At 42.6% G+C, this 461373-nt stretch carries 437 protein-coding genes, 1 tRNA gene, 4 pseudogenes and 10 riboswitches (2 of these 452 only partly in view); of the genes and pseudogenes, 324 read left to right on the forward strand and 118 right to left on the reverse strand.

The window, feature by feature from the left end:
- Positions 1-608: the 5' portion of a bis(5'-nucleosyl)-tetraphosphatase PrpE gene (prpE, locus tag FHS45_RS00910; RefSeq protein ID WP_062444439.1), read on the reverse strand. It extends 130 nt beyond the left edge of the window; only the first 608 of its 738 coding nucleotides appear in the window; it begins with the start codon at positions 606-608; the stop codon falls past the left edge of the window.
- Between the two features lie 925 nt (positions 609-1533).
- Between prpE and mgtE the strand changes: the two genes are divergently transcribed.
- The 4 genes from mgtE (at position 1534) to FHS45_RS00930 (ending at position 6666) form a co-directional block, all read left to right on the forward strand.
- Positions 1534-2898, forward strand: coding sequence for a magnesium transporter (gene mgtE / locus FHS45_RS00915; RefSeq protein ID WP_062444442.1), 1365 nt, complete (start codon positions 1534-1536; stop codon positions 2896-2898).
- A gap of 20 nt (positions 2899-2918) precedes the next feature.
- Positions 2919-4784, forward strand: a complete 1866-nt coding sequence (locus FHS45_RS00920; protein WP_062444445.1) for a monovalent cation:proton antiporter family protein — start codon at positions 2919-2921, stop codon at positions 4782-4784.
- Positions 4785-4963: 179 nt separating this feature from the next.
- A complete protein-coding gene (gene fabI / locus FHS45_RS00925) occupies positions 4964-5740 on the forward strand; it encodes an enoyl-ACP reductase FabI (RefSeq protein WP_062444447.1) in 777 nt (258 codons plus the stop codon).
- 431 nt (positions 5741-6171) lie between these two features.
- Complete coding sequence (locus FHS45_RS00930) at positions 6172-6666, forward strand: CotO family spore coat protein (RefSeq protein ID WP_062444450.1); 495 nt, start codon at positions 6172-6174, stop codon at positions 6664-6666.
- 47 nt (positions 6667-6713) lie between these two features.
- On the opposite strand, the gene FHS45_RS00935 is transcribed toward FHS45_RS00930, so the two are convergent.
- Positions 6714-7169, reverse strand: coding sequence for a CotY/CotZ family spore coat protein (locus FHS45_RS00935; protein WP_062444452.1), 456 nt, complete (start codon positions 7167-7169; stop codon positions 6714-6716).
- 189 nt (positions 7170-7358) lie between these two features.
- Here FHS45_RS00935 and FHS45_RS00940 point away from each other — a divergent pair, with 189 nt between their 5' ends.
- The 5 genes from FHS45_RS00940 to FHS45_RS00960 all read left to right on the forward strand — a co-directional run bounded on the left by FHS45_RS00940 (position 7359) and on the right by FHS45_RS00960 (position 9826).
- Positions 7359-7808: a hypothetical protein gene (locus FHS45_RS00940; protein WP_148350079.1), complete on the forward strand. Its 450-nt coding sequence runs from the start codon at positions 7359-7361 to the stop codon at positions 7806-7808.
- A 73-nt stretch (positions 7809-7881) separates the two neighbouring features.
- Positions 7882-8208 (forward strand): DUF1360 domain-containing protein, encoded by a 327-nt coding sequence (locus FHS45_RS00945; protein ID WP_062447715.1) that lies wholly within the window; start codon positions 7882-7884, stop codon positions 8206-8208.
- Between the two features lie 139 nt (positions 8209-8347).
- On the forward strand, positions 8348-8551 hold the full coding sequence (locus tag FHS45_RS00950; RefSeq protein WP_062444454.1) for a hypothetical protein: 204 nt from the start codon (positions 8348-8350) through the stop codon (positions 8549-8551).
- A gap of 75 nt (positions 8552-8626) precedes the next feature.
- On the forward strand, positions 8627-8899 hold the full coding sequence (locus FHS45_RS00955; protein WP_062444456.1) for a hypothetical protein: 273 nt from the start codon (positions 8627-8629) through the stop codon (positions 8897-8899).
- Positions 8900-8929: 30 nt separating this feature from the next.
- Entirely contained in the window at positions 8930-9826 is an 897-nt protein-coding gene (locus tag FHS45_RS00960) for an MBL fold metallo-hydrolase (protein ID WP_062444458.1), read from the forward strand.
- Positions 9827-9879: 53 nt separating this feature from the next.
- Here the strand turns inward: FHS45_RS00960 and FHS45_RS00965 are convergent, their stop codons facing one another.
- From FHS45_RS00965 to FHS45_RS00980, 4 genes are all read right to left on the reverse strand, one after another.
- Positions 9880-10557 (reverse strand): YetF domain-containing protein, encoded by a 678-nt coding sequence (locus FHS45_RS00965; protein ID WP_062447717.1) that lies wholly within the window; start codon positions 10555-10557, stop codon positions 9880-9882.
- A gap of 98 nt (positions 10558-10655) precedes the next feature.
- Positions 10656-11096 (reverse strand): GNAT family N-acetyltransferase, encoded by a 441-nt coding sequence (locus FHS45_RS00970; RefSeq protein WP_341829881.1) that lies wholly within the window; start codon positions 11094-11096, stop codon positions 10656-10658.
- Entirely contained in the window at positions 11086-11595 is a 510-nt protein-coding gene (locus FHS45_RS00975) for a YjcG family protein (protein ID WP_062444463.1), read from the reverse strand. Before FHS45_RS00975 ends, FHS45_RS00970 begins: the two co-directional genes overlap by 11 nt.
- 115 nt (positions 11596-11710) lie before the next feature.
- Positions 11711-12436 carry an alpha/beta hydrolase gene (locus FHS45_RS00980; protein WP_062444465.1) on the reverse strand — a complete coding sequence of 242 codons (726 nt, stop codon included), beginning with the start codon at positions 12434-12436 and terminating at the stop codon, positions 11711-11713.
- 254 nt (positions 12437-12690) lie between these two features.
- On the opposite strand from FHS45_RS00980, the gene FHS45_RS00985 reads away from it, so the two are divergent.
- A tRNA-Val gene (locus FHS45_RS00985) sits at positions 12691-12763 on the forward strand.
- 195 nt (positions 12764-12958) lie between these two features.
- Here the strand turns inward: FHS45_RS00985 and sat are convergent.
- The 3 genes from sat to FHS45_RS01000 are packed head-to-tail and all read right to left on the reverse strand — an operon-like array spanning position 12959 to position 15965.
- Entirely contained in the window at positions 12959-14095 is a 1137-nt protein-coding gene (sat, locus tag FHS45_RS00990) for a sulfate adenylyltransferase (RefSeq protein ID WP_062444468.1), read from the reverse strand.
- 18 nt (positions 14096-14113) lie between these two features.
- A complete protein-coding gene (gene cysC, locus FHS45_RS00995) occupies positions 14114-14701 on the reverse strand; it encodes an adenylyl-sulfate kinase (protein ID WP_062444470.1) in 588 nt (195 codons plus the stop codon).
- A gap of 7 nt (positions 14702-14708) precedes the next feature.
- Positions 14709-15965, reverse strand: a complete 1257-nt coding sequence (locus FHS45_RS01000; RefSeq protein ID WP_062444472.1) for an SLC13 family permease — start codon at positions 15963-15965, stop codon at positions 14709-14711.
- A 195-nt stretch (positions 15966-16160) separates the two neighbouring features.
- Between FHS45_RS01000 and FHS45_RS01005 the strand changes: the two genes are divergently transcribed.
- Entirely contained in the window at positions 16161-16874 is a 714-nt protein-coding gene (locus tag FHS45_RS01005; protein WP_062444475.1) for a sulfotransferase family 2 domain-containing protein, read from the forward strand.
- Between the two features lie 100 nt (positions 16875-16974).
- Here the strand turns inward: FHS45_RS01005 and FHS45_RS01010 are convergent, their stop codons facing one another.
- From FHS45_RS01010 to FHS45_RS01020, 3 genes are all read right to left on the reverse strand, one after another.
- Positions 16975-18342 (reverse strand): N-acetylmuramoyl-L-alanine amidase, encoded by a 1368-nt coding sequence (locus FHS45_RS01010; protein WP_062444477.1) that lies wholly within the window; start codon positions 18340-18342, stop codon positions 16975-16977.
- An 817-nt stretch (positions 18343-19159) separates the two neighbouring features.
- Complete coding sequence (locus FHS45_RS01015; RefSeq protein WP_166761340.1) at positions 19160-19564, reverse strand: M67 family metallopeptidase; 405 nt, start codon at positions 19562-19564, stop codon at positions 19160-19162.
- Between the two features lie 7 nt (positions 19565-19571).
- Complete coding sequence (locus tag FHS45_RS01020) at positions 19572-20630, reverse strand: hypothetical protein (RefSeq protein WP_062444484.1); 1059 nt, start codon at positions 20628-20630, stop codon at positions 19572-19574.
- 271 nt (positions 20631-20901) lie between these two features.
- Between FHS45_RS01020 and FHS45_RS01025 the strand changes: the two genes are divergently transcribed.
- The 16 genes from FHS45_RS01025 to FHS45_RS01100 all read left to right on the forward strand — a co-directional run bounded on the left by FHS45_RS01025 (position 20902) and on the right by FHS45_RS01100 (position 36861).
- Complete coding sequence (locus FHS45_RS01025) at positions 20902-21579, forward strand: BMQ_0737 family morphogenetic spore coat protein (RefSeq protein WP_062444486.1); 678 nt, start codon at positions 20902-20904, stop codon at positions 21577-21579.
- 67 nt (positions 21580-21646) lie between these two features.
- The gene (locus FHS45_RS01030; protein WP_062444490.1) at positions 21647-22222 is read left to right on the forward strand and encodes a hypothetical protein; all 576 of its coding nucleotides are present in this window, start codon (positions 21647-21649) and stop codon (positions 22220-22222) included.
- On the forward strand, positions 22212-22520 hold the full coding sequence (locus FHS45_RS01035; RefSeq protein WP_062444492.1) for a hypothetical protein: 309 nt from the start codon (positions 22212-22214) through the stop codon (positions 22518-22520). Before FHS45_RS01030 ends, FHS45_RS01035 begins: the two co-directional genes overlap by 11 nt.
- Positions 22521-22737: 217 nt before the next feature.
- A complete protein-coding gene (locus FHS45_RS01040) occupies positions 22738-23886 on the forward strand; it encodes a coiled-coil domain-containing protein (protein ID WP_062444494.1) in 1149 nt (382 codons plus the stop codon).
- 60 nt (positions 23887-23946) lie between these two features.
- Positions 23947-25218, forward strand: coding sequence for a surface carbohydrate biosynthesis protein (locus FHS45_RS01045; RefSeq protein ID WP_062444496.1), 1272 nt, complete (start codon positions 23947-23949; stop codon positions 25216-25218).
- A gap of 209 nt (positions 25219-25427) precedes the next feature.
- The gene (locus FHS45_RS01050; RefSeq protein WP_062447719.1) at positions 25428-26432 is read left to right on the forward strand and encodes an SDR family NAD(P)-dependent oxidoreductase; all 1005 of its coding nucleotides are present in this window, start codon (positions 25428-25430) and stop codon (positions 26430-26432) included.
- 23 nt (positions 26433-26455) lie between these two features.
- Positions 26456-27961 (forward strand): glycosyltransferase family protein, encoded by a 1506-nt coding sequence (locus FHS45_RS01055; protein ID WP_062444498.1) that lies wholly within the window; start codon positions 26456-26458, stop codon positions 27959-27961.
- A gap of 75 nt (positions 27962-28036) precedes the next feature.
- The gene (locus FHS45_RS01060; protein ID WP_062447721.1) at positions 28037-28981 is read left to right on the forward strand and encodes a dTDP-glucose 4,6-dehydratase; all 945 of its coding nucleotides are present in this window, start codon (positions 28037-28039) and stop codon (positions 28979-28981) included.
- A 20-nt stretch (positions 28982-29001) separates the two neighbouring features.
- On the forward strand, positions 29002-30201 hold the full coding sequence (gene pseC / locus FHS45_RS01065; protein ID WP_062444500.1) for a UDP-4-amino-4,6-dideoxy-N-acetyl-beta-L-altrosamine transaminase: 1200 nt from the start codon (positions 29002-29004) through the stop codon (positions 30199-30201).
- Positions 30202-30209: 8 nt separating this feature from the next.
- Positions 30210-30962 (forward strand): cytidylyltransferase domain-containing protein, encoded by a 753-nt coding sequence (locus FHS45_RS01070; protein WP_062444502.1) that lies wholly within the window; start codon positions 30210-30212, stop codon positions 30960-30962.
- The gene (gene pseG, locus FHS45_RS01075; protein ID WP_062444504.1) at positions 30959-32035 is read left to right on the forward strand and encodes a UDP-2,4-diacetamido-2,4,6-trideoxy-beta-L-altropyranose hydrolase; all 1077 of its coding nucleotides are present in this window, start codon (positions 30959-30961) and stop codon (positions 32033-32035) included. Before FHS45_RS01070 ends, pseG begins: the two co-directional genes overlap by 4 nt.
- A complete protein-coding gene (gene pseH / locus FHS45_RS01080; protein ID WP_062444506.1) occupies positions 32028-32576 on the forward strand; it encodes a UDP-4-amino-4,6-dideoxy-N-acetyl-beta-L-altrosamine N-acetyltransferase in 549 nt (182 codons plus the stop codon). Before pseG ends, pseH begins: the two co-directional genes overlap by 8 nt.
- Complete coding sequence (pseI, locus tag FHS45_RS01085) at positions 32576-33625, forward strand: pseudaminic acid synthase (RefSeq protein ID WP_062444507.1); 1050 nt, start codon at positions 32576-32578, stop codon at positions 33623-33625. The genes pseH and pseI overlap by 1 nt, the downstream gene beginning before the upstream one ends.
- Before the next feature lie 242 nt (positions 33626-33867).
- Positions 33868-35118 (forward strand): flavin-dependent oxidoreductase, encoded by a 1251-nt coding sequence (locus FHS45_RS01090; RefSeq protein WP_062444508.1) that lies wholly within the window; start codon positions 33868-33870, stop codon positions 35116-35118.
- A 10-nt stretch (positions 35119-35128) separates the two neighbouring features.
- Complete coding sequence (locus FHS45_RS01095) at positions 35129-35422, forward strand: Dabb family protein (protein ID WP_062444509.1); 294 nt, start codon at positions 35129-35131, stop codon at positions 35420-35422.
- An 83-nt stretch (positions 35423-35505) separates the two neighbouring features.
- Positions 35506-36861: an MFS transporter gene (locus FHS45_RS01100; RefSeq protein ID WP_062444510.1), complete on the forward strand. Its 1356-nt coding sequence runs from the start codon at positions 35506-35508 to the stop codon at positions 36859-36861.
- Between the two features lie 65 nt (positions 36862-36926).
- On the opposite strand, the gene FHS45_RS01105 is transcribed toward FHS45_RS01100, so the two are convergent.
- Positions 36927-37493 carry a TetR/AcrR family transcriptional regulator gene (locus FHS45_RS01105; RefSeq protein ID WP_062444511.1) on the reverse strand — a complete coding sequence of 189 codons (567 nt, stop codon included), beginning with the start codon at positions 37491-37493 and terminating at the stop codon, positions 36927-36929.
- A gap of 273 nt (positions 37494-37766) precedes the next feature.
- Here FHS45_RS01105 and FHS45_RS01110 point away from each other — a divergent pair, with 273 nt between their 5' ends.
- The 29 genes from FHS45_RS01110 to spoIIP all read left to right on the forward strand — a co-directional run bounded on the left by FHS45_RS01110 (position 37767) and on the right by spoIIP (position 66762).
- Complete coding sequence (locus tag FHS45_RS01110) at positions 37767-39707, forward strand: efflux RND transporter permease subunit (protein WP_062444513.1); 1941 nt, start codon at positions 37767-37769, stop codon at positions 39705-39707.
- Between the two features lie 2 nt (positions 39708-39709).
- Positions 39710-41530 carry a hypothetical protein gene (locus tag FHS45_RS01115; RefSeq protein ID WP_062444515.1) on the forward strand — a complete coding sequence of 607 codons (1821 nt, stop codon included), beginning with the start codon at positions 39710-39712 and terminating at the stop codon, positions 41528-41530.
- A gap of 327 nt (positions 41531-41857) precedes the next feature.
- The gene (locus tag FHS45_RS01120; RefSeq protein ID WP_062444517.1) at positions 41858-42247 is read left to right on the forward strand and encodes a hypothetical protein; all 390 of its coding nucleotides are present in this window, start codon (positions 41858-41860) and stop codon (positions 42245-42247) included.
- A gap of 179 nt (positions 42248-42426) precedes the next feature.
- Complete coding sequence (locus tag FHS45_RS01125; RefSeq protein WP_062444520.1) at positions 42427-42726, forward strand: hypothetical protein; 300 nt, start codon at positions 42427-42429, stop codon at positions 42724-42726.
- Positions 42727-43393: 667 nt separating this feature from the next.
- Positions 43394-44017: a hypothetical protein gene (locus FHS45_RS01130; protein ID WP_062444523.1), complete on the forward strand. Its 624-nt coding sequence runs from the start codon at positions 43394-43396 to the stop codon at positions 44015-44017.
- Positions 44018-44196: 179 nt separating this feature from the next.
- The gene (locus FHS45_RS01135; RefSeq protein ID WP_062444525.1) at positions 44197-44979 is read left to right on the forward strand and encodes a fumarylacetoacetate hydrolase family protein; all 783 of its coding nucleotides are present in this window, start codon (positions 44197-44199) and stop codon (positions 44977-44979) included.
- A gap of 185 nt (positions 44980-45164) precedes the next feature.
- The gene (locus FHS45_RS01140) at positions 45165-46238 is read left to right on the forward strand and encodes a LacI family DNA-binding transcriptional regulator (protein WP_062444527.1); all 1074 of its coding nucleotides are present in this window, start codon (positions 45165-45167) and stop codon (positions 46236-46238) included.
- A 36-nt stretch (positions 46239-46274) separates the two neighbouring features.
- A complete protein-coding gene (locus FHS45_RS01145; RefSeq protein ID WP_062444528.1) occupies positions 46275-47168 on the forward strand; it encodes an energy-coupling factor transporter transmembrane component T family protein in 894 nt (297 codons plus the stop codon).
- Positions 47168-48016, forward strand: a complete 849-nt coding sequence (locus FHS45_RS01150; RefSeq protein ID WP_062444530.1) for an energy-coupling factor ABC transporter ATP-binding protein — start codon at positions 47168-47170, stop codon at positions 48014-48016. The genes FHS45_RS01145 and FHS45_RS01150 overlap by 1 nt, the downstream gene beginning before the upstream one ends.
- Positions 48017-48035: 19 nt before the next feature.
- The gene (locus FHS45_RS01155; protein ID WP_062444532.1) at positions 48036-48884 is read left to right on the forward strand and encodes an energy-coupling factor ABC transporter ATP-binding protein; all 849 of its coding nucleotides are present in this window, start codon (positions 48036-48038) and stop codon (positions 48882-48884) included.
- The gene (locus FHS45_RS01160) at positions 48868-49731 is read left to right on the forward strand and encodes a nucleoside phosphorylase (RefSeq protein ID WP_062444534.1); all 864 of its coding nucleotides are present in this window, start codon (positions 48868-48870) and stop codon (positions 49729-49731) included. The genes FHS45_RS01155 and FHS45_RS01160 overlap by 17 nt, the downstream gene beginning before the upstream one ends.
- 18 nt (positions 49732-49749) lie before the next feature.
- Positions 49750-50550, forward strand: coding sequence for an MTAP family purine nucleoside phosphorylase (locus tag FHS45_RS01165; protein ID WP_062444536.1), 801 nt, complete (start codon positions 49750-49752; stop codon positions 50548-50550).
- 5 nt (positions 50551-50555) lie between these two features.
- A complete protein-coding gene (locus FHS45_RS01170; RefSeq protein WP_062444538.1) occupies positions 50556-51974 on the forward strand; it encodes an amidohydrolase family protein in 1419 nt (472 codons plus the stop codon).
- A gap of 16 nt (positions 51975-51990) precedes the next feature.
- Positions 51991-52593, forward strand: a complete 603-nt coding sequence (locus FHS45_RS01175) for a class II aldolase/adducin family protein (protein ID WP_062444541.1) — start codon at positions 51991-51993, stop codon at positions 52591-52593.
- 18 nt (positions 52594-52611) lie between these two features.
- Positions 52612-53679, forward strand: a complete 1068-nt coding sequence (mtnA, locus tag FHS45_RS01180) for an S-methyl-5-thioribose-1-phosphate isomerase (RefSeq protein ID WP_062444543.1) — start codon at positions 52612-52614, stop codon at positions 53677-53679.
- Positions 53680-53699: 20 nt separating this feature from the next.
- Positions 53700-53870, forward strand: coding sequence for a DUF1427 family protein (locus FHS45_RS01185; RefSeq protein ID WP_062444545.1), 171 nt, complete (start codon positions 53700-53702; stop codon positions 53868-53870).
- Positions 53871-53962: 92 nt separating this feature from the next.
- A complete protein-coding gene (locus FHS45_RS01190; RefSeq protein WP_062444547.1) occupies positions 53963-56143 on the forward strand; it encodes a malate synthase G in 2181 nt (726 codons plus the stop codon).
- A 308-nt stretch (positions 56144-56451) separates the two neighbouring features.
- The gene (locus tag FHS45_RS01195; protein ID WP_062444549.1) at positions 56452-57492 is read left to right on the forward strand and encodes a LacI family DNA-binding transcriptional regulator; all 1041 of its coding nucleotides are present in this window, start codon (positions 56452-56454) and stop codon (positions 57490-57492) included.
- Positions 57489-58442: a sugar kinase gene (locus FHS45_RS01200; RefSeq protein ID WP_062444552.1), complete on the forward strand. Its 954-nt coding sequence runs from the start codon at positions 57489-57491 to the stop codon at positions 58440-58442. The genes FHS45_RS01195 and FHS45_RS01200 overlap by 4 nt, the downstream gene beginning before the upstream one ends.
- 16 nt (positions 58443-58458) lie before the next feature.
- Positions 58459-59097 (forward strand): 3-hexulose-6-phosphate synthase, encoded by a 639-nt coding sequence (gene hxlA / locus FHS45_RS01205; RefSeq protein WP_062444553.1) that lies wholly within the window; start codon positions 58459-58461, stop codon positions 59095-59097.
- Positions 59081-59623, forward strand: a complete 543-nt coding sequence (gene hxlB, locus FHS45_RS01210; protein WP_062444555.1) for a 6-phospho-3-hexuloisomerase — start codon at positions 59081-59083, stop codon at positions 59621-59623. The genes hxlA and hxlB overlap by 17 nt, the downstream gene beginning before the upstream one ends.
- A gap of 15 nt (positions 59624-59638) precedes the next feature.
- Complete coding sequence (locus FHS45_RS01215; protein WP_062444558.1) at positions 59639-60283, forward strand: bifunctional 4-hydroxy-2-oxoglutarate aldolase/2-dehydro-3-deoxy-phosphogluconate aldolase; 645 nt, start codon at positions 59639-59641, stop codon at positions 60281-60283.
- Positions 60284-60321: 38 nt separating this feature from the next.
- Positions 60322-61344 carry a TRAP transporter substrate-binding protein gene (locus tag FHS45_RS01220; protein WP_062444560.1) on the forward strand — a complete coding sequence of 341 codons (1023 nt, stop codon included), beginning with the start codon at positions 60322-60324 and terminating at the stop codon, positions 61342-61344.
- Positions 61345-61417: 73 nt separating this feature from the next.
- The gene (locus FHS45_RS01225) at positions 61418-61897 is read left to right on the forward strand and encodes a TRAP transporter small permease (protein WP_062444562.1); all 480 of its coding nucleotides are present in this window, start codon (positions 61418-61420) and stop codon (positions 61895-61897) included.
- Positions 61894-63183 carry a TRAP transporter large permease gene (locus tag FHS45_RS01230; RefSeq protein WP_062444565.1) on the forward strand — a complete coding sequence of 430 codons (1290 nt, stop codon included), beginning with the start codon at positions 61894-61896 and terminating at the stop codon, positions 63181-63183. Before FHS45_RS01225 ends, FHS45_RS01230 begins: the two co-directional genes overlap by 4 nt.
- A gap of 552 nt (positions 63184-63735) precedes the next feature.
- On the forward strand, positions 63736-64215 hold the full coding sequence (locus tag FHS45_RS01235) for a DUF2975 domain-containing protein (protein ID WP_062444567.1): 480 nt from the start codon (positions 63736-63738) through the stop codon (positions 64213-64215).
- Positions 64216-64225: 10 nt separating this feature from the next.
- On the forward strand, positions 64226-64447 hold the full coding sequence (locus FHS45_RS01240; RefSeq protein ID WP_062444570.1) for a helix-turn-helix domain-containing protein: 222 nt from the start codon (positions 64226-64228) through the stop codon (positions 64445-64447).
- Entirely contained in the window at positions 64428-65261 is an 834-nt protein-coding gene (locus FHS45_RS01245) for a DUF817 domain-containing protein (RefSeq protein WP_082412001.1), read from the forward strand. Before FHS45_RS01240 ends, FHS45_RS01245 begins: the two co-directional genes overlap by 20 nt.
- Positions 65262-65592: 331 nt before the next feature.
- A complete protein-coding gene (spoIIP, locus tag FHS45_RS01250; protein WP_062444572.1) occupies positions 65593-66762 on the forward strand; it encodes a stage II sporulation protein P in 1170 nt (389 codons plus the stop codon).
- 56 nt (positions 66763-66818) lie between these two features.
- Here the strand turns inward: spoIIP and FHS45_RS01255 are convergent, their stop codons facing one another.
- The gene (locus FHS45_RS01255) at positions 66819-67154 is read right to left on the reverse strand and encodes a hypothetical protein (protein WP_062444574.1); all 336 of its coding nucleotides are present in this window, start codon (positions 67152-67154) and stop codon (positions 66819-66821) included.
- Positions 67155-67390: 236 nt separating this feature from the next.
- Here FHS45_RS01255 and FHS45_RS01260 point away from each other — a divergent pair, with 236 nt between their 5' ends.
- The 20 genes from FHS45_RS01260 to FHS45_RS01355 all read left to right on the forward strand — a co-directional run bounded on the left by FHS45_RS01260 (position 67391) and on the right by FHS45_RS01355 (position 84827).
- On the forward strand, positions 67391-67747 hold the full coding sequence (locus FHS45_RS01260; protein ID WP_062444576.1) for a hypothetical protein: 357 nt from the start codon (positions 67391-67393) through the stop codon (positions 67745-67747).
- 84 nt (positions 67748-67831) lie between these two features.
- The gene (gene rpsN / locus FHS45_RS01265) at positions 67832-68101 is read left to right on the forward strand and encodes a 30S ribosomal protein S14 (RefSeq protein WP_062444578.1); all 270 of its coding nucleotides are present in this window, start codon (positions 67832-67834) and stop codon (positions 68099-68101) included.
- A 21-nt stretch (positions 68102-68122) separates the two neighbouring features.
- Positions 68123-69283 (forward strand): FAD/NAD(P)-binding protein, encoded by a 1161-nt coding sequence (locus FHS45_RS01270; protein ID WP_062444581.1) that lies wholly within the window; start codon positions 68123-68125, stop codon positions 69281-69283.
- Positions 69284-69380: 97 nt separating this feature from the next.
- Positions 69381-69686 carry a hypothetical protein gene (locus FHS45_RS01275; protein WP_062444584.1) on the forward strand — a complete coding sequence of 102 codons (306 nt, stop codon included), beginning with the start codon at positions 69381-69383 and terminating at the stop codon, positions 69684-69686.
- 180 nt (positions 69687-69866) lie between these two features.
- Positions 69867-70009: riboswitch (cobalamin riboswitch) on the forward strand.
- 218 nt (positions 70010-70227) lie between these two features.
- Positions 70228-70767 (forward strand): cob(I)yrinic acid a,c-diamide adenosyltransferase, encoded by a 540-nt coding sequence (locus FHS45_RS01280; RefSeq protein ID WP_062444586.1) that lies wholly within the window; start codon positions 70228-70230, stop codon positions 70765-70767.
- Positions 70764-72134 (forward strand): cobyrinic acid a,c-diamide synthase CobB, encoded by a 1371-nt coding sequence (locus tag FHS45_RS01285; protein ID WP_062444588.1) that lies wholly within the window; start codon positions 70764-70766, stop codon positions 72132-72134. Before FHS45_RS01280 ends, FHS45_RS01285 begins: the two co-directional genes overlap by 4 nt.
- A complete protein-coding gene (locus FHS45_RS01290; RefSeq protein ID WP_062444590.1) occupies positions 72124-73641 on the forward strand; it encodes a cobyric acid synthase in 1518 nt (505 codons plus the stop codon). The genes FHS45_RS01285 and FHS45_RS01290 overlap by 11 nt, the downstream gene beginning before the upstream one ends.
- Positions 73638-74690 (forward strand): nicotinate-nucleotide--dimethylbenzimidazole phosphoribosyltransferase, encoded by a 1053-nt coding sequence (gene cobT / locus FHS45_RS01295; protein ID WP_082412002.1) that lies wholly within the window; start codon positions 73638-73640, stop codon positions 74688-74690. The genes FHS45_RS01290 and cobT overlap by 4 nt, the downstream gene beginning before the upstream one ends.
- A 78-nt stretch (positions 74691-74768) precedes the next feature.
- On the forward strand, positions 74769-75773 hold the full coding sequence (locus FHS45_RS01300) for an ABC transporter substrate-binding protein (RefSeq protein WP_062444592.1): 1005 nt from the start codon (positions 74769-74771) through the stop codon (positions 75771-75773).
- Entirely contained in the window at positions 75736-76800 is a 1065-nt protein-coding gene (locus FHS45_RS01305; protein WP_371871992.1) for a FecCD family ABC transporter permease, read from the forward strand. Before FHS45_RS01300 ends, FHS45_RS01305 begins: the two co-directional genes overlap by 38 nt.
- A gap of 4 nt (positions 76801-76804) precedes the next feature.
- On the forward strand, positions 76805-78268 hold the full coding sequence (locus tag FHS45_RS01310) for an adenosylcobinamide amidohydrolase (RefSeq protein WP_062444596.1): 1464 nt from the start codon (positions 76805-76807) through the stop codon (positions 78266-78268).
- Positions 78269-79222: an adenosylcobinamide-phosphate synthase CbiB gene (gene cbiB, locus FHS45_RS01315; RefSeq protein WP_062444599.1), complete on the forward strand. Its 954-nt coding sequence runs from the start codon at positions 78269-78271 to the stop codon at positions 79220-79222.
- Between the two features lie 12 nt (positions 79223-79234).
- Entirely contained in the window at positions 79235-80317 is a 1083-nt protein-coding gene (gene cobD / locus FHS45_RS01320; protein WP_062444601.1) for a threonine-phosphate decarboxylase CobD, read from the forward strand.
- Positions 80311-80844 carry a bifunctional adenosylcobinamide kinase/adenosylcobinamide-phosphate guanylyltransferase gene (locus tag FHS45_RS01325; protein ID WP_062444603.1) on the forward strand — a complete coding sequence of 178 codons (534 nt, stop codon included), beginning with the start codon at positions 80311-80313 and terminating at the stop codon, positions 80842-80844. The genes cobD and FHS45_RS01325 overlap by 7 nt, the downstream gene beginning before the upstream one ends.
- The gene (cobS, locus tag FHS45_RS01330; RefSeq protein ID WP_062444606.1) at positions 80845-81618 is read left to right on the forward strand and encodes an adenosylcobinamide-GDP ribazoletransferase; all 774 of its coding nucleotides are present in this window, start codon (positions 80845-80847) and stop codon (positions 81616-81618) included.
- A complete protein-coding gene (locus tag FHS45_RS01335; protein ID WP_082412127.1) occupies positions 81570-82190 on the forward strand; it encodes a histidine phosphatase family protein in 621 nt (206 codons plus the stop codon). The genes cobS and FHS45_RS01335 overlap by 49 nt, the downstream gene beginning before the upstream one ends.
- The gene (locus FHS45_RS01340) at positions 82142-82573 is read left to right on the forward strand and encodes a bifunctional adenosylcobinamide kinase/adenosylcobinamide-phosphate guanylyltransferase (RefSeq protein WP_062444608.1); all 432 of its coding nucleotides are present in this window, start codon (positions 82142-82144) and stop codon (positions 82571-82573) included. The genes FHS45_RS01335 and FHS45_RS01340 overlap by 49 nt, the downstream gene beginning before the upstream one ends.
- A 1-nt stretch (position 82574) precedes the next feature.
- The gene (locus FHS45_RS01345) at positions 82575-83084 is read left to right on the forward strand and encodes a histidine phosphatase family protein (protein ID WP_062444610.1); all 510 of its coding nucleotides are present in this window, start codon (positions 82575-82577) and stop codon (positions 83082-83084) included.
- Between the two features lie 14 nt (positions 83085-83098).
- Positions 83099-83746: a 5,6-dimethylbenzimidazole synthase gene (gene bluB / locus FHS45_RS01350; RefSeq protein ID WP_062444612.1), complete on the forward strand. Its 648-nt coding sequence runs from the start codon at positions 83099-83101 to the stop codon at positions 83744-83746.
- Positions 83747-83877: 131 nt separating this feature from the next.
- Positions 83878-83988: riboswitch (TPP riboswitch) on the forward strand.
- 77 nt (positions 83989-84065) lie between these two features.
- Entirely contained in the window at positions 84066-84827 is a 762-nt protein-coding gene (locus FHS45_RS01355) for a 3-oxoacyl-ACP reductase (RefSeq protein ID WP_062444614.1), read from the forward strand.
- 278 nt (positions 84828-85105) lie between these two features.
- Here the strand turns inward: FHS45_RS01355 and FHS45_RS01360 are convergent, their stop codons facing one another.
- The 3 genes from FHS45_RS01360 to FHS45_RS01370 all read right to left on the reverse strand — a co-directional run bounded on the left by FHS45_RS01360 (position 85106) and on the right by FHS45_RS01370 (position 88523).
- Positions 85106-86038, reverse strand: coding sequence for a S66 peptidase family protein (locus FHS45_RS01360; protein WP_062444616.1), 933 nt, complete (start codon positions 86036-86038; stop codon positions 85106-85108).
- Positions 86039-86304: 266 nt separating this feature from the next.
- Positions 86305-87201, reverse strand: a complete 897-nt coding sequence (locus FHS45_RS01365) for a DMT family transporter (protein ID WP_082412004.1) — start codon at positions 87199-87201, stop codon at positions 86305-86307.
- Between the two features lie 332 nt (positions 87202-87533).
- Positions 87534-88523, reverse strand: a complete 990-nt coding sequence (locus FHS45_RS01370) for an aldo/keto reductase (protein ID WP_062444618.1) — start codon at positions 88521-88523, stop codon at positions 87534-87536.
- 398 nt (positions 88524-88921) lie between these two features.
- Between FHS45_RS01370 and FHS45_RS01375 the strand changes: the two genes are divergently transcribed.
- The 4 genes from FHS45_RS01375 (at position 88922) to FHS45_RS01390 (ending at position 94953) form a co-directional block, all read left to right on the forward strand.
- Positions 88922-89854 (forward strand): polysaccharide deacetylase family protein, encoded by a 933-nt coding sequence (locus FHS45_RS01375; protein ID WP_062444620.1) that lies wholly within the window; start codon positions 88922-88924, stop codon positions 89852-89854.
- Between the two features lie 665 nt (positions 89855-90519).
- On the forward strand, positions 90520-91884 hold the full coding sequence (locus tag FHS45_RS01380) for an aminotransferase family protein (protein WP_062444622.1): 1365 nt from the start codon (positions 90520-90522) through the stop codon (positions 91882-91884).
- The gene (locus tag FHS45_RS01385; RefSeq protein ID WP_062444625.1) at positions 91881-93518 is read left to right on the forward strand and encodes an amidohydrolase; all 1638 of its coding nucleotides are present in this window, start codon (positions 91881-91883) and stop codon (positions 93516-93518) included. Before FHS45_RS01380 ends, FHS45_RS01385 begins: the two co-directional genes overlap by 4 nt.
- Positions 93508-94953 (forward strand): sodium:solute symporter family protein, encoded by a 1446-nt coding sequence (locus tag FHS45_RS01390; RefSeq protein WP_062444627.1) that lies wholly within the window; start codon positions 93508-93510, stop codon positions 94951-94953. Before FHS45_RS01385 ends, FHS45_RS01390 begins: the two co-directional genes overlap by 11 nt.
- A 75-nt stretch (positions 94954-95028) precedes the next feature.
- Here the strand turns inward: FHS45_RS01390 and gabR are convergent, their stop codons facing one another.
- A complete protein-coding gene (gene gabR, locus FHS45_RS01395) occupies positions 95029-96441 on the reverse strand; it encodes a MocR-like transcriptional regulator GabR (RefSeq protein WP_062444629.1) in 1413 nt (470 codons plus the stop codon).
- Positions 96442-96551: 110 nt separating this feature from the next.
- On the opposite strand from gabR, the gene gabT reads away from it, so the two are divergent.
- The 9 genes from gabT to FHS45_RS01440 all read left to right on the forward strand — a co-directional run bounded on the left by gabT (position 96552) and on the right by FHS45_RS01440 (position 106282).
- Positions 96552-97859, forward strand: coding sequence for a 4-aminobutyrate--2-oxoglutarate transaminase (gene gabT / locus FHS45_RS01400; protein WP_062444632.1), 1308 nt, complete (start codon positions 96552-96554; stop codon positions 97857-97859).
- A gap of 20 nt (positions 97860-97879) precedes the next feature.
- Positions 97880-99271, forward strand: a complete 1392-nt coding sequence (locus tag FHS45_RS01405; protein WP_062444635.1) for an NAD-dependent succinate-semialdehyde dehydrogenase — start codon at positions 97880-97882, stop codon at positions 99269-99271.
- 31 nt (positions 99272-99302) lie between these two features.
- Positions 99303-99482, forward strand: a complete 180-nt coding sequence (locus FHS45_RS01410) for a hypothetical protein (protein WP_062444637.1) — start codon at positions 99303-99305, stop codon at positions 99480-99482.
- 12 nt (positions 99483-99494) lie between these two features.
- Positions 99495-101087: a sodium:solute symporter family protein gene (locus FHS45_RS01415; protein ID WP_062444638.1), complete on the forward strand. Its 1593-nt coding sequence runs from the start codon at positions 99495-99497 to the stop codon at positions 101085-101087.
- 23 nt (positions 101088-101110) lie between these two features.
- A complete protein-coding gene (locus FHS45_RS01420) occupies positions 101111-102337 on the forward strand; it encodes a Zn-dependent hydrolase (RefSeq protein WP_062444639.1) in 1227 nt (408 codons plus the stop codon).
- 32 nt (positions 102338-102369) lie between these two features.
- Positions 102370-103635, forward strand: a complete 1266-nt coding sequence (locus tag FHS45_RS01425) for an ArgE/DapE family deacylase (protein WP_062444642.1) — start codon at positions 102370-102372, stop codon at positions 103633-103635.
- Between the two features lie 33 nt (positions 103636-103668).
- Complete coding sequence (locus tag FHS45_RS01430) at positions 103669-104457, forward strand: dihydrodipicolinate synthase family protein (RefSeq protein WP_062444644.1); 789 nt, start codon at positions 103669-103671, stop codon at positions 104455-104457.
- Between the two features lie 356 nt (positions 104458-104813).
- A complete protein-coding gene (locus tag FHS45_RS01435; RefSeq protein WP_062444646.1) occupies positions 104814-105419 on the forward strand; it encodes a hypothetical protein in 606 nt (201 codons plus the stop codon).
- 161 nt (positions 105420-105580) lie between these two features.
- On the forward strand, positions 105581-106282 hold the full coding sequence (locus FHS45_RS01440; protein ID WP_062444649.1) for an aspartate/glutamate racemase family protein: 702 nt from the start codon (positions 105581-105583) through the stop codon (positions 106280-106282).
- 45 nt (positions 106283-106327) lie between these two features.
- Here the strand turns inward: FHS45_RS01440 and FHS45_RS01445 are convergent, their stop codons facing one another.
- The 4 genes from FHS45_RS01445 to FHS45_RS01460 form a co-directional block, all read right to left on the reverse strand.
- Positions 106328-107149 (reverse strand): alpha/beta fold hydrolase, encoded by an 822-nt coding sequence (locus FHS45_RS01445; protein ID WP_062444652.1) that lies wholly within the window; start codon positions 107147-107149, stop codon positions 106328-106330.
- A 90-nt stretch (positions 107150-107239) separates the two neighbouring features.
- The gene (locus FHS45_RS01450) at positions 107240-108217 is read right to left on the reverse strand and encodes a catechol 2,3-dioxygenase (protein WP_062444655.1); all 978 of its coding nucleotides are present in this window, start codon (positions 108215-108217) and stop codon (positions 107240-107242) included.
- A gap of 48 nt (positions 108218-108265) precedes the next feature.
- Positions 108266-109474, reverse strand: a complete 1209-nt coding sequence (locus FHS45_RS01455; protein WP_062444657.1) for an acyl-CoA dehydrogenase family protein — start codon at positions 109472-109474, stop codon at positions 108266-108268.
- Positions 109475-109800: 326 nt separating this feature from the next.
- Positions 109801-111636, reverse strand: a complete 1836-nt coding sequence (locus FHS45_RS01460) for a helix-turn-helix domain-containing protein (RefSeq protein WP_062447732.1) — start codon at positions 111634-111636, stop codon at positions 109801-109803.
- A 490-nt stretch (positions 111637-112126) separates the two neighbouring features.
- Here FHS45_RS01460 and FHS45_RS01465 point away from each other — a divergent pair, with 490 nt between their 5' ends.
- The 5 genes from FHS45_RS01465 (at position 112127) to FHS45_RS01485 (ending at position 116962) form a co-directional block, all read left to right on the forward strand.
- On the forward strand, positions 112127-112606 hold the full coding sequence (locus FHS45_RS01465; RefSeq protein WP_181949529.1) for a flavin reductase family protein: 480 nt from the start codon (positions 112127-112129) through the stop codon (positions 112604-112606).
- Between the two features lie 27 nt (positions 112607-112633).
- A complete protein-coding gene (locus FHS45_RS01470) occupies positions 112634-113455 on the forward strand; it encodes an FAD synthetase family protein (RefSeq protein WP_062444661.1) in 822 nt (273 codons plus the stop codon).
- 23 nt (positions 113456-113478) lie between these two features.
- Complete coding sequence (locus tag FHS45_RS01475; RefSeq protein ID WP_062447734.1) at positions 113479-114261, forward strand: 2-keto-4-pentenoate hydratase; 783 nt, start codon at positions 113479-113481, stop codon at positions 114259-114261.
- A 109-nt stretch (positions 114262-114370) separates the two neighbouring features.
- Positions 114371-115129, forward strand: coding sequence for a fumarylacetoacetate hydrolase family protein (locus FHS45_RS01480; RefSeq protein ID WP_062444663.1), 759 nt, complete (start codon positions 114371-114373; stop codon positions 115127-115129).
- 903 nt (positions 115130-116032) lie between these two features.
- Positions 116033-116962, forward strand: coding sequence for a 3-hydroxyacyl-CoA dehydrogenase family protein (locus FHS45_RS01485; RefSeq protein WP_062444665.1), 930 nt, complete (start codon positions 116033-116035; stop codon positions 116960-116962).
- A gap of 257 nt (positions 116963-117219) precedes the next feature.
- On the opposite strand, the gene FHS45_RS01490 is transcribed toward FHS45_RS01485, so the two are convergent.
- Entirely contained in the window at positions 117220-118212 is a 993-nt protein-coding gene (locus FHS45_RS01490; protein ID WP_062444667.1) for a LacI family DNA-binding transcriptional regulator, read from the reverse strand.
- 320 nt (positions 118213-118532) lie between these two features.
- Here FHS45_RS01490 and FHS45_RS01495 point away from each other — a divergent pair, with 320 nt between their 5' ends.
- The 11 genes from FHS45_RS01495 (at position 118533) to FHS45_RS01545 (ending at position 129456) form a co-directional block, all read left to right on the forward strand.
- Positions 118533-119807 carry an ABC transporter substrate-binding protein gene (locus FHS45_RS01495; RefSeq protein WP_062447736.1) on the forward strand — a complete coding sequence of 425 codons (1275 nt, stop codon included), beginning with the start codon at positions 118533-118535 and terminating at the stop codon, positions 119805-119807.
- 104 nt (positions 119808-119911) lie between these two features.
- The gene (locus FHS45_RS01500) at positions 119912-120772 is read left to right on the forward strand and encodes a carbohydrate ABC transporter permease (RefSeq protein WP_062444668.1); all 861 of its coding nucleotides are present in this window, start codon (positions 119912-119914) and stop codon (positions 120770-120772) included.
- On the forward strand, positions 120772-121593 hold the full coding sequence (locus FHS45_RS01505) for a carbohydrate ABC transporter permease (protein ID WP_062444669.1): 822 nt from the start codon (positions 120772-120774) through the stop codon (positions 121591-121593). The genes FHS45_RS01500 and FHS45_RS01505 overlap by 1 nt, the downstream gene beginning before the upstream one ends.
- 25 nt (positions 121594-121618) lie before the next feature.
- Entirely contained in the window at positions 121619-123289 is a 1671-nt protein-coding gene (locus FHS45_RS01510; protein ID WP_062444671.1) for a glycoside hydrolase family 13 protein, read from the forward strand.
- 59 nt (positions 123290-123348) lie between these two features.
- Complete coding sequence (locus tag FHS45_RS01515) at positions 123349-124836, forward strand: glycoside hydrolase family 32 protein (RefSeq protein WP_258953969.1); 1488 nt, start codon at positions 123349-123351, stop codon at positions 124834-124836.
- 124 nt (positions 124837-124960) lie between these two features.
- Positions 124961-125073: riboswitch (TPP riboswitch) on the forward strand.
- Between the two features lie 205 nt (positions 125074-125278).
- Positions 125279-125890, forward strand: a complete 612-nt coding sequence (locus FHS45_RS01520; protein WP_062444674.1) for a thiamine phosphate synthase — start codon at positions 125279-125281, stop codon at positions 125888-125890.
- Positions 125874-127007 (forward strand): glycine oxidase ThiO, encoded by a 1134-nt coding sequence (gene thiO, locus FHS45_RS01525; protein ID WP_062444676.1) that lies wholly within the window; start codon positions 125874-125876, stop codon positions 127005-127007. The genes FHS45_RS01520 and thiO overlap by 17 nt, the downstream gene beginning before the upstream one ends.
- Positions 126991-127194: a sulfur carrier protein ThiS gene (thiS, locus tag FHS45_RS01530; RefSeq protein ID WP_062444678.1), complete on the forward strand. Its 204-nt coding sequence runs from the start codon at positions 126991-126993 to the stop codon at positions 127192-127194. Before thiO ends, thiS begins: the two co-directional genes overlap by 17 nt.
- Complete coding sequence (locus tag FHS45_RS01535; protein ID WP_148350085.1) at positions 127191-127961, forward strand: thiazole synthase; 771 nt, start codon at positions 127191-127193, stop codon at positions 127959-127961. Before thiS ends, FHS45_RS01535 begins: the two co-directional genes overlap by 4 nt.
- Entirely contained in the window at positions 127961-128977 is a 1017-nt protein-coding gene (locus FHS45_RS01540; protein WP_062444682.1) for a ThiF family adenylyltransferase, read from the forward strand. The genes FHS45_RS01535 and FHS45_RS01540 overlap by 1 nt, the downstream gene beginning before the upstream one ends.
- 104 nt (positions 128978-129081) lie before the next feature.
- The gene (locus FHS45_RS01545; protein WP_062444685.1) at positions 129082-129456 is read left to right on the forward strand and encodes a nuclear transport factor 2 family protein; all 375 of its coding nucleotides are present in this window, start codon (positions 129082-129084) and stop codon (positions 129454-129456) included.
- Positions 129457-129546: 90 nt separating this feature from the next.
- Here the strand turns inward: FHS45_RS01545 and FHS45_RS01550 are convergent, their stop codons facing one another.
- Positions 129547-130569: a YVTN family beta-propeller repeat protein gene (locus FHS45_RS01550; RefSeq protein ID WP_082412005.1), complete on the reverse strand. Its 1023-nt coding sequence runs from the start codon at positions 130567-130569 to the stop codon at positions 129547-129549.
- A 113-nt stretch (positions 130570-130682) separates the two neighbouring features.
- On the opposite strand from FHS45_RS01550, the gene FHS45_RS01555 reads away from it, so the two are divergent.
- The 20 genes from FHS45_RS01555 to FHS45_RS01650 all read left to right on the forward strand — a co-directional run bounded on the left by FHS45_RS01555 (position 130683) and on the right by FHS45_RS01650 (position 154334).
- Complete coding sequence (locus tag FHS45_RS01555; RefSeq protein WP_062444689.1) at positions 130683-131606, forward strand: sulfurtransferase; 924 nt, start codon at positions 130683-130685, stop codon at positions 131604-131606.
- A 12-nt stretch (positions 131607-131618) separates the two neighbouring features.
- Positions 131619-131990 (forward strand): rhodanese-like domain-containing protein, encoded by a 372-nt coding sequence (locus FHS45_RS01560; protein ID WP_062444691.1) that lies wholly within the window; start codon positions 131619-131621, stop codon positions 131988-131990.
- 1 nt (position 131991) lies between these two features.
- Complete coding sequence (locus tag FHS45_RS01565; protein ID WP_062444693.1) at positions 131992-132252, forward strand: sulfurtransferase TusA family protein; 261 nt, start codon at positions 131992-131994, stop codon at positions 132250-132252.
- A 21-nt stretch (positions 132253-132273) separates the two neighbouring features.
- Positions 132274-133404, forward strand: coding sequence for a YeeE/YedE family protein (locus tag FHS45_RS01570; RefSeq protein WP_062444695.1), 1131 nt, complete (start codon positions 132274-132276; stop codon positions 133402-133404).
- A gap of 278 nt (positions 133405-133682) precedes the next feature.
- A complete protein-coding gene (locus tag FHS45_RS01575) occupies positions 133683-134678 on the forward strand; it encodes a LacI family DNA-binding transcriptional regulator (RefSeq protein ID WP_062444697.1) in 996 nt (331 codons plus the stop codon).
- Positions 134679-134813: 135 nt separating this feature from the next.
- The gene (locus tag FHS45_RS01580; protein WP_062444699.1) at positions 134814-136178 is read left to right on the forward strand and encodes an ABC transporter substrate-binding protein; all 1365 of its coding nucleotides are present in this window, start codon (positions 134814-134816) and stop codon (positions 136176-136178) included.
- Between the two features lie 106 nt (positions 136179-136284).
- A complete protein-coding gene (locus FHS45_RS01585; protein ID WP_082412007.1) occupies positions 136285-137274 on the forward strand; it encodes a carbohydrate ABC transporter permease in 990 nt (329 codons plus the stop codon).
- A gap of 4 nt (positions 137275-137278) precedes the next feature.
- The gene (locus tag FHS45_RS01590; protein ID WP_062444702.1) at positions 137279-138133 is read left to right on the forward strand and encodes a carbohydrate ABC transporter permease; all 855 of its coding nucleotides are present in this window, start codon (positions 137279-137281) and stop codon (positions 138131-138133) included.
- 39 nt (positions 138134-138172) lie between these two features.
- On the forward strand, positions 138173-139660 hold the full coding sequence (locus FHS45_RS01595) for a glycoside hydrolase family 32 protein (protein WP_062444704.1): 1488 nt from the start codon (positions 138173-138175) through the stop codon (positions 139658-139660).
- Between the two features lie 21 nt (positions 139661-139681).
- Entirely contained in the window at positions 139682-140284 is a 603-nt protein-coding gene (locus FHS45_RS01600; protein ID WP_062444707.1) for a DUF624 domain-containing protein, read from the forward strand.
- Positions 140285-140425: 141 nt separating this feature from the next.
- The gene (locus tag FHS45_RS01605; RefSeq protein WP_166761341.1) at positions 140426-146122 is read left to right on the forward strand and encodes a GH32 C-terminal domain-containing protein; all 5697 of its coding nucleotides are present in this window, start codon (positions 140426-140428) and stop codon (positions 146120-146122) included.
- A 279-nt stretch (positions 146123-146401) separates the two neighbouring features.
- Positions 146402-146506: riboswitch (SAM riboswitch) on the forward strand.
- A 114-nt stretch (positions 146507-146620) separates the two neighbouring features.
- Positions 146621-147661, forward strand: coding sequence for a methionine ABC transporter ATP-binding protein (locus tag FHS45_RS01610; protein WP_062444709.1), 1041 nt, complete (start codon positions 146621-146623; stop codon positions 147659-147661).
- Positions 147621-148283 (forward strand): methionine ABC transporter permease, encoded by a 663-nt coding sequence (locus tag FHS45_RS01615; protein ID WP_062444711.1) that lies wholly within the window; start codon positions 147621-147623, stop codon positions 148281-148283. Before FHS45_RS01610 ends, FHS45_RS01615 begins: the two co-directional genes overlap by 41 nt.
- A gap of 22 nt (positions 148284-148305) precedes the next feature.
- Complete coding sequence (locus FHS45_RS01620) at positions 148306-149133, forward strand: MetQ/NlpA family ABC transporter substrate-binding protein (protein ID WP_062444713.1); 828 nt, start codon at positions 148306-148308, stop codon at positions 149131-149133.
- A gap of 297 nt (positions 149134-149430) precedes the next feature.
- On the forward strand, positions 149431-150810 hold the full coding sequence (locus FHS45_RS01625; RefSeq protein ID WP_062444715.1) for a selenium-binding protein SBP56-related protein: 1380 nt from the start codon (positions 149431-149433) through the stop codon (positions 150808-150810).
- A gap of 21 nt (positions 150811-150831) precedes the next feature.
- Positions 150832-151473: a hypothetical protein gene (locus FHS45_RS01630; protein ID WP_062444717.1), complete on the forward strand. Its 642-nt coding sequence runs from the start codon at positions 150832-150834 to the stop codon at positions 151471-151473.
- A gap of 185 nt (positions 151474-151658) precedes the next feature.
- Positions 151659-152096, forward strand: a complete 438-nt coding sequence (locus FHS45_RS01635) for an SRPBCC family protein (protein ID WP_062444719.1) — start codon at positions 151659-151661, stop codon at positions 152094-152096.
- A 117-nt stretch (positions 152097-152213) separates the two neighbouring features.
- Positions 152214-152576 (forward strand): hypothetical protein, encoded by a 363-nt coding sequence (locus tag FHS45_RS01640; RefSeq protein ID WP_062444721.1) that lies wholly within the window; start codon positions 152214-152216, stop codon positions 152574-152576.
- 300 nt (positions 152577-152876) lie between these two features.
- Positions 152877-153473, forward strand: coding sequence for an IMEF encapsulin system ferritin-like cargo protein (locus tag FHS45_RS01645; RefSeq protein WP_062444723.1), 597 nt, complete (start codon positions 152877-152879; stop codon positions 153471-153473).
- 12 nt (positions 153474-153485) lie between these two features.
- On the forward strand, positions 153486-154334 hold the full coding sequence (locus tag FHS45_RS01650) for a family 1 encapsulin nanocompartment shell protein (RefSeq protein ID WP_062444725.1): 849 nt from the start codon (positions 153486-153488) through the stop codon (positions 154332-154334).
- A 68-nt stretch (positions 154335-154402) separates the two neighbouring features.
- Here the strand turns inward: FHS45_RS01650 and FHS45_RS01655 are convergent, their stop codons facing one another.
- Positions 154403-154870 carry a hypothetical protein gene (locus FHS45_RS01655; RefSeq protein ID WP_229717795.1) on the reverse strand — a complete coding sequence of 156 codons (468 nt, stop codon included), beginning with the start codon at positions 154868-154870 and terminating at the stop codon, positions 154403-154405.
- A 119-nt stretch (positions 154871-154989) separates the two neighbouring features.
- On the opposite strand from FHS45_RS01655, the gene FHS45_RS01660 reads away from it, so the two are divergent.
- The 11 genes from FHS45_RS01660 (at position 154990) to fabG (ending at position 165681) form a co-directional block, all read left to right on the forward strand.
- Positions 154990-155349 carry a 2Fe-2S iron-sulfur cluster-binding protein gene (locus tag FHS45_RS01660; protein WP_062444727.1) on the forward strand — a complete coding sequence of 120 codons (360 nt, stop codon included), beginning with the start codon at positions 154990-154992 and terminating at the stop codon, positions 155347-155349.
- A 301-nt stretch (positions 155350-155650) separates the two neighbouring features.
- Positions 155651-155833 (forward strand): hypothetical protein, encoded by a 183-nt coding sequence (locus tag FHS45_RS01665; RefSeq protein WP_062444729.1) that lies wholly within the window; start codon positions 155651-155653, stop codon positions 155831-155833.
- A 25-nt stretch (positions 155834-155858) separates the two neighbouring features.
- Complete coding sequence (locus tag FHS45_RS01670) at positions 155859-157118, forward strand: GntP family permease (protein WP_062447748.1); 1260 nt, start codon at positions 155859-155861, stop codon at positions 157116-157118.
- A 312-nt stretch (positions 157119-157430) separates the two neighbouring features.
- Positions 157431-157592: a hypothetical protein gene (locus FHS45_RS01675; RefSeq protein WP_166761342.1), complete on the forward strand. Its 162-nt coding sequence runs from the start codon at positions 157431-157433 to the stop codon at positions 157590-157592.
- Positions 157573-158829, forward strand: a complete 1257-nt coding sequence (gene codB, locus FHS45_RS01680) for a cytosine permease (protein ID WP_062444731.1) — start codon at positions 157573-157575, stop codon at positions 158827-158829. The genes FHS45_RS01675 and codB overlap by 20 nt, the downstream gene beginning before the upstream one ends.
- A complete protein-coding gene (gene codA / locus FHS45_RS01685; protein WP_062444733.1) occupies positions 158826-160061 on the forward strand; it encodes a cytosine deaminase in 1236 nt (411 codons plus the stop codon). Before codB ends, codA begins: the two co-directional genes overlap by 4 nt.
- Positions 160062-160328: 267 nt before the next feature.
- Positions 160329-161129, forward strand: a complete 801-nt coding sequence (locus FHS45_RS01690) for a TrmB family transcriptional regulator (RefSeq protein WP_148350087.1) — start codon at positions 160329-160331, stop codon at positions 161127-161129.
- A 121-nt stretch (positions 161130-161250) separates the two neighbouring features.
- Entirely contained in the window at positions 161251-162096 is an 846-nt protein-coding gene (locus tag FHS45_RS01695) for a beta-keto acid cleavage family enzyme (RefSeq protein ID WP_062444737.1), read from the forward strand.
- On the forward strand, positions 162093-163139 hold the full coding sequence (locus FHS45_RS01700) for a ketopantoate reductase family protein (RefSeq protein ID WP_062444739.1): 1047 nt from the start codon (positions 162093-162095) through the stop codon (positions 163137-163139). Before FHS45_RS01695 ends, FHS45_RS01700 begins: the two co-directional genes overlap by 4 nt.
- Before the next feature lie 196 nt (positions 163140-163335).
- The gene (locus FHS45_RS01705) at positions 163336-164904 is read left to right on the forward strand and encodes a sodium:solute symporter family protein (protein ID WP_062444741.1); all 1569 of its coding nucleotides are present in this window, start codon (positions 163336-163338) and stop codon (positions 164902-164904) included.
- Between the two features lie 36 nt (positions 164905-164940).
- Positions 164941-165681, forward strand: a complete 741-nt coding sequence (gene fabG / locus FHS45_RS01710; RefSeq protein ID WP_062444743.1) for a 3-oxoacyl-ACP reductase FabG — start codon at positions 164941-164943, stop codon at positions 165679-165681.
- Between the two features lie 280 nt (positions 165682-165961).
- Here fabG and FHS45_RS01715 read toward each other — a convergent pair whose 3' ends face one another.
- Together FHS45_RS01715 and FHS45_RS01720 are read right to left on the reverse strand one after the other, a co-directional pair.
- On the reverse strand, positions 165962-166450 hold the full coding sequence (locus FHS45_RS01715) for a GNAT family N-acetyltransferase (RefSeq protein ID WP_062447751.1): 489 nt from the start codon (positions 166448-166450) through the stop codon (positions 165962-165964).
- A gap of 146 nt (positions 166451-166596) precedes the next feature.
- Positions 166597-168576, reverse strand: coding sequence for a purple acid phosphatase family protein (locus FHS45_RS01720; RefSeq protein WP_062444746.1), 1980 nt, complete (start codon positions 168574-168576; stop codon positions 166597-166599).
- Between the two features lie 565 nt (positions 168577-169141).
- Between FHS45_RS01720 and FHS45_RS01725 the strand changes: the two genes are divergently transcribed.
- The 6 genes from FHS45_RS01725 (at position 169142) to FHS45_RS01750 (ending at position 177932) form a co-directional block, all read left to right on the forward strand.
- The gene (locus FHS45_RS01725) at positions 169142-170011 is read left to right on the forward strand and encodes a carbon-nitrogen hydrolase family protein (RefSeq protein WP_062444748.1); all 870 of its coding nucleotides are present in this window, start codon (positions 169142-169144) and stop codon (positions 170009-170011) included.
- Between the two features lie 237 nt (positions 170012-170248).
- Positions 170249-171376, forward strand: coding sequence for a GntR family transcriptional regulator (locus tag FHS45_RS01730; RefSeq protein ID WP_166761343.1), 1128 nt, complete (start codon positions 170249-170251; stop codon positions 171374-171376).
- Between the two features lie 329 nt (positions 171377-171705).
- Complete coding sequence (locus FHS45_RS01735) at positions 171706-172986, forward strand: extracellular solute-binding protein (RefSeq protein ID WP_062444752.1); 1281 nt, start codon at positions 171706-171708, stop codon at positions 172984-172986.
- A gap of 14 nt (positions 172987-173000) precedes the next feature.
- A complete protein-coding gene (locus FHS45_RS01740; RefSeq protein ID WP_082412011.1) occupies positions 173001-173924 on the forward strand; it encodes a carbohydrate ABC transporter permease in 924 nt (307 codons plus the stop codon).
- A gap of 1 nt (position 173925) precedes the next feature.
- Positions 173926-174768 carry a carbohydrate ABC transporter permease gene (locus FHS45_RS01745; RefSeq protein WP_062444754.1) on the forward strand — a complete coding sequence of 281 codons (843 nt, stop codon included), beginning with the start codon at positions 173926-173928 and terminating at the stop codon, positions 174766-174768.
- Positions 174769-174800: 32 nt separating this feature from the next.
- Positions 174801-177932, forward strand: coding sequence for an alpha-mannosidase (locus tag FHS45_RS01750; RefSeq protein ID WP_062444755.1), 3132 nt, complete (start codon positions 174801-174803; stop codon positions 177930-177932).
- 140 nt (positions 177933-178072) lie between these two features.
- On the opposite strand, the gene FHS45_RS01755 is transcribed toward FHS45_RS01750, so the two are convergent.
- Positions 178073-179119 carry a M14 family zinc carboxypeptidase gene (locus FHS45_RS01755; protein WP_062444758.1) on the reverse strand — a complete coding sequence of 349 codons (1047 nt, stop codon included), beginning with the start codon at positions 179117-179119 and terminating at the stop codon, positions 178073-178075.
- 144 nt (positions 179120-179263) lie between these two features.
- Between FHS45_RS01755 and FHS45_RS20080 the strand changes: the two genes are divergently transcribed.
- Complete coding sequence (locus FHS45_RS20080; protein ID WP_208416237.1) at positions 179264-179989, forward strand: hypothetical protein; 726 nt, start codon at positions 179264-179266, stop codon at positions 179987-179989.
- A gap of 196 nt (positions 179990-180185) precedes the next feature.
- Here the strand turns inward: FHS45_RS20080 and FHS45_RS01765 are convergent, their stop codons facing one another.
- The 3 genes from FHS45_RS01765 to FHS45_RS01775 form a co-directional block, all read right to left on the reverse strand.
- The gene (locus tag FHS45_RS01765) at positions 180186-180635 is read right to left on the reverse strand and encodes an Lrp/AsnC family transcriptional regulator (RefSeq protein ID WP_062447768.1); all 450 of its coding nucleotides are present in this window, start codon (positions 180633-180635) and stop codon (positions 180186-180188) included.
- Between the two features lie 407 nt (positions 180636-181042).
- Positions 181043-182503: a CoA-acylating methylmalonate-semialdehyde dehydrogenase gene (locus FHS45_RS01770; protein WP_062444760.1), complete on the reverse strand. Its 1461-nt coding sequence runs from the start codon at positions 182501-182503 to the stop codon at positions 181043-181045.
- A 15-nt stretch (positions 182504-182518) separates the two neighbouring features.
- A complete protein-coding gene (locus tag FHS45_RS01775) occupies positions 182519-183877 on the reverse strand; it encodes an aspartate aminotransferase family protein (RefSeq protein ID WP_062444763.1) in 1359 nt (452 codons plus the stop codon).
- A gap of 210 nt (positions 183878-184087) precedes the next feature.
- Here FHS45_RS01775 and FHS45_RS01780 point away from each other — a divergent pair, with 210 nt between their 5' ends.
- From FHS45_RS01780 to FHS45_RS01835, 12 genes are all read left to right on the forward strand, one after another.
- Positions 184088-185734, forward strand: coding sequence for a PucR family transcriptional regulator (locus FHS45_RS01780; protein ID WP_229717797.1), 1647 nt, complete (start codon positions 184088-184090; stop codon positions 185732-185734).
- A 511-nt stretch (positions 185735-186245) separates the two neighbouring features.
- Positions 186246-187277: a Bug family tripartite tricarboxylate transporter substrate binding protein gene (locus tag FHS45_RS01785; RefSeq protein ID WP_208416239.1), complete on the forward strand. Its 1032-nt coding sequence runs from the start codon at positions 186246-186248 to the stop codon at positions 187275-187277.
- Positions 187278-187403: 126 nt separating this feature from the next.
- Positions 187404-187868, forward strand: a complete 465-nt coding sequence (locus FHS45_RS01790) for a tripartite tricarboxylate transporter TctB family protein (protein ID WP_062444767.1) — start codon at positions 187404-187406, stop codon at positions 187866-187868.
- A gap of 24 nt (positions 187869-187892) precedes the next feature.
- Complete coding sequence (locus FHS45_RS01795) at positions 187893-189428, forward strand: tripartite tricarboxylate transporter permease (RefSeq protein ID WP_062444769.1); 1536 nt, start codon at positions 187893-187895, stop codon at positions 189426-189428.
- Between the two features lie 50 nt (positions 189429-189478).
- A complete protein-coding gene (locus tag FHS45_RS01800; protein WP_062444771.1) occupies positions 189479-191089 on the forward strand; it encodes a gamma-glutamyltransferase family protein in 1611 nt (536 codons plus the stop codon).
- Positions 191090-191311: 222 nt separating this feature from the next.
- The gene (locus tag FHS45_RS01805; protein WP_062447772.1) at positions 191312-191893 is read left to right on the forward strand and encodes a chromate transporter; all 582 of its coding nucleotides are present in this window, start codon (positions 191312-191314) and stop codon (positions 191891-191893) included.
- Complete coding sequence (locus FHS45_RS01810) at positions 191890-192429, forward strand: chromate transporter (protein WP_062444773.1); 540 nt, start codon at positions 191890-191892, stop codon at positions 192427-192429. The genes FHS45_RS01805 and FHS45_RS01810 overlap by 4 nt, the downstream gene beginning before the upstream one ends.
- A gap of 256 nt (positions 192430-192685) precedes the next feature.
- Positions 192686-193957, forward strand: a complete 1272-nt coding sequence (locus FHS45_RS01815) for a M20 family metallo-hydrolase (protein WP_308789075.1) — start codon at positions 192686-192688, stop codon at positions 193955-193957.
- Positions 193932-194150, forward strand: a complete 219-nt coding sequence (locus FHS45_RS01820; protein WP_062444777.1) for a hypothetical protein — start codon at positions 193932-193934, stop codon at positions 194148-194150. Before FHS45_RS01815 ends, FHS45_RS01820 begins: the two co-directional genes overlap by 26 nt.
- The gene (locus FHS45_RS01825) at positions 194150-195652 is read left to right on the forward strand and encodes a sodium:solute symporter family protein (protein ID WP_062444780.1); all 1503 of its coding nucleotides are present in this window, start codon (positions 194150-194152) and stop codon (positions 195650-195652) included. The genes FHS45_RS01820 and FHS45_RS01825 overlap by 1 nt, the downstream gene beginning before the upstream one ends.
- A gap of 28 nt (positions 195653-195680) precedes the next feature.
- Complete coding sequence (locus FHS45_RS01830) at positions 195681-197303, forward strand: amidohydrolase (RefSeq protein ID WP_062444783.1); 1623 nt, start codon at positions 195681-195683, stop codon at positions 197301-197303.
- Positions 197300-198343 carry a C45 family autoproteolytic acyltransferase/hydrolase gene (locus FHS45_RS01835; protein WP_229717798.1) on the forward strand — a complete coding sequence of 348 codons (1044 nt, stop codon included), beginning with the start codon at positions 197300-197302 and terminating at the stop codon, positions 198341-198343. Before FHS45_RS01830 ends, FHS45_RS01835 begins: the two co-directional genes overlap by 4 nt.
- Positions 198344-198429: 86 nt before the next feature.
- Here the strand turns inward: FHS45_RS01835 and FHS45_RS01840 are convergent, their stop codons facing one another.
- Positions 198430-199128: a FadR/GntR family transcriptional regulator gene (locus FHS45_RS01840; RefSeq protein WP_062444785.1), complete on the reverse strand. Its 699-nt coding sequence runs from the start codon at positions 199126-199128 to the stop codon at positions 198430-198432.
- A 228-nt stretch (positions 199129-199356) separates the two neighbouring features.
- Here FHS45_RS01840 and FHS45_RS01845 point away from each other — a divergent pair, with 228 nt between their 5' ends.
- Genes FHS45_RS01845 through FHS45_RS01870 form a run of 6 tightly spaced genes read left to right on the forward strand, consistent with a single transcriptional unit; the run spans position 199357 to position 205602 of the window.
- Positions 199357-199635 carry a YhdT family protein gene (locus FHS45_RS01845; protein ID WP_062444787.1) on the forward strand — a complete coding sequence of 93 codons (279 nt, stop codon included), beginning with the start codon at positions 199357-199359 and terminating at the stop codon, positions 199633-199635.
- A complete protein-coding gene (gene panF, locus FHS45_RS01850; protein WP_062444790.1) occupies positions 199632-201101 on the forward strand; it encodes a sodium/pantothenate symporter in 1470 nt (489 codons plus the stop codon). Before FHS45_RS01845 ends, panF begins: the two co-directional genes overlap by 4 nt.
- A 3-nt stretch (positions 201102-201104) precedes the next feature.
- Positions 201105-202337: a M20 family metallopeptidase gene (locus FHS45_RS01855; RefSeq protein ID WP_062444792.1), complete on the forward strand. Its 1233-nt coding sequence runs from the start codon at positions 201105-201107 to the stop codon at positions 202335-202337.
- Positions 202334-203413 (forward strand): tartrate dehydrogenase, encoded by a 1080-nt coding sequence (locus tag FHS45_RS01860; protein WP_258953971.1) that lies wholly within the window; start codon positions 202334-202336, stop codon positions 203411-203413. The genes FHS45_RS01855 and FHS45_RS01860 overlap by 4 nt, the downstream gene beginning before the upstream one ends.
- Positions 203410-204156: an SDR family NAD(P)-dependent oxidoreductase gene (locus tag FHS45_RS01865; protein WP_062444794.1), complete on the forward strand. Its 747-nt coding sequence runs from the start codon at positions 203410-203412 to the stop codon at positions 204154-204156. Before FHS45_RS01860 ends, FHS45_RS01865 begins: the two co-directional genes overlap by 4 nt.
- A gap of 3 nt (positions 204157-204159) precedes the next feature.
- The gene (locus tag FHS45_RS01870) at positions 204160-205602 is read left to right on the forward strand and encodes an aldehyde dehydrogenase family protein (RefSeq protein WP_062447786.1); all 1443 of its coding nucleotides are present in this window, start codon (positions 204160-204162) and stop codon (positions 205600-205602) included.
- Between the two features lie 477 nt (positions 205603-206079).
- On the opposite strand, the gene FHS45_RS01875 is transcribed toward FHS45_RS01870, so the two are convergent.
- The gene (locus FHS45_RS01875) at positions 206080-207030 is read right to left on the reverse strand and encodes a hypothetical protein (protein WP_062444797.1); all 951 of its coding nucleotides are present in this window, start codon (positions 207028-207030) and stop codon (positions 206080-206082) included.
- A 976-nt stretch (positions 207031-208006) separates the two neighbouring features.
- Here FHS45_RS01875 and FHS45_RS01880 point away from each other — a divergent pair.
- From FHS45_RS01880 to FHS45_RS01890, 3 genes are all read left to right on the forward strand, one after another.
- Positions 208007-208216, forward strand: coding sequence for a hypothetical protein (locus tag FHS45_RS01880; RefSeq protein ID WP_062444800.1), 210 nt, complete (start codon positions 208007-208009; stop codon positions 208214-208216).
- A gap of 417 nt (positions 208217-208633) precedes the next feature.
- Positions 208634-209149 carry a hypothetical protein gene (locus FHS45_RS01885; RefSeq protein WP_062444802.1) on the forward strand — a complete coding sequence of 172 codons (516 nt, stop codon included), beginning with the start codon at positions 208634-208636 and terminating at the stop codon, positions 209147-209149.
- Between the two features lie 23 nt (positions 209150-209172).
- Positions 209173-210399 (forward strand): DNA sulfur modification protein DndB, encoded by a 1227-nt coding sequence (locus FHS45_RS01890; RefSeq protein WP_062444804.1) that lies wholly within the window; start codon positions 209173-209175, stop codon positions 210397-210399.
- A gap of 279 nt (positions 210400-210678) precedes the next feature.
- Here the strand turns inward: FHS45_RS01890 and FHS45_RS01895 are convergent, their stop codons facing one another.
- The 4 genes from FHS45_RS01895 to FHS45_RS01910 all read right to left on the reverse strand — a co-directional run bounded on the left by FHS45_RS01895 (position 210679) and on the right by FHS45_RS01910 (position 214565).
- A complete protein-coding gene (locus FHS45_RS01895) occupies positions 210679-211926 on the reverse strand; it encodes a hypothetical protein (protein WP_062444807.1) in 1248 nt (415 codons plus the stop codon).
- Positions 211927-212005: 79 nt separating this feature from the next.
- The gene (locus FHS45_RS01900; RefSeq protein ID WP_062444809.1) at positions 212006-212365 is read right to left on the reverse strand and encodes a hypothetical protein; all 360 of its coding nucleotides are present in this window, start codon (positions 212363-212365) and stop codon (positions 212006-212008) included.
- Positions 212365-214374 (reverse strand): DNA sulfur modification protein DndD, encoded by a 2010-nt coding sequence (gene dndD / locus FHS45_RS01905; RefSeq protein ID WP_062444812.1) that lies wholly within the window; start codon positions 214372-214374, stop codon positions 212365-212367. The genes FHS45_RS01900 and dndD (FHS45_RS01905) overlap by 1 nt, the downstream gene beginning before the upstream one ends.
- Complete coding sequence (locus tag FHS45_RS01910; RefSeq protein ID WP_062444814.1) at positions 214371-214565, reverse strand: hypothetical protein; 195 nt, start codon at positions 214563-214565, stop codon at positions 214371-214373. The genes dndD (FHS45_RS01905) and FHS45_RS01910 overlap by 4 nt, the downstream gene beginning before the upstream one ends.
- Before the next feature lie 143 nt (positions 214566-214708).
- On the opposite strand from FHS45_RS01910, the gene FHS45_RS01915 reads away from it, so the two are divergent.
- Genes FHS45_RS01915 through FHS45_RS01930 form a run of 4 tightly spaced genes read left to right on the forward strand, consistent with a single transcriptional unit; the run spans position 214709 to position 218702 of the window.
- Positions 214709-216070, forward strand: a complete 1362-nt coding sequence (locus FHS45_RS01915; RefSeq protein ID WP_062444816.1) for a DEAD/DEAH box helicase family protein — start codon at positions 214709-214711, stop codon at positions 216068-216070.
- A 15-nt stretch (positions 216071-216085) separates the two neighbouring features.
- Complete coding sequence (locus FHS45_RS01920) at positions 216086-216253, forward strand: hypothetical protein (RefSeq protein WP_157620182.1); 168 nt, start codon at positions 216086-216088, stop codon at positions 216251-216253.
- A complete protein-coding gene (locus tag FHS45_RS01925) occupies positions 216253-218232 on the forward strand; it encodes an AAA family ATPase (protein ID WP_062444818.1) in 1980 nt (659 codons plus the stop codon). The genes FHS45_RS01920 and FHS45_RS01925 overlap by 1 nt, the downstream gene beginning before the upstream one ends.
- 5 nt (positions 218233-218237) lie before the next feature.
- Entirely contained in the window at positions 218238-218702 is a 465-nt protein-coding gene (locus tag FHS45_RS01930) for a DNA phosphorothioation-associated protein 4 (RefSeq protein ID WP_062444820.1), read from the forward strand.
- A gap of 31 nt (positions 218703-218733) precedes the next feature.
- Here the strand turns inward: FHS45_RS01930 and FHS45_RS01935 are convergent, their stop codons facing one another.
- From FHS45_RS01935 to dndB, 5 genes are read right to left on the reverse strand one after another with little or no spacing between them, the layout of a single operon-like run.
- A complete protein-coding gene (locus FHS45_RS01935; RefSeq protein ID WP_062444822.1) occupies positions 218734-219852 on the reverse strand; it encodes a cysteine desulfurase family protein in 1119 nt (372 codons plus the stop codon).
- Between the two features lie 3 nt (positions 219853-219855).
- A complete protein-coding gene (locus tag FHS45_RS01940) occupies positions 219856-220248 on the reverse strand; it encodes a DndE family protein (RefSeq protein ID WP_062444824.1) in 393 nt (130 codons plus the stop codon).
- A complete protein-coding gene (gene dndD, locus FHS45_RS01945; RefSeq protein WP_062444825.1) occupies positions 220248-222251 on the reverse strand; it encodes a DNA sulfur modification protein DndD in 2004 nt (667 codons plus the stop codon). Before dndD (FHS45_RS01945) ends, FHS45_RS01940 begins: the two co-directional genes overlap by 1 nt.
- Before the next feature lie 29 nt (positions 222252-222280).
- Positions 222281-223846 (reverse strand): DNA phosphorothioation system sulfurtransferase DndC, encoded by a 1566-nt coding sequence (gene dndC / locus FHS45_RS01950; protein ID WP_062444827.1) that lies wholly within the window; start codon positions 223844-223846, stop codon positions 222281-222283.
- The gene (dndB, locus tag FHS45_RS01955; protein ID WP_062444830.1) at positions 223843-224943 is read right to left on the reverse strand and encodes a DNA sulfur modification protein DndB; all 1101 of its coding nucleotides are present in this window, start codon (positions 224941-224943) and stop codon (positions 223843-223845) included. Before dndB ends, dndC begins: the two co-directional genes overlap by 4 nt.
- A 170-nt stretch (positions 224944-225113) precedes the next feature.
- Between dndB and dptF the strand changes: the two genes are divergently transcribed.
- From dptF to dptH, 3 genes are read left to right on the forward strand one after another with little or no spacing between them, the layout of a single operon-like run.
- The gene (gene dptF / locus FHS45_RS01960; RefSeq protein ID WP_062444832.1) at positions 225114-227393 is read left to right on the forward strand and encodes a DNA phosphorothioation-dependent restriction protein DptF; all 2280 of its coding nucleotides are present in this window, start codon (positions 225114-225116) and stop codon (positions 227391-227393) included.
- Between the two features lies 1 nt (position 227394).
- Entirely contained in the window at positions 227395-228819 is a 1425-nt protein-coding gene (gene dptG, locus FHS45_RS01965) for a DNA phosphorothioation-dependent restriction protein DptG (RefSeq protein ID WP_062444834.1), read from the forward strand.
- Positions 228800-232759 (forward strand): DNA phosphorothioation-dependent restriction protein DptH, encoded by a 3960-nt coding sequence (gene dptH / locus FHS45_RS01970; protein ID WP_166761344.1) that lies wholly within the window; start codon positions 228800-228802, stop codon positions 232757-232759. The genes dptG and dptH overlap by 20 nt, the downstream gene beginning before the upstream one ends.
- A gap of 208 nt (positions 232760-232967) precedes the next feature.
- On the opposite strand, the gene FHS45_RS01975 is transcribed toward dptH, so the two are convergent.
- Together FHS45_RS01975 and FHS45_RS01980 are read right to left on the reverse strand one after the other, a co-directional pair.
- Entirely contained in the window at positions 232968-233474 is a 507-nt protein-coding gene (locus FHS45_RS01975; protein ID WP_082412012.1) for a sigma-70 family RNA polymerase sigma factor, read from the reverse strand.
- A 226-nt stretch (positions 233475-233700) separates the two neighbouring features.
- Complete coding sequence (locus FHS45_RS01980) at positions 233701-234750, reverse strand: NAD(P)/FAD-dependent oxidoreductase (RefSeq protein ID WP_062444840.1); 1050 nt, start codon at positions 234748-234750, stop codon at positions 233701-233703.
- A gap of 153 nt (positions 234751-234903) precedes the next feature.
- Between FHS45_RS01980 and FHS45_RS01985 the strand changes: the two genes are divergently transcribed.
- From FHS45_RS01985 to FHS45_RS02015, 7 genes are all read left to right on the forward strand, one after another.
- Complete coding sequence (locus FHS45_RS01985) at positions 234904-235749, forward strand: ABC transporter ATP-binding protein (protein ID WP_062444843.1); 846 nt, start codon at positions 234904-234906, stop codon at positions 235747-235749.
- Positions 235700-236629 carry an iron-hydroxamate ABC transporter substrate-binding protein gene (locus tag FHS45_RS01990; RefSeq protein ID WP_062444845.1) on the forward strand — a complete coding sequence of 310 codons (930 nt, stop codon included), beginning with the start codon at positions 235700-235702 and terminating at the stop codon, positions 236627-236629. Before FHS45_RS01985 ends, FHS45_RS01990 begins: the two co-directional genes overlap by 50 nt.
- A gap of 199 nt (positions 236630-236828) precedes the next feature.
- Positions 236829-237839: a FecCD family ABC transporter permease gene (locus FHS45_RS01995; RefSeq protein WP_062444847.1), complete on the forward strand. Its 1011-nt coding sequence runs from the start codon at positions 236829-236831 to the stop codon at positions 237837-237839.
- Positions 237836-238846: a FecCD family ABC transporter permease gene (locus FHS45_RS02000; protein ID WP_062444849.1), complete on the forward strand. Its 1011-nt coding sequence runs from the start codon at positions 237836-237838 to the stop codon at positions 238844-238846. Before FHS45_RS01995 ends, FHS45_RS02000 begins: the two co-directional genes overlap by 4 nt.
- 319 nt (positions 238847-239165) lie before the next feature.
- Positions 239166-239873: a GntR family transcriptional regulator gene (locus FHS45_RS02005; protein WP_062444851.1), complete on the forward strand. Its 708-nt coding sequence runs from the start codon at positions 239166-239168 to the stop codon at positions 239871-239873.
- 94 nt (positions 239874-239967) lie between these two features.
- Positions 239968-241182 (forward strand): M24 family metallopeptidase, encoded by a 1215-nt coding sequence (locus FHS45_RS02010; RefSeq protein ID WP_062444853.1) that lies wholly within the window; start codon positions 239968-239970, stop codon positions 241180-241182.
- A 126-nt stretch (positions 241183-241308) separates the two neighbouring features.
- Entirely contained in the window at positions 241309-241974 is a 666-nt protein-coding gene (locus FHS45_RS02015; protein WP_062444856.1) for a lysozyme family protein, read from the forward strand.
- 259 nt (positions 241975-242233) lie between these two features.
- Here the strand turns inward: FHS45_RS02015 and FHS45_RS02020 are convergent, their stop codons facing one another.
- The 6 genes from FHS45_RS02020 to FHS45_RS02045 form a co-directional block, all read right to left on the reverse strand.
- A complete protein-coding gene (locus FHS45_RS02020) occupies positions 242234-243532 on the reverse strand; it encodes a Zn-dependent hydrolase (protein WP_062444858.1) in 1299 nt (432 codons plus the stop codon).
- Positions 243525-244697, reverse strand: a complete 1173-nt coding sequence (locus tag FHS45_RS02025; protein ID WP_229717799.1) for a M20 metallopeptidase family protein — start codon at positions 244695-244697, stop codon at positions 243525-243527. Before FHS45_RS02025 ends, FHS45_RS02020 begins: the two co-directional genes overlap by 8 nt.
- 27 nt (positions 244698-244724) lie before the next feature.
- The gene (locus tag FHS45_RS02030; protein WP_062444863.1) at positions 244725-245996 is read right to left on the reverse strand and encodes a TRAP transporter large permease; all 1272 of its coding nucleotides are present in this window, start codon (positions 245994-245996) and stop codon (positions 244725-244727) included.
- Positions 245993-246490, reverse strand: coding sequence for a TRAP transporter small permease (locus FHS45_RS02035; protein ID WP_229717813.1), 498 nt, complete (start codon positions 246488-246490; stop codon positions 245993-245995). Before FHS45_RS02035 ends, FHS45_RS02030 begins: the two co-directional genes overlap by 4 nt.
- 68 nt (positions 246491-246558) lie before the next feature.
- On the reverse strand, positions 246559-247578 hold the full coding sequence (locus FHS45_RS02040; protein WP_062444866.1) for a TRAP transporter substrate-binding protein: 1020 nt from the start codon (positions 247576-247578) through the stop codon (positions 246559-246561).
- A 153-nt stretch (positions 247579-247731) separates the two neighbouring features.
- Positions 247732-249819, reverse strand: a complete 2088-nt coding sequence (locus tag FHS45_RS02045) for a helix-turn-helix domain-containing protein (RefSeq protein ID WP_062444868.1) — start codon at positions 249817-249819, stop codon at positions 247732-247734.
- A 194-nt stretch (positions 249820-250013) separates the two neighbouring features.
- On the opposite strand from FHS45_RS02045, the gene FHS45_RS02050 reads away from it, so the two are divergent.
- From FHS45_RS02050 to FHS45_RS02090, 9 genes are all read left to right on the forward strand, one after another.
- Positions 250014-250430: a hypothetical protein gene (locus FHS45_RS02050; protein WP_062444870.1), complete on the forward strand. Its 417-nt coding sequence runs from the start codon at positions 250014-250016 to the stop codon at positions 250428-250430.
- A gap of 132 nt (positions 250431-250562) precedes the next feature.
- Positions 250563-252245: a glycoside hydrolase family 13 protein gene (locus FHS45_RS02055; protein ID WP_062444872.1), complete on the forward strand. Its 1683-nt coding sequence runs from the start codon at positions 250563-250565 to the stop codon at positions 252243-252245.
- 190 nt (positions 252246-252435) lie between these two features.
- Entirely contained in the window at positions 252436-253476 is a 1041-nt protein-coding gene (locus FHS45_RS02060) for a zinc-binding dehydrogenase (RefSeq protein WP_062444874.1), read from the forward strand.
- Positions 253477-253610: 134 nt separating this feature from the next.
- Positions 253611-254615: a DUF3231 family protein gene (locus FHS45_RS02065; RefSeq protein WP_062444876.1), complete on the forward strand. Its 1005-nt coding sequence runs from the start codon at positions 253611-253613 to the stop codon at positions 254613-254615.
- A 43-nt stretch (positions 254616-254658) separates the two neighbouring features.
- A complete protein-coding gene (locus FHS45_RS02070) occupies positions 254659-255150 on the forward strand; it encodes a hypothetical protein (protein ID WP_062444878.1) in 492 nt (163 codons plus the stop codon).
- A 674-nt stretch (positions 255151-255824) separates the two neighbouring features.
- Positions 255825-255965 (forward strand): aspartyl-phosphate phosphatase Spo0E family protein, encoded by a 141-nt coding sequence (locus FHS45_RS02075; RefSeq protein ID WP_258953990.1) that lies wholly within the window; start codon positions 255825-255827, stop codon positions 255963-255965.
- 458 nt (positions 255966-256423) lie between these two features.
- Positions 256424-256894 carry a peptide-methionine (S)-S-oxide reductase gene (locus tag FHS45_RS02080; protein ID WP_062444880.1) on the forward strand — a complete coding sequence of 157 codons (471 nt, stop codon included), beginning with the start codon at positions 256424-256426 and terminating at the stop codon, positions 256892-256894.
- A 217-nt stretch (positions 256895-257111) separates the two neighbouring features.
- Positions 257112-257223: riboswitch (SAM riboswitch) on the forward strand.
- Between the two features lie 65 nt (positions 257224-257288).
- Positions 257289-257490, forward strand: a riboswitch (cobalamin riboswitch).
- Positions 257491-257671: 181 nt separating this feature from the next.
- Positions 257672-259972, forward strand: coding sequence for a 5-methyltetrahydropteroyltriglutamate--homocysteine S-methyltransferase (gene metE / locus FHS45_RS02085; RefSeq protein ID WP_062444882.1), 2301 nt, complete (start codon positions 257672-257674; stop codon positions 259970-259972).
- A gap of 1006 nt (positions 259973-260978) precedes the next feature.
- Positions 260979-261473 carry a CBO0543 family protein gene (locus tag FHS45_RS02090; protein WP_062444886.1) on the forward strand — a complete coding sequence of 165 codons (495 nt, stop codon included), beginning with the start codon at positions 260979-260981 and terminating at the stop codon, positions 261471-261473.
- A gap of 87 nt (positions 261474-261560) precedes the next feature.
- On the opposite strand, the gene FHS45_RS02095 is transcribed toward FHS45_RS02090, so the two are convergent.
- From FHS45_RS02095 to FHS45_RS02105, 3 genes are read right to left on the reverse strand one after another with little or no spacing between them, the layout of a single operon-like run.
- On the reverse strand, positions 261561-262298 hold the full coding sequence (locus FHS45_RS02095) for an amino acid ABC transporter ATP-binding protein (protein ID WP_062444888.1): 738 nt from the start codon (positions 262296-262298) through the stop codon (positions 261561-261563).
- A gap of 11 nt (positions 262299-262309) precedes the next feature.
- Positions 262310-263017, reverse strand: a complete 708-nt coding sequence (locus FHS45_RS02100) for an amino acid ABC transporter permease (RefSeq protein ID WP_062447788.1) — start codon at positions 263015-263017, stop codon at positions 262310-262312.
- Positions 263001-263828: an amino acid ABC transporter substrate-binding protein gene (locus FHS45_RS02105; RefSeq protein WP_062444890.1), complete on the reverse strand. Its 828-nt coding sequence runs from the start codon at positions 263826-263828 to the stop codon at positions 263001-263003. Before FHS45_RS02105 ends, FHS45_RS02100 begins: the two co-directional genes overlap by 17 nt.
- A gap of 261 nt (positions 263829-264089) precedes the next feature.
- On the opposite strand from FHS45_RS02105, the gene FHS45_RS02110 reads away from it, so the two are divergent.
- Positions 264090-264485: a VOC family protein gene (locus FHS45_RS02110; RefSeq protein WP_062444892.1), complete on the forward strand. Its 396-nt coding sequence runs from the start codon at positions 264090-264092 to the stop codon at positions 264483-264485.
- A 30-nt stretch (positions 264486-264515) separates the two neighbouring features.
- Here FHS45_RS02110 and FHS45_RS02115 read toward each other — a convergent pair whose 3' ends face one another.
- A complete protein-coding gene (locus FHS45_RS02115; protein ID WP_062444895.1) occupies positions 264516-265472 on the reverse strand; it encodes a nucleoside hydrolase in 957 nt (318 codons plus the stop codon).
- 156 nt (positions 265473-265628) lie between these two features.
- Between FHS45_RS02115 and FHS45_RS02120 the strand changes: the two genes are divergently transcribed.
- The 8 genes from FHS45_RS02120 to FHS45_RS02155 all read left to right on the forward strand — a co-directional run bounded on the left by FHS45_RS02120 (position 265629) and on the right by FHS45_RS02155 (position 274598).
- Positions 265629-266420: a DUF2935 domain-containing protein gene (locus FHS45_RS02120; protein WP_062444897.1), complete on the forward strand. Its 792-nt coding sequence runs from the start codon at positions 265629-265631 to the stop codon at positions 266418-266420.
- Positions 266421-266612: 192 nt separating this feature from the next.
- Positions 266613-266724: riboswitch (TPP riboswitch) on the forward strand.
- 135 nt (positions 266725-266859) lie between these two features.
- Positions 266860-266964, forward strand: a riboswitch (TPP riboswitch).
- A 138-nt stretch (positions 266965-267102) separates the two neighbouring features.
- Positions 267103-268392, forward strand: a complete 1290-nt coding sequence (locus FHS45_RS02125; protein WP_062444899.1) for an acetylornithine deacetylase — start codon at positions 267103-267105, stop codon at positions 268390-268392.
- Positions 268392-269078 carry a thiaminase II gene (tenA, locus tag FHS45_RS02130; protein ID WP_308789070.1) on the forward strand — a complete coding sequence of 229 codons (687 nt, stop codon included), beginning with the start codon at positions 268392-268394 and terminating at the stop codon, positions 269076-269078. The genes FHS45_RS02125 and tenA overlap by 1 nt, the downstream gene beginning before the upstream one ends.
- 59 nt (positions 269079-269137) lie before the next feature.
- A complete protein-coding gene (locus FHS45_RS02135; RefSeq protein WP_062444904.1) occupies positions 269138-269716 on the forward strand; it encodes an ECF transporter S component in 579 nt (192 codons plus the stop codon).
- Between the two features lie 15 nt (positions 269717-269731).
- A complete protein-coding gene (locus FHS45_RS02140; protein WP_062444905.1) occupies positions 269732-271201 on the forward strand; it encodes an ABC transporter ATP-binding protein in 1470 nt (489 codons plus the stop codon).
- A 12-nt stretch (positions 271202-271213) separates the two neighbouring features.
- Positions 271214-272017, forward strand: a complete 804-nt coding sequence (locus FHS45_RS02145; RefSeq protein WP_062444908.1) for an energy-coupling factor transporter transmembrane component T family protein — start codon at positions 271214-271216, stop codon at positions 272015-272017.
- Positions 272018-272149: 132 nt separating this feature from the next.
- Complete coding sequence (gene purT / locus FHS45_RS02150) at positions 272150-273343, forward strand: formate-dependent phosphoribosylglycinamide formyltransferase (protein WP_062444909.1); 1194 nt, start codon at positions 272150-272152, stop codon at positions 273341-273343.
- Between the two features lie 322 nt (positions 273344-273665).
- A complete protein-coding gene (locus FHS45_RS02155) occupies positions 273666-274598 on the forward strand; it encodes a D-2-hydroxyacid dehydrogenase (protein ID WP_062444911.1) in 933 nt (310 codons plus the stop codon).
- A gap of 39 nt (positions 274599-274637) precedes the next feature.
- Here the strand turns inward: FHS45_RS02155 and FHS45_RS02160 are convergent, their stop codons facing one another.
- The 3 genes from FHS45_RS02160 to FHS45_RS02170 form a co-directional block, all read right to left on the reverse strand.
- Positions 274638-275168 (reverse strand): DUF2179 domain-containing protein, encoded by a 531-nt coding sequence (locus FHS45_RS02160; RefSeq protein ID WP_062444913.1) that lies wholly within the window; start codon positions 275166-275168, stop codon positions 274638-274640.
- Positions 275169-275569: 401 nt separating this feature from the next.
- On the reverse strand, positions 275570-275770 hold the full coding sequence (locus tag FHS45_RS20285; protein WP_229717800.1) for an aspartyl-phosphate phosphatase Spo0E family protein: 201 nt from the start codon (positions 275768-275770) through the stop codon (positions 275570-275572).
- Positions 275771-276272: 502 nt separating this feature from the next.
- Positions 276273-276440, reverse strand: a complete 168-nt coding sequence (locus tag FHS45_RS02170; protein WP_148350216.1) for a CHRD domain-containing protein — start codon at positions 276438-276440, stop codon at positions 276273-276275.
- 30 nt (positions 276441-276470) lie between these two features.
- Between FHS45_RS02170 and FHS45_RS02175 the strand changes: the two genes are divergently transcribed.
- The 7 genes and pseudogenes from FHS45_RS02175 to FHS45_RS02205 form a co-directional block, all read left to right on the forward strand.
- Positions 276471-277571 (forward strand): NADH:flavin oxidoreductase, encoded by a 1101-nt coding sequence (locus FHS45_RS02175; RefSeq protein WP_062444914.1) that lies wholly within the window; start codon positions 276471-276473, stop codon positions 277569-277571.
- 190 nt (positions 277572-277761) lie between these two features.
- Complete coding sequence (locus FHS45_RS02180; protein ID WP_062444916.1) at positions 277762-278304, forward strand: NADPH-dependent FMN reductase; 543 nt, start codon at positions 277762-277764, stop codon at positions 278302-278304.
- Between the two features lie 334 nt (positions 278305-278638).
- Positions 278639-278899: a hypothetical protein gene (locus FHS45_RS02185; RefSeq protein WP_062444918.1), complete on the forward strand. Its 261-nt coding sequence runs from the start codon at positions 278639-278641 to the stop codon at positions 278897-278899.
- Positions 278900-279300: 401 nt separating this feature from the next.
- Positions 279301-279675 carry a hypothetical protein gene (locus tag FHS45_RS02190; protein ID WP_229717801.1) on the forward strand — a complete coding sequence of 125 codons (375 nt, stop codon included), beginning with the start codon at positions 279301-279303 and terminating at the stop codon, positions 279673-279675.
- Positions 279676-279678: 3 nt separating this feature from the next.
- A pseudogene (locus FHS45_RS20415) lies at positions 279679-280056 on the forward strand (tyrosine-type recombinase/integrase); the annotation flags it as partial.
- Positions 280057-280834: 778 nt separating this feature from the next.
- A complete protein-coding gene (locus tag FHS45_RS02200; protein WP_062444922.1) occupies positions 280835-281848 on the forward strand; it encodes an AraC family transcriptional regulator in 1014 nt (337 codons plus the stop codon).
- A gap of 52 nt (positions 281849-281900) precedes the next feature.
- A pseudogene (locus tag FHS45_RS02205) lies at positions 281901-282446 on the forward strand (SDR family NAD(P)-dependent oxidoreductase); the annotation flags it as partial.
- A gap of 677 nt (positions 282447-283123) precedes the next feature.
- Here the strand turns inward: FHS45_RS02205 and FHS45_RS02215 are convergent.
- Positions 283124-283717, reverse strand: a complete 594-nt coding sequence (locus FHS45_RS02215; RefSeq protein ID WP_062444924.1) for a TetR/AcrR family transcriptional regulator — start codon at positions 283715-283717, stop codon at positions 283124-283126.
- Positions 283718-284069: 352 nt separating this feature from the next.
- On the opposite strand from FHS45_RS02215, the gene FHS45_RS02220 reads away from it, so the two are divergent.
- The 10 genes from FHS45_RS02220 (at position 284070) to FHS45_RS02260 (ending at position 291029) form a co-directional block, all read left to right on the forward strand.
- Entirely contained in the window at positions 284070-284333 is a 264-nt protein-coding gene (locus FHS45_RS02220; RefSeq protein ID WP_062444926.1) for a YhgE/Pip domain-containing protein, read from the forward strand.
- A 328-nt stretch (positions 284334-284661) separates the two neighbouring features.
- Complete coding sequence (locus FHS45_RS02225) at positions 284662-285510, forward strand: NmrA/HSCARG family protein (protein WP_062444930.1); 849 nt, start codon at positions 284662-284664, stop codon at positions 285508-285510.
- A 248-nt stretch (positions 285511-285758) separates the two neighbouring features.
- On the forward strand, positions 285759-285938 hold the full coding sequence (locus FHS45_RS20085; RefSeq protein ID WP_208416242.1) for a hypothetical protein: 180 nt from the start codon (positions 285759-285761) through the stop codon (positions 285936-285938).
- 137 nt (positions 285939-286075) lie between these two features.
- Positions 286076-286204, forward strand: coding sequence for a GNAT family N-acetyltransferase (locus tag FHS45_RS20510; RefSeq protein WP_371872008.1), 129 nt, complete (start codon positions 286076-286078; stop codon positions 286202-286204).
- 241 nt (positions 286205-286445) lie between these two features.
- Positions 286446-286829, forward strand: coding sequence for a histidine phosphatase family protein (locus tag FHS45_RS02235; RefSeq protein WP_229717803.1), 384 nt, complete (start codon positions 286446-286448; stop codon positions 286827-286829).
- A gap of 257 nt (positions 286830-287086) precedes the next feature.
- Complete coding sequence (locus tag FHS45_RS02240; RefSeq protein WP_229717814.1) at positions 287087-287293, forward strand: GNAT family N-acetyltransferase; 207 nt, start codon at positions 287087-287089, stop codon at positions 287291-287293.
- Between the two features lie 460 nt (positions 287294-287753).
- Positions 287754-288251 carry a GNAT family N-acetyltransferase gene (locus FHS45_RS02245; protein ID WP_062444936.1) on the forward strand — a complete coding sequence of 166 codons (498 nt, stop codon included), beginning with the start codon at positions 287754-287756 and terminating at the stop codon, positions 288249-288251.
- Between the two features lie 34 nt (positions 288252-288285).
- The gene (locus tag FHS45_RS02250; protein WP_062444938.1) at positions 288286-288921 is read left to right on the forward strand and encodes a hypothetical protein; all 636 of its coding nucleotides are present in this window, start codon (positions 288286-288288) and stop codon (positions 288919-288921) included.
- A gap of 183 nt (positions 288922-289104) precedes the next feature.
- Positions 289105-289662 (forward strand): GNAT family N-acetyltransferase, encoded by a 558-nt coding sequence (locus FHS45_RS02255; RefSeq protein WP_062444940.1) that lies wholly within the window; start codon positions 289105-289107, stop codon positions 289660-289662.
- Positions 289663-289775: 113 nt separating this feature from the next.
- A complete protein-coding gene (locus FHS45_RS02260) occupies positions 289776-291029 on the forward strand; it encodes an aminopeptidase (protein WP_062444942.1) in 1254 nt (417 codons plus the stop codon).
- An 858-nt stretch (positions 291030-291887) separates the two neighbouring features.
- On the opposite strand, the gene FHS45_RS02270 is transcribed toward FHS45_RS02260, so the two are convergent.
- Positions 291888-292196, reverse strand: coding sequence for a hypothetical protein (locus FHS45_RS02270; RefSeq protein ID WP_062444946.1), 309 nt, complete (start codon positions 292194-292196; stop codon positions 291888-291890).
- Between the two features lie 355 nt (positions 292197-292551).
- Between FHS45_RS02270 and FHS45_RS02275 the strand changes: the two genes are divergently transcribed.
- From FHS45_RS02275 to FHS45_RS02300, 6 genes are all read left to right on the forward strand, one after another.
- A complete protein-coding gene (locus tag FHS45_RS02275) occupies positions 292552-293202 on the forward strand; it encodes a TetR/AcrR family transcriptional regulator (protein ID WP_082412016.1) in 651 nt (216 codons plus the stop codon).
- A gap of 110 nt (positions 293203-293312) precedes the next feature.
- A complete protein-coding gene (locus FHS45_RS02280; RefSeq protein ID WP_062444948.1) occupies positions 293313-294194 on the forward strand; it encodes an ABC transporter ATP-binding protein in 882 nt (293 codons plus the stop codon).
- Between the two features lie 26 nt (positions 294195-294220).
- Positions 294221-295834, forward strand: coding sequence for an ABC transporter permease (locus tag FHS45_RS02285; protein ID WP_062444950.1), 1614 nt, complete (start codon positions 294221-294223; stop codon positions 295832-295834).
- A gap of 81 nt (positions 295835-295915) precedes the next feature.
- On the forward strand, positions 295916-296290 hold the full coding sequence (locus FHS45_RS02290) for a DoxX family protein (protein ID WP_062444952.1): 375 nt from the start codon (positions 295916-295918) through the stop codon (positions 296288-296290).
- Between the two features lie 152 nt (positions 296291-296442).
- The gene (locus tag FHS45_RS02295; protein WP_062444954.1) at positions 296443-297030 is read left to right on the forward strand and encodes a YdeI/OmpD-associated family protein; all 588 of its coding nucleotides are present in this window, start codon (positions 296443-296445) and stop codon (positions 297028-297030) included.
- Positions 297031-297365: 335 nt separating this feature from the next.
- Complete coding sequence (locus tag FHS45_RS02300; RefSeq protein WP_062444956.1) at positions 297366-297941, forward strand: cysteine hydrolase family protein; 576 nt, start codon at positions 297366-297368, stop codon at positions 297939-297941.
- A 66-nt stretch (positions 297942-298007) separates the two neighbouring features.
- Here FHS45_RS02300 and FHS45_RS02305 read toward each other — a convergent pair whose 3' ends face one another.
- Positions 298008-299534: a glycine betaine uptake BCCT transporter gene (locus FHS45_RS02305; RefSeq protein ID WP_258953972.1), complete on the reverse strand. Its 1527-nt coding sequence runs from the start codon at positions 299532-299534 to the stop codon at positions 298008-298010.
- A gap of 281 nt (positions 299535-299815) precedes the next feature.
- Between FHS45_RS02305 and FHS45_RS02310 the strand changes: the two genes are divergently transcribed.
- The 5 genes from FHS45_RS02310 (at position 299816) to FHS45_RS02330 (ending at position 303503) form a co-directional block, all read left to right on the forward strand.
- Entirely contained in the window at positions 299816-300187 is a 372-nt protein-coding gene (locus tag FHS45_RS02310) for a VOC family protein (RefSeq protein ID WP_062444959.1), read from the forward strand.
- 154 nt (positions 300188-300341) lie between these two features.
- On the forward strand, positions 300342-300797 hold the full coding sequence (locus FHS45_RS02315) for an SRPBCC family protein (protein WP_062444961.1): 456 nt from the start codon (positions 300342-300344) through the stop codon (positions 300795-300797).
- A gap of 75 nt (positions 300798-300872) precedes the next feature.
- Complete coding sequence (locus tag FHS45_RS02320; protein WP_062444963.1) at positions 300873-301424, forward strand: flavodoxin family protein; 552 nt, start codon at positions 300873-300875, stop codon at positions 301422-301424.
- 178 nt (positions 301425-301602) lie between these two features.
- Positions 301603-302952 (forward strand): YecA family protein, encoded by a 1350-nt coding sequence (locus FHS45_RS02325; RefSeq protein WP_166761346.1) that lies wholly within the window; start codon positions 301603-301605, stop codon positions 302950-302952.
- Positions 302934-303503 carry a tetratricopeptide repeat protein gene (locus FHS45_RS02330; RefSeq protein ID WP_062444967.1) on the forward strand — a complete coding sequence of 190 codons (570 nt, stop codon included), beginning with the start codon at positions 302934-302936 and terminating at the stop codon, positions 303501-303503. Before FHS45_RS02325 ends, FHS45_RS02330 begins: the two co-directional genes overlap by 19 nt.
- Positions 303504-303651: 148 nt before the next feature.
- Here the strand turns inward: FHS45_RS02330 and FHS45_RS02335 are convergent, their stop codons facing one another.
- The 6 genes from FHS45_RS02335 to FHS45_RS02360 all read right to left on the reverse strand — a co-directional run bounded on the left by FHS45_RS02335 (position 303652) and on the right by FHS45_RS02360 (position 310295).
- Positions 303652-304905, reverse strand: coding sequence for a M20 family metallo-hydrolase (locus FHS45_RS02335; RefSeq protein WP_062444969.1), 1254 nt, complete (start codon positions 304903-304905; stop codon positions 303652-303654).
- 26 nt (positions 304906-304931) lie between these two features.
- On the reverse strand, positions 304932-305636 hold the full coding sequence (locus tag FHS45_RS02340; RefSeq protein WP_062444971.1) for a hypothetical protein: 705 nt from the start codon (positions 305634-305636) through the stop codon (positions 304932-304934).
- A 33-nt stretch (positions 305637-305669) separates the two neighbouring features.
- Positions 305670-306380, reverse strand: a complete 711-nt coding sequence (locus FHS45_RS02345) for a DUF5058 family protein (protein ID WP_082412017.1) — start codon at positions 306378-306380, stop codon at positions 305670-305672.
- A 30-nt stretch (positions 306381-306410) separates the two neighbouring features.
- Positions 306411-307625, reverse strand: coding sequence for a M20 metallopeptidase family protein (locus tag FHS45_RS02350; protein WP_062444973.1), 1215 nt, complete (start codon positions 307623-307625; stop codon positions 306411-306413).
- Positions 307626-307663: 38 nt separating this feature from the next.
- Positions 307664-309103, reverse strand: a complete 1440-nt coding sequence (locus FHS45_RS02355) for an amidase (protein ID WP_062444975.1) — start codon at positions 309101-309103, stop codon at positions 307664-307666.
- Between the two features lie 520 nt (positions 309104-309623).
- Complete coding sequence (locus FHS45_RS02360) at positions 309624-310295, reverse strand: GntR family transcriptional regulator (RefSeq protein WP_062444977.1); 672 nt, start codon at positions 310293-310295, stop codon at positions 309624-309626.
- A gap of 247 nt (positions 310296-310542) precedes the next feature.
- Between FHS45_RS02360 and FHS45_RS02365 the strand changes: the two genes are divergently transcribed.
- The 7 genes from FHS45_RS02365 (at position 310543) to FHS45_RS02395 (ending at position 317383) form a co-directional block, all read left to right on the forward strand.
- The gene (locus tag FHS45_RS02365) at positions 310543-311739 is read left to right on the forward strand and encodes a CaiB/BaiF CoA transferase family protein (protein ID WP_062444978.1); all 1197 of its coding nucleotides are present in this window, start codon (positions 310543-310545) and stop codon (positions 311737-311739) included.
- Positions 311740-311754: 15 nt separating this feature from the next.
- Positions 311755-312675, forward strand: coding sequence for a hydroxymethylglutaryl-CoA lyase (locus tag FHS45_RS02370; RefSeq protein WP_208416244.1), 921 nt, complete (start codon positions 311755-311757; stop codon positions 312673-312675).
- A gap of 61 nt (positions 312676-312736) precedes the next feature.
- A complete protein-coding gene (locus FHS45_RS02375) occupies positions 312737-312988 on the forward strand; it encodes a hypothetical protein (protein ID WP_062444980.1) in 252 nt (83 codons plus the stop codon).
- Between the two features lie 3 nt (positions 312989-312991).
- Positions 312992-314479: a sodium:solute symporter family protein gene (locus tag FHS45_RS02380; RefSeq protein WP_062444982.1), complete on the forward strand. Its 1488-nt coding sequence runs from the start codon at positions 312992-312994 to the stop codon at positions 314477-314479.
- A 57-nt stretch (positions 314480-314536) separates the two neighbouring features.
- A complete protein-coding gene (locus FHS45_RS02385) occupies positions 314537-315790 on the forward strand; it encodes an MFS transporter (RefSeq protein ID WP_062444983.1) in 1254 nt (417 codons plus the stop codon).
- Positions 315790-316398 (forward strand): flavin reductase family protein, encoded by a 609-nt coding sequence (locus FHS45_RS02390; protein WP_062444984.1) that lies wholly within the window; start codon positions 315790-315792, stop codon positions 316396-316398. Before FHS45_RS02385 ends, FHS45_RS02390 begins: the two co-directional genes overlap by 1 nt.
- Before the next feature lie 610 nt (positions 316399-317008).
- A complete protein-coding gene (locus FHS45_RS02395; RefSeq protein WP_062447800.1) occupies positions 317009-317383 on the forward strand; it encodes a VOC family protein in 375 nt (124 codons plus the stop codon).
- 68 nt (positions 317384-317451) lie between these two features.
- Here FHS45_RS02395 and FHS45_RS02400 read toward each other — a convergent pair whose 3' ends face one another.
- Positions 317452-317724 carry a hypothetical protein gene (locus FHS45_RS02400; protein WP_062444987.1) on the reverse strand — a complete coding sequence of 91 codons (273 nt, stop codon included), beginning with the start codon at positions 317722-317724 and terminating at the stop codon, positions 317452-317454.
- 178 nt (positions 317725-317902) lie between these two features.
- On the opposite strand from FHS45_RS02400, the gene FHS45_RS02405 reads away from it, so the two are divergent.
- The 3 genes from FHS45_RS02405 to FHS45_RS02415 all read left to right on the forward strand — a co-directional run bounded on the left by FHS45_RS02405 (position 317903) and on the right by FHS45_RS02415 (position 318910).
- Entirely contained in the window at positions 317903-318100 is a 198-nt protein-coding gene (locus tag FHS45_RS02405; RefSeq protein ID WP_062444989.1) for a hypothetical protein, read from the forward strand.
- 61 nt (positions 318101-318161) lie between these two features.
- Positions 318162-318449 carry a hypothetical protein gene (locus FHS45_RS02410; RefSeq protein WP_062444990.1) on the forward strand — a complete coding sequence of 96 codons (288 nt, stop codon included), beginning with the start codon at positions 318162-318164 and terminating at the stop codon, positions 318447-318449.
- A gap of 104 nt (positions 318450-318553) precedes the next feature.
- Positions 318554-318910: a hotdog domain-containing protein gene (locus tag FHS45_RS02415; RefSeq protein WP_371872010.1), complete on the forward strand. Its 357-nt coding sequence runs from the start codon at positions 318554-318556 to the stop codon at positions 318908-318910.
- A 44-nt stretch (positions 318911-318954) separates the two neighbouring features.
- Here FHS45_RS02415 and FHS45_RS02420 read toward each other — a convergent pair whose 3' ends face one another.
- The 3 genes from FHS45_RS02420 to FHS45_RS02430 form a co-directional block, all read right to left on the reverse strand.
- The gene (locus tag FHS45_RS02420) at positions 318955-319770 is read right to left on the reverse strand and encodes a hypothetical protein (RefSeq protein WP_062444995.1); all 816 of its coding nucleotides are present in this window, start codon (positions 319768-319770) and stop codon (positions 318955-318957) included.
- A gap of 243 nt (positions 319771-320013) precedes the next feature.
- Positions 320014-320466, reverse strand: coding sequence for a hypothetical protein (locus FHS45_RS02425; protein ID WP_062444997.1), 453 nt, complete (start codon positions 320464-320466; stop codon positions 320014-320016).
- A gap of 489 nt (positions 320467-320955) precedes the next feature.
- Positions 320956-321333 (reverse strand): VOC family protein, encoded by a 378-nt coding sequence (locus FHS45_RS02430; protein WP_062444999.1) that lies wholly within the window; start codon positions 321331-321333, stop codon positions 320956-320958.
- A gap of 219 nt (positions 321334-321552) precedes the next feature.
- On the opposite strand from FHS45_RS02430, the gene FHS45_RS02435 reads away from it, so the two are divergent.
- A complete protein-coding gene (locus FHS45_RS02435) occupies positions 321553-323196 on the forward strand; it encodes an acetolactate synthase large subunit (RefSeq protein ID WP_062445001.1) in 1644 nt (547 codons plus the stop codon).
- 2 nt (positions 323197-323198) lie between these two features.
- A complete protein-coding gene (locus FHS45_RS02440) occupies positions 323199-324638 on the forward strand; it encodes an aldehyde dehydrogenase family protein (RefSeq protein ID WP_258953973.1) in 1440 nt (479 codons plus the stop codon).
- 210 nt (positions 324639-324848) lie between these two features.
- Here FHS45_RS02440 and FHS45_RS02445 read toward each other — a convergent pair whose 3' ends face one another.
- From FHS45_RS02445 to FHS45_RS02460, 4 genes are all read right to left on the reverse strand, one after another.
- Positions 324849-326165 (reverse strand): Glu/Leu/Phe/Val family dehydrogenase, encoded by a 1317-nt coding sequence (locus tag FHS45_RS02445; protein ID WP_062445003.1) that lies wholly within the window; start codon positions 326163-326165, stop codon positions 324849-324851.
- Positions 326166-326272: 107 nt separating this feature from the next.
- Entirely contained in the window at positions 326273-326689 is a 417-nt protein-coding gene (gene arr / locus FHS45_RS02450) for an NAD(+)--rifampin ADP-ribosyltransferase (protein ID WP_062445004.1), read from the reverse strand.
- Between the two features lie 679 nt (positions 326690-327368).
- A complete protein-coding gene (locus FHS45_RS02455) occupies positions 327369-327851 on the reverse strand; it encodes a MarR family winged helix-turn-helix transcriptional regulator (protein ID WP_148350224.1) in 483 nt (160 codons plus the stop codon).
- A 431-nt stretch (positions 327852-328282) separates the two neighbouring features.
- The gene (locus FHS45_RS02460; RefSeq protein ID WP_062445010.1) at positions 328283-328468 is read right to left on the reverse strand and encodes a hypothetical protein; all 186 of its coding nucleotides are present in this window, start codon (positions 328466-328468) and stop codon (positions 328283-328285) included.
- A 314-nt stretch (positions 328469-328782) separates the two neighbouring features.
- On the opposite strand from FHS45_RS02460, the gene FHS45_RS02465 reads away from it, so the two are divergent.
- From FHS45_RS02465 to FHS45_RS02475, 3 genes are all read left to right on the forward strand, one after another.
- Entirely contained in the window at positions 328783-330126 is a 1344-nt protein-coding gene (locus tag FHS45_RS02465) for an FAD-dependent oxidoreductase (protein WP_062445012.1), read from the forward strand.
- A gap of 183 nt (positions 330127-330309) precedes the next feature.
- Entirely contained in the window at positions 330310-330942 is a 633-nt protein-coding gene (locus FHS45_RS02470) for a YczE/YyaS/YitT family protein (RefSeq protein ID WP_062445014.1), read from the forward strand.
- Between the two features lie 119 nt (positions 330943-331061).
- Positions 331062-331460, forward strand: coding sequence for a nuclear transport factor 2 family protein (locus tag FHS45_RS02475; protein WP_062445016.1), 399 nt, complete (start codon positions 331062-331064; stop codon positions 331458-331460).
- A 104-nt stretch (positions 331461-331564) separates the two neighbouring features.
- Here FHS45_RS02475 and FHS45_RS02480 read toward each other — a convergent pair whose 3' ends face one another.
- Positions 331565-331762, reverse strand: a complete 198-nt coding sequence (locus tag FHS45_RS02480; RefSeq protein WP_062445018.1) for a putative holin-like toxin — start codon at positions 331760-331762, stop codon at positions 331565-331567.
- Positions 331763-331884: 122 nt separating this feature from the next.
- On the opposite strand from FHS45_RS02480, the gene FHS45_RS02485 reads away from it, so the two are divergent.
- The 3 genes from FHS45_RS02485 to FHS45_RS02495 all read left to right on the forward strand — a co-directional run bounded on the left by FHS45_RS02485 (position 331885) and on the right by FHS45_RS02495 (position 333566).
- Positions 331885-332025, forward strand: coding sequence for a hypothetical protein (locus FHS45_RS02485; protein ID WP_166761347.1), 141 nt, complete (start codon positions 331885-331887; stop codon positions 332023-332025).
- A gap of 45 nt (positions 332026-332070) precedes the next feature.
- Positions 332071-332727 carry an alpha/beta hydrolase gene (locus FHS45_RS02490; RefSeq protein ID WP_062445020.1) on the forward strand — a complete coding sequence of 219 codons (657 nt, stop codon included), beginning with the start codon at positions 332071-332073 and terminating at the stop codon, positions 332725-332727.
- Positions 332728-332813: 86 nt separating this feature from the next.
- Entirely contained in the window at positions 332814-333566 is a 753-nt protein-coding gene (locus tag FHS45_RS02495) for a GTP cyclohydrolase II (RefSeq protein WP_062445022.1), read from the forward strand.
- Between the two features lie 95 nt (positions 333567-333661).
- Here FHS45_RS02495 and FHS45_RS02500 read toward each other — a convergent pair whose 3' ends face one another.
- From FHS45_RS02500 to FHS45_RS02510, 3 genes are all read right to left on the reverse strand, one after another.
- Positions 333662-334168, reverse strand: a complete 507-nt coding sequence (locus tag FHS45_RS02500) for a peroxiredoxin family protein (protein ID WP_062445025.1) — start codon at positions 334166-334168, stop codon at positions 333662-333664.
- A 148-nt stretch (positions 334169-334316) separates the two neighbouring features.
- The gene (locus FHS45_RS02505) at positions 334317-335267 is read right to left on the reverse strand and encodes a DMT family transporter (RefSeq protein WP_062445028.1); all 951 of its coding nucleotides are present in this window, start codon (positions 335265-335267) and stop codon (positions 334317-334319) included.
- A 132-nt stretch (positions 335268-335399) separates the two neighbouring features.
- Complete coding sequence (locus FHS45_RS02510; RefSeq protein ID WP_062445030.1) at positions 335400-336161, reverse strand: PAS domain S-box protein; 762 nt, start codon at positions 336159-336161, stop codon at positions 335400-335402.
- Between the two features lie 321 nt (positions 336162-336482).
- On the opposite strand from FHS45_RS02510, the gene FHS45_RS02515 reads away from it, so the two are divergent.
- From FHS45_RS02515 to FHS45_RS02540, 7 genes are all read left to right on the forward strand, one after another.
- Positions 336483-336995: a GNAT family N-acetyltransferase gene (locus tag FHS45_RS02515; protein ID WP_062445032.1), complete on the forward strand. Its 513-nt coding sequence runs from the start codon at positions 336483-336485 to the stop codon at positions 336993-336995.
- 22 nt (positions 336996-337017) lie between these two features.
- On the forward strand, positions 337018-337656 hold the full coding sequence (locus FHS45_RS02520; protein ID WP_062445034.1) for a hypothetical protein: 639 nt from the start codon (positions 337018-337020) through the stop codon (positions 337654-337656).
- 239 nt (positions 337657-337895) lie between these two features.
- The gene (locus tag FHS45_RS20120) at positions 337896-338102 is read left to right on the forward strand and encodes a DUF6366 family protein (RefSeq protein WP_308789076.1); all 207 of its coding nucleotides are present in this window, start codon (positions 337896-337898) and stop codon (positions 338100-338102) included.
- Between the two features lie 456 nt (positions 338103-338558).
- Entirely contained in the window at positions 338559-338930 is a 372-nt protein-coding gene (locus tag FHS45_RS02525) for an ArsR/SmtB family transcription factor (protein WP_062445038.1), read from the forward strand.
- A 24-nt stretch (positions 338931-338954) separates the two neighbouring features.
- Positions 338955-341546, forward strand: a complete 2592-nt coding sequence (locus FHS45_RS02530) for a heavy metal translocating P-type ATPase (protein WP_062445040.1) — start codon at positions 338955-338957, stop codon at positions 341544-341546.
- 113 nt (positions 341547-341659) lie between these two features.
- A riboswitch (guanidine-I (ykkC/yxkD leader) is annotated at positions 341660-341761 on the forward strand.
- A gap of 94 nt (positions 341762-341855) precedes the next feature.
- On the forward strand, positions 341856-342188 hold the full coding sequence (locus tag FHS45_RS02535) for a DMT family transporter (protein WP_062445042.1): 333 nt from the start codon (positions 341856-341858) through the stop codon (positions 342186-342188).
- Positions 342188-342502, forward strand: a complete 315-nt coding sequence (locus tag FHS45_RS02540; protein WP_062445044.1) for a DMT family transporter — start codon at positions 342188-342190, stop codon at positions 342500-342502. The genes FHS45_RS02535 and FHS45_RS02540 overlap by 1 nt, the downstream gene beginning before the upstream one ends.
- Before the next feature lie 140 nt (positions 342503-342642).
- Here FHS45_RS02540 and FHS45_RS02545 read toward each other — a convergent pair whose 3' ends face one another.
- Positions 342643-343080, reverse strand: coding sequence for an RDD family protein (locus tag FHS45_RS02545; RefSeq protein ID WP_062445046.1), 438 nt, complete (start codon positions 343078-343080; stop codon positions 342643-342645).
- Between the two features lie 344 nt (positions 343081-343424).
- Here FHS45_RS02545 and FHS45_RS02550 point away from each other — a divergent pair, with 344 nt between their 5' ends.
- The gene (locus FHS45_RS02550; protein ID WP_062447805.1) at positions 343425-344072 is read left to right on the forward strand and encodes a GntR family transcriptional regulator; all 648 of its coding nucleotides are present in this window, start codon (positions 343425-343427) and stop codon (positions 344070-344072) included.
- Positions 344073-344274: 202 nt separating this feature from the next.
- On the opposite strand, the gene brnQ (FHS45_RS02555) is transcribed toward FHS45_RS02550, so the two are convergent.
- The 3 genes from brnQ (FHS45_RS02555) to FHS45_RS02565 all read right to left on the reverse strand — a co-directional run bounded on the left by brnQ (FHS45_RS02555) (position 344275) and on the right by FHS45_RS02565 (position 349085).
- Entirely contained in the window at positions 344275-345633 is a 1359-nt protein-coding gene (brnQ, locus tag FHS45_RS02555) for a branched-chain amino acid transport system II carrier protein (RefSeq protein ID WP_062445048.1), read from the reverse strand.
- Between the two features lie 587 nt (positions 345634-346220).
- Positions 346221-347165, reverse strand: a complete 945-nt coding sequence (locus FHS45_RS02560) for a nucleoside hydrolase (RefSeq protein ID WP_062445050.1) — start codon at positions 347163-347165, stop codon at positions 346221-346223.
- A gap of 234 nt (positions 347166-347399) precedes the next feature.
- On the reverse strand, positions 347400-349085 hold the full coding sequence (locus FHS45_RS02565; RefSeq protein ID WP_082412019.1) for an amidase: 1686 nt from the start codon (positions 349083-349085) through the stop codon (positions 347400-347402).
- A gap of 321 nt (positions 349086-349406) precedes the next feature.
- Here FHS45_RS02565 and FHS45_RS20290 point away from each other — a divergent pair, with 321 nt between their 5' ends.
- Both FHS45_RS20290 and FHS45_RS02570 read left to right on the forward strand, forming a co-directional pair.
- Positions 349407-349529: a hypothetical protein gene (locus FHS45_RS20290; protein WP_258953974.1), complete on the forward strand. Its 123-nt coding sequence runs from the start codon at positions 349407-349409 to the stop codon at positions 349527-349529.
- Between the two features lie 66 nt (positions 349530-349595).
- Positions 349596-350054 carry a hypothetical protein gene (locus tag FHS45_RS02570; protein WP_062445052.1) on the forward strand — a complete coding sequence of 153 codons (459 nt, stop codon included), beginning with the start codon at positions 349596-349598 and terminating at the stop codon, positions 350052-350054.
- Positions 350055-350098: 44 nt separating this feature from the next.
- Here the strand turns inward: FHS45_RS02570 and FHS45_RS02575 are convergent, their stop codons facing one another.
- A complete protein-coding gene (locus FHS45_RS02575) occupies positions 350099-351541 on the reverse strand; it encodes an MDR family MFS transporter (RefSeq protein WP_062447810.1) in 1443 nt (480 codons plus the stop codon).
- A 308-nt stretch (positions 351542-351849) separates the two neighbouring features.
- A complete protein-coding gene (locus FHS45_RS02580) occupies positions 351850-352569 on the reverse strand; it encodes a vanadium-dependent haloperoxidase (protein WP_062445054.1) in 720 nt (239 codons plus the stop codon).
- Positions 352570-352739: 170 nt separating this feature from the next.
- Between FHS45_RS02580 and FHS45_RS02585 the strand changes: the two genes are divergently transcribed.
- The gene (locus tag FHS45_RS02585; RefSeq protein WP_062445057.1) at positions 352740-353945 is read left to right on the forward strand and encodes a Bcr/CflA family efflux MFS transporter; all 1206 of its coding nucleotides are present in this window, start codon (positions 352740-352742) and stop codon (positions 353943-353945) included.
- 43 nt (positions 353946-353988) lie between these two features.
- Here the strand turns inward: FHS45_RS02585 and FHS45_RS02590 are convergent, their stop codons facing one another.
- Complete coding sequence (locus FHS45_RS02590; RefSeq protein WP_166761348.1) at positions 353989-354459, reverse strand: hypothetical protein; 471 nt, start codon at positions 354457-354459, stop codon at positions 353989-353991.
- Positions 354460-354748: 289 nt separating this feature from the next.
- Here FHS45_RS02590 and FHS45_RS02595 point away from each other — a divergent pair, with 289 nt between their 5' ends.
- The 6 genes from FHS45_RS02595 to FHS45_RS02620 all read left to right on the forward strand — a co-directional run bounded on the left by FHS45_RS02595 (position 354749) and on the right by FHS45_RS02620 (position 358808).
- Complete coding sequence (locus tag FHS45_RS02595; protein WP_062445061.1) at positions 354749-355201, forward strand: MarR family winged helix-turn-helix transcriptional regulator; 453 nt, start codon at positions 354749-354751, stop codon at positions 355199-355201.
- Positions 355202-355225: 24 nt separating this feature from the next.
- On the forward strand, positions 355226-355744 hold the full coding sequence (gene paiA, locus FHS45_RS02600; RefSeq protein ID WP_062445064.1) for a spermidine/spermine N(1)-acetyltransferase: 519 nt from the start codon (positions 355226-355228) through the stop codon (positions 355742-355744).
- 12 nt (positions 355745-355756) lie between these two features.
- Positions 355757-356374 carry an FMN-binding negative transcriptional regulator gene (locus FHS45_RS02605; RefSeq protein WP_062445066.1) on the forward strand — a complete coding sequence of 206 codons (618 nt, stop codon included), beginning with the start codon at positions 355757-355759 and terminating at the stop codon, positions 356372-356374.
- Positions 356375-356524: 150 nt separating this feature from the next.
- Complete coding sequence (locus FHS45_RS02610; RefSeq protein WP_062445069.1) at positions 356525-356785, forward strand: hypothetical protein; 261 nt, start codon at positions 356525-356527, stop codon at positions 356783-356785.
- Between the two features lie 161 nt (positions 356786-356946).
- The gene (locus FHS45_RS02615; protein ID WP_062445072.1) at positions 356947-357741 is read left to right on the forward strand and encodes an endonuclease/exonuclease/phosphatase family protein; all 795 of its coding nucleotides are present in this window, start codon (positions 356947-356949) and stop codon (positions 357739-357741) included.
- Between the two features lie 292 nt (positions 357742-358033).
- A riboswitch (cobalamin riboswitch) is annotated at positions 358034-358212 on the forward strand.
- A 125-nt stretch (positions 358213-358337) separates the two neighbouring features.
- On the forward strand, positions 358338-358808 hold the full coding sequence (locus FHS45_RS02620; RefSeq protein ID WP_062445075.1) for an acyl-CoA thioesterase: 471 nt from the start codon (positions 358338-358340) through the stop codon (positions 358806-358808).
- 400 nt (positions 358809-359208) lie between these two features.
- Here the strand turns inward: FHS45_RS02620 and brnQ (FHS45_RS02625) are convergent, their stop codons facing one another.
- Positions 359209-360588: a branched-chain amino acid transport system II carrier protein gene (gene brnQ / locus FHS45_RS02625; RefSeq protein WP_062445078.1), complete on the reverse strand. Its 1380-nt coding sequence runs from the start codon at positions 360586-360588 to the stop codon at positions 359209-359211.
- A 188-nt stretch (positions 360589-360776) separates the two neighbouring features.
- On the opposite strand from brnQ (FHS45_RS02625), the gene FHS45_RS02630 reads away from it, so the two are divergent.
- The gene (locus tag FHS45_RS02630) at positions 360777-361313 is read left to right on the forward strand and encodes a TetR/AcrR family transcriptional regulator (protein WP_062447814.1); all 537 of its coding nucleotides are present in this window, start codon (positions 360777-360779) and stop codon (positions 361311-361313) included.
- 64 nt (positions 361314-361377) lie between these two features.
- On the opposite strand, the gene FHS45_RS02635 is transcribed toward FHS45_RS02630, so the two are convergent.
- Positions 361378-362922, reverse strand: a complete 1545-nt coding sequence (locus FHS45_RS02635; protein WP_062445080.1) for a BCCT family transporter — start codon at positions 362920-362922, stop codon at positions 361378-361380.
- Between the two features lie 298 nt (positions 362923-363220).
- On the opposite strand from FHS45_RS02635, the gene FHS45_RS02640 reads away from it, so the two are divergent.
- From FHS45_RS02640 to FHS45_RS02745, 22 genes are all read left to right on the forward strand, one after another.
- A complete protein-coding gene (locus FHS45_RS02640; RefSeq protein ID WP_062445082.1) occupies positions 363221-364111 on the forward strand; it encodes a beta-keto acid cleavage family enzyme in 891 nt (296 codons plus the stop codon).
- Positions 364112-364113: 2 nt separating this feature from the next.
- Positions 364114-365067 carry a 3-hydroxyacyl-CoA dehydrogenase NAD-binding domain-containing protein gene (locus FHS45_RS02645; protein WP_062445085.1) on the forward strand — a complete coding sequence of 318 codons (954 nt, stop codon included), beginning with the start codon at positions 364114-364116 and terminating at the stop codon, positions 365065-365067.
- Positions 365068-365080: 13 nt separating this feature from the next.
- The gene (locus FHS45_RS02650; RefSeq protein ID WP_062445086.1) at positions 365081-365545 is read left to right on the forward strand and encodes a thioesterase family protein; all 465 of its coding nucleotides are present in this window, start codon (positions 365081-365083) and stop codon (positions 365543-365545) included.
- Between the two features lie 117 nt (positions 365546-365662).
- Entirely contained in the window at positions 365663-366274 is a 612-nt protein-coding gene (locus FHS45_RS02655) for a hypothetical protein (RefSeq protein ID WP_062445088.1), read from the forward strand.
- Between the two features lie 403 nt (positions 366275-366677).
- Entirely contained in the window at positions 366678-367667 is a 990-nt protein-coding gene (locus FHS45_RS02660; RefSeq protein ID WP_062445090.1) for a LacI family DNA-binding transcriptional regulator, read from the forward strand.
- A 22-nt stretch (positions 367668-367689) separates the two neighbouring features.
- Entirely contained in the window at positions 367690-370026 is a 2337-nt protein-coding gene (locus tag FHS45_RS02665; protein WP_258953992.1) for a beta-galactosidase, read from the forward strand.
- A 38-nt stretch (positions 370027-370064) separates the two neighbouring features.
- Positions 370065-371444 (forward strand): ABC transporter substrate-binding protein, encoded by a 1380-nt coding sequence (locus FHS45_RS02670; RefSeq protein WP_062445094.1) that lies wholly within the window; start codon positions 370065-370067, stop codon positions 371442-371444.
- 30 nt (positions 371445-371474) lie between these two features.
- Positions 371475-374399: an extracellular solute-binding protein gene (locus FHS45_RS02675; RefSeq protein WP_208416245.1), complete on the forward strand. Its 2925-nt coding sequence runs from the start codon at positions 371475-371477 to the stop codon at positions 374397-374399.
- On the forward strand, positions 374392-375279 hold the full coding sequence (locus FHS45_RS02680) for a carbohydrate ABC transporter permease (protein ID WP_062445096.1): 888 nt from the start codon (positions 374392-374394) through the stop codon (positions 375277-375279). Before FHS45_RS02675 ends, FHS45_RS02680 begins: the two co-directional genes overlap by 8 nt.
- 29 nt (positions 375280-375308) lie before the next feature.
- The gene (locus FHS45_RS02685; protein ID WP_062445098.1) at positions 375309-376187 is read left to right on the forward strand and encodes a carbohydrate ABC transporter permease; all 879 of its coding nucleotides are present in this window, start codon (positions 375309-375311) and stop codon (positions 376185-376187) included.
- 18 nt (positions 376188-376205) lie between these two features.
- On the forward strand, positions 376206-378227 hold the full coding sequence (locus tag FHS45_RS02690) for a YIP1 family protein (protein WP_062445100.1): 2022 nt from the start codon (positions 376206-376208) through the stop codon (positions 378225-378227).
- On the forward strand, positions 378220-380490 hold the full coding sequence (locus FHS45_RS02695; RefSeq protein ID WP_062445102.1) for a DUF5696 domain-containing protein: 2271 nt from the start codon (positions 378220-378222) through the stop codon (positions 380488-380490). The genes FHS45_RS02690 and FHS45_RS02695 overlap by 8 nt, the downstream gene beginning before the upstream one ends.
- Positions 380487-381353 (forward strand): carbohydrate ABC transporter permease, encoded by an 867-nt coding sequence (locus tag FHS45_RS02700; RefSeq protein ID WP_062445103.1) that lies wholly within the window; start codon positions 380487-380489, stop codon positions 381351-381353. Before FHS45_RS02695 ends, FHS45_RS02700 begins: the two co-directional genes overlap by 4 nt.
- Positions 381354-381366: 13 nt before the next feature.
- The gene (locus FHS45_RS02705; protein ID WP_062445106.1) at positions 381367-382326 is read left to right on the forward strand and encodes a carbohydrate ABC transporter permease; all 960 of its coding nucleotides are present in this window, start codon (positions 381367-381369) and stop codon (positions 382324-382326) included.
- 495 nt (positions 382327-382821) lie between these two features.
- Complete coding sequence (locus FHS45_RS02710; protein ID WP_062445108.1) at positions 382822-386169, forward strand: GH36-type glycosyl hydrolase domain-containing protein; 3348 nt, start codon at positions 382822-382824, stop codon at positions 386167-386169.
- 76 nt (positions 386170-386245) lie between these two features.
- Positions 386246-388660: a beta-galactosidase gene (locus tag FHS45_RS02715; protein ID WP_062447821.1), complete on the forward strand. Its 2415-nt coding sequence runs from the start codon at positions 386246-386248 to the stop codon at positions 388658-388660.
- A 51-nt stretch (positions 388661-388711) separates the two neighbouring features.
- Complete coding sequence (locus tag FHS45_RS02720) at positions 388712-390184, forward strand: sulfatase family protein (RefSeq protein WP_062445110.1); 1473 nt, start codon at positions 388712-388714, stop codon at positions 390182-390184.
- A 7-nt stretch (positions 390185-390191) separates the two neighbouring features.
- Complete coding sequence (locus FHS45_RS02725; protein ID WP_062445111.1) at positions 390192-391481, forward strand: hypothetical protein; 1290 nt, start codon at positions 390192-390194, stop codon at positions 391479-391481.
- A 36-nt stretch (positions 391482-391517) separates the two neighbouring features.
- Positions 391518-392312 carry an endonuclease/exonuclease/phosphatase family protein gene (locus tag FHS45_RS02730; RefSeq protein WP_062445113.1) on the forward strand — a complete coding sequence of 265 codons (795 nt, stop codon included), beginning with the start codon at positions 391518-391520 and terminating at the stop codon, positions 392310-392312.
- 84 nt (positions 392313-392396) lie between these two features.
- Positions 392397-393284 carry a formylglycine-generating enzyme family protein gene (locus FHS45_RS02735; protein ID WP_443098471.1) on the forward strand — a complete coding sequence of 296 codons (888 nt, stop codon included), beginning with the start codon at positions 392397-392399 and terminating at the stop codon, positions 393282-393284.
- A 170-nt stretch (positions 393285-393454) separates the two neighbouring features.
- Entirely contained in the window at positions 393455-395095 is a 1641-nt protein-coding gene (locus FHS45_RS02740; protein WP_166761349.1) for a DUF2207 domain-containing protein, read from the forward strand.
- A 236-nt stretch (positions 395096-395331) separates the two neighbouring features.
- On the forward strand, positions 395332-396114 hold the full coding sequence (locus tag FHS45_RS02745; protein ID WP_062445120.1) for an arylamine N-acetyltransferase family protein: 783 nt from the start codon (positions 395332-395334) through the stop codon (positions 396112-396114).
- A 153-nt stretch (positions 396115-396267) separates the two neighbouring features.
- Here the strand turns inward: FHS45_RS02745 and FHS45_RS02750 are convergent, their stop codons facing one another.
- Positions 396268-396534, reverse strand: a complete 267-nt coding sequence (locus FHS45_RS02750) for a hypothetical protein (RefSeq protein ID WP_062445122.1) — start codon at positions 396532-396534, stop codon at positions 396268-396270.
- A gap of 126 nt (positions 396535-396660) precedes the next feature.
- Here FHS45_RS02750 and rraA point away from each other — a divergent pair, with 126 nt between their 5' ends.
- The 3 genes from rraA (at position 396661) to FHS45_RS02765 (ending at position 398954) form a co-directional block, all read left to right on the forward strand.
- Positions 396661-397137 carry a ribonuclease E activity regulator RraA gene (rraA, locus tag FHS45_RS02755; RefSeq protein ID WP_481924047.1) on the forward strand — a complete coding sequence of 159 codons (477 nt, stop codon included), beginning with the start codon at positions 396661-396663 and terminating at the stop codon, positions 397135-397137.
- A gap of 11 nt (positions 397138-397148) precedes the next feature.
- The gene (locus tag FHS45_RS02760) at positions 397149-397520 is read left to right on the forward strand and encodes an iron chaperone (RefSeq protein WP_062445125.1); all 372 of its coding nucleotides are present in this window, start codon (positions 397149-397151) and stop codon (positions 397518-397520) included.
- A gap of 237 nt (positions 397521-397757) precedes the next feature.
- Entirely contained in the window at positions 397758-398954 is a 1197-nt protein-coding gene (locus tag FHS45_RS02765; RefSeq protein WP_062445127.1) for an amidohydrolase, read from the forward strand.
- A 367-nt stretch (positions 398955-399321) separates the two neighbouring features.
- Here FHS45_RS02765 and alr read toward each other — a convergent pair whose 3' ends face one another.
- From alr to FHS45_RS02780, 3 genes are all read right to left on the reverse strand, one after another.
- Positions 399322-400491 carry an alanine racemase gene (gene alr, locus FHS45_RS02770; RefSeq protein ID WP_062445130.1) on the reverse strand — a complete coding sequence of 390 codons (1170 nt, stop codon included), beginning with the start codon at positions 400489-400491 and terminating at the stop codon, positions 399322-399324.
- A gap of 80 nt (positions 400492-400571) precedes the next feature.
- Positions 400572-401705, reverse strand: a complete 1134-nt coding sequence (ald, locus tag FHS45_RS02775) for an alanine dehydrogenase (RefSeq protein ID WP_062445132.1) — start codon at positions 401703-401705, stop codon at positions 400572-400574.
- Between the two features lie 119 nt (positions 401706-401824).
- On the reverse strand, positions 401825-403066 hold the full coding sequence (locus FHS45_RS02780; protein ID WP_062445135.1) for a PucR family transcriptional regulator: 1242 nt from the start codon (positions 403064-403066) through the stop codon (positions 401825-401827).
- A 128-nt stretch (positions 403067-403194) separates the two neighbouring features.
- On the opposite strand from FHS45_RS02780, the gene FHS45_RS02785 reads away from it, so the two are divergent.
- Positions 403195-404301 carry a YkvI family membrane protein gene (locus FHS45_RS02785; protein ID WP_062445138.1) on the forward strand — a complete coding sequence of 369 codons (1107 nt, stop codon included), beginning with the start codon at positions 403195-403197 and terminating at the stop codon, positions 404299-404301.
- A 163-nt stretch (positions 404302-404464) separates the two neighbouring features.
- Here the strand turns inward: FHS45_RS02785 and FHS45_RS20295 are convergent, their stop codons facing one another.
- Positions 404465-404599: a hypothetical protein gene (locus tag FHS45_RS20295; RefSeq protein ID WP_258953975.1), complete on the reverse strand. Its 135-nt coding sequence runs from the start codon at positions 404597-404599 to the stop codon at positions 404465-404467.
- Between the two features lie 146 nt (positions 404600-404745).
- On the opposite strand from FHS45_RS20295, the gene FHS45_RS02790 reads away from it, so the two are divergent.
- On the forward strand, positions 404746-405273 hold the full coding sequence (locus FHS45_RS02790; protein WP_062445140.1) for a dihydrofolate reductase family protein: 528 nt from the start codon (positions 404746-404748) through the stop codon (positions 405271-405273).
- Between the two features lie 173 nt (positions 405274-405446).
- On the opposite strand, the gene FHS45_RS02795 is transcribed toward FHS45_RS02790, so the two are convergent.
- Both FHS45_RS02795 and FHS45_RS02800 read right to left on the reverse strand, forming a co-directional pair.
- Positions 405447-405827: a YmaF family protein gene (locus FHS45_RS02795; protein WP_062445141.1), complete on the reverse strand. Its 381-nt coding sequence runs from the start codon at positions 405825-405827 to the stop codon at positions 405447-405449.
- A gap of 136 nt (positions 405828-405963) precedes the next feature.
- Entirely contained in the window at positions 405964-407358 is a 1395-nt protein-coding gene (locus tag FHS45_RS02800; RefSeq protein ID WP_062445143.1) for a PQQ-dependent sugar dehydrogenase, read from the reverse strand.
- A gap of 162 nt (positions 407359-407520) precedes the next feature.
- On the opposite strand from FHS45_RS02800, the gene FHS45_RS02805 reads away from it, so the two are divergent.
- Positions 407521-408114: a hypothetical protein gene (locus FHS45_RS02805; RefSeq protein WP_062445145.1), complete on the forward strand. Its 594-nt coding sequence runs from the start codon at positions 407521-407523 to the stop codon at positions 408112-408114.
- A gap of 77 nt (positions 408115-408191) precedes the next feature.
- Here the strand turns inward: FHS45_RS02805 and FHS45_RS02810 are convergent, their stop codons facing one another.
- Positions 408192-408629, reverse strand: coding sequence for a CHRD domain-containing protein (locus tag FHS45_RS02810; protein WP_062445147.1), 438 nt, complete (start codon positions 408627-408629; stop codon positions 408192-408194).
- 325 nt (positions 408630-408954) lie between these two features.
- Between FHS45_RS02810 and FHS45_RS02815 the strand changes: the two genes are divergently transcribed.
- Together FHS45_RS02815 and FHS45_RS02820 are read left to right on the forward strand one after the other, a co-directional pair.
- The gene (locus FHS45_RS02815) at positions 408955-409515 is read left to right on the forward strand and encodes a GNAT family N-acetyltransferase (protein ID WP_062445149.1); all 561 of its coding nucleotides are present in this window, start codon (positions 408955-408957) and stop codon (positions 409513-409515) included.
- A 399-nt stretch (positions 409516-409914) separates the two neighbouring features.
- Positions 409915-410724, forward strand: coding sequence for a helix-turn-helix transcriptional regulator (locus FHS45_RS02820; protein WP_062445150.1), 810 nt, complete (start codon positions 409915-409917; stop codon positions 410722-410724).
- On the opposite strand, the gene FHS45_RS02825 is transcribed toward FHS45_RS02820, so the two are convergent.
- On the reverse strand, positions 410662-411903 hold the full coding sequence (locus FHS45_RS02825; protein ID WP_062445152.1) for an MFS transporter: 1242 nt from the start codon (positions 411901-411903) through the stop codon (positions 410662-410664). The genes FHS45_RS02820 and FHS45_RS02825 overlap by 63 nt on opposite strands.
- A gap of 310 nt (positions 411904-412213) precedes the next feature.
- On the opposite strand from FHS45_RS02825, the gene FHS45_RS02830 reads away from it, so the two are divergent.
- Both FHS45_RS02830 and fosM read left to right on the forward strand, forming a co-directional pair.
- The gene (locus tag FHS45_RS02830; RefSeq protein ID WP_062445154.1) at positions 412214-412675 is read left to right on the forward strand and encodes a VOC family protein; all 462 of its coding nucleotides are present in this window, start codon (positions 412214-412216) and stop codon (positions 412673-412675) included.
- A 15-nt stretch (positions 412676-412690) separates the two neighbouring features.
- A complete protein-coding gene (fosM, locus tag FHS45_RS02835) occupies positions 412691-413113 on the forward strand; it encodes a FosM family fosfomycin resistance protein (protein ID WP_062445156.1) in 423 nt (140 codons plus the stop codon).
- Positions 413114-413128: 15 nt separating this feature from the next.
- On the opposite strand, the gene FHS45_RS02840 is transcribed toward fosM, so the two are convergent.
- Complete coding sequence (locus FHS45_RS02840; protein WP_062445158.1) at positions 413129-414121, reverse strand: DUF4003 family protein; 993 nt, start codon at positions 414119-414121, stop codon at positions 413129-413131.
- A 182-nt stretch (positions 414122-414303) separates the two neighbouring features.
- Between FHS45_RS02840 and FHS45_RS02845 the strand changes: the two genes are divergently transcribed.
- Positions 414304-415314 (forward strand): TDT family transporter, encoded by a 1011-nt coding sequence (locus FHS45_RS02845; RefSeq protein ID WP_062445160.1) that lies wholly within the window; start codon positions 414304-414306, stop codon positions 415312-415314.
- A gap of 266 nt (positions 415315-415580) precedes the next feature.
- Here the strand turns inward: FHS45_RS02845 and FHS45_RS02850 are convergent, their stop codons facing one another.
- The 5 genes from FHS45_RS02850 to FHS45_RS02870 are packed head-to-tail and all read right to left on the reverse strand — an operon-like array spanning position 415581 to position 419354.
- On the reverse strand, positions 415581-415949 hold the full coding sequence (locus tag FHS45_RS02850; RefSeq protein WP_062445162.1) for a MaoC family dehydratase: 369 nt from the start codon (positions 415947-415949) through the stop codon (positions 415581-415583).
- A complete protein-coding gene (locus FHS45_RS02855) occupies positions 415904-416257 on the reverse strand; it encodes a hypothetical protein (protein WP_148350094.1) in 354 nt (117 codons plus the stop codon). Before FHS45_RS02855 ends, FHS45_RS02850 begins: the two co-directional genes overlap by 46 nt.
- Positions 416254-417348, reverse strand: coding sequence for an acetyl-CoA C-acyltransferase (locus tag FHS45_RS02860; protein WP_062447825.1), 1095 nt, complete (start codon positions 417346-417348; stop codon positions 416254-416256). The genes FHS45_RS02855 and FHS45_RS02860 overlap by 4 nt, the downstream gene beginning before the upstream one ends.
- Positions 417345-418793, reverse strand: a complete 1449-nt coding sequence (locus FHS45_RS02865) for an AMP-binding protein (RefSeq protein WP_062445166.1) — start codon at positions 418791-418793, stop codon at positions 417345-417347. The genes FHS45_RS02860 and FHS45_RS02865 overlap by 4 nt, the downstream gene beginning before the upstream one ends.
- Positions 418794-419354, reverse strand: coding sequence for a biotin transporter BioY (locus FHS45_RS02870; protein WP_062445168.1), 561 nt, complete (start codon positions 419352-419354; stop codon positions 418794-418796).
- Positions 419355-419807: 453 nt separating this feature from the next.
- Between FHS45_RS02870 and FHS45_RS02875 the strand changes: the two genes are divergently transcribed.
- On the forward strand, positions 419808-420362 hold the full coding sequence (locus FHS45_RS02875; protein ID WP_062445171.1) for a sugar O-acetyltransferase: 555 nt from the start codon (positions 419808-419810) through the stop codon (positions 420360-420362).
- A gap of 183 nt (positions 420363-420545) precedes the next feature.
- Here the strand turns inward: FHS45_RS02875 and FHS45_RS02880 are convergent, their stop codons facing one another.
- A complete protein-coding gene (locus FHS45_RS02880) occupies positions 420546-421466 on the reverse strand; it encodes a DMT family transporter (protein ID WP_062445173.1) in 921 nt (306 codons plus the stop codon).
- Positions 421467-421481: 15 nt separating this feature from the next.
- Positions 421482-422465 carry a DMT family transporter gene (locus tag FHS45_RS02885; RefSeq protein ID WP_062445175.1) on the reverse strand — a complete coding sequence of 328 codons (984 nt, stop codon included), beginning with the start codon at positions 422463-422465 and terminating at the stop codon, positions 421482-421484.
- Between the two features lie 104 nt (positions 422466-422569).
- Here FHS45_RS02885 and FHS45_RS20420 point away from each other — a divergent pair, with 104 nt between their 5' ends.
- From FHS45_RS20420 to FHS45_RS02905, 4 genes are all read left to right on the forward strand, one after another.
- Positions 422570-423151: a helix-turn-helix domain-containing protein gene (locus tag FHS45_RS20420; RefSeq protein ID WP_062445177.1), complete on the forward strand. Its 582-nt coding sequence runs from the start codon at positions 422570-422572 to the stop codon at positions 423149-423151.
- A 126-nt stretch (positions 423152-423277) separates the two neighbouring features.
- Positions 423278-423724 (forward strand): nucleoside deaminase, encoded by a 447-nt coding sequence (locus FHS45_RS02895; protein WP_062445179.1) that lies wholly within the window; start codon positions 423278-423280, stop codon positions 423722-423724.
- Between the two features lie 158 nt (positions 423725-423882).
- Positions 423883-424305, forward strand: coding sequence for a GNAT family N-acetyltransferase (locus FHS45_RS02900; RefSeq protein ID WP_062445181.1), 423 nt, complete (start codon positions 423883-423885; stop codon positions 424303-424305).
- Positions 424306-424737: 432 nt separating this feature from the next.
- Positions 424738-424941: an aspartyl-phosphate phosphatase Spo0E family protein gene (locus tag FHS45_RS02905; RefSeq protein ID WP_062445183.1), complete on the forward strand. Its 204-nt coding sequence runs from the start codon at positions 424738-424740 to the stop codon at positions 424939-424941.
- Positions 424942-424955: 14 nt separating this feature from the next.
- On the opposite strand, the gene FHS45_RS02910 is transcribed toward FHS45_RS02905, so the two are convergent.
- Positions 424956-425480, reverse strand: a complete 525-nt coding sequence (locus tag FHS45_RS02910; RefSeq protein WP_062445185.1) for a ribonuclease H-like YkuK family protein — start codon at positions 425478-425480, stop codon at positions 424956-424958.
- Positions 425481-425697: 217 nt separating this feature from the next.
- On the opposite strand from FHS45_RS02910, the gene FHS45_RS02915 reads away from it, so the two are divergent.
- Entirely contained in the window at positions 425698-425943 is a 246-nt protein-coding gene (locus FHS45_RS02915) for a stage VI sporulation protein F (protein WP_062445188.1), read from the forward strand.
- Positions 425944-426036: 93 nt separating this feature from the next.
- Complete coding sequence (locus FHS45_RS02920; protein WP_062445190.1) at positions 426037-426876, forward strand: DUF2268 domain-containing putative Zn-dependent protease; 840 nt, start codon at positions 426037-426039, stop codon at positions 426874-426876.
- Between the two features lie 49 nt (positions 426877-426925).
- On the opposite strand, the gene FHS45_RS02925 is transcribed toward FHS45_RS02920, so the two are convergent.
- Positions 426926-428182, reverse strand: a complete 1257-nt coding sequence (locus tag FHS45_RS02925) for an MFS transporter (protein ID WP_062445193.1) — start codon at positions 428180-428182, stop codon at positions 426926-426928.
- A 182-nt stretch (positions 428183-428364) separates the two neighbouring features.
- On the opposite strand from FHS45_RS02925, the gene FHS45_RS02930 reads away from it, so the two are divergent.
- A complete protein-coding gene (locus FHS45_RS02930) occupies positions 428365-428604 on the forward strand; it encodes a hypothetical protein (protein WP_062445196.1) in 240 nt (79 codons plus the stop codon).
- Between the two features lie 130 nt (positions 428605-428734).
- Here the strand turns inward: FHS45_RS02930 and FHS45_RS02935 are convergent, their stop codons facing one another.
- Positions 428735-429622 carry a cupin domain-containing protein gene (locus tag FHS45_RS02935; protein ID WP_082412023.1) on the reverse strand — a complete coding sequence of 296 codons (888 nt, stop codon included), beginning with the start codon at positions 429620-429622 and terminating at the stop codon, positions 428735-428737.
- Positions 429623-429894: 272 nt separating this feature from the next.
- On the opposite strand from FHS45_RS02935, the gene FHS45_RS02940 reads away from it, so the two are divergent.
- Entirely contained in the window at positions 429895-431256 is a 1362-nt protein-coding gene (locus FHS45_RS02940; RefSeq protein WP_166761350.1) for a DUF2254 domain-containing protein, read from the forward strand.
- A gap of 112 nt (positions 431257-431368) precedes the next feature.
- Positions 431369-431740 carry a DUF2200 domain-containing protein gene (locus FHS45_RS02945; protein WP_062447832.1) on the forward strand — a complete coding sequence of 124 codons (372 nt, stop codon included), beginning with the start codon at positions 431369-431371 and terminating at the stop codon, positions 431738-431740.
- Positions 431741-431746: 6 nt separating this feature from the next.
- Here FHS45_RS02945 and FHS45_RS02950 read toward each other — a convergent pair whose 3' ends face one another.
- The 4 genes from FHS45_RS02950 to FHS45_RS02965 form a co-directional block, all read right to left on the reverse strand.
- Positions 431747-431911 carry a hypothetical protein gene (locus FHS45_RS02950; protein ID WP_166761351.1) on the reverse strand — a complete coding sequence of 55 codons (165 nt, stop codon included), beginning with the start codon at positions 431909-431911 and terminating at the stop codon, positions 431747-431749.
- A gap of 203 nt (positions 431912-432114) precedes the next feature.
- Entirely contained in the window at positions 432115-433308 is a 1194-nt protein-coding gene (locus FHS45_RS02955) for an aminotransferase (RefSeq protein WP_062445200.1), read from the reverse strand.
- Complete coding sequence (locus tag FHS45_RS02960; protein ID WP_062445202.1) at positions 433305-433802, reverse strand: Lrp/AsnC family transcriptional regulator; 498 nt, start codon at positions 433800-433802, stop codon at positions 433305-433307. Before FHS45_RS02960 ends, FHS45_RS02955 begins: the two co-directional genes overlap by 4 nt.
- A 304-nt stretch (positions 433803-434106) precedes the next feature.
- A complete protein-coding gene (locus FHS45_RS02965; protein ID WP_425086101.1) occupies positions 434107-435219 on the reverse strand; it encodes a hypothetical protein in 1113 nt (370 codons plus the stop codon).
- A 181-nt stretch (positions 435220-435400) separates the two neighbouring features.
- On the opposite strand from FHS45_RS02965, the gene FHS45_RS02970 reads away from it, so the two are divergent.
- A complete protein-coding gene (locus FHS45_RS02970; RefSeq protein ID WP_229717805.1) occupies positions 435401-436084 on the forward strand; it encodes a DNA-3-methyladenine glycosylase family protein in 684 nt (227 codons plus the stop codon).
- A 44-nt stretch (positions 436085-436128) separates the two neighbouring features.
- Here the strand turns inward: FHS45_RS02970 and FHS45_RS02975 are convergent, their stop codons facing one another.
- Positions 436129-436659 carry a YceI family protein gene (locus FHS45_RS02975; RefSeq protein ID WP_062445209.1) on the reverse strand — a complete coding sequence of 177 codons (531 nt, stop codon included), beginning with the start codon at positions 436657-436659 and terminating at the stop codon, positions 436129-436131.
- Between the two features lie 294 nt (positions 436660-436953).
- Positions 436954-437046 carry a YjcZ family sporulation protein gene (locus FHS45_RS02980; RefSeq protein WP_082412024.1) on the reverse strand — a complete coding sequence of 31 codons (93 nt, stop codon included), beginning with the start codon at positions 437044-437046 and terminating at the stop codon, positions 436954-436956.
- Positions 437047-437341: 295 nt separating this feature from the next.
- Between FHS45_RS02980 and FHS45_RS02985 the strand changes: the two genes are divergently transcribed.
- Positions 437342-438133 (forward strand): SurA N-terminal domain-containing protein, encoded by a 792-nt coding sequence (locus tag FHS45_RS02985; RefSeq protein WP_062445211.1) that lies wholly within the window; start codon positions 437342-437344, stop codon positions 438131-438133.
- 201 nt (positions 438134-438334) lie between these two features.
- Here the strand turns inward: FHS45_RS02985 and FHS45_RS02990 are convergent, their stop codons facing one another.
- Positions 438335-438637 (reverse strand): hypothetical protein, encoded by a 303-nt coding sequence (locus FHS45_RS02990; RefSeq protein ID WP_062445213.1) that lies wholly within the window; start codon positions 438635-438637, stop codon positions 438335-438337.
- A gap of 161 nt (positions 438638-438798) precedes the next feature.
- Here FHS45_RS02990 and FHS45_RS02995 point away from each other — a divergent pair, with 161 nt between their 5' ends.
- Entirely contained in the window at positions 438799-439716 is a 918-nt protein-coding gene (locus tag FHS45_RS02995) for an aldo/keto reductase (protein ID WP_062445214.1), read from the forward strand.
- 242 nt (positions 439717-439958) lie between these two features.
- Here the strand turns inward: FHS45_RS02995 and FHS45_RS03000 are convergent, their stop codons facing one another.
- Positions 439959-440726: a helix-turn-helix domain-containing protein gene (locus FHS45_RS03000; protein WP_062445217.1), complete on the reverse strand. Its 768-nt coding sequence runs from the start codon at positions 440724-440726 to the stop codon at positions 439959-439961.
- 410 nt (positions 440727-441136) lie between these two features.
- Here FHS45_RS03000 and FHS45_RS03005 point away from each other — a divergent pair, with 410 nt between their 5' ends.
- Positions 441137-441370 (forward strand): hypothetical protein, encoded by a 234-nt coding sequence (locus tag FHS45_RS03005; protein ID WP_062445219.1) that lies wholly within the window; start codon positions 441137-441139, stop codon positions 441368-441370.
- A 130-nt stretch (positions 441371-441500) separates the two neighbouring features.
- Here FHS45_RS03005 and FHS45_RS20515 read toward each other — a convergent pair.
- Positions 441501-441575: pseudogene (locus FHS45_RS20515) on the reverse strand (DUF2642 domain-containing protein); the annotation flags it as partial.
- An 81-nt stretch (positions 441576-441656) separates the two neighbouring features.
- A complete protein-coding gene (locus FHS45_RS03015) occupies positions 441657-442322 on the reverse strand; it encodes a YczE/YyaS/YitT family protein (protein ID WP_481924044.1) in 666 nt (221 codons plus the stop codon).
- A 173-nt stretch (positions 442323-442495) separates the two neighbouring features.
- On the opposite strand from FHS45_RS03015, the gene FHS45_RS03020 reads away from it, so the two are divergent.
- The 14 genes and pseudogenes from FHS45_RS03020 (at position 442496) to FHS45_RS03080 (ending at position 455174) form a co-directional block, all read left to right on the forward strand.
- A complete protein-coding gene (locus FHS45_RS03020) occupies positions 442496-443905 on the forward strand; it encodes a glycoside hydrolase family 18 protein (protein ID WP_062445228.1) in 1410 nt (469 codons plus the stop codon).
- Between the two features lie 120 nt (positions 443906-444025).
- Positions 444026-444412: a hypothetical protein gene (locus FHS45_RS03025; protein WP_062445230.1), complete on the forward strand. Its 387-nt coding sequence runs from the start codon at positions 444026-444028 to the stop codon at positions 444410-444412.
- A gap of 136 nt (positions 444413-444548) precedes the next feature.
- Positions 444549-444716: a YfhE family protein gene (locus FHS45_RS03030; protein WP_082412027.1), complete on the forward strand. Its 168-nt coding sequence runs from the start codon at positions 444549-444551 to the stop codon at positions 444714-444716.
- Between the two features lie 111 nt (positions 444717-444827).
- Positions 444828-445376, forward strand: a complete 549-nt coding sequence (locus FHS45_RS03035) for a Rossmann-fold NAD(P)-binding domain-containing protein (RefSeq protein WP_062445232.1) — start codon at positions 444828-444830, stop codon at positions 445374-445376.
- Positions 445377-445710: 334 nt separating this feature from the next.
- On the forward strand, positions 445711-445857 hold the full coding sequence (locus tag FHS45_RS03040; RefSeq protein ID WP_148350098.1) for a cytochrome c oxidase subunit 2A: 147 nt from the start codon (positions 445711-445713) through the stop codon (positions 445855-445857).
- 6 nt (positions 445858-445863) lie between these two features.
- Entirely contained in the window at positions 445864-446331 is a 468-nt protein-coding gene (locus tag FHS45_RS03045) for a cytochrome c oxidase subunit II (RefSeq protein ID WP_062445235.1), read from the forward strand.
- Between the two features lie 13 nt (positions 446332-446344).
- Positions 446345-448021, forward strand: a complete 1677-nt coding sequence (locus FHS45_RS03050) for a cbb3-type cytochrome c oxidase subunit I (RefSeq protein ID WP_062445237.1) — start codon at positions 446345-446347, stop codon at positions 448019-448021.
- A gap of 72 nt (positions 448022-448093) precedes the next feature.
- Positions 448094-448720: an SCO family protein gene (locus FHS45_RS03055; RefSeq protein ID WP_062445239.1), complete on the forward strand. Its 627-nt coding sequence runs from the start codon at positions 448094-448096 to the stop codon at positions 448718-448720.
- The gene (locus FHS45_RS03060; protein ID WP_062445242.1) at positions 448717-449274 is read left to right on the forward strand and encodes a hypothetical protein; all 558 of its coding nucleotides are present in this window, start codon (positions 448717-448719) and stop codon (positions 449272-449274) included. The genes FHS45_RS03055 and FHS45_RS03060 overlap by 4 nt, the downstream gene beginning before the upstream one ends.
- A gap of 570 nt (positions 449275-449844) precedes the next feature.
- Positions 449845-451239 (forward strand): glycosyltransferase family 2 protein, encoded by a 1395-nt coding sequence (locus FHS45_RS03065; protein WP_062445244.1) that lies wholly within the window; start codon positions 449845-449847, stop codon positions 451237-451239.
- Between the two features lie 27 nt (positions 451240-451266).
- Positions 451267-452178 (forward strand): annotated as a pseudogene (locus tag FHS45_RS20135) (LCP family glycopolymer transferase); the annotation flags it as partial.
- 51 nt (positions 452179-452229) lie between these two features.
- Positions 452230-452811, forward strand: coding sequence for a YrrS family protein (locus tag FHS45_RS20140; RefSeq protein ID WP_229717816.1), 582 nt, complete (start codon positions 452230-452232; stop codon positions 452809-452811).
- A 142-nt stretch (positions 452812-452953) separates the two neighbouring features.
- On the forward strand, positions 452954-453916 hold the full coding sequence (locus tag FHS45_RS03075) for a hypothetical protein (protein ID WP_062445246.1): 963 nt from the start codon (positions 452954-452956) through the stop codon (positions 453914-453916).
- 535 nt (positions 453917-454451) lie between these two features.
- Entirely contained in the window at positions 454452-455174 is a 723-nt protein-coding gene (locus FHS45_RS03080) for a UTRA domain-containing protein (protein WP_062445248.1), read from the forward strand.
- A 45-nt stretch (positions 455175-455219) separates the two neighbouring features.
- Here FHS45_RS03080 and FHS45_RS03085 read toward each other — a convergent pair whose 3' ends face one another.
- Entirely contained in the window at positions 455220-456983 is a 1764-nt protein-coding gene (locus tag FHS45_RS03085; protein ID WP_062445252.1) for an amylo-alpha-1,6-glucosidase, read from the reverse strand.
- 129 nt (positions 456984-457112) lie between these two features.
- On the opposite strand from FHS45_RS03085, the gene FHS45_RS03090 reads away from it, so the two are divergent.
- From FHS45_RS03090 to FHS45_RS03100, 3 genes are all read left to right on the forward strand, one after another.
- Positions 457113-458582 (forward strand): PTS transporter subunit EIIC, encoded by a 1470-nt coding sequence (locus tag FHS45_RS03090; RefSeq protein WP_062445253.1) that lies wholly within the window; start codon positions 457113-457115, stop codon positions 458580-458582.
- Between the two features lie 493 nt (positions 458583-459075).
- Positions 459076-460068 carry a glycosyltransferase family 2 protein gene (locus FHS45_RS03095; protein WP_062445256.1) on the forward strand — a complete coding sequence of 331 codons (993 nt, stop codon included), beginning with the start codon at positions 459076-459078 and terminating at the stop codon, positions 460066-460068.
- A 54-nt stretch (positions 460069-460122) separates the two neighbouring features.
- Positions 460123-461373 carry the 5' portion of a YfhO family protein gene (locus FHS45_RS03100; protein ID WP_229717806.1) on the forward strand. 1326 nt of this gene lie beyond the right edge of the window, so only the first 1251 of its 2577 coding nucleotides appear in the window; the start codon lies at positions 460123-460125; the stop codon falls past the right edge of the window.

Consider the following 461373-nt stretch of genomic DNA (forward strand, 5'->3'; position numbering starts at 1 on the left):
TTGACGAAACGGGGCTCCCGAACTGGCGTATGACCGTAGACAATCCATCGGCTGCCTTCATACATTTGTGCCCAGTCGCGGCGCACCGGCCGTCCATCATCATGTTTTTCGCCGGTAATATCACCATAGAGTACAAATGTCCGTACCTTTTTTCCCTGCTGACCGATAAAACTTTCCTTAATTCCGGCATGGGCAATCACAGCATTGGCCTCAGGCACTTCCAAGTATAGTGGCGATTCTTCATATAATTTCATAAAATGATGGCGAATTTCTTTTTGTTCTTTGGAAGAAAGGGAACGATATTCAGCGGTCGTCGTCTCGAGACCATGTTTTTCCTGCACTTTGTTACCGAGAAAAAAACGATATAACTTATTACAATGGTTCCCCGGCACATATTTACCCTTTCTTGTTTCCATGACAATATTATAGACATACCGAATGCAGCCGATCGAATCAGGTCCCCTGTCGGTGATGTCACCTAGAAAAACCGGCACCCTGCCCTCGGGATGAACAGGGACACCATCCTCCTCCACGTAGCCAAGTTCGCGAAATAGTTCCTTCATTTCATCAAGACAGCCATGCACATCTCCAATGATATCTATTTTCATAAAAGTCCTCCTTTTATGTGAAAGTTACTCCCGTTAGTATTCCCATTCCCTAGTTTTTGGAATCATATTTTTTTATTATAAAAGGGTTGTTCAATTAAAGGTCCGAAAAGTCGAAGACTTGATTTCGAGATATTGTGTGAGGGGAAGGGTCGTTGGGGAACAACTCGCTTTCCGTGGGCGAGTGATGAGCCTCCTCGAGCTGACGCTCTGCGGGGTCTCATCCAACCCGCGTATCCCACAGGAGTCTCGTCGTTCCCCCACTCCCCTTGCCATAAGAAGTTCTCGAAATCACACTAGACGATTATAGAAAGAAGATGTTTTTGCCTATACATCCTTTGCAAATGCATTTAGATGAAGGTTTGAGCTGTACACTCTTTCTCTTATGAAGGGTCCGTTTGCTTTAACAATGGCTGTATGGGCTGGGAAACGGGGAGACTCCCGCGGGAGAAGGGGCTAGGCGAGATCCCGCAGGGCTTTTTTGCCCGAGGAAGCTCGCCAGATCCCCCGCAGGAAAGCGAGTCGTTTCACAGTCCATCCCTTACCTTTCGGTAACGGACCCAACTATCTCGAAACTGAGTCTTCAGCAGTTGGGAGCTTTAATGTAAGATCAACAAGGAGATTTTAGAGAGCCATTTCAATAAGAAATAGAAGATGGGCAACACTAAAAAATAGTTAGAGAAGTATTGGCTTGCGTTAAATCGCAATGTGGCTCAGTTAGGACGGTTAGTGTTCACGTTAAGTAACAATTTCCTCACTCACACCAGACGCAACCAAAGAAATGTTCATTTCAGTTCCATTAATATACGATAATTTGATAAACTACTACCATGCATTTGAAAGAATAATTTTTATTGACAAAGTGTATTCAGGCAATTACGATATAACGGTCAAAATGAATCGGCTTGAATAAGGGGAGGGATTTCTGATGGAACATTTAGAAGTAGATGAACGGGAAGAAATGTGGGAAAAAGTGCAGGAGGCCCTGCTGAATGATCAGATCGACCAGTTCCGTGCTGAATTCCTGGAAATGCATCCTTATGACCAAGCCAGCCTGTTTGAAGAAATGGACGTCGAAGTCCGTAAGAAAGTCTACATGTATCTGTCTCCAGAAGAAATATCCGAAGTGATGGAGCACATTGACCATGAGGATGTTGAACCGTTCTTCGCCGAGATGGATCCGCGGCTTGCCTCGCAGGTGCTGGCAGATATGTCGACGGATGATGCCGTTGATATTCTGAATATGTTAGATAAAAACAAAGTGGCAAGTTTTCTAACGATCATGGATGATGAAGATTCCGACGAGATTAAAGACTTGCTTCACTATGAAGAGAAAACAGCTGGTAGTATCATGACTACTGAATTCGTCGTCGTGAAAGCTACGATGACCGTCCGGGAAGCGATGCTTCATCTCCGTCGGGAAGCACCGGATGCAGAAACGATCTATTATACGTATGTGATTGATGAAGATAAGCACCTGGTCGGTGTAATTTCTTTGCGTGATTTGATTATTGCAGAGGATGAATGGCTGATTTCTGAAGTAATGAACGAGCGGCTTGTATCCGTCGCTGTTGGGGAAGATCAGGAAGAAATTGCCCGTATGTTCCGGGATTATGACTTCCTGGCACTTCCGGTAGTCGATTTCCAGAATCATCTTTTAGGGATCATTACTGTCGATGACGTCCTGGATGTAATGGAAGAAGAAGCGAGCGATGACTATTCCAAGCTGGCTGCGATTTCTGATGTTGACAGTCCTGATGATCATGCTTTTGCTTCAGCCAAAAAGAGGCTGCCGTGGCTGGTCATCCTGTTATTTTTAGGAAGCTTGACAGCAAGCTTGATTGGCCGGTTCGAAGATACACTAGATGTCGTGCCGATACTTGCTATTTTCATCCCGCTTATTGCCGGGATGGCTGGTAATACTGGTACACAGGCACTTGCAGTCGCAGTCCGCGGTATGGCAACAGGAGAGATCGATAAGCAAGGAAAAAGAAAAATGATCATGAGGGAAGCGGCAACAGGTATTATTACCGGAGCTTCCTGTGGATTATTAATCATGGTTATCATTTATTTCTGGCAAAACTCCATTTATCTTGGATTACTGGTCGGATTATCGATTTTTGCTACATTGATTGTCGCGACACTTGCGGGTTCGCTCGTTCCTTTAGTCATGGATAAACTGAACATTGACCCGGCTGTCGCTTCCGGCCCGTTCATCACGACAATCAACGATATCATCTCGATTCTTATTTACTTCGGGATGGCGACAGCTTTCATGAACTTACTGATATAAATGGAAAGGGGGACGAGTGAATGGAGCACGGCGCTTCCGTCACCTCATTAGTTATTGTAATTTTAGCAGCATTCCTTACACCAATTCTCATGCATCGACTCAAGTTAAAAGTGATCCCGGTGGTTGTGGCTGAAATCATTGTTGGTCTCATTATTGGAAAGAGTGGTTTTGATCTCGTCGATACGCATGGGAGCTGGATTGAAATATTATCAACACTCGGGTTTATTTTTCTAATGTTCCTGAGTGGTCTGGAAATCGACTTTTCGATATTTGGTAAGAAAAAACAATCAAAACAGCCAGCGAACAAAGATGCTAATCCGCCGAACCCGGTCTGGGTCGCGACGCTGGTCTTTATTGCTATCTTTGTTATTTCATTTGGATTATCCTATCTGTTCGTAGTAGCAGGTTTCATAGACAATCTATTCCTGATGACATTAATCATCTCAACCATTTCTCTGGGTGTTGTCGTTCCGACCTTAAAGGAAGCTCAAATGATGAAGTCGACGATTGGCCAGACGATCCTGCTGATTGCTGTCATCGCTGACCTCGTCACCATGATTTTGCTTGCCGTCTTCGTTTCCATCTACGGAGAAGGCGGAGGAAACATGTGGCTGTTGTTATTATTATTCGGGGCTGGTGTCCTGTTTTACTTTGTTGGAAAACATTACCGTCACCAATCGTTTATGGAGACGATGACAAAAGGGACAATCCAAATCGACACCCGGGCAGTTTTCACATTAATTATCCTGCTCGTTGCTATTTCTGAAACGGTAGGCGCGGAAAATATTCTTGGAGCCTTCCTTGCTGGAACACTAGTATCCTTGCTGTCCCCGAACCCGGAGCTGGTGAAGCGGATGGACAGTTTTGGCTATGGATTTCTGATTCCGATTTTCTTCGTGATGGTCGGTGTGGAAATTAATATTTGGGAACTATTCAGTGACAGCCAAGTGGTTCTATTGATTCCATTGCTATTGCTTGCGCTGTTCATATCCAAAATCGTACCGGCGTTCATTTTACGTAAATGGTACGACTGGAAAACGGTATTGGGTTCCGGTTTCCTTTTGACTTCCACGCTTTCACTCGTTATCGCGGCAGCGACCATTGGTGAACGGGAAGGCATGATCGATAAGCAGATGGAAGGAGCGTTAATCCTTGTAGCCGTATTGACTTGTCTGATTACACCGATCGCTTTCAAAAAGATTTACGGACGGTTTGAAGAAGAAAGTCATAAACAGCTGGTTTCCTTTATTGGTTCCAACCGAATGACATTGCCGGTTGTCCGCGAATTAGATGAATCACAATATGAAACACACCTGTATCATACGAAAGTGGATAAAGTCGATGAAAATATCAGCCGTTCATGCTTTGACATTCGTGAGCTGGAAGATTATGATCTCGAGCGAATGAAAGAGATGGATGTCTTTAATGTGGATATTCTCGTTGTCTCCACTGGTGACCAGGCGAAAAACGCAGAAATCGCGAAGTTTGCGAAAAACGATGGAGTCGAACGGGTCATCGCCCGTGCCGAGTCGCCGGATTTGGAAAAAGAATTGTCTGAACTGGGCATCGATGTCTTCTCGGTGATGCTGTCGACAAAAGCGCTGTTGAAAGCGATGATCGTTGCACCGGATGTCGTCGAGATTTTAACCGATCAGGATAGTGCCCTGTTCCAGATCAATATGAACAATCCGATGTACCATCGAATGCGTCTTCGGGAGTTCCCATTCACCGGCGACGTCATCATGGTCCGGATTTTCCGGGGCGAAGATTCGATCGTGCCTCATGGCGATACCGAACTAAAGCTTGGCGATCATTTGATTGTGACCGGATCCACCGAGTATGTGGAAGAACTGAAAATGCAGTTGGAATTCTGTGAATACTGCTAACGTTTAAATGAACCGCAGCTGTGCCGGCAGCTGCGGTTTTTCTATAGGTAAGGGAATGGAATTAATTTCTGTTTCCAATTAATCATGATTTGTATTTGTGGAATCTTTCCGCTAAAATAGTAGCAGGTACTAATAACAAACCATAATACTCATAAAATCACCTCAAGGAGGTTAATAGGATGAATTTTTCTTTAGAAGGTCGTACATACGTCGTGATGGGCGTAGCGAACAAACGAAGCATTGCCTGGGGGATTGCGCGTTCATTGCATGATGCAGGTGCACGTCTGATTTTCACTTACGCAAATGAGCGTTTTGAGAAGCCGGTAAGAGATCTTGGTGATTCATTAGAAGGCCAGGAATCATTGTATTACGAATGTGACGTCACAGACGATGAAGCAATTAAGAAGACATTCGCTGAGATCAAAAATGATGTGGGGACGATTCATGGTCTTGCTCACTGCATCGCGTTTGCAAATCGCGACGAGCTGAACGGCGAGTATATGAACGTGACACGTGACGGCTTCAAGCTGGCACACGATATCAGCGCGTATTCCTTGACGGCTGTAGCAAAAGAAGCCTATCCGCTGATGACCGAAGGTGGAGGAATCGTTACACTTACGTATCTTGGCGGGGAAAAAGTTGTTAATAACTACAATGTCATGGGTGTTGCAAAAGCGAGCCTTGATGCGAGCATGCGTTATCTGGCTAACGACCTTGGGAAGCATGGCATCCGCGTCAACGCGATTTCTGCTGGTCCGATCCGTACGGTTTCTGCAAAAGGTGTCGGCAGCTTCAACACGATTCTGAAAGAGATCGAAGAGCGCGCGCCACTGCGCCGTCCGGTGTCCCAGGAAGAAGTCGGCGATACAGCTTACTACCTGTTGAGTGATCTATCCCGCGGTGTGACCGGGGAAATCATCCATGTGGACTCCGGTTTCAACATCATCGGATTTTAAATTTGATTAGGAAAGCTTGAGGTGAACCCACCTCAGGCTTTTTTTATATCTAGGAAATTATAAAAGTGGGCTCCATCCAGCTCCAGCGCCTACCCCCTCAAGGTCTTAAGTCAATCCTCTCTGTGATTAGAAAAACTTGGCTTATCGCCAATGGTTTATGGCGAAAGCCTTAGTTTTACTTATACTTTAAACCTTTATAAACTTAATTGGTCTAAAGTACAAAAAACGTCACGGCGAGGCTTGTCTTAAGCTTGTCGGGGGTGAGCAAGGCGCTTGCGCTTTTGTTCTTAATCAAAAACAGGGCTGAGACCGAGCGGGACTTTGTACAGAATAGACCTTACGCTTTCAAAAATCTAATTCAATAGCACATTTCCGGAAATCTGGGCATATATATGAAAAGACGGAAAACAGGCTAAGGAGGGAGTACATCTATGAGCAAGCAGCAGAAGCTTGTACAGAAGCCTATGCTTTATATTACCCAGCCGGAATTCGCTCCTAGCGAAGCGCCGATGCAGACGACCTATCATGGCAAAAAGCGAATGAAAGAGGAAGGGAAACAGGCAGAAAATAAATCAGCAGATGCCGGAGTGAAGCGGGAGAGACAGTACAGCCAGAAGGAAGCTCAGGCGAACAAGGAGCCAGAAGAAAAAGCTGAGACAGAAGCTAAGGAGTCAAAATCCCGGTCAGCTCGGGACCGGAGACAGCGTTTCCGGGATATGACGTTAGAAGAAAAAGTGACATACTTTGTCAATCTTCCATCCCAGATTCCAAAGATGAAATGTGAGGTAGTGACCGGCGAAGAAAAGTACCGCGGGTATATTAACAATTATCAAGACGGTATCGTTTATATGAAAACATTTAAGCGTCCATTCCAAAAAGAAATCGACTTTAGAGAGATTGAAGATATAAGTTTGATCGGTTTTTAAATGAAGAAGCCGCGCCCTTAACGGACGCGGCCTTATTCATGGTTTCATTAATCGAATGCGTCGATTGCTGGAAGACAAGTCACGTGGCAGAAGCAGTCAAGATCAACGCTGATGCAGATGCCTGTCGTGCGCAGGTTGCCTGTTTTTTGGTCAACTGGATCTTTCGGATTGTCATCGTTATCGCTTGGGTCACGCAGGAGTTCAAGTGTTGCGCAGCAGTCTTTGTCGACATCTTTGACGCGGAAGAAGAAACTACCAACTACGTCGCCGATGTGGTTTCGTGGTGCACCAAAACCTTCAAACGGCTTGCAGTTGCCTTTGCAGTATAACAGTACTGGAACGGTGTCCAGGTTATTGCCTCCGGTTTCTCCAAGTAAATCATTAATGGATTGCTCGCAACCAGTGTCACAGCACATGGATACGACATCTTCCTGAGCATCTACGATCTCGCGCAGGATGTCACATACGCAGTTACCTGAGTCATGTTTTTTTCCACAGCCCATTTATATTCCCCTTTCGTCTGGTATTGACGTATTGTCTTTAATAGAATATGAACTCTTGCCCTGATGGTGTGGGCATTTGTCGAGTTTTTATCGAATCGTCTGGGGAAAATGTGGAGTTGAAGCCCATACATATGTACCGAAGAAACATAGACTAATAAGGAATATTAGTAGTTAAAGGAGAGGAAACATATGTGTGATAACTGCAGCCATAAACACTATTATAAAGTGAACGAATTGATCGTTAAGGCTGATAAAGTCATCATCAAATCGGATAAAGACCATCACCACGATCGTCGTGGCCGCGATGATCGCCGTGATGACCACCATGATCGTCGCCGATCCCCATTGTTCGGAGGACGCCGTCACGATCACATGGAGAGCAGTTCAAGAAGGGGCGAACGTGATGAGAGAGTCGATCCTATTTTCGGTCGTCGCCGCCTTCATGATGACATGGAGAGCAGCTCGAGAAGAGGGAGCGATGATGAGAGAGTGGATCCTATTTTCGGCCGCCGTCGTCATAATGACATGGAGAGCAGCTCAAGAAGAGGGCGCGGCCATCATGACCACATGGAGAGCAGCTCAAGAAGAGGCGGCGAAGATCGGGAGGATCGCAAACACCACCGCGGACCTTGGTTCTAAGATTAGTCCCATCCACTGGATGGGTTACATAAAATATGCTGACAAGGAGGCTGATCGTTTGGAATGGACTTGGATGCATCTTATTTTACTGACTTTGGCCTGTTTCCGTCTGACCCGGCTAATCGTCGATGACACCATCACCGAGTGGCTGCGGGCGCCTTTTCATCATTATCTAGAAGAAACCGATGAAGCGGGTAACGTGGAGGTTTTTGTGGAAGCAAAAGGAACGGGGCTGCGGGCGTTTATCGGAGAATTACTGAGCTGCCACTGGTGTACAGGAGTCTGGGCGAGCGGAATGCTGCTAATCGGCTGGGCATTTGTTCCTTATTTCGACTGGTTGGTCGTGTGGCTGGCGATCGCGGGGGCTGCTTCCATCCTTCGAGTCGCATTGGATATTTGAACTACATCGGTCCGCCAGAAGAGAATATGATGTAGTAAAAAGGAATGATTCCAATGCATAAACAATCAGGCAAGCAAGGGAAGCCAGTGAAAAGGCCGCGGAAAAAGAAAGGTTGCGGCTGTGGAAAGAAGGCGAGATCATGAATTTCCGTCACATGCGTAAAATGATCGATGAAATTGATTATATGATCACGTCCAAGCCGAATTTGAAAAAACCGGAAAAGACTATGGCTGAGTTTGAGCAGATGATGGTCTCTCTGGAAAAGCTGCTGACGAAACAAATCGGCGAGTTCGAAAAGAAGACAGAAAGCAAGCATGACCGAATCAGGAAATTTTTTGAATAGCCCCCGTAAAAGGGAGCGCTTCCACGTATATATATAGTAAGTTATGGGTATGTATTCTGTAAGGAGGGGAGCTCCATGGGCTACACGTTACCAGTATCGATGTATCAGTATGATGATTACCAAGAGCGAACCGTTAAACCGAAGGCATCACCTTTCCAGTATGCCAATGTCCACAAAGTGACATTGGATAACCGTCATCTGCAGATGCGGGATATGGCGAGGACGAACAAAAAAATACCGAATAAAAATAAAAAACTGCATGCACCGGATGATATGCATGCGGCTTACTCGGAAAAAGTTTATGCCGAGCTGACAGGAAAAGGACGACACTTCAGCGAAACTATTTAATAGGTTTGCTGAAAGGAGTCGTTCTTTTTTATGGAAATGAACCAAATCAATGCGCATTGCTATTATTTTCATAGTGCGGTTAATATCGGATATGTCCATAACGGGGAAGAGGGGATGATCATCGATGCGGGGATTGATAAATCAGCCATCAAGAAAGTGATCAAGGGTCTGAAGGAGCATGCCCTGCCTGTCACCCACTTGTTCATAACCCATGCCCATGCGGATCATTATGGGGGAGCACAGTACCTTCAGGAAAACTTCGATGTCCTTACGATCGCCCCAAAGTTCGAATCGGCCATCCTGGAAAATCCATCTCTCGAGCCGCTGTACTTGTTCGGGGGTAATGACCCGCTCGATGAATTAAAAAATAAGTTTCTGGAAGGGCCCCCCGTCCGGATTGATGACCAGGTGGGGGAAGGAAGTTTTACATTCGGAACATTCGACTTGGAGACGTACTTGCTGCCAGGTCACAGTTACCACCAGCTGGCTGTTAAGGTATTTGATGTGTTATATGCGGCAGACAGCTATTTTGAAGCGGCTCAATTGGAAAAACACAAAATCCCGTATATTACGGATGCAGCTTTGACGATCGAAAGTCTGGAGCGTCTGAAAGAGATTCCGTGTGATGGTGCTGTGCCCGGTCATGGAAAGTATGAAACGGATTTCAAAACAACTGTACAGAAAAATATCGATTACCATGTCGTACTGCTTACCTGGCTTGAGAATTATATCGACGAGCATCCGAATGGGGTCAGTCATGAAAACATTATCGCTGCCATGTGTGATTCATTTGGTGTAGAAAATAACCAGCTTGGGCAATGGCTGTTGTACAGGACCGCTGTCACTGCTTATTTGATTGGCGCTGTCAAAGAAGAAACGATTAGTTATGCTATTGAAGGTAACCGCTGGATGTTTAAAACTGCATAAATAAATACACCCCGGGTCCTCCAGATATTGGAGAGGGCTCCGGGGGACTTTTCTCAGTTGTAGGGGAGGACATACAGGTCCTCTCCTTCTTTATATTCGGCGAATAAGACATCGGTATAATCTGATATTTCCTGCTGTTGCAGCTGGGTCATCAGCCATTTTTTATCAAAACCTGCTTCTTTCAGGTTGTCCCAAAGCACTTCACCATCACTAATAAATGCCATTGGCAGTGGGGTTGGCTCCGGGGCAAGATTCAAGTCGCTGCGCGTCGGGTTTTGATCCATTGTTTTTTTCAATACAGAAATCGATCCGTCTGTCTCGAGGACGGCATATTCGACTTCGCGCAAAGAAAAGACATCTTTCGAGCGCAGCAGATGCTGAAGCTGATTTATGTCGAGTTTGTTCTTTTTCAATTCTTCGCGAACGATTTTTCCTTTATGAATGACAATGGAAGGCTGTCCTTCTAGAAAACCCCGTGTCGCTTTTACTTTTTCTGTTAAAATTTCTGTAACATACATCAGGACACCCCATACGAGGACGGCGAACCCGATTTGCCAGACGCCGACTTCAGGATCGTAAAGTGCATTGCCGACCAGTTCACCGAGTATGATAGCTGAAATAAAGTCAAAGGGGGTGAGCTGGGTGATTTGCGACTTTCCAAGTACCTTGGCCAAAAAGAATAAGGCAGCGAAGCCGAATGAGGCTTCTATTAATATGCGTAAATAATCCATCATGATCACGTTCCTTCTCCTCTGCTCTTAACATTGTAGACAGAGAAAGATGGACCTATACAAAAAACCTGGAAGATATTTCTCCTCCAGGTCGAAAATCAGTCTAGTTTTTTTATCATGGTTACATGCGGAATGCCGGCATCCATGAATTCCCCGGAAATCGTTTCGTAACCGAGGGAACGGTAAAAATCTTCGGCATGGGTTTGGGCGTTCAATTTCGCCTGTTTCAACCCTTCTTTTCGGATGCGTTTCTCCATCGCCTCGATTATCTGTTTCCCGAAGGACTGTCCGCGGAAATCCTTCTGGACGCAAATTCGTTCCAGCTTTCCATTTTCATTCAGAAATCGGAGACGGGCAGCTGCGATCGGCTGTTTGTTTTCATAACCGACGAAGTGGACGGCTGTATCATCGTGCTCATCCAGTTCAAGGTCTTCCGGTACTTGTTGTTCCTCGATAAAAACCGTTCGGCGAACGCCGAAGGCATCTTTCAATTGCTGCTCATTCTCGACGTTTTCAATTAACATTCTATCACCCTTCACCAAGGACGAAGGTTTCATAGACCGTCCAGGAGCCATTTTCCAATTGATATAGCAGCTGGAAACGATCGACTGTTTCTTTCAGTTCGAATCCACCCATTCGAAGACTTCCGTATACATCGGAGAATTCATCATCTGAAAGCTTCTGTGCGATCGTAATATGTGGCACATAAGAATGCTCGGATTTACCTGGCAGCTTTGCTTCCAGTTTTTCATTAATCGTCATGATTACCTCTGCCGGTTCTACCTTCAAGTAGATCGCATTCGTGACAGGAGCAAACGAGCTGACCTTGTTGATTTCAATATCAAATGGGTTTGTTTCTTTCGCGATTTCTTTCAAATGCGGTACCATTTCCTTAATTTTGTTATCCTCTGCTTCAAATGGCTCCTTCAACGTGATATGTGGTGGAATCAAGGCATAATGCGGGTCATATCGTTTACGGTAGGAGTTTGCGACATCCTGGATTTTTTTCGGTGGAAAAATGGCGATACCATACTTCATTGGAAAACCCTCCTAAATATAATATTGCTGATTATATTTCGTGTTGAATACAAAGTCGGTCGGTCAGTTTTAAGCTGTAATTATTATATCAAAAATTACTTTTTCGTACATAGGCTTACGGTCGGAACATTGTCATAAGCGCACGCTCCATGTCCTGCTGCCAATATTTCCACGTGTGCTTGCCATCGAGCTCGTGGAAAAAGTATGTGAGCGGCTTCCTGTTGAGGACGTCTCGAAGCTCATGATTCGGTGACACAAAATCCTTCCGGTCCCCATCTGTCGTCGGTACATCGGTTTCTTCATTGCCGATCGTATGATAGATGGCGAGGGAGGAAAGATCCTTGCTGTTCTGGACTTTTTCCATCACACCTCTATTAACGAACGGCGATTGCATGATGACGTTACCGAACGTACTCGGATATTTGAGAGCCGTCATCAGGGACACTGTTCCGCCAAGGGAATCCCCCATCAGCGTGCGGCCGCTGCCCATATGGTATCCCGGCAGCTCTTCATCGAGAAGCGGGGCGACCTCATTCACAAGAAACTTGATATAAGCATCCTGTTTCTCGCCATTCGGATGGTATTTGTCCTGACGGTCATATTTATCTTTATAATGAATGCCGACAAAAATGGTGTCAGCAATTCGCTTTTTTTCATGAAGTTTATCGCTCAACGTCGCGACCCGGCCCATTTGATAATAGTCGTCACCATCCTGCATGATCGCGATATGATACTTATAGAGCGGCGAATAATTCTCCGGCAGATAAACCTTCAGGGTCAATGTTTCATCTAAATAAGAACTATTAATCTCAAAATCCTTGAACGTACCAGCACGTCCCAAAACGAACACCTCCAAAAAACGACAACTTTTCTATAAATGTAATATACCTATTTTATCATATCATTTTCAAAAAAGTAGAACAGGTCTGACGATTGTCATGGAATTGAAAACTCTTCAGCGGAAGCGTAAGAGTCCGAGCTGCCCGCGGAAGAGAGGTTTTCTGGTAATAATAAAAAAATGTTGATTAGTTATTGACACATAAATGAAATCATATTATATTAGTACATGTCCCATTCACGAAAACTTCATCCCATGATTCCGTAGCTCAGCTGGGAGAGCGCCACCTTGACAGGGTGGAGGTCGTTGGTTCGAGCCCAATCGGAATCACTTACCAAAGTGCCGAAATGGCGCGGTTTCTCACTATAGGAGAGGCCGCGTCATTTCTTTTATTCTAATCACTTGTTACCAAAATTCTTAAATCGACTTTTTCTTTTGCTAAAATAGAGTATCTATCTTTCCTGCGCCCTAGTCACGTGTTATGAACCAGCTTAGTTACTCTGAAATGTTAGAAATGATGTGAGGTTAGCTCTTTAGTCCTTTTATTAGTGACTGTATAACCTCTAGGCGACTAAACTCCTTTGGAGGAAATTCTCCTCTTCTCAGCATTTCCCTTACTTTTGTCCCTGATAAATGTATATGATCCTGTGTTCCATGGGGACATGTTTTTTTAGTTGTAATTTGGCTGCATTTCTTACAGTAATAAGCATGGTCAAAAAATAGCGGCTTAATTCCTAGCTCACTTTTGCTGAATAACGAAAAAATTTCTTGTGCTTCATAAGTTCCATAATAATCCCCTACTCCAGCATGGTCACGACCTACGATAAAATGTGAACATCCATAATTTTTTCGAATAAGAGCATGAAAGATTGCTTCCCGTGGTCCTGCATATCGCATAGCTGCCGGGAATACTCCCAAATGAACTCGATTTTTCGGATAGTAATTTTGGAGTAGAATCTGGTAGCTGTTCATTCGTATAGCAGGGGGAATATCGTCAGCTTTTGTTTCTCCGACGAGAGGATGTAATAAAAGTCCATCTACTACTTCCAATGAACACTTTTGTATATATTCATGTGCACGATGAATAGGATTTCTGGTTTGGAAAGCTACAATTGTTTTCCATCCTCGATTAATGAATTCCTCCCTTGTCTCTTTTGGATTATAATAAAAATCTGGGAATAAGCTTTTTGATCGAGGAGGTCTGACTAATGTAATAGGACCTGCTAAGTACACATCAGGTCGATTGAATAGCTTTGCTACTCCAGGGTGAGCAGGGTCAGTAGTTTTGTATACTTGTTTTGCTTCCAGCTTTTTATCAGGTTTATATTTTTCATGTAAGTGAAGAATACCATATACCTCGCCAGCAAATACCAGTTTTATCTTTTCTCCAATTGTAAGACGTGAAGAAAGGGCTGCAGTAACTGGCAGTGTAATAGGTATACTCCATACCAATCCATTAGCCAACCTCATTTTTTCCCCCACTGAATTATAATCTTTTTCGCCCATAAACCCTGTCAAAGGGCTATAGGCCCCTGTTGCGATTAACTCTAAGTCAGAAAGAGCCATTAAATCTAATTCGATTTCTTTTGATATAGAGCTATAATCATAATTATAATCTACTTTGGAAATCAGTTTATGTCCATGTGGTTCTATAATAGTCATAATAAAACCCTTTCTTTCTTAAATTCTTTTTTGAATAAAATCTACCAAATGACTAACAGAATCTGATATGGATTTTTCTGTTGTGTCGATAACTACTTCTGGCGCTAATGGTTCTTCGTAATCTTGTGATATACCAGTGAAATTATTTATCTTTCCTTCAAGCGCTCTTTTATAAAGACCTTTAGGATCCCTTTTCTTACATTCTTCAACGGAACATTTAACGAAAACTTCAATAAATGTATTATCTTTAAACCTTTGCCTAGCTTCATCCCTATCTTTTCTATAGGGTGAAATCGCTGCGACGAGGACAACTATTCCTGCATCAACAAACAATTTTCCAATCTCAGAAATTCGGCGAATGTTTTCTGCTCTATCCTTAGGAGTAAATTCTAAGTTGTTATTTATGCCATGTCGCAGGTTATCTCCATCAAGCAAGTACGTATGGATCCCTTGATTAAATAATTCTCTTTCTACATGGTTAGCAATCGTAGATTTACCAGCACCCGATAACCCGGTGAGCCATATAACCAAGCTTTTGTGACCATAAGCTTTCTCTCGCTCTTCTTTTAATACATGGGTTTGGTTCCAAGTGATGTCCTCACTCATAAAACAATTACCTCCAAATTAAAAATGTGAGTGAAACAGTACAAATTAAACAAAAGATACTTAGCAAAAATCCGACCTTTAAATAATCAGTAAACCTATAACCTCCTGGGCCGTAAATAATAAGGTTTGTTTGATATCCGATAGGGGTGATAAAACTGCATGAAGCAGAAATCGCAATTAACATTGCAAACATTTTGGGATCGATCCCTATTTCTAATGCAACCGAATGTCCTAATGGAAACATCATGGCTGCGGCAGCAATATTATGAGAAATTTCAGTTAATATCATTGTTACTAGATAGATAGTTATAGCTGTTCCTAATAAGCCAACCCTGTCATTTATATATAATATAGCAATTAAAATCGTTTGGGTTACCCCTGATTTTTCTATAGCTGACCCTATTCCGATAGCAGAAGAAATAAGGATTATTACACTCCAATCAATCGATTTTCGTGCTTCTGCAGGACTTATTGATTTAGTAGCCAGCAAAATGAGGACTGCAATAATTGCAGCTTTAATTATGGAGATAAGTTGGACGGCTACAAGTGTGAACATTACTAGCAAAACAAAGAGTAATATTTTATTATTTCGAAAGTGGTTTATCTGCATATTTTCCGAATTAGCGCTTTTCTTCATGGGGGTTCGGTTGTCTTTATAACTCCTGTGAGGGAGCAGGTGCCTGCCTATTAAATACATATATATTAGGCCAACAAGGGTAAGAGGAATGCCCAAATAAGAGAATTCTAAAATTGTAAACCCTGGATGTCCGCTTTGTTGCAGCAAACCGTCTACCATCAAATTCGTAGAAGTGCCATATAAAGTAATTGTTCCACCTAAAATTGCTGCATAAGATAAGGGGATTAATAGTTTAGAGGGGTTAATCCCGTTGGATAACCCCCAATTACGTACAAGCGGGGTAAGTGTAGATACTATAGGAGTGTTATTGATAAAGGCTGATAAGATTGAAACTGATATCATCATTTTAAGAAGGAGCCAAGGAAAATTCCCATTATATTTTAATACTTTTTCAATTATGTGATGTAGCATACCGCTATTAAATAACCCTTTGCTTATAATAAAAAGAAGGGCTATGGTAATAACACTTTTATTTGCAAAACCTTGAAACGCCTCATCAACTGAGATGACATTTGATAATACAAAAATTGATAAGACCGAAAAGAGAGTCAAATCAGGTGGGAACCACTGTTTAATTAATATGGTAAACATTCCTGCTAAAACAAGTGTTACATAAAAAATCTCCACCTATAGCCCACCACCATGATATTGATAACTATGACTACAATATGCATTTTTTATACTTTTGTTATTAAAATGGGTATAGGTACTATCTTTCTTCTTGGTGTTCAAAACATTGTTATTTACCCACACCTTTCTCTTAACATCGTTTTATAATACAGTATATTGACCAAATAACATTAAAGAGAAGGATGAATTAGTATGATTCATTTCAATAAAAATGATCTTGAACAAGATCGTTTAGTGTGTTTTTTGCATGTACCAAAAACTGGTGGGAAAACGTTATGGAATATATTAGAGAAACAAAGTGAAGATGTCCTTGTTTGGCATGGGAAATTTTTTGAAGAGCTTAATAAACCTTTTGAATTCTTCACTTTCCTAAGGGATCCAGTTGATCGAGTGCTATCAACCTATTACTATATACAGAATTATGAACGCGATCCTTTGCATAAAAAAGTAAAAAGAATGAATCTGGAGGAATTTGTTGGATATATGAGGAATGAGGAAATCGGAGATAAACCATATCCTAAAAAAGATTTGCGCAGTATACGTTTTAGAACAGTGAATCTTGCAACCCGTTATTTATCAGGCGGTAATCCTTCAGATCTAAAGAAGGCTAAAGAAAATCTTAAGAACCACTTCCCGGTTGTAGGTTTTACAGATATGTATAATGAATCCCTATTTTTGTTAAAAGAGCATTTTAATTTTGATATTTCCAAAGTAGATAAAATAAACACTAACAGGAAACGGCCAAAAAAGAATGTTGTACCCCAATCCATCATTAAAACCATAGTTGAATTAAACAGCCTTGATATAGAATTGTACCAATCGGCAAAGGAAGACTTTATAAATAACTTAAATCAATTGGATAGCACATCGATGCAAAAGTTAAATCAATGGAAATCTATGCATTAGTAGAATTTTATTTGTTGATATATGTGGAATTCTTAAAAAATTTAATTGACAGGCAAGGCCAGAACTGAAAAGTTCTGGCCTTGCCTGTCAATTAATTCAATTAAAATTCGTTTAACAGGTCTTGTAATTCTGCTTGCTGTACATCAATTTGTTCAAGAGCATGGTTTATATTTCGTCTAAAAATACTTATAATACTTTGGCCATAATTGTTTCCTGGAACTGCCCATTTTCCGTTAAGCTGAGTCCAAGTAGTTGCGCTTCCTCGGCTGACAAGATCAAATCTTGGGTCGACTTTAGGGTAACCATTTGGAATCGGGGCTGTTGAGGCATAGGCGTATAAGTGTTGAATATGTGCATGAACACCTTCTTCAACCGTAGCGAAGCTTGCTCCTGGATTATCCGGACCAGTGGCTCCAATACCGGCAAAGTTGTTTTGTTTTTCGTCCACTATACCTGTAAAACGGAAGTAATCCGTCTCGTGAATAGCCTGCGCATATGCTACATCTGCTCTTATTCCATAAACTTTACCATATTCCCTGTAGTAACCTCCAAGATCTGGAGCTTTGGGGTTAATTGTCTTTACAAATTCATTTAATTGACAAGGATTTAAGTGAATATCTCCCTGGATGGTAAAACGTTCTTCCGGGGTGGAGGGAGGTGGTGAAGGAGCTTCTCCATCTGTCAGAATGAAAGCGTCAGTAATTCCAATGCTCTTCAACTTCTGAACCTGCTGATGGGCGTTGTCTTTTATTGAATAAGCTCCTGCTTGTACTCGATAATATTGTTCTCCTGAAATGGTAATTGGGACAATAATAGAATCAATGTTATGAGTCCCTAGGTACTGGACTCGATTTTCCGCATTACTTCGGTTTTTAAAGGAACCAGCAATGACCTTGTAAAGAATACCTGGTGAGGATTTAGAAGGTAAATCAAAGGCTTTCTTCACACCTTCCCCAATTGCAATTGATACATCTTGGATAAATTCAGGGTCAGTTAAAAGCTTTATGTCTTCGGGGTTATCTACAAACAACACCTCTAACAATAATGCAGACATCTTTGTTTCCCTTAGCACATGAAAATTGGCACGCTTTTTCCCTCTATCATTAACACCATATTTAGCTTCCACGGCATCTAAGATCTTATCATGAATAATATTTTGATGGGTTTTAGTGACTGGAGGGACAGTACCGTTAAAAATATAACTCTCAAAACCAGTTCCTCCAGCAGCATTGTTGTGAATGGATAAGAAGAAATCGGCATCTTCAGAATTAGCCAATTGGGTCCTTTGTTCTAATGAAACCGTGAGATCACTGAGTCTTGTCATTACTATATCCACTTCGTAGTTTTTGAGAAGGTATTCTCGCACCTTTAAAGCGATTGAAAGATTGAAATTCTTTTCTTCATAGCTTTTATAAGTTGCCCCAGGGTCATTTCCTCCATGGCCAGGGTCAATAATTATCTTTTTCATTTTATTAGCCTCCTTTCAAGACTACATTTCATTATATGAATAGTTAGACAAACCCGGTTAGACTAGTATGTAGTTTTATTTAAAAAAGGCACGTGCTGCAGGTTAACATCGGTTATCGACAAAGGTTTTTTTGGATTAGTGTCGATTGACAGTAAAAGTCGAAGTATTTCAAATGCTAATTACGAGGAAATCATAAAAGACGCAATCCCACAGGGGGAGTGCGTCTTTTATGGGAAGGAGCAGAGATTGAACAAGCAATAGTGGATCAACAATGCTTTAACCTTTTCTATCTTCTGGTTGGTGGTAAGGAAGTGACTCGGAGTTACAATAATATATGCACCTTTCCTACCATTGTGACCATCATTATTTTAAATTTCGAATGCCAGGAATCTGAAAGTTTTAAATACTGGGCGTTGTTCTATCTAGAAAATGAGCCAGGGTTTATTAACATACAGCAAAAAAGGTCTCCATCATCAAGAATCGATAATAGAAACCTTTTTGTGATTGCTTGTTATGTCCCTGCCTATCTGCTTTTTTTCTAGGACATCTCCTATATAATTTATATAATACCGTACTGATATCTTATTCGGAAAAGATTGAACGGTCTAAATTTTTCTCTTCTTACCACAACAGCCGCCTCTACTGACAGGCCTTTTTTTAACTAATGAAGCATCCAATACGATTGGCTCATCTGTCGCTTTGAAAAACCTATTTTGGTAAACTTTTTTTCCTTTGGAAGTCCTTCTTATCAAAAAAATCAACTCCTTCTATTGATAATATATTGTACTCGGGACTTTCTAATAAGTACGGGCTTTTATTATGTTCTTATTAAAAAAGGGCACTCCTTATAGTTGCCTTTATTAATAATGTAAGTTTTGAGGGAGGGTTGTGCAGCTTTATAGGAAACAATTGCCATCTTTACATTCTTATCTGGGTGGTTGATGAGGTCATACCTTGAGGGAACTGGTGCTGTTGTCGGGTGTGAGTGATAAATTGCAATTACCAGTTCATTTCGTATTTTAATTTCGTTAAGGGTTTGTGCGACTATCTTCTCGCTTACAAAAAAACGTCTGTCTGACTTCCATTCATTTTCCAATGGCCATATAGAGGTTATATCATCCTTGTTTCCTGCCAAAAGGCCGCAAGCTTCATAGGGTAAACAAGATTTACCGTGTTCAACAAGCTGATTATATATAGTGTTTGAAATTGTAATTTTGTTCATTACCATGTCAATCCTTTTTTTGGAAAATTGAGAACAGAGATGAAAACTCAATTTTCTTTTGGCTTTTAGGATGGGTCTCCTCGTTTGTTTCTAATTGTGGTTGCTTTTTCATATCTTGTTCAGTTATGTCGTTATTTTTTGGTGTTGAAGCTTTGGGATCAACATGCGTGCTTTTAAACTCATTATTTTTAATAGGGTTTTCACTGGAATCCTGTGATTTTCTCTCTTGTTTTTGTTTAGAAAGCTTACTTTGGATTTCTGCAGTTATATTTTCTGTAGGGTTCACTGCAGAGCGTTGTTTTTCTGGTGATTTGGGTAACTGGTTAGCTTTTTTTTTTCCTTGTTGTTTGGAATAGATGATATTTTTATTTAATTCATTCTGAGATTGCTGAAAAGTTCTTCTCTTAGATTTTCCCCTTGATAAGGTGTTTTGCCCACCTGTCGAAGGTATATTGGACTGATGTTTTTGGCTGCTGGTTCTTGTGAAGCTGGAATTTTGCCTGCTGAATGATTGAGATGGCTGCTCTACATTCCTGTAAGATTGGAGCATGTTTTGCAGCTGTCGGTACTCCGATTTTCTTGGATTTTGAGCTTTTTGATTATTCTCCTGGTTAATGACGACTTGGTCTTGAATTTGTGCTATATCCTCTTTTAGTCGATCAATTTCTCTAATGCTTTCCCTGAAATGACTGTTTTGAGAATAAATAACTGTATTTATTTTCTCAATTAATTCATTAATATTAAGCTGATCAACTTTATCTATTACTTTACTGATATCTTCTTTCAACTGGCTCATCATATTGTTAACATTTTGCATATAATCAGCAAAATTTTCTTCCCTCTCCTCAAAATCGGCTGATTGCCTCTGGTATTTCTCTTCCATACTTTTCATTTCTCCTTCTAATCTAATAAGTTTTGAATGAGTTTCATTAAACTCGTGCTTGATTAGAAGATAATCGTCCACAGCTTCCCCTTTTTTTACTACATTAAGGGTTTGTTCATACACCTTAAGCTGATGTTTCAATCGCTCAATGTCATCGGTGCTATATAACTTGTATTTATACATCACTCATCACCCTTTTGCAGCACATTAATATACTATTGATGAACCTTCGATACGTGACAAATGTCCGGTTACATTGTTACTTTTATTCCTCCATTAATCCATTTTATGTAGATGCCAAGAAGTTTAGCAAAAATAATTAGCTTTTAATTTGGATATTTGCATATGTCGCAAAAGGTTTTCTATTTCCGCGCTTTCACTATACCGCTTTCAGCTTTCATTCATATGCTATGAGTGAAAACAAAATATCTTATTCGGAGGTGTAGTTTGCATTATGCAAGCGAAAAATTTGACCGGGGGCCAAGAGCTCCTATGCATTAATACCGAGAAAGTGTATGACTGGGTTATTAATGAGACAACGTTCGATTTGACTTTAGGTGATTTGGAACTCCCAATTGGTCCTACAGGAGATCCAATCGAGTGTGACGATATCGTTGACAATGGTGTTACTTGTGAAGTAGCTCCAGCTGAGGTGGACCCGATTGTTGTTCTTGGGCGTGTAGATCAGGAATTTGTCATTGATGGCACAACGGTAACATTGCAACTGGTAAATATTCAGAAGAACTTTGACGTTACGGTCTTTGTTGAACTGTTACCGGAACTTGGTGGAGCTATCATTGAGGTAGGTACGGTATCCTTCACACGATGTGAACAGGTAATACTATGTGCCCCAGAGGGTACAGACGTTGATGTAACGTTCACAGATTTAGACTGCTTCGTATGTACAGCTATCTGTGTTGAAAACGGTACAGAAGTGGATGAACTAACTGATATTACAGTATCCGTTCGCCTATGCCAAAGCATCCAATCAACATTTGAAGTAACTCTTGAACTTGTCGCTGACTTCTGTGCACCAAGAGATATGCTTCCTATCCCACCATGCCCTGCACCAACCATGCCGCCACAGTGTCCTGTGATTTTCCCGAGCGGGGATGACGGTGATAATGGCTGATCACTCAGCATAGCTATAAAGAGAGGAATTCATTTTCCTCTCTTTATTTTTTTGGGAGGTGGGCTCAATGAGAAAAAAGGAGTCGAAAATTCTTGATAAGCTCGATGAGTGGCAAACATTGAATTCCTCATACTTAAAAGAAATCAAACATATGGCAGAAAAAGCAAGAGAATTAAATACTATGCAAATCATCGGGTATTTTACTTATTCCTTTAACATCCAGCATAAAAGTAATGGTGAAAATATATGTATTGGCAACTTTCACATTTTGAATGCAGGAGGTCGTTCCCTTTCCAACCCTTATATATGCATTAAAATTTCTAACACGGCTCCATTCACTTTTTCGGGAAAGTATGTTTATAAGGATTCAAAACAAAAGCTGAAATTATCCAATGCCTGGGAACGCATCAATGGTCCGGAAGATAGAGAAGAATTCTGGTTGAAACCTGTAGAAATTCAGAGTCTTGAGCCGTCAGAGACACTCGTTTTTTCAAATTTTCAGTTGAAATGGGAAGCAGGTTCTTCATATACCGGAGGAATTATGGGATACATCTATGGAGATGAAATACAAGGTGGAATCAATGCCTTTAATCAAATAAATTTCAGTGGTAAGGTTTCAGAGGGGGAGAGCGATGACAAATGAATATCATGATAAAGAAAATGAAGTGCTTGTTCATCAGTTAATTAGGTACTATTTAAAAAATCATTTAAGTGATATAAAAAATAATAATCGTAAAAATAATAGTTTTTTATATCTTGATGGTGATATTTTTCAATTGATTCTTATATATATGTTAATGCGGGTGGATTCTTCCCCTTTAAAAACGGAGACGAAAAAAGATGACCTATTCCAAAATGAAACTGTAAGTGAACGATTAGATCAAATCATCACAGAAACTAAGGCAGCCTATGAGGATATTATTAAATCTATGAAAGAATAAGTATTAGACACGTTAGGAACTGTTCCGGGCAGTTCTTTTTTTTGTACTTTATTGAAATTCTAACATTTTTAAGGATTAAAATGTAAGGGCTTTTGCCATAAATACTTAGCGACCAAACAGGAAGGAATCTGCATATATCCAAGGAACGTTTAGCTTAGTTGCACATATAGATACCATAGCCCAGAGTTAATCAGTTTGTTCCTAAGGAGGCTGACGAATGAAAAAGAAAACGATGACAGATCCTATCCAACTCCAACAAATGGTAATTTACTATAAAGCTGAGCTTGCAAAATATAAAGAAAAAGTAAAGGATTATCAGGAAAATTACCATTACTCCCTGCTTACGACCCTTAAAGAACAAAATATTGAGTTATTAGAGGAAAACGAAAGGGTTACTAATCAATTAAGCCAAATAAAGAAGGAAATGAACAAGAAAATTAGCAATATAGCATCTCAGTTAAAAAGCAGCAGATATAATGAAGAGAAACTGAGTGTGAAACTGGAGTCCTTAGAGGAAAAGTTAGTTTATGAGGAAATGTGCAACAAACAGTTAAAATCCAAGGAGAAAAAATTACGAAATGAAATAATTGATCTGAAATCTTCTTATTCAAGAAGCCGAAATGAAATTATTCAACTGCAAAAAACAAATCAGGAATTAAATGAGACCTTAAATGAAAGCACAAAAGAATTCCAGGTAGTAAAAGAAAACTTACGTAAGCAGGTTGCTGACTTAAGCGAAGAGAATGAAACAAGACATAAGAAGATAATAAAGTTAGAAAATACAATCAAGGAATTGGAGCACCAAAATAAGGAGCAAAATACAAATATTGACCAATTTAAAAAGGAAATATGTGAACTTCAGGAAAAACATTCAAAAGAAATAAACTCTTTCCAAAAAAAAATTGATAAGATCAGAAAGGCCCATTCTGTGTTAAATACCGAAAAGGAACAATTAGAAAAAGAAAATCTGGAAATCGCTGCACATCGGGACAATTTATTAGCAGAAGAAAGATCAGACTTTGAGAAGAAACTAAAAAGTAAAGAAGAAATAATAGAACAATTAAAAGAAGAGAATTTTACTTTGTCAAACCAAGTGGAGAAATTAAAAGATGCTAAGGTCCAAACTGAATTTTTGGATATTTTCGAAGAAGCAGACCCTTATGATATGATTTCTTTTTTAGATAGTCATATAAAAACTTTATTAGAGGATTCATTTGAGGCATCGAAAACAGAGAATCCCCAAGATACGCTCATCCGAATACTTGAAAATGAAATAGATACATTATCGGAAAAGATCAAAAAGCTAGAGAGTGAAGCAATGGAGCATAATGAAGAAACAGTAGATGTAAAAGAGCAGGAAGAATAATCTTATTCCCGGCTTTCGAAAATATTGTTTAGCAGGAGAGCAATTGAGGGAGGGTCTACTGTGGGTGAAAGATGGTTATATTTACCTGTTGAAGTAAAAGCGAGAGAATTGGATGCTAAATTACTTCTGGCTTACTATGCAATTAAAAAAGGATACCATGTGATTTTAGGCGAGCAGAGAATGGTAGAATTAGCAGCGGCCGAATTTCCTGAGGGGATATTTTATTCGAAAGGATATTCCAGAGGCTACAGAAAGAAAGTGATCAAACAAGCAGTAACTAATGGACACGAAGTGGTAGAACTCGATGAAGAAGGTTTGATTTTCCCGGATTCTGACAGGTATTTAAATACCAGAATGCAAAAAGAGGTCCTCAAAATGATAACAAAAGAATTTTGTTGGGGACATTATCAGTGCGAAGTGATAGGGAACGCTTATCCCAGCCAGAAAAAAAAATGCCATATTGTAGGGAATCCCAGGTTTGATTTATTACATCCGAAATTTCATAACTTATACCTCCAGGATGCTGATCGAATTAATGAAAAATATGGTGACTTTATTTTAGTTAATACGAGGTTTCCTCTTTATAATGGAAGTCAGGGGAAGAGAGAAGATGACTCCAACCCTTTCCTTTTATATATTAAACAATTATACATCTCTTTTATTGAGATGGTGAAGGGACTGGCAGTTGCTTTTCCCCATCATCAAATTATTGTTAGACCTCATCCTGCTGAAAACACTGACCCTTATGAGGAAGCGTTTTCTATGTTAAATAATGTCAATGTGATTTTTGAAGGAAACATTATCAAATGGTTAATGGCTGCAAAGGCAATTGTTCACAATGATTGTACATCAAGTATTGAAGCTTATTTGCTCGAAAAGCCAATTGTAACTTATATACCTGTGACTTTTAAAGTTATGGACATGAAACTTCCGAACGAATTGGGGATCCAGGCAGTCAAAATAAACGATGTAATATCAATCATTGAATCCATTTTAAAAAGGAGTAATTCCCATGAATATTTCAACCAGAAGTATAAGGACACTGCGAATAAATTGCTGTCAAGCTATTATTTAAAAGATAGTGGCCAGTTTTCTTATCATTCAATTCTTAAAATAATGGATGGAATATCCCTTACTCCCACGAAACCAATCCCTCGTTTCAACCATTCATTCAATGTAAAACCCAACAAAAAACTTGAACATCTATTCCCGTTTCTATCAAAACAGGAAATACAATTATTTTTTAATAAAATAGATGAGATAGAAAATCAGGATACTGTTCTTTCTGTAACCCCCATAGGTGAAAATTTATATTCTATACGTTCTATGTAATATATGTTTTTCCTGAAAATTGAGGAAAGTTTGAAACAAAAAGGAAGCTAGGCTGAACAAAGCAGGCATAGCTTCCTTTTTAGTTTTTATGACAATTGACCAATTTGATAGGTGAAAGTCTATTATATTCACTAAGTGCAAAATGGTGAATATAAATGGTATTACTGAAAAAGTTTATAATCATTTTTATAGGAAAAGAGGAAATGATGGTGTTTTTCAAAGAAAAGAAAATATTAATTATCGGTGGTACTGGAACTATAGGTAAAAGTCTAGTACGTAACATTCTCACGGAGGAGCCAAGTTTGATTAGGATTTTTAGCCGTGATGAATTTAAACAATATCAGATGCAAAAGGAATTAGGAGATAATAAGAAGTTGGAGTTTATTCTAGGAGATGTAAGAGATTACCAAGTCTTGAAAAATACAATGAATGAAATTGACTATGTTTTTCACCTTGCCGCAATGAAACAGGTAACTGCATGTGAATTTAATCCTTATGAAGCTGTGAAAACAAATATCTTTGGCACTACTAATGTAATAAATGCAGCTATTGAACAAAACGTAAAAAAAGTGCTCTTCACAAGTTCAGATAAAGCCATTTCACCAACCAACACATATGGTGCAACTAAACTGATCGGGGAAAGACTAATTACTTCTGTCGAACTTAATAAAGCAGTAACTAATCCAATATTTGCAAGTGTAAGGTTTGGAAATGTAATGGGTTCCAGAGGGTCGGTTATTCCACTTTTCCAAAAGCAAATTCAAAACGAAAAAATTATCACCCTAACCGATAGAAATATGACACGGTTTATGATGACATTGGAACAAGCTACAGAATTGACAATTAAAGCACTTAAAGAAGCGAAGGGCGGAGAAGTTTTTGTTTTGAAAATGCCTGTAATTAAACTGGATGATCTTGCATCTGTACTGATTGAGGAAACATGCAAGAAATACGGGATTGAGGAAAAAGAAATTGGTATAAAAGTGATGGGATTAAGACCTGGCGAAAAAATGTATGAAGAATTGATGAATTATGATGAGTCGTTATCAGCTTTAGAATTAAAAGACATGTACATTATAGTGGAAGGGGCAAGAAATGATGTCTTTTACGCCGGTTCGAAAAAAATTATCCCAGGAACTTATAGCTCAAAAGAGCAAGATGCCATTTCAAAAGAACAACTAAGAAGATTGCTCAAAGAAGCAAATCTAACTTAATAAATGGAAAGTATGGAGATAAAATGGACATTTTTTCAAAAAATTACTGGTCACTATATATTAATTTTTTAAATGACTTCGAAGATATAAAGTACAAAGGTTTTTCAATACCTTATTTATATCATTTTAGAAGTCTGTTAAAAGGAAATGAAAAGCTATGGGATAGCTTGTATAATCAAGCATTCACCGCAAAGCTGCCCAGAAGTATAACAGAAAATAGAGAAATCCAAATAGTATTTAATGAGTTTGTACAGTCACATACTAATGAACCTTTGGAACGAAATAAAAATGGAATAGTGATATTTCATGATGTATACAATCTGCTTAAATTACCGCAAAAGACCTTCATAAAGTATTTTAATTCTTCCCAAGTTATGCGCTTATATGAAGGTGGAAATAGAAGGAAAACGAAGAGGCGTACAAAAGCAAAAAGCTATCAAAACATCAGAGTGATTAATGATCGGGATGGTAATGGAGCAAAGAGGATGAAGGACAATAAGAAAGCAAATGCAGCAGGCAGCATACCATCTGTCAAGTATTTTTCAGAGTTTTCTGTTGATACCAGGAAAGCGGTAGAAAATCTAACAAGAAAAGCAAATTCCATTATAAAGAAACATCATAATCATCCCCTATATAGCCAAGAAAGTTTTAAAAAAGTTTTTTTTCTACAATTATCCAAGATTGTTAACCGGATAGAAGAATCTGCTAATCTACTGGAACTTTTCCCTGTTTCATGTATAGTTGTTCCTTCGACTCACTACCCAGAATGTCGTACCTTAGCGCTGGTAGCAGCTGAAAAAGGCATACCCACTATATGTATGCAGCATGGAATCATCTCAAGTGAACATGGCTATCTCCCCAAAGTCGCTACTGTGGATGCTGTTTATGGACAGTTTGAGGTGGATTGGTTTAAAGAAAAGGGTGCAGCTGACGAGACAGTAGAGGTTATTGGTCATCCGAGGTTCGATCAGGCTTTTGAAAAGCCCCGGTTCTCTCGATTACAGTTTAATGAAAAATTCGGTTTAGCCCCAAATAAAAAGAATCTCCTGATAATTGTAAGAGGAAATAAAGATATTGACAGCTGGCGATTGTTTATAAAAAAAATTTCAAAAAAGCTGGATATTAACATCTTAATTAAAGATTACCCTAATAAAAGACCCCACCCCCTCTCTAAAGAATTTCCATCAGTTCACTCACTTTTGAATGTAGATTTGTACGATATACTCCCTAATGTAGATGGAGTCGTTTCTTATCCTTCCACCGTTGGGTTAGAAGCAATGCTTGCAGGCAAGCCTATTTTTATCTTGAATATGGACTTTCCAGGTTCTGCCGGGTACTACAATCGACTGGGAGAGTTATCACAGAATGACGCAAACCAACTGGGCGACATTGTCATCAAGTATTTTGGCAAGGAGCAAATGATAAGGAAGGCCCAAAAAGTTACTAAGGATTTTCTTTCTTACGCATACCCTGTTCCGGCTTTGTCGGGGAAAAGACTGCGGAAATTAATTAATAGGCTGACAAGCTAGAATATGTGTGGAGAGCATATATTGGTTAAAGCGGTAATAGGATGTTTTGAGAAGCAACATGAAAGGGTGAGGGTCATGAATATTCTTGTAACTGGTGGCGCCGGGTTTATCGGGCGATGGGTTGTAGCGAGGTTATTGGAAGATGGACACTTTGTTTGGGTCCTGGATGACTTATCGAATGGGAGAGAGGAAAACCTCAAAACCTTAAAGGATAATCTAAATTTTAAACAATTTATACATGGGGATATCAAAGACTCAAAGCTGATAACAGAACTATTTGCCAATAAGTTTGATATTTGTTACCACCTAGCAGCCAGCATCAACGTTCAGGATAGCATTGATGATCCTCATACCACATTTCTTAATGATGTTGTTGGGACGTTCAATATTCTGGAAAAATGCAGGGAGCAGAAAACCAAACTTGTCTTTATGAGTACATGCATGGTGTATGATCGGGCTCACAATGAAGGTGGAATCAGAGAAACAGCACAAATTAAGCCTGCCTCTCCTTATGCTGGCTCAAAGATTGCGGCAGAGAATATAGTTCTGTCGTATTATCATGCCTACGATCTCCCTGTCACTGTTCTTCGTCCGTTCAATACGTATGGCCCTTATCAAAAAACGGGAGGAGAAGGGGGAGTTGTAGCGATATTTTTGAAAAACACACTAGAAGGACTGCCGCTATCTATATATGGCGATGGCAGCCAGACAAGGGATTTGTTGTATGTGGAAGATTGTGCTCGTTTTGTGGTGGAGGCAGGCTATTCGGAAAAAGCAGATGGAGAAATTCTAAACGCAGGGATTGGCAAGGATATAAGTATAAATAAATTAGCTGAACTGATTGTTAAAGATAGAAAATTAATAAAGCATGTCCCACATATTCATCCTCAAAGTGAGATACCGAAACTAGTGTGCGATTTCAGTAAAGCAAAAAAATTGTTGGGCTGGGAGCCTAAGTACAGTTTGGCTGAAGGGTTGGCCCAGACGGAAAAATGGATAAAAACAACCGATCTTTTGTGAATAATGGGGGGAGGGAGGAAATGCAAAAAGCTAAGCTGGCTTTATATGGTGGAAGACCTGTAAGAGATTCTTATTTAGCATATGGAGGTCAATGGATTGATGATCATGATATTGAAGCGGTTATCCGTATATTAAAAAGTGACTGGCTTACAACTGGACCCGCTGTCTCTAATTTTGAAGAAGCTATGGCTGATTATGTAGGTGCTAAGTATGCCGTAGCTTTTTCTAGTGGGACAGCAGCATTACACGCTTCCTGTTTTGCAGCCGGAATAGGTGAAAATGACGAAGTGATAACTACCCCATTAACTTTCGCGGCCAGTGCTAACTGTATCCTTTATGTTGGTGGCAAACCGGTATTTGCAGATGTTGATTCCGCTACCTGTAATATTTCTCCTTCCTCAATCAGAGAGTCTATCAATGAAAATACTAAAGCTATTATTACTGTTGATTTTACCGGACAGCCAATCGAATATGAGGAGGTACTGGAAATTGCCAAAGAATTTGGGCTAGTTTTAATTAGTGACGCAGCCCATGCATTAGGAGCCTCATACAAAGGAAAGATGGTCGGATCTATGTGTGATATGACAATATTCAGCTTCCATCCGGTTAAACACATAACAACTGGAGAAGGAGGGATGGTTACCACTGATAATAAAGACTATTATGAGAAATTATTACTGTTCAGGAACCATGGAATTGTGCGTGACCCCGATAAGTTGGAAAATAATCCGGGACCTTGGTTTTATGAGATTCAAAGATTGGGTTTTAACTACAGGATTACGGATTTTCAATCTGCATTAGGTTTGAGCCAACTGGGTAAACTGCCCGGCTTTTTGAAAAAAAGAAGGGAATATTCTTCCAGATATACGGAGGCGTTCGATAAAATCGATGGTGTCATTACCCCTTTTCAAAATAGAGATGGTAATTCAAGTTGGCATTTATATATCCTCCGACTAGATCCAGCTGTTTTATCCGCAGACCGTGCTGAAATATTCAAGGCATTACAAAAGGAGAATATTGGCGTTAATGTACATTATATTCCCGTATACTGGCATCCATATTATCAGCAGTTAGGCTATAGGAAAGGGATCTGTCCCAATGCTGAAGAAGCCTACGGTTCCATACTTACCCTTCCTTTGTTTCCTAAAATGTCTATAAAAGATGTAGAGGATGTCATTGATGGTGTGAAAAAAGTGATCTCTTATTACACTGTTATGTGAGGTGTTATATGAAAGTAGCTGCAATCGTTCAGGCGAGGATGGGATCCACAAGATTGCCCGGAAAGGTGCTTAAAGAAGTACTGAATCGTCCTTTATTAGCCTATCAGCTTGAACGTGTTAAACGGTCGTTATTTACTGATCAAATCGTTATCGCTACAACTGATACAGCCAAAGATGATCCGATCGTAAGCTGGTGTAAGAAAAATGGAGTCACTTATTATCGGGGTTCAGAAACAGACGTATTACAGCGGTATTATAGAGCTGCTTTATCGGTAAAGGCAGAAGCAGTAATCCGTCTTACGGCTGATTGTCCGTTGATTGATCCGTTTCAAATCGATAACGTTGTAAATAAATATTTATCACTCAAAGATGATCATCCATTTCAATATGTCTCAAATACGTTGAAACGAACCTTTCCAAGGGGAATGGATACAGAAATTTTTTCATATAAAGCTTTAGAAGCAGCTCATAATGGAGCAAAGAAACCAAACGAACGAGAACATGTAACTAAATACATGATCGATCATCCTGATATATTCAGGCTGACAAATGTTAACTATAGCCGGGACGAAAGCAATCACCGTTGGACTGTGGATACTACGGAAGATTTTTTATTGGTTAAAAAAATCTTGGAGGCATTATATCCCAGGAACCCTTACTTTACGTTAGAAAATATTTTAGAATTACTGGAAAAACATCCGGAATGGCAGAAGATAAATGCTCACATCTTACAAAAAAAGAGTGAAGAGGAAAATGAATGAATGTATGCTTCAGAGTCGACTCATCGAGGTGGATTGGCACCGGCCATGTCATGAGGTGTCTTGTATTGGCAGAGCAGCTTCAGCTTAATGGCGCAGAAGTTACTTTCGTTTGCCGGAGACTCCCTGGTGATTTGACCGGGTTTATTGAAAATCGGGGATATGGGCTAAGGACGCTCCCTTCTTTGCAAAGTACAGACCAGAAACATTATTTTCAATGGTTTAGAGCGAACTGGAAACTAGATGCAATGCAAACCATTAATTTCATCAGAAAGAAGCAGATAGATTGGCTGATCATTGACCACTATGCAATTGATGAGAAGTGGGAACAGTTCACAAAACCATACGCAAATCAAATAATGGTAATAGATGATCTTGCAGATCGCCCCCATAACTGTAAGGTTCTTTTAGATCAGAACTTCTATCCAAATTCACAGAAACGATATGAGCATCTGGTAGGCCCTCAAACTATCATGCTATTGGGTCCTAAATATTTTCTTCTTCGAGAAGAATTTAAGTTTGTCCGTCAAAGGGAAAGAGATGGGTCAGTAACTCGAATCCTGATATCTTTCGGTGGGAGCGATCCTACTAAAGAAACATTGAAAGCTCTTAAAGCTGTCCAATGTCTTAACAATACTGAATGTATCATTGATGTCGTCATCGGAAAATCCAATCTTGACTATGTTTCTATTAAATCTATCTGTGCTGACAATCCAAATATCCGGCTGCATTATCAAATAGACTATATAGCGGAATTGATGGCAAAAGCCGACTTGTCAATTGGTGCAGGAGGAAGCACCACATGGGAGCGGTGTTATTTATCCTTACCTGCAATAACAATTGAAACGGCTGAAAACCAATCCGAAATATTGTATAGTTTATCAAAATTAGGTGCTGTTTACCATTTAGGAACAAGTGAGGATGTAGATGAAAAAGATATTGCAAGAGCTGTTAAAAAGTTGATGGAAAATCCATGTGTCTTGCAGAAAATGATTAAGAGTTTAAAAGAGATAATGAAAGACTTTGAAAGTGGATTAGCAGTTCGGCAGTTGCTTGGGGGAAGCAGAGATGAATAATAAATTTTTTTTGAAGCCATTAACTTTTGACAACTTGAAGACTATCTTTGAATGGAGAAACTCAGAAAGGATCAAATCTCTCATGTATACAAACCATAATATTACATGGGAAGAGCATATACGATGGTTCCATAAAGTAAATAAAAGCTCCAGTGATTTAGTGTGGGTATTATATGATGTGAATTCACCATTAGGGTTAGTCAGTTTTTCTGATATAAATAAGGAGCATTCACGGTGTTTTTGGGGTTTTTATATTGGGGAAGAAAAAGCTCCGAAGGGAGCAGGTACAATCATGGGTGTTTTGGCATTGGATAAAATTTTCCAGGAGTCCGGGATGAACAAAGTGTGTGCTGAAGTTATCGATTCCAATTCAGGGAGTATCCGATATCACAAAAAGTTAGGCTTTGAACAGGAAGGAGTTTTAGCCCAGCATGTCTGGAAAGACAATCAATTTAAAGATGTGATTCGGATGGCCTTATTCAATGACAAATGGCAGAAAGTAAGAACTGGACTAGTTAACATCCAAGAAAGGGGTAATTGATGAGCGATATTATTATTGATGGGAAAATAATAGGCAGGGATCATTATCCCTTTATTATTGCGGAAATGTCGGGGAACCATAACCAGTCCTTGTCCCGTGCCTTGAAAATCGTAGAAGCTGCAGCAAATGCTGGGGTTGATGCTGTCAAACTTCAAACTTACACCCCAGATACAATGACTTTAAATGAAAAAAAAGATGATTTCACTGTCAAAGATTCAAAAAGCCTGTGGAGAAATAAAACACTCTATGAGCTGTATCAGGAAGCATATACTCCGTGGGATTGGCACAAGGTTATCTTTGAACGATGTAAAGAATTAGGACTGACAGCTTTCAGCACTCCATTTGATGAGAGTGCTGTAGATTTTCTAGAATCCTTTAATGTTCCTTGCTACAAAATAGCCTCCTTTGAGAACACTGATTTGCCGTTAATCAGAAAAGTTGCAAAAACAGGTAAGCCCATCATCCTTTCTACGGGGATGTGTTCAGTTGCTGAAATAGAAGATTCAGTAGCTGCTGCCCGTGCAGCAGGCTGTGAGGAACTGATTTTATTGAAATGCACCAGCAACTATCCGGCTTCTCCTAAAGACTCCAATATTCTCACTATTCCGCATATGAAAGAATTGTTCCAATGCCCTACCGGTTTGTCTGATCACACGATGGGAAATGGAGTAGCTGTAGCAAGCGTAGCCTTGGGAGGTACAGTTATCGAGAAACATTTCACGCTATCACGCAGCGAAGGTGGAGTAGATGCAGCATTTTCACTAGAGCCGGAGGAGATGTCCGCTTTGGTAACTGAAACCAGAAGGGCATGGGAAGCTCTGGGAAAGGTCGCATATGGTGTAACAGAAGCAGAAAAGTCTTCAAAACAGTATCGTCGTTCTTTATATATTGTAAAAAACTTAAAGAAAGGAGACCGTTTAACAAAAGAAAACATGAAAATTATTAGACCCGGTTATGGTCTCCCCCCAAAATATTACGATGTTCTTTTAGGGAAAAAAATTATACGTGACGTTAAAAAAGGAACTCCTCTTAATTGGGATTTGATTTAAAAAATTTATTAATGGTATTAGCATAACACTGGTCGTAATCATATTATCGTTTAACAAAAAATCCCTCCTTGAGCACGGTCAAGGGGGGATTGCTCTGTCTATGTGACCCCTTTGAGGGATTACCGTCCAATAATTTTGTTTTTCCAATGCATGTAAATTTAATATTGAAATCTCAATTTTTTATGTGATAATGGAAAAATACATGAAAAATTGTTAGAAAATTGCATCAAGGAGGAATCGGGATGTCTGATACCAGGACGGCGTTGATCGTCGGCGGGGGGATTGGCGGGCTTGTTACTGCCCTTAAACTTCACCGCGTTGGCGTGTCGGTGCGTATATTTGAAAGTGTGGAAACAATTAAGGCACTAGGCGTTGGGATTAATCTTTTACCTCATGCGGTGAAAGTTCTGACAGAACTGGGCCTGGATGATGAACTGAAAAAGGAAGGGCTGCCGACAGCGGAGCTGATGTATGTCAACAAATTCGGCCAGAAGATTTGGCAGGAAGATCGGGGCCTGAATGCCGGCTACAACTGGCCGCAATACTCCATCCATCGGGGGCGTCTGCAGATGCTATTATTGAATGCAGTCAAACAACGATTGGGCGAGGATGCTGTACATACGGGCCATCATCTGACGTCATTTCAAATGTTTGGGGACAAGGTAACCGCCCATTTTGATAATAAAAAAACGGGGGAACATGCCGGTACTTACAGCGCTGATACAATGATTGCAGCGGATGGCATCCATTCTGCCGTGCGTAAATTCTATTATCCTAATGAAGGCGAGCCGAAATTCAGCGGCAGGATTTTATGGCGTGGCATTACAGAATCTAATCCTTTTTTAACAGGCAAGTCGATGATCATGGCAGGGTATCAGGATCAGAAGTTTGTTGCTTATCCTGTTTGTCCTAAGGCTGAGGAAAAAGGACGCTCCCTTGTCAATTGGATTGCTGAACTTACGGTTGGGGATGAACTGTTATCACGGACCGACTGGAACCGGAAAATAGATAAGGAAAAATTCGCGCCTCATTTTGCCGGATGGGATTTTGGGTGGCTGAATGTACCGAAGCTGATAGAAGAAACGGATGCGGTTTATGAATTTCCAATGGTTGACCGTGACCCAGTGCCTCGCTGGACATTCGGGCGTGTGACGCTTTTAGGAGATGCTGCCCATCCGATGTACCCGATTGGATCAAATGGGGCTTCGCAAGCGATTCTTGATGCCGATGCATTAGCAACGTCTATAGCGGAACAGCCGAATACCGAAGCTGCTTTGCGTGCTTATGAACAGGAAAGATTGGATCCTACTTCGAATATTGTCCGGACCAATCGGCAAAACGGGCCGGAAGTGGTCATGCAGATCGTCGAAGAACGTGCGCCTCAGGGTTTTAATCAATTAGAAGATGTGATCACTTATGAAGAGCTAGCTGGAATTGCTAATAAATATAAGAAACTTGCCGGCTTCGACCGGGAGACATTGAATAGTAAATAGGAGTGCAGCTATGATAGAACACATTGTATTAGTGAAGTTTTCTCAGGAAACCACAAATGGACAAAAGCAAGAGCTGATCCGCCGGACGTTGGAACTTAAGAACATCATACCCGGGATTGTTGATATTCAGCAGGGAATCAATTTTTCAGATCGAAGTCAGGGATATGAAGTCGGACTGACGGTACGGTTTAAGGACCGGGAGTCTTTGGAAAACTATGGTCCACATCCCGCGCATCAGGAAATTGTCACTTATTTGAAGCAAATTGGTATGGAGGACAGTATCATCGTCGATTTTGAAATTTAGGCTTATTTTTTTATTCAACTACTTTAATGCTTAAACGCGTTTTAGCTTTTAAGTATTAATTTGCACATTGCAGGGGGGATTTGATGAAAGCTTTACATGCAGGGCAGATCATTGATAACAGCCGCTTCCGTTCGTTTCATTCTTCTATTATTTTCTGGTGTTTCTTTATCATTTTGATGGATGGTTATGATGTAGTCATTTATGGCTCCGTTGTCCCTTCTTTAATGGAAGAGTGGAATATATCTTCCGTGACAGCGGGGGCGATAGGGAGTTATACCGCTGCCGGGACGGCTGTCGGTGCTGTCCTGTTCGGGTTATTGGCAGATAAACTTGGCCGAAAGAACGTGATCATTCTATGTACCGTGCTTTTCAGTTTATTTACCGCGATAGCTGCATTTGCGACAGGGCCTGTAATGTTCACGGTATTCCGGGTGATTGCGGGACTTGGGCTTGGCGGTGTGATGCCGAACGTGATTGCATTATCAACGGAATATGCTCCGAAAAAAATCAGGGCTGCGATGGTATCTTTCATTTTTTGCGGGTACTCCATCGGGGCTATTGCGGCCGCCATGTTCAGTAAATCTATTTTGCCTTCCCTGGGCTGGCAGCCGGTTTTCTGGATTGCCGGGCTGCCGTTGTTGCTCATTCCTTTTATTGCAAAAAGCCTTCCCGAATCCGCAGGCTTTCTATTAGCCAAGGGAAAGGAAGAAGAGTTGAAGAAAGTTTTGCAAAAAATAGAGCCGGGGGCACAGCTGGATGGCAGTACTACCTTTGTTAAACCGGAACCTGCCAAGAAAGGATTGCCGCTGGTGAAGCTGTTTGAAAAGAAACGTGCCATCAGCACGATTATGTTCTGGATCTCCTGCTTCTCCTGTTTTGTTCTGATTTATGCCATGAATACCTGGCTTCCGAAGCTGATGATTGAGGCGGGATACAGCTTAAGTTCGAGTCTGGTGTTTGTTGCCATGATGAATGTCGGCGCCATTGTCGGGACCATTATATTTGGACGACTGGCAGATAAGTGGGGCTTTAAAAAAGTAATGGTGCCGCTTTATATTATCGGAGCGATTGCCCTTTCCAGTATTGGGCTGACGCAGAACATTCTACTGGCTTATCTGTTGATCGGAATGATCGGTGCTGCATCTGTCGGTGTGCAGAATATCAGCAACGCCTTCGTCTCGCAATACTATCCGCCATCCATGCGTTCCACCGGGATAGGTGCCGCCATGGCATTCGGACGAATCGGCGGTATCTTCGCACCAACATTCGTCGGTATTTTATTGACAATGAACCTGTCCTCACAAATGAATTTTACAGTAATCGCCATGGCTGCCGTGCTTGGAGGGATTGCGATTCTGTTTGTTCAGGAAAAGCATGCGCATTATAGCGGAGAAAACGAAGAAGCGGATGTGGATGCTGTAAGGGAAAAGGTTGTATAGTTTCAAACTTAAGTGAAAAAGCTGGGCTGTTGCCGCCCAGCTTTTTTATTTTGGCCATGTCGATATCAATCTAGATAAGAAAATCCATAGTTAATGAATTTATTGATCATCACGGCCATCTCTTTCGGAGGTTTATTCATATCGTTTGCAATCCAGTCCTTCATAACATGGATGGCGCCGCTGATAACGAAAGTGCTTAAATACTTCAACTCATCTTCATCCAACTGATTGTCGTTCATCCAATTGTTCATCATAAACCCTCTGGTCAAATCCATCATCCTTTTTTCAAAGGTAGGGGCGGCGTCTTGTTTCAGCAAGGTCTGGAACATGAATTTATTTTCAATCACGTATTGCAAAATTTTCTCGGTCATCTGGATCGATTCTTCTTCGACGGGATAGTTGTAGCTGTGCAGGTACTCGTTCATATCCGCTGTAATTTCTTCCTCAATTTTACTCAATAAGTCGTAGTGATCGGTGTAATGGGTGTAGAAGGTTGACCGGTTGATATCGGCGAGTTCGCATATTTCTTTTACCGTGATGTCTGAAATCGGCTTCGTTGCCAGCAGTTTGATCAGGCTGTCCTTCAGTACTTTTCGCGTATATTTCTTACGACGGTCCAGTTTTTCACGCACAGGACACGCCTCCTTTTGTTAAATTTTTGTTACAATCCAACATAATCCAACGATGTGTTGGGGAACTGACAGAATTTATAAAACTGTTTGTTGTAAATCCAACACGGTGTCAATACAATATTAGAATGTGTAAAAGTGTTTTGCAAGAGAGGATGAAGCCTTATCGACTGGACATCACGAATCATTAAACATAAAAAAAGTATTGTCATTATATTTACGCTAATTACATTGCTTAGTGCGGTAGCGCAGTTCGCCGTGTCGGTCAATTACAGCATGGCAGATTATCTGCCCGATGATTCCCCGTCGATGCAGGCGGTGGATTTGATGGAAGAGGAGTTTGACGAGCCGATTGCCAACGCCCGGGTAATGGTGAAGGATGTATCGGTAACGGAGGCTCTTGAGTATAAGAAAGAATTAGAAGCGATCGATGGGGTCAGTGGAGTGACGTGGCTCGATGATGTGGTTGATGTGAAAGAGCCGCTGGAGATAGCCGACGAAGATACCGTGGAACCTTACTACCAGGATCAGTATGCGTTAATTTCACTGAACATCCGTGAAGGTGTCGAGGTTGAAGTGACCAATAAGATTTATGATTTGGTCGGGGAGGATAATGCCATCGCCGGCGAAGCTGTAACGACGGCAACCTCCCAGCAAATGGCTGGCAGTGAATCCATGAATGCAGCAGCCTTACTGGTTCCAATTATCATTATAATTTTGGTTTTATCTACGAATTCCTGGATGGAACCGGTGTTCTTTTTGATTGCGATCGGAGTTTCCATCGTGATCAATTTAGGGACGAATATTTTTATTGGAGAAATATCATTCATTACTCAGTCGGTGGCGCCGATTCTGCAACTGGCGGTGTCGCTGGATTATGCGATATTCCTGCTTCATAGTTTTTCCGATTACCGCAAGGATGTGGAAGATCCGGCGAAAGCAATGCGGCTTGCGATGAAGCGGTCATTCCTGGCGATTGTTGCCAGTGCGTCGACGACATTCTTCGGATTTATGGCGCTCACGTTTATGGAGTTCGGTATAGGAGCGGATCTGGGACTCAATCTTGTAAAAGGGATTCTGCTCAGCTTCATCAGTGTCATGGTGTTTTTACCGGCATTGACGTTAATGTTTTATCGCTGGATTGACCGTACTAAGCACCGTCAGCTTGTCCCGGATTTCAAGAATGTCGGTAAATTTGTCTTGAAGCTACGGATTCCAAGTTTACTATTGATACTCGTCCTGATTGTTCCTGCATTTTTAGCGCAAAGTAATACGACTTTCCTGTATGGCACAGGAGAACATCCTGACAACACACGTGCCGGGCAGGATGAAGCAATGATCGAGGATACGTTTGGCAAAAGCATCCCAATGGTGCTGCTTGTCCCTGAAGGAGACAGGGGGAAAGAGGAAGAGCTCGTTGCAGAGCTGGAGGACCTTCCGAATGTTTCCAGTATCATGTCCTATGTGAAAATGGTGAGTACGGCGATTCCACCGGACTATCTGGAAGAGTCAATGACAGAACAGTTTTATTCGGATGACTATGCACGAATAACCCTTTATACAGAAACAGATGCCGAAGGGGAAGCGGCATTTTCATTGATCGATCAGGTCAAGGAGACGGCTGATAGCTATTACGATGAAACTCACCTCCTTGGGGAAAGTGTCACGTTGTATGATATGAAAAATACCGTGCAGCAGGATAACAAGCTGGTCAATTTGCTTACCGTCGTTACTATTGCAATTGTGCTTTTGATCACATTCCGGTCGATATCAATTCCAGTTGTGCTGCTGTTGACGATTCAGACATCGGTTTGGATCAACCTGGCGGTGCCGTATTTCACCGATACGCCGCTTGTCTATGTTGGTTACCTGTTAATCAGTACGATTCAGCTGGCTGCGACAGTCGATTATGGAATTTTATTCACAGAAAATTACTATACATTGCGAAAAGAATTGAAAGCCATGCAGGCGATTAAGAAGACGATTGACGAGAAAATTTTTGCCATTTTTATATCGGCATCGATCTTATCCAGTGTCGGCTTTATCTTAGGAGCCACATCCACCAATCCAATCGTATCGGCAATTGGACTTTTGCTCGGGCGTGGAGCGCTGCTGGCATTCCTCATGGTTGTGTTTGTCCTGCCTGCGTTACTGGTCGTGTTTGACAAAGTGATTGAAAAAACAACGTGGAAAGCAAACTTTTATAAGGAGAAATGAAAATGAGACTGAAACGTATAACGGCGATATTCATGTCAACGATGCTGGTTTTGCCAACATTTCTCGTATCAGCGGAAGCAGACGACGGTTCAGCTTTCGAGGAAAAGGCTCCCCAGGGGAAAGGGGCCTACTCCGGAAAAAGTGAGGTCGTCTATGCTACCCTTAGCGGTTCCGGCGACCCGAAAGATATGTACGTCGTCAATAATTTTACGGTTGAAGAACCAGGTGAAATGACCGATCACGGGCCATATACCAGTGTCGAGAACCTGACCGACATGACGGACATGGAGAAAAAAGACAATCGTGTCACGTTTACCGCTAAAGAAGATGAATTTTACTATCAAGGAAACCTGGACGGCAAACCGCTGCCATGGAATATCGATGTCACTTATAAATTAGATGGAAAAGAAATCGCACCCAATGAACTGTTAGGAAAGGACGGAGATTTGGAGATTGAAATAAACACATCAAAGAATGACAAGGGCGACGAAAGTTTTTTCAATAATTATCTCCTGCAAATCAGCCTGACTTTTGATTCTGCTAACTATAAAAATATCGAAGCGGAAGATGCAACTGTCGCTAATGCCGGGAAAAACCGGCAAGTGACGTTTACGGCAATGCCGGAAAAAGAAGAGAGCTTTAAGGTAAACGCGCTGGTGTCCGATCTCGAAATGGAACCGATTGAAATTGCGGCAACACCATCAGCGATGCCAATCGAAGAGCCGGATACAGAAGAAATGAAGAGCGAGATGCAATCCCTGTCTGATGCGACCGCGGAAGTGAACCGCGGTGTTGGCGAACTGAAAAATGGAATTGCTGAGCTGAACGATGGGGTCGCACAGCTGTATGATGGTTCGGCCCAATATAAAAACGGTATGAACGAACTGAATAACAGCTCGGCAGAACTGGTCGATGGCTCCGCGTCTATTAAAGCTGCCTTGCAGCAAATGAGCGAATCCGTCAACGGAGGCTCCGGTGACATGGATATGAGTCAATTCCAGCAGCTCGAAGAAGGACTGCGCCAGATTGCCGGCGGCTTGAATGAAGCTGAAGCCGGGCTGACGGCATTGAAGGATAATTACAGCCAGGCTTACCAGGCATTGGATCAGACGGTTGCCGGCATCCCAGAGCAAAATGTTTCTAAAGAGGAAATTCAGGCGTTGTATGAAAGTGACGCAGATCAGGAAACTGTCGACAAGCTGGTCGCCAACTATGAAGCGGCACAAACGACGAAGCAGACCTATGCAGGTGTAAAAGAAGCATTTGCCGCGGTGGACCCGACACTCAGCCAAGTGGCAGGATCTCTCACGGAAATGAGCGGCAGCATCAGTACGATGGCTGACGAGGTCAGTAGCAGTATGGAAAATATGGATATCAATGAATCTATGAATCAATTACAGCAACGCCTGGAAGAACTGTCCGCTAATTATAATAGTTTTCACACCGGCTTGACAGACTACACAGGCGGTGTCCAGCAGCTGGCGGGCTCCTATGAAGAGGTTCATGGAGGTATTGCCGGGCTGACTGGTGGAACGGATGAGCTGGAAAACGGTGCGGTTAAACTGCATAATGGAACAGCAAAGATCGCGGAATCAACGAGCAGCCTGCCGGACGAACTGCAGCAGGAAATCGATGAAATGATCAATCAGTACGATAAGTCCGATTTTGACCCTGAATCTTTTGTTTCCTCCAAGAATGAAAAAGTAGACAATGTCCAATTCGTAATCAAAACGGAAAGCATCAAGAAGCCTGACGAAGAAAAAGAGGAGCCAGAAATAGAAGAAGAAAAGAATTTCTGGGACCGCCTGATGGATTTATTCTAAGAGGTGGAAAGCAGCCTTCTCCCGAAAGAGGGGGCTGTTTTTTTTGCTTGTGGGCTGCGTTGTCTCTTATATGAGAATTTTGTCTCGTAAATGGTTTCGTTTGTCTAATTTAATTTCGATTTTGTCTAATAAAACTTTGAAATTGTCTAATATGTGGTTCGATTTGGCTCATATACCGGGGATCCTGTCTAATATATCACCAGATTGTCTCGAAAAAGGATCATTTTCCGGCTGTTTGGCTAGGGTCTGGTCTGGGATGGGATGAAACTTCGGCCTAAGTTATACGTACATATAGTTACAAAGGTAACGAGAGGGAAAGGGGATTGGATGCGTCAATTATTGCTTGTTTCATTATCTGTTCTCGTGCTGTCGGCATGCGGGTTGGGCGAACAGTATGTGTACGGGGGAGAAAGTGACCACTGGGAAGCCAGCTTTACAGCATCTAAAGATGGAGCGGCAGTCACACGCGAGTTTGTGCTCACGTATAAGGGTGAGCTGGATGAACTGGCTGATATCGATCAGCTGCGCTATTCCTATGATGCAGGAAGATTTGGCAGCGAAACGGGAAGAGACTTTGGTGGTGATCCGCCATCAGAGAAACAGTTTACCTCCAGAGATTCAGGGAACGGGAAGCTGCTGATGAGCGGTGATGAAGTTATTGAGGTCAACATAAAATGGGGAGATCAGGAAGAGACAATGGAACTTCGAAGTGAATAAAGAGTTACCATAATTTGGAGGACCTGGGGTGTTTTCGTGCACACCCCAGGTCCTCCAGTTTATGGAATAAGGATAAAACTTTTTTATTGAATTTATAGCACTTTTATCATAATTTTTTCTATACGTGTTGTTTGTTTTAGCGTGTCGGTTATTGTAGATGAAAAAGGAGGGACCGATGCGTGCAATTAGAAAAAATTCGTTCAAAGCAATTGCCGAAACGCCCGGTTGTCTACATGCCAGTCCGGTTATGTGAAGAGCTCGAGATTTGTGTCGGGGAAAAGGTAGATATTACTTATGATAATCAGCAGATATACATTGAAAAAGCATGTCCAGGAACAACACATAATAAACGCTATGTCACAGACACGAATTCCATTAACATACCGAAAGAAATTGTAAGAGAATTAGGGATTGAACCCTACCAGCCTTACAGTCTTTTTATAGATAAACAAAATAATAGATTTATCATATCATTGTAGCAATACAAACGAGCCGGTTAAAAGCCGGCTCGTTTATCATTCAAAAAACTTCTGCCAAACCCTATTCCTCTTTATGTTTTTCCCGTTTTTCATCTTCCCTTTTTTCCACCACATGGATAAACGGTTTTACCTTGGAGATCTTCAGGACAATGTACGTCAAAACCATATAGAGGGCACTTACCCTTCCGTTCCGAGGGTTAGAAGTATCTGCATCCAGCCATTCTGGGTAAAACCCTTCGGGTACTACGGCATCATGAGTATATATAGGTGTGGTAGTATCTAATAAAACTGAAGAGAAAATATGGAAATGTTTTCATATAAAAACTTCATAAGACACCTTTATTATCCATTTTCTGAATCAGATTGAAGGAAAGTATATATTTTTTATATAAAAATCAAACGACAAAAAACTGCCAAGAATACTGTTAATGCACCAATTCAACGTGTGAAAAGCCTTTCAAGATAAACAATTTTCTAAATATTGTTGAAATTATTGAGTAGTCTATGTATAATTTATTTTAAGAAAGCGTTTTCTTCATTTGTATGCAACTCCATTCAGCCAAATGTGGAAACGTTTTTACATTGGATGTGTTGATAGCTAATTTAAAGGGGGTGGAACCAGCAACCGTCGTTGATCGCATGGCTAATTAAAAAGGAGGTATGTGAATTGAATATGATGAAGAAGAACTCTAGTTTCGTAGTAGCAATGATCCCGGCTGGGATTGCATTGAACTGGGTCGCAAACTCTATTGTCGAAATGTTAAAGCTACCGTTGTTTCTGAATAATATTGGTACTGTTTTAAATGCAATTGTTCTTGGTCCATTGTGGGGCGGAGCTACCGCGCTTATGACAAACGTCATCCTGGCACTGATTGTTCGTTGGACATACATTCCATTTGCGTTAGTAGGAATACTCGTCGCCTTCTTATCCTATTTCTTTTATAAGAAAGGCTGGTTTAAGAAAGGGTGGAAAGTTGTCGTTTCCGGCGCGTTTACAGGGATTGTCGCATCAGCATTAGCAACCGTTGTATCCGTTTATGTTTTCGGCGGATTTTCTGGACATACTGTCGATGTATTGACTGCTGGTCTGATAGCATCTGGACAACAAATTTTCAACGCTGCATTTATCGCCAATATTCCTGGCACTGTAGCTGACAAAGTACTTACATTCTGGATCGTCTGGATGATTCTGAAAATATTCCCGGTCCGCTTCCTGCCAAATGCGAAAGACATTCGCGAGAAGATTGGCATGGGAAAGAAAAATAATAGTGGAAAGAAGATTTCCGCATAAAAAAAGAACATCAAATCAACATACTAATTGTGGGAGTAGTTGATTGATGCTCTAAATTGCTTATCTATTATTCTATTAGATACTGAATGGAAATTCAATGAATTGAACTTACCCTGGTATGGTAGGGGGATAGAAAAGACAAACATCCCTCTACCAATACTATGAAGGAGCGATGTGTAATGAAGTTTGTCCGTTTTAAAGCAGACAGTGAATACCATATAAAACAAGGCATCCTGACAGATGAAGGTGTAAAAGAAATTAGTGGAGATATCTTTCATAACTGGGAGTTTACCGGTGAGGTTTTCTCGAAAGACACCGTTCAATTGGGTGCACCGCTTGCACCTAACCAAATCATCGGGATTGGTGCCAACTTTGTAGCTAATGAGGAAGATTTGCCGGATAAAGGTCCTGACATGCCAGTCTTTTTCTTTAAGCCAAACTCTTCTGTAATCGGACCGGAAGAAGAAATCAAATTGCCTGCAACTATAGAAAAAGCGAAGTTTGAATCGGAGCTGGCAGTTGTTATTGGGAAGGAAGCTTCCGGAATCAAGGAAGAGGAAGTGTTCGATTATGTATTTGGTTATACAGTCGGTAATGATGTAACCGCGCCGACGTATTTCCATGAGGATGGCCACTGGACATTAGGGAAATCATTCGACACGTTCACGCCGCTTGGCCCAGTTATTGAGACAGAGTTCGATGCATTGGAGGCTCGTGTCGAAGCTGTTCATAACGGTGAGAAAAAGCAGGACAGCCCGACTTCTTTGATGATTGTTTCAATCCAGCGTATGATTGCTTATTTAAGTAATGTCATGACCCTTCATCCTGGTGATGTGATTCTAACCGGGAGTCCAGTGGGGGCGGAATTTCTGAAAGGAAATGACGAAATTGCATGTACCATAGAAGGTATTGGTACGCTTAAGAATAAAGTGATCAAAGTACAACAAGCTTCTGTCGTCTAACACTCATTTATGGTTATATAAAAACGTTTCCACACCCTTCCTTTGGCTAATAGAAAATAATTAATGGAAATCATAATAAAAATTTTCAGAAAATTATTGAATCATTTGCCTATTAGCCGTATAATAAACCGTAAGTAAACGTTTTCAACTAAGGCGTAAAAAAGATAAAAGAGAGCTTTCTATTTATGCATATAAGGAAACGTTTCCACAAATTATTTGGGGAAGTGAAAAATGTGGAAAAGACAGTGACGATCAAAGATGTTGCTCGGAAGGCGAACGTATCAATTTCAACCGTCTCCCGAGTATTAAATAACAGTGGTTATACCAGTGCAAGTGTGAAAGAGAAAGTAAACAAAGCGGTGGATGAATTGAAATTCCAAAAAAACATGGTGGCAACCGCGATGATCAAGAAACAGACATCGACCTTCGGATTAATCATACCTGACATTAAAAACATATTTTACGGAGAGCTGACGAGGGCAATTGAAGACAAAGCCCATCAGCACGGGTTCAATGTCATTCTTTGCAATACCGATAATAATCTCGAAAAAGAAAAAGAGTACCTGAACTTCCTGCTCAGGAAAGGAATCGACGGAATCATCTTCTCTACACCGGAAATTAACGACAGGAACATCCGGGAAGTGATGAAATCGAGACCGGATCTTCCAATGGTCATCCTTGGGAGTAAAGTTCAGAATGTCAGGCTTGATGAAGTGTTAGTAGATAACTTCGATGGCGGTTATACAGCAACAGAGCATTTGATCGACCTGGGTCATGAAAGAATAGGATACATTGGTGGTCAACAGGATTCCTATGCTACACTTGAACGCTTGAAAGGGTTCAAGGCTGCACTGGAAGAAAGGGGACTCCCACTTGATAAGAAACATATCAAGCTGGATGAGTTTAAAATTCACAGTGGATATGAAAAAGGAAAAGAGATACTTGCAAAGAAGGATCGGCCGACGGCAATTTTTGCAGGTAACGACGCAATTGCTGTAGGTGTTTATAAAGCGGCTCGTGAGGTGGGGTTGAAAATCCCGGAAGATCTATCTGTGATTGGATTTGATGATTCCCAATTCGCAGAGATTGTCGATCCGGGTTTGACAACGATTCGAACGCCAATTGCTGAAATGGGAGAAAAAACGGTGGAGCTGGCTGTTCAAATCATTAAGGAGAACAAGAATTTTAAAGAAAGCATTATGTTCCCGCCAACATTGGTGGAACGTGCATCGACTGCCAGTATCAAGAAGGTTCATTAAGCAATCACACGCAACAAGGCAAAAGGAGGAAAACATATGAATAGTTTGTACATGCCGAAAGATAGTCTGATTCATAGCCTGGATCCACGGACGAAGATGTTGTTTGTTGTATTTGTTGTCGCAAGTTCGTTCATCCTTAATGATCCTGCTTTACAGCTTGTTTTTCTGGTAGCACTGTTTCCATTGGTAGTCATGGCGAAAGTGGTGAAACCCTATCTCATCTCGATTCAGTTTTTACTGCTGTTTGCCGTATTGATCATGACAGTCCATGGCATCTATAACCCGATAGGAGTCACTCCGGTTTTTGAAATATTCGGCGGCCTGACATTTAAATATGAATCGATGGTCTACGCATCGGTCATGTCCTTCCGTATTCTGGTTATCGGTACCGCCGCCGTGTTATTCGTCATGACAACTCACCCATCCGATATGGCGTCTGCACTTGTCAAGTGGAAAGTCCCACATTCGTTCGCGTTCATATTATTATCTACCTTTCAGATCATTCCTATCATTGCCAGGGAAGCCAAAATCGTCATGGAAGCCCAGCAGGCAAGGTGTCTGGATGTGAAAGGGAGCCTCATCCAACGTGTAAAAAACCTGGTTCCGATGTTCGCCCCTCTTTTTATCATTACATTCATGAAAGTGCATCAGCTATCTTACGTTCTGGAATGCCGTGCCTTCAGTCGTAAGGGAGAGAAGACAAGTCTTCGCGAAACGAAAATAGGTTCACTCGACTATACCTTCCTATTAGGAATGCTTGGTGTCCTGGCCTTTGAAATCTATCTGAAATTATTCATGATGGGCTCGCTGCACCTTACGACTGACGCTTTACTTACGTACTCATTGTTTGGAACATGGATCGTATTTGGGTTTATGATTATCAAGTTTGTGGTGAAACAATTTCAGGGAAAGATCGGAGGGGCTAACTGATGGCGTCAAAAGCAATTGAAGTAAACAATCTGACCTTCAGCTATCCAGACACAGATGAGCCGGTACTGAAAGATATCAATTTTTCCATCAACCATGGCGAAATTCTCGGTATTATCGGACCAACAGGAGCAGGGAAATCAACGCTCGCCATGTGTGTGAATGGACTGGTACCGCAAGTCATCAATGGCGAAATGGAAGGGACGGTCAAAGTGAATGGTTCCGAGGTGAGCGGAAGTTCGGTTGCCAAAATGTCGGAGGATGTCGGCTTCGTCTTCCAGGAACCGGAGAACCAATTGAGTCAGATGACAATCGAAGAAGAAATAGCATTCGGGATGGGGAATCTCGGTGTACCAAGAGATGAGATGCTTGGCAGGATCACGGACGCTCTGGATCAGGTCGGTTTGACCGGTTTTGAAAAAAGAAGCCCACTGGCTTTATCAGGCGGACAGCAGCAAAGGCTTGCAATTGCTGCCGTGCTGGCAATGCGACCGTCGATCATGATTATGGATGAGCCGACTTCGATGCTTGATCCGAAAGGAAAGAATGAAGTATACGACGTTCTGAAAAACCTGAAGGATTATGGGATGACAGGCATCATCATCGACCATGAAGTAGAGCGAATCGCAGCATACTGCGACAAGGTCCTTGTTTTGCATGAAGGAGAAGTTCAAATGTTCGCTCCTTCGGATGAAGTATTTACGAATATCGGGCAATTGCATGAACTGACGCTGAATGCTCCTCAAGTTACGGAGTTTCTGGACAGCTATAATCAGGCTTTTGGCAAGGATGTAAAGTTGTCTACGACATTAGAAGAATCAGTTGACAATTTTGAAAGCGCATGCAAATAAACACATGGAGGTGAAGCGAGTGGAACCATATATCTCAGTGAAAAATGTCTCTCATAAGTACCCGAATGGAGTGACTGCCATCAAAGATATCAACCTCGACATCCACGAAGGAGAAGTGGTCGCTATCCTAGGCAGTAACGGATCCGGCAAAACAACGCTCGTCAAGCATTTCAATGGCCTGCTCAAACCAACCAAAGGTGAGATTACGGTAGGTACGATGAATACTAAAAAAGAGAGGATTTCGAAACTTTCGAGTCAGGTCGGGTATGTGTTCCAGAATCCCAATCACCAGACATTCCTCCCGTCTGTCAGGCAAGAATTGGCTTACGGCTGTAAAAACCTGAAGATGGTGGATGAGGATATTGAAACACGTGTCCAAAAGGCGATCGACCTCTTTCAACTGGAAGACCGATTGGATGATAACCCATTTGATTTGAACTCGAGCCAGCGGAAAGAAGTGGCAATGGCGTCAATCATGGCGGTATCACCGAAAGTAATCGTTCTGGACGAGCCGACAACCGGACAGGATCATAAAGGGTGTAAGCGGGTGCTGGAACTTGTACGGATGTTTAAGAGAGAAGGGCATATCGTCGTACTCATCACCCACGACATGCACTTGATCGGTGAACTGAATTGTCGGACGGTCGTCATGAATCAAAGTGAGAAAATCGCAGATGACCACGCAAGTGTTGTGTTTTCTAATAAAGGGATCATGGAGGAAGCCGGATTGCAGCCACCTCAAATAACCCAGTTTGCCAATCAAATTACCAGATTTGATGAAACGAAAACCTATTTGACCGTCGAATCAATTATTGAATGGATGAAAGCGAATAAAGAGGAGGATGTAAAAGTTGGCACAGGATCTTAAATGGAAAGCTAAAGCAGATCGACCAGAAAACGCGGATCAATCACAATACCATATTCGCTGCCGCCCGGGGGATGTAGAAAAATACGTATTACTTCCGGGTGACCCGGAGCGAGTCGGACAAATGGCGGCGTTATGGGAAGAAAAACGACATGTCGCCACCTATCGGGAGCATGTGACCTATACCGGGAAAGTCGGTGGCGTTGGCATCTCAGCTTGTTCGACAGGGGCAGGCGGGCCTTCAACCGCAAGTGCATTAGAAGAACTCGCCGAAATTGGCGCCGAGACTTTCATTCGCGTCGGGACTTGCGGGGCCATGCAGGAAAACATCGAACCAGGGGACTTGATTATCTGTGCCGGAGCGGTCCGTTATGACGGGACGAGCGACCAGTACGTCGATCATAAGTATCCTGCTATCGCGAACCAGGAAGTCGTCATGGCACTGATCGAAGCGGCAGAGCGTATCGGGGCAACTTATCACGTCGGAATCGGATATACCGCAGCATCCTTCTTCTGCGGGCAGGGCAGACCTGGGTTTAACAACTACAGGCAGAGCTGGATGGAGACCATCATGGAAGATATGCAAAAAGCCGGCGTTTTGAATTTTGAGATGGAAGCATCCACGGTGTTGACACTGAGCAGCCTGTTCAACTTGAGAGCCGGGGCTGTATTTACCGCAGTAGCCAACCGGGTGAAAGATGAATTTGAATATAAAGGGGAAGGCGTAGCCCAATCGATCGCTGTTGCTACAGAGGCGACAAAGATTCTCAACGAGTGGGATGAATTGAAAAAGCGCTCAGGAAAACCTTACTTTTTCCCATCATTATTATTACAGCAAGCCCAAAAATAGATGACGAGGAGGAATACTATGAAAATCGGTATTGTTGGAGGTACAGGGTTTTATAATTTAGTAGATGATATGAAAGAAAGAACGGTGACGACAGAATACGGGGATACCGTCGTTTATGAAGGCGAGCATGCCGGAAAGGAAATCTACTTTTTGCCAAGGCATGGCAAGACACATGACAGCCTGGCCCATCAGATCAATTACCGTGCCAACATGATGGCGCTGAAGCAGCTCGAAATTGATCATGTCATTGCGATGTGTGCGGTCGGATCCTTGAACCCCGAAATTCCAGTCGGGAAGCTGGCATTACTTGATCAGTTCTATGATGCTACGACTAACCGCGTTAATACTTATGATAAATACTCTGTAGAGATTACGCAGCCTTATTGCCCTGACCTTAACCAGACATTTAAGGAGGCCGCGGAAGCATTGGATATTGACCTGGTACCGAAAGCCAACTATGTCTGTGTCGATGGCCCGCGTTATGAAACAGCACTGGAAATTCAATTGTATAAGCAATGGGGAATGGATGTCGTCGGTATGACAAATGCAACCGAAGCTATTTTAGCCCGTGAGCTTGGTCTGGCCTATGCTGTAGTTGTTATTTCTACTGATCTTGCGGCTGGTACAACGGATGTTCCACCTGATCTTGATACCCATAAAAATGTTGTGAAAGATAACCAGGAAAAAATCAAGGATCTATTCCTGAAAACAGTAGAACTGGCGACTGCTGACAAGCCGTCGATTGCCCATGAAGCATATGAACGGGCACTGGCAGCGCGAGCGGAAAAGCTTAAAAAAGCACAAGTAACAAACGCGTAGGGATGATGAGTGTTCTCATAAAAAATGCGGAAATGGTAACGATGGAAGACCAGCGGGTGGTAACTGGCAGTCTGCTCATAGAAGGAGGCAAAATAAAGCATATCTTTCCGGAAGGAGAGCTGCCAGACTGCTGTGAGGCTGCGGAAGTGATTGATGCCGAAGGGAAGTTAGTGATTCCTGGTATGACCAATGCCCACTATCATTCTTATTCCAATCTATTAAAGGGAACAGAAAGCCGCTATCCGCTTGAAGTCTGGTCACTATACACAGTCGCTTACGGACACTCGCTGTCGGTGGAAGATATCCATGATGCTGTCCTGTTAGGAGCCGCGGAGATGATTCGGAACGGCATTACAGGCTGCATCGATCATTTCCCGCATTTTCTGAAGTCAGAAGCCGCATTGGAAGCTTATCAAGAATCCAAAATGCATGTCGCTTTCGCTCCGATGCTCCATGATATACCAGATCACAAGTTTTTACAGATAGATTTTCCAGATAGGATAGAGCAGAAACTGACTGCTTCACAGCCGCCGACGCCGGAACGTATGAAACATTTTTATGAAGGTTTAATCAGGCGGTGGCACGGAAAAGACGAGCGGATTCATATCATGATTGGTCCGAATGCGCCACAGCGGTGCAGTCGGGAGATGCTTCGGTTATCCCGGGAGCTTAGTGATTTATATGCTTTGAATGTCCATACCCATCTGCTGGAAACATATCTCCAGCGCGACTACGGTATGAGGACCTACAAAAAGGGTATAATCGGTCATCTTGATCATGCAGGGTTGCTGAACGAGCGTCTCTCCACGGCTCATGCCGTCTGGCTTGCACCAGAAGAAATCGATTTGCTGGCAGACCGTGGGGTGTCGATCATCCACAACCCTGCCAGCAATATGATCCTTGGAAGCGGGACAGCACCGATTATGACCTATACGGAAAAAGATATTCCTGTGAGTCTTGGTACTGACGCCAGCAACTGTGGGACGAGCCATAACTTATTCGAAATGATGAAGCTGGCGCTGATGATGCAGCGAAACAATGCCTCCGAATATCACTGGTGGCCGACCGCTCACAACATGCTTGAAATGGGAATCACTCAGGGAGCGGCGTTACTTCCTGGCAAGCGGGGAAAAATTAAAGCCGGTTATCAAGCCGATCTTGTTTTTCTCGATAAAAACAACCCTGTTTGGGCGGCTGTTAATGATGTTCATGAACAGCTTGTCTTCCATGAGAATGGTCAATCGATCGAGTCAGTGATGATTAAAGGTAAATGGGTCATGCGCGATCGTAAAATCCTCTCGTTCAATGAAGATGAAGTGATTGACCGGGTCCGGAGGCGTTCACACCACCGCCTGGAAAAAAGCACAGAAGCCCTTAGATTTGCAGAGGAACAGAAACCGTTTTTTGAAGCGATTTATAAATGAAGAGGAGGAATTCACCATGTCACTAGATTTGTTGAAAAAAGAATTAGAGTACGTCTCTCATAAAGTCTATCAAAAAGGCTTCACCCAGGCGACGGGCGGCAACATTAGCGTAAGAATTCCTGGTACGGATAACGTTTTAATCAAGCGAAGCGGTATCAGTTTAGGGGAAGTAAGCCGCGAAGATGCACTAATCGTCAACATGGAGGGCGAAGTGATCGAAGGGCAAGGAAAGCCTTCAAAAGAAATCGGCTTTCACTTAGGCATCTATAAAGTACGCCCCGATGTCAATGCTGTTGTTCACTGCCACCCGAATTATGCCATCGGCTATGCCTGCCTTGGCATGGAACTTCCACTTCCAACCGTGACCGCGAGAAAACTTCTCGGACATGTTCCTGTTGCGGATGTTGCGCCATCTGGCTCAAAAGAACTGGCCCAGCATGTTACGGACGTTTTCACCCAGTACCCGGATATTAAAATCTCTTTGATGAAAGACCATGGCGTCTGCTCAGTAGGTCCGACTCTTGAGGCTGCTTATAATGTTGTAGACCTTGCTGAAGCCACTGCAAAACAGGCGTTCATTTTATCACAGTTGCAGGCGAATGTAGCAGTTACCAGCTAATAACGAGGGAGGAATACGATGCGACTAATCGAAGAACTAGCCAACCGTCACCGGGAATCTGAGCTTGCTTTACCGATCTGGTTTGAAAATAGAACATTACGATTGCTCGATCAATTAAAGCTTCCTTTTGAAGAGGATATCCAGTCAATCGCATCCATAGAGGAGCTGGGCGAGGCAATCCGTTCGATGATGATTCGTGGTTCAGGAGCCATCGGATTATGTGGAGCTTATGGTGTTTACCTGGCAGCTTACCAGTCAAAAGGGGACGTAGAGAAGATCCGCCAGGCAGGTGACTTGTTGAAAAGTACTCGCCCGACTGCGGTTAATCTCATGAAGACAGTTGATGAAATGGTAGCCACAGCTGTCTCTGCACAGGGGGATGTAGTGGAAACTCTTGAACAGAAAGCGGTAGAAATCATTGAGCGCCAGCTGGAGTTCGAATACCAGCTCGGAAAATACGGCGCTGAACTGATCGAAGACGGCGATACTATTATGACTCACTGTCATTCCGGAGCACTTGGAGGCGCCGGTTATGGCGGCAGAGCTTTATCAGTCATCCGGGCAGCCCATGAACAAGGGAAGAATATCCATGTATTCACCTGTGAAACCCGTCCCTATCTTCAAGGAGCCAGAATCACAGCCTATGAGCTGAAAAAGTTCGGCATCCCGCATACATTGATTACCGATAACATGTCCGGGTTCTGTATGAACACCGGTAAAATAGACAAAATCGTAGTTGGATCAGATCGCGTATCTGCGAATGGTGATCTCGCCAATAAAGTCGGCACCTATATGCATGCGCTCGCTGCCAAAGAAAACGGCATCCCATTCTACACGGCCACCTCCAGTCACACGATTGATTTTGATACACCATCCGGGGATGCCATTGAAGTAGAAATGCGAAACGCCGATGAAGTAACCCAGATCAAGGGAGTACGAATCGCTCCTGAGGGTACCAGTGCGCTGTATCCATCCTTTGATATTACCCCGAATAAGCTCATTTCGGGTATCATCACGGAAAAAGGTGTTATCACTGCCCCTTTTGAACAAAATTTAGGCAGATTGAATGAAAAAGTGAACGTATAATCTGGAAGGAGGGCTGCCTGATGGTAAGAGAAGCGGTACTTGCTTTGATCGCCGGGATCTTCATTGGTATCGTGTTTAAATTGATAAAACTTCCCCTGCCGGCACCTCCTGTACTCGCCGGCGTGCTGGGTGTAGCAGGTGTGTATGTCGGGGGAAGGATTGTCGAAGCTTTTCTAGTAAGATTCCATTAGTTTTTTTAAAAGAAAAGTCTAAGACTTTCAAAAAAGTACGTGGAGACAAGCCGAGTTTTTTCTAAGAGCTAGTTTTTAAAGGAGGATGATGGATGAGTAATTACGTACAAGCAGGAAGGTTACAAATCGATTCTGCTCTCTATGAATTCATTGTTTCGGAAGCCCTGCCGGAAAGCGGGGTACCACAAGATGAATTTTGGGAAAACTTTGATAGATTGGTTCATGATCTAGCTCCTGAGAATAAATTATTGTTGAATAAAAGGGATGAAATTCAGGAGAAAATCGATACCTGGTATCAGGAGAATAAAGGAAATTTTGATTTAAATACTTATCGGGCTTTTTTAATGGACATCGGATATTTGGAAGAACCGGCAGGCGATTTTGAAATCACAACAGAAAATGTTGATGATGAAATCGCTAAGCAGGCGGGACCTCAACTCGTCGTACCAGTAGATAACGCAAGGTATGCATTGAATGCTGCCAACGCCCGCTACGGAAGCCTTTATGACGCACTTTATGGCACGGATGTAATCAGCGAAGCAGATGGGGCAGAGCGCGGACAATCTTATAACCCGGTCCGCGGCCAAAAGGTTATCCAATATGCGAAAGCTTTCCTTGATGATATCTTTCCTTTAGAGAAATCCTGTCATTATGAAGCTGCAGGTTATTCTGTTAAAGCCGGGGAATTGGTCGTAACCCTTCTCAGCGAAAAGCAGACGAAGCTCGAGCATCCGGAAAAATTCAAAGGATATAAAGGGTCGCCAGAAGAACCAACTGCAATTTTACTCGAAAACAATGGCTTGCATGTGGAAATTCAAATTGATCCGTATCACCCGATCGGAAAAACAGACAATGCAGGTGTGAAGGATATTTGTATGGAATCGGCGACGACAACGATTATGGACTGTGAAGATTCGGTAGCTGCTGTTGATGCTGAAGACAAAGTTCAGGTCTATAGCAATCTGCTGGGACTGATGAAAGGGACATTGAAGTCTACTTTCAATAAAGGCGGAACAGCCGTAACCCGGACGCTCAAACAGGACCGGTGTTACATTACTCCGGAGGGAGAGGACATCACCCTCCATGGCCGTTCGCTGATGTTCATGCGTAATGTAGGTCACCTGATGACGACTGATGCTATTTTGGATAAGGATGGAAATGAAACACCGGAAGGTCTTATGGATGGCGTAGTGACAAGTCTTGTTGCCAAACATGACCTGCTACGGAATGCCAAGTTCCAGAATTCCGAGAAAGGATCCATTTATATTGTGAAACCGAAAATGCATGGGTCGGAGGAAGTGGCCTTTGCTAATAAACTGTTTGATCGGGTAGAAGATATGCTTGGACTGGAGCGGCATACGATTAAGATCGGTGTCATGGATGAAGAGCGCCGTACTACTTTGAATTTGAAAAATTGTATCGCTGAAGTAAAAGAGCGTATCGTCTTCATCAATACTGGTTTCCTTGACCGGACAGGTGACGAAATTCATACCTCCATGGAAGCGGGAGCGATGATCCGGAAGAAAGACATGAAATCCTCCAACTGGCTGAGGGCTTATGAACAGTCCAATGTGCAAGTCGGACTGGCAGCAGGACTCCAGGGGCGTGCCCAAATCGGAAAAGGCATGTGGGCGATGCCTGAGATGATGAAATCGATGATTGATGAAAAAGGCGGTCAGCTGAAGGCAGGTGCCAACACGGCCTGGGTACCATCGCCGACAGCTGCGACCCTTCATGCGATGCATTATCATTCCATCGATGTCAGGAAAGTACAAAACGACATCAAAGCTCAAATGGAAGATGTACAGGACAACATCCTGGATGTACCTGTCGCAAAAGAAACGAATTGGAGCAGTGAGGAGGTCCAGCAGGAGCTGGATAATAATGCACAAGGCATTCTTGGCTATGTCGTGCGCTGGATCAATCATGGTGTCGGCTGTTCGAAGGTGCCGGATATCAACAACATCGGCTTGATGGAAGACCGGGCGACCCTTCGAATTTCCTCTCAGCACATGGCCAACTGGCTGCGCCATGGCATTGTTTCTGAAGCGCAGGTAAAGGAAACCCTTTACCGGATGGCGAAGGTAGTTGATGAGCAGAATGCCGGTGATCCGGATTATAAGCCAATGGCAGCTGATTACGAAGGATCCGTCGCTTTCCAGGCTGCCTGTGATTTGATCTTCGACGGCGTCAACCAGCCGAATGGTTATACAGAACCGATTCTGCACCGTCGCAGGGCGGAAGCAAAAGCGAAGACATTGATTAATAAATAAACGTTTTGATGTGGGGCCTGCTCCCAGGTAGATGTTTTACCTGGGAGCAGGTCATTTTTAATGTCTAATACGGAGGGGTTGCTGTCTAGTATATTAGCAAATTGTCTATTATCCCATCTCTTTCCGAAAAAATTATAGCTGCAGAGTAAGCGGCTACTTTCGGTATGGAAAACATAAAGGAGGATATAAATGGAATTTGCCTTCAGGGGTTGTAAAACGCTTTCACACCATCTATACTATTACTAAATCGGTTTACTAAACCGGTTTAGTTAAGTTAATTGTATTTTATAGGCTTGGAGAGATTGCAAATGAAATCGGTCACTATTGGAGATGTGGCTTCCCATGCGAACGTTTCAAAAAGTACTGTTTCTCAGTATTTGAACAAACGTTATGACTATATGGGGGAGAAAACAAAAGAAAGAATTGAAAAGGCTATCAAAGAGCTTGGTTACCATCCAAATATTGTTGCCAGGAGTTTAAAGCAAAAGTCTACCAAAACAATTGGGATAATTGTTGCTAACATCCTGCATAACTTTTCTACGGAAGTCAGCCGTGCGATAGAAGATGCATGCAATGAGCAGGGGTTTCACCTTATCGTGTGTAATGCAGACGATGAACCAGAAAAAGAAAAGAATTACATTGAAATGCTTCGAGCGAAACAAGTGGACGGAATCATCATTTTCCCGACTGGGGGTAATAAAGAGCTCTACCGAAAGATGCTTGACGAAAAATACCCAGTAATATTTGTGGATAGATCTGTTGAAGATGTACCCATTACATCGATTACTTTGGACAACCGTAAGGCGACCAGACTGGCTGTGCAGCATTTCATTGATCGCGGTTATAAAAGGATAGGGATTATTACGACCTCGATTATCCGGGATATAACTCCCAGAGTGGAGAGGATTAAAGGGTACCGTGAAACTATCCAAGATAATAGCTTACAGGTTGAAGAAGCTTATGTGAAAAGCTTAGAAATCGAGCATATACAGGATGGTCTGGAGGAAATGCTTTCACTGGATGAGCCACCGGAAGCGATTTTAGCTGGAAACGACTTGGCACTAATTGAAATTTTAAAGTATGTAAAAGAAAAACGACTCGAAATTCCGGATGATTTGGCAGTTATCGGAATCGATGATGTGTCATTTGCAAGTTTCTATACCCCGACGCTGACTACCGTGGCACAGCCTACTTTTGAAATGGGGAAGAAAGCGGCTGACATCTTATTATCAAATATTTTAGATAAAAAAGCAGAAGGATCGCTATCAGAATATTGTTTTGAACCAAAATTAATTGTAAGGGACTCAGTTGGATATGGGTCCGATGCCAAAGGAAGGGATACAGTATGAGAGATGTCGTGACAATCGGCGATGCAATGATTACCTTTGATCCATCGCAAAAAGGACCAATGAGATATGCCGATGCATTCAAAAGAAAAGTTGGCGGGGCAGAAATGAATTTTGCCATAGGGTGTGCCCGGCTTGGTTTGGCTACTGGCTGGATCAGCCGACTCGGAAATGACGAGTTCGGAAGATACATTTACAACTTCGTTCGAGGCGAAGGAGTAGACGTTTCATCGGTGAAACTGGAGGATGGCTATCCCACCTCTTTGAATTTTAAAGAAATCAGAGAAGACGGCAGTGGGCGTACGTTCTATTATAGAGAAAATTCACCTACGACCACGCTGACGATTGAGTCTTTGGACGAACATGTTATTAAAACGTCGAAAGTACTTCATATTACGGGCGTATTCCCTGCCATCGACAAGGAAAAGAATGTGGAATTAATTGAGCATATGCTCAAGCTGGCTAAGGCAAACGAAGTTCTTGTTTCCCTGGATCCGAATATCCGGCTGAAGCTATGGAACCGGGATGTGGCAAAAGAGGCGCTGACTCGTTTCTTGCCTTATGTCGATATTTTGCTGACAGGGGAAGACGAAGCAGAACTTCTTTTTGATACGTCTCTCCCGGAAGAAGTGATTAAAGAATGTAGGAAGTATGAAATAACAGCATTGGCAATTAAGCGTGGGGATAGCGGGGCGTTCGGTTATGTTGATGGCTCCTCTTTGGAAGTTCCCGCTATCCAGCCTAAAAAGGTAGTGGATACCGTAGGCGCAGGAGATGGATTTGATGCTGGATTTATTTATGGTTACCTGCAAGGCTGGTCATTAGAAAAAATAATACGTTTTGCCAATACGATCGGTTCTATGGTCGTAAGTGTGGAAGGCGACAATGAAGGGCTTCCATTACTGGATGAGGTGCTTATGCAACTGGGAGAAAAAGAATTAGTAGAAAGATAGGTTAGGAGGGATGATGATGAACCTGCAGTTAGCGCTTGACCGGCTAACCCGGGAACAATGTCTGGAGATTTTGGAGGAAACCAGTGACACCATCGACTGGATCGAGGTTGGTACAGGTGTCATTAAAGAATATGGAATGGCAATCATCAAAGAAATACGTGCGGCCTATCCAGCCAAAACTATCGTGGCTGATATGAAAACGTGTGATGCTGGAAAACACGAGGCAGAACAAGCTTTTCGTTCTGGAGCAGACATCACTACGGTAATGGCCTTTTCAGCTGATAAGACAATCACGGATATGTTGGAAGTTGCCGATCAGTATGGCGGGCGGGTGATGGTAGATCTTCTTGGCGTCCAGGCTAGAAGTGAAGTTCTTCACTTGAAGGAGCTGGGAGTGGATCTTGTAAGCCTCCATTTCGGAAAGGATATGCAACAGACAGGAAAAATGGGAGATGACGCATTCTCGCTTGTAGATGATATTTACGGTATCGACTGTGCTGTTGCAGGAGGAATAAACGTCCGATCACTTCCTATGGTAATGGAGTATCAGCCAGACACCATTATCGTCGGTTCGGCGATCACCAATCAGGAAAATAAGAAGGAAGCAGCACGACAAATCAAAGAGGTGATAGAAACCAATGAGAAAAATCATTGATGAAGTCAGCAAAGAAATCACACAAGTACTTCAGCGTGTAGACGAGCGACAGGCGGTGCAGTTGTCCGAGCAAATACGGTCCAGTAAACGTATCTTTATCTCTGGGGAAGGACGATCCGGACTAATGGGCAAAGCAATCGCGATGCGGTTAATGCATGGAGGGTTTGAAGTCTATGTTACTGGTGAAACGATTACTCCAAGTATCTCGGAAGGTGACTTGCTGATCGCCATTTCGGGCTCTGGATCAACTGGCTCCATCGTACAATTTTCGAAAAAGGCTAAAGAAGCTGGGGCGAAGGTATTCTTAGTTACTACCAATCCGGATGCAGAACTGACGAAAATAACGGATGGGGTACTGATCATTCCGGCGGCAACGAAAAAAAGACGAGCGGAAGAACCGAAGACCATTCAACCGCTCGGGAACCAATTTGACCAATCTGTCCACCTGCTTCTGGATGCCGTCATTATCCATGCATTGGACGATAGTTATGAGAAAATGACCGAACGCCATGCGAATATGGAATAAATGGAGGTGAAGAATTTGAGTATTTTTGAACGATTGAAACAAGCGCGTATCGTTGCAGTTATTCGGAATGCTGATGAGGAAAATATTGTTCCCATTGCGGAAGCACTACATAAAGGGGGGATCCATGCACTGGAAATTACAGCAGAAACAGATCATGCGGCTAAGATTATCGAGAAAGTCTCAAGAGCTTTAGGTGATAAGTTGATGATTGGGGCAGGAACAGTGCTTGATCCAGAAACGGCAAGAGCTATGTTGCTTGCCGGCGCCACCTTCATCGTTTCTCCAACACTTAATACCGAAACGATAAAGGTAACGAAACGTTATGGGGTCCCAAGCATCCCGGGAGCTTTCACTCCGACAGAGGTTTTGACAGCCTATGAACACGGGGCAGACATGGTTAAAGTGTTTCCGGCAGGAACAGTGGGGGCAGGTTATATCAAAAGTATAAAAGGCCCGCTGCCACAAATTCCGTTGATGACAACCGGCGGAATTGATGGCGGGAACATGGAAGAATATTTTGAAAATGGTGCGGAAGTAGTCGGCATCGGCAGCCAGCTGGTTAATCCTAAGCAGTTGAATAAAGATGAGGACTACGATGAACTTGCCAAACGTGCAGCATCATATGTAAAGAAAGTGTCTGCTATGTCTGTTTTTAACTAAAATATGTAAGCGAATTCAATATCAGGGAGGATTTCAAAATGAAAAAACTGACAGGTTTGTTGTTTATGCTGCTAGCTGGTGTATTGACACTTGCGGGCTGCAGTGAGGAAGGAAACGGTGCAGAAGGAGAAGGAGATTCGATTAAGATCGTTGCTGCCCACAACCAGACGTCTCCTGAAAACCCTTACCAGGATGGACTCGTTGAATTCAAGGAAGTGGCAGAAGAGAAATCAGAGGGCAATATTGAGGTTGAAGTTCATGCGGGTACACTGGGGACTAGTGAGTCGGAATTAGTAGAAAAGCTCAAGCTAGGCGGGGCAGACGTGGTATTGGTGTCGCCAGGATTTATGAGTAAAGCCGGGATTGATGAAATCGACTTGTTTGCACTCCCGTATGTTTTTGACAGTTATGAGCATTGGGAAAGCGTGGTTGACGGTGAAGTAGGAGAACAAATGGCTGATATTATCAATGAAAAATCCAATAACGATTTTAAACTGCTTGGTTATTGGTCTGCAGGAGTACGTCATTACTATGGTAAAAAACCATTGGAATCCATGGAAGACATTAAAGGAATGAAATACCGTACGCAGACTTCCGGTGCGGTGGCTAACTACTGGAAGCAGACTGGTGCGGTACCGACTTCAGTAGCCTGGGGTGAACTATACCAGGGACTGCAGCAGAATGTCGTAGATGCAGCTGAAAACTCTTATCCTTATTTCGTACAGCAAAATCACCATAAAACAGAAAACGGGAAATATATCACAGAAACCGGACACGATTACACCACACGTTTCTTACTGGTAAACGGCAAGAAATTCGATACCTATTCCGATGAGCAGAAAGAAATCATTATGGAAGCGGCTGAAGCATCTGTAGAAACAGAAAGAAAGTCAGTACTGGAGCAAGAAGAAGAGTATAAGGAAAAAGCCATCGAGGATGGGGCGGAAGTGAATGAAATCGACCGTGAGCCATTCATTGAACTGGCTGAACCAATCCAGGAAAAAACCGCTAAGGAAATTGGCGCAGAAGAAATGCTTCAAAAAATCAGGGAGTTGAAATAACACCGAAAGAACCCTGTGGGTTAAAGGGCACCGAGGTGCCCTTTCCTTTTAACGTGTAAGAAGGAGGAAAACCATGTTCATCAAATGGCTGGAACGTATCCAATTGACACTCGGCATCCTATTTCTTTGTATCTTTTTCACAGCCATTCTCATCCAGGTTATCACCAGGTATATGGGAGTTTCGGTTGTCTGGACGGAAGAAGTGGCCAATTATTCGTTCATCTGGTCGGTATTTATGGGCGCTTCTGTCATGCTGAATCGTAGAGAACACTTCAAGTTTGATCTTGTCCTGAAGAAGTTACGTGGGAAAAAGCGCAATACTTTATTCATTATAAACGATCTCATTTTGCTTGCCTTCAGCTTTGCTATTTTCTTTTATGGCATCCAGGCTGTTCAGAGTTTCTGGAATTATAACTGGGTATCCTTATCACAAATGAAAATGGGATATGTATGGGTGTCCGTCCCAATCATGGGAGGAACCATGGTTATCTATACACTTAACCACATCATTCGTATCCTAAGGAATTTTAGTAGAGAGGAGGCAGTAGAATGATAGGTCCATTATTAGTAGGTTTATTTGTGATCCTGATGATCATTGGAATTCCGATTGCTTTTGTCATCGGCATTGTAGCAATGCTAGGTATTATGAATGTTCCTTATATACCAGAAGTGACAGTCCCTGTAAAAATGTTAAATGGTTTGGACTCTTTCGTTCTGATTGCCGTGCCGTTATTCATATTGGCGGCTAACCTGATGAACAGCGGTCAAATCTCTCAAAAATTGATTGATTTTTCTCTATCTATCGTCGGGCATATCCGGGGAGGACTTGCCCATGCTAATATTCTCGTATCCATGCTATTCGCGGGAGTATCCGGCGCCTCCCAGGCTGACACAGCCGGGGTAGGTAAAATACTGATACCGAATATGAAAAAGCAGGGGTATGATAAAGAGAATGCGGTTGCGATTACAGCTGCCTCCTCCACAATCGGTGTGGTAATTCCTCCGAGCATTCCGATGATTATTTATGCCGGATTAACGAATGTTTCTGTAGGTGCTTTATTCATTGTGGGGATTATCCCGGGGGTCTTAATTGGACTTGGTATGATGACTTTGATATACATGCTGGCCTTAAAAAAAGGCTATCCTACCTATCAACGGGCATCCTTAAAGAATTTTACCAAGCAATTGATTGATACGATTCCGGCCATGATGACCCCGGTCATCCTAATAGGAGGAATCATCACAGGTATTTTTACAGCAACCGAAGCAGCCGCGTTCGCTTCTTTATACACAGTGGTGATTGGCATGTTTGTATATAGAACATTGAAGCTGAAGGACTTCCCACGGATTCTTATTGATACGATCACGCTAAGCTCGCTATCCCTATTTGCATTAGCGGCAGCCAATGCATTAGGGGAATTGATGAGTTATTATCAATTATCTGCATGGGCGAACCAATTTTTCACAGAAAATATCGATAGCAAATGGGTTTTCCTTTTAATTATCATCGCTTTCTTTTTATTCGTTGGTACCTTTATGGATGCTATACCGGCTATGATTCTATTTATTCCGGTAATTCTGCCGGTATCAATTACCTTTAACATTGATCCGGTATTGCTAGGAATCATAACCGTTATGACGTTGGCAGTAGGATTGGTCACTCCGCCATATGGGCTATGTCTATTGCTCGCAGCTAAAATAGGCAACCTTTCTATTGAGCGGTCATTCGGAGCAGTACTGCCTTATATAGCGATCATACTGGTAGTCTTGTTCGGGATAGCATTTTTCCCTGAAATAGCATTCTATTTACCTGAAAAAATCAGTCCTGATTTATTTTAGTTTGATTGATTGTTTTCCTGTGTGGGAAAGCAGTTTTATTGGAGTAGCGACAGACTGAAGAGGCGGCGGATGAATTCTCCGTGTTTGTTGTTCCTGTTTCTGCATGTGCTGTGTTTGGAGCAGCAGGCCCATTCATAGACACCCTGCAAGGTGTGTGAGGAAGGATTTTTTCCGAGTGGCAAGTGGAATAATAAGAAAGTAAGGACTTCCGGTGGCGGAAGTCCTTTTTTTGTAGGAGCAGACTGCTTAATGACCGTTAGAGGAAGCTCGGTCAGTTCGGCTGGTCATTATAACGGGTCTAAGGTTCATTATAGTAGTCAAACTCTGATTGGAGGGTCTTTATAAGCGGGATAAAGACCGTTAGCAAGAATATCCTTTTGAGCAGAGGTCTTTATAGTAAGGATTAAGGTTAATAAGAAAATGGGTTCTTATTCAGCAGTTTCCCTACTGCAATAATCAACAAAAACATACCCCTAAATAATAAAAATTTATTGTAAAACGATAAATTTTGTGGTAAATTTTAACTGACATTAAATTAGTGAGGTGCTGTTTATGAAACGGGAAACACTTTTTTTGAAGATTGCTGTGTTTCTTATGGGGATACCGGTTCTTGCTTTGTGTATTTTTGCGGTACCTGCCATCGCGCGTGGATTCTCTGAGGTAATTCCGGGGATGGGTTATGTGCAATATCTTGTGTTTATTGGTTTATATGCTACCGCGTTGGCGTATTTTCTGGCGTTGTATCAGGCTTATCGGCTTTTGAGCTATATTGATAGAAGCGAAGCTTTTTCAGACTTGTCAGTAAAGGCGTTGAAGAATATCAAATACTGTGCCATTGCGATCAGTGGTTTTTATGTGCTTTTGATGCCGATCATTTATCTCTTCGCGGAGTATGATGATGCACCAGGTGTAATCGTAATTGGCATGATAATTATTTTCGGTGCCATGGTGATTGCGGTCTTTGCGGCGGTGCTTCAAAAACTGTTAAACACCGCTATTGAAATAAAATCAGAAAATGAGTTAACGGTCTGAGGTGATGAACATGGCAATTATCATCAATATTGATGTCATGCTGGCGAAAAGAAAAATGAGTGTGACCGAACTTTCGGAGCGGGTTGGTATCACGATGGCTAATCTTTCGATATTAAAAAATGGAAAGGCGAAGGCGATTCGTGTCTCGACGCTGGATGCAGTTTGTAAGGCATTGGATTGCCAGCCGGGAGATATTTTGGAATACCAGCCGGATGAAGACGATCGTGAATAATTCCCTGCCGAACTCTGATGTGACTAAGGCTGTTGGCGGCAAAGCCAGAAAAGCGGTAGTACAGATTTTTCATTTTGGATGGAATCAAGCATTATCCTGCGTATTCCCAGTAGTAATTTTTGCCTCGTTGGCCATTACGCAAATTATCACTCCTCCAATACTGCCCCGGTATGACTGGCTCCTGATCATTTTTCTTCTGATGCAGTGGGGCATGGTGCGGTCCGGTTTGGAAACGCGTGATGAATTGAAGGTGATCACTCTGTTCCACCTGATCGGACTTGCGCTTGAAATTTTCAAGGTGCATATGGGTTCCTGGGCTTATCCGGATGAAGGGTATTCCAAAGTTCTGGGAGTACCTTTGTATAGTGGGTTTATGTATGCGAGTGTAGCGAGTTACCTTTGCCAGGCGTGGCGCAGGTTGAAGGTAGAGCTGGTCCAGTGGCCCCCATTTTGGGTGGTGGGCAGTTTGGCAGCCGCTATCTACCTGAATTTTTTCACGCACCATTTCTGGATGGATGTGCGCTGGATACTATCCGGACTCGTAATCCTACTCTTCTGGCGTTCGTGGGTGACTTATTTGGTTAATGGCAGCCGCTACCGTATGCCGCTTGCTCTTTCGTTTGTGCTGATTGGATTTTTTATCTGGGTCGCTGAAAATATTGCGACGTTTTTCGGAGCATGGGAGTATCCGAATCAAACAGAAGCGTGGAGTCTTGTCCATCTCGGAAAGGTGAGTTCCTGGTTGTTATTAGTAATTGTCAGTTTTCTGATCGTGGCGACATTGAAGCAAGTAAAAGGGAATATTAGTAAGTAGTCTGAAGTGTTTTTTTGACGAAAAAACAATGTATGCATCGATGTTTACATTGTGAAAAGTGTTACGTTTGATCTTTAGTGGGAAAAGTCTCAAAAAAGTATAGCTTGTCAAAATTCCTTCATTGTTTCTCCATGAATCTTGATAGTTTATCTTCATGATGGAAGTATCACATAAAGCATGCATACGATAGCACCTTTTTTCTCAGAAAAGGTGCTATTTCTATTTTTATGGAAAGTAATTTGAAAGACATTTCTTCTATTAAATGGTCATGCTTTTTAATAGAGTGACATAAGCTAGACTATTAAAGTTTCTAGCGGGGGAGATGAAGTGCATGCTGCCAAAAATCCCTGGTCACTACATACGCAGGGGAAGAAACGTCTTGTTGTGGGTGTTTTTATCAATGCTATTAACCGGTATCCTGCTATCTGTATCGGTTACATTCAGTAGTTTAAAAGACCATTTGTCCTCAACCATTGTTCGTTCTGTATCAGAAGCCCTCCCCAGCGAAGCGTTTCTATTTCTTATGGCTCGAGAAATGACTTCTTTACGGATACATTATCCTGACCAATTGACTGGTGAGTTTGATTTACTGAAAATGGCTACCGATGTGGAATTAGGCGACATTCGCACCTTACTAGGGAGGGAACTGCCTGGTTTGGAAAGATATCATACAGAGATAGCGATTGCCGGGAAGGGTACCAACTTCAGTAATATACCGATTGAGTCCCCACCTCCAAGTGAGGAGCAGTTAAATAGCAGGGAAGTCGATCAGGACGAACTGGATGCTGCAAAAGAGAAGGAAGACGAAGAAGAAAAAAGGGAGCGCCAGGTTATTGAAGATAAATCCGTGCTGATTTATCACTCCCATAGCTGGGAAGCATTCAACCCGCTGTTAACCGGGGAGTCAAACCAGGATGCATCCAGCACGAATCCAGACGTCAATGTAATTGCGGTGGGCAGTAAACTAAAAAAAGAGTTGGAAACTCGGGGAATTGGAGCTGTCCATGATAGAACTGATATGACCAGGGGGTTGAAGGAAAAGGGCTGGAATTATAATCATTCCTATGTTTTATCTCGGGAACTTGTCCAAGAGGCACTGGCTCAAGACGATCGTTTGACGTATTTAGTTGATATCCATCGGGACTCACAACCAAAGAAGATAACCACCCAAACGATCAACGGTATCGAATATGCCCGTTTATTTTTTATCGTAGGAAAAGAAAATGAAAATTTCGAGAAAAATCTTGCTATTGCTAAAGAAATTCACGAGGCCCTTGAAAGTCAATATCCGGGAATCAGTCGTGGGGTCTTCATTAAAACAAAGATGGAGGGTAATGGTATTTACAACCAGGATTTAACCGAGCGGGCTATGCTCCTGGAATTCGGTGGAGTCGACAATAATCTTACGGAGTTATACAATTCCATCGAAGCTTTTGCTGATGTCTTTGCTGATTACTACTACCAGGATGCCGAGACAGTCGATGCCAAGGTCTCTGAATGATACGGTTAACAAACGATTAACCATTTTGATAGGAGATACTTACTTAAACTGGTTTTTCAAGTAAAGTACCAGGTGAATGTAACCATAACTGTAATTAAAAAGCCTAGTATCCCAAAGAAAGTTACAAATGCTCGTTTGTTCTCTTTACTTTCTAACCTTTCATATTCTGAATAGGTGATTTCTTTTGTTGCAAAACTTAACCCGTTTGGGTTGGGAGCAACAGGATAAAGATTGCCAGTCTCATCCTCTAATATGATTTTATTGGTCCAATCCTCATCTGTTTGTCCAGGAATTTCACTGTATGAATGAGCTAATTTATACAGTGATTTTTCCTTAATTTCCTGTCTGTATTTATCTTGTTCCTGTTCAATGAAATTAGTAGATATACACATATAATCTCCTCTTTTACTTACGGGGATAAATTTCTTTCAACCATATATTTTAACTTTATGCGAATATATTGCGTGGGTACAACTTTTATTTTATAGTATGCCTGCTATTAACTTCTTGTTATTAAATCTCTTTTAGGGGGGAGGTTGACGCAATTACAATTAAATATTATAATTCGTAATCATTACGTTTTGTGTGATGCCATTCAATAATTATCGTTTAGGGAGAGATGATTAACTTGAATCATTATTTGGAGAAGCTGCTAATTGACAAAATTGTAGAGAGCTTACCTGGAGATAAAAGAGAGTTGTATAAGTATGTCATTCAAATGGAAGATGAGATTGCAGCGGTCACTGCCACTCGAAAGGAATACATCTCTTATCTGTCCATTAACTCTCCGCATAAAAAAGCAGCCAATCATTTTGATATAACCCTGCTTGAGCTTCTTAATAGAATGAAAGAAATTGAAGAGGAAGTTGGCAAAAAACTTATAGACTGTATGGAAAGTATCGAATGGAGGGATTGCACCGATATCGTTCATCAGCATTTGGAATACGAAGAGCGTAAGAAGTATTTTTTGGTTGCTATTCCTTAAGAATCCTAAGGGATAAAAATTTTTTGCTCATTTTAAAACGTAATGATTACTTATTAGAAAAATATTAGGAAAGGTGAGGCGGTTATGGCTAAAAAGTCTAAAATAGCAAAAGAAACGAAGCGCCAGGAAATGGTGACGAAATATGCGGAGCTGCGAAGAGAATTAAAAGAGAAAGGTGATTATGAAGCACTTAGAAAGTTACCCCGTGATTCTTCTCCCACACGTCTAACGGGAAGGTGTGGAGTGACAGGCCGTCCAAGAGGTTATATGAGAAAATTCAATATGTCCCGGATAGCTTTTAGAGAATATGCCCATAAAGGGCAACTGCCTGGTGTGAAGAAGGCCAGCTGGTAACTTGGAAAGGAGTGACGGCCGTTGTTTAAATGGATAATCATAGGTGGTGGGATACAAGGATGTTCAGTGGCGGCCCGTCTCCTCTATCATAAAAAAGTAACAGGTGATGAACTGCTTATCATCGATCCTCATCAAGAGCCGATAGAGACGTGGAAGTCATTTACTAATAAAATCGGAATGCATTATTTACGATCGCCTTCTGTACATCACTTGAACCCGGATCCATACAGTTTAAAGAAATATGCGAAATCAAACGATTATGCTCAGGCATTTAAAGGATATTATCAGCGCCCCCGTTTAGATATGTTCAATCAGCATTGTATGGAGTTGTTTAACCATATAGGGCTGCAGAGCTCCTGGAAGCAGGATACGGTTGAGGGACTGAACTACGAGAGTGGTTGTTGGAGTGTAACAACTGCTTCCCATCAATCATTTGATACAGAAAAAGTTGTTCTTGCGATGGGAATTAACCATCAACCCCATTATCCAACATGGGCAGCTGACATGAAAGAAGAGTACCCCGACAAAATCATGCATGTGTTTGAAGATGGAGAAGATATAAACATTGATAATTCGATTGCAGTCGTTGGAGGAGGGATGACAGCAGCCCACCTTGCCAACACGCTTTCGCAGAGAAGACATGGATCGGTTACCTTGATTAAGCGTCATCCATTTCGCCAGAAAGACTTTGATAGTGATCCAGGATGGCTCGGGCCTAAATACTTGAATAAATACAACCAGATTACCTGCTATAAGGAACGGCGGGCGATGATCCAAGAAGCCAGACATCGAGGTACAATTACCAAAGGGTTGTACGTGAGCCTTAAACGCCAGGAGAAAAATAAAAAGTTGACGATCGTAACAGATGAGATCAAGAAAGTTTATCCAAGCAAACAAGGTCTGGAAATAAAAATGAAAAACAGCTCACGCGTACATACGGATGCTCTATTGTTGGCTACCGGCGCAGAGTCTGGCCTGCCAGGAAGGGAGTGGCTGACAACTGTGATACAAGAGTACAACCTTCCTTGTGCGCCATGTGGGTTTCCAGTAGTAGATTCCAGACTGCAGTGGAAAAAGGGCTTATTTGTTGCTGGGGCGCTTGCGGAACTGGAATTAGGTCCGGTTGCAAGAAACATAGCCGGGGCCAGAAAAGCGGCAGCACGTATCGTGGAATCATCCTAGGAGGAATGTGACATGCAAAAAATATCCCCGTAACAGTCCTAAGTGGATATTCAGGAGCTCTGACAGCCCACAAATAAGTGAAAGAAGGAGGAATCGTATGGTTCTGAAAAAAGTACGATCAAAACCACTTCCGAAACGTCCGGTTGTTTATATGCCTGTAAGTCAATGTAAGGAACTGGGGATTGGTGTAGGTGAGCAAGTGGATATTACCTATGAAGCTCAGTATATTTATATTGAAAAAGCCTGCGCGGAGACCACCCATAACAAACGATACATTACCGAAACGCATTCGCTCAATATCCCGCAAGAAATAGTAAAAGAATTACAGATTAAGCCGTACCAGACATACAGTCTTTTTTTAGATAAAGAAAATCACAGATTTATCATAGCTTTGGAGGATTAGCAAGGGGAGAAAAGGCAGCGAGTATACCAGAAAGCTTGGGGAGGTCACTGGTGATACGCTGCCTTTATTTTTATTACACTAACAGATAATTTAAAATAAAGAAAGTATAAAATGAAATTATTAGCGCTTCCCAGAAAGAGTTGTTTACAAGATTCATAGCTTCGTCTACAATAAGGTTAATTTCATATCATACGAACAGGTCCTTAAAGGGAAGCCTTTAAGGTGAAAAGGGGAAGTTGGTGAAAGTCCAACACGGTCCCGCCACTGTAAGCATTCTTCATTAGAATGTAAGTCAGGATGCCTGCCTGTTTGTCGCAAAGTTTGCCCTTCGAGGAACAAGGGAGGCTTGTAAGTACGTGGAATACGTATGCTGCATATTCTGCCTATTTAGAGTCGCACCTTCCTTTAGAGGAAGGTGTTTTTTTACTTTAAGAATGTTTAACTTTGTTAAAGTTAAGAAAATCTAAGGCTTTCGCCATAAGTACTTGGCGATAAGCCAAGTTTTTCTAATTGCACTTGTAACTATGGAGGAGGAGATAGGATGCAAAAGAAGCAGGGGTTGACATTGATTTTTACCGGTGATGGAAAAGGGAAGACGACGGCTGCAACCGGGCTTGCTGTCCGGGCATTAGGCCATGACAAAAAGGTGAAAATGCTGCAATTCATCAAGTCCCCGAAACGCCCTTATGGCGAAAGAAAATCACTGTTGAAACTGGGTGCTGAGATTATTCAGCTGGGTGAAGGGTTCACCTGGACAAAGACACCGGAAATCCACCGGGAGGCATTAAAAAAAGCGTGGGCCCTTGCCAAGGAAACAGTGCTGTCCGGGGAGTATGATGTCGTGATTCTGGATGAACTGAATAATGCGCTTGCGATTGATTCTTTTCCGGTCGACGATGTACTGCCGCTGGAAGAGGTGATTGAACTGATCCACAACAAGCCGGAGCATGTCCACCTCGTGATTACTGGCAGAAGTGCGCTCCAGGAAGTAAAGGATGCAGCTGATCTTGTATCGGTCATTGATGTGGAAAAACATTATTATGATGAAGGCATTCCTGCCGTCCGTGGTGTGGAGTTTTGACTGCCCGCCGTCTCGTAGTTGCAGGTGTATCCAGTGGCGCCGGCAAGACGAGTATCGCAATCGGGTTAATGGCTGCCTTTATCAAAAAGGGGCTCACGGTTCAAGGGTTCAAGTGCGGTCCTGATTACATAGACCCTTCCTATCATACCGCCGTAACCGGTCGTCCCTCCCGTAACCTCGATAGCTGGATGCTCCCTGAAGATGTGATGAAAGAAGTATTTGTCAAAGGAAGTGAAGGGGCAGACCTTTCGATCATCGAGGGAGTCATGGGGTTTTATGACGGCAAATCGCCAACATCCAATCAGGGTTCCACGGCAGAAATCAGTACCCTGTTGGGTGCTCCGACGATTCTGATTGTCGACTGCTCAGCGATGGCCAGGAGTGCTGCTGCTATCGTAAAAGGTTTTCAGTTACTGGATCCAGGAGTTAATATTGCCGGAGTGATTGCAAATAAGGTCGGAAGTGAGGGGCATTATCAGCTGATAAAAGAAGCGGTGGAACAGGAGTGTGGCATTCCGGTCTGTGGATATCTGTTGAAAGATAAAAGTCTTAAGATGCCGGAGCGGCACTTAGGGCTGGTGCCTTCCATCGAACGCGGGGAACTGGATGAGCAGCTGGACCAGCTTGGAGATGTAGTTGCAAAGACGGTAGACATAGAGCAAATCTATCAGATTAGTGAACAGGCACCCTTGCAAACTGATTCCTCTCTGTTTCAGCGTAGGGGTGTGATCAATGTAACAATCGCAATAGCACGGGATGAGGCATTCAACTTCTATTATCAGGAAAACCTGGAGTTGATGGAAGCGTATGGAGCTAAGGTTGTTTATTTTTCCCCTTTAAAAGGAGAGGAGCTTCCCTCTGAAGCGGATGGCGTTTATTTAGGTGGCGGATTTCCGGAGCAATTTGCTGAGCAGCTGGCGGAAAACCGAGCAGCCAGGCAGTCAGTTAGTGAAGCAATTGAAAGTGGTCTCCCTGTATTGGCAGAATGCGGAGGGTTGATGTATTTATCCGAATCGATCACGACGCTCGATGGTAACGAATATCCGATGGCAGGTGTGCTTCCTGGTAAAACGGAAATGCAGACGAAACTCGCCGCCCTTGGGTACCGGGAAATCTCTGGGCTTCCAAACAACTATCTTTTCAAAGACGGCATGGAAGTACGGGGACATGAATTCCATTATTCCATCTTCAAACCATCAAGTGAGCTTCCTGGAGCTTATCGGGTGAAAAGCAGGTTCGGAACGGGCGAGGAAGGATTTCTTTATAAAAATGTGGTTGCCGGTTATACGCACATCCATTTTGCCTCGAATCCCGACGTTCTGGAGAATTTTTTGCGTCTTTGCAAGGAGCAGCGGGATGGAAAGTGAAAAGGCAAAACCGATCATGATCCAGGGAACCCATTCGGATGCAGGGAAAAGTATGCTTGTCACCGCCCTGTGCCGGATTTTCACAGAAGATGGCTGCCGGACGGCTCCGTTCAAGTCGCAGAACATGGCGCTCAATTCCTACATAACCGCCGATGGCAAAGAAATTGGACGGGCTCAGGGTGTCCAGGCGGAAGCGGCCGGTATTACGGCAACCACGGATATGAATCCTGTCCTGATCAAACCGAACCGGGATAACGATGCCCAGATTGTCGTTCATGGAAAGCCGGTGTCGAACATGAAGGCAAGCGCCTACCGCTCAGAATACTACGATACTGCCAAACAAATAATCACAGAGGCATACCACCGGCTTGCTGGAAGTTATGACCGGATTGTCATCGAGGGAGCCGGCAGTCCGGCTGAGGTCAACCTGAATGACCGGGAGCTTGTGAATATGAGCGTTGCAAAAATGGCCGAGGCACCGGTCATATTAGTGGGAGACATTGATAAAGGCGGGGTGTTCGCCAGTCTCGTTGGAACGCTCCAGCTTTTGCCCGAACGAGACCGCGACCGTGTAATTGGGGTGGTCATCAATAAGTTCCGGGGAGACAAAGCACTGCTTGATCCCGGGCTGGAATGGTTTGAAAAGTATACTGGAAAACCGGTGCTTGGTGTCGTTCCCCATATCAATGACCTTCATATCGAGGCGGAGGATTCGTTAAGCCTAAGCCGATATACGAGGAGTGGGAACACCGATAAACCGATCGATATTGCTGTCATCGAATATCCGAAGATTTCTAATTTTACCGATATTGATCCTTTCCTGATCGAAGCAGATTGCCATGTCCGGTTTGTTAAGGAGGCAGCTGACCTGATGCAGCCGGATGTCATCATTATGCCTGGCAGCAAAAATACGATCGAGGATCTTATCTATGTGCAAGACAAAAGGCTGGACAAGGCTATCACCTCAGCCCGGGAACTAGGAGCTATCGTGGTTGGTATTTGCGGCGGGTATCAAATGCTCGGAACCAAAGTAAGAGATCCTTATCAGGTGGAGACCAATCTTGAGGAAGTCCCTGGGCTGGACTTGCTGCCGATCGAAACGACTCTTTCCAGATACAAAAAGACGGTCCGATCGAGTGGAACCGTGAATTGGGATGGCCGTACTATTCCTGTAAAAGGGTATGAAATCCACATGGGAACAACGGTTGCCGAGGATACTGTAAGTAATTTCATTATCATGGATGACGGACAGACCGATGGTGCAAGCAACAGAGACGTTATCGGTACTTATTTCCATGGAATCTTCCATAACGATATTTTTCGCAGAGAATTTTTGAATTCGCTCCGAATTAAAAAAGGGTTGGAGCCACTCCAGTCATCGACCTCAGTCCAGCATTTTCAGGAACAGGAATTCGACCGGTTGGCAGCGCATGTCCGCAAGGCTATTGATATACCGAAGCTTTATGAACGACTATCTACTTATGAAACAGTCGGGGGAGTAAAATGAATAAACAACTGCAGGAAATCATCCAATCAGTCAAACCAGTAAGCAAGGAAAGAATCACTGAAACTGCCCATTACTTGGACACGTTGACAAAACCGCCGGGAAGCCTGGGGAGGCTGGAGGAAATCGCTAAACAGCTTGCCGGCATTACTGATCAGGGAGTCCCACAGGTGTCCCCACCGGGAATCCTGGTGTTTGCCGGTGATCATGGCATTGTGGAAGAAGGGGTTTCAGCTTTCCCACAGGAAGTGACCGTACAGATGATCAGGAATTTTCTTGATGGCGGGGCAGCGATCAATGTCTTTGCCCGGCAAATTGGTGCATCCCTACAGGTAGTCGATGTCGGTGCTGCCGGTGAGATAGACGATGATCGTCTCGTTACAAAAAAAATAGCTGCTGGCACAGCGAATTTTTTAAAAACGGATGCCATGACTGAAGCACAAATGGAAGCTGCAATATTGGCAGGTGCCGAGTCAGCGAACACGATGATTGCCCGGGGAATAAAATGCCTCATCGTAGGTGAGATGGGTATTGGAAACACCACAGCAGCCAGCGCCCTGGTGGCCGTACTTACAGGCTGCAGCGTGGAGCAGACGGTTGGTCATGGAACAGGCATTTCAGCAGAGAAAAAGCTGCATAAAAGCAGGATCATTGAAGAAGCGATCAGGCTTCGTGACCCAAACCCTGACAACCCGTTAAATGTGCTCAAAAAGCTGGGCGGCTATGAGATTGCCGCCATATCAGGGGCGATTCTGGCAGCTGCACAGGCCGGAATTCCTGTAATCATGGATGGATTTATCTGTACATCCGGTGCAATGGCAGCTGTCCGGCTTAACCCGTACATAAAAGATTATCTGTTTGCGGGGCATGTATCACAAGAACCGGGTCATAAAATGGCCCTCGAGGACATCGGGGCGGCACCGTTATTGGATCTCGGACTGAAGCTGGGTGAAGGGACAGGTGCAGCTCTTGCCTTTCCGGTACTGGAAGCGGCAGCAAGAATGCGGAGTGAAATGGCTACCTTCGATGAGGCCAGCGTTACGAACAAGTAACCGCGAAAAAGCCTATTTAAAGGAGATTATTGCGGAAAACAAACCGTGGTTGATAAATAGAAAGGAAGTATGTGAAAAATGATGGCAAGTAAAGCGAAAATATCGTTATTTTCTATACTGCTGGCAGTCCTGTTGGCTGTGTTGGTCGGATGCGGGGTGACAGAAGAAGGAAACGAAGGCAAGGAAAGTACGAATGAACCAGCAGACAAAAGTGAAGAAACGCAAGAGGAAACTTCTGGGGACTCCTTCCCAATGACCGTGGAAGATGGGTCAGGCGAGCAGGTGGAAATAGAGGCAGAACCGGAAACGATTGTTTCGGTACAGGCAAGCAACACGGAAATCGCTTTTGCACTCGGTCAGGGAGAGAAAATGATCGGTGTCTCGGATTACTGTAATTACCCAGCAGAAACAGAAGACATTGAAAAGGTCGGCGGCCAGGAAATGAATGTCGAAAAGATTCTGTCACTGATGCCGGACATGGTGCTGGTAACCACCTTCCACCATGAAAATCATGCAGCCGTGCTCGAGCAATTTGAGGAAGCTGGCATCGATGTTGTGGTCGTGGATGATGCTAATTCATTCGATGCCGTGTATGACAATATTCAACTTGTTGGAAAAGCAACAGGAAGTTCAGACGAGGCGACTGCACTCATAGAAGATATGGAAACACGCTTAGCTGATGTGAAAGAAAAAGCGCAACAAGTGGAAGAGAAGAAAAAGGTTTGGGTCGAAGTCGCGCCTGCCCCTGATATTTTCACAACTGGTTCAGGGACGTTCATGCACGAAATGCTGGAAGCGATTAACGCAGAAAACGCAGCCAAAGAGGAAGAAGGATGGGTCAAGTTTACAGAAGAAGAAGCAGTAAATTTAGATCCGGAAGTAATCATTACGACCTATGGTTATTATGTTGACAACCCAGAAAATCAGGTGCTGGAACGCGAGGGGTGGAGTGAAGTGCCTGCGGTTGAAGACGAGCAGGTTTTTGATGTCGACAATGACACCGTTACAAGACCCGGCCCACGTTTAATCGATGGAGTGGAGAGACTTGGAGAACTCATTTACCCGGAAGTTTTCAGTGAATAAAACAGTATGGATGTATATATTCAGTGGAGGGTTTGTACTTAGTGCAGCCCTTCTTGGTTTATTTGTCAGCAGTGTATCTTTTCCTTTGACTGCTGTTCTGGACGTGCTGGCAGAGAAAATGTTCGGGAGTGACATCTTCGGGCATGAAGGATCCAGTAATATCGAGGTCATCATATGGGAAATACGTTTTCCCCGGGTGTTGCTGGCGTTATTCGTCGGAGCCTCGTTATCGATTGCCGGCGCATCTTTCCAGGGACTTTTAAGAAATCCGCTGGCCGACCCGTACACGATCGGTGTTTCGTCAGGAGCGGCACTTGGGGCAGTTGCCGTACTTTATTTTCAAATCTCCATCGCTTTTCTGGGGAGCTATACTTTACCTGTCGTTGCTATACTTGGCGGGTTCATCACGATGATGATCGTTTTTATTATCACCAGGCTGTCCAGCCGTGATTTGAATATTGAGACGATCATCCTTGCTGGGATCATTATCAGCGCCTTCATCGGTGCAGTCATCTCTCTGATTATCGCACTCAGCGACAGAGAGGATATGCGCCAGATTCTTTACTGGCTGATGGGAAATATCGGTATGAGAGGGTGGAGTCACGTACAGCTGATCGTTCCGTTTTTCATCGTGGGTGTCATTCTCCTGTTGTCACGCACGCATGACCTGAATGCTTTTGCACTTGGTGAGGAATCAGCCGGACACCTCGGAGTGAATGTCCAGGGAGGGAAAGTCCTGATTTTAGTAGGAGCCTCGTTATTGACGGGTGCGTCTGTCGCTGTTTCGGGATCGATCGGCTTTGTCGGTCTCGTCATCCCGCACTTTGTCAGGCTGATCACTGGACCGGATCATAAGCATGTCCTGCCATTGTCAATGTTGACAGGAGGGGGATTTTTAGTTCTGGCCGATTTGATCTCGAGGGCAATCATCGCACCGAAGGAATTGCCGATCGGTGTCATTACTGCTCTGATTGGCGCGCCGATATTTGCAGTGCTGCTGGTCCGTGAACGGATGAGAAAGGGGTGAAAGCATGATAGAAACCAATGGCCTGGCAGGCGGATACCAGAAAGAGGATATCCTTACAGATATCAACCTGATTATCGAAGAAGGTGACTTTTTTGCGTTAATAGGACCGAATGGCAGTGGGAAAACGACGCTGCTAAGGCTTATGACCGGAGCGTTAGAGCCTTCACGTGGAAGTATTTATGTGGCTGGTAAACCGATCCAAACGTATTCCTCCAGAAAAAAAGCGAAAATGATGGCAGTGCTCGCACAGAATTCCCATGTGGAATTTGATTTTTCCGTCGAAGAAATCGTCATGCTCGGGCGCTATCCTCATCAAAAAGGACTGATCAAGCATATTTCCCCCAGGGACAAGGAAGTGGTTTCCGAAGTGATGAAGCAGACGGAAGTCTACCATTACCGGGACAAACCGTTTAAGTGGCTGAGTGGCGGAGAAAAGCAGCGCGTACTGCTGGCAAAAGCCCTTGCCCAGGAGCCGAGAATCCTGTTTTTAGATGAGCCGACCAACCATCTCGACGTCAAACACACGGTCGATATGCTGCAGCACTTAAAAGAGCACCAGAAAAATCGCCAGATGACGATTGTCGCCATCCTTCATGACCTGAACACGGCAGCTTTATTTGCTGACAAGTTTGCTGCTCTTCATCAAGGCCGGCTGGTGAAAAAGGGTGATCTCTCTGTATTAAAAAATGAAGCTTTATTGCAAAAAGTATATGGTGTTGATATCAAGCACCATAGCCATCCTACGCTTGCAAAACCCCAGATGCTCGTCGCTCCTGAAAAAATGGAGGAGCCGAATCTTCGTACCCTGGAGGGTGAGGTGGAGCAGAATGAGCAGTACATTCATATTGCCTTTCCTCGTCCGCTCCGGGTGCTATCCAACGCGGTTTCAGGGGGAGGGTTGCAGTGGCACAGCCATTTTTGTAATTTTCACGTACCAAAAAACTACGATTGCCAGGATCCTGCTGCCGATGTACTCAGGTGGCTGGAGGATGCGAACATTCCTGCTGGGGACACATTGGGGATGATGACGGCAGTCAAGCTTGCAGACCAGGCGTTCGTAAGAGAGACGATCATGGACACGCCTGTTTTCACGGTCGTTACCGCCGGTGTCGGTAATGCAGTAGATATCACAGAAAATCACCCGGCAGAGGAAGAATGGCAAGTCGGTACCATTAATATCATGGTGTTTCTTGATTCCCATTTGACGGATGGGGCATTCGTCAATGCTGTCCAGTCCGCAACCGAAGCAAAAACGAAGGCACTGGCGGACATGCAGGTTGCAGACCCGGCTACAAAGACCATTGCCACTGGCACATCAACCGACAGCATCGCTATTGCTGCAACCCAACAGGGAGAATCAACCCCGTATGCAGGATCCGGAACCAGAGTAGGAAAAGCGATTGGACAAAGTGTTTATCGTGCTGTCACCGAAGCGATCGAAAACTATCGACAGAGGACGGACAAGTAGATGGGTTTCTTGGAATATCACCTGTATCTTATGCTGGCTGCGATTATTCTCGACCTGGTCATCGGTGATCCTAAACTTTTTCCTCATCCGGTAGTGATCATAGGCAAGTTGATTACTTTTTTGGATAAAAAATGGAACAAGGGAAGGCACCGGAGGGCGAAGGGGTTCCTGCTGCTTGGGGCTGTTACTGTTATAACCTATATTTCAATTGGCATGGTTGTATACCTGGCTGGACGGGTTTCTTTCTGGGCAGGAGCGGCGCTGGAGGTATACTTGATCTCCTCTACGATAGCGATCAAAGGCTTACATCAGGCAGGTGAAGAAGTAGGTAAGCCATTGCGTGAAGGCTCCCTTACTTTGGCGCGGGAGAAACTCAGCTATATCGTTGGCCGCGATACGGAAGCGTTAGACGAGTCCGAAATTGTTCGTGGAACAGTTGAAACGGTTGCAGAGAATACGGTGGATGGCATTACCGCTCCGCTATTCTGGGCGCTGATCGGGGGAGCCCCGCTTGCCATGATCTACCGGGCCGTGAACACACTCGATTCCATGGTCGGGTATAAAAATGAGCGATATGAATCATTCGGGTTTGCTTCTGCCCGCTTTGATGACCTTGTCAACTGGATACCTGCAAGGATTACGGCTGTTTGTATGTGGCTCGCTGCATCGATTTACCCGGCATTTCACAAGAGGAATGCCTATCGGGTCACATTACGTGATGCCAGCAAGCACCCAAGTCCGAACAGCGGCTGGCCGGAGGCGATGACCGCAGGTTTGCTCGGTGTCCAGCTTGGCGGCGTCAATACTTACAAAGGGGTCGTATCCAATCGCAGCAAAATCGGTAACCCACTAACAGAACTGAAAACAGAACATATTGCCCAGTCGATTAACATCATGCATGGCGGCTGGCTGGTATTTATTCTATTTTTAAGCGGATGGTTAATCGTAAGTTAAGGAGGAAACGTTATGGTACTACCTGCACACGGTGGACAGCCTGCCCGTATTGCCGCGTCTATTGGCATGGAAGCGGAAGGGAGAGTCTATGATTTCAGTGCCAACATTAATCCTATTGGTCCGCAGGCCTGGCTGTCTGATCAGCTACCCCGTCTGATGAAGGAAATAGCGAACTATCCAGACCCTGAATATAAAGAGGCGTACGCTGCTCTTTCCAGACAAGAAGGGATGAATCCGGAACAGCTGCTTTTGACCAATGGAGGAGCGGAAGCCATTTTTCTAATCGCCCAGTTATTTCATGGCAAAAAAGCATTGATCATCGATCCGACTTTTTCTGAATATGAGCGGGCCTGCCGGGCATTTGATGTAGAGATTACACATCTCCAGTTAAATCAGTCGTTCCGGTTTCCAGTGGAAGCGATGGCGCAGAGAGTGGCTGAAGTGGACGTCGTATTCCTGTGCCGGCCGAATAATCCGACGGGAACACTTTTGTCTTTTACAGAGTTGGAATATTTACTAAAACTAGGACTGGAGACGGACACAACGATTGTCATAGATGAAGCATTTGTGCATTTTCTTTTTGAAACGGAGCTTTCTGTTAAGAAGCTGCTCGCTTTCTATCCTAACCTGATTGTCCTTCGGTCGTTAACAAAGATTTTTGCCATTCCCGGCCTGCGGGCAGGCTATATCATGGCTGGCGCTGACTGGGTTCAGAAACTGCAGAAAAAGCAGCCGCCATGGAGTGTTAACGGGATAACAGCGGGCTTATTACCAGCACTGCTGTCTGATGAAAACTTTATGGCAAGGACGAAAGACTGGCTGAAGGGTGAGTGTGAGAAACTTACGGAAAACCTGACAGCCCTTGGATTTATACATACCGTATCGAGCGTCAACTTCTATTTACTGAAGGACGGAAACAGACCAAACGACACAGAGAAGCTGTTCCGGTTTTTAGTAGCAAATAACATCATTCCCAGGGATACAGACAATTTCAAAGGGCTGGATGGCCGTTACCTGAGGCTTGCTGTCAGGAGTGCGGATGAAAATGATTATCTGCTCCAGGTGCTGAAAAAATGGAGGGATCAGCCATGTTGACCTTCATTTCCGGTGGTGCCCGATCGGGAAAAAGCAGCTTTGCAGAAAAGCTGGCACTGGAAAGCTATCACAAACATAAGGATGGAAATTTGTATTACTTCGCAACTTCCGTGCCATCTGATGAAGAAATGGAAGCACGGATTGCCCGCCATCGTGGTGATCGAGGGGAAGAATGGCAAACCATTGAGGCTTCACTGCATGTAAAAGATAGATTATGTGATTTACCAACAGAAAGTACCGTGCTGATCGACTGTCTGACCGTATGGCTTAGTAACAGGCTGTACATCGGCCAGGCAGGATGGGAGACAATCATGCAGGAAGTGAGCGGCTGGATTCAGACAGCCCAGGCGCGGCAGTTGAACTTATATATTGTCTCCAATGATGTGAATGAAGGGATACCGTCGAGTGTGGACAGTGTTGCTTCCTATACCTGCATGCTGGAAAAGCTGCACCAGTATATCATTTCTAGTGCAGAGAAAGTCTATCAGGTGATTGCTGGACTTCCTGTCAAATGGAAGGATGATTGAATGAAAGGTTTTGGTTATGGACTGGTGCTTGCCTTGCAATTTCTTACAAGGGTCCCGCTGCCCGTTAATGTACCGTGGGAGAAAGCCGTACTGAAGGGAGCGTTGAAGTCTTTTAGTCTAGTTGGTTTGATCATAGGATTCCTGGTGATGGGGGTCTCCATTTTGGCTGATGGCTGGCTGCCGGCGTGGTTTACAGCTCTTTTACTTCTATCTGTCTGGACTGCGTTGCCGGGTGGACTTCATCTCGATGGGTTGATGGATGTGGCGGATGCTATCGGGTCAAATGCACCGGTAGAAAAGAAGCTGACAATTATGAAGGACCCCCACGTTGGAAGTTTCGCTATGTTGACACTAATTTTTTACCTGTTATGGAAACTGGCACTCATTTATGGTTTATTGACCAGTGGAATCATGGATGATTTCCTGACTGCTGGAATGTTTCTGCTGGTGCCGGCCTGCAGCAGATTCCTGGCGATTTTACTGTTACGAACCACACCGACGGTCAAACAGGAAGGACTTGCTTTTACATGGCAAGCACACCTGACTAATAGGGATGTCATTGCCGGACTGCTGCCAATTATATTTATCGGTGTATTTGTCCCAGACGCCTGGTTTCTTCTTGCAGGGTATGGGGTATTTTTCTATTTTTTACGTGGATGGTTTCTTACCAAATTCCATGGAATTAATGGCGATATGCTAGGTACAGCTATAGAAGGGGGAGAGCTATGGGGACTGATGATGGTGTATCTGTTTATTTTATCCGGCACGGGCTGACGCAATGGAACAAAGAAAAGCGTTATCTCGGTCACTCGGATGAGCCATTACTGCCGGAACTTCTGTATGATTCTCGATTATTGAAGCAGCAATTATCGGCGCAGTCGTTCAATCAGATTTTTACGAGTGACCTGAGGAGATGCATGGAAACGATCGAATATCTTGTTCCTGATAAGCCGGCATGTGCGGACCCAAATCTCCGTGAAATGGATTTCGGTGATTGGGAAGGGAAGACACACCATGAACTCGAGAACGACCCTATGTATCAGCACTGGATCAATCACTGGCAGATGTCAGCCCCGCCTAATGGAGAAAACTATCAACCCTTCCGTAGGCGTGTCCGGTCATTTTTAAATGACATACTGAAGAAAGATGATAGAAGAAACGTGTTAGTAGTCACCCATGGCGGCGTTATTCGGGAAGTCATGAATGGATTTATTCCCGAGTTATCCTTTGCAGATTCTAAAATTCCCCACGGGAAAGGCGTCAGAATGTTATTCAATCAGTCTGGAGGTGACTGGAAATGCAGCTCGTGGTCGGTGGTGCCTATAGTGGAAAAAGAAAATTCGTAAACAGGAAGTTCCCTGACAGCCAGTGGCTTTCCGCTTATGAAAACGAGTCACTGACCCAGTGGAAAGAAACCTATATAACTGTTGATTCGGCCCAGGTAATAGAAGGATGGGAAGTTTGGATTCGGCAGGAATGGGAGAAAGCTCGCGAATTGGAACTCGTAAGGAACTATTTCGAAGCGTGTATCACAGAGATGAAGCAAATAGAAAAACAGAAACAGCAGCCAATTGTACTGATAATGCTGGAAATGGGGCGGGGTGTTGTGCCGATGGATAAAAATGACCGGTCCTGGCGTGACTTATCCGGCTGGGTATTGCAGACAGCGGCGGAAAAAGCGGAATCTGTACATTATTGCTGGCATGGCCTATCCAGGCAGTTGAAATAAGATGAAGGTTTGTTTTGTAAGACATGGAGAAACAGACTGGAATGCAGAAGGCAGGCTGCAAGGTCACACAGCAACATCGCTCAATGAAAAAGGTATCCGGCAATCCAGAGAGTGCGCCGAACAGTTAGCGGGGGAAGAGTGGGATGTAATCCTTAGCAGCCCATTGCAGCGGGCGAGGGAATCAGCTTATATTCTTTCTGATCAAATGGAGATCCCTCGTTTTGCTGCTAATCTTTTTACAGAATTGGATTACGGTTACTGGAATGGAAAAGACAAACAATCATTATTTTCAGATCATTCGTTTTGGGAATGGTATCAAGCTGAGATAAACAAGCTGGAAAAACAGGTGAAAAGAGAGTTGAAGGCCCTCTATCAAACCTACAAAGACGACGCTGTCATCGTGGTAACCCATGGCCTGGTAATCCAGCAGATCGAGAAGCTGCTGGTGAGGAAGTCGCTAACAGACGATGAGATTATTTCTAATGGTAGTTTCATATATATTTATGTATAAAAGGAGGGGGATCTATGTTTACGCAAGAAGAAAAAGATGCGATCTATAAAGTTATTTATACGAGAAGGGACATCCGCAGTTTTTTGCCGACACCTATAGAAAGAAATGTCATACATAACATTCTCCAAGCCGGTCATCATGCGCCTTCTGTAGGTTTTATGCAGCCATGGAATTACATCCTTATTTCTTCGGAGACTATCAAAGATAGATTAGCCTGGGCAGCAGACAAAGAAAGACGAGCAATGGCTATCCATTTTGAAGGAGAGAAAGAGACAAAGTTTCTCAGCCTGAAAGTCGAGGGAATTAAGGAAGCTCCCTTGACCATTTGTGTCACATGCGATCCAACCAGAGGAGGGTCCCATGTGTTAGGCCGTAATTCCATTCCGGAAACCGATTCCTTATCGACAGCGTGTTCGATTCAGAACATGTGGCTGGCAGCGTGTGCGGAAGGTCTGGCCATGGGCTGGGTGAGTTTTTATAAAAAGAATGATGTTCGTGATATTCTCGATATACCTCCGCACGTGGACCCACTCGCACTTCTTTCGGTAGGGTACACGGATACGTATCCAGACAAGCCTATTTTAGAAAAAGCGGACTGGGAAAAAAGATCAGACTTGGATAACCTTATTTTTGAAGATCAGTGGGGCAGGAAATCATCGTAAGAACCTGGCTGCTAAGGTAATAACATATGGCCTGATCCTCTCCTGGGTCAGGCACTTCTTTATTAGGGAATAATTGGATTTGATGGACGAGGATGGAGCTATTACAATGAATATGGAAAGTAAATAATATTAGAATCTACTAGGGGAGCCTGTGTGGCAGGCTGAGAAAAAAGCAAGATACTTTTTGACCCTCAGGACCTGATCTGGATTATACCAGCGTAGGGAAGTAGTTTATGCATGTCAACTACTATAACCAGGTCCTAAGGGCCTGGTTTTTTGTCTATTACATAATCCCCTTAAGAAGGATGGAGGATTAGAGATGCAATTGAATAAACAGACGGTTCTGATTACCGGAGCAAGCCGAGGATTGGGGGCTGCAATCGCCGAAGCGTTTGCGAATGAGGGTGCAAATGTCATTATTAACTATTTTAAAAGTAAACAGAAAGCGGAAGAACTTGTAGAGCGTTTAGGGGATAATGCAATCGCTGTACAGGCAGATATCAGGGATAAGAACCAGGTGGACGAAATGGTCGATCGTGCGGTAAGTCATTTTGGCACGCCATTATCCACCGTTATCAATAATGCACTGGTCGATTTCCGTTTTGATCCGGGTGCACAGAAGAATGCGGCGGAGTTAGAATGGGACAACTTCCAGACTCAAATCGAAGGAACAGTAAAAGGATCTTTGAACGCCGTACAGGCCGGTCTGGCTTATATGAAGGAACTAGGGTTTGGACGAATCATCAACATCGGTACCAACCTCCTGCAAAACCCTGTCGTTGCTTACCATGAATACACAACGGGAAAGGCAGCTTTACTGGGTTTTACGCGTAATATGGCCAAGGAATTAGGACAGTATGGGATTACTGTAAATATGGTTTCCGGAGGCTTACTGAAAGAAACAGATGCCAGTAGTGTAACGACAGGAGAGGTTTTCGGTATGGTTGAGCTGGTAACACCGCTCCAGAAAGCGACCAGCCCCCAGGAACTGGCGGATGCTGTATTGTTTTTTGCATCTCCTTGGGCCAGAGCGGTTACTGGTCAAAACCTTGTCGTAGATGGCGGGTTGGTAATGGATTAAGAGCGATACTTGTCCAATCCAATTCTTAGTAAAAATAGTGGAGACAAAATCTCACGGTATTGAGTGCGGGCGGATCGGCATGTGCGAGGGTCCTGTCACGATAAATGAATAATAGAAATAAACTCCTTCCTGCTAGATACCTGGTGTGGAAGGAGTTTATGTTTATAAGAAGTGAGCAACGCTTGTAAGAAAATTCATGAATTTTTGTGATTCGGTCGAAATTATGCTTGTGGCATTTAATAACCATCTTGGTAAGAATCGAGTATAGCCCTGTTCGATCAAATGAAAGGTGGAAGAGTAGTGGGTTCGAGGATTGTTAGAGTATTATTGAACGTATTCAAGTTAACCGTAGCCCCTATAGGAATGGCAGCTTTATATGTCCCGTGTGCTGTGGCTAGATTCGTCATAAGCGGCTTATTTAATGGGACGATAAATTCGTTGATCAGATCTTCGTACGTTTTACCATAAGATTCGGGGCATTCTGTACATTCTCCCATAACGATACCAATACAATCCCGGAACTTCCCTGCCATTCTTAAATGTTCAATATATCGGTAGATGGTGTTAATGGGTTCATGTGTATCTTCGATAAGCAGTATTTTTCCACGCGTATCTATTTCAAATGGAGTACCAAGTGTACCGAGTAATGACGTGAGATTTCCACCAACAATTGGGCCGATCACATTCCCGGGAATCTTACTTTTTAACTTAATGTCCGGAGGATTGTTTATTTGTCTCATTGGCGCAGGATGGGAAACAGCAGAAAAAAATTGGTTGAAATTATAGTCAGGTGTGCTTGCATTAAAATCCACAAGCATCAGGCTCTGGAATGTAGTTAAGCGGGTGAATTGGAAGAGGGCATTCAATAACACCGTAATGTCACTGTAGCCACTTATGATTTTTGGGTTTCGCTGTATAAATGAATAGTCAAGATAGGGGAGAATTCCCGCAACTCCAACCCCTCCCCGGGAAGGTAATATCATCTTTACCTGAGGATTGGCAAACATTCGCATTAGATCTGCCGCACGATCCTGAGCTGTACCTGCTATAAAGCCATCTCGGGCGTACACGCTTTGGCCTAGAATTATGTTAAACCCCATATCTTCTAACATTTCTATCCCTGTCTCGACTTCATTCCTTTCTGGCGGGCTTCCCAATGTAACAATACCGATTGTATCTCCGCGTTGTAATGCATACGGCAATATGGGCATAGAAAAAGCTCCTCTCCGGAATCATATAGCTATTAATATTTTATGATTTCAACTTACTAAAAATTAACGGGACTTTATCTTAATGGAAGATAGTAAGGGATCGGAGAGGCCGAACTACGGTTGCTCGGGGAGTTTCGTCAGTGTGCAAATAAGCAGGTGAATGATTTTTATAATTTTCATACTTCCTTAAAAGAACTTAACTCGAATACCTGAACAATTTAAAGAGCACCTGTCCTCCGGTTGTTTGCGGGGACAGGCTCTTTTTTCTAAAGTTGTGAGGGACCGGCGGCGAGTCGGGTCCTTACCTGTTTTGCTGGTCGGTTGACGAAGTAAATTCCGGCTAAAATGAGGCTCCCGCCTATCAAGGTGGAAAAGTGAAGCTGTTCATTTAATAGCAGCCAGCCGAAGATCACGCCGAATAGTGGCGCCAGGAATAAAAAGGCACTGACTTTGCCGGGGTCTTCTCGTTTCAATAAATAGAACCATATCGCAAATTGGACGATTGAAGCCATGATAGCCAGCCATATCAGAATGAAAATAGATAGGGGAGTCACCACAAATGTGGCCTGTTCCATTAAGGCGCTTCCTATTAACAGGATGACTCCGCCAAAAAGCATCTGATAAGCGGTCAATACCCAGGTATCAAACGCCTGGCCCCACTTTTTCATCAGGAGAGTCGCAATTGCCCAGGAAACCGCACTCATCATACCAAGCAAGGTGCCAGTTTGCTGAATATCCAGTGATGCGCCCAGCGTGATAAACACGCCTAGGAAGCCGATGGCAACACCGCCCCACTGCATCCACCGGTATTTCATCCCCATAAAAATAGTGCCAAACAACACAACCAGCAAGGGGTTCGTAAACGTTAAAATAGAAGATTCTCCAGCGGTAATCGTCCGGAGACTTAAGAAAATGGCTCCCATTACGGCTGCTGTTTGAAAAAAGCCGACCACCAGCATTTGAAGCCACGCTTTGAAGCGCTTCGGGTGCTGTCGTTTAAGCAGATATACGCTCAATGCCATGATGGAACCGGCGATAGAAAAGCGTAGGCCAACCAGAAGCAGGGGAGAGACATAATTGAGGCCGATTTTTCCGACTGCAAAGGAGGAGCCCATTAAACTTGTGGTAGTCACTAGCAAAATAGTAAACCATAGACGATTCACGTACTCACCTTCATTCCGTTCTTGAATAGTTATAATTTTCTAATTATAACACAATTGCATAAAAGTAAGCCTACGTATTGATATATTAAGATTTACTTTAATTGGTATTTTTAAAAGAAGTCTAATGACCTTCGCAGGCAGGATGGCGGCAGTGGACGGTTATTATAACTGTTATAAAAACCGTAAGACAACAGCATAGCATGGTTAACGGTTGTTATAGACCCTGTAATGACCGTTAGAAGCAAAAAATTTCAAGGAAGTGGTCTTTAAACACAATAGTGCCTGACATCCAATGAGCTACATTGAGAGTCAGGCACTTGTCTCTTAAACTATTACTTTATAGGCAGGGGAGCATCCGGGGAGATGAAGCCTTTGTCCACTAACGTTTCCCAGAATTCGTTCGGAATGTCCCGCTGGATCATTTCGATATCTTCCTTGATTCGGTCCGGCCGTGTTGACCCTGGTATAACAGCTCTTACGGCAGGGTGAGTGGTGGAAAATTGCAGGGCAGCTGCTTTTAATGGCACATCGTATTTCTCACCGATTTCTTTCAATTGGTTGACATGGTCAATAATCTCCTGTGGTGCTTTTTCATAATTGTAATGGTCTCCGCCTAGGAGAACACCGGAATTATAAGGACTGCCGACGACAATATCGATATTCTTTTCTTCCGCTTTTTTCATCATACGCTGCAAAGCCCTCTCATGTTGAAGGAGCGTGTACTGTGTTGCAGACAGGCACATATCCGGCTGGGTTTCTTCAAAGTCCATAGCTAGTTCGATTGGTTCGAGTGTATTGACGCCGAGTCCCCAGGAGCGGATGACTCCTTCTTCACGAAGCTGAGTCAAGACGCGAAACGCACCGTTTTTAGCTTCAGCGAACTTGTCGATCCACTGATCCCCGTGAAAATCAGGGGAGACATCATGAACAAATACGAAGTCCAATCGGTCCGTCTTTAACCGCTCGAGGCTTTGCTCGATCGACCGCTTCGTGGCATCTTCGGTGTAATCGGTGATTACTTTATTTTCGCGGGCATCTTCGAACAACCCATCTTTTTTCTCTGTTTCATCGGTCACATAGCGGCCCACTTTGGTACTTAGCAGATAGTCGTCACGATCATAATTAGACAATACTTCACCTAGACGCAATTCCGCCAGTCCTGCACCGTAGAAAGGAGCGGTATCGAAATAGCGTACGCCCTGATCCCATGCATTCTGAATCGTTTCCCGTGCTTCTTCTTCCGGAACGTCACGGAACATATTTCCTAACGGAGCTGTGCCCAGCCCTACATTATGTTGTAAAGCTTGATCTAGTGATTTCATTGTTGTTCCTCCTTTGGTTTCCATGCTATAGGTATATATCCAGCTAAATGGAAAATGAAACAAAACGTATTGCAGCTTAGCGTGAACTCTGCTTATATGAAAAAATTCACTAGTTCGATATAGTTCCCTGGCTCTTCAGTAGAATCAATTCTATCATTCAGGGGGAAAATACCTACCTGACTATCAAAAAAGGAAAAGGATGTAAGAAAGTAAATAAGTTGCCCTATGGGCATTTTAGATAGAAAGACGGTATTGTTTTATGGCATTCATATGCTACTATTTTACGTATGATAAGTATGCGCTCCCTTAAAAGGGGGCGTTTTATTTGGATGCGGTTACTTGTATGGATCAGATATAGTGACGTCAAGCATAAATTAGATAGAAGGAAGTGAGATGGAATGGGTCGTAAAGTAACATTAATGATCGCAGTGATCCTCGTTTGCCTGCCTATGTTGGGGACAACCACAATGGCGGAGTCCTATCAGGTTAAAGAAGGTGACACACTTAAAAAGATTTCCAATAAGTTTGGAGTACCGCAAGATAGGATTGCGAACTACAATCAATTGCTTTCTACTAATCTCGAGGCTGGTTATTGGTTAGAAATTCCTAATAAAGAGTTTGAGGAAGGAGCCGAGCTTACTGCTATCGAACTTGGTTTTTCGGAAGCGGAGTTATTATTAGGTCCTGCTCCAGTTGTGAACCCGGATCAAATAAATGGTCCAGTAACAAACGAGATGATTTATATGGGAAATGCCGATAAAAAGCAGATAGCTCTTACTTTTGATGATGGCCCAGAAGACACCTACACGCCAAAGATTTTAGAAATTTTAAAAGAGAAAGACGTAAAGGCCACCTTCTTTGTCATGGGGGAACGGGTGAGGGAGTATCCTGCAGAGCTCCAGAAGATTCACAGGGAAGGCCATGCAATCGGCAACCACACGTGGGATCATCCGCATTTACCTGAGCTTACGGAAGAAGAAATGACAGAGAATATCCTCCATACCAATACCGTTATTGAAGAAATTACCGGCGTGAAAACGGATATAATCCGGCCGCCATTTGGAGAAATTGACCCGGATCAGCTGGAACTTTTACAAAAACAGGGATTCGAATCGATCATGTGGACAGCAGATTCTAAAGACTGGGAGGGCATACCTGCAGAAGAAATCGTAGAAAGGGTCATGAAGGATGCCAGTCCAGGGGCCATTGTCCTGCAGCATAATTACCACGTCGAGGGTGACTTTGAAACGGTGGAAGCACTTCCTGAGCTTATCGATGAATTACGAGCGGAAGGCTATGAGTTTGTCACCGTCCCAGAATTAGTTAAGTAGAGATGACTGTACTACAGTACTGCAGATCATTAAAGAAACATACATGGATCCTCTTTTCATGTCCGATTGGTTGATTATAACCATAAGCGTAGGGAAAGCTTGTCTGGATGGTCTTGATACAGGTTATAAAGGCCGCAAGATAGCAAAAATCCACAGGAAACGGTTATTAAACCCAGTATAAGGACCGCCCCCAACAGTAATCGTTAGCACTACGGTCTTTATAGGCATGAAAATAGAAACGCCCGGTCCCCAGTGAGTTCATGTTTGACTGCAGTGGGGGCCGGGCGTTTTGCTATTTTATAAATAGGCACGGTTTTAGCTGAAGCTTACGCCTTTATCAATTAAACTCTCTCAATTGTAGTTCAGACTTATACAAGTAAACCCATATGCTGCACCTATGATCTACTCTGTATATGCAGTTTCCATGCCTGCATATTTATTAGAAAATTACGAATAATCAGTTGATATGATGCCGGAAGCCTGCTAAAATGAAAAACACTATATGTGACTTGTTAAAAAACTGTCTATTCTAATCTGACTCTACTGGTTCAAGGTAGAGCAGCCCGTTAGAAAGGAACCAGTTTTATGCCAGGAGATACGTATGTCCAATACGGCTTGATGGCATAGGACTGGTTTTTTTATAACCGAAATGGAGGTCAGGAGCTTTGGAACATCTTATTGAACTAGATAAAAAACACTTTTTGCATCCCTCAACATCGATCCAGCAGCAACAGGAGCAGGGATCGAAATTGTTAGTGGAAAGCGGAGAAGGAATTTACCTGAAAGATAACCAAGGAAAATCATATATCGATGCGATGTCATCGTTATGGAACGTGCATATCGGGCATGGACGAACGGAACTGGCAGAGGCAGCGGCCGAACAGATGAAAAAGCTGGCATTCAGTTCGGCGTTCTCGACATTTACCCATGAGCCTGGCATCCGACTGGCAGAAAAGATTGCAAAGCTTTCACCTGGCAATTTGAATACGGTGTTTTTTACCTCCGGTGGGTCGGAGTCCAATGATACGGCGATCAAGCTGATCCGGCATTACTGGAAAATCCAGGGCCAGCCGGAGAGAAGAAAAATCGTTGCATTGAAACGCGGTTACCATGGGGTGGCGGCTGCCTCGACCAGTGCGACGGGAATTCCCGAGTTCTGGGAGATGGCGGGACATATGATGACGGATTTTATCCATGCCAACACGTCTTATCAAAGTACAACAGAAGCGGCTATCCAATCATTAAGAGAAAAATTCGAAGCGGAAGGCCCGGAAACAATCGCTGCTTTCATGGCGGAACCGATCCAGGGAGCCGGCGGCGTATTGATTCCACCGAAGGATTATTTTCAGGAAGTCAGGAAGTTGTGTGATGAATACGGAATACCGTTTATTGCTGATGAAGTCATTACCGGCTTCGGTAGGACAGGAACGATGTTTGGACTCGAAAACTGGGGAGTAGTACCGGACATGATGACCTTCGCGAAAGGGGTGACGAGCGGCTACATGCCGCTAGGAGGCGTCGTCATCTCAGAACCGATCCATGAAGTACTTAAGCAGAAGTCGGAGGGCACATTATTTCACGGTTTTACTTACAGTGGCCATCCAACAGCCACTGCAGTTGGATTGAAAAATATCGAATTGATAGAAAAGGAGGGACTGGTAGAAAACGCTAAGAAAATCGGCGCAAAAATGCTGGAAGGTTTTAACCGGATAAAGGAAAAGTTGGAGATTGTAGGGGAAGTTAGGGCCATGGGCTTGTTAGGCGCCATCGAATTGGTGAAAGACCCGGCTGCGAATGAAAACTTTTCTAAGGAATTGAATGCAGGCCCAAAAGTGATTGAGGAGCTCCACAAACGAGGAGTCATTTGTCGCGGGGTTACGTATGAAAACAGCAATATTATCTGCTTTGCACCGCCGTTGATTATGACGGAAGCACAGCTTGATGACGTTCTGGAAAAAGTATATGAATCTATCTTATCGGTTCAACAACAATTAATGCGGACGGCTGATAGAGGAGGTGATAAAGAATGAATGGTGCCGATTTAATTTTTGTAAACGGGAAGGTGCTGACGATGGATGATGCCGCCCCTTCAGCAAACGCGGTCGTCGTAAAGGATGGACAGATCATCTATGCAGGTGAAAAGGAGACAGCACTCTCCTGGATATACGACGGAACAGAGGTGGTGGATCTGGAAGGAAGAACACTGATGCCCAGTTTCATAGAAAGCCATATCCACCCGTCCATATTCGGGCTAACGCTCCTGGAAGTAGATTGCAAGCCAGCGGCAACTCCTTCCATTGCAGCTATAAAAGAAAAAATCAAGCAGAAAGCGGACGCCATACAGGAAGGTCAATGGATTCTCGGCTGGGGATGGGATGACAGCAAGATGGCAGAAAAACGCAACCCTACCCGCTGGGATCTTGATGAAGTAGCTCCCGACAATCCAGTTGTACTGAAACGGGCCTGTGCCCATATGGCAGTCGCCAATTCCAAGGCACTGGAATTAAGCGGGATTGCAGAAGATACGCCGAACCCGCAAGGCGGCAATATCGAGCGGGACGAGCACGGCAGGCTGACGGGATTGCTTCAGGAAAAAGCCCAAGGGCTGCTGGCGGCACCGAAATACACACAGGAAGATATGATAAAAGGAATGAAGCGGGCCCAGGAAAAGTTTGCATCCTGGGGGATCACCACTGTCCACTGTATGTCGACCCAGACGGCTGACCTCCAGCTCTATCAATTCCTGGCAGAACAGAATAAACTCAACGTCAGGGTCAGGCCTTGGATGTGGGCGATCGATCAGAATGGCTTTGACGGCTCATTGGAAGAAGTATTGAAAGTTGGTTTGCGAAGCGGGTTTGGTAATGACAAGGTGAAAATCCAGGGGTTGAAGTTCATGCTTGATGGCAGCGTCGGCGGTAAGACGGCCGCCGTGTCGGAACCTTATGTGGACACAGAAGAAACCGGAATTCTTTATAACACGGTAGAAGAAATCTCCCCATTGATGAAGCGGGGAATCGAATCTGGTCTGCGAATCGCAATCCATGCTATCGGCGATCGTGCTATCGACGTTGCGATCAGGTCTTATGAACAAATTAATGAAATAGTACCGCTCCAGCACATGCGCAACCGCATTGAGCACTGCGTCTTCCCGACAAGTACACAGCTCCGGCAGATGAATGAATTAGGGCTGATGGCAGGTTCCTCGATCGGATTTTTACATCATATTGGTGATAATTATATGAAAAAGTTAGGGGAGGAGCGGATGAAGACAGCATTCCCCCATCGATCTTTTAAGGAAGCGGGGATTAAAGCTCCTGGGAATTCAGATTTACCTGTCACCGATGGAAACCCGTGGCCGGGGATCTACACGTTAGTAACAAGAAAGACCTCAAGCGGACAAGTTATCGGAGCAGAAGAAAAGCTAAGTGTGTGGGAGGCGTTGAAAGCTTATACCACCGATGCGGCCTACAGCTCCTGTGAAGAAGAGATTCTGGGAGTGATCAAACCAGGCGCCAAAGCGGATGTGATGGTTCTATCCCACAACCCGACAGAAGTGGAAGCAGAACAATTACGAGAGATAGAAGCAGTCAGCACTTATGTGGATGGCAAGCTTATTTACAGCACGAACCAAACAAGGAAGGGTGAGTCTATTGTTCAGTAGCCAGCAAGAGACGATATTGATTACGATAATTGCCGTTTATTTTATGTTTTTATTTGGATTATCCTTATTTGTAAATCGGAATGTCAAAACGTATGACGATTACAATGTAGCCGGCCGGTCCACGAAACTGATGCCGCTCGTATTGACATTCGTAGGTACGGCGATTGGCGGCTCCATTTTACTAGGTTATATGACGAATGGTTACCTGTTCGGCATGGGACAGCAGTGGCTGGCGATCGGCTTCACGCTGACTTCCATCGTTATTGCCGCGTTTTTATTGAAGCGCATTCGTCTGCTAGGTGAAAGATATAACATGGTCACATTAGGCGACTTTACCGCTTTGCGTTATGGGGAAGGTGCCAGAATCCCGACCGTAATCAGTATTATTTGTGCCTATGCGGCCATCACCGGGATGCAGTTTGTCGCTATCGCTACGATTCTTCAGCTGACCACCGGTCTCAGCATGACTGCTGGTATTATCATCAGCTGGGTACTGTTAACGCTGAAGACATATTTCGGCGGGCTAAAATCGGTTATGCTTCAGGATGCGATCCATGGAACGATCCAGACGGTCGGGATATTTTTCCTCCTGATTGTCATCATGTTCATGATTGGAGACTGGGGATCGCTCGCCGATGAAGCGCGCAATGCGGAAGGCGGAAACATGCTCAGTATCTTCAACATCAGCGCATCGGAATTTTTCGTTTACATGCTGACAATCGGAGCTTATCAGTTTGTCAGACAGGACCTGTGGCAGCGGTTTTGGGCAGCGAAAGATGAAAAGACAGCCAAGACCGGGTTCTGGGCAGCAATCGTACTCGGTTTCCTGACAGCAGCCATCACGATTGTTATCGGTTTTCTTGGAAAGTTCGGTCTCAACATGACCGACATCGATCCTTCGCTGATCTATTATGAAATCATCGGACAAGTACTGCCATTTCCACTAGTGATCGTGATGTTGATTGCACTGCTAGCGACCGTCATTTCCTGCGCGGACTCGTTTTTCCTTGCAGCGTCTTCATCAATTGTCAATGATATTGTCAAACCACGACTGAAAAACGTCGAGCAGAAACAGATGCTGACGTTGAGCCGAATGTCCGTTGTAGTTGTATCGATCATCTCGCTATTACTGGCACTTTATATCCCGCAGCTCGTTACGCTGTGGATCACCGGTACCGCGATGCTCGTCTCCGGACTGCTTGCTCCTGTGCTGTTCGGGCTGTTCTGGCGCCGGGTCACGAAAGCTGCCGGACTTTCTGCTATGTGGGCAGGGCTTGTCGTAGCTCTCATCTGGCAGATCGCAGGACATCCATTTGGTCTTCATCCCGTTTTCCTCGGGCTGCCGGTTTCTATTGTTACCCTGGTTGCAGTGACGTTGCTCTCTGATCAGGAGAAAGAGCATGCCATGTATGAAGAGTTGAAGAAATCAGGTTGATTCTTGGTAGAGAAAATGCCGCAGGTCGTTGTGTGATCACAGCGACTGCGGCATTTTAATGACGAAAGAAGGGAGTCAGGAGAAAAGAGAAGCTAAACGTTGCACGGATTCCCGTATTTTGTCCTCCTTCATGTTAGCAAACCCGATTATGAGCTTTTTCTTATTGGTTTCAGCCATTTTGATATCCTGGAGAAAGAAACGGCGAATCGTATATAATTCGATTTTTCTTTCTTTTGCCTGCTCCTCAATGTCTTGATAGGAAAGGTTAGTGTCTATTTCAACCAAAAAATGGAGGCCGGCAGGAATATCATGTATCGTTATTTTATCTCCAAAAACACGATGCAACTCGCGAATGAGCTTGGCTCGTTTCGCTTTGTAGCGGGCATTCATTCGTTTAATGTGTCTGCTGTATTCTCCTTTGTCAATAAAGTACTTAAGCGTCCACAGGTTGAGACCGGAAGGACCGTCAATCCAATGACCGTATGCGCTGCGGAAGCGACTTAACAAATCAGGAGGAAGAATCATATAACTGATGCGCAGGCTTGGCAGCAATGTTTTAGAAAATGTACCTGTATAGATGACCTGTCGGTTTCGGTCTAAACTCTGAAGAGAAGGGATGTGGTCCGTCTCGTACTTAAATTCACTATCATAATCGTCTTCCACGATGTAGCGGTCCGGCGATTCAGCAGCCCAGTTTAAAAGTTTTATTCTTCGGTTTATTGGCATGATCGTTCCTGTCGGAAACTGGTGGGACGGGGTAACAAAAACCCACTTAGGATCCTTTTTCCTTATAGTGTCAACAGAAATCCCCTGTTCATCGAGGTCGATTGGCTCTACTTTAAAGTCCATGTCTTTTAAAAGTTGATAGAAGCGCTGGTATCCTGGGTTTTCTACTGCGATGGGAGTAGTACGTGACTGAAGGGACATCAGTTTGTGAATCAGTGGCTGGGTCCCTGAGCCGATGATTATCTGTTCCGGTCTGCATCGGACCCCGCGAGTAAGGGCGATCATCGCAGCAATCGATTCACGGAGTTCGTAAGGCCCCTGGGGGTGAGGGAGTAGAGAAAGCTGTTTTTTATGATGATCGAATACTTTTTGTTGGTACCTTCTCCATTTCTTGAATGGAAAATGCTCGGCATCAGTCGCAATATGGGAAAAAGTAACCTCGGGTCGGAAACTTTCCTGTTTGCCGTTTTCTTTCAATTCATCGGGGAACGGATCGTTCTCCCAGTCCTTCTTAATATAGCGGGTAATATCTTCCACCATATATCCTTTTCGTTCCACGCTATATATATAACCTTCCGCAAGCAGTTGTTCATAGGCGTGAGCGACAGAATTGACACTTACACCCAGATCCTGCGCAAGCTTCCGCTTTGACGGGAGCTTCCGTTCGGTAAGGGCTTCCTCGAGAATCAGGTCCTTCAGCTGCGTATAAATCTGTTTGTAGATAGCGGGGTGTTCCTCCCCTTTTTTAATCTGAAAGAACAAGCGTCTCCCCTCCTTATTTGTTTCTGGTGCCGTTAAATTTAAAAAACTGGTACTTTTAATTATACCAGATAATTGTCATAATAATCTACAAATTGCAGGGAGGGTTACACATGACGGATCAAACACTAACGAAAGATGATTTACAAGAGAAAAGAAAGAAATATATACCAAAAGGATTAGGAAATGGAAATACCAATATAGCTGACTATGCCAAGGGTGCAACAGTAATTGATAACGAAGGTGGCAAGTGGATCGATTTTGCAGGAGCCATCGGAACGCTTAATGTTGGGCACACGCATCCTAAAGTAACGGAAGCTGTGAAAAAACAAGCCGACCGCTATCTTCATCCCGGGTTCAACGTCATTATGTATGACAGCTACATCAACCTGGCGGAAAAGCTGTGTACCATTACACCTGGTTCTTTCGATAAGATGGCAATACTGTTCAACTCGGGAGCAGAAGCCGTTGAGAATGCGGTGAAAATCGCCAGGAAATATACCAGCCGTCAAGCAGTTGTTTCATTTGAAAGGGCTTTCCACGGACGTACGAACCTGACAATGGGAATGACAAGTAAGGTGAAGCCGTATAAATTCAACTTCGGCCCATACTCACCAGAAGTGTATCAGGCTCCTTTCCCGTATATGTCCAATAAACCAGAGCAAATGACCGATGAGGAGTATATCGATTTCAGTATCGATCGCTTCAAAGACTTCTTCGTAACATCGGTTGCCCCGGAAACGGTAGCCTGTGTCGTTATGGAGCCGGTACAAGGGGAAGGAGGCTTCATCATTCCTCCAAAACGCTTTGTGCAGGAAGTGCAGCAGTTCTGCAGGGAGCACGGCATTGTGTTTGTCGCTGACGAAATTCAGACAGGCTTTGCCCGTACGGGTAAACTGTTTGCGAGTGAGCATTTTGATATCGAACCAGACCTTATGACGCTATCGAAATCACTTGCTGCCGGTCTTCCGCTTAGTGCCGTCGTCGGGAAGGCGGAGATCATGGATGCTTCCTCTCCGGGAGAGCTAGGCGGAACCTATGCGGGAAACCCGCTTGCCTGTGAAGCAGCACTGGCGGTGATTGATATCATCGAGGAAGAAAACCTGAATGATAAAGCGGAGCAGATCGGTGCTGTACTTGAAGAGAAATTGATGGAACTGAAAGACCGTCATCATTTCCTTGGAAATATCCGCCGACTGGGTGCGATGGTCGCTGTAGAAATCAATGATGCAGAAGGAAATCCTGACAAAATAAGAACCGCGGCAATTACATCCTATGCGAATAATAATGGATTACTATTGCTCTCCGCTGGTGTAAAAGGTAACGTCGTCCGGTTTCTTTCCCCACTGGTCATCACGGATGAAGAGCTGAAAGAAGGATTGGCGATTCTGGATAAAGCATTTGCTGCAGCAGCAGACTGATAAAGAAAGGAAGTATAATGATGAGTCATACGATAAAAGTGAACAACCCCGCTACCGGGGAAGTAGTTAGAGAAGTGGCAGTCACACCGGCTGCCGATATAGAGAAAGCGCTAAAAGCGGGAGACGAAGCTTTTAAATCATGGTCCAGGGTGAATGCCCATCAAAGGTCCGCGCTTCTAAAGGAATGGTCCGCCAAAATCAAAGCAGAAACAGAAAGTCTGGCAGAAGTGATGACATTAGAAAGCGGGAAGCCATTGAAAGAATCGCGCGGAGAAGTCGCCTATGCAGCGAGCTACATCGACTGGTATGCGGAAGAAGCAAAGCGCTTGTATGGCCGGACCGTTCCTGCTCATACAGAGACGAAGCGGATTATCGTCACGAAAGAACCGGTCGGACTGGTAGCTGCGATCACGCCGTGGAACTTCCCGGCAGCGATGATGACGAGAAAAGCAGCTCCCGCATTAGCTGCCGGCTGCACGTTTATCGTAAAACCTGCCGAAGAAACACCGCTTACTACGATGAGGCTCGTAGAATTGGCACATGAGGCAGGCATTCCGGAAGATGCTGTTCAGTATGTCAATGGATACGGGAAAGACGTCGGACCGATTTTTACGGATAGCAAACTGGTTCGTAAAATCACCTTTACAGGATCAACCCCGGTCGGTAAATTGCTGATGAAAAACAGTGCGGCTACCATGAAGCATGTTTCCATGGAACTCGGAGGTCATGCGCCGCTGATCGTCGCAAAAGATGCCGATATTGATTTCGCAGTCGAACAGGCACTTGCGTCGAAATTCCGAAATGCCGGGCAGACATGCATCTGTGCGAACCGTGTCCTGGTCCATGAAGATATTGCCCAAGAATTTTCCGAGCAATTGACCTCCCGTGTCAAACAACTGAAGGTCGGAAACGGCCTCGAGGAAAATACAGATGTTGGTCCGGTCATCAATGGGGAAGGATATGAAAAGATTAATCGACAGATTGAAGATGCAGTGAATAAAGGTGCCAAGGTGCTTTATGGTCATCAATATGACAAGGATGATGAAAAAGGCTATTATTTTGTACATCCGACTGTCCTCGAAAATGTCGGGGCAGAAATGGATATTATGCAGGAAGAGACGTTCGGTCCGGTTCTTCCAATAACTACGTTCCGGGAGAATGAAGAAGCGGTGGAAATCGCCAACAGCACGCCATTCGGTCTGGCTGCCTACTTCTTCACCAATGATTATCGAACCGGCATCTACTTCCAGGAACATCTTAAATTTGGAATTCTCGGTTGGAATGACGGAGCACCGTCTGCAGCTCATGCACCATTTGGTGGTGTGAAGGAGAGCGGCATCGGTCGCGAAGGCGGTCCTGAAGGAATTGAGCCATACGTCGAAACAAAATACCTGTCCATTGGGGGCATTTAATAGGCTTTATTGCTGAAATGGAGGTGGAATGATGAATGTCGAAGTTCTGATACTATTTTTAAACGCGACGCTTGTGACAGTCGTTTCTTCGATTGTAGTTATAGCAATTCTGCGGAAGCAGTACCTCCCTGTCATCAGGGAGCTGGAAAAGAAAGAGGGTCAGGAAGCAAAAGTGGAAGATGAGGATAAACACATCAAGAGTAATATTTAGGGGGGATGACATATGGCGTTAACAATATTTGCATTAGTATTGTTACTTTACGTTGGTGTCGGGGCTTTCATAGCCCGTTATGTTAAAAATAGTGACGATTTCTACACGATGGGAGGAAGGGGATCGACATTACTGATTGTTGGTACCCTTGCAGCCACTTATCTTAGTGCTGCGACTTTATTAGGAATTGCCGGAGTTTCCTATGCAGAGGGACCTCTGGTTATCGCAACACTTGGTTCTTTTGGTGCCTGGATAGGGACGTTGCTTGCGGTTGTATATGTAGGAAGAAAAATGAAAGCGTTAAACTGCAAGACGATGCCGGACTTCTTTGATAAACGGTTCAATAACAAATGGGTCAGCATCATCGCTATAGTTATTATGATTGTAGGATTAGTTGGATATGGAGTAATCCAGTTCATTGGAGCAGGACTGGTACTCAGTGAAATAACAGGGATTAATTTCAAATTGCTTATCGTGCTGTTCACGGTCGCTTTGATTGCCTTCACTGCTTTTGGAGGAATGTACGGTGTCGTGGTGACCGATACGTTAATGTTTTTCACGATGCTGGCTATCTCTGTTGTCATCGCTCCGATGATTATTGGACAAGCAGGCTTTGAACAGATGAAAGGCCTTTCCGAGACACTGCCTAATTTCTGGACGATTGGCGGTACGGAAGATCGTTCGATCGGATGGTCGATTTCTCAGTTCCTTGTATGGATCCTTTTCTTTACTTGTATGCCTGCCCTTGTATCCCGTGTGTTTCCTGCCAAAAACGACTTCGTTATTTTGAAAACTGCCATTATCGGTGTATTTTTTGCACCGTTCATGCAGCTGACGGTTTTCATTGCCGCAGGTGGCATGCAAGTGCTTAAACCAAACATTACTCCAGCGGATAATGCTATGATTGTTGGGTTTATGGAATTCACCAGCCCTGCGATTGCCGGAGTAGGCCTCGCTGCTTTAATGGCTTCTATCATGTCCACGGCTTCAACACTTTTCGTTCTCGTAGGTTTCGCATTATCCCGAGACTTGTATGAAAGATTATTTGAAAAAGAGCTCAATGAAAAACAGAGCCTGACTGCCGCAAGAATCGGGCAGGTAATAGTAGCGGTTATCATCTGCGCAATTGCCATCGCGCAGCCGTCCGCCATCTACTGGATTTCTATCTATGCTGGCTCCATCTTTGCTGTCGGCTGGCTGCCAACGATTGTAGCTTCGTTTGAATGGAAGAAAATGAACAGTAAAGCAGCTTCCATCAGCATGGTTGCCGGGGTGGCTTCGTTCATTCTATTCGGTGAGCTGATTAAGGCGGGAATCATGACACTTCCGACTGGCGTGGATGAACTGATGCTGGCCCTTCTAGTCTCGGTCGCTACTCTGATTATTGCAGCTCTTGTAACGAAACCTACCACATACGAACTGAATTACTTCACAGAGATGAAGAGTACCGGAATGGCAAAAATAACTATCCAGGAATTTATGAAACAGCCGGACGGGCTTCAAAAGATTAAAAAACAGTATAAACAGATCATAACGGTTTCTGTATTGTTCACGTTTATATCCGTTGTTGTCTGGGGTTATTTCTTCATTAAACTTGGCTTGTAGAAAAGAAGGAGGGAGAACGGGAGATGAAAACGTTGAATCATATCAACGAAGAAAGGCTATTTCGTAATCTATCTAAAAGCTCGGAAATCGGTGCTATTCCCGGAAAAGGCCTTAGGCGTTTAGCTCTTTCCGATGAGGATAAAGAAATGAGAGATATATTCAAAGCCTGGTGTGAAAAAGCTGGCCTGACTGTAAGGGTGGACGACTTTGGAAATATGTATGGCAGAAGAGAAGGAAAGAAAGCTCTTCCTCCAGTAGTACTTGGTTCCCACCTGGACACGCAGCCGGCAGGAGGAAGGTTCGATGGAGTGCTCGGTGTGCTGCTGGCGCTTGAAGTGATCAGCACATTGAATGATCATAACATCGAAACAGACAGACCTGTGGAAATCGTCAATTTCACGAACGAAGAAGGGGCGAGGTTCGAACCTCCTATGCTCGGGTCAGGTGGTATAGCCGGTGTATTTGATCAGGAGTATGTCTATAGCAGAAAAGACCGGGACGGACACAGCTTTCAGGAGGAACTGCAAAGGATCGGCTACAAAGGCGAAAAAGAAAACAGGCTCGGAGATTTTCACTCTTATGTGGAACTCCATATCGAACAGGGCCCGGTTCTTGAGGATGAGAACAAGCAGATCGGGATCGTGGAAGGTATTCAGGGCATCAGCTGGCTGGAAGTGACAGTTACAGGGGAAGCGGACCACGCAGGTCCCACCCCGATGCATTTACGAAAAGATGCGCTGATGGCTGCCGCAGAAATCATGCATAATCTGGAAAAGAAGATCGCGAATACTGAGGTGACGGTAACCGTCGGCAAAATTTCCGCTTCACCTGACACAGTCAATTGCGTTCCTGGTGAGGTTTATTTCACCGTGGATATCCGCAGCACCGATGATTCTCTGCGGGAGGAAGCGGTAGAAGAAGCAAGGACACTTATACGGGAAGTATGCCAGGAAAGACAAGTAGACGTCGAGACGACGGCGCTATGGAATACGGAAAAAATCGATTTTGACAAAGGAATTATCGATGCCATTGAAGAAAGTGTTGAAGACTCAGGCTATTCCTCAAGAAAAATCGTCAGCGGAGCCGGGCATGATGCCAAGTACATGAACAATATTGGCCCGACTGCGATGATTTTTCTCCCAAGTGTCAACGGTAAGAGTCACGTACCATCGGAACTGACGCTGGATGAAGATATCATAAGCGGTGCCAACGTGCTCTATCAAACCACGGTGGCATTGGCTGAAGAATAGACCAGAATATCGGAATAAGGTGGGCATTTGTGATGGGAACAAACAAAGATCTGGTAAGAAAGAAAATAGATGAATTGTGGGAAGAAGAAAAGCTGTTTTTGAAGACGCTCGGAAGTTTTCCGAGTACGTTAGGAAATGAAAAAGAAGTACAGGAATTTATTTATCATTACTTGCAGGATATGGGGCTGGAGACGGAGTCAGTGGCAGTCGATCCAGAGCGGTTGAAAGACTATGAAAACTTCGGGGAACCCGACTGGTCATACGAAGACCGCCCGGTAGTTGTAGGAGAATGGAAAAATACCGGGCAGAAAAAAGGGAAAAGCCTGATCCTGCAAAGCCATATGGACGTAGTAAGTGCCGGCCCTGAAGACCAGTGGGATACGAGTCCATATGCTCCTGTCATCAAAGACGGCAAGATGTATGGCAGAGGCCTGCTGGATATGAAAGGCGGCTTTGCTGCCATCGTATTTGCAGTCAAAGCATTACGTAATCTCGGTGTGGAGCTGGGCGCAGACCTGCAAATCCAAAGTGTCATCGAAGAAGAGTGTACTGGAAACGGGGCGCTGGCTTTATTGGATGAGGGTTACACAGCTGATGGAGCCCTGATTCCGGAACCGACCAATTTGCGTCTCCTTCATTCACAAGTGGGCGTCATGTGGCTCCAGGTGAAAGTAAAGGGAGCGGGTGCTCATGTCGAACGTGCAGAAAGTGCACAGAATGCGATTATGAAAGCGCACAAACTGATGGATGCGTTGATGGGCTATCGAGAGCATATCAATAGCCAGCCGAAACACCCTGATTTTGACCATCACCCGCATCCGCTCAATGTCAATGTCGGTAAGGTAGAAGGCGGGGACTGGGCTTCCAGTGTGCCAACAGAATGTACTTTTGACGCTAGAGTCGGCTTTTACCCGGGAACCGATCCAAAAACTGTTCAAAAAGAAGTCAAACAGTGGTTATTGGATGCTGCCAAGGAAGATGACTGGCTGAGAGAAGCGACACCGGAAATTACATTTTTCGGTTTCTCTGCGCCGGGCTACACGATTTCCAATGAAGAAGCAATCATGCAAGAGATGAGCAACTCTCATAATGCTGTCACCGGCACCCAGGCGGAGAACCTGGCTTTCACTGCTACCACGGACCTAAGAGCATACGGAGAGTTTAACATTCCTGCTACCTGTTATGGACCGATTGGTGCTAATATGCACGCGCCAAACGAATACATTGAGCTGGACAGTTTGAAGACGGTGACGAATGTAATCGCTGATTTCATTTTGCGGTGGTGTGAAGAAAAGTAACCCAAATTGAATGGGACATAGGAGAGGAAACATATGAAGCCTTTTAATGTGGCCATTCCAACACCTTTTTTGGACGATGAGCAGTTGAACGTGGAAGGGTTCCGTCCTATTATTACCTATTTGAAAGCGAATGGGGTGGAGTCTGTAGTCATATCCGGTACAACCGGCGAGCAACACTCAATGAGCATTGAAGAAAGAATGCAAATTATCGATTATTTCAATGAGCAAGATTTTACGGGGATTGAGCTTATTTTTGGAGTGGCTGCCATGCGGTTGAAAGATGCACAAAGACTCGTCAGAAAATTAGAGGACTCGGTTTTTGATGGATTGCTGCTCGGATTTCCTCCTTATATTAGACCGACGCAACACCAGGCTGTTCACTATGCGGGGGAATTGCTGCGCCTAACTACAAAGGAAGCGATCCTTTATAATAACCCTGCGAGAACCGGTTTTGACTTAAGCACGGAGTCCTTCCGGGAACTTCTTAGAAGACACTCGAATATTGTTGGGTTGAAAGATGGTGGAGATAAAACTCGTCATGCTGATATAGAATTTCCTGATAATTTTATTTTGTATGCGGCAGGGGACATGCAAGCTGACCAACAGGTAAAGGAAGGATGCAATGGACTCTCAAGCATGGTCGGAAATATATATCCTCAGGAGATGAAAAGTATGCTGCATGACCTGTGTAATAAAGGGACCAGGTATGAAGAATACAAGAGGCTGATTGATGAAGCCACAGAACAGCCGCTCATTGAATCTATAAAAAATCACTATAATTCACTTGGAATAGGTGCAGGCATCTGCCGTTCACCATTATAATTTTATTCCTGAAAAGTGCCTGACACCCAATTCTTTCCTGGGGGTCAGGCACTTTTCAAATTAGTAGGGATGGCGATTTTGAGTTGTCTCATATAAGCAGTATTTGTCTATGAAAAGCGCGGGAATGTCTAATTTATTTTTCAATTTGTCTATTTAAACTTCGAAATTGTCTAATATGTTGTGGGATGTGTCTCAGTTAGTATCCGTATTTTCTAATATATCAATGTATTGTCTCATAAAAAGCTCTGTTTTTTACAATTTGAAAATATGGGCGGGTGAATCATTTTTGGGGTGGATGTACCCGAAGCGGGCTCAAGGTGAATAGGATGAGGATGTATATCAAGGAGGCGAATGACATGTATTACTACTATCCTTATCAGTCAATGACTTACCCTGGACACCGACAGCAAAATGGGGGGCAGGGCCCAATGGTATGCTTTCCTCAAGATAGTGCGCCACAAATAGAAGGTGGAATGGAAGGTACATTTACCCCATCCGATGGGGAAGAAATGTCCGTTATTTGTTACCCTGTCCCAGCCCAGGGAGCACCAGGCGGACCAGGCCAGGGCAACGGCCAAGGTAACGGCCAAGGTAACGGTAATGGAAATGGCAATGGGAACGGAAACGGGGGTCAGGAAGAAATTCCTTACGGCGAGATATTGGAACAACTCCCACTACCAGGCCAGGGTAATGGCAATGGAAACGGAAATGGTCAAGGCGGTATGATGCCCCAGCTTCCATTCCCGGGTCAGGGGGGGAATGGCCAAGGCGGAATGCCAGGATTTCCAGCTCCCGGCCAGGGGAACGGTCAGGGAATGCCTGGCGGCGGTATGATGCCTGGCCCTGGTCAAGGTGGCATGCCCGGCGGTGGCACGATGCCAGGCCGGCAAAGTAATCGGTTTGGACGAAGGTCAGGGATGAGCGACTCTTATTATTACCCTAATAGCTCCTATTACTGGTAGAATATTCCCTTAAAATAGTGGTATTTGCATTGCTATAGAGCTATCAATTTCCCCTGATCCCCAATAGGTTAACGTGGGGGTCAGGGGTTTTTATTTATTGAACTATCCAATCCCTCATGCGAAAATTAAGGTAGCAATGTTCTAGAGGAGGGGATGTAAGTATGAAACGAGCAGGTATCATAGGTGGGCTTGGGCCGGAATCGACCGTAGATTATTATAAGCTTTTCATTGATAAGTATCAGCAGCGTGTCAACAGCCGGCAGAAGCTCCCGGAGCTCTACATTAACAGCATCAACATGTATAATATTTTTCAATTTATTTCAGAAAATGAAATCGATAAGCTGATTGATTATGTAGGGAAAGCCGCCCAGCAGCTGGAGTCGATTGGGGCTGATTTCATCGTGATTGCCGCCAACACCCCACATATTGTTTTTGATGAAGTTCGTAAGCAGGTTGATGTTCCGATGATCAGTATTGTTGAGGCTACGTACGAGCGGACAAAGGAAATGGGCATCGAAAACGCAGGCTTGCTAGGGACAAAATTTACGATGGAGCACGATTTTTTCAAGGAGCAATTCTGGAAGCATCAGGAGAAAATTACGGTCCCATCGGAAGAGCAGCAGGCGTATTTGCATGAAAAAATTGTAGAAGAATTAGAAAACGGCATTGTCAAAGAGGATACGAAGAAAGACTTTATCCAGGTGGTCAATCAGATGGTGGAGGAGTCTGGTATAGATGGTCTGATTCTTGGATGCACAGAACTACCGATGATTTTAAAGGAAGGCGATGTATCTATTCCGCTTATCAATACGATGGAAATTCATGTTGATAAAATGGTAGAGCAGGTTTTCCGTGAGGAATAATTTGAGCCTGGCCCCAAGCTAATTCCTAGGGGTCAGGCCGTTTCATTAGTTTTTTAAAAAAGCAAAAATATGGTTGATGAACGGTTCTGTCTTTTCAATTTGTGTCCAGTGACCGCATTCATTGAACAAATGCAATTCAGCATGAGGTAACAGCTGAATCAATTGATAACTGGTGTCTTCAAATTTAATGACCTGGTCATTTAACCCATGGAACAATAAGGTTTCCGTGGTGATTTTTTTAATTTCATCATCCGGTAACGCAAGTTCATCCAATCTTTCTTGTCGGAAATCGAAAAACATCGCTTGGAATGCTTCTTTCGTTTCTGGTTCTATACTGGCTTCATAACGTAATTGAACCAGTTCTTCATTTTTGGCTGCATCCTGGTTATAGGAGAATAGTTGAATCAATTCACGCATCGATTCAAGGCTAGGTTCGTATCCCCAGACGCGATCCAAACCGTAGGATAATTTATGCTGCACTCCGACCGTACCCATCAAAATCAACTTCTTCACTAGATCAGGTCTTCTGTGAGCAACGTGAAGGGACAAGGCCCCGCCAAAAGAATTTCCAACTAAATATACGGCTTCATCGGAGACCGATTCTATAAAATCAATCAGATGGTTTACCCATAGATCCAGTGTATATTCATCTTTTGGCAATTTATCTGTTTCGCCAAAACCGACGATGTCCGGGGCAAACACATGCAGGGACTCACTTAAATGAGGAATAATGAGGCGCCAGTTTGCAAATGCGGACACTCCAGGTCCGGAACCGTGGATCAGTATCATTTTTTCTTTGCCGGAACCTTCTTCATGATAGTGGGTATTGATCCCATTGACTTCCATATAATTAGAACTAATTTGCAAGTGAAACACTCCTTTAAGACAAGTTATTAGAAAGCAAGAAAGAGGCACCTGATTGTCCTCTTTCTTGAAAGACTATTTGAATAGTAGATGTTAAGAATTTTTTACAGGGGTCTTTCTTTTTACCGGCGTTCCATATTCGAAAAACTCTTGAGGTAAGTTAGAGCCGTGCCAAATAATCGCTTTCTCTAAATCTTTCCCTTTCCATTCCACGGTCTTCCAGTCAGGATCGAAAATTTGGTACCCAGGGTCACCGAATAATTCAACACGATTGCCACCTGGTTCGACCACGTATAAAAAGCAGGCTTGCGTTACACCGTGTTTCCCCGGACCAGCTTCAATTTCGTAACCACGCTCAATCAGTAAATCGGCAACGTCTGATAAATGCTGGGGAAAGCCATACCAATAGCAGATGTGGTGAAGGCGCCCTTCTTCGCCTAATGCATCTCCCATAATAGCAATATCGTGAACCAGGTTACTAACACTTAACCAGGCAGCGATATCAGAATCATCCTCTGCTAAAATACGCTCGCGAACTTTAAATCCCAATGCTTCCTCATAAAATTCAACGTTTTTATTCGTTTCTTTTGCCAGGAGATTGATATGGTCAAGCCGTCGTACAGGGACACCATAATTCGGACGTCGCTGTGGGCGGTTTAACAACGGTGTTTTCTCTTCCTCAGGGGCCTTGTAATATTCAACATCCCAGAAAATTTCTACTTTATGGCCATCAGGGGAGTGAAATTGATACGCAGGGCCATGACCGATATCGCCATCGATCCAGCCAATCCCGCAGCCCATCTCCTCAATGGCAGCGACCCGGCGCTCCAGTGCCTGAGGGGAGGTAGCCCGTAAAGCAAGGTGACCTAATCCAGCTTCCTCATTTTCGGTAATGATCAGTGTATTATGATAGTGATCCTCATATGCCCGCATATACACGGATTTTCCTTCCCGGTGGGCGACACTCATCCCCATAATATCTTTAAAAAACGCTACGGATGCCTCTACTTTCGGGCTGTGAATTTCTACGTGCGCGAGGTGTGCAACATCAAGAATCGGTTCTTTTGTCATTTGAATTTCCTCCTTTAATTTTGGTTATTTATTAGCAAAAATTTCGATTTACCACATTGGGTGCCCGTCCAGACCAAGAATGGATTTACCGTATCCGACCATTGCATCTTCATACAGGTGGGTAGGGTGGGAGGCAACAGCGAGTAAGTCACGAACAAATCGTTCGGTATGCATGTCCTTATAGAGTGAATTTCCACCAAGGGTTATTAATACCCGTGTCGCTGTTTCCGCAGCAGTTTTAGCAACATAACCGCGCATCGCGAATAGCTGTTCACGCTCTTCCTCTTCTAAAACGCGAATACCGTTTTCCTGGTAATAATGCAATTTATCCATATATTCTTTAGCCACTGCTTTTAAAGCGTTCAGCTGTGTGGTTAATTCACCTAGCGTCCGCTGGGCACTGCCGGCGTCTTTTTCATTGGAGTTTTTATTATAAATTCGAACGCGGCCTTTCGTTTTTTCTTTAAAGTTCTGAACCAGGCGTTCCAATCCCCCGATGGCAACCTGCGGGAAACCGGATAGGAAGAAAGCTAGATAAGGAACATTGAAGATTTGATAGTCTCCTTCGTAATTGCCATCTGGTGCTGTAGCACCTTTAACTACGCGTGATAATGGGAAGACGGAGCTTGGCTCGACATAAACATCATCTACTTTAACTGCATTACTGCCTGTGCCGCGAAGTCCGATCGCATCCCAATTCTCAATGATTTCTGTATCCTTTTTATGGACGATAAACAGACTTAACTCCGGCTCGTCAGCATCTCTCATTTGGTGAACGGCACCTAGAGCAATCCAATCACACCACAATACACCGCTGCAGAAATTCCAGTGGCCGCTGATCCGGTAGCCTTTTCCATCTGGATCATCCGTGACCTTACCAACCGGAGCAAACACATCCGCCATTAATGAGCCACTGTTGTATAGTTCCTCCCGGCCCTGTTCCGGCAAAAATGCTGGCCATGTTTCGTGGATAATAGCGAAATAAGTGAGCCAGGAGGCGGGAACACTGTAGTTGGCTATCGTTCGAATGATATCGCCAAAAGTATAGTAATCTAATTCCTGGCCGCCATAGGCTTTTGGTCGAAGCAGCTTATGAAAGCCGGCTTCCTTTATTTTTCCAATGACTACATCTGGTAATTTCGCGTCTATATCAGCTTGTAATGCATGCTGTTCAGCCAGTTCACCAACTTCTTGTGCTTTTTGCAGCAGTTCTTCCCGGTTAACTGTTTGGTGTGTTTCTACCGTATTGATGGACAATGGTATTCCTCCTTCTTTTTTGTAAGCGCTGTCAGATTAATCAGCAGGCCTGCCTGATTGGTTATCATTATATGGACTGTGTAAACGTTAAGATAGCTACTAAAAATACGAAAGTTTATTGTATTTTCAGACTATTTATACGAATTTACATAAACGGAAGGAGGAGAGACGTATAGAAATAGAGGGGTTTCGACAGTCTTTTTGTAACAACAAAAAACCTTAGAAAAAAAACAGTCCGGTGACTGAATTAATCTAAGGCTGGGATAATTTGGAGGGCTCCGGGGTGTGCCAATAAACACCCCGGAGCCCTCCAGAAAATGGTATATTTAGATTTTGATTTTTCCTTTTGTTTTTAAGATGTTCAATGCCATATAAACAGAAAATACGCTTTGTGTGTCGTTCAGGTCAATGTTTAGAATATCGCTGATTTTGTCCAGACGGTAACGCAGCCCGCTGATCGACATGGTGAGAGCCTTGGCTGTGTGATTAATGTTAAGACCGTTCTCTATATAAGCATAGAGCGTTTCGGTCAACTCGGAATTTTTGTCACATTCGAGTAACTGACCGACTTGTTTGTGCACGAATCGATTGATTAATGTCTCATCGGGGAGTTGAAATAAGACACTTTCAATCCCTAAGTCTTCAAAAAACTGAACCTGCTTGTTGGGATTTTTCGCTTTTAACGTTGCCAAAGTTTCATCATATAAAATAGGCAGCTGGTCGATTTTTTCAACGACAGAACTGACACCGACAAAGAACTTATAGTTGCCGAAGCGGCGGGAACAATGCTTTAACAATTGTTTGATGAATTTCAGTTGCTTCATACATACTTCTTTGAAAGAAGAATACTCAACTAAGATGATAATTTTACCTGCTTTTTGAGATACAATGGCGTTTACATGTCTCTCTTTAAAAAATAAATTAATGTAACGGATGAGATCTTCATTCACTTCAATCTCATAATTCAACTCGGAGTTATTGATATCTCTTTCCATTGTCAGCATCCAGTAGGAATCATCCGGGTTAAAATTCAGGTAGTAGGCAATTTTATAGAGTTCTTCTTTCTCTAACCTTCTCCCCAAAATGTCACTTAAGAAACCACGTCTGATATTCTGTTCGGTATTCACCTTGATGTTTTCATTCAGCAGTATAATCGATGCAGTCAGGGATGCCTGATCGATTACCATATGCTCTAGATCATTGGGGGTATGACCATCTAAATACAGAAATGAGCAATAACCCTTGATTTCCTGTTCTAACCAAATAGGCGTCCGAAGTATGCCAGTTCCATCTGGACCACTTATAAACTTGGTCGTTTCCGTATTTATTTTCTCCAGGTCAAAATCGATCGTAACATGATCCGATTGCACCATGATTTGATTATATTCATTTTCAATAAATACCGGCAGGCCGGTTGTTTCATATAGTAAGTCGACGATTTTTTTCAGTCCTTGCTTCGCCAGTAATTCTTCAATTAATTTCCGGTGCACATGGTACGCTTTATTTAAATTATCCCGTTCTTTTTTAAATTTTGCAGTGATTTCATCCAATTCCTGAATCATACTGTTGGACTGATAATACCGATATTCGTTTTCCAGCTCTTGTCCCCATTTTTCCATCGGCATACAAATGACTTCGCATTTATCTTCGCCCATGGCACTGCATTTCGTTTCTTTTACGAGGATCGGTCTTTTTAAGACGGTAGATAAATAACCGCTCGCATATCCGCACATGGTATGACAGACAGGCTGGTCACTGGGAATACCGCCTTTTAAAAATTCATCCGCCTCGAATGAATTGAACCAGGAGACATCGATTGCGTCCAAGTCACCTTCGTCATCATAATGGATATCATTGATTTCCACACGATCGAGGTAGCCATGTAACTGGTGCAATTTGGGACCGGCGTTAATCAGGTCGAGCTCACTTTTCCACTCGCAGCTTAAAGCTTTTTCTCCATCACTCACACCATTATGCCAGCCATAACGAACGAAAATTCCCTTGGAGCGATCGTCTCCGATCGTGGATCGCAGCTCCTGTTTTAAAGACGAAATTGCCGTAATCGGAATCGTGACCATCCGTTCATAAAAAGCATGCAACGCCTCTTCTTTCGGTAATTCAAACACATCATTTAAATTTGTGCGGCTTAAATCAGTACCCATATGCATCCATCCCTTCCTAATGAATGTTACTAAGTAACACTTATTAATGAGCCTTCATTCGAAAAGCTTTTTAAACTTTTCACACGAAAAAACATTGAATTTTGCTATTTATCGTAGGATTCATTTCAAAAACATAAGTGCTACCATTTAGTTATTCAACACCAGGCAAGATGGATAAGGGGTGAGGGGAGCAATATTATTCTGACTTTCTCCTTTATCTCTTAAACTAGTCCTATTTGGAAACGGTTACATTTTAAATGGGCAAGATTTAAGGTGTAACCACTATATTTAAGTTGCAAAACATTATAACACACATCGCGAAAATTGTCAGAATAATTTTTACTTTCAAGGAAAGGAGGGGCTTGGTGATTCAGCTGTATTTTATGTAGCCAGCAGATGGCATGAAAGTGTGAGATGTATGTAACAGCGGGCTACCAACCCAGCTGATGCATGACCAATAAATTTTAATATTATCAAGGAGGTAATTTTGATGGATGATCGTCAATTCAGAAATGCAATGGGGAAGTTTGCAACCGGGGTGACTGTGATTGCGACAGAAACGGATGGACAGGTACACGGGATGACAGCGAATGCATTTATGTCGGTTTCTCTTGATCCGAAGTTGATTGTGATATCTGTAAAAGAAGATGCGAAGATGCTTGACAGGATTAAGGAAAGCAATCATTTTTCCGTGAATGTCCTATCCTGTGAGCAACAGGAAGAATCGATGATTTTTGCCGGTCAAAAGCAGCCGGAGGAAGAGTTCCAATTTGATTATCTGGAAGGCGTACCTGTTGTTAGAAATGCGTTAGTGCAGCTTTCCTGTGAAGTCTATAATGAACATGTAGAAGGAGATCACACTTTGTTTGTCGGGCGTGTCACAGAGATGGAACTGAAGGATGGCGACCCATTGATCTTTAATTGTGGGAAATACCGTGAACTAAAAGAAATGGAAAGCGTATCTAACTGATCTATTTAAGGAAAGGGGAGAAAGCGGATGAAAACCATCTATTTAAATTCACAGAACCTGACTTACTGGCAGAAACATTCCAGAGAAAATGTCATCGCTTTAGGTTTCTTTGATGGCGTTCATAAAGGGCATCAACGAGTAATACGGGAAGCCAAAAGAGAAGCGGATAGAAGGGGTGTGGATTTAACGGTGATGAGCTTTTTCCCCCATCCTAAAGTTGTCCTTTCCGCCGGGAAGAAGAAATTTGATTATTTGATGCCGCTGAAGGACAAAGCACAGGTGCTGGAAACACTTGGTGTGGATTGCTTCTATATCGTAGAGTTTGATAAACACTTCGCTTCTCTTTCTCCGCAGCAATATGTAGAAAAATATCTAGTAAACTTCGATACCGTGCATGCGGTAGCAGGATATGATTTTCATTACGGCAAGATGGGGGAAGGGAATATTGATCGCCTGAAAGAGGATTCAGAAGGTAAGTTAGCTGTGACTAAGGTCAATAAAATCGAGTACCGGGGAAAGAAGATAAGCTCGACACGCATTAGAAATACGATTGCTGAAGGGCGGGTAAACGACCTGTCTGCCATGATGGGTCGCTTGTATGAAGTTCGAGGTAAACTAATCAACCAGACTTTTATTCCAGAAGACTATTATATGCTGCCGGGGAGCGGGATCTATGAAGTGACGATTAACACGGGAAATGAAATCTTTTACACAACCGTAGATAACAACCGGGAAGATGATAGATTTGAGATAGTAGATGAAAGATTAGCCAGGACTCTTAACGGGGCAGACATTTCCGTCATTTGGAGAAAGTCCAAGTCCAATGAAACAATATACGAGCATGTATGATTAAGAAAGGAAGCGTGTGAATGATGGCTGAAAAGCTAACGAGTGTAGCGAGGGACATTTTTGAAGCAGAAAGAAAACGCGAGCCGATTGATCCCTTAACCGATACGGATCCCGCTATTTCCGTGGAAGACGCCTATCACATTCAGTTGAACTATGTCGAAGAGCGGAGAAGAAATGGAGCGGTTATTAAAGGGAAGAAAATCGGACTGACAAGTAAAGCGATGCAGCAAATGCTTGGTGTTGATCGACCCGATTATGGCCACATACTGGATGATATGGTCTTTTCGGAAGATACCCCTATCGATGCTGACCGTTTTATTGCACCAAAAATAGAATTTGAAATCGCTTTTGTGCTAAAAGATTCTCTTAAGGGGCCAGGGGTTACTTTGGATGACGTCGAGCAGGCGATCGATTATGTCGTTCCTGCAGCTGAAATTATCGACAGCCGGATTAAGGATTGGAAAATCAAGTTCGAGGATACCGTAGCAGATAACGGTTCTTCCGCCGGTGTGGTGTTTGGTAAGGGGAAGAAAAGGCTGGAAGAGCTTGACCTTCCAAATGTAGAAATGAACGTCTATCAAAATGGGAGCTTTCTCGATAATGCTAAAGGATCTGCAGTGTTAGGCAATCCTTTGGAAGCGGTAGTCTGGCTGGCTAATGCTTTAGGGGAATACGATATTACCTTGCATGCGGGAGAATGTATTCTGGCAGGAGCGTTGGCTAAAGCGGTCCCAGTACAAAATGGCGATGCGTTCCAAGCTGAATTTGAAGGCTTGGGAACAGTAGCGATTGAATTTGGAAAATAGATCTGCAGGAGTTAGGAATTGAGGTTCCCTTCTGTACATGCGTAAGACAAGAGAAGGATTTTTTTGTATCGAAATAGAATGATAGGGACAGAAGGGAGGATTTATTTTAATGAAATATGTACGGTTTGCAGTAACGAAAGAAGTAATGTACGGAGTATTAGAAGGAGATACACTCACACAATTAGACGGAGATTTTCTGCAAGGAACATCAGCCAAGCTGGATACTACTTTTAACTTAAATGAAGTGAAACTTTTACCGCCGGTCGTGCCGGGGCAGATGGTGGCAATCGGATTGAATTATGCCCTTCATGCCGAGGAAAGCGGGATGCCGATACCTGATGAGCCAATGATGTTCATGGTCTCGCCAACAGCTATTATTGGTCATGAAGACAAAGTGACCTTACCAAATTTGGAACACAGAATTGATTATGAAGCAGAGCTAGCAGTTGTTATTGGAAAAGAAGCAAAAAACGTATCAAGGGATGAAGCGCTGTCGTATGTATTCGGCTATACATGCAATAACGATATCTCGGACAGGCACCTTCAAAAAAAGGATGGTCAATTTACGAGAGCTAAGTCTTTCCCTACGTTTAAACCACTGGGGCCGGTAATTGAAACAGAATTGGACCCTAATCAGGTAGATATTAAGCTGTCCATTAACGGTGAAGTGAGACAACACTCTAATACGAATGATCTTATTCATAAAATTGAGGACTTGATTGTCAAGGTGACAGAAGTGATGATTTTGAACCCTGGGGATGTGATTATCACCGGAACCCCTTCGGGAGTGGGGCCGCTTAAGCCTGGTGATCATATCGAAATCGAAATAGAGGGAATTGGGAGGCTGAAAAACCAGGTAATAGATTAGTTCCTTCATTTTTTATAATGGCTCTGTTAAAACTCAGTGTTGATATTACAATAAAAGCTCCCTTTAATGGAAGACTCAGTTTCAAGATAAGTTGTTTCCGTTACGTTAGTAACGGTTTGGAGGTCCGGGAAATCACTCGCTTTCCATAGGCATGTGGTGAGCTTCCTCAGGCTTCGCCTTCTGGGATCTCACCGTTCATGTTCATCCTATAGGAGTCTCGCAATTTCCCGGCCCTCCTTGCGTTTATGAGAGAACGGAAACATCAATATAAATCACTTCAAACTTAGTACGGGTCCTTCTGAAAAATGGCCTGCTACCTGAATCCATGGTCATTAAAGAGAAAATGTGGAAGACATCTTAACCTTTATGAATGGTCCGTTATCCAAAAAAGGATAAGGCGGCCGGGAAACGGTGAGACTCCCGTGGGAGAAGGGACAAGGCGAGACCCCACAGGGAGTGAAACGAACGAGGAGGCTCGCCAGTACCCCCACAGGAAAGCGAATCGTTTCCCGGCCGCCTTTACTATTGACTCGGTAACGGACCAAAAAACATCTCGAAATCAAGTCTTCGACTTTTCGGCCCTATTGTTGAATAAGCCTATTATGAAAATTAACATCAACGTTTAACAGAGCCTTTATAATAAGGAAGTTGAAATGATCCACTTTGAGCATTATGCTGAAGTGGATTTTTCATTTGTATGAAAAAATCTAAGTTGTTGCATATAGCGGAATTCGTGGTTTCATAAATGTCGAAATATTTTTAGAATAAATAGTAGAGTTAATAAAAAACAGGACTTCATTTCTAAGAGATGGAGAACGAGCTTTTTGAAAACGTGTTAAATTTGATGAAGGAACAGGGACGAACGTAATCTTATAAAAATAACTATGCAAAAGGGGTAGTAAAATGAAAAACATTACAGTACTTGGAGCAGGTGTTATGGGGCATGGCGCGGCTCAATTATTTGCCCAGGCAGGAAAAAATGTAAAAATCCGGGCCAGACGCGAGTCATCGTTAGAAGATGCAAGAGAACTTATGACGAACAGCTTGAAAATTATGGTTGAAAAAGAAATACTTACAGAAAACGATATGAACCAGACGTTAGCGAGTATCACGTATACAACGGATTTGCATGAAGCGATCGAAGGTGCTGACTTTATTTTTGAATCCATTCCGGAAGATCTTGAGAAAAAACTGGATACATACGAAATCATCGAAAATAGTGTTTCAGACGAAACGATTATTTCATCTAATACGTCCACTTTCCCACTTGAGGAATTAACTCAAAAAGCGAAGCATCCGGAAAGGTTTGTCATTACTCACTTTTTCAACCCGCCACAACTGGTGCCAATTGTGGAAATTGTCAAGGGAGAAAAAACAGAGGAAAGCGTCGTCGAAACAACTTATGATTTAATGAAAGAAATCGGAAAATCGCCAGTAGTTCTGAAAAAAGAGATTTCAGGCTTTATCGTCAACCGCGTTCAAGTAGCTATGCTTCGCGAAGCGTTCCACTTAATGGAAGAGGGAGTGGCTACGGCGGAAGATATTGATATTGCCATGAAAGGAAGTATGGGTTTTAAATGGGCTTTCTGCGGACCGATGGAAAGTCAGGATTTAGCCGGCCTGCAGACCACACAAGCGATGGCTGGAAAGATATTAGAAGATCTCTCTAATACAAGGGAAGTCCCTTCCTTCTTAAAGGAAATGGTGGAGAACGAACAGCTTGGCATTAGAACGAATCAAGGCTTTTACCAATATGAGGATCATGGTGAACAAGCCATTCATACACGGGACGACCATTTCCTGGATCTCCTGAAACTATTACAAGAAAAGTAATAAGAAAGAGAAAAGTGCCTGACCCCCAGTGAGTTAATGCTTTACTACAGCGGGGGTCAGGCACTTGTTATTTTTTTAATATCTAGGAAATTATAAAATTTTCTTTTTTTTGGATAACTTTACGTGGTGGGATCCATCCAGCTCCAGCGCCTACCCCCTCGAGGTCTTAAGACAAGCCTCTCTGTGACAAAAAACGTCACGGAGAGGCTTGTCTTAAGCTTGTCGGGGGTGAGCAAGGCGCTTGCGCTTTTGTTCTGTTAAGTAGTCTCACCCTGAATCAGCTCGACATCAAGAATCACATTCTTGTTTTTGCCCGCCTCAGGATTTTCAATCAGTTCGATTAGTGTGGAACAAAGGCTGTTGCCTATGGCATCTATCGGCTGACTGATGGTCGTTAAAGCAGGCGACCGCAGCATTCTCGTGAAGCTGTGATAGTCATAGCCGATGATTTTCAGTTGTTCCGGCACGTTTATGTTATGTTTATCGGCATAGACATAAAGCGTATAGGCCATGATATCGTTACTGCAAAATACGCCATCGTAGGCGCTGAGCTTTTGTATGCCGATGTTTTTGTCAATGAAGTCCCAGTTGTCCTCAAAGGTGGCCTTGATATGGGCTCCTTCCACGCAATCCCCTTCTATTCCATTCTTTATGCAGGTTAACTGAAACGCGTCACTCCTGCGGTTTGCCAGTAATTCGTATTCCAACGGACCCGAGATATGCAGCAGCTTTTTGCACCCTCTGTCAATCAGGTGCAAGGTGGCCAGTTCTCCGCCTTTATAATTGTCGCTGGCTATATAAGGAATGTTGGAGGAAAGTACGCGATCGAAGGAGACAATCGGCATTCCGGTATCCTGATAAGAGGCTACATCCAGTGTATGGCTGGCCATTACAATCCCATCCACACGGTTTTGTCGGAGCATACTGATATAATGCAATTCTTTTTCTTTATCACTCAATGAATTACAGACCAGCAATTTATAATTTTTATCACTGGCATAAGATTCAATCCAGTTGACCAGTTCAGCAAACAGGGGATGTGATACATCAGGTATGATGACACCGAGCAGGCTGGACTGATTTTTCAGTAACGCACGTGCGATTTGATTAGGCTGGTAATTTAACTGACGCATGGCGTCTTCTACTTTCTCCCGGGTTGCTTTTCCTATATACCCTCTATTATTCATAACTCTTGAAACGGTCGTGACAGACACTCCTGAAAGTTTTGCCACATCCTTAATGCTTACCATTTTGCTTCACTCCGATTCCATGAGGCAGAACACCTCATTGCTATCATTATATCAGTATCTATCAGTTAATTGTATGTCAATCGTTTTCATAATTATACCACATTAGATAGCGTTATTATACCTTGCTTGCAATAAATTCATTGATAATACTGGGTTTTATTTTTAGAAAAATATAAAAATTATATATGAAAACGATTGACATATAATTTCGCTCGGGTATAATTTCACTTGTAAACACTTTCATAGAAATTAAGGGATTTGTTGAATTGCTGATGGTCTACACGTACTTTTTATTTAAAAAGCGGAAAGGGATGGCGATTATGAAAATGAAAGCAATGGTGTCAAGTCTGGTAGTTTCTGGTGCAATACTTGCTGGTTGTTCTTTTTCTTCAGGGGAATCGGCTTCTGAAGATAAGATTTCAATTGAAATTTTCCAAGGTAAAGTTGAGTTTAATGATCAGTTCAATGAATTGGCTAAAGAGTATGAAAAGGAAAATCCTGATGTTGATATTAAGATCACTAGCGTAGGAGGCGGAAGTGACTATGCAGGCTCATTAAAAACAAAGTTCTCTTCAGGAGATGAACCGGAAATTTTTAGTGTTGCCGGGCCGACTGAGGCTGAGCAATTTGGAGATTACTTAACGGATATGTCCGATACAGAACTCGCCGATCTGGCGTTAGAGGGTACTTTAGAGCCAGTAACGGATGATGGCAAAGTACAGGGGGTACCTTTTAACCAGGAAGGATATGGTTTGATCTATAACAAAGAAGTATTCGAAAAAGCTGGTATCGACCCGAACAGTATAGTGACTTATGAGGATTTAGAAAAAGCTGTGAAAGAGCTGGATAGTAAAAAAGAAGAATTAGGAATTGACGCGGTATTTGCCTTCCCGGCAAAAGAAGCCTGGGTGCCTGGCAGTCATTTAGCCAATGCGTTTTTAGCTCCAGAATTCGACCATAAAGTTCTCGAAGCTTATAACGCTGAGTCGGTGGGCTTTGATAAAGGGGAAGAATTTAAGGCTATGGTAGATCTTCAAAATGAATATTCCATCCAGCCTACTTTGAGCCTGGATTACTCCCAGCAGGTGGAAGAATACTTTTCCCTGGGACAGGTGGCCATGATTCAGCAGGGGAATTGGATCTATCCATCTGTCAAACAAATGGATGAGGAGTTTGCTGCTGAAAATATGGGGATTCTTCCTATCCCGGTAGAAGGGCAGGAGGGTAAGATTCCTGTTGGAGTTCCAAACTATTGGGCAGTTAATAGTAATAGTGATGAAGAAGTGATCCAAGCCTCCAAAGATTTTCTTGATTGGATTTACACCTCAGATACAGGAAAAGATTATGTACTCAACGAGTTTAACTTTATTCCAGCTTATGAGGGATATGATTCCTCAAACATTGCTGATCCGCTATCCAAAAAGATTTATGAATATGCTTCGGAAGGTGACACCATCGGCTGGATTTTCCTCGGCTATCCGACTGCATGGGGAGATTACCTTGGAGCCAACGTCCAGAAGTATATTAGCGGCGATATGACCTGGGAAGAGTTAGAAGAGGATTCAAGCAATAGGTGGGAATCATTAAGGAAATAGTCTTTAAAAGAATGAGCTGACGGAGCTGAATAAACTGCTTCGTTTGCTCTTTTTATAAAACGTTCTGGTGAATGTTAAAACGTGAATAAATTAGGAGGTATTTGATGAATAACCGCAGCATGGCATTCTGGCTTTTCCTTACTCCTGTCATACTTGCCTTGGCTATAGTGGTAGTGATTCCATTCGTCTATGGTTTTTTCTACTCATTTACGGATTGGAACGGTTTGAGCGCAACTAAGTTTATCGGGTTCGAACATTACATCAACTTGTTCCAGGAAAAAGAGTTCATGAATTCGATCTGGTTTACGATAAAGTTTGCCGTAGCCTCGGTACTGCTGTTGAACTTTTTTGGCCTGGTTTTGGCTTTGATCGTTACTCGTAATATCAAAACGAATAATTTGCTTCGTACGGTATTTTTCATGCCAAACCTGATCGGCGGCCTGATTCTCGGTTTTATCTGGCAGTTCATTTTTGTCAGTGTGTTTGGTGATATCGGAGATATGCTTGGGGCAGAAGGGATGCAGGGCTGGCTGTCTACAACAGAAACCGGCTTCTGGGGATTGGTCATCCTGACGTCATGGCAGATGGCTGGTTATATCATGATTATTTATATCGCTTATTTGGAGAATATTCCGAAAGAGTTGATTGAAGCAGCGAAAATTGATGGAGCCAGCAGTTTCCAGCGGTTTAAAAACATTACGTTCCCGCTGGTGGCACCAGCTTTTACGATCAGTATGTTCCTGACACTTTCTACATCATTTAAAATTTATGACCAGAACTTATCACTGACCAACGGCGGACCGTATAATTCCACACAGATGGTTGCGATGGAAATCGTCCGGACAGCTTTTTCAGACAACCAAATGTCCTATGCCCAGGCAAAAGCGGTCATCTTCTTCCTGATTGTTGCCGTCGTGGCGCTGACACAGGTTTACTACAATAAGAAACGAGAGGTTGAGATGTAATGAAAAACCAGGAAAAGAAAAGCTTATTCTCAATCGAAATTCTTGGTATCATCCTTGGGTTGTTATGGATCGCACCATTCTACTTGATGGTTGTCAATGCGTTCAAGACAAAGCGGGATATTTTCAGCGGGGTACTTGGGCTGCCGGGGACATGGGAATTCGAAAACTTTGTCCAGGCGTTCATCGATCTCAGCTTCCTGAAATCCTTGTTCAATTCTGTTATGATCACCGGACTCAGCGTCGGCATCATCATTATTTTTTCATCGATGGCTGGATATGCTCTAGCCCGGAACAAAAGTAAAATCAGCGGGGTTTTATTCTTTGTGTTTGTAGCTGCCATGCTGATTCCTTTTCAATCCGTCATGATTCCGCTGGTATCGATGTTTGGGCAGGCAGATATGTTGAATGCTGCCGGATTGATCTTCATGTACCTTGGTTTTGGATGCAGCTTGTCAATTTTCCTTTATCACGGGGCGATGACCGGTGTATCCAAGTCATTGGATGAAGCGGCAATCATTGATGGGGCCAGTCGCTTCCAGCTATTCTGGAAAATTATTTTCCCGTTGTTAAAACCGATATCGGTAACCGTCGGTATCTTGAATGTCATTTGGATTTGGAATGACTACTTATTGCCGTCCCTTGTGTTAAGCGAAGCGAATGCGACGATACCATTGAAGATGTTCTATTTCTTCGGTCAGTATACAAAGCAGTGGCATTTGGCACTGGCCGGCTTGACGATTGCGATTATTCCAGTCATCTTCGGATACTTTTTCGCACAGAAACAAATCATCAACGGGGTGTCCGAAGGGGCTGTCAAATAACTTAGGGTAGTCAGGAGAGATTTAAATGAAGAGAACATGGTGGAAAGAAGCGGTAGTTTATCAGATTTACCCTCGTAGTTTCAAAGATTCAAATAATGATGGGATCGGTGATCTGCAAGGTGTGATTTCAAAATTAGACTACTTGAAAGAGCTGGGAATAGACGTTATATGGCTTTCACCTGTCTATGAGTCGCCGAATGATGATAATGGCTATGACATTAGTGACTATCAGGATATTATGGCAGAGTTTGGAACCATGCAAGACTTTGACGAATTGCTGGAAGAAGTTCATAACCGTGGGATGAAGCTGATCATGGATCTTGTCATCAATCACACCTCTGATGAACATCCCTGGTTTATGGAATCACGAGCTTCCAAAGAAAACCCTTATCGAGATTACTATATTTGGCATCCAGGGAAAGAAGGGAAAGAGCCGAATAACTGGGGATCCATTTTTGGAGGTTCCGCATGGGAATATGATGAAGGTACAGGAGAGTACTATTTGCATGTTTTTTCACGAAAACAGCCTGACTTGAATTGGGAAAATGAAAAAGTTCGCCAGGAATTGTATCACATGATTAATTGGTGGCTGGATAAAGGAATCGATGGTTTCCGCGTTGATGCCATTTCCCATATTAAAAAGGCTGCCGGCTTTCCGGATGTACCTAATCCGAATAAGGAAAAGTTCCCTTCCTCACTAGATGGACACCTTAATAAAGAGGGCATTCATGAGTTTCTGGAAGAAATGAACGAACAAACCCTGGAGCATTATGACATTATGACTGTCGGGGAAGCCAATGGGGTCAGCAGTGAAGAAGCCCCCCTCTGGGTGGATGAAGAAAAGGGTAAATTCAATATGATTTTTCAATTTGAAGCTACGGACTTATGGGGGCAGACCAACTCTGAGACCATTGATATTCATAAGCTCAAGAAAATTTATACCAAGTGGCAAAATGCATTGGATGGCCTAGGGTGGAATGCCCTTTTCCTGGAAAACCATGACCTTCCACGATCTGTTTCGATATGGGCGGACGATAGCGTACACAGAGAAAAAGGCGCTAAATGTCTGGCAACGTTTTACTTTCTCATGCAAGGGACGCCGTTCATCTACCAAGGTCAGGAAATTGGGATGACGAATGTCCAGTTTCCATCGATTGAAGATTACGATGATGTAGCTATCAGGAATTTATATCGGGAAGAAAGGGAAAAAGGCCGCACCCATGAAGAAATCATGCCAGCCATTTGGAAGAATGGACGCGATAATTCACGTACGCCGATGCAATGGAATGACGAAGAAAATGCAGGTTTTACAACCGGGACTCCATGGTTGAAAGTCAATCCGAATTATTCATTGGTCAATGTGCAAAAGGCTAAGACTGATCCTGATTCCATTTATTTCTTTTATAAAAAACTGATTGCTTTGCGTAAAGAAAATCCAACCCTTTTATACGGCAAATATGACTTAGTATTGCCAGAGCATGACAGCGTGTTTGCTTACACGAGAACTCTGAAGGACGAAACTTTCTTAATTCTGACTAATCTATATGCGGAGGCGACTAAGGTAGAGCTGCCAGACACATTCATGCATATCGACAAAGAGTTAGTGTTAAGTAATGGGAAGTCTGTAAAAGAGGAGGATAACCGCACAATCACCATGGAGCCATATGATGCCCGAGTATATAGATGGAATAACTAATATTAAGACTTGGGGACATGCCAAGATATCTAAATGCTGATAAAAAAGGGAGTGGAACTGTGCCAGCCAAACACCAAAACGATCTACGAAGACAGGCTGATGAATTTATAGCCAAACAGAAGGAAAAAGTGAGCAGCCATCCTTGGTACCTGCAGTATCACGTCATGCCACAAGCCGGCTGGATGAATGATCCGAATGGTTTTTCCTGTTTCAATGGAGAATATCACTTGTTTTACCAGCACCATCCGTACGATCCGACCTGGGGCTTGATGCATTGGGGACATGTGAAAAGCAAGGATCTTGTCCACTGGGAGCACCTGCCTGTTGCATTAGCTCCGGACGAGGAGTATGACAGGGATGGATGTTTTTCCGGCAGTGCCATTGAAAAAGACGGCAAGCATGTACTCCTCTACACTGGGAATGTCTGGAAAGAGGGGGACGAGGATAATAACTTAATCCAGGTGCAGGCCATGGCGGTAAGTGATGACGGCATTTATTATGAGAAGCCAGTTGACAATCCAGTGATTTCGACCGCCCCGAAAGGTGATATCCACCCATTTCATTTCCGGGACCCGAAGGTTTGGCAGCATGAAGATGATTATTACATGGTCCTGGGATCAAAAACGAAATCCAATACCGGACAGGTACTATTATACCGTTCCCCTGACCTGCTTGAATGGGAATTCGTTGCAGTTATGGCAAAAGGAGCAGGGAATTTCGGTTTTATGTGGGAATGCCCGGACTTGTTTGACCTGGACGGTAAAGATATACTAGTCATGTCTCCCCAAGGAGTGGAACCGGAAGGGGATGACTACCATAATCTTCATCAATCCGGTTATGTTATGGGGAAACTGGATTATGCTGCCGGAAAGCTCGATTACGGGGCGTTCCATATGCTTGATCATGGGTTTGACTTCTACGCACCACAAACGACAATTGATAAGAAAGGCCGGAGAATTTTAATTGCCTGGATGGATATGTGGGAAAGCAAGATGCCAACCCAGAACGCTGGGTATGCGGGAGCGATGACGATTCCACGCGTGGTAACAAGAAAAGCAGACAAACTTTACTTAACTCCTCTGCCAGAGCTTAAGAATCTTCGTGAAAACGGGATTGCGCATCAACAGGTGAAAGTGGAAGGAGAAACGTCACTCCCAGAAGTAGCTGGGGATTGCATCGAGTTAGAAATGACATTGGACATAAGCCAAACTTCCGAATTTGGCATTAAACTCCGGGTGGATAAAGCTGCCGGACAAGAAACCGTTTTGCAGTTCAATAAAGATACTGGTCTTGTGGTGTTAGACAGGAATCACTCTGGGGAAGGTCCTGGCGGTGTAAGAAAAGCAAGTCTTGAAATGGCAGATCAATTGGATGTACAAATTTTTATCGATAAATCATCGGTGGAAATTTTTCTTAATGGGGGGGAGCGAGTAATGACCGCTCGTATCTATCCGACTGAACAGGCTAAAGAGGTTTCTTTTTTCACAGATAAAAGCCTGACGCTGGTAAGCCTGAAGAAGTGGGATTTGAAGCAGGCAATAAAATAAATCACCAAGCGGTACGACCGAGGTAACTAATAAATCAATACTCGAAAAAATCAGAAAATAAGCTGGACTAGAATACGAAATTATTGTAAAGTAAGAAATGAAACGTTACCAAAAACTGCATAAAGATTTTCACTAGGGGTGCCTTTCCTTAAAGGCTGAGATCAAAGTATAACTTTGGGACCCTCTGAACCTGACCTGGCTTGAAACACCAGCGGAGGAAAGTGACGCGATGGGCGTCGTGAAAGAGCAAGTCTATGTTTCTTTCATGATTGTCAGCTAAAGTAAATGGGACATACCACTTTTCCTCCGGGGGAAGTGGTATTTTTTGTACTTTAAGTTTTAACTTTGTTAGAGGATTAAAGTATAAAAAATACTAAGGCTTTCGCCATAAGTACTTGGCGATAAGCCAAGTATTTCTAATGCTTAAAAAGGGTGTGCTGGTATGAAACTAGTGGCAGTGACGAATGGAAAAATGGAAACGAGGGAGTTGTCAGTGGTACTTAAGGAAATTGAGCCATTGGTAGATTCCATAATTTTAAGAGAACATCACCTGGCTGAAGCTGACTATCAGTTGATGGTGGAGGAGTTAATCGCAAGCGGCGCTGATAGGGACAAGGTGTGTGTCCATAGTCGTCCTGGGGTTGCCCGTAAGACTGGTGTTTCGAACCTGCATCTCAAAGAAAAGGGCTCCGGGGTGACCGAAGTGAAACAGGCAGATCCTTTTCTGAAGGTCGGGGTATCGGTTCATTCGCTACAAGCGGCTAGACAGGCGGAGGAGGAAGGTGCCGATTATGTGATGTTTGGTCATGTCTATGCTACAGACAGCAAAAAAGGAATGGCGCCAAGGGGCATCGAGGAGCTCGAATCTATTACTTCTTCGATTGATATTCCTGTGAGCGCGATTGGCGGTATCACTCCCGATAGAATAGTAGAAATACAGGAAGCGGGCGCCGCAGGAGTCGCTGTCATGTCAGGGATATTCGAGGCTGCACAACCGCTTCAAGCTGTAAAAAGGTATGTAAAGGAGCTAACGATCCATGAAGGAACATTATGATGTGGCAATTATTGGCGGTGGCATCATCGGCCATTCGATTTCCTACTATTTAAACAAGAGCGGGGTCCGCGCTGTCGTCCTTGATAAGCAGGTGAGTGGCCAAAAAGCTACGAAAGCAGCTGCAGGGATGCTCGGGGTCCATACAGAGCACCAGGCATCAGACGCCTATCATCAATTTTGTGAGAAGAGCAGAGATTTATATCAGAGCTTATGGAAAGAACTTCATGAACTAACGGCGATTGATATCGGGCTTTCTCCGTTTGGAATGATGGAAGTCGCAATGGATGAAACGCATAAGCGGGAGCTCCTGGAGAAAAAGCATGCGTTTGCCAGCCTGGAATGGCTGAAAGCAAAACAGGTGAGGGAAAAAGTGCCTGCTCTTCCGCCGGGGGTGTCTGGGGCGTTGTTTATGACCAAAGATGGCCATGTCGAACCAACAGTCACGTGCGAAGCTTTGAAACGGGCGGCCTTGCTTTATGGCGGCGACTTACTGGAAAACACGAATGTCCTTGAGGTTACAAAAACGGAGGGCATTTTCACAGTACAATTAGAAAATGCTTCGATAACAGCAAGCCAGGTCGTGGCAGCTTCTGGAGCGGACAGTGGGCGATGGTTTGAAGCAACAGGGATGGATAATCCGATCAAAGCTGTGAAGGGGGAATGCTTTTCGATTAAACCAAGGAAGCATTATTTTAAGGAAGCGTTGTTCTTTAAAGATTTTTACATCGTTCCTAAACCGGATGGACGTTACATCGTGGGAGCGACGTCCAAACCTGATGACTTAAGTTCAGGAACGACAGCGGGGGGATTAGCGGATCTGATGAGTCGGGTGTTTGCAGTTTTTCCAGAACTGAAAGAAGAACCGATGCAAGAGTTCTGGTCAGGCGTCCGGCCTGGGTCTGCTGATGGTCTGCCGATTATCGGTGAGCACCCGACACTTACGGGGTTCTACTTTGCCACCGGACATTATAGAAATGGTATTTTACTGGCACCTGCTACGGGGCAGATGATGAAGGATCTGATCATGAAGCAAGACGTACACCAGGCTTTCCGGGAGTTGTTTTCACCAGAGCGTTTGGATAGGAAAGGAGCATCCAGTTATGAATATTCAACTTAACGGAAGAAGCATTGATTTACCTGACAATGTCACCACAGTATTGGAACTGCTTGATTCTTATGACATTAAGAAAAAGATCTCCGTGGTGGAGCACAATAAAGAAATTATCCGCAGATTTGATTATGAAAAGGCGAAGCTTGCCGATGGGGACAAGATTGAAATTGTACATTTTGTTGGAGGAGGATGAACATGTTAACGATTGGTGATAAGACATTTCGCTCAAGATTGATGCTGGGGACAGGGAAATATCCGAGTTTTGCAGAACAAAAAGAAGCAGTGGCCGCTTCCGAAACGGAAGTTCTTACGTTCGCTGTCAGGAGAATGGATATTTTTGATAAAAATGAACCGAACCTGCTGGAAGAATTGGATCTTGAAAAATACAGCCTGCTTCCGAACACGGCTGGTGCCAAGACAGCCGAAGAAGCAGTCAGGATCGCCCGCCTTGCCCGTGCTTCCGGTTTATGTGACATGATTAAAGTCGAAGTCATCGGCTGTGACAAAACGCTATTACCGGATCCGTTTGAAACGATGAAGGCGTCCGTGCAGCTGTTGGAGGAAGGGTTCACGGTACTCACGTATACCTCGGACGACGTTGTATTGGCCAAGCGGTTAGAGGAAGCAGGTATTCATGCCATCATGCCGGGGGCTTCTCCCATCGGTTCCGGCCGGGGGATCGTCAATGAGATGAACCTGCAATTTATTATCGAACAGTCGGAAATTCCGGTTATCGTCGATGCGGGAATAGGTTCTCCTAAGGACGCTGCTCATGCGATGGAGCTTGGGGCTGATGGAGTACTATTGAACACTGCCGTGTCTGGTGCCGATGATCCGGTCAAAATGGCGGAGGCTATGAAGTTTGCTATTCAGGCAGGAAGACTCGGGTATGAGGCAGGAAGAATCGAGAAGAAGGCATACGGGATAAAAAGCAGTCCGGAAAGCGGGCTGGTCACCTGATGGCAGAACGGTACTCCCGCCAGGAGCGGTTTGCCCCGATCGGGAAAGAAGGACAAGCACTATTAGCTGAAAAACATGTACTCATCGTCGGAGCGGGGGCTTTAGGCAGTGCCAATGCAGAAATGCTGGCGAGGGCCGGGATAGGCAGGATTACGATTATCGACCGCGACTATATTGAGTGGAGCAACCTTGCCAGACAACAGCTGTACACGGAAGAAGACGCTGCAAGTTCGAGGGCGAAAGCAAAAGCAGCGGAAGCCAGGCTGAAAGCAATCAACTCCACAATAAATGTGGAGGGAATTGCGGAAGAATTTGACCCGGAAAATGCAGAGCTTTTGTTGAAAGATGTTGATATCCTGATCGATGGGACCGATAATTTCAACACGCGTTTCATCATTAATGATGCTGCTTGTAAGTATAAAATCCCCTGGATCTATGGCGGGTGTGTCAAAAGCGATGGCATCTCGCTGTCTATCCTGCCTGGTCAAACACCGTGCCTCCAATGCCTGATCGATCAGCTGCCGCAGGACATAGAGACCTGTGAGACTGCTGGCATTATCGGACCGGCTGTCCAGGTGACCGCAGCCTATCAGACGGCGGAATGCCTGAAGTTCCTGACCGGTCATTCAATGTCGACGCACTTGGTTTCTTTTGATGTGTGGGGTAGGCAGTACAGTTCGATTGACGTAGTGAAACTCAAAGATCCTCATTGTGCTTCTTGCTCAGACGACGCTCAGTTTCCTTATTTAAAAAAGGAAAAAGGCATCCGAACCGCCGTCCTGTGCGGAAGGAATACGGTCCAAGTCCGACCGGGTCGGAAAGAAAACGTCAACCTGGAGCGATTAGCCCAGCGAATCGAACCGTTTGCCGGGGAAGCCAGGGTAAATGAGGTGCTCCTCCGGTTCCATATGGAGGAGAAGAGGTTCGTCGTTTTTAAGGATGGAAGAACATTGATCCATGGTGTGGAGGATGTGCAGGAAGCGAAGAAGTTGTATCATCGATATGTGGAAGCATAAGGAATAAAAGTGCCTGACACCCATTAGGGGCAGGCACTTTTTTAATAGTCACCCCAGGTCCTCCAGTTAATGGTAAAATCACAGGAAAGGAGAGTGGTGGATGGGTGAGTAAGAATCTGAGGGAGCAAATCAAGAAATTAGAGGAGAGTCATTTGAACCTGGATGTGCGGAAATCTTCGGAAGAACTGGATAAAATCCTGGCGGATGACTTTTTTGAAATTGGCAGCTCAGGGCGAATGATTTATAAGGAAGAATGTATAACCAGCGGGGTGGATCTCGATGAACTGGAGCTTTATGACTTTGAGTTTCATCAGCTGGGACCGGATGTTGTGTTGACCACTTATTTTATCCATAATAAAACAAAAAATCGTAATACGCTTCGGAGCTCGATTTGGAAACACCGGGAGGGAAAATGGCGGTTGTATTTTCATCAGGGGACGGTTACCAATAGGCCAATAACAGGTCCTGAAAAAATATAATGGGTTAGGGACTTTAATCCGAGGCCGTTTTTAAATGCAGAACATTAAAAAAACACCAGCTTGCGCTCAAGCTGGTGTCTCCTATGGAAGTTAACAACTGCCTCCAATACCCGGCATTGCTTTGATTTCGATTCCGTGCGGGGAATCTCCAACTTTAATTGTTTCCGTAACTTCTTTTGCCTCCATATCAATCACGGCTACCTGGTTAGTCCCGCTTAAAGTGACATAGGCTTTTGTCTGTTTCCTGTTGAAGGAGATGTGCTTGGCACCCTTCAAATCAGGCAGGGTAGCGATTACTTCGTTCGTCTTCAAATCTATCATTTCCACCTGGTTACTTTCCATTTCCGTTACAACAGCGAGACTTTCGTCTTCCGTAACCACAACATCCGTGGCATTGCCATTAGTGCTAATGACAGAAATCTGTTCAAAGCTTTCCGTATCATAAACCTCCAGTTGCTTGGCTTGGCTTGCTGCTACGTATAGTTTGCTGCCATCTTCATTTGTTCTGACGACCCGAGGAACATCTCCTGTATCAATCGTATGGATGACTTCGTTATTCGTTGTATCAATAACATAGACCTTGGCATTTTCATGATCGGTGACAAACAGATTTTCTCCGGAGAGAGTAAGATAGTTCGATTTGGCCTGTGCTCCAAGATCAATTTTCTCTTTGACTTGCTGTTCGTTTGTATTAATGACGTCCACAAACTGATCACCGACGGTAGAAACGTAGAGTGTCTGGTTATCTTTGCTCAATGCTAATCCATGCGGGAGTGGACCTACTTCGATTTCCTTTTCCTGTTCCAGTGTCTGTGTGTTGATGACCCCGACCGTTCCACTGTTCTGGTTGGCGACGTAGGCGTTTCTCATCGTACTGTCAAAAACTAGATTGGTAGGCTTTTCTCCTGTATCAATCGTTCCGATTGGCTGGCTTTCTACAATGTCAATGATCGTGATATTATTCTGCGATTCACTCGGTACATAGAACTGAACATTCGTCAGCTGTCCAGCCTCTGCCCGCATCGATGCTTCTTCTTTAGAAATCATGGCGCACCCTGTTAGAAATAGCAGTGTAAACAGAAAGAGCGCGAACAATTTATTCTTGAAAATCATAAGATGATATACCCCCGAAAATTTATTTGCCGTTAATCCCTTGTAATCTCATCGGAATAACTGTAATATATTTGTTACAAAAAACTATAATACATCCTGAGGAGGAAGTAAAGTTGAAAAAGAGCCTATTTTTATTTACAACTATAATTCTTTCGGTCGTATTGATCGGTTGTTCTCAAAATAAAGAAACGAATGCGGACAGATCAGAAGAAAAAGAAGCAACAGCAGCAGAATACGCAAATAGTGAGTTGCTTGTCGATACCGATTGGGTAGAAGATAATGCAGAGAATGTAACACTGATTGATACAAGGAGAGAAGGGTACGAAGGCGGCCACATTCCAGGTGCTATTCCATTTTCTACTTCCGACCTTGTGGATCCAGACGCGGAATTTGATGGCGTTTTGCTTGAATCAGAAGGATTCGCTGCAAAAATGCAGGACATCGGTGTCAACCAGGACGACACGGTTGTCATTTATGACGATGGATCAAGCTTAAGTGCTGCCCGTTTGTTTTATGCCCTGGAATTCTATGGTCATCAGGACGTGAAAATCTATAACGGCGGATTCACTGAATGGCTGAATGCCGGTAAAGATACATCCACGGAGGCACCGGAACTACAAACAGGCGATTTCGTTGCTACAGCGAATCAAGAAAAAATGTGTGACATCGAAACATTACAGACATCCGTTGATGATGAAAATGTCGTTATTCTGGATACGAGATCAGAAGCGGAATATACAGGAGAAGAAGTAAGAGCAGAACGCGGAGGTCACGTTCCGAATGCGGTCCATATCGAATGGAGTGAAGCCATTACAGAAAAAGATGGCGTTCCAACTTTCAAATCAGCAGAAGAACTAACGGCACTATATGAAGAAAAAGGCGTAACCAAGGACAAAACGATTGTTCCATACTGCCAGACCAATGTACGCGGAGCACACACGTATTTTACTCTTCGTCTATTAGGCTATGATTCTATCAAACCATATGAAGGATCCTGGGCAGAGTATGGCAATGTAGCTTCTACAACTATCGAATAAAAGGTGATTATGATGGCATATGAAAAAGAAGGCGTCACCCAAATCGACGTCACCGAGCTGAAACAGGCATTGAAAGACGATGAAACGATCGTGATTGATATTAGAGAACACGAAGAATATGTGGAAGCCCATATTCCAGGGCTTCCGCTTATCCCTATGAGTGAGATTGTCGACGTAGTTGATGACTTTGAAAAGGATAAAGAGTACGTACTTGTTTGCAGAAGCGGACGGCGCAGCCATGAGACTTCGAAGTTTTTCAAAATGAACGGCATTGAACAAGTCAAAAACTATGAAGGCGGCATGCTTGCCTGGGATGAAGACGTGCAGACAGGCGAAGAGAATATCATCAATAATGTAAAAGATCTATATAAAGGAGGAGCTTAAGATGGCTTTAAGCACAGAAGAATTGAGCACAGTGAAACCTGATTATACGGTGGATGGGATTGGGGAAGTTTGCCCTCACACCTTGAATATCGCATTAAAAGCATTGAAAAAAGCAAAGCCAGGTGAAATCGTCATGGAAGTAACGGATCACTCCATCGCAACGAAAACTATTCCGGCAGCTGTAAAAATGAACAAAATCGCTGAAGTATTAGGTATCGTATCTGAGAACGGCGAGTATAAAATCTACCTGAAAAAGTTGTAACGCAGAGAGGAATCGATACACATGTTTTTTATCTTGGATATGTTCATCCTTGCTGGAATATTCGGCTTTCTATACGGTTTTCTGCTGCAAAAAGCAGATTTCTGTTTCACAGCATCGTTCCGTGACTGGATCAGTGTCCGAGATAGCCGAATCGGGAAAGGGGTCCTCGTCCTGATTGCTACCGCTATGCTCGGATTTGGACTTATGTTGACCCTTGGCTTCGCTTCGGTCGAGCAAGTCTGGTCGATGCCAATCGGCTTTTCTAACCTGATCGGCGGTATTCTGTTCGGTATCGGAATGACGATTGCCGGCAGCTGTGCTTCCGGTGCCCTATATCGTGCAGGTATGGGATACATCCAGTTCTGGATTGTCATCGCCTGTATGATTGCCGGGAACCTGTTGTTTGCTCTTGTATATGATCCATGGGCAGCCGACTATGTCATGGAGCCCTTGGCATTGACCGAAGAAGGATTCAGCCTTTTCCAAATGAACCTGCCATTCCTGCTGATCCCTTTCCTGATTGTCGCATTGATGCTGTTCATCGCATCCCGTCAGTTTGGCTGGACCGGCATATGGCAAGGTGCTAAAGAATCATTGCAGGATATGAAAGGAAATCCGCTAACGAAAAGCCACTGGGACATCCGGTTTGTTGCTGTACTGCTTGGGATACTTGCAACCATTCAATTCGTAGTCATGTCTTCGATCAGCATCACAGGACCGGAAACCCGGATCGGCGGGGTACTCTTATCCTTCTTTTTCGGAGAGGATTTCATTTACCAGAACACCTACCTGAACGGCATGTTCGCAGACTTTCCAGTGATCGGACTTGGCCCGGAAGAAACCCTGGTCATTTTCATGATCATCGGAGCGTTCGTCTCAGCCTTACTAAGCAAAAGCTTCCGGATCAGAAAGCCGAAAGCCTCAAGGCTTCCTTACGCCATTGGCGGCGGCTTGCTGATGGGAATATCCTCCCGGATGGCACCAGGCTGTAATATCGCCAATGTGGTAGCCGGAATGGGCGGCCTTTCCATTAGTAGTTTGATTGTCATTGTCGGTATGGCTGGCGGTGTGTTCATTGCTACAGCCTATATCTTTAAAATGCCGTTGATGTTATTCCAAAAGATGGACTTTGATTTTGATGAAAGTGCATAGTTTATTAAATAGGCAGCCTGGATCCGACTGAATTGGATCCAGGTTGTTTTATGTTTGAGGTTATCCTCTATAGTGAAGTAGAGCTTAGCTGGGCTAGTGGGTGTAGGTATCTTTGTACCCTCTAAACCTTTATAGAGGTGATTATCAAGTGTTTTTTTGAAATAACTGAAAATTCTATTGACGTAAGCGTTTGCATGATTTATAGTTTTAGTTAAAGGTAAACGATTACGTAAACGTTTACGTTTGCCCCGGTTTTTAATAGAAATGAGGAGTTAGCTATGGCATCAATTAAAGACGTAGCAATCAAGGCACAAGTTTCTACAGCAACGGTTTCCCATGTGATCAATGGTACTCGCTTTGTAGCTGAAGAAACGAAGGATAAGGTCTTTTCGGCTATGGAAGAACTGGATTACCGGCCAAATCGGATAGCCCGCAGTTTAAGAAGTCGTAAATCATACACCATTGGACTCTTAGTTCCATTAGTGGCAGAAGATACATCCAATTTCTTCTTCATGTCGATTGCTAACGGGATTGAACAGGTTTTGAAAGATAATGGATATAATTTGATATTAAGTAATTCGAATGAAGATGTAGATACTGAACGTGACCAGATCAGAGTGTTTAACAGCCAGTTCATTGATGGGTTAATCATTGCCCCGGTCAATGGCGAGGATTGTAACTATGAGAAAGAGCTATCAGGCGATTATCCAGTCGTGTTCATTGACCGTCATCCTGCCGGGTTAAATGGGGATATGATTCTGGTCGATAATCGTCAAGGTACCCATGAGGCTGTAACCACGTTAATAAAACGTGGTCACGAAAAAATTGGTTTTATTACAGGTTCGCTGGGGATTACGACAAGTGATGAGCGGCTGGAAGGCTATAAAGAAGCACTTGAAAACCATCAACTGCCAATTGATGAAAACTATATGAAAGAAGGGCCGGCTACTTTCCAACAGGGATATCAGCTGGCGAAAGAATTACATGAAGCAAAGGTTACGGCACTTTTTGTCGCGAATAATGTTATGACAATGGGGGCGGTTTCCTATCTTCAGGAAAAAGAAGTGAAGGTTCCAGAAGAAATGGCAATCATCGGGTACGATGATTATGATTGGATGAAAATCACCTCGCCACCGTTATCCGTTGTGAGACAGCCAGCCTTCGAGCTTGGAAAAGCAGCAGTAGAGCAATTATTGAAGAGGGTGGAAGGCTCACAGGATGAGCCGGTGGAGATTATGCTGGATTCTGAGTTGATTCTAAGGGGTTCCTGTTAAAAGGCTCCTTTTCTTTTTAATCATTAGGTAAACGATTACGTAAACGTTTTTTTAAGGAGGTGTCCGCAAAACAACAAATCATTTGGGGTTTTGTAGAAAGGAAAATACGCACCAAAACAAAGGGAGGAAAGATTAATGAAAAAATTTACTTACATGTTTCTGGGTCTGATGCTTTTGTTGGCGGTAGCTGCCTGTTCTAATGGCAGTGGTGGAGCGGAATCAGATGGTGGTAATGCAGGCAATGAAGAGTCAGATGGTTCGGAGACGAGTGACACAGTTGAAACTGGTGAAGTGGATACCAGTGTCGAAGCGACTGGCGACGAAGATGTAGTATTGGAATTCTGGATTCATCAAACAGGGGAAGACGAAACAAATGCTTATATAGAATTGATCGATGATTTTAATAAAGAGCATGAGGATATCCATGTTAACGCGGAAGTCATCATAGACGATGGTGCAAGTGCTTATAGCGATAGCATTAATGCAGCACTTGTAGCCGGGAATCTTCCGGATGTCATGGCGATTGATGGACCTTACTTATCAAGTTTTGCCGATGCAGGGGTTATTCAGCCTATCGATGATTATGTTGATCAGGAAACAGTCGATCAATACGTTGATTCTATTATTCAGCAAGGAACTTATCAGGATCAATTGTATTCACTGGGTGCGATGGAAGCTTCCGTCATGCTTTACTACAATAAGGACATTTTAGAAGAAGAAGGAATCGAGCCTGCTCATTCACTGGATGAAGCCTGGTCATGGGATGAATTGTTGGAAAATTCTAAAAAGATGACGACAGAAGACCGTTATGGATTGAATCTGTTTATGAATTATGGTGTTGGAGAATGGCTGACATTCATGGGTGCTCCACTTGTCTGGTCTAATGGCGGTGATCTGATTTCCGAAGATGGAAAAGAAGTTGACGGGTATTTAAACAGCCCGGAAACATTAGAAGCTCTAAATTATGTCAAAGAATTGTTTGCTGAAGGCGTTGTCACGGAAAGTCCAGGTGAAATGCAGTTTGAGGAAGGAAAAGCAGCACTTGCTCTTGGTGGACCTTGGATCGCAGTTTCTGCTGAAGAGGCCGGGATCAACTGGGGTATGATGCCTTATCCATATAAAGATGAGAAAGTATCTCCTTCTGGAAGTATGGCATATGCGATCACAACGAACACAGAAAATCCTGAAGAAGCAACCGAGCTGATGAAATGGATGACGAATGAAGAAGCCACGATTAAGATCTCAGAAGCTACAGGTATGCCGCCGGCGCAGGAGTCTGCATTTGAGAGTATGGATAAGTTCAATGAACTACCTTGGAGCGTGATGAAAGAGCAGGTTATTGAAACAGCACATGCCCGTCCATCTACGCCGGCTTATCCAGTCTTAACTGATGCATTTGCACAATCCTTCCATGCAGCCGCGCTTGGAGAAGATGTAGAAAGTGTAGTGGAACAGCAGGTGTCACGGGTAGAACGTGAGCTGAAGCGATTCAACAAGTAAGACAGCAATCATTCAGAGCTTCCCTTGTGAAAGGGAGCTCTGGATTGGCTGTAGGTCAGATGGAAAATGATAGGTTCATGAGGATAGATGAGGGAGGTAGAAAAAAGTGAAAGGGAATGATAGCTCAGCAGAAAAACTGGAAAATGAGCGCCATTTTCACCAAACGGCAAAGAAACCGCAATTGAAACCAACCCCTCCTCCACGAAAAAAAAGAAAACTGAAATCCCAGGCTTTTAGAGAGGCGATGACAGGATACTTCTTTCTTGCTCCGGCCTTGGTCCTGCTGGGTGTTTTTCTTTTATATCCGATGGGAGCGGCATTTTATTATAGTTTCACAGATTTCTATATTCTTACCCCAGACGACGTATCTTTCATTGGACTGGAGAACTTCAAGTACATTGTGGAAGATGCCCAGTTCAGGCAGGCATTTTGGAATACGGTTTATTTCTCAGTAATTGTTGTGCCAGTCCAGTTATCTGTAGCGTTGGGTTTAGCTTTATTGATCAATAAAAAGCTTCGTTTCCGGGTGTTTTTCCGGACGGCATTCTTCTCTCCGGTAGTTATGTCACTTGTCGTCGTCTCTATTTTATGGACGTTTATGTACAATCCAAATGAAGGTCTTATCAATCAATTATTGCAAACCGTGGGGATCCCGCCGCAGCCTTTCTTAACCAGTCCGGATCAGGCGATGAATTCGATTATTGTGATGTCCGTATGGCAAGGGGCAGGGTTTCAGATGATGATTTTTTTGGCGGGACTTCAAAACATCCCGAATCATTTGTACGAAGCAGCAGATATTGATGGCGCCAGCAGTTGGCAGAAATTCTGGCATATCACGCTTCCTGGTCTGCGAAACATTGCTTTGTTTATTTTTATCACGATCAGTATTGCTGCCTTCAAACTATTGGTGCAGCCGATGATCATGACCCAGGGTGGTCCATTAGGTACGACCAAGTCACTGGTCTATCATATCTATGAAACTGGCTTTAACTACCGAGACGTTGGGTACGCTTCGGCTATGGCGGTAGTCTTTACGGTTATCGTATTGGTTATTACTATTATCCAGCGTGTACTGATTAAAGAGGAACGGGGGTAAATCCATGAGAAAAAAACGAATGATTAATAAATTCACCTTGTATATCTCGCTTGTTATCCTGACATTCATTTTCCTCTTTCCACTGGTATGGATGCTTGTATCCTCGTTAAAAAATGAATTTCAGATTTTCAGGGACATGCAATCGCTGCAGGCATTTCTTCCGCCAGCTCCAGCTGATGTCGAAGGTGGTTATTTTCACAACTATGTGGCAGCCTTCCAACGGGTCGACCTGCTAAGGTATATCGTCAACAGTCTGATCTATACGATTGGCATCATCATCTTCGGATTGATTGTCAACTCGATGGCAGGCTATGCTCTGGCAAGGTTCCGCTTCCCGCTTGCAGGTTTTTGGCTAGGGGTCATCATCGCTACGTTGATTATCCCTCCGGAAAGTATTTTCCTGCCGTTGTATGTACTCGTTTATGATCTTGGATGGGTGAATACCTACACCGGTCTGATTGTGCCGTTCATTGCCAATGCTTTTGCTATCTTTCTATTTCGGCAGTTTTTTCTGGATTTCCCGAAAGAGTTGGAGGAGGCGGCCAAGATTGACGGCTGTTCCCAGATCGGCATCTTTTTCCGGATTATTGTTCCGTTATCAAAACCGGTGTTCGCTACGGTGGCTATCGTGTTGTTTATCAATCACTGGAACGACTTTTTATGGCCGCTTGTGGTCGCCTCGGATGAAAGTATGCGTACCATTCAGATCGGCCTGCAATATTTCATGAACGAGCCGCCAATCAAATGGGGGCAAGTGATGGCAGCACTTACGGTGGCAACGATACCAATGCTGTTAATATTCGCTTTTTTACAAAGGTATTATGTCCAGGGTCTTACACATACAGGATCCAAGAACTGACAACTATGCAGGGGGACAAGAGAGGAGTGTCACATATTCATGATTCAAAACCAAGAAACAACTACGACGAACAGCTACTACCAGGAACGATTTCGGCCACATATCCATTTTACGCCTGAGAAGATGTGGATGAACGATCCGAATGGACTGGTTTATTACAAAGGGGAATACCACCTTTTCTATCAATACCATCCCGACAGTAAAAAGTGGGGGCCGATGCACTGGGGCCACGCTGTCAGTAAAGATTTGTTTACATGGGAACACCTTCCGATCGCTTTGTATCCCGATGAGCTGGGAATGGTGTTTTCCGGGAGTGTTGTTGTCGATTGGAACGACACCACTGGTTTTTTTGATGGAAAAGAGGGGCTGGTAGCTATTTTCACCCATGCAGATGGCGACCTCCAGCGTCAGAGTATTGCTTATAGTAAAGATCAAGGACGATCCTGGGAAAAATATGCGGGCAATCCGGTCATTAAAAACCCGGGCATCCAGGATTTTCGCGATCCAAAGGTGATCTGGCATGAGGAAACAGCCAAGTGGGTGATGGTACTTGCTGCCGGCAGAAAAGTTCAGTTTTACACTTCCCCGGATTTGAAACAATGGACCTTCGTCAGTGAGTTCGGTGAAGGCTGGGGTGCACGAGAGGGCGTATGGGAGTGCCCGGATATTTTCCCGCTTATCAACGAAAAAACTGGTGAGAAGAAATGGGTGCTGCCGATAGGTATTGATGCTGGGGGACCTGCTGGTGGATCGGGTACACAATATTTTATTGGAGCTTTTGATGGCAATACATTCACACCTGAACAACCCAAACAAGAAGTACGCTGGCTTGATTACGGAAAGGACTTTTATGCTTCGCAGTCATTCTCAGATGTTCCGGGTGGTCGCAGGGTTGTTATCGCCTGGATGAGTAACTGGCAATACGCAAATGAAGTACCGACAGATCCATGGAGAAGCGGCATGAGCCTTCCCCGTGAACTAAAATTAACTACCGTGGATTGCGAGGAATGCGTGATTCAGAAGCCTGTCCATGAGCTGGGAAGCTTACGTAACAGCAGACCCGCTTCAGAAACCTTTTCAGTCAATAACACTGATAAGGTTACGAAAAGACAGCCGGTAGTTCCATTTGTAATAGAGATGAAAGTAGAAGCGGGAAGCAGCCAACGGTTTGAAGGCCGTGTATTTGTCACAGGCGACGATCCTGGTTTCCTGTTTGGTATCGATTTTTCCAAGGATGTCCTCTATGTCAGACGGGGATATACGGAAGAAGGATTTTCCAAACATTATAAAGGAACATTTGAAGCTCCATTACGGAAGGGCAGGTCCGATTACCAGCTGACCGTTATTTGTGATCACTCATCCGTTGAGATATTTACCGATGATGGCAAGGTGGCCTTAACCAATCTGCACTTGCCCTCCGAAGCAATATCCTACGAAATTGTCATGGAGGCCATCGGTGGGACAGCTGATGTAAGCGATTATAGGGTAAGTGAACTTTCTCCACGTTGGCAACAAGCTAACAGATAACAGACAGAAGGAGTGTCAGGAATGAAAGGAACCGGTGCAATTATTTATGTCATTTGTGATTGGCTGGTGCGTTTAGCTCTGCTGAATATACTATGGATCGGATTCAGTCTGCTGGGAGCAGGAATCCTGGGCTTTTTCCCTGCATCTGTTGCAGGCGCTGCGTTACTTAACGAATGGCTGTCCGGTCAGCGTCCGGCTCCACTCTCTTTTTACTGGAACATGTATAAACGTACATTTACCGCTGCAAACGCCATATTTATTCCTGCGCTCCTTATTTTCGTTGTCTTGTTGCTGAATACGTATGCCAGTCTCCGTTTTGATGGAGTGTGGTTTTATGTATTTGTTAGCAGTACCTTGTTCCTGTCCGGAGGGGCAGCATTTATCCTGCTGTTATCCCTGCTTCCGCTCAGTCAAGGAGAGAAAGCGATCACAGCTGTCAAACGGGCCTTACACTTATTGATGTACTATCCTGGCAGGGTTGTAATGATGGTGATCGGAATGGTATTCCTTGGTCTATGCATCAGACTGGTACCAGGTATCTTACCTTTGTATTCGATTAACATCGTGCTTGGCCTGGTTATCTATTTATTTTCCTTTTATAAAAACTCACCGAAACCCGCCTGATTGTGTTTAATTCAGGCGGATTTCCCCCTTTCTTCAGCATCAACTTTTGCACTACAACCGAGTATTTCAGCCCGTTTTTATTTTTTTACATCTTACGTAATCGATTAAATGGAAGAGCTATATTCAAAAGGAGGAACACTATTGAATGCTAAAGTAGCTAAAAGTATCTCTGTGTTAATCATTTGTACGCTTGTGTTGGCTTTATTCCCTCCGACTCTCCTTAAAGCGGAGACAAATCAGGAGTCATCAGCTGATAATCCGTCAGAAACTTACCGGTCTCAATTTCATTATTCTCCCTCAGAGAATTGGATGAACGATCCCAATGGAATGGTTTACTATGATGGGGAATATCATTTGTTTTATCAGCATAATCCTACCGGTAACCAATGGGGCCCGATGTATTGGGGACATGCTGTGAGTGAAGATTTAATAAACTGGGAAGAACATCCTATTGCGCTCTACCCTGATGAAAATGGTTTTATTTGGTCGGGGAGTGTTGTTGTGGATAAGGGCAATACAGCTGGGTTTCAATCAGGTGATGAAGCCCCTATGGTTGCTATGTTCACCCATGAAAAGGGAGGACATCAGACACAGAGTCTCGCTTACAGTAATGATAAAGGGCGGACTTGGAATAAATACGAAGGCAACCCTGTGATTGAAATGCCGGAAGATACCGACGTATTCCGAGATCCAAAGGTCTTTTGGCATGATGAGACTGAAAAATGGGTCATGGTCCTATCAGCAGGTCAAAGTGTAGAAATCTATCGATCGGCTGATTTGAAAGAATGGGAACATACGGCTTCCTTCCCGCGCCCGGAAGATGCAGGAGGCGGGGTATGGGAAGTTCCTGATTTAGTAGAATTACCTGTCGATGGCGACGAAAGCAATAAAAGGTGGGCATTGCTGGTAAGCGTCAGTGAAGGAGCAGCTGCAGGGGGCTCTGGGATGGAGTATTTTGTCGGTGACTTTGACGGAAAAACATTTACCAAGACCCAGGAAGCCACCCCGGTTGATTATGGGGCAGATATGTATGCAGGAATCACATGGAGTAACATCCCTGAAGAGGATGGACGCAATATTATGCTTGGCTGGATGAATAACTGGCAATATGCACAGGATATCCCGACCGAAGGCTTCCGTGGTGCCATGTCTCTACCTCGTGAACTAGGCCTCTCATCTGGAAGCGATGGCTCACTCTCTCTGACACAGAAGCCTGTTTCCGAGTTTGATAGCTTAAGAGGAGAGAGCACAGAGTGGACAGATGAATTGGTCGATGGAAATGGAAAGCAACTCCTATCTCACACAGAAGATTTAATAGAAATTGAAGCTGAGTTTGATATGAAGGGAACTTCAGCAGAAGAATTCGGTTTCCAGTGGAAGAATAGCAATGAACAATCAATGGCAGTTTCCTTCAATACCCAAACTCAACAATTGAATGTAGATCGGTCAGAAGCAGGGGAATCCAGCTTTTCGGATGATTTTGCCAAGAAACACGAAGCACCCATGCAGATAGAGGATGGGAAAGTAAACATACGTATGATTGTTGACCGGGCATCCATTGAGGTGTTCGGAAATGATGGAAAAACCGTGCTGACGGATCAAGTATTCAGAGACCAATCTCCATCTTCATTAGAGCTTTACACAGTCAATGGAGATATTCAAGTAAACACAATTAAAATTACAGAGTTAAACAAAGCCGACATCCGGCTGAAAGAAGATACGATACCGGAAGATGTCCCTTCTAATCTGGAAAATGGAAACTTTGAAACGGGGGATTTGAGTGGCTGGAAACAGCAAGGAAATGCGTTTGCAGGTGCTGTATCCGATGCCGAAAATTACTGGGACACTCATCCGTTTCAGCAGGAGGGTAAGTACCATGTATGGGGATATGCTGGAGAGTCCAGCGATCCTGATTTCCGGACAGGGACGTTACAGTCAGATTATTTTAAGCTCGCGGGAAATGGGAAAATTGAATTTTTGATAGGTGGCGGGCAGGATATCGAGAAGTTATATGTTGCTCTTGTCCGGGCAGAGGATGGCAAAGAGCTGTTTAAAGCCACAGGAGCCAATGAGGAAAAATACCGACGCGTGTCCTGGGATGCCAGTAAATATGTTGGGAAAACCCTTTATCTGAAGGTAGTTGATTACCATACGGATGGTTTTGGTCACATTAATGTAGATGATTTTCAAGTCTATCATGAAGGGGAAATCCTTGGAGACACGATTGAAAATGGCGATTTTGAAACAGGCGACCTGACAGGCTGGACGATTGAAGAAGGAGACGCATTCAGCGCTGAGGACGTCACTTCCGATACAGACTGGGGATGGGGAGGTCCATTCAATCATCAAGGCGATTATCATTTATGGGGAGCTAAAGAGGGAGGAGATGAACAGACGGGTGTGCTTAAGTCGTCTCCGTTCATTCTCTCTGGAACAGGGAAGATTTCCTTTCTGATTGGAGGAGGAAACGACATTGATAATTTATATGTCGCCCTTGTCCGAGCCTCGGACGGAAAGGAATTGCTGAAAGCGACCAATACGGAATGGAACGATGACGAAAGCTATACACCGGTCTCCTGGGATGCTTCCGATTACCTCGGAGAAGAACTGTATATCAAAGTAGTAGATAAAGCAACCGGTGGGTGGGGCCATATTAATGTCGATGATTTTCAGGTGAAACAAACCGGTCTGCTGGCTCACTGGCCATTGAATGAAGCAGAAGGAAGCGAAGCGAAAGATGAAGTTACAGGTAAGATGGATCCTGTCTCGTATGTATTCAATGATGCGGAATACAAGCCTTCCACGGTCCCGTTATGGCGAGAAGGATTAGTTGGAAACGCACTGTTGTTTGATGGTTATTCAACCTGGATTACCCGTGATGCTGAAAGCATGATCCAGCCTGAAGAAGCCCTTACTATTGAGGGATGGGTAGCCCCGAGGTCATACGAATGGGGAGATCTGGGACAGGTTTCTGCGATCGTTAACCAGCATGATCAATCAAAAAATGAAGGGTATATTTTAGGGATGGGAAGACATGGGAAGCTGTCTTTTCAAGCCGGTATCAATGGCGAATGGAAAGAAGTTGCCCCGGAAGGAAGTGTGCTTCCGAAAAATGAATGGTCCCATATTGCGGCTACCTTTAATCAGAGTGACCAGAAGCTAAAGTTATATTTGAATGGCGAGCTTGTTGGTGAGACGGATACACCGGAAAACGGCGCAATCTCTCCGTCTGACAATGACTTGCTGATTGGTAAACATAATCAGGCGGCAGTGATCAATGGTGTATTCACCGCCAATATGTTCAATGGGTTGATGGACGAAATAAAAATATCCAATGAAGCAAAATCCGCGGAAGAAATAAAACAAGGCTACCGGGAAGTGCTCGATACTTTCGATGATAATCAGCTTCCGAACCCGGATGTGGAAGCGGACCGAAGCCGTTTTGATGGCGATCAGCATCGTCCGCAATATCATTTCATGCCACCAGAGCATTGGATGAACGAACCCCATGCACCCATTTATTATAATGGGAAGTATCATATTTTTTATCAGAAAAACCCGCAAGGCCCATATTGGCATCAAATACACTGGGGCCATGCTGTCAGTGATGATATGGTTCATTGGGAAGAGCTTCCGGTCGCGTTAGCACCTGAAGGAGACTCTGTTTCACCTGATGGTGTCTGGTCAGGCAGCGCAACTCTGGATGGAAACGGCGAGCCGGTCCTGTTTTTCACGGCTGGGGATGATAGTAAGTTCCCGAACCAGATGACCGGGCTGGCTGTAAGTGAGAACCCGGAAGACCCTGACTTGAAAGAATGGAAAATGCTCGATGAACCAGTGACGGTTCAGGAAGAAGGCTTGCCAGCTGAAGAAGGAGAAGTCATGTACGGTCAATTCCGTGACCCATTCGTTTGGCAGGATGGAGATACCTGGTATCAACTGGTCAGTTCAGGGATTGATGGCGTAGGCGGAACGGCATTACTATACTCCTCTTCCGATTTGGAAAACTGGGAGTATGAAAAGCCTTTCTACACTGGTGATGCAGAGAAATATCCGAAGACAGGGGATGTATGGGAACTGCCAGTATTCCTGCCGCTCGGTAAGGATGAGGAAGGAACAGAAAAATATGCTTTCTTCATTAATCCGTGGTTTAAAGATTATAGTCCGTATGATGTGAAATACACTTTCTATTGGATCGGTACCTGGGACAAAGAAAAGATGGAATTTGTTCCTGATCAGGAAGAGCCACAGTTATTTGATTATGGGGAACATTTCACCGGACCTAGCGGAATGGTGGATAAAGATGGTACCCCTATCTTATTCAGTATTGCTCAGGATAAACGAAGCGAGCAGGACCATTATGATGCTGGCTGGGCACATAATGCTGGTTTGCCAATCGAATTATCATTAACAGAGAACAACGACCTTGGCATCAAACCAATCGAAGAATTAACTTCCCTAAGAGGAGAGCAACTGGCTTCTTTTAAAAACAAAAAGCTGGCGGATGCCAACGAACTGCTAAGTGATGTGAAAGGTGACATGCTTGAACTTGTAGTGGAAATCGATCCAAAACAAGCGGACAAGGCAGGGATAAAAGTCCGCCAGAGTGAAAATGGGGAAGAAGAAACGTTACTTTATTTTGATAAGATGGAGCAGACATTTAATGTAGATCGTAACAATGCCAGTCTTGATCCCGATGTCCGTAAAGGAATTCAGGGAGGCGAGTTAACGATTGAGGATGAGAATGTGAAGCTCCATATCTATCTCGACCGTTCCATGATTGAAGCATACGCGAATGAACAGAAAAGCATCACCACCAGGGTGTATCCGACAAGGTATGATGCACTTGGTCTTGAGCTGTGGAGTGAAGGCGGAGAAGCTTTCATTAATTCGATGGAAGTGTGGGAAATGAAATCCTACTATGGCGAGGCAGCTCCGGTCTTTGAAAAAGAATCAGAACCTGTCCCGCCCCATGGACAACTCCCTAACCATGATTTCCAAACTGGGGATCTGACAGGCTGGAATATCATCGAAGGTAATACGTTTACGGATGATCATGTAACAACTAAAGCTGATTGGGGATGGGGAGGCCCGTTCCACCAGGCCGAAGACTCCATTGATCCTGAGCGTTACCACCTTTGGGGGTTCCATCCTGATGCAGGTGGAGATGCTGCTACCGGTATCTTGCAATCGGACACCTTTGAATTAGGAGGGAACGGTCAAATCGACTTCCTTGTAGGTGGAGGAAACAATATCGAAGACTTGCATGTAGCGCTTGTAAGAGCTTCCGATGGAGAAGTTTTATTAAAGGAAACTGGAAGAAATGATGAAGCTTATCGAAGAGTGGAATGGGACGCCTCCGAATTCCTGGGAGAACAGCTCATTATTCAAGTAACAGACAATGCTACCGGTGGATGGGGCCACATCAATGTCGATGACGTCAATGTCCCTGTCGCATTGGAAGAATTAGAGCAACTGATCCTTTCACTAGAAGATAGAAATCTTCAAACTTCCGACGATTTAGATGAAAAAATTGACCGCTTCTATGAAGTGAACGATCAACTTTCCGATTTGGAGGAAGGTAATGAAGATTGGAAGGAAACACTATCAGAAATAAAAGCAGAGATGATCGAGTTTTTAGAAGGTAAACTGAATCAGGAATCCTATCAGTTGACCGATGACCAGCTACGCTTTCTGGCTGAATATGCAATCGAGCAAACGGGTGCAGAAAAAGCGAATGATGAAGGGAAAGTCCAGGGTTATGTTATGAAAAGAGCAAATAATCATGTAACTGGGGAAGAGGTACGGGAAATTGTGAGAGAGCTATTGGAGAAATAAAGGGTTATAGCTAGTTGCTAGAATAAGCCGCAGTGTGTTGTCTCACAACACCTGCGGCTTCCTCATGGCTAAAACTAGCTCTCATTGTATTTAAGTATCTGTTCCCTAGTGAGTGAATGCATTACTACAATGGAGCCAGGCCAGCCTATGCAGGAAACCTCGATTATGCTCCGAATAATGGTGAAGCGTGTGAAGCGTGGAGAAGTATAGAAAATATGATTTACAACTTAAATGGTTTACTGTAAAGTGTTAAAGGGATGAAGGTTTTAAAAATTTCAATTCTTATGAAAAGTGACCGAGGGGTAAGCCTGATGACGTCACAGCGACCTTCCCGTTGAAGTGGACGGTAATTCCTGCAGAATCTTAGATTCTGCGAGATAAGAGTTTGGCAGTTCATAGCGAAGCTCTTTCCTAAAATAGGAAAGAGTTTTTTAATTTAAGGTTCTTTGATTAAAAAGACGAGGATGAGCACATTAATCCTAAAAAGGGGGGCACTAGATGATTTCGATTGAGCAGCTGTGTAAAGTCTATCAAACGAAAGACCGCAAGATTATCGGCGTCGATAACGTAACGATGACGGTCGAAAAGGGAGAGATTTTCGGAATCGTCGGGTATAGCGGGGCAGGGAAAAGTACATTGCTTCGCTGCATAAATATTTTGGAAAGGCCGACAAGCGGGAAAGTGACGTTAGACGGAATCGACCTGCTATCCCTTTCTCCAAAGGAATTAAGGACCGCTCGGCAGTCGATCGGTATGATTTTTCAAGGATTTCACTTAGCGATATCAAAAACTGTATTAGAAAATGTCGCATTTGCCTTGAAAGCCTCAAAAGTGGCAAGGGCTGAAAGAAAAAGGCGTGCATTAGAGCTTCTAGATCTTGTAGGACTCTCCGATAAAGCCAATCAATACCCTGCCCAATTAAGCGGGGGGCAAAAACAGCGGGTCAGCATCGCTCGAGCACTGGCAAACAATCCAAAGATGCTTTTATGTGACGAAGCTACTTCTGCTCTCGATCCGAACACCACGCAGTCCATACTTAAGCTACTGAAGAAAATCAACCGCGAACTCGGTTTAACGATTGTATTGATTACTCATGAAATGGAAGTCGTCAAAGAAATCTGCAATCGTTGTGCGGTGATGGAAGAGGGTCGGATTGTGGAAGAAGGCAAAACATATGATATGTTCGCGCATCCGCAAAATGCATTAACGAAGCGTTTCATTCAAACAGTGCTTGACTTCAACCTTCCAAAAGAGCTGCTGGAACGCAGTAAAGGGACGATCGTCCATATGAAATTCACCGGTGAGATTGCAGGAGAGTCAGTCGTATCTGACCTTTTGCAAAACTATGACGTTCGCGGCAATATTCTTCACGGAAAAGTCGACTATATCCAAAATAAAGCGTTAGGAACTTTCGTCATAGAATTAACAGGTGAAGACAAAGAAGTGCAACAGGCCATAGAGAGTGTAAATGAGAAAGTAGAAGTGGAGGTGCTGCCGCATGATAGATCAATTCATCACTCTGCTGCCGGAGCTGAATAAATCGTTTCTAGAAACATTAGTTATGGTTGGTATTGGTCTCATAGTTGCCTTAATCGCCGGCTTACCGTTAGGACTTTTGCTTTTTGTTACAGACCGCGATTTATTTCTTGAGAATAAATGGGTGAAAAGCGTGACAGGAGTTATTGTGAACTTGGTAAGATCCGTACCATTCATCATTTTACTTGTCTTTTTATTTCCTTTTACTAATTTCCTGGTAGGTACAACAACGGGACCTGTAGCCGCATCGGTCTCCTTATCAGTGGCTGCTATTCCTTTTTATGCCCGAATTGTCGAAGCCTCTGCCAGGGATATCGACCGCGGGGTTATCGAAGCGGCGATTGCCTGTGGAGCTTCGCCCTGGCTGATAATTAAAGATATTATTTTTCCCGAGATTAAGTCTGGTTTGATAAGTGGGCTGACGATTACCGCTATAAGTTTAATCGGCTATTCTGCGATGGCAGGAGCGATTGGCGGAGGAGGCATCGGTGACTTAGCGATCCGTTATGGCTATTACCGTTATGATAATTTTGTCATGTTTACGACGGTCATTTTATTAATTGTTTTGGTTCAAGTCATTCAGTATGCGGGTGACTTCTTAGCTAAATACGTAAAAAAAGGGTAAAACATTTTGAGGAGGAGACAACATGAAAAGAATATTCGCTTTATTCATACTTCTTTCCGCCGTTTTCTTAACTGCTTGTGGAGAAGATGAGGGTAATGCAGGTTCATCAGGTGAGAAAGATACGATTAACTTTGGTGCGACGGCTGGGCCGTATAGTGATATGGTTACGCAAGCAATCGCTCCTCTGCTCGAAGAAAAAGGGTATGAAGTAACAAACAAAGAGTTTACAGACTATGTTCAGCCAAACAAAGCCCTAGCCAATGGAGACTTGGATGCCAATCTTTTTCAACATAAAATTTATTTAGATTCTTTCGCGGAAGAGAACAACCTGGAATTGTCCGAGGTTATCATTGTGCCAACCGCTCCAATGGGAATTTATTCAAATAAATACGAAGACATCGACAGCGTGGAAAAAGGGAGTACAATGGGCGTTCCTAATGACCCGACAAACTTAGCCAGAGCATTGATTGTACTTGAAGATGAAGGTCTTGTGAAAATCAATGAAGATGTCGACCCTCTGCGAGCTTCTCTGGCAGACATTGAAGATAATCCAAAATCCCTCGATTTCGTAGAAGTAGAAGCAGGTCAACTGCCTCGACTCGTAGACAGTGAAGACTTAGCGGCTGTCCCGGGGAACTATGCACTTGCAGCAAAGATGGATTTGTTAGATGCCCTGGCTCTTGAAGATATGCCAGACGATTATCGTAACCGTGTTGTGGTAAATACAGAAGATATCGATGCGCCCTACGTAAAAGATATCAAGGAAGTGATCGAGTCGGATGAATTCGAAGAAATTATCGATGAAGAATTCCAAGGATTTGGTAAACCGAAATGGATGGAAGAAGAATAAATGTATTTAAGTATCTGATTAACTTTAATGCCGCAGTATGTTGCCTCACAACAACTGCGGTTTTTTATATACAAAAATAGAGTTCCTTGTATTTAGTCTATTACCCAGTGAGTTGATGCTTTACTATAGCAATGCTCAGGCATTTTTGATTTAAATATAAAGTATCACATGCTTTCCATTTACATATATTGTATCAATACTGAAATTTTTGAATTTAAAACCAACTAAACCACTCTTATTAATTGATGATTAGTTCTGCACCACAAAGTAAGACTATCTTAGAGAGGTGAACGAATTATGGCTAAGTGGGTTGGTACGGATCCCACGTTTTATCCTTCTCCTAAATCAGCAATGGAAGCTCCGAGGGAGAAGCTTGCTTACGTTGCGCTCCTGCAGCCGGATGCCCTTGGGGTCATTGATCTTGACCCTGACTCAGAGACTTACGGACAATTGATTAATCAATTGCTTTTACCTGGGGAGGAGGAAGACGAACTCCATCATTTCGGCTGGAATGCCTGCAGCTCTGCGCTTTGCCCTACCGCTTTTCATCCTACACTTGAAAGACGTTATTTAATCCTGCCTGGTATCCGCTCTTCCCGTATCTATATTGTCGATACACAGCCAGATCCGAAGAGTCCCCGTATTGTAAGAACGATTGAACCGGAAGAAATCAAGGAAAGAACGGGCTACAGCCGATTGCATACCGTCCATTGCGGACCGGATGGAATCTTTATCAGTGCCCTTGGTTCTGGAGATGGGGATGGCGGCCCTGGCGGTATCCTTGTTTTAGATCATTTCAATTTTAATGTGTTAGGTGCCTGGGAAATGGACCGGGGACCACAGCATTTTTCCTATGATTTTTGGTGGCATATTGCCCATGATGTGACGGTAACCAGTGAATGGGCAACACCGGACCTTTTTGAAAATGGATTAAACCTGGATGCCCTCTTGCAGCGGAAGTATGGACATAAAATGCACTTTTTTGACAGCCGTTCCAGAAAGCATCTGACTGAAATTGATTTTGGAGATCAGCATCAGATGGTATTAGAGCTTCGCCCCGCGCATAATCCGAAGAAAACGTATGGATTTGTGAGTGTTGTCACCGATGTTACCAATCTGGCCAGCTCGATTTGGACGTGGTACCAGGAGGATGGGAAATGGGACGTGAAGAAAATCATTGAAATTCCTGCCCAGCCGGCCGACCCGGACCAGCTTCCGTCAGCACTCAAGGACGTTGGTGCTGTGCCACCTTTAGTGACCGACATTGTGCTATCCCTTGATGATCGTTACCTTTATGTCCCGTGCTGGGGGACCGGGGAACTAAGGCAATATGACGTCAGTGACCCCCTAAACGCGAAATTGACTGGTAAAGTGGAGATTGGAGGAATCGTGAATCAGAAAGCCCATCCCAATGGTAAAAAGATAACCGGCGGACCGCAGATGGTGGAATTAAGCCGGGACGGAAAACGGCTTTATTTCAGTAATTCCCTCTATAGTTCCTGGGATGATCAATTTTATCCGGAAGGCATTCAAGGAGCCGTGGTCAAAGTAGATATCCTTCCAGAAGGAGGAATGGAAATCGATAAAGACTTCCTGCTTCAATTAGAGAAGGGCAGGGCTCATCAAATCCGATTGGATGGGGGAGACTGCTCCACGGATACGTTCTGCTATCCATGATTTTGATCGGAGGGAAATAACATGGAAATGCTGGTTTCTGAGGGCAGTCAGATTGCTATCGCTGCCCTTCTTGGTGCCTTTCACGGGCTAAATCCGGCGATGGGCTGGCTCTTCGCCGTTTTCCTTGCCGTTCAAAAAGACGACTGGCGGGTGCTCATTTATGCAATAATCCCGATTGGTATGGGGCAAATGTTAGGGGATGGAGCGGTCGTCCTCCTGCAGACGATCGCTCGATTTCAATTTCCATTGCATATCGTCCATTTGAGCATTGCTTCTATCGTCCTTGGCTACGGTATCTATCGTTTGTTTCGCTATTTCCGTCATGTAAAATGGACGGGAGGTTTGAAGGTAGGGTACGGACAGCTGCTGCTTTGGTCATTTCTCGCTGCCTCGACCCATGGTTCCGGACTGCTTCTTTCTCCGTTTATATTAGGAGCGGATTCTATTGCTGATATTCTGCCGCTCTATTTATTTCATGAGCTTGCGATGCTTACTTCCATGACAGTGGTTGCCTTTATTGTGTACCATATTGGCATGATGAAAATACGAAAATATATCGTTAATTTTGATCTGATTTGGGCAGTTTTATTAATCGTTGTCGGTCTGATTCTTTTCCTTATGAATGTGAACATGGGTGGAGAGATGCCAGGTCACATGCATTGATTTCTCCTTTTTAAAAGTGCCTGACCCCTAATGTATTAATGAATTAACGCATTGGGGGTCAGGCACTTTTTTATAGTGCTTATTTACCTTAACTCTTAAGAAGGGAATACCTACAATGCTAGCGAAATATAGAGGTAGAGAAAAACATTCATTCGCTCTAATACTATCAGAAGGCAGGTACTAATATGGTAGATGTATTCACAGATATCGTGATCGATTTACCGTCTGAACGCGTATCAGCATATGCAGGAAATCCCGATCATGCTCCGTTATGGTATGTCAATATTAAATCCATGGAATGGCTTACGCCCAAACCTTTAACCATCGGCTCTGAAATTGCGTTTAAGGCTCATTTTTTAGGCAAGGAACTTGCCTATGTATATAAAATAGAAGAACTCGTTCCTGGAAAAAAGCTGATCATGAGAACTGCAGATGGTCCATTTCCAATGGAAACAACCTATATTTGGGAGAGTGTTGGAGAAAAGCAAACGAAGATGACCTTGCGGAACAGGGGAAAGCCAACCGGTTTCTCGAAAATATTCACACCGTTTATGTCGATCATGATGAAAAAAGCTAACCAGAAAGACTTGAAAAAGTTAAAGACCATTTTAGAAAAAGGTTAAACAGAATCAGTCGTGGGGTCAGGTACTTATTTTTGATAAAGTTTGAAATGAATTTCACTTAAAGTGTAATTTTCTCCTTTCAGATGAATACCATTTATTTGAAAGGGGGAAGGCGAAATGAGTACGGAAGGTTATGAGTTTCACCCTCAATATGAAGATACCAGGAACATGCATGATGAATCAAAGAGGCACATGAATTATCACGTTGTTTTAACCACGAAAGATGGTAGCTCGTTTGATGGAATCATTGTAGATGTAGGGAGGGATAGTGTTAGTGTATTGGTCGGTGAAGATGTAATGGAACGGGAAGATGATGAGAATAACCGGCAATTTTACGGAGGTTTTTACCCGCCCAGGAGAAGATTCCGGCGCTTTAGACGCCGTAGATTCCCACTTGCTACATTAGCAACATTGGCCCTGCTGCCTTATATTGCTCCATATCCATATCCGTATCCTTATTATCCGTACCCTTATTATTAAAATGGACAGTGTCTGCCCTTTACACGGTTTAATACAATTAAAATACTTGCAGTCAAAGAAAGTGCTCGGAGTGAAAAGCTCCGAGCATTTTTTTGCGAGTGGCAGCACATGCGCTACAGGGGGCAAGTCCCGAATGAACTAATTACAGCCGATAAGCATTAGCTGACAAAAAGTGCCTGACACCCAATCAGTTAACGCGTTACTTCAGTGGGGTTCAGGCACCTTTTATGGGATTGCCTTCCGTTTACTTGTTAAGCTGTGATGAAATCGGTTACAATATGAGCAATAGGAGGTGTGCTTATGACGTCGTCTTTTATACAAATGGAGGAAATTTTTAACCGGACTCAAACAGCTTTAAATGAGTTTAAAGATATCATTACTCCCGTGATCGAAAAGGCAAAGGATGACCACGAGCGCCTGTATTGGCATCATATTTATGAGGAAGAGGATCATCGTTCCGACCGATTGGATCACTTATTACCCCAGCTTAATAAAATCAATCGTAACGAGGGGACTGTGTCAACAGACGATAGAGAGTTTGTATACCTGCTGCAGGATATCAGTCTGGAGAAGTTCGGGTTACATAACTTTCTGGAGCATCTGGATCTATCTCTGTATACCTTTAAGGATACAGAATTTGAACAACCGATTCAGAAATTACGTGATATGACAGCGGAAGATTACCAGCAATCCAAACAGCTCCTGGAACGATTGAATGAAGAATTCAAGATGGCTGACTATCAAGCTTCGGTTCCTACGGATGAAAAAGAGGATATCGATACAAGCCTGAAAGTGGAGGCTTATTCCCAGCCGGCCGGAGAAGTTGAAAAAAAGGAAGAACCAAACAAGTACAAAAATCGGAAAAAGCTGACAGTAGGAAGCTTAAAGCACTCCTAAGGAGGTCAACGTATGGATAAAACAACACTATTTGCAGATTCACCTTTAAGTAATGAGGAATGGAACGAATTGGACCAGACTGTATTCGATCATGCTAAAAAACAGCTGGTCGGCAGACGCTTTATCGATATATATGGTCCACTGGGAGAAGGGGTACAATCGGTCCCGACAGACATTTACGAAGCACCGGGCCGCGGAGGAATCAGTCTGCAAGGGCAGGATTCCGAGCTTTCCAATCCTTCCCGCCGCGTCAATCTGACGGTGCCATTGTTGTATAAAGACTTTATCCTTTATTGGAGAGATATACAACAAGCCAAAACCCTTGGCAGTCCGATAGATTTTTCAGCATCTGCCAATGCTGCACAGCAGTGTGCCCTTGTGGAAGATGACTTGATTTTTAATGGGGCGAAGGAATTTGATCTCAAAGGGATCATGAACATAAAAGGGAAGCTGTCCCACATTCGTAATGATTGGATGAAATCCGGGAATGCATTTGCCGATGTGGTAGAGGCAAGAAATAAACTGTTGAAGATGGGACATACGGGACCATTTGCTCTGGTGCTTTCTCCTGAATTATACGCGTTAATCCATCGAGTTCATCAGGATACCCACGTGTTAGAAATTGATCATGTGCGTGAACTGATGACTGCCGGCGTATTCCAATCGCCAATGATCAGGGGCAGCCGTGGAGTCGTAGTCGACGCAGGTAAGCAAAACATTGATCTTGCGATAGCCAGTGATTTCGATACTTCTTTCCTGGATGAAGAAAATATGAACTATTTATTCCGGGTATATGAAGCGATTGTCTTGAGAATTAAGCGTCCTACCGCCATTTGTACACTTGAACCGCCTGAAGAATGATCATAAACACAACAAGGTCAGGACCCTTTACGAGTCCTGACCTTGTTGTGCATATTTGTGATTTCGAGTTAGGCGATTGTATAAATCTTTTCGTCGGGGTAAACGGCACTGACATCTATTTCTTTTTTTACATTTTTCAGGCCGATATCTTTGATTACCAATAAGGCTTCTTCACGGAAAAACGGGTTATAGCTTCCCTCATTGAGGGCAATAAGGCGCTTTAAATATTTTAGTTTCTCTTGCATCTTTGTATGTTTGTAGGATTGATTGGATAATTCATGGATTTTCTTATGTTTAGGCTGATGGATAATGCTCACTTCTTTTGCATTTACAATCAACAGCTGACCTTCTTCGGTGACACATCCTATAGAACAGAGAGCAGAACCTAATAATTCGACCTTTGTAATAACGATATTATTGTATTCTTCCCCCGTAGATAGGCGGAGATAATCGCTTTCAATGACTCCACCAATTTTTCTTTCGTTCGCAAGGATGGTATTCATATCTTCGAATCCGCTTATTTGTTTTGTCATCATGATACCTCTCCTTCACTTGATAACGATTCTCATTATCATCATTTTAAGTGATAATGAGTGGATGGTCAAGAACATTTTGAATCAAGTTAACGAGCATAATGCACAGAAAGGTGATTCATGTGATCAAAAAGTTGACGATCGGTTCTTTAAAGCCAGGCAGCCAAGCGACTTATAACCAGGAAGAGAAAAGCAGGACAGCCCCTCCTCAACCAGAAAAAAAACAACTGGAGATAGAGCAGCATGGATCGACTTATAAAGTAACCCCTGTACATAACGTTACCGTGTTAGATTCAGCTTTAAACCAAAAAATCAACCTGGATTATAAATGTAAAAAAGGAACATGTGGAAAGTGTCAGATAAACGTGTTAAAAGGAAATACTTTTATTACTTCTGTAAATGACAGAGAGCAAAAAAAGCTGAGAGGGAAAATTGATGATGGTTACCGGCTTGCCTGTCAAGCTGTATTTAAAGAGGGATAAAAGCGTGTGTCATCCTTTACATCATATGCAAAGATGCCGCCGTGCATGTTAAAAGTGTCATTGGAAAACAGAGGGAGAAAGGTGGCATCTGTATAAATTTTTCTAGTGGCAGAAGTAAGGGAGTTGCGAATAAAACAGTTTGACAACTTCCCTAGTATTTCGTAAAAGTGCCTGACCCCCAGTGAGTTAACGCTTTACTGCAGTGGGGTTCAGGCACTTTTTTATAGAGGAAGGAGCTAACCTTACTTCCATGGAAACTGGTTTTTTGTGAAGAGACTTAGTATTAGGTCCTGCTTCGATAGTGAATCCGAAACAAATAACTGGTATGGTAACTAAAGAGATGATTTACAGGGGAAAGGCAGATAAAAAGCAAATTGCTCTTACTTTTGATGATGGCCCGGAAAAAAACTTATACACCAAAAATCAAAAAAGGGGTAAAGGCTACTTAAAAGCGGCTGAGCTTTTGGGTTCAGGCATTAATTAAGAAATAGGAAAGAGAGGTGAGGCTAATCAATTCAGAGGTTAGTATTTTAGGTGTGTTAGTAGCAATGGCGTTAACGATAATCTTGATATTCAGGAGAATTAACCCTCCCTATGCCATGATGGCAGGTGCTTTAGCTGGCGGAATTGTCGGAGGCCTTCATATAGCAACTACCCTCGACTTCATGATCGAAGGTGCTCAATTACTGACACCAGCCGTATTACGGATTTTAGCAGCAGGAGTCTTGGTTGGGGTTTTAATAGAATCAGGCGCTGCCAATGTCATTGCGAATACGATTGTTACAAAAATGGGAGAAACAAGAGCTTTATTAGCGATTACGGTATCCACATTAGTTTTAACAGCAGTAGGTGTGTTTATCGCAGCAGCTGTTATTACAGTTGCCCCGATTGCTTTAATGATCGCCAAACGAACCGGAGTTTCAAGACTAAGTGTTTTAATCGCCGTCGTATGTGGGGCGAGAGCAGGGAATGTAATGTCACCTAACCCGAATACCATTGCAGCGGCTGAAAGCTTTTCCTTACCGTTAACGAGCGTCATGTTTGCTGGACTAGTACCAGCGGTCGTCGGAGCGGCGTTTACATATTTTATTGCCAAAAAAATAAATAATAAAGGTTCAATGGTCACTAAAAACAGGGAAGAAAAGAAAGATGAGATGAATAAGCCTTCTTTTCTTGCGGCCATTTCAGGGCCATTGTTTGCGATTTTTCTCCTATCTTTACAACCGTTATTCGATATTAAAATTGATTCATTACTTGCATTGCCAGCTGGAGGGTTCTTTGGGGCGGTCGTGATGAGAAAAACAACAGATTTAAAGTCTTATATGTCAAGTGGGCTTCAGAAAATGGCTGGTATATCCATTTTAATACTAGCAACGGGGACGTTAGCCGGCATTATCGTGAATTCCTCACTCAATAGTATGATTATGAGCGGCTTGAATGCATTTGATTTACCCATCTCTTTCATAGCACCTCTATCAGGTTCGTTTATGGCGTTAGCGACAGCATCCGCAACATCTTCTGCAGCGATTTCCAGTAATGTGTTTGGTGAAATATTGTTAGAGAATGGAGTCAGCGCTTTAGCTGCTGCAACGATGATCAATGCTGGTGCCGTTTCTTTTGATCATTTACCGCATGGCCCCCTCTTTCACATTTCACGAGATAGTTTCTTCATGCATATGAAAGAACGACTGAAAGCACTGCCATATGAAACGTTAATTGGGATTGTAATCGTGATTGTTTCTACGATTATTTATGGAGGTTTACTTTAAAAGCTGGAGTACCTGGAAAGTTCTTACTTAAAACTGAGAATCCCCCAACATTTCGATATTAATGTTGGGGATAATATATTCATTTATTTCGGATGATTAAACCATGTTCTGATTGGGTTTTGGAGCAGTGCATTAAGGAAGCAAATATATATGAAAAACTATTCTTCTAGTGGCAGAAGAAGAGTAGTTGCGAATAAACAGTTTGACAACTTCCCCTTTATTTTGTCATAATATTGACTAACAACATACTGGTACCTTTAATTCAGTCCCGTGAGGCTGACAAGGACGGCGTTTTAAGAAAGATCTGTAGAAATGTACAATTCCGAGAGAGTTGTATCTTTTTTATGCAGCATCTTAAGGCTTCTTGTCGGGAAACGGCAGGAAGCCTTTTTTTATGCCCGATCTTTCCCGCTCCCGGTACCGGTATCTACTACAGATACTGGAGGAATCGAATATGAAAATGACAAATGGTGATTTTGCATTAAAGGCTGTACCTCAGTCAGAACGGCACGGATTCTGGAAGATGCTGATGGTAATGATGGGACTCACTTTCTTCTCAGCGAGCATGTGGTCAGGCGGTACACTCGGTACAGGTTTAACGTTTGTGCAGTTTATGGGGATTGTCCTGCTCGGTAATCTTATCCTTGGCGCTTATACAGGTGCGCTTGCTTATATTTCTGCAAAAACTGGCCTTTCCACTCACTTGCTCAGCCGTTATGCTTTCGGTGAAAAAGGATCCTACCTTGCTTCACTGCTTCTTGGCGGAACGCAGGTCGGATGGTTTGGTGTCGGAGTCGTCATGTTCGCTCTTCCTGTTCAGAAAGTGACCGGCATCGATATGATCTGGCTGATCGCCGGTGCTGGGGTATTAATGACAGCTACGGCTTTCTTTGGGATGAAGGCGCTGATGTGGCTTAGCTTTATCGCAGTTCCCCTGATTACGATTCTTGGAAGCTTTTCCGTTTTTCAAGCGGCTGGAAGCATGGGTGGCTTGGAGCAGTTGATGGCGCACAGCCCGTCTGAATCACTCGGGCTTGCGGCTGCGCTGACGATTTGTATCGGTTCCTTTATTAGCGCTGGTACGTTAACCCCTGATTTCACCCGTTTCTCCAAAACAAAAAAATCTGCCGTCACAAGCACAGTTATTGCATTTTTCATAGGGAATTCACTTATGTTTCTATTCGGTGCAGTTGGTGCGATGGCGACAGGAAAAGCAGATATATCCGAAGTGATGTTCACGCAAGGACTAATTATTCCAGCCATTCTGGTACTCGGTATGAACATCTGGACAACGAACGATAATGCACTCTATGCTTCTGGACTCGGTTTCTCAAGCATTACGAAAATCAGTAAAAACAAAGTGGTCATTTTTAACGGGATTGTTGGAACAGTGGCCGCGATGTGGCTGTATAACAATTTCGTCGGATGGCTGACGATGCTCGGCTCTGCTCTACCGCCGATTGGAGCGATTATTTTAATCGATTATTATTTATACCGTCGTAATAACATGGATGCATTTGAAAAGCAGACATTCAAAAAAGTCAAATGGACCGGAATCATCGCCTGGGCAGCAGGTGTCGCGGCCGCCCAATGGGTACCTGGCATTGCACCAGTGAATGCCTTGATTGCTTCCATCCTTGTCTATACTGTCCTGTCTAAGTTAGCCGAACAGACAGTACACCACCAAGTTGAAGAAGGAGAAGTTGTATGATTATTAAACAAGCGAAACTCCGCGGAAAAGAAGGCCTTTGGTCGATTCTGATAGATAATGGAGTTATCCAGAAAATTACGCAGGACCAAATAAACCAAGAGGATAAAATCATGATTGATGCAGGAGGATCTCTTGTCATCCCTCCATTCGTTGAACCTCATATCCATCTGGATACGACCCTGACTGCCGGAGATCCGGAGTGGAACAAAAGCGGTACTCTATTTGAGGGGATTCAGCGCTGGGCAGAACGGAAAGATAAGCTGACTGCAGCGGATGTGAAAGAAAGAGCAAAGCAGGCTCTGGAGATGCAGATCGCAAATGGCATTCAGTATGTCCGTACCCATGTTGATGTCACTGACCCTGAGCTGACGGCCTTGAAGGCTCTTTTAGAAGTAAAAGAAGAAATGAAAGAAGCGGTCGATCTACAACTCGTTGCTTTTCCACAAGAAGGCATTCTTTCCTACCCGAATGGAAAAGAATTGCTGGAAGAAGCATTGAAGCTTGGGGCAGACGTGGTGGGAGCTATTCCGCACTTTGAGTTTACCCGCGAGTATGGGGTAGAATCGTTGAAAATTGCTTTTGACCTCGCTCAGGAATATGACCGGTTTGTCGATGTGCACTGTGATGAAATTGATGATGAACAATCCCGGTTTGTGGAAGTCGTCGCAACAGAGGCATTAGAAAGAGGCATGGGGGAGAAGGTGACTGCCAGTCATACAACCGCCATGGGCTCTTATAACGATGCCTACACCTCGAAGCTGTTCCGTCTGTTGAAGATGTCCGGCATTCATATTATCGCTAACCCCCTCGTCAACATCCATCTACAGGGCAGGTTCGACAGCTATCCAAAGCGGAGAGGTTTAACGAGGGTAAAAGAATTAAAGGAAGCGGGCATTAATGTTGGCTTTGGTCACGATGATATCTTCGATCCGTGGTACCCGCTCGGAACAGGCAATATGCTGCAAGTCCTTCATATGGGGCTCCATCTCTCCCACCTGATGGGATATGATCAAATCAAACAGGGCATGGACTTCATTACCGGAAATAGTGCCAGGATTTTAAACCTGAAAGAAGCATATGGCTTAGACGAAGGTCGACCAGCCAACTTGATTATTCTCAATGCGGAAGATGAATACGAAGCGGTAAGAAAGCAAGCGGCTGTCCGTTACTCAATCCGCCGCGGAAAAATTCTAGCGGAAACGAAACCAGCTGAAACGACGGTACATTTTTAAGAGAATGCAATGAAAACCATCAATTTTAAAGTGACCCAAGTAAGTAACATATTTAAATAAGAGTGAATAAGAGAGTACCATCAAAAGCCTTTCATGAGTTTGATCGACCAACTCATGAAAGGCTTTTCTGTTGAGAGGTAGAAAGTTAGGTAGCTTTTAGCAAATTTAAAAAATAGAACAATATAGTGTTGACATATTAACTACTCAGGTAGTAAAGTATTAGTTAATTAATATACTACCTAGGTAGTAAGCTTGCGAGGGATCCAATTGGGAGAAGTAATTAATACATTAAAGGAATTTGGAATGACAGAGTATGAGGCAAAGATCTATGTATCACTCTTAAGCAATCAGCCATCTAACGGGAATAACATTGCAAAATTATCAGGTGTTCCCGCTCCGAAAGTTTATGGAGCATTGCAAAAAATGAAGGAGCAAGGATTGGTTTTCACTGTATCTGGAGGTAATAATGGTAAGCAAGTCCGTTATAGTCCTCTGCCTTATAAAGAACTCTTGAAAACTAAGAAAGATACATTTATGGATCAATTAGAGTTTCTTGGTGATTCACTAGAAGAGATTTCTTCCAACAGTGACGTGAATTGGTCAGAGTTGTTTGTCATCGAGGGATATTCAGCTTCAGTAGAAGTTGTGCAAACTGCAATCTCGGAATGTGAATCGGAAATCATAATAAGTTGTTGGAAAAGAGAGTTTGATGTACTGGAAGAGCTGCTTTTTAAGGCACATGAGCGGGGCATTAAGATTGTTACATTAATTTTTGATGGCGAGCAGGTTGATGTGCCTTGGGATAATTTCACTCATTATGGAGAGGGATTAGCTCTAGGCAGACATAGCGGCGAGTTCTCAATTGTCATTGATAATAAAAAAGCAATTTTACTTCAATCCCTGGATGAATCACCTCATTCAGTGGTCTCCAGTCATCCTGTTATGGTATCTACGACTCGAAATTATATAAGACATGATATTTATGTTAACAGAATTATCAAGGACTTTGAGGGTACAATTACTGAGCATTATGGTAAAAACTTAGAAAATCTGATAAATGATTTTTAAATAATCATGATGGATTTTGGTAGGGAAGAGAAAGATTTTGTGCTTGGAAGAAAAAGCTTATCCCTATTATTTTTTGAAAGCGTTTTAACTAATTTAAATATATAAAATGGAGGAGATTTACATGGAAAAATTAATTATTACAGTGGCTCCAACAGGGGCGCAGACAACCCGTGAACATACTCCCTACGTTCCTTTAACGCCAAAGGAAATTGCTGATTCTATTTATGAATCTTGGAAAGCGGGGGCAGCTATTGGTCATGTCCATGTAAGAGATATTATGGGAGAAAATACAATGGACTTAAGTGCTTATCAGGAAGTAATTGACCGTGTTGAAGAAAAATGCGATATCATTTTAAATTTAACAACTGCCGGTGGGTTAGAAACCACCGAAGAGGAAAGACTTCGTGTTTGTGAACTGAACCCAGAGATGGCAACCTTCGATGCCGGTTCCATGAATTTTGGGTCAGGAGTGTTCTTGAATTCTCCGAGCTTTTTAGAAGAACTGGCATCTGAAACCCAAAAACGCAATATAAAACCTGAAATTGAAGCGTTTGATGTAGGGATGATTCATAATGCACTGCGTATAGCGAAAAAAGGATTGTTGGACGATCCATTCCATTTTCAATTTGTTCTTGGCGTCGCAGGGGGTATGCCAGCTACACCTAAAAACTTGATGCATATGGTTGATTGTATCCCGGAAGGATCTACCTGGTCGGCTATTGGAGCAAGCAAACATCAGTTAACTATCAATACTATGAGTATTTTGTTAGGTGGTCATGTCCGAGTAGGGATGGAAGACAGTGTATATTATCGCAAAGGTGAATTAGCAGAAACAAACGCTCAATTTGTAACACGTATTGTTAATTTAGCAAAAACCCTCGGGAGAGAAGTGGCTACCCCAGATGAAGCTAGAGAGATCTTACAACTCCGAGCTAAAAACAAGAACAGGGTAGGAGGGAGAGTATGAGGATAGCTGTATTAGGTGCGGGAGCTTTAGGAACAATTATCGGCTCTCTAATAAAGCAGGGTGGTTACAATGTTGATTTAATTGATGTGGACCAGAAAAATTTAGATGCATTAAACCAGAACGGAGCGAAACTTTCAGGTTTTTTAGATATAACGATCCCAGTTACAGCAAAACATCCGAACGAATTAAATGATGAGTACGACGTCGTCTTTCTTCTCACTAAGCAAGTTTATACTCAAAGTGCTTTAAAATCGATACTTCCTTTCATTCACGAGAAAAGTATCATTTGCACACTGCAAAACGGCGTTCCTGAAGAAAGAGTGGAGTCTATCGTTGGTCGTAACAGAACCATAGGGGGAGTTGTAGGGTTTGGAGCTACCTGGTTAGGACCTGGTAATTCTGAGTTAACAACAGAACTTGAAACAATGAAAAAGTATGCTTTCGATGTAGGAGAATTAAATGGAGAAATAACGGATCGGATTAAAATGATTAAAAGTATCTTAGACACTGTAGGAACCTGCGAAATCACTACAAACATACAAGGTGTAAAATGGTCCAAGCTACTAATGAATGTAACATTTAGTGGTATGTCAGCTGCTCTTGGATGTACTTTTGGAGATATATTAAATAATCCTAACGCTATGAAAAGCTTAGCCAATATTGCTGATGAAACCATAAAGGTCGCTCACTCACATCATATTCAACTAGCACAGATGCAAGGAAAAGATTTCGAATCTTTAGAATTGAATGACCAATCTGACATTCCTCAAAAACTTGAATTTTATCATGAAGTCTGGGGTCCCCATGCCAACCTAAAAGCGAGTATGTTACAGGACCTGGAAAAGAGGAAGCCGACTGAAATCGACTTTATTAATGGATACATTGTAGAAAAGGGGAGAGAGTCTAATGTACAAACTCCTTTTAATGAAGTAGTTTGTCAACTTGTAAAAGAAGCAGAAAAAAATAAAGAAATACCTGATTTCGCAACAAATATGGGGGAATTTAAATCTATTTTAGAGAATGATGTAAGCGCTTTAAAATGAAGTTAGTTTTTTACACTAATTAAGAAAGGCGGTGCAAACCATTGTTCCTAGCATTCATGATTTGGATTATAATCATTCTTTTCTCAATGGTATTTGGGACTTACTTATGTTTTAGGGTAGAACAACATGGAGTGAAGCGTTGGGGGGCTACAGGAAGCTTGTTTAAGTATCGACAAGAAGGGGAGGAGTAAGGGGAATGCTATACTTAATAGTTCTTGGCTTTTATGTTGCCTTTGTCATATGGGCGTCATTAAGAAGTTTAAAAGAAGCAGAATCAATGTCTGACTTTACCACTGGCGGACATCGAATGGGATTGTTGTTAGGTATTGGGACGACTACAGCTACGTGGGTCAGTGTTGCTTCCGTTATGGGGGTGCCTGGTTATTTATATAGTAATGGTGTCTCCGCGATTATCGGATGGGTAGCAGGCTGGTTCTTAGCAACTTCATTAATTCCATTGGTAGCTTACAAGATTAGAAGGCCAGAAACTCCAGCTCGTACCTTTCCTGAGTATATTCATCTAAGGTTTGAACCTTTTAGAAAAGTCAGCCATTTAAGAACGATTGTTGGAGCCATAATGTTTATTGGGTACTTCTTATTTGTACATTTACAGGTTGTTGGATTCGGTATTGTATTCTCCACGATTACAGGAATAGATTATAAATATGCTATATTCGCATTTTTGATCTTCCTGCTTTTCACTAGCATTGGAGGGTTTTGGTCCGTTGCAGCAACAGATGCCTTAAATACCACGTTGATCGTTATTGGTGTAATTTTAGGTGGTGGTGCTGTTTTAGCCGCAACTGGGGGATGGGGGAATATTGTTGATTCTATTTCCGTCACAACAAGTCCAACTAATATTGGTGGAAGTGAAATCCCTGAAGGGTCAATGATATCCCCTGTTGGTACATTCGGTTTAGGAGCCTTATTTGCTATTTTTATGTCTAATGCAATAGGCTCGATCGTTTCTCCTCATTGGGTGACTAGAATGTTAGCTCCTAAAAATATCAAAGTTGCAATTCTACAAATTATGGGATCCGTTTTTGTGCTAACAGCTATATTTGTTCCGCTAATTATTATGGGGTTGGGTGCAAAGACGCTGATTCCTAGTTTACCTGCAGGCCAGAGCACAGATTATATCATTCCAGTAATCATACAGGAATATACACCTCCTCTTGTAGGTGCTCTAACATTGGTGGCGTTATGTGCTGCTGCTGTTTCTTCAGCTAATTCCATGCTTTTACATTGCGCAACTTCCGTGTATTATGATGTTTACTTGAACATATTCCCCAATAAGAAAATAAATGAAAAGAAGTTTAATATGAATCTTAGAATAGGTATGTTTGCCATCGCTGTAATTGCCGTTATTAGTGCGATTACACCTCCTTGGTTCTTAGCGATGGGGTTCACTTACGTGTATGGAGGGTTTGGAGCTGTATTCTTTGCCGTAGTTATTTTAGGACTGTATTGGAAACGAATGAATAGAGCAGGAGCCTATGTTTCCATGCTTGTAGGCCTTTTCACTTATATTATTGCTCAAGTTTCCAATGCAACTAATCCTTTCCTGATCGCTCTAGTAGCTTCTTTAGCAGGTGTCTTAGCAGTTGTATTCTTCACGAAGAAACCACCGGTTGAAGCCTATGAACCTTATTTCAAAGCAGATATAAGCCCATCAACTAAACAAACAATCATCAATATACAAAAGAACGAGAAAGATGAGAAGGTAATAAGAGATGAAACAGAGAAAGTAAAGAAAGACGCATAAGATAAAGGTTTAAGTAGTTTATGAGGGGTGAAATAGTTGAAGTTATTAAATAAGACAGCCATCATTACTGGTGGTTGTAAAGGCATAGGCTACGCTACTGCAATAAAATTTTTAAAAGAGGGCGCTAATGTTGTTATTATCGATTTAGATCAAGAGGAGATTGAACATGCCGTCACTAATTTAAGAGAATACAGTGAGAGGATAGAAGGATTTGCAGCAGATGTCACTGATAAGAAGCGAGTGGAAACCTCTATTCAATTCGCTATCGAGCAATTTGGTTCATTAGATATATTAATAAATAATGCAGGAATCGTACAGGATGCCCAATTATTAAAAATGGAGGAAGACCAATGGGACAAGGTGATAGACGTTAATCTTAAAGGTGTATTCTTAATGACCCAATCTGCTGCGTTGAGGATGAAGGAGCAAAAAAGCGGTGTTATATTAAATGCTTCATCTGTAGTTGGACTCTATGGGAATTTTGGGCAATCAAATTATGTTGCTGCCAAGTCTGGAATTAATGGAATGACAAAGACGTGGGCAAGAGAGCTTGGCCGATACAATATTCGTGTCAATTCTATAGCACCAGGATTTGTATTAACAGATATGGTTAAAAAGATGCCAGAAAAAGTTGTAAATATGATGAAGGAAAAGTCTTTATTAAATGAAATAGGAAAGCCTGAAGACATAGCCAATGCTTATGCATTTCTAGCATCAGAAGAAGCACGGTTTGTGACAGGAACTGTTTTAAGTGTGGATGGAGGGCTAACTCCCTGACTAAGTCTTAACTGGTTTAGTGAATTAAGAAAGAAAACTTTCTCATTTGATTGAATTTAATTCACGCCTGCTAATATTCGTTGGAAATGGGAAGACCATAGAGTTTAAAGTTTGATAGAAAGAGAGAGTTAAGTGCCTGCTCCAATCAGTTAAAGGTATGCTGTTGGGGGACAGGCACTTTTTTTACCTATGTCAACATTTGTGGAGAGATGCCAGGTCACGTACTTTGAAAATAATAAAGACTGGCGAGACTTTCTCTACAGTTTTAAATCACTCAGGTTTATTTGAGTGGTTTTTTAAAAGCTTTGACAATGACACCGTCGTTCACAGGTTCGAAATCCTGGGATGGTATACGTTCAAATCCCATATTTGTATACAGTGCCATGGCATTTTTCATGAAATCAGCGGTATGTAAACCAATATGGCTATGACCTTCTTTTTTGGCCGTTTCGATACAATGAAGAACGAGGGATTTACCGATTCCTTTTTTCCTGGAAGCGGAATCGACCGCAAGCATCCGTATTTCTGGATAGTCGGCTCCTTCTTCCAGCCACTCATAAGCTTCCGTATTAGCAGGAAAAAGTACAATGCTTCCGATGATGCTCCCGCTTTCTTCCATAACATAGATATTCACGCCTTCTTTTAAGTCATCTTCAGAAGAAAGCGTTCCTTTCAAGGCGTTCCAGTGTTCTTCGGACACAAGCGATTGGTACTCCTCATAGCAGCCGATCCGTTGGTTTCGGACAAATGGGAGTTCCTCGTGTTTCATTGGTCGTATATGCAAATCATCCACTCCTTTTCTTTCCTCCAATTATAACGAATTTTCGTTAAAGGCATCAAAAAAAGAGGTTCCAAAAAATAGTGCCAGACCTAAACAGCATCAACGCTATCCAGGTCTGGCACTTTTGGATGTTATTAATCTTCTAACTCATTTTCTTGTATGATATTACCCTCATCATCAAACTGAATCGTCTGAACATCATCATAGACACGGCGTTCCGTACGAACCAAGTCATAATTATCATCCAGAATCGGGAAGATATAGACTGGTGTTAGTGTCAATTCCACACCATCCGGCTTATTAACAAAGTCCATTTGCAAATGCCCGTAATGCAAGCCGCCATCGATTAAGTGTTTGACTCCATTTTCATTTGTTTCCCAATATTCCGGTTGATCCTTGGTTGCGCTCCATTGGGTGTGTGTATTAAATTCTTGTGGCACCAGGTTGCCGTCTTCATCTCTAATCATCTTTTCTCCTCGTAAGCCGTCAGCGGCTACACCCACGTCATAGGAATGAAAACCATTGCCGTCTCCATCCAAATCTACCAAGCTCCGTTCGAACATCTCATCATGTCCGGAGATGACAGCAGCTACGCCATATTCTTCAAACATTGGGGAATAGACACGCATGGCGACACCGGATTGGTTGTCAGCATATTCGTGATTTGGCGGCGCACCATGGACACCGCTAGAATAAGCGGCATGGTGGAATTGGACTAAAACAATCTGTCCTTGTTCCCGTGCGTCTATTAACTGTTCTTCTGCCCATTGATATTGCTCGGTGCCTGGGTTGAAGTTTGGCAAGTCTGAATCCTCAATTGATAGTCCGTCGAAAAGCTGTGTGAACGCATGATTATAAGCTTCGGTTGTAAATTGTCCTTGGGTATCGGTAGTGATATATGGATCGCCATCCACGCCTTGTTCTGCCCATACGGATTCATTTAATATGGAGTCATTTTCACTGTACACTTCACCTGTCAAAGTCCCGGTTGCTGTAGACTCATCGGGAATGCCGTTGGTAGAATCCAAGGTTAATAACGTGATAGGTCCAATATCTGTCCGGTAGTAGGAATCTTCATACTGCGGATTGTCCTCATCCCCGGGAGTATCGAAGTATTCATGGTACTTATTACGCGAGATGACCGCTGGTGAACGATCTTCCGCACTGCCATATCCGCCATTAATGGAGGCATAAGTTTCCCAGTTCCCTATCGCCGGTAATAACGGGGTATGCGTTGCGAAATCGGTAAAGTCACCAGCAAAGTGCCGCCAAAACTCATCCCAGGCCGGCTGGTATCCGGAACCTTGTGATAGATCACCAGCAATTAGTAACGCATCGGGATCAGCTGCTTCGATATGAGCCAGGTTTTCATTTAAAGCCGTTTGCTGGTCCAGAGGATAACGTACCAAAAACATATCGTTTCGTTCCTGGTTTCCATACTTTTGATCAAATGCAGAGTCTTCACCAGGACGCTCCTCAGAACCTGGAGCGTAAGGGTTCATCGGATGTAATTCCCACTCCCGATGTTCCAATTCACCATATGGTTCGGTCTCCGTATCGGAAAAGGCAATCAACGATAATTCATCCCAATCTTCGCTGTCCGGAAACGTTTCAAACTTAGACGTATGTGTCTTTTTCCCTTGTTTAACGACAACATTGTATCTGGTGTCAGGTTCTAATCCATCAATGGTGACTGAATGTTTATAGTTAGAATTGGATTCTAACCAGGAGCCCTGAGGAAGTGTTTCAACGACGCCATTGCCACTATCATAGGTTAATTCCTGTTCCAATTCTTTTTGTGTATACTCCATTAAATCCATGTATTGCGGTGCAGAAGTCACTTTTTTCGCCTTCATGCCGGGACCAGTTACAATGACTCTCCCAGGTTCCTCTATTTCTGAAACCCAGTTAATTGTCATCGAAGTACTGGATGGGGATTGTAAGTAAGGTAAGACACGAAACCCTGTATCTGGTTCACGGACGATTGATTCGGAAACTTCCTGGCCTGCTTTTCCCTTTGGCGCTGCCTCCGTATAGAGAAGCGGACTGGAAACAGCGAGTAATGAAGCAATGGTCGGGATTACGATCCGTTGTAACAATACACTTTTCTTCATTATCATTCTCCCTTATTTTTTTATTGCAGATTCCTCTGCTTTGAAAAAATTAATAGAAAGGAACTAATCAACACCATTCGTGCCGTTGAAAAGGTAGAGTAGTCTATAGGTGTAGGGTTGATCTTAGAGGATGGAGACATGTTTGACGCTTTCTTTTCTTACACTTATTCCGAGAAAAAATAGAAGGGCATCCCCCCTATGAAATAGGATTGGTTAAAGCCTACCATACGGGTGTAGGAAAAGAATTGAATTCTAGCAGATAGTGATAAAATAACTATGAAATTGTAACTAAGTTACTAGACCACAAATAAAGCCTGCCCCATTCCAGGGAGCAGGCTTTATAAAATTAATTTAGTAGAAACACGTAATGGGATACAGTAAACTTAAGATTATAGGTCCTTAGTCGTCCATTTACCTTGTAATTAATAATATGATTTTATAGAATGTTAGATAATTCAAATAAAAGAAATTAAGTGATAAATGATAGTTACGGCTGTCCAATAATGAAAACGCTAACAAAAAGTGTGCATTATTATGTCCTGCCGTTTCGAGAAGGGAGAAATATATGACTAAGATATCTGTTGCACAAATAACTCCAGTTACAGGCGAAAAAGAAATAAATATGAAGAAAATGAAAGAACTAATTGAGAAAGCAGCTGGACAAGGAGTCGAGTTAATTGTTTTTCCAGAATTAGCGTTAACAGGATACAATTGTGGAGACCATTTTTTTGAAGTTGCAGAAACGATTCCCGGGCAATCCACTGATTATTTTAAAGAAATAGCCAGGACACATAATATCTATATTATTTGGGGGTTACCTGAAAAAGGAAACATTCCAGGTTTATTATATAATTCTGCTGCTATTGTAGGACCTGAAGGGTATTTAGGCAGGTGGCGAAAGAATACATTACCGGGTCATGCTACTGACAAAGGTGGAGCGGGTGCCTTTCCTGATCGAAGATTCTTTAAAAAGGGCGGAGATCTGGCAGTTATTGATACTAAGCTAGGAAAAATAGGATTATTAATCTGTTATGATATTTTCTTCCCGGAGCTGGCTCGTTATCTAACATTGAAGGGTGCAGATCTAATTATAGGGATATCAGGTTCGCCTTCCTTTGAGCGAGACATTTTCGAACCTATTGTGAAGGCAAGAGCCATGGAGAATGTGATCCCGGTGGTCTACACAAATTTAGTAGGTAAAGAAGGAGATACAGAATACTGGGGTGGCGGGTGTATGATTGGTGCTGGTGATGTAAACTCCAAGGTCCCCGGGAGTCCTGAGATTTGTAAAGCTTCTTATACCGAAGAAGGAATCACTATTGGTGAAGTTGATTTGACACATTCGCAACGTGTTCGCCCATTCTTTCCTGTCCTTAGAGATATAGAAACAGATATGTACCATAAATTAGCCAAAGTTCATCAAAATCTGACTTGAAAAATTTAGATCATGTATGCATAACAGTATAGTAATGATAAAGTACCAATCACTTATAAGGATTGGTATTTTTATGAGCCTTTGTTTGAAATGGTACAGGCACCTATACATAAAAGAATGTCAGAAGTGACAGTGGTACTCCATAAGTAATCTGCTGATGGTTAGTGGCCTCCTGTAAAACAAAGCATTGCTTTATTGATATATCATGTTATATTATTTATATGTGAGGTGAAAAAGTTGGAGAAGCCACTATATGAAATTATTTATGAAAAATTAAAATCAGATATTATCTCAGGGATATATAAATCAGGGGAAAAAATTCCATCTGAAAAAGAATTGTCTGAAATGTGGAAGGTAAGCAGAATTACACCAAAAAAATCATTAGAGAAATTAGTTAGTGAAGGCTTGGTAGTAAGGCATGCAGGAAGAGGATCTTTTGTAGCTGAAATTACGGATGATATATTTTCTGGAGACATAAATTCCAATAAACAAAATAAACCCAATTTAATAGGGTTTGTGATACCCAACCTGGATTCAAATTATGGTACGGACCTTCTTAACAGCATTGAAGAGGAGGCAGAGAATAACAATAGTCACATTGTAGTGAAACGCTCATTAGGTGATCCTGAAAAGGAAAAAGAAGCAATAAAAAAACTAATTGAAATCGGTGTTACTGGAATCATTATCTTCCCTGCTCAAGCGGAGCAATATAATGAAGAGATACTTAAACTCGTTATTAATAATTTTCCCATTGTGTTAGTAGACCGGTATTTAAAAGGGGTGCCGGCTGTCTCGATCAGCTCGGATAATTTCATGGCAGCTAAAAATGCTACTGAATATTTGTTTCGTCTAGGGCATGATAATATCTGCCTTTTAAGTTCTCCCCATTATGATACCACTGCTCTGGAAGAAAGGTATGAAGGGTTCATTGAAGCACATGTGAAAAATAACATCACTATTGATAAGAGCAAACTGATGAGTGATATATCTTTTCCTTTGATCGATTATTATACAAAAGGGGATATTGAAAAAGATATACGTAATATTAGAAAGCATTTAGAGGAAAATCCTCAATTGACAGCATTGTTCGCCACTGAATATCGAATTGCCTTGCTGGCAGAAAACGCTGTGGCTCAGATGGGGTTAAAAATCCCCAATGATATTTCTATTTTGTGCTTTGATTATACAAGGGAAACCGTAGAAAAGGATAAGTTTACTTACATTAAGCAAGACCAGGAGCTAATGGGGAAAATGGCTGTGCAAAGTGTCTTCGATATGTTGAAAGGCCAAGACCAGAAAAAAGAAACGGTCAAGCTTCCAGGAGAAATTGTTGAAGGTAAATCAACGAGGCGGATTAATCAGTAACGATTGAAATCTGCTAATTAATAATTCATTTAACAAAAGCGATGGGCGCTGGTAAAGAGAGCGTCCATCTTTTTTTATACTTTGCGAAAATCACTGAATAATAGATTAGTATAATTGGTATATATAATATATTGACCTTTCAGAAAATTTATATTATTATGTTATTTGAAAGCGGTTTTATGGAAGCGAAAGGAGGTTTAATGAACTTATACCTGAAAGGAATCCGAACTCCATGTTTATATGAAAGTTTCAGGACATAGTGGGTAGAGGGAAAATCGATGTTGTCAAAGTTTTCTAAGCTAAACCATACTATTAGAGGAGTTGATGAGATGAACATAAATAAACACTGGCTTTTTGGGATAGTTTTCCTGGCATTTTTCATGGTGGGGTGTAGTTCTGACAGTTCTGGAGAAGATGCTGTTGATTTGAATTGGGCGTCTCCAGCTGGGTATACACCTCAATCACCAGTTGCAAGTGATGCCGAGTATATCAGTGAAAAAGTAAGTGAGTTTGAAGAAGAGAATCCTGATGTCAACCTGAATGTCGATGTAATGGCAAATAACGTTAATGAAGCAATGGCTCGTTTGATGGAACAAGCCGAGTCAGGAAGAGCCCCTGACCTTGCGGCAATAGATGGATACATACTGCCTAACTTCTATGATCATCTGCAGCCATTGGATGATCTGATGGAAGAATACGGAATAGACCCAGACGACTACCTGCCCTTTGCCAAAGATGTAGTAACTGGTCCAGATGGTAAAATTTATGGATTATATATGAACACAGATACTCGTGTACTTTTTTATGATACTGATGTTATTCCAGAGCCGCCAAGTACATGGGATGAAGTAATTGAAGTTTCAACAAAAATTCAGGAAGAGGGCTATAATGGCTTAATGCTGCCAGGCGGTCGTGGTGAAGGGACGTCTGTAACTACATTGTGGCCGCTCTTCTGGGCACAGGGTGGAGAATTGACCGATGACGATGGTAACCCCACCTTTGGTGAAGGAGAAAACAGAGAGAAGATGCTTAATGTCTTAACTACTATTCAAGAAGCGGCAGAGGCAGGCGCTATTCCTCAACGAGTCTCCAGTTATGGTGCCGAAGGAGATTTAGACCAGGAGGTTGCTACCGGAAAAACGGCTATGTTCCTGGGTGGAAACTGGCAAGAGACAGTCATTCCAGATTTAATTGGTGAAGAAGAATTTGAAAGTTGGGCCGTAGCGCCACTTCCACAAATTGAAGAAGGTACAGATGCTACCAGTGCAGGTGGCTGGACGTGGGGGATCTTTACGGAGGATGAAGAAAAGCAACGGGCTGCATTTGACTTGATGGCACGACTGTATATGAGTGATCAAGGCATGGGAGAGTTCAATAACGTATTTGGTGGCCTGCCATCCCGTGAGTCTGTATTTGATTCCGAATATTATAAAGGAACTAAATTCAGTGATGAATATCGTGAAATGTTAGAGGAAGCTCAAACTAGACCGCCATCACCTGAATATAGCAAAATTTCTACAGAGATGCAGATTGCTATCTCGGAAGTTATTTCAGGAGGAAAAACTCCAGAGCAAGCTTTAGATGACGCGTGGAATTCGGTAAATAATTAGTAAGGGGGGGTTCGATGAGTAATTTCCAAAGTGTTAAATCCCCTAAAATCAAACCAGGGAAAAGGGCATTCGTAAATTCGCCCTTCCCCTGGCTTTTACCTTTAGGGCTTATACTGACATTTGTCTTTGTTTATCCCATCTTTGAAATAATCAGGCTGAGTTTCACTGATGCATCCTTATTGGGGGCGGACTATTCTTATACAACAGAATCCTATGGGCGTCTTTTTGGTCATTCTGAATTCTTTAGCATGTTACTGATTACAGCTATCTTTGTCAGTTTCAGTGTTGTATTCCAGCTATTTTTCGGTTTCATTATCGCTTTTTTGATTGATCAGGGGCAAAAGCTCGATTTGAAAGGTACGGTGATTGTCAGGACATCCGTTTTAACGGCCTGGGCGATTCCGGGAGTTATTATCGGGATTATCTGGAGAGTGATGTATACCGAGACAGAGGTGGGAATTTTTAATAGTTTAGTAGGAATGGTGGGAATGGATCTGATACCGTTTCTATCGGATCCTACTATTGCGTTGATTTCAGTGATTGTCGCAAATGTCTGGAGAGGAACAGCGTTCAGCATGATTTTAATATACGCGGCCATTCAAACATTGCCTAATGATGTCATGGAAGCTGCGAAAATTGATGGAGCTAACGGACTGCAAAGGTTGTTCAAAGTGATGCTTCCCATGCTTGCCCCAATCATTTTAGTAACATTAATTATCATTTCGATCGATACGTTTAATACATTTGATATGGTTATGGCTTTAACCGGTGGTGGACCTGGGCAAAGTACAGAAGTTATTGCTTTAAGTATTTACACTACTATTTTCAGAGAGTTTAATTTAGGGCAAGGGGCTGCAACTTCAGTAGTTCTATTAAGCATAAATGTCATCATGACACTGGTTTATTTAAAAATACTGGGAAGACAGGGGGAGAAATAGTATGTCGCATCACAATAAGACGTTAGTGAAAAAAATCGGTATATATTTCAGCTATGCTGTCATTACATTGTTTTTCTTGTTCCCCCTACTTTGGATTATATCGATGTCGTTTAAAACATCACAGGAACTTTTTGCTATACCACCCACTTTAATACCGGAAACTTTTGCTATTGAAAACTATAGATATGTCTTAGAGACCACTGGAGTAGTAAATTACTTGAAGAATTCAGCTATTATCGTCTTCTTTACAGTGATTTTTACACTTTTGGTTTCTGTTCCGGCGGCTTATGCATTGTCCCGGTTTAAATTTAAATTGAAAGTACCGATTCTGATCACTGTCTTAATGACTCAGATGATTTCCGCTGTAGTCATATCTATTCCGCTGTACCGGCTGTTCAGTAATTGGAATCTACTGAATAACTATATCGTTTTAATCATCGTGTATGTATCCGTAGTATTACCCTTAGCCACATGGTTTTTGAAAGGGTATTTCGATACAATACCTGCCGTTTTGGATGAAGCGGCTACCATAGACGGAGCAAATAGGTGGCAGTTTATAACTAAGATATTATTCCCTACCAGTATGCCTGGAATCGTTTCAGTAACCATATTGGTAGCAGTTCAAAGCTGGTCACAATTTGTCATTCCATTCATTCTTTTGGATGACGAAAGCTTATATCCAGTTTCGGTGGGCGTCATGAATCTACAGTCTACACAGCAGGCTGTCACCACTCATTATCTTGCAGCTGGCAGTGTGATTTCTGTAATCCCCGTAATAATTTTGTTTGTGGTTTTTCAAAGGCTTATCGTCGGTGCTTTGACAAGTGGAGCAGTCAAGGGATAAGAAGTAAGTAATGTACATAGGAGGGAATTGATTTGTTTAAAATTGAACAAAAACTTGAAAACAGAATTCGTGAATTAAGTGAATATCGCTATAGAGATTCGATAAAAATCAACGATCTATTTTTTCAACAGGATGAACAAGGGGAAGTGGGAGCAAGGCCTCCAGAAAATGATAATTGGGAGCAGCTCAAGATTGGTGACCATTGGAAGGGATGGGATAAGTATATTTGGCTGAAAACCACCATTCAGTTTCCTAAAGAGTGGGAAGGCCGTTCGATATTAGGAAGATTTGATTTTGGTAAAACCGGTGATGGGAACAACTCTGGTTTTGAGTCACTTCTTTTTGTTAATGGAAGTCCTTACCAAGGTGTGGATACAAACCATACAGAAGTGTTTTTCTCCCAGGAACATATCAATCAAGACTTGACGTTGCATTTTAGATTATGGTCCGGACTGGATGGGATGGAAGGAAGACACTTAGAACAAGAACATAAAATCCGGCAAGTGGAATTAGCGTGGCTGGATGATAATACAGACCTTCTATATTTCACCGCAAAAGCAGCAATAGAATCAATCAACGTTATGCCTGAAAGCGATTTAAATAGAACAAAACTATTAAAAATTTTAGATAGAACATTTAAATTGATTGATTGGGCGAATCCTGGAAACTTAGCATTTTATAATTCTATCGAGGAAGCGAACCAGCTATTGCAATCAGAGCTTGAGCAACTGAAAACGGAAGAGGGCGTAACCATCCGTGCCATCGGACATACCCACATCGATGTAGCATGGCTCTGGAGGCTTCGACATACAAGGGAAAAAAGCGCCAGATCATTCTCTACTGTATTACGATTGATGGAGAGGTATCCTGATTATGTATTTCTTCAGACACAGCCCCAATTGTATGATTATATAAAAAATGACTATCCAGACATATATGAAGGAATAAAAGAAAAAGTCAGAGAAGGTAAATGGGAAGCAGGGGGAGCGATGTGGCTGGAAGCTGATGCGAATATTCCCTCGGGAGAGTCCTTAGTCAGACAGATACTGAAAGGACAGACATTTTTTGATGAAGAATTCGGTGCTCCAGCTTTTAAATACTTATGGTTACCTGATGTGTTTGGTTATTCCTGGGCTCTTCCTCAGATTTTGAAAAAGTCTGGAATCGAAGCATTCATGACAACGAAGATAAGCTGGAATCAATACAACCGGATGCCTCATGACACCTTTTATTGGCGTGGAATCGATGGATCGGAAATACTGACTCACTTTATAACCACACCAGATTATAATAATAGTGATTTTTATACGTATAATGGCGTGATAGACGCTCCTTCTGTCAAAGAGATATGGGATGAGTACAAAGATAAACCATTGAATCAGGAATTGCTGTTATCCTATGGATATGGTGATGGGGGAGGCGGCGTTAATCGGGAAATGTTGGAGATGCGCCGCGGTTTAGATAAAATACCGGGTATGCCGAATGTTACAACAGGCCGAGTGGACGAGTACTTTTCTGAACTGAGGGATAAGGTGGCGGAAAGTGATCAGTATGTTCATACCTGGGATGGAGAATTGTACCTGGAGTACCACAGGGGAACTTATACAAGCCAGGCTTATAATAAGAAGATGAACAGAAAAATGGAGCTATCTTACCGTGAGGCTGAGTGGCTTAGCACCCTCGGGCATCTCATCTCAAATGAATGGGATAAAGCATCCCAAGAAAATTTGAATGAGGGCTGGAAGATTATTTTGCGTAACCAGTTCCATGATATCATTCCAGGGTCATCGATTCGAGAAGTGTATGAAGATAGTAAGGAAGAATACGAAATAGCAGAGACACTTGCTAATACTGTCAGGGAGACACAAGAGAACGTTATTTTATCAGGTGAAGCGGAAAACAGCTATATCGTGTTCAACTCTTCTCCATGGACTCAATCCAATACAGTTTGTATCGAAGGCTTAGCTAATAAAACCGGGAAGTGGAAGACACATCAAGGAGATGATCTGGAAGCTCAACAGGGAGATGGCTGCTGGTATGTCCAGGTTAAAGGTATACCTTCACTTGGATATACTACGATTATCTTTGAACAATCGGAAGAGAGTAAGGCAAGTGGGGAAGTTTTCACTACTGGTCAAAATAGTATAACCACACCATATTACGAGATTGAGTGGAATGATCGAGGCCAACTTACAAAAATCTATGACTTGGAAAGTGGGCGCCATGTGTTAGATGGCAATCCGGGCAATGTATTCCAAGTGTTTGAAGACAAGCCCTTAAATTTCGATGCTTGGGATATTGATTTATTTTACCAGGAAAAATACAAACAAATTGAGCAGGTAGAAGAGATTACAATCAAAGAGATCGGACCACTTCGTTCAGTCATTTCATTCAAGTGGAAATATGAAGGTTCTGCCATCGAACAAGACATGATCGTTTATGCGGCGAATCGTAGAATCGATTTCAAAACGAATGTAGAATGGTATGAGCACAACCAGCTGTTAAAAGTTAAATTCCCTGTAGAGGTAAGGTCGCCAGAAGCTACTTATGATATTCAATATGGAAATGTTAAACGCCCGACACACTGGAATACCAGCTGGGATTATGCACGCTTTGAGTCGGTTGGTCATCAGTGGGCAGATCTATCAGAACGAGGGTATGGGGTCAGTCTTCTGAATGACTGTAAGTACGGTTATGACATTAAAGACAACGTCATGCGGCTCTCCCTTATCAAATCTGCGGTGCATCCCGATCCCGAGCAAGATCAGGGGAAGCATCAATTCACCTATTCCTTATATCCACATAGTGGTGACTGGTACGAGGGGGGAACAGTACAAGAAGCATGGTACTTAAACAATCCGCTCTCCTATGTTAAAGGCACTTCAGAAAAAGAGGACTTTTCTCTGTTTGCAGCTTCCACAGATAATGTCATGGTGGATGCCGTCAAAAAAGCAGAACAGAGTGATGAAGTGATTGTAAGAGTTCATGAATATGCAGGGAAGAGAAATGTATTAGAGCTGCAAAGTGATGCTGCTATTTTAGAATGGACGGAATGTGATCTAATGGAAAAACCTGTTGGTGAGACAGTAAAAAGCAGTGTGATTGAGTGTAAGGTTTCTCCTTATGAAATTAAGACCTTCAAAGTTAAGTTCGGAAGTAATTAAAAGTCTTGCCAAGTGTTTAAGTTAGTGAAACCAGTTCTATAATAAAAAATGGTGCCTGTTCCATCATTATTGGAGCAGGCACTATTTTAGATTAATTTATTCACAAATGATAATAGTACATAGGATTCAAGAACTACTAATTAATACGGACTTTCTTCCTGAACAGGCAAGTCATCCCAGAAAGAAACATCCTTATCCTGAATGCTGGCATCCGCAATCGCTCTGGCTGCTGCATCCATTGCTACTACTGCCTGTTTCGTCAGGTATCCATTACTCTTTTGACCTAGTACTTCAAAGTCATTGGCATTGTCCTGTGTTCCTCGCATTTCAAAAAGAAGGGTGGATATATCGTAATCATGGGCGAGTCCATAGACGCTGATGCCGTTGTCATACGCGGAACCTTTACCGGCATAGTTGGCGAGATGACCCCAGCCTTTCGGTTCAATTGCATCATACACAACAGCGCCGAGCTGTTGGGAACCGTGAAATACATCCGGTGCTGTGTGGTCAGGGTGAGAAGGGAAGATGGCACCGGATACATATTTATCGTCTTTTATCCATTGTGCTCCTTGATGATGAAGGTCAATCATATAATCGATATCATATTTCTGCAGGACATTTTCATGAAGGCCCTGGGTTTCTGGCTGTGTCTTCGCGTCATGATCGCGGTTCAGGTCTACCTCATTCGCGTTCAGACGAGTAAGGTGACGATCGCCCTTCGCTGCATAATCTTCTAATTCATAATTAACATCTCCCATGGCTCCGTCAGCATTATACATCGGGATGATCAGGAGATTGACGTTTTCTAATATTCCTTTTGTCTTACCCGTGCCAAGCTGCTTGATGAATTCAAGTGAACCTTCTGTCGTCAGTGCCTCGTCTCCATGCTGCTGGGCGATATAGAGGATAGTCGGGTTGTCCGGATTCTGCATGTACTTCACCATATGCATGTCCCTTCCTTTCACCGTTTCCCCAATCACTTCGAGCTCCATATTTGCCTGTTTTTTCTCTTGTGTTTCCAGGAAATCCACCATTTCCGTGTATGTATGCAGGATGGAAGTGTTGATTGTCTCGTGTCCCTGGTAGTCTGGTCCATTCCCTGCCGCCTGGGCTGTCGGCATGTCAGCCATCATTCCCCCGGCTAGGATTGTCCCGGATAAGGCGATGGTTGCTAGTTGTTTTTTCATACAAATTCCTCCTTTGTTTACACGATTCGACAAAAAACAGTTGAATCCTTTTCTCATTACCTAATTATGAAATTGGTCTTAGTGAGCTATTGGTCATTGGTCATAGAGTTCAGGAATATAATGACAATAAAAGGGGGAGAACAGGTGAAAGAATTTTTCAAATCAAAAACAGCTAAAGTTACTGGGATTGGTTTAGCTATCATCCTCATTGCATCCGTGTTTTATAGTGTGGGAACAACTCAGGCCAAAGGCGAATTCCAGGATTCAAAAGTAACCCTTTCCGAATTGCTTACCAAGATTGGTGAAGCAGAGGGAGAGCTTGAAAATCTGGAGGAAGAGGTAGAGCAGGCAGTTGAAGAAAAAGAAGAGACGGTGACGGAGAACGAAGAAGAGATTCGTGATACAGAGCAAAGGCTGGATAAAGTGAAGGCAGATTATAAGAAAGAAAAAGAAGCGTATGACGAAGCGGTAAAAGTCATTGAAAAACGCGATGCAGCTGAACAGGAGTTGTCCACTTTCCAAAAAGAGATTGATGAGTTTAATGCCACCATCGAAGGCAAAAAGAAAGAAGTCTCTGACTTAGAAAGTGAGATTGAAAGACTCACTAATATTGTAGTAGAAACGGGAGAGGAGCCGAAGGAATTCGCAGCCGGGCAATACCTCGTTGGTCAGGATTTTCCGGAAGGGAGATACAAAGCAGTACCAGTAGGGGAAGGAAGCAATTTTATCATTTATGGAAGTTCCGGTTATGCAGATGTAAATACCATCTTAGGTGATGGGAGTTTTGGTGAAACAGAGTATATCTTCTGGACGTCTGAGGGTGATGTGATGGAAACTGCTGCAAGGGTGAAATTGATCCCTTTGGAATAATTTTCGTAAAAGTACATGTTTGCAGGGAGGTGCACGATTCAAAATTAAGGAACTCTTTTCAACTTTTTGTTATAACGATGAGATTAATACCTACAATCAAAGGAAATGCTCGGAGGGTAAGCTCCGAGCATTTTTATATGATTTTATTATTTTTGAGGAATTAGTTTTAGAATTCAGTAATTTGATGCTATCAGTTTTATAGCTTTAAGCCACTTCTGCTCTTAAATCTTCGTAACAATGTATGGCTTTCTACCCTCGTAATTCCTTCCAGTGCATATAACTCATTATTGATAAACGATTCCAGCTCTTTAAAGTCTTTGACGAGGACATGCATATGTAAGGTACTTGGCCCGGTCATTTGATAACAGCTTGCAACGTATGGGTTTTTGGCAAGATTTTCTGCTACTTCTACAAGTGATCTTGGCTCGCAATCGACTTCGAAAAATGCGGATACTTTTTTACCGACTTTTTCACTGTTTACGACTGCCGTGAATTTTTCAATTACCCCATACTCAATCAACTGATTAACTCTAGCACGTACGGCAACCCTGGAAAGGTCTAGCTGCTTTCCAACATCCGTGTAAGATAACCTTCCATCTTCGATTAATAACTCCAATATTTTTTTATCTATATCATCAATTTTCATTAAGGTGTCTTTCTCTTTCATTATTAAGTCACCGGCTTTCTGCATATTTTTGTCATTAACTGATACTATCAAAATTTTAGCATGATAACATTTAATGTTTCCAACAAAGCTAATTTTGAGAGAAAGGAAATTTTGATTTTCTGAATTATACAACATAATATTTTATAATACAATATCTTTTGTTAATTAATTATCCTATAATGATTAACTTTCGGAATTAATTAGCGGGAAATAATAGCGGTTGTGGCTTGTATGTTCAGTATACAATTATGAAGTGAAAGCGGGAGGTTATTTGGTATTGTTTGCTTTGCAACCGATAGAACACACACAATCTTAATTCAAGTAAACAACAAAAAGGACCAGTTTATTAACTGATCCTTTAAATAGCAGTAATTAATATAGGCTTTCTATATCCACCTGGTTGTAACTACTTTTTGACGGGTATAGAATGAGAGGCCATCTTTTCCGTTGGCATGTAAATCTCCATAAAATGAATCTTTCCAGCCTGAAAATGGGAAGAATGCCATTGGTGCAGGAACACCGATGTTGACACCGAGCATGCCGGCATCGATTGTTTCGCGGAAGCGTCTAACACTTCCTCCGTCATTGGTGAATATGCAGGCTCCATTGGCAAAGCGGGACTGATTGGTGAGGCCCACTGCGTCATCCAGATCTTTCACTCGTGCGATGGACAGCACTGGGGCGAATATTTCATCTTGCCAGATTTTCATTTCTGAATTGACATTATCAAAAATCGTCGGTCCCACGAAATAACCTTCTTGTTTTGCCTCTTCATCAAGACGACCATCTCGGACAAGCTGTGCTCCTTCTTTTTCACCTGTTTCAATGTATTGCAAGGTACGTTCTTTATGGCTGTCGCGGATGACCGGGCCGAGGAATATTCCTTCATCAAGGCCGTTTCCGATTGTGATTTCATTGGCTTTATGGACGAGTTGGTCAATGAAGTCATCAGCGACGGACTCTTCAACGGCAACCACAGAAGCTGCCATACAACGCTCGCCGGCAGAACCGAATGCTGCGTTTAGAATTTGCGTAGTGGCATTATCCATGTTTGCATCTTTTAATACGATGGAATGGTTCTTTGCACCGGCTAGTGCCTGTACCCGTTTTAGATTTTCAGTCCCACGTTTATAAACATACTCGGCAACAGGCTGAGATCCCACAAATGAAATAGCTGCAACATCATTGTGATCGAGCAGACCATTTACGACATCATGGGCACCATGGACGACATTAAAGACACCTGCCGGCAGTCCGGCTTCTTCGAATAACTCAGCCAGACGATTGGCTAATAATGGGGTGCGTTCGGAAGGTTTAAGTACAAAAGTATTCCCTGTCACAATCGCCATCGGGAACATCCAGGCTGGTACCATCATTGGGAAGTTGAATGGAGTAATCCCTCCGATAACACCAATTGGATATCGGTAGACGCCAGACTCCAGTCCTTCGGCAACGGACGGGAGTTGTTCTCCCATCATTAGCGATGGAGCCCCGGCCGCAAATTCTACATTCTCAATGCCACGCTGAACTTCGCCGTATGCTTCCTTAAAACTTTTACCGTTTTCAAGAGTAATTAGTTTGGCTAATTCATCCCAGTTATCGACTAACAGCTGCTGATATTTAAATAGAATGCGGGCGCGTTTTGGCACTGGTACTTCTTTCCATGATTGAAAAGCTTCTGAGGCCACGGATACAGCATGATCGACATCTTCCTGTGATGAGAGTGGAACGTTTCCGATTACTTCTCCCGTGGCGGGGTTATAGACTTTCTCCGATTTTTCTGACTTTGATTCAATCCACTGACCACCTACATAGTTCTTTAGTGTATTAACAATTGTTTGAGTCATATCATATCCTCCTGTTTATTCATTTTCTTTAAAGACCTTTTTAATGACAGCAATTATAAAACCTAAATCATCATCCGTACATGATAGAGGCGGACTCAGTGTAAGAATATTATTATAGCCGGCTACTGTGTCGCCGTTCTTACCGACGATCAGACCGTTAGCTTTGCACCCTTTGATGATACGGTTCACTCTTTCAGCATCAGCCGGCTGCTTTGTATTTTTATCTTCGACTAATTCGATTCCGATTAAGAATCCGAGACTGCGAAGGTCTCCTACGTAAGGGTGGTTTGTCAATTCAACCAGTCCTTCCTGGAGACGGTCTCCTAATATAGCAGACCTGCTTACCAGGTTCTCATTTTCAAGAATTTCAATATTTTTAAGCGCCACTGCACAGGCAGCCGGATTTCCACCGAATGTATTGACATGACGGAAGTGGTTATTCTCCCCATCCTGCGTAAATTTTTCATAGATATCTTTCCGTACGGCTGTAACGGATAGAGGAAGGTAAGCGCTGGTAAGCCCTTTCGCCATAGTGATGATATCCGGCTTGATGTCAAAGTGCATATGTCCAAACATTTTACCTGTCCTGCCAAAGCCGCAAATCACTTCATCAATGATTAATAGAACGCCATGGCGCTTGCAGATTTCTTCCACTTTTTTCATATAGACTGGATGAGGAATAAATACGCCACCGCCTGTAATCAATGGTTCCATAATAATGCCGGCAATGGTTTCTTTTTGCTCCCAGATAATTTTGTCTTCAATTTCTTTGGCGCATTGTATGTTGTATTCTTCTATGGACTGTCCGGAAGGTTTCCGATAATTATCAGGTGGAGAGACATGGATGAAACCACTAGAAAGTGGTTCATATTTATACTTTCGCAGTGACTGCCCAGTAGCTGACAAGGCACCAAAAGAGTTTCCGTGATAGGCCCGATAGCGCGATATTATTTTGTGCCTCGAAGGATCCCCATTTTGATGATGGTATTGGCGGGCAATCTTAAAGGCGACTTCATTGGCATCAGAACCACTATTGGAATAGAAAATCATATAATCTTCTTCTAGCAGGTCATTGATCTTTTCTGCCAGATGGATGGCAGGCTCATGGCTTTGTGTCATTGGCACATACGCCATCTGTTTCATTTGTTCAAAAGCCGCCTGAGCAAGTTCTTCACGGCCATAACCGACATTGACACACCAAAGACCTGACATTCCGTCCAAATAGCGGTTTCCATCATGGTCAGTAATCCAGGAACCTTTGGCTTCGGATGCAATCATAGGGGAAGATCCTGGTTTGTATTGCGCCATGTGGTGCCATACATGCTCCTTGTCTTTTTCAACGAGTGACTGTGTACTTTGTTTCACACTTTCCATACGGACACTCCTTCGGATATTAATTTTACGAATTGTCCATTGATAGAAGGACAATGTTGCCAGCTAAAAAGCAGCCTGATTAGTACAGGGTGCAGTTGACACCCCTCATAGAATATTTCATACTTTATTTTACAGACAATTCAGAAGATTATCATGTTACATAGTGTTAAATGATAGCCGGTTTAATTTTTACATTATGGAGGGGTTATGGTGGCAAAAGGATTGGAACTTACCGTTAAAGAAGTCTTGGGGAGGGATACATTCCAGGATGCAAGGTTAGTTGCTGGTGCTGAGGGATTGAGCAGGCCAGTCAAATGGACACATATTTTGGAGACAAAGGATTTTGACTTATTAATCAATGGTGGGGAACTAATCCTCACGACAGGATCCGGGTTAGAGCTGGACTCCGCCAATGAGGAAACATATCAGCGTTTAATCAATAAAAACGCCGCTGGAATTTGCATTGAAAAAGGGGAGTATTTTAGTGAGCTTTCAACAAATATAATAGAGTTAGCGAATCAACACAAATTTCCAATTATCGTATTTGAGAACCTGGTGAAATTCGTAGATATTACACAGGACTTACACACATCAATCATTAATCAACATCATCAAAAACTTCATGAGTTAAGTGAACTGACAACAGAATTCACCCACCTTTCCCTGTCCCATAATGGGATATTAAAAATTTTAAAAAAACTGCACGACTATTTTAGACTTCCTGCTTTATTCATTGCAGACGACTCCCATTCATACTATCACCCACCGGAAAAAAAGGAACTGGAAGAGTTAATTCGCCGTCATGTGAAAACATGGAAAAAAGATAATTTACAGCGAAAAACATTAACGATTGCTGATAGAAGCTTTGCCATATGTCCGGTGATCGGGCTCGGACAAGTCTGGGGGTATCTATGCATGGAAATCGTTGAATTCTCTATAGATGATTTTTTCTATTCCGTTTTAGATCGGGCCTCTTTAGCGATTGCTCAAATTCTATTAAGAGATAGAACAATAGAAGAAAGAAAATTAAAATCAGAGGATGAGCTTGTCCGTAACTTAATACAAGGAAAGGACTACAATAGAGATGACATTCAGACCTTTCTTACATTCTCCAGCAGTAATTTATATTACAGAGTAATAGTAATCAAAACAGAGATTCCTAATTTCCAGATGGGAGAAGGGGATTGGGAAGAAATGAAATTAAAAAGGTCGATGCTCATACGAACCCTGTTTAAACAACATGGCTTGTTTCCTGCGGTTTCTGTTAGAAAACACGAAATTGCCGTTATTTGTTCGTTTATATCCACAGAGGAATTAAAACAGGATACCACTAATTTTTCTAAACTAATCAATCGAATTTATACAATAGATGAAAAAAATATTTTGGAAGGGAGTCAGTGTCAGGCAGGTGTAAGTGGGGTCTTTAAAAATATAGACGATGTGGGGAAGCATTATGAACAAGCTGGAGAAATACTCCAGTTGGCTGCTACGATAAGTCCGACCTATTTTTATGATAAAGCTGGGATATACAGGCTTTTGATTCAGTTGAAAAATAGCGGGGAGTTAGTTCAGTATATCGAAGATTACTTAGGGCCTCTCCTTGTTCATGACTCAGAGAATGATAGTAATTTGCTTTATACCCTTACGGTCTATCTGGAATGTGGCTGCTCGAAAAAAGAGGCTGCAGAGAAGTTATACATTGTCCGCCAGACACTATATCATCGTTTAGAAAAAATAGAACAGTTACTTAAGGTGGACTATACAGAAGCGGGAAACCGTTTAGCATTAGAGACAGCAATCAAAGCTCATCAATTCTTAGAGTTTCCTGATTATCATAATCGGCAGGAAAATATTTGAATTGTGCAACTGTCCATTGCCCAAGCGGGAAAGTGTGTGGCTAAGCAAAAATAAACTCTCTAATTTTATATTGGCACATCATCGCTCCAAAGAAATTCTTTTTCTTTGGTTTTTTTATGTCTATGACTTACGTAAGGAGTTATTTAAGTGATCCTCTCTATCATTTAAAGGAAGATACCGAGGCTGAAATAGGTAAATATTCATGGTTATAGTGATAATTGTATCATTTTTAAAATAATTAACAATTTTCAGAAAAGTTATTGATTATGTGATTTAGTTTTGATACACTTGTAAACCAAATAGAGGATTTTTTAGTTGTAAGTAAATTATAATTCTATATTTGCTTAACAAAGGGAATTTAGATTCTTGGGGTCATTTAGATTGGATTGAGGAGGGAGGTATATTTATTTAAATAACTAAACGTTTATGTTTATTAACTAATGACGTTGCAATGACGCTCAGTCCCACCCGGCAATAGGTAATAATCCAATAAAGGGGAGGAATTTGAAAGGTGAAAAAATACTTAATGGTTTTTCTATTAATTTTCTTTGCTATTAGCTTGGTAGCTTGTGGAACATCTGGACAATCTAATTCCACCAAAGAAGCCAGTGCAGATGCAAGTAAATCAAGTGAGGCGGCCAGTTCGGATTTTCCGAAGAAGCCGATTAAACTGGTCATTCCATATGGGCCAGGCGGGGCCACCGATGTTATTTTTCGCTTAGTTGCTAAAGAAGCAGAAAAACACCTGGGACAGCCTGTAGTTCCAGTAAATATGGAAGGGGCGGGAGCTACATTAGGTGCTCGCCATGTGAAGGACGCCAAACCGGACGGTTATACCATCTTAGGAAGCCACGATACGATAGCAACCTCTTATTTATCAGGATCCTCCGATTTTTCATTTGATGCATTTGAACCAATATCTCTTTTAACAAAGACTATTAACATTCCTTCTGTGAATGCTGAATCCGGAATTGAAACAGCAGCGGAGTTTGTTGAGTATGTAAAAGCAAACCCAGGGAAGGCGAAGATCAGTATGATTCCTGGCTCTACCAGTCACTTCTTTATGGCCCAATTTTTAGCTGAGACTGGAATTCCCGAGGAGAACATCAATTTTGTGGGTTATCCTGGCACTGGGGATGAGGTAGCAGCCCTCTATGCGAATGAAGTAGACTTTTCTATGTTGAATATTCCATCTGGCAAGGGGTTTTATGATGATGGTTCACTCACTCCAGTTGGAATTGCACATAATGAAAGACTGGAACTACTGCCGGACACAACAACACTTAATGAGCAAGGAATTGAAATTGAAAATGCAACAAACCGTGGGTTATTTGCACCAAAAGGAACACCGGATGAGCATATTGCGGTCATCGAAGAAGCATTTAAAAAAGCCCTTGAAAGTGAGGAAGTACAGAATAAAGTCAACAATGAGTTAGGTTCAATAACAAGTTTCCTTCCTCGTGATGAATATAAGAAATTTTTGGAGGAACGGGAAGCTACATTGACAGAAATAGCTGAAGGTATCGATTTCGAAAATAAATAGAAACGAGGACAAGGTGGGGGACGATGGGCTTCAAGCTTAAGCGAAGTGAGCAATATCTGATTGAATACATCGGCCCCTTTCGTGTCTGATCAGTAATGGTACTACATGAATGAAGGGTGGTAACCAATGACAAAAGATCGTTCTTTTGCTCTGGCAGTGGGGGTTTTTATTGTCATTATGTATATCGAGTCTATGAGGATTCCAGAGAAGACTAGCTGGCAAGTATATGGATCTGCTTTTTATCCCCGTATTCTGCTAGGTATTATGGGAGTATTAGCGCTGTTTCTGTTGATTAACTCATTTAGAAATAAAAAAACAAAAGGATCAGATAATAAATTTATTGATTTACCAGGTTTCTGGAAGGAATACAATGAAATTATTTTCTTGTTCGTTGCGTTTGGAGTCTATGTTTTTATTCTTTCCAGGGTGGGTTTCATCCTATCGACAGCTCTTTATCTTTTTATTTCTATGGCCATTTTAATGGGAGTAAAAAATAAAAAGGATGTAATGTTGAATATCACCGTTACGGTCATAGCGACATTATCAGTTTTTGCTATCTTTAATTATGGCTTAAATGTTTGGCTGCCTTAAACCATAAATGGAAGGGAGTACATTATGGGACAATTCTTTATTCAAGCAATCGGTGAGGTATCGAATTTATCAACCTTACTATTAATTACAATAGGGGTTATATTCGGTATCATTGGCGGCTGTATTCCTGGCTTCACCATTACAATGTCAATTTTAGTGGCGTTCCCATTTACATTTGCGATGGACCCGATAAATGGCTTGGCCTTAATGATCGGAGTTTTTGTAGGGGGCTATTCAGGGGGATTAATTTCCGGTGTCATGCTTGGCATCCCGGGCACACCCTCCTCAATTACAACGGTTTATGACGGCTATCCAATGGCTCAGAAAGGAGAACCGGGACGGGCACTTGGCATTGGAGTGATCGCCTCCTTTATAGGGACGATCGTCAGTGTGTTTGTATTAATTATTTTTGGACCCTTAATTGCAAAATTCAGTCTGAATTTTCGTCCTTGGGAAATTACGGCTTTAATCATTTTCACTCTTACCTTAGTAGCCAGTCTTTCGAATGGGGCAATGATTAAAGGGCTGATTGCAGCTGCCTTTGGTCTGTTTATAGCTACCATAGGTCTCGATCGCAGTGGTAATTTACGGTTTGATTTTGGAGTCAGCGAATTTTCCGCTGGTTTTGAAATGCTTCCGGTCATGATCGGTGTCTTTGCATTTTCTCAATTAATGAGTAATGTTCAAAAGCTGAAAAAAGATAAAGAAGGGAAGTCGAAACAGCCAGATATGAAAGTAGACATTCCCTATAGGCAAATTGGAAAAGACTTATGGTCCCAAAAAATCAATACGTTACGTTCAGCCCTTATCGGGAGTGTGATCGGGGCGCTTCCTGGAACCGGCGGATCGGTGGCGAACTTTGTAAGTTATGATCAATCCAAGAAGTTTTCCAAACACCCGGATAAGTATGGAGAAGGTATTCCGGATGGAATTATTGCTTCGGAATCTTCCAACAATGCTGTGGCAGGAGGGGCCTTTATTCCAACCCTCGCCTTAGGTATTCCGGGAGATTTGGTTATGGCAATTATGATGGGGGTGCTGATTCTTCACGGAATTACACCAGGTCCATTAATGTTTCAGGAGCACCCGGTACTCATTGGTGCTATCTATGTGAGTCTTTTTGTGGGTGCCATTGTCATGCTTGCTTCACAGTTTCTATTGATTCGTTATTTTGCCAAAATTTCTTTGGTGCCTCAGCAAATCCTGGTACCTATTGTTTTGATGCTTTGTGCAGTAGGGGCCTTTGCACTTAACAATAATGTTTTTGATATTTGGATTCTGTTTGGATTTGGTATTATTGGTTACCTGCTTTCGAAAGCTGATGTACCTTTAACCCCATTGATACTTGGTGTCGTACTTGGACATAACCTTGAAAACCAAATATTCCGGGCTCTAGAGCTTGATCCCAGCTGGATAACTTTCTTCACAAGACCGCTTGCTTTGGTGTTTTTCGGTTTTGCCTTACTTTCTATTATTATTTCAATCAAACAAAATAGAAAAGCTGCGCCAACACCGGGGGACGCAATTGATGAAGATGATGAAGGAAAGAAAATATCCTGACTGTTTGTAATTACTTACTATTAAACTACTAATTAATAAGGAGTTTTATGATGCTGAAATTTGATTCTTTATACAACCCTTCCTTTTCGAAAAGAATGACTGCTTATGGGAAACGGGGGATGGTAGCGACGTCCCAGCCTTTAGCTGCACAGGCTGGGATGGATATCCTAAAGCAGGGCGGGAATGCCATTGATGCTGCTATTGCTACTGCTGCAGCTTTAACGGTAGTGGAGCCAACGTCAAACGGAATTGGTGGTGATGCGTTTGCCATTGTTTGGGTGAAGGGAGATATTCATGGCCTGAATGCCAGTGGACCTTCTCCAAATAGTATTTCTATTGAGGAAGTGAAAAAGCTGGGTTATAAAGAAATGCCAGAGCACGGGATGCTTCCAGTTACGATCCCAGGTGCACCATCTGCCTGGAAAGCGTTGAATGAACGATTTGGCAAGCTATCGTTTGAGAAGATGTTACAGCCTGCAATTGACTACGCAGAAAATGGGTTCCCGATTTCGCCGGTTGTCAGTCAGTTATGGGAAGAAGGTTATGTTACTTTTTCGGAGAAACAAGGAGAGGAATTCAAGCCATGGTCAGAAACATTTGCCCCTGAAGGCCGTTGTCCTAAAGCAGGTGAAATATGGTCTTCCCCTCACCATGCAAGTACTTTGAAATCAATTGCTGAAACAAAGGCAGCATCTTTTTATGAAGGGGAGCTGGCGGATAAAATCGATCAGTTTTCCAGGCAGCATGGGGGCTTTTTAAGAAAAGAAGACCTTGCTACATATAAACCGGAATGGGTGGACCCTATTCGTGTGAATTATAAAGGGTATGACGTTTGGGAGATCCCTCCAAATGGATCAGGAATGATTGCCTTAATGGCATTAAATATTTTAGATGGTTTTGAAGTTACGGATAATGGTTCTGTTGATACCTACCACAGACAATTAGAAGCTATGAAACTGGCTTATGTGGATGGGCTGAAATACATTACCGAACAGGGTAAAATGGGGGTTTCTACAAACGAACTATTATCCGAAGCTTATGCAGCCACAAGAAGAAGCCTGATTGATGAAGAAGCTCTACTCCCAGAACCAGGTGATCCATTGGCTGGGGGCACCGTGTATTTGGCTGCAGCAGATGAAGAAGGAAACATGATCTCTTATATTCAAAGTAATTTTAAAGGATTCGGTTCCGGGATGGTCGTTCCAGAAACCGGAATAAGCCTGCAAAACCGGGGATGGTCCTTTTCTTTGGATGAGAATCATTATAATCGTCTGGAGCCGGGGAAGAAAACGTATCACACGATTATTCCAGGCTTTTTATCGAAAGACGGAAGTCCAGTTGGACCATTTGGAGTGATGGGAGGATTCATGCAGCCGCAGGGCCATGTGCAAGTGGTGATGAATATGGTTGATTATCACTTGAATCCGCAGGCTGCCCTGGACGCTCCCCGCTGGAAATGGGTGAGCGGAAAAACCATTGAGGTAGAACCGCATTTTCCTGACCATATTGCCCAGGCTTTATCCCGGAAAGGACACCAAATTGTCAAAAGAGTGGATAGCCTCAGCTTTGGAAGAGGACAAATCATTGTCAGAAACCCTGAAACAGGAGTGTTGGCAGGAGGTTCAGAATCACGTACCGATGGTTTAGTGCTTGGCTGGTAGATTTCCAAGTTTCTTTTCTATCAATATATGTAATGAAAAAAGGGGTGAGTTAATGAGCAGACATCAACATTATTGTGGTTACGTACAATTACCGCACGCTTTTGCTCATCAGAAAGAAGCATATGGTAAATCGGTCGGTGACTTATGGTGACAGGAAAAGGTGCGGAAGCGAGAGAAGAAACTCAGGACATGACCGCTAAAAAAGAAACCTCTGGTAAAAGGATGATATTCCAAGAACAGTGGAAACTGTCATGGGCTTTTTTTAAAGTTGGAATGCTTGGATATGGGGGAGGTCCTTCATCTATTCCGCTAGTTCACAAGGAGGTAGTGGAGCGGTACCAATGGATGACGGATGATGAGTTTGGTGATACGCTCGCATTAGCGAATACACTGCCAGGCCCAATTGCAACAAAAATGGCAGGCTATATCGGCCATCGGGTTGGAGGCGTAACAGGTCTTATAAACGCAGTTCTGGCTACCATTGTTCCTACCATTATCCTGATGATCATTTTGCTAACTTCATTGCAAACCTTTAAGGATAAACCATGGGTATCGGGCATGACACAAGCCGTAATACCGATTGTTGGCGTCATGCTTGCTGTACTAACCTGGGACTTTTTTAAGAAGGCGAAGAAGGGACTGGGATGGGGAGGAAGCATCGGGCTTGTGGCAGCTAGTGTAATTGCTCTTGAACTCCTAAATATTCATCCAGGGATTTTGATTTTTGTTTTATTACTTACCGCTGTTCTCAAAAAAGATAAAGGTGATCAAGCAAAAGTCAGGGAAAGGCAGGGAGCTTCATGATTTATTGGCAAATTTTTTCGGCATTTTTCATACCGGGCGTTCTAGGATATGGCGGTGGCCCTGCTTCCATTCCACTAGTGGAAAATGAAGTGGTCAAACGATTCGAGTGGATGACGACCAATGAATTTAGCGAGCTGCTTGCGATGGGAAATGCTTTGCCAGGCCCAATAGCCACAAAAATGGCAGGTTATATTGGGTTTGAACAAGGCGGAATGTTAGGTGCGTTTGTAGGTATATTTGCAACGGTAGCTCCTTCGTTAATTCTTATGATTGTGCTGTTAGGAATACTTTACAAGTATAAAGACTCTCCGAAAGTAAAGCGTATGACCGTATTGATTCGCCCTGCAATCGCAGTCATGCTTGGCGTTATGGCTTATGAGTTTTTTGCAAGTTCCTATTCAGGAGCTGGTATCTACCAGACTATTTTCCTGATAGGGATAGGGTACATTTTGCTGGAAAAAGTAAAAGTCCATCCAGCACTAGTGATTGTAGGTGCCTTGGGTTATGGGGCAATCTTTCTTGGTGGAGTGATATAGAAAATGAAAAAATACTGAATCTCCTATACCGGTGGTTCAGTATTTTTTTAGTTTTCATTCTAAGCTGCCATTACTATCAGGTTCAGATGCTGAACAGTTAAGATATTATCCAATTTTAGACAAAGTGTAAAAGAGGTTACCTTCATTTTTAACATTATGATTAATGTAGTAAATGACTTATTTCATTATAGTAGAAACATAATATTTTTTAAATTCATAATTTTTAAAAAAGGAGGAGTCTCCACTGGTAAATCAGCTGCGATTAGAAAATCGACTAAAAGAATTGGCGAAAATAGGTAAAATCAGTGACACAGGTGTTTGTCGTTTAGCACATTCCATAGAGGATAAACAAGCCATGGATCTGGTGTCAAGCTGGATGAACGAAGCAGGTATGACGTCAACTATTGATTCTTTCGGTAATTTAATTGGTGTCTATGAAGGAAACGATCCCTCTTTAACTCGTCTCGTTATAGGATCTCATATTGATACGCAGCCTTATGCTGGCAGGTTTGATGGAACTATTGGTGTGCTTGGCGCCATTGAAGTTATTCAATTGATGCAGGAAAACCATATCAAACTCGAACGAACAATTGAAATCGTATCATTTGCTGATGAAGAAGGTGCTCGCTTTAACAAAGGGTTGTTTGGTGTTAGAGCTCTTACTGGCAAGTTAGAGGCGGAAGAAATGGAGCTCAAAGATATAAATGGTACCACGAGAGCCCAGGCCTTGAAAGACATAGAATTATACCCGAATCATATGGAACCTCCCCGATATACCCCCGAAAATGTATGCGCTTTCTTAGAGATGCATATTGAACAAGGCCCATTGCTGGAGAGTCAGAATCTCCCCGTCGGCATTGTATCCGGAATATCTGGTCCGCTATGGCTGACCGTTGAATTCGAAGGACATTCTGGTCATGCCGGTGCTGTGCCAATGGGATTGAGACAGGATGCCCTGGTTGGCGCTGCAAGAGTGATTCATTTGTTTGATGAAATGGTAAAAAGTGATCTGTCACACCCTACGGTTGGAACAGTAGGGTTCATCAATAACTTTCCTAATTCCAGAAACACAATCTCTGAAAAAGTTACATTTACGATAGATCTACGAGATCTCCTGCCAGATCGAAGGAAAAAATATGAAGATCAGCTGTATCAACTCATAACCACCACAGCTCAAATGTACCAGTTGAATTACCACATAACAGAGGATACGAACAGCGATCCCAAATACTGTGCCGGCTGGATAAAGGAAATCATGCAGGAAGAATTAACAGAGATGGGACAAGAACCATTCGAATTAATGAGCGGGCCTTTTCATGATTCTTTAATTATGGCTGACTGTTGTCCATATGGAATGATTTTTGTGCGTTGTGAAAAAGGGCTTAGTCACCACCCGAATGAGTATGCTGACATAGAAGATATTACTATAGGTACTCAGCTCCTCTACCATACGGTCACAAGAATCGTTAATAACAAACATTTAAATGTGGGAGGGAATACAAATGAAAGCAACATTCAAACTTCCTAAAACAGGTAAAGGATGGTTTAGTTTAGGCCTGATTCTTGTTGTAATCATGTTAGGGAGCTGGCCAGTCATACCTCTTGTCAACAACGAAACGATCATTCTTGGTATGCCAATCTTAATGACTTTATCGGTAGTTATCATTTTTGTTACCACATTTACTTTAATTTTAATTAATAAAATAGGAGGTGCGAAATAATGGGGATCTATATTCCATTTATGATAACGGTTTCCTATATGGTGATTGCGGTTATCCTTGGCTATTCTGCAGGAAGAGGTAGAAAAATGGATACCGCCGAAGAATGGGGAGTAGGAAGCCGGAGTATGGGACCGGTGATGATGTACCTTTTAATTGGTGCTGGAGGGGTGAGCGCGTATACCTTTATGGGATCACCTGGCTGGGCATTTTCAAAAGGAGTTCCGGCACTCTATGTCGTTGTGTATTTAACTTACATGGGGATCATTGCCTGGTACTTCGGTCCAAAAGTATGGGAACTTGGAAAGAAGTACAAGCATGTTACCCAGTCAGCTGCTATTACGGACCGTTATGAGAGTAAGCAGCTGGGAGCATTGGCTTCGATCGTTACATCCATAGGAATTCTAGCTTATGCAATCCTGCAAACGACAGGAGCGGCGTATATATTGAATGTCATGAGCTATGGTCTGATCCCGACCTGGGTAGGTGTGTTTTTATCACTCGGAGTAATTTCCATCTATTTATTCCGGAGTGGTCTGAAAGCGATTGGTGTCACCAATGCTTTTCAAGGTGGGTTAATGTTAGTTGTTTCGTGGTTTATAGGACTTTGGGCAACCCGTCAATTTACAGGAGGCTACTCATTCCGTCCTATTTTTGAACGAGTAAGGACTGATATTCCGGAGTTTATGACATTGCCTGGTGGATTAGGGGATATGAATGTCCAGTTCTGGACCACATCGATCTTAATTTCTGTCTTTTCTATTTGGCAAACCCATTGGATTCAATGGATGGGGGCGAGTTCGAAAAAGTCCATCAAACGAGCAGCTACGCTTTTACCCACTTTTTACCTTGTCCTGATACCAATGATTGTTGTTGGTTTTATAGGAATTTTTATGTATCCGAACCTTGCAAATCCTGATACTGTTGCCATCCAAATGGCGGTTGATAATATGCCTGTCATTGTAGCCGGGCTGCTGGGTGCAGGGACTCTTGCAGCTGCCATGTCTTCCAGTGAACCTTGTATCCATGCTACGGCGCTCAGCTATAGTAAAGACGTACTGCAGCCGTTGTTTAGATGGGATGATGCCACTGCCGGTAAATGGACAAGAAGGTTGATCTTTCCGATTATGGGTTTTATCATTGCACCTATTTCGATCATGGAGCCGGCAAGTCTAGTTTACATTCTTTTAATCGGATATGGCTTTATCGGACAGGCGTTCCCAGCTATTGTGGGGATGTTCTTTTGGCCAAGGGCTACAAAGCACGGGGCATTCTGGGGATTATTCGCAGGGTTTCTGGTCACCGTTACCTTTTCATTCATATACCCGCACCCCCTTGGAATCCATGCCGGTATTTGGGGATTGAGTTTAAACATGGCGGTATTCGTGGTGGTATCCCTGATGACCAAGCCTGCTTCAAGGGGAACCATTGAACGCTTCTTCCCGGATATGGTGGATGATTTGTATGAGGATCGTAACCCTTCCGTGCAAAAAGAAGCAAAGTAATTAGTATAAGAAAAGGAGGAGTTTTCAATTGGAAAAGCGATATTTGTATATTGATGGGGAAGTAATTACAGTCAATGCTCACGACGAGGTGGCTGAAGCAATTGCGATTGAAGGAAATAAAATTATTGCAGTAGGATCGAGCGAAGATATTCTACAGCTCAAAAACGAGGACAGTGAAGTTATTGATCTGAATGGCAGGACGCTGATGCCAGGTTTTATCGATTCCCACCTCCACATTACTATGTATGGAACGAATGAGCTTTCTATTTCTTGCAAAAGTGAACATATTAATTCGATTGAGGATTTATTTGTGGAGCTAAAGAACAGAGCTGATGAAACACCAAAAGGTGAATGGATACGAGCGTGGGGATACAATGAGCAAAACATGAAAGAAGGACGCTTCCCTACGAAAGAAGAATTAGACAGTGTGTCTACAGACCATCCTATTATAATAGTAAGGACTTGTGGTCACATCTCTGCTGTTAATAGCCAGGCACTTAAGCTTGCGGAAATTGATAAGGCTACACCTGACCCGGAAGGTGGTTCTTATGAGAAAGATGAAGCTGGAGAGCTGACTGGGCTTATGATTGAGAATGCCCATATGAAAATGTTCAATATTGCAGCATTTACCGAAAAAGAAATGGAAGAAGCCCATGCAATAGCCTCCAGCAAGTTTGCTGAAAAAGGTATAACATCCATACATGATGCAACAGGATATGGGATGGATAATCTTCGGGCCCTTCAGTTAGCTGCCCAAAATGGCGTCGTTAAACAACGGGTTTATGCAATGGTTGGGGCTTTGAGTGAAGCTCAGGATGTAGTCAAACATATGGTAGCCTCAGGAATAACCACAGGCTTAGGAGATCACCGTTTTCGTATAGGACCGGTCAAGCTGTTTCTTGACGGGAGCAGCAGTGGGCCGACGATATGGACACGCGAACCGTATACAAGTAATCAAAATTACTGTGGAGTTCATTATTTTAGTCAAGAAGAAGTGGATGAACTATTTATTCCTGCACATGAGAAAGGCTGGCAAATTACTGCCCACGCCCAGGGGGATGCTGCCATCGATATGTTATTAAATTGTATTGAAAAAGCAAATAAGCTCCATCCTCGGCCTAATGCCAGGCATCGTATTGAGCATGCAGGGGTTGCTGCACCAGACTTGATCAAGCGAATGAAGGAGCAAAATGTAGTCCCAATTCCAAACCCTGCTTTCCATTATGAATATGGGGATGGATATGTAAAGAATTATGGAGATCGGGCAGACCATATGTACCCATTAGGGGACTACCTGAGAGAGGGTGTCACTGCTGCAATTGCATCAGACTGCTCGGTTACGGATTTTTGGCCTATGCGTGGCATTCATACATCCTTAGTACGTAAATCCCATACAGGACAAACGATAGGGGAAAACCAAAGAGTGTCCTTGCTGGAAGCGATACGTATGTATACTATCAACGGTGCTTTTGCTTCCTTTGAAGAAGATGTGAAAGGAAGCCTGGAGCCAGGGAAATTGGCAGATCTCATTTTATTTGATCGTTCATTATTGAATGCCGGAACAGAGGAGTTACTCGAAGCACAAGTGGAATGGACCATAATAGATGGAGAACTTGTTTATGACAAAAACAAAACAGGTGTGCTGTCATGAATAAAACTTCCAAGAAAGATGAGGTTATCATACTATCTGGTTCGTCTTTTGAAATTGGATTCCAGCATGGACAAAAAGCTAAAAAGCAAGTGACGAATAGTTTGCAGACATACGAAAAAATGTTTGAGGAATATTCGTCCATGTCATGGAAGGATGCCATTGAAAAAGCATGCTTACACATCAGCGCAATCGAAAAATATAATGAAAACTTCCTGAAAGAAATGGAAGGACTGGCCAAAGGGGCGGGTGTCACATTTGAAGATGTGCTGGTGCTTAACGCAAGAAGCGAAATAGCCCTCATCAATTCAATGGATGGGTGTACGGCATTTGCGCTTACTCAACCAAAAACTACCAAGACATGGTTGGCTCAAAACTGGGATTGGAAGGGTGAACAAACCGATTCAATCGTCCAGCTTGATATCGAACAAGAAGCATTGCCGTCCATACAAATGATTACGGAAGCGGGGATTATCGGAAAAATTGGAATGAATAATAGCGGAATAGGGGTCTGTCTGAACGCCTTAGTAACAGATACCTGGAAACCGAAAGTTCCGATCCATTTAGGCTTGCGTTCTATCTTAGAATCTGCCTCATTAGAAGAAGCTTACTCAAAAGTTGCGAATGATCAAATGGCGTCTGCCGCTCACTTTTTAATCGCTTCAAGATCAGAAGAGATGGTAAGTATGGAAGTATCGCCGGTTCATACTGCTGAGAGGCATGTTAAGGGTGGTACGTTAACACATACGAATCATATTTGTTCTGAAAATATGAAAAAGGAAGTGAAGGAGGATGCACTCCCTGATTCGTTCAGTCGTTTCTCATCCGTTAACAACCTGGTAGCTCAGATCAAGGAGAAAGACATAGGAAAAGAGGATTTATTTGAGATACTGTCCAGTCATGAAAATTACCCGAGTTCTATTTGTCGGCATTCCTCTCCTACCCAGGTTGGGCGTGCCAAGATGGAAACGGTGTTTAGTATTGTTATGAATCTTACTGATTCTGAACTTTCATGGTCAAAAGGAAAGCCTTGTAAAAGATAAAGATATCCAAAAGCTGAATAGCCGTAATTAATGTCATGGAACAAGTTACGGCTATTGGGCTTGGATTTTATTATTTGTTTAACAGCTTATTCCTGAATCATCTCTTCATTGTTCTGAATCATCCATCTAACAGCTTCCGTAGGGTGGAAGTCATCTTTTCCTTTTAAATAATCAAGATAGGTTTTATGAGTAGCGAGCGTCCGCTCTATATTTTTCGAGTGCTTGAAATGAATCATACGTGGACGGATCAATTCATAAATCGTCCGGCCTATCTCAGTTAGAAATGGATTGTCTGTTTCTTCTAATACAGCATGGTGGAACTCTAAATCAATATCTACCAGTTCTTCGGGACTAAGAGAAGGGTTCATCCGTTCTATTTGTGACTGATAGACCGCTTCAATCCTTTCTATATTTAAGTTCTTTTTAGTAAGGAGCATGTTCAATAACAGTACTTCAAAGTGCTGTCGGAATTCGATGAGTTTATGGACATTCGTACTATGCATAATCAAGCTGAATATCAGTGGATTTAAAGTTAACTGGGAGGGCTTTTCGGTGACAAACATACCCTCTCCGCGCTTGATTTGGATGACTCCCAGTGATTCAAGAATTTTAATTGCTTCCCGCACCGGTGTCCGGCTTACCCCTAACTGCTCGATCAGCTCTTTTTCTGTTGGCAGTTTATCCCCAGGTTTAAGTTCTCCATTCACCAGATTATCCTTAATAATCTCAACAATTTCTTTAGAAATCGTTTTCGATGTGTTTAGGCGATCGAAAGTGATTGGCATGGTCATCCCTCCACACGTGATTTTTGAATAAAATAAATTTTCTGTTAATTATGTTTACAAATGATTGCTTATTCGGTAAGATACTAGATATTACATCATACGTAGTATGTATACACCAAATAATACTACATTCGACATCATATGTATAGACGCTAGTGGGAGATTCACTGTAGGTTGTGTCGTGGAGGTATCATTTTTTGAAAACGTTATCAAAAAAGGAGTGGAAAAATGAAAGGAGAAAAGATCGATCCCAGATTCAAGATTGCTCATCGGGAGGCTTTAATCGGAGTTGGGCTTGTTATTTTCAATTTTATTTGGTGGTTCGGCTTTGCTTATGGGCTTGGAGGGCAGTCTCCGGATTCTTATACCTACGTATTTGGTCTTCCGGCTTGGTTTTTTTATAGCTGTGTCCTCGGATTTATTATAATGGCCGTTCTCGTCACGGTTATCGTGAAGTTCTGGTTTGTTGATGTGTCCTTTGATGAAGAAGGAGGGGATCATTCTTGAATTGGGCAGTTATCATTCCGTTATTTGTGTTTTTGGTTGTCATATTTGGCATCGGGTTTTGGGCGAGTAAATTTGTCCGTTCCTCGGATTCCTTTCTTTCTGAATATTTTTTAGGCGGCCGGGAATTGGGTGGATTTATTCTGGCGATGACGATGATCGCCACGTATGGAAGTGCCAGCAGCTTCATTGGCGGACCTGGTGTCGCTTATACGCAAGGGTTTGGCTGGGTGCTGCTTTCCATGTCACAGGTTGCGACCGGCTATTTCGTATTAATGATCCTCGGTAAAAAATTTGCAATCATGGCCCGTCGTTATAATGCCGTAACGTTGATCGACTTTTTAAAGGGTCGCTATAACAATAGCAAATGGGTTGTATTGATTTCCGCTCTTAGCATCATTATCTTTCTTTTCTCTGCCATGGCGGCTCAGTGGGTCGGCGGTGCAAGATTAATAGAATCATTGACTGGCATCTCTTACTTAGGAGCTTTATTCATTTTTGCAGTATCGGTACTTATTTATGTCATTATCGGGGGCTTCCGTGCCGTTGCATTGACAGATACCGTGCAAGGGGTCGTGATGTTCCTCGGTACATTGATCCTGTTGATTGCTGTCATCATTGCAGGCGGAGGTATTACCAACATCATGGATGGACTCCGGGCGGAGAACCCTAACCTCATTACTCCATATGGGTTCGATGGTAATCTTAGTGCCGCATATGTGTCATCTTTCTGGGTTCTCGTCGGTGTAGGGGTCGTAGGTCTACCTCAAGTGACGGTGCGTGCCATGTCTTATAAAAACTCCCAGGCGATGCACCGGGCTTTGATCATCGGAACAATCGTTGTTGGTTTCATTATGCTGAATATGCACTTGATCGGCGTTTTTGCCCGTCCGATACTACCTGGAATCGAAGTCGGGGATAAGGTTATGCCATTAATTGCTCTCGAAGTTTTACCGGCCTGGGTAGCTGGTATTGTACTCGCTGCACCAATGGCAGCCATTATGTCCACGGTTGATTCCCTGTTGTTGCTCGTTAGTTCTTCTGTAGTTAAGGACGTCTACCTCAATTACATTGAACCGAAAGCATCTAATCAAAAGGTCAAAAAACTGAGTATCACGGTTACAGCTATTCTTGGAATATTGGTGTTCCTTATGGCCTTGGATCCTCCAAACCTATTAATCTGGCTGAATCTGTTCGCCTTCGGAGGACTGGAAGCAGCGTTTATATGGCCGGTCGTTTTAGGTTTATATTGGAACAGAGGAAACAAACACGGAGCTCTCGCTTCCATGTTGATCGGGATTCTATCCTATATCCTGTTCCATAATTTCTATCCATCGGCTTTTGGCATGCATACCGTCGTCTTGCCGATTGTCCTGTCCTTCTTTGCATTCATTGCGGTCAGCCTGCTGACAAAGGATGCTAATGAAGCAGAAGGCAGTAATTTTGAGAACTTAGAAAGGAGCATATAATCGATGCAGACAACTGAACAATCAAAACGAAGAGCGAGGGATCGTGAAGAAGTGATTTCCTTGACACAACGACTAGTACAAATCCCGAGTGTTTATCGGCCAGGAGTGGAAGGGGGCAATGAAGAAAAAACAGCCCACTTCGTAGCAGACTACTTGAATAAGTTAGGAATTGAAACCCATATCGAAGAAGTGGTACCAGGAAGGCCAAATGTCATCGGTGTCATTGATTCAGGAAAACCTGGCAGGACACTATTATTTGAAGGACACACCGATGTCGTCACAGAAGGGGATCATGACCAGTGGGATTACCCTCCGTTTAGTGCCGAAATTGTAGACGGAAGAATGTACGGGCGCGGGACGAACGATACCAAAGGGAACCTTGCCTGCATGATTACAGCGACACATTCACTGCTTCAGGATAAAGAAGAGTGGAGCGGCAAAATTATCCTTTGTATTCCATGTGATGAAGAAGGAATGATGATTGGCATCAAACATTTTATCGAACAAGGATGGGCCGAAGGGGTAGATGGCGCCGTCATTTGTGAGCCGGAGGAAAATCAAGTGTGCACCACACAACGGGGTGCGATGAGAATCAAGTTGACGGCTTACGGAAAAATGGCACACGGCGCCATTTCCTGGAGCGGCATCAATCCTAACTGGCGGATGGCTCGTATGATTGTGGAATTAGAGAAATTGGAGAAGCGGGAGCAGCAGCGTCTCGGCAAGCATCCTACTCTCGGGTGGCCAAGCATTACACCGACCATTCTCCAGTCGCCTGTCAAAGGAGAACCACAAATCAATGTCATACCGGAACAATGCATGACGACTTTGGATGTTAGAACTGTCCCGGGCTTTGATCATGAAGAATTTAAAAAAGATTTGCAGCAAATCATTGATAGATTAGCAGAAGATGACGAAGACTTCAGGATGGAATTTGAAGTGATAGAAGACCGTCCATGGACAGAAACAGATAAGAACGAACCTGTCGTTCAATCGGTAGCTAAGGCGGTAGAGAAAGTGACAGAAAAAGCACCGGTGTACAATGGTGTGCCAGGAGCAACAGACGGTACGTTCCTTCATATTGCCGGCGTGCCAATCGTTACGATCGGAGCAGGGGACAGGGACATTCCCCATCAAATCAATGAATATGTCGATGTCGAAGAACTTGCAGAAACAACAGAAATCTTTCGCGAGACAGCCCTACACTTTTTAAATGAAAAGGATGAGACGAATTGAAGGAAACAGCGTCGATTGCCATCTTGCCAGGAGATGGAATAGGTCCGGAAGTAATGAACGAAGCAGTACTACTCCTGCAAGAAATCGAAGATTATGATCGAACGTTTTCTTGTGAAATGAACGAGTTCCCGTGGAATTCCGCTTATTACCTGGAACATGGGAGGATGATGCCAGCGGATGGATTGGCGCAGCTTCGCTCATTCGATGCCATTTTGTTTGGTGCCATGGGAGATTCAAGCGTGCCGGATGAGGTGACGGTTTGGGATTTCATCATGCCAATCCGGAAACAATTTCAACAATATATCAATTTTCGTCCAGTTAAAAAATTGGAGGGGATCCGTTCTCCACTGGCAGAAAGTGAGGATGTCGACTTTGTCATCATCCGCGAAAATGCCGAAGGAGAGTATTCCAATTCCGGCGGAAGGTTGTACGACCATACGAATGAGGCAATGGCCATCCAGAATACGATCATGACGGAAAAAGGGATCAGACGGGCGGCTGATTTTGCCTTTCAATACGCGAAAGAACATGGTCTGCCTGTCACGAGTGCCACCAAGTCGAATGCGGTGATCCATTCCATGAAATTCTGGGACGAAGTGGTTCAGAAGACAGCCGAGGCATTTCCTGAAATAGCACTTGAAAAAATCTATGTGGACGCACTGGCTGCTTACTTCGTCCAGCGTCCCCAGTCTTTTGGAGTCGTATTAGCATCGAACCTGTTCGGGGATATCCTCTCTGATCTAGGATCAGCCCTAGTGGGCGGACTTGGGATTTCTCCTTCCGGCAATTTGAACCCATCGGGTGACTATCCATCCATGTTCGAGCCGGTACACGGATCCGCGCCAGATATTGCCGGTCAAGGGATTGCCAATCCAATCGCCCAAATCTGGTCGGCAGCGCTGATGCTCGATCACTTGGGCAGAAAAGATCTCCATGACATGGTCGTTACAGCGATAGAAAAAACGCTTGCGGAAGGCTACCGGACGAAAGACTTAGGTGGAGAGCATTCCACAAAGGAAATGGGAGAAGCAATACGAGCGAATGTAAGAAAACAGTTGCAGGAGGTTGCGGTATGAATCTAGAAAACCACGCCATCGTCGTCACCGGTGCCAATGGCGGCATGGGGCTGTCCATTGTCGAAAGGTTGCTGGAAAAGGGAGCAAGGGTAACGGCGTGTGATATACAGACAGACAAACTCGAGGAACTTGACCATGACAGACTACTTGTCAAAGGTGGGAATATGCTCGAGGAAGAACAAGTAGAAGCTATTTTCCGGGAAGCAAATGACCAGTTCGGGAAAGTGGATGGACTAGTTAATGCGGCAGGGATTGCACAAAAGGCTACGCCGATCGAATCCGTCAGTCTGGATGAATGGCGGAAGCTGATGGACATTAATACCACGATGTTGTTTTTGACCTGTCGGGAAGCAGCTAAATATATGAAACAGAACAAACACGGTTCGATTGTGAATATCGCTTCCATATCAGTGGTTAGACCACGCCCAGGGTTGCAATCGTATATTGCCTCTAAAGGAGCGGCGGAAAGTTTTTCAAAAGCTTTGGCAATTGAACTTGCAGAGCATCAAGTCCGTGTCAATACCATCCATCCCGGACCTTGTGATACCAACATGCTGGGACAATTCGCAGCAGACGGTACAGATGTGGAGCAGGCAAAAGAGACCGTGTTCAAGCAAAGCGTTCCCATGGGCGAACTGTTGACACCGACTGATATCGCCGCATCGGTTGCCTTCCTTTTGACTGATGAAGCGAAAATGGTAACAGGAGCCGTTCTGAATGTCGATGGCGGAAGGGGGCTGTAAGTGATGAAAGAAATGCTCATGTACATCAACAACGAGTGGAAAGGATCGGCCAATGGAGCGTTCATCGATGTCGTTGATCCCGCTGACCAGAGCGTCTATGGGAAGATACCGAGAGGAAGTAAAGAAGATGTCGATCAGGCGGTCGAAGCAGCAAGGACAGCATTCGAAAGTGAAGCGTGGAAACAAGTTAAACCGCATGAGAGAGGCTATTTATTAAATGAAATCGCACGCAGGATCCGGGAGGAAAAAGAGACCCTCGCCCTTATGGAAACGCAGGACGTTGGTAAGCCGCTAAGCCAGGGGATGGCGGATGTAGAAGCGGCAGCCCGCTATTTTGAATATTACGGAGGAGTAGCGGACAAAATTCTCGGAGAAACCATTCCGATTGAAGACGGCATTCTTGATTTCACCGTCAGGGAGCCTGTCGGCGTGACGGCACATATCGTTCCCTGGAATTACCCGATCCAGATCATTTCCCGCAGTGTCGCTGCAGCGATAGCGACAGGGAATACGGTAGTTGTCAAAAGCGCTGAAGACACCCCCGCAACTGCACACAGGCTGGCGCAGTTTTTCGATGAAGCGGATCTCCTGCCTGGGGTGTTCAATTTGGTGACCGGATACGGAAAAGAAGCAGGAGCGAGCCTGTCTGGGCATCCGGATATCAATCATCTCACTTTCACCGGTTCTGTCCCTACAGGGATTGCCGTAATGAAATCCGCCGCAGAAAATGTGGTGCCGGTTACACTGGAACTTGGCGGAAAGTCGCCAAACATCGTTTTTGAAGACTGCGATCAGGAGAAAGCGGTCCAGGGTGTGGTTAAATCTATCATCCAAAATGCCGGACAAACCTGTTCGGCAGGTTCGCGGCTCTTAGTGGACCGTAACATAAAAGGTGAATTTTTAACTAAAGTAGTGAGCGCCTTTCAAGCATTGCAGGTCGGTCCAGGCAAAGAAGACCTGGATATCGGACCAATCCTGTCAGAATCCCAATTTGAAAAGATCATGGCTTATTTAAAACAGGCAGAAAAAGATGGGAAAATTCTTGCGGGTGGAGGTCAAGCTTATGTCGATGAGTATAAAGGAGGATATTATATCGCCCCGACTGTTATCGATGGGCTTAATCACACGCATCCATTAGCTCAGGAAGAAATTTTTGGCCCAGTACTGACCGTCTTCCAATTTGATGGAGAAGACGAAGCAATCCGTCTTGCCAATGACACCGATTATGGCCTGGTAACAGGGGTATGGACAGAAAACATCAGTAAAGCCCATCGTGTCGCTGATCGCATTCGCTCCGGACAAGTGTTCATCAATAACTATGGAGCAGGCGGCGGCATTCAGATGCCTTTTGGCGGTTTCAAGAAGAGCGGTTTCGGACGGGAAAAGGGGCTGGAAGCATTGAAAAACTATACAGCGGTTAAGAATGTGGCTATAAAGTATCGGTAAAGTAAAAAATATTCTCGTATATTTTTTATAGAAAACTGCGTTAGTACCCTCATTATAAAAAAAGAGTGCATGAATCTCATTGTGTTAATGCTTTACTGCAGTGGGGGTCAGGCACTTTTCTGATGGGGATGTTATGGAAACTGCTGCACGGGTGAAATTAATCCCTTTGGAATAATTGTCTTTTACTTTTTGTAATGGCTTGCCCACAAAAAAAATGCCTGGTCCCCTGTGAATTAGCGCATTACTGCAGTGGGGATCAGGCACCTATTTTTTAAAAGAAACAATACATAACCGTTCTAAATCTAGTAATTCATTTGATACTGCCGTAAATAGAAATTCGAAACCTTTTAATAATCCCGTATCGCTTAAAAATTCGATACCTAAGAGAATCTATGAAGCATTATTACGTTTTTTAACACTGATGGTTCCTAAGAAAATAAAAATACGCCACTTATTTAAAGTGGCGTCAGGAAAGTTTTATAGGTTCTCTAACATTTCTTCTAAATCTTCGTCACTAAGTTTATTAGTTCTCTTCTCATCAAGAAGGATATCAGCTATTCTAGCTCTAAATTGCTGTATTAAACTTCTCTCTTGTTCAGTGATTTCTCTTGCGTATTGCTTTTCACTTAGCCCACGATCTTTTATTTCTTGCTCTCTGATGTCTTTTTTATAAACTTTAGGAATAACTTCTCCATTCTTGTTAGGAGTTCTCCTAACTAGGTTTGTATTGTTTTCTAAATGGTACTCTTTACGCCTGCTTAGAACGAAGTGTGTGCAATACTGCCCGGCATTGTATTTAAAGTTCTTAACAGCTATAGTTTTAGGGACTAATAGTATATCTTTTCCATTTATGACAAGAGGGCTTCGGTTACATTCTACCCAACTATGGCTTTCAGGGTCCCAATAGTGAGCTAATTGTCTTTCATCTGTGTTAATTTCAATGTTATATTTTTTGCATTGTTCTTCTGTATATTCTACAAGATGCATCCTAATAATGTTAACTACTAAATCAGATAACCTGTCTTGTCCGAAGTCCTCTACAAAGACATGTATATCTTCTAGTCGTTCGATAAGACCATTATCAAACATTTGTGCTTCAAGGATGTTATCAAAAACTTTGCTTAGCATATCAGCTGATGCCCCGGTACCTTCAGGTGCATTTGTGGAAAGGCCAAAACAGATTTCATTAGGTTCATGCGCATAGTGGAATAATTCTTTCGCATCTTCATAGTCTCCATTTTCGTATAAGCCCAAAATATGGTTGAAAAAGTCTTCTATTGTTGTGGTTGCTCTTCTAAACCAAGGTATATTGATTGTATGAATCCAACAAGGATCAACATATAGCTCAACGTCAGTAGCAGTGTTAACATCAACAAAATCCAGTTCACTTTGTCGTACATTTAAACCAAAAAACTCACTAACTCTCATTTTTAACCTCCTATTATTAACTTAATAGTTATATATTATCATATATTGTAATAAAATGTATTTTAACATCCCGAGAAAGGACGCCCTTTATCGATTTAAGGACTGTCTTTCACGAGTTATGTAAGAGGCACCAAATAGAATGTGTAATTGGACCAGAGTCATTAATTGGGTACGTACCAAGGAAATAAACGGTATTAAGAAAAACTCGGTTGTATTACTTGAAGGAGAAAATCGAAAAGAAAGCGGAAGGGTATTGAAATTAATATCTCCGGTACTGTGAGCGTGCCTTTATCGTACAATTCGAGAAGCCTGGCTGACCTTTTGTGTATCAGCTTTAAGGCCAGTGTGCCTGACCACTAGTGAGTTAACGCTTTACTAGGCTGGGGGACAGGGACTTTTACTTTTGTGAATGGTGTTAAGAGGAGTCGTGTGCGGTAATTCTGCACGCATGGTTCTGAGAGGGGGAAAATCACAATCCTTTGTGGAAAGGCTCTTCTCTACTCGACCCCCAGTGAGTTAATGCTTTACTTCAGTGGGGGTGAGGTGTTTTTTTCAAAACGTGACTCATGAGGATTTTTTTGGTAAATTTATAGTAACTTAGATTGGAGGGGAAAATATGGCTAACAGATAATCTTTAGAAATTCCTGAGTCTATTAAAGAATTCGTTTTTAAGTATAGAATTAAGGAGTTTTTAAAAAATTATAATAAGCCTCATAGTGGGGATGCTTATCTTAGGTTAGAACAGGCAATTAATGATGACCATAACTTATACTATAATTTCCAAGATTTTATAGTTGATGAAGTCAGTAATGGTAAAAATAGTCAAGTATGTTGGTGTGATTTTTCTATTGAAAGTCTTGAATTTCTTGGAAATGTAGATGAAGTTAGGCAAAAACTTGGTGAAAAAGGATATCCTACAAAGAACTTCAATAATTTATTAACAGAAAATAACCCTAAAGATGGAGATTTAATATACTTGAAAATACAAGCAAGAGACGATGAAAGTATTGAACAGATTAATATGTGTTTTATGCATAGATATATGGAAGACGTTGAGACTGAAGAAGGTATAGAAAAACAAAATATATATGATTATATATGGGCTGAGATCAATCCTTCAGAGAAAAATCTTTTAATCAAGTCCGCCCCTCAGCGAACTATTTTGGGTACAATCATTCAAGTCTAAAAATACTTTTATACATAAAAGAAATACTAAGAAATATTTTTAATATCCAGTATGTTAAATGGATGAAAGCAAAGAGATATTATTCAACATATTTAAATTTTTAACAGAAAAAGCAGAACAATCTTATCACAATACTATAAGTAACATGCAACAAGAAATAGACTCTTATACTAAGAGACTATCTTATAGTAGATTATAAAGGGCAGCGCCTGTCCCCTGCTAATTAATGATTTCTACAGGGAGGTGAGGCACTTTTTAATAGATACTACTTTCACAACCCATGACTTGGTAGAAAAATAACTTAATAAATTAAACGTAGATAAACATAGTATTTATTATTTCCTTCTCTTTTGACTCCTGTTTGTCAATTATAATTACATATTATGAACACTAGCTTAGTATAATGAGGTGAGTGCGTTGAATGCTTTTGAAAGATTTGAACATCTTTCTGCAAGAGTGGAAAGCTTTAAAATATGTATACCAACAATTGTGGAAAAAAAGGGGAAGTTAGTCGATTTTGATTTAAATGAACTAACTTGGCACCAAGTTAAATTTCTGAGTGATAATGAAACATTACATTCAGAAATGAATACTATCCCAAATAATATTGGGGGTATTTATATGTTTAGGATAAAGTCTGACATTTTACCTTCCCTAATAAACTATCCTATGTATATCGGAAGAGCTCAATATAATGATGGAAATTACAGTTTAAAAACAAGGTGTAGAAGTTATAAAAATGATAAAAGAGTTACTATACAAAAGTTAATTCATTATTGGGGTAGACATTTGTATATATCCTATACTCCACTTGATGATAATGAACTTATAGTAGATTTAGAGAAATGGTTAATTGCTTCTGTTCTCCCCGTGTACAATCCGAAAATAGATGAAGTGGAAACTAAAAATGCTGTAAGAATGTTCAACAGATAGAGGAAAAAGAGGAGAGATAAACAATGAAATTACCAGCAATCTATTCTACTATAGGAGACTGGGAATATTATGTTTGTTCTATGACTTTTAAAGAAATTAATAATTCCGTTAGTAGAATTACGAATGAATTACACAGATCAGAAAAGTTAAGCGAATTACTTCAAAGGGCAATAACTAGTAATTACAAAAAAATAGCGGACTATATTCAGCAACATGATGAACGCTTCTTTAATGCAATTGTGCTTGCTGTTTATGAAGGAGCACCTCAATTCATAGAGGTAGATTTTATGTACGAAGGAATTCAATACGGAAAGATGGGGCTTTTAGATTTTACTGGGGGAGAAATTATTTTTCCAGTAGACGGACAGCATAGAGTAGAAGGGATAAAAAAGGTATTGGAAACAAATCAAACATATGAAGCTGATAATATCCCAGTTATTTTCATCGGTCATAGTAATAGTAGCGAAGGAATGAAAAGAACTAGGAAGCTTTTTACAACTTTGAACAGGTATGCTAAACCAGTAAGAAAAAGTGAAATTATAGCTTTAGAAGAAGATGATATTGTTGCTATAACAACAAGGCACTTGGTAGAGAATCATAGATTATTTAAAGAAGATCATATAAGCCTAGCCACAACATTGCAAACAAACGATAACACATCCATTACTACTATTGAGACGTTATATGATTGTACAGACATGCTTTTAATAAATTATTTAAAAGAAAAAGAATATCGTATTTCCAAGGAAAATTTTAAAAAAGTTCGACCCTCACCGGAGGATATAAATGAATTTCAAGCTATTTGTGAGGAGTTTTGGGATATCTTTATTAGTACTTTTAACGATGTTTCAAATTATTTAGAAACTAATGAAACCAACACTCAGCTATTTCGAAATAGCAATGGAGGTAATTTATTATTTCGGCCTGTTGGACTTTCACCTTTTATTAAGTCGGTAAGCATCATAAAAGAGCGAACAAATGAAACCTATCGTGAAATATTAGGTAAAATGAATTTAATAAATATGAATCTTAATGAACAACCATGGAAGTATGTGTTGTGGAATGAAGCGGAGAATAAGGTGAGAAGTGGAAATAGCACACTTGCAAGATATCTATTTTTATTTTTGTATGAGAAATACAATGAAGTGGAAGTATTAAGAAACAATGAAAAAGTTAAGTTAGTGGAAAAATATTCGAATAACACTAACTTGGAGGTTAGTTTAGTGACGGAAGCTCTAAGTGAATTATAATATCACCAACTTATTAAAGCAGAAAGCATTGAGAGATTACTATTTCAACATGTAGATGCTTTAAAAAAATATTTTTGGTACATTCGAGGGTAAAAATCCTTGTTAAAATGCGACTATACATGTACGGGGGGAGCAAGTTAGGCTGATTAGCTATGCATTCCCCAATTAGCTTCGTTGCAAGATTTTCTTAACCTCCCGTCCAGTTAAAGTGCCAGACCCCCAGTGAGTTAACGCTTTACTTCAGCGGGGGTCTGGCACTTATTTATATAATGTCTTGTATTACTCTTTAAGGTATGAAGTAATAATCTCTTCTAGTAGTATAGAACGGTTTATTTCTTTCTTGTCTGCTAGTGAATTTAATTTCTGCAAGGTTGTATTAGATAAGAGAAAAGTTGCTTCTTGTTTCCCTTTTTCTTTTTCAGAAATATAATCTTCATGGAATTTAATAATGACTTTTAATTTATTAATTTCTTCCAAGCTTAGTTTGTTTACCTGGTTTGAAAAATCCTCTTTGTTAAAAGCGGTTTTATTACCATTTATATTTGTGTTTTCTACTTCTGTTTGTGTAGTTTTTTGTTCAATAGAAGACTTATGCGTAAGGTTTAGGGCATCATTCATAATGTTTTTTGGTGAAATTATTTGGCTTTCTTGTTTTTTATCAGGTAAAGAATTTGTCTTCTCATTAGCTGAAAAATCAATACTATCATTTGTGCCTGGAATTATAAGTTTTTCTCTAATATTATACTTCTCAAGTTTTTTTATTAAGTCGTAGAACTCTAGTTCTTTTGAACGTAGAAATTCATTTAAATCAGTGTTTTTAGCATTAACATCTTCAATTAACTCTAGAAGAAGAAGTCTCTCACTTTTGTTCGTCCAGATTTGGAAAGTTCGTTCATAACGATATCGATGTTTCCTTAATAATAATCTAATCTCAGCATTCGTTGTATTATACCTTTTGGCTAGATCTTTCATATTGATACCCTTATTTAAATCGTTTACATAGTGATCAACTGGACCTACTGCCTTCATCCAAACTTTCTTCTTGTTAGAATAAAAATAGCCCTCTTTTTTAAAATATTTCTCCAATTTGTCAACAAAGTTAATCCTTTTGCTTTTATTAGAAAAATAGATTCCTGACACGTCATATAGGGTCGAGTTATCATTAATTTCATTAATGATCTCTTCCAAGACTTCTTTAACCGTTAATTTCGTCCATTGCTCAATAAATGTATTGTATCTATAACCTTTTTGAGAAAGCAGTTTATTAATAGATTCTGGGGATACCCCATATTCCTTTGCTACTTCTAAAATTGATGGTTTTTGCTTAGAGTTTAGTTTGTTAATTATTTTTTCACTGTAACTAACTTTTTCAGTGTTGCTTTCAGTGGTATTTTGGTTCGTACTAGTTGAAGATAATACTGAATGTGATGGGTAGGATGAGCTTTCAGTTTGAGGACTGCTGTTTTCTGTTTTCCTATTTTGCTTATTATTGAAATATTCTTCAATCTTATCAATAATATCATCCATAATTATTTCCCCTTCTTTTTGGAAGTAAAAAAAATTGTTTTAAAATAAAGGTAAAAGCTACTTTTAAGCAGCTTTTACCTCAAATAATTACAAACCTACTATCTTCAAGGCTATTTTTATTATCGAGCTCCTGACCTATTACACGAATTCCTTTTTCTATATAATACTGCATTTGTGACTGCACATATTCATCTTCAAGCGGTTGTTTACTCTTACTAATAATTAGATGCTTAAACATCAAATATTCATTGTTTTTTATTATATCCGGAATCGTCCATTTAGGAGAAGAGCTGGTATCGAATTCAAAATCATCCTTATAGGATAACCCCTTGGCAAGGGCCATTTTTATAACCAGAGCCCTTTCCAGATCCAAGGATACTACTGCTTGTTCTAATAAATCTTTACCTTCTTTTGATAAACTTAGCTTTTTATTTGCCATTAATTTACCTCCACGATATCGAAATAACCATCTCGGATTAAAGTGTATTTGTGAGTCTCGTTATAGTCTAAGAGATATTGTTTGGCGGAGTGGTTTTTCATCATGTCTACATACTCTCTGGTGATCTCTGTATCCGTGGAAAGAATAATTACTTGATCTGATAGTTCTTTATAATAGTTTTCGATTAATCGATTTCGATGGATACTATCTAACCTTCCTAATGGCGTGTCAATTACCATTGGTAAGTCTAAATCAGATGCTTTTATTAGTGCCCAGATTAAGGCGGAGGAGATCATTTGCATTTCTCCTGCAGAACGATCTGAAATGCTAATCTCCTGGCCGCGTTCATTGTATAGCCTGATTGAATAATTGTTTATGTCGAAAGTGACTTCGCCAAATTCATTCGTTTTTCTAAACAGTTTTTTTAACATAGACTCGAACTCATCTCTGATCATTTGAGCTTTTAATTTTGTTGCTCGTGTTAAAAATTCCTCTGCAAATGATTTTGTACGTGCCGTATAGTCTAATTTTTTCGTTAATTCTTCTGAAGACACATCTGTTGAAGAAAGCCTGGTTAATTTATTTCTGGTATTTGTAACTTTTTCTTTTAACGGTGTGAGTTTTTTGAATGCTTTTCGTACATTTGAATTGAGTACACCACGTTTTTCTTGAAGGGTAGCTATTTTTTTAGTTTCCTCTTCAATATCCACAGATTCTGGAGCAGATGAGATCTCTGTTTCTATTTCTTCATATTGTTGTTGTAAATTGGAAACTTCCCCTTTAAGACGGAACAGATAATTTTTATCTCCGCTTGGAATATTCTTAAGGATGGTTTCTTCTTTAGAAGACAAATCGTGTAATTCCAAGGATTCATTAGTCGAAGTACCTTCTTCTTCATCCAACCATACCTTTTCTCCAATCTCCTTGATTTGGTTTAGCTGCACTTCTGTTAATGGTGGGTCAATTTTCTTGCCTAGTAAGTTGTTTATAAATCTATTATAAGGCTCTAGAGCGTTTTCGCGCATGATTTTTTTGTTCTTAGCTTTCTTCTCATCGTTTATTTCTTGTTTAAGATGTTTTAATTCTTCACCAAGAATAATATTAAGAATGTTATCGCGGTAATAATCGTTTAGTTCTGTCTTCTTAAGCTCTAACTTAGTTGAAATTTGAGACTGTTTTCTTACAAGAGTTTCTCTTGATTTAGAGTTGTTAGAGATCTTTTGGTTTCTTTCCTCTGTTGTCTTTTTTATTTCATCATCAATTTTTTGAATTTCTTTTCTGGACTTTGAAATGTACTTTTCATACTTGGCAACCTCTGTTTCTAATGTGTCCAACTCTTCTTTATGTTTATCAAGAGTTTCTTTATTAGTAGCGGAAGAAAGCCGTTTATATAATTTGGATTCTAACGAACTCAGGTTGTTAACTAAGATTTTATAACTATCTAATCCGGTGATTTTATGGATTGCTTTTTTCATTTCATTACTATCTTGCTTCATGATCAGATCTTTAATTTCTTCCCCATCAAAAATGAAAAAAGGGGCTGCGTTATAAGGGATAATTCGGTCAATAAAGTGATTATATGATGCAATATCCGTAACATTAAGCTTTCTTTCTTTTGGCACACCTGGTCTCTTCACGTAGATTTCTCGATCTTCGCCTGTGTTATTTTTGTGGTAATCGAATCTCCAATTTACCTTTAGACGCCACTCTTCTCCATTGTCCATACTCAGTATGAGGGTGACAGAGCAGTTGCGGCCACCTTCCTCAAAGTATGTATTATTGATGGTGTTAGCCAATAATCGCTCTTGCTCTGTCTTGGTAATTCCCCGCTTACCAAATAAAGCATATCGAATTGCTTTTAAGATGGTAGTTTTGCCTGCGCCATTTAAACCACCGAGTAAGATTATATTTCGTCCTTCTTTTTTATCTTCCTCCGTTATTGTAAGGTCTACTTCTTGTTTTCCATAATAGGTTTTATAGTTTTCGAAAATTAACTTTTTGAACCTCATTTTGTTTCATCCTCTTGGTCTATATTTATATAAAAAGATATGAGATTTTCTATTTCTGCAATTCTTTCTGATTCTTTCACATTTTCATAAGAAGTCTTTTTTGACTCTTTTAATAGTTTATATACCATTTCAGAGCTAATGTTATATTTTTTAACTAGTTCATGTATTAATAATTTTTCTGTATAGTGCACAAGATCGTCCCCTTTATGTGTTTACACTACTTCTATTTTACTAATTATTTAGGGAATAAAACAAGGTATCAAGACAGAAGTAATTAACAATTATCTGGGCTAATTTGATAAAATGGATATATATAGGTAGGAGTGGTGAAGAAATGACTTTCGAACTGCCAGGGTTTATAGAATTAAGGGACTATCAGGAGGACGCCATTCAAAACTGGTTTACCAATGAGGGCCAAGGACTTTTGGAAATGGCTACGGGTACAGGTAAAACAATTACAGCACTTGCTTTAGCTAATGAACTTTTCAAGCGAAAAAGCCGCCTGAATATTGTTATCGTCACTCCGTTTAGCCAACTTTCTTCCCAATGGATGAAAGAATGCCGAAACTTTGGTCTGAAACCTATAAAGGCATATCAAAATTCTAAAGTATGGACGCCTCAATTAGACGATGCTATTAGAGCATATAATAAAGGTTTAACTGACATAGTAGTAACCGTAACAACAAATGCCACATTTTCTATGGCTCCTTTTCAAAACAGAATATCAAAGATGGACGAAAATACATTACTCATTATAGATGAAGCGCATTATTTTGGAGCTAAACAACTAAATAAGCATTTGCCTCATAAATTTTTATACAGGTTGGCACTTACAGCAACTCCAACAAGGTGGATGGATGAAGAAGGTACAGATAACCTTATTAGGTATTTTGGAAATAAGGTGGTCTATTCATTTTCATTAAGAGATGCCATAGAGCAAGGATTTCTGACTAAATATTATTACTACCCCCGATTGGTTCATCTTAATGAAGGAGAGACAGAGGAGTATATAGAGCTCACCAATAAAATAAAAAAATTATATTATAGATCAAAAGAAGACTCGGACGCGAAAGAATCTATGGAGAGACTTGCTCTAAAAAGGGCTAGAATTATTTACTCTGCTGAAAACAAAATAATTGAGCTAAGTCATTTATTAAATGAAAAAGGTGTCCACAACCACTCATTATTCTACTGTGGTGATGGGAAACATAAAGAGGAGCGGCAAGTGGATGCTGTCCTGAAAACACTGAAGACAAAGTTTAATGTTAATGCCAAACGATTTACTTCTGATGAATCAAATCATGAAAGAGATGAATTATTATCTGCGTTTGAGTCGGGCGAGGTTGAAGCACTGGTTGCCATAAAATGTTTAGATGAAGGGATTGATGTCCCAGCAACAAAGTACGCTTATTTAATCGCCAGTTCCGGAAATCCCAAAGAATTTATTCAAAGAAGAGGGAGAGTATTAAGAAAACACGCGGGTAAGGATAGTGCTACTATTTTTGACTTTATTGTCATACCGCCAGATATACAAGATATCTCGGAAGGTATGGACGACTTTTATAATATGGTAAGAAATCAACTAAAAAAAGAGTTCCTGCGTTTTAAAGAATTCTCTGATTTAGCAATAAATGGACCAGAAGCAGAAGATGTTATCTGGGAACTAAAGAAAGAATTTAATTTGTTAGATATTTAGGGAGAAGGTGTTTGTATGAATGAAAATGATTTATATCGGATTTTAGATGAATTAGATGAGCATGAGCAAGAGATTTTCATGAAGATAGTAAAGGCGGAAAAAGAGCTGTTGCATCGTAAGTCTTTACAAGGGACTTCTATAAAAAAAGATATATATAACTTTATTAAAGAGGGGGTGAAGTAATGATTATTAAAAAAATCACCCTACATAACTTTCGGCAATATTATGGGACACAATCAATGGAGTTTAATACCCGAGGAGAAAAGAACGTAACTGTGATTCATGGTGAGAATGGTTCTGGAAAAACAGCTTTACTTAATGCATTTAATTGGTGCCTGTATGGTGAAACAGATCTTCCAGATTCCAATAAGTTAACCAATAGTCATGCGGCTGAATCAGCTCCAGACGGTAGGAAAGTTGAAATGTATGTAGAGATGGAGTTTTCCTCGAAAGAAGTTGACTATATTTTAAAAAGAAGTAGTACAGGAACAAAGTTTGGGAATAGGTTAAGACATGACGGAGAACAAGTATTGCTTCAGTATTACGAAGGCGGAAAGTTAAAACAGTTGAGCAACCCTTCCATAGAAATCAATCGGATATTACCAAGCAACTTAAGAAATTATTTCTTCTTTGATGGGGAAAGAATAGATAATTTATCAAAGCATGATGATAATGATGAGATAAAGGAAGCGGTTAAAACCGTAATGGACCTTGAAATCATAGAGCGTGGAATTAGGCATACGGAAGATGCAAGGAGAGATTTTCAAAAAGAATGGGCCAGTTTTGCTGATGAAAAGACTAAAGGGTTACTTGTTGAACAGGAACGCCTAAAGGATCGGCAGCAAGACTTGGAGCAGGAAGAGCAACAAATTAACCAAAATATTAAATTACGAACCAGGCAAATTGCTGATATTGATCAACAATTAACTTCTGTAAAAGGAATCAGCGAAAAACAGCAGGAACGAAAACAGTTAGAAGAAACTTTAGCTGATTTAAAGGAAAGTTTGAAGCAGACCCAAACAAATCTCCGGAAATCTGTTAGTAAGCATGGATATCTCTCCATGAGTCATATTTTGGCAGAAAAAGTTAAAACGATGTTTCCAGAGAATGAACAGGAGCAAACGCATGTGTACCCTGATTTAACTGCTCAGTTAATTAATTCTATATTAGAAAAAGGGACATGTATTTGTGGGGAAAAATTATGTGAAAAACATAAGGAGCATTTGACTACTTTGTTAGATCAAGTAGGACCGTTTAACCAGGCTGCAATGGTCAGCAACTTAAATGCTCAAATGGACCTTGTACTAGATAAAAGAGAGCGTTTTGTAGAAGATATAAAAAATAGTGAGAGAGCAGAATATAAATTAAAAGAGGACATAAGAGATACGGAGAATAAGCTGGAAGAGATAAGTGTTGAGTTAAGCAATCGAAATTTTGAAAATGTAGCTGACTTGGAGGCTAACCGAAGACATTACCAGGATCAGTTGAATGATTATCAAAAGAGGTTAGGCGTAATCGAGCATAGCATAAAAGAAGTTGAGAAAGAGATAAAAGAGGTTACGAAGCAAATAGATAAACAGCAGCAAATTGAGGATAAGGCTCAATTGGCTAAGAGAAGGTTAGATACTTGCGAAAAGATTACAGGCGTCATGCAGAAGATATATTCTCTTAAAGAAGAAGAAGTGAAAACAGATCTACAGGAAAAAATTCAAGAGGTCTACGGTAATTTCTTAAGAAAAGGTTTCAAAATCTCCTTATCGGATGATTTCAAGCTTAACGTAAGTAATTATTATGACGAAAAGGTTCCTTTGTCTCAAGGCGAAAGACAAATAACAAGTTTATCCTTTATTGGTGCAATAGTAGATATTGCTCGCAAGCATTATCATAAGAAGTCCACTAATGTCATTAACGAAGGTGGAATTTATCCTCTCGTAATGGATTCGCCATTTGGTGCACTGGACTCTGACCATCGTGAAAGAGTAGCCAAAGGCATTCATAAGTTATCGGATCAAATTATTGTCATTGTGTCGACCTCCCAGTGGAAAGGTGAGGTAGAACAATCCCTTACTCCTTATATTGGGAATCAATATCTTTTACAATATCACGATCCTAGACAAAATAGCGACGAAGAATTCGAATATACCGAGATTAAAAGGTGGTAATAAGAATGTTCAATAGGAGGATAAGAAGGCCAAAAGAGCAAGAACACATCTATACAAAATTAACGGATAAAAATGAATTTGGAATTTTTGAGTCCTATAAGGATTTGTTTATGTTGTCGCTTGTAGTTGGTTACTTAGAAGACAAGCGACACCCTTTTAACGAAACACTTGAGCAGTTACATTGGCAGGTTTTTAAAGAGCGGACAGATGAACCAATTATTAACATGATCGCATTCTTGGAAACACAAAACTTTATGCTGCTTAGTAGTCCCACGGAAGAACATTTTGACGAGAAGATAACAATAGCGGAAGAGTATGCAGCTGGAGGGGCCGAAAAAGTATATAACCTGGTGATGGAAGATGAGAAGAATGCTTTACAAAAAATTATCGATTACCTCCAGGAATTTGAAGAAATACAGGATGAGCAGCAATTAAAAAAGAAAAGATTGAAAGAGAATTTAAACTTATAAGAAAAAGCAAGGCATCAGGCCTTGCTTTTTCTTATAGTTCTTTAAAGATATTAACATCCTCCATATTCGTATAAGGAGAAAAAGAAAAGCGGATAGATTCACGTACCTCTTTGAGATCTAACCCTATTGCTTGCAAAACATGTGAGGGCTTTGCGCTGCTGCAAGCTGAACCTGTGGATGCAGCAATAATAGGGGAAAGCTTTTTTAATAAGACTTCATTATTAAGACCTATAAAGCGCACATTAATAACCCCAGGTATTTTATTTGTACGATCCGAGTTAAATGTTATATTGTCACTAAATTTCTCGGTTAATATTTCAATCAACCTGTCTTCCAGTAGTGTTAAGTGCTTCGTATTCTTCTCTAAGTTATTATTTGCTATCCTGGCTGCTTCCCCCATACCTACTATATTATGAACCGAATAAGTTCCACTTCTAATACCTTCTTCCTGACCCCCTCCATGGAAAAGAGGGGTAAGGGGAATCAACTTTCCATATCGGTCTTTCCTTATCACCAATGCTCCAACACCTTTTGGCCCGTGCATTTTATGAGCAGAGCATGATAAGAAACTCAATCCTTTTATATCTTTCCAGCTAAGCGGGATTTTACCAACCACCTGGGTGGCATCAGTATGTAAAAACACACCTTTACCTTCGCAAACGTGAGCTATGGCTTCTATATCGTTCAATGAGCCCAGCTCATTATTGCCCCAGATAATAGATACTAAGATCGTGTCCTGACGGATAGCATTTTTTAGCTCTTCACTATTGATTCTCCCGAACTGGTCAACATCTAAATAAGTGACTTCAAATCCATTTTCTTCTAGGTACTCACATACTTCTAATACAGCACTGTGCTCAGCTTTAGAGGTAATAATATGTTTTCCTTGAGAAGAATAATAGTGAGCGACACCTTTTAATAATATGTTATTACTTTCAGTTGCTCCACTTGTGAATATTACTTCTTTTTCATCAGCGTTTAATAACTTAGAGAGTTGCTTTCGTGCCTCCTTAACTGCGGCCTCCGCATTAATTGCTAAGTCATAATACTTGCCGGAAGGGTTACCATATTCTTCAGAAAGATAGGTAATCATTTTATCTTTAACTTCAGGCAATATAGGGGTTGTGGCGCTATTATCCAGATATAGCATCTACTAAGCCTCCTTTAGATTTTCTTCCGACAGCTTTAGAAGGTTTTTAAGGAGCTTGTCATAATTCCCGGCATGTTTGTATTCTTCGTTTAGTAATTTAACCCCCCGTGTTAGATGGGCATTAAACAGGTGAGGAAAGTATTCTTCTTCACTTACATCTCTTAATGCGTGTTGCCTAATTAGTGCTTTATAAAAGTAATCTCGATCCCCGGTTAACGTATTTCTATTAAATTCAATTCCTTGACTATCAGACGAAACTTCCTCCGGTTCCTCCTTTACACTCACTGATAAAGAAATAGCGATTCTCGCTAAAAGGTTAGGAGTCAGCCCGGTAGAATTTTGCAGGTTTTTTAAGAGTTCACCTGTGGTAGCTGTAGTTTTTAATCGGAAGTTCATTACTTAGTCACCTTTTCGTTTTCCAGATTAAAGAAGTGTTGTTCTATTTCAGTTTTTCTATTATATGAATCGTAGTTTAGCGTATAGACATTTGCTATGGTACTTTGCAGATCTTTATATAATTTAGCATCGATCTCTGAATCTGTAGACAATACAATGTTTTGAACACCAAACTTAGGGAGCAGCTTCGTTACAATAGAGTGCTTGTGTTCATTATCCAGCCTGCCTAATAAAGTATCCAGGATAAGAGGAAGCTCTTTTTTCGATGACATGATTGTGCCCCAAATGATTGAAAGTGCTAGTAATTCTTTTTCACCTGCCGATAGAATATCTTTATCAATTCTTTCACTGGTGTGATCCAGTATGCTAAGTTGGAAGGTTTTTGGATCAATGAGAATATGGTTTATAAACTCTTTCTTTCTAATTAATTCTTTAAACATCTTAGAAGAAAAGTACTCAATGTCTTTTATCTTATTTCTCAATTGATGTTGTTGAAACTTTTGGCTAATGTGAATTATTTTTTGGGATTCTTCAAACGATGATTTTGTCTTTCGAATCTTATATAGTTGCTGCTTTACTTTTTCATACTTTTTATTAAATATTTCAATTTCATTTTTTAGTTCATTTTCCTGGTTCTTTAAAGCATTTAAGCGTTCTTCGAGCTCGCTAATGGAACGGGTATAATCTTCCATGCTTTGGATCATATTAGCGAATTCAGGAGACTCTTCGTTATCTTTTAATTTTTTCTTATGAGATTGTACTTCAGATAGTAACTCCTGGTTTTCCTGAATTAGAGAAAATATAACGTTCAACCTGGTGATATTGGTTTCAGATAATAGATTATAAACTTGCTGTGCTTCTGTCTTAGAAGCGTTATGAATAATATTGACTTCCTCAGTTTGTGTTAAATGGGAAACGAGGCTTTCTTTTAACTTTTCTTCTGTACTAGTAGAAGAATCCACTCCCAGCTCACTCATGATATTGTTTACTGGAAGTTTATCTATTTTATTTTTCAATATGTTAGAAACATGAAATTCTTCTTCATTCTTTAATTGTTCTACTAATTTGTATAGCAGAGGAAAAGCAATAAAGAAAGGTAATTCGTTTGCTATAAACTCTTTAATTTTTTCATTTATGTGCTTTCTGTTTCCTTCAATTTCGTTAATCTGTTCCTGGAGTTTTGTTCTTTCTTCATAAGCAATACCACCATGAAGGGAAAAGTCATTCTTCGCTTCGTTATATCTTTGTGTACTTGCTTCTATTTCACTTTCCGTATTCTCAATTTGACTACTAACTTCCTCTAAACTGCGAATATTCTGGTTGAGTGCTTCTTCGTATTCTTTTTCGTCTTGCTCTAAGCTTGTTTGCTCATTTGATTTAGAACTCTGATCCAGATATGCATACATGTCCTGCTCTAGGTTTTGAAATAGATCTAAGTTAAATATTTTAGATGATAGCACTTTTAGATATTGAGATAAGTTATCTTCATCAGTAAGATGCGAAATTTCCTCCCCATCAAAAAAGCATAATTCCAATAAGGAAGGGGGGAAAGTAGTTCGTAAGTGAGAAAAGAATTGATCTTTTTCAACTTCACTTACTTCTACGCCTTCCTTAATCACACTTACTTTTTCTTTGATGCTGGGTTCTACGGTCCAGCTTCTTATTATAGATACATTTATACGTTTGAAATTTTCTATTATCGAAAAATCTATTTGAATGTAAAATTCATTCTCGTACTCTTTTAAAGAGTCGTTTTGCTGTTTTATGGCGTTAGCATTGATTAAAGACCTAATCTTTTTTAAATAATCAGGGGTAACTGTTTTTTTCTTGTATGCTAAAGGGCCGTATAAGGCTAATCTCACACTATTTAAAAATGTGGTTTTTCCAGAACCATTTTTCCCCCCGATTAATATAGTGTTCAGTCGTTCATCCGTATGCAAATCGAAAATGTTTTTACCCTCATAGGGTCCTATATTATTTAATATAATTTTTCTTAAGATCATAACTACCTATTCCTTTCAGACGCAACATGTTAGAGATGCAAATAATCTTGCTGTAAAGCGGATGATAATTGATCCATTAAACCTCGGCGTACCTTGTAGCCTGTATAATCTTTCTCAATTAGCAGAAGCTTCTTAACAAGTTTAAAGTCGATCCCTTCTTCCTGGCACATCATTTCAAGTTGATGTAATTCATCCTGGTCAAAAATCAAGCGTTCATCTTTCTCCCAATTTAAATCTTCACCGAAGACGTCCCAGTAAATTTTCGGAAGAGAATCTTCAAAATCACCATCATTAAACCATAGCTTTCTAATTTCTTTTAATTCTTCTTCTTTAATTAGGTCATACTCGTCATCAAATGGGTGAGTAAGGTCTCTTTGTACTTCTAAAAGCCTCTGTAATATTTCCTTTCGCGCCTCCAGTGTAAAGGCTCCTAATCCAAGACGGCATAGGTTTTGTTTTTCATCTTTAATTAATACCATAGGATCATCAGAAGAAGAGAGGTCAATATTATTTTTATTTAGATATTGTTTTAGATCACTCTTCTCAATAATTTCAAATCTTTCTAAAGGAATAAGATCTTTTTTACGGCTTCCTTTTTTCGGGACAATTACATAGTCTTTACCATCAATTTCTTTTATCTGCATTGGTCTAAAATACACTTGGCCATTCATACGATATTTCATACGTCTTGTGCGGTCATCGCGGATCGAGGCTAACCAATTTCGGAAGTCAAGTAAAGGCTTCATCCAGTCGTGTCCACTATCAATGAAACCACTTAAGGCCTTGTCTTCATTAACTACTGTACATACCCAGCAGCCAAATCTTGAATTACCACAAGATCCCGCGGACTCTTTTACAGTTTTATCAACTACTAAAGGACATTCCCCACTGCCTGATTCTTTATATAACCGATGGAGCTCGTAGTTATCGTCTCCCCAAGGAGATTCAAAGTTTAATAGATAGTTCCAAACTTCATCTAAATCAAATTGTCTAATAGGAGCGTACACATATGCATTAGTAAGAGTAGAGTGTCTCATTAAAACTTTACCTTCAACAGAATGTGATTTAATAACATTCGCTCTGGTAGCACTTTCGCTTTCGCGTACTCCCAGAACCATGATCACTTCTCCAAAGGCATTAACTTTATCCTTAATAAACTGGTTGGCAGGATCGATTTTTAAACGATCGGTACACCATCTAAACTGTTGATTGGGGGAGGGATAGCCTTTTCCGATAATATTAACCCAGAATGATTGATCTACCATTGGTTTTACTTTATGTGTTTCAATAGGTAGATCCAGTTCAATTGCTTTATCCTCAATCCGTCGTAATGTCGTGTTAATTGATTGAATAATGAGAGGTGTTTCTACCAGGGTATCTGAAGAAATCACATGCACCTTTTTGGTTAATTGGTCACTTGGTAATTCGCGTAAAGCTTCAAAGACAAGCTGAACTACTACCGTAGAATCTTTTCCACCACTATATCCAATTACCCAAGGTCGGTCATCTGCCAAATAGGTGTTCTTTACTTCTTGTTTAGCTTCATCTATTAAAGTAGTTTTCTCGTTAAATGCTTGAGAAATAATTCCGGTCATTTTGATGTTCCTTTCTTAAACTGGTCTTCTAATTGTAATTCTTGTTTACTTAGGGAAAGATTTAATAATTTCTTTATTTGAATAGCAGTTAGCTTAATTGTGCTGGAAGTCTTTTGTACTCTGCCATTATGATTAATTGCCCGGCCTTCCCAGCAATCTGTATTAGTCCTGGACCAGTCAACATTTTTTAAATTTGAAATTACTGTTTTCCAACTATCTCCATGCGTTTCTCTAAGTTCTTTACCAACAATGCCCACAGCTTCTAAAAAAACTCCATGGCCTACAATGTAATTCATTCTTAATTCTTTTGGGGTCAACTCGCGATTCATTACTTGCTTCCACTCATTTATGGATTCTGTTAATAGATCCCAAAAATCATTTAAAAACTTTTCGTCTGCATCGGAAATGGTGTCACCTTTTGACACTCCCAGTAACTTTAAATTAGTGTTAAAAATATGATTTAAAGCGATGATTTTAGGAGAATTCTTTGACAGGGACACTTTTTCTCGATCTGTATACCTTTTTAGAAAAGTGTTTTTCTCTATAATGGCGCGTGTAGCAATTGCTAGTTTATCACGATGATCATATAAGATGCCGATAGAGGACGTTGTATTAACTGCATGGCGATTTAGGTCTGAAAAAATCTGTTGGGATTTTTTCAGGCCGGAATCGATAAAGAACACTACAGATATGGTTTCACTACCTAGTTCAGGGTTAAGTTTAAGTGCTTCTTCTATCGCTGCACGTCTATGTTGGCCGTCGTTTATTAAAAACCGAGAATCCAATGAAATTGACAGCATACCCATATCTTTTAGTGAGGCTTCCTCAGATACTGAAGTGAATTCAATTTCACCATCAATAGAAGCGGTCAGTGATGAAAACACATAGTCATCTTTGTTATCTACAATATAATTGGTCATTTCTGGTATTCTGTTTTTGTTGATTATTCTTTGAGCTCGATAATCTGGTGGTACTTCTTCTTCATCAAATAAGAATATTTTAGGTATCACTCTTAAAGGACACATCGCAATAAAATATTCTTGTCCAGCTTGGACCCCTTTAATAGCAGGGAAGTTATAACTGAAGCCAAAATCCATGTCAATCCCCCTGATTACGTACGTAATGTTATGGTTTTATTATAAACCTTAGAAAGTATACACTCAATAAATTTAATCGAGATTTTTAACGTTATTTGATGATTATTGACGTTGTTATTTTATGTTAAAATTGTATATAATATTGAGATTTTGTTCGGAGGTAAAGATATATGTCACAAGAAACGTTTTGTATTTTCTTAAAAGAGTACAATAATTCACTATATATGATCGCTCAAAAGGTTGACGAATTAGTATACATTGATGCCACTTCTTCAGTAATTCAAGGTAGGAAGTTTGCTGAAAATCTGTTGAAAGAAATTTATAAGGTGGAGAAAAGTGAAGAGGATGATCGTAATTATCCAACACTCTATGATATGTTAAATGGTCTATATAGGGATGGACTATTTGATAAAGGCATACGGATAGACTTAGACTTTCTTCGATTTAATGGAAATAAAGCGGTTCATGATAAAAGAGAAAATTCCCAGGTTACAGCTTTAAAAGTACACCGTAAAGTGCATAAATTGGCAGGTTGGTATGCTGAAGTTTATGGGTCTCCTGACTTTGAAACTCCCGAATATGTCGAACCAAAACCTACTGCAAGTATAGATGAGAGTTACATTCAAGAGCTTATTAGACAACATATCAGCAAATACACACAAGGTAACGAAAGTACAATAGTGGAGAGTAATAAAAATGGTAGTTACGAAATTATAGAAGATTTAAATGATAATAATAGTTATTTAATAAGGGAGCTAAACCGTTTGAAAGCTTCATCACAGGAGGCACTTGAAAACGTAGGTAACTTTTCGGAGTTTAAAAACTATTTACATGTTCAGAGAAACATTCAGCTTAATTTAGAAGATGTGCTAAAGAAATCAGCACAAGATAATAAAAAGCTTATTCTACTTTCAGGAAGTGTAGGTGATGGTAAATCTCATTTATTATCATACCTGTCGGAAAACAAGCCGGAGATAATAAGTAATTATACCATTATTAACGATGCCACAGAGAGTAATGCTCCAGAAAAAAATAGTATGGATACTTTAAAGGAAAAACTTAAAGGTTTCAGTGATCAACATTTGAATGAGTGCCAGAATAAAGTTATTCTGGCAATTAATTTAGGTGTCCTAAATAATTTTATAACATACGAACATAAAGGCTTAACCTTTACTAAACTTGCTGAATTTATTGAAAAAAGCAATTTATTTACTAAAGAAATTACAGATGTATTTGTGGAAGAGAATTTTTCTATTATTAACTTCTCGGATTATCAACCTTTTCAATTAATGGAAACAAAAGCATTCTCTAAATACTTTGATGAAATTCTTAAAAAAGTGACCTCTGAGTCCAATCTCAACCCTTTTTACCAAGCTTATATAAAGGATTCAAAAAACAACGTTTACACGGCTGTACATCTTAACTATGAATTGTTGGCGGATTCTAATACTCAAAAAATAATAAATAAACTAATTTGCAATTTAATTTTGGAAAATAAAGTAGTTATATCAACCAGGGCTTTTTTGAATTTCATTGCCGATATCCTAATTCCCTCAGAAAAGGACATAAAAGAAATTCGAATCGAGAATATGACAGAATTTGAACGGTTGGAATTATCACTACCGTCCCTACTCTTTCACCGAGAAGGTAAAAGTGAATTATTAGACGGAATGCAAAAATATGATCCTATTCATCAGCGTTCGAGGGTGTTGGATGAAATTGTTAATAGTATATATAGCACCAGAGACTTTACTCAAGTAATAGATTCTTATATTACGAATAAAAATTATATTAAAATATTTGAGCCTTTCGCCTATTTGTTAGAAAACCCAGACAATATTTTAGAGAAGGAATCTTATCAAGCTCTTGCTAAATCATTCATAAGAGCTGCTTATTTAAGTGATCCCTTAATACAGGAAGAGCTCCAAAGGCCGGCTATGGAGAAATATATTCGTTATCTTAATGGATATAATGTTGGAAATAAGGATGTAATAAAAGAAATATATGAGAGTGTGAGAAAATCAATTTTTGCTTGGAAGGGTTCACCAAAAAAAGGTTATATTTATATAAATAACATGACCGAGTCTTATCGAGTTGCTCAGAGAATTAATTTTAAACCATTACCGAATAAAATGCCTAAATCAGTAAAAGAGGAGTTAGAATTTTTTAATACTACTATAAGCTTAGGTTTTATGGGTCGTGAGGAGCATGAAAGTATTGATTTTGAAATTGATTATAGCCTTTTTGAGCTCTTATCAAGAGTTTCTGAGGGTTATCGACCAGACAACAAGGATAATGAGGATGCTCTAACATTTATCACTTTTATGAATCAATTAATAGCTAAGTCTAAGAACACTGATTTATTAATACACTTTCATGGAGAAAAAGAATTATTTAGCTTAGAAAAAGATTTTATGGGATCATTTGCATTCGAGAAGGTGGAAGAGTAAGATGAGTGGATATTTTAACTTTCAAGAAATAGAAAGTAGATTGAGTAAAAAGAAAAATGAAAATGGTTTAAGTTCACATGAGCATGGTAAAGTGAAATATGCTTTTCCATTCACCTCTCATCGGACGAAAGTAATTAATGAGGGAGTTAACGAAATTATTGGTGAACTCGTTAGGATAATGAATAACGTTTCTAAACCTGAATTTAAATATAAAGGAGATTACACTTATTCAGATTACACTTTAATTAATAATGTAATTGAAAAAGTATCCTTCCCAGATGAAGAGCATCATGACATCTTAGCGGATTTTTTGGAGGATTATCTATTTAAAAATAACAAAGAGTTAAAACCTTTACATTTATATCTATTTAATTATATAGAGACTACAAATAAAAATAAGAATGAAAAAGAAAAGTTTGCTAGATTTATTTTTGATTTATTTTTTTATCAAAAAACTGAATTAACATCATTGTTTTCTTCTAAAGAAACAGATAATTTACTAACAGAATTAATTATCAATGGGTTACCTGAACTTGAAACACAACCAATCAAAAATCAAATAAGACATACAAGATACTCAAACGTACTACCTTTTATTAGTGATATTTTCTTTAAAGACTTTTTGTTTTTAAGTAAACAAAAGGAATACTTTATTACACATTTCTTTAAAATAATTCATTATTATATGTTTCAATATGTGTTGCAATTCCTGAAAAGCGCTCAAAAGTTTGGGAATGAAAAAGACGTAGATGAGATGGATCCATTTCATTTTACTTTAGACTGGGAGACTGGAGTTGGTGGGTATCGTGAAGCAGTACATGATTATCAATTTATAAAGACAAATGCAATTAACCTCTTTGTTCATTTCCATGCTATGTCACACTTAAGCCATAACCATGAATTACACAATCCAAGTGATGAACTTAAATCTTATTCAAAGATAATCCAGGAGTTAGAAAAACTAAATCCGGAGGAAACACAGAAAGAAAAGGAAAAACTTAGAAATTGGATTATGACATATTCTAACCTAATAAATACGGATGTACCTCCTGAATTGAAAAATGAATTAGAATTTAAAGAATTGTTTAAAGTATTATTTAATCAACTGCAAATAGGTATGAGTAACGATGTTCGTAAAAATTTTGGAGAACATATTGACAGACTAGGTAAAGGAAGGTTTTTAAAGGGACGAGGAAAACATGGATACCTATTGTCGCTTAAACAAGATGAGTTTTTAATGTTAAGTGCTGTGGCTGTTGGAGATAAAAAAATTCCATTGAAAACTTTCTTTAAAGAATTGAAGAGAAGGGGAATATTATTTGATCATTATTCAAAAAGAGAAGCGGTTAAATTGTTAGAGCAACAGAATTATATAGAAAAGAAGAGTGATAGTGGTGATGCACAATATGTCAAACCAATTCTTTAATTTTATAGCAGATTTAATATATGAAAACTTTTCTAGGAATACACCTCAAGCTGGAGATAGGTATTTTCTAATATTAAATAATCAAGGCGATATTAATAACCTTAAAGAGGCTATAGGTGAAAAATGTGCAAGCGAGATGTTTGATTATAAACTTGAAAATGGTGGTTATTTTTTAACACCTCAAATGTTGTATCGTAATGGTGCTGATTTAGTAATAGCTAGTGCAAGCTCTAAAGTTACGAATGACTTTTTAGTAACTCTTAGGAATAGAGTAGGAGATCAAGTAGATAAATGGAAGGGTAAAGCATTACTTAGTATTATAAAAGAGGATCTTGACTCTATTAGTGGGGGGAGCATATCACTTCAGAGCGAAGGAATGCCACTACACCCTAATGAACTATCCAAGTTATTAAAAAATAAAATACAAGAGAAAGTTATAGACCCAACAGATAGAATTGTTTTAACAAAACATTTATCAGAAATTGATAAAGAACGAGCTGTACAGTTTACAACTTTTTATGATTATAAAGATGTTATTGAGATTATTAATAATGGTGAGCTAACACAAAAAGATTACCAAAATTTAGGTATGTTCCGGGATGAGCAATTAAGTCATTCAAAAGGAAGTAATTTAGAAAAACGTATACAGAAGAATAAAGAACTTTACTCTAAGCTAGAAACACTAAATAAGTTAAATCAAGATGATGCCGAATATGAACGTCTTTTTTTAGAGAAGGATATTCCTAAGTTTCAAAAAGATAACTGGAGAGAGCTGGATTTTTCTAAAGTCTTTCAATCTAATATGCGTAGGGCTAATTCTTCAAAAAAGACCAATGTCTCTTTTGAAAAAATTAAAATTCCTGCCAGTATAGGATGTGATTACTTTATACGTCCATTGTCAGATAAAGGGGCAGGTAAAAGAAAATATCAACTTTTAATGTATACTGAAAATCCTAATAAACTAAGTTTTTCTCTAAATATAGATGTGAAAAATAGTGAAATTGATGGTTTACATCAAGATTTCCTTCAACATTATGGGGAAGCAGAAGTTAAAGTGAAAAAAAGGGCAATAGATGTGGTAATCTCACCGGAAAAAGGTAATCATGTTACTTTTGAGCGTATTGTTTATAAGCATGAGGATAAAGCTTCGTTAAAAGCGGAATTTAACATTTGTATTTTACCTTATTCAGACTTGATTTTTCAAGAATACCATACCTCATTTGAAGTTAACTATAAAGATAGATTATTAAAACTTCCATTGGATAGTAATAATATCACCCTAGGGGTTGAGCCGTTAAAAAATAAAGAAGTAAAGGGCGATCAATCTCTACTTGAGATTGATAATATTGAAGGGATGAATTATGAACTTCCAAACGAAATTTTAGACAGTGAAGAACGACTTATTTTTAAGGTGTCCTACGAAAGTCAAGAAGTTAAAATTGAGCTAGCGGGAGAGAGACCAGATGTAATACCAATAAAATCAAACAAATTGGCTAAAATAAAAAGAGAATCTCAAGCTAACTTTAATAAAAAGGGAACAAAGATAACGAGTAATCAAGCCCATGAATATTATATATATAATGATTATAAACAATTTTTAGATATAGAAGAAGAATGGTTAGCTGATATAGCTTATACTGGTTTTTATAATAACGGTCACTTTACTAAAAATGATGAAATTAAACTGTCCCCTGAACTAGTGAATGCTTACAATCGTTTCGTAAATGGTTTCTTGAAGAAGGCACCATCCTTAGTGTATTGGAATGAGACAATACAACAGCGTGGTAAGGAATATATTGAGCAATATATTAAAGAGATTGCTGTTATAGATGATACTCAACCAGCAGGAAATAAGAGTAAGAGCTTATTTAAATTAGGTATAATTTATAAGAATAGTGGAGATGAGATTTGGCTGTCACCGTTCCACCCTTTAAATGTTGCCTTTGAATTACGTAAGCTTGAAAAGTTAAGTGATGAAGAGATAGATCAGGGAATTTTAGATAGACTGAAACCAGATAGCTTATTACCATTTATTTATGATTATAGAGATGATGTATATACTCCTGATTCACAACAATATGTCCCTGGATGGATTATTTATAAAAAAAAGGATACATCTAATGTGGTTGACGCAGATCTTTATCTGGATAAAGTAGTTAAAGATAAATTACACCAATTTGAAGAGCATTTTTCTTACTTGTTTCTGTCTGGTTCTAATGCACCTCTAAAAATGAACATTATCAATATTTTAAATGACAAGCAGGCCATAAAAGGGCTGATAAAATGGTATATAGAGAAAAAGAATAAACAACAAAATAGTAAATTGCCACCAATTATAGTTAACGTTTATCGTGATCATCTAGATGATAGTTATTGTGATAAATTCGCAGAAATTAGTGAAGTTGAAGAATTTGAGCAAAGATTCGATTTAAAGTTAAAGGCACAGGATACTAATCTTTCGCCAGTGGATCTCCTTAAAGAATTGCATAGGAATATTAAGTTTTACGTTACTAGTAAAGCAAAAAACTATGAATATGCTCATATTTCCTTCTATAAAATGGAGGCTCAGAATAATTATGCGTCGCAACCAATGGATCAACTTGAATCAGGAATCACAATGAGTGGTCTATACTCTTCAGTACCATCCAAAAAGTTTGAGGAAGATTATCGAAGCGGATTTGGTATTAAAGACTATTCTATAGAATCTGATGATTTGCTATTGAATTGTTCATATTATGTGAATGAGATAGCATCTAATATGGTTAACCAAGCGAGTAACACCTATATGAAGGGGCGTGGTATTGTTTCACGTACTGCGTTGGATGATATGAATGTAATTCATAATATTCTTCATTCATCAAACTGGGTAACATTTGTGGATCCAGGAGTAGATCTTGATTTTTTTGAAAGTTCGATTGATGACTTATTAGTAATTCATTATAATGACCAATATTCCTCATCGAGCAGATATGATGCTATTACAGTAACAAGTAGATCTAACCAATATTATGATGTTATTAAAGAATTCTTTGATTCAATGAGTATAGCTAATGAAAATAAACCTAAAGCTGTAGAGCGTACAATCTCTTATTTCAATACAATTAATGGAGAATGGTTACTAAAAATAATCGGAAACAGAGGATACTTCACAGAAGAGAAACTTAGTATAATTGCAGCTATTAAAGCATCGTTAGCTTATTTTAATCATTCAGATATCCTTTGGGTTCCTATTTCATTAGAAGAAGTATTAAGAGTGGCTGGAGCAGTAAGCCTAAATAAAACAGGTGGTATATTCACTGCTAAAAATTTAGGTGTGAAAGGTTCACATAGTGATGATGTGTTGTTAATTGGCTTGGAAGAAATAGATGACGATATTAAAGTGCATCTATATCCAATTGAAGTTAAGATAGGGCAAAATCATGAAAGTGTGATTAAAAAGGCACGAGAACAAATTGCTCAAACTAGTAGTCTGCTGGAATCCCAAACTGTTACTAAAGAGCAATCTTTTATGAAGTGCTTTTATCAGAACTTCTTTATTCAGTTATTTATCTCAAATGCAAAACGTATGGTAGAGACGAATTTCTTTACCAGTAAAGACTATGAATTATCTAAAAACATAACGCAAAAGTTAAAGAAGGGTAATTATGAGTTTGTATCCTATTTAGATTCCTACATTGGTAAAGGAGCAATTGTTTCCTATAAAAGAGGAGTATTTGTCCGTTCTAATGAAGTTAAGAACGGTACGTTGGTAATAGAGATGTCTAAAGAAGATGATTTGAATCCATGTCTTGTTAATGAAATTAATGAGTTGGAAAAATGGTTGACTAGTGAGGCAACCGACTTTGCGAAAGAGAATATTTTAAAGTATTCTTATTCCAATAAGACTCCTCCATACAAAAAAGATGTAAAAAAACAAATATTTAAGTTTTTGACGGAATAAGAAATATAAAGTTAAACTTTTTGGCGTGGTTTCTTTTTTATAGAAGCTGCGCCTTTTAACTCAGTATTTCACCTTGAAAGCATAAGGAAAAAGTATTGTTATGAGTATAAACAGCCTGAAAAGCAGCTAATTATATATGGAAGAAGGAGGGTTTTCCTTATAATTGGAATATAATAGAGGTCTTATACTATTTGTCAAGAAGTTATACTTATAGCTCCTCGTCGTCAGTCCAATAAGATGTTAGAAACGGTTTAAGAACCTTCTTTGCTTCCCTAGCCCAATTTTTCACAGCAGCAATCGTTGTATCTTCTAATCCTGCAATTTGGGAGTAAGTCAAACCATTCAAGAAATGATATTGGAACCATTTACTTTGCTTTTCGTTGAGTACCTGAAATATCTCTTCTACAAGAAAAGTATCCAATTGTTGAGATGGGGTGTAAGGCATTGGAGTAATGCTTAAACTATTAAGGGTGTTTGTATTGGACTTATAAATACGTTGAAGGTCGTGGAATCGATAGTTGATTCTATGGTAGAAGTGAGTACATAAGGTGGAGCGGCCAGGGTCGTGTGTTTGTAATGTTTCATATAAGAGGAGTAGACCTTCCTGGTATAATTCCTCTTGGTCTAGAAGAGGGAATTTGTGAATGAATTTGTAAATTACTTTCTCATATTTGGGTATGTAGCTTGTAAAATCAATGATCATATTACTTTCCATTCCGAAAGTACTTTCATTTTATTGCCAGCTTCTTGATTATATATAGGTAATTAGATTTAGGGAATATAGTTATTTAAAAGTACATATAATTGACATATTTCGACAAAATCCCTTACCTGGTTCGTGATTTTTCGCACGGAAAATGATGCGCATTAATAAGGATATTGGGAGGAAAAGAAAAACAAGCACCTGAATATATTCAGGTGCTTGTTTTTTGAATTAAAATTTAACTCTTGGTCAATTCCCGTACTAGTTCACGGTTTCTCTTTTTAAACACATCATTATGAGAAGACACCATGGCTACAGCATTGGCATCTGGTTCGATGAATTGTTTCGCTTTATTGACGGCATTGGCTGCGTCCTGGAAGGCGCCGGCGATTAGGTTCAGCTTTCCTTCATGGTTCAGGATATCTCCTGCTGCATAGACGCCTTCTACCGAGGTTTCGCTCGTTGCTGTTCCTTTTACGAAGTATTGATCGACTAACTGGATATCAAATTTGGTGTTTTTCAGTAATGAGGTGTCCTGATCGAAGCCGTGATTGACGATGACGTCATCTACCTCTAAGTAAAAGCTCTCACTGGTCTGATTACTGGTCAGTTCCACCTGTGAGATGGTTTCATGGTCTTCTGAAGCCAGTAACTTCGAGATCGTCGTATATGGAAAACATTCGACCGAGCTGTTTTCTAATTGGGTGATTTGCGCTTCGTGGCCGTTCAGGCAATCTTTCCGGTAAGCTAAGTATACTTTTTTGGCGACTGGTTCCAGTTCATTTGCCCAATCGATCGCTGAATTACCGCCGCCTGAAATGATGACCGTTTTATCTTTAAATGTTTTCAGTGATTTGACGGTATAGTGGAGGTTGCCAAGTTCGAATCTCTCCGCTCCTTCAATGTTCAGCTTCTGCGGCATTAAGATTCCGCTGCCTACCGCAACGATGACTGTCTTGGAATAATGAACTCTTCCTGATGCCGCTTCGAGTAGAAAGGTGTCCGTTTCATCACGTGAGATGGAAACCACTTTTTCATTGGGAACGACTTCCGGGTTGAACGTTAATCCCTGTTCGATCATCTGGTCCATGAGCTGCTTTCCTGGAACGGGAGGGAGGCCGCCGACATCCCAGACCATTTTTTCTGGATATATTTGAACTTTCCCGCCTAATTGCGGCTGGAATTCGATGATTTTTGTTTTCATTTCCCGTAGTCCACTGTAAAAGGCAGAATAAAGCCCTGCAGGTCCTCCGCCGATAATGGTAACATCAAAGCATTCCTTTTCCATGAAATTACTCCCCCTCCAATATGTAAATCCATTTAAACCGATAAACCTTATATGGAAAATGTTGTTGACAAAGCGAGCGAGCCGACTTATAGTATCATTATAAACGAAAGTGATAATCATTCTCAACAAAATATTTTATTTGGAGGCTTCACGATGCGCCGTTTATCAACTGAACGTCTACATATCGGCTATGGGGAAAAAACGATTGTCAGTGATTTGACATTGGAAATACCAGATCAGAAAATCACCACGATCATCGGTTCCAATGGGTGTGGGAAATCCACCTTATTGAAAGCGATGACACGGATCATTCCATATCAATCGGGATCGGTGATTCTTGATGGTGCCAGTATTTCAATGGAAGACACTAAATCGCTGGCCAAAAAGATGGCGATTCTCCCACAGAATCCGGAAAGTGCTGCCGGACTGACAGTCGGGGAATTGGTGTCTTATGGACGGTTCCCTTACCAGAAAGGGTTTGGCCGTTTGAACAAAAAAGATATCGAGGTCATTGATTGGGCGCTTGAAGAGACAGGGATCTTACCGTTCAAGTACCAGCCTGTTGATGCGTTGTCCGGTGGGCAGCGTCAACGGGTCTGGATTGCCATGTCCCTTGCCCAGGAAACCGAGATGATTTTCCTTGATGAACCGACGACCTATTTAGATATGGCTCATCAGCTCGAGGTTCTGGAACTTTTGCAGAAGTTGAACAGGGAACAGGGCCGAACGATTGTCATGGTGCTGCATGATTTGAACCAGGCCGCCCGGTTTGCCGATCATATCATCGCGTTGAAAGAAGGAAAGGTTGTAAAAGCCGGATCCAGCGAAGCGGTGATCCAGAAGGAAGTCCTCCAGGAAGTATTCAAGATTGATGCGGAAATCGGCAGAGACCCCCGCACCAATAAACCAATGTGTATCACTTATAACTTACTTAAAGGAGAAGACGACAATGAAAAAGATACTTATGCCAATCCTGCTCTTATTCGTGCTTATTCTTAGCGCATGTGGAAGTACTTCAGGTGAAGAGGCTTCTGGTGAAACAGAAAGTGACAATGAAAATGATAAGTCAGAAACGATTACATATGAGTCCGAAAATGGTCCGGTAGAAGTGCCGGCGAACCCGGAACGAGTTGTTGTACTATCGACATTTGCCGGTAATGTGATGGCGCTTGATGTCAATCTTGTCGGCGTGGATGCCTGGTCGAAGATGAATCCGAAGTTTGAAGAAGAATTACAGGATGTCGAAGAAGTTACCGATGATAACCTCGAAAAAATAATCGAGCTTGAGCCAGATTTGATCATTGGACTTTCGAACATTAAAAATGTCGATAAACTGCAGGAGATCGCTCCAACTGTTACCTATACATATGGCAGCCTGGATTATTTAGAGCAGCATATTGAAATCGGAAAGCTTTTGAATAAAGAAGAAGAAGCGACACAATGGGTGGAAGATTTCAAAGCGCGTGCCCAGCAGGCAGGCGAGGACATCCGTGCTGAAATCGGGGAAGATACTACCGTTTCCGTCATTGAAAACTTCGAAAAGCAATTATATGTATTTGGCGACAACTGGGGACGAGGCACAGAAATTCTTTATCAGGAAATGGACCTGAAGATGCCTGAAAAAGTAAAAGAGATGGCGCTCGAAGACGGCTACTATGCCATTTCTCCAGAAGTACTTCCAGAGTATGCCGGCGATTATGTCGTGTTCAGTAAAAATGCCGATTCCGAAACCTCTTTCCAGGATACAGAGACGTACAAGAATATTCCGGCCGTGAAAAATGACCAGGTCATCGAAGTGAATGCCAAGGAGTTTTACTTCAACGATCCGGTGACATTGGAGTATCAGCTGGAGACATTCCAAGACGCATTTCTAAACTAGTAAACTATGAGAGGAATTCATCCGTTGAATTCCTCTTCTTATATGGCTAGCTTCAACGCCCAGACACTCGCGACATAAGCAACCCGTCTTGCGGAAGGGAAGGACGCCTTCCTCCAGCCGTTTTGCTTATGCGTGTCGTGTCTTTCCGGGCGCTTGCGCTTTTCTTTTTGAATCATTTTACAGAGAAGATGGGGTTTCTATGACTAAGGACAAACAGCTTACATGTTCATTTACATATCAGATTATTATCGGCTTGGTCGTATTAAGCCTTTCATTCGCAGTAGCGATGCTTTTGGGTGCAGCAGAGACAACAGCACGCGATGTATGGCTGGCGCTGACTTCTAATGTGAAGTCGGAAAGCGTCAACATTATTCGTGAATTGCGGCTGCCTCGAGAAATCGCCGCTATTTTAGTCGGTGCGGGTTTGTCCGTTGCCGGTGCCATCATGCAGGGAATGACGAGAAATCCGCTCGCTGACCCTGGACTGCTCGGCTTGACGGCCGGAGCTAATGCCGCTCTCGCTGTTACGCTGGCTATTTTCCCAGCGACGAATTATTTTGGAATGACGATCGCCTGTTTTATCGGAGCAGGTGTCGGGGCAGGACTCGTGTTTGGCATTGGCTCGTTAAAAAGGGGAGGATTCTCTCCGTTTCGGATCGTCCTGGCCGGTGCTGCGGTATCTGCGTTTTTGTTTGCGGTAGCGGAAGGTGTCAGTCTTACTTTTAAAGTATCGAAGGATGTGTCGATGTGGACAGCCGGCGGGTTAGTCGGGGTCTCCTGGACACAAATCCAGGTGATTCTGCCATTCATCCTGATTGGTCTGGTGATTTCCTTTTTGCTTGCCAGGCAGCTGACGATCCTCAGTCTCAATGAGGAAGTAGCCGTAGGTCTCGGGCAGAAAACTACGCAGATTAAAGCTATCTTGTTTATCCTGATTATCCTGCTTACCGGCACTGCCGTAGCGGTGGTCGGGAATATTGCGTTTCTTGGTTTGATGATTCCTCACATTGTACGCCCGATCGTCGGAAAGGATTATCGCTCGATCCTCCCAATGTCGGCTGTATTCGGTGCTGCTTTCATGCTATTGGCTGATACGGTCAGCCGGACGATCAACGCACCGTATGAAACACCTGTGGTAGCCATCATCTCCCTGATGGGATTGCCTTTCTTCCTATTTATTGTACAAAAGGGAGGGAGGAGTTTCTCATGATACATCCGGATCTTATTAAAAAACAACGCATGCTTATGGTTATACTAACTTGCTTAATTATCGTGACGATCCTGGTTAGTATGGGGATGGGCTATTCTTCTGTATCTTTTGACCGTATTCTCCCGACATTGCTTGGAAACGGAACCTTTAAAGAAGAATTCGTCCTGTTTTCGATTCGACTGCCCCGGATCATTATTACGCTCTTGGCAGGGATGGCGCTGGCACTTTCGGGGGCTATTCTGCAAGGAATTACCCGAAATGATTTAGCGGATCCTGGCATCATCGGGATCAATGCCGGTGCTGGTGTTGCAGTCGCTGTGTTTTTTTTGTTTTTTCCAATTGAAGCAGGCTCGTTCGTGTATTTTCTTCCGATCGCAGCCTTTGTTGGAGCCTTCCTGACCGCCTGCCTGATCTATGTTTTCTCTTACCAGCGAAAAGTGGGGGTTCAGCCGACGAGGCTGATCCTGGTCGGTGTCGGGTTTTCGATGGCGTTATCCGGTGCCATGGTCGTGCTCATATCATCCGCTGAACGGCAAAAAGTAGATTTTATTGCGAAATGGCTCGCGGGGAATATATGGGGGACGGATTGGCCATTTATTTTGGCTTTATTGCCATGGCTGATCATCCTGATTCCTTTTACATTGTATAAGTCCAACCGGCTGAATCTCCTGGGGCTAAGTGAACCGGTTTCTGTTGGTGTCGGCCTCGCGGTTGAAAAAGAGCGGATTGTCCTGCTGGTTACGGCCGTGGCGCTTGCTGCTTCTGCCGTTTCGGTAACCGGGGGGATTGCTTTTATCGGGCTGATGGCACCGCACCTTGCTAAATCATTAATCGGTCCAAGAAACCAATTATTCCTGCCATTGGCTTTATTGCTTGGCGGCTGGCTTCTCTTATTTGCGGATACAATCGGACGCAATGTGCTGGAGCCTGATGGGGTTCCTGCAGGAATTATGGCCGCGTTGATCGGAGCGCCTTATTTTATCTATTTGTTGATGAAGAAGGTTTAGCTCGATGTATGGCGTCGGGTGACTGACCCACTGTATGGAGAGCTATGAATATAAGCTGGTTTTACCAATAGGAGACTTTCTCGTGGAAGTGAGTGGGCCAGGTTCAGGCACCCTGGTTGGGGGAGAACGGCCATCTCGCATTGGACAATTCTCCCCTAAACAGAAGGATCAAAAATCGAGGTATTACTAGTGAATGAACATTTACGACTCTAAATTAAATCGCCATTTGATTAGAAAGTTGAAAAAGGCGTAAGCTGGCAAGGATGTTCCATCTTCTATAGAATAAGGATTAGTATTCATGTAGAAGGAGATTTAGACCATGGGTAAAGATCAAAAAAAGTTACCATTATATATCCAAATTAAAAACAAGTTAGTGTCCAATATAAAAGAAGGGATCTGGAAACCAGGAGATACCCTCCCTTCTGAGAGTCAACTGATGGAACAATACAATGTCAGCCGTACAACCATTCGTCAAGCCATCCGTGATCTCGTCCAAAATGGCATCCTGGAGACGAGCCGCGGTGCTCCTACAAAAGTAAAAGAAATACCAGAGGACGGTCTCGGTAATCCTGGAGTCATCCATCATGAGATAGGTACAGATATGGCCGTCATCCTTTTACGTATGGAGAAAAGTCAGACTCATTACCATGCCAAATATCAGCTTTCTCTTCCAGAAACAGCAGATATTTTCTATATGGAGCGGCTGCGTATGGCAGATGGTAAACCGATCGCCATTCAACAATCGTACCTTCCATTGGCTATAGGTGATGTAATTGAACAGGTGGCCGATAAGAAATTTGACTTTTTTTCAACCTTAGGGAATCACGGTATCTATCACACGAATATAAAAGAACACGTCTCAGCTGACAATGCTACGCAATATGAAGCTGATATACTAGGTGTCTCAGCAGGGGAAGCTTTAATTACCATTGAAAGAACTACACTGGGAATCGACTCCAAACCTATTGAATATAGTACCACCAAATATACGACAAAAGCTTTTAAATACACGATTGAAATTGATTAAATTACCAACGGATAACTTATTGTAATAAGTTAAATCTTGTTGTAACATGTTTGTTGTGGATTAATAGAAGATAAATCTGTAACGGAGGTTAAACATGGGCAAATTAACAAGTATCCGGCACGATAAAACACAAATTGACATTGTTAAAATGAGACAATACCGTTTAGGCAGAGTACGTGAACAATTAAAGAAACTTGGATATGGGGGCATAGTCATCTTTGATCCCGTGAACTTGAGATATGCAACGGGAAGCCGTAACATGCAAGTATTCATGTTACGAAACCCGGCTCGCTATGCTTTTATCCCAACAGAAGGTCCTGTTACATTATTTGACTTTCCGAACTGCGAGCACCTTTCAGAGGGAATTGAAACGATTGATGAGGTTAGACCCGCCATTACGCTTTCTTATGTAGCATCAGGGGAGAACCTTTATGATAATGCTGGTGAATGGGCAAAAGAAATTGCCGATCTGTTCCGCACTCATGCGGGGGAAAATGAAAAGCTGGCCATTGACTATGTCCCATCTGTCGGAGCCATAGAGCTTGCGAAAGAAGGCATCGAAATCGTAGACGGTCAAGAACCTATTGAACATGCGAGAAGCATTAAAAACGATCAAGAAATCCAAGCCATGAAAATATCAGTTAAAACAGCGGAAGAAGGAATGATCCGTATGCAGCAAGCATTAGAGCCTGGAATCACAGAAAATGAATTGTGGTCCCACCTTCACACCGTGAACATTTCTCAAGGCGGGGATTATGTAGAAACGAGACTTCTCAGCTCCGGTAACCGCACGAATCCATGGTTCCAGGAGTGTAGTGATAAAGTCATTAATGACGGAGAGTTAGTAGCCTTCGATACGGATATGAATGGCCCATTCGGATACTTCACAGATATCAGCCGCACGTTCTATTGTGGAAACGGAGAACCGACGGATGAACAAAAACGCTTGTATCAAACCGCTTATGAACAAATCCAATACAATACGGATCTTTTGAAACCAGGCATGTCTTTCCGTGAATATGCAGAGAAAAGCTGGCAGATTCCAGATGAATTCTTCCCTAACCGCTATTTCACTGTCGCTCACGGAACTGGTCTAAGTGGAGAGTATCCTTATATTGTCTATCCTCAAGATTTTGAAGAGAAAGGATATGATGGCGTTATTCAACCTAACATGGTCCTTTCTGTAGAAAGCTATATTGGCTCTCCAAGCGGAAAAGAAGGAGTCAAACTTGAAGAACAGCTACTTGTAACAGAGGATGGCGTGGAGAACTTCTCAGACTTCCCATTTGAAAAGAAACTATTAAGATAAATAATAAAAACAGGTTAAAGTTACTACTTCCTAAAGAAGGATTCTTTATCAGATGCTAAAAAAGAGCCAACCTGATCGTAGGATGATAGAATATAGATAGATATTCTGCGAGAGGGAGAAGAAGACATGGCTAGAAGCAAAACTATCAGGAAGTTCAAAATAGCGTTGAGAAAAGTTTTCTTCAAGAATGTTCTCCCGTTACTGCTTGTCATTGGAGCTATTCAGCTATTTGCAAACAACCCGATCGATGAAAGTGTGATAAGCAGCCTTACTAATGAAAAAAAGGGCAATCTATCAAAGCAGGTGTTGCAGTATGAAGATAAAGTGGAGAAGTACGCAACAGAAGAGGGAGTAGAAGATTATGTTCCTATTCTTCTCGCCTTGATGATGCAAGAGTCTGGTGGGCGAGGGAACGATCCGATGCAGGCTTCCGAATCTTATTGTGGTTCTGTCGGTTGTATTGATGACCCGGAAAAATCGATTGAACAAGGAGTTTCCTACTTTGCGCTCACACTGGAGAAAGCTGATTATAACGTTAAATTAGCTTTGCAATCGTATAATTTCGGAGCTGGATTTATCGATTATGTCAGGAATAATGGCGGGGAATACACACAAGAGTTAGCGATTGAATTCTCTGCGATGAAGTACGAAGAGTTAGAGCATACCGGGATCTATAGCTGTATTCGCGAAGAGGCTTTGCAGTATGATGCATGTTACGGTGATATTTATTATGTAGATGCCGTATTGAACTATTATGATGAAGAGAACAATATGGAAGTGGCAAATTTTTAATAGAATGGAAAAGGTTGTTTCCCAAGTCTGTAAGAGGCTTAGGAAACAGCTTTTTTGTGTCCATGCGACGGGTGTCTGACCCACTTTAAGGGGTGTTATGATTTTTATTTGGTTTTACCAGAAGGAGTCTTTCTTATGGAAGTGGGTAGGCGAGGTTCAGGCACCCTGGGGGAGGAGAATAGTGCGCCGGGTGGCGACCTGGGTTTATGAGAAGTCAAAAACGCGCCTGTCCTAGTAGGAGGACAGGCACGTTTATTTTTTATTCTGCATTATAATTGGAAAGGATTTTTCCTAGTGTGCGTTCCATCACCAGAATCCCATCCAGGCAGTCACTTAAGGACGTCCATTCTTCCGGTGTGTGACTTTTGCCGTTACGACTCGGCACAAAAATCATTCCGGTTGGAACTTTATTGCCAAGAATCATGGCGTCATGGCCGGCGCCGCTTGGCATTTTACGGTAAGCCAGGTTCAATTCTTTTGAAGCTTCCTCGATCATGTTGGTCATATTTTCATCCATTTGAACCGGAGCTACGCGGATGCCGTTGGAGACCTCAAGGGTCAATCCTCTTGTATCAGCAATGCGTTTAGCCGTATATTTAATTGCTTGAATCAGTTCTTCTCTTACAGCTGCATCCGTATCACGGATATCGACGGTCACTTCTGTTTTACCGGGCACGACGTTCGTTCCATTTGGGAAGTTCGTTATTTTTCCTACAGTAGCCACGGCCGTTTCACTGAATTGCTCCGGGAGTTTTTCAATAGCTGCAATAAATTGACTCGCTGCGATCAGGGCATCCTTTCTCATATGCATTGGTGTATTTCCAGCATGGTCGGCGCTGCCGGTAAAGGTGAATGTTTCTCTTGCCGGTCCTGCGATGCCTTCCACAACACCGATTTGTTCCTTGTTTTCGTCGAGAACAATTCCTTGTTCGATATGCAATTCCAGATAGCCGATTAGTTGATTCAAGTCCCTTTCGACATATTCCAGCTGTTCTGGCTGCAATCCGTCCGCTTTCATTGCTTCTGCTATCGTGACACCTTGATCATCTTTATATTCGTCCAGTGTTTCTTTATTTATTTCTCCGGCCATTGCTCGGCTTCCGAATAATCCATGGTTGAACCGCGATCCTTCTTCGTCAACAAAAACGGCAACTTCGATTGACCATTTTGGCATCCCGTTTTGTTCAATGAAAGACTCGACCGCCGCTAAGGCAGAAACCACGCCCAGCAAGCCATCAAACATTCCACCGTCCGGTACGGTATCGATGTGAGATCCAAGCATCAGGCTCTTATGGTTGTAGATACCTTTCACTTTACCATAGACATTCCCAATCGCATCTTCGTGGACGGACATCCCGATCGCCTTCATCCGTTCTTTCACAATTTCAACGGCTTCCCGATATTCCTTGGTATAAGGGAATCGGCTATTTCCTCCGCTTCCTGTAGAGCCGATACTGTTTATTTCATTGAAATGATGGATGAATCGATCAATAGGTAAATGATGATGACGTGGAAGCATTTCATAAGCTTCTTTCCACTCCAATACTCGTTTATCCATCTGCAGCTGCCTCCTCATTACTGACTTCTATTAATTTAATAAACATTTTACTCGCTTGCAGCATCGCTTTTTCTTCGATATCAAAATGAGGGTGGTGGTGCGGGAAAGCATCTGGATGTCCAGCACCTGTAAAGAAAAAGGCCCCAGGCTTATCGAGTAGATAATAGGCGAAATCTTCGCCGCCCATCATTGGCGTCATTTCCTGGCAAGCATCTACCCCGAATAGTACACGAGCTGCCTGTTGTACGTGATTTGTTTCTTTTTCATGGTTAAGAAGGGCTGGATAGCCATCTTCGTAGGTTAGGGTGCATGCTGTTCCGTAGGCCTTTCCAGTATGGTCTGCGATTTCTGACAGACGCTCTTTGACCATAGTCTGCACATCCTTTGAAAAAGTTCGGACTGTTCCCAGGATGCTTGCTGAATCCGGTATGACGTTGAATGGTCCGCCAGATTCGAAAGCCCCGAACGAAAGCACGGCTGATTGCAGGGGATCGACATTTCTGCTGACGATCTGCTGTAAACTCTGCACGATCGCTGAACCACAGACAATCGGATCCCTTGTTTCATGAGGGAGGGCGCCGTGGCCTCCTTTTCCGGTAACCTGGATATGAAATCGGTCAGACGCGGCCATTAATGGTCCACTTTTCGTGAAAATTTCCCCTGCGGGAAACGTGGACCAGAGGTGGGTACCATATACCACGTCGACATCTTCCAGACATCCGTCATCAATCATCGGCTTTGCTCCACCTGGGGTTTGTTCCTCGGCGAACTGATGGATCAGTACTATCGTGCCTTGTAAGTCAGCGCGGTTTTCATAGAGTACTTTCGCTGTATGCAGCAATGTCGCTGTGTGAGCATCATGTCCGCAGGCATGCGAAACGCCGGGAACTTTCGATTTGTACGCCACGTCTTTCGCATCCTGGATTGGAAGGGCGTCAAAGTCCGCTCTTAATGCGATGGTCTTCCCGGGAAGACCGCCATGGATTTTGGCGACCACACCACGGCCGCCGACTCCTTCTTTTACATCTTCCAGCCCTAATTCACGCAGGAAAGAAGCAATCTTCTTAGGTGTCTCTACTTCCTGAAAGGATAGTTCAGGATGCTCGTGGAAATGACGCCGCCATGCCACCATGCTGGGATATTCTTTTTCGAGTTGTGCTAGCATTTGTGAATACATTAGCTGTTTCCTTTCTTATTCAAATAGACTAGGGATCCATAACGTCAGTCCTGGAATATAGGCGATCAATAGAATCGCAATGATCCCGGTAACGAAATAGGGAAGGATATCTTTGATTGTGTTTTCGATTTTCACCCGTGCGATATGGCATGAGATAAATAATGTCGATCCAACCGGTGGTGTAAATAGCCCTAAGGCGAACGAACAAAGCATGACGATGGAAAAGTGAATCGGATCCATTCCGACTCCGGTGGCGATCGGGAAGAATACCGGAATGAAAATGAATAAGTTAGGAACAAGCTCCATTACCATTCCCGCTGCCAGCATAATGATAATCATCAGCAGGATGACCATAGCGTTCGAGAGTCCAAGGCTTAGAATCCAGTTGGAAATGAGATCCGGGATACCTTCGGAAATCAAGGCATAGGTAAATATCATCGACGTACAAATCATCAGCATGACGACGGTTGTTCCGTAGACGGTTTCTTTCAATGATTCATAGACACCTTTGAGTGTAAGGGATTTGTATACGAACTTACCGATAAGAAAAGCATAGATGGCTGCAAGTGCAGCGGCTTCTGTGACCGTCGCAATTCCGAATACAATTGCTCCGATTAGGAAAACAGGCAGGACGAGTGCCCAGAACGCTTTGAACAGACTGATGAAAAATTCTTTCAGCGATGGCATCGACTCACGCGGGTAGCCACGTTTAACAGAAATGATCACGGTCGTAGCCAGGTAAGCTAATCCAATCAGGATGCCCGGAATGACACCTGCCAGAAACATTTGAGCGACAGACAGGTTCGCCAGCCAGGCGATGATGATCATCGTGCTGCTTGGGGGGATGATAATCCCGACTACGGAACTGGATGCATTAATAGCAGCGGAAAAAGAAGAGGAATAACCTTTCTTTTTCATGGAAGGAATGAGAACACTTCCGGTAGAAGCTGCGTCAGCAACGGAAGAACCGGAGACGCCTGCCATTCCCATACTGGTAATGACAGAAACACACCCAAGGCCGCCGGGCAACTGACGGACCATCGAGTCCGCTACCTTGATAATCCGTTGAGCAATATTCCCATTGATCATCAGGTTTCCGGCAAGAATGAAGAAGGGAATAGCCAGGAAAGCGAACGATTGTGTATTAGAAAAGAAACGTTGTGCTGCGAGCTCCATCGGGACACCTTCGACGATGAAAAATAAAATGGCAGCACTGCCCATGGAAAAGGCAATGGGCACTCCGAGCAGTAGCATAACAAAAAAGCTGATAATCATTACTGCAATCACTGGATTTCTCCTCCTTCCATGAAGGTATTTCTTCTACGAATAAGTAACACTACTTGTAAGATTAAAAGCAGACAAACTAATACAAATGATACGGTGACCGATATATATAACCATGATTTAGATATCCGGAGCATAGGCAGCGGCTGCATTTGCACAGCGCTCGCCAGGAGATAACTGGCATAGACCATATAAACGGAAAATAATAGCATGACCACTTTTGCGAACAGCTGCATCACCCATTGGGCTCCAAGGCTGAAGCGTTCCTGAAGGACCGTGATTTTTAAGTGATCTTCATTTTTAGTAACGGCAATCGTGCCGAGAAAAATCATCCATGGAAAGAGAAGCTGGGTCATTTCCGTCGAGGATGAAATCGGGTAATCGAATACATACCTGGAGAGGACTTCTGCGAATACAACGAGTGTCAGCAGAACCATCAGGATACCGGCAATGACTTCCGTGAATTTAATGAATCGGTTTAAAGCTTTTTCCAGCATGACATTCACCAACTTTCTCCTTTAATAAAAAATCAGCGAGAAGGGGACCTACTCGCTGATTTTTCTAATTATTGTTCAGAGCGGTACTCTTCCAGGAAGGTTTGGATATCGTTGATGATCTCCGCACCCATGGTGTCTTCCATTTTGGTGTAGACAGGTTGTACTTTTTCTTGGAAAGGTGCAACATCAGGTTCTGTGATTTCCACAAAGGAATCTTCCATTTCGTCTAACATTTCTTCGTCTTTACTTGCTGTGAATTCATAGGAAGCATCGCGTGCTTCGTTTGCTGCTTCTTGTACAATTTTCTGCAGCTCTGGCTCCATTCCATCAAACGTACTCTGATTCATAATGAAATAAGAATAGTAGTACGTGAAGTTCAGCATGGCTAAATGGTCCTGGACTTCGTGGAATTTCGTTTCGTAAATAGCGTCAAGCGGGTTGAATTGACCGTCGACAACTCCTTGGGACAGGGCCAGATAAACTTCTGTGAATGGCATGGTAGAAACAGAGCTTCCCAGTGTCTTGAATGTTTCAATCAAACTTACATCGTTAGGGGAACGCATTTTCAACCCTTTCAAGTCTTCGGGTTTATTGATTGGTTGTTTATTGTTTGTGATTTGAGCAAATCCGAGTTCTACATCGGATAGAACTTTTAAGCCGTGTTCTTGTCCTTTTTCCTTAAGCTTGTCTCCAATTTCGCTATCGAGAATCGCATGAGCTTCATCGAAGTCTTTTACTAAGAAAGGGAGCGAAAGTGCCGCATATTCTGGAACGGTGTTAGCCATCATGTTGGCACCGGCAATCTGCATATCGAGGGCGCCGACTTGAACCGATTCGATCATTTCCTGAGCGCTTCCCAACTCTTCGTTCGGGTATATTTCGACTGTAATGGCACCGTCTGTTTCTGCTTCTACGACTTCTTTGAATTTCTTGGCAGCTACGTCACGTACAGAACCTTCAACGGTATTAAAACCGATCTTCCATGTTCTTTCTTCAAATTCTCCATCTTCTGTTCCGGAAGCATTATCGCCACCACATGCAGCAAGGATAATGACGAGCGCGACCATCAGGAAGGACAACTTTTTCATCTTATGCACTCCTTAATTGTGATTGTTTTGTGAATATTTAAATTTATTGTAACGGAACTGTCATAATAAAAAATGATGGGAATGCACAAAAAATGGGATGATTTTTTGAATTTTAAACAAATGGAATGCATAAACACGGATTCTTATGTGTTTTTATACGTTAAGCCATTCTTCTTTGGTATCGAGCAAATTCATAATGTTCCATGACATTCGGAGGTGAAAGATGACTTCGGCATCACGTATGTCCGCAGATAATAGCTGGCTGATTCTTTTCAGTCTGTAGTTTAACGTGTTGGTGTGCAGGTGGAGTTTTTCAGCGACTTCTTTTAAATTTTGGTGGTTGAATAAATATTCTTCCAGTGTCTCGAGTAATTCTTGTTTGTTTTGTTTGGTATAGTCCATCAGTGGCTTCACTTGATCGACTACAAATTGATGAAGTTCCTCTTCTGAATTGTTCATCATCATCTTAGCGACACCCACTTCCCTGTATGTCATCCGCTGGTTCGGTCGCTTATGACGGTTAAAGATTTCAATGCAGTACCATACGTCTTTAAATGATTTTCGGATTTCTTCCAGACTAGTCAAGCGCCCAATTGCATAAGAAAAAGTCTGCTCTTTAAAGTGTTTTTTTATATAGTGGTCCATCTGGTTTAAAAAGTGTTCCATTTGTTGCCGGACAGATTCTTCATCGGTATTGGTAGGAAAACCGATAAGCCCCCTCAGGCCATTATTCCGCTTGAAAATGATGCTGGTGGTAAAGAAATTAGATATGAAAGTCTCTACCCGGTGGTACAGATTTTTGATATCCCGGAATCCCCACTTCTCATTGGTTTTTGCAGGGTCAATATGCAGCCCGAAAAATAGATAAGACTTTTGATCGCTCAGTCCGAGTAATTTTGCCTGTTCAATCAGAACATTGATATCCACTTTTCCTTGAATGTCTTCGAGAAACTCCCCTTGTATCCGTTGTTTTGTTTCAAAAACAGCTTCTTGCTTCAACAGCTCAATGGCAATGATGTTCTGCGCTTCCTCAATCAGCATTTTTTCAAGATGATCCAGCGGTAGTTCTTTGTTAGGAATCACTAGGAATCCTCTTGGGTCCATTCTCGTTACAATAGGTATCACGAGGATGCCGTGTTCTCTAAGTGATGTCGGCTGCATCAATTTTGGTGTCAACGATTCCAAAAAAGGCGGCAGGCTGGCATCAAATGGAACCTCGCCTCCTTTATAGGAGGACACCAGATGTCTGAATTCATCGTAAAGGAAAACAGGGGTCTTCACTCGTTTACCAATGAAATCAATAATCGGATCCATCCCTTGCTGTTCAATAGCAATCTCCATCAATTGGTTATGGTTATGCTGTGTTTCTTCCAGGGTTTGATTTTTCAGTTGGATGTCATGATTCAACTTCATCAGTTTGTCGGCTTGATTTTCGAGTTCGGTAAAAAGGGAAGCGCGATGGACAGCAAACGCAGCCTGATTACAAATCGCTTTCAAGAGATCGAGGTCCTCATCGGTGAAATTCCCTGTTTGACGAAACGAATTGATACTGATTACACCGATACACTCCTCCTGGATAATCAGCGGGCAGCACATGGCACTTTGTGCTTTTAGCCTCTTCCCATCTTTAATCGGGGTGGAGGCATAAAAATGCTTCCAATTCTCCTCTGACATAGATGCCATTCCTTCATACACTTCACCGGTATGATGGAAGATTTGCGGACGTTTCGTCTGGAATGTCATTCCTGTCAATGACTCTCCTGGTTTAAAGCGGATGTGTTGTAAATGTTCCCAATTGAACCCACGCGTAACGCGAGGGAGCAGGATGTCCTGTTTTTCTTCATATATATATAGACTGCAGGAATCAGAAATAGGTAATACTTCCATGGCCATATCCATGATTCTTCGTAATACATCATCAAGCCTCTGATAGAGGGACAGGGTTCTGGACAAATTCAGCAAAAGGTCTTTCACTTTATGGTCGCGGCTTACATTAGCGGCCATTAGCTGGAGCTGGCCTTCGATGAATTGTTTGAATTCCTTTGTTGGTTCTGCACTGTCAAGTGAAACACTATAAAGGTCATACTCTATAGTAGTGAGGGTGGATGGTTTATTTACTTGATGCTCTTTTGTATAAACTTTTTTATCTTTATAAAAAATAGTGACTTTCGCTAGATCACATGAACTGGCAGCTGCATATTGAATGATCGAATCGGTAAGTAATTGATAAACCTTGCTCATATGAATCCTCCCCGAAATGTTTGTGTTTATTTTATCATGTACGAAGTTTGAGGATTTTACTTACATTTATTGGTGTGGATAGAAAAATATTTAGGAGGGGATCGGAAGCAAATAACACGGCGAAAGGGGTCTTGCTCTTTTTGTCGAAGTATGGAAAGATGAATATAGGTTCATTTTTCAAAGGAGGCAAAAGCGTGACTTGTAAACTCAAAGAATTCGAAAATAGTATCATTGCTGAACACCTTCATCGTGCGCTGATTAAAATGGACGGCGTGGAATATGATGATAGCGCCCAGGGGCCGACCATCGGTTATCGCTTAAGCAGGCAGAAATTCCAGTTCGCAACGCTGCATGGTGGGAAGGCGTATCAGTCACTTGTTTTACATATGGATCCAGGCAACCCGGACTCACGGATTGGCAAAGAAAAGCAACAGGAGGTCCAGGAGGTACTGGATTTTGATATCGCAAACTGTCGAAGTCACCTTTTGAAACGTCATGAAGTTTATATTCCTTTTGAGAAGCTGGATTGTTTGAATGCTCTTGTCTGCATTCAGCCGTTTATTAATGAAGCAATGGAAGTACAGGAGAAAGAAGGAAGGATAGTGGTTTAATCCTTCCTTCTTTTTTGTAATAGAAGATTTAAGGTATAAGTATACATTTGCACAAAAATGGATCATTAGCGGAATGATGAAATGATTACTCTAGTAACTGTACGCGTTCAGAAGAAGGGAGAGTGTTTTCTAATGAGTCGAAAATGGTGGAAAGAAAGTGTTGTGTATCAAATTTATCCAAGAAGCTTTAATGATAGCAACGATGATGGTGTCGGTGATATCCCTGGGATTATCGAAAAACTGGATTATCTGAAGGAGTTAGGGATAGATGTCATTTGGCTCTCTCCTGTCTATGACTCTCCTAATGACGATAACGGTTATGATATCCGTGATTACAAAAAAGTCCTGGGTGAGTTCGGTACGATGGAAGATTTGGAGACTTTGCTTGATGAAGTTCACAACCGTGATATGAAACTGATCATGGACCTGGTGGTCAATCATACATCAGATGAACATCAGTGGTTCAAGGAAGCTAAGCAATCGAAGGACAGCCCGTATCGTGATTATTATATTTGGCGTTCTGGTAAAGAAGGCAAAGAACCGACCAACTGGGAATCGGCATTCAGTGGTTCTGCCTGGGAATATAATGAGGCGACAGGGGATTATTACTTGCATTTATTCTCCAAAAAGCAGCCAGATCTGAACTGGGAAAATCCAGATTTACGCGCGGAAATTTACGATATGATGCGATGGTGGCTGGATCGTGGTATTGACGGCTTCCGTATGGATGTTATCAATTTCATCTCTAAAGACCAAAGCTATCCCGATGCAGAAGTGGAAGAAGGAAAACAGTATGGGAGTGGCGCGCCGTATTTCATGAATGGGCCAAAAATCCATGACTATCTTCAAGAAATGAATGAGCAGGTGCTATCTGGTTATGATGTGATGACCGTCGGGGAAATGCCTGGGGTTACACCTGAGGAAGGAGCATTATACACGGGGGAGGATCGCGATGAACTGAATATGGTGTTCAATTTTGACCATGTCGATCTGGACTCTGGACCTGGTGGTAAATGGGATGTGAAATCATGGTCTCTCGTAGAACTGAAGGAAATCTTCACAAGATGGCAAAACCAGCTTGCTGAAGATGGCTGGAACAGTTTGTATTGGAATAACCATGATCAGCCAAGGGTAGTTTCCCGGTTTGGTAATGATTCAGAGGAGTATCGTGAACTGTCCGCGAAAATGCTGGCGACAACCCTTCATATGCTGAAAGGGACGCCCTATATTTATCAAGGCGAAGAGCTTGGTATGACTAATGTGAAATTCTCAAACATTGATGAATACCGAGACATTGAAACCTTGAATATGTATAAAGAAAAAGTAGAACAAGGTGCCGATCCGGATGAAGTGATGGAAGCTATCTACATCAAAGGCAGGGACAATGCTCGTACCCCTATGCAGTGGGATGCAAGCGAAAATGGAGGTTTTACAAAAGGAGAACCCTGGCTTGCAGTAAATCCAAACTTTGAGAAAATCAATGCGGAACAAGAACTGCAAAACCCAGCATCTGTTTTCTACTATTACCAAAAATTAATTCAGCTGCGTAAAGAGTACGACATTATTGTGTATGGAGATTATGACTTGATTTTGGGTGATCACAAGGATATCTATGCCTACACTCGGACGCTTGGAGATGAAAAGCTGCTGGTGATGAGCAATTTCTCTGGTGAGAAGGTGGAGTTCGAGTTACCTGAAAACATCCATTACCAAAATAAAAAACTGCTGATCAGCAACTACGATGTAGAAGAAAATGAAGACATATCTTCTGTTCCATTGAAGCAGTATGAAACGCGTTGCTATCTGTTGAAATAATTTAAATGACGTGCCTGATCCCCATTACGCTAATGCTTTAGCATGCTGGGGGTCAGGCACTTGTTTTGTGTTAACAGAAGAATTGATTATCCAGGAAAGATAAATAATAATAAATGGTGCCTCCCGCTCTTTTTTAATCGAGTGAATTCCTATGGATAATAAATATGTTTCTAGAAAAGGTGAAGTTTATATGAAAGCAGTGCAAGTAACAGGATATGGGGACGTAGATAAGTTAAAAGTAGTCGACATTCCGATACCTGAACCGAATGAAAAGGAAGTCTTGGTGAAAGTTAAGGCATGTGCCATTAATAATACGGAAATCTGGATGAGAGAAGGTGCCTATGGTACGGGTTCTAAATCTGGCTGGCGACCTGAAGGAGTACAATTCCCCCGTATACCTGGATCAGATATAACTGGTGAGATCGTTAAAGTTGGTGATCAAGTAGACCAAGACATGGCAGGGAAAAAGGTAGTATTGTTTCCTTTTACTTCTACTGGAGAAGAAGGGAGCGAACACATCTCGGAGGACATGTCCTTTATCGGATCGGAATACGATGGGGGTTATGCGGAATATGTGGTATGGCCAGCTGACCTTTGTTTTGATATGCCTCTTGCTGATTATTCAGAGAGTGCCGTTTTTTCCGTAAGCGGGTTAACGGCTTGGCATATGGTACAACAAATACAGATTCAACCTGGAGAAACGGTTATGGTAACTGGGGCAAATGGTGGCGTCGGATCATTAAATGTCCAAATTGCCTCTAAAGTGTTTGGGGCTAAAGTTATTGCGATTATTGGTGACTTGAATGGTGAGGAGGCAATGAAGGAATTAGGGGCGACACATGTATTATCCTATAGATCCGATAATCTTGCCGAAGAGATTTTAGAGGCGAATGGAGGGCCGATCGACTCCGTGCTTGATGTGGTAGGGGATGCTTTGTTTCCCACATCTCTTCAAGTATTGAAAAAAGGTGGCAAGTTCTGTATCTCAGGGTCTGCTGGTGGCCAGAAGACAAATCTGGATTTTAGAACATTGTATCTCAAACATATTACCATGTATGGATCGGTGCTGGGGACAAGGTCAGAGTTTAAAGATATGCTTAAGGCGATAGCTGAAGGGAAAATAAAGCCAGTCATCGACAAAAGCTTTCCTTTAGAAGAGGCCAAAGAAGCTCAAGTATATTTTAAAAACAAGGGGAAATTAGGAAAAATCTTATTACTACCTGAAGAATAATTCCATTCGTTTCATTGAGTATAAATTTGAGTAAAGCTACACGCTTTTAGAAAAACATAGAGACTTAGAATTACTCGAACAATTATCTAAATAAAACTTTAATATTCTGGGCAACATTAGACAGAGGTGATTATATGGATAAAGAAGAATTAAAACTCACATCTGCTGAAATAGGAACATTGTGGGGAGAGTATGTAAACGGAACTGCCGTTGATATTGTAAATAAATATATGCTGTCCATTATAGAAGATGAGAAGATAAAAGAAATCTTCGAAGATGCAATAAAAATTTTCGGTAATCAAAAGCAACAAATAAAATGGTTTATTGAAAACGAGGGATTCCCAGTACCAGTTGGATTTTCAGAATCAGACCTTAATAGAGGCACCAAAAGATTGTTTTCTGACATATTTTGTTTGCACTATTTGCATATTATGACGTTGCACGGTTTAATTGGCCATACTACATCACTTAGTTCTTCTGTTAGAAGGGATTTAAGACATTTCTATGAATCAGCTAGTAATGATGCTATGAGTATGTATCAGCGAACTACTGATTTACTATTGGAGAAGGGACATTTTCAAAGGGACCCTTACTTTTACCCTGAAAAAAAACCAGAATTTGTTTCAGGTCAACAATTTATTAATGGCTTTTCAGGAGATAAACGCCCTTTAGCTGCAACAGAAATTATTGCTTTATCCCTTAATATAAAGAAGAAAATAATGGAGAAGTCACTTTCTATAGGATTTAGCCAAGTGGCACAATCAAAAGAGGTTAGAAAATTTTTAGAGAGTACACAAAATGCATCGAATCAACAAATTCAATCATTAAGTAAAATATTAAAAGGAGATAATTTGCCTGTTCCAATGTCTTGGGAGTCAGAGGTTACTTCTTCACAGGATTCACCATTTTCAGATAAGTTAATGTTGTACCACATGGGTTTTTTATTACAATCTGCCCAATCATACCATGGTGCAGGTCTAGCATCAGCAATGCGAGTAGATCTCGTAACAACTTTTGAAAAAATCATATTAAAAAATATAATGATTACAAAAGAATGGTTTAATATAATGACCAAAAATAATTGGCTTGAACAGCCCCCACTTGCTCCGAATAGAAAGGACATAGCAAAAGATAAGTAAATAGAGCTACTGATAGATAAGGCTTAGCAAATTAGGTGAAGTTATGGGAATTGGTTATTCTAAAAAAAGTAACAAATTAGAAGTTTTATTATGGAGTATTGCTTTGCCGGGCTTTGGACAATTGCTAAACGGAAAATATATAAAAGGAATACTGCTAGTTAGCTTGGAGCTTCTTATTAATGTTATGGGAAACTTTAATAAAGTCATTGTTTTGAGTTTTAATTTTAAGATTGAGGAAGCAATCGCTGAAACCAATTATATGTGGCTTATGTTTTATCCGTGTTTATATTTCTTTTCTATTTGGGATGCATATAAGGATGCTGGTGGGGGAAAGGACAAATCCTTTGCCTATTTGCCTCTTGTATTCTCGGCCTACTTTGTTACAACAGGCCTGATATTTTCGCCTGAATTCACATTTTTTGGATACTTAATGGGTCCGATATGGCTGCCTATATTATTCTTGCCGATTGGTTTAGGTATAGGGGTAATCATAAGAAGGATATTGTTGAAAATATATTCAAAGGAAACAATCTGAACATACATTCTTTTGTTGTATAAACAGCATCCAATGGAGGGAGCATGTGTTTGTTTCTTCTTTAAATATTAAAATACGGGTGCTTTTGGTGGTTCAGTACAAAATACACTTTTTCCTAAATCCAAACCTTTCTCTAGTTGAGTAGTTATGAGAAAACTTATGTTATATTCAATATCTTGGTGTTTTTGCAAATATCTCAAATTCAAATCTTCATGAAAAGGGGGCGATTGTTCAACAGAAGCAATCGCTTTTTTAAAAGGGCAGAATAATGGAAGACTCAGTTTCGAGGTATTTATACATTCATAGAATCTATCTTAGTAATTTTTTAAAAATAATATTACATTATTATTTCAAAATTGGAGTAAATGAAAAAGGAGTAGGGTATCAGCAAAATGGGAAGTAGCATTTGGGGGAAAAGGCTCTAATACTAAAAAGAGAGTATGCTTTTAAGTGAAAAAGGTTCTTTTTAAGCTAATTAGGGGTTAACCTTATTAAAAGAACCTGTATGAGTTTTAAGATAAAAGTGGTGTTCGACAGGTAAAGCTGAGGAAATTGAATCCTTAATGGTGAGTAATGCTTAAGTTTTGCTTCGTTCGCTTCTCCGCTTTTACCGTACATTATTAAGAGGGGAGAGGAAGAAATAAGCTGGCTAAGATCAACGATTTAGAGAAAAAATTGAATTATTAAGAAAGAAAATGTATCAAACGTACGAAAATAACCCCCAGGATTCCCAAATACTAGCTATTTCCCAATCGCTGGATGAGCTTTTAAATGAACTGGACCGATGTCTACGTGAAAAAAGTAATAAAAAGTGAATCAGTCTAGTAGTTTTTACAGTTCCTAGCGTTCTGTGTACAGCCTTTTCCTTGGGTTAAGGTTACTCTATTTCGTACGTTAAAACCCAATACCCTAGGTAATACCCAGGTATTGGGTTTTTATTCTTTTATGTAAGGAGTCCACTTCACTTTGATATTTATCCTAATTTATTAATATAAATTATATTTTTAATTCGATTAACGGGTACTTTAATGTAATAATCTATATGCACAAAAGCTCTTCAATTATGCAACGGTTGTATGTTGAAGGTCTTTTACATGAAAAAATATACTGCCATTTCAAACATGGACTAAATGCCAAATCCAATATGTTAATATTGATATGAAAAAGTGTAACGGGTGAAACTGATGCTACATAACACTATTTATCAAAAAAACTGAAAGCTAAATAGTGAAGAAAAGCTATTAATTTTTGATGTATAAAGAGGAGAGTTTCTATGGAAGTAGTTTATTTTGCAGGTGGATGTTTATGGGGTGTACAAGCTTTTATAAAAACTTTACCTGGAGTTACGTTTACGGAAGCCGGAAGAGCTAATGGGACCGGTCATACCCTTGAGGGGGAATATGATGGTTATGCCGAATGTGTCAAAACAGGGTTTGACCCATCGGTGGTATCGATCAGGGAATTAATGGGATATTTCTTTGAAATCATAGATCCGTACAGTGTAAATAAACAAGGGGAGGATGTTGGCGAGAAGTACCGAACAGGCGTATATAGTGAAAATCCTGAACACTTAAAAAAGGCAAGAGCGTTTCTTCGTGAGAGAGATGATTATGACCGGATAGTTGTTGAAGTATTACCACTTACAAACTATGTGAGAAGTGCAGAAGAACATCAGGATCGGTTAGCCAGGTGTCCAGATGATTATTGCCATATTCCAGATGAAATATTAAGTAAATATAAGTAAGAGACAATTGCAAAAGATAGGTGACAGGCTCAAGATGTCGGGGTAAAAACTATCAATCTACTCTCGGAAGAAGATATCCATTAGGACGGTGCCTGATCCCCGCTGTGCTAATGCTTTAGCATACTGGGGGACAGGCACCTTTTTAAATAAGTTTTCATGCCTGGCATTGACACCCCTTCCTGGGCATGCTAGTATGCTTGTAATCCATAGGAAAGATCTCTTATTAAGAGTGGTGGAGGGACTGGCCCGATGAAGCCCGGCAACCATTCCGCATAAGGATGCGGTTACGGTGCTACTTCCAGCAAAGCGCATGCTTTGGGAAATAAGAGGGGTACGTGTCTGAACCTCTCTGATTGAGAGGTTTTTTCATGTATCATAATGGATCAAGTTAATTGAATATCGTATATCTTCAGGTGCTGGGTAAGTTTATCGATGTTTATTCAGCTTAAAAGGGAAGTCCGGTGAAAGTCCGGCACGGTCCCGCCACTGTAAATGGGAGCACCCTGCATGATGTCACTACCTTTTAAAAAAAGGTGGGAAGACGCAGGGGTGTGATGATCATGAGTCAGGAGACCTGCCTGTCGATTGTACACTTAAACCTACGAGGAATAGGGAGGTGTTAGGCGCATAACGGGATCAGTCTGTCTTTATCGACTGAAAATGGAAAATGCTTACTTAACTATCTCTCTTGAAAAAGAGGGATTTTTTTTTACTTTAAGAAAGTTTAACTTTGTTAAAGGATTAAAGTATAAGAAAAAAGTATCGGGAGGAATGGAGATGACAAACGTAATAAGTTCGACGATCGGATACCCAAGAATCGGGGAAAAAAGAGAATGGAAGAGGGCTCTCGAAAGTTTTTGGAAAGGTAAGATTGATAAAGAAGAGCTTTTGGCTGAAATGAAGAAATACCGTCTCCATGCACTGAGGAAGCAGAAAGAGCTGGGAGTGGACTTGATTCCCGTCGGTGATTTCAGTTTTTATGACCATATGCTCGATACGGCGGTTATGTTCGGATTTATCCCTGAGCGATTCCGGGGTGGAAGCGACCTTCTGGGAACGTATTTCGATATCGCCCGGGGTAATGATGAAGCAGTGGCCTCAGAGATGACGAAATGGTTCAATACCAATTATCACTATATCGTACCGGAAATCGAGGCGGATGCAGTACCAGAATTGACAGAAAACCGGGCGCTCTATTATTTTAATGAAGCGAAAAGCGAACTCGGAATTACCGGGAAACCTGTCCTACTTGGCCCGGTCACTTTCTTACACCTGGCGAAGGGGTTTGAGGAAAAAGATATAGACCAGCTTTTAGAAAAATTGGTGCCGCTTTATATACAGGTACTTCGGGAGTTAGAAGACGCTGGTGCGGAATGGGTACAGCTCGAAGAACCTATGTTGACAGGAGCAATTTCGGAAACTGACCTCGCACGTTTCAAACGGGTATATGGAAAACTACAGCAGGAAGTTCCTGGTGTGAAAGTTCTCCTGCAGACTTATTTTGAAGCAGTCGATCATTATGAGGAAGTCGTTAGTCTGCCAGTTTCAGGTGTCGGGCTTGATTTTGTCCATGATGATGGGGCTAATTTGGCTGCGGTGAAGGAGTACGGTTTCCCTGAAGATAAAACGCTGGCTGCTGGCGTAATTAATGGTCGGAATATTTGGCGTGAAGATTTAGGTGAAAAATTGACCCAGCTGGAGCGCCTGTTAGAAGTAGTTGACAAAGACCGTCTGATCATCCAGCAGTCCTGCAGCTTGCTGCACGTTCCAGTAACGGTTGATACGGAAGATGAACTGGATCCTTTGTTGAAAAATGCTCTGGCCTTTGCTGACCAGAAACTGGAGGAAGCTGCCATTTTGACAAAAGGAATTAATCAGGGAGAATCCTCGATAAAGGATAAAATCATCGCACAGAAGCAAAGTCGCGAAGCATTATGGAATTCTGCTGCCAGAAACCGCCAGGATGTCCGCAATGAAATGGAGAGCTGGGAGGGAGTGACACCTCGTAGGCCTACGTCCTATGCTTCCCGTCAGCAGCTTCAGCAACAATTTTTCAAGCTGCCGTTATTACCTGCGACGACAATCGGCAGCCTGCCGCAAACAGCTGATATAAAACAAGGACGTCAAAATAGGCGGAGAGGGAAATGGTCGGATTCGGAATACCAGGCATTTATCGAAGAAAATATAGCCGAATGGATTAGCAGACAGGAGGAAATCGGGCTGGATGTCCTTATCCACGGGGAATTCGAGCGCAATGATATGGTTGAATTTTTCGGTGAGAAGCTGGAAGGGTTCGCCTTTACAAGATTCGCCTGGGTGCAGTCCTATGGCTCGCGCTGTGTCAAGCCGCCGATTATTTTCGGAGACGTCGCTTTGACAGAACCGATGACTGTAAAAGAGATCGCCTATGCCCAATCCCTGACCGAAAAGCCGGTAAAAGGAATGCTTACAGGCCCGATTACGATTCTGAACTGGTCATTCGTCCATGAAGGCATCAGCAGCTTTGAGGTTACGAAGCAAATCGCCCTCGCTTTGCAAAAGGAAATCAAGTACCTGGAGGATGAGGGGATTCAGATGATTCAGGTAGATGAACCGGCATTGCGTGAAGGCTTGCCGCTTAAACCGGAAAAGCAGGAACAGTATTTACGTGAGGCTGTCTACTCCTTCAAACTAGCCACTTCTTCCGTGAAAGATGAAACACAGATTCACACCCATATGTGTTACTCTGAATTTGGAGAGATCATGGATACGATCGATCAATTAGATGCGGATGTCATTTCGATTGAAGCTGCCCGAAGTCACGGTGAAATTATTTCAGATTTTGAAAGAAACTCCTATGAAAAAGGGATAGGGCTTGGCGTTTATGATATTCACAGTCCACGGGTACCAGCCGTGGAAGAGATGGAAAGGAATATTGTTCGCGCTTTGAAGGTTCTGGAACCTCGTCAATTCTGGGTGAACCCAGACTGCGGGTTGAAAACCAGAGGGATAGAAGAAACCACTGCAGCTCTGACCAATATGGTGGAGGCCGCTAGAAGGATACGGGAGAAAGTGCCACAAAATTCAACTATATCTTAGATAACCTGAAATGACATCAGGAGGATAGGAATCCGGGCCAAAATTGATTCATTGCCGTATGGGTCAAAAAGTGCTGGCCCTCAGTTAATTAACGCTTTCTGGAACTGGGGGTCAGGTCGTGTTTTCTGATTAGACAAAGGGACAATAATAACTACAGAAGTAATATATATTAAAAAAGACCGTAGATGCGCTAACATCTACGGTCGGTAACAGAATGGTTCCCTGTAAGGGGGATCGGTTCTTCAGACGGAATAATCCACCTGAGTCCTCAGCTCAAGGGTGGATTATTTTTTTTGGTTAAATGACAGTATGCCAATCACAAGTGTTGCGAATGCTGCTGCAAACATCAACGCTTCGAATACCTCACCCCATTGTACTAATCTTTTAGCGTGTTAGGGGGGATATAATTGCGTTTTGTGAAATGTTTTAATTTGGCTTAAATCGCACATAATGAAGGGGATAGCGAAAGGTTGTGTTTATAAGAATGTTATTTGTTTTTGCTACCATAACAATATTTGCACTTATTATATATGTAATGCCGAAGAGATTATCAAAACTTGAAATGTATGTAACTTCTTGGTTCGCTTTGTATTTTGCCTTACTCACTGATGTTTACCTTGTCTTACACCATCATTTATATGGTTACTTTTCCGAAGGTGTTGACTATAAAGCTTTTCTTGTTTTTCCGCTTTATCCGTTATATAACATAATTTTCTTAAATTACTTTCCGTTTGGGAACTTACGAAAACAATTAGTTTATATTGTTGCCAACACCATTTTCCTATTATTATATGAATGGTTCATATCGCATACAGAAGCATTTTATCATAATGGTTGGAAACTCTGGTATTCTGCTTTCGTTTACCCGTTAGTTCTTTATGTTCTTGCTTGGAATTTAAAAATAGTTAGACGTTTGAATGGTTGAAAAGTTAAAAGGATGGGCAATAAAAGGGGATAGAGATGGATACACACAGTTCAAACTTTGCAGTAAAGAAGGCGATTAACTTTGCATATTGCGATTACAATTTGGGTGATTGTTGCTTCTATTCGCTGGGGCGATTGGAAGAATTGGGAACGTTATTATTCGACAATGCTTTATATAGCTTCCGCAAACTTACTATATCAGTTTTTCGCACAAAAATATTTTATATTATGGGAAGTCCAGGAAGAATTGTTTTTAAATCAATCAATGGTGGTCATGTTACATACATTTGTTATTAACCCGTTGGCAGCATTTATCTTCTTATCGAACTTTCCCGATCGTTTCCGAAAACAAATCATTCATATAATTAAATGGATAATCATTTTCATATCTGTAGAATGGGCAGGATTAAATCTTGGGAAAATCACACATAGTAACGGCTGGAATTTGGGGTGGTCAACTTTCTTTGTTTTAGTCATGTTACCTATGTTAGTACTTCACTATAAACGGAAAATATGGGTGTTAGTTGTTTCGGTGTTTTTCGTTTTATTCTATTTATACGTATTTGAGTATATTTAAAGTTAGTCAATAACGGCGCCTGGCCCCACTTCGCTGATACTTTAGCATGCTGGGGGGCAGGCGCTGTTTATAGTATAGAAAACTCTATTACTCACTCAATAGATTTAAGAATTCTTTTGTTCTTGAATTGGAAGGACGGGAGAACATATCGGCCGGATGGCCACGTTCAATGATATGACCACCTTCCATGAAAATGACCTCATCCGCGACATCTCTGGCAAATCCCATTTCATGTGTGACGACAACCATGGTCATGCCTTCTTCTGCCAATTCTTTCATGACTTGCAATACTTCTCCGATGAGCTCTGGGTCAAGTGCAGATGTTGGTTCATCGAATAACATGACTTCCGGCTCCATCGCAAGTGCCCTGGCAATTCCTACACGTTGCTGCTGTCCACCGGAAAGCTGGTATGGATAGTAGTCGATTTTGTCACCTAGTCCAACTTTTTCAAGTAATTGTCTGGCTTTATTGCGTGCTTCCTGCTTTGGGATGTTCTGGACAATGACCGGTCCTTCCATGACATTCTCAATCGCTGTTTTGTGCGGGAAGAGGTTGTAGGTTTGGAAGACCATTCCGGTCTGTTTACGAAAAGCCTGAATGTTTTTCTTAGTAACTTTTTTGGAAAAATCCAGAACCTTATTATTTATCTGCAATTCCCCTTTATTTGGTGTCTCTAATACATTCAGACATCTTAGCAGTGTTGTTTTGCCAGAACCTGAGGGACCGATGACGACAACGACCTTACCGGTTTCAACATTTAAATCGATCCCGTCCAGTACCACTAAATCACCAAATTGTTTGTGAAGGTTTTTAATAGATAGCATAAAGAGTCTCCTTACGTTTGCACATATCGATTCAAGTGTTTCTCAATTGCGTCTTGCCCTAAGGACAGTAAGAAACAGATGGTCCAGTACAGTAAAGCGGCTTCCGTATAAAGCAGCAATGGTTCATAGGTTGTAGCGACAATTTCTTGTGACTTCCGGAACATTTCTGTAACCATGATCGTGGAAGCTAAGGATGTATCTTTTACCAGGCTAATGAAAGAATTGGACAACGGCGGGATGGAGACCCTTGTCGCCTGGGGAATGATGATCCGGCGAAGCGCTTGACCGTAAGACATACTAATGGAATAGGATGCTTCCCATTGCCCTTTCGGAATCGATTGGATGGCTGCACGGATGATTTCCGATGCATAGGCGCCCGTATTCAATGAAAATCCGATGATTGCGGCAGGGAAGGGATCGATCTCAATACCTACGCTCCCTAGTCCAAAGAAAATGATATACAGTTGTACCAGTAGCGGTGTTCCGCGAATAATAGATATATAAATTCTAGCGATTATTTCCAGGGCTTTGATCCCTGATAACCGAAAGAGTGCCGTGATGACTGCTAACATAAGACCAATACTGAAAGCAATCAGGGTAAGCGGAATGGTACGGGCCAAAGCTCCTTCCAATAGAGGGAAAAAGGAGCTTTGGAAAATATCCAGGTAACGTTCCATATTAATAGCAGATGCGATAATAAGATTACTGAGTGGAAACATCTTCGCCAAACCATTTGTTAGAAATTTCAGCTAGTGTACCATCTTCCTTCATTTCATTCAGTGCACCATTCACTGCTTCCACAAGGTCTTCGTTCCCTTTTCGGAACATCATGGCACTTTCTGCGGCATCTTCTTGACTGTCGACGATTTCTACAGGAGCTTGATCACCTTTTTGATTGATATAGTCCAGTACAGAAAGTCGTTCATTTATCGTTGCTTGAACACGTCCGGAGCCAATCAGCTGCATTGCTTCGTTGAACCCTTCAACGGATTGGATTTCTCCGCCATATTCTTTCGCAATGTCTGCATAATTACTGGTCAAGGATTGGGCGACAGGTTCCCCGTTAATATCTTCAAACGTGTTAATATTTTCGTTTCCTTTTTTAGCGACAAGTACAGCGGTAGAAATTGTATATGGTTCGGAAAAATCATATTTTTCCTCGCGGTCCGGACGGATACCAACCTGGTTGGCAATCATATCAAAGCGTTCTGAATTCAAGCCGGCAAACATAGAATCCCATTTTGTTTCGTTGAATTTTACTTCTAAATCTAAGCGCTTCCCGATTTCCCTTGCTACTTCCACATCATAACCAGTCAACTCATCATCATCATTATGAAAAGTGAATGGAGGATAAGTTCCTTCTGTACCGACAGTCAGGACACCTTTTTCCTGAATTTGTTCATATAAGGATGTTTCTGAGTTATCTGAAGAAGTGGATTCCTCATCTGTATCGTTTGATTCATTGGATCCGCAGGCGAACAACACTGCAGTCATTAACGTTAGCATGGTTAACAATATCCATTTTTTCATTTAAATTCCTCCTAGTTTTAAACCAATTAAATTGGTAGGTTTTATTGGATAACACTAGTATCATAAGGGGATTACAATTGTATGTCAATGTAATGGTTTTGTTAAGGTGAATATATTCGGGTTTCAATGAGTAATTTTCTACATAGTAAGTCTTTGTTTATTGAATGGCGTCTTAAAAAAGAAGGAGTATGCAGACAATTGGTAGAATATAAGTTCCGAGGGGGTTACATACAAGAATGAAATTTTTAAAGGAGGAAACAAATGGGGAGAATCATTCATTTTGAAATTCATGTCGATGACATGGAACGGGCGAAGTCGTTTTATGGTGAGGTATTTGGATGGAGGTTTGAAGATTGGAGTGAGTTTGCCGGGATGCCTTATTTTGGGGCGGTGACTGGTGATGAAAAAGAGCCGGGAATCAACGGTGCTTTGATGCAGCGGCAAAGTGCTCCTCCAGAAGTGAACCAGGCTGTTAATGCTTATGCGTGTACCATGGGAGTGGAAGACTACGACTCTATTGAGGCTAAAATTCTCGATCAGGGAGGCAAGGTGGCAATGCCGAAATCTGCGTTGCCGGGAATGGCATGGCAGGGATACTATATCGATACGGAAGGAAATATTTTCGGCATCCACCAGCCAGATGAAAACGCGAAATAGCATCTTAATAGTTAATTCAAGAACCCTTATTCAGGGTTCTTTTTTTCGCGTAGTCATTACATTGATAAAATCTTTTACAAATGTCTGGTAGTTGAACTGTATGGCAATATGATCTGTATTTGCTGTGACCTGTTCGCTTGATCTTGCTCTAAAGTCAGCGATACTTTCTCCTTTTGTATCATTAAACTCAATGGATACAGAAGCCTGGCGATTAACATACTGTACTTGCTCTGGATTGACCAAAGCAAATATGGTAAAAACATCATGCAAAGGACTGCCTGTGAGGCTGGGATCTAATTTTTTGTAAGCAGCAGTGTAATAATCAAAAATTGGTTTTATCAGCTGGGTGAAAGCATTGAAAGACTGAGCGGTGATCTGTTGGATGATTTCAGGTGTGATGATTGCGTAATTCGTTACGTTCAATGGAGTGATATGGACATTTCGTAACTTGTTTAAAACGAGGTTGGCCGCTATGGCGTCGCCATGAAAGTTAGCTTCGGCAACAGGCGTTACGTTGCCTGGTACTAAAAAGGCGCCTCCCATACAATAAACTGCCTTCACCTTATGTAAATACTCTTCTCCCCCTAATAAAAAAGCGATCGCAAGTGATGTAGACCTTCCTACATCTACGATTACCAGGTTACCCGCGTGTTTTTCAATGATTTTAAATATCTCATCAAAATTGACAACCTCATGTTGAATCGTCTCAGGAGAACGTATTGGCCCTAAGCCCTCTTCCCCATGGATTTCCGGATAGAATACAGCTATTTCACCACTGAGCGGACTTCTTGCTCCGGCGATGATAGGAATATCATCCCTTCCAGCCAGTTTTAACAGATAAGCTACATTCTGTGTTGCCTGTTGTTGAGGCACGTTACCATAACTTGAAACGATACCGACCACATTTATTTCAGGGTTTAAAAGTGCATACATAATTGCTAATGAATCATCAATACCTGGGTCGCAGAAAAGTAAAACATTATTCATGATCCCACCCCCTATAACTATAGACAAGGTATTCTATGAATGACTTCCAAAATATATAACAACATTGAGGACGGCAGTTTGATTGAAAAGTTAAAGGAATAGCTGCAAATATTATTACATAAGTATGGGGGGAGATGTTTTAAAAGGAGGGGGATCATGAGTAATCCGATTGTCGAGAGGTCCTTGGATGAAATTCGATTTTGGTCCAGAATCATGAAGGAACATGCTTTATTTCTAAGTTTGGGGTTTACTTATGAACAGACGCAATTGATAGCGGAAGCCAAACAGTTTATTACCCTTTTTGAGCGGATAGAGGAGAAGTTAGCAAGATTTAATGTAAACTCGGATCTACAGCGAGTTAAATCATTCAACAATGAAGTTTATCAAGCGGCTGTTGCTATTTGGGGTTACAAGAGAAAAGTCTTAGGTTTAACGTTGCGCTGTGAAATAAGATCAAATAACTACCCATTATTAGTGGACCATATCAGCAGAGAAGCTGCTTATTTTGCCAATCGTCTAAGGGATCTTAATGAGGGAAAGCTGGCACCCGAACCTGATACCATCATTCAGGAAAACTTATTCTTTCTCAGGATAATGGCCGACCATGCCAAGTTTATCGGACACCTTTTAGATCCATCTGAAAGAAAACTGGTGGACCAGGCAAGAGACTTCAGCCATGATTTTGACCAATTGGTTTTTCAAGCCATTGATTTAGATTCGATGCGCCCCCAATCGGAAACTGTACCGCTGATGGATCAGTTTCTGGATCAAAACAGGGTATCGGTTGTGTCTTTAAGGGATTTTAAGAAGACAGCTAGAGAGTTAATAGAGGCTTGTCGTATTAAGAGTAATATACACCCGCTTCTGGCCGATCACACATTTAGAGAAGCAGAGAGATTCTTGGAAATTATAGACTTATTCGATTCTCACCTATCAGGCGGAAGATAACTACTTTTGTCGCCTGATCAGGTGATTTTTTTTACTTGAAAAAGTTGTCCAGAAACAAGGTTAATTAGTACGGGCTGAGAGGAAAATAGCCAATTGCTGTCCAATAATTAATTGAAAAAGTCAGATAACGGTATAGACGAATAAATAAAAATAATGTATGGTATAAATTAAATCATTCCAAAATTTAATAGGTGCATTCACTAGGGGAGCCTTTCTTTTAAGGCTGAGATCAAAGTATAACTTTGGAACTCTTTGAACCTGAACTGGCTAAAAATCCAGCGGAGGAAAGTGTATTCATGAAATATTTCATCTATGATAGGTCATGTCACTTTTCTTTTCTGGAAAGTGGCATTTTTTATGTTAAGAGAGTGCTACTATAAGACTGACTCTTTGAGTGGCAGATTCTAACTTCCATTCAACAGATAACAATTGAATAAGAATACTTCACTAGGGGAGCCATGAATTGGCTGAGAGAAGCTTGAAGCTTTGACCCTTATAACCTGATCTAGATCATACTAGCGGAGGGAAGTGAAGCGGGTGAAATCTTTCTTTAATCTATTCAAAAATAATAGCTCGCTCCTTCGCATGAAGGGGCGGGCTATTTTATTTTACTTTTAAAGGCTTTCGACATAAGGACTTTGCGAAAAGCCAAGTTTGTCTAAAGGAAAGGAGCGGATGGTTCATGGATGACCAGTTAGTCCGTTTATGGAATGAAGTGGAGGAAAGAGAAGATGAACTGCTGGCACTATTGTCCGATTTAGTAGCCTATCCAACGTTGAGCCCGCCTGCCCGGAATGCGGAGGAGGCTCAGGAGTACTTGGCTAATAGACTGAAAGAATTGGACTTTACGATCGACTCGTGGGATTTGTATCCCGGAGACCCCGTGGTGGTTGGGACTAAACGGGGACAAGACGAAGGCCAGGCGAAGAGCCTGATCATCAATGGTCATCTCGATGTAGCTGCCATTGAGGAAAATGAGCAATGGGACTATGATCCATTCGAATGTACGGTAACGAAGGACAAAGTATTCGGGCGCGGGGTAGCAGATATGAAAGGAGGCATGGCCGGGGTTCTTTTTGCATTAAAGGTGCTCCATGAAGCTGGTGTAGAACCTAAAGGAAACCTCTATGTCCAATCGGTTGTTGGGGAGGAGGTTGGAGAAGCAGGGACTAAGTCTTGCTGTGAAAGGGGATACCATGCTGATTTAGCGCTAGTAGTCGATACAAGTGACTGCCAAATCCAGGGGCAGGGTGGTGTGATCACTGGCTGGATAACAATCGAAAGCAGTGAAACACTACATGATGCCCAAAGGCGGTCGATGATCCATGCTGGCGGTGGTATCAAAGGGGCGAGTGCGATAGAAAAAATGATGAAAATAATTACTGCGTTACAAGAATTGGAGAGGCATTGGGCAGTTACGAAATCGAGCCCTGGATTTCCTCCGGGGTCCAATACAATCAACCCGGCTGTGATTGAGGGCGGCCGTCATGCTGCTTTCATTGCTGACCGATGCTCGTTATGGATCACTGTACATTACTATCCGGAAGAACACTATGAAGATGTGATCAGTGAGGTAGAAGCGCACATAAATCATGCAGCGAAAGCAGATCCCTGGTTAAGAGATCACCCACCTCAATTTTCATGGGGCGGCACGTCGATGATAGAAGAGCAAGGAGAAATTTTCCCTGCATTCTCAGTGGACACCAGTCATGCAGGGGTTGAGATGCTGGCAAATGCACATCAACGTATTTTCCAAACTCCGGTTGATTATTCCATGTCCCCTACTGTTACAGATGGGGGATGGTTAGCGGAGGCCGGCATCCCTACTGTCCTGTATGGCCCAGGCACACTCGATCAGGCACATGCCGTTAATGAGTCGCTTGATCGAAACCAGCTTCAACGGTTCACCAAAACCATGGTTGCTTTCTTATTTGACTGGTTTCAACAATCTGAGCGAAAGGATGATATATGATGTTTACCGATCGTCTTTATAATCATGCTAAACCGATTTGGGATGCCTACCTCGAACACCCATTTGTAAAGGGCATCGGAGATGGAAGTTTGGATCTTGAAAAATTCAAGTTTTTTATGGAGCAGGATTACTTATATTTAATCGACTATTGCCGGGTATTTGCGTTAGGAAGCGTGAAGGCAACTCACTTAGATACCATGACCATGTTTGCTGATTTACTCCATTCGACACTGAACGAAGAAATGGAGCTGCATCGAAACTATGCAGAAAGACTTGGAATCAGGCGGGAAGAATTAGAAAATACCAAACCATCTTCTACACTTCTAGCTTATACGAGCTACATGCTGAACAAGGCCCATCAAGGGGCAGAGGCTGAGGTAGCAGCATGCGTGCTTGCCTGTACGTGGAGCTACAATGTTATCGGGCTGGCATTGAATGAAAAAGAAGGGGCCAGTGACCATGAATTCTATGGGGATTGGATAAAGATGTACGCTTCGGACGAATTTACGGAGCTTGCGGAAGCTATGAAAAAACTGATGAATGAACTTGCGGATGGTAAGCCGGAACGAGAAAAAGCTCATTTAGAAGAAATCTTCCTTCATACGAGTAAACTGGAATATTTATTCTGGGACATGTCTTACCACAAGAAAATGTGGCTGGAGAATTCGGATCTATTGAACAGCTGAAAAGATTGACAGAAAAGAACCTATTTAAAAATTAACCTAGCAAAGGAGATGGAGGCAACATGGAAAAAGGGTTGAAGTTGACAGATATTTTAGTAACCATCATCATCGCACTGATATTTGGGGTGATATATAAATTGTGGGGCCCGCTATATGGAGTGGTTGCCACGCTGGGGCTTCATCTGGAGCAGCTGATTTATGGCATGTGGTTCATAGCGGCGGTAGTGGCTTATTTGATCATACGAAAACCTGGAGTAGCTTTATTAGCAGAGATTGCTGCTGCCCAGGGTGAGTTTATTTTCGGCGGGGAATGGGGTGTAGCTACCCTTATATTCGGGATTGGCCAGGGACTTGCTGCTGAATTGATCTTCGCGGCGTTCCGTTATAAGCGCTATGATATGTTGATTGCATCGTTAGCAGGTGTCGCAGCTGCGGTTGCTTCCATTGGTATTGACTTTTATTACGGATACATCGGAGACCTGGCACTTTGGAACTTACTTATCCTGTTTGGAACCAGAATAGCGGGAGCGATTCTTATTTCCGGTATTTTCGCTCATCTGCTTGTCCAGGCATTAGAAAAGACAGGTGTTACCAACCTTGTACGTCCAGCTACGAAAGAAGATTATCAGGCTTTAGGCTAGCAGGGGAGGAATAAGATGACAACGATCGCCAGTATGACAAACATGCGGTTGAAGTTTCCCGGAGTGGAATCCTTGTTATTCGAAGACTTTTCCCTTTCCTTTGAAAAGGGAGAGAAGGTATTGATACTGGGACCATCCGGCTCTGGTAAATCGACACTTTTACAAGTATTAACGGGACTGATACCCAGTGCGGTGGCAGTGCCAATGAAAGCAGATGCGCTAACCATTCCAGAATCCTGGGGATTTTTATTCCAGGATCCGGATGCCCAATTTTGTATGCCATATGTAGATGAGGAAATCGCGTTTGTATTAGAAAACCTTCAGATTCCCCGAGAAGAAATGGAACAATATATTGATCATTATCTCCACCAGGTGGGACTCAGATTCGATGATAATCATACAAAAATCCAGACGTTATCCGGCGGGATGAAACAGCGCCTGGCCATTGCCTCGGTGCTTGCTCTGGAACCTGAGCTATTATGTTTAGATGAACCGACAGCCATGCTGGATCCAGAGGGTACAAAGCTTGTTTGGGACACGATCAAGAACGTGGGAAATGACAAGACCGTAGTGATTGTCGAACATAAAATTGAACAGGTGGTCGATTTTGTCGATCGTGTCATTCTTCTCGATGAAAATGGAACAATCATTGCTGACGGGCCTAAACAGCAGGTGTTTGATCAGTATAAACATGTACTTATCGAACAGGGGATTTGGTACCCGGGTGTTTGGGAGGATTACATGCAGGACAAAAGCAGGCATATCCCACAATCAGTCAATACCGAGGATGCAAAACCGGCTGTTCATCTATCCGATTTTTCGGCTTTTAGAGGAAAAGTTAAAGCCCTCCAAGTCGAGGAGGCGCGTGCTCATCCCGGGGAATGGGTAACGATACTTGGCGAAAACGGGGCAGGAAAAAGTACCCTGCTGCTCGCCATGATGAATCTGTTAAAGACCACGGGCACTTACAAGATTTTTGAACAAGATTACAAGCGGATTAAACATTTGGCTGAGTATGTCAGCTTTGTCTTCCAAAACCCGGAATTTCAATTCGTAACAAATTCTGTATATGAGGAAATTGCATTCAGCCTTCATTTGGCGAAATGGGAGCAGGAGAAAATTGCCCGGCGCGTCGACGAGATGTTGAAGTTGTATTATTTGGAAGATTATCGACACACACACCCTTACCAGTTATCCATGGGTCAAAAGCGGAGATTGAGTGTCGCTGCTTCGATTGTAAAAGAACAGCCGATTATCCTGTTGGATGAACCTACCTTCGGCCAGGATGCAAAAAATACATTTGCCATTTTAGAGCAACTGGAACAGTTAAGGGCTCAAGGGACGACCATTATTATGGTTACCCATGACCTGAATATAGTGAAAAACTTTGCAACGAAAGTGTGGAGGATGGAAGACGGGGAACTCGTAATGGAATCTCCTGCTCCGAACGATATAGAAACGTTACAGCCAGCAGTCATTTCATAGGGGAGGGAAGCGATGGCAATGGACTTTTCTTACAAGGAAACATGGCTCCATAAAATTAATCCGAGCTTGAAGCTACTGATTATGGTTCTCTTATTTATTCATTTATTGATGATTCATAATACTAATATTCTTATCAACTATATGATAGGAATGCTCGCTCTTTACTTGTTCTTTACGGGTCATCCATGGAAACGTCTATTGGTGATTTCCATTCCTTTTCTATTAATTTTTCTTACATCTTCCACTTCGATGATATTCTTCGGAAAAGGGGAGATCACGTGGGCCAAGTGGGGGTTGGTCCATATTACTGAAGAGAGTTTCTTCCGGGGTTTACATTTAGGTTTTCGGGGGATTAGCTTTGCCATCTTAGGAATTGTGTTTGCACTGACAACTCGTCCTGTTTATCTGTTTTATTCCTTAATGCAACAATTCAAACTGAAACCGAAATATGCCTATAGCTTTATGGCTGCCATCCGGTTGATTCCGTTGATGATCGAAGAGATGCAAACGTTGCATTATGCATTGCAAGTACGTGGTGTTCAAGGAGAAAGAGGAGTGAACGGGTTTTATAGAAAAATTAAATCTTATTCGATTCCTCTTCTTTCCCAAAGTATCAGAAGGGCCTATAGGATTGCGGTTGCCATGGAAGCCAAGCGTTTTTCTAATCATGGAAATCGAACATATTTCTATCGATTAGGTTTTTCTAAATTTGATGTCATCTTTCTGTGCTACCTACTTGTAATCATTCCATTATCCTATGTGACCGCTACGCACTTTCCCTATTTTTCCATCACTGATGTTCGATTTGGCAGTTAGATGGGATGGATATATGAACAATTTTTACTTTTATAGTTTAAATGTTCGTTTTTTAATCTGAAAAAACTTGATATTTCTCCGTGAGGAACGATAGAATAGCTGTAAACCAAAATATTCAGGGGGAATTGCAACATGTATGGAGCACCGAACCAAAATCATGCGAAAAAAATAATGCTATTAGGGTCAGGAGAGTTGGGGAAAGAAGTAGTGATCGAGGCCCAGCGATTAGGAATAGAGACCATTGCAGTCGATCGATATAAAGGTGCGCCTGCGATGCAGGTAGCTCACCGTTTCCATGTGTTGGATATGCTTGACGGCGATGCGCTGCGTAGTGTGATCGAACAGGAACAGCCTGATTTTATTGTTCCGGAGATAGAAGCGATTGCAACTGCAACACTGCTAGAGTTGGAGCAGGAGGGTTACAACGTCATTCCAACTGCCTACGCCACCCAATTGACAATGGATCGCGAAGGTATTCGGAGGCTGGCAAGTGAAAAACTGGGACTTCCGACAGCGAAATACGAATTTGCCAACTCCTTAGAGGAATTAAAAGAAGCGGTTGATATCATTGGTACCCCGTGTGTAATCAAACCGATAATGAGTTCTTCAGGAAAGGGGCAGAGCCTGTGCCGGACAGAATCAGATATCGAGAAATCCTGGCAGGAAGCCCTGAATAGTGGACGGGGTAAAAGTACCCGTGTAATCGTAGAGGAATTCATTCATTTTGATTCGGAAATCACGCTATTAACGGTTCGCTCTGTTAATGGAACGTTTTTCTGTCCGCCAATCGGCCATCTACAGCAGGATGGGGATTATATCCAATCCTGGCAGCCCCATGCGATGAGCGAGGAACATATTAAGGAAGCCGAAGACCTGGCAAAAAAAGTTACCGATGAAATTGGCGGCTTCGGTGTCTTTGGTGTAGAGCTGTTTATTACTGAAGATGGCGTGTATTTCAGTGAAGTCTCCCCACGACCGCATGATACCGGGATGGTTACCTTAATTAGCCAGGAGCTATCGGAATTTGCGCTTCATGTACGGGCGATATTAGGATTTCCAATAGAGGAGATTGCCCTTGTTTCCCCGGGAGCCAGTCATGCAATCAAAGCAACAGAGGAAAGCAACGACTACCAAATTTCCGGAATTGAAGAAGCGTTAGCTGTACCTGACACGCAAGTGCGTTTATTTGGAAAGCCTTCTACAAAAGTCGGCCGTCGCATGGCTGTGATACTGAATAAAGGAGAAAGTGTAACGGCTGCGTGCAAACAAGCGGAGGAGGCAGCTTCCAAGCTTGATGTAGTGAGCATCCATTCAAAAACGTATTGAGAATGGATAATAGGTAGTGTTTAATGTTGTTAGAATGTAATAGATTTACTGTAAGTTTATAAGCGCTTTTTAATGAGAATCTGATGCACCCCGCAACTGTAAACGCGGAAAATGACGGAGCCTGAACCCTATGAGGTAATGCTTTAGCATGCTGGGGATCAGGCTCCGTTTTTAATTTATTTTTTCGAGTAGTTTTATTCCATAAAAGGGAAGAATAATGATGGTTTGCGAGTAATGCAGTATTTGAAAATATATTGAGTAATGTTTTAGTATGGAATGAGGTATCAAGGCATTTTCTAATAAAAAGTGTGGGGGAAATCTAATGAACATACATACTATACTGGTTGCAGGAAACTATGAAAAGGAATTCCAGGAACAGTTACCTGCTAAAACATCTCAGAGCTTTCGTTTTAAGCATATGGATGAAATTACTGAAGAGGATTTGGCTTGGGCAGATGCCTATGTGGGTTTCAAGCCATGCCCGGGTTTCCATTTTGCCGGAATTAAATGGGTACATTCTTTTAAGGCGGGTGTAAATAACTATTTGGAAATTGATGGGTGGAAGGAACGTGATATCCTTCTAACCCGAACTGTTAGCACATTTGGACAAAAAATAAGCGAGTATTGTTTAAGCTATGTATTAAGGGATCTTCAGTTTCATCACTACTTTGGAATAAGACAAAGGGAAAAGAAGTGGGCCCCAAAAACACCACAAATGGTGAAGGATCAAACGATTGTTATATTTGGTACAGGGGAGATTGGCCAGGAGATTGCCAAGGTATTTTCAAGCCTTGGAGCCACCGTTTTCGGCGTGTCGCACAGCGGCAAACAAAAGGAGTACTTCCAAAAAGTGACGAAAACCAGCTCTTCAAGCACGCTGACTGCCCAGGCAGATTGGATTATTAGCACATTGCCTTTGACAAATGAAACGAGTAAGTTATTTGATCGTACGTTTTTCAGCAAGTTGAACGGCGCTGCCTTTATCAATGTCGGCAGAGGTCATACGGTAGACGAGCAAGCGCTCCTGGAAGCGTTAAATTCCGGAAAGGTTCGTTGCGCAGTGTTAGATGTGCTTGAAACAGAACCGCTGCCAGAGAGTTCCCAGCTATGGGAAAGAGACGATATCATCATCACTCCTCATATATCGGCTGTGACCGAGTTGAATGAAGCGATCGTATGCTTTTTGGAAACATTGAAGAGAATCGAAAATAATGAAGTTTTACCTAATAGGGTGGATTTTTTGAAAGGGTATTAATATATAAGTGTAAAATTCTCTATAATAATTTCCTGTTTTTTATGATTTTCTTTTCTTCGTTTTTTTCATCGCTTTTAACAGGTATCCTCCTTTAAACTTACGTGGTTCATAAGAAATGATAAAGGCACTTGGATCAAATTTTTCGATTATGCTCATTACATTCTCTTCCAAGCTTCTTTTCGTCAAAATCTGAAGCTGATAACGGACACTATCTTTTCCCATGCCTTCAAATACTGTAACTCCGTACCCATTGTTCCGGAGCGTTGAAACCAGTTCAGTATTCCTGTTCATTAAGTTAACAGTAAGAGTTGTATATCCCAAAGCCAATTTATTTTCAATGTAATTTCCTAAGAAGATTCCTGCTGCAAAGCCGAGGGCATAAACCAGCATCTCTGGAATACTTTGCTCGCCACTTAGGACAATAGATAAACCGAATACATATATTAACGCTTCTAGAAACCCAAAAATAGAAGCTAAAATACTCATATTCTTAACGACAAAAATGATTCGAAGCGATAATGTTGGCACTAATATAATTTGTAATAAAAAAATTAAGAGGATATTAGACATTGGTGAATCCTTTCTGAAAAGATAAGTTTTTTGTATCTTTAAATTTTCCAAAAAAGAGAAATTAATGTAAGGGCTCTTGCTTCATAGAATTGGCTTTGTTCGGATGTAAGACGTTTCTTAGTTGAAAAGTAAATATTACTCTTAACTTTCAGATCACCCTTTTTCTTGTGAAAAAGGTGAGTTTTCTGTCAAAATTTTGTTCAACATAATGGAAGACTTGAATTCGAGATAAAGCGGTTTTAATATCCGAATAAGAAAAGACCCAATACTCTTGATAAGAGTATTGGGCTAACATACAAAAATAACCAACACGAAAGACTAAAGCAGGTTTATGGAAACCTTTTACATCTCCGTGTTATTTTGAGAAATAAGAATTACAGAATAATAACCTTGAATGGTTACTATCTAGGTTTTTCCTCATTTCTCAACGACTGTTCCAACTCATTTAAAAGCTTATCCAGCAATTGGGAAATAGCAAGTAATTGCGGGTCATTAGGGTTATTTTCATACGTTTTATACATTTTCGTTCTTAATGCTTCTATTTTTTCTTGTAAATCCTTAATACTCGACAGTTCTAAACTCCCTCTCCACTTAAAGTGCATCTGTAAGATATAAGTGGAGAAGTTCACTGATTAAAACAACTGCAGACTAAACCATAATTATCTTCGGGCTAGTAAATTGATTTGCTTCCCTTGATGCTTCATATTCAGTAATAACCTCATTCCACCATTGGTTATTCATGGATTCATACAGATACTTTTCTTAGACCACTATAAGGTTAAGTGCTGAATAATCTTATGAAAAGGGAACTTTAATAACAAGAAGATATTTCATTTTAGTTTCAGTCCTGCTCTATTCCGCAATGCTATCCCCATTATGGTAATACCCTACAAACTTAACAGCGAACCCTGTTTGTAATTAAAACGTAACTTTTAGTTATTTCATCCTGGTATAGTAGCTGGATTTGGAAAAAATAAGTATCTTTGCTATCAAAGTTCTCAACAAAGTTTTTTCTCGACGATAAACATATAGAAGTGATATTAATAAAAAAGCAGGCACTTATCAAATGAGGATAAGTGCCTGCTTAATAGGGAATACAGAATTCTAATATCTACGATCAAGAGGGGTAATTTGTCCCCTGATTTCTCCATCAGGATTTTGCTCGGTATGAGCGTTAACATCCAAAAGAGCTGACTCTCCAGTACTAGTCAAAATATTGATGTGCTGGATAGAAACAGATTTCTTTCGTTTCCTTCTTTCATCTGTAATAATTACCTACATCGTTGAAAAAGGAGGCAGATTATGACAAATCAAACTACAACGAAACCTTTATTTGAACCTTTTACTAGTGATAAATTAAATCTTCCGAACCGTACCGTAATGGCACCGATGACACGCGGATTCTCACCTGGGAATGTTCCTAATGAGGAAGTGGCTGCGTATTATCGCAGACGTGCTGAGAATGAGGTCGGGTTGATTATTACAGAAGGAACAGGGATTGACCACCCTGCTTCTGTGTCTGGTGCGAGTATTCCTGTGTTTCATGGAGAAAAGGCATTGAACGGCTGGGCCAATGTGGTCAAAGAAGTGCATGAGGCCGGCGGTAAAATTGCCCCGCAGCTGTGGCATGTAGGAATGACTCGCAGCAAGGGAGATCTTCCAAATGAAGAGGCACAGCCGGTGGGACCATCAGGGCTAAGCTTAGATGGGGAGAAAGTAAACGAACCATTATCTACAGAAGAAGTAGAGGCGTTGGTGGATTCTTATGCCACAGCAGCAGCGGATGCGAAACGACTCGGTTTTGATGCTATTGAAATCCATGGTGCTCATGGTTACTTGATCGACCAATTCTTCTGGGAAAACACCAACAAACGCAAGGACCGATATGGCGGAGATTTCGTTCAGCGCACCCAGTTTGCCGTAGAGATAGTAGAAGCGTGCCGTCGTGAAGTTGGGGAAGATTTCCCGATCATTTTTCGTTTCTCCCAATGGAAAATGAATGACTTCCAAGCGAAATTGGTCCATACGGCTGATGAGTTGGAACGCTTTTTACAGCCGCTTGTTGAAGCTGGTGTCGATATTTTCCACTGCTCCACACGCAGGTTCTGGGAGCCTGAATTTGAGGGTTCCGACTTAAACCTTGCAGGCTGGACGAAAAAGCTATCAGGCAAACCGGTCATTTCTGTCGGTTCTGTCGGTCTTGATGGTGTCTTTACGGACTTCTCTGGTGCCGAAGCAACAAATCTTGACGGTTTAATGGATAAACTTGATCGTGATGAGTTCGACCTTATAGCCATCGGCCGTTCGTTATTAATGGACCCTGAATGGGTGAAGAAAGTCCAAGACGGTAGATCGGATGATCTGTTAGCCTTTAATAAAGAAGCCCTGCAAAAACTATATTAATCATAAAGTTCGAACAGGCGTCCTTATAGCAGGGCGTCTGTTTTTTGTCTTTTTTACAAAAGCTTTAAAGTAGAAAGGGAGAAGAAGCACTGTCTTTTTGATAATATAGTTTGTGTAAGAGCTTTGAGACAAAAAGAGGCAGGGTATCTTAAGAGAACATTAAACAACTGTTATCACGGAGGGTGATGGAATGAAATTTGTAGTTTTTGCAGGAAGTATCAGAAAGGAATCTTATAACAAGAAACTTGCCAATTATATCCGCATGCGTTATCAGCAAAAAGCTGAAATCGAGCTTTTAAGCATTGAAGAACTTCCTTTTTTCAACCAGGATGAAGAAGAAAATCCTGTGTCGGCTGTAAGAGAATTTAAACAGAAGATAGCTGAGGCTGATGGTATTATCATTGTTACCCCTGAATACAACCATTCTGTACCGGGTGTTTTAAAAAATGCGATAGACTGGTGTTCCAGAGTAGACAAAGTAATGACGAATAAACCAGTTATGATTGCAGGTGGTACCATGGGTGCATTAGGCACTGTCCGTGCCCAAATGCATCTACGTCAGATACTTAATGCTCCAGGTGTAGCCGCGCTTACCTTACCTGGAAATGAGGTTTTGATTGGCACTATTCATCAAAAGATGGACGAAGAAGGAAATTTAGTTGATGAAGCGACGATTCAATTCTTAGATAGCGTTATGGATAACTTTATCGGCTGGGTAGAAAAAAACAAATAACTAAATCGATAGTATACGATGTCAATGAATTTAGGGGTGAGACTGAAATTATTCAGATCACCCTTTTTCTTATGAAAAAGGTGAGCTTTCTACAAAACATTCTTCAACTTTCAGGGATTATATCTCGAATTCAAGTCTTCCATATAAGGGCAGGATAGTTGAAGACTCAGTTTCGAGATAATATGGGGATTAAAGGGATTTAACAGAGGATTAGCGAATCTATTTAGTGGAGCGCATTTCTTTTACAAGGAGTGTTCAATATAGTTACATAACAACTTTAGTTATACTGCTGTATCAGAGCGATATAATGAGTAAGCAAAAGGGAGTGATGGATATGAAAGATAAAAACGAACAGCATCCAATCCTGGATGATCCTTACGCCAAACCGGTTAAGTTTACGTGGTTCGATGGTTTATTCTTCCTCGTAATGTTCGTCACTCCCTTCATCACTGAAGTTGGTATTGTATTGGTATTTGCCATAGCGTTCTACGCCCGAGCAGTTTACGACTTGCTTCGTAAAAAGTCATTGAAGGGGACATTGATGGAAGCTGCCTTCGCGACCTTACTCCTAATTGCCTGGAAAATACTAGCTTGACTAGGTGTACATAATTAGTCCATGTAAGGAGGCAAATATGTTAAGCAAGTTGCTTAAGTACTTGAAAGAAAACAGTTGGAAAACAATTTATGTAACTCAAGATACCTACGATATTCTAGTTAAATCAAAGGATTATCACAAAGCTACTCAGATACTAAGCAAATCCTAAATTAGTATTTGGGGTATATGTATAAAGGGATTTTAAATTACTCAAATATTTATTTCGATTCCAAGTTTTCCATTAGTGGGAGCACTTCTTGAATAAGTAGGTATCCGTTTTCGATACTAGGGACAGATTGTGGAAGAAGGAGCTTTTAATATTGTTTTACTTCTTCTTTCTATCAAGTAAAATGTATCTAATATTTCGGGAGGTTGAATAAATGGACAGTTCCCCAAATGATATGAAGCTTATCATTCCAAAAGGATGTGATAATGCTCCAAGGAAACAATTAGTTATTGATTTTACAGTATCTATATTAAAACAGCAAAATGAAATCATTGAGGAATATGCCAATGAATCTATTATATGGTATCAATTAAAAGATAATAAAAAAGTAGAAGGTCAATGTTCATTAATTTCTACTTTGCAGGAGGAAAATAACCACATCGTTGATTGCCTTGAAATTTACCAAGTGATAACTCACGGGAAGTTCGCTTCAATAAATGGTGTGATTACATTAGCAAATGGAACAAAAATTGATTTCTGCGATGTATATATGTTTAGTAATACTGGGAGGTCTGGAAAGGTACAGGAAATAAAATCATATAGATTATAGCATAGCAACGCTGTTATCGTACAAGGTAAAGGCAATAAAGAACGAGAAGTTTACTTTAATACTCGCTGTTCCTTATGGTTAAAGCGATATTTAGAAGAACGTACAGATTCAAACCCTTGTTTATTCCTGACAGAGAGAAGACCGCAAAAAAGGATGAGTATTGATTTGATCAGGTATATTATTAAAAGAATTTCCAGTTGAGCGGGCACCAATAAAACCATTCATCCTCATCAATTAAGACATAGCTATGCTATCCACATGATCAACAACGGCGCTCCTATTGACGTAATTCAGAGCTTGCTTGGTCACGAAAAGAGTGAGACGACAAATGTTTATGCTCAACTTAGTGGAAAACTAAGACAAGATTTTTATACAAAGTACTTGTGGGAAACCAGAAAAGTGTATCCTACCAAAAATCAATTACTTAAAGATTTAAGTGAGCGAACCGGAAGAAGTATTTTACATGAACTAGATGATAATGAATTGAGGATATTTATTAATCATGTAGATAAGTCACTTTCAAGTAATAAGAGCATAATTGAGAAAGATAGATGGACAATTTGAAAAGCGGTTAAATATTAAAAAATATATATCGATTTCGAGTTTTCAATATTAGGGGCATTATTGAAACTGAAATCATTGATGGAACAATGAATTTCGAAGCTTTAATTCCATCAATTGGTTATAGAAAGACTGTTGCCATAGTTTTATATTATGCTTCAGCAATCGGGCACAATTCCGTAACAAGAGTTGTGCTCTTTCTTTATGAAAAGGTCAGATTATTAAAAAGGAAAGTTTTAGAAAATACAAAGGCATTACACTTGTACTTGTAAAAGAAGAAATTCGCTTTTGTGATCAATAGAAAAAAAGAAGTTTTGATTTCCTTAGGCATGTTTGTATCAGATGTATATACTTTTCATTTCACTTTTTTAGAATAAAATTCAATAAAAAGTAAGACGTTCAGTGTTTAAAAGGTTAGGTTAAGGTACTTTTTTCTAACTGAATCATTTGACGTAATCGGCAAGTAAAATGTCGCTTTTTACTAGTGACGGAGTAACATTGGAAAGATAATATATTAACTGAGCAGCAAACAAAATCATGCATAATTACACCACCAAAACTAGTGAATATATGGGTAAATGAAGGAGGTTCTATTTGTATGACGCCAAATACTCGTGTTAAAGTCCCGGCAGGATTTTGGACAGCATTACAAAGATTGGGGATAGCGGCCAATGAGGTGGTTCGAAAAGCACGATTACCGCTTTCTATTATTACTGAACCGTATGTTACTATCACTCAATATTTTGCGATTTGGCAGGCCTATTCTGATCTCGTTGACGACACTGCCAAAGGAATCATCAAGCTTGCGACCGGCATTGAAACAGCACATTATCCACCGACTGTCTTAGCGACTTACCACGCTCGTGACTACCGCGATGCTCTAAAGAGAATGGTTCGGTACAAACAACTGTGTCCTCCCGAAAGCTTAAATATCACTGAGAAAGGGGATAACTGCACAATTGAACTGGAATGGATGAACTCTGAGAAACCTGGTCCATCGATGCTGATTGGTATTACACTTGCGTTTCTTCTGGAGTTAGGGCGACGGGGGACAGGAAATCATTTGACAGCTAAGTTTGTCGAATTATCGCATTCAATGGGCGATGTACAGGGACTTGAAGCTTACTTTGGGTGCCGTATCCGAGTCGGGGCAAATTGTAACCGATTAACGTTACATAGAGAAGATTTGGACCACCCTTTTGCCTCGTACAACGCAGAACTGCTGGAAATTCTGACTCCAGTACTGGACCAATCGCTGGATGAGCTACAACGCAACCGATCAATCACTGAGATGGTTAAGTGGATCATGAAACGTAGTCTATCAGGAGGACGCCCTGACATTCAGAACATCGCGAGCGAGTTGGGGATAAGTAGTCGCACCTTGCAGCGAAGACTTACTGATAAAGGTACGAGCTTTAATCATCTATTAACAGAAGTTCGACATGAACAGGCAATAAAGTACTTGGCAAACCCCTCACTCGATATTAAAGAAGTTGCTTTTCTGGTTGGATATGAAGACCAAAACTCGTTTTACCGTGCCTTTCACCTTTGGCAAGGAGTTACCCCATTAAATTGGCGTTCTGAAAATTCAGGTATAAACACGATCAATTGATATTTTCTTAAAACAATATAAAGGAGTTATAAATCATGGAGATGGGATTAAAAATATTTTAGTTAACAATATGGGGATATATGAGATGATGCAATATGAGGACGTTAGTGATGAAATATGGGAAAAATACTTTCGTACGAATGTACTTGCTGCAAATGGATTATCTAAATTTTATTTACCAAAAATGTTGAAAAATGATGATGGGCGCATTATCTTTATTGCCAGTGAAGAAGCCATTATGCCTTCAGGACAAATGCCTCAATATTGTATGACAAAATCAATGCTATTGTCATTATCAAAAAGCCTGTCCAAATTAACAAAAGGAAAAGAAGTTACTGTTAATACGATCATGCCAGGTCCCACACTTTCTGAGAATGTGTATCAAATCATTGAGGGGATGTATCCTGATGACAATCTGGATTTTATAGAAAAAGAGAAACAATTCATGACTACAAATCTACCTCACTCTGAGATACAACGGTTTATCAGACCTGCTGAAATCGGCAGACTCGCTACATTTTTATGTAGTCCTTACGCATCCGCATTTAAAGGTTCTCCAGTACGGATGGATGGAGGAATGGTTCCTGCTATTTTTTAATTTTTTTCTACCGAGATTATTAGAAGCGTTCTTAAAATGTGAAATAGTCCCCAACATGATTACAATAACGGGTTTGATTGAAGCGAAGTAGCTTGGTTCGCGACCAAAAAGTAGAACTAGTGTAGACTGGGCTTACCTTATAATACGAAAGGGCGCTTTTCTGTAACAAGGAAAAGTGCCTTTCTTAATGTATAGGGCCATTATCTTGAATAATCTACCAAGATTGTGAACGGGTATAGTTGAGTATTGGTTGTAGTTATCAATCAACAATTGAAACATAAGTTTTCCTTGCACAAACAGAAATACCTTTCTAAATTCCTGTTATTTAGGAATTACATGATAGGTTTGTTTTATATGTTGCTCTTCGAGAAATATTTCCGAGTATGTATAGGTAAGGTACGATCAAGTTCTTCATTTAACCATGAAAGTGTTTTACTACGTAGGTCATCACGCATTTTTTCTTCTGCAGAGAGCATCACGAAATTGATGGAGAAAAAAGAGGGAACTGTACAGCAGTTTTCTCTATACCAATCTTTAATATTTTTCCATTGAAAAATAGGTTTAGGACCTTCAACTGCATCAATTACACCCCTAAGCGAAAGTGTTAGGCACAGTTTAGGATTGTACTTATTTTCAATGTTTCTGAAACGATACCTGACACTTTCTTAAAAATACTATCATTCGATTTTGAAGCCGGCAGTTTGTATTGGTCCTTGGGTGATGAGTTTGGAGAGCTGGTTGGCCATCTCTTCAGGTGTAGGCTTCTCATCCTGGTTTAACCACCATTGGATGATACCTACGAAGGCAGCGCTGATGAAATGGAGAAGGAGATCTTTCGGGATTTGGAATTGGGTCGGATCCTTCACAACTTCTTTTATATGCCTGTCGAACTTATCACGAATCACTTCTTCTAATTTGTTCCTGAAACCATTGATACCATTTTTACCGAACATGACTTGATAGAACATCTGATGTTTTTGTATACATTGGTAAACATTGGTGACACTGCCTTTTAACAGTTCCTGATCTGCCTGGTCGAAAGGCGGATTGATGACGCTGATCAATTCCTGGATGACATCAGAACTCATTTTTTCCAGAAGGTCATACTTGTCATCATAGTGAAGATAGAAAGTTGAGCGGTTGATTAACGCTTCATCTGCGATGTCTTGAATTGTCATTGCGTCAAAGCCCTTCATTTGGATAACCTTCAAGAATGCTTCGTTAATGAGTATCCTCGTCCTTTTTACTCGTAGGTCTGTTTTCTTAGCCATTTTTCATCCCTCTTTTATCAAATACACAACAAATTCAAATCAGGTGTAGTTTATCAGACATATGGTTAAACATTGGTTATTGTATGTTTCTTGTATTCTTCTATAATGGCATTGTACACAACATGGTGTTAATTAATCAAAAACTTGTCTATTAAGGGGGGTATAGGATAAATTTCTTTAAGCAGGAGCTATTCTGGGGCGGGTTCGCTGGAATCCTGATTGCTGCCACCATATTAACATTTTCATTCATGGGTTCCACCGTCAATCCAACACCGAAGGACATGCCGTTAGCACTCGTCGTGGAAGAAGAAGGTGTGACACTCCCAACAGAGAGGAGTTTAAATTCGGTAAAATGTTAGAAGAGCAAATCAAGCAGAATGACAATGAGAGTGTGGAATGGACCATTCTGGAAAGTCGCGAAAACGCAATCAATGAGATGAATGATAAGAACTTCTATGTTTCTATCATCATTCCGAACGATCTATCTCAAAAGATTCCTACTCTATTAAGTCCAATTCCGCAAAATCCTGAAGTCGAGGTTCTGATCAATGAGGGCTTGAACAAACCAGCGGTCTTAATCGGAGAGCAAGTGGCTAATGGATCATCGCAAAGTTGAACCAACAAGTCCAAACCAATTTATATACGCAAGTGTCTGAGCGTCAGATGCCGTTAAGTGTAGAGCAAGCCCAGCAGCTCTCACAACCCATCTCTGTAAAAACGGAGAAACTGAACCCTGTCCCAAGTTATACCGCAAACGGTAACGCGCCAGCCATATTCACCCAGATTATATGGCTGACGACGTTCATCAGTTCCATGATCCTTTTTACAGTGGTTAAAAAGATCGGCTTACGATGGACCTCTCTTGTCAGTCAACTTCCCAAGTTTTTGGGGGAGGTAAAATCAAGGAACAATAAGTCTGGGATTAAAAAAAGGAGGATTTCTATATGACAAATTCAGACAAAACCATTTTAGTGTTGGGTGCCACGGGAAAACAGGGAGGCGCAATTGCCAGGAAGTTGTTAGCTGATGGATGGTCCGTGCGTGCGGTTTCGCGGCGCCCGGATCAACCGGCTGCACAAGAACTGCAAAAAAAGGGCGCCACAGTTGTCCAAGCGAACATGGATAATCAGCAATCTCTCTTGGAAGCCATGCGGGGAGTTTACGGTGTTTATAGTGTTCAACCTTTGTATTCAAAGGATCCCGAAAAAGAGATCCAACATGGGAAAACAGTAGCGGATGTTGCCAAACAGGTCGGCGTTTCACATTTTGTATATGGCTCTGCCGGCGGCGCTGAAAGAGATAGTGGGGTTCCCCATTTTGAAACAAAGTGGCAAGTTGAGAAATATGTACGTGCTATTGGTTTACCTTTTACGATTCTCCGTCCAACTGGTTTCATGGAAAACTTTATAGAATTTACTCAAGCTCATGAACAAAAATTGATGGTACAGGGATTTATGGATGTGAATACGAAATTACAAATCATCGCGGTGCAAGATATCGGTGCGTTTGCTGCAATTGCCTTTAACAACCCGGAAAAATACAAGGGAATGGCCATTGAAATTGCGGGGGACGAAGTGACGCTTTCAGAAGTGGCAAAAGTGTTTAGTCAAGTATTTGATACACCGTGTGAAGTTTTGGAGTCTGCCAGGGATCAATTTCAGAAAAATAAAATGTTTGAATGGTTAGAAACTGATGGGTATCAAGCTGACATTCCTTCACTACGTAAAGTTCATCCCGAATTGCTTGATTTATCAACCTGGGTTAAAAACTCGGGATGGGATCCATTTGTTTAAGAAGAAAAAAGGTGCTAATGAATAATCAATGAATCGATAGTTGTGTAATTTTATTAAGCAACAGAAAAGGTAAGGGTATCTTATGAAACAGAGAAGAAATGCATCAGATAACAAAGAAAATAAGGAATTGAGTGCGGCAGATCAATATCCGGTTAGTTTTGCCATTGACCAGGTATAATAACCTTCTCCATCAATGATTTAAATTTTGGAGGGAAAGTAATACGACAAATGGTGAAAATATTGTGCTTATGAAAGCAAATCTAGATCAAATTGATTTAATTGTAGACCTTTTTGACAAATATCGGGTCTTTTATGACCAACCATCAAATGTAAAGGAAGCAAAAAAGTTTATTCGTGAAAGAATGGAGAATCAACAATCTGAGATGTTTTTAGCAATTGAAAAACAAGAAAGCTCTGTAAGCCATTAGGATTTGTTCAGCTTTATCCATTATTTTCATCAGTAAATCTAGCAAAAATATGAATTTTAAATGACCTGTATGTTGATCAATCTGCGAGGCGAAGTGGACTAGCTAAAGGCTTAATGTAAAGAGCAAAGGAACACGCCATAGAAACAGGTGCAAAAGAATTAACACTTGAAACAGCTAGCGATAATCACAAGGCTCAACATTTATATGAATTAATTGGGTATGAGAAATATGAGAACCATTTTTATTATAATTTATTACTCTATTGATACTATCGTTTCTTGAAAAGAGTTACTATTAAATAACCGGGTACTCCGGGTACCAGACAGGTATTACGCGTTTTGAATAATTAATGTTGAGTTAAGGTTGCGTTAGTTGAAAATTTGCTTCAATATATCTAGAAATCAAATCTTACAAATACTGGGGCGATTGTTCAATATGGACGTTCGCCTTTTTACTTACGTGGCTGTATGGTTGAACAATTGATATTTTTATTAAAGGGGTGTTTAGATGGAGTTAGTATTTATAAGACACAGACAAGGAGAACACACCTTGGATCTACCTAAAAGCATACATACTTTATACCCTGCATTAACTGAGGAAGGGATCATTCAATCCAAGTCACTCAAAGAACAGTTTCCTTTGTCAGAATCAGATGTAATTATAACTAGTCCAACAAGAAGAACAATACAGACAGCACGAATTTGGAGTGAAGGTATAACGTGCATGAAAATAGTAAGTCCGTTAATCTCACCAAGAATGTTTCCTCAAAAGTCAGAGTGGCAGACACTACCTTGCGATAAGACTCTATCTAAAGAAATAATAAAAGAGGAATTCGCTGATTTGTATAGAAGAGGAACTATCAAATCAATGGTGGTTAGAAGGAATAAATAAATTACCCGAAAAAACGTTTAAAGTTTTAGCAGAAGACTTTTTAAAATGGTGCAAACAAATTTGGAAATAAAAGAATGTATGTCGTTTCTCACGAAGGCTCGATTACGTCATATAATCAGTTTATTATTGGTGAAGAACTAACAAGAAATGATTTTCCTAAAGAAACTGGGTTTCTAAAAGTTAATTGTTAATATTACCTAAACTAGTGGAATAACCTATGAAATATCTCAACTTCGAATCTTCCTGAAACGGGGGCGATTGTTCAATATAGGCGTAGAAAAAAGAAGGGGAAGGAATTAAATGAATATGCCACCCGATTTTTTAAGGACAATAAAGTAAGTGAATACCATTTAAGAGTTTCTCCAACAAATACTCCAGCTATTGATTTTTATCACAAGATCGGGATGGAAGAAGTGGGGGTAGAAGTGGAGGGAAAAGTGATAAGGATGAAAGGTTACATATAAAGGAAAAAAGTTATTGGATTTTATGTTAAGACTTACCATAAGAGAAAAGGAGAAATATTATGAAAGCATCAACCAGCTTAGTTTGTCTAATTTTGGGGATACTCCTAATGGCATTAAGTGGATTAGAAAAAATTTTAATTTACACAAATTTTAATGTGCAAGTGGATGTTTTAGCAATGAAAAACATTACCCCCACCTACATATGGTACATACCAAATGTCACGTTCATCGGTGGCCTCCTTTTAACAGCTATCGGGATATCCCTTACCTTCTCTATTTATAACAAAACAAAGTCCACCAGAGAATCTGAATAGTAGAAAAGCCTGAATTATAACTTCAAGCACTTTTAGGAAGCAAAATTTTTAACCTAAGATGTTATTGAGGGGGCACCTTTATTATTTGCTAGAAAAGGAGAGGAATTTACTTCCTAAAATACTATAAGTGATATAGGAGAGAGATTATGATAGTTAGAGAAATAAAAGTAACAGATGCAAAGGGACTTTCTATTCTAACTAAACAAGTTGAAGATAGTTCAGATTATATGCTATGGGAACCAGAAGAAAGAATTATTAATCGTGAACGTCAATTAAAGATGATTAAAAGTGTGCAAGAAAAAGAAAATTCAACCATACTTATTGCTGAAAATTGTGGGGCACTGGTAGGGTATTTGTTAGCTTTCGGTGGAAGTGCTAAAAGGAATAATCATTCAGCATACATAGTTATTGGAATTTCAAAGGATTATAGAGGCCAAGGAATAGGTACTAAACTATTTAGAAAGTTGGAGGAGTGGGCTGCAAATCACAATATCCATAGGTTGGAGCTAACAACAGTCACAAAGAATGAAGCAGGTTTATCCCTGTATAAAAAAATGGGATTTGAAATTGAAGGGACAAAAAGACACTCACTCTTTATAAACGGTAAATGGATTGATGAGTACTTTATGGCAAAACTCTTGTAATAATAAAAGAAAGAACATGAGGAGGAACTGAATAATGAAGGTAGAGGAAAAGGAAATTTTAAATGGGGACAAGAAGCTTAAATTTACCCATATTCAGAATAACTCTAACAAAGTTTGCTTCATGTTTTCTGGAGCTGGATATACATATGATAAGCCTTTGTTTTATTATTCAACTATGAAATTAATAGAAGATAAAGTTGACATAATCCATGTCCATTACAATTACTCAAATAATGTATTAAACCTTCCTATAACAAAACTAGCAAAGGTCATTACAAGTGATGTATATCCAATAATTGAGGACGTACTCGCACGTCATGAGTATGAAGGGGTCGTATTTTTGGGTAAGTCCCTTGGAACTATACCCATAATCGATCAATTATTAGCTGAATTCTCAGAATCAAAATTTATACTGCTGACCCCTTTGCTGAAATATGACGTTTTTATGAAAATCCTACTAGAAAGTCCACGTGATTTACTAGTGATTACGGGAAAAAGCGACCATCATTATTTTGTAGAAAAAGTTGAAGCTTTGGACCAAAAAGAAAATATTATGGTAAAGGAGTTTGAAGGAGCTAACCATTATTTAGAGGTGGAACCCTTTAACACAATAGGATCTATTTCTATCTTAAGCGAAACTATACATGCCATAAGCAAGTATATAAAGTAATTTGAGTGTTCAAAAAAAGGGGGCGATTAGTCAATAAGAGTAATCGCCCGCCTTTTTTCTTGGCAATAGAAGGTGGGGTAATACTAATTTAGAAAAGTAATTGAAACTTATATAAAATAACGATATGATATCTTAATATTTATTTTGCTTATTAAATTTAAAGGGTAAATGGAGTGGGATAGTATGGAAGTTGAGAATTATCTAAAAGAAATACCTGAGTTTAAAACTGAGAGATTGAAACTTAGAAAGCTGTCTTTTTCAGATTTAGAGGATGTTTTCGCGTTCTGCTCCAATCCTAACGTATCAAGGCCTATGACTTGGGAAGTAAACAGTTCAAAAGATATGACTAAAGATTTTTTGAGTATGGTAATTACAGGGTACGAAAAAGGTGAATCGGGTGAATGGGCAATTGAATGGAATGAAACAGGCCAAGTCATTGGTGTGGCAGCCTTTATTAATTGGAGTAATAGACACAAATGCGTAGAATTGGGATATTTTCTATCGGAGGATTATTGGGGAAGAGGAATTGCTACTGAAGCACTTCGGGAACTCGTTCACTATGGATTTAGTACGCTATATCTTAATAGAATCGAGGGTAGATCCGATACAGATAATATCGGTTCTCAAAAGGTAATGAAGAAGTTAGGCATGAAATATGAGGGCACTTTAAGAAAAAATGAGTTTATAAAGGGCGAATTTAGAGATACGGAAGTGTATTCAATTTTAGGAAGTGAGTATTGAACTTATAGAACTTAACTTGTAGAAAGGTTATTATTATCTTGATTTCGAGTCTTCATCTATAGGGGGTATTTCGTGAAGAAACATATACAAGAACATCACAGGGGAGATATTAAATGATTAAAGGAATATATGAATTTATAGGTGAAGTACAGTTGAAAAAGTATGCAGAACTTGCTGTACGAGCTGGTGTAAATCTGCAAAAAAATCAATTGTTGATTATTCATAGTGATATACAAAATGCTACGTTTGCCCGTCTAATCCAAACGGTAGCCTACGAGGCAGGGGCTTCAAATGTATTAATAGATTGGTCAGATGAACAGTCTACCAAAGAATTTTACTTAAATGCAGCAGATAGTGTTATCGATCACTTTCCTGATTGGCAGGCTGCCCGCTTTAAGGAGTGGGACGAGGCAGGTGCTGCTTACATCCATATTATTTCTGAAAACTTAGATATCTTTAAGGAGGTTTCCCCAGAACGGATCAGCCGCTTTCAAAAGGCTTCCCGCACCAAGTTGGAAGATTATTATGCAAAGATTATGTCCCACGAGGTACGCTGGTGTCTTCTAGCTGTCCCGTCCTTCGCATGGGCGAAGAAAGTATTTCCTCACGTAAGTAAAGAAGAAGCCGTGCAATCGTTATGGCAAGCCATCTTACGTGGAGCGCGGGCAGATGGAACAAATCCTACCAAAGACTGGGAAAACCATGATCGCGCCTTCGAGTCCCGGAAAACCTTTCTAAACGATTGCCAGTTTGACACCCTGCATTTTACCAATAGCCGAGGAACGGATTTAGTCGTCGGCATTCCTAACAATCACGTCTTTATCGGTGGGGGTGTCATAGATAAAAATGGAATACCTTTCTTTCCGAACATTCCTACGGAAGAAATATTTACTGCTCCCCATAAAAATAAGGTGAATGGCAAATTGGTAGGTACTAAACCTCTTATCTATGGGGGAAGTGTCATCGATGAATTTTATCTAATTTTTAAAGATGGACGGATTACCGACTATTATGCCGCAAAGGGACAGGAAGTGTTACAAAACCTCATCGAAACAGATGAAGGTTCACATTATCTAGGTGAAATTGCCTTGGTCTCTAATAAATCTCCTCTTGCTCAGGCAGATACTCTTTTTTACAATACATTGTTTGATGAAAATACGTCCTGTCATATTGGAATTGGAAATGCATCTCCTTCCAATATTCAAAATGGCATTGACCAATCTGAGGAAGAGTTGAAGGCTGCGGGTCTGAATACTTCACTTTTGTCAGTCAATGTGACCTTTGGTACCGAAGATATGAAAGTAGTGGGCATTAAAGAAGGTGGAACTGAAGTCCTGCTAATGAAGGATGGGGATTTCCAATTCTAAATCGTCTCCAACTTCATAACAGAGAAAACTGATTGTTGGTTGATTATACTTAGTGCTAGTTATAGTGAAAGCAAACTGGGCAGCATTCCTGTAACAAATGAAGATTATGGGTTTTGTTTTTGTGAAAGAATGTACATAAATAAAAGGGTCTGTTTGGACGATCGTATTCAGTAACGAGCAGGTTTGTATCCATAACTAGTCCATAGGAGGTGGGCAATTGCTTTATTGGAGTTGGAATTACAAAAGAAAATTTAAGTGGAACTTAATTCAATTACCTATTCTCATTTTTCTTATTGTAAGTTTTCTATTAACTTCACCTACAATAGTAAATGTCATGATTTCTTTACTAGCTATTGCTGTCGTCGTTGTAACACTTATTTATACCTTTTTTAAATGGAAAGAAGAAGAGTCTGAATCTGACGGAGTTTGAATTACATTAACTGTTCATTTTATACAATTAATAGTTGATTACCTTATTGTGTTAGCGAATTGTTAGGTAAAGGCTTACTCCAGTCGCTCGAAATCAAGTCTTCCATAATAGGGGGATATTGTCTAATATGGACAATATCTTTTTAACTAACGGGCAGTAATGTGGAATAAGAAAATAGTCATTTGTTTACTGTGTTGTAAACTTTATATTTCGAAATATAAGAGTGTATATTCCCTCAGTAATAATATAAGACTGAGATGAAATAAGGAATATTATCAATGGACATTCCAGGTCATGGAACACAAAAAATCCGAATAAGTCCACTTTTTTATCAGTGTCCATTATTCGGGGTATAGTTCAAATTCGATAATCGGAATCCTTTTTTATTATTAACAGCTAGTTTTGACCCACCCTCTTATTAAAGGGGATCACTGAGCTTCTTCAGCTTTTTTATCTGGTTCCGCTGCATTAATCATCAGGAATATCGCAGACAATATATGCATTATCCATCCGACTACAGGAATCCAACCTATGCAAGATGTGATGATACCTAAAATACTTCCTGTGGTTTTACCTCCATCTTTTTTTGTAAGGATTAACGTAACTATATGGAGAACTAGCATTACTACTAAAGGGAACCAAAAGAGTCCAATAATAATTGAAGCTCCTAAGACAGGGATTGCTAAAACGGCTTCTAATCCCCCAGACACCCATTTCAAAATTCGTGAACTCGACATAACCCACCTCCGGGAATTAAGGGCGGGGGTTAACCCGCTTCGTTATATACCTTAATGTATTATGCAAAAATCTAAAAAATGTTCGATTGTTCATCTTCTGAAAATTGGATATTGGGCTCTGTTAAAAAATTGAAGATACTTTGAAATACACCCTGGATGTAGATGACACCATCGATTGGTAGGAGTTGAGAGACAAGAGGAGGCGATTATTCGTTAAGCGATAGTCGCTTTTTTTTATGAAAAAAAGAGGATATCTTAATTAAATGGGGCCTATAGTCACTCTGGAATAATTTGACCAAGGTGGTCATCGGTGCTATCATTAAAATGACCGGAATGGTCAAACCGGTGGCGAAAGGTGGTCACAGAGATTAAATCGAATTTTTATAAATTAAATGATGATAAAAGAGAACTGATTATTAATGCGGCAATCAAGGAATTTGTCCAAAATGGATTTGATAAAGCATCAACTAACGAAATTGTAAAAGAGGCACAAATATCAAAAGGTTCTTTATTTAATTATTTTAAAAGCAAAAAAGATCTTTACGTGTATGTATTCGAATACAGTGTGCAAATTATCGAGCAGCTTTATGAACAAATAGATTTAACTGAAACAGATCTTTTTAAAAGACTCGAACATATTGGGATACAGAAAATGTATATCCAAAAAAAATACCCTCACGTATTTGATTTTCTGGCCCAGTCTGTCCAGGAGGACTCGGCTGAAGTAAAAGAGATTATTAACAGCAAAGTCGATGCAATCTATGCCCGTGGCACGAAGATAATTTATCAGGATATTGATTATTCCAAGTTCCGTGAAGACCTTGATATCGAAAAAGCAATAGAAATCCTGAATTGGACGATGTTCGGATTTGGGGAGAAAGCCACCCGGCAAATAAATACCTTTGAAGATATGGCTGAATTTGGAGAGCAATATCTCAAAGAATGGGAGATCTATGCTGAAATACTGAAGTACAGTTTTTATAAGAATGAGTTTAGGGTCAATTAGATATTGATGGAGGAATCAATATATAGGCGTTTAACCAAAACTTATATCTTCCCTTTCAACCGGAAAAAACCACTGGAAAGATATCAGAAGGTAAAAAGGAGTGGAATAGTATGCCGGAAATTGTGAATATCCGAGGTTTACAAAAGAAATTCGGTAAGTTTCAGGCGCTAAATGACGTAACTTTCACGGTAAATGCGGGAGAAGTGGTCGGTTTTATTGGACCCAATGGGGCAGGAAAATCTACGACTATCCGTATCCTGCTGGGGATTATCAAACGAGATGCCGGTATTGCAGAAATATTCGGTAAGGACGTTTGGAAAGAAAGCCTTGAAATTCACAAGCGCATTTCCTATGTTCCAGGAGATGTCACTCTGTGGGGAAGCCTGACCGGTGGTGAAATTATTGATTTGTTCCTTAAATTGCATGGCAGGGGGAATCAGCAAAAACGCGACTATTTAATTAAACGTTTTGAGCTGGATCCTAAGAAAAAAGCCAAAGGGTATTCGAAAGGGAATCGCCAAAAGACTGGCTTGATTGCAGCCTTAGCTGCTGATTCGGATTTATACATTTTTGATGAGCCAACTTCCGGGCTGGACCCTTTGATGGAGTCCATTTTTCAAGAAGAGGTAGAAAAACTTAAAGCAGCAGGTAAATCGATCCTGTTGTCCTCTCATATTTTGAGTGAAGTAGAGCGCTTGGCAGACAGGGTTGCTATCATTCGCCAAGGGGAGATTGTGGAATCCGGTAGTCTTGAAGAATTACGCCATTTGACGCGGTCTAACGTAACTTTAGCAACGGAAGGGGATGTAGCTGTAATGGCTGCATTAAATGGAGTTTATGATTTCGAACAAAAAGATAATCAAGCGACATTCTCTGTGGATCATAACCAACTTAATGTCATTTTAAGGGAAGCAAGTAAACTAGGGGTCAAGAAATTTGAATCTGTACCGCCGACCCTTGAAGATTTGTTCATGCGTCATTATGAAGGGTAACAGTCTGGAAGGGGAGGTGGACTTCAATGGAGGAGAAATTTGCGCGTTGGAATACATTGTTCCTGATTTATCTAAAACGAGATTGGAAAAAAATGATTGTTTGGATTTTAGGACTCGGCTTATTTTCATCAGCCTATGTTCCAGCTTTTCAAGAAATTTCGAAAGGCAAGGGCTTGATGGGAATGTACGAAACTCTGCAGAATCCCGCTATGATCGCCATGGTAGGCCCTACGCCAGTCGAAACAGCTGGGGAGTATACTCTAGGAGCCTTGTATTCACATGAAATGTTACTATTCTGTGGTTTATTTGCAATGGTCATAACTGTTTTACATGTAGTAAGCCATACACGTAAAGAAGAGAATCTTGGGCTGACTGAAATCGTTCGCTCTTTTCAAGTCGGACGTCAAGCAAACTCTCTTGCCACTTTGGTGGAAGTTGTATTTATTAATATTTTATTAGCGCTTTTTATCAGCGGCGTAATGATAAGCTTTGAGGCTGATACGATTACAGTTGAAGGGTCCATTTTATTCGGAGCATCCATCGGAATGGCCGGGATTATCGGTGCTGGAATTGCTCTGGTCATGTCACAGCTTATGCCTGCTTCATCAGGGGCAACAGGTGCAGCACTAGGCATAATAGGACTTCTTTATATCATTCGTGCCGGCACAGATATCTCCAATGTGGATCTGTCCATGTTGAATCCTATGGGCTGGACCTATTTAACTTATCCTTTTACGGGAAATAACTGGGTGCCGCTTATGATTACCTTGATTTTCAGTGTAATCATGATGGCCGTTGCTTTTGCCCTTGAAGGATCTCGCGATATGGGAGCTGGCTATCTTCATGAAAGAGAAGGCAGAGAAAGAGCCGGGAAATCTTTATTGTCGGTCCAGGGTTTATTTATAAGGCTTAATAAAGGTGTGATGATTAGCTGGTTGATTGCTTTTATTGTGATGGGAGCGGCTTATGGCTCCATTTATGGGGATATGCAAACCTTTCTTGAGAGTAGTGAAATCGTTCAGCAAATGTTGACGCATTCAGGAGCTTCGATTGAAGAATCATTCACTGGGACGATTATGATGGTCATGATTGGTTTGGTTTCCATTTTACCTATTGTCCTTGTAAATAAACTTTTTACTGAAGAAAGTCACTCCCACTTAAATCAGCTTTATGCCACAAGAGTTACTCGCAGCAGGTTATATTGGACCAGTATTGGTTTAGCTGTGAGCACAGGATTAGTGGGAATTTTATTAGCTGCAGGCAGTCTTGGCGGTACAGCCATCTCTGCTATGGGGGATCAATCAATGATGGGTATGATTGATTTTCTTGCTGCCGGCTTTAACTTTTTACCATCCGTATTATTCTTTACTGGTATGGCTGCATTAACTCTCGGCTGGGCACCAAAATGGGGGAAAGTAGTGTATATATATCTTGCTTATTCTTTTTTACTAAACTACTTCGGAGGAATTTTGGACTTACCCGAATGGTTTGCGAAAACAGCTATCCAAAGCTGGATACCTCGCTTGCCGTTGGAGAATTTTAACACGCTGGTTTTTGTTGCGATAACCGTGATCAGCATTGCTTTGATGATAATTGGTTACCTTGGTTATCAACGACGGGATCTGGTTGAAGGGGCTTGATCCTGGAACAGAACCATTAGAAACTCATCCTAAAAAAAGGACCTAAAGAGAAATTGGCGGAATGAAAAGGGGGAGAACCTTATGTTCATCATTTTTGTTATTTTACAAAGTTTTCTGCTTATCTCCATGTCTGTTGCCGGGATAAGCAAGCTGGCTGGTGAGAAAAATCAAGTTGCACTGTTTGAATCAATTGAACTGCCTCAATGGTTTCGATTTGTTACCGGGCTCGTCCAACTAGCCGGGGCAGCCGGACTTCTTATAGGATACTGGTATCCTGAGGTGGCCGCATTGGCAGGTATATGGATTGGCATTACGATGCTCCTGGCATGTCTATCCCATTTCAGAGTCAAGCATCCTGTTGGAAATGCGATACCGGCAATAGTGATTACTTTGATTGCAACCACTCTTGTATTCGTGTATGCATATGGCATGTCGCATCCTTTTCCCCTTACTTAACAAGGGAGGTAGAGTGGTACTTTGTTTAAAAACGTTAGGAACAAATAATAAAATGAATCCTAACGTTGTCGAATATTCAAGTGACGCCAAGAAGAATTGGATAGGCAATATTCTAAACGCCTGATTGAAAAAATGAAAAGGAGTGTTCCCTTATGACAGATAGTAGAAAGACTCGTAAAGTTGATGGATTTTTGAAAAAAGCCAAACAGTGGAAGGAAGAATTTGAGACGTTGAGAAATATCGTTCTTGACTGTGGGGTGGACGAAGATATTAAATGGATGCATCCTTGCTATATGCATGAAGGGAAAAACATCGTTTTAATCCATGGCTTCAAAGAATATTGCGCGCTTCTGTTTCACAAAGGAGCCTTGTTAAAGGATCCCCATAAGGTTCTAATCCAACAAACCGAGAACGTGCAAGCGGCACGACAAATTCGGTTTACCAATGTTCAGGAAATAGTTGAAATGGAAACGATAGTGAAAGAATATATTCATGAAGCCATTGAAGTAGAAAAAGCCGGTTTAGAAGTGGAAAAGAAAAAAGAATTCACAATTCCTGATGAATTACAAAATAAATTCGATGAAATCCCTGCCTTGAAAACTGCTTTTGAAGAATTGACGCCTGGACGGCAAAGAGCATACATTATTTACTTTTCCAAAGCAAAAAAACCCCAAACCCGAGAGTCAAGAGTTGAAAAATATGTTCAGCATATTCTCGATGGAAAGGGATTAAACGATTAATATAGATTATTAGTTCACCATGATGGTTTATTGTAATTAAAAGTTTTAACAAATGTTGCTGATGATATAAGAGGCATCTTTTAGTGATAAGTATGGAAGAAATGTGTAAATTGCATGTCCTTTTGATTACATCGGACTTTTTGGATGAATTTTTTGTTAGGATAGAAGTGTAGCACCAGCTACCCAACGCCCGCCCCCTGGCGTTAGGTAAAATAACTTTCCAACATGAGCAGGGACGCAGACACTATGGTGTCTGCGTCCTTTTTTGTGCAGGTGAAAGTGTCTTTACATCTATAAATACATGTGTAAAATTATATCTGAGAGGAGGCTTTTGAATGAACAGGTGTTTACTTGTGATTGATTATACCAATGACTTTGTGGCAGATGATGGTGCATTAACATGTGGAAAGCCGGGGCAGGAAATTGAAGATGATATACAAGGGTTAGTAAAACAATGGGTGGATGACAAGGAACCTGTCGTTTTTGCAGTGGATCTTCATCATCAGGACAATCGGTATCATCCTGAACATAAACTATTTCCTCCCCATAATATTGAAGGGACCGATGGCAGGAAGCTGTATGGCTCACTTCAGGACTTGTATGTGAAAAACAAGGGTTTGTCCCATGTGAAATGGATGGATAAAACGCGTTATAGTGCGTTTGCCGGAACTGATCTTGACCTTTATTTAAAAGAAAGAGGAATTAGTGAGATACATCTTACTGGTGTCTGTACGGATATTTGTGTCCTTCATACAGCTATGGATGCTTACAATTTAGGATATTCTATCGTTGTTCATGAGCGTGCGGTAGCCAGTTTTAATGAAGAGGGACACCAGTGGGCACTTGGTCATTTTGAACATGTGCTTGGTGCCAGAGTCATAAAAGCCACCGAACGAGCTGAAAAAGCTTGATTTGGATAGGATGAATCAAGAGCTGACCCCCAGCGCGATCATGTTTTAGTGCACTGGGGGTCAGTTTTATTTAGCTTTTTTCTTATTCGGCGGGTGGAACCGCCCCACACCTAATTCTTTTCCCTCTTTATAAATAGCTTTGACAAAGCTGATTACCATTAGCAGCATGATAATCGAGAAAGGCAAAGCGGCAATAATCATCGTATTCTGTAAGGCTTGCAGTCCGCCTGTATAAAGAAGGGCAAGTGCCGTAGCAGACAGTAGGACTCCCCAGGTCAGTTTAATCGTATTTCCGGGCGTTTCAGATCCTCCGGTTGTCATCATCCCTAAAACGAAGGTGCCTGAATCAGCTGAGGTGATAAAAAAGGTACCAATTAGGGTCATGGCTACAATCGATGCAATCATGCCTAATGGCATATTGGAAAAAACACCGAAAAGTGACTCTTCCGTAGCCAGGGAGGATATCGTGTCCACGGCATTATGCTCCAATGATATTGCCGCCCCTCCGAAGGTTGCAAACCATAAAAAGCCGATGACAGACGGGACGACCAACACCGTAAATACAAACTCCCTGATACTTCGGCCGCGGGAAACACGTGCGATAAATACTCCAACAAACGGAGACCAGGCAATCCACCAGGCCCAATAAAAAATCGTCCAATTATTGATCCATTCACGTGTTTCTTCGTCTAACGGTGCGATGCGAAAACTCATCGACGGAAGGTGTTGTAAATAGGCTCCGATCGAGCTGGTAAATAAGTTCAATATAAATAAAGTCGGACCTACGGAGAAAACCAGTAAGAATAAAAGAGCTGCCAAGCCCATGTTTACATTGCTGAGTATTCTGATCCCTTTTCCCAGGCCGGTCCAGGCTGAAATCATAAATAATACTGTAACGACCGCGACAATGATAAACTGCACCAAAATGCCCGATGGCACATCAAATAAGTAAGATAAGCCTCCATTAATCTGTACAGCCCCAAAACCAAGGGTTGTCGCAACACCGATGACTGTGGCAATAACGGCGAGTATATCAATAACTTTGCCAGTCACTCCATCCGCTTTATCTCCAATGATGGGTTTCAACGTGGCACTGATCAGTCCTGCATGTCCATGACGGAAATTGAAGTAAGCTAACACAAGTGCCACTATCCCATAAATCGCCCAGGCATGAATCCCCCAGTGGAAGAAGGTGTACTGCATGGCATCTTTGATTGCTTGATCTGTCCCCGTTTCTCCGGTTGGCGAGTTGATCGCATAGTGACTGATCGGCTCTGCCGTCCCCCAAAAGACAATTCCAATCCCCATTCCCGCGCTGAATAACATGGCAATCCATGTCGGTCTGGAAAACTCAGGTTTCTCGTCTGCTTTTCCAAGCTTTATTCTCCCCAGTGGCGTCAGCAAAAAAGCGAGGCATACGAGCACGAATAAAGTGACGGCGATTAAGTAATACCATCCTAGTTTGTTAGAAATGAATGCCTGTACATTCCCCGTTGCCTCTTCTAAGCCATCTGGCCATATGACTCCAATAATCACGAGCACGAGCATGATTCCAACAGATATTTTAAAAACCGTTGTAAATTTTTCTTTCACGGCTGGGTCCCCTTCCATTTTTGAAGATAGTTATATTATCTTGAAGGAAATCAGTTCTTATTCTTTCTATTCGTTTTTTGATATTGGTCATTGGCCCCGTGCTCAGTAAAATAGTCGTGCCATTTTTAATGAAGAGGGTCAGCGGATGGGAGCTTGGTCATTATAAAATGTACGAGATGCAAAAAAAAAAAAGAACAATTGCTTATTTGGTAATTTAAAAGGATTTTTGCTTAATAAGAGAGAACCTATTATAAACTAACGAATGATCTAGGGGGAATAGGATGAAACTTGGGGCATTTTCCGTCAGTTTGAACGTGAAAGACATTAACAAGTCAAAAGATTTTTATGAAAAATTAGGGTTTCAATCCTTTGGAGGGAACACGGATCAAAATTGGATCATCATGAAAAATGAAGACTGTGTCATTGGTTTATTTCAAGGAATGTTCGAGAAGAATATTTTAACTTTTAATCCTGGCTGGAACCAAAATGCAGAAAACATTGAACCTTTTACCGATGTTCGTGAACTACAAAAACAGCTGAAAGAAAGCGGTATTAAACTATTGTCTGAAGCTGATGAAGCTAGTGAAGGGCCAGAAAATATTGTAATCAAAGATCCTGATGGCAACCCTATTCTTATCGACCAACACAGATAAATATCCTATAGTTCAAAGATTTAAAGATAGAGGATGATCAAAGATGGGATATCCATATTGAGGGTATCCTTTTTTTACTTACAGGGTCATGACCAGTGCTGTAGTCGAATTTCTTTAATATAAGTGATTCCATTAAAATAAGGAGGTAATCACCGTGAGTATACGCTTTGATGTGACAAGAAATATCCAGGTACCTCAGCAAAAAGCTTACAAATCCTTGCTTGACCTGGATGCTGCTGAACACTGGATGAATGGCTTAGTCCAGATGGAACGTTTGGATGAGGGACCAATCAAAGAGGGAAGTGAATGGAAGGAAACAAGAAAGATGTTCGGAAAAGAAGCTTCCGAATATTTTGAGGTAGTCGAGCTTGTTGAACCAGACAAAATTGTCCTTCGCTGTGATGGTACAAAAGGGACAACCGGTAAAGGGGAATTTATGTTTACATATCTTATCCATTCATCTGGCGATTCTTCTGATATTGTACTTAACGGCGAGATAAATGAGCTTAGTGGCTTTTCAAAAGTAGTTGGTAAATTAATGGCTGGGTCCTTTAAGAAAGCCTGCGCAAAAGATCTGGATGCGTTAAAAAGTTACTTGGAGAATGAATGACGATAAGCACCTGGTTATTTTACATATGCTCTCTGTGCTTAAACTCAAACAAATGATTGATATGAGGTGATCTAAATGAAAGTTGGCGTAATATATGGAAGTACGAGAGAAAATGGGAATACAGAACTGTTAACAGAAGAAGTCGTCAAAAACTTACCGGACGTCATCCGAATTGATCTCAAAAGGTATCGGTACCACGATATTATTGATCAAAGGCATGATATCAATGGATTCTCTCCAGTAGATGATGAGTATGATCAGATCATTGATCAAATCCTTGATTGTGAAGTTTTAATTTTTGCTACACCAATTTATTGGTATGGCATGAGCAGTGTAATGAAACGCTTTGTCGATCGCTGGTCGCGAACGGTAAGGGATGATAAATACCCGGATTTTAAAGAGCAAATGAGTCAGAAAGACGCGTATATTGTTGCTGTCGGAGGTGATGAGCCTCGGGTGAAAGGACTCCCGCTAGTCCAACAGTTCCAGTACATCTGCGAATTTATCGGATTGAATTATAAAGGATTTCTCCTAGGAGAAGGCGGAAAACCTAAAGATATTTTTACCGATAAGACAGCTATAGAAGATGCACAGAAGTTAGGAGAAGTGATAAAAGAAAGAGCTTAAATTAAGATTAGGAGCTGCTTTTCAGAAGTTAATTCGTTCTAAACAGACGATTGGCTTCTTTTTTTATGATTAATTTCCATAACGAATATTTTAACGAGTATGTGTAGTTCAGTTGTACTCTAAATCGTTTTCAATTACGCTTTATTTAACAGGAATTTATAGAAAGTGAGTGAACAAAGTGGAGAAAGTCGGTAGAAATGAGCCGTGTCCATGCGGGAGTGGGAAGAAATATAAAAAGTGCTGTGGGAAAACGAATGTTGTTAGTTTCCCTACCCAGCAGATAGACGAAGAGCTGAAAAACTTTCAACACCAGTTCCAGGAATATATGTTAGAATCTTATCCTTACCTGTTGCCTCATCGGGAACCTGAAACGGACGAAGATCAAATCCTGTTTTTGGTGAGCCTGCTTTATCGTGGCATATTTGAACAGCTGAAGGATGGTAAGACGCCTTACCAGCAGTTTTTATCGAAGCGTAAGAAAAATATTGTTCGGCCTGCGACGAGAAAAGCGCTGGAGGACTGGGAAAATGCCATACCTGGATTTTTCTATATGGAAGAAATGGAAAGCGAAAGTGTTGTGGTAGTACGTGAATATTTTCGCGAACAAACCTATCGAGTGGATAGAATAAGTATTCCGTTAGAAACAGAATACTTAGAAGAATTTCCAAATTATCTCGGGCTATTATTCAACTGGGGAGAAATTTATAGTTTCCTTCCGATTGCGATGCCGGGCAGTGGCGAGCTCAAAGATTATTATATCCAACAGCTTGAGGGGCGGAGGAAACAAGGTAATGCTATTATACCGGTGCCTGATTATATAAAAGAAAATTTTTTACAGGAAGTAGAACATTGGATGTTAGATACGCCGAATTCGTTGCAGGAAATGTGGGATGGCAGACCGGAAGAGCTGGAGGTGCTGGCACTGCTTGATGAGCATGTTTCCCCTCATGTGCAGCAGGCAGAAGGCTATCATGGCCTGAAACACTTCTGGCAGAATTTTTGTCAGGAGCATCAACCGCAAATCAGAAAACCGGCTGTCCTGGCTGCTGCGCTTGAATATTTCATGGTAGCCACGCCATTTTTCGAGCTGGAGGACTACGATATCACGCAAAAGCAGATCGCTGAAAAATATCGTGTCAGTACCGGCAGTATCGTCCGCAGGTTTGATGAATTCGAAGACTTCATCTTCCAGATGATGGATGAGAAGATGGGCGGGGAGCCAGCTGCAGTAGTTCGGAATGTGGAGCCCGGGAAAAATGTCGACATGGAAAAGGGTATTTATGAAATGCATAAAAAGATCGAAGCGTCAGGGCTTACGAATGTAGATGATATCAATCACTTTATGAAGGAGCAACACAACGAGCCTTTTATCCCAGCCAATGACAAAGAACGTGCTCAAATCCTTGCTTATGATGCCATGCAGGTCGAGGATATCGACTTAAAAGAGGAGCTCGTAAACAAAGCGTTGGAGTATGATGATAAGAATATTGATGCCCTTGTCAGGCGCAAATGGAAGAAGATGATTTGAAAAAAGAAATAGGCTTGTTAAAGGCTGAGAGTACCGGGCTTCGTTCGATGCAGCCGGAATGGAGACAGGATGATGTTCACAGTATGTGGGGGATAATCGAAGCACGTCCGATGCTCCGAGCACAGGAAGCGACAGCGGATTTTTATGTGGAAAAAGGCGAAGTGGAAAAAGCGATCGAGGGTTATGAATATCTGTTGCACTATAACCCAAATGATAATCAGGGTATCCGCTTTAAACTGATGACGCTCTATTTAGAACAGAGACAGGTCAAGAAGGCGCGTGAGCTGCTGGAAAAGTATCCGGAAGATCATACAGTGGACTTTTATTATGCAGAAGTGTTAATTGAAATTTTAGAAGGAAGCTCTTATAAAGACATAAAGGAATTGCTGGACAGAGCATTTGAGGCTAATTTATACGTTATGGGTTTCATTACAGGTAGAACAGATCTGCCTGAAGAAATACCGGACCAGTATACACCAGGATCTCTGGAAGAGGCTACCGTTTATTATCATCGCCATAAACATATCTGGGAGTCCGTGAAGCTTCCTTAACGTTACGTAACAGACCTAGGTAAATATAAAAAATGCCAGTCCTCCTTCATAGTGGAGACTGGCATTTTTTTATTGGTCTTGTTGATTATCATAAGAGAAACACTTTCCAGGAGAAAAAAATTCTCATGTTTTTGTGTTTCGATATTATCTACTTAGTTGTCGCCATTTTAAGAACTGTTCGTAACAATAACTCTGTTCCAATTGCTATGTCTTCTGCCTTAGCAAATTCTTTGGGGTTATGGCTGATCCCATCTTTACACCGGACAAAAATCATGCCGTAATTACAAGCATCCGCCATGATTAGTGCATCATGGAAAGGCCCGCTCATCAATTCCGGTGCATCTAATCCCATATTACCTGCTTCCTCATGCAGGGTCGCTTTAATATTGGGGTCACAATATCTTGGACTGTTGTTGGTGTCTTCTTTAATTTCATAATCAAGTCCATTTTCTTCTGCCACTGCAGCTATTTTATCTCTTAATTGATGTTCATAACGGTCACGGCGGTCTTTATCAATGTCCCTTAAATCTATTGTGAATTTTGTTTTTTCTGGAATGACACTTCTCGCGTTTGGAAAAACCTCGATGTTACCTACGGTTCCGACAGTAGGAGCCTCAGGTTCTTGTTTCACAATTTCGTTCAAAGCTGTAATTACTTTTGATGCCCCAAGCAGGGCATCGTTTCTTAGGTTCATCGGGACAGAACCTGCATGTCCTGCAAACCCGGACAATTCCACTGTCAGCCATAGTGGGCCTGAGATTCCGTTTACAATTCCAACGGGTTGATCGGCTGTTTCGAGGAGCGGACCCTGTTCGATATGCATTTCAAGATAAGCCGCAATCGAATCTTTAGGATACTTGGATTCTTGTAATCGATCAGGATCGCAGCCGATGGATTGTAATGCTTCTCTGCGGGAAATGCCGTCTTTATCTGTGCGTTCCAGCTCACCCTCATCTAGTTTTCCTAAAATCCCTCTGGATCCGAATAACCCTTTGCCGAAGCGATGGCCTTCTTCGTCACATAGAGAGACCACTTCAATTGGAATGTCTGGCTGAATCCCGTTTTCCTGCATCGTTTGCAGTACTTCTAAAGCTCCCAATACCCCGATGGTTCCATCGAATTGTCCACCGTAGGGTTGCGAATCGATATGTGAGCCGATCAGTAGGGCAGGGGCTTCAGGATTTTTTCCTTCCAGTCGTCCAAACAGGTTGCTGAAATGATCTACTCGTGTTTGTAGTCCGGCATCTTCCATCCATTGTTTTACCCTTTCAATTCCGGCCTTGTATTCCTGGGAGAGGGCAAGTCTGCAGACACCTGTTTCTCCTATCTTACCTATTTTTGCAAGTTCGGAAATATGGTCATTTAATCTCTTTTGATTAATTGTAAGCTGTCTAAGAGCCATGTTATCATTCCTTTTCTTAACCTGGTTTAAGCATTTGCTTTCTTATTCTTTTCTAATGCTAGAATAATAGAAATTGTCAGCGCTACACATAGAACAATTTTAATTAATCCAAAAATCGGAGAAAACAGGATAGCCATACCTACGACGATAGCAACGAGGCCATAGGAAGGAGTTTTATAGGCAAACTGTCCTAATACCGCGCCGAAGATAGCCGGCAGTACAAACTGAAATGCATTCTCTACAGCAGGTGGTATCACAGATAGGATATAAGTTCCGCCAATGATGATCATCACGATTACCACGATATTAACAAGAGAAGCAATGGCAATACCAAAAACACCGGCGATTTCTGCTTTACGGGAACCACTTTCTGCACCAATCGCTTTTTGGGCGGATACAGAACAAGGGAGACACATGTTGGCAATATTACCGGTCAAAAATGCTAAGTAAGTCCCTGCAACTCCAAGTGTAGGGTAATAGGTGATCGGTTCCAGTACCCACATAATCCCAATAAACCCTGCGTACCCCACTAGTCCGGTGAATATAGGACCCCAGCCAGGATGGGCATCTACGATGAATGACATATATAAAGGAGGGACTAAACACATTAAAATTAACGTGAACAGGGTCAATCTGCCCCAGAAATGGGCTCTGTCATGAAATGCTTCTAATCCGTTTGGCTTCTCGGAAGGAAACTCTTGTTGGATTACCTTCTCGGCCTTCATACTCATATGATTTCCTCCTTAAATTTTATGAAGTGACGCTTAAAGAAAGGTGGTAAGATAACCGCTTGTCATTCCAATTACCATTGCAATACCTAATGCCCATTCTTTTAACCATGAAAGGTCGGCTTTTTCGGCAACTATCATAATGATAGCCATGGATATAAGGGCCACTGCACCGGCAATGGTATGGTTGATGCTGGTAACCATCTGATCGCTTGCAAGGTAGCCAAATGCCCCCAGCATTGCACCAGTGGAGATAAGCGCCATCGTTTTTGGATTTTTCTTTTCAATCTTTTTCTGAGTCTTACCGAGTGATTTTGTAAATAAAGCCGTAAAAATCAACCAGCCCATTCCACCTAAACTCATCGTCCAAACCACTGTGGTGAAAGCTTCCAGAGAAAAATTATCTGACGTCAGTTCTAATCCAAAGGCGTCAGCACCGATCCCGGCAGCAGCGGATTCTGTGGCAGCTGACCCGATGATTCCGATCCGCATCAATGTAAGAGGCGAACCGAGCAAAGCAATCAAAGAAACGAGCACGATTGCAATGGCGAATGATGGTCCGAGAGAGCTGATGAAGCCAGTCCGGATGGCAGTTTTCACTTCTTTCTGGGTCATCCCTGCATCAGGAGCAGCTTTCTTGGCCATTCTTAAAAAGACGATAGCCTGAAACATAACAATGCCTACAAATATAAAGGCCATAATCCAAAGGGGTGTACTGTTAGCAACTTGAAAGACGCTCTCGTTCAAAATGGGATTCCTCCTTTAAAAGATTGGTTGTTATTTAGCTGATTCTTTTTCTCGTGAAATGTGGACATCCTCTCCGGATAGAAAATCTATTACGGTAGCGATAAATAGTTTTCCAATATACATCATCGCTTGTTCCTGGACATTAAATTTAGGGTGGTGATGCGGGTAGACCTCATTTTTATCTTCTAATGCTCCACCGACCCAGAAAAAGCTGCCTGGAACTTCTTTTAAATAGTAAGCAAAGTCTTCCATCCCCATGTGTGGAGGCATTTCCTGAACCATTCCTTCACCGAATAACTCAGCAGCCACCTTTCCCACGCGCCTCGTTTCTTCCGGGTGGTTGACGACAGCTGGATAGCCCCGGACATAGTTACACTTCACAGATGCCCCCAAGGCGCCGCACGTTTGAACGGCGATTCGTTCGATCGATTCTTCCACCCAGTCGCGGACATCATCATCGAACGTCCGTACTGTGCCTTTAATGGATACTTTATCAGGAATAACATTGAATCCTTCTCCTCCGTTGAAAGAGGCTACGGTTACCACAGCTGGTTTTAGAGGATCAACCTGACGGCTTACGATCTGTTGTATGTTCAAAAGCAATTGGCTTCCTGCTGCCAGCGGGTCAACTCCTAAATGAGGGGTTGCCGCATGTGTCCCTTTACCTGAGATTTCGATTTCAAAAGTGTCTCCGTTAGCCATGGCGTTTCCTTCTTTTAACCCTACGGTACCCAATGGTTCAGTAGAGCTGACATGAGCCCCGTATACGACATCGACGCCATCCAAGCAGCCATCCTCAATCATAAATTTCGCTCCACCAGGGATGACTTCTTCTGCAAACTGGTGAATGAAGACGATAGTGCCTTCGATATCCTCCTTGTTTTCACTGAGTACTTTAGCAACTCCAAGCAGTCCGGCTGTGTGTAAGTCGTGGCCACAGGCATGCATGACTCCTGGTACACGGGATTTGTATTCTACATCTTTTTCATCTTGAATCGGAAGGGCATCAAAATCGGCCCTTAGTGCAACTGTTTTCCCTGGCTTTCCGCCTCTTAAGATACCGACCACGCCACGACTGCCCACACCTGTTTTCACTTCTAATCCTAACTCTGTAAGGAACTCTGCTACCTTTTTAGGCGTGTTGACCTCTGTGTGGGAAAGTTCCGGGTACATGTGAAGGTCCCTCCGGAAATCTACTAAATCTGGATAAAGTTCCTCTAATCTTGCAAAAAGTTTTTCTTTCATGACTATCAATCCTTTCTATATTAGTTTTAGAAAAAGCATTAAGTAGAAATATGGCCGCCTTCTGCAGTTGCTATTGGCGGACGTTGTTTACCATAGTTTGTAGTCCGTTCAAAGGCACGACCGATTTGGAGTACGTCATAGTCAGCTCGATGGGGACCGACAATTTGCAGTCCTAGTGGTCGTCCATCTTCTGTGAACCCACTCGGCACGGATAAAGCAGGATTCCCAAGTGCCGAGATATAGTAACAAGAACGCATCCAATCAATATAATTCTCCATTTTCACTTCATTGATTTCGGCTGGATATTCTAAGTTGATATCAAATGGGGTCACCTGGCTGACTGGTAACACTAGTGCATCATATTTTTCGAAAAAGGTACGCATTCGGTGATACAGCAGGCTGCGTAACCGTTCTGCTCTTCCGAGATCTGAACCTCGTAAGCTTCTGCCGATGTTGAAATTCCATTTAAAACTTGGTTTCATGACATCTTCGTATTGCTCAAATAGTTCGCTGTAGGACATTTCAATTTCCCAGGCACGGAAAACATGGAATACTTCTTCAGCTTCCGTTAAATCTGGACAAGCTTCTTCGACATGACACCCTAGCTCGGTGAAGTAATTCATTTGTGCTTCCACGTTTCGTTTCACATCCGACTCTACTGGCAATGCTCCTCCAAAATCAGCAGACCAGGCAATACGAAGTCCGGTCAGATTTTCTGAGAAGGGTTGGAGGAATTTTTCTCCGGATTCTTCAATGGAAATAGGTGATCGGTTGTCCGGTCCTGCCATGATAGACAACATAAGGGAAGCGTCTTCTACATTTCTTGCTATCGGTCCTTGTGTAACTAGTGGGGAATAGAGCGCCGGTTTCGGGTAGGGGATTCTTCCTGGTGAGGTTCTCATACCGACAACGTTATTGAAGGCAGTAGGGAAGCGACAAGATCCGCCCATATCACTTCCATCAGCAAATGGCAGCATACCGGTTGTGACGGCAACAGCTGCACCACCACTGCTTCCGCCCGCTGTGTAAGCCGGACTGTAAGGGTTACGAGTGACACCAAATACCTCATTAAAGGTATGGGCGCCTGCACCGAATTCCGGTACATTTGTTTTTCCGATGATGATAGCTCCCGCTTTTTTGAGTCGTTCCACATGTAAATCATCTTCTGTGGAAATATTGTCACGTAAGGCAAGTGAACCACTTGTCATTGGAAAACCCTTGGCCTGATGCGTATCTTTGATTGCGACTGGCAGACCATGTAAGGGGCCTGGCATTTCACCACCAGCAAGCAGCTTGTCTGCCTGATCAGCTTCTTTTAGTGCATGCTCTTTATCAAGTGAAACAATTGCGTTGACTTCAGTGTTTACTTTATCAATTTGTACTAAATGTGCTTCCATTACTTCACGAGCAGAAACATCTCTATCCTTAATGGCTTTTGCGAGATGGCGAGCAGTAGAAAGGCAATCCACATTCCCCATAATATAGCAACTCCTTACCTGGAAAAATTTTCAAGCTAGTATTCTGCCATTCTTTGGTTGGTATGCCCCTTGTCGTAAAAGCTAGAATACTTTGAGATTCTACGCTGAAAGGGGTAATAAACCTATTCATCCAGAGACTAAGATTCCTATGTAAAAAATATAAATAAACATTCAGAAAATGATTATGAGTAGTTAATAAATCACTCCTTTTTGGATTACCTTCAAATTTATAGTAATTAGAATACATTATTAGCCAGCTAGATATCAAATTATTTTAAAGATTTAGATAATTTGACCCAATAGAGAACTACAGTGGTTTTATTGTCGATATACCAAAGGTTTTGTCGTATAGAGAACTAACAATTACTTAGCATCATAGGCTTACAATCTACAAGTTTCCAGCCCTATGTAAGATTATCTGTCAAAAATAGTATGTACCATCTATGGTTTTGCAAGACAGGTAATTTTGGTTGTTAAAAAATCGAATATAAAAAAGGACCATCATTGAAAAGGTCCTTTTTTACTGTATTTCTTTAGCTGGCGAATATTGCTCATCAATCGTATCCATCTGTTTCAATACTTCATCTCTTCCATGATAAATATGTTCATGCATGGCGACTCGGGCGCGTTCCATATCCTGTTCTTCGATCGCTTTTAATAGTGTTTTGTGAGCTTCCAGCGAATGCCGAAGCTGCTCTTCATTGAACCAGTAAAAGGACCGGAAAATCAGTGGAACCACGACCACTTTCGTTATGTGGGAATAAATATGCGGGTTCTGTGAGGCGTGGATGACGGCGTTATGGAACTGATGATTGATATCCAGGATATCCTCGATTGTCGTCTCGCCTGTTTGGATATAGTTGTCGATTGCATTGTCATAGGATTCGTTGGCCAGGCGCATATTTTCAAGATCGGCTTCGGTCCGGTGGATGGCTGCCTGGGCAGCGGCGTAGCCTTCCAGCAGTGTCCGCAGGTCATAGATTTGCTGGATGTCCTTTTTCGTAAAATGGCGGACGCGGACGCCTCGTTTCATGGAAACGGTAAGCCCTTCTGATTCTAATTGTTTCAGCGCCTCCCGGATTGGTGTCCGGCTCGTCTCTAGTTTATTTGCTAAAAATTCCTCTGTCAGCCGCATTTTGGGCGGGAATTCTCCGTGCAAGATGGAGCGTTTGATCGATTCATAGACAGTCATGCATACAACCTCCCCTTACATTCATTGTATACAAACAGAGTGACTTCATCAAACGAATCTAGGTAATTGTATACAAAGTAGGTATTATAAGCTTATTTTTTCACTAATTTCATAGACTGGGTTGAAAGTTTGTATACAAACTGTTAGGATAAAACACAACATTCTGAAAATTAATCCAATTTTGAAAGCGTTTAATCCGAAGGGAGCAAAAGACTAGCAGCTATAAAAAGACAAAGAGGTGTGTGGCATGATGCAAAGCTTAGAAGGTGTCAAAGTATTGGAGATGGGAAGCTTGATTGCCGGACCGTTCGCAGGCAGGCTGATGGCTGAAAACGGGGCCGATGTCATCAAGGTGGAACCTCCGAAAAAAGGTGATCCGCTCCGTGATTGGAGACATGTGTACGAAGGGACTTCGCTATGGTGGAGACTCCAGTCGAGAAACAAGAAGTCGATCACTGTTGATTTAAAAAGTGAGGAAGGGCAGAAAATCATCAAGTCCTTGATCAAGGAATGCGATATCCTAATTGAAAATTTTCGTCCTGGAACGCTGGAAAAATGGAACCTGGGCTATGAGGAACTGTCTGCGATCAATCCCGGACTAATTATGGTGAGAGTTTCCGGATACGGTCAGACGGGACCGTATCGTGACAAGCCAGGATTTGGCAGTGTCGGCGAATCAATGGGAGGCCTTCGCCATCTGACCGGCTACCCGGATCAGGCGCCGACGCGTGTTGGTGTCAGCCTTGGTGACTCGGTTGCTGCCATGTATGCCGTGATTGGTGCTATGATGGCGATTTATCACCGGGACGTGAATGGTACAGGAAAAGGGCAGGTCATTGACGTGGCGTTATACGAAGCTGTATTTAGTCTGCTGGAAGGTGCACTTCCTGAATTTGATAAGGTAGGCGCTGTCCGGGAGCGTACCGGAACTTCCTTGCCGGGCATCGCTCCATCGAATACATACGAGTGCAGCGATGGTAAGTATGTTGTCATCGGTGGTAATGGCGATGCGATTTTCAAGCGGCTGATGGATGTGGTTGGACGTCCGGAGCTCGGTGAGGATGAACGTTATCAGAGTAATAGCGGGCGAGCAGCTGATGCTAACTTTCTCGATGAAGTGATTGAAGCGTGGACAAAAACGGTCGATTTTGAAACCGCTTTAGAGAAACTGGATGAAGCACGAGTGCCTGCCGGGCCGATTTACAGCATCGAAGATATCGTCAAAGACCCGCATTACTTGAGCAGGGAAATGATCCAGAATTTCCAGTTGAATGAAGAGGAGTCGCTGAAAGTTCCTGGGGTGGTTCCGAAGATGAGTGAAACTCCAGGGGAGACGAAATGGCTCGGTCCAGAACTTGGACAGCATACCGACGAAGTGATGAAGGACTGGCTTACGTATGATGAGGAAAAAATTGCAGCCTTAAAAGCGCAAGGAATCATTTAGAAAGGGGGAGGGAACTTGACACGGATTTATATTCAGGAAGTGGCAACAAGGGACGGTTTCCAAATGGAAGATCGTTTCGTACCGACAGATGACAAAATTGCATTGCTTGATCAGTTGAGTGATTCCGGCATAGACAAAATTGAAGTCACCTCGTTCGTTTCACCGAAAGCCATTCCGAACCTGAGGGATGCGGAGGAAGTGATGAATGGGATCAAGCGTAAGGAGGATGTCATTTACACGACATTGATTCCCAACGTCCGGGGAGCGGAGCGGGCAGCAGCGTGTCAGGCGGATGAAGTCAACCTCGTCGCTTCTGTCAGTGAAACGCACAACAGGAAAAACGTAAGGCGGACGGTCGATCGGTCGTTTGCCAGTTTTAAAGAGATTGCCGACTACTTATCCGGAACAGGAATCGCTATTAATGGCACGCTTGCCACAACGTTTGGCTGCCCATTTGAAGGAGCGATCGATGAGAACCGTGTCCTGGAACTGGCGGAAGCGTACCTTGAATTAGGAGCAGTTGGGATCACCCTTGCCGATACGACAGGGATGGCCACGCCGAATCAGGTACATGGCTTATGTGAAAAAGTGCGGGACCGCTGGCCGGATCTCCCGGTAACCCTTCATTTCCATAATACACGTGGAATGGGGCTTGCGAACGTCATCGAAGGGATTCGCGCAGGTGTGAGCCGGTATGATGCTTCGCTTGGAGGTCTGGGCGGCTGCCCATTTGCTCCCGGGGCAACTGGGAATATTTGCACGGAGGATCTTGTCCATATGCTTGCCTTTATGGGCTACGACGTGAATGCGGATTTGGATAAATTGATTAACTTATCCAAACATCTGGAAACATTAGTAGGCCACGAAGTTCCGGGACAGGTTATCAAGGCAGGCAAAATCTCGGACTTGCATGAGCAGCCAGCATTTTCTAAGTAAGAAGAAAAATTTTTTTACTCTTTTAAATCTGAAAATTTTGAAATAAAAGGAGGCAACACATGTGGGGAGCGAAAAGAGAGAGCCGATTAAAAACCCGAGGATTTGGATCATACTAGGGATCTTGCTTGCGATGATTACCCCGTGGTATTTCCCGGCGAGCTTTGGTGAAATACTCGTGTATGGCGTACCACTCTGGGCTGTGATCATTGTTTTGTCGTCGTTATTATTGTCTGCTTATCTGTCGTATGTGCTTAAATACCATTGGATGTTAGAAGAAGACGAGGAAGAAGCCGAACAGAAAGGAGCGAAATAAGGTATGGATTTAGCATTCTCAGGTTGGTCCGGTATTTTGATTTTGGCCATGTATGGATTGATCATGCTTGGTGTCGGGGTAGTCACTTATTTGCGCAATCGCCATATCCACCAAAGCCTTGATGAGTATTACCTTGGAGGCAGGGGACTTGGTGTCATGGTCCTGTTTTTTACTTTTTTTGCGACACAGTACAGCGGGAATACCGTTGTCGGTTATCCGCCGTCCGCTTATCGGATGGGGTATGAATACTTAGTTTCTGTACCATTTTTTATTACCATTATTATGGCATACTTATTGTTCGCTCCACGGTTATATCGACTGGGCAAAAAATATCGTCTTGTAACGCCTGCCCAGTGGTTTGAAAAACGATACAAGTCAAAGGCCGTCACGATTCTTGCGTCGCTATTGATGCTTTACGGACTTGGAAATTATCTGCTGGAGCAGCTCGTTGCGATTGGGCAAGGGGTGTCCGGTCTGACCGGCGGTACGATTCCTTATCAGGTAGGCGTCGTCTTTTTCGTCATCATTATGGTCATATACGGCTGGCTTGGTGGAATGCGCTCGGTCGCCTATACAGATACGATGCAAGGAATCGCGCTGTTATTCGGTGTGTTCATGCTATTGATCGGTTCAATCGTCTATTTTGGCGGCTTGCCGACATCAGCGGATTACATGCAAGCCTACTCTCCGGAAAAGCTAGGTGTCCCAGATGGTCCTGGAGTCATGAACTGGTTCAGCTTACTTGTAATGATCGGGATCGGTGCGGCTGTCTATCCCCATGCGATCCAGCGGATTTTTGCTGCGAAAAGTGAACGGACTCTGAAACGCTCATTCAGCAGAATGGCCTGGATGCCGTTCTTGACGGCAGGTGTTGTATTCATCATCGGTATTATCGGGATTAACGCTTACCCTGGTTTGACCGAGGGTGAATCCGAGCAGCTGGTCGGGATGATGGCCAGTGCCGTCGCAAGTCAGAACGTCATTTTCTATTGGGCAATGGTTCTTTTGTTTGGCGGTGTCATTGCAGCCATTGTGTCGACTGCTGATTCCGTATTGCTCACTTTTTCTTCGATTATCTCAAATGATTTGTATGGCAGCTATATCAACCCGGATGCCTCCGAGAAGAAGAAGCTATTAGTAGGGAAAATGGTAGGGCTGGTCGCTGTAGGAATTTTAATTTTGGTAGCCTGGTTCCCGCCTGGCACGTTGTATCAAATTTTCGTTCTGAAATTTGAATTGCTCGTGCAAATCGCACCGGGGCTGATCATCGGGTTGTACTGGAACCGTCTTCATACGAAAGCGGTATTTGCCGGTATGCTTGTCGGTACGATCATCGCTTCTTCCATGACGTTGTTCGGCCTATCCTACTTTGGTATCGCAAATGGCCTCTGGGGTCTTTTGGTCAACATAGGAATCTGTGTAGTTGGCAGTCTGGTTATGACCGTGTCGGTCGTAGAGGAAAAAGAAGCGAAGCAAGTCATTGGCATGTAGGGGCAAATAGGTTTAGTCTCTATTTATAGCAGTTTGATAGAAAAGAGATGAAATACTATGGAAAAACCTGCAACAGCGCTCACACAAGCGAACAAGTTCGAGCCGTGGCGAATGCTGCTATGGCTATTGATGGCACAGATCATGGTCGCGTTCATCGGCCGCAGTCTCGGACCGCTTGGTGTATTGATTGAAGAGGATTTATCACTAACAAAAGCACAAGTCGGACTGCTGCCGTCTGCCCTTTTTCTCGGGCAGGCGGTTGCCTCTATTCCGACCGGTTTCTTGGCGGACCGCTTCGGTTCCCGCCCATTACTGATGGTAATGTCGGTGACTTTGGGTGTCAGCTTTTTGCTGATGACCCTTCAGCATAATTATGTGCTGGTCTTATTGTTGATTGTTATTGGCGGAATCGGCTATGGCGGGATGCACCCGACGACCAATCGCGGGATTGTTTATTGGCATGTGCAAAAACAGCGCGGGACCGCGATGGGTATCAAGCAGATGGGGATTACGTTCGGTTCTGCGTTGGCTGCAATTTTACTTTTGCCGCTTGCCGAGACGTACGGATGGAGAATCGTTGTCTTGTTTGCCTGTATCGGGCTGATTCTGACAGGAGTGATTGCTTACTTTTTATACCGGGACCCCGAGCAGGAGAAAGATTATAAGCGGGCGAAAGCGGCGCCGGGCAGTACGTTCCAGGCGATTGCTGCAATGGCGAAAAATAAAGCATTGCTGTTGATCAGTCTGTGTGCGATGGGAATCAATGGGTCGCAAATGGCGTTGAATACATATCTTGTTCTGTTTACCTATGAACAGCTCGGCATCAACCTTGTGTTAGCCGGACTCTTGCTGGTTGTTTCCGAGGTTGGCGGCTCGTTTGGACGGATCGGATGGGGAGTGATCAGTGACCGTGTCTTTGGCGGGGAGCGGCTGAAAGTGATGGCGATTATTGTGACAATTACACTGGTCGCCAGTGCGGTCGTTGCCTTTTTACCTACGGGAACGCCATATGGCCTGCTCGTTCCACTGTTTTTTGTATTTGGTTTTGCGGTCTCCGGATTTAATGGCATCTGGATGAACCTCGCCTCAGAGCTGGTACCGAAAGAGCAGGCCGGCTTATCGAGCGGCTTCAGCATTACACTCGGCTCGATGGGGGTCATTTTTCTGCCGCCATTGTTCGGACTCGTCGTTGACAAGACGCAAGGGTACATGTTCGGGTGGCTGCTGATTTCATTCTTGATGATTGTCGTCATGTTTTTATTAACGTTATTGAATAAGTTGAAAAAAGAGCAGGAAAGGAGCTTGGGGTAATGAAGTTCAATCCATCGGAACTAGAAACGAACCTAGTATATAAACTACTGTCGGGGTCGGTCGTACCGCGTCCGATCGCCTGGGTGTCGACGATTTCAAACGACGGCATCCTGAACCTGGCCCCTTACAGCTTTTTTACCGTCGCTTCGAGAAATCCGCCAATGCTCTGCATCTCGGTTGGTCCGGGAGTAGGTGAGCGCGTGGGAACGGTCAAAGATACGTTGACCAACATTCGTGATAACGGAGAATTCGTGATCAACATAGCGACGACACCGTTAGGAAATGCACTGCAAAAAACGGCGGAGCATGTGCCAGCTGAGATCGATGAGTTTGCTGAAGCAGGACTGACTGCGGTTGCCAGTGATCTCGTGAAGCCGATGCGCGTGAAGGAAGCCCCGATTCAAATGGAGTGCCGGCTCGAGCAAATCATCCCGCTCGGCAGTGATTATCTAGTGATTGGCGAGATGGTGATGTACCACATTAAGGATGAATTTTATCAGGAAGCCTATAAAGTGGACTTGGAACAGCTGCGTCCCCTCGGCCGGCTTGCCAATCAGTTCAGCGAAAATAAGGACTTTTTTACACTGCCGAAAGAGGACTTGAAGTAGACTTGTAGAAGGAAATTTGTATTCGCATGAACCAAGTGATTTTGTTTCTTCGCTAAATGACATGGATATTTCAAAGTCTAGGATGGGATAAAGACCGCTAGACAGCGGAACGCGTACTGTGGCGGTTATGAAAAGGGGTGTAAAGACCGCTAGACAGCGGAACGCGTGCTGTGGTGGTTATGAAAAGGGGTGTAAAGACCGCTAGACAGTGGGATGCGTGCTGTGGTGGTTATGAAAAGGGGTGTAAAGACCGTTAGGCAGCGAAATGCGTGCTGGGCCGGACATGAAAAGGGGTGTAAAGACCGTTAGGCAGCGAAATGCGTGCTGGGCCGGACATGAAAAGGGTGTAAAGACCGCTAGACAGCGAAATGCGTGCTGGGCCGGACATGAGAAGAGGTGTAAAGACCGCTAGACAGCGGAACGCGTGCTGGGGTGGTCATAAGAAGAAGGATAAAGACCGTTAGACAGCGGAGTGCGTACGGGAGCGGTCATGATAAGTAAAAGATACGAACTTAGGAAGTACATAAATGGATTTTTTTGAAATGTATAGAGGAGTAGCGGAATGGTTGTAGAAAGTAATACACTATCTATCCCAATAAGGAGTGGAAAAATGATTAATCAACTCGGTCAAGTGATGGTGTATGTCAATGATCAGGATAAGGCAGTCAGTTTCTGGACGGAGAAGCTTGGGTTTATTGTTATTGCAGATGAAAGTAATGGCGACATGAGGTGGATTGAGGTCGCACCCCCAGAAGGAGCGGGGACAAGTCTTGTTCTTCACGATAAACAGTTGATTGCAAAAATGGATCCTGACATGAATCTCGGGACACCGTCCTTAATGTTTTACTCGGATAACCTCAATCAGTTACATAAGGACTTATCTAGTAAAAATATTACGGTCGGGGAAATTGTTGAGATGCCTTCGGGAAGAGTGTTTAATTTTGCCGACGAGGAAGAGAATTATTTTGCTGTGATGGAAAAGTGAATGAAATGGAGAGGTAAGAGTCTGGCTGGCATTGGTACTAGTTACCATGATGCTGGTCAGACTCTTTTTTATTGAAAATAAATGGTTGCCCACACCATTCCTCCTATCATGAAGGTGGTTAACAGCGTTGCCTTACCAATCCATAACAGCCGGTGGTTATCATCCGCTCGCCGATGAAGCAGGGCGATATAATCGGCGATGATCCAAGTCGTCAATGAAAAAAAGATGATTCCTAAAACAGGAAAGGACTCTTGTACATGAAGCTCAACAAAAGCATACATAGCAAGAATTCCAAATGAAAAGTTTCCGAGTATGGTATAGATTAGTAACTTTTTATCCACTGGTGCTCTCCCCCACCGATCATCATAGATTAATAATGTATGTGATGTAACATAACAATAGTATAATTATGGCAAAAAATACCTGCTACGACAATGGTGAATGGGAAAATGTTGAAACGATTTTGCGAGTGGTTCGTAGAATGTATAACAGTAGAAACGGTTGGGAGATGATTTGGTGATGTGGGGACGGTGGGAAGAAAAGAAGAAAAAGACAAGGAGAGCAAAGAAGAACAAAGGTGAGTATACGTTTTGGGATGGCTTCTTCGATCTTTTATTCTGGGTGCCTGAACTGTTGATTTTGCCGATCCGTCTGATTTTTTTCCTTTTCCGTAGAGTTGGAAAGCTGTTTAAGGATGCGTTTGATTTTATTCCGTAATGGTAGTGGTTAATAAAGAAGCAGTTTTTACACATCCATTCATAGTTGGGAGGAAAATGGAATGGTTTGGATAGCTTTAGGTATTGCTGCGGCGGGTTTTTTTATTGGGGAGGGACTGAAGAATTTCAAGGCACCTGATGGCAAAAGTCTCCTGGACGCGTTTCAAGAAGAGGATCGTGCTCATGAACTGATTCCTGAGAAAGACGTACATAACTTTATGGGAATATCCAAGAAGGATGCTAATGTTTTAAGACAAGAACATCCCGATATCCCGCACCTATCGATTAATGGCAATGTTTACTTTCCAAAAAAAAAGCTGCGGGAATGGCTGTTGAACTTAGGAAAATAAAGTTGTTTTTAGATTGGAAAAGGTATTTTCAAGGTGAGTGCCGTAAGTAGGAGTTAGTGAGATCACTGCAAGGAGGAATAGCGTTGGCACTAAAAGCAGGCGATATGATCACCTTCGAACGGACCTTTACAAAAGAAGACGTGGAGTTATTTACGAGAATTTCCGGGGATGAGGGCGTGCATCACTTAACCCCGGACGAGCAGGGGAGGCTTGTCGTGCAAGGGTTACTTACGGCCACCCTTCCGACGAAAATCGGTGGAGATCATAATGTACTCGCCAGGACGATGAACTTCGAGTTTATGAGGCCGGTGTTCACAGGGGACACCATTGTTTGTGAAGCTACCATTGACAGCTATGAAAAGACAGAGAAAAATCGAACAGCGATTGTGGCTTCTTTTTCTTGTACCAATCAAAAGGATAAAGAAGTGCTGAAAGGGAATTTCGCCGGAGTTATTCTATAAAAGAGTAGCCTGCCCCGAAAGTTGGGAACAGGCGCTTTTTGTTGTTATCGATCCCGCGATTGCAGCAAAAATAGAAATGCAATCAGGGATGCCGGGATGTTGTCCCTTTTTTTCCATTCTACTAAATAGCCAGGCATGCGTTCGAAGCGATCGACCGCTTCAGTAGGGATGGCTCCACGCTTGATGATCGTCCATGTGGTGCCGTTTTGATCCTTGATCGTGAAGTGACCGATAACTGCATCGCCCTCGGCACTCCAGCGCCACTGATCATGCTCGATGTATTGTGTGATTTGCTTCCCTTTATTTTTCGTGTCTTTCGTATAGGCAATGTAGTGCCCCTCTTTGTTCTGGACGTAACCGCGCCACGAGAACCCGCCTTTCTTTTCCACTTTATATAGGAGGCTTCCGTTTTTATCTTTTAAAATAAAGTTAGCCGAACGGACGGTATCAAACGAAAATATAGCGGTAATTCCCGTGAGAAATCTTTGTTTGAGGCTGACTTCTTCCTGGATTTCCCCATAAAGCTCGCCATCCATAGCAAATAAACCCGCCTGATAGGATTTCATCGGTTTTTGTCCAAGGTACATCCGGGCAGGGACGCGTTCGTACGTGGTCTTTGTGTCATCGGTTTCAAAATTGACTTCAGTCTGCTTGGCTTTTTTCCAGTCCAGATAGCCGGTCCGTAACAGCCCGAGACCGCTTATCGTGAAAATTGCGCTATACACGAGTGAAAGAAGTATGCCGCTTGGGTTCATGGTAATGAAACCGATAATGAAAACGAGTGCAATAATAGATAAAGCAGCGCCTGTGAACAGTTGGCGCCTTGCGTCTTGAAAAATAAGCTCTTTCACCTGAGTCATCCGATCTACCTCCTTACATAAGGTACGTTTAAAATTGGAAAAAGTTTCACTTTCTATTTCGGGAGGTGGCTCTTATTATTCGGACAGGAAAAGAGAGAAAGGGAGTGAAGTTGTACGAAAAGAGGTGGTATTCGGACAAGAAGAGGGGGCAAGACCGTCTTGTTTAAATAGAATAAAAGATTGTAAGCAACCCTGTTTGGTTTTCCAATGATCTATACCTGCTTCAAGGGAAGAAGGATTGAATTATGGGTAGACGTTGAGCTTTATTAACAACCTTGAAATAGCCCCAATGGCTAAAAAACCGCCAATATACATTAGGATGGTGTAAATAAAACTCCATTCCTGCGCATAAGAAAGGGTTCCTTGGAGAAGCGCTAACCCTTCTAACGTTACCATTCCTCCGATAAACAAGCTGTATACCAAAATAGGGTGCTTCCTTTTATAGACGAGAATATAGGTGAACCAGGCCCCGGCGATCGTGAATATACCCAGGTCTAAGAACAAGGAATCCAACAGCATAATGTTTGGCATATGATTTACTTCCCATAACCCTAGGTGTATGCCTGCCTGGTTTAAAACGACAGCAATTAATGCGGTAATGGGCGCTGTTGTGTAGAAAATCTTCGGTGCCTTTTTATATAAGTAGACGCCGGTTACCCATGGAAGGATAAAACCAGCAATTATTATAAATGCCACTGCCACCACCTCACGTTAGATTTCCTCGAATTACAATTTTTATACAGAAATATCCCCGATCAGATAAGGACAGTAGTGTGGGAAGAATTGAATTTTAGATGAAGTGTTTTTTGGAAAAAGTACTGCGGTGATTAAAGAAGTTTGAAATGACTTGAACTAACAATTTTTACAATTAATTGCAAGGTTGTAGAAGGGGTTAGCTTGGGCTGGATGATAATAGTTGTAATAGCTTATCTTCCGATTTTCTACAGAATACATAGACGTTTAAGGTTGCTTGAGAAAGAAGTGAAAAGGCAAAAAGGCGAACATGGTACTTTTAAAACGGCGTCAATTAGGTGAAAAAAGAGACCTGAGACAACCAATTAGAGAATGCGTTTCTCGGTATACTCAATCAAATAAACGGTTATAGGTTGTTAATTAAGAAGTAAATCGAGGCTAAGAAATAAAAAAACATGGATTTTTTAGTTGAAATCCATGCTTTAGCTTACATTACTTGTCTTCACGTAGTATGTAATTGTTTCCGTCTTGGTCCTTAAATGAGAACATGGTGCCATAAGGCATTCTTTTTATTTCATCTACTTCTACTCCGTTTTCTTTCATTTTCTCGTAGGCGGATTCTATGTCAGTTGTACTGAAAATAATAGTAGGATGGGCAACAGCAGAAGGATTTTGTTTTTCCATTGCTGCCTTCGAGTAAAGAACTACCGTAGTAAATTCTTCTTCACTTGGTCCCACTTCTATCCAAGACATGCCTGGTCCCATAGCTTGTTCAAATTTTAAGGTAAATCCAACTTTGTTTAGCCAGAAATCTTTGGCTTCTTCTTGATCTTTTACATAAACCGTTATTTTACCAATTTTGTTAATCATAAGAAAGCTCCTTTACTTAACTCACTTTATATTCGTATTTTACCTTTTCTTTTTTGAAATGCCAATATTTTATAATTTGGCTTTATGTTTCTATTGGTAACGAAAGGAGGGGCTCTCTTAGCAGGGTGGGGGTCAGGCACTGTTTTGTCTGAATTAATAAAAATGGATATTCTTCACAAAATAAGTTGTGGGTGAATAATAAAGCGGAAGGGGATTTACATGAATGTTGCACAATTGCTTGTGAAATGCCTGGAAAATGAAGGGGTTGAGTATATTTTCGGTGTGCCTGGTGAAGAGAATATCGATTTGATGGATGCCCTGGTTGATTCAGAAATTGAGTTTATAGTGACCCGTCATGAAACCAGCGCTGCTTTTATGGCAGGAACTTATGGAAGACTGACAGGGAAGCCTGGTGTTTGTTTAGCGACATTAGGGCCTGGGGCAACCAACTTGTTGACGGGGGTGGCAAATGCCAATATGGATCATTGCCCTCTGATCGCCATAACCGGACAAGCAGGGTTGAATCGCCAACATAAAATATCGCATCAGTATTACGATCTTGTTGATATTTTTGAACCGGTGACGAAATGGAATGCACAAATTAAAACAGGAGAAATTGTACCTGAAGTGGTCAGAAAAGCTTATCAACTGGCGATCCAGGAAAAGCCTGGAGCGACGCATATCGACCTTCCCGAAGATGTGGCCGGTATGGAAGTGGATGAATCGCCATTGCCAGTGACCGGACATACCTTATCGGTAGCGAAGGATGATGTCATTGAACAGGCCGCATCCCTCATTTCTAAGGCTGATCACCCGCTTATCCTGGCCGGAAATGGAGTGACCCGTGGTCAAGCAACGGAGGATTTACTAAAGTTTGTGACACAGACAAATATCCCTGTCGTTCATTCGTTTATGGGAAAAGGGGGGATTTCCTGGAAAAATGAATTAAGTTTGCTGACGGCTGGAATCAGCGGGAAAGATTATATTACATGTGGCTTCCAGCAAGCGGATTTAGTTATAACGATCGGGATGGATATGGCAGAAACACCTCCGGAAAACTGGAATCCGGAAGCCGCGACCCCTGTCCTGCATATCGACACCGAAGAAGCGGAAATTGACTCCCATTACCCTGTCGCTTTGAATGTGGTCGGAGATATCGGAGAGAGTCTGAGAAAGCTTCTGAACGTTATACCAGAACAGGATAGCGATGATAACTGGTTTAGTCCGATCAGGAAGTCAGCCCTTGAGGAACTGGAGAGTTTTAAGGAGGATGATCATTTCCCTGTTAAACCGCAAAAAATAATCTATGATCTCCGTGACGTCCTTAAAGATGAGGATATTGCAATTTCCGATGTCGGGGCGCACAAAATGTGGATGGCCAGAATGTACCACACCGTTCATCCAAACACTTGCCTCATCTCTAATGGTCTCGCCTCGATGGGAGTAGCTGTACCGGGAGCGATTGCTGCAAAGCTCGTTCATCCGGATAGAAATGTGGTTGCAGTTTGTGGCGATGGAAGCTTCCAGATGACGGGGGCAGAGTTGGAAACAGCGGTCAGGCTGAACCTTCCCATTATCATTTTGCTATGGAGAGACGATGGTTACGGGCTAATCGAATGGCATCAGCTGAAAAAGTTCGAGCGACCGTCGCACATCAGTTTTGGAAATCCGGACTTTGTCAAACTTGCTGAGTCTTATGGATTTGAAGCGATGAGAATCGAAAAAACGGCTGAATTGAAGCCTGGATTGGAAAAAGCAATCAGCCTTAACAAACCAGTGCTGATCGACTGTCAGGTAGACTATAGAGAAAATATGAAGTTGACGGAAATGCTGCGGGACATTAATTGTGAAGGAGGTGTGTGAATGTGAAAATTAGTTCCATTATCAATGGTAAGGAGCTCAATGAAGCGAACCGGGAAACGATGACAGTCCGTAATCCATATAATCAGGAAGAGGTTGCTGAGGTCGTATTAGCAAATGTAGAGGATTTGAATCAGGCGATTGATCAAGGTTTCGCTACCTTTCATGAGCAAATGAAAAAAATGCCTGCCTACGAGCGGTCGAATATTCTCCGGAAAACAGCAGATTTACTCGAGGAACGAAAAGCATCCTTTGCCGAAACAATTACAAAAGAAGCAGGGAAGCCGTTCAAACATAGCCTCGGTGAAGTGGAGCGTTCTATCCAGGTACTCAGGTTCGCCTCTGAACACGCGAAGCATATTAGCAGTGAAGTGATACCGATGGATGCGGCCATTGGCGGGGAAAACCGGTTAGGGTTTACAAAGCGCGAACCACTCGGTGTCGTGGCTGCCATTACTCCCTTTAATTTCCCGTTAAATTTATCGCTTCATAAAATAGCTCCAGCGATCGCCGCTGGGAATACCATCATTTTCAAACCGGCAGAGAAGACACCAGTTTCCGCTTACAGTCTCGTTAAATTGTTTTTTGAAGCAGGTCTTCCCCCAGGAGCACTTCACTTAATCATGGGGCGTGGCGAAGTGGTAGGTGACCCGCTTGTCCAACATGATAAGATCCATAAAGTGACGTTTACGGGGAGCTTGCCTGTCGGGAGAGGCATTCTTGAAAAGGCAGGTTTTAAAAAGGTGACCCTGGAACTAGGTTCCAATTCTCCAAATATCCTATTTGACGATATTGACATCGGGCATGTGGCAGCTAATTTAGTCAAAGGTGCTTTTGTTTTCTCCGGCCAGGTATGTATTTCTGCTCAGCGTATTTATGTCCATCAATCGATATACGATTCGTTCTTAAAAGAATATATCAAACAGACGGAATTCCTGGCTATTGGGGATCCAATGGAAGAAACAACAGAGTTCGGACCAATGATCAATGAGGAAGAGGCAGAAAGAGCCAAAACGTGGATTGATGATGCTGTGAAAAAAGGAGCAAAGATTGAAACTGGCGGCGAACAAAAAGGATCATTTTTGGCCCCGACGATTATGACCAATGTAACCAATGATATGAAAGTAATCGCAGAAGAAGTGTTCGCTCCTATCGTATCCGTGATACCTTTTGAAACAGAAGACGAGGTTATAAGGATGTCGAATGACTCGATTTATGGCCTGCAGGCAGGAGTTTTCACAAATGATCTCAACAGGGCCCTTCGAGTTGCGGATCAATTGGAAATGGGCGGGGTCTGGATCAATGAAATATCGACTTATCGGCAGGATAACCATCCATATGGCGGAGTAAAGAAAAGTGGGATTGGGAAAGAAGGCGTCAAATATGCGGTGGAAGATATGACGGAAGTGAAGTTCGTTGGAATCAACTTAAATGAAAAAAACTGAGTGCTTTTTTATACTTTAACTTTGTTAAAAGATTAAAGGATAAGAAAATCTAAGGCTTTCGCCATAAGTACTTGGCAATAAGCCAAGTTTTTCTAATCGATGATTTTCTGTTTCTGTACAGAAAATCATCTTTTTTTGCCATCGTTTTTAGGCAAAAATAAAAAACTTCCCCCAGACTAAAGAGTTTAGGGAAAGTAATGTGTATGTTCCTCATTCTTTTGATGATAAATCGGAATCTTTAATCCACCCACGAGCATGCATGGCTTTTACCAGATGGTTAATCCCGACCATATAGGCCGCATCTCTCATGAAGCATTGCTTTTCTTCACGCATCTTGAAGACAGTATTAAATCCGAACAGCATTTTTTCCTCAAGCTTTTGGTTGATTTCTTCTTCTTTCCAATAGTAATTCATGGAGTTTTGTACCCATTCAAAGTAGGAGACAGTGACGCCACCGGCATTGCAAAGGATATCCGGGATCACGAAAATTCCTTTCTCTTCGAGGATTTTGTCTCCTTCCGGTGTGGTGGGTCCGTTAGCTGCCTCTGCTACCACTTTTGCCTGAATGGACGGGGCGTTATCTTTCGTGATTTGGTTTTCCACTGCGGCTGGTATGAGAATATCGACAGGAAGGCTGAACATTTTTTCATTGGTTATTGGTTCAGCATCTGTATAATCAGACGCATAATTCTTCTTGTCTTTAACAAACTCCAGCAAGTCAGGGATATTTAAACCTTCCTCGCGATAAATTCCACCTTTGGCATCAGTAACAGCAACAATTTTAACCCCTAATTCATGCAAAAATTTTGCTGTCATGCTTCCGACATTACCGAACCCCTGGATAGCTACGGTCGTTTTATCCAATTCCATATCCAGTACTTTGGCAGCCTCCTGGATGGTGAGGACGACTCCCCGGCCGGTAGCTTCCAACCTGCCCAATGAGCCCCCGATGATGATCGGTTTTCCTGTTAGCATTCCCGGGATATTGTAGCCGCGGAGCTGATCGAATTCATCAATCATCCAACCCATTACTTCAGGATTTGTGTTGACATCCGGAGCAGGAATATCCTTTTGTGGACCTATGATCGGTGTTATTTTCCGTATGTACGTACGGCTTAACGTTTCCAGTTCGCGCTCGGATAATTTCTCCAGGTCAACAATAACTCCACCTTTTCCTCCACCTAGAGGGAGATCGAGGATGGCAGCCTTTAAAGACATCCAAATGGACAAAGCCTTTACTTCGTCTATACTCACTAAAGGATGGAAGCGAATCCCTCCTTTGGTAGGACCTAAGATATCTATGTGCTGAGCACGATAACCTGTAAAGTTTTCCAGGGTTCCATCATCCATGCGCACCGGAATCGATACTTCAAGCATTCTTATTGGTTTCTTAAGCATATGATAAATGTTCTCATGAAGTCCCAGCCTGTTCACCGATTCCTTAAGTAAGGATTTGACGACAATGTACGGATTTACACCATGGGTAGTTATATCCGACTCTACTTTTTCACTTTCCAGTTTCCTCATACGTATACCCCCTAAAAAAGTTATCACCTCTTTTATAAAATCCCTTAATACTTAAGGTTTTATACATCGCTTAGGAGAAAGTGATATATCTTCTGCCAGGGGCAAGATTAATCATATATGATAGCTTTTCCTTGTTCACGTAACTTTCTTAAAGATGAAAGCATATGATTTATTTCTTCATCGGAATGTCTTTCCCATGACTTTAATTCGGATACTATTTTCAAAGGCGATTTAGACCTATAAGAACGCGTGGGATTTCCGGGGAATTTTTTGTCCGTTACGTTCGGATCATTTTCAAAATCACCTAATGGTTCTACAATATAAATTCTTTCTTCTGAATTAGATTTTGCTAATTCAGCACCCCATTTAGCGGCATCTAATGTTGCAGTAAAATAGATATAGTTTGATTTTTTGTCCTGGTAGTTTGAAAAGTGTTGGGGTTCCAATAGATCTCCAATAGTTAGTGCTGCCTTCGTACCATGAAAGAAAGGGCCTTTATCTAAGACATCTTTTTTGTCATTCATACGATACACCTCTTTTTTAAATTGTGTATAACAGTATAGGACAGGAATTATAGAAAGAGTAGTCTATAAATAACTTATAATTAGGAGTATAATGGAAGTAGAAAGTATGGATTTGACGAAAATACTACTAAATGTGAATGACCCCCACTCTATTATCACAGGGTGGGGGTCATATATTGTAAGAAGGATATGTTCAGTTATATTCCAGTTTCTTTTTTTGCCAGCAACCGGTAGCTCGACGAAAGTTTGATATAGAGGATGCAAAGACCAAATCCTATAACGTAAGTGATTCCAGTCCACAACATATTCCAGCCCGTGTGATAAACAACCTTGCCAGTAAGCAGAAAAATATATTCAATAAATGACACTACTAAAGTAAACAAAAGGACCAGATGAAACGGATGAATTCTCCTCTTTTTCAGCACATAAGCGAAAATGATCGCTATCATAGGAAAGTAACCAATGTTATAAGGGATTATTGATAAAGTAGGATTTAGATACACAGGGGTTACGGTCCAAAACAGAACCAGACCTAAATCGTTTATTAAAAAAGCGATGGTGGTACCCAAGGGAAAAAGCAGGATAACTAACCGAGGTTCTTTTGTAAAGAAGTAACTGCAGATAATCCAAGGGATAATTATACCGAACGTAATATTAAATAACATAAGGGATCACTTCTTTATATTTGATAATCAATAGCCTTTTCTGAAAAATCACTAGGGACCATACTTCCATTAATAACCTTCTGTTTGAATGGTTCCCCTTTATTCACTTCCAAAATTTTCTGGGCATAGGCCAGGAAATTGACTACTTCTTCTTTCGAGAGACAGCTGATATTGCAGGGGAAATTTTCTATGACTTCTACAGCGTCAATCAGTTGTTTCAGCAACACGCTTCCTTTGGCAGTGATTTCTACTTTTTTGAACCTTGGTTTCTCCTTATCAACCCCTATACGGATCAAGCCCCGTTCTTTTAGAGGTTTCAACAGTCTTGTAACAGTGGAACTATGCCAGCATCCTAACTCTCCTATCTCTGATGGCGAAAGGACATTCTGATTGGTTGCAAGTAAAAATAAAATATGCTGTTGAGCAGGAGTGATATTATATCTCCGGCCCAGGTCAGCCCACTGTTCTTCCATACAAAAGTACAATGCTCTAATCATTAGAAGTAAATTCTTTTTCAGCCAAAACTCCACTCTTTTTTCACCCTCACTTGTAAGTACAATTGTAGATACAACTGTAGTATTCGCTAGTTACCATTCTTTATACATGGCAATAGTAAGTGCCTGATCCCGACTCATAAATCCACTGCTGAGGTTGGGGGCAGGCACTTTTTTTACCTTAGTCATATTTTTAAGACCATAACACGATAGAATTAGGGTGCTAATGGTCTTAATAGAGTGGATAAAAAACCTTAGTAAAGAAATACGCTGTGGTAATGGTCTTTATAGTCAATATAAGAACCATTAGCAAACTTAAATTTGTGTGGGACGGTCTTTATAAGAATTATTTAACCCAGCTAAAGCAATCAACGGCATCGAATGTGTCTTTCTGCAGAAAGAGAAAATTAAAAGAACCACAAAAAGCGTGGTTCTTAATCTCTTATGGATCCTGCCTCACGGGATGTCATCGCACCTATCCCATGGCTTACATCCTGTTGAATTTCCTGCTTTACTTTGTTGGGGTTTGTCCCCGAGCGGCCTGAATTCAACGGAGATTTCGGATGCTCTTGTTTTCCTTGTTCCATGTTAGTTCCAGGCGTTGTCTGGTTCTTTTCCATAATCAATCACCTCCATATCCGTAGGTTTTACAATCACTCAGATAATAATCAGGTGGTCATTTCTAATTTAAAAAGGGATTTACTAACATTTTGTTTAAATACAAATAGGATGACTAGTTAAATTGGATGTAAGGGTGAGGAGAGGTAAAGATGGGCCAGACTTTATTAGATGATTTTAAGGAGTTTTTAGCAGAATATGTTGAAAATAGCTTTACTAAATAAAAATGTATTTAATAGTGATATTGGCATATGTTAAAAAATTCCTTAATTAGAATGTGGGAAAATAAAGAAGGTTGGATAGGGGCTGTTACGGTTTGGAGCGAAGGGATAAGGCTGTTGTTGTTGGCGGAGGGATTTCTGGCAAATTGGCAACACGTGTATTGGCTGATTTTTTTAAAGAGGTAATTATTCTTGAACGTGATGCAGAACCACAAGGTCCATTGCCGAGGAAAGGGGCACCTCAAGGCGAGCATATCCATGCCCTGCTTTTTGCCGGTGCGAATGGCCTCGAAGAACTGTTTCCTGGTATTACGGAGAATTTTAAGGCAAGCGGAGCCGTTAAAATTAATGCGACGAAGGACATTGCTTGGTTTCACCATGGGGTTTGGAAACTCCGCTATGATGGGGAATGCTCAACCATTCTCCAAACACGTCCGCATTTAGAGTGGCTTCTGGAGCAATACATGAAAAGGATCCCGAACGTGACAATCCAGTACAGCCAAAAGGTCGGTAATTTTCTATATAATGAAAAAGAAAATCGAATAACTGGAGTGGAAATAAGGGATGGCAGCGACCCGATCACTTTATATGCCGATTTGATTGTAGATGCCAGTGGTGTTAGTAGTCTTTTTTCAAGATGGCTAAGGAAACGAGGAGTACATATTCCAGAAGAGAAAGTTAACATTGACTTATGTTATTTTACAAAAACCCTTGAACTTCCTGACAACCCAGACAGGGACTGGGCAATAAAACTTGTCTATCCCAATCCACCTTCTGAAAAAATCGGTGGAGGTATTTCGAAGGTAGAGGGCAACCGTTATTTAGTTACCTTTATGGGATACCATAATGAAATTAATGAAAAGGAAGTACGGAAGAGTGATACTAACTTTATAGATATCGCGAGACAATTGCCGATACTGGATCTTTATCATGAACTGAAGAATGCTACTGCTTTATCAGGTACCTCCGTCTTCCGTGTCCCGAATATCACGTGGAGAAGGTTTGATAAGGTGAGCAAATTTCCAAATGGACTAATGACGATTGGGGATACCATTTGCAGGATTGATCCCTTTTTTGGACAAGGGATGAGTATCGCCGTCCTGGAAGCTTTAGCATTAAAAAAGCTGTTGGTTAATTGGGATAGATCGACTCAAAACCTAGTAGATTGCTTTCATCGTGAAGTTATGAAAATTATTACACCTATTTGGAACATGGTGCTAACCGAAGATTTCCGCTACCCGGAAACGGTGGGGAGGAAGCCGGCAGGTCTATCTATCCAGCAGTGGTATGCGAAAAATATTTTTCTTCTATCCTCTGAACATAAAGGAACCTACAACGCTTTTATACAGGTAATGCATCTTCTTCGCCCAACTTCTACCTTGATGCACCCGAGAATTATAAAAAATGTTTGGAAGCGGAAGTTTACCAAAAAGCGTTAATATTGCTTTTCATAAATTGCATGCGCTCACTCCGTTACCACTTTAGCAGGATGGGACAGACACGTTTCGGAAACGTGTCAAATTGGTTTCTTTTCTATTTATCTGTTACTTTATTGGTAGTAGGAGATATCTTATTGGAAATAAGTCTATCAATGGCTTTGTTTTATAGAAAAGGAGATACATATGCGCAAAATCGGTAAATCTTTTCTGATCTATTTTATTGGGATTTCCGTATTAACCTTAGGCATTACGCTCACTATACAATCCCGATTAGGCACTTCACCATTTGATGCATTACTCGTTGGTTTATATCGCACATTTGGATTAACCATTGGCAGTTGGGAAATTGTTGTTGGTTCGGCTATGGTATTGCTTAATGCAGCAGCTTTAAAAGCAAGACCAGAATTTTTAGCTATATTAACTTCCATTATTACAGGGATGGGGATTGATACATGGCTTTTCTTATTAGGAGAATGGTTAATACCTAATCATTTATTTGAACAAATTTTATTAGTTTTACTAGGCATTATTTTAGGCGGGATAGGGATTGCGATTTATTTAGAATCAAACTTTGCACCAAATCCTATGGACCGATCCATGGTTATTTTAACGGATAAAACAAGCTGGTCTTTTAGCAGGTCCCGGGCGGTCATCAGTATTGTTTTAGTAATGATTGCTTTCTTATTCAATGGTGCTATTGGTATTGGAACGTTGATTAATGCATTAATCACAGGCGTTATCATCCAGTGGGCTCGTCCATATGTCTTGGTTATTCTTTATAAACGTCCTGTACAAGTAGCGAGTAACAGTCAATAATCAAAGTAAAAGTACCTGAACACCACTTACTACTTTTTTATCAGGGTTAGAGTCAGGTGCCAGCCTTCGTTTTTCAATTACATGAATTATAATAAATCTTTTAGCAAAGGGTGATAGCAATGAATTCAAACGAGCAAAATGAACACATTCTCACCAACAAAGAAAGAGCAGTTTCTTTTTTGAAACTGGTTGCTTCAGGGAAGGTGAGGGAAGCGTTTAACAGTCATGTAAGTCATGATTTTTCTCATCATAATCCTATTTTTCCCGGTGATGCATCCTCACTTATGACAGCGATGGAGGAAAATGCCTCCAAGAGTCCTGAAAAAACTTTTGAAGTAAAGCGAGCTATCGAAGAGAACGACCTTGTTGTAGTTCACTCCCATGTCAAACAACAACCAGAAGACTTAGGAGCGGCAGTTGTTCATATCTTTCGTTTCCAGGATGATCAGATTTTAGAATTATGGGATTTAGGTCAACCGATACCAGAGGATTCCCCAAATAAGAATGGTATGTTTTAACGAATATTTTTAGGGTGGGGTAAGGCACTTTTTCTCAAAGCATATTTTTCTCATGGTTTTAACTTCTGCGGTTTATGGTATAATAAATAAAGAAGCGATATATATTAAAAAAGACCGCAGATGCTGTAACATCTACGGTCGGTAATAGAACGGTCCCTGCAAGGGGGATCGACAAAGGGCAGAAATAATCCACCGCGAGTCGTCAGCTCAAGGGTGGATTGTTTTTTTTGGTCAAAAGACAGTATGGCTATGATCAGTGTTGCGAAAGCCACTGCAAACATCAATGCTTCGTATACTGTCATCAGCACCACCCCCTTTCTGTTGGGGATGAATACCGACCACCCTTGAGTCACCTTTTCTATTACATAACGTCATTATAACATGGTTAACTCTGCCTGGAGAGGTATAATTATCATCTTTTATCATGCCTGATCCCCACTCTGTCACCAATTTGACAGGGAAGGGATCAGGCACTTTCACCTATAATGAGTTTTCTGATAAGAAACGACTTTATATATTAGCGAAAAAAGAATTGACAATCCTCGTCTATGTTGTTATCTTATAGAAAACAAATATTCATATTTGAAACCCTGTGAGGAGGGGACTAGATTTGAACCCACAACTGGCATATGAGGTCCGTAAGCCAACAAACATAGATCCAAATAGAAAGTATCCAGCCTTGTTTTTGATGCATGGAATCGGAAGTAATGAACAAGATATGCTTTCTTTAGTAGATGGCTTGGAAAATCATTTTATAATTTTTAGTATCAGAGGTCGTTTATCGCAGCCACCTGGTTATGCTTTTTTCACCATACAGGGGTATGGAAAACCACATAGGGAAGTATTTGACCAGGCCATCAATCAGGTTAATAACTTTATTGATTATGCAGTAGAACAGTATCAAGTGGACAGTAACTTCCTGTATTTACTTGGATTTAGTCAAGGGGCAATTGTATCCATGACGACAGGTCTTACTATGGGAAATCGTATTAAGGGGATTGTTGCTTTAAGTGGATATATACCGTGCTTTGTCAAGGAAGATTATGATATCCAATCTGTTGAGAATGTGTCATTATTTATCTCCCATGGTGAATTTGACAATATTCTTCCGTATGACTGGGGGATAGAAAGTTATAAGTATTTTGACAGCCTGGGTTCTCAAGTAACTTTTAAACCTTACCAGGAAGGACATAGGATCTCACCGATAAACAAACAGGATTTCACCGATTGGCTGCTGGAAAACCTGGCTGAAACTAAAGAAAAATAATAGTGAACATCATCATTTGTTGCACTGGGCCGATTGCCAGCAGGAGTGAACGATGAGTACACGTAAGTAAAAAGGATGAGATATTGATGACACAAACTAAAGTCAAATCAAGAATTCTTTCGATACTTGAAGATAAAATACAACTACTAGAAACAGATGAGGGTGCCATCTATTTAGTTGGGCCTATAATGCTTCCTGTTAATTTGTATGGGGAGACCGTTAACTTTCAATGGTATTGCTGGCTTAAATGTGAAGAGATAACAGACGATTTCGATCGAATAATTGAAAAGTTATCTTCTGATAATCTAGCTGAATTACAGCAATCCAGTGTTTTAACGTATGGTGATTTCAGCAATGGCGATGATGCCATTATTAGAATGCATTCCATCTGTCATACAGGAGATATCTTCGGAAGCAAAAGATGTGATTGTGGCTTCCAATTGAAACAATCCATGAAAAATATTGTGGAACACGGTACAGGGGCGTTATTTTATTTAGCCAATCACGAAGGAAGAGGAATTGGTTTATTCAGTAAAGCGATGGCTTACATTCTTCAGGAGAATGACTACGATACGGTTGAAGCAAATGAAGCGCTTGGCTTTGTTGATGACTCCAGAAATTATAGTGATGCGATTTCTGTTTTAAAAGCATTAAGAAGTAAACCAGTTACCCTGATGACCAATAATCCCAAAAAATTAGCGGCTTTAAAAAAAGCTGGTTTACCGGTATCAGGAAGAGAACCATTATGGGGAGATCGTTCTGAGTTTAACGAAAGATATCTGGAAACAAAAGTAAATCGGTCCGGTCATATTGGAGAAGAGAAGACAGCTGATATATGATCTTTATTCAACACCATTACTTGCTTGGCCGTTCCGAAATCCAAAATTTTCCTTCCATTAAAAAATCGCCATGTGATTGAACACATGGCGATTTTTTATTTCAAATTCTTTTTAATGTATTGAATGATTTTCCTTAATTCTTTCGGATGGGGACGCCCAAAAGGGCTTGTCTGTCTTTGCTGGTAAAGCAGCTTTCCCTGGCCATCTGTCAAAAAGTAAGCAGGTTCACTATGGGTGCCATGGTCTTCATATGGGGCCTTCTCATCATGATAATGGACGCCATAAGCTTCTAGAAACTCGAAGTTTTCATCCATTAATACAGGAAAAGTGAAGCCATGTTCCTCCACCATTTTTTCTAAATCTTCTCTATTATCATGGGTAACCGTCGTTATATAAACCTGTTGGTTTTCGAAATATCCTTTGCTTTCCTCCAGCTCCTGTAGTTCGCTCATACAGGCTGGACACCAGGATCCACGAAAATAGATAAGCAGGTGCCACTGATCACTTCTTTGTTTAAGCGAGTCCGAAAAATTGAATGTTTCACCGCCTACTGTTGGAAGGGTGAAGTCTGGGACCTCCTGATTTAATTGGAAGGTTGTCATTATAATCACTCCTTTAATTGATATATTATGTACATTACCCTAGTTTCTTCAAGAATAAATGATGTAATCTGTTTTTTTTGTAAAAAATATAAAGGTTCATGGCTCTGCTTCGATGCTATTTTAGCGGGGTGGGGGTCATGCAAAGCGTTCAGTTCGCTGTGATGGATTTGTTTTCTTTCTCGTTATCTGCGGGAGCGGTTTTTTTGTTAAAAGTAAGTAATAGCGTCATACCGATGATACAGGCCATACCGAACCATTGAAAAAAGCCAAAGGGCTCCCTTAACCAGATAACCATCGTTAATACGGCGGAAAGTGGTTCCAGGTTGCCGATCAGACTGGTTTCTTTAGGTAGTAGATGTTGCAAGCTCTCAATGTAAAACCAAAACGCAAGCATCGTACCAAATATAACGACAAAAATGAGATACAGATAAATTTCAACTGTAAAGGTGGAGAATTCCGCTTGCCAGGGTGGGTGTATAAACCCTAAGGAAATGCCTCCAATGACCATTGCCCATCCCACAACAACAAGGGAATCAAAATCTTTAAGTAAAGGAATGGCATATAAGGTGTAAAAGGCAAGGGCAACCCCCGATAAAATGCCCCAAAAGATAGAGATGCCAGGCACGGATAATTGAGAAAAAGTTCCATTGGTCAGTAATAAAAAGGTGCCGAGTAAAGCAAGCGAAACAGTCACTGCATCCTGTTTTTCAAAGGTTGTCTGTTTACGGAGGAGTAAGTAAACGATGATCATAACCGGAGCGAGGTATTGCAAAAGCGTAGCAACCGCCGCATTCCCGTAATTGATGGAAGCCATGTAGGTATACTGCACCCCCAGCATGCCAAGTAATCCGAATATAATCATTTGGACAGCTGTGTGTTTATTTTTCCAAATACTAATGATACGAAAGTTATCTTTCCTGAAAAATTGGATTGCTAACAGTAAAATGCCGGCAATGAGCAAGCGAACGGTTACCAGCCAATTGACATCGATCGCGTAATCCTGGAAGAGTTTTTGTGAAACTGTACCCCCTACACCCCAAAAGATAGCCCCTGTTATGACGAGAAGTAATCCTTTGCTTCTTGTATGTCCTTTCCTCATTTGCACTCACCTCAAAAATATAACGATAGTGTTATAATAATTGAAAAATAGCTATGAAAACAGTGCCTGACCCCCACTCTGTTACCACTTTAGCAGGGTGGGGGTCAGGCACTGTCATTTTAGGGGCGGTTATTATACGTTTAACTTTATACCTAAGTAGGAAAGTGCATCTTTTACCGTAGCCATCGTTGGGATAGAAGATAAATCAATATTTAGGTTTGTTGCTGTCACAGCTAATTCAGGCCTTAGCCCTGTAATGATGGAACGCACACCAAGGAAAGATAAAACGCTGTTTATTTTAAAAAGGTGATCTATTATAACATTGTCTATAGTATAAACCCCTGAAAAGTCAATAATTAAACGGCTAATATTTTGCTGCTGCACTTTCTCCGGTACGATCTCTAAAAGTAAGTGTGCTTTTTCTTCATCAATTTTACCCACTAATGGAAGGACAGCTACTTCGCTTATAAGAGGAACAATGGTTGCGGATAATTCATTTATTTGTTTGATCATCTCACGTTGCTTCTTTTCCGTTTCTTTTCGCTCAGTTATGTCTCTTACATAGGTTTGAATAGCTTTTTTATTCTCCACTACAATAGGATGACAATATAATTCCACATCTACAGTTGTGCCGTCCATTCTATAAATCGTTTCTTCAATTACATCTGCTGGCTTGCCGTAGGCAGATTGGATTCTTTTCCTGATTGCATCCTTGGACGTTTCTTGAAATATATCCAATGGACTGGCACCGGTGACTTCATCATTCTTCGTCCGAAAAAACTTTTCGGCTGCCTGGTTTATATAAATTATCCTATAATCTGTGTGGATAATGAGTGGGTCAAGAGAATATTCAATAACCTCTTGATAATCTATATTTGAAATATTATCGTTCATCTGTTACACCCCTTTAATTAAAAAGGATACATTTTATTACTATTGTTAGCAAGGAGCCTGTCCTTTTTTTGGATGGAAGAGATCCGCAGCATACTTGCCCATGGAAAGTGAGTGACGAACACAGGTTTAACTCAACTGACTGGAAAGCTAAAATAAATAAAAATACCTTCCCCCACTCCAGTATCACTTTAGCGTGGCAGGGGTTCACTGAAAGCGTAATCCCATAAAAGGGGTGCGGTTTTTTAATAAGAAATAGTGTTGTGTAAATGAGAGGGTTTTGAAATAATTGGAATTGAATCAAAAAAATAAGGGATGTGAAGAATGAAAATTAGAAAGGCAACTGCAACAGATGCTGAGGGTGTGGCAAAAGTACAGGTTGATAACTGGCATTCAACCTATAAGAACATCGTACCTGATGAATATTTAAGTAACATGACTTACGAAAGCCGTGAGGAAAAATGGAAAGCTATCATTTCCAGGCAACCTGTTTTTGTAGCTGAAAATGATGGGGGTAAGATCATAGGTTTCTCTAATGGCGGTGCAGAAAGGGCAGGAAAATATCCCGCCTTTGAAGGTGAATTATACGCTATTTACATATTAAAAGAACATCAAAGAAAAGGGTTAGGGGAACTGTTATTAAAGCCAATCATTCAAGCGTTAGAGAATAAATGTATTTATTCCATGCTTGTATTAGTCCTGGAAGAGAATGATTCCCGTTTTTTCTATGAGCATCTCGGGGCTGAAAAAGTGGATACGGTCGAGGTTGAAATCGCAGGAAAAAAACTAAATGAAGTGGTTTATGGATGGAAAGACATAAGGAAAATTCCAATCTAATGAGAAAGGAATAGACGTACATATGAAAAAATTAATAAAGGTATTTGGTGGTATTTCCCTGCTATTGCTTCTAGTCTTACTCCTTGGCTGTTCAGCAGGTACTGCCGAAGAGACTAATACAGATGCTGCTGTAGATTCAGAAGAAGAAAGCAAAACAAATAATAATGAAGATAGTGAAACAGAAAAGTCAGGAGACGAAGACTCTGAGGCTACTTCTTCAGGAGAAAATACTAGTAACGAGGAGTCAGATACTGCAAGCGGAAGTGCAGAAGAGGATCCGCTAGCTGATTATTCATCGGAAGAAATTGAATATGCTCGTGTTTGGCTGCAGCTTGGCGAGTTAAAAGAAGTGGACGAATTGAATGTTAGACACATCCCGTCTGGTACTCCACTCAACCCTGATGACGAAACCAGTGCGGATTATCCTGAAGAGGTCATCCAATTGGCAGGAAGTCGATTAGTAGCTGGTTCGGTCATATACAGCGGGAATGGCGATGGAACCATCAATGTTTATCATGTTCCTTTACGCTGGGATGGAGAATACCCTGCAGGGGAAAGTTTTTACTCAGATTTGATTGAGAATACAAAGCTTGTGGCGGTGGACACTGGTAACGAGAAAGATATTATAGAATTGATCGAAGTCTTGAATATCCATAACTGACTCCCCGGCTGCTAGCCCAGAGAGTTTTTAAACAATATCTAGTTTCTACACGTACATATATAGGAAGTTCTATTTGCTTTAAATCATATGAAAAAAGGTGGAATTCATAATGGGTTTAATAATTGCCATTCTAGCTATCGTATCTTCCGCTGGGTTTCTATATTATTGGGGAAAATCAGGCTTTGACTGGGGAATATCACAACCAAATAAGAAGGGTGAAGAAGAATAATTTTTCAATTATGGAGGTTTTTTGCTTGGGAGAGGGAGAAGAAAGTCCTGAAATAAGACGGGAAAGAATGAGGCAGGAAGAATTAAAACAGGACCCAACGAGGAGTATTTCTGGTGGAGGACTACCTGACTTAGTCGGGAGCTTGGGATGGAAAGGTACTGGGTTCGTTATTCTTTTAATGATGCTAGGTTTTATATTATATACTATCTTTAGCTGAAAGACTCCCATGGTTGGGGGAGGCATAATAACTCAATAAAATCGTGCACGTAAAGAAGAGGCTTCAGAAATGAAGTCTCTTTTTTCATTGTCTAGGAATTTATAAAATTTTCTTTTTGTGGACAACTTTACGTGGTGGGCTCCATCCAGCTCCAGCGCCTACCCCCTCGAGGTCTTAAGTCAAACCTCTCTGTGATTAGAAAAACTTGGCTTATCGCCAAGGGTTTATGGCGAAAGCCTTAGTTTTACTTATACTTTAAACCTTTATAAACTTAATTGTAATAAAAGTACAAAAAACGTCACGGCGAGGCTTGTCTTAAGCTTGTCGGGGGTGAGCAAGGCGCTTGCGCTTCTGTTCTTCAAATGCCCATTTTAATGTTTTGTGTTGACGTGGAAGCATAGGAATCATACACTATAAACAAACATTCAAATAATTATTAGAATGAAGGTGAACATAATGAGTGAAGAAATAGTAAAAAAAGCATCAAAAGATACGTGTGAGACGTTTTGTTATGATGAAGAGCTTGTTCAACGCGTGCAGCCGGAAATCAAAAAGGTGGAAGGCGTGGAACTGATTTTCAAAGCTCTGTCGGATGCCACTCGTATGAAAATTGCGTATGCGTTAACACTGGAGAAGGAGCTGTGTGTCTGTGATGTGGCCAATATCATTGGCTCAACGACGGCCACGGCTTCCCACCATTTAAGGTTATTGCGCAACATGAAATTGGCCAAATACCGTAAAGAAGGAAAACTTGTGTTTTATTCCTTGGCGGATGAACATGTTCACCAGTTAGTATCGATTGCTTTGTTACATTCAAAAGAAGGATGACTGGAATAGATAGGGGGCACACCAATGAGTCGCATAGAGCCAGAAACAACATCAAGTTGCTGCTCTAATCACACAGAGCAGGAGGTCCATGAAACAAAAGACTCCTGCTGTTCTGAGAAGAAAACCGAAGAAGCTTCTGCCAATTCTACATGTTGCGGAAGTGAGCCGAACGAAAAAGAAACGTCTCCGATAGCTTCCTGCTGTGGGAGTGATTCAAAAGAAGAACATACAGGAAGCCCATCTTCCTGTTGTAGTTCGGGAGAGAGTACAAGCGAGCAGGTAAATAGCGTGAGTAGTCAGCCAGCAGGGCAGCAAACCATGGAGTTCAGAGTAAATGGAATGGACTGTCCTTCCTGTGCAGCCACCATTGAGAAAGGGCTGCAAAAGACCAAAGGAATCCAATCGGTCCGGGTTAACTATGGCACCGGAAAAATGGCTGTCGGCGCCGATGATCGTTCGGTATACGATCTTATTCCGAGTCAGGTACGCAAATTGGGCTTTGAAGCTGAGCCTATGGAGAATAACAAAAACATGCAAACGTATAAAATCGAAGGTATGGATTGTGGTTCTTGTGCCATGACGATTGAAAAGCATTTGAGCAAAAATCCGAGTGTTCAAGCGGTCAAGGTGAATTTTTCTACAGGAAAAATGCAAATTGATCATTCCACAAACCAAAAAGAAATTATCAAAGAGGTCCAACGGGCTGGTTTTGATGCTTCCTTAGATTCGGTCCGTAACCGTGAAACATCCGCTGATAACAAGAAAAAAGGAGCCTCGACGACTACCATATCCGGAATATTCCTGGCTCTTGGTTTTATTGGTTCTTTTACTGGCGTAACCTCTGGATTAATTACCGCCCTGTATGCGGCAGCGATTGTAATCGGTGGATATAAACCGGCGAGAAGTGCCTTTTATGCGATTAAAAGCGGGTCCTTAGACATGAATGTGCTCATGGCCTCTGCAGCCATTGGAGCTGCCTTGATTGGTGAATGGTTTGAAGGAGCGACGGTCGTATGGCTTTTTGCCTTAGGAAATACCCTGCAAAACAGGTCGATTGAGCGTACAAGAGATTCCATCCGAAGTTTAATGAATATCACTCCATCCGAAGCTACCGTTAAAAAAGGGTATCAACTTATCCGGAAGCCCGTAGAAGAAGTGGAAATCAATGACATTATTGTCATCAAACCCGGGGAGAAACTGCCTTTGGATGGGGAAATTTTATCAGGGGCATCGAGTATTAACCAGGCTCCGATTACCGGAGAATCCTTGCCTGTAGATAAACAGGAAGGTGATACGGTCTATGCAGGCACGGTCAATGAAAGTGGGTCGCTAGAAGTAAAAGTTACAAAGTTAGTGGAAGATACAACGATTGCAAAAATCATTCACCTTGTGGAAGAAGCCCAGGAGAAAAAAGCTCCAACTCAGGCATTTGTCGATCGCTTTGCAAGTGTCTACACGCCGATTGTATTTATTCTTGCCCTCCTGGTCATGGTAGCACCGCCATTACTTGGTTTCGGAACATGGGGAGAGTGGCTCTATAAAGGCCTTGCATTATTAGTGGTCGCCTGCCCTTGTGCCTTGGTGATTTCCACGCCAGTGGCGATTGTGTCTGCGATTGGAAATGCAGCTAAAAATGGTGTCCTCATCAAAGGTGGCACATTTTTAGAAAAAGCTGGAGCCATTCAGGCGATCGCTTTTGATAAGACAGGGACGCTGACAGAAGGTAAGCCAAAAGTTGCCGAAGTGATTTCCCTTCAGAACAACAGGGAAGAGCTGATCAGTATCACACGAACGATTGAAGAGCATTCCACTCATCCAATCGCTCAGGCAATCACCACTTATGCAGAAGAGCGAAGCATTCCTGCTATGGAAGGGGAAGCCTTTAAAGCCATTGCGGGTAAAGGAGCCCAGGCGACGATTAACGGTGTGGAATACTTTGCTGGCAATCCTAAGCTGTTTCATGAGATGGAAGTACCTTTTCATGAATTAGAAGAACGTATGGCCTCCTTACAAGACAACGGAAACACGCTTGTAGTGGTAGGGACGCAAGCAGAGGTGCTGGGTTTAATAGCTGTTGCAGATACCATCCGTGACATTACGGTTCAATCCATTCAAAAGCTCAAGCAAGTCGGGATGAGAGAAATGGTGATGTTGACGGGTGATAATGAAGGAACAGCGAAAAAAATTGCAGGCGAAACTGGTGTCGATCGTTACTTTGCTGAGTTGCTTCCGGAAGACAAAGTGTCTGCTGTAAAGAAACTGCAGGCGGAAGGAAAACGCGTTGCGATGGTAGGGGATGGAATTAATGATGCTCCGGCTCTTGCGACAGCTGACCTTGGCATTGCCATGGGTGGTGCTGGCACAGATACAGCCATGGAGACCGCCGATATTGTTCTCATGGCGGATAATTTGGAAAAACTTCCTCATACGATCCGTTTGAGCCGTAAAGCACTGGATATTATTAAGCAGAACATTTGGTTCTCATTAATCACTAAGTTAGCCGCGCTGGTTTTAATTTTTCCAGGAATCTTAACCTTATGGATGGCGGTGCTAAGTGATACCGGAGCTGCGTTAATCGTTATTCTTAACAGCATGAGATTGTTAAAGAAAAAATAGGGGATAGGAGATGGACTGGGCTGGAATTACCTCTCAACGTGATAAAGGTAAAACGATAGCCTTGTTCTTGATTCCCCGACTCTATCGTGTTAATTTGAACTTAATTTAATAAAAAAGTTGTTTTCTAGGGTTCCGTAACTTTTACAAGTTAGTCTGGTCCGAGAGAAAACACACAGTGATGAGCTGTGACACGGAAGGACAAAAGCCTGGGAGATGCTGTATTAACAGTGGTCTCTCAGGCTTTTTACTGTTTGACTTAAAAGGGATTTCGCTACATTTGCTAGGCGATATGCCACGGGGGGATATCTAGTGAACTGGTTGAAAGTTTTTATTGCAGCATTGTTTGAAGTGTTGTGGGTGATTGGATTGAAACACGCCGATAGTTTTTGGGCGTGGGGAGGTACAGTCGTTTCCATCGTCGTCAGCTTTTATTTATTGATCATGGCCGGGAAAAGGCTTCCTGTAGGAACGGTGTACGCGGTTTTCGTTGGACTGGGGACAGCGGGTACGGTCATTGCAGGAATTCTGTTTTTTGAAGAACCTTTTAAATGGTCAAAAATTATGTTGATCGGCTTCTTGTTAGCGGGGATTATTGGTCTGAAGCTAGTAACAGAAGATAAAGAGGAAGGAGTGGAGGCGTAATGGCATGGCTATCATTGATTCTTGCAGGGCTTTGCGAAATGTTAGGTGTGTTAATGATAAACAGGGTGCACAAGCACCGTAATTGGCAGTCTCTTGCCCTCCTGGTTATGGCGTTCGGTGCCAGTTTCCTTTTCCTTGCCTTAGCTATGGAAACGCTGCCTATGAGCACCGCCTATGCGATTTGGACAGGTATTGGTGCCTCTGGCGGAGCGATTATGGGGATGTTTTTATATGGAGAACCGAAGGACCTGAAGCGAATTGTTTTTATTGGAATGATACTTGGTGCTGCAGTTGGCTTGAAGTTAATTTCATAACAAATGCCTGATCTTCCGCTAGAGAAGTTCAGGCATCTTTTTTATCCTATAAGAAAGTTTAACTTTTTTAAAGGATTAAAGTATAAGAAAAGACTAAGGCTTTCCCCATAAGTACTTGGCGATAAACCAAGTTTTTCTAATTAAAATTCAGTTTGCTCACTTTGTTCTGGCGGATCATAGGTGACATAGGTGCCTCCGATGAAGTCATGGATCGCTCGTTTATCGTGTCTTAGACCGACCATGAATGCACTGACGATCAGGCCGATTCCCAATGTGATCGCATAAACAAATATACTTACCAATTCCCTCATCAGCAAGTTGCCAATGCCTACGTTCTCTCCATTTTTCTTCACGATGCGCACGCCTGTCGCGCGTTTCCCTACGGTATAGCCATACCAGAAGAGAGGGAGAAGGATGCTATATAAGAGGCCGATGCCATCTAAGGGGTTATAATCGTCATTCGCAAATTCTCCAAACAGGATGGCTGAAATGATTCCCGTCACGACCCCCATTAAAATACCATCTATGATTCTTGCTCCTAATCTGTTCCAGAAACCTACCGGGTTATGTACTTCCATCATTTATCTCCTTTCCTTTGTACTTTAAGAATGTTTAAGTTTGTTAAAGGATTAAAGTATAAGAAAATCTAAGGCTTTCGCCATAAGTACTTGGCGATAAGCCAAGTTTTTCTAATGTAACCTTTCACTATCGTATCATATCCATATTATTCAAATGAAAGATTTTGATGCGCAAAAATTTTTATAGAAATTGCCTGAGATGAGGTAGTTGTGCATGCCTCATGCGTGGGGTCACAAAATTTTATACGGGTATAGGCAAGTGGTGATATATTGCATATTTCAATTTAATGTATTTTCCTGTATACTTTTTCATACAAAAAGATTATCCAGAAAGGCTGATTCCCATGCCCATACCAACAAACCATTCGAAGCCTGTTCGTCAATCTGCCAAGGAAAATGCGTTCAACCAGATTCAGCAATGGATTATTGAAGGAACCTTGCGCCCAGGTGAAAAGCTGAATGATACCGAACTGGCTAATGCGTTAGGAAGCAGCAGAACACCGGTACGTGAATCGCTGCAGCTATTGGAAGTGCAAGGGTTTGTCAAAATGTTTCCGGGGAAGAGTACCGAAGTCACGGAAATAGAACGCGAAGCTATCAAGGACCTCCTTCCGCCATTGGCAGCCTTACAGTCGTTATCCGCGGAACTGGCGATTGATCACATTACAGCGGATCAGCTGGAGCAGCTTGAAAACATCAATGAACGGTTTGCCAAATTAATATCTGCCAACCATGCCTATGATGCATTAAAAGTCGATGAAGAGTTTCACCAGGTGATTATCGATATATCCAAAAATACATATATCAAAAGCATGGTAGCATCCTTGCAGGCACATGTTCGCAGACATTTTTTTCATAACTCTATTATTTTAGCCGAACGTTCAATCGAAGAGCATAAAATAATCATTGCCGCTATGAGAGATGGTGACAAGGATAAAGCAGCAGCCATTATGAAAGATAACTGGCTCCGTACCGTAGAAGATTTTAAATAGCAAAGAACAAAAGCGCAAGCGCCTTGCTCACCCCCGACAAGCTTAAGAAAAGCCTCGGCGTGACGTTTTTTGTCACAGAGAGGATTTACTTAAGACCTCGAGGGGGTAGACGCTGAAGTTATTCACGAAAAGAAAGTTTTATAATTTCCTAGACATCGAAAAAGCCGGCCCCTCTGGTAATGAGGAGGCCGGCCTTATTCGTTTATGAGGCATGAACGGGAGCTTTTCTTTGGAAACGACTGATAACACCGGTTAGGGCAATGACAACTATTGCCGGCAGCAGCCATCCAAGCCCTTGATCGTAAAGGGGCAAGGTTTGTTCATAAAGTCCTACAATCGGCTGCATCCAGCTGAAATAATCGATTCCCAGTGATTCACAGAGCGACTTGAGTCCATCAAAGATGCTGATTAAAAACGTAACAGCGATGGTTGAACTATAAACGATCGTTGCATGATTAAACAATGGAGACAAAAATGTCAAAAGGATCAAGACGATCGCCAGCGGATATAAGAACATCAAGACCGGTATAGAGTAAGTGATGATGTTAGCCAGTCCGAAGTTTGCAATCACAAACGTGATCGTAGCAAAGAAGACGACTAGTGTCTTATAACTAACCTTCGGAAACAACGTATGAAAGTATTCCGCATTGGCTACTGTCAAACCGATCGCAGTAGTCAAGCATGCCAACGTAATGGCAATGGCGAGCAAAACAGAACCAAATGTCCCGAAATAATGGGAGGCACCGTTACTTAAAATTGGTCCACCGGTTTCAAAGATTCCATAAGCTTGTGTGCTTGTCGCACCTAAATAGGCGATCCCGACATAAATCGCACCGAGCAGCAATATGGCGATACTGCCTGCCTTAACGGTTGCTTTTAGGATATCCGTATTGGAGGTGACTCCCATGGAGCGGATCGCGTTAATTACGATAATCCCAAATACCAAGGATGCCAGTGCGTCCATTGTATTATATCCTTCAAGGAAACCAGTGATGAAGGCTCCATTCGTATAAGCTTCCTGGGGAGCTTCCATCGCTCCCATTGGATTGGTGATGACCGCTATAAGCAGAATGGCAAGCAGCACTACCAATCCAGGTGCCAAAAATTTCCCAACATTGTCAACAAGTTTGGCAGGTTTTAAGGAAAACAATAGAACGATAGCGAAAAATAACAGGGTGAAAATAAATAATCCCATTTGCTGCGAAGATTCATTTATATAAGGTGATATCCCGACATCATACGCCACGGTCCCTGTACGGGGAGATGCGAAAAATGGTCCGATTGTCAAATAAAGCAGTGACGTGAAAAACACGGCATAAACCGGGTGTACACGGCTTGAAAGCTCCTGCAGGTTACGGCTTCCCGAAAAACTCATCGCGATAATTCCAAGCAGCGGGAGTCCCACTCCTGTAATTAAAAATCCAATGACGGACGGCCAGAGGTTGGTTCCGGCATTTTGGCCCAGCTGTGCGGGAAAGATCAGGTTCCCGGCTCCGAAAAATAATGCAAATAGCATGACGCCGATAGATGCGTAAGCTGAAAAAGACAATTTTCCCTTCATGAAGTCTTCCTCCTAGTATTAATTTTTATTAGATAGCAATATGCAATATATCAATAAAACCTATCAACGAAATCTATCATACTCCTCCCATATGCAAAATGCAATATATTACAGAATATTTTTATATGTAAAATAATTCATGTAATAAATTACCATTCGGTGGGCTTTATAAGCTTTTATCCCGGGTGTTTCTGCGGGCTGCTAGTTAAAAGGTTGGGAGGATGTGGTGATTCGTTTTTTAATAACAGCTAGGAGAGGGAGAACGAGGACGGACGGTCATTAAAAAGGTTATTAAGACTGTTAGATAGGAGTAGGTATTGTCGGGTGGTCTTTAAAGCGGGGATCAGGACCGTAAGCGGATAAATTTTCATGTGGGACGGTCTTAATAGAAAGTGCCTGACCCTCACTGAAGTAAAGCATTAATGTACTGGGGGTCAGGCACTTTCTCCTGAAAGCTCTAAGGAGGGAAGGCTTTTACTTTTTTTACTCGTACAACGTTGGTTTACCATTTATATGACAGGAGACTATAACATCGTTTATTAAAAAGCCGGATTCCTTATAAATAAGGGGATCGCCTCTTCTAATCATTAAAAATTCTCTCCGGTCATCACACTCATAAAATCCTTGAAGAACAAGGGATAATCGAATTGAAATGCAATCTCATGGAGCTTGGCTGTTTCGTCAAATTCAATATAAGGGCGAATATCAGCAATGCTTTGCCCTCTCAGTATTCCAGTAGCGGTGGTATCAATATGAACCGGCAATTGTCGGTAATGAAACATTTCAGGGTGCAGGGGTGCCATCATGGTGAGCGCATCGTGAACGGGACTACCCTTGATATCAGGGTTCCTGCCTTTATAAAAATCATAATAGTAGTCTAAGAGTGGTTTCGCAATTTTAGCTTTTCCTCTTGAACCAATGTAGTCAGCCATTTCGGGTGTTACAATTGCGTGATCGGTTACATTCGACGGAATAATCTTGACATTGTCTGCGTAAGTGAGAACAATTTTCACAGCAACGGGGTCGGCGTGAAAATTAGCTTCTGAGGCTGCTGTGACATTACCAGGAACCCAAAAGGCTCCACCCATAATATAGTATTCTTTTACTTCATCCATGAGTGATCGATATAAAATGAACATTGTTGCTAACGCAGTTAATCTGCCGATGTTTATAATGATCAATTCGTCTCGGTACGTATCAATGATATCGACGATTTCAAAGAAGTTTTCGATTACTCCTTCATATTTACCCGGTGTTATAGGTCCCAACCCATATTCACCGTGAATTTCCGGATAAAAAGTCGGCGTCTCCCCGGTCATAGGGGCTTCGGCTCCACCAATGATAGGGACATCCTTTTCTACCTCAAAGAGATCAAATATATAATGAACATTTCCTACAGCAACATCTCTTGGAACATTTCCGTAATCGGCAACAATGCCTACCAATTCAATATCATCATTTAAATGAGCATAAACAAGGGCAATCGTATCATCTACACCTATGTCTCCGAAGACTAGGGCTTTCTTTGCCATGTAATCCCCTCCGAGTCCACGATTCGTAGCGTTATAATAGTTGATGTCATCATATGGGAAATGTGCCTGTATAAATATATCTGATTCAACCAGGAAACGTTAGTGGAAGCTGTGATGCATTTTAACGCGAGTCCTAGGGTATGCAACCGGGAAGCTGAATTGATGGAGAAACTAAAACGGCTTTAGCCTTTGTAAAAAAGAGCTAAAGCCGTTTAGCTTTATTAGGTGATCTATTTAATTTGCGTAGGCTGCTGATTCAGATTCTAATACCGGAATATCACGGTATTGAGTTGCTTGCTCGTAATCATAGGCCATTGCAAGCAAGTCGGCTTCGCTCCACATTTTTCCGAAAAAGGCGAGCGAAAATGGTGTTCCGCTTTGGTAGTATCCGGCAGGTACGGTGACGAGTGGCTGCCCGCTGATATTGACCTCTGGTGCTGCTGTAGGCTGATGGATGCCCTCTTCGAGTGGCGGGATTTCAGCTGCCATCTGTGGGTAGACGAACGCGTCGAGGTCATGCTTTTCCATCACTTCGTTGATGTAGGACTGAAATTTTGACCGTGCTTCGAAAAAGTAGTCTAAGTCAGGCTGCTGTTCCGGGTTCTGCAAATTCATTTGTAACTCCGTTTCATCGAAGTTCTGAAGCGGCTGGCCTGCAGCCCATGGCTTTGTTTCTGATTGATTGAATAATTCCGTTACTGTCGGAATTTCGCCTTTTGGATCCATACGGTTGAGATAGGTTTGGATGTCGTAGACGAGCGCGTCGTACCCGATATTTCCGGTGGCTTTTACATACTCAGCGAAACCGGATCCGGCGAAAGGATCGGTGACAACTTCGGCCCCTTGCGCTTCGAGCTCCTGGATTGCACGGTCATACAATTCTTTTGTTTCCGGAGATAAAGATTCTCCGCGCCAGCCGGGACCGTAGAGCCCGATGCGTTTTCCTTCCAGGGCATCTTCGCTTAAGCTGGCGGCGTAGCCTTCTTCAGGCAGATGGGCGTCTGCTTTTTCTGTCTTCGAATCTTTGGGATCAGTCCCGGCGATGACATCGAGCATCGTTGCTGCATCCGCAACCGTCCGGGCGTGCGGGCCGAGTACGTCTCTTGTACTTGCTGCAAATGGAGCGGCTCCTGTGTTTGAAACGAGACCGAACGTCGGTTTTACTCCGATAAGGGCCTGGGAAGCGGCTGGATTCTGAATTGATCCCCCGGTTTCAGCAGCAATTCCTAAGACTGCCAGATTACCAGAAACAGCGGTGGCTGTGCCGGAACTGCTGCCGCCGGGTGCGAAGTCCGGGTTGATTGCGTTCAACGTTTCTCCTGCCCAGCTTGTGTTGGCATTGGTCGCTGAGATGCTGAAGGCCGGCATGTTTGTTTTGCCGAGAATGATTGCACCTTCTTCTTTTAACTTCTGCACAATCGGTGCATCGACCTGTGGCATCAGTTCGATGCCGCCTGCTTCTTTACTGAAACCTTCCCAGCCAAATGTGGAAGGGAAACCAGACACATCCACTGTTTCCTTGATGACGACCGGTACTCCTGCAAGTCGGCCGGGAGACTGTTTCTTGTTGATACGATCCTGGATTTCACTCGCCTCCTGTAAAGCGTGTTCGTTGATGAATGTGAAGGCATTATATGTATCTTCAAATTCTTCGATGTGCTCCAGGTGGGCCTGGACCACCTGCGTAACGGTAAACGCTCCGTTTTTATAACCCCGGCGGAGATCGTTGACGGTCAATTCCTTCCCGTCTTCCAGCCGTTCGGTCAGGTCGATTTCCTGGTGGGGATATGTTTTATGTTCGATTGAATTTGTATGTCCAAAAGCATCCTTCGGCGATGTGGAAGTAAAATTCCCACTAATCGCAAAGGTGGCCGCGATTGCCACAATTAACGTTATGATTATCGCTTTTATGTTTTTCATATGTTACCTGTCACTCCCTTGCTTATCAAAGGTAGAATAACATAGAATCATAGGCTATTAAATAGTTTTTGAGTAGCAGATGGTAGCTATTAGAACCGGGAGAAGGTTGGTTTTTTTCACAGACGGTCTTTATGGAGGGGGTTAGGTACGTTGGGGCACAGTGGTTTAGGTCGGACGGTTATTAGAGGGTGTATTAAGACCGTTAGAGGGTAGGAAACAGGGTTGGGAGGTCTTAAGGGAGCTTTTTGGAGTTAGGTATTTTCCAAATATTGGTTTTAGGCGAGAGTTTAGGCTGTAGTTTGAACAGGAGGGGCGGGAAAGATGGGAAAGCTGTCCGAAGAGAGAGGGGTTTCGGACAGGTTGAGAGCGATAGCGTGGAAAGTTGTCCTATTCCCAGGGGACCGGGTAATGACTGAAGTACGGGCAAGCTTCCTCGTGGAATAGGAAAAAAGCAGGCTTACTGCCTCAGCATTCGGGAATAGGAGTAAAGCAAGAAAGGAGGCTATCGTAATGGAACATAGAGTTTCGCATCAGGATATGGATGAGTTATTAAAGCAATTGGAAGATGATTACATTAAAGCCGTCAAAGATAATGACCGTGCGACTGTAGAGAGATTTATCGAGAAGTTTTTGTATGACTCGTGGGATTATAATGAAGAGAATATCGACAGTATCAAGTACGTGTTGAAAAGGTACTCCAATGGAGAAATTGCCCAAGGAACCTTCAGCGGCGCATTCAATGAAATGGTCGATCATCTTCAAGCAAAGCTGGAGCGGCTGGATCACGAAAAGGAATACGCTGTACTTCATACCGATAAAGGGGCCTCGCTGCTAGTCGCTTTCGTCGACGGCCTGGTTTTGCAGTATTATCTGGATGTGTATGATGTTGAGCAGCTCAAAGAAATGACTCCTTATTTAAAGCAGGTAATTTTACAAGCTTTGAAGACAAAAGGGGATGAAAATCAATAAAGGCGTCTGCCACCCACCAGCCAAGGTGAGGGCGGACGCCTTTATTATGATTTTGCCGGTTCTTCGGCATGAAAATCGGGAGCGATTGCTTTTTTAATGAATAAAGCAGTCACAAACACGCCGGTGGCCAGTGCGAGCGCGAACCAGTATGCGTGATGGACACCGGCAGTCATTGCCTGGTTGGCTACTTCCTCTGTTACCGGCCCGTTCTGGGAGGACAGGTAACTGTTCTGTCCCTGAGTCATGATGCTGACGAACACCGATACACCGAGCGCACCGCCGATTGGCTGGAGCGTGTTGGCGATAGCAGTGCCATGCGGATACAGATGCTTCGGCAATTCGTTCAGACCGTTCGTCTGCGATGGCATCAGAATCGCTGAAACCGAAAGCATCAAGGCGATATAGGCAATGATAAACAGCCAGATTGGAACAGACGGGTTCAGGTTGCTGAAGAAAATCATCACACCGACTAAGACGAGACTGCCTGGGATGATCAGTTTTCGTGGCCCAAATTTATCGAAAAGCGAGCCCATCACCGGTGACATCAGGCCGTTCAATAATGCTCCGGGCAGCAGCAAGAGTCCTGCCATTTTTGCCGAAAATCCGAGCGGCCCTTGCAGGTACATCGGCATGACGATTTCTGACGCGAACATCGCCATGATGACAATCACAAAAATCGTGATGCCCCTTGCGTAACTTTTATAGGTGAACACTCGTACATCCAGTAATGGCTCATCGAGTTTCAACTGGCGGAACACAAACCAAATCATGCTGATCAAACTGATGGTGATGATCACCATGATGTGAAGCGAGGAAAAACCTTCTCCGCTTTCCCCGGCACTGCTGAAACCATACACGATTCCGCCGATTCCAATTGATGATAGGACAATCGACAGGACATCGGCTTTTGGGCGCGTGATTTCTCCGACGTTCTGTAAGTATTTCCACGCAAAAACGATGGAAAAAGTAGCAAACGGGATAACGGTAATAAACAGCCAGCGCCAACCTAAAAAGTCGACGATGACACCGGATAGTGTCGGTCCGATTGCTGGTGCAAACATGATGACGAGTCCGAATGTCCCCATGATTTTTCCCCGGACTTCCGGAGGATAAAGCAATAACATGGCGTTCATGATGACTGGAATCAATAAGCCTGTACCGACGGCCTGGACCATCCGACCTGTAAGCAGCATTGGAAAATTAATAGCGGCGGCCGCGATGATGGTCCCGGTCAGAAAGGTGGTCATGACGCCGATGAACATCTGTCTGGTAGTAAACCACTGAATCAGCAGGGCGGAAATCGGCATCAGGACTCCCATCACTAGCATGAATCCGGTTGCCATCCACTGGACCGTTGGTGCTTCGAGATGAAATACTTCCATTAATTCTGTCAGCGCGATGTTGAGCAATGTCTCATTTAACACAGCAAAAAATGCGCCGATCATAAACGTGATCAGTATAATCTTTCTGTTAATTGGTGTTTCCATGGTATCCCCCGTAACTGTTTCTAAAATAAACACTTAATCATAATCCACCATTTTCTAGGTGATGGCAAGTATTTTTTTCTGCCAGTGGAATTTGGTCCATATAAAAGTATATCATGTGAAATTGTGGAAAGTCTCTTTTGTATTGCTAAATCAGCTTAGGGAGAAAGTTAGCGCTGTTAGGTCGAAAGCTTTTCCGTTAAGGGGGAAACATGTCGGAGTTAGGAGAGAAGTTGTTGGCGCTAGGGCAGAAGAGATCGTCGTTAGGGTAGAGGTTTCCCTGTCTGCCCTATTCAAAAAAGGTGGGCTGCTTAGAAACGATTCATCGTGGAATTTTCTCGTTTCATTACTTCTACGACCATTCCCCCGATTTGTCTGCCTAACCGTAAGCCTTCATCATTATCCACTTTGAAATGGACGCCGGCATAAAGCCGTGACAAAGCACACTGTTCCATTATGATTTTTATATCAGTTGCATCTGCTGGGAAAATATAACTTAAAACCGCTTCCCCGCATCCAGCCACAGTGGCATGGGCAGAAGGGTAGGCGGGAAAGCGTGGTGTAGGCAAAACCGGGTTAATGTTCCGGCCGTATTGATTGGGACGCGCTACATCCCAAAGGTATTTGAAATACCAGGAAATAACAAACGCATCATTAATCCCGCCATGAAAATAAGCAAGGATCCTAGCGACTAAGGGGGAGCCGAGTTTGTATTTTTTTGCTAGATGAAAGATAATCGGGGTCATGTTTTCTGTTGTTTCGGCGTTGGCCCAATAGTTTGCGATCTGCGTTTGCTGTGACGTCAGGCGGGATAACGTTTGTTCCACCCTCAACAATTCGCTCTCCCAATCCACACTGGAGGGATTTTTAATTTTCCATTTAATCGGCTGTCCCAAAGGGTCCAGGAAGGAATTGTTTACTCCTCTGGTAATGAAAAACATGGGATAGGATGCTGCTGCAGGATAAGGCGTCGGAGGTTTTTGCTCACCTGAGTAGGGATACGCTGACCATCTTCTGTAGGCAGTTCTCATTGTTTCAGCCCCTAACATTTCTACTTATTGCGTAAAAATATATGTGGAAGCGGAGTGAATAAGAACACGGGTATGAAAAGTAGTTGTCAACAGGCTTTTTGCTGGCATTCTTTTTTTCATAGGAGTAGAATCATAGTTTAATCATGTTTGAAAAAGGATGTTTGAGAATCATGTTACATAATCCAACAGGAAAAGAGCGCCTCGGTCTGGCGTTTTTACTCGGTATGCTGGGAATATTAGGGCCGCTGAATATTGATATGTATTTGCCGAGTTTCCCTGGAATAGCGGAGGACTTTGGAACGACGGCCTCGTTTGTACAGCTGAGTCTGACGACGTGTCTAATTGGTCTTGCGCTCGGGCAGATTGTCGTCGGGCCAATCAGTGATTCGCAGGGGAGAAGGCGGCCGTTGCTCGTTTTTATATTTCTTTTTGCGCTGGCATCCTTGTTATGTGCCCTGGCACCGAATATTTACGTATTTGTAGTGGCTCGCTTTTTACAAGGTTTCACTGCTTCTGCAGGTGTGGTGCTGTCCCGTGCCGTGGTGCGGGATGTTTTTGATGGGAGAGACCTGACGAAATTCTTTGCCCTCCTGATGGTGATCAATGCGACGGCTCCGATGATTGCGCCGATGACCGGGGGAGCGATCCTCATGCTGCCATTCGCCAAGTGGAGCACGATTTTTTACTTCTTATTTTTTGTGGGACTGGTGATTGTCCTTACGATGTACATCAAATTGCCGGAAACGCTGCCGAAAGAAAAACGGATTCCAAGCAAGCTGGAAGAAACGATCCGCACGATTGGCCGGTTACTGAAGGACCGTTCTTTTATCGGATATGCGCTGACGATCGGTTTTGTTCATGGAGGGAGCTTCGCTTATGTATCAGGAACACCGTTTGTTTACCAGGGGATCTACGATGTTTCTCCGCAGGTTTTCAGTGTTCTGTTTGGCATTAACGGCCTTGCTATTATTTCCGGCAGCGCGATTATCGGGCGTCTCGGTGGAATCATTCACGAACGAAGCCTGCTGCGCACGGCAGTCGTTATCGCGGTGACTGCGACGGCGTTTCTTCTGACGATGACGATTATCGAAGGTCCGCTGGCTTCGCTGGTTATTCCGATTTTCATATATATGACCGCCATGGGGATGGTGCTCACGAGTACGTTTACGCTCGCGATGGAGCATCAGGGTTATCGCGCCGGGAGTGCCAGTGCGGTGCTAGGCATGCTTCCGTTATTGTTCGGCTCCCTGGTTTCTCCGCTTGTCGGTTTGAATGAATCAACCGCTGTACCGATGGGGGCAATGTTATTCATCACCGCATCAATCGGGTCTGTGGTGTTTTTTACAATGACAAAGAAAAGTCAAGCAACTTCATAATGCGGCATTATCTTTTTCGCCAAGCTAGCACTTTATTAAATGATTAATTCGCTAAAGGACGTATCGACTTTTTAAGGCAATAGTAATAAAAATCTAATACAAACAGGCCAATCACATAGGCAAGAAACGTAAAGAATATATTCCATCCGTTATCGTACACTACTTTGTTTAATAATAAAGCTACTATTTCTAAACCGTTTAATAATAAGATAAATCCTGAATATACCATCCATCGCCTCCATTTTTTAAAATAAATCATGTAAGTAAAAATCAGACCGGCTGCTGGGTTATACCCAAAGTCTATATTTACAGAATTTATTATTAACAAATCGGTTTGTGGGTAAAGCGTCCAAAATCCCAACGCCATACCTATTTGATTACAGGTTATTGATACTAATGACATAAAAGGGGCAACCGTTAAAAATAAATAAGGAACTCTTCGGCATAATAGAATAGCGATCGTCCAAGGTATAATAAGGCCAAAGAAAAAATTAAACAGAATGGTAATCACCACTTTTTATAAGTATTGGTTATTCCCTATTATCGGCATAGATGGCAATTTCAAAATAGGTAAAATATGTAATTTCGATAAATGAAAAAAGGGAATGGAGAATACATCCCCCTGGACTATAGGAGGAGGATGGGTATTTTTAGTTCTCCGCTAATTGACTGAGTAACAATGTGTCTGTTCCTAATGGAGGAGCAGGCACTTTTTTGTGTGTTAAATATATTGTAAATACAACAAAAGTAGTATAAACTGAATTTAAATTTTATTGCATTTACAACAAAAAAGCGGGGTTGCTATGACTGAAATTTTGCGGGAAATTGGCATGATTGCCAGGGCGCTAGATTCGATAAGTAATGTCGAGTTTAAAGAATATGATCTGACGAAAGGCCAGTATTTGTATCTGGTTCGAATCGTTGAAAATCCAGGAATCATTCAGGAAAAGTTAGCCGAGATGATAAAAGTGGATCGAACGACAGCAGCTCGTTCCATTAAAAACCTTGAAGCGAATGGTTTTATTGAGAAGAAGAGAGATTCTCATAACAAAAAAATCAGGAAAATCTATCCGACCGAGAAAGGGGAACAGGTTTCACTTTTTATCAAACGAGAGAATGACTATTCCAATAGCGTTGCGTTAGCGGGTTTTTCCGAAACAGAAGCGGAAACCATTCACCAGCTGCTGCAGCTCGTTCGAAAAAATGTGGAGAAAGACTGGGAATTTGTGAAAAAGGGCAACAGGAGAGACTACTAATGAAAGAAAGCGGGGCTATGGACCATGGAGGTAACGATAAGCAAGTGTACACTTGAGGATGCATGCCAGCTTCGAGAAGTTGGTTATGAAACATTCAAGGAGACATTTGAGCATCAGAATTCACCAGAAAATATGAATGCCTATCTCGACAAGGCGTTTACCTTGAATCAATTAGAAAAAGAATTATCAAATGCTTCGTCGCGATTCTTTTTTGTTTATTTTAAACAAGACGTCGCTGGTTATTTAAAGGTGAATGTCGGAGAGGGGCAGACGGAAGACATGGGGGAAGACGCAATTGAAATCGAACGGATTTATATTAAAAACAAATTCCAAAAACACGGACTTGGTAAGCGCTTGCTGGAGAAAGCTATTGAATTAGCAAGGAATGAGAATAAACAGAAAATCTGGCTGGGTGTTTGGGAGAAAAACGAAAACGCGATTGCTTTTTACGAGAAAATGGGGTTTGTACAGACAGGAGCCCATTCTTTTTATATGGGCGATGAAAAACAGACGGGTTTCATTATGACCAAAAACCTCCGATGAAAGGTGGATTTTATGTATATTCCCAACCACTATGAACTGACAGACTTTGTAGAAATCAGGGATTTTATAGAAAAGCATTCCTTTGGAACCCTTGTAACTACCGATGAAGGTAAACCGCTGGCGACTCATTTGCCTTTGGAGCTGGATAAACGCGGAGATGATTATTATTTGACCGGCCATTTGGCTTACCGCAACCCCCAATGGCAAACATTAGGCGATAATCCTGTCCTGGTTATGTTTCAGGGCCCGCACGCTTACATATCTTCTTCGTGGTACCAGACAGAAGACGTGCCAACATGGAACTACCAGGCGGTTCATGTCTATGGGAGAGCATTGATCATGGACGAGCAGGAATTGCAGGATGATCTTAGCCGGCTTTTGCAAAAATATGAAAACCATCGCAAAGATCCAGTATTATGGGAAGAACTTTCTCTGCAGGCCAAAAAACAAATCAAAGGGATCGTAGGGTTCAAAGTGAAAGTAGAAGACGTTCAAGCTGCTTATAAATTAAGCCAAAACCGTCCAGTGGAGGACTATGAAAATATCATGGAACAACTGAGTCAGGCAGATGATTTTAACTCTCAACAATTGGCGAAAGCGATGAAAGCGAATAGGGAGAAAGACGTTTGAAGCGGCTGCTTTGAAGAACGCTGTCTCTAAAGCTGGTCTGAATTTTTTCGGGCCAGTTTTTGCTGGATTGAATAGGAACTTTTTTTCATTATGTAATGATGTTTTTAGTATATATTGGAAGTGAAATATCAGCTATGGGGGGAAGGGAATATGAGAGATGACAGTGAAAATCATCCGATACTAGATGATCCTTACGCAAAAACACCTGATTTTACTTGGTTCGACGGTTTATTCTTCTTGCTCGTACTCTTCGCGCCTATTAATTCGGGGGTTGGTATTTTACTTGCAGCTTCCCTCACATTCTATGTCCGGGCTGGCTATTATTTGTTACGTAAGGAGTCGATGAAGCGGGTAGGAATAGAGTTTATCGGAGCGACAATATTTATGATCATCTGGCTATTACTAGATTAAGTAACTGCCATAATTTTAATGATTACATATAAGGACTATCCCACAAGAAAAAAGAGAGCACAAGCTAGATAATCTTTACAAAAGAATAAACTTTCCTAAATATGTCGTTTACCTTCATTGGGTATATTGAAAGTGACATCAATGATAAAAGGGGTGGCAAGATGAAAAAGCTGTTGCTTGTATTGCTCACTGTCCTGTTTTTTATCTATTTTCCTGATTTTAAAAGTGAACCTTATGTGGAAGAGAAAAGCGTTCCGGAACCTGCGCCGGTCGATGTCAAAGTGATGAGTTATGATTTTTCTGATGCAGAAAAAGAAGGGGTCAGGGATGTGGAACGGATGGCGAAAGAAATAGAGGAAGCAGGTGCCGATGTCATCCGTGTCAGGAAGCTGGAATCCTCTGAGCGTCATGATTTCCAGCACCAGACCGCCATGCTCGCGGAGCGGCTGGGTATGTCCTATATCAATACAGAACAATTGGTGTCCCCAACAGCAACGGGTGATAGTGGCAGCGCTCAGAATGATACAGCAATTTTAAGCAAGCACCCAATTATCGATGCGGTCAATCATACCGCTTCTCAAACGGGGACCAGTACGATGAAGGGTGATTTGATTGAAGCAATTATCAATGTCAACGGCATACAGGTCCGCCTTTTCGACACTCAACAAATAAAAATTCAGACACAGCAGATGAATGAAATCAAAAAAATTGCCGCCGGCTCAGAAGGTCCGAGCATTATCATGGGGGATTTGGGCCAGGGAGGCTATGGTCCTTCCGATATTGAGTTGGCAGGGAATGACCTTGCGGATGTTAAGAAAATGGAAACCTACACCTATTCCTTATCCGATGCTGAGAATAGAATGGATTACTTTTTTACGGACAGCAGCAGAGGAGAGTCATTCTCGTTCGATAACCTCCTGCTAACCTTCGACTTTAGCCTGAAAATTGTGGATTAATAAACCAGTGACTCTTCGAAAGCGGAGAGTTTTTTTAATTTGGACAAAACTGCGGGATGATATTTTTAAGGAGAATATATATCCTAACATGATTAGAGTTTATTAATGTTAAACACTGCAGGAGAGTTAGAACTCTTTGTAGAATGTCTGTACAGGTATGAAGTTACGCATTTTAGAGGATCACCTGGGACAGTGTGAGCGGGAAAACGATGGAGAAAAGAAATGAGAACTATTGACAGATGAATGAGTTTAAGAGATATTGACTTTAAGAGAAAGAGATTTCTTCCAATTAGAACTGAATATGCCTTATGGTGGCTTCGTAAAGAAGCTGAAAAGGGAAGTTTGGTGAAAATCCAACGCGGTCCCGCCACTGTGAAGAGGAGGCACATAGAATAATCACTGTTTTTGAACGGGAAGGACTATGTGTTGATGAACCTGAGCCAGGAGACCTGCCATAAGGAAGAACATGAATTCCTACGGGAGATAGGAGGGTGTTACGTGGAAATGATTCCGTCATTATAATGAGCTATATTCCCGCGCATCTTCGTAAAGAAGGTGCGTTTTTTATTGATTTAAATTGAGGAGGAACGATTTTAATGGACTCTTTACCAGTAAGCTATTCAAAAATGGCGCAGACAAGATTAGTATTACCGCCGGATACCAATCATTTGGACACAATTTTTGGAGGAAAAGTACTGGCATATATCGATGAAATTGCCGCGCTGACAGCCATGAAGCACTCTAATTTCGTTGTCGTTACAGCGTCAATTGACTCTGTTGACTTTTTGTCTTCAGCCAAAGTAGGGGATGCCTTAACTTTAGAGGCCTGTGTTACGAGGACAGGACGTACATCGATGGAGGTGTATGTAAAAGTCTATGCCGACGATCTTCTTCATGGAAAAAAAGTGATGACAACCGAATCATTCTTAACGATGGTTGCTGTCGATGCAGAAGGAAAACCAAAGGCAGTACCAGCTATTATTCCTGAAACAGAGGAAGAAAAGAGGCTGTATGAGACAGCTCCCTCAAGAAAAGCGCATAGGCAAAACCGTTCAGCTCTTAGATGATGAAGCTATACTTCCCATAAAAAATCAAAAGAAGAACTCCCTTACCGGGAAATTCTTCTTTTGGTAGGAGAAGGTGTCGAGTAGCCGGTTCCTAAACAGGTTATAAAGACCATTAAGCAGCAGGGATGCGTGGCTGGCGGTCATGATAGCGGGGGTTATGACCGCTGCGCAGCAGATGTGCAGCTGGGGCGGTCTTTATTAGAGGTCTAAAGGCTGCTCAACAGAGAATAAATAAAGCTCACGGTCATTAGGCGAACAGAATTGAGCGGAAAAGCCATGCTCGTGACCAGAAGAGATAGTTATGAGGACAACTATAGGCATGAAAATGTTAAATCTTAACGCAAAGGTGTGCCAACTTCAATAGAAAAAAGACCAACCCGAGGGATTGGTCTTTTCTTCATTAAGATGATAGGTTTTCAGCTTTTCTATCCAGCACGGCTGGTGTTTCGTTGTTGTTTTTCCAAAAGTAACCAATAACTGCTCCGACAAGAGCTGGCAGAATCCAGCCAAGTCCGATGCCGTAGAGGGGCAGATAGGCTGCGTATGAATTACTAATCGATTCCAGCAGAGAATGGGAAGCACCAGGGATTGTTTCTGCTAAGGCATTGTAGCCATCGATGGTACTTAGAAAAAATGTCAGAATCATCGCGCCGGCGTAGACACTGCGCTTGTGCTGGAATAGATTCGAACTTAGTCCTAAGAAAATGAGGACGATCGCCAGTGGATATAAGAACATGAGCACTGGTACGGCAAAGAGAATGATATTGGTCAGGCCGAAGTTTGCGACCATGAACGAAACCAGCGATAGAATCAGGACGAATGTTTTGTAGCTGATTTTCGGATATATCGAATGGAAAAATTCACTGCAGGCAATGATCAGTCCGATGCTCGTTTTTAAACAGGCAAGCACGATAATGATTGCCAGCAGGATGGCACCGAAAGTTCCGAAATAATGCTGGGATACAGCGGCGAAAGTGAGTCCGCCATTTTCTAAGGTTCCGACAATTGATACGCTGGATGCACCCATGTAGGTGATCAGTCCATAAATGAGCATCATCAGTCCCATAGCGAACAAGCCGGATTTCCATGTCGCCTGGGCAATCGCCTTTTTATCGGTGATGCCGAGGTTTTTGATCGCATGGATGACCACGATTCCTAACGCCAGTCCTCCGAGTGCGTCCATCGTGTTGTACCCTTCTTTGAAGCCGGTCATAAAGGGCAATGTGCTATAGTCGCCGGTCGGTTCACCGAAGCTTCCCATCGGTTTTACGATCGCGGTAATAATCAACATAGATAAGAATAGTAAGAAAGCCGGGGTCAAATATTTACCGACGATATCCATGACCTTGGCCGCGTTCAGGGAAAAATAATAGACAATAGCAAAAAACAGGAAACTGAATACGGCTAGCCACAAACTGCTCTGTCCAGGCTCGATAAATGGTTCAAAACCGACGACGAACGGGACAGTTGCTGTTCTCGGAATGGCGAAAAACGGTCCGATTGTTAAGTAAAGAATGAGAGCGAATGCAATTCCGAATACCGGGTGTACCCGGCCCGCTAAATCCTGGAGCCCGTTGCTTCCGGATAGAGCGATTGCAAGAATGCCCATTAATGGGAGCCCGATAGCTGTGACAAGGAATCCTATCAGCGCAGGCCAAAATGAAGTTCCGGCGAGCTGGCCCAGCTGGATCGGGAAAATTAAATTACCTGCTCCGAAAAACAGGCCAAAGAGCATGGTGCCGATAACGGCATAGGTAGAGAATGGTGTTTTATGTTTCATCTGTATGTTCCTTTCCTGGTGTATAGTGCTTTTTGGACGAATAAAGATAATCCTACCAATAATGTTGGAAAGGGACAACAGTTTACGGGTATTTGGTAAAAAATATCGCCAGATTCTTATTAAATTGAAAAAGAGGGCGACTACTGATAACATTAGTGAAAAATGTACTTGTAAATGAGGGAATGATCATGCCAAGAGAATCGAAGCGACAGAAATTATTAGAAGCGGCTGCCCTGATTGTAACGGAACAAGGCAGTGACGCGCTGACACTGGACGCCGTGGCGAAACGGGCAGAAGTCAGCAAGGGCGGGCTTTTGTATCATTTTTCAACTAAGGAAGCGCTTGTTAAAGGGCTTGTGCAATATATGAATGATATCTACCGTGAAAACGTCGAAGAATTGGTAGAAAAAGACGATGGGGAGACCGGAAAATGGGCCAGGTCTTTTATCAATGTCATGCATGATAAAAGTAAGGAAAATCGGACGATCAGTGCCGGAATGCTCGCTGCTCAAGGGATTAATCCGAAACTGCTCAAGCCCCTTCAGGATACGTATGCGGACTGGCAGAATCATATCGAGCACGATGGAATCGACCAGGTGGATGCGACGATAATGCGTCTGGCCGTCGATGGTTTGTGGCTGTCAGAAATCTTCGGTCTCGGACCGCTGCCACCGAAATTAAGAGAACGCGTGCTTGAGCGTCTGCTTGAACAGACCTATGAATAGGCAGTGAAATTATTACATTATAAAAAAGTCACCGGCTCTTCGTAAGCCGGTGACTTTTCGTTATTCAGGATGCTTCTCTTTCTGCTGCCTCTGCTTTTTCTCTGTCTTCATTTACCATTTTGATAAACGACCAGCCTAACATCGGAAGGATGAACAACAGTGGGAACCCACCAATGATACTGATCGTCTGCAATGTCGTCAGTCCGCCCATGTTCATAAAAATCATCGGCAGGATGGAAAGGGCAAGTGCCCAGAACAGGCGGTTCCAGCGGAGGGGTTCTCCTTCGACATGCTTCTGGACGACAGAAGCGATGACATAAGAGCCGGAGTCGTACGTCGTTGATAAGAATATAGTCGCAAGCAGGACGAATACGATAATCGCGAGAGTCGCCAGTGGCAATTCTGTCAGCGTACCGATGATGGCTGCCGGTGCGCCTTGCTGGTTCAATGTTTCAATGACTGAATATTGACCGGTCAGCTCCAAATACATGGAATAGTTTCCTAGAATTCCGAAGAACAACACGGTGCCAAGACTACCAAACAACACGGTTCCGAACACGACCTGGCGGATGGTTCTCCCTTTGGAAATACGGGCGATGAACAGTCCGACAAACGGTGCGTAGACAATCCACCATGCCCAGTAGAAGACCGTCCAGCCTTCCGGGAACCCGGTCCGCTCGAACATGGCAAGGTCATTGAATGGTTCGGACCACGTGCTCATCAGGAAGAAGTTGTCCATCATTCTTCCGAGTGCCGTTCCGGTTGACTCCGTGATGAAAGTCGTCGGTCCGACTGCAAATACGAATAGGAGTAAAATGAATGCGAGCCAAAGGTTGATGTCGCTCAGCCTGCGGATTCCTTTTTGCAGTCCGGAATAGGCGCTGAGCCCGAATATCATCGTACAGAACATCAAAATGATGGACTTGGTTGTCATCGTGTCCGGCATGCCGACAAGATGGTTCAGTCCGGCAGAAATGATTGGGGCGGATAACGCGAGTCCGGTTCCGCCACCACCGAGCAGGCCGAACATGAACAGGATGTCCACGAGTCGTCCGATCGGTCCGTCGGTATATTTTCCAAGAACCGGACGACAGGCTTCGCTGATTTTGAAAACTTTCGTCTTTTTAACAAAGAACATATAGCCGATTGGCAGGGCCGGGATTGCGAACATGGCCCACGCGATCGGTCCCCAATGGAAAAATCCATAAGTGGAAGCCCATTGAATCGCTTCTTGTGAACCTGGTTCCAGACCGAATGGCGGTCCCTCGTAATAGTAAGCCCACTCGATGACACCCCAGTACAGAATACCGGTGCCAATCCCACTCGTAAATAACATCGCAGCCCAGGAGCTTGTTTTAAATTCGGGCTTCGTGTGTTTGTCTCCGAGCTTGATATCCCCGTACCTGCTAGTTCCAATGAATATTAAAAATAGAAGCAGGGCAAGTCCCACACCTAAAAATAGGAAACCCAATCGCTGGGTCATTATCTCATTAACGGCTAATACCACTTCTTTACCTTGTGTCGGAAATACGATGAGGGGCAGGGATACAAGCAGCAATAAAGCCAGCGCCCCTCCAAACGTTTTCCAATCCATGAGTTCTTTTCTCAAAAGAAATCCTCCTCTATGTGTTGAATTGTTTCGTTTTCTCGACACATTAAACTGTACAATCCAGACGGTTTTCTTTCAAAGTCCGGATAGCGCAGTAAATAGAAGATAGACGCATCATATTGAAAATGCGACGAGTTCAGTTACTTTTATACTTGATTTTGCCTGATGAATGTAGAGGATGGCACTGTATAGATGTTTTATATTTATTTTTTAAAAAATGTTTGAAAGTAAACAGTCCGGATGGTATAGTTTTGTCGTGATCAAAAAACAACGTTCACCTATTGAAGGAGGAATTGTCATGAAGCATAAAGTTATCCTTACTTCTGCCGTAACAGGAGCAGGAGATACAATAAAGAAAAACCCGCATGTACCTGTAACACCAAAGGAAATTGCAGAGTCTGCGATTGAATCGGCGAAAGCGGGGGCTACGGTTGCCCACGTACATGCCCGTGATCCGGAGACTGGCGGGATTAGCCACAATGTTGAGCATTATCGTGAGATTGTCGACTGTATCCGTGAATCAGAAACCGATGTGATCATAAACATCACCTCTGGTGGAGGCGGCGACTTCATCCCGAGCCTGAATACGCCGGCAGCGGGTGGTGATGGAACGGACATTCAGACACCGGCTGAGCGTCATGAACCGGTTGGCGAGCTGCTTCCGGAGATGTGTACGTTGGATTGCGGAAGCACGAACTTCGGTGACATGATTTATATGAGCCCGACAGATTGGCTCCGTGAACAGGCGAAGCTTATCCAGAATAGCGGTGTAAAGCCGGAACTGGAATGTTTTGATACCGGCCATGTTCGTTTTGCCAACCAGTTAGTGGAAGAAGGACTGATCGATGGTGATCCGATGTATCAGTTTTGCCTGGGAATTCCTTGGGGGGCAGCGGCTGATGTCGAAACGATGTCCTATATGAAAAATCGCATTCCTGACAATGCGCACTGGTCCGCTTTCGGAATCGGACGGATGCAGATGCCGATGGCTTCTCAATCTGCACTTCTTGGCGGTAACGTTCGTGTCGGGCTTGAAGATAATATTTATCTGTCCAAAGGTGTTGTGGCGAAAAACGAACAGCTTGTTGATAAAGCTGTCACGATGCTGAATGGCCTGGATTTAGAGCCGATGACACCAAAAGAAGCTAGAGAATTGCTGAATCTGCGTAACCCGAACGGAGGTAAATAAACATGAGCGTACAAAAAGCAGCAGTAGTCGGAACAGGAGTTATTGGTACAGGCTGGATCGTCCGGATGTTAGCCAACGGTTATGATGTCGTGGCGACCGACCCGGCAGAAGGTGCAGAAGAACACATGCGCAGAGCGGTGGAACAGGCGTGGCCGTACGCCGAGCAGCTAGGTTTAGCAGAAGGTGCTTCGAAAGGTCGCCTCACTTTTGAAAAAGAATTAGCAGAAGCGGTGAAAGACGCCGATATCATTCAGGAGAACGTCCCGGAAGTAGAAGAACTGAAGCAGACCGTCCTGCAGAACATCGATCGACATGCGAAGCCGGATGCGATAATCGGTTCCAGTACATCTGGTATTATGCCGTCCGAACTGCAGGCCAACCTGCAGCATCCGGAGCGCTTTGTGGTGGCGCACCCGTTCCACCCAGTTTATATTTTGCCATTGGTGGAAGTCGTACCAGGAGAACAGACAACAACAGAGAATACAGAAAAGGCGAAAGCTTTTTATGAAGCGATCCAGATGCGCGTGCTATTGGTCCGTCATGAAATTGAAGGCCATATCGCCGATCGTTTGATCGAAGCGATCTGGCGCGAATCACTTCATATCGTCAATGAGGGAATCGCAACAACTGAAGAGGTGGACAAAGCGTTCACGCATGGCGCCGGTATGCGCTATGCCCAATATGGTCCGTTCTTGACTTTCCATTTGGCCGGTGGTGAAGGTGGCATGCGCCACATGCTGAAGCAATTCGGCCCGGCATTGAAAAAACCATGGACGAAACTGGAGGCACCGGAGCTTACCGATGAGCTGTATGATAAAGTGGTATCCGGTTGTGAAGAGCAGTCCAACGGCATGTCCATGAGCGAACTGGATGCACACCGGAATGAGTTTTTGGTCAAGTTATACGATCTCGTCCAGGAGTATTGGCCGAAAGAAACAGAGAAAACACGCGTATAAGGAGGATGGCGTCATGGATTTTAATTTTCAACAAACCGTCCCTGCGGCGTGGGTGGATTATAACGGTCATATGAACGATGCGGAATACAACCGGGCGTTCAGCCAGGCGACCGATGCGTTCATCGACCATATCGGTTTAGATGCCGCAGCGCGCAGTGAGTTTGATTACACGATTTTCACACTGGAAACCCATGTTTGCTACTTGCAGGAGATGAAAGAGGGACAAGCATTCGAAATTACTTCCCGCGTGCTTGATTATGACGAGAAGCGGATCCATCTGTTCTTATCAATGTATAATGCGGATGGTGAACTGGTAGCGACGTTAGAGGAAATGCTGATGGGAATTGATGTGAATGAGGGAAGAGGCGCACGTTTCCCGGGAAATATTGAAGCTGTGATTGCTCAGTTGTTCGAGAAAGACAGTGGTCTTGGGAAGCCGAAACAGGCAGGCCGAACGGTTGGTATCAAAAGAAAATAACCTTAAGCAGGCTCTCTATTCTTAGGGGGTCTGCTTTTTTATGGGAAGTTTCACCCATAATTGGAAATAACATGTTAAAATTTTCGGATAGGTAACTTGGACAAAGGAGGGGCAGCTTTGAAAAAAATCTATTTTTTGTTGGTGGCGATCGCCGTAATGGTGATTGCTGCCGGGTGTGCAAAGGCGGAAAGCGGCGACGTGACGATACAAAAGAACCCGGATTCCGATTATGAAAAAACATTCGACGAACTAGCGTTAGGGGAATTAAATGAATACACGTATCATCGACCTAAGGATGAAAGCTTGACAGGTGAAATTTTCGTTGAACTTTATGAAAATGGGGTAAAACAGGAAAACACTACTTCCTTATCTTTTAACTGGGAGGAAGGGGGAGAGCAAGAGGGCGCCCTCGGAATGGGACTCATCGAGCACAACCAGGAAGAGCCTTCTCTGCTGCTCTACAGCCCGGACGGCACACTGAAGTCCAGTAAGTTACAAGGAACTATTTGGACGGATTTAAGTATAAGAGGCTGGCAGGATGCTGTCGGGGGAGAAGAATTGAGCCTGGAAACAGGAAAAGAATATATTTTAGGTGCTTATACTGGCTCGATTGGTAACGAAATGAGCATGTATGATTTAACTGATGAAGAAGAGTTAGAGGAGATGCTGAATGCTCATGAATTTGTTTTGTTGTTTAAAATAAGACTGGGTGAGAATGACCAAGGTTAGACAGCCTGAGGAATAGCCATGCTACCCATTTAACGGTTGGTCAGCCAGCCATTCCATAATCGTCATTGTTTTTCCGTTAACTTCCATCGGAGGATCATTGTTGAACAGGTAAATCCATGTACAGTGAGGATGATATTGAAAGGTTGATCCAGCGCTGTGTTTGTATAGTCCAGATTTATTACGGACCTGAAATATCTCGAGATCGCGCATTTCACAAGTTGGTTTATGCTTAAAAAAATGGTAGATCAAACCAATAAATAGCACTAATAGACTAAATTACAACAAACATTAAAAAATTTCTGAAAATTGTATTGAAATCGCTTTCCTAACAAGCTATAATTTTCATTGAAACGTTTCAATGAAATGTTAACTTGCAGATGAATGCTGGAGAAGAGGGAATATATTGGCTACTTTGAAGGATGTAGCGAAAAAAGCTGGTGTCAGTGTTGCAACTACTTCTTATGTAATGAATGGAAGTAAGCTTATCACGGAAGAAACAAAAGAAAAGGTTTTGGCGGCGGCGAAAGAACTAGGCTATCGCCCCAATGGAAATGCCAAAAATTTAAAGAAGAACAAAACCCATATCATCGGCTTTTTCTTAAGTGGATTCACGGGACCGTTTTTTAACGAATTGTTAGAAGGAATACAGGTTACGGTCATCAAGAATGGTTATGAGATGGTCGTATGTGCCTCGGATGATAAGCATCGTTTGTTGCTGGAACAATATGTGGATGGTGCCATCATCCTGAACTATCATATCGCCGATGAATTGTTGGACAGCCTAGCGAGTGAAAAGTTTCCGTTAGTTGTGCTGGATCGGGACTTGGAGAATCCTCACATCAGCCAGGTTTTACTTCCGAACAAACATGGCATGAAGCAAGTAGTTGATCATCTTGTAGAAGAAGGGCATCAGCGAATCGGTTTTATTGCCGGTTCTGAAGAGTCGTTTGATGGTGAAAGTCGTTTGGAAGGATTCAAGGAATCCCTTGCCACTAGAGGTTTGAGTTTTGATAAGAAAGATTTACTCAGGGCTGATTTCACAGAAATCAGCGGTCTTCTATGCATGAAAGAATATCTGGATAAGGAAGCTGATTATCCGACAGCGTTTGTTTCTGCCAATGATGAAATGGCGATGGGGGCGATTAAAGCTGTTCAGCAAAAAGGCATGAAAGTCCCGGAAGATATCGCTTTTACCGGTTTTGATGATATTGACTTATCTCGCTATTTCCACCCGTCTTTATCAACCGTCTGTGTTCAAAAGAAACAATGGGGACGGATTGCTGCAGAAACGTTGTTCCATATGCTGGAGAAAAAACACGCTGTTGCAGAGGAGGAGATTACGATTGAATTTATTCCGAGGGAATCAAGCTTGAAAGGAGTGATGAGAGATTAAAGTAGAAAGCGAAAAAATCATTATTAATGGGAAGGAAACCTTGCTTTATGGGGCTGAACTTCATTATTTCCGTATTCCTAAACAGGATTGGCGCAGCCGAATCCAGGAAGCGAAAGATGCCGGAATCAATATGATCAGTACCTATGTGCCGTGGATGTTCCATGAATATGAAGAGGGCTCCATTGACCTTACAGGGGAAACGAGGGGTGAACGCGATTTTCAGTCATTTTTACAAGTGGTTTCTGAAGAGGATATGTATTGTCTTGTCCGACCGGGCCCCTATGTAATGGCAGAAATTGTTGATCATGGGGTTCCGACATGGTTCATTGAAAATTACCCGGTGGCACTGGCGCAGACAGACGAAGGGAAGGCGCATCCAACCAGGGTGGTCAGTTATATGCACCCGACCTTTTTAGGCAAGGTGGAGCGCTGGTACAGCGAAGTCTGTTCCATCATTAAGCCTTTTCAGGTTGATGCGGGTGGCCCAGTCATTATGTTCCAGCTTGACAATGAAGTCGGTATGTTCCATTGGGTTACCAACCAGGGTGATTACAATGAAGTAACAATCCAACAATTCGAACAATACTTATATGACAAACAAGTAGACGATTCTACGAACCAGGAAGTTTACGAAACTGCCTGCAAAGTTGATGAACCTGCCAACTACATGCTGAAACATCCCGAGGAACCTGCCGCACAACTATTAAAAAATGAGTATTACCTATTTATGCGAAGTCATTATCGAATGTACCTCGAGCACCTGAAAGAACTGGCGAAGCAAAATGGGATAAACGTTCCGTGGATCGTCAATATACACGGATTTCATACGATTGATTATCTGAAAAGGGGAACCATGTATCCGATTGGTGTTGCGCAATTGTTGGAAGCGGCCAAAATGGAAAATACCATGATGGCAGGCGATTATTACATTGGCAATATTGAGTTTGATAATTATGTAGATATTGTACTGGCTAACGCTTTTACGAAATCGATCCAGTCGCCGGATCAGCCTCTCTTTTCTGCTGAATTCCAGGGGGGATGTTCTTCGGACAAGCCGCGACTGCAGCCGAGTACTTTTGATTTAACGACACGTCTATGTTTTGCAAATGGGATGAATGGCGTTAATTACTATATGTTCACCGGTGGCGAAAACTATGAAAATATCGGTTTGAATGGAAGAAGGCATGAATGGCAGGCGCCGCTGTCAGCTTCTGGAGAAAAAAAGCCCCATTTTCAAGCCATCCAACATTTAGGCAGGATGTTTCAAACATTTGAAAAACCGTTACTCGATTCGAAACAAACCATTGATACCTGTGTGGCGTTTTATCCGGATTACTACATGACGGAATATAGTAATCTTTTTTCTTCCACGATTATTGAAACGTTTCAACAGGAGCGGGATCTCAATATCTACAACGGTGTAGCAAGGGGGTTGCGGGTAAATAACATCATTTTTGATAGTCTCAATATTCAAAACAGCAAGCGGATCAATGTGGAAGAAGTGCCGACGCTGTGGATGTTCTCGATGAACTGGATGCATGCCGATGTACAGCAGAAGCTGATTGATTATCTGGAAGATGGCGGAAAACTGGTCTTGTTCCCGTCTATTCCGACTAAGGATGTGAACAACAACCAGTGTACGTTGTTGAAGGATTACATTGATGTCGGCTTGAGAGGCAGGAAGACAGGTTTTGCCACAGTTGGTGACATTGACAGTGTCCAAACGACATACATGGAGACATTCGAGGTGGATGATGGTGCATTTGCCTGGTCGGAAGATGAAGAAAAAAGTGTGGCAGCCTTTGAAAAAAGGTTAGGAAAAGGAAGGCTGATTGTATTCGGTGTCGGCTTGGAGCTTAATTACCATTATAAATATGATGTTGTTCAACAGCTGGCTGACCGTGTAGGCATAACAAGCAACTTTAACTTGGAGCAGGAACTGGATGTCTCTGTAAGAGCAATAGATAACGATAGCTATTTTGTTTTTCTTCATAATTTTGATGAATACAAGAAGGAAACTCCTGTTTTTAAAGATGATCAGCCCTTATTTGGTGGCGCATCGGTTACAGTACCGCCAAAGGGCGGCCTGATGCTTCCCGTTCATATTCCACTTACGGAAGATGTGCAACTTATTTATGGAACCGCAGAAGTTTTTGGTGTTAGTGAATCCACAGATACATTATCCCTGGATGTGAAACTGAAACAGACCGAGGAAGAAATTGTGGTTGAATCGAGCCGTTGGCAGCCGTTGGCAGCTGTGGGAGTGGAGGTGGAAAAGAAAACTGACGATCAGTACAAAGTCAAACTGCTTCCATCATTGGAAGAGAAAGTGACCATCCATTTTGTTGAAGCTACTTAGGCCCTTTGATTTACAAAAAATTAGAAGAGGTGTATAAGATGAAAAAATGGTTTACTCTTGTATCTTTATTTGCGATTTTCGCACTTTTGGTGGCATGCTCGGACGATTCCCAGTCAGAAGGAAAAGAATCTGAAGATGGCGGCAGTGACAGTGGTGAAGAAGTAACACTTACTATTGCAAGCTGGTCGTTCGGTTCAGAAGGGGAAGCGAACCTGGATCGTATGATGCTGGAAGCGTTCATGGAAGAGCACCCGAACATCAAGGTGGAAATTGATGATTCGATCAGTGATCCTTGGAATGAATCGCTTGCTTCGGCAGCCAGTGGCGGTGAGATGCCAGATGTGTATGCCATTCCTCACATTCCGACTGGTGTTGCCAATGACTGGATGCTGGATGTGACAGAGTATGTCGAAGCCGATGAAGATTATAGCAACCTGCCTCAAACTGTACAGGAAGCAAACGAATACAGCGGTACAGTTTATGGCATTCCTTCCGCTCAGCACATCCTTGGTTATTACGTAAATAAAGATTTATTCAATGAAGCTAACCTTGATGTTCCTTATCTTGGTATGAACATCGATGAATTCACATCAGCTGTAAGAGATATTACAAACGTCAACCAGGGCGTCATCGGCTTGAATGAAGCTAATGCAATTCCGGAATGGTACCCTGCTGCTGCAAGCGAGGACATGGGCTGGTATACATTCAATGATGGTTTCCATTTAGATAGCAATGAGTTTATCAGTGGAATCGAAGTGGCAAGCAATATCAATACAAACGGATATGCTTTTGCAACACTTTCGGAAGACGAGCAGGCCAGTTTTGATGGTGAAGATGTCAACGAAGTTTGGATGAATAGTGGTATCGGAATCCGATGGGATGGCAGCTGGGCAATCGGCGTCTATGAACAGAACGCAGACTTCGATTGGGACTTTATCGGTATTCCAGGTGATAGAACTGTAATTACCCATGATTACTATGGTATTTCCAGTGCGACAGAGCATCCGGAAGAAGCATATGAGTTAGCGAAATGGATGGGATTCGGTAAAGAAGGTGATATGAAGCGGATGGAAATTGCTGAGCAGGAAGAAGAAGTCAGCCTGAATGGTGTACCAATGTTAAACGATGAAGAAGTATTGGATGTTTATTTTGAAACAGTAGACGTACCTGGACTTGAGAAAGCCTACGAGAACATTGAAAGTGCGGTCGTAGAGCCGTTCAAAACGACACCAGGTTATGGACAGGCACGCTGGGAAGCACCGACAGGGGTATCGGTTGGTGACGAAGGAAATGCAACGATTGGTGCGTTGATTGATGCAAGTACCAGAGGAGATATCAATATCGAAAATTATGCCGGTCAAATAAACGACTTGGCTAATCAGAAATACCAGGAAGAACTTGAAGCAATCGGAGAGTAAAGCTTTGAGAAAGGTTGAGGAGGTAACTTCATGAAATCTAAGGTGCTGTTATGGTCCCTGTTAATACTGTTTTTTATTCCACAAACGGTTACTCAAGCTAACGGTGATGAAGCCGATGCTGTCGAGCAAATAGAAGAACAGAGTTATCGCCTCGAACTCAACAAATGGAAGGAACAAGGTTTGGATAGCACTGCTCCATTCGAGCGTGCTATCTCACCTTCTTCATTTACAGGAATTGATGATGAACTATTGCCCTCAACGGAGAGCCAAGGTTATGGGGATCGCGTATTCTATTGGCGTAATCAAAAATCATTAACGGTTGAAGTCGAGGTAGAAGAAGAAGGATTATACGAGATTGGCTTTGATTATTTACCACAAGGTGATTTGATAATGCCAATAGAGGGTGCAATCCAGGTTAACGGCGACTATCCCTTTTCAGAAAGCAGGCAGATCATTTTTCCAAGTAAATGGAAAAATGAAACAGAAGATTTCGAAACAGATCGATTGGGAAATGAAATCATCCCGAAACAGCAGTCTATACAGGAATGGTCGCATGTAAAGGCTGAGGATTCGACTTATTTATACAAGCGGCCGCTTAAGTTCCATTTGAATGAAGGGAAAAACACGATTACATTACTTAACTTAAGGGGTGAGATGCTTGTAGGAGATGTTCATGTAACTTCTCCTGAACAAATCCCTGATTACCAAAGCTATGTAGACAATCATCCGGATGCAGAGAAACAGAAGGAACTGAATGTATATGAAGCAGAACATCCTTCTGAGAAAAACAGTTCTTATATCAGGCCGGAGTCGAGAGAGGATCCATCCGTCCACCCTTACGACAAAGACCACTTATTATTGAACACATTTGGCGGTGAGTCCTGGAGTGAGCCGGGACAGACGGTCAGCTGGGAAGTCGAGGTAGAAGAAGAGGGATTCTATCAATTGACATTCAAGGCGTTACAAGATAAAGAGTCAAAATCCCCTGTATACCGGAAATTATTGATCAATGACCGCGTCCCTTTTGAGGAAGTGGAGCACTATCAATTCAAATATAGTAATAAGTGGTACAACGAGACCATGACTAACAAGGATGGAGAACCTTTCTATTTTTATTTAGAAGAAGGAACAAACAAGATAAGTCTGAAGGCAGACCCTTCTCCACATTCTCGTGTCTTATTCGTGATCGACGATGTCATGCGGGAGATAGATAAGCTATCATTATCGATTCGAAAATTAATCGGTAATCAGTCGGGAACCCGTGATTGGAAGATGGAAGAATATATCCCTGGGGTGGATCAACAAATAAAAGGCTGGACCGGACAATTGAAAGAAGAAGTGGCATATCTCCGTGCCCTGAGTGGTGAGGAGGATTCAACCGAAGTTACTTCGTTGAATATCGCGATTGATAAGTTAGAAAAGCTGGCAGCTGAACCGGATGAGATTCCGAATCGGCTGACCCAATTGTCGACAGGGTCCAACTCCGCAGCCCAGCTGCTGGGTGAAATATCAATGGACCTATCTGCCCAGCCATTGTTATTGGATCGCTTCTATGTCCACGGAAATACTGGACTCCCCGATGCCGAGGCCGGATTTTTTACAAAAGCGAAAGACTCGGTCGTAAATTTCTTTCAATCATTCGGAGAGGATAATCTCGCTACCACTGAAGTGGCGGACGACACACTTGAAGTGTGGGTAAATCGCCCAAGACAGTATGTTGAATTGCTTCAAAACATCACCGATCAGAATTTTACTCAGCAAACAGGAATCAAAGTGAAATATTCATTGATGCCGGATGAACAAAAACTAGTCCTTGCAAGCGCAGCCAACACGCAACCGGATTTGGCGCTGGGAATCAGTAACTGGGTGCCGTATGAACTCGCGATTCGTGGAGCTGCCGTTGACTTAAGGCAATTCGATGATTTCAACGAGGTAGGGAAACAATTTTCACCAGGTGCCTTCCTGCCGTTAGTGATCGAAGACGGTGTCTACGCATTGCCTGAAACGCAGGACTTCTTCGTCCAGTTTTATAGGAAAGATATCATGGAAGAATTGGATATTCCTATTCCAGATACGTGGGATGAGGTTACGGAAATACTGCCGGAATTACAGCGTTACGGAATGAATTATTATACACCTTTAGCTCAGGAATCTGCATTCAAAGCGTTCCAGGTTACTTCTCCGTTCATTTATCAATTTGGCGGAAGCCTATATGAAGAAGATGGCATGGGAACGACCATTGATGAAGAGAATGCATTGGAAGGTATGCAGTTCATGGCTGATTTAAGCACGATTTACAGCATGCCTTTGCAGGTGCCGAGATTTTATAACCATTTCCGGTATTCGACACTTCCGATCGGTGTAGCGCCGTTCGGAACCTACGTCGAGCTTACGACAGCAGCCCCGGAAATCTCCGGGTGGTGGGATATCACCCCACAGCCTGGTATCGAACAGGAAGATGGAACTGTGGAAAGATGGGCCCCTGGTTCTGGACAGGCATCGATGATATTTGACGGAAGCGGAAAAAAAGAAGATGCCTGGGAGTTGTTGAAGTGGTGGATGTCAACAGAAACCCAGACAGAATTCGCCGTCACGTTACAAACGTTATTCGGACCGGAATATATGTGGAACACAGCCAACCTCCAGTCGTTTGAACAATTGCCTTTACCGCAGGAACACAAGGAAGTCGTGCTCGAGCAGTGGGAGTATTTGAGGGAAGTACCAAAAACACCATACTCCTATATGGTAGAACGTGAGATTAGTAACGTCTGGAATAAGGTCGTGTTTGATGGCGAAAATGCCCGTGCTGCTGTAGATGACAGCGTTATATTGATCAACCGGGAAATGCGAAGGAAGCTTGAAGAGTTCGGATATATGGATGATGGCGAAGTGGTCAAGCCGTATACCATTCCGACGATAGAAACGATTGAAAGGTGGCTGGAAGCAGATGAATAACAGAAATTATTTAAGTACCTCGGTATTTCTGGCTCCTTACTTGATCTTGTTTACAACCTTCATTGTTATCCCGGTGGCGATTGCGATCGGTTTGTCATTTACGTACTTCAATACAATTGAAATGCCGTCGTTCATCGGGTTGGCCAATTATGTCAATATTATCACGCAGGACAACACGTTCATGCAGTTTGTATTGCCGAACACCCTTATCTTTTCCCTGATTGTCGGACCTGGCGGGTACATCCTGGCCTTTTTACTGGCCTGGATGCTTGCCCAGATTTCAAAAGGCCCTCGAACGGTACTCGCCTTGATTCTATTTTCCCCGTCCATGACAGCGGGTGTGGCGATGGCCGTCGTTTGGAAAATCATTTTCAGTGGAGATCAGACCGGTTATTTGAATAATTTATTGATCTCGATGGGGTTCATCAATGAACCGATCCAGTTCCTGCAGTCACCGAATTACTTGATGATCATCATGATTCTAGTAACCCTGTGGGGGAGTATGGGGGTCGGGTTCCTGGCTATGTTATCCGGTGTTTTGAACATTGATAAGGAAATCTATGAGGCCGCCTATATCGACGGCATCAGGAACCGTTTTCAGGAAATAATTTATATCACCATTCCTTCGATGAAACCACAAATGCTATTTGGTGCCGTAATGGCAGTAGTGACGACATTCCAGGCCGGGGCGATCGGTGTTGAGCTTTCAGGACAGAACCCGACACCGCAATATGCCGGTCAGTTGATCGTCAACCATTTGGAGGATTTTGGGTTCATCCGTTACGAAATGGGTTACGCTGCCGCGTTGTCCGTACTATTGCTTTTGTTCATTTATGGCTTTTCGCGGGTGGCTATGAAGTTATTTGCAGAAAAAGATTGATAGGTTACTAACTTGAGAGGGGTGGGGAAATGGCATCTTTTCATGGTACGAAAATAAATCCAGACAGGTTTCACCGGAGTCAATTGAAGTTTTACTTCTTTCTGATACCAATGGCAACATTGATGATCATTCCGATCGTTTATATCTTTTCCCATGCATTCAAACCGATTGATGAGCTGTTTGCTTATCCACCGCGGTTCTTTGTGCAGAAACCTACGTTACAGAATTTCTATGACCTGGCCAGCAACACGAATGCTACCGGTGTACCAATGTCCCGATATCTATTCAACAGTATCGTTGTCACCGTTATCGTCGTTTTCCTGACGGTGTTGATCAGTACGATGGCTGGCTATGTGTTTTCGAAAAAGAACTTCAAGTTCAAGAAAACGTTGTTTGAAATTAATACGCTGGCCTTGATGTTCGTGCCGGCAGCAGTCGTTATTCCACGTTATTTGTTGATCGATGAGGTTGGATTATTGGATACATTTTTCGCTCATATCTTTCCGTTGTTAGCGATGCCGGTCGGATTGTTTCTGGTAAAACAGTTCATCGACCAAATACCGGATGAATTGATCGAAGCGGCAAGGATTGATGGTGCCAATGATTTTCATATTTTCTTTAAAATCATCATTCCATTAGTGAAACCTGCCATTGCAACTATTTCCATTCTTGCTTTCCAGGCTGTGTGGAATAATGCAGAGACATCTACCTTATTTGTCGATGATGAAAACTTGAAGACATTCGCCTTTTTCATGTCTACATTAGCGGCAGAAACAGGCGGCAACTCTGTGGCAGGGCAAGGGATGGCCGCTGCTGCATCATTGATCATGTTTGTACCGAACCTGATCATCTTCATCTTCATGCAAAGCAAAGTCATGAACACGATGGCACACTCTGGAATCAAGTAATTATTAGGAGGAAGGGAAATGAGGGAATTCTTCATTGCAGTATTTAGCTTTTTGTTGATCATATTGTTTCCCACACTTTCCTCTGCTTCCGTTTCTGTCCCTTATAAAACAGAAACATTGACAGCTGATGGAAATGTTATCGAAACGCAAACAGCATATGTCCCTATCGGTCTATTTGCCAAAGGTACAGAAATTGTCAATCCAGAAGATATTTATATCGATCAGGAGGGCTATATCTACGTCGCGGATTCCGGTACGAAAACCGTCACTAAGTTTGATAATGAAGGAAATGACTTAAAGGTATATGGTACAGACGTACTGAATCAGCCAATGGGCGTTCACGCCGACCGGAATGGCGATGTATATGTCGCAGATTATGGGAATCAGAAGGTATTCAAATTCCAGGAAGATGGTGATTTAGACGAGGAGTATGAAAGGCCAGAATCGCCATTATTCGGAAAAAGCGCTCCGTACAAGCCGGAAAAAGTATCGGTAGATAAACGCGGGAACATCTATATCATTGGTGAAAGTGCCAATAACGGGATTATCCAATTAAGTCAGGATGGTACCTTCCTTGGTTACTATGGGGCCAATACCCTGCCGCCGTCTGTCGGTACGTTCGTGCAGGATATGATTACGACACAGCGGCAAAAAGCAAACCTATTCATGAAAGAACCACCTGCTTCAGGCAACATATCGATAGATGAACAAGGGCTGGTCTACACAGTAACATCCGGCACCAGCTGGGAAGCAATCCGCAAATTGAATATCGCTGGCGGAAATGTGCTCCCTTCCGATATGACAGAGGAGAACAACCTGGTCGACATTTCTGTCGGTTCGATCGGAAACATCTATACGATAGGAAACGATGGCATCATCTATGAGTATGACAGTTCGGGTAATCTGCTCTTCTCTTTTGGTGGTAAAACGAATGAAAACAATCGCCTTGGATTAACGATGCAGCCGTCCAGTATCGAAGTGGACGAGGTGGGGCGGTTGTATGTGACTGACCGGGAGCAAGGAAATATCCAGGTCTATGAGCCGACGGAATTCACTACTGTACTTCATCAGGGCTTAGCCCTTTTTGAAGAAGGCTACTATGTTGAGAGTGAAAAATATTGGAATGAAATTCTTCGATTGAACTCTTCTTTTGGCCTTGCCCACACGGCCAAAGGGGAGGCGCTTTACAAACAGCAGCAATATGACGAGGCGCTGAAAGAATTCGAATTAGCCAATGACAAGGGCGGCTATTCCAATGCCTTTTGGGAAATCCGTTACCGTTGGCTTGAATCTAACCTGGCTAGTGCTTTTATGATTATCTTTGCTTTCTTTTCTGCCAGATTTGCGATTAGATACGCTGATAAAAAGAAGAACATTCTCGAACCTGCCAGAAGAAAGACGAAGAAGTTCAAAGCACAAAGTCTTGTTAATGAGCTGTTGTTTCTAACGCGGTTCATCAAGCATCCGATTGATAGTGTCTATTATTTGAAAAACTATGAGCGTGTATCGATTTTATCCGCTACCTTGCTGTATCTCGTGCTGGTCGTGGAATACTTGTTGACAATCTATTGGACGGGCTTCCTGTTCACCAATAGAATACTGGAAAACGTCAACTTCTTTTTTGAGATTGGTACCGTTCTAATTCCACTGTTATTATTCATTGTCGTCAACTATTTAGTCAGTACAATCACCGACGGAGAAGGTAAATTCCGAGACGTCTACATCGGTACGATTTACTCGCTGGCACCGATCATTTTATTTTTACTGCCTGTGACACTGATCTCAAATGTGCTTACTTTTAACGAGGCGTTCATTTATACATTTTCGATGCAAATCATCATCGTCTGGTCGGTCATCATTTTGTTTACTACGATCAAAGAGATTCATGACTTTACCTTCTGGGGAACTGTCCGAAACATTCTGGTCACCTTGTTCGGAATGTTCCTTACCGTATTAGTGTTCTTTGTTCTCTATGTATTGTTCGATCAGGTAATTGACTTTGTAATTTCTATCATCGAGGAGGTGATTCTTCGTGTCTAGCAAATGGAAATGGATTGTACTTGTGGTTGTCCTGTTATTTCCTATACAAGTAATCGCCAACTCACTGATCGATGATGATCCTGATACAGATATAACGGAGGAACAGGAGAAGCGTTCAAATGAAATGTTCCGTTATAAATCGAATCAGTACACTCAGCCGGAAAATGAGGAAGCGACCGTAGATAATGCCGTTTCACTCGATGGATATGAGCAGGTGGCAGTGAATGATCACCTCGCTCTTTATGTAGAACCGGAGTCCTTAGCGTTGAAAATAGAAAATAAACATACTGGCTATCTATGGAGTTCGGGTCTTGAAGAAGATAAGGATTATAATTTGAACAACACCTGGTCGCAAATGGCTCATTCGGCAATCACAATTGATTATATCGATGATAAAGATAAATCGTCGACCGAAAGCATTTTGACCAATGAATCCGAGGTGTCCCTAACCAAACAGGCCAATGGTTTCTCCGCAAAGGTCTCGTTTGAAGATGCAGAAATTACGGTCCAGCTGGACGTCCATTTGGATGGCGATTCGATTGAAGTCCATGTTCCGCAAGACGGGATTGAAGAGGATGAAAATAAACTTGCCACCATGAGGCTTTACCCATTCTTAGGTGCTGTCGAAGGTACAGACACAGATGGTTACCTGTTTATCCCAGACGGGAGCGGGGCTCTCATGCGATTTGATGAAAAACAAGTGCAGTCGATGGCGCCATATCGAGCTTCTATTTATGGAGATGACGAAGGATTCAAACGGTCGGCAAAGGAAGAAGGAGACGTTCAAGTGAATCCTGCTCAAAAAATTACGATGCCAGTATATGGTGTAACGAACGGAGTTGATGAGAACGGCTTTATCAATGTGATTGATGAAGGAAAAACGTTCGCAGATATCATCGCCTATCCATCCGGTATCGCAACCGACTTTCATTGGATCACGGCCCAGTATAATTACCGCTATCAATATTATCAGCCAACAAGTAAAAATATGAGCGGCTATAATGTCTATCAGGAACAAAGAAACGAATTTGATGTAAACGAGCGCATTACGTTCCTGGAAGATGAAGCCGCCAATTATGTCGGGATGGCACATACCTACCAGCAGTACTTGCTTGATCGGGAGATGCTCGCTGCCCGGGAAGACCATGCAGATATCCGGTTGGAATTTTTAGGCGGGGAAGTGAAAAGCGGGCTTTTGCGAGATTCTGTTCAGCCGATGACGAAAGTGACGGACTTGCCTGACTATGTAGAACAACTGAAACAACAGGAAGTAGAAGATATGCATGTCGTTTATCGTGGCTGGACGGAAGGCGGTTATACAGGAACATTGCCGAAGAAGTTTCCGTTTGAGAATGAACTGGGCAGTGATTCCGAGTTCAGTGATGTAAATGACTTTTTCAAAGATAACGAGATTCCACTTTATTATTACACGGATTATACCAAGGCGTATCATGGGGCGTCCGGTTTTTCTGGAAAAACAGACATTGCAAGAAAAATAAGCGCAGAGACGATGGGAGGAAAAGATGGGGAGACAGATTTTTATTATCTCAGTCCATTAAAATCATTGGAAATAGCGAAGGATGACCGCTCCGAATATGAGAAGAATGGGGTGGAGAATTTAGCTGTCGATTCCAGTGCCAATCTATTATTCTCCGATTTTAACAATGGCGCCACGAGACCTGAGGTAATGGAAGTCTATCAGGATATGTTCGAAGAATTGCGGACATCGGTAGATTCTCTTTCGTTATATCAACCGAATGACTATCTACTTACTGAAGCAGATCGTTACTTGGATATTCCGCTATACTCGTCCAATTATAGTTTTGTGACAGACACCGTTCCATTTTTGCAAATCGTATTGAAAGGTTATGTTCCTTACTATGCGTCCTTTTCGAATTTCCAGTATAGTCCTGAGGATGAAGTGCTGCGCATGATTGAATACGGTGCTTATCCTTCATTCTATTTGACGACGGAACCTTCACACCAATTGATGCACACACCTTCTGAAGATCTCTATACCTCCCAGTTCCAGGATTGGGAGGAAGCGATTGTCGAGCAATACAAAATGGTGAAAGAAAGCCTGGGACCAGTCGAAGGAGAGACTATAACATCTCGGAATGTCTATAAAACAGGGGTTGTCGAAGTCGGTTATTCGAATGGAAAATCGGTCATCGTCAATTATACCAACGAAGATATAAACATAGAGGGAACCGAAGTGAAAGCCAAAGGATATACGGTTACCGACCGGGGGAATCCATCATGAAGCAAATGTCACTGAAAAAGAAGCGAAGTCTAATAGGTCTCTCATTTTTATCTCCCTGGATTATTGGGTTCCTGGTCTTTACGGCATTTCCGCTCATTTATTCTCTGTTCCTAAGCTTTCAAAAGGTGAAAATCACGCCGAGCGGCATAAAGACCGATTTCATCAAGTTTGAAAATTACGTCTATGCTTTTACTGTCGATAGTCAATTCACAGCCATCTTGATCAAATTTCTGAGGGAGCTGCTCATTTCCACGCCGATCATCATCGTGTTTTCGTTGATTATTGCGTTGTTACTCAATCAGCCGATCCGGATGAAGGGTTTTTTCCGGACCATATTCTTCCTGCCTGTCATCATTGCCAGCGGTCCGGTAATCACGGACTTGATGGCCCAGGACGTAACATCGATTCCTTCGATCGAGGAATATGCCATTTTTGCCACGGTCTTATCGAGCACAGGCGGGCTGCTGAATACGATTCTCGTGTACTTGATGGATAACCTCATCATCATTCTCTGGTATTCAGGTGTCCAAATATTGATTTTCTTAGCGGCATTGCAAAAGACGGACAAGCAGATCTATGAAGCAGCAAAAATCGATGGTGCCTCCAACTGGGAGTGTTTTTGGAAAGTGACCTTACCGACGCTTTATCCAATGATCATCGTCAATCTGATTTATACGATTGTCACCTACTCGGTATTCGCATTGAATCCAGTAGTAGACCATATCCAGGCGAACATGTTCGAAATTTCAACCGGCTTTGGTTACGCTTCGGCACTATCGTGGATGTACTTTCTAGTCATCGCTTTCGTATTAGCTGTCAGTGTAGGGGTCATGGCTGCCAGGGGTAATAAAAAATACAATTAAAGGAGGGATGAACATGCTGGATACCAGGCTGTCCCATGCTCAAAGAAAAAGGATCGATAAATACTCTACGAAAGCGAAGGCTTACCTGCTCGGGGTACAAGGAAATAATGGGCTGTTGTTTAAACTCGCTGTCTACAGCCTCTTGATCGGAATAGGATTTGTCTATCTTTTTCCAATCATTTACATGGGTTCTTACAGCTTCAAGTCATTAGAAGATCTATTGAATCCATTGATCAGCTGGATTCCATCTACTTTTTACACGGAAAATTATCAGGTCGCCTACAAGGTGTTGAATCTATTTCCAACTTTACTGGAAACACTGTACGTAACAGTTATTCCAGCACTTGCACAAACAGCGGTAGCAGCGGTGATCGGTTATGGGTTTGCCAGGTTCGAATTTCCGCTCAAAAAAATATTACTCGTCCTGGTGCTGATCACGTTTATAATACCGCCTCAGGTGCTGTTGATACCGAGGTATGTATTCTTCAATGAGCTGGAGTTGATCGGTAGTATTCTCGCATTCTTACTTCCGGCTTTGTTTGGGCAAGGTTTGAACAGTGCGATTTTCATCTTGATTTTCTATCAATTTTTCCGGATGATGCCAAAGGCGCTGGAAGAAGCGGCGCATTTGGATGGGGCAGGGAATTTTCGTATTTTCATTACGATTGCTATTCCGATGGCTGTTCCGGCAATCATCATTTCTTTCCTCTTTTCATTCGTCTGGTATTGGAATGAAACAGCGCTCGCCAGTCTCTACTTTGGGAATGCGCTGACAACGTTACCGATAGAGTTAGGGAAATTCAATGCGACGTTTGAGCAGCTATATGCAGGAGACACCTCGACGCAAAACATCAACGAAGGAATCAGTATGGCCGGCACGATGCTTTCAATTTTGCCGCTCTTGATCGTCTATTTCTTTACGCAGAAATGGTTTGTCGAAGGAGTGGACCGTTCCGGTATCACAGGAGAATAATAACTATTCCATCTTGTTTGCCAGTTACCATTACTATACTGAGAGGAACGGGTCAGGGAAATAGCTCGCTTTCCGCGGGGAAGGCGGCAAGCCTCCTCGGGCTTAAAGCCCTGCGGGGTCTTGCCTGTCTTCTTTTCCCGCAGGAGTCTCGCCATTTCCCCTCCCCTTTATGTTAGAAAAGGTTAATGGAACCATTGCAAATGTTACAACCCTGATTTTTATTTTACATGGGAAAGGCATTTAAAGTATTCCCTCGGTAATGACTAGCTCATGTTTAGTATGGATGGTGAGGGAATTTGCGACACTCCTGCGGAAAAACGGGCGAGTCAAGACCCCGCAGCGTGGTTTTCGCGAGGAGGCTTGACCGTTCGTCCGCGGAAAGGGAGTGAATTCCCTCACCATCCATAACATCACTATCATCAACAGATTTTTTTAGCTATGAATTGAAACGTTTCAATATGAATTTTACATGAACATAAAACGGAGGAATGCGCAGTGACGATAACGATTGACTCTACTTTTAAACTGACAGCGGGAAATTATTGTTTTTCTTTTTTGCCAAGCGGTGATATTCAGGAAGCGACTTTCCAGTCTGTCATGATCAACCAGCTGATATCTAATCCTGTGGATGGGTCGTTGAATAACCTTTACTTACGAATCTATAGGGAAAACGGTATTCAGGCTTATCCCTTACTAGGTACAGCTTCTCCAAGTGAAGTGGCTTTCGGTGACGACCAGGTAACTTGGACGGGTTCGGTTGAAGACATCGATTATACCGTTGATTTTCATTTGACGGATCACGGTGTCTGGTTTTGGGACGTCCAGGTGGATGGCGATGGAATCGAAATCGACGTCATCTATGGACAAGATATTGGGATAGCAGAAAAAGGTGCCCTAAGAAATAATGAAGCGTACATCTCCCAATATATCGATCACCGGATATTTGAGGATGACGAGAAAGGATTTGTGGTCTGTTCCCGTCAAAACCAACAGCAATCGACCGGTTTTCCGTATTTACAGCAAGGATCGCTGACCCCGATAGTCGGTTATGCAACAGACGGATTCCAATTCTTCGGAAAAAACTATAAAGAAACAGATCGACCAGCTGCTTTAACTGAGGATACACTTCCTAATGAAGTGTATCAATATGAATTTGCCTATACAGCTTTGCAATCGGAAAAAGTGACGTTGGCTGGTTCCCGCGAATTTGTCTTTTATGGGTATTTTCGGGGAAATCAAGAAGAGGCAGTGTCTGAGTTGGAATACCAGGAAATCATCAATGAAGCCTGGGCCCAGGTGAAAGCGAAGGAAGCTTCACCTCAAGCACCTGCGGAGAAGGTGAGTAAAGCTTCCGGCATCGGAAGCAATATTGTCGGGGAAACGATGAGCCTCGATGATATCAATCACTATTATCCGAACCGCCATCAGGAAGAATGGGAAGGCAATGAATTGTTGTCCTTTTTTACTGATACCCATGAACATGTAGTTTTGAAAGAAAAAGAACGGCTGTTAGAACGTCCACAAGGCCATATTGTGATGTCGGGTTTGAATGACCGGCTCAAAGAAGATACGATCACCTCTACATCCTGGATGTACGGCATTTTCAATGCGCAACTGGTAGTCGGTAATACCAATTTCAACAAACTTTTAACTAATGCCCGCAATGCACTAAATGTGTTGAAAACGTCAGGACAGCGGATTTATGTTGAAATCGAGGGTTCTTATGAATTGCTGACATTGCCGTCCGTTTATGAAATCGGCTTTAATTATGCCCGCTGGTACTATAAAACAGATAAAGACATGTTCATCATTACCAGCTACACAACAGTAGATACACCGGAAGTGCGACTGCATGTCCAAACAGAAAGCGGACAGAAATATCGCTACCTGGTGACGAACCAGGTCGTTATGCATCCAAACGAATATGAAGTACCGTATCATGTGGATCGAGACGGTCAAGTGATTACGATTACCGCAGATGAGTCTTCCATGAACGCTGGCATTTACCCGAATCTTACTTACAAGCTTCATGTGGAGGGAACAACATTCGATTTAGTGGATGAACAAAAGCTTGTTACGAATGTAAAACCAGGAGCAGCTTCCCTTGTTGTCTGTGATCTGGAAGCTTCCAGTGACTGGACTATGATTTTTCAAGGGCAGCTTCACGGGAAAGAGCTGCCTGTCGAGGAACGATCAGCAGTTGAAGAAATTGAGAGATATCGCAGCTACTATCGTAAAGTGATGAACGGTTTCCGACTTTCCAGCAAAGGTGAAATCACGGAGGAAATGGATAAAGTGAATGCACTCGCCTGGTGGTATACCCATAATATGCTCGTTCATTTCTCCGTACCCCATGGATTAGAACAATATAGCGGGGCGGCCTGGGGAACCAGGGATGTTTGTCAAGGTCCGACGGAATACTTCATGGCGACGCAAAACTATACGTCGGTCAAGGAAATCATAAAGACGGTATATACGCATCAATTTGAAGAAGATGGAAACTGGCCGCAATGGTTCATGTTCGATAAGTACGCGCATATTCAGGCAGGCGAGAGCCACGGGGATGTCATCGTCTGGCCGCTGAAAGTGTTAGGTGATTACTTAGCGGCAACCGGGGATTATAATTTGCTGGAAGAAAGGGTTCCATACTCGAAGCGGGACGAAGGTTTTGAGCTGACAGAAGAGACAGCAACAATCCTTGATCACGCGAAAAAGGAAATCAATTACATCAAAGAACATTTCCTGCATGACACGTATTTATCTTCTTATGGTGACGGGGATTGGGATGACACCCTGCAGCCTGCAAACGCTCAGTTGAAGCAGTTCATGGTGAGCAGCTGGACAGTTGCCCTGACCTATCAAGTGGTGGACAAGCTGGCTGAAGTCCTTGAAGCCTTCGACGAACAATATGCAGGAGAACTGGCCTCCATCGCCTCCGGGATTGAAAAAGACTATAAAAAGTATATGCTGAAAACAGATGTGCTCCCAGGGTTTGTCTTTATGGAAAAGCCAGGGGAAGCAGAAATGATGCTCCATCCGGAAGACAAAAAGACAGGTATCGACTATCGTCTTTTACCGATGCAGCGAAGCATCATCAGTGAATTATTGAATGCGGAACAGGCAGAGAAACACTATCAATTGATCAAGGAAAAACTATATTGTCCTGATGGTGTACGTTTGATGAACCGTCCGGCCAATTACATCGGAGGAGTCAGCACACATTTCAAACGTGCCGAACAAGCCTCCAACTTCGGCCGTGAAATCGGGCTGCAATATGTCCATGCCCATATCCGTTTCGTCGAGGCAATGGCAAAACTCGGGAAACAAGAGGAAGTGTGGCAGGGGTTACAAATGATAAATCCGATCGGGATCAGAGATGTCGTTCCAAATGCGGAAATCAGACAAAGCAATGCCTACTTCAGCAGTTCAGATGGGAAGTTCAACACACGTTATGAAGCGGATGAAAACTTTGACAAGCTCCGTGACGGTTCCGTTCCAGTCAAAGGCGGATGGCGCATCTATTCCAGCGGGCCTGGCATCTATATGAATCAATTGATTTCCAATTGCCTCGGCATTCGTGAGGAAGAAGGAGACCTTGTCATCGATCCGGTACTTCCAGACGAATTTGACGGCTTAACATTTGATTTCCAATGGCATGGTCAAGCCGTCACCTTTAACTATCACTTTAACGATGGAGAAAAACGTGTCGCCATCAATGGTCAGCCGGCAGAAAATGCCGAACGGCTTAAAAATATCTACCGTGAAGGCGGAGTCAGAATCAGCAGCAAGGAAGTTGAAAGTAAACTAAATAAAGAAAGTAATGTGATCGCTATTTACCTATAAATTAGCCGGTGAAGCCTCTTGTTCTGTGAATAGGGGGCCTTATCCATCAAATTTTCATAAGGTGGGAGAAGGTAACGTGATTGAGATTAAGAATAAGCAGATAATGATTGATGGAAAGCCGAAAATCATCATGTGCGGGGAAATTCATTATTACCGCCTCAACCCGTCGGAATGGCAGGATCGGATTGATAAGCTGAAGGATGCCGGCTGTAATGCTGTTGCTTCCTATGTCCCCTGGCTTGCTCATGAAGAAGTGGAAGGGGAGGTTGACCTGTACGGAAAATCTCGGCCGGAACTGGATTTAGCAGGGTTCATCGATTTATGTTCTGAAAATGACCTTTACTTTTTCTTGCGACCAGGGCCATTCATCATGGCAGAGATGAAGAATGAAGGAATCCCTTACTGGGTGATAGACAAGCACCCAGAAATTGTGCCGATAGCATGGGATGGCAAAAAAACATTGGCGAAGACACTGGACTACATGGCGCCGAATTTTTTGAAAGAAACGAAGAAATGGTATCAGGCTGTCATGGAACTCACAGTTCCGAGGCTGCAACCGAATGGAGGAAACATTATTGGCATCCAGCTGGATAATGAAGTCGGGATGCTTTCCTGGGTCAGTAACTGCCCGGATTTGACCGATCATGTCCTCCGTAATTTTGCAGGCTGGCTGAAAGAACGATACGATGAAGCGACTTTACAAGAACGTTATCCGTTTCAACTGGATCACTCCGAGGCATGTTTTACAGCGATACGTTCACCGAAAGAGCAATACGCAGCGGAACTCCATGTCGATCTCGGGTACTATATGCGAAACCGCTTCGCAAACTATATAGCTGCATTAAGGGAATATGCAGAAGCGTTCGGTGTCAAAGATGTTCCGTTTGTCGTCAACATCCATGGGACTGGAGGCGGCCGGGGTTTCACCTATCCGATTGGTATCAGCCAATTATATGAATCCTATACCCAGGCCCCGGGTTACCTGTCTGGATCGGATATTTATTTTGGCGACTTGAATATGGAAAGCTTTCAGGATCTATACTTGATCAATGGCTTTATGGATGCTGTCCATAACCCGGACCAGCCGTTGACTTCTGTTGAATTCAACTGCGGGGATGGAAACTTCGGTAACAACTTTAGTGGGCGTTTGGATCCCTCTGCTTCTGACTTCAAAGCGAGGATGTGCATCGCACAGGGGAACCGTCTGATTAACTATTATCTGTTGACTGGCGGCAGAAACTATCGACTTAGTGAAAAACGGGATGATGGCAATGACAGGATCGCTTCCACCGGGGAACGGCACGGGTTCGCTGCTCCTATCAGCCCTGAAGGCGAACTGAACTACACGTATCCCAGAATGGCCCGTTCCATACAAACCATTATGGCGGTTTCGGATAAGCTTGCTGTTATGGAGGAGGAACGTGATGACGTAGCCTTCGCCTTCATACCGGATTACTATATGACGGAAGCGTGCTATCCCGATAGTGTGAAGGTGAGGGACATCCACCAGAACCTGGAAGCAAACCGTTCAACAGCGGCATGGGAAAACATGGCCCGCGCCATGCTGCTTGCCGGCTTTCGCTATGGTTCCGTAGATATCCAGAATAAATCATTGGACGCATTGGAAACGCCCGTACTTGCGATTCCATCCGCTCGTTATATGGCGGCACATGTACAGGATAAACTGGTTGATTTCTTGAATAATGGTGGTGGTCTGCTCCTCTACGGGGAACTTCCTACCCATGATATGGAAGGAAACCCTTGTGATTTCTTGGCGAAAGCTTTGGAAGTACAGCCGACTGGGATTCGTCAGGCAGGGCCAGCTTATGATTTATCCATTTATGCAGATGGCTGGGCAAAAGATCGTGCGGAATTGCGTGTGCATAAAGCCCAGGTATTTGAGATAGCCGACCATGCCGAGCCATTGTTCCGTGTCTATGGGACTGATGAGGTGTGCGGCTTTGATACCAAAGCAGGAAAGGGGAGGGCGATTGTGATTGCAGCCCCTTATACTTGTGATATCGACTTTTTCAAAACTGCAATCGAGAAGCTGGGTGCTAAGGCGAGCTTGACGAATGATAGTAAGTATCACGGCGTATTCATGACATCGACTGCTACAAAAGAAGGCGAAAGGTTCATCCACCTCCTTAATTTAGATGGCTTTGATAAAGAGATGCATGTCTATGAAGAAGGCTTCCCGTTATTTGATGGACGCAAGCTGGAGTTACAGGCGAAAGAGGGGGTAATGCTTCCTGTCGATATGGTCTTCGGTGATGTGGAAATCAGTTATTCTACTGCTGAAATAATGAAAGTTGCTGATGATGCACTCCAGTTCCGTCTAACCCAGTCTGAAGATGTTATCGCCATTAAGACGGATCGTGAAATAGCTGCAAGTGATGATTATACGGTACGTCAGGAAGGCGATGTGACTTGTCTTTATTCGAAGAAGCATGCGAAAGTGGATGATCGATTAGTCGTGAAGTTTCAGTAGTTGGATAGTTTTTCGGGTTGAATATAGAAATTAATAGGAAGGAAGATTACTATGAAAATTCTTTACATTGACATTGACTCACTCCGCCCCGACCACTTAGGAGTGTATGGCTATCACCGGAACACATCACCGAATATTGATCGCATCGCAGAAAAAGGAGTCCGGTTCACTAATTATTACGCTTCCGATGCACCGTGTGCCCCGTCCCGAAATGCCATGTTCCAGTCAAGATTCGGTATCCATACCGGGTCGATCAACCATGGCGGACTGAATGCGGACGTCCAGCCGATCGGAATCGACCGTCCCTTCAACCATCACCACAGTCCCTATCAGGCGTGGGTGGAAGAGCTTCGTTTCAGAGGTCACCATACCGCGATGATCAGTCCATTCCCTGGCCGTCATGCCAAGTGGAATGTGCTGGAAGGGTTCCTCGAAATGCATGATACAGGCAAGCATGCTGGAGAAACGGCTGGAGATGTATCATCCGAGGCATTGAGGTGGATCAAAGGAAGAGGAACGGATAAAGAAGACTGGTTCTTATATTTGAATTTCTGGGATCCCCATACACCTTACCGAACGCCGGAGGAATACGGCAATCCATTTGAAAATGATCCAGCCCCTGATTGGCTCACCGATGAGATGATTGCTGAGCACCGGGAAAGCTTTGGTCCGATGAGTGCCCGGGAAATTCCATCCAATCACCTGATGCCGAATCTGCCTGAGGAAATTACTTCTGTCGAGGATTTTAAACAATGGATCGATGGGTATGATACTGCCATCAGACATGTTGACGATCATATCGGACTGCTGCTTGATGCCCTGGAAGAAGAGGGGATGCTAGAAGAGACAATGATCATCATATCTGCCGATCACGGTGAAAACCAAGGTGAGTTGAACGTTTATGGCGACCATCAGACGGCAGATCATATTACAAGCCGGATACCGTTGATCATGTCAGGACCAGATTTAAAGGAAGGACATGTCGATGAGGATTTCCATTATCAAATCGATATCGGTCCGACAGTAACAGAACTGGTTGGAGGGGAACTGCGTGATCGATGGGACGGTACGAGCTTTCTGCCTGCCATTACAAAAGGGGAAGAAGCAGGACGTCCTTATCTTGTCGTCAGCCAGGCGGCATGGAGCTGCCAGCGCGGTGTTCGTTTCGATAATTGGATGTTGATTCGTACGTATCATGATGGGTTGAAAGATTTCCCTGAACTGATGCTGTTTGATATTGAAAATGATCCCCACGAAACTACCAATCTAGTTGATGAAAAGCCGGAAATAGCAGGAAAAGGATTACGGCTTCTTGATGAGTGGGTAGCAGAGCAGATGGCGAGCTCTGATTCACCGACCGATCCGATGTGGAATGTCATCCAAGAAGGAGGACCTTTCCATACGAGGGGCAATTATCATGGTTATGTAGAAAGACTTCGGAAAGAAGGCCGGAATGAGGCAGCCGACCGACTGGAACAACGCCACCAAAAATTTCAGAAGATCTATAATACATTAAGGGAGTAGTGGACTTGTGACGAATACGACAGCATTTTATACAAAGTTGCCAGAACAAGTAAAGGACTTTTTCGATCGTCAATATGAAGATTCCTATCGCTTGCTGGATGCATCCCGTCATCCTGAGACGGGTCTGTATGCAGATAGTTACAGAACGTTGGAAGACAACCCGGAGTCAAAATGTTCAATTGCTGCAACAGGTGTAGGTTTGATTGGCCTGTGTGTCGCTGATATGGAAGGCTGGGACGAGAAAGCCGCTGAAAAAGCCTTGGTGACAATAAATACGGCTCTCGGGAAAACGGGAGGCTGCCAGCCCGCCCGTGATAAGCAAACCGGTTTTTTTGCTCACTTTGTTGATATGGAAACCGGAGAAAATCTCCATTCTGAACTTTCGACTATTGACACTTCTTTGTTAGTTGCCGGCGCGCTTTTTGCCGGCCAGCACTTTAAGGACACAAAACCAGAAATTGATGCTTTGGCCAATGAGCTTCTGAATGAAATTGACTGGAGTGTAGTTGTCGCTGATATCGAGACTGGGTCGATCAATATGGTTGTGAAGGACGGGGAAGGAACACTGCCTCTTCCGGCTTATAACGAATATGTTTTAGTGGCCCATCTGGCCATGTTGGGTCAGCCTGGTAATGAAGCCATTCGGGGGTTGTGGCATAATAACTTCTCCGAAGAGAAAATGACCGACTTACCACAAGTCGATTTTCGTGGCTTTCAAGTCTTGACAGATACCAACGGTGAATATGGAAAAGATTCGTTCCTATCATCCTTTGTCCATCAATTTCCATTCTATCTTGTGCCAAACTACGCGGAAAGCGCTGTTTACCGGGAGTTTTACTACAACGCTTGCATGGCCGATCGCTTAAAATGGAAAGAGCTGACCGACGTACCTTCCTATGTATGGGGGTATGGTGCGGGTCCTAACGATGGGTTGCATGGCGGGTACCATGCCGATCAGGTAAACAACTCACCAGGAGATATAGCCTCTGCTTATATCGTGGGAGGCTTTCTCCCAGTCTATCCTGGGGGAATCTACGATTTATATGCTCTCTATCAAAATCATTTGCCATATGACGGGTACACTAATGATGAAGACAAAGAAGACGAAAGAAAACTTCGCGCTGCCTATCGTTATGGTTTACACCGCTATTCCTGGTGGCATCTCGATCAGCCCGATCGCTGGTACCCGACCAAGGTTACATTGATTGATTGGAGTTCGATGTTATATGGATTCACCGCTTTCAAACGAGGAATGTCATTTTTCACATCTCGATTAAGGAGCAATGTAAATCAATAAAAAACCCTAGGGTTTACGTGGAAGGTGGGTGTGCAAATGGATAGGAAACTAGTAACATTTAACTTAAGGGTAGATCTTCCCCAGGATGGTGAAAATTCCTGGGTCAATAGGGTAGACAAAGTAGCCAGGATCATTCGAAAGCATCAACCGATGGTGTTCGGTGCTCAGGAAGCATTATTGCTGATGATCAATAACCTGGAGGGTGCCTTATTTCACTACCGTTGGATTGGTGAAGGCAGGCGAGGCGGAATGAGCGATGAATTCTGTCCGATATTTTATGATAATCGACAGTTGGAAGTGGTAGATTCCGGACAGTTCTGGCTGTCTGAACAGCCGGATGTCCCTGACAGCGTCAGCTGGAAAAGTGACTTTCCAAGGATTTGCACTTGGGGAAGGTTCCGTTTTATTGAAGAACCGCATAAGGATTTCCTTGTTTTCAACACCCACCTTGATCACGTGAGCCAGCAGGCGAGGGAAAACGGCATCGCTTTGATTTGGAAAAGGCTTCATAATCAATACATAGAAAAGAAAACACCAATTGTGTTGATGGGCGATTTGAATAGTAAGCCTGACAATCAGGTGATTCAATTTTTGCAAGGGCAGGTGTCACTCAAAGGAAACACATGTCAATTCCAGAATGCCTATGACTGGCTGGGTGGCAATCCCGGACGGACTTTCCATCAGTTTGAAGGTGGTACGGAAGGGGAACCGATCGATTATATTTTTTGTACAAAAAAGATCAAGGGTATCAAAACTGAAATTGATAGAACATCCTATGACGGCAGGTTCCCTTCTGATCATTACCCGGTCATTACATCCCTGTCTTTTTAGGAAAAAGCATCAGGAAAGGAGTAGAAAATCATGAGGGAAGAACCAAAAAATCAACCGTCCTGTTGTGCAGCGAGCAGGAACAAAATGGAAGTAGCATCGCCGGAGGGACGTACGCTCAATACTCGAATTACCGCGGATGAAGCTAAGTTTAGGGATAAAATGGTATTGTTACCTGGTGGCGACTTCTTAATGGGAACGGAAGATGAAGATGGGTTTCCTTGGGATGGGGAAGGTCCTGTAAGAAAAGTGACAGTGGATCCGTTTTATATGGATAGTCATACCGTAACTAATGCGGAATTCCAGCAATTCACAGAAGAAACCGGGTATAAAACAGAAGCGGAACAATACGGCTGGTCATTTGTCTTTTACCTGTTCGTCCCTGATGATTTTTCTTATAAGGTCCAACAAGTTCCCAATACTCCATGGTGGCTTGCTGCAGAAGGAGCGTTCTGGTTCCAGCCGGAAGGGCCTGGTTCTGATATCCAGGAAAGGATGGATCATCCAGTCATCCATGTGTCCTGGAATGATGCTATAGCATTTTGTGAATGGGCAGGGAAGCGTCTGCCTACCGAAGCGGAGTGGGAATATGCAGCCCGTGGAGGTTTGGAACAAAAACGCTATCCATGGGGCGATACGCTGACTCCAAATGGCGAACATTACTGTAATATATGGCAGGGGAATTTTCCAAAAGAAAATACCAAAGAAGATGGGTATTTGGGAACGGCTCCAGTGACAGCTTTTCCTGCGAATGGATACGGTCTCTACCAGATGTCAGGAAATGTCTGGGAATGGTGCTCGGATTCCTTTCAGAAAAAGGGACATGCGAATTCTTCCTCCTCGAAAGTAATGCGGGGAGGTTCCTATCTCTGTCACAAATCCTATTGCAATCGTTACCGTGTAGCCGCCCGTACCTCTAATACGATCGATAGTTCGACGGGTAACATCGGTTTCCGTTGTGTAACAAGCAGCTAACATTGACGAGATTAGATAAGAACAAAGAGAAGAAATGAAAAAGGGGGCTTCCTGGGTGTGGAAGCCTCTTTTGTATGAATACCTCCTCGGAAGATTGATAGGGGACAGATGTTTTTGAAACTTTTTCCTTTAGTGGTCCGTAGAAATAGATAGAAAGCGGGGGGACGAACGTGAAAAAGTTAATGATGATGATGCTTCTGTTTGTTATGGTCTTTCCGGTGAGTGTGTTTGCGCTTGATTATGAAATCGACCGGACAGTGATTACTGCTGAGCTGCTTACGGACGGAAATGTGAAAGTGAAAGAAACACATACGTATAGTTTTGAAGGGGAATTCAATGGAATCACCAGGACTCTGATTCCGAAAGAAAATACAGCGATCATGGATGTGCATGCATCTGAAAATGGAAAGGATTTAAAAGTGGAGCAGGAGGATGAGCTTTATAAAGTTCATCGAAGCGGTGAAGATGAGACTGTTACAATTGATATCTTTTACACGATCGAAGATGGGGGTGAGGTGTTCCAGGATGTTGCACAGTTTTATTGGCCATTTTTCGATGAAAGCAATGAGTCCGACTACGAGAATATGACGATTACCATTGTTCCACCGGAGCCGACAGAGGTAAAAGCGGCTTATGGATTTGATGAGGCATACAATACAGCGCAAGTGTCCGGGGGAGGTGAAGTGACCTTTACCCTTGGGAAAGTTTCGAGCGGTGAAAACGGAGATATCCGGGTTGCTTATGATGCCAGTCTTTTCCCCGGTGCCCCACTGGCGAGTGATAAAGCGATGCTCGAAACAATCCAGGCAGACAAAGAAGCTTTGGATGAACAAGTCGCTGCAAAATTGGAGCAGCGGGAGCGCTGGAATCGCTTCGGACCGTTTATTATCGGCGGATTACTGCTGATTGCTATAGTCATTAGTTTTCAGGCGTGGAAAAAGAGACAGGAAACATTACAGGAAGCGAGGCGGCAAATCAGTGGAACAGGCCGTTTTCCGAAGACTTCTATGAGTCTTCCTGCTATGCTTGCGTTTTCAAGTCATGGTCAGGTGACCACGAAAGCAGTGACGCCGGCGTTACTTGAACTGGTTAGAAAAGGCCATATCGAGAAACTGTCGGAAAAGGAATTCCGAGTGGTGAATCGGGGTACCGAATTTGATCATGAGAGCCGTTTGATCCATTGGTTATTTGATGAAATTGGCCAGGACGGTAAATTCCATGTGGACGATTTGGAGGTCTATACAAAAAAAAAAGATAACCATGAACGCTACCGGAAGGATTTTAATGCTTGGCGGGAATCGGTCAGGCGTGAATTCCGCCAGCATAAATTGTATGAAACAAATACGAAGCCACGATGGATGGCTGGGATTGCTGCGTTTGTGACATTGCCGTTCATGATCGTATTTCCGGTGTTTGGTGTATTTAGCTGGATGATTGCAGCGTTCGTGTTATTTGCATTCTTCTTGATATTTGCGATTGGGTACCAGCCTTTAACTATAGAGGGGCAGCGGATCAAGCAGGAACTTCAGCCATTGAAGCTTGGTGAGCGATGGAAGCAATGGGAGGAAGAAGATCAAATACCAGCCTTGCTTTATCAGGTGGGGATGGGAAAAAGAAATTTAACTTCACAACCTTCAGGTGCCTTCGCTGGCTCAGGAAACGATTGGGTTATCTTTATGCTGCTGGCTGCCACGATGCAGAGCAGTTTTCAGGGGGCCGATAAGCACGCGTCCGTATCAGCGGCAACTGGCGGAATGGGTTCTGCCGGTGGTGGTGTTGGTGGCGGCGGAGGAGGCTCCGGCGCGTTTTAAGAAAAGTCCGGCTTTTTACAGCCGGGCTTTTTATGCGAATTCTAGTAGGGGTGGTATGTGTTTTCGTTAGGGCAGTATATGCTGGAGTTAGGTAGCTATGTTGTTTCGTTAGGGCGGTATTGGCTGGAGATAGGTCGTTATGGTGCTTCGTTAGGGAGGTATTTCGCTGGGATAGGCTGGATGAAACCCCTATAATGGGAGAGAACGTACACAAACTTCCAACTGGAGGTACGATCATGACAGAATGTAATGACTTATTCCGAAAACGAATCGGCATGGCTGAAGATAAAACGCTCACGATGAGTTCGCTTGGTGAATTGCTTGAGAAAACGGCATGCACCTTTCCTTTTGAAAACGCGCGGATTTTGAAGGGTACGACCCTCCCCCTGACAAAAGAAAATCTCGTCAGTAAGTTATTGAAGGAACAGGAAGGCGGGGTATGCTACGAGCTCAATCCGTTACTTTACTTTTTCCTGCTCGAAAATGGCTTTGATGTCCAACTGGTTCGCGGGGAAGTTTTTGTGGAAGCGAAGGAAGATTGGACGCATCTTGGAAGGACACATGTTGCAATTATCCTTGAACAAAATGGAGTATCCTGGCTGGTTGATACCGGCTTTGGGGGCAACGTACCGCTTCGCCCTGTCCCTCTGACAGGTGAAACGGTTAGTTCGGGTAATGGGCAGTTCCGGGTAAAACAGGCTGCCACAGAGTATGGGAATTATCTGCTGGAAATGAAGGTCAATCGTAAACAGAGCGACTGGCAGATCGGGTATACTTTCGATACGACCCGTCCGGTGAACGAAGTTGCTGAGCTAAATGAAGTGCAGGAAATCATTGAAACGGACGATAATTCCCCGTTCAATAAAAATCCACTGGCCGTCAAGCTTACAAATCGAGGCAGCAAAACGTTGTCCGATTCCTCTTATACAGAATGGATAGATGGGAAACAAAAGAAGAGCGACATAGATAAAGAAGAATTTCGAACACTGGCAAAAGAGCAGTTTGGTATTGAGTTTTAAGTGAAACCTATACTGACTCCATTCATATATAGGTGAGAAGGTAATGGCGTTAGGTCGGAACCTTCCTTCGTTAAGTCAGAAGTTGCAGGAGTTAGGGCAGAACATCCAGCTGTTAGGGAAGAAGTTCCTTGTGTTAGGGGAGAAGTTTTCCGCCTAAGTCCAAAAAATGTTTTTTATCCGGTCTAAATCGGCGATGAAATTCTGCAGCTCTTCCTGATTCAAGCGAACCAGTAATTGGTCATTCAAGGATAGCACCTGGCCGCCGGTATCGTCCTGATTCATTATCAGGTAATGGTAAATGGCATCGAATTGATCTTTATTAAGGGAAGATGAGGTAGACAGCTGTTTCACCTGCTGCAAAATGAAGGCATCACTATCCCGGTCGAACTCGCCGGCTAAGATTTCTCCTGAAAAATTCATGCGATCACTCCTTTAGAACGTTAGTTTGTCCAGTTTAGAAATGAAAATGTAAACAGGAATTTTTACATTTATATAGAAATAGATACAGGGACAAACAATGCGGAAAGCGAGGCAGTAAAAATGAGTATGAAAACAACCGATTTATGTGATCAATACCCGGAAAAGATTCGTATCGTCGATCCAACCTATGCAAGCTTTGGTAAAAAGAAAAGCTTTTTTGGCCCGATTTCAACGGTGCGGGTGAAGGATGATAATGTACTTGTGCGAAACGCACTGGAGACCATTCCGGCTGGAAACGTACTAGTTGTTGATGGCATGGCTTCGAAAAACTGCGCCCTGTTGGGAGGCAACCTTGCAGAAATCGCAGCAGAGCGAGAATTGGCAGGGATTATCGTCAATGGATACATAAGAGACCGCCTGGAAGTATGTGAAGCGGACGTTGGAGTCATGGCGTTAGGGACAATCCCATTGAAAAGTAAGAAAGAAGGCAAGGGCGAGACGGATATCGCCTTAGAATTTGGGAATACCGAATGGAATCCAGGTGATTATGTGTATGTCGATGAAGATGGTATTATCGTTTCATCCGAAAAGCTGGAACTGTGAGGAGGTACGAGGTGAAAGAATTTGAGGAGTTTTTAGCAAAGATCGATGACCCGGATCATCGTGACCGGACGGAGAAAGCGCTGCAGTGGGTTTCAGAGAAATTCCCGCAGTTAAAACGGGAAGTAAAATGGAATCAGCCGATGTTTACGGATCACGGCACATTTATTATTGCTTTCAGTGTAGCCAAAAAACACTTGGCCGTGGCCCCGGAACAGGCTGGGATTGAACAATTTTTAGAGGAAATCAAACAGGCTGGCTACGATCACACGAAACAGTTAGTGCGCATGCCGTGGAATCAGCCGATTGATTATTCCTTATTGGAGAAAATGATTGCGTTTAATATTAAAGATAAAGAAGATTATTCTGCTTTTTGGCGGAAATAAGACTGCTTATAAAAGTGAAAATAATCCATCTAAGTTTTTGCTTAGGTGGATTATTTTTGGTAGCTACATTAGATTGGGTGTATTAGGCTCAAGTCAGGCAAAGCTACTATGAGGGAAGTAAACCTAAAGGATAAGGACAGGATACAGATGTGGCTTTGATAAAATAAAAGATGAAGAATTCTTGTAGTGATTGTTGCTGCATAGGAAGGGTATTTGGAATGAAAGGAGTCTTTTTGAATGTTGGAACAGTTAATGAACATGTTGGAAGAACGGGAAGATGAAATGATTGCCATCCGCCGTCATTTGCATGAAAACCCTGAACTTTCTTTTCAAGAAGAAAATACAGCGGCCTATATTGAGGACTTTTACCAGGATAAGGGTGTCGAGATCGAGACAGAAGCAGGTAATGGACATGGCATTATCGTCACGATCAAAGGTGGAAAACCTGGTAAAGTGGTGGCGCTTCGCGCGGACTTTGATGCGCTGCCGATCAACGAAGAAGCAGAAGTACCGTTCAAATCGAAGCATGAGGGGATCATGCATGCCTGCGGCCATGATGCTCACACGGCGTATCTGTTAGTACTTGCTGATAGTCTGATTCAATTGAGAGAACATATCCAAGGCACGGTAAAAATCATCCACCAGCATGCGGAAGAAGTCCCTCCAGGAGGGGCGAAAAGTATAGTGGAAGCAGGGTATCTGGATGATGTCGATGCCATATTCGGTGTCCATGTTCTGCCGATGGCGCCTGCAGGGACGGTCGGCTACCGCAGTGGCTATACGTTTAACGGCCGGGCCTACTTCAAACTACGTATACAGGCGAGCGGTGGCCATGGCTCCTCACCACATAAGGCGAATGATGCCATCGTTGCCGGCTCTTATTTTGTGACTGCTGCCCAGACGATTGTCAGTCGCAGGGTGGACCCGCTTCGTACCGGCGTAGTAACGATTGGATCGTTTGATGGGAAAGGGAGTTTTAATGTTATCAAGGATAGCATCGAAATTGAGGGAGATATCCGGTATTCCGATAATGAAACGAGAGATGTCATCAGCAAAGAGATACAGCGAATCGCTAATGGAATTGAAGAGACCTTTGGAGTGATTTGCGAACTCACGTATGAACCGGATTATCCTCCGCTATACAATGATCCTGACATGACTGTGTTTGTTGCAGATACGTTAAAAAATATGGACGATGAGGATATTAAAGAGGTCAAGGAATTTCCGAGGCTGTCTCCTTCCGAGGATTTTGCTTATTATCTGGAAAAGATTCCTGGCTCCTATTTCTTTATCGGGTGTACGCCCAAAGGTGTGAAGGAACCGTATTTTAATCATCATCCGAAGTTTGATATCGATGAAGATTGTCTGCTTGTCGCGGCTAAATCTGTTGGTGCTGTGGTGTTCGAGTTTCTCGAGGCTTCACATAAGGAATGAACTATCTGATTATCCAGTAAAGCTCTTTTTTACTGAAACTCAGTTTCGAGATAAGCTGTTTCCGTTACGGTAGTAATGATTTAGAGGTTCGGGAAATTACCCGCTTTCCGTGGGCGTATTCCTCGGGCCGAAGCCCTGCGGGATCTCACCATGTACTATCCTCCCATCGGAGTCTCGCAATTTCCCGAACCTCCTTGCGTTTGTACGGGTAACGGAAACAGGTCAGTACTGAAAACTAAAAAATGAGGAAACAGCGAGTTTATCCCATATCACAAACTAAAAGGAAGCAGCTTATAATATCAGCCGCTTCCTTTTTTGGCTTTATATCCAAGATGTGACCTTACCAGGCTAAACTTGATTAATAGTTTTAATCTGCCAGCAGTTTTAATAGCTTTTCTCCGGTGACCTCTCCGTTTTTCATATAGACGCGCGGAACGCGTTTTCCAATCAGACAAGCTGTTTCGTAATGAATCGTTCCCATATGATCGGCAATTTCACCCATAGAAATAAAACCTTCAGAAGGTTCTCCGAAGACGGTGACGGTATCTGATACCGTTATGAATTCGATTCCAGTAACATCGATCATCGTCTGGTCCATGCATATTCTTCCGACAATCGGAGTCCTTTTACCTTGAACCGTCACATCGCCTTTATTGGAAAGGGAACGGGAAAGCCCGTCAGCATATCCGATAGGAAGGGTAGCGATGGTACTGGTCTGGGCTGTGGTGAACGTGCGGCCGTAGCTGATCGTCTGATTGGCTTCCAGTTTCTTGATCAGTACAGGTTTCACCTTCAGACTCATTACTTGTTTTAAAGGAATGAGTGGTTTTAAATGCTCTTCCGGATACAATCCATACAGGCTGATACCGACCCGCACCATATCCAGGTGCATCTCGGGATAAGCGATTGTCGCAGCACTATTGCAGCAATGCTTGATGGGGATAGATATATGATTTTCCAAAAAATCAACGAACCCGCAGAAGGCCGCAAATTGTTCTTTCGTATAGGCGGGATCTGGATTATCGGCATCTGCAAAATGGGTGAACGCTCCTTCGATGAACACATAATCGGAGGTGAGGGATTCGATGATCTGCAGTGCCTGTTTTTCTTCCGTGATGCCAATCCGGTTCATGCCGGTTTCTATTTTTACATGCACGCGGGCTGTCTTTTTCAGGGACTCCGCTGCTATTCGTACGGCATCGGCAGCCTCTTTTGTAAAAACGGTGAGGGTGATTTCCTGGCTGATCGCTGTTTCTACAGCATTCGGTGGCGTATAGCCGAGAACAAGGATCGGTTCATCCATCCCTGCCTCGCGAAGCAGAATCGCTTCCTCCAGAAGTGCAACAGCCAAGTAATCGGCACCGGCAGCAACTGCTTCTTTTGCCATTGCTTCCGCTCCGTGCCCGTAACCATCTGCTTTCACTACGGCCATAAGTTTTGTGTCTGGTTGAATATGCTGCTTGAATGCCAGCACGTTTTTTCGAAAGGCGTCCAGGGAGACTTCCGCCCACGCCTGACGATAGCTTCTATGATGCATTGGGTTACCTCCCTTACTAATGTTGTGATGATGGTAAAAAAGTATCCTGTCTGTCAATTGGACAGAAGGATACTTTTCACTTAATGAGCAAGTTCCGCTTCACGTAATGCGTTTACTGGAGAAACATACTCGTAACCAAGATCCTGTGCTACAGCTTCATACGTCACTTGGCCATTGACGACGTTCAGCCCTGAAAGGATAGCTCCATTATCCTCAACAGCCTGGGTCACACCTTTGGAAGCAATTTGGACCGCATAAGGAACAGTAACATTCGTTAGTCCCACGGTAGCCGTACGTGGCACAGCGCCAGGGATGTTCGCTACTGCATAATGAAGCACACCGTGTTTTTCATAGATGGGCTCATCGTGGGTAGTTGGATGGTCGACTGTCTCGAAGTTTCCACCCTGGTCAATGGCAACGTCAACAATAACAGATCCCAGCTTCATGGATTGAACCATTTCCTCTGATACCAATTTAGGAGCTTTTCTTCCTGGAATCAATACTGAGCCGATGACGAGGTCGGATTCTTTAACCGCTTCTGCGATGTTAAGCGGATTGGACATAACCGTATTGATTCTGGAACCGAAAATATCATCCAGTTCACGCAGACGGGCAGGGTTCAGGTCGATGATGGTGACTTCCGCGCCATAGCCAAGGGCGATTTTAGCTGCGTTGGTACCGACTACACCGCCACCAATGACGGTAACTTTTCCGCGTTTTACTCCCGGGATGCCGCCAAGAAGGATTCCTTTTCCACCTTGGGACTTTTCTAAATACTGTGCTCCAAGCTGGGAAGCCATACGGCCGGCTACTTCACTCATCGGAGTAAGCAATGGCAATGTACGATCGACAGTAATCGTTTCATAGGCGATGGCAGTAACTTCGTTTTCGATTAATGCCTCTGCTAATTCGGCTTCCGCTGCCAGGTGCAGGTAGGTGAAAAGGATAAGTCCTTTACGGAAATATTGGTATTCTTCCTTTAGTGGTTCTTTTACTTTCATAATCATATCCGCTTTTGCCCATACATCAGCCGGTTGGTCGATGATTTCCGCACCAGCTTCCACATATTCCTCATCCTTGAAGTTGCTTCCCAAACCGGCTCCTTTCTCGATATAGACGGTTTGTCCGGCATTTATCAGGTGAACGACTCCTGCTGGGGTCATAGCTACACGGTTTTCGTTGTTTTTTAATTCCTTAGGTACACCAATGATCACGATTCATCTCTCCTCTGTTAATTTCTTTTCCTCTCCATCGTAACTTTCTATTAAAGCGGTTTCATCGGGCAAATGGCAAAATAAAAAAAACATGCTTTGTGTATTTGCACAAAGCATGTTCAATCCAGTTTATCTGTAATTAAGTCCAGAAACAGGCTTACCTTTTGGTTTGGGTCGCTGAGATTGATCCCGCCGACTTCCCGAATCCGCTTCAGGCGGTAGTTCATGGTGTTCGGGTGAATAAACATCTCCTTCGCGGCCTGGTACACGTTGTTGTCATTTTTCAGGTACGTTTCTAACGTATCCAGGAGAAAGGTATGGTTGGCTTCGTCGTATCGGCGCAGGTTTTCAATTTGTCTGTTATGGTAATGGTTCTTTTTCTGGAACTCGTTTAACCGCTCAATAAATTGGTAGACCCCTAAATCTTCATATAAAAATACATCCGCAAGTTTTTCAGGAAACTTGTTCTTTAGCCGCAAAACTTCCGTCGCCTGATGATACGAATGGACAATTTTTTGTGAGGACGGATAGGTCATTCCCGCTGATCCATGCACATGCTGTAACTGTAATTGGCCTGTCAGTTTCATCATGAATTGCTGAATAAATTCTTTTAATGTTTGTTTAGGAGACTCGTCATCTTTTAATCGTACAAGCATAATGAAATCATCATCATCGAACAGGCGTGTAATTACGGAAACTTTCACCTGTGTTTCTGATAAATAATAGGCGTGTTTTTCCATTTGTTCCGTTACCACATCGGAAAAATTTATGACGACAATCGCTTTATTACCTTCCAGGTTCATATTGTACTGCTTTGCCTTTTGGAGAATTTCATCACTGTCCCAAAAGTCGCCTCGAAGCAGCTGCCAAAAAAAGTCTTTGTAACCTTCCTCGGATTTCCTCCGCCGTTTTCTGCGTTGGAGAAGAAACTTTTTCACATAAAGAGATGCTTCCTTGAATAAACGGTTTTCTTCACTCGTAAAAGTAGTGTCCGAGACATGTGCCCAAATAAAACCCAGTATCTCATTATTTTTCCGAATCGAAATCGCAACCCGATTGCCAAGTCCCGTTTCTTCCATCTTGGGAATGACAACAGGCTCATCACTGTCAAGCAGCCTTGGCATAATGCCATTTTTCCATAACCCGTTAATTACTTTATCGGGAACTTTGCGATTGATAATGGTAGCAACACGTACCTCGTCGATATTACTGGAATGGCGGCTGTAGGAGATAAGGCTATGATTGGAATCTTCTATTGTAATAGGGCAGTTGAAAATATCAGCAATACGATCGGCAAGTTCTTCGATGGATACATGACTTTCATTTAGTCGATCTTTCAGTATATCTGGATGTAGAGTCATTTGCCCGCTCCTTTATGTTCGTTTGAGTAAATACACAAATCGGTGCTTTTTAATTTTAGTATATTTACAAATAAAATTCATCTTCTAGATGTTATATTGTTACCCAAGACTGGACGGGAGGACATCATATGAAACAAGCACTAATGATTGGAAGCGCTTTTATTGGCGTGATCGTCGGGGCTGGCTTTGCCTCTGGACAAGAGGTACTGCAATATTTCACCAGCTTTGGCATAATGGGAATCATCGGGGCAATAGTTGCAACCGCTTTATTTGCATATACAGGTATGGCGCTTGTATGGATTGGAAGTCGAGTGAAAACCACTTCCCATAAGGAAGTTATTTACCAAATAAGTGGTAAATTATTAGGAACCATCATTGATTATGTACTTATTTTTACCTTGTTTGGGGTGGGGGTAGTCATGATTGCCGGTGCAGGTTCCAATCTTAATCAACAGTTTGGACTGCCGGTAGTTGCAGGAACCATCCTCATGACCCTGCTTGTATTGATGGCAGGAATGTTAAAGGTTGGCCGTGTCGTCAACATTATTGGAGGAATTACGCCTTTCCTTATTTTGTTCGTTCTGCTTATTTCCGTTTTCAGTTTTCTGAATGCGGACGGATCATTTGCTGAATTGGACAGCCAGGCCAACGAGTTACAGACCACGTTACCGAACTGGTTCATCTCTGCTATCAACTATGTGTCATTTAACATTGCAGTAGGGGCATCCATGGCGCTGGTCATGGGCGGTGCTGAGACAAACCGTAAAACGGCGGCGCTGGGAGGCCTGATGGGTGGTCTTGGTATTGGAGTTCTCATTATATTAAGTAACCTGGCTATTTTTACAAAAGTGGAGCACGCTGGACAAGCAGATATGCCGATGCTTGCCATCGTCAATGATGTATCACCGGTATTAGGAGTTATCATGTCGATCGTCATTTTCGCCATGATTTTCAATACAGCACTCAGCATGTTCTATTCATTTGCTGCCAGATTTTCTACCGTTGAAACCAAACAGTTCAAGGTGTTTTTCACCGGTACGATGGTGGTTGGTTTTATTGTCAGTTTCTTCGGGTTTACGAAATTGGTTGCCTACTTCTATCCACTGATCGGTTACCTCGGATTGACATTAATTGCCGTGTTAATCATTACACCTTTTCGGATGAAGAAGGCGTTTAAGGAAGATGAGGAAAGCGAGCCCAAGTCCGAGGAAGCGAAACAACGGGCAACGAGTTAACCCAGCAATTTTTCGTTAGGGCAGTATGGAAACGTTAGATAAAAAATCCCTGAGAGCAGCGGTTTGATCAACCGGATCTCAGGGATTTTTTACTTTTGTCGGAAGAGGATTGTTTAAAAACACCATACGTAGTTTCTGCCCATTGGTTCGTCTTTCGGTGTAATTAATTGGATCCTTTTTCGCTTGTTTGTTTTTGATCATGCTGGATGGTAAGCGTCAGCATGATTATACTGAAGATAGACGAAATCACGGTACTGCCGATTAGCAGCCAAATGATCGTATTCAATTTATTTTCCAATCGTCACAACTCCCTTGATGTAGTGTTACTTATTTTTGGCCGAATCCGTAATTTTATTTATGAAAATACGCTATTACTCTCGCGGGTACATACGAATACTATAATTGGTGGATCAAGACGGAATTCTTAACAATGGAGGGAAAAGTATGGACAACAACAGTCGATTGATTTTTTATGGGGCGATCAGTGTCGATGGTTTTCTTGCCCGTGAAAATCATGCCTTGGACTGGCTGATTGGAACAGAAGGCGAGCATGACACCGGGTATGAGGAATTCTACGATTCGATTGATACCATTTTGATGGGAAGGAAAACGTACGACCAAATCCAAGTATTGATGGAGGAATTTCCATATCAGGACAAAAAATGTTATGTGTTTTCCCGTTCGACTTACGGATCCACGGAACATGTGGAGTTTATCGATGAAGATATTGCTGCGTTCACGAAGGCATTGAAAAAGGAAGCGGGCAGGCGAATCTGGATCGTAGGTGGAGGCGAGGTGCTTTATCCGTTGTTACAGGAGCGGATGGTGGATGAGTTTATCATCCAGGTTGCCCCGACGATTATCGGCCGGGGGATTCCACTATTCATCCCTGGGGAAACGGAAAATCAATTGAAGCTGCTTGATGTTAAACAGTATAAACAGTTTGCAGAACTACATTATGAATTGGCGTGATATTATAACAAACTGTGCTGCAAATGCGGGGATGTAAGGAAATCGGCGATGGGATCGTCTGATTTTCACCTGTATGCATCATTTTTTGTATACAATGCTATTAAAAGAATTAAAAGAAAAGCAAAAGACAGATGGAGGAAGTATTTTCCCATCTGTCTTTTAACGTTTTAATTTTATGGGCTGGTTCTTCCGCTGTATGCATGTTCATGAGGAGGACTGCCATCAGCGGATGTTACCCCTCTAAATTCATGATAGTGACCTCCGCCAGGAAGGGGAATCGCAGGACCTGTTTCTCCATTTATTCTATGGTTATGGCCTGAATCGAAAGAAGTAACAGTAAAATAGCTATGGGTGTGGGGAACGCCACTTGGTGCTGGTTCCGTTGTGCCTGCATACTGATGTAGGTGTCCCATATCAAACGAAGTCATGCCACCGAACTCATGAACATGGACAGGACGGCCACCCCAGGAAGTAAGATATAATACGTGGGAATGTCCTTCATCCTCTTTAGATTGATCAGAACCTACAATAAAACCTGTTATAGGGAGTTCCAAACCATATTCCTCCTTCATATAAGAAAGTCATGTTGATTTTATGACGTTCAATCAAAAATATGTTGAAAAAATAAGTGCACAATTTTTGAGCGTTGAAGAAAATAGATCAATGATTGATGAATGGCTTGAATAAGAATCATGGAACAATTTCAAAAATAGTGCCCTGATTAAAGTCAGTCACTCTCACTGATCCATAAACCCCTAAATATAATCGCGTTTGGTTTAGATTCGACCCCAGGCTAACGAAATAAGCAGCTTCAGAACCGAAATCATAATCAGTTTCTATCACACTGAAATCGTTCAGTTTACAATCTGGGCTTACTCTCGTATAAGCTAACACTCCTTTGGCCGGAGCTTGGGATTCACCCCTCCGGGCAAGGTCGGTGAATACGACGCTTCCCGTTAAAGCGGGGATTGCATTTCCCATATACGGATGCACTCCTGTTAGTGCCGTTCCCCCGAACTTTTCGGGGCGGGAGTCATTATGATAGTAACTGGTTAAAGGCGGAATCCGCTTCACGGAAGTTTCGATGGCTTCCTTATAAAAAGCGGTAGTTTTCTCATCCAAATTTGATTTTGCAGCACAGCCCCTTATAATCGAAGTAGGAAAAGAACCTTCCCATCCTCGCCAGCCGAAGTTAATAACCCCTTCCTGGTCAGATTCAGAAGCTTGAATAAGCTCGTTAACCGGTACCGGTTTATATTGGGAGAATGAAAAAATTGACTCTACCAAATCCTGTCCGACGTTTCCTGCATATTTCCTATACTGATTGCCATACCATTGAAAGGAGATACCAGGGATATTGCGGACCCCTTTGGCAATAACCGTAAGCGTTTCCTGAATAGAAGCGGGTAGTTCATCAAAGCGTGTGACCACAGGTGGATGGATAGATGCTGGTTTTACTACATCGATTTCAATTATTTTACCCGCGACTTCCCTGTCGTTCTGACTTAAATTAAATGGATCATAGCCTGATCCGCCATCACCGGTGGTTAACACAAGCCTTCCCGTTTCAGGAGAAAAGTTTAGGCTGTTAACGCCATTATGATTGGAAAATGGCCTTCTTAAGTTAAGTAATGTCCGTCTCTTTTGCGGGCCATTAACGGTTAACACCCATTCTTCTACGGTGTCTATATGGTCGTATGCTGTATCCCTATTTGTCCATGTGAGGTTTAAACTGCCTGGATCACACGGGTCAGGGTTAAAAGGTTCTGGCAGAGCGCCTGGCCCTTGTGTTCCAGCCACTGAATAATGAAGGTAAAACAAACCGTTATAATAAAATTCCGGATGAAACGCCAGCCCGAGCAATCCTCGCTCATCATATCCCCCAGATGCCCCAAGTTTTATGATACGCGCGCGAATATCTAAAAAAGTTCTAATTTCCCCGTTTCCTATGTAAAAGATCTCTCCCACCTGTGTTGCAATAAATAGTCTTTCAACAGAGTCACCCGGGAGCATAGCTGTTTTCACAACAGTAGGTAAATTTATCTTATTTACAATAGGACGGAGCCTGACTTTAATTTTTCTCAACTACCTTTACGCCCCTTCTAATTGATTTATTTTTAAAGAATATGAGGAGAAATGTTCTAATAGTACCAATTAGGGCTGCGGCATCTCCAGGGCAGGCCACCACGAAATAATTTTTAGCATAATCTTTTAGTTTGGTGCATTTACCTATTATGGAGGTGTCGGATGGGGTCATTTTTCAGAAAAACAACATCAAGTGGTTGGGAAGAAGCGTTATTTCCAAATATCTCTGGTTATTCTAAGACAATGCGTCTTGCAGTTGGTGCTCTGTTAGGTTCCATAGCTGTAATCTTTCAGTCGGCGGGTGTTTTCACTGGGGTTGGCTATATTTTGAGTATGATGAGTACTGGTCCTCTCGTGCTTGCCAGTCTTTTGGCAGTAAGAACAGGGGTGATGACTTATGTCATAACCATCTTTCTTTTGGGCATACTCCAGCCAAGTGAGGTATTGGTGTTCGCCTTTACGACAGGATTATTAGGACTCAGTTTAGGTTTTGGACTTAAGTTCTTAAAGAGAGGGTTATTGATTATTCCGTCTGCAGCTCTGTGTTTGACCCTGGGTATTAGTATTTTATTGTATGGATTCAAATTTCCTATATTGGGACCCTCGGTTACCTCTCACTTTAATAGGGGGATTCTTACAGGAATCTTTGCTTTTTCCTTACTGTATAGCTGGATATGGAAGACTTTAAGTATCCCGGCTTTTAAACTCCTTAACAAAGTTTTACCTCTACGAATGTCTTCTAGGAAAGAAGGTTAAAATTCTTTCTCGTACGAAAGCTATTTTAATAAAATAGGCACTTATCGAGGAAGGATAAGCACCAGTGAAATAAAACTCTAATATCTTCTATCCAGAGGAATAATTTGCCCCCTGATTTCTCCATCAGGATTTTGCTCGGTATGAGCGTTCACGTACGTCAGTTCTTTACGCATAAATTTCAGCAGGTCACCGACATCGCGTATGCCCACATTATTATTCTCGATATCCTGGTCTGTAATGACTCCAGTGATTTTCCCTCTTCGTGTGGTAATCCCTTCTTGCTCAGCTAATGTCATTACATTAGCACCGAAAAGAAAAACGATGACAGGTCCATTTTCATCACGAGCACCAAAATGAATGTGTGCTTGCACGAAATTCCTGATATCCTCGACTTCAAGCTGAAACTTGATTTTTGTGCATTCTTTATTAGCAATGAATTTAGCTACTCCAAAAGCATCTGTATTAACTGGAGGCACTTCATTTCTACCTTTTAATTTTGCAATAAATTTGTCCATAATTACACCTCCTTCATGCGTAAGTTACGTTATTGTATGTAAAAAGGAATAAGCTTGTATAGGTGAGGGAATTAAAAGATGAAAAAGGGCAGCTGGAAAGTTTAATGAGATAGAAGAAACGAAATAAAATACAGAAATGGGAGCTTAAGATTGTTTCAATAGTCTTCAGCTCTTTCTTCATTCAAATCGGGGGACAGATCTCCGTGTGGTATTATAGATTTAGTACATATTGGAAGGTGTGATGTCTGATGGCATATAAACTGATGGATTCTTACCAGGCAGGCTTATATTTTGAAAAACTTATTCATGCAGAGGAGATGTCACATTGCAAACACAAGAACAAAAGCTTCAATCAGAAACGGAGCGGCTGATAATACGACCATTACAGAATGAGGATTACGAAGTGTGGCTGGAGGGGTTTCGAAACAGGCTTCCTTCCCAGTATAAATATGATGGCGATGGTATCGATGTGGACGCTTGGACACAGAGAAAGTTCCATGATATAGTTGCCAGATTTAAACGGTTAGCCGCAAGGGATGAGACGTATATGTTCGGGGTTTTTCGCAAATCGGATCAAAAACATATCGGCAGTGTTGAGTTTTCGACGATCATGAGAGATGAATTTCAGTGGGGAATGCTGGGGTACCGGATTCATAACCAATTCTGGAAGCAAGGTTACGGGAAAGAGGCGGTCCAGGAAGGGCTGGCTATTGCCTTTCATCATCTGGAGTTTAATCGTATAGAAGCTCATATTAATGTAGATAACAGCCCATCCATTCGGTTAGCAGAGAGTGCGGGACTGACTTATGAATGCACAAGGAAGGGATTTATTTATGAAGAAAATGACTGGACCGATAATCTTGTGTATTACATAAATAACAGATAAGCAGCAAGCAGGCGCAATTCTGTGAGAATGAATTGCGCCTGTTATTCTATTTCTGAATCTGGAAGGTGAGCGTAATAGGAAGTAGTCCTAATAACCATCACAGGATAGAAAATCAGAGTTAGTGATCCTTATAAGGTGTCTAATGAACAGAAGAAGGAGAAAATTTTGCGGGACGGTCTTTAGATGCTCGATAAGGACCGTTAACTTTCGTAAATCTTGAAGGGGCAGTCTTAATCGGAAAATTTTGTTCCATTCATTCGTTATACATAGTGAGAACTAACAGAGTCCTCCATCGCTGCGATAAAGGCACAGGACGTAGCTCATCAAGTTATTTCCAATAATTGAGTGAATTTTATGATAAAATGAATGAACGCACGTCTCATACAAGGAGAAAGACAAATGATATTGGAAAACGAGAATGGTTTACTGCTTAAGCGAATGGACCACTTAGGTGAACGGGACTGGAGAAGTGATCCGTGTTATAAAATTATATTTTCTCCTTTTGGCAGGGGCGAGTATCAGACACCTCATGGAGACATCTCTATTGATCAACATGCATTCTTTATCTTTAACCCGATGGATGCTCATAAACAGCTCCTCGCTACAAGGGAGAAATTCCTTATCGAGGTCCATCCATCCATGTTACAAGCTGCTTCCGAACAATTGGGTATAGGAGAGAAGGAACCTGAATTTTCATTGATTTCTTATCGTCATCCACTGATTCGGAAGTGGATGGCTTTTGTAAGAGACTTTCTTTCTTTAAACGAAGATTCAGATCCATCGACCAATCAATTTTTTCTTGAGAACAGTTTGACTCAACTTTCTGTCATGATGCTCCAATATGGAACCGGTTCTCATCAAACGGAGTTTCCAAGCTTTAAAAGTCAGGTCAATATAAATATAGTGATCGATGCTCTAAAAGAGAGCTACCGTGAAGATTGGACACTGGATGACATGGCTGCAGTTGCCAGGCTGAACAAATACCAGCTTGCTCATCTTTTCAAAGAAGAAGTCGGTCTGTCTCCATATTCCTGGTTACAACTATACCGCCTGTTTCGTAGTCAATCTGAGCTTCTACATACTAACCAGTCGATCCTTTCCATCGCGCTTCAACACGGCTTTAATAGTGTAGCTTCCTATAATCGCTTATTTAAAAAAGTTTACCGGAAGACTCCTTCTGAATTTCGCCATATTCACCGTTCGAAATAGCAGTGCTCCTCCACTTATCAGGAGAATGATCAAGCCACTGCCAAGCATCAGTTTTTGTATGGAAATAAATGTTACTAAAAGGCCGTAAACTCCTAAAGAGATCGTGTTAGAAAAGTATAAGAGAACGGCATTGGTACTGAAGGCCCTTCCTAACTTTCTTTCAGGAACAAGGGTCTGAAGAAGATAGCCCCGTGCCAATCCAGCAATAGGGAGCCCGATTCCTACGATTGCTCCTCCAATAAAAAAATGTTTTAAGTCATAGAGGGCTCCATAATAGATAATTCCTGCTCCCCATATGCTTGCCCCGATCAGGTAGTGGCGGAGCGTCATTTTCTTAATGAAATAGGGGATTGCAATATTTGTTAAGATAACAACTCCACCGAAAACTCCTTGCTGTATACTATAGAGCTCTTCGCTCTTCTCGCTCAGTTCTGCTAACGCTAGCAATAATCCTACTTCCCAGACCCACGTATTGAAGAAAACAGTAATAAACGTAAAGATGAATAAATTTCTAATGGTGGAATGGGCTTTTGCCCAGGAGGCAAATTCCATGATTGCTTTATATAAAGTTTTCAATGATTTCTTTTCGGAAGGAGCGGTGGCATCTTTCCATTGGAGCCTTGCTATAAAAAGAGCGCTAATCCCGTAGGTCAGAGCGTCTATCGTAAACAAATGGACTGTTCCAAAGGAATTCAATAACCATACGGTCAATAGGGGACTTAGGACAGTCACCCCTCTTGTCAAAGTGTCATACAAACTGTTAGCACTGGTCCTCTCCTCGTTCTTCGTGATCGAAGGCAGGACAGCGCGATGGGCCGGGTTGAAGAAACAGCCGATACTTTGAAGGAGAAAACTGATCACTAATAAATACCCATACGTCAATGCATCGAAATAATACAAACCTACAATCGACAGGACTAAAGGGATGCGAGCCAGATCTAAATAGATGAGTAATTTTTTCTTGGGCAGCCAGTCAGCCATTACGCCGCCAATCAATCCAAATAGAAGATACGGCAGGGTTTCTGCCATCGCCATAATGGTAGTATATAAGTTAGATCCTGTTATATCGTAAGCTAAAAACAAAAATGCCATCCCGGATAGGATGTCTCCTAGCCGGGACACTCCACCCGCTAACAGATAATACCGTATATTTTTGTTCATCCAAATCGTTCGATACATCTAATCACCTCTTGCCTTGATTATAAGCGGGCAGGAGGTGATGGTCTTTTTAATTATTGGCAAAAAACAGACCAATTTTTGCATGAATAGGAAGGTGAATGGCCCCTGGCCTTGCAAGTTGTAACATTTAACTATTGGTAATTAGCTGTAATGACCATTAGACAGTAGAGATATGAAACTAATGGTCTTAATAACGGAGATAAAGCCGATTAGAAGTGAGGAGTTTTTGTGGGACGGTCTTTAGAAGTTATATAAAGACCGTAAGCGATCGGAATTTTGAAGTAGGCACACGAAGGGAAAGGGGTTAAATATGATTAAAGGTCTATACGAAGCGCATTTGCCAGTGAGTAATATGGAAAAGTCTATTGATTTTTATCGTAAGTTAGGGTTGGAGTTAGCCCATCGTGGGGACGCGGTGACGTTCTTTTGGATTGAAAAGGGGAAGAGCTGGCTTGGTCTTTGGGAATCAGATAAGGTTGAAACCCCTTACCATCCTTCTCTCCGCCACATTGCCTTCCAGGTGGAATTGGATGATTTACTTAAGGCGAAAGAGTGGCTGGAAGAAAGAGGAGCAAGGGTGAAGAATGCGTTTGGCTTTGAGCCAGTGCAGCAGCCATTGGTGCTTCCAAATAGCCCGCAAACGCACGCTGCTTTATATTTTCACGATCCGGATGGCAATTCGTTAGAGTTCATTACTCCGCTGAAAATAGATGAGGAGATCGACTTTGAAATGATGGAGCTGAAGGAATACAGGAAAAGTCAAAGTAATTAGATTAGGAGGCTGCATATGTCGATACAGGGGCTCAATCACTTTTTGTTTTCTGTTTCAAATTTAGAAAAATCAATAGCGTTTTATGAAAACGTTTTTGATGCCAAGCTGCTGGTAAAAGGCCGAAGTACTGCCTACTTTGATGTCCATGGGATGTGGTTTGCACTCAATGAAGAAACAGGCATCCCTCGCAATGAAATAAAGCAGTCCTACACCCATATTGCCTTTTCGATTGATGAAAGTGATGTGGACAAAATGTATCAGAAGCTAAATGATCTGGGTGTTTCTATTTTGTCGGGCAGACCCAGGGATAAAAGGGACAAGCAATCGATTTATTTTGAAGACCCTGATGGGCATAAGTTTGAATTTCATACTGGTACGTTACAGGATCGATTGGATTATTATAAACAGGAAAAAACCTATATGGAGTTTTATGATTAAAACTCCATATAGGCCTTACTGGCCGCCACTGTTGGAGGAGGAAGCGGCTGTCGTGGCTGTTATCCCTGCCAGGGTTGCAGCCTGCTGGGCCTGCATCATAGTTTCGAGTGTGGAGAACAAACCTGTTTGGATGGTGGTGGCCTCCTGAAGCTGATGGCTTACCAGAATGTTAACCGCTACCTTGACATTCATTTCTTTTTGCCACCGGAAGGGAGCTTCCTGGTCCAGGGCATCCTTGAAAGCCAGGACCTCGTTGAGAGCGTTTATTTCATCTCCGAGGAATGCGAGCAGACCGGCTTCCGGATAAAGTAACTTTTTAAAACGGATTTCCGACCTCTTTAATGCTTCAGAAGCGCGGATGGTGCGATCTACTAGTTCATCAGGAAAATGCTCTTCGTCTAGTGAGAGCATATGACTTAAAAATTGAAGGTGGTTCCCCTTCCAAAATCCGTTCTGATCGAGTGCACGGTAGATATATTCAACTTGGTCGATAAGCGTTTCCATTTCTTCTTCCCGTTGAGCCAATAATGCGGCCAGCGGGTAATCATCGTTGGAGGTGAGAAATGGATGTTCCTTTTTCATTAACCGGTGAATCGAAACCGCTCGTTCCACTTTTTCCGCCAAGTCAGCCTCCGGGTGGTTTTGCAAGATTGCTGCAGCAGCAAGGTAGGTATATTGCGAACGGTTAAAACCGCTCCGAATCATAGTATCATAAACCTGCATCATGTCAGAAAATGCGCGGAATGGATCATTAAAACGTGTATCCAACATAGCGGCCACAGAATAGCGAAGCGGTGAGTTCAAATAGGAAAACATGCTGGCTTCTTTTTTAATTGTTTCCGAAAGATTTACATAACGATCGATATCAAATTCACGATCACTGGTCACATAGACAGATGCTACCATCATGACTATCTTTTTATCTGTCCATTTCATCTTTCTTCTCAATTGATTATAAATATCCAGGTATGTAGCTTTCATTGGAGTAAGTTCCTGCGCTAATGTCATACGTGGTCCCCCTTCTAAGTGGTTGGGTTTCTATTTGTTTATACGGATGAATGTTAAAAACGTTTCTATTTTATATGATAATAATAAACATGAAGGAGCTCAGGCACCTGTTCTTTCTTTAAATTTTAATCAAAAAATCGTAAAATAAAAAGGTTATTGCACGGAAGAGGAGTCGAACAAGAATGGATGTAACAGAGAAAAAAGTAATTAATCCAGCCTCCGGGGCCATTGTTATGGCTTTGGGTATTTTTTTACATGGAGTCATGAGTCATTTTTTAAACCCATCTGCAGAACGCTGGTTTGCCTTAACTTTTTTGTTCCTGGCTATAATTATCTACTCAAAATTAGTCCGGCAGTTTTTTCAAAAAGGATTTCTAACCCCTTTTTTAAATAATCCGGTTAATTCTTTTGTCATTGGTTCCTGGATTGCAGGTTTTTCGGTGTTGGGAATTGTACTGGAACACTATACGCCATTGCTTCATTCATTGGCGGTGGGTGTGGCAGTGATCAACTCATTCTTGTGGGTATTTTTTATTTATGTAAGTATGAAGAATTTCAAGAGATTGTGGCAGCGTCCAACCTTCCATGCGACTCATGGTGTCGTCCTGTTGTCTGCTGTTGCAGCACAATCACTCGTTGTTTTATGGGAGAAGATGTTTCCTAACCTGCCTGACTTATTCAGTCTGTCTGCGTTTGGGCTGGGTGTCTTATTTTATGCGAACGGACTTATTTTAATTTTGAAGCGTTATTTGACAACAGATTGGTCTATCATTGAGGACTGGACAAACACGAACTGTATCATTCATGGCGGTCTTTCTATTACAGGTCTTGCCATTATTACAACGAATATGCTGGATGGTTTGTTGCTTTATTATTATTGGTTATTTGTACTTGTCGTCTTTTGCTTCGTAGAGGGGGTGGAAATTTTACGTGCCATCAAACGAATTCAGCAAAAAGGCTGGGGAGAAGGGGTCTTTACCTACCATATCAGTCAGTGGTCACGTAATTTCACATTTGGGATGTTTTTTGCTTTTACAATGGCGATGCGTGGTAACAGCTATGATGGAAATCTACTAAATGAATTCCATCACTTCTTCTTGCCCGTATTGGCATTGGTGGTGCTGCTTGCTCTTTTGATTGAAATTATACTGTGGGCTCGTGAGGTGTTAATAGATAATAGATTTTCTTCATAGAATGGAGTATCTTGGTATATCACGTAGGGGGAAATAATTTATTTTAATTTTATTCCGCGTTACATTTTTTGCGATAAAGACCGTAAGCGTATCCGAAAATAACCGGGACGGTCTTTAAAGATCGTATTAGGATCATTAGAATCTGTGGAAATGGAGGGACGGTCCTAATTAGTGGTGTAAAGACTGCAAGAAGGAAGATGACCCAGGGGGACGTTCATTAAACCGCTAAACACCCCAGGTCCTCCAGAAAATGGAAGAGTCTTGTGTTAGGCTCCGTCGGTTAACTGAGGAAGTAAAACCACGGAGCCTTTCACTTGTTTACCCATCAGCTTTAAATGAATATGATTTCTTTTCTTTTCAGCCTCTGCCGTAATATTTATTGTCTCATCCTGGTAAACCGGTTTGAGAAATTGCATGTCATAATCCTTAATACGCATTCCCTTTTCCGTGAAACGGTTGGTGACATTCATGACAAGCCCCATTGTTAGTAAGCCGTGCGCAATCGGTGCCTGGAATCCTTGTTGCACTGCTTCTTTGTAATTGAAGTGAATCGGGTTGGTGTCGTTAGAAAGGTTGGCGTACTGTTTGATCATTTCTTTTGTAACGGTGATTTTGTGACTAGTTCGGAAACACATTTAGAACAAACCTCCTCATGCTGGTCATACAAGTAAAGGGATTGCGTGTAAAAAACATGGTTGCTCCTTTGTTTATTTACTTTTAGTATTACTTGGCATTGATAGGTTTCATCGATATCAAGTTCTTTTTCACATGTACCATATTGTTTTCTAAGAATGGCCGGAGAGGTTGTACGCCATGGTAATTCAATGAAACGGTAAAAAATCATAGCGAAGGTTGGGGGCAGGGTGGACTGCTCGCCAAAGATCTCTTCATATTCCTGAACCATTTTTTTCGTAATAGTTATAGGTACTCTCTCTGTTTTCATTGTGGATATTCCCATAACATAGAAACCCCCATCCCCCCGCCTATCCCTATAACAGACAGGCAATACTTAGTTAAGGATCGCTGAACTTCATAAAATAACCGAGTGACTAGAATAGCACCAGAGGCCCCATAAGGATGACCTGATGCAATAGCCCCACCTTTTGGATTGATTTTTTCATATGGAATCGAAAGCTCCCGGGAAATGAGAACGGCTTTCGCAGCGAACGCCTCATTGAGTTCAATCAGATCAATATCTTGAACAGTTAGATCACACTTTTTAAGCAGGGAAGAAATAGCGGAAACGGCTCCTGTAATCGGATGATTTGGATCCACTCCAGTAACGGCACTGTCCACAAATCGTAAAACAGGGCGGTACCCAAGTTCGATGGCTTTTGCTTCAGACATCACCAAAACGGCTGCAGCTCCATCATTAATTCCGCAACAGTTTCCCATCGTTATTGTTCCATTTTTATTGAAACAGGGGGATAACCGTTTAAGCAGGCGATGGTAGTTGATTCTTGGATTCGGGCTTTCATCGATTGGAGGAAGCCCCTGCGAGCTTATAATTTCCTCATGGACGTATCCTTTTTCCAACGCATCAAGCGCTCGCTGATAACTTAACAGGGCATATTCATCCTGCATCTTTCTTGTGATGCCGTATTTTTGTGCGGTCTGATCTGCTGCGATTCCCATATCCGGATCGCCGATATTTTCCGGCGAAAACCGCGCCCGTCCCTCAAAGGGCGATTGACTGCAACTTTCTACTCCGCCTGCAATGAATATATCCCCAGCACCACCCTGGATCAGATGACAGGCAAGTCGAATCGCTTCCAGCCCTGATCCGCACTGGCGGTCGATGGTGACACCAGGAGTCGAAATATCCTGCCCACTTGCTAAAGAGGATAATCTTGCTAAATTTCCACCAGGGCCAATCGCATTTCCTAATAAAATATCATCTACTGGACATGGGAGGTTTTGAACGAGTTCCTGAATGACAGGGGCAATCAATTTTTCAGGAGGGAAGTCCTTTAAAATACCGCCTTTTTTTCCAATCGCTGTTCGTTTTGCTTGAACAATAACGGCTCTTCTCATACCTGTTCCACCTCCAGCCATTTCCTTACTTCCTTACGAGCGATTTTGCCCCCGGATGTATAGGGGAAGTGTGTGACTTTCTTCCAGATTCTCGGAATCTTATAAGGAGTTAATTGTTTTAGACAATGAGATTTCAATGCGGTTATCGACACGTCTCCTTTGATACATGCGGCTATTTTTTCTCCCCAGTATGGATCATTCACACCGCATACCACTGCCTCTTCAACATTGTCCATCTTTTTTAAGACCTTTTCAATTTCCTGGGGGTAAATATTGATGCCCCCATAAAGAATCATGTCATTTTTACGACCGATTACATACACAAATCCGTTTTTATCTTTTTTGACAAGATCATGTACGGTCGCCCATTCTCCGTCCCATGCGTTTTGGTTTTCTTCCTTATCATTAAGATAACCGTCAAAAAGCATAGGACTCTTCACATATAGTATACCGGCTTCATTTGGGCGAGCTTCCCTGCCATCTTCTCTGCGTATGACCATATCCACGTTGTGAACAGGCCTGCCGACTGAATCACCGTGTGCCGTTTGTTCGTTCTCTTTTAACACGGTAACAAAACTTAACTCAGAAGCACCGTAGAATTCAAAAAGTGAAGCATGCGGAAAATTCCGTTTCATTGTTTTCTTTACCGAGCTCAGCAATTTGGCTCCAGTCGATATGAACGTAACTTCCTGATCTTCTTTCCAGTCCTCATCCAATAATGCCTGAATCATAGTAGGGACAGTATAGACGACAGAAATGGGATATTGGTGGAATGCCTGAATCAGACGGCCAGGCGCGAACTTTTTTAATAAATAGACAGTGCCACCTATGTATAGAGTACTTAAAGCTCCGTATAAAAAAGTGGAATTTACAAAAGATCCCGGGATTAACACATGATCGCTTTCCGCCAACCCGAGATCCTCCTGATTACAGCGGAACGATTCCACCCATGATTGATGAGAGCGGATAAATGCTTTGGGCTGCCCAGTCGAACCTGAAGTGAACCCGATATAAAAAGGAGGGTTGGACGGATGATCTGCATGCCATTCATTCCGGTGCCTGATCCAATCTTTAATCTCTTCGGAAAAAATGACCTTGATTGAATGAGTGTGAAACGAATCTTTTATACTTTCATCAGCGATGATAATATCCGGTTGGGTTTGACGGAGTCGTTCATCTATCTCTCCTTGCTTCCATCGCATATCCCCGACAATACTTGCCCATCCTGCTGCACATGCACCGGCAAATACCTGTAAAAACAAATGGCCATTTGGCAGGAATATAGCTACCCGATGGTGGGTAGCCGGCTCCTGAGAAAAGGCGGCAGCAGTGAGCCGGACCATGCTTTCCCAATCCCGGTATAGGATTGTTTCATCTTCTGTAATGATGGCAGGACGATCCGGTTGACGACTGGCATGCAGAGGATAGGGATCGGTAATATTCATTCACACGCGCACCTCTCTTTTAAATGGAGCTGCATAATACAACTTGACAGCAATAAATGAAGCTATCGTCACTTTCAAAACATCACCCGGCAGGAATGCGAGGCTGAGAATGGACGCTTCACTAACAGAAATCTGCATGATCATGGCCTGGATCGGCACTCCAATGAAGTAGATAATGAATATCCCGCCGATTAAGTTAACCATCATCATCTTCCAGAACGTTACCTCTTTCATAAACTGACATAAATAACCGATGACAAATGCACCAGCGATCCAGCCCATCAAGAAGCCAGCGGATGGTGTGAAGAAAACGCCTATTCCGCCACGGCCCCCTGATAGTAGCGGTGCCCCTGCCATCACAAGCAATAGAAATAACACTTGGCTTAATGCTGCATATTTAGGACCGTAATGGGCTCCGAGCACACTGCCAGCAAGCATGACGCCCAGGGTCTGCATGGTAATTGGAACAGGTGAAAAGCCTAAAGGAATCGGTGGAAGAAGTCCTAATACACCCATAATTGATGCAAACATAGATACATAGATTAAGTGATTGAGTTTCATCGTAAACCTCCTGTTGTTTTTGGTTAACATATATAAGTATTGCAATGGATGAGGATAGTGTCAAGAGGACGCAGAATAGCTTGGGAAAGATTCTTGAGTAATAGAGGGAGTTTTGAAATAATTGTAACTAGTTTAAGAGATATTAGCGGTATTGATATGACGGTAAGGACCGTAAACGCCACTGAAAATAGCCGTGACGGTCTTTAGAGAGCAGATAAGGACCATAAGAATCGATGAAACTGGAATAGACGGTCCTGATAAGTGGTTTAATGACCGCAAGAAGGAAGATGACCAGGCGTGACGTTCATTAAACGGCTAAACACCCCAGGTCCTCCAGATATAGGAAACTGGCTGAGTTGCAGATAAGCTTGGTTCAACGTTAGAAAAGGCGCACGACGCTCCCTAGTGTGGTTTTCCTGTAATGACAAAAATTTTATAAAGGAAGATGCACCAATGAGAACAGAAAAAGAGAAGATGCTGGCGGGGGAGATGTATGATCCGGCTGACCCGGTACTGGCAAAAGACCGTGAAGAAGCAAGGCGCAAGGTGAGATTATATAACCAAACCCTGGAAACGGAAGGGGAAAAACGGGCGGAGTTGTTGAATGAGCTGCTTGGTTCTGCCGGGGAGAATGCGTTTATAGAACCGACAATCCGGTTTGATTATGGCTATAATACCCACGTCGGCGATAACTTTTTTGCCAATTTTGACTGTACGATTCTCGACGTTTGTGAAGTACGGTTCGGCGATAATTGTATGCTGGCGCCGGGTGTACAGATCTATACAGCCACCCACCCGCTCGATGCGACGGAACGCAATTCCGGGAAAGAATATGCGAAACCGATTACGTTTGGAGACAATGTCTGGATTGGCGGCAGTGCGGTTATTAATCCGGGGGTGTCGGTCGGGGACAATGCTGTGATCGCTGCTGGTGCTGTGGTGACCAAAGATGTACCGGAGAATGTGGTGGTCGGCGGCAATCCGGCCAAGGTAATAAAACAGATTTGATTTGAGCCTGAACATGCAGGCTCTTTTTTTGCATATGGGAGCGGTGGGGATGCTTAGGGCGGTATGTTATCGAGTTAGGGAGGTATGTACCTGAATTAAGTCAGTATATTGCGGCGTTAAGTAAGAATAACTCTCTATTAATAAAAGTACCTGCTCCCAAAAGGAGAGCAGGCATGTTTTAAATTAAGAAGTATTTCTGTTGTAAGCGGGTGTCCGGTATTTTTTCATCAGGTGTCTTCTGCCGAGCACATTGATGGTGATCACCCCCAACAAGGCGACTGCACCACCGATAAGCGACAACATAGATGGAAGTTCATTCAGCCAGACCCATCCGAAAAAGACAGCGACAGCAGGTTCGAGGTACATCATGCTTGTCACGGAGCTGGCGTTGCCGAGCGACAGGGCGGTCGACCAGGTGACGTAAGCGACGCCTGCGGGGAAGATACCGACATAAATGGCGGCGAGATTCGCTTCCATACTTGCCTGCTGGACGGTATCGAACAGACCCGGGCTGAAGATGAAAAAGGGAATGGTACCGGCCCATGTGACGTAAGCGGTCAGCTCGATCGGCTTGTAGCGGCGGAAGAACGGTTTTTGGAAAACGAAAAAAATGGAAGTTGCGACCGTTGCCATCACTAACAGCAAGGCCCCGGAAGACAGGGTGAAGCTTGATCCGGAAGACCCGACCGTGATCAGCAGAATGCCGATAAAACCGATGGTGAGCCCGGTCCAGCCGAAGGTGCCGAGTTTTTCTTTTAACGCGATAACGGCGATGATCGCTGTGAAAATCGGCGCGGCTCCGATCAGCATACCCGCAGTCCCGGACGAGACGGTGATTTCACCGAATGTAACACCGATGTGATAGATGCTGATGCCGACAAACCCGAGCCCCAATAATGGAAGGACGTCTTTTTTTATTGGCAGCTTGAATTTCACGCCGGGCCACAGGGCGTAAACCGCAAACAAAGTGGATGCGATCAGGTAACGGAACAGCACAAGGTGTCCCGCGGTATAGCCGCCGTGGAGGCTCGCGCGGATCGCAGCAAACGTCGAACCCCAGATCAGTACCGTAATAAAAGCCAGTGTAAATGCCTGTTTGTTCATCGCAGCAACCTCCTTTCAGGCTCCGAATGATTCCTTTTTGGTTTCCTTGAGCGGGGAAGCAGGACGCTTTTTTGTAAAATAACTGTGCAGGGTCATGCCGGTAATGATGATGACGAGTCCTGCCACAGCGATGCCACTAGGGAGCGGGGCAGACAGCAGCCAGGCTTCTCCGAGCAGGACGAATAATACTTGGGTGGACTGGGTCGCTTCGACGGCAGCAAGCTTTCCTTGATTTTTTCTCGCCCGGTCCGTTGCAATGAAAAATAACGTCGTGGCGATGACACCGGAGCTGACTGCGACAATGAACGTCTGCAGCAGCTGGTCATTGGACGGCGCGCCTGCAGTGACCCAGCCAGTAGCCGCAATGAGCAGCCAAAACGGGAGGCTGGCGAGGGTCATTCCGAGCACCCGTTGAAAGGTATCAAGCCTCCCGCCGCATAACTCCATCATTTTCCGGTTGCCGAGCGGATACGCAAATGCTGCGATAACGACCGGCAGCACACCGATCAGCATATCATAAACGGTCAGCTCTCCTGCTTTTTGCACCTGGATCAAGGCCACCCCGAACAGAATCAACAGAGAAAAAGTCAGGGCCCTCACTTCCAGCTTGTTCCGTACTTTGACAGGACCTTCGGGGGTCTCAATTCTTTTGTGAAAAAGCGGGCCAAGCAGTGCCCCTGCGACGATCGTCATCTGCCAGGTGCCGGCAACGAGCCAGCCGGGACCATAGGCCGCCGCGTAGGTAAGCGGGGCATAAAATAAAACAAACCCGACAAAACTCCAGGTTATCCAAGGGAAAGGATTACGTCTTAATTGGGCAATCACTTGCCGGCCATTCTTCCTGACGAGTACAATAAGAATTAAAAACGGTACCATAAAAAGAAACCGTAGCGATGAACTCCATAACCAGCTGCCGCCCGACAGCTCCATGGAGCGGTTCAATATGAACGTCACCGCAAAGAAGACAGACGCCAATATTCCGATCAGAATCTCTTTCATATCATCCCCGCTTTTCGATTTGTAAAGTATACTATATATCCTATAAACTATATTATACATATATTCCTAGTGCCTGCCCAGGAAAATCAGGAAGGAGAAATTCAGTGGACGAGTACCAGAAGGAAGTGGAAAAGTTAGCGAAGCAAGTAGGTTCCACCCTAAGAAACATCCGAAAAGAAAAAGGAATCAGCTTACAGCAGCTCAGTGAACAGACGGGGGTGAGCGCGCTGACGCTAGGGAACATCGAGCGAGGAGAGGCTAACCCGTCGCTTGCTGTGATTTGGAAGATAGCGAATGGCTTGAGAATTCCTATCTCGATGCTTTTGAATGAACAACAGGAAGTGAAAATATCCAGGAATCATGAAGGGAATCGGGTTTTCAGTGACGATGAAGCCATCCGACTCGAGCCGATGTTTGATACGTCAGGCTATGGATCGATGGAAATCCACCGCGCCTTTTTGAAAGGGAATGAGGAGTACACCCCCGGCGCCCACCAGCCAGGCGTGGTCGAGTATGTAACCGTGATGGAAGGGGAAGTGCAGGTGAAAGTCGATGATGAGGTCTACCACCTTGATGAGTATGACTCGATCAAGTTCAAAGGTGACAGAGAGCACGCCTACATCAATCCGACTGACCAGGTCGCAGTCCTGCACTTCGTTATGACGTATGCCGATGGCCGGCGGTGAGCTGTTTGATGGTGAAAAGTGGACAGGATCGGGCAGTAAAAGCAATAAGCTGTCCGCTTAGAAGGTGAACCTCGAGACGAAGACCCAAGTAGTTTTATAACAATAATTTTGGGAGGGAGAATTTTTATGGATCGGTTTATGAAGCGAGCGGTAGACTTAGCCGTAAACAACGTCCGCGAAGGCGGTCAGCCTTTTGGCGCGGTACTGGTTAAAAATAATCAAGTTGTAGCTGAAGGGGTTAATGAACTGCATAAAACTTATGATGTCAGTGGACATGCAGAGCTGCTTTCCATCCGTCGGGCGCAGGAAGAGCTAAAGACGCATGATCTGTCAGGCTTTACGATGTATGCCAGCGGCGAGCCTTGCCCGATGTGCCTGACCGCGATGTATTTTGCAGGAATTGAAGATGTTTATTATGCTGCGTCGGTTGATCAAGCGGTGCAAGCGGGGTTAGGAGTGTATGACGATTTGCAAAAACAACAAGAAGAGCGTTTGCTTATGATGAAGCACGTGCCGTTGGAAGAAGGACAGGAAGATCCGATGAAGCTCTGGAAAGAAAAGACAGCTGAATAAATGTCGGTTACCAGGAGGTCTTCTTCCTTAACGTGGCAGGGTTCCTCCCTAACTCGGGAATGTTCTGCCCTATCTCAAAAATGTTCCGCCCTGTCTCAATAAACTTCTGCCCTAACGAAAGGATCTTCTTACTTAACGATAGCAAGGAGTGTGATGAAGTGATTAATGTAAGAGAAATACCAGTGGAAGATACATATGAATTGCGAGGGAAGCGTTCAGATCAGCCTGCTGATGCGCCCCAGTATCCGGGGGATGTTGAGGAATTCACCTTTCATTTAGGAGCGTTTGAAAACCGGGAGCTGACCGGGATTGCTTCTTTTTATATGGAAGCGACGCCAGCCGTAGCCTCTCGTAAACAGATTCGCCTCCGGGGCATGGCGTTCGATGATCCGGCTCAGGACCTCCGGGTTGCGACGACGATACTGCATAAGGCGAACCGGATTCTTTATCATGGAAATGTCGAATACCTTTGGTGCGAGGAGCCGAAGGAAGCCCAGGCTTTTTATGAGAGAATCGGATTTGTTCCAGCAGAAGAGACGACACAGGGGATTATTTTTCATAAAAAAATAGTGAAACCTTAATAGTCAGAAGCAGGTTTATGCCTGCTTCTTTGTATATTGCTAGTTGTTCACCTTCCGTTCATTTAAAAAGGGTAAACTTTTGGCCCTGATTGCTTAAAAGTAATCGGGGCCGATGATTCTTCTTTGGGCAATATAATTTGTCCTTTCATTGAAGCGTTTTGTGTTACAATGGTGGAGTCGCTATAAAATTCTGATCTTGTTTAACCCCCTGGTAAGTAATGAAAAAACGCTTTTTTAAAAAAAGTTTTGTGAAAGCGGTTTAAGTCTGTGGGAAATCGGTTATATGAGGATAATGGAGTGTTTTATGTAAGATAACCAGAAAGAGAAGGTTTCATCCTGCAGCAGGATGAAAAAAGTTAGGAGATCTGCAAGTGTAGAAGGAGATGCTTCTCCACACTCAGGTCAGAATCACACGTGGAGAGGAAGAAACGGATGAAACGATTCAACCTCCTAGAAGAGCACATTGAGCAGGTGAGATTAGAAATGTACCGTGCCTATCAGGACAACCCGCACGGAAAAGAAGTCCTTGAGCTGTCACAAAGACTGGACGGGCTTTTGAATGAATTGGACAGACGGAGATCACCTGTAAAAAAAGAAAGAAATGAGAAACCGAAAGCGAAGCTGGCTTTTAAATAAGCTGTGCTCCGTATTCACTTCGTATACTTGTTCGCATACCCGCTTGCCACGATGGCATCGGGTTTTATTTTTGCTTCCATGCCGAGGGATTCGATACGTGCTATCATTTCCTCTACATATATCCGCGTGCGATTCCGTTCACCGGCACCGATATCAATATGGCCTTCGATGGTAAAGCTGGCTCCTTTATAAATGTGGGGAAGCACGACATCAATCAATTGGGTCTTTTTATCCTCGGTAAACAGGTTGGCAATTTCTTCCGTCAGCGAAGTTTCGTAGGAAATCCGTTCGCCCAGGACGTGCATTTGCCGTGATACGACCTCTTTCCTGAAACAGGCCCATACGCCGGCTCCCAGACGCTGAATGACGATACCGGTGATGAATACCGTCGCGCGTGGATGCACCTGGGAGTCTGTGCCGAGCATCAGCTTATAGTTGCCCATGGGCTGCTTTTTCATAAAACGGTAAATATAGTTAAACACTTCATCAAAATCCATCTCGTTTCTGGTGGTATTTTGAAATCGTAAGGGTCTGGTCATTGGTTTTCCCCCTGTAAATGATTACATGTGGTAAAAAGCATGGTTCCTATAGCATATGTAAAAAGTTGAGATTAATTGAATAAGAGTGGGAACTGGTAAGTAGGAAGGCTGTCTGATCGCTTTTTTTCGTACCTTACTTTAGGCTACCCGCCGTTACCGACCTGCCTCCTGTCCATACGATAGAAATGAAGACAGTTTAAGTAAGGAGGCAGAAGGCATGTTCGATAATTTTGAGAAAAAGACCGGGGTAAATATGGATGAAGTGATGCGGCTGGTACAATCCCTGCAAGGAGCGGACCTTTCTGATGAAAGGACCGTCCGTCAGGTTATCAAAAAAGTATCACGACTTGCGAATAAACCGGTGTCCCGAAGTACAGAAGACAAGATAGTAAAAGCGATTCTAAGTGGAAATGTTCCTAAAGATATGGCCACTATCGAAAAAATGTTAAAAAAGAAAAGGTAATGTTACGACATCATTAATCGACACAACCTGGCGTATACTGGGTTGTGTTGTTTTTTTTACTTACACTTCGGATAACAGAAGGGGAGAGGTGCTGTGACGGTCATTGACACTCGCCCTTGGCTGGATGAATTTGTGCAAGCCTGTGAGAAGAAGGATTCCTTCCTGTCAAAAAATCTCTTAATAGAACAGCGGAAGAAAATTTGTGAACCGATTAAGGAAAGGGAAATATCATCGGAAAAATTACATTCCATCCTATTGAGACACGGGTTATTCGAGCCCCGGGAGTGGAAACAAGTTGCTAAAGCAGGACGGCAAATGGGAAGGAAGGGTCTGTGGGAGGTGGCCGCTCGTGAATACCGGCGTTTGAAAAGGAAGTGGCAGGGGCCAGACACAGCCATTTATATTTTTCCTGTCGCGCAGTTTCACCTGCCATCCCGGACGCGGCAAATTGTGAAAAGTGGCTTGAGCTTCAGGCGCTGCCTGTTTTTATTTTTGGCACCAGATGTCCCTGATATAGAAATCAAGGCTTTACTTGCCCATGAATATAATCATATTTGCCGGCTGGCAGAGACGAAATACAAAGCAGATGAAATGCCACTGAAAGAAGCGCTGGTGATGGAGGGGCTTGCGGAATACGCTGTAAAAGAAATGTATGGGGAAAAGCAGGTGTCCCATTGGACAAAAAGGTATAGAGAGCGGGATATTTTAAGAATCTGGAACAGGCACTTTCTGCCCGAGCTCGAGCTGAAAGGGCAGGAAAACCATCAGCCATATCTTTATGGCAAAAGCGGGCCGCTGCCGGAGTGGATCGGTTATCAGATCGGATACGAGATAGTAGAGGGTTTTCAAAAACAGAGTAGTTACCATTCGATGTCTGATTTGTTGAGATTATCCGCTGATAAGCTGATCGCCGGTTCTTTTTTCCGTATGTAATGAAGAAAGAAGTAACATCCTGGGTGGGAAGTTACTTCTTTTACATATGCTAGCTTTCTTCTTCTGCTTCCTGTTTTTTCTCGGCGGCTTCTTTCTTTTCTTCAGCCGCTTCTTTTTTCTCTTCCTCGGCTTCCTTCTTCTCTTTTTCTGATTCTTTCACCTGCTCGTAACGCTGCCGCTGGCGGTAACCATAGGTAGAAGACAGGACGGCGTCTTCATTTTCAAGTGCCGATCCCAGCGCACCGATGATGGTAGCGACACTTGTGGCGGTCCAGGCGATGTAGAAGTAGTTGATATAACTGACAGGTCCGGTAACTTGCGACTCCAGCATTCCCATTGGGATGAGGAGAAGGACGGCAAGTGAAAATAGTACGAATAAAATGACATAGTACATGCAGACGGACACTAACAGCGTCAGAACGGTCGCTGCATTATACAATTTCCGTATATAGTCCTTATATCCTGCATTTTTCTTTTCCCATAAGCTGTGTACAAGAATAATCCATGCAACCATGGCACTTATCGAGACAAAGGTCAGCAGGAACATCCGCCAAATCCCATATTCGCTGCTGAGCATCCATAAGGTGGGAAAGACGATCGCATACGACCCGGTCGCAAATGCTATCATAATCAATTTCAAGAATGCCGGGAACATCGCCCACGGGCGGTTGGCTCGGACCATTCCGCTCAAAACCCGGAGGGCGCCGCTAAAACGTGACTTTACCGTAAAACGGACATCGATGTTCGATTCGTCATTATCCGGGGTCTCCCGTTGAAGCGGAGACACCCACTCGAACGGACGCTTTCCTACTAATCGTGTCGAGCTCTTATTTTTTAGTTCTTTATATTCTTTCCTGTTTTTTGCCTGGATTTTCTCTTCTGCCTGTCTCCGGTCTTGCTCGGAACTCCCGTAATACATTTCATTGACCAGCTGCAAAACCGATTCGCGTATTCTTTTGAACATGGGAGTCGAGCCTAGCCCGGGCAGGCTAATTAGCGCCACACTTTCCTCTACATATGCTTCTGCGACAATCGGCCGTTTATTTTTAAAGAACGGCAGGTCGGTAAGGGCGACGGCAAAGTCCCAGCCTTCATCCGACTTTCGTTCAAGTGCTGCGCCCAAGACTTCCCGGGAATCTTCCGTAACTCCGGTAAGGGAGTCAGTGACACACTCCACATCCCACTGATCTTCCTCATTGACATAATAACTGAGCAAATCGGGCAACGATTTCTTTAATACATCTACTAGTTCTTCCGTATAACCCGGTGCTGTAATTAGTCCTAATTTTTTTGTTGATTTGCCCATAGCTAACACCTCTGCTGCAACGTTTATTATCCTAATAATGTATAACCTAAATTCAGTTATTTAAACTAGTGAAATTGCTTTTCTGCATGGAAATTAATAGGGAAGCTGAAACTTTTCTGCGAGTCATTCGTAGATAACTAGCAGCAGTCCGAAAGAAGCCAGGGACTTTTAGGAGAAAGAGAGTGTTAAAAGTGAGAAAATATGCGGTATTTATCATTAGTTTCTTTCTATTATATAGCTTATTTGCATTCCTGACCGGTTGGGTAATGACAGCTGCTTACACGGCTGATTTTTCCGTGAGTAACGGGACAGGGGAAGAGACGGATTATGGCAGGCAGACATTCGCACCGTTGGTGATTAGTATGCTGGCCGGGACGGCAGCCTATGGCTTTGCAGAAAAAATGAATGGAAAGAAAGGCTAGTAAGCTCCGAGGCAGGTATCATGTGATGGAAGATGAAATCAATCATCGCGGCCAGATACGGGTGATCAAGCGGATGCTAGCAGAAAAATAAACAGGTGCCTTCCCTTTATAGTGGGGAGGCACCTTTCCTTTAACCTTCTTCTGCTGCCAGGGCATCCGCTTTTGTTTCGTGGACCGTCCCAAATGGGTGCTCCGGCGGTGCATAGATTACATACAACTTCATTGGTGTCTGGCCGATGTTGGTAATATTATGCCATTTTCCGGCTGGCACCATGATGGCATAATCATCCTCGACATACGCTTCAAAATCTAAATCATCAGGACTATCTCCCATTTGTACCCGGCCTTCCCCCTGTTCCAGGCGTAAAAACTGATCTTCATTTGGATGGACTTCAAGGCCGATATCGTCTCCGACATCAATGCTCATCAGAGTTACTTGAAAATTTTCCCCGGTCCATATCGCTGTCCGGAACGTATCATTGTTGAGTGTCGCCTCTTCGATATCTACCACATAGGGCTCCCCGCCAAAGTCTGTTGTTTCTTGACGAATGTCTTCATTTGCTGCGAACTGTCCCGCTTGCTCCATATGCCTGATTTCATCCTGACAGGCTCTTAGAAACGCATGGCCTGCTGAAGATTGCGGGGAGTTGTAATAATAAGATCTCATCGCTTCGTAATTCTCCGCTGCTATCTCGGAAGCTATTCGCACGCCGTCCTGATACGAGTGGAACGTGATTTTTTCAGTTTCATAGTTCGGCAGTTGTCCGCTAAGTCGGGCATACAATTCAGTGAATTGCTGTAAATGCGCGCGCTCTTCTTTTAATGCCTGTAAAATAGCTGCTTGTTCTTGCTGACCTTCTGCTTTTCCTGATAGGCAATGGTATAGGTCGATTGTTTTCGCTTTTCTTTTGATCGCATCGAGGAGCGCCGTCGTTTCGTTACTGCCGCTTCTATTCCATTGCTGCGTCTGAAAGCTGCCATGATAAGGATTGCCATACATATAAGAACCGTTGTACATTGCTCTCATTCCTTTCCAGGGATTCACAACCATATCCTATGCTATGAGTAGGCGAGAAGGGAATGAATGTGGAAAATGCAGGAATTATGGCCCGGATGGTTAGTATGAAATTGGCAAAATACATTGAAATATTTTACCTATTTTGTATGACCCCATTAATATTCAGGTTAAATTACTTCTTTACGGGGTAGGAATAAGAAGAATTTAAATCTCTGAAGAATAGAATGGTGATCAAAATGGGGTTCTTTTATTATATAAAGAAATATTTTAAAATGTCGAGACGGCAGCGCAAAAGTGAATTGAAATCAACCCTTTGGTTTATGCCTTTTTGGTATATCATAGGAGCGGCTGGTTTATCTGTCTTTACCTTTTATCTGGATTATGTAGTCGATGTCAGTTTATATTTGCCTGCTGCCATCGGTTTTAGCGGTCAGACCCTGCAGGTGCTGTTAAGTGCACTCGTAGGTGGTGTGCTGACGTTAAGTGCCTTTACGATTAACTCTTTGCTTGTCGCCCTGACGACGTTCAGCGGGCAGTTTTCTTCCAAAATGCTGGTGAACTTTGTCAGCGACCGGGCGACCCAGCACGTACTCGGAATTTTTAACGGCAGTTTTATTTATGTGCTCTTGAACTTCTTATACGTGACCCATGAAGAAGAGGAGTTTATTGTGGCGACACCGGTCTTATCGATTCTGACTGCTATTACGGCCGCTGTGACGTTCATTTACTTTATCAATCATACAACCACCTGGATGCAGGTTCACAATATCAGCTCTAATATGAATACCAAGTCAAAATCGGTACAGGCTTCTCTCGAAAAAGAATTAACGTCTTACCGCCTGGATAAGGAGGTAGAGACTGAATCCCTCCCGCCTGACTCAAAGGGGAAGGTGATCATAACCAGCGAATCAGGGTATCTCCAAGTCGCTGACTTCACAAGACTGATGAAGCAGGCGAAAAGTGACAACATTCTCCTGAGGTTCAATGTCAGAATTGGAGAGTTTGTAGTAGAAGGGACCCCGCTGCTTACTTATTGGGAAAACGGACAAACCATTAACCCGGACCGTTACTCCAAGTCGGTGGAGATCGGGGTTAAACAAACGGAAATTCAGGACCTGGAGTATGGGCTGATTAAGCTTGCCGAGGTAGCTATCAAGGCGTTTGGTCATAATGACCCGCTCACGGTTACAAATACTATTCACCAGATTGCTGATTTGTTGAAAAGTATTGGCCAGTCTTCCAACTTTTCTCCTTATCTGTTCGATGAGGAAGAGGAGCTTCGTATCATCCTGAATCAAAAGGATTTTCGTTATTACCTGCATAAGGGATTTGCTTCGATTCGAGAGTATGCGAACCAGAACTCGACCGTGATCACAGAGCTGATTACCATGGTATCCCTGCTGAGTAAAACGATGGATAAGGAAGTACACAAAGACCTTTGGGAGTTTGCCCGGCAGACCATCTTAGGGTTTGATAACTATAGCCTGTATGAAAATGACTGCCTGTATATTTTAGAGCAATTAGCTGAGCTTGCGAAAAACACAGGAAATCAAAAGGATTATCTTTTCCTATTGGAATATATGCTGCAGCGTGTCAGTTCGAAGAGTGCCGCAGAGGTGCCTTCTTCTCTATAAGCTAGAACCATTCTGGGGGCGAACTCATCTATGGGGTTCGCCTCCTGTTATAGTTGGGGATAATGGTATAATGGGAGAACAAACAATCAAAAATCGGAAGGGTGGAGGTATCATGACCAAACATAAGATCTATACAATGAGTTTCTCGAGTGTCTATCCCCATTATGTTACGAAGGCGGAGCGAAAAGGACGTACGAAAGAAGAAGTCGATGAAATCATCCGCTGGCTGACAGGGTACAGCCAGGAAGCGCTAGAATCTCAGTTGGAAAAGCAGACAGACTTTGAGACCTTTTTTGCGGAAGCTCCGCAAATGAATCCTTCCCGGAAGCTGATCAAAGGTGTGGTTTGCGGTGTCCGCGTGGAAGACATCGAAGAACCAACGATGCAGGAAATTCGCTATATGGATAAGCTGATCGATGAATTGGCAAAAGGGAAAGCGATGGAGAAAATTTTGCGGAAAGAATACAAAAATAAGCAGGCATAAACCTGCTTATTTCTGTTTTACATCCCATTGCATTCTTGAATGTGTATTCGAATTCAGTTTCCGTGCAAGCATATGTGCAGAATGAAAATCTTTGAAAGTCTTTTTCTCATGGCTGTTTGAATTCTTCAAGGTTTCCGTTGCACCATTATTTTTACGTACAATAATATACATGGTTACCTTTTTCTTCAGGTTCAGCCTCCCTTTCAATATATTTACTAAGTAATTAGATGAAAAGCTTATCTATTCCTTTAATTTAACTTGATTGTAACTATTTGTAATGGATTTGAAAAAAGAAGCCCTATATAAAAATAGAACTTCCATTAATTTGGAAGTTCTATTTTTCTGCCTAATAGATAGGGGGACATTCACCTTATTTAATTGGAAGCTTCCGCATGCACAGGTGCTTTTTCCAGACGCTTCGTGACAAAGCGTTTCATCCGTTCCATCGCTTCGTCGAGCTGCTTAAGCGACGTAGCGTAGGAACAGCGGATGTAGCCTTCGCCGTTGGCTCCGAATACATCACCTGGAACGACGGCGACTTGTTCTTCTTGCAGCAGCTCTTCCGCAAATTCCGCCGAGGTCAGCCCGGTTGCCTGGATGGATGGGAAGGCGTAGAACGCTCCGCCTGGATTCGGGCAATCGAGCCCGATTTCATTCAGGCTGCTGACGATGAAATTCCTTCGCTGTTTATAGCTGTCGACCATGTCCTGGAGGCTCTGCCGTCCATTTTTCAATGCTTCTAAGGCAGCGTGCTGTGCCATCGTTGGAGCGCACATCATCGTGTACTGGTGGATTTTTACCATGGCAGAAATGAGTTCCGCTGGGCCGGTCGCATACCCGAGCCGCCAGCCGGTCATGGCGAATGCTTTTGAAAAACCGCTGATCAAAATCGTCCGCTCTTTCATCCGCGCGATGGAAGGAAAGCTCGTGTAGTTCTCGTCATAAGTAAGTTCAGCATAGATTTCATCGGACAAAACGATCAGGTCGTGCTTTTCAATCACTGCCGCCAGGGGCTCCAGTTCATCTTTTGTTAAAAAGGTCCCGGTCGGATTGTTCGGATTGCACAGCATGATCGCTTTCGTATTCGGTGTAATCGCTTCTTCAATCTGTTCCGGCTTCAGCTTGAATGCATCTTCGGCTTTCGTCTGGATCGTGACGGGTGTGCCACCGGCTAATGAGATGGCCGGGACATAGGCGACGAAACTCGGTTCGACGACAATGACCTCGTCTCCTGGATTGACAATCGTCCGAAGCGCAAGATCGATCGCCTGGCTTGCGCCGACAGTGACAATCACCTGGTCGTCTGGTTGATAATCAAGAGCATAATGCTTCTGTAAATAGCCGCTGATTTGCTCGCGCAGCTCGATCATGCCGGCGTTTTCGGTATAGGAGGTGTAGCCCTGCTCCAGGGCATGAAAGCTTTGCTCGATAAACGTCCAGGGCGTGACAAAATCGGGCTCGCCGACACCGAGGGAGATGACGTCATCCATCTGGGCTGCTAAATCAAAGAATTTCCGGATGCCGGATGGTTTCAGGTCTGCTACTTGCTTGGATAAATATTGATTCATGGTGATACCACAATTCTTTTATCGTCATCATCTTCATCCTCGAGAATGATGCCGTCATGCTTGTATTTTTTCAAAACAAAATGGGTGGTCGTGGATAGTACGGATTCGAGTGTGGACAGTTTTTCCGAAATGAAGCGCCCGATTTCCATCATCGTGTTTCCCCGCACCGAAACAGAGAGGTCATAAGCTCCTGACATCAGGTAGACGGCTTTTACTTCGGGAAAACGGTAGATGCGTTCCGCAACTTTATCGAAACCTACCCCGCGGGCAGGGGTCACTTTGACATCGACCATCGCTGTCACTTCTTCTTCATTGGCGACTTTTGCCCAGTCAATGAGCGTCGAATAGCCGAGAATGGCTTTCTTTTCTTCCAGATGTGCGATCATTTCTTCGATTTCTGCTGGCTTCTTGCCCATAAGTTTTGCAAGTTTATCCACGCTTAAGTTGGCATTCTTTTCGATTAACTTTAGTAATTCTACTTCATGTTCCATCATTGGGGTCCCTCACTTTTCAAAGATACGTATGCTTAATTCTATCAAAATTTTCTGTTAACTCAAATGTTTTCCTTAATGATTAAGGAGAAGGGGGCCTGCTTGATGTCCAGGCACCCCAGGTTCAAGTTGTCTCATAAACGCTCTTGGTGTCTCTTTAATTTTTGATTTTGTCTAATATAATTCCGAATTTGTCTCATAAAAATTCAAAATTGTCTCCCTTACGGGCAAGCATGTCTCAAATCCGGCAGGTGTTGTCTCATATACAGACAAATTGTCTATCTTATGCTCACGGACCCGCCCCTGCCTATTGGTAGTTGACGATGGCCGGACTTGGATCGAGTTTGACGACGTCTTCCGGGTTCATGACTGGTTCATCTTTGTTGTAAAAAATCTTGAAGCCGCCATACTGGGACGTGTCGTCACGGACAAACTTCCGGTACAAGGTCTGCTTGTCCGTGGAATTGCCCCAGCCATCAAAGTTCAGCGCAACTTGTACATTGTCGGTCGGCTGGACGGCGTCTTTATTTGTCAGGACGCCATCGGTGAACTGGTGGAGGAGGACGAATTTATCCGGCAGGTTATTTTCCTCGACGATTTTGGATAAATACTCCACGGCTTCCTGGACTTCTTCACCGTCGACCTGGCCGAGGTCTTCGCCTGGTACCTGGTCTTCCCCGACACGGAATTCCGTATCGATGGCGAGATGGACATGCGGCTCTTTCAGGTACTTTTCAATCAGTTTTACCTGGTTCATGACAGAGTCGGTGCCGAGCTGGATGTCGAGCAGAAGCAGGGCGTCGTTTTCTTTGGCGAGTTTTGAGTATTTCTCAATTTCTTCTTCCGGCGTCATCCGGTAGTACTTGCCTTCCGGACCGGGTTCTCGTTGGGCTGCCGTAGTAATCAGTTCAATTGTCGGGATGGCCGGCCGCTCTGGGTCAGCATCAGAATAGGCCTGGGTTTGTTCTTTCAACTTCTTCATAAACTCCTCTGGTTCCATTTCTCCGAGGATGCCCATATTTTCCGAGTTAGGATGCCCGTAAAAAGCGACGAGCCGGTTGTTTTTCAACGGACCATCTGTATTATCCTCTGCATCTTTTACCAGCATATCACCTGCTGGAACGGCTCGTTTCGGATTATCAACGCCGTATCGCTGGGATTCCGGCATGTTCGCCAGCTCGTCTTCCGATAGTTTTTCTTTCAAGGGCTTGGCGTCTTCAGAAGGTTCCAGCGCTTCATAAGGCTGGGAAGGTTCTTGTTCTTTTTCCTCAGACTCCTCTGGCTTTTCCTCTTGTTCTGATTCTTTCGTGTTATTTTCCTCTTCTTCTGCATCCTGCGAGGTTGAATCCGTGCAGGCAGCGAGAAGCAGGGTTGTAGTGAAGATCGTTAATAAGAAAGCTAATCGTTTCAAGGTGTTCACATCCTTATTTTCATGGTAATAATGAGAAAAGCAGCCTGTATTTTAACATATTGTACCGGCTTCAGGCAGGATTTAATGATTTTGAAATCAAATTATTAAGACAAGGCAACTTTCCTTTCGTTACAATGAGGGTATACCCTAATTTTTCCGAATAAAGCCTAAATATAAGAAGGAGATTATGATGAATCCAAATAAACCGTTAACTTTTGAAAAGTCAGAGATAGAGGCGTTGACAGCCCGGGATCCGGCTATGAGAAAACTGGTTGCACTTATCGGGAACATTTCCATGACGAAACGAGAGGACCATTTTCAAAGTCTGGTCCGGTCGTGCATCGGCCAGCAGCTTTCCGTAAAGGCGGCACAGACGATCTATACCAGGTTTAAGGAACTGGTAGGGGAAATAACGCCGGAAGCAATCCTGCAATTTTCCGATGAAGAGCTGAGAAGTGTCGGTCTTTCCAAGCAAAAAATTGTTTACTTAAGGGACCTCAGTGAAAAAGTACAGACGAAAGAGGTCGATCTTGATCAACTCGAAACAATGAATAACGATGATATTAGAAAAGTGCTGACCAGTGTCAAAGGCATCGGTCCGTGGACGGCTGAGATGTTTTTGATTTTTTCGCTGGGGCGGACGGATGTTTTGCCAGTGGGGGACCTGGGAATTCAACGCGCCTGCCAGTGGCTGTATGGGAAGGAGCGGGCTTCCAATGGTAAAAAGCTCATCCAGAGCAATGCAGAAAAATGGCATCCCCATTTTACGGCCGCTTCGCTATATCTTTGGGAAGCGATCAATCGAGGTTTGGTAGCTGAGTACACTAGTCTCGATGAAGCCTGGACACAGCTGAATCACGAAGAAAAGCCATGAACCGGTAATGACCCGGTCCATGGCTTTTTTGCTTTTTAAAATGATTAATCTTCTACAACAAATTCAAAGTTGCCTTCGAATTTAACATCTTTCCCAAGCAGGACGCCGCCTGTTTCGATTGCTGCATTCCAAGTCATGCCGTAAGCTTCGCGATTCACCTTACCGGTTACGTCGAAGCCTGCAATCGTACTGCCATCCATTGGGCTTTTGGAAACGCCATTGTATTCGACGGTGAATGTTTCTTCGCGGGTGACGTCTTTGATGGTGAAGTCACCAGTCACTTCGTACTCCTCATCGGATACCTTTTTGATGGACTTGCTTTCGAACACCATGTTCGGATATTTTTCTGCTTCGAAAAAGTCACCGGAGCGAAGGTGGCCATCGCGGTCTTCGTTCCCTGTATCAATGGAAGTGACAGGAATGGTTACAGTCACTTTTGCCTGGTCCAGGTTATCGAGCTCCCCGTTGAAATCAACGTTGAAGTCTGTGAATTCCCCTTTTGCCTTTGATACCATCATGTGTTTGATTTGAAAATTCAAGCTGCTGTGCACGGTGTCTAATTTTAATGTAGCCATTAATAATTCCTCCTGAATCGATAATTTTTATCTCGAATTAAAGATACTATAAATTTATCTCAAAGTCAAGATGTTTTTGTTTAAAATAATTAATATTACGGTTTATAAGAAGTTCGGTCGAATATAAAGGCACCGTAACCTGGTGCCTTTCTAGATTAAATATGTAGAAAAACCGGACTTCGCCACCAGTAACTGGCGAAGTCCGGTTTTTTTCAGTTAGATGTTTGTCGACGCTTTGCTGGCTGGCAAGGTGCCTGGTTTCAGACAGGAGGCAAGCGGCAGCCCAACTCAATTTTAATAGTAGAAAGTTGCTCCTACGATGATTAGCAGGATGAACAAAACGACGATCAATACGAATGTGTCACCATAACCGCGTCCGTAACCCATATTTCACACTCCTAACTTTAGGTTCTTGAGGTATTTCACTAATACTATATGTATGGAGGCCCTCATTTGGATAGGCGCAAGCCTATATTAGAAGAAATGGATGTTTTCATTAATTATGGGTTGATTACATAGTTTTTACACATTTGATCAGGAAGACAGTTAGACAGCCTGCGAAATAAGAATTGAAAGCTGTAATCATTTTGACATAACGGGGATATTTTCCAACCAAGGGTTTACAGGCCGCTCAAACATGATACAATGACGGAAACTCTTATTTGGAAAAGGGGAATGGAAATTGAGTAAAAAATGGATTCTAGGGTTGCTTTTTGCAGCATTATTAGCATTGGCTGCATGTGGCAACGATGAAGAAGCAAAAAAAGAAGGACAAGATAAAGACCAAAAGCAGGAACAAAAAGCAGAAGAAGGTCAAGAAGGTCAAGAAGGTGGAGAAGGCGAGCAAGCGAAAATGCCTGAACCGGACCTCAAAGATACACCTGAGGTCGTAGCAGAAGTCAATGGAGAAGAAATTAAGAAGGAAGAATTCGAGAGCGCTTATAAGCAGCAGTTCCAGCAGGCTGCCATGCAGGCGCAAATGTCAGGCCAGGAGCTCGACCAGGATCAACTGAAACAACAAATGGTAGAAAGCCTTGTCGGTCAGGAATTGCTGATCCAGGAAGCGAACAACCGAGGTTATGAAGCAACACAGGAAGAAAAGGACAAAATTCTGGAAGATCTGGCCGAGCAGAACCAGCTTGGATCGAAAGATGAATTCATGGCTGCCCTGGAAGAACAAGGCATGAGTAAAGAAGAAATTGATTCTCAACTGGAATTGCAAGTGAAGATGGATCAATTGATCGAAGAAGAAGCTGGCGACCTTGAACCATCCGAGGAAGAATTGAAACAAGCCTATGAACAAATGAAAGCCCAGCAGGAACAAATGGGCGGTGAAGGCCAAGGCGAAGTACCACCTTATGAAGAAATGAAGCCTCAGCTTGAAGAACAAGTCAAGATGCAGAAAGAAGGCGAAGAGGCTCAGAAGCTGATGAAAAGTCTTCGAGAAGAGGCCGATGTGAAAGTTCATATTTAAGCTGAAAAGAAGCCAGGTCCTGATGGGACCTGGCTTTTGTTATCTGTTTTTTTGAAAGAGGTCGATAAACGCATGGTACATTTCAATTCCCTGAAAAGAAAACAAGGATACTGCTGTTAATGAAAACGCTGCGATCATGATCATTCGAAACCATATCATCTGCATTCTCCTCCTTTGATAAAAATAGTAGCTGTTTTTTTATCAAAGGCGTACAATCACATAATTCGACTGATAAAAGATGGTAACAAGGAAAACTTTTGGGATGTAGGCTGTAGGAAACTGGTTGGTACACCAGGTCACAAGCAGCAGACTGATGCTGACAATGATCGTTCCTGGCAATAAGCCAATCTTCTTGTCCCCTGGATCACTGCCCCCAGGGGAAGGTTGATCCGTAATTGGGTTATCCGCTACATAGTTTTCCGGTGAGGCCAGGCTGTCATTCATGCTTGCCGTAGTCGAACTGATAACTAGGAAAAGCAGGAGAAAAACAAATAATTGTTTCATAGCCTCACCCTCTCGTTATTGTAGTATTCCAATTTTACACTATGCCAATGTTGTTTTATATAGTAAAAAAATCCTGAAATAATAATGGATGAGCCTATGGTTAGTGCTTTCCAGGACCTGCGTGGTAGGATAAAACCATCCTGATTAAGAAGGTGATGCGTGTGAAGAAGATAGCATTAGGAAACAGTGATTTACAGGTAGGCGAAATTTCGCTTGGCTGTATGCGGATGAGTGAACTAAGCACCAAGGATGCAGCCCATGTCATTGAAAATGCGATGGAAGCAGGCGTTGATCTGTTCGACCATGCTGACATTTATGGGAAAGGAAAGTCGGAAGAAGTTTTCGCCGATGCCATTGGCATGAACGATGATATGCGCGAGCGGATGAAAATCCAGACGAAATGCGGAATCCGCAAGGGCTTTTTCGATTTTTCCAAGGAACATATTCTTGAGTCGGTAGAAGCCAGCCTGCGCCGTTTGAAAACAGACTATGTCGACAGTCTGCTGCTGCATCGTCCGGATACATTGATGGAGCCGGAGGAAGTAGCAGAAGCATTTGCAACATTGAAGGAAAGCGGCAAGGTCCGTTATTTTGGCGTCAGCAATCAGAATCCGATGCAAATGGAATTGCTGCGTAAATACCTGAACGACGATTTGATTGTGAACCAGATGCAGCTGAGCCTTGTACATACCCCGATGATTGATTCCGGCTTTAACGTGAACATGCAAAATGATTCTGCCGTCGTGCGTGACAGCAGTGTACTGGAGTATTGCCGTTTGAACGACATTACCATCCAGGCGTGGTCACCATTTCAGCATGGCATGATCGAAGGGCCGTTTATCGGCAACGATGCGTTTCCGAAAGTGAACGCTAAACTGCAGGAACTCGCCGAGGAAAAGGGAGTCACTGATTCCGCAATCGCGATTGCCTGGATTTTACGTCATCCCGCTAACATTCAACCGGTCGTTGGCTCGATGAATCCGAAGCGGCTGAACGATATCGCAAAAGCTTCAGACATCGAATTGACGAGACAGGAGTGGTACGAACTGTACCGTGCAGCAGGCAATGACCTGCCCTAAAAGCAAAGGGAATGAACGCAGTCATCAGATTGCGTTCATTTTTTATATTTTTTTTGCATCATGTTAAAATGGCACCAATGTTTCAGGAGGTGGAAGCTTATGTTGAGTGATCCGTTTGTGCAATCCGTGTTAGCGATGGCGGCTATCGTAACGATCCTCTTTGTAATTTTTATTCTCATACTGCTTAAAAGAAGCAAGCAAAAATGAACGTTAGCGAAAACTGATTATGAACTGCAGGGAAATCAGGATTCATGAAGCCAGTCGTAGTACAGGTTGGATGGATCGTCCATAATTTCTTTTCGTCCTACTTGCGTGAAGCTATTTTTCATTCCACCGTAAAAATAACCGAGAAAGGTTTTTTTGATCGCACCTTGCTTCTGGAGGAAAATCGCTTGCTTAAAGGTTTTGTTGATAACGTCTATGTAATGATCGACCGGATAGTTCAGCTTCATCTGCCGGTATGCCCGCGCGACACTACCCCACGCGGCGTAAATATCCGTGATTTGTAAATAAGGTTTGGTCAGCTCAATAAAAGCTTTTGGTATGAAAGCAGGGAGGTAGTCTGTATCCATCACCTGTTTGGATGCAGCTTTTTTTATGTCTGTCTTTTGCACGGGTGCCTGTTCCATGGTGTTCACTTCCGGTTGGTCTGATTCTGCGTCTTTTTCCCATGGACATGGATCTGTTTCTTGAGGAAGGATAACAAGAAAATTCACGCCGCGTTTGCCATTGGGACGGACAGCTGGTACCCGCTTCATGAGTCCTTTGGCTACGAATAGGTTGATGGCGCGAATGACAGTGCTCCGGCTACGGCTCGTTTTCTCCATGATTGTTTCAATTTTAGCAAACGAGACACCCGGAAACTTTACCGAATGACGCCAGATGAATTTCAATACATGAAGGGCACCGGAAGAGAGCGTCGCTTTATGATGATAGAGAAAAGCACGGACTCGGAGGTCCAGCGAGTTTTTGTTTGGAAATGATTGCAGTTGACGGATTTCTTGCAGCATGTTCATCATCCTATCACAGTCTTTTACTTCTATAATCGTAATTTCGATAAGAATGGTGTGATGGAATATTAAATTATTTTTCGGCGAAGTTCGTTTTAACTATCCTTATCTTTTTTAAAAGTTACGTTTTTGCTTTGTTTCCAGTGGGAATGAGGACGACTGGGTCCTTGCGGTGTCTAATATTCAGCCCTGAGGGTAGGGTGTCATTTACGGTGGCATTCCTGGGGTGTCATCGCCTGTAGAAATAAAAAAATGCGTTATTCTAACGCTCAGCATTCTTCGGGGATTTTATTTGCAAGTTGCTATTGGTTCCAACGTATCGTCGGGTGACATTGGTTGGTGATTCATGTTTACTAGGAATATAGCTGGGTATATAATTAATGAGCCTCCAGAGAAAAAAGGTGATATAAGTGGAACATCAAGAATTAGACTTTATGCTTGATTCGCTTCTCGATACCAAAGAGGAGTTCGAGATCAAGGAGTATCCGAAGTACCGTTTTGGGAAAAAGATTGTTGATGATAACGGGGACTACATGATTATCTATTATCATCAAGAGATAGAAAAAGTAGTATATACGTTTAAAGGTGCGGAAGATATCTACTTCACACTGTATATGCCAAAACAGAATACCAAAGTAACCTAGCGCCTTTCTTCTGAAAGTGAAACATTCAGAAGGAAGGTTTTTTTGTTCCTCTCTGTAACAAAAAACGTCACGGCGAGGCTTGTCTTAAGCTTGTCGGGGGTGAGCAAGGCGCTTGCGCTTTTGTTCTTGTCTAAATTGTCATTACGGTTACGATTTGCTGGATACGTACGAATACAGTGGAATCGCCTGCTTTTAAAGCGATATGACCAGGCTGGGCAAGGTTGCATGAAAAGTGCTTTTATCAAAAAACCCCTTCCTTTCGGGAAGGAAGAGGTTAGTCATTATCCTAGGCCAGCGGCTCATACCTGCTTTGGTATTGAGGATGATAGAGATAATAAATAGGATAACCTTTCGTATAGAAATACTGAATAAGTGGACCGGCGCCTATCGTTCCCATAATGGTGCCGAGTCCCACTGGACCACCAATCAACAATGCGGATGTCGAGGTAGTGACTGCGATGGCTGTCTGACTTACCAGCAGGCTGATGTTGAACTTGTTGGCGATCACTAAGAATAATTGATCCACTGGTGCTCGCGGCAGTTGGGGTAAAATATAGATAGCTACCCCTAAAGCAGTGAAACTCACACCGGCTATAACGGTGAGTAGCTGGATTAAAAATGGCGCGGAAGTTAAGCTCATATTTTTGAACACGACTTCCAGCCAGAAGTCTAATACCAGGCTTTCTAAAACAAGTGGCAGAAGAGCACGAAATTCCGGCTTTTGCTTCATTAACCATCCATTGAGGAAAATGAAGGCAAGCTGAAATATCCCGTACCAAATCCCAACGGTAAAACCGAACCGGTCCGATAATCCTACAAATAGTGCCGTCCAGAATCCTGCGCCTAAGGCGGCTTTTATAATAAGGGCTACACCAAAAAAATTCACAAAAATTCCAAGCATGTACACAGCGGTACGATAAAGCATTACGATAACCCTCGTCTTTCTATACATTCAATTTTATTGGGCCATTTTATTAGCTGTATTTTTTCGCGTCAATAGGCTGGTGAATTTTTCATGTTTTTTATCTGAAGTACCCTGCAGGGGCCGTGAAGGGAAATACATAATAAGACAAGGTTTATGTGAATAGCATGGTATATAGAGTCTACCTGAAAGGGGGAGGGATCGTGCGAATTCATGTGGCTGCTTCAGGAGATACGTTATGGGCTGTGGCCCGGCGTTATGGAACGGATATGAACCAGATTATTTTAGCGAATCAGCTGGATAATCCTGATGTACTGGTGGTGGGGCAGGCGCTTGTCATCCCCGAACAGGGACGTGAGTATGTGGTTCAGCCGGGGGATACGTTGTGGGCGATCGCGCAACGTTTTGGTGTACCGCTGCAGGAGCTGGCCCAAGTCAACCAAATCACGAATCCAGCATTGATTTTTGTCGGCGATATGCTGGTACTGCCGTATTTTCCATATCGTGTTCGGCAGGGGGACACGTTATGGCAGATTGCCCGACGGTTCGGGACCTCCATGGACCGGATCGTCCAGGTGAATCAGATCAGTAATCCAGCGATGCTGTCTGTCGGCCAGGTTTTGTATATTCCCCGGGAGCAGCGTCCCGTTACGGAAATCAATGCTTATATTACGAAGACCGGGGAGGAAGGGCGGAGTGAGGTACTGGCGCTCGGGAGGAATTTTACTTACTTATCGCCATTCACATATTCCATCAGGGAGGATGGCACGATCACCGAAATGCGGGAAATCCTTGTATTGGAAGCGGCGCGAGCGACAGGAGTTGCACCATTGCTGGTGCTGACCAACTTCAGGGATCGGTCGTTCGATTCTGATATAGCGGCGACTATTTTGCGAAGTCCTGAGCTGAAGGAAACATTGATTACGAACATCATTGAAACAATGGAGGAAAAAGGGTATACAGGTTTGAATATTGATTTTGAATACGTCTATCCGGAAGACAGGGAAAATTACAATGATTTTCTGAGGCGTACTGTAGCAAGGCTCAGGCCGGCCGGCTATACAGTCTCGACGGCATTGGCACCGAAAGAATCGGCCGATCAGGCGGGGCTTTTGTATGAAGCCCATGACTATGCCGCACACGGGGAGATCCTCGATTTTGTCGTTATCATGACGTATGAATGGGGCTGGGCCGGAGGTGAGCCGTGGGCGATCGCGCCGATTAACAAAGTTCGTGATGTCCTCGATTACGCTGTAACGGAGATACCACCGGCCAAAATAATGATGGGGATCCCGCTCTATGGACGGGATTGGAAAATTCCGTGGCAGCAAGGCACTTTTGCCCGGACGGTCAGTCCAAAAGAAGCCGTTCAGCTTGCTGCACGGTATGGCGTCAATATTCAGTATGATGAGGAGTACCAATCGCCGTTTTTCCGTTACGTTGACGCGAGCGGCCAGGAGCATGAGGTGTGGTTCGAGGATGCCCGGAGCATGCAGGCGAAATACGAGACCATCAAGGAATATGGCCTTCGTGGCGGAAGTTATTGGGTGCTCGGAAGTCCGTTCCCACAAAACTGGCCGGTGCTGCGTAATAATTTTACGATAGAAAAATAGTAAAATATAGGCGTGCTTATCCGGCACGCTTTTTCCATGATTAGCCAGCAAACACCTCCCATAAATGTTAAAATGGAGAAAATTGTCTGAAAATAGTATATCGTGGAAAGGGGTATAGGGGTGAACAGAAAGCGGGTGTCCTATGCCGTGCTCTTATTGATCGCAGGGTTGCTGGTCACTTTTTCATTGGAGTTACCGGTATTAGGATATAAAAAATTGGATTACAACAAAGATACCGAAACTACACAAATCACGGAATATTATTGGTATGGCGGGATGAAAAAACAGGAACCGTTCGAGGGGAATCCGGATGAGGAGCTGGCCATTTTTCAAAAACAGTCTCGGCTGCAGAACATTCAAATCAGTACGATCATGTTTGTATTAATGGCTATAGCTGGGAAATGGGCACGGGAAAAACGGTTTGTGGTGATCGGTTCCCTGGCATTGGCGGTCATTTTGCTATTCGCAGATATCGCACTTGTCATTCATTTCAGAGGAGGATTATAAGAGAGTTTCGTCTACTTTAATAAGATAGAGTATGTGTAAAACAAGTAGTAATCGAAATTGTCAGCTATGTTTATCGTCTATTCTTTGCGGGAAACGTTTCATATAACCCAATTCCAACAGAAAGGATGAGTACAACATGGCACGAAAAGCACAATATCAACCTGTAGGCGGAAATGGGATTGATCCGAGTGATGCCCAGGAAGTACATTATGCGAAAGAATTCAAGCAAGCGGATAAAGCTGGAGGCTATCGAAAGCCTCGAGTACAGGAAGCAAAACGTGAAAACCCTGAATTAAAACGATAAACACCTTGAAAAAAGCAGCTTGAGCGCAAGCTGCTTTTTTACGTTAAGAAAGCTCAAAATTGTGTGAAACATGGCGACAAGTAAAGTTATTCTAAATAAAGGGGAGTTTTTATGAAACATGCGCTGGTGGTGGGCGGTACGGGAATGTTAGCGGAAACGACACTGTGGCTCGCAGATCAAGGTTATCATGTGTCTGTAGTGGCACGGAATAAACGGAAAATGGATAAGGTATTAAAGCGGTCACCTCATACGGATCAATTGATTCCGGTTTTGGTAGATTATAAAAATACAGAAGAATTGATACATAGATTGAGCAGAAATTTTGAGCGGTATGGTACACCTCGTCTGGTGGTGGCCTGGATTCATTCGGATGCCGAGAAGGCGAGGGAGGTTATCCTGCGTGAAATAGCTAAAGCATCTGTTCGGTTCGACGTATACCTAATTCTAGGAAGCTCCCACAGCCGTGAGGAGTTTCGGCAAAAGATCGATGTACCAGAACATGGCACGTTACATATCGTTCAACTGGGATTTGTGATGGAAGGGAATCGATCAAGGTGGCTCACGCATGAGGAGATTGCAAGCGGTGTGATTGAAGCTATAAAGAAAGAAAAAATGGAACATATTGTCGGTGTGCTGGAACGGTGGGAACGCAAGCCTTAATTTGGAAGGAGAGTGTTAAAAATATATGTTAGGTAAGAAGTCAGTTGCGTTAAGTAAGAAGGTGTCTCAGTTAGGGTAGAACATTGTTGCGTTAGGGCAGAAGATTGTGCCGTTAAGTCAGAACATAGAGTAATAGATAAAGGGCGCGTGGATTTGTACAAAATCCACGCGTTTTTTTTGTTCATAAATTGTTCATAAAGCTTACCATCACTGTATTCATCATAGCTAACGTATAAAAACAACACCAAAATATTGGCTACGTGTGATTTAGTTCACTTAGCTAATAACAGTTCTCAATTATCATAGAGTTAACAAATAATAAGGGGGATTATAAATGGCGGAGTCAAACGTAAAGAAGTCCGAAGAAGTGGCGGAAGAACATTCGTCAATCAAGGGGACTGTTTTTTCGGTAGCTGTAGTGGGGGGAGTTATTTTTCTAACGTATCTGCTGGTTTACGGCTTATATATGGCGAGAATATAGGAGGGGATGAACATGCATAAAGCGGAAAAAATTTGGCTGACGTTGAGTTTTGGAATGATTATCGGTTTCATGTTAATCACAGGCTATCAGGCGTTCGCGAAAGATATGGGGCCACCAAGTTACGGGGAAAGGATCGATCCGCAAAATGTCGATGAAACAGCTCCTTTCGATAACCCTGGGGTGAAACAGATTGGTGAAAATGAATATGAAGTGATTATGACATTACAGATCTTCAGCTTTACACCAAACAAAATTGAAGTACCTGCAGGATCCACGGTCCATTTCACCATGACTTCAAAGGATGTCACACATGGGTTCCAGGTTGCTGATACGAATATCAACGCAATGGTAATGCCCGGATACATTTCAAAAATCACACAAACATTCGATGAGCCTGGTGAGTATCTTGTCCTCTGTAACGAATATTGCGGATCAGGCCATCAGCTGATGGGTACGACCATTACAGTAAAATAAAGGGGGGAGTAACATGGAAGCGATAAAAAAAGAGTATTGGAAAGATAAAGCGAATAAAGCACTTGGAATCAGTCCGGAAGATGCCAGAATCACGAAATCATATTTAATTGTTGCCTTCGCCGCAATTTTAGTTGGCGGTCTTCTCGGACTTCTGCAAGGCATGAACAGGGCCGGCATCCTCGAATTGCCGGTATGGCTGAACTACTATAAAGTACTGACAGCCCATGGATTATTGTTAGTGGTTGTGTTATCGGCATTCTTCACGATCGGTTACTTTTACGCGGGGCTGTCCCATTCCCTGGGAGGACTGCTTCCGAAAGTACGGAAAATGGCCTGGATCGGGTTCTGGATGAAAATCTTCGGCTTCGTGCTCGCCGTCATCCCGATTTTACAGGGCGACGCCTCTGTCATGTATACGTTCTATCCACCGATGGCCGCTGCTCCGATGTTCTACATCGGCCTCGTCTTCATCGTATTGGGTGTCTGGATGCTTGCTTTCGGGGCATTTATCAATGTGGCGAACTGGAGAAAAAATCATAAGGGACAGCACATTCCGATCTCCTTTTTCGCCATGGGTGTATTCGTTCTCTTGTTCTTCGGAAGTCTGCCGGTTGCTATTGAAGTTCTCTATATCATCCCTTGGGCATTCGGCTGGATCGAGACCATCAATGTCATGGTTTCCCGTACACTATTCTGGGCATTCGGGCATACGCTCGTTAATATCTGGTATATGACCGCCATTTCTGCCTGGTATGTCTTCGTTCCTAAAATCATTGACGGAAGACGCTGGAGCGATTTGTTGACAAGGATCGTTGTCATTGCGCTCGTCATCATGAACATCACCGGTGGATTCCACCATCAAATCATTGACCCGGGTATCTCAGAATCTGTCAAATACATGCACGTTTTCATGAGTCTTGCTATCGGGTTCCCATCCTTGATGACCGCTTATGCGATGTTCGCTGTGTTTGAAAAAACAGCACGTAAAAAAGGCGGCAGAGGTCTTGTCGGCTGGTATAAAAAACTGCCTTGGGGAGACGTCCGGTTCCTTGCTCCGTTCATTGCGATGGCTGCTTTTATTCCAGCCGGTGCCGGCGGGATCGTACAAAGCACGAACCAGTTGAACCAAGTTGCCCATAATACGATGTGGGTGGTCGGTCACTTCCACTTGACGCTTGGCATGACAGTGGTGATGACGTTCTTCGGTGTCAGCTACTGGCTCGTTCCATATGTTTCCGGAAGGGTGTTGACCAAAGAAATAAATAAACTGGGTGTTATTCAGACAATAGTCTGGACAATCGGTATGGTGCTCATGTCTGGTGCCATGCACTGGGTCGGCTTGTTGGGTTCCCCACGCCGTACCTCATACTCGACTTACTTTGATAATGCAACGGCACTAAGCTGGGATCCGTACCTGTTCTTCCTTGCGATTGGCGGAACGTTGCTGATGATCGGTGTGCTGCTCCAAGTGTACGCTGTCTTCCACATGATGTTCCTGGCGCCAAAAGGGGAAACTGAGTTTCCGGTTGCAGATGTAGAAGAAGACGCAACGCCAACTCCAATGTGGACCGAGCGATGGGGCCTCTGGATCGTCCTGATGATTGGTTTAGTAAGCATGGCATATGTCATTCCGTTGGTCGACTTCATTGTTAACGCGCCTCCAGGTTCGCCGCCATTCAAAACCTGGTAAATGACAAAAGAAGAGAGCCCGCTCCTGGCAGCAGCTCTCTTTCTTTTAATCGATAACTAGGATGTGATCCTAATGGTCAACAAAAAACTACTATCTTATTTACTGGTCGCTGTCTTCGGCTTCGTCCTGTTCTATTTCGGAACCGATGGCTTTACTGCTTACACATCGGAAGCGGCTCGGGTTAACCAGTTGAAAGAAGATCAGCCCTTATTCCCCGAGGTAACGTTAGAGGATCACGCCGAACGGGTTTATCCTTTTTCTGAGTTTGAAGGAAAGTATGTATTCATTACATTTTTTTATACGATGTGCGGTACGGTCTGTCCTGAGCTGGAAAAGAATATGAAGGAAGTTTATGAGATGCTGCCGGATGACGGGCTGGAAGATGATATCCAGTTTTTAAGCATCAGCTTCGATCCGGAGCGTGATACACCTGAAGTACTGGACACGTACCGGGAATGGCTCGAGAGTGACGGGGAGACGTGGCGGATGGCAAGGATTCCAGATCAGCAGGAACTGGATGAACTGCTTGACCGTTTCGGTGTTACTGTTATACCCGACGAATATGGCAACTTTGCCCACAATTCGGCTTTTTATCTCGTTGATCCGGAAGGCCGGCTGGTGGAAGTGATGGATTATCAGGAGACGAGAGAAGCGGCAGTAACCGTGATGGATAGGATGGAAGGGGGCGGGGGAAAATGAAGGGAATCTATTATGTGCTATTGCTTTACGCTTTTCTCATGCTCCCTCCTGTTGCCAGTCTGATGGAGTCCGTTATGATCATCCATATGCATATGCAGATGACGCTGTTTGTCATCATCGGCTTTTTGCTCGCACCTGTATTGCAAAAAAAGTTCCCGCGCTTTTTTGAAGAGTGGAACCCGAATGGCATTCCTGGCATCCTGTTGTTTGTGATCGTCATTTTCTATTGGACACTGCCCCGGTCGATGGACGAAGCGCTCAACTTCTGGTATATCGAGCTGTTCAAGTTCATTTCCCTGCCGTTCCTTGCAGGTGTGCCGCTTCGGGACAGCTGGAGGAAAATAAGTCCCAGCCTTAAAAACGGCCTGATTATTTTATTTACATTGTTATTCATTTTAATGGGCTGGCTGTACATCTGGTCGCCGAACCAGCTGTGCAATAATTATCTGATGATCGACCAGATCACACTAGGGTGGGGGTTTTTGTTGACCGCTGTCTGCATGATCATTTACCTGGCGTACAGCTATATCACCGATTTCGCAAAAACGGTATAGTCTGCAATACAGCGGGTTAATGAGCAGGCAATGATAAATAAACATACCAAAGGCAGCTATCATACCAGGAAAAAGGGGGAGGTCAAACTGGTTAGGTAGCTGCCTTTATTCATTTTTTATACTAACAGACATAGCCGCTTTAAACCACCAAAGTAACATAAATGTAATGATTTTTTTACTATTGACAAATTTTGATTTTTTCAAGGAAAAAGACCCTTCTATCAGCAAATTCGGATAGTAATGTTGTAATGATCTTTAGACATTTTTTGGTGAATTACCGTAATAATTGTATGGAAGTATCGAACTTTACTTATAAAGTAGGATTAGATAATTAGATAATAAGCCTGTGTATTTTAAGGTGTCACTTATGTTAATCTTTTAGAGATGGAAATGCACGTCCTCCTTTACGGGGGACGTTTTTATTTGCAATTTAAGCAAGTTTATCTTTGTGAAAGGATTAAAGTAGAAGAAACATTAAGGCTTGCCTATACGGACTTGGCGGCAATCTGGTTTTTTCTAATAAAAAATAATAAGAGCTTTAACTTTATCTCATGTAAAGGAGTGACGTAGTTGGATTTATTCATCACGATATTTTTCCTGATCAGTGTTACATTTCCTGTGTTGCATATTTACCATTGCCTGCCGTTCTTTCGTGATGAAGACGAAAGAACCGGAGCGAATAAAGGTCTGAAACGATGGAAGATTGAGCACGGCTATGAACAAGAAGAGGGTATCAGCGTACTGGTTCCTTGTTTCAATGAAGAATCAATCATAGAAACTTCCATAGAAAGTATGAAAACACTGGCATATTCCCAATTTGAGGTGATTTATGTCAATGATGGTTCATCGGATGGCACGATGAATTACTTGCGGGAAATGCTGGACTTGAAGACCAGTGAATTGTCTCCCCAGGGTTCGCTAAAGCATGAAAATGTCAAAAAGGTCTACCAATCGCAGCTTTATCCGAATATCTATGTCATCGATAAGGTGAATGGCGGGAAAGCAGATGCACTCAATGCCGGAATCGAATATTCTCAAAAAGATTTGGTTGTAACTTTGGACGCCGATACTATTTTGACGGAGAATGCATTAGCGGCTGTCAATAAAGCATTCAAAGATAAAGGAGTCGTAGCTGCAGGCGGTATGGTCCATGTTCTGCAGACGAAAACGGATAATCCTTTAAAGCGGTTATCTCTTAAAAATGCCAACATGCTTGTGCGTGTCCAGGTGCTTGATTTTATGAAAGCTTTTTATATTTCAAAATTATCACTCGTCCGATTCAAGGCATTAGCGGTCATTTCTGGGGCGTTTGGTGTCTTTCGGAAAGACATTCTATTTAAGGTTGGCGGCTACCGGAATTCCATTGGAGAAGATATCGACATCACCTTGCGCATCCAGCGATTCATAGCGAAAAAAAAGCAGTTGAAAATCACGTTTATTGCTGATGCGATCGGTTATACCGAACTTCCGGAAACATGGAAGGATTTGACTAAGCAGCGACTCCGTTGGCAAAAAGCCTATGTTGACTGTGTCATTCATTTTTGGGCGTTTTTCTTAAAAACACTATTTACGAAGCCTGTTTCCTTTTTCTATATCTTTGAAACCTTCTTGATTGGTACCATTGCTGCTTATTTTATGACCGGGCTCGTCACATACAATTTGATTACGAGCTCTGAGAATTCAATTCTCGCGTATATGTTTTTCTATTTGTTCTTCCTGTTTTTATTCGGGGTCCTGTACGACCTGGTAGCACTCCGTATGAATAAGCATTACGGCTTCCGCTTTCAGAAAGGAGATGGATTCCGGATTTTGGGGACGATTTTATTCGATATCATCGTTTACCGGTTTGTGGCAGTGTATTACGTCATGTATGGAAGCATCTCTTACTTTTTCAACAAGAAATGGAACAAAGTATCCCGGACAGGAAGAAAATATAATCAGAAAAAATCGGAAACGGCAGCTTGATGATCCGATTCAGTGGAGGAAAGCATCATGGGTAAAAAATTTCTATTATTTATCATGACTGCAGTGACTGTACTGATACTCGGTGCGGGCAGTTATGCATTCAATGTGTTCACGTCGACCTCGGCAAGCATCTATGAAGATATCGACCGGAATCCGGAGTTTGAACAGCGACTGAAGAACATCGATTTGAAGGATGGGGATCCGATATCCGTGCTGATCATGGGACTGGATACGCAAAAAGGAGAAAAAGGTGGACGGGCCGATACGATGGTCCTGCTGACAATTAATCCGGAAGAGGAGTCTGTCCAGATGGTCAGTATTCCCCGCGACACGTATGTAAAGGTGCGAGGGGCTGAGGAAAATAAGATGAACAGCACCTATCAAGTCGGCGGTACGGAAATGACCATCAAGTCGATTGAGGAATTTCTCGACGTTCCGGTCGATTATTTTGTGAAAGTGAATATGCAAAGTTTTGAAGGGATTGTTGATGCTCTAGATGGCATCACTGTTCAGAACGACCTTGAGTTTGATACGAGGGATGCGGAGCATCTCAAAGGAGATGCGTATTTCCCTAAAGGTGAGATTACGCTAAATGGAAAAGAAGCTTTGCTGTATGCCCGGATGAGAGAACTCGATCCAAGAGGTGATTTCGGACGTCAGAAACGTCAGCGCCAAGTGATTGAACAGGTGATCCAAAAAGGGGCAAGCATTTCTTCTGTGACGAATTTCGGGGACATTTTTGAAGTGGTGGAAAATCACGTGAAGACCAACCTGAGCTTTAATGAGATGTGGAAAATCCAGTCCAATTACAAAGATGCCCGTGCCAATATTGAACAGCACAAAATTGAAGGCACGGATAAAAAGATCGATGGGATTTACTACTATATGCCGGATGAAAAACAGGTAGAGGAAATTTCCTATAAATTGAACTCCCATTTAGGGTTGGCGGACCAGGCATCTGATGCAGAAAAACGGCCGATAGAAGAGAATATGAAGAAAGAGGACAAGGAAGGGAATCTCTTTACGAGCAAAGAACCCAAGCCTGAATCTGGTAATGACCCAGTAACCGAAGCAGAGCCTCGTTCGGAAGAAGAAAATCCGCCAGAAGAAAGGGCGCCGGAAACATCGACAGAAGAACCAGCTCCTCCGAAAGAGGATGAAGGTGACAAGAAGTCAGCCACAAACGGAAGTGAGGATGCTCCGCAAGAACAAACAGAACCGGAACCTTCCGAGGGACGAGGCGGCAATGGTGATCCGAATGTTAAACAAGTCATTACCGATGACTGGGCTGTTGTTCCAACCGATCAGGAAAGCCATACCCATATCACTTTTGAAAAAGGTTCGCTCGATTGGAAAGAAATGACGACAGCTATTGCTGCAGGTGCCGGTTTGTCGGAAGACGATATGATTGTCTGGTGGGCAGCGGGAGAAGGCACGGATAAAGCCATTGCCACGGTCACCAATCAAGCCCAGACAGAGAATTACCGTGTTCACGTAACGTGGATCGACGGTGCCGGCTATAAGCCGGTGAAAACAGAAGTTCTTTATAAAAATGATCAGAAAAATGGATGAGACGACAGTTTTAAAAATAAAAAGGCGGGCCGTAAAGGTGGGCCCGCCAATAAACATGTAATTCCAACCAATTTGAAAGAAACTGCCCGAACAGCGGCTGGGTTTTCGAAGTCTATTAAAAAGAGTTGGAGGAAGAAACTATATGAATGCATCTGATTTTTTAAATATGTATGTGTGGGTAACAGCAGCTGGTGTGTTAGCGTTTGTTGTATTAGGCTTAATCATCTATCATTATTTTTCCGCTAAAAGCTATAAGAAAATGGTAGCAGAAGTGGAACGCGAAGCGGTGACTACACTCGATCAGGTGGAAAAGGATTACGAACTAAAGAAAGAAGAGGACAGGAAAAAAGTAAAGGAAGATTACGAGCAAAAGATCGCAGCGGTCAACGCTTACGTCAAAGATATGGAAAAGCTCTCTCGAACAGCCAGTGAGATGGAAATCTATACGATCGTGAGCGATCTGAAGGATAAGCTGGTTAATGAAGGAAGTATCCAGCCTTCTGACATGATTCTCCTGCCTAACGTGTACCTGCCGTTGTCTGGAGAGGATAAGGATAGGAAATTCGTGAAAAATGATCTCATTGTTTTGATGAAGTCAGGAATTTATCTCCTTGGTACCAACAATCTGGAAGGAAAGGTGCTATACGGCATGAATCAGGACAAGGCGAAGGAAGTTTCGTTTTTGCTTGATGACTTTTTTTCTACCGATGATAAGAAGGAAGAAAAGACCCTTGTCGCTGATAATGCGCAAGCAGAGCAGCATAGCCTGAAGGTGAGGTCTATTGAAGATCCTGCCACACAGGTATTAGATGGTATGGAGACGATCCATAACCAGCTGCAAAGTAATGACCTGGAAAGACGGGTTCTTCCGATCGTTTATTTTACCCATAGCAACCAGGTCATCAATTATTCAAAAGCTTATAAGCCATATGTATTTGATCAGAAAGAAAAGCTCGCCAAATTTCTGGTGGGTCAGCTGAAGGATGGCTATCCATTTTATACCGAAAAGGATATGAAAAAGCTGAAAGCCGTGCTCGAGCACGCCGATATGACAAGAAGAGAAGCCGGGCACTTCGGTCAGGAGCTTGCAGTGGAACATACGTAAAAGAAAAGCGCAAGCGCCCTGAAAGACACGACACGCATAAGCAAAACGGCTGGAGGAAGGTGTTCTTTCCTTCCGCAAGACGGGTTGCTTATGTCGCGAGTGTCTGGGCGCTGAAGCTAGCCAACTAAAATTTTATCCTTTCTTATCACAACAAAAGCCACCCTCGATTGGGGTGGCTTCTTGTATGCAGTGTTTGCTCTTTAAAAAGACAGGATTCCTATCAGATGAAAAGGGGGAGGTCAAAACTGATGGATCCTGACTTATTTATATTCACCCTAACAGATGAAATTGCTCTTATCCAGTGAAGTAATGGCCATGTAATGTGATTTTAACCCGTTATATATTTTTTCCATAATTCTGCTTTAAATTGTATGTAGCACCGGCAAGTTCTGACCTAACTCGGACAGGTTCTTCCCTAATCCCACCATCTTCTGACTTAACGCAACTATTAGCCGTTTGGTCAATAGGTTGCGTTGTCGTTTTTTTCTGGTTATAGTACAGATACATAGAGAAGTGAGATACATAGGAGGCTATTATGCCACGGGCTAAGTATAAGAAAATTTATGAAGACTTGAAACAGAAGATAGAAAATGAATTTTATCAATATCAACAGTTGCTCCCATCGGAGAATACCATGGTAAAAGAATATGACTGCTCACGGAATACGATCCGACGGGCAATCGGTGAACTGGCTTCAGAAGGATATGTCCAGACGAGACATGGGCATGGAGCCCGTGTGATTTACCAGGACTTCAAACAGGCGGAGTATATGTTCGGGGAAACCGAGACGTTCAAACAGTTCGCGATCCGTAATAAAAAAGGTCACCGGACGGAAGTGATCGTTTTCGAGGAAGTGACGGTGGACGAACGCATCCATGAGGAGACGATGATGCCGGTCGGAGTAGAAGTCTATCATCTCCAGCGGGTCCGATACCTGGATGGGGATCCGGTGATCATGGATTATAACTATTTTAGAAAAGATGTCGTGAAAGATCTGACAGTAGACATCGCTGAGGATTCTATCTATGAATACCTGGAAAGAGAGTGGAATCAAAGAGCGGTCACGGCCAAGCGCAAGATGACAGTGGAGAAAGTGACCGAAACGGATGAAAAATATTTGAAAATGGATGGTTACAATTGTGTCGTTGTCGTCACCAGTCATGTTTTCAATGGTGACGGTGTCATGTTCGAATATACCCAGTCCCGGCACATGCCCGGTAATTTTGTCTTTTTTGACCAGACGCAGCGAAAAGGATGATAAAAAAGTGTACGAGAGCGAGTCTCGTACACTTTTTTGATATTTTTAAACCGTTACTGCCTGCTTACGGTTATTATTATTTTTTTCCTGTTGACGAGCGGCGAGGTGAATGAACACGCTGGATGTCCACGTATGAGCAAGATCTCTTAATCCTTCACCAGTTTCAGCGTGGAAGTTCTCGGCGAACCCACCATGTTTACAAAGCTTCAGGAATTTTTCAGCTACTTCATCAGCCAAATCATACTCCCCGCATGCTTCAAAAGCATCAATGAACAGCAGGGTAGTCGGTGCCCAGATGGGACCTCTCCAGTAAGCGTCTTCCTCATATAATGGACTGTCGATTGCCTCGGAAGCAATTCCCCATTCGGTCAAATATCTGCCACTGCTAAGCGTTTCAATCATTTTCTTTTTTACTGACTCCGGCAATTTATCTGCCAGAATAAGGGAAACGAGCGGCAGGTATCCTTCGCTGTCAATTTTTTCACCGGTTCGCGTATAGCGGGCGACTGGCAAATCATCGACGATGAAATAGTCGCAGAATAGGTCGGTATATTTCTGTGCTGCTTCTTTCCAATATTGTTCATCTTTAGGGCGTTGCAATTTTTTAGCTGCGACAGCGAGCATGTCCATGGATTTAATCAAAAAGGCCAGCAGGTCCGGTGAATCAATGATATCAGCATTGCGGAAAACGGTACTGTTGTCCTGGCCGGAGTCGTTCCCATGATGGTATTCCGGTATGCCGTCCTGATTGGAATCCTTAAAGCGGAAATAGAAGTTCACATGCGCTTCGATCTGTTGATACATTTGTTCCAGCTGTTCTTCGGTAAGGGCCATTCTATCCATCATTTTCAAAACAAACAATCCTTGTACAGGAGGCTTGGAAAAGTTCCAGCGGATCGTGGAATCACTGATGGATCCGGGAATTTGTCCTTTTTCGTCCTGGTGGTCAAATAGGCACTGGATTTGATCCCATGCCAGCTGGTCATCCACTCCGGCAAGCGCTAGGCCATTAAAGGCGTTATCCCAGCTCCATACTCCAGGGAAGTTGCTGTTGGACATAAACATCGCTTTTCTTTTCAGCAAGCCTTCTTCATTTTTGATGCACGTCCAGTTGAGATAAGCTGCTTCGCGTAGGGTTTGCTGATAGCCTTCCGGGACCACTGGCTGTTTCGCTAGAAAATCTTCGAAGTGAGCTTTGCTTTTTGCCAGCGCTTGATCAAAGCTGTACTCCCTGTCAGCTGGGATCGATCCATGGGTTGGAATATCTTCAATGACACAGAGAAATTCACCGGACTCCTCTTCAGCGTCAATATGGATGCTCGACAGGTTGTCCGCTTTATTCGTGCTCCCGGTGGTATCCATAAATACGTTCTGTTTCATGGAAAGTGAACCTTGTGGTGCGAAAATCAAATACTTCGTTAAGTTCTTATAGCTATTGACGATGCAGTATTCGTCTCCGCTTTTTCCAAGTAGGTAATTGTATTCAAAGTTGTAAATTGGCTGGGTATCCAATATGAGTCCGAGGTTTTCCCCAGTTCCCCTGACAAAAATCCGCAACTCATCTTCAAAACAAATGTCCAATATTCCTCCATCGACATGAATGGTGATTTGGAATTCATCTGCCTCGTAACTATAGTTTACGGGTTCCCCGTTTTTCGTCGGAATTATTTTAAGCGCATTTTGATGCTGCTTGGATTTTCCCCTGACGGCATTCACATAAATGCCTTCTTTTTCGGGCTCACTATTCTCCTGGTAGGTAAGGGCCATATAAGAACCGAAATGGCTCATTGGAGTTACTGTTAAATCCAATTCGAACACTCCTTATTTCAAAATTTTCTTGACAACTAATCTCACTGTACTATAATGAACTTGTTTAAACAAGTAGCAAATTTTGAAAGCGGTTTTTGAAAGCGATTTAGATAAAAGGGAGGAAATATCATGGGTTTTAAAGAAAACGTTGCCAAAATAATTGAGCATGTCGGCGGTCCTAAAAACGTTACGAATGCTTCCCATTGTGTGACACGGCTGCGCCTCGTACTAAAAGATGAAAGTCTCGTTAACAGAGAAGCATTAGAAGAAAATGAACTGGTCAAAGGAACTTTTTCAGCGAATGGCCAGTACCAGGTCATTATCGGTCCTGGAATAGTGGAAAAAGTGTATCAGGAATTTGTGAAGCAGACAGATGCCGAGGAAGTCAGTAAGGATGAAATGAAGCAGATTACGGCAGAGAAAGGGAATCCTCTGCAAAAAGGGATCCGGGTGTTAGCGGATATCTTCATTCCGATCCTGCCGGCGATCGTTGCTGCTGGTTTACTGTTAGGATTGAACAACCTGCTTGCCAATCCGGGGATCTTTTTTGCAGATAAATCGTTATTAGATGTGTATACCGGCTGGACTGGGTTTGCTGAATTCATAAATGTAATCGCAAACACAGCGTTCACATTTTTACCTGTGTTGATTGCCTGGTCCGCAGCGAAAAAGTTTGGTGGAAGTCCGTTATTAGGTATCGTTCTTGGTTTGTTGCTTGTCCATCCTGACTTGATGTCTGCCTATGATTATGCGGCAGATCCGGAGGGTGTAGGCTACTGGAATTTGTTTGGCTGGGAAATTGCTAAGATCGGATATCAGGGACAAGTGCTCCCCGTAATCTTTGCGGTATGGCTGCTGACCTGGTCAGAAAAACATTTAAAGAGGTTCATTCCGGGCAATTTACAAATGTTATTTGTGGCACCGTTTGCTTTGATATTTGCCGGACTGTTGACGTTTGGTTTGATAGGACCGGTTACGATGACAGGTTCTAACTGGATTACGGATGGAATTTTATATCTATTTGAAGTATCTCCGGCATTTGCTGGCGGGGTGTACGGTTTCATTTCAGCTCCACTTGTTATTACAGGAATGCATCACATTTTCCTTGGGGTAAACTTGCAAATGGCAGGAACATTAGGATATGTCACGCTATGGCCGGTAAGTGAAACGGTAACATTGGCGCAGGGTGCTGCCGCATTGACGATGTTCTTCCTATTGAAACGCAACAAAAAATTAAGAGGGGTATCTTTTGCTGCGACAATTTCTGCCTGGCTCGGCGTAACGGAACCTGCGATTTATGGTATTAACCTACGCTTCCGCTACCCGTTCATCGCGGTTATGCTGGCGAGTGCTGTGGGTAGTGCCTATATCGCTGCTCAAGGGGTAAAAGCAACTTCAGTTGGAGTTGGCGGCGTACTGTCCTTCCTTTCTGTTTATCCAGAGCACTGGGGCTTCTACTTCCTTGGCATGGGAATCACGTTTGTTTTGACGGTTGGTTTGACACTCGGGTTCCATAAAGGTAACCTGTTCCAGACAAGAAAGTCTGTTGATAAAAAAGCTGGTCAAACAGTGGAGACAAAAAAAGTAGCAACCTCCTAATAGAAAAGCCACTCCAAATTGGAGTGGCTTTTCTTGATCGTATGTTTTGCTGCTTGTGTTCTTGTTCAATAAAGTCCAGGTTTTCATCAGAATATAAAGGGGGGGAGGTCAAAACTGATGGGAACCTGACTTTATTTATATTCACCCTAACAGATGAAACTCTATTCGACCATAGTAGTAATAGCTATGTAATAAGATTTTAACCCGTGATATCATTTTTCCAAACTTCTGCTTTAAATTTTTATAGCTGGCACCGGGAAGTTCTGCCCTAACTCGGACAGGTTCTGCCCTAGACCCACAAACTTCTGACTTAGCGCGGTTAACTTCTGCCCTAACGCGGCAAACTTCTTCCCTAACTCAACCATGTTCTGACTTAACGCATAAGGTGTCACCATGAGAGCCTGCACTTTTCTACTGAGTGGCATCTCTGTATAAGAAAGCGGATTTCTGCTGAAGCTATTTGTAGCAGATAGACGTTAAAGTAGGTGCAATGATGACAGCTGGACTGATATCGATTATTATTCCTTCGTATAATGAATCTGATAATATCGACCTTATTTATAAAGCAGTAGACAAAGAGTTTGAAACGCTTCGTTACGATTACGAAATCCTGTATGTGAATGACGGCAGTAGCGATGATACGCTCTCACGGATCAAGAAGCTGGCGGGGGCGAACACAAATGTGAAGTTCATTTCGTTTACGCGTAATTTTGGAAAAGAAGTGGCACTTCTTGCCGGGTTTCAGCATGCGAACGGAGAAGCTGTAATTGTAATGGATGCAGACTTGCAGCATCCTTGTTCGTTGATTCGACCGTTCCTCGACGGGTATGAGGAAGGTTATCACCAGGTGATCGGGAAACGGAATCGGAAGGGAGAGGGCTGGCTGCGCTCCTGTCTTTCTTCCCTTTATTATTGTGTCATCAATAAGTGTGTTGATGTCCAGCTTGAGGATGGGGTTGGGGATTTCCGGCTGCTGAGCAGAAAAGCGGTGAACGGGCTGTTGAAGTTGAATGAGGGTAGCCGCTTCTCGAAGGGGTTGTTTTCCTGGATCGGTTTAAGTCAGAAGGTCATTCATTATGATAACGTCTGCCGGGAGAATGGCCAGTCGAAGTGGAAGCTGTCTAAATTGATGAATTATGGCATTGATGGAGCGATATCATTTAACAACCGGCCGCTCCGGCTCTGCTTTTATAGCGGCATTTTTGTGCTGATGATTTCTGCTTTATACATTATTGTCCATTTAATCATGATAATGAATAACGGCATCGTTGAGCGGGGTTATTTCACAACGATTTCTGCGGTGCTGCTGCTTGGTGGCATTCAGCTTGTCAGCCTTGGTGTCATCGGAGAATATATCGGCAGAATTTATTATGAAACGAAGCAGCGGCCTCATTATCTGGTCGAGGAAGCCAATATCCGTCGTGGACCGAGCAGTGAAGCGGACCAAACGGGAGTTTATCAAATTCATCGCAGTGGGGATCAGTAATACGGTCAGATGCACTGGTGAACAATAAATATATAAATTGCAGGCGGGGATGTCATGAGGAATAAAAAATTCATGCTGTTAGTGGCGGCGAGCCTTGTACTTGCTGTTTTAGCTCATGTTTTTTTTCTGCAGGAATGGACAGAAGGCCGTTACATGGTCGGGCACAATGACGGCCTGCAGCAAATGGTGACATTCAAAAAACTTTTATATCATCAATATACCAGCGGGAATTTCTTCTATAACTACGGGTTTGGTCTTGGCGGGGATACATACAGCCAGTTGTCTTTTTACTTTTCGACATCGATTGTTTTCCTGCTCAGCGCTGGGGTGACTTTTTTGCTGGAATGGCTAGGAATAATCAGCGCGGTAGATATCGTTTATTGGGCCAAGGCTGCCGTGTTCATCAGCATCTTGCGTTTGACTGCTATTCTTGTCCTTACCACGCTTGTCTTCCGTTATATGAAAATTCCGTGGCTGCCCGGATTCCTGGGATCTGCCGTCTATGGGTTATCGGTAATCTATTTCCGACATGCGACGTACTGGGAGTTTTTTGCTGATGCGATGCTTTGGCTGCCATTGCTCGTCCTTGGGGTCGAAAAAATCATCCGCGAAGGCCGATCGGGATGGTTTATTTTTGCTGTTGCCATAACCATGTTTGATAACTTCTATTTTGCGTATATCAACCTGATTTTCATTGGTGTGTACTTTCTGTTCCGGTTGTTCCAACGGCTGGAAGATCGGGAAGTTTCCTTGGTCAGAAAGGTCAGCCTTTTTATTACGGCGGGATTGATTGGTGCTGGGATCAGTGCGGTTTCATTTGTACCGGCCGTCTACAGCTTTCTTAATAATTACCGTCCCGATTACCGGTTTCCCATCGAGGTAATCGATGTGACGGACAACGTTCTATTTACAAGCCGGGTTATTATTTTGCCGTCTATTTTTATTTTGTGCTTATTGCTTATTCCCTTGTATAAGCAGGCAAAATTCCGATTATTTACCTGGTTAAGCATTTTGTTCGTGCTCCTTCATTTCAGTCCACTGGCGGCCAGTGCCTTCAATGGCTTTTCCGCTCCGCAGTACCGGTGGGAATATTTATTGTCATTTACGGCCGGAGGGGTTGTGGCTGTCGGGCTGCAGTACCTGGGAAATGTCAGTAAAACAAGCATAATGATTGCAATTCTGCTCGTCATCAGCCTGTACTTGAGCGTGCTGGTGATCGATCAAGATCTTTCTTTCTTCTCGCTGCCTGGTCTCACGGTACTTATTTTCATGTTAGTCATCGTGTTGATGGCCGCATGTGTGGTA

The organism is Thalassobacillus devorans (assembly GCF_011761345.1).
In the GTDB taxonomy this organism is placed as follows: domain Bacteria; phylum Bacillota; class Bacilli; order Bacillales; family Halobacillaceae; genus Thalassobacillus; species Thalassobacillus devorans.

Excerpts from the sequence above, each read along its gene's own strand:
- FHS45_RS01460 (WP_062447732.1), bottom strand. The coding sequence starts at position 111,636 with ATGGGTACTGATTTAAGCCGCACAAATTTAAATGATGTGTTTGAATTA.
- pseG (WP_062444504.1), top strand. The coding sequence starts at position 30,959 with ATGAATGTATGCTTCAGAGTCGACTCATCGAGGTGGATTGGCACCGGC.
- FHS45_RS01895 (WP_062444807.1), bottom strand. The coding sequence starts at position 211,926 with ATGGATGATATTATTGATAAGATTGAAGAATATTTCAATAATAAGCAA.
- FHS45_RS01470 (WP_062444661.1), top strand. The coding sequence starts at position 112,634 with ATGAAAACCATCTATTTAAATTCACAGAACCTGACTTACTGGCAGAAA.
- FHS45_RS20085 (WP_208416242.1), top strand. The coding sequence starts at position 285,759 with ATGAAAGCAAATCTAGATCAAATTGATTTAATTGTAGACCTTTTTGAC.
- FHS45_RS02405 (WP_062444989.1), top strand. The coding sequence starts at position 317,903 with ATGTGGGGACGGTGGGAAGAAAAGAAGAAAAAGACAAGGAGAGCAAAG.
- dndD (WP_062444812.1), bottom strand. The coding sequence starts at position 214,374 with ATGAGGTTCAAAAAGTTAATTTTCGAAAACTATAAAACCTATTATGGA.
- FHS45_RS01890 (WP_062444804.1), top strand. The coding sequence starts at position 209,173 with ATGAAATTACCAGCAATCTATTCTACTATAGGAGACTGGGAATATTAT.
- FHS45_RS01370 (WP_062444618.1), bottom strand. The coding sequence starts at position 88,523 with ATGAAATCACTAGATCAAGCTTTACAACATAATGTAGGGCTGGGCACA.
- FHS45_RS02765 (WP_062445127.1), top strand. The coding sequence starts at position 397,758 with ATGTTGGAACAGTTAATGAACATGTTGGAAGAACGGGAAGATGAAATG.
- FHS45_RS02495 (WP_062445022.1), top strand. The coding sequence starts at position 332,814 with ATGACACAAACTAAAGTCAAATCAAGAATTCTTTCGATACTTGAAGAT.
- FHS45_RS03015 (WP_481924044.1), bottom strand. The coding sequence starts at position 442,322 with ATGTATAGAAAGACGAGGGTTATCGTAATGCTTTATCGTACCGCTGTG.
- FHS45_RS01355 (WP_062444614.1), top strand. The coding sequence starts at position 84,066 with ATGCAATTGAATAAACAGACGGTTCTGATTACCGGAGCAAGCCGAGGA.
- FHS45_RS02960 (WP_062445202.1), bottom strand. The coding sequence starts at position 433,802 with ATGATGGAACATGAAGTAGAATTACTAAAGTTAATCGAAAAGAATGCC.
- FHS45_RS00955 (WP_062444456.1), top strand. The coding sequence starts at position 8,627 with ATGGGCTACACGTTACCAGTATCGATGTATCAGTATGATGATTACCAA.
- FHS45_RS02530 (WP_062445040.1), top strand. The coding sequence starts at position 338,955 with ATGAGTCGCATAGAGCCAGAAACAACATCAAGTTGCTGCTCTAATCAC.
- FHS45_RS02435 (WP_062445001.1), top strand. The coding sequence starts at position 321,553 with ATGAATGTTGCACAATTGCTTGTGAAATGCCTGGAAAATGAAGGGGTT.
- FHS45_RS01645 (WP_062444723.1), top strand. The coding sequence starts at position 152,877 with ATGACGTCGTCTTTTATACAAATGGAGGAAATTTTTAACCGGACTCAA.
- FHS45_RS02810 (WP_062445147.1), bottom strand. The coding sequence starts at position 408,629 with ATGGACAAATTTATTGCAAAATTAAAAGGTAGAAATGAAGTGCCTCCA.
- fabI (WP_062444447.1), top strand. The coding sequence starts at position 4,964 with ATGAATTTTTCTTTAGAAGGTCGTACATACGTCGTGATGGGCGTAGCG.
- FHS45_RS03030 (WP_082412027.1), top strand. The coding sequence starts at position 444,549 with ATGGCACGAAAAGCACAATATCAACCTGTAGGCGGAAATGGGATTGAT.
- FHS45_RS02750 (WP_062445122.1), bottom strand. The coding sequence starts at position 396,534 with ATGAATTTTTCAGGAGAAATCTTAGCCGGCGAGTTCGACCGGGATAGT.
- FHS45_RS00945 (WP_062447715.1), top strand. The coding sequence starts at position 7,882 with ATGCATCTTATTTTACTGACTTTGGCCTGTTTCCGTCTGACCCGGCTA.
- dndB (WP_062444830.1), bottom strand. The coding sequence starts at position 224,943 with ATGGATTTTGGCTTCAGTTATAACTTCCCTGCTATTAAAGGGGTCCAA.
- FHS45_RS02350 (WP_062444973.1), bottom strand. The coding sequence starts at position 307,625 with ATGAAAGAAAAACTTTTTGCAAGATTAGAGGAACTTTATCCAGATTTA.
- FHS45_RS01900 (WP_062444809.1), bottom strand. The coding sequence starts at position 212,365 with ATGGCAAATAAAAAGCTAAGTTTATCAAAAGAAGGTAAAGATTTATTA.
- FHS45_RS02190 (WP_229717801.1), top strand. The coding sequence starts at position 279,301 with ATGAAGCTTATCATTCCAAAAGGATGTGATAATGCTCCAAGGAAACAA.
- FHS45_RS01195 (WP_062444549.1), top strand. The coding sequence starts at position 56,452 with ATGAAATCGGTCACTATTGGAGATGTGGCTTCCCATGCGAACGTTTCA.
- FHS45_RS03000 (WP_062445217.1), bottom strand. The coding sequence starts at position 440,726 with ATGCTGCAAGAAATCCGTCAACTGCAATCATTTCCAAACAAAAACTCG.
- FHS45_RS02540 (WP_062445044.1), top strand. The coding sequence starts at position 342,188 with ATGGCATGGCTATCATTGATTCTTGCAGGGCTTTGCGAAATGTTAGGT.
- FHS45_RS01625 (WP_062444715.1), top strand. The coding sequence starts at position 149,431 with ATGGCTAAGTGGGTTGGTACGGATCCCACGTTTTATCCTTCTCCTAAA.
- FHS45_RS01755 (WP_062444758.1), bottom strand. The coding sequence starts at position 179,119 with ATGAAAAAACAACTAGCAACCATCGCCTTATCCGGGACAATCCTAGCC.
- FHS45_RS02010 (WP_062444853.1), top strand. The coding sequence starts at position 239,968 with ATGGGCAAATTAACAAGTATCCGGCACGATAAAACACAAATTGACATT.
- FHS45_RS02680 (WP_062445096.1), top strand. The coding sequence starts at position 374,392 with ATGAATAACAGAAATTATTTAAGTACCTCGGTATTTCTGGCTCCTTAC.
- FHS45_RS02100 (WP_062447788.1), bottom strand. The coding sequence starts at position 263,017 with ATGTTTCCACTCAGTAATCTTATTATCGCATCTGCTATTAATATGGAA.
- FHS45_RS01775 (WP_062444763.1), bottom strand. The coding sequence starts at position 183,877 with ATGGAAAGTGTGAAACAAAGTACACAGTCACTCGTTGAAAAAGACAAG.
- FHS45_RS02970 (WP_229717805.1), top strand. The coding sequence starts at position 435,401 with ATGAATCCAAATAAACCGTTAACTTTTGAAAAGTCAGAGATAGAGGCG.
- brnQ (WP_062445078.1), bottom strand. The coding sequence starts at position 360,588 with ATGAAACATAAAACACCATTCTCTACCTATGCCGTTATCGGCACCATG.
- FHS45_RS02550 (WP_062447805.1), top strand. The coding sequence starts at position 343,425 with ATGCCCATACCAACAAACCATTCGAAGCCTGTTCGTCAATCTGCCAAG.
- tenA (WP_308789070.1), top strand. The coding sequence starts at position 268,392 with ATGTTTACCGATCGTCTTTATAATCATGCTAAACCGATTTGGGATGCC.
- FHS45_RS02380 (WP_062444982.1), top strand. The coding sequence starts at position 312,992 with ATGGATTTAGCATTCTCAGGTTGGTCCGGTATTTTGATTTTGGCCATG.
- FHS45_RS02115 (WP_062444895.1), bottom strand. The coding sequence starts at position 265,472 with ATGAATAATGTTTTACTTTTCTGCGACCCAGGTATTGATGATTCATTA.
- FHS45_RS01100 (WP_062444510.1), top strand. The coding sequence starts at position 35,506 with ATGAAAGCTTTACATGCAGGGCAGATCATTGATAACAGCCGCTTCCGT.
- FHS45_RS01855 (WP_062444792.1), top strand. The coding sequence starts at position 201,105 with ATGCAGACAACTGAACAATCAAAACGAAGAGCGAGGGATCGTGAAGAA.
- FHS45_RS02905 (WP_062445183.1), top strand. The coding sequence starts at position 424,738 with ATGAAACGATTCAACCTCCTAGAAGAGCACATTGAGCAGGTGAGATTA.
- FHS45_RS01565 (WP_062444693.1), top strand. The coding sequence starts at position 131,992 with ATGGCTTTAAGCACAGAAGAATTGAGCACAGTGAAACCTGATTATACG.
- FHS45_RS01740 (WP_082412011.1), top strand. The coding sequence starts at position 173,001 with ATGAGTAATTTCCAAAGTGTTAAATCCCCTAAAATCAAACCAGGGAAA.
- FHS45_RS02570 (WP_062445052.1), top strand. The coding sequence starts at position 349,596 with ATGGAACATAGAGTTTCGCATCAGGATATGGATGAGTTATTAAAGCAA.
- FHS45_RS01675 (WP_166761342.1), top strand. The coding sequence starts at position 157,431 with ATGTACAATTCCGAGAGAGTTGTATCTTTTTTATGCAGCATCTTAAGG.
- FHS45_RS02915 (WP_062445188.1), top strand. The coding sequence starts at position 425,698 with ATGTTCGATAATTTTGAGAAAAAGACCGGGGTAAATATGGATGAAGTG.
- FHS45_RS01820 (WP_062444777.1), top strand. The coding sequence starts at position 193,932 with ATGAAAGCAACATTCAAACTTCCTAAAACAGGTAAAGGATGGTTTAGT.
- FHS45_RS02830 (WP_062445154.1), top strand. The coding sequence starts at position 412,214 with ATGATTAAAGGTCTATACGAAGCGCATTTGCCAGTGAGTAATATGGAA.
- FHS45_RS01175 (WP_062444541.1), top strand. The coding sequence starts at position 51,991 with ATGTCACTAGATTTGTTGAAAAAAGAATTAGAGTACGTCTCTCATAAA.
- FHS45_RS02865 (WP_062445166.1), bottom strand. The coding sequence starts at position 418,793 with ATGAATATTACCGATCCCTATCCTCTGCATGCCAGTCGTCAACCGGAT.
- FHS45_RS01165 (WP_062444536.1), top strand. The coding sequence starts at position 49,750 with ATGAAAATCGGTATTGTTGGAGGTACAGGGTTTTATAATTTAGTAGAT.
- FHS45_RS02650 (WP_062445086.1), top strand. The coding sequence starts at position 365,081 with ATGGATTTTAATTTTCAACAAACCGTCCCTGCGGCGTGGGTGGATTAT.
- FHS45_RS01300 (WP_062444592.1), top strand. The coding sequence starts at position 74,769 with ATGATGGCAAGTAAAGCGAAAATATCGTTATTTTCTATACTGCTGGCA.
- FHS45_RS02615 (WP_062445072.1), top strand. The coding sequence starts at position 356,947 with ATGAAAAAGCTGTTGCTTGTATTGCTCACTGTCCTGTTTTTTATCTAT.
- FHS45_RS01025 (WP_062444486.1), top strand. The coding sequence starts at position 20,902 with ATGCAAGCGAAAAATTTGACCGGGGGCCAAGAGCTCCTATGCATTAAT.
- FHS45_RS01805 (WP_062447772.1), top strand. The coding sequence starts at position 191,312 with ATGATATTCCAAGAACAGTGGAAACTGTCATGGGCTTTTTTTAAAGTT.
- FHS45_RS01480 (WP_062444663.1), top strand. The coding sequence starts at position 114,371 with ATGAAATATGTACGGTTTGCAGTAACGAAAGAAGTAATGTACGGAGTA.
- arr (WP_062445004.1), bottom strand. The coding sequence starts at position 326,689 with ATGAATGACAAAAAAGATGTCTTAGATAAAGGCCCTTTCTTTCATGGT.
- FHS45_RS01465 (WP_181949529.1), top strand. The coding sequence starts at position 112,127 with ATGGATGATCGTCAATTCAGAAATGCAATGGGGAAGTTTGCAACCGGG.
- FHS45_RS02610 (WP_062445069.1), top strand. The coding sequence starts at position 356,525 with ATGAGAGATGACAGTGAAAATCATCCGATACTAGATGATCCTTACGCA.
- FHS45_RS02975 (WP_062445209.1), bottom strand. The coding sequence starts at position 436,659 with ATGGCTACATTAAAATTAGACACCGTGCACAGCAGCTTGAATTTTCAA.
- FHS45_RS01245 (WP_082412001.1), top strand. The coding sequence starts at position 64,428 with ATGAAGACGATCGTGAATAATTCCCTGCCGAACTCTGATGTGACTAAG.
- dndC (WP_062444827.1), bottom strand. The coding sequence starts at position 223,846 with ATGACCGGAATTATTTCTCAAGCATTTAACGAGAAAACTACTTTAATA.
- FHS45_RS01005 (WP_062444475.1), top strand. The coding sequence starts at position 16,161 with ATGATTCATTTCAATAAAAATGATCTTGAACAAGATCGTTTAGTGTGT.
- FHS45_RS02850 (WP_062445162.1), bottom strand. The coding sequence starts at position 415,949 with ATGTGTTTCCGAACTAGTCACAAAATCACCGTTACAAAAGAAATGATC.
- FHS45_RS02940 (WP_166761350.1), top strand. The coding sequence starts at position 429,895 with ATGTCGAGACGGCAGCGCAAAAGTGAATTGAAATCAACCCTTTGGTTT.
- FHS45_RS02745 (WP_062445120.1), top strand. The coding sequence starts at position 395,332 with ATGACAGAATGTAATGACTTATTCCGAAAACGAATCGGCATGGCTGAA.
- FHS45_RS01325 (WP_062444603.1), top strand. The coding sequence starts at position 80,311 with ATGTTGACCTTCATTTCCGGTGGTGCCCGATCGGGAAAAAGCAGCTTT.
- pseH (WP_062444506.1), top strand. The coding sequence starts at position 32,028 with ATGAATAATAAATTTTTTTTGAAGCCATTAACTTTTGACAACTTGAAG.
- FHS45_RS02055 (WP_062444872.1), top strand. The coding sequence starts at position 250,563 with ATGAGTCGAAAATGGTGGAAAGAAAGTGTTGTGTATCAAATTTATCCA.
- FHS45_RS02395 (WP_062447800.1), top strand. The coding sequence starts at position 317,009 with ATGATTAATCAACTCGGTCAAGTGATGGTGTATGTCAATGATCAGGAT.
- FHS45_RS02245 (WP_062444936.1), top strand. The coding sequence starts at position 287,754 with ATGATAGTTAGAGAAATAAAAGTAACAGATGCAAAGGGACTTTCTATT.
- FHS45_RS01415 (WP_062444638.1), top strand. The coding sequence starts at position 99,495 with ATGGCGTTAACAATATTTGCATTAGTATTGTTACTTTACGTTGGTGTC.
- FHS45_RS02640 (WP_062445082.1), top strand. The coding sequence starts at position 363,221 with ATGAAGCATAAAGTTATCCTTACTTCTGCCGTAACAGGAGCAGGAGAT.
- FHS45_RS02250 (WP_062444938.1), top strand. The coding sequence starts at position 288,286 with ATGAAGGTAGAGGAAAAGGAAATTTTAAATGGGGACAAGAAGCTTAAA.
- FHS45_RS02335 (WP_062444969.1), bottom strand. The coding sequence starts at position 304,905 with ATGGCTCTTAGACAGCTTACAATTAATCAAAAGAGATTAAATGACCAT.
- rraA (WP_481924047.1), top strand. The coding sequence starts at position 396,661 with ATGAAAACAACCGATTTATGTGATCAATACCCGGAAAAGATTCGTATC.
- FHS45_RS01255 (WP_062444574.1), bottom strand. The coding sequence starts at position 67,154 with ATGTGTATATCTACTAATTTCATTGAACAGGAACAAGATAAATACAGA.
- FHS45_RS01450 (WP_062444655.1), bottom strand. The coding sequence starts at position 108,217 with ATGACAAAAGAACCGATTCTTGATGTTGCACACCTCGCGCACGTAGAA.
- FHS45_RS01405 (WP_062444635.1), top strand. The coding sequence starts at position 97,880 with ATGAGTCATACGATAAAAGTGAACAACCCCGCTACCGGGGAAGTAGTT.
- FHS45_RS02160 (WP_062444913.1), bottom strand. The coding sequence starts at position 275,168 with ATGTCTAATATCCTCTTAATTTTTTTATTACAAATTATATTAGTGCCA.
- FHS45_RS02015 (WP_062444856.1), top strand. The coding sequence starts at position 241,309 with ATGGCTAGAAGCAAAACTATCAGGAAGTTCAAAATAGCGTTGAGAAAA.
- FHS45_RS00940 (WP_148350079.1), top strand. The coding sequence starts at position 7,359 with ATGTGTGATAACTGCAGCCATAAACACTATTATAAAGTGAACGAATTG.
- FHS45_RS01110 (WP_062444513.1), top strand. The coding sequence starts at position 37,767 with ATGGCAGATTATCTGCCCGATGATTCCCCGTCGATGCAGGCGGTGGAT.
- FHS45_RS02070 (WP_062444878.1), top strand. The coding sequence starts at position 254,659 with ATGGGAATTGGTTATTCTAAAAAAAGTAACAAATTAGAAGTTTTATTA.
- FHS45_RS01995 (WP_062444847.1), top strand. The coding sequence starts at position 236,829 with ATGACTAAGGACAAACAGCTTACATGTTCATTTACATATCAGATTATT.
- FHS45_RS01185 (WP_062444545.1), top strand. The coding sequence starts at position 53,700 with ATGGTAAGAGAAGCGGTACTTGCTTTGATCGCCGGGATCTTCATTGGT.
- FHS45_RS01610 (WP_062444709.1), top strand. The coding sequence starts at position 146,621 with ATGATTTCGATTGAGCAGCTGTGTAAAGTCTATCAAACGAAAGACCGC.
- FHS45_RS02950 (WP_166761351.1), bottom strand. The coding sequence starts at position 431,911 with ATGTATATTATTGTACGTAAAAATAATGGTGCAACGGAAACCTTGAAG.
- FHS45_RS00960 (WP_062444458.1), top strand. The coding sequence starts at position 8,930 with ATGGAAATGAACCAAATCAATGCGCATTGCTATTATTTTCATAGTGCG.
- FHS45_RS02045 (WP_062444868.1), bottom strand. The coding sequence starts at position 249,819 with ATGAGCAAGGTTTATCAATTACTTACCGATTCGATCATTCAATATGCA.
- FHS45_RS01560 (WP_062444691.1), top strand. The coding sequence starts at position 131,619 with ATGGCATATGAAAAAGAAGGCGTCACCCAAATCGACGTCACCGAGCTG.
- FHS45_RS01410 (WP_062444637.1), top strand. The coding sequence starts at position 99,303 with ATGAATGTCGAAGTTCTGATACTATTTTTAAACGCGACGCTTGTGACA.
- FHS45_RS02280 (WP_062444948.1), top strand. The coding sequence starts at position 293,313 with ATGCCGGAAATTGTGAATATCCGAGGTTTACAAAAGAAATTCGGTAAG.
- FHS45_RS02565 (WP_082412019.1), bottom strand. The coding sequence starts at position 349,085 with ATGAAAAACATAAAAGCGATAATCATAACGTTAATTGTGGCAATCGCG.
- purT (WP_062444909.1), top strand. The coding sequence starts at position 272,150 with ATGTATGGAGCACCGAACCAAAATCATGCGAAAAAAATAATGCTATTA.
- FHS45_RS03035 (WP_062445232.1), top strand. The coding sequence starts at position 444,828 with ATGAAACATGCGCTGGTGGTGGGCGGTACGGGAATGTTAGCGGAAACG.
- FHS45_RS02300 (WP_062444956.1), top strand. The coding sequence starts at position 297,366 with ATGAACAGGTGTTTACTTGTGATTGATTATACCAATGACTTTGTGGCA.
- FHS45_RS20140 (WP_229717816.1), top strand. The coding sequence starts at position 452,230 with ATGAAGAAAGAGGACAAGGAAGGGAATCTCTTTACGAGCAAAGAACCC.
- codB (WP_062444731.1), top strand. The coding sequence starts at position 157,573 with ATGAAAATGACAAATGGTGATTTTGCATTAAAGGCTGTACCTCAGTCA.
- FHS45_RS02290 (WP_062444952.1), top strand. The coding sequence starts at position 295,916 with ATGTTCATCATTTTTGTTATTTTACAAAGTTTTCTGCTTATCTCCATG.
- FHS45_RS01930 (WP_062444820.1), top strand. The coding sequence starts at position 218,238 with ATGTTCAATAGGAGGATAAGAAGGCCAAAAGAGCAAGAACACATCTAT.
- FHS45_RS01705 (WP_062444741.1), top strand. The coding sequence starts at position 163,336 with ATGCTATACTTAATAGTTCTTGGCTTTTATGTTGCCTTTGTCATATGG.
- FHS45_RS02515 (WP_062445032.1), top strand. The coding sequence starts at position 336,483 with ATGAAAATTAGAAAGGCAACTGCAACAGATGCTGAGGGTGTGGCAAAA.
- FHS45_RS01420 (WP_062444639.1), top strand. The coding sequence starts at position 101,111 with ATGAAAACGTTGAATCATATCAACGAAGAAAGGCTATTTCGTAATCTA.
- FHS45_RS01550 (WP_082412005.1), bottom strand. The coding sequence starts at position 130,569 with ATGATTTTCAAGAATAAATTGTTCGCGCTCTTTCTGTTTACACTGCTA.
- FHS45_RS01535 (WP_148350085.1), top strand. The coding sequence starts at position 127,191 with ATGAACATGTTAACGATTGGTGATAAGACATTTCGCTCAAGATTGATG.
- FHS45_RS02580 (WP_062445054.1), bottom strand. The coding sequence starts at position 352,569 with ATGAGAACTGCCTACAGAAGATGGTCAGCGTATCCCTACTCAGGTGAG.
- FHS45_RS01040 (WP_062444494.1), top strand. The coding sequence starts at position 22,738 with ATGAAAAAGAAAACGATGACAGATCCTATCCAACTCCAACAAATGGTA.
- FHS45_RS01135 (WP_062444525.1), top strand. The coding sequence starts at position 44,197 with ATGAAGTTTGTCCGTTTTAAAGCAGACAGTGAATACCATATAAAACAA.
- FHS45_RS02955 (WP_062445200.1), bottom strand. The coding sequence starts at position 433,308 with ATGAATCAATATTTATCCAAGCAAGTAGCAGACCTGAAACCATCCGGC.
- FHS45_RS01745 (WP_062444754.1), top strand. The coding sequence starts at position 173,926 with ATGTCGCATCACAATAAGACGTTAGTGAAAAAAATCGGTATATATTTC.
- FHS45_RS01115 (WP_062444515.1), top strand. The coding sequence starts at position 39,710 with ATGAGACTGAAACGTATAACGGCGATATTCATGTCAACGATGCTGGTT.
- cobT (WP_082412002.1), top strand. The coding sequence starts at position 73,638 with ATGAATAAACAACTGCAGGAAATCATCCAATCAGTCAAACCAGTAAGC.
- thiS (WP_062444678.1), top strand. The coding sequence starts at position 126,991 with ATGAATATTCAACTTAACGGAAGAAGCATTGATTTACCTGACAATGTC.
- FHS45_RS02485 (WP_166761347.1), top strand. The coding sequence starts at position 331,885 with ATGCCTGATCCCCACTCTGTCACCAATTTGACAGGGAAGGGATCAGGC.
- pseI (WP_062444507.1), top strand. The coding sequence starts at position 32,576 with ATGAGCGATATTATTATTGATGGGAAAATAATAGGCAGGGATCATTAT.
- FHS45_RS01700 (WP_062444739.1), top strand. The coding sequence starts at position 162,093 with ATGAGGATAGCTGTATTAGGTGCGGGAGCTTTAGGAACAATTATCGGC.
- FHS45_RS02140 (WP_062444905.1), top strand. The coding sequence starts at position 269,732 with ATGACAACGATCGCCAGTATGACAAACATGCGGTTGAAGTTTCCCGGA.
- FHS45_RS01235 (WP_062444567.1), top strand. The coding sequence starts at position 63,736 with ATGAAACGGGAAACACTTTTTTTGAAGATTGCTGTGTTTCTTATGGGG.
- rpsN (WP_062444578.1), top strand. The coding sequence starts at position 67,832 with ATGGCTAAAAAGTCTAAAATAGCAAAAGAAACGAAGCGCCAGGAAATG.
- FHS45_RS02220 (WP_062444926.1), top strand. The coding sequence starts at position 284,070 with ATGTTAGAAGAGCAAATCAAGCAGAATGACAATGAGAGTGTGGAATGG.
- FHS45_RS01975 (WP_082412012.1), bottom strand. The coding sequence starts at position 233,474 with ATGGAAAGTAATATGATCATTGATTTTACAAGCTACATACCCAAATAT.
- cysC (WP_062444470.1), bottom strand. The coding sequence starts at position 14,701 with ATGAGTGAGGACATCACTTGGAACCAAACCCATGTATTAAAAGAAGAG.
- metE (WP_062444882.1), top strand. The coding sequence starts at position 257,672 with ATGACAAACGTAATAAGTTCGACGATCGGATACCCAAGAATCGGGGAA.
- thiO (WP_062444676.1), top strand. The coding sequence starts at position 125,874 with ATGAAGGAACATTATGATGTGGCAATTATTGGCGGTGGCATCATCGGC.
- spoIIP (WP_062444572.1), top strand. The coding sequence starts at position 65,593 with ATGCTGCCAAAAATCCCTGGTCACTACATACGCAGGGGAAGAAACGTC.
- FHS45_RS02180 (WP_062444916.1), top strand. The coding sequence starts at position 277,762 with ATGAAATTTGTAGTTTTTGCAGGAAGTATCAGAAAGGAATCTTATAAC.
- FHS45_RS02820 (WP_062445150.1), top strand. The coding sequence starts at position 409,915 with ATGATATTGGAAAACGAGAATGGTTTACTGCTTAAGCGAATGGACCAC.
- FHS45_RS02595 (WP_062445061.1), top strand. The coding sequence starts at position 354,749 with ATGACTGAAATTTTGCGGGAAATTGGCATGATTGCCAGGGCGCTAGAT.
- FHS45_RS01430 (WP_062444644.1), top strand. The coding sequence starts at position 103,669 with ATGAAGCCTTTTAATGTGGCCATTCCAACACCTTTTTTGGACGATGAG.
- FHS45_RS01190 (WP_062444547.1), top strand. The coding sequence starts at position 53,963 with ATGAGTAATTACGTACAAGCAGGAAGGTTACAAATCGATTCTGCTCTC.
- FHS45_RS00920 (WP_062444445.1), top strand. The coding sequence starts at position 2,919 with ATGGAGCACGGCGCTTCCGTCACCTCATTAGTTATTGTAATTTTAGCA.
- FHS45_RS02980 (WP_082412024.1), bottom strand. The coding sequence starts at position 437,046 with ATGGGTTACGGACGCGGTTATGGTGACACATTCGTATTGATCGTCGTT.
- FHS45_RS02470 (WP_062445014.1), top strand. The coding sequence starts at position 330,310 with ATGCGCAAAATCGGTAAATCTTTTCTGATCTATTTTATTGGGATTTCC.
- FHS45_RS02645 (WP_062445085.1), top strand. The coding sequence starts at position 364,114 with ATGAGCGTACAAAAAGCAGCAGTAGTCGGAACAGGAGTTATTGGTACA.
- FHS45_RS01240 (WP_062444570.1), top strand. The coding sequence starts at position 64,226 with ATGGCAATTATCATCAATATTGATGTCATGCTGGCGAAAAGAAAAATG.
- FHS45_RS02020 (WP_062444858.1), bottom strand. The coding sequence starts at position 243,532 with ATGGATAAACGAGTATTGGAGTGGAAAGAAGCTTATGAAATGCTTCCA.
- FHS45_RS02295 (WP_062444954.1), top strand. The coding sequence starts at position 296,443 with ATGACAGATAGTAGAAAGACTCGTAAAGTTGATGGATTTTTGAAAAAA.
- FHS45_RS02120 (WP_062444897.1), top strand. The coding sequence starts at position 265,629 with ATGAGTAATCCGATTGTCGAGAGGTCCTTGGATGAAATTCGATTTTGG.
- FHS45_RS02885 (WP_062445175.1), bottom strand. The coding sequence starts at position 422,465 with ATGAAAGAGATTCTGATCGGAATATTGGCGTCTGTCTTCTTTGCGGTG.
- FHS45_RS02145 (WP_062444908.1), top strand. The coding sequence starts at position 271,214 with ATGGCAATGGACTTTTCTTACAAGGAAACATGGCTCCATAAAATTAAT.
- FHS45_RS01770 (WP_062444760.1), bottom strand. The coding sequence starts at position 182,503 with ATGACTCAAACAATTGTTAATACACTAAAGAACTATGTAGGTGGTCAG.
- FHS45_RS01620 (WP_062444713.1), top strand. The coding sequence starts at position 148,306 with ATGAAAAGAATATTCGCTTTATTCATACTTCTTTCCGCCGTTTTCTTA.
- FHS45_RS01145 (WP_062444528.1), top strand. The coding sequence starts at position 46,275 with ATGAATAGTTTGTACATGCCGAAAGATAGTCTGATTCATAGCCTGGAT.
- FHS45_RS00965 (WP_062447717.1), bottom strand. The coding sequence starts at position 10,557 with ATGGATTATTTACGCATATTAATAGAAGCCTCATTCGGCTTCGCTGCC.
- FHS45_RS01985 (WP_062444843.1), top strand. The coding sequence starts at position 234,904 with ATGCGCCGTTTATCAACTGAACGTCTACATATCGGCTATGGGGAAAAA.
- FHS45_RS02330 (WP_062444967.1), top strand. The coding sequence starts at position 302,934 with ATGGAAGAAGATGATTTGAAAAAAGAAATAGGCTTGTTAAAGGCTGAG.
- FHS45_RS02685 (WP_062445098.1), top strand. The coding sequence starts at position 375,309 with ATGGCATCTTTTCATGGTACGAAAATAAATCCAGACAGGTTTCACCGG.
- FHS45_RS02585 (WP_062445057.1), top strand. The coding sequence starts at position 352,740 with ATGTTACATAATCCAACAGGAAAAGAGCGCCTCGGTCTGGCGTTTTTA.
- FHS45_RS02500 (WP_062445025.1), bottom strand. The coding sequence starts at position 334,168 with ATGACAACCTTCCAATTAAATCAGGAGGTCCCAGACTTCACCCTTCCA.
- FHS45_RS01090 (WP_062444508.1), top strand. The coding sequence starts at position 33,868 with ATGTCTGATACCAGGACGGCGTTGATCGTCGGCGGGGGGATTGGCGGG.
- FHS45_RS01510 (WP_062444671.1), top strand. The coding sequence starts at position 121,619 with ATGAAGAGAACATGGTGGAAAGAAGCGGTAGTTTATCAGATTTACCCT.
- FHS45_RS01725 (WP_062444748.1), top strand. The coding sequence starts at position 169,142 with ATGACTAAGATATCTGTTGCACAAATAACTCCAGTTACAGGCGAAAAA.
- FHS45_RS03090 (WP_062445253.1), top strand. The coding sequence starts at position 457,113 with ATGGGTTTTAAAGAAAACGTTGCCAAAATAATTGAGCATGTCGGCGGT.
- FHS45_RS01020 (WP_062444484.1), bottom strand. The coding sequence starts at position 20,630 with ATGTATAAATACAAGTTATATAGCACCGATGACATTGAGCGATTGAAA.
- FHS45_RS20120 (WP_308789076.1), top strand. The coding sequence starts at position 337,896 with ATGGAGGTTTTTTGCTTGGGAGAGGGAGAAGAAAGTCCTGAAATAAGA.
- FHS45_RS01840 (WP_062444785.1), bottom strand. The coding sequence starts at position 199,128 with ATGCCAATCACTTTCGATCGCCTAAACACATCGAAAACGATTTCTAAA.
- FHS45_RS02805 (WP_062445145.1), top strand. The coding sequence starts at position 407,521 with ATGGGGTCATTTTTCAGAAAAACAACATCAAGTGGTTGGGAAGAAGCG.
- FHS45_RS02690 (WP_062445100.1), top strand. The coding sequence starts at position 376,206 with ATGAGGGAATTCTTCATTGCAGTATTTAGCTTTTTGTTGATCATATTG.
- FHS45_RS02560 (WP_062445050.1), bottom strand. The coding sequence starts at position 347,165 with ATGGCAAAGAAAGCCCTAGTCTTCGGAGACATAGGTGTAGATGATACG.
- FHS45_RS02355 (WP_062444975.1), bottom strand. The coding sequence starts at position 309,103 with ATGGGGAATGTGGATTGCCTTTCTACTGCTCGCCATCTCGCAAAAGCC.
- FHS45_RS01590 (WP_062444702.1), top strand. The coding sequence starts at position 137,279 with ATGAGAAAAAAACGAATGATTAATAAATTCACCTTGTATATCTCGCTT.
- FHS45_RS02235 (WP_229717803.1), top strand. The coding sequence starts at position 286,446 with ATGGAGTTAGTATTTATAAGACACAGACAAGGAGAACACACCTTGGAT.
- FHS45_RS01835 (WP_229717798.1), top strand. The coding sequence starts at position 197,300 with ATGAATAAAACTTCCAAGAAAGATGAGGTTATCATACTATCTGGTTCG.
- FHS45_RS02675 (WP_208416245.1), top strand. The coding sequence starts at position 371,475 with ATGAAATCTAAGGTGCTGTTATGGTCCCTGTTAATACTGTTTTTTATT.
- FHS45_RS02840 (WP_062445158.1), bottom strand. The coding sequence starts at position 414,121 with ATGACATTAGCGCAGGAACTTACTCCAATGAAAGCTACATACCTGGAT.
- codA (WP_062444733.1), top strand. The coding sequence starts at position 158,826 with ATGATTATTAAACAAGCGAAACTCCGCGGAAAAGAAGGCCTTTGGTCG.
- FHS45_RS02780 (WP_062445135.1), bottom strand. The coding sequence starts at position 403,066 with ATGACTCTACATCCAGATATACTGAAAGATCGACTAAATGAAAGTCAT.
- FHS45_RS01035 (WP_062444492.1), top strand. The coding sequence starts at position 22,212 with ATGACAAATGAATATCATGATAAAGAAAATGAAGTGCTTGTTCATCAG.
- FHS45_RS02390 (WP_062444984.1), top strand. The coding sequence starts at position 315,790 with ATGAAGTTCAATCCATCGGAACTAGAAACGAACCTAGTATATAAACTA.
- FHS45_RS01795 (WP_062444769.1), top strand. The coding sequence starts at position 187,893 with ATGGGACAATTCTTTATTCAAGCAATCGGTGAGGTATCGAATTTATCA.
- FHS45_RS02845 (WP_062445160.1), top strand. The coding sequence starts at position 414,304 with ATGGATGTAACAGAGAAAAAAGTAATTAATCCAGCCTCCGGGGCCATT.
- bluB (WP_062444612.1), top strand. The coding sequence starts at position 83,099 with ATGTTTACGCAAGAAGAAAAAGATGCGATCTATAAAGTTATTTATACG.
- FHS45_RS02225 (WP_062444930.1), top strand. The coding sequence starts at position 284,662 with ATGACAAATTCAGACAAAACCATTTTAGTGTTGGGTGCCACGGGAAAA.
- FHS45_RS02125 (WP_062444899.1), top strand. The coding sequence starts at position 267,103 with ATGGATGACCAGTTAGTCCGTTTATGGAATGAAGTGGAGGAAAGAGAA.
- FHS45_RS01875 (WP_062444797.1), bottom strand. The coding sequence starts at position 207,030 with ATGAGAGTTAGTGAGTTTTTTGGTTTAAATGTACGACAAAGTGAACTG.
- FHS45_RS01150 (WP_062444530.1), top strand. The coding sequence starts at position 47,168 with ATGGCGTCAAAAGCAATTGAAGTAAACAATCTGACCTTCAGCTATCCA.
- FHS45_RS01345 (WP_062444610.1), top strand. The coding sequence starts at position 82,575 with ATGAAGGTTTGTTTTGTAAGACATGGAGAAACAGACTGGAATGCAGAA.
- FHS45_RS02110 (WP_062444892.1), top strand. The coding sequence starts at position 264,090 with ATGGGGAGAATCATTCATTTTGAAATTCATGTCGATGACATGGAACGG.
- mgtE (WP_062444442.1), top strand. The coding sequence starts at position 1,534 with ATGGAACATTTAGAAGTAGATGAACGGGAAGAAATGTGGGAAAAAGTG.
- FHS45_RS01375 (WP_062444620.1), top strand. The coding sequence starts at position 88,922 with ATGGGTCGTAAAGTAACATTAATGATCGCAGTGATCCTCGTTTGCCTG.
- mtnA (WP_062444543.1), top strand. The coding sequence starts at position 52,612 with ATGCGACTAATCGAAGAACTAGCCAACCGTCACCGGGAATCTGAGCTT.
- FHS45_RS02870 (WP_062445168.1), bottom strand. The coding sequence starts at position 419,354 with ATGAAACTCAATCACTTAATCTATGTATCTATGTTTGCATCAATTATG.
- FHS45_RS02720 (WP_062445110.1), top strand. The coding sequence starts at position 388,712 with ATGAAAATTCTTTACATTGACATTGACTCACTCCGCCCCGACCACTTA.
- FHS45_RS01280 (WP_062444586.1), top strand. The coding sequence starts at position 70,228 with ATGCAAAAGAAGCAGGGGTTGACATTGATTTTTACCGGTGATGGAAAA.
- FHS45_RS01635 (WP_062444719.1), top strand. The coding sequence starts at position 151,659 with ATGGTAGATGTATTCACAGATATCGTGATCGATTTACCGTCTGAACGC.
- FHS45_RS01060 (WP_062447721.1), top strand. The coding sequence starts at position 28,037 with ATGAATATTCTTGTAACTGGTGGCGCCGGGTTTATCGGGCGATGGGTT.
- FHS45_RS03060 (WP_062445242.1), top strand. The coding sequence starts at position 448,717 with ATGAAGGGAATCTATTATGTGCTATTGCTTTACGCTTTTCTCATGCTC.
- FHS45_RS02025 (WP_229717799.1), bottom strand. The coding sequence starts at position 244,697 with ATGCTAGCACAACTCGAAAAAGAATATCCCAGCATGGTGGCATGGCGG.
- FHS45_RS01500 (WP_062444668.1), top strand. The coding sequence starts at position 119,912 with ATGAATAACCGCAGCATGGCATTCTGGCTTTTCCTTACTCCTGTCATA.
- FHS45_RS02880 (WP_062445173.1), bottom strand. The coding sequence starts at position 421,466 with ATGAACAAACAGGCATTTACACTGGCTTTTATTACGGTACTGATCTGG.
- FHS45_RS01200 (WP_062444552.1), top strand. The coding sequence starts at position 57,489 with ATGAGAGATGTCGTGACAATCGGCGATGCAATGATTACCTTTGATCCA.
- FHS45_RS01120 (WP_062444517.1), top strand. The coding sequence starts at position 41,858 with ATGCGTCAATTATTGCTTGTTTCATTATCTGTTCTCGTGCTGTCGGCA.
- FHS45_RS02670 (WP_062445094.1), top strand. The coding sequence starts at position 370,065 with ATGAAAAAATGGTTTACTCTTGTATCTTTATTTGCGATTTTCGCACTT.
- FHS45_RS02360 (WP_062444977.1), bottom strand. The coding sequence starts at position 310,295 with ATGACTGTCTATGAATCGATCAAACGCTCCATCTTGCACGGAGAATTC.
- FHS45_RS02945 (WP_062447832.1), top strand. The coding sequence starts at position 431,369 with ATGACCAAACATAAGATCTATACAATGAGTTTCTCGAGTGTCTATCCC.
- FHS45_RS01600 (WP_062444707.1), top strand. The coding sequence starts at position 139,682 with ATGAAAGGAACCGGTGCAATTATTTATGTCATTTGTGATTGGCTGGTG.
- FHS45_RS01225 (WP_062444562.1), top strand. The coding sequence starts at position 61,418 with ATGTTCATCAAATGGCTGGAACGTATCCAATTGACACTCGGCATCCTA.
- FHS45_RS01810 (WP_062444773.1), top strand. The coding sequence starts at position 191,890 with ATGATTTATTGGCAAATTTTTTCGGCATTTTTCATACCGGGCGTTCTA.
- FHS45_RS02255 (WP_062444940.1), top strand. The coding sequence starts at position 289,105 with ATGGAAGTTGAGAATTATCTAAAAGAAATACCTGAGTTTAAAACTGAG.
- FHS45_RS02480 (WP_062445018.1), bottom strand. The coding sequence starts at position 331,762 with ATGACAGTATACGAAGCATTGATGTTTGCAGTGGCTTTCGCAACACTG.
- FHS45_RS01475 (WP_062447734.1), top strand. The coding sequence starts at position 113,479 with ATGGCTGAAAAGCTAACGAGTGTAGCGAGGGACATTTTTGAAGCAGAA.
- FHS45_RS02925 (WP_062445193.1), bottom strand. The coding sequence starts at position 428,182 with ATGGGCAAATCAACAAAAAAATTAGGACTAATTACAGCACCGGGTTAT.
- FHS45_RS01485 (WP_062444665.1), top strand. The coding sequence starts at position 116,033 with ATGAAAAACATTACAGTACTTGGAGCAGGTGTTATGGGGCATGGCGCG.
- FHS45_RS02285 (WP_062444950.1), top strand. The coding sequence starts at position 294,221 with ATGGAGGAGAAATTTGCGCGTTGGAATACATTGTTCCTGATTTATCTA.
- FHS45_RS01070 (WP_062444502.1), top strand. The coding sequence starts at position 30,210 with ATGAAAGTAGCTGCAATCGTTCAGGCGAGGATGGGATCCACAAGATTG.
- FHS45_RS01230 (WP_062444565.1), top strand. The coding sequence starts at position 61,894 with ATGATAGGTCCATTATTAGTAGGTTTATTTGTGATCCTGATGATCATT.
- FHS45_RS02420 (WP_062444995.1), bottom strand. The coding sequence starts at position 319,770 with ATGACTCAGGTGAAAGAGCTTATTTTTCAAGACGCAAGGCGCCAACTG.
- FHS45_RS02935 (WP_082412023.1), bottom strand. The coding sequence starts at position 429,622 with ATGTACAACGGTTCTTATATGTATGGCAATCCTTATCATGGCAGCTTT.
- FHS45_RS01015 (WP_166761340.1), bottom strand. The coding sequence starts at position 19,564 with ATGAACAAAATTACAATTTCAAACACTATATATAATCAGCTTGTTGAA.
- dptG (WP_062444834.1), top strand. The coding sequence starts at position 227,395 with ATGAGTGGATATTTTAACTTTCAAGAAATAGAAAGTAGATTGAGTAAA.
- FHS45_RS02575 (WP_062447810.1), bottom strand. The coding sequence starts at position 351,541 with ATGGAAACACCAATTAACAGAAAGATTATACTGATCACGTTTATGATC.
- FHS45_RS01580 (WP_062444699.1), top strand. The coding sequence starts at position 134,814 with ATGAAAAAATTTACTTACATGTTTCTGGGTCTGATGCTTTTGTTGGCG.
- FHS45_RS01425 (WP_062444642.1), top strand. The coding sequence starts at position 102,370 with ATGGGAACAAACAAAGATCTGGTAAGAAAGAAAATAGATGAATTGTGG.
- FHS45_RS01845 (WP_062444787.1), top strand. The coding sequence starts at position 199,357 with ATGAAAGGAGAAAAGATCGATCCCAGATTCAAGATTGCTCATCGGGAG.
- FHS45_RS03080 (WP_062445248.1), top strand. The coding sequence starts at position 454,452 with ATGCCACGGGCTAAGTATAAGAAAATTTATGAAGACTTGAAACAGAAG.
- FHS45_RS02525 (WP_062445038.1), top strand. The coding sequence starts at position 338,559 with ATGAGTGAAGAAATAGTAAAAAAAGCATCAAAAGATACGTGTGAGACG.
- FHS45_RS02505 (WP_062445028.1), bottom strand. The coding sequence starts at position 335,267 with ATGAGGAAAGGACATACAAGAAGCAAAGGATTACTTCTCGTCATAACA.
- FHS45_RS02135 (WP_062444904.1), top strand. The coding sequence starts at position 269,138 with ATGGAAAAAGGGTTGAAGTTGACAGATATTTTAGTAACCATCATCATC.
- FHS45_RS01765 (WP_062447768.1), bottom strand. The coding sequence starts at position 180,635 with ATGAAAATTGATGATATAGATAAAAAAATATTGGAGTTATTAATCGAA.
- FHS45_RS02060 (WP_062444874.1), top strand. The coding sequence starts at position 252,436 with ATGAAAGCAGTGCAAGTAACAGGATATGGGGACGTAGATAAGTTAAAA.
- FHS45_RS02620 (WP_062445075.1), top strand. The coding sequence starts at position 358,338 with ATGGACTCTTTACCAGTAAGCTATTCAAAAATGGCGCAGACAAGATTA.
- FHS45_RS02735 (WP_443098471.1), top strand. The coding sequence starts at position 392,397 with ATGGAAGTAGCATCGCCGGAGGGACGTACGCTCAATACTCGAATTACC.
- FHS45_RS02005 (WP_062444851.1), top strand. The coding sequence starts at position 239,166 with ATGGGTAAAGATCAAAAAAAGTTACCATTATATATCCAAATTAAAAAC.
- FHS45_RS01615 (WP_062444711.1), top strand. The coding sequence starts at position 147,621 with ATGATAGATCAATTCATCACTCTGCTGCCGGAGCTGAATAAATCGTTT.
- FHS45_RS03040 (WP_148350098.1), top strand. The coding sequence starts at position 445,711 with ATGGCGGAGTCAAACGTAAAGAAGTCCGAAGAAGTGGCGGAAGAACAT.
- sat (WP_062444468.1), bottom strand. The coding sequence starts at position 14,095 with ATGACTATTATAGAACCACATGGACATAAACTGATTTCCAAAGTAGAT.
- FHS45_RS01540 (WP_062444682.1), top strand. The coding sequence starts at position 127,961 with ATGGCAGAACGGTACTCCCGCCAGGAGCGGTTTGCCCCGATCGGGAAA.
- FHS45_RS01595 (WP_062444704.1), top strand. The coding sequence starts at position 138,173 with ATGATTCAAAACCAAGAAACAACTACGACGAACAGCTACTACCAGGAA.
- FHS45_RS00930 (WP_062444450.1), top strand. The coding sequence starts at position 6,172 with ATGAGCAAGCAGCAGAAGCTTGTACAGAAGCCTATGCTTTATATTACC.
- FHS45_RS01630 (WP_062444717.1), top strand. The coding sequence starts at position 150,832 with ATGGAAATGCTGGTTTCTGAGGGCAGTCAGATTGCTATCGCTGCCCTT.
- hxlA (WP_062444553.1), top strand. The coding sequence starts at position 58,459 with ATGAACCTGCAGTTAGCGCTTGACCGGCTAACCCGGGAACAATGTCTG.
- FHS45_RS02320 (WP_062444963.1), top strand. The coding sequence starts at position 300,873 with ATGAAAGTTGGCGTAATATATGGAAGTACGAGAGAAAATGGGAATACA.
- FHS45_RS02875 (WP_062445171.1), top strand. The coding sequence starts at position 419,808 with ATGAGAACAGAAAAAGAGAAGATGCTGGCGGGGGAGATGTATGATCCG.
- FHS45_RS01010 (WP_062444477.1), bottom strand. The coding sequence starts at position 18,342 with ATGAAAAAGATAATTATTGACCCTGGCCATGGAGGAAATGACCCTGGG.
- FHS45_RS02310 (WP_062444959.1), top strand. The coding sequence starts at position 299,816 with ATGAAACTTGGGGCATTTTCCGTCAGTTTGAACGTGAAAGACATTAAC.
- FHS45_RS20285 (WP_229717800.1), bottom strand. The coding sequence starts at position 275,770 with ATGCACTTTAAGTGGAGAGGGAGTTTAGAACTGTCGAGTATTAAGGAT.
- brnQ (WP_062445048.1), bottom strand. The coding sequence starts at position 345,633 with ATGAAGGGAAAATTGTCTTTTTCAGCTTACGCATCTATCGGCGTCATG.
- FHS45_RS03095 (WP_062445256.1), top strand. The coding sequence starts at position 459,076 with ATGACAGCTGGACTGATATCGATTATTATTCCTTCGTATAATGAATCT.
- FHS45_RS02860 (WP_062447825.1), bottom strand. The coding sequence starts at position 417,348 with ATGAGAAGAGCCGTTATTGTTCAAGCAAAACGAACAGCGATTGGAAAA.
- FHS45_RS01335 (WP_082412127.1), top strand. The coding sequence starts at position 81,570 with ATGGGGACTGATGATGGTGTATCTGTTTATTTTATCCGGCACGGGCTG.
- FHS45_RS01570 (WP_062444695.1), top strand. The coding sequence starts at position 132,274 with ATGTTTTTTATCTTGGATATGTTCATCCTTGCTGGAATATTCGGCTTT.
- FHS45_RS01940 (WP_062444824.1), bottom strand. The coding sequence starts at position 220,248 with ATGAACTTCCGATTAAAAACTACAGCTACCACAGGTGAACTCTTAAAA.
- FHS45_RS02630 (WP_062447814.1), top strand. The coding sequence starts at position 360,777 with ATGCCAAGAGAATCGAAGCGACAGAAATTATTAGAAGCGGCTGCCCTG.
- FHS45_RS01495 (WP_062447736.1), top strand. The coding sequence starts at position 118,533 with ATGAAAATGAAAGCAATGGTGTCAAGTCTGGTAGTTTCTGGTGCAATA.
- FHS45_RS02040 (WP_062444866.1), bottom strand. The coding sequence starts at position 247,578 with ATGAAAAAGTTGTCCTTCCTGATGGTCGCGCTCGTCATTATCCTTGCT.
- FHS45_RS02825 (WP_062445152.1), bottom strand. The coding sequence starts at position 411,903 with ATGTATCGAACGATTTGGATGAACAAAAATATACGGTATTATCTGTTA.
- FHS45_RS01030 (WP_062444490.1), top strand. The coding sequence starts at position 21,647 with ATGAGAAAAAAGGAGTCGAAAATTCTTGATAAGCTCGATGAGTGGCAA.
- FHS45_RS01520 (WP_062444674.1), top strand. The coding sequence starts at position 125,279 with ATGAAACTAGTGGCAGTGACGAATGGAAAAATGGAAACGAGGGAGTTG.
- FHS45_RS01935 (WP_062444822.1), bottom strand. The coding sequence starts at position 219,852 with ATGCTATATCTGGATAATAGCGCCACAACCCCTATATTGCCTGAAGTT.
- paiA (WP_062445064.1), top strand. The coding sequence starts at position 355,226 with ATGGAGGTAACGATAAGCAAGTGTACACTTGAGGATGCATGCCAGCTT.
- FHS45_RS01790 (WP_062444767.1), top strand. The coding sequence starts at position 187,404 with ATGACAAAAGATCGTTCTTTTGCTCTGGCAGTGGGGGTTTTTATTGTC.
- FHS45_RS02790 (WP_062445140.1), top strand. The coding sequence starts at position 404,746 with ATGGACAACAACAGTCGATTGATTTTTTATGGGGCGATCAGTGTCGAT.
- cobD (WP_062444601.1), top strand. The coding sequence starts at position 79,235 with ATGGTACTACCTGCACACGGTGGACAGCCTGCCCGTATTGCCGCGTCT.
- FHS45_RS02475 (WP_062445016.1), top strand. The coding sequence starts at position 331,062 with ATGAATTCAAACGAGCAAAATGAACACATTCTCACCAACAAAGAAAGA.
- FHS45_RS20290 (WP_258953974.1), top strand. The coding sequence starts at position 349,407 with ATGGGAAAGCTGTCCGAAGAGAGAGGGGTTTCGGACAGGTTGAGAGCG.
- FHS45_RS01925 (WP_062444818.1), top strand. The coding sequence starts at position 216,253 with ATGATTATTAAAAAAATCACCCTACATAACTTTCGGCAATATTATGGG.
- FHS45_RS03075 (WP_062445246.1), top strand. The coding sequence starts at position 452,954 with ATGAATGCATCTGATTTTTTAAATATGTATGTGTGGGTAACAGCAGCT.
- FHS45_RS03055 (WP_062445239.1), top strand. The coding sequence starts at position 448,094 with ATGGTCAACAAAAAACTACTATCTTATTTACTGGTCGCTGTCTTCGGC.
- FHS45_RS02175 (WP_062444914.1), top strand. The coding sequence starts at position 276,471 with ATGACAAATCAAACTACAACGAAACCTTTATTTGAACCTTTTACTAGT.
- FHS45_RS01650 (WP_062444725.1), top strand. The coding sequence starts at position 153,486 with ATGGATAAAACAACACTATTTGCAGATTCACCTTTAAGTAATGAGGAA.
- FHS45_RS03050 (WP_062445237.1), top strand. The coding sequence starts at position 446,345 with ATGGAAGCGATAAAAAAAGAGTATTGGAAAGATAAAGCGAATAAAGCA.
- FHS45_RS02460 (WP_062445010.1), bottom strand. The coding sequence starts at position 328,468 with ATGGAAAAGAACCAGACAACGCCTGGAACTAACATGGAACAAGGAAAA.
- FHS45_RS02415 (WP_371872010.1), top strand. The coding sequence starts at position 318,554 with ATGATCACCTTCGAACGGACCTTTACAAAAGAAGACGTGGAGTTATTT.
- pseC (WP_062444500.1), top strand. The coding sequence starts at position 29,002 with ATGCAAAAAGCTAAGCTGGCTTTATATGGTGGAAGACCTGTAAGAGAT.
- FHS45_RS02520 (WP_062445034.1), top strand. The coding sequence starts at position 337,018 with ATGAAAAAATTAATAAAGGTATTTGGTGGTATTTCCCTGCTATTGCTT.
- dptH (WP_166761344.1), top strand. The coding sequence starts at position 228,800 with ATGTCAAACCAATTCTTTAATTTTATAGCAGATTTAATATATGAAAAC.
- FHS45_RS01715 (WP_062447751.1), bottom strand. The coding sequence starts at position 166,450 with ATGAAACACGAGGAACTCCCATTTGTCCGAAACCAACGGATCGGCTGC.
- FHS45_RS02215 (WP_062444924.1), bottom strand. The coding sequence starts at position 283,717 with ATGGCTAAGAAAACAGACCTACGAGTAAAAAGGACGAGGATACTCATT.
- FHS45_RS01360 (WP_062444616.1), bottom strand. The coding sequence starts at position 86,038 with ATGCCCATATTGCCGTATGCATTACAACGCGGAGATACAATCGGTATT.
- FHS45_RS01695 (WP_062444737.1), top strand. The coding sequence starts at position 161,251 with ATGGAAAAATTAATTATTACAGTGGCTCCAACAGGGGCGCAGACAACC.
- FHS45_RS02605 (WP_062445066.1), top strand. The coding sequence starts at position 355,757 with ATGTATATTCCCAACCACTATGAACTGACAGACTTTGTAGAAATCAGG.
- FHS45_RS01915 (WP_062444816.1), top strand. The coding sequence starts at position 214,709 with ATGACTTTCGAACTGCCAGGGTTTATAGAATTAAGGGACTATCAGGAG.
- FHS45_RS01800 (WP_062444771.1), top strand. The coding sequence starts at position 189,479 with ATGCTGAAATTTGATTCTTTATACAACCCTTCCTTTTCGAAAAGAATG.
- FHS45_RS01170 (WP_062444538.1), top strand. The coding sequence starts at position 50,556 with ATGAGTGTTCTCATAAAAAATGCGGAAATGGTAACGATGGAAGACCAG.
- FHS45_RS01870 (WP_062447786.1), top strand. The coding sequence starts at position 204,160 with ATGAAAGAAATGCTCATGTACATCAACAACGAGTGGAAAGGATCGGCC.
- FHS45_RS01655 (WP_229717795.1), bottom strand. The coding sequence starts at position 154,870 with ATGATGACAAAACAAATAAGCGGATTCGAAGATATGAATACCATCCTT.
- FHS45_RS02065 (WP_062444876.1), top strand. The coding sequence starts at position 253,611 with ATGGATAAAGAAGAATTAAAACTCACATCTGCTGAAATAGGAACATTG.
- FHS45_RS02095 (WP_062444888.1), bottom strand. The coding sequence starts at position 262,298 with ATGCTATCTATTAAAAACCTTCACAAACAATTTGGTGATTTAGTGGTA.
- FHS45_RS02730 (WP_062445113.1), top strand. The coding sequence starts at position 391,518 with ATGGATAGGAAACTAGTAACATTTAACTTAAGGGTAGATCTTCCCCAG.
- fosM (WP_062445156.1), top strand. The coding sequence starts at position 412,691 with ATGTCGATACAGGGGCTCAATCACTTTTTGTTTTCTGTTTCAAATTTA.
- FHS45_RS01440 (WP_062444649.1), top strand. The coding sequence starts at position 105,581 with ATGAAACGAGCAGGTATCATAGGTGGGCTTGGGCCGGAATCGACCGTA.
- FHS45_RS02080 (WP_062444880.1), top strand. The coding sequence starts at position 256,424 with ATGGAAGTAGTTTATTTTGCAGGTGGATGTTTATGGGGTGTACAAGCT.
- cbiB (WP_062444599.1), top strand. The coding sequence starts at position 78,269 with ATGGGTTTCTTGGAATATCACCTGTATCTTATGCTGGCTGCGATTATT.
- FHS45_RS00935 (WP_062444452.1), bottom strand. The coding sequence starts at position 7,169 with ATGGGCTGTGGAAAAAAACATGACTCAGGTAACTGCGTATGTGACATC.
- FHS45_RS03045 (WP_062445235.1), top strand. The coding sequence starts at position 445,864 with ATGAACATGCATAAAGCGGAAAAAATTTGGCTGACGTTGAGTTTTGGA.
- FHS45_RS01720 (WP_062444746.1), bottom strand. The coding sequence starts at position 168,576 with ATGAAGAAAAGTGTATTGTTACAACGGATCGTAATCCCGACCATTGCT.
- FHS45_RS02340 (WP_062444971.1), bottom strand. The coding sequence starts at position 305,636 with ATGAGTATGAAGGCCGAGAAGGTAATCCAACAAGAGTTTCCTTCCGAG.
- cobS (WP_062444606.1), top strand. The coding sequence starts at position 80,845 with ATGAAAGGTTTTGGTTATGGACTGGTGCTTGCCTTGCAATTTCTTACA.
- FHS45_RS01340 (WP_062444608.1), top strand. The coding sequence starts at position 82,142 with ATGCAGCTCGTGGTCGGTGGTGCCTATAGTGGAAAAAGAAAATTCGTA.
- FHS45_RS02445 (WP_062445003.1), bottom strand. The coding sequence starts at position 326,165 with ATGAGGAAACTGGAAAGTGAAAAAGTAGAGTCGGATATAACTACCCAT.
- FHS45_RS02185 (WP_062444918.1), top strand. The coding sequence starts at position 278,639 with ATGAAAGATAAAAACGAACAGCATCCAATCCTGGATGATCCTTACGCC.
- FHS45_RS02270 (WP_062444946.1), bottom strand. The coding sequence starts at position 292,196 with ATGTCGAGTTCACGAATTTTGAAATGGGTGTCTGGGGGATTAGAAGCC.
- FHS45_RS01490 (WP_062444667.1), bottom strand. The coding sequence starts at position 118,212 with ATGGTAAGCATTAAGGATGTGGCAAAACTTTCAGGAGTGTCTGTCACG.
- FHS45_RS01385 (WP_062444625.1), top strand. The coding sequence starts at position 91,881 with ATGAATGGTGCCGATTTAATTTTTGTAAACGGGAAGGTGCTGACGATG.
- alr (WP_062445130.1), bottom strand. The coding sequence starts at position 400,491 with ATGCATCATAGAAGCTATCGTCAGGCGTGGGCGGAAGTCTCCCTGGAC.
- FHS45_RS00975 (WP_062444463.1), bottom strand. The coding sequence starts at position 11,595 with ATGAAGTATGGTATCGCCATTTTTCCACCGAAAAAAATCCAGGATGTC.
- FHS45_RS02155 (WP_062444911.1), top strand. The coding sequence starts at position 273,666 with ATGAACATACATACTATACTGGTTGCAGGAAACTATGAAAAGGAATTC.
- FHS45_RS01865 (WP_062444794.1), top strand. The coding sequence starts at position 203,410 with ATGAATCTAGAAAACCACGCCATCGTCGTCACCGGTGCCAATGGCGGC.
- FHS45_RS01275 (WP_062444584.1), top strand. The coding sequence starts at position 69,381 with ATGGTTCTGAAAAAAGTACGATCAAAACCACTTCCGAAACGTCCGGTT.
- FHS45_RS02000 (WP_062444849.1), top strand. The coding sequence starts at position 237,836 with ATGATACATCCGGATCTTATTAAAAAACAACGCATGCTTATGGTTATA.
- FHS45_RS02705 (WP_062445106.1), top strand. The coding sequence starts at position 381,367 with ATGCTGGATACCAGGCTGTCCCATGCTCAAAGAAAAAGGATCGATAAA.
- FHS45_RS02545 (WP_062445046.1), bottom strand. The coding sequence starts at position 343,080 with ATGGAAGTACATAACCCGGTAGGTTTCTGGAACAGATTAGGAGCAAGA.
- FHS45_RS01310 (WP_062444596.1), top strand. The coding sequence starts at position 76,805 with ATGATAGAAACCAATGGCCTGGCAGGCGGATACCAGAAAGAGGATATC.
- FHS45_RS01505 (WP_062444669.1), top strand. The coding sequence starts at position 120,772 with ATGAAAAACCAGGAAAAGAAAAGCTTATTCTCAATCGAAATTCTTGGT.
- FHS45_RS01575 (WP_062444697.1), top strand. The coding sequence starts at position 133,683 with ATGGCATCAATTAAAGACGTAGCAATCAAGGCACAAGTTTCTACAGCA.
- FHS45_RS01220 (WP_062444560.1), top strand. The coding sequence starts at position 60,322 with ATGAAAAAACTGACAGGTTTGTTGTTTATGCTGCTAGCTGGTGTATTG.
- FHS45_RS02200 (WP_062444922.1), top strand. The coding sequence starts at position 280,835 with ATGACGCCAAATACTCGTGTTAAAGTCCCGGCAGGATTTTGGACAGCA.
- FHS45_RS02035 (WP_229717813.1), bottom strand. The coding sequence starts at position 246,490 with ATGCTGGAAAAAGCTTTAAACCGATTCATTAAATTCACGGAAGTCATT.
- FHS45_RS01640 (WP_062444721.1), top strand. The coding sequence starts at position 152,214 with ATGAGTACGGAAGGTTATGAGTTTCACCCTCAATATGAAGATACCAGG.
- dptF (WP_062444832.1), top strand. The coding sequence starts at position 225,114 with ATGTCACAAGAAACGTTTTGTATTTTCTTAAAAGAGTACAATAATTCA.
- hxlB (WP_062444555.1), top strand. The coding sequence starts at position 59,081 with ATGAGAAAAATCATTGATGAAGTCAGCAAAGAAATCACACAAGTACTT.
- FHS45_RS01990 (WP_062444845.1), top strand. The coding sequence starts at position 235,700 with ATGAAAAAGATACTTATGCCAATCCTGCTCTTATTCGTGCTTATTCTT.
- FHS45_RS02260 (WP_062444942.1), top strand. The coding sequence starts at position 289,776 with ATGATTAAAGGAATATATGAATTTATAGGTGAAGTACAGTTGAAAAAG.
- FHS45_RS01735 (WP_062444752.1), top strand. The coding sequence starts at position 171,706 with ATGAACATAAATAAACACTGGCTTTTTGGGATAGTTTTCCTGGCATTT.
- FHS45_RS01980 (WP_062444840.1), bottom strand. The coding sequence starts at position 234,750 with ATGGAAAAGGAATGCTTTGATGTTACCATTATCGGCGGAGGACCTGCA.
- FHS45_RS01920 (WP_157620182.1), top strand. The coding sequence starts at position 216,086 with ATGAATGAAAATGATTTATATCGGATTTTAGATGAATTAGATGAGCAT.
- FHS45_RS02990 (WP_062445213.1), bottom strand. The coding sequence starts at position 438,637 with ATGAAACAATTATTTGTTTTTCTCCTGCTTTTCCTAGTTATCAGTTCG.
- FHS45_RS02895 (WP_062445179.1), top strand. The coding sequence starts at position 423,278 with ATGGATCGGTTTATGAAGCGAGCGGTAGACTTAGCCGTAAACAACGTC.
- FHS45_RS02700 (WP_062445103.1), top strand. The coding sequence starts at position 380,487 with ATGAAGCAAATGTCACTGAAAAAGAAGCGAAGTCTAATAGGTCTCTCA.
- FHS45_RS02430 (WP_062444999.1), bottom strand. The coding sequence starts at position 321,333 with ATGATTAACAAAATTGGTAAAATAACGGTTTATGTAAAAGATCAAGAA.
- FHS45_RS02105 (WP_062444890.1), bottom strand. The coding sequence starts at position 263,828 with ATGAAAAAATGGATATTGTTAACCATGCTAACGTTAATGACTGCAGTG.
- FHS45_RS02785 (WP_062445138.1), top strand. The coding sequence starts at position 403,195 with ATGAAACAAGCACTAATGATTGGAAGCGCTTTTATTGGCGTGATCGTC.
- FHS45_RS01435 (WP_062444646.1), top strand. The coding sequence starts at position 104,814 with ATGTATTACTACTATCCTTATCAGTCAATGACTTACCCTGGACACCGA.
- FHS45_RS01140 (WP_062444527.1), top strand. The coding sequence starts at position 45,165 with ATGCATATAAGGAAACGTTTCCACAAATTATTTGGGGAAGTGAAAAAT.
- FHS45_RS00950 (WP_062444454.1), top strand. The coding sequence starts at position 8,348 with ATGAATTTCCGTCACATGCGTAAAATGATCGATGAAATTGATTATATG.
- FHS45_RS01095 (WP_062444509.1), top strand. The coding sequence starts at position 35,129 with ATGATAGAACACATTGTATTAGTGAAGTTTTCTCAGGAAACCACAAAT.
- FHS45_RS01825 (WP_062444780.1), top strand. The coding sequence starts at position 194,150 with ATGGGGATCTATATTCCATTTATGATAACGGTTTCCTATATGGTGATT.
- FHS45_RS01290 (WP_062444590.1), top strand. The coding sequence starts at position 72,124 with ATGGAAAGTGAAAAGGCAAAACCGATCATGATCCAGGGAACCCATTCG.
- FHS45_RS02410 (WP_062444990.1), top strand. The coding sequence starts at position 318,162 with ATGGTTTGGATAGCTTTAGGTATTGCTGCGGCGGGTTTTTTTATTGGG.
- FHS45_RS02510 (WP_062445030.1), bottom strand. The coding sequence starts at position 336,161 with ATGAACGATAATATTTCAAATATAGATTATCAAGAGGTTATTGAATAT.
- FHS45_RS02365 (WP_062444978.1), top strand. The coding sequence starts at position 310,543 with ATGATGCAAAGCTTAGAAGGTGTCAAAGTATTGGAGATGGGAAGCTTG.
- gabT (WP_062444632.1), top strand. The coding sequence starts at position 96,552 with ATGACGGATCAAACACTAACGAAAGATGATTTACAAGAGAAAAGAAAG.
- FHS45_RS02910 (WP_062445185.1), bottom strand. The coding sequence starts at position 425,480 with ATGACCAGACCCTTACGATTTCAAAATACCACCAGAAACGAGATGGAT.
- FHS45_RS02385 (WP_062444983.1), top strand. The coding sequence starts at position 314,537 with ATGGAAAAACCTGCAACAGCGCTCACACAAGCGAACAAGTTCGAGCCG.
- FHS45_RS02455 (WP_148350224.1), bottom strand. The coding sequence starts at position 327,851 with ATGATTAGAGCATTGTACTTTTGTATGGAAGAACAGTGGGCTGACCTG.
- FHS45_RS01055 (WP_062444498.1), top strand. The coding sequence starts at position 26,456 with ATGGACATTTTTTCAAAAAATTACTGGTCACTATATATTAATTTTTTA.
- FHS45_RS02855 (WP_148350094.1), bottom strand. The coding sequence starts at position 416,257 with ATGAAAACAGAGAGAGTACCTATAACTATTACGAAAAAAATGGTTCAG.
- dndD (WP_062444825.1), bottom strand. The coding sequence starts at position 222,251 with ATGATCTTAAGAAAAATTATATTAAATAATATAGGACCCTATGAGGGT.